The sequence below is a fragment of the Sphingobium cyanobacteriorum genome, assembly GCF_030580935.1.
Classification (GTDB): Bacteria; Pseudomonadota; Alphaproteobacteria; order Sphingomonadales; family Sphingomonadaceae; genus Sphingobium; species Sphingobium cyanobacteriorum.
Genome location: NZ_JAUQOM010000001.1, coordinates 114,577 through 567,354, shown reverse-complemented (window position 1 = coordinate 567,354; position 452,778 = coordinate 114,577). Strand labels below are relative to the sequence as shown.

Annotated in this window: 431 protein-coding genes, 9 tRNA genes, 1 other RNA gene and 2 pseudogenes (2 of these 443 cut by a window edge); 240 read left to right on the top strand and 203 right to left on the bottom strand. The window is 64.1% G+C overall.

Annotated elements, in window-relative coordinates; translation table 11 throughout:
- Positions 1-1,373 carry the 5' portion of a glycosyltransferase family protein gene (locus Q4610_RS02740; protein WP_304534473.1) on the bottom strand. The gene continues 196 nt to the left of window position 1, outside the view, so only the first 1,373 of its 1,569 coding nucleotides appear in the window; it begins with the start codon at positions 1,371-1,373; the stop codon falls past the left edge of the window.
- Between the two features lie 118 nt (positions 1,374-1,491).
- On the opposite strand from Q4610_RS02740, the gene Q4610_RS02735 reads away from it, so the two are divergent.
- Positions 1,492-2,475 (top strand): glycosyltransferase family 2 protein, encoded by a 984-nt coding sequence (locus Q4610_RS02735; RefSeq protein ID WP_304534472.1) that lies wholly within the window; start codon positions 1,492-1,494, stop codon positions 2,473-2,475.
- Here the strand turns inward: Q4610_RS02735 and Q4610_RS02730 are convergent.
- From Q4610_RS02730 to Q4610_RS02700, 7 genes are all read right to left on the bottom strand, one after another.
- Positions 2,472-3,962: a hypothetical protein gene (locus tag Q4610_RS02730; RefSeq protein WP_304534471.1), complete on the bottom strand. Its 1,491-nt coding sequence runs from the start codon at positions 3,960-3,962 to the stop codon at positions 2,472-2,474. The two genes, Q4610_RS02735 and Q4610_RS02730, sit on opposite strands and share 4 nt — an antisense overlap.
- A gap of 74 nt (positions 3,963-4,036) precedes the next feature.
- The gene (locus Q4610_RS02725) at positions 4,037-4,291 is read right to left on the bottom strand and encodes an ATP synthase F1 subunit epsilon (RefSeq protein WP_304534470.1); all 255 of its coding nucleotides are present in this window, start codon (positions 4,289-4,291) and stop codon (positions 4,037-4,039) included.
- 56 nt (positions 4,292-4,347) lie between these two features.
- Complete coding sequence (gene atpD / locus Q4610_RS02720) at positions 4,348-5,793, bottom strand: F0F1 ATP synthase subunit beta (RefSeq protein WP_304534469.1); 1,446 nt, start codon at positions 5,791-5,793, stop codon at positions 4,348-4,350.
- A gap of 21 nt (positions 5,794-5,814) precedes the next feature.
- Complete coding sequence (locus tag Q4610_RS02715) at positions 5,815-6,699, bottom strand: F0F1 ATP synthase subunit gamma (protein ID WP_304534468.1); 885 nt, start codon at positions 6,697-6,699, stop codon at positions 5,815-5,817.
- 107 nt (positions 6,700-6,806) lie between these two features.
- Complete coding sequence (atpA, locus tag Q4610_RS02710) at positions 6,807-8,336, bottom strand: F0F1 ATP synthase subunit alpha (protein ID WP_304534467.1); 1,530 nt, start codon at positions 8,334-8,336, stop codon at positions 6,807-6,809.
- A gap of 2 nt (positions 8,337-8,338) precedes the next feature.
- The gene (locus Q4610_RS02705) at positions 8,339-8,893 is read right to left on the bottom strand and encodes a F0F1 ATP synthase subunit delta (RefSeq protein WP_304534466.1); all 555 of its coding nucleotides are present in this window, start codon (positions 8,891-8,893) and stop codon (positions 8,339-8,341) included.
- A gap of 201 nt (positions 8,894-9,094) precedes the next feature.
- On the bottom strand, positions 9,095-10,642 hold the full coding sequence (locus tag Q4610_RS02700; RefSeq protein WP_304534465.1) for a S1C family serine protease: 1,548 nt from the start codon (positions 10,640-10,642) through the stop codon (positions 9,095-9,097).
- A 110-nt stretch (positions 10,643-10,752) separates the two neighbouring features.
- On the opposite strand from Q4610_RS02700, the gene ada reads away from it, so the two are divergent.
- Positions 10,753-11,814, top strand: coding sequence for a bifunctional DNA-binding transcriptional regulator/O6-methylguanine-DNA methyltransferase Ada (gene ada / locus Q4610_RS02695; RefSeq protein WP_304534464.1), 1,062 nt, complete (start codon positions 10,753-10,755; stop codon positions 11,812-11,814).
- Positions 11,815-12,075: 261 nt separating this feature from the next.
- Here the strand turns inward: ada and Q4610_RS02690 are convergent, their stop codons facing one another.
- The 3 genes from Q4610_RS02690 to Q4610_RS02680 are packed head-to-tail and all read right to left on the bottom strand — an operon-like array spanning position 12,076 to position 15,124.
- The gene (locus Q4610_RS02690) at positions 12,076-12,252 is read right to left on the bottom strand and encodes a DUF1289 domain-containing protein (RefSeq protein ID WP_304534463.1); all 177 of its coding nucleotides are present in this window, start codon (positions 12,250-12,252) and stop codon (positions 12,076-12,078) included.
- Positions 12,252-14,423: a primosomal protein N' gene (locus Q4610_RS02685; protein ID WP_304534462.1), complete on the bottom strand. Its 2,172-nt coding sequence runs from the start codon at positions 14,421-14,423 to the stop codon at positions 12,252-12,254. The genes Q4610_RS02690 and Q4610_RS02685 overlap by 1 nt, the downstream gene beginning before the upstream one ends.
- 38 nt (positions 14,424-14,461) lie before the next feature.
- Positions 14,462-15,124, bottom strand: a complete 663-nt coding sequence (locus Q4610_RS02680; protein ID WP_304534461.1) for a DUF2490 domain-containing protein — start codon at positions 15,122-15,124, stop codon at positions 14,462-14,464.
- Positions 15,125-15,254: 130 nt separating this feature from the next.
- Here Q4610_RS02680 and fsa point away from each other — a divergent pair, with 130 nt between their 5' ends.
- The 3 genes from fsa (at position 15,255) to Q4610_RS02665 (ending at position 18,462) form a co-directional block, all read left to right on the top strand.
- Positions 15,255-15,908 carry a fructose-6-phosphate aldolase gene (gene fsa, locus Q4610_RS02675; RefSeq protein WP_304534460.1) on the top strand — a complete coding sequence of 218 codons (654 nt, stop codon included), beginning with the start codon at positions 15,255-15,257 and terminating at the stop codon, positions 15,906-15,908.
- Positions 15,909-16,148: 240 nt separating this feature from the next.
- Positions 16,149-16,349 carry a hypothetical protein gene (locus Q4610_RS02670; protein WP_304534459.1) on the top strand — a complete coding sequence of 67 codons (201 nt, stop codon included), beginning with the start codon at positions 16,149-16,151 and terminating at the stop codon, positions 16,347-16,349.
- Positions 16,350-16,413: 64 nt separating this feature from the next.
- The gene (locus tag Q4610_RS02665) at positions 16,414-18,462 is read left to right on the top strand and encodes a hypothetical protein (RefSeq protein ID WP_304534458.1); all 2,049 of its coding nucleotides are present in this window, start codon (positions 16,414-16,416) and stop codon (positions 18,460-18,462) included.
- A gap of 63 nt (positions 18,463-18,525) precedes the next feature.
- Here the strand turns inward: Q4610_RS02665 and Q4610_RS02660 are convergent, their stop codons facing one another.
- Both Q4610_RS02660 and Q4610_RS02655 read right to left on the bottom strand, forming a co-directional pair.
- On the bottom strand, positions 18,526-19,539 hold the full coding sequence (locus Q4610_RS02660; RefSeq protein ID WP_304534457.1) for a hypothetical protein: 1,014 nt from the start codon (positions 19,537-19,539) through the stop codon (positions 18,526-18,528).
- Positions 19,540-19,786: 247 nt separating this feature from the next.
- Positions 19,787-19,863 (bottom strand) — tRNA-Arg (locus tag Q4610_RS02655).
- 70 nt (positions 19,864-19,933) lie between these two features.
- On the opposite strand from Q4610_RS02655, the gene Q4610_RS02650 reads away from it, so the two are divergent.
- On the top strand, positions 19,934-20,653 hold the full coding sequence (locus Q4610_RS02650) for a queuosine precursor transporter (protein ID WP_304534456.1): 720 nt from the start codon (positions 19,934-19,936) through the stop codon (positions 20,651-20,653).
- Between the two features lie 62 nt (positions 20,654-20,715).
- A complete protein-coding gene (locus tag Q4610_RS02645) occupies positions 20,716-21,684 on the top strand; it encodes a GGDEF domain-containing protein (RefSeq protein WP_304534455.1) in 969 nt (322 codons plus the stop codon).
- A gap of 7 nt (positions 21,685-21,691) precedes the next feature.
- Here the strand turns inward: Q4610_RS02645 and truA are convergent, their stop codons facing one another.
- Both truA and fmt read right to left on the bottom strand, forming a co-directional pair.
- Entirely contained in the window at positions 21,692-22,438 is a 747-nt protein-coding gene (gene truA / locus Q4610_RS02640; protein ID WP_304534454.1) for a tRNA pseudouridine(38-40) synthase TruA, read from the bottom strand.
- A gap of 4 nt (positions 22,439-22,442) precedes the next feature.
- Positions 22,443-23,351 carry a methionyl-tRNA formyltransferase gene (gene fmt, locus Q4610_RS02635; protein ID WP_304534453.1) on the bottom strand — a complete coding sequence of 303 codons (909 nt, stop codon included), beginning with the start codon at positions 23,349-23,351 and terminating at the stop codon, positions 22,443-22,445.
- Positions 23,352-23,405: 54 nt separating this feature from the next.
- Between fmt and recR the strand changes: the two genes are divergently transcribed.
- The 4 genes from recR (at position 23,406) to Q4610_RS02615 (ending at position 25,953) form a co-directional block, all read left to right on the top strand.
- Complete coding sequence (gene recR / locus Q4610_RS02630; protein ID WP_304534452.1) at positions 23,406-24,002, top strand: recombination mediator RecR; 597 nt, start codon at positions 23,406-23,408, stop codon at positions 24,000-24,002.
- 45 nt (positions 24,003-24,047) lie between these two features.
- On the top strand, positions 24,048-24,578 hold the full coding sequence (def, locus tag Q4610_RS02625) for a peptide deformylase (RefSeq protein ID WP_304534451.1): 531 nt from the start codon (positions 24,048-24,050) through the stop codon (positions 24,576-24,578).
- A gap of 273 nt (positions 24,579-24,851) precedes the next feature.
- A complete protein-coding gene (locus Q4610_RS02620) occupies positions 24,852-25,154 on the top strand; it encodes a hypothetical protein (protein WP_304534450.1) in 303 nt (100 codons plus the stop codon).
- Positions 25,155-25,254: 100 nt separating this feature from the next.
- Complete coding sequence (locus Q4610_RS02615) at positions 25,255-25,953, top strand: hypothetical protein (protein WP_425262526.1); 699 nt, start codon at positions 25,255-25,257, stop codon at positions 25,951-25,953.
- 18 nt (positions 25,954-25,971) lie between these two features.
- Here the strand turns inward: Q4610_RS02615 and phoB are convergent, their stop codons facing one another.
- The 7 genes from phoB to Q4610_RS02580 all read right to left on the bottom strand — a co-directional run bounded on the left by phoB (position 25,972) and on the right by Q4610_RS02580 (position 33,288).
- On the bottom strand, positions 25,972-26,673 hold the full coding sequence (gene phoB, locus Q4610_RS02610; RefSeq protein WP_304534448.1) for a phosphate regulon transcriptional regulator PhoB: 702 nt from the start codon (positions 26,671-26,673) through the stop codon (positions 25,972-25,974).
- A gap of 3 nt (positions 26,674-26,676) precedes the next feature.
- Complete coding sequence (gene phoU, locus Q4610_RS02605) at positions 26,677-27,372, bottom strand: phosphate signaling complex protein PhoU (protein WP_304534447.1); 696 nt, start codon at positions 27,370-27,372, stop codon at positions 26,677-26,679.
- Between the two features lie 18 nt (positions 27,373-27,390).
- The gene (pstB, locus tag Q4610_RS02600) at positions 27,391-28,179 is read right to left on the bottom strand and encodes a phosphate ABC transporter ATP-binding protein PstB (RefSeq protein ID WP_304534446.1); all 789 of its coding nucleotides are present in this window, start codon (positions 28,177-28,179) and stop codon (positions 27,391-27,393) included.
- Between the two features lie 8 nt (positions 28,180-28,187).
- Positions 28,188-29,444 (bottom strand): phosphate ABC transporter permease PstA, encoded by a 1,257-nt coding sequence (pstA, locus tag Q4610_RS02595; protein WP_304534445.1) that lies wholly within the window; start codon positions 29,442-29,444, stop codon positions 28,188-28,190.
- On the bottom strand, positions 29,441-30,835 hold the full coding sequence (gene pstC / locus Q4610_RS02590; protein WP_304534444.1) for a phosphate ABC transporter permease subunit PstC: 1,395 nt from the start codon (positions 30,833-30,835) through the stop codon (positions 29,441-29,443). Before pstC ends, pstA begins: the two co-directional genes overlap by 4 nt.
- A gap of 12 nt (positions 30,836-30,847) precedes the next feature.
- Complete coding sequence (locus Q4610_RS02585; RefSeq protein ID WP_425262525.1) at positions 30,848-31,912, bottom strand: substrate-binding domain-containing protein; 1,065 nt, start codon at positions 31,910-31,912, stop codon at positions 30,848-30,850.
- A 92-nt stretch (positions 31,913-32,004) separates the two neighbouring features.
- Positions 32,005-33,288, bottom strand: coding sequence for an ATP-binding protein (locus tag Q4610_RS02580; protein ID WP_304534442.1), 1,284 nt, complete (start codon positions 33,286-33,288; stop codon positions 32,005-32,007).
- A gap of 101 nt (positions 33,289-33,389) precedes the next feature.
- On the opposite strand from Q4610_RS02580, the gene Q4610_RS02575 reads away from it, so the two are divergent.
- From Q4610_RS02575 to Q4610_RS02555, 5 genes are all read left to right on the top strand, one after another.
- Positions 33,390-33,827, top strand: a complete 438-nt coding sequence (locus Q4610_RS02575) for a hypothetical protein (RefSeq protein ID WP_304534441.1) — start codon at positions 33,390-33,392, stop codon at positions 33,825-33,827.
- Positions 33,828-33,928: 101 nt separating this feature from the next.
- On the top strand, positions 33,929-35,089 hold the full coding sequence (locus Q4610_RS02570) for a glycosyltransferase (RefSeq protein ID WP_304534440.1): 1,161 nt from the start codon (positions 33,929-33,931) through the stop codon (positions 35,087-35,089).
- A 67-nt stretch (positions 35,090-35,156) separates the two neighbouring features.
- Entirely contained in the window at positions 35,157-35,444 is a 288-nt protein-coding gene (locus Q4610_RS02565; protein ID WP_304534439.1) for an HPr-rel-A system PqqD family peptide chaperone, read from the top strand.
- Complete coding sequence (locus Q4610_RS02560) at positions 35,441-36,304, top strand: HprK-related kinase A (protein ID WP_304534438.1); 864 nt, start codon at positions 35,441-35,443, stop codon at positions 36,302-36,304. Before Q4610_RS02565 ends, Q4610_RS02560 begins: the two co-directional genes overlap by 4 nt.
- Positions 36,301-37,284 (top strand): nucleotidyltransferase domain-containing protein, encoded by a 984-nt coding sequence (locus tag Q4610_RS02555; protein WP_304534437.1) that lies wholly within the window; start codon positions 36,301-36,303, stop codon positions 37,282-37,284. Before Q4610_RS02560 ends, Q4610_RS02555 begins: the two co-directional genes overlap by 4 nt.
- Positions 37,285-37,404: 120 nt before the next feature.
- On the opposite strand, the gene Q4610_RS02550 is transcribed toward Q4610_RS02555, so the two are convergent.
- Entirely contained in the window at positions 37,405-38,760 is a 1,356-nt protein-coding gene (locus Q4610_RS02550) for an amidohydrolase (protein WP_304534850.1), read from the bottom strand.
- A 288-nt stretch (positions 38,761-39,048) separates the two neighbouring features.
- On the opposite strand from Q4610_RS02550, the gene Q4610_RS02545 reads away from it, so the two are divergent.
- Genes Q4610_RS02545 through Q4610_RS02535 form a run of 3 tightly spaced genes read left to right on the top strand, consistent with a single transcriptional unit; the run spans position 39,049 to position 39,754 of the window.
- Complete coding sequence (locus tag Q4610_RS02545) at positions 39,049-39,300, top strand: hypothetical protein (protein ID WP_304534436.1); 252 nt, start codon at positions 39,049-39,051, stop codon at positions 39,298-39,300.
- Positions 39,301-39,341: 41 nt separating this feature from the next.
- On the top strand, positions 39,342-39,470 hold the full coding sequence (locus Q4610_RS02540) for a hypothetical protein (protein WP_304534435.1): 129 nt from the start codon (positions 39,342-39,344) through the stop codon (positions 39,468-39,470).
- Between the two features lie 2 nt (positions 39,471-39,472).
- On the top strand, positions 39,473-39,754 hold the full coding sequence (locus Q4610_RS02535) for a hypothetical protein (protein ID WP_304534434.1): 282 nt from the start codon (positions 39,473-39,475) through the stop codon (positions 39,752-39,754).
- Positions 39,755-39,799: 45 nt separating this feature from the next.
- Here the strand turns inward: Q4610_RS02535 and Q4610_RS02530 are convergent, their stop codons facing one another.
- Together Q4610_RS02530 and Q4610_RS02525 are read right to left on the bottom strand one after the other, a co-directional pair.
- Complete coding sequence (locus tag Q4610_RS02530; RefSeq protein WP_304534433.1) at positions 39,800-40,591, bottom strand: 3-hydroxybutyrate dehydrogenase; 792 nt, start codon at positions 40,589-40,591, stop codon at positions 39,800-39,802.
- Positions 40,588-41,775, bottom strand: a complete 1,188-nt coding sequence (locus Q4610_RS02525; RefSeq protein WP_304534432.1) for a patatin-like phospholipase family protein — start codon at positions 41,773-41,775, stop codon at positions 40,588-40,590. Before Q4610_RS02525 ends, Q4610_RS02530 begins: the two co-directional genes overlap by 4 nt.
- A gap of 143 nt (positions 41,776-41,918) precedes the next feature.
- On the opposite strand from Q4610_RS02525, the gene ypfJ reads away from it, so the two are divergent.
- Positions 41,919-42,794: a KPN_02809 family neutral zinc metallopeptidase gene (ypfJ, locus tag Q4610_RS02520; RefSeq protein WP_304534431.1), complete on the top strand. Its 876-nt coding sequence runs from the start codon at positions 41,919-41,921 to the stop codon at positions 42,792-42,794.
- Positions 42,795-42,797: 3 nt separating this feature from the next.
- Here the strand turns inward: ypfJ and Q4610_RS02515 are convergent, their stop codons facing one another.
- Together Q4610_RS02515 and Q4610_RS02510 are read right to left on the bottom strand one after the other, a co-directional pair.
- Positions 42,798-43,130 (bottom strand): hypothetical protein, encoded by a 333-nt coding sequence (locus tag Q4610_RS02515; RefSeq protein ID WP_304534430.1) that lies wholly within the window; start codon positions 43,128-43,130, stop codon positions 42,798-42,800.
- A gap of 82 nt (positions 43,131-43,212) precedes the next feature.
- Entirely contained in the window at positions 43,213-43,395 is a 183-nt protein-coding gene (locus tag Q4610_RS02510; protein WP_336622851.1) for a hypothetical protein, read from the bottom strand.
- 105 nt (positions 43,396-43,500) lie between these two features.
- Between Q4610_RS02510 and Q4610_RS02505 the strand changes: the two genes are divergently transcribed.
- From Q4610_RS02505 to Q4610_RS02475, 7 genes are all read left to right on the top strand, one after another.
- On the top strand, positions 43,501-46,188 hold the full coding sequence (locus Q4610_RS02505; protein ID WP_304534429.1) for a bifunctional [glutamine synthetase] adenylyltransferase/[glutamine synthetase]-adenylyl-L-tyrosine phosphorylase: 2,688 nt from the start codon (positions 43,501-43,503) through the stop codon (positions 46,186-46,188).
- Positions 46,188-46,649 (top strand): thioredoxin-dependent thiol peroxidase, encoded by a 462-nt coding sequence (gene bcp / locus Q4610_RS02500; protein WP_304534428.1) that lies wholly within the window; start codon positions 46,188-46,190, stop codon positions 46,647-46,649. The genes Q4610_RS02505 and bcp overlap by 1 nt, the downstream gene beginning before the upstream one ends.
- Entirely contained in the window at positions 46,646-47,455 is an 810-nt protein-coding gene (locus Q4610_RS02495; protein WP_304534427.1) for a ferritin-like domain-containing protein, read from the top strand. The genes bcp and Q4610_RS02495 overlap by 4 nt, the downstream gene beginning before the upstream one ends.
- A gap of 106 nt (positions 47,456-47,561) precedes the next feature.
- Positions 47,562-48,290, top strand: a complete 729-nt coding sequence (locus tag Q4610_RS02490) for a M23 family metallopeptidase (protein ID WP_304534426.1) — start codon at positions 47,562-47,564, stop codon at positions 48,288-48,290.
- Between the two features lie 86 nt (positions 48,291-48,376).
- Positions 48,377-48,703 (top strand): iron-sulfur cluster insertion protein ErpA, encoded by a 327-nt coding sequence (erpA, locus tag Q4610_RS02485; protein ID WP_304534425.1) that lies wholly within the window; start codon positions 48,377-48,379, stop codon positions 48,701-48,703.
- A 93-nt stretch (positions 48,704-48,796) separates the two neighbouring features.
- Complete coding sequence (gene xth, locus Q4610_RS02480) at positions 48,797-49,573, top strand: exodeoxyribonuclease III (RefSeq protein WP_304534424.1); 777 nt, start codon at positions 48,797-48,799, stop codon at positions 49,571-49,573.
- A gap of 67 nt (positions 49,574-49,640) precedes the next feature.
- Complete coding sequence (locus Q4610_RS02475) at positions 49,641-50,159, top strand: DUF2239 family protein (protein ID WP_304534423.1); 519 nt, start codon at positions 49,641-49,643, stop codon at positions 50,157-50,159.
- Positions 50,160-50,171: 12 nt separating this feature from the next.
- On the opposite strand, the gene Q4610_RS02470 is transcribed toward Q4610_RS02475, so the two are convergent.
- From Q4610_RS02470 to Q4610_RS02460, 3 genes are read right to left on the bottom strand one after another with little or no spacing between them, the layout of a single operon-like run.
- Entirely contained in the window at positions 50,172-50,891 is a 720-nt protein-coding gene (locus tag Q4610_RS02470) for a dienelactone hydrolase family protein (protein WP_304534422.1), read from the bottom strand.
- A gap of 18 nt (positions 50,892-50,909) precedes the next feature.
- A complete protein-coding gene (locus Q4610_RS02465) occupies positions 50,910-51,902 on the bottom strand; it encodes a 50S ribosomal protein L11 methyltransferase (protein WP_304534421.1) in 993 nt (330 codons plus the stop codon).
- A 39-nt stretch (positions 51,903-51,941) separates the two neighbouring features.
- Positions 51,942-53,276 carry a methyl-accepting chemotaxis protein gene (locus Q4610_RS02460; protein WP_304534420.1) on the bottom strand — a complete coding sequence of 445 codons (1,335 nt, stop codon included), beginning with the start codon at positions 53,274-53,276 and terminating at the stop codon, positions 51,942-51,944.
- Positions 53,277-53,475: 199 nt separating this feature from the next.
- Here Q4610_RS02460 and sdhC point away from each other — a divergent pair, with 199 nt between their 5' ends.
- From sdhC to sdhA, 3 genes are read left to right on the top strand one after another with little or no spacing between them, the layout of a single operon-like run.
- A complete protein-coding gene (gene sdhC, locus Q4610_RS02455; protein ID WP_304534419.1) occupies positions 53,476-53,871 on the top strand; it encodes a succinate dehydrogenase, cytochrome b556 subunit in 396 nt (131 codons plus the stop codon).
- Positions 53,871-54,263, top strand: a complete 393-nt coding sequence (sdhD, locus tag Q4610_RS02450) for a succinate dehydrogenase, hydrophobic membrane anchor protein (protein ID WP_304534418.1) — start codon at positions 53,871-53,873, stop codon at positions 54,261-54,263. The genes sdhC and sdhD overlap by 1 nt, the downstream gene beginning before the upstream one ends.
- Entirely contained in the window at positions 54,260-56,062 is a 1,803-nt protein-coding gene (gene sdhA, locus Q4610_RS02445) for a succinate dehydrogenase flavoprotein subunit (RefSeq protein WP_304534417.1), read from the top strand. Before sdhD ends, sdhA begins: the two co-directional genes overlap by 4 nt.
- 81 nt (positions 56,063-56,143) lie before the next feature.
- On the opposite strand, the gene Q4610_RS02440 is transcribed toward sdhA, so the two are convergent.
- Together Q4610_RS02440 and Q4610_RS02435 are read right to left on the bottom strand one after the other, a co-directional pair.
- The gene (locus tag Q4610_RS02440; protein ID WP_304534416.1) at positions 56,144-57,757 is read right to left on the bottom strand and encodes a bifunctional GNAT family N-acetyltransferase/carbon-nitrogen hydrolase family protein; all 1,614 of its coding nucleotides are present in this window, start codon (positions 57,755-57,757) and stop codon (positions 56,144-56,146) included.
- A 111-nt stretch (positions 57,758-57,868) separates the two neighbouring features.
- On the bottom strand, positions 57,869-59,089 hold the full coding sequence (locus Q4610_RS02435) for an NADP-dependent isocitrate dehydrogenase (RefSeq protein WP_304534415.1): 1,221 nt from the start codon (positions 59,087-59,089) through the stop codon (positions 57,869-57,871).
- Between the two features lie 161 nt (positions 59,090-59,250).
- Here Q4610_RS02435 and Q4610_RS02430 point away from each other — a divergent pair, with 161 nt between their 5' ends.
- Both Q4610_RS02430 and Q4610_RS02425 read left to right on the top strand, forming a co-directional pair.
- Entirely contained in the window at positions 59,251-59,985 is a 735-nt protein-coding gene (locus Q4610_RS02430; protein WP_304534414.1) for a phosphatidylserine decarboxylase, read from the top strand.
- Between the two features lie 139 nt (positions 59,986-60,124).
- The gene (locus Q4610_RS02425) at positions 60,125-60,862 is read left to right on the top strand and encodes a CDP-alcohol phosphatidyltransferase family protein (protein WP_304534848.1); all 738 of its coding nucleotides are present in this window, start codon (positions 60,125-60,127) and stop codon (positions 60,860-60,862) included.
- Between the two features lie 23 nt (positions 60,863-60,885).
- On the opposite strand, the gene Q4610_RS02420 is transcribed toward Q4610_RS02425, so the two are convergent.
- Entirely contained in the window at positions 60,886-61,113 is a 228-nt protein-coding gene (locus Q4610_RS02420; RefSeq protein ID WP_304534413.1) for a hypothetical protein, read from the bottom strand.
- A 255-nt stretch (positions 61,114-61,368) separates the two neighbouring features.
- Here Q4610_RS02420 and rpsB point away from each other — a divergent pair, with 255 nt between their 5' ends.
- On the top strand, positions 61,369-62,127 hold the full coding sequence (rpsB, locus tag Q4610_RS02415) for a 30S ribosomal protein S2 (RefSeq protein ID WP_304534412.1): 759 nt from the start codon (positions 61,369-61,371) through the stop codon (positions 62,125-62,127).
- A gap of 109 nt (positions 62,128-62,236) precedes the next feature.
- The gene (gene tsf, locus Q4610_RS02410) at positions 62,237-63,163 is read left to right on the top strand and encodes a translation elongation factor Ts (protein ID WP_304534411.1); all 927 of its coding nucleotides are present in this window, start codon (positions 62,237-62,239) and stop codon (positions 63,161-63,163) included.
- 58 nt (positions 63,164-63,221) lie between these two features.
- Here tsf and Q4610_RS02405 read toward each other — a convergent pair whose 3' ends face one another.
- The gene (locus Q4610_RS02405) at positions 63,222-64,232 is read right to left on the bottom strand and encodes a surface-adhesin E family protein (RefSeq protein WP_304534410.1); all 1,011 of its coding nucleotides are present in this window, start codon (positions 64,230-64,232) and stop codon (positions 63,222-63,224) included.
- A 242-nt stretch (positions 64,233-64,474) separates the two neighbouring features.
- Here Q4610_RS02405 and pyrH point away from each other — a divergent pair, with 242 nt between their 5' ends.
- The 10 genes from pyrH (at position 64,475) to rpmE (ending at position 73,982) form a co-directional block, all read left to right on the top strand.
- Positions 64,475-65,200 carry a UMP kinase gene (gene pyrH, locus Q4610_RS02400; RefSeq protein WP_304534409.1) on the top strand — a complete coding sequence of 242 codons (726 nt, stop codon included), beginning with the start codon at positions 64,475-64,477 and terminating at the stop codon, positions 65,198-65,200.
- A gap of 5 nt (positions 65,201-65,205) precedes the next feature.
- Positions 65,206-65,763 carry a ribosome recycling factor gene (frr, locus tag Q4610_RS02395; RefSeq protein ID WP_304534408.1) on the top strand — a complete coding sequence of 186 codons (558 nt, stop codon included), beginning with the start codon at positions 65,206-65,208 and terminating at the stop codon, positions 65,761-65,763.
- A 43-nt stretch (positions 65,764-65,806) separates the two neighbouring features.
- Complete coding sequence (locus Q4610_RS02390) at positions 65,807-66,547, top strand: isoprenyl transferase (protein ID WP_304534407.1); 741 nt, start codon at positions 65,807-65,809, stop codon at positions 66,545-66,547.
- A 4-nt stretch (positions 66,548-66,551) separates the two neighbouring features.
- Positions 66,552-67,331, top strand: coding sequence for a phosphatidate cytidylyltransferase (locus tag Q4610_RS02385; protein WP_304534406.1), 780 nt, complete (start codon positions 66,552-66,554; stop codon positions 67,329-67,331).
- Positions 67,328-68,485: a 1-deoxy-D-xylulose-5-phosphate reductoisomerase gene (locus Q4610_RS02380; protein WP_304534405.1), complete on the top strand. Its 1,158-nt coding sequence runs from the start codon at positions 67,328-67,330 to the stop codon at positions 68,483-68,485. Before Q4610_RS02385 ends, Q4610_RS02380 begins: the two co-directional genes overlap by 4 nt.
- Positions 68,482-69,615, top strand: a complete 1,134-nt coding sequence (gene rseP, locus Q4610_RS02375) for an RIP metalloprotease RseP (RefSeq protein ID WP_304534404.1) — start codon at positions 68,482-68,484, stop codon at positions 69,613-69,615. The genes Q4610_RS02380 and rseP overlap by 4 nt, the downstream gene beginning before the upstream one ends.
- A 90-nt stretch (positions 69,616-69,705) precedes the next feature.
- Positions 69,706-72,372, top strand: a complete 2,667-nt coding sequence (gene bamA, locus Q4610_RS02370; protein ID WP_304534403.1) for an outer membrane protein assembly factor BamA — start codon at positions 69,706-69,708, stop codon at positions 72,370-72,372.
- A complete protein-coding gene (locus Q4610_RS02365) occupies positions 72,372-73,022 on the top strand; it encodes an OmpH family outer membrane protein (RefSeq protein WP_304534402.1) in 651 nt (216 codons plus the stop codon). Before bamA ends, Q4610_RS02365 begins: the two co-directional genes overlap by 1 nt.
- Before the next feature lie 42 nt (positions 73,023-73,064).
- Positions 73,065-73,505, top strand: coding sequence for a 3-hydroxyacyl-ACP dehydratase FabZ (fabZ, locus tag Q4610_RS02360; RefSeq protein WP_425262524.1), 441 nt, complete (start codon positions 73,065-73,067; stop codon positions 73,503-73,505).
- 252 nt (positions 73,506-73,757) lie between these two features.
- Positions 73,758-73,982, top strand: coding sequence for a 50S ribosomal protein L31 (gene rpmE / locus Q4610_RS02355; RefSeq protein WP_066861944.1), 225 nt, complete (start codon positions 73,758-73,760; stop codon positions 73,980-73,982).
- A gap of 170 nt (positions 73,983-74,152) precedes the next feature.
- Here the strand turns inward: rpmE and aroB are convergent, their stop codons facing one another.
- Positions 74,153-75,259, bottom strand: a complete 1,107-nt coding sequence (aroB, locus tag Q4610_RS02350; RefSeq protein WP_304534400.1) for a 3-dehydroquinate synthase — start codon at positions 75,257-75,259, stop codon at positions 74,153-74,155.
- Complete coding sequence (locus tag Q4610_RS02345) at positions 75,250-75,798, bottom strand: shikimate kinase (protein WP_304534399.1); 549 nt, start codon at positions 75,796-75,798, stop codon at positions 75,250-75,252. The genes aroB and Q4610_RS02345 overlap by 10 nt, the downstream gene beginning before the upstream one ends.
- A gap of 97 nt (positions 75,799-75,895) precedes the next feature.
- On the opposite strand from Q4610_RS02345, the gene Q4610_RS02340 reads away from it, so the two are divergent.
- The 5 genes from Q4610_RS02340 to Q4610_RS02320 all read left to right on the top strand — a co-directional run bounded on the left by Q4610_RS02340 (position 75,896) and on the right by Q4610_RS02320 (position 81,340).
- Complete coding sequence (locus Q4610_RS02340; protein ID WP_304534398.1) at positions 75,896-76,084, top strand: hypothetical protein; 189 nt, start codon at positions 75,896-75,898, stop codon at positions 76,082-76,084.
- Positions 76,085-76,089: 5 nt separating this feature from the next.
- On the top strand, positions 76,090-77,910 hold the full coding sequence (locus Q4610_RS02335; RefSeq protein WP_304534397.1) for a hypothetical protein: 1,821 nt from the start codon (positions 76,090-76,092) through the stop codon (positions 77,908-77,910).
- A gap of 2 nt (positions 77,911-77,912) precedes the next feature.
- Positions 77,913-78,833, top strand: a complete 921-nt coding sequence (locus Q4610_RS02330; protein ID WP_304534396.1) for a tyrosine recombinase — start codon at positions 77,913-77,915, stop codon at positions 78,831-78,833.
- Between the two features lie 10 nt (positions 78,834-78,843).
- The gene (locus Q4610_RS02325; protein ID WP_304534847.1) at positions 78,844-79,788 is read left to right on the top strand and encodes an acetyl-CoA carboxylase carboxyltransferase subunit alpha; all 945 of its coding nucleotides are present in this window, start codon (positions 78,844-78,846) and stop codon (positions 79,786-79,788) included.
- A 73-nt stretch (positions 79,789-79,861) separates the two neighbouring features.
- A complete protein-coding gene (locus tag Q4610_RS02320) occupies positions 79,862-81,340 on the top strand; it encodes a M48 family metalloprotease (protein WP_425262518.1) in 1,479 nt (492 codons plus the stop codon).
- A 67-nt stretch (positions 81,341-81,407) separates the two neighbouring features.
- Here Q4610_RS02320 and Q4610_RS02315 read toward each other — a convergent pair whose 3' ends face one another.
- Together Q4610_RS02315 and Q4610_RS02310 are read right to left on the bottom strand one after the other, a co-directional pair.
- Positions 81,408-81,569 carry a Flp family type IVb pilin gene (locus tag Q4610_RS02315; RefSeq protein WP_304534395.1) on the bottom strand — a complete coding sequence of 54 codons (162 nt, stop codon included), beginning with the start codon at positions 81,567-81,569 and terminating at the stop codon, positions 81,408-81,410.
- A gap of 138 nt (positions 81,570-81,707) precedes the next feature.
- Positions 81,708-81,893, bottom strand: a complete 186-nt coding sequence (locus tag Q4610_RS02310) for a Flp family type IVb pilin (protein WP_304534845.1) — start codon at positions 81,891-81,893, stop codon at positions 81,708-81,710.
- Between the two features lie 83 nt (positions 81,894-81,976).
- Here Q4610_RS02310 and Q4610_RS02305 point away from each other — a divergent pair, with 83 nt between their 5' ends.
- Positions 81,977-82,384 carry a (deoxy)nucleoside triphosphate pyrophosphohydrolase gene (locus Q4610_RS02305; protein WP_304534394.1) on the top strand — a complete coding sequence of 136 codons (408 nt, stop codon included), beginning with the start codon at positions 81,977-81,979 and terminating at the stop codon, positions 82,382-82,384.
- Positions 82,385-82,529: 145 nt separating this feature from the next.
- On the opposite strand, the gene bfr is transcribed toward Q4610_RS02305, so the two are convergent.
- From bfr to Q4610_RS02290, 3 genes are all read right to left on the bottom strand, one after another.
- Positions 82,530-83,009, bottom strand: coding sequence for a bacterioferritin (bfr, locus tag Q4610_RS02300; protein ID WP_304534393.1), 480 nt, complete (start codon positions 83,007-83,009; stop codon positions 82,530-82,532).
- A gap of 151 nt (positions 83,010-83,160) precedes the next feature.
- Positions 83,161-83,331: a (2Fe-2S)-binding protein gene (locus Q4610_RS02295; protein ID WP_021225428.1), complete on the bottom strand. Its 171-nt coding sequence runs from the start codon at positions 83,329-83,331 to the stop codon at positions 83,161-83,163.
- Positions 83,332-83,391: 60 nt separating this feature from the next.
- Positions 83,392-84,630 (bottom strand): DUF418 domain-containing protein, encoded by a 1,239-nt coding sequence (locus Q4610_RS02290; protein ID WP_304534392.1) that lies wholly within the window; start codon positions 84,628-84,630, stop codon positions 83,392-83,394.
- A gap of 177 nt (positions 84,631-84,807) precedes the next feature.
- On the opposite strand from Q4610_RS02290, the gene Q4610_RS02285 reads away from it, so the two are divergent.
- Both Q4610_RS02285 and Q4610_RS02280 read left to right on the top strand, forming a co-directional pair.
- Positions 84,808-85,575 (top strand): malonyl-ACP O-methyltransferase, encoded by a 768-nt coding sequence (locus Q4610_RS02285; RefSeq protein WP_304534391.1) that lies wholly within the window; start codon positions 84,808-84,810, stop codon positions 85,573-85,575.
- Positions 85,576-85,612: 37 nt separating this feature from the next.
- Positions 85,613-86,149, top strand: a complete 537-nt coding sequence (locus Q4610_RS02280) for a GNAT family N-acetyltransferase (RefSeq protein WP_304534390.1) — start codon at positions 85,613-85,615, stop codon at positions 86,147-86,149.
- Positions 86,150-86,193: 44 nt separating this feature from the next.
- On the opposite strand, the gene Q4610_RS02275 is transcribed toward Q4610_RS02280, so the two are convergent.
- The 5 genes from Q4610_RS02275 to Q4610_RS02255 all read right to left on the bottom strand — a co-directional run bounded on the left by Q4610_RS02275 (position 86,194) and on the right by Q4610_RS02255 (position 90,511).
- On the bottom strand, positions 86,194-86,619 hold the full coding sequence (locus tag Q4610_RS02275) for a hypothetical protein (protein ID WP_304534389.1): 426 nt from the start codon (positions 86,617-86,619) through the stop codon (positions 86,194-86,196).
- Complete coding sequence (locus Q4610_RS02270) at positions 86,616-86,792, bottom strand: DUF559 domain-containing protein (protein ID WP_304534388.1); 177 nt, start codon at positions 86,790-86,792, stop codon at positions 86,616-86,618. Before Q4610_RS02270 ends, Q4610_RS02275 begins: the two co-directional genes overlap by 4 nt.
- Positions 86,793-86,801: 9 nt before the next feature.
- On the bottom strand, positions 86,802-88,991 hold the full coding sequence (gene purL, locus Q4610_RS02265; protein WP_304534387.1) for a phosphoribosylformylglycinamidine synthase subunit PurL: 2,190 nt from the start codon (positions 88,989-88,991) through the stop codon (positions 86,802-86,804).
- Between the two features lie 63 nt (positions 88,992-89,054).
- Entirely contained in the window at positions 89,055-89,816 is a 762-nt protein-coding gene (locus Q4610_RS02260) for an enoyl-CoA hydratase/isomerase family protein (protein WP_304534386.1), read from the bottom strand.
- Complete coding sequence (locus tag Q4610_RS02255) at positions 89,813-90,511, bottom strand: HAD family hydrolase (RefSeq protein WP_304534385.1); 699 nt, start codon at positions 90,509-90,511, stop codon at positions 89,813-89,815. The genes Q4610_RS02260 and Q4610_RS02255 overlap by 4 nt, the downstream gene beginning before the upstream one ends.
- 149 nt (positions 90,512-90,660) lie before the next feature.
- On the opposite strand from Q4610_RS02255, the gene glmU reads away from it, so the two are divergent.
- The 4 genes from glmU to glmS all read left to right on the top strand — a co-directional run bounded on the left by glmU (position 90,661) and on the right by glmS (position 95,439).
- The gene (gene glmU, locus Q4610_RS02250) at positions 90,661-91,962 is read left to right on the top strand and encodes a bifunctional UDP-N-acetylglucosamine diphosphorylase/glucosamine-1-phosphate N-acetyltransferase GlmU (RefSeq protein ID WP_304534844.1); all 1,302 of its coding nucleotides are present in this window, start codon (positions 90,661-90,663) and stop codon (positions 91,960-91,962) included.
- Positions 91,959-92,618, top strand: coding sequence for a hypothetical protein (locus Q4610_RS02245; RefSeq protein WP_304534384.1), 660 nt, complete (start codon positions 91,959-91,961; stop codon positions 92,616-92,618). The genes glmU and Q4610_RS02245 overlap by 4 nt, the downstream gene beginning before the upstream one ends.
- A 116-nt stretch (positions 92,619-92,734) precedes the next feature.
- Positions 92,735-93,499: a metallophosphoesterase gene (locus Q4610_RS02240; RefSeq protein WP_304534843.1), complete on the top strand. Its 765-nt coding sequence runs from the start codon at positions 92,735-92,737 to the stop codon at positions 93,497-93,499.
- Between the two features lie 116 nt (positions 93,500-93,615).
- Positions 93,616-95,439, top strand: a complete 1,824-nt coding sequence (gene glmS / locus Q4610_RS02235; RefSeq protein WP_304534383.1) for a glutamine--fructose-6-phosphate transaminase (isomerizing) — start codon at positions 93,616-93,618, stop codon at positions 95,437-95,439.
- On the opposite strand, the gene Q4610_RS02230 is transcribed toward glmS, so the two are convergent.
- The gene (locus Q4610_RS02230) at positions 95,440-95,898 is read right to left on the bottom strand and encodes a vgr related protein (protein WP_304534382.1); all 459 of its coding nucleotides are present in this window, start codon (positions 95,896-95,898) and stop codon (positions 95,440-95,442) included. It lies immediately after the preceding gene.
- Positions 95,895-96,389 carry a copper chaperone PCu(A)C gene (locus Q4610_RS02225; protein WP_304534381.1) on the bottom strand — a complete coding sequence of 165 codons (495 nt, stop codon included), beginning with the start codon at positions 96,387-96,389 and terminating at the stop codon, positions 95,895-95,897. Before Q4610_RS02225 ends, Q4610_RS02230 begins: the two co-directional genes overlap by 4 nt.
- Before the next feature lie 170 nt (positions 96,390-96,559).
- Between Q4610_RS02225 and dnaK the strand changes: the two genes are divergently transcribed.
- Together dnaK and dnaJ are read left to right on the top strand one after the other, a co-directional pair.
- The gene (dnaK, locus tag Q4610_RS02220) at positions 96,560-98,458 is read left to right on the top strand and encodes a molecular chaperone DnaK (protein WP_304534380.1); all 1,899 of its coding nucleotides are present in this window, start codon (positions 96,560-96,562) and stop codon (positions 98,456-98,458) included.
- 66 nt (positions 98,459-98,524) lie between these two features.
- Entirely contained in the window at positions 98,525-99,664 is a 1,140-nt protein-coding gene (gene dnaJ, locus Q4610_RS02215) for a molecular chaperone DnaJ (protein WP_304534379.1), read from the top strand.
- Positions 99,665-99,720: 56 nt separating this feature from the next.
- On the opposite strand, the gene Q4610_RS02210 is transcribed toward dnaJ, so the two are convergent.
- Positions 99,721-100,998, bottom strand: a complete 1,278-nt coding sequence (locus Q4610_RS02210) for an amino acid permease (RefSeq protein ID WP_304534378.1) — start codon at positions 100,996-100,998, stop codon at positions 99,721-99,723.
- 178 nt (positions 100,999-101,176) lie between these two features.
- On the opposite strand from Q4610_RS02210, the gene Q4610_RS02205 reads away from it, so the two are divergent.
- Complete coding sequence (locus tag Q4610_RS02205; protein WP_304534377.1) at positions 101,177-101,467, top strand: hypothetical protein; 291 nt, start codon at positions 101,177-101,179, stop codon at positions 101,465-101,467.
- Positions 101,468-101,565: 98 nt separating this feature from the next.
- Here Q4610_RS02205 and Q4610_RS02200 read toward each other — a convergent pair whose 3' ends face one another.
- On the bottom strand, positions 101,566-103,368 hold the full coding sequence (locus tag Q4610_RS02200) for an acyl-CoA dehydrogenase C-terminal domain-containing protein (RefSeq protein ID WP_304534376.1): 1,803 nt from the start codon (positions 103,366-103,368) through the stop codon (positions 101,566-101,568).
- 41 nt (positions 103,369-103,409) lie between these two features.
- On the bottom strand, positions 103,410-103,820 hold the full coding sequence (locus tag Q4610_RS02195; RefSeq protein ID WP_304534375.1) for a MerR family transcriptional regulator: 411 nt from the start codon (positions 103,818-103,820) through the stop codon (positions 103,410-103,412).
- A gap of 105 nt (positions 103,821-103,925) precedes the next feature.
- Between Q4610_RS02195 and Q4610_RS02190 the strand changes: the two genes are divergently transcribed.
- The 5 genes from Q4610_RS02190 (at position 103,926) to Q4610_RS02170 (ending at position 109,978) form a co-directional block, all read left to right on the top strand.
- Positions 103,926-104,333, top strand: a complete 408-nt coding sequence (locus Q4610_RS02190; RefSeq protein ID WP_304534374.1) for a DUF2946 family protein — start codon at positions 103,926-103,928, stop codon at positions 104,331-104,333.
- Between the two features lie 151 nt (positions 104,334-104,484).
- The gene (locus Q4610_RS02185) at positions 104,485-106,521 is read left to right on the top strand and encodes a TonB-dependent receptor family protein (RefSeq protein ID WP_304534373.1); all 2,037 of its coding nucleotides are present in this window, start codon (positions 104,485-104,487) and stop codon (positions 106,519-106,521) included.
- A 15-nt stretch (positions 106,522-106,536) separates the two neighbouring features.
- Positions 106,537-107,835: a PepSY-associated TM helix domain-containing protein gene (locus Q4610_RS02180; RefSeq protein WP_304534372.1), complete on the top strand. Its 1,299-nt coding sequence runs from the start codon at positions 106,537-106,539 to the stop codon at positions 107,833-107,835.
- Positions 107,832-109,451: an NAD(P)/FAD-dependent oxidoreductase gene (locus Q4610_RS02175; protein WP_304534371.1), complete on the top strand. Its 1,620-nt coding sequence runs from the start codon at positions 107,832-107,834 to the stop codon at positions 109,449-109,451. Before Q4610_RS02180 ends, Q4610_RS02175 begins: the two co-directional genes overlap by 4 nt.
- Positions 109,452-109,498: 47 nt before the next feature.
- The gene (locus Q4610_RS02170) at positions 109,499-109,978 is read left to right on the top strand and encodes a PilZ domain-containing protein (RefSeq protein ID WP_304534370.1); all 480 of its coding nucleotides are present in this window, start codon (positions 109,499-109,501) and stop codon (positions 109,976-109,978) included.
- 652 nt (positions 109,979-110,630) lie between these two features.
- On the opposite strand, the gene Q4610_RS02165 is transcribed toward Q4610_RS02170, so the two are convergent.
- Both Q4610_RS02165 and Q4610_RS02160 read right to left on the bottom strand, forming a co-directional pair.
- Entirely contained in the window at positions 110,631-110,795 is a 165-nt protein-coding gene (locus Q4610_RS02165; protein ID WP_304534369.1) for a hypothetical protein, read from the bottom strand.
- Between the two features lie 111 nt (positions 110,796-110,906).
- Positions 110,907-112,391, bottom strand: coding sequence for a S8 family serine peptidase (locus Q4610_RS02160; protein ID WP_304534368.1), 1,485 nt, complete (start codon positions 112,389-112,391; stop codon positions 110,907-110,909).
- 162 nt (positions 112,392-112,553) lie between these two features.
- On the opposite strand from Q4610_RS02160, the gene Q4610_RS02155 reads away from it, so the two are divergent.
- The 4 genes from Q4610_RS02155 (at position 112,554) to Q4610_RS02140 (ending at position 115,388) form a co-directional block, all read left to right on the top strand.
- Positions 112,554-113,078 (top strand): RNA polymerase sigma factor, encoded by a 525-nt coding sequence (locus tag Q4610_RS02155; protein ID WP_304534367.1) that lies wholly within the window; start codon positions 112,554-112,556, stop codon positions 113,076-113,078.
- A complete protein-coding gene (locus Q4610_RS02150) occupies positions 113,071-113,808 on the top strand; it encodes an anti-sigma factor (RefSeq protein WP_304534366.1) in 738 nt (245 codons plus the stop codon). Before Q4610_RS02155 ends, Q4610_RS02150 begins: the two co-directional genes overlap by 8 nt.
- 85 nt (positions 113,809-113,893) lie before the next feature.
- A complete protein-coding gene (locus Q4610_RS02145) occupies positions 113,894-114,187 on the top strand; it encodes a hypothetical protein (protein ID WP_304534365.1) in 294 nt (97 codons plus the stop codon).
- Between the two features lie 124 nt (positions 114,188-114,311).
- On the top strand, positions 114,312-115,388 hold the full coding sequence (locus Q4610_RS02140) for a hypothetical protein (RefSeq protein ID WP_304534364.1): 1,077 nt from the start codon (positions 114,312-114,314) through the stop codon (positions 115,386-115,388).
- 383 nt (positions 115,389-115,771) lie between these two features.
- Here Q4610_RS02140 and Q4610_RS02135 read toward each other — a convergent pair.
- The 8 genes from Q4610_RS02135 to Q4610_RS02100 all read right to left on the bottom strand — a co-directional run bounded on the left by Q4610_RS02135 (position 115,772) and on the right by Q4610_RS02100 (position 130,093).
- A tRNA-Gln gene (locus Q4610_RS02135) sits at positions 115,772-115,845 on the bottom strand.
- 222 nt (positions 115,846-116,067) lie between these two features.
- The gene (gene rpoC, locus Q4610_RS02130; protein WP_304534363.1) at positions 116,068-120,324 is read right to left on the bottom strand and encodes a DNA-directed RNA polymerase subunit beta'; all 4,257 of its coding nucleotides are present in this window, start codon (positions 120,322-120,324) and stop codon (positions 116,068-116,070) included.
- 33 nt (positions 120,325-120,357) lie between these two features.
- Positions 120,358-120,816 (bottom strand): hypothetical protein, encoded by a 459-nt coding sequence (locus Q4610_RS02125; RefSeq protein ID WP_304534362.1) that lies wholly within the window; start codon positions 120,814-120,816, stop codon positions 120,358-120,360.
- A gap of 6 nt (positions 120,817-120,822) precedes the next feature.
- Positions 120,823-124,983 (bottom strand): DNA-directed RNA polymerase subunit beta, encoded by a 4,161-nt coding sequence (gene rpoB, locus Q4610_RS02120; protein ID WP_304534361.1) that lies wholly within the window; start codon positions 124,981-124,983, stop codon positions 120,823-120,825.
- A gap of 342 nt (positions 124,984-125,325) precedes the next feature.
- Entirely contained in the window at positions 125,326-126,624 is a 1,299-nt protein-coding gene (locus Q4610_RS02115; protein ID WP_304534842.1) for a cell wall hydrolase, read from the bottom strand.
- Between the two features lie 142 nt (positions 126,625-126,766).
- On the bottom strand, positions 126,767-127,696 hold the full coding sequence (gene cysK, locus Q4610_RS02110) for a cysteine synthase A (protein WP_304534360.1): 930 nt from the start codon (positions 127,694-127,696) through the stop codon (positions 126,767-126,769).
- Entirely contained in the window at positions 127,693-128,997 is a 1,305-nt protein-coding gene (locus tag Q4610_RS02105; protein ID WP_304534359.1) for an MFS transporter, read from the bottom strand. Before Q4610_RS02105 ends, cysK begins: the two co-directional genes overlap by 4 nt.
- Positions 128,998-129,391: 394 nt before the next feature.
- The gene (locus tag Q4610_RS02100; protein ID WP_304534358.1) at positions 129,392-130,093 is read right to left on the bottom strand and encodes a peptidoglycan-binding domain-containing protein; all 702 of its coding nucleotides are present in this window, start codon (positions 130,091-130,093) and stop codon (positions 129,392-129,394) included.
- A 360-nt stretch (positions 130,094-130,453) separates the two neighbouring features.
- Between Q4610_RS02100 and Q4610_RS02095 the strand changes: the two genes are divergently transcribed.
- On the top strand, positions 130,454-130,909 hold the full coding sequence (locus tag Q4610_RS02095) for a YaiI/YqxD family protein (protein WP_304534357.1): 456 nt from the start codon (positions 130,454-130,456) through the stop codon (positions 130,907-130,909).
- Positions 130,909-132,081, top strand: coding sequence for a BaiN/RdsA family NAD(P)/FAD-dependent oxidoreductase (locus Q4610_RS02090; protein WP_304534356.1), 1,173 nt, complete (start codon positions 130,909-130,911; stop codon positions 132,079-132,081). Before Q4610_RS02095 ends, Q4610_RS02090 begins: the two co-directional genes overlap by 1 nt.
- Positions 132,082-132,269: 188 nt before the next feature.
- Here the strand turns inward: Q4610_RS02090 and Q4610_RS02085 are convergent, their stop codons facing one another.
- Together Q4610_RS02085 and Q4610_RS02080 are read right to left on the bottom strand one after the other, a co-directional pair.
- A complete protein-coding gene (locus Q4610_RS02085) occupies positions 132,270-133,979 on the bottom strand; it encodes an ATP-binding protein (protein WP_304534355.1) in 1,710 nt (569 codons plus the stop codon).
- Positions 133,980-134,167: 188 nt separating this feature from the next.
- Positions 134,168-136,225 carry a transglycosylase domain-containing protein gene (locus Q4610_RS02080; RefSeq protein ID WP_304534354.1) on the bottom strand — a complete coding sequence of 686 codons (2,058 nt, stop codon included), beginning with the start codon at positions 136,223-136,225 and terminating at the stop codon, positions 134,168-134,170.
- Between the two features lie 108 nt (positions 136,226-136,333).
- Here Q4610_RS02080 and Q4610_RS02075 point away from each other — a divergent pair, with 108 nt between their 5' ends.
- Positions 136,334-136,531: a hypothetical protein gene (locus tag Q4610_RS02075; protein ID WP_304534353.1), complete on the top strand. Its 198-nt coding sequence runs from the start codon at positions 136,334-136,336 to the stop codon at positions 136,529-136,531.
- 14 nt (positions 136,532-136,545) lie between these two features.
- On the opposite strand, the gene Q4610_RS02070 is transcribed toward Q4610_RS02075, so the two are convergent.
- The gene (locus Q4610_RS02070) at positions 136,546-137,856 is read right to left on the bottom strand and encodes an MFS transporter (RefSeq protein WP_304534352.1); all 1,311 of its coding nucleotides are present in this window, start codon (positions 137,854-137,856) and stop codon (positions 136,546-136,548) included.
- A 133-nt stretch (positions 137,857-137,989) separates the two neighbouring features.
- On the opposite strand from Q4610_RS02070, the gene pgsA reads away from it, so the two are divergent.
- Genes pgsA through Q4610_RS02055 form a run of 3 tightly spaced genes read left to right on the top strand, consistent with a single transcriptional unit; the run spans position 137,990 to position 139,267 of the window.
- Positions 137,990-138,568 (top strand): CDP-diacylglycerol--glycerol-3-phosphate 3-phosphatidyltransferase, encoded by a 579-nt coding sequence (gene pgsA, locus Q4610_RS02065; protein ID WP_304534841.1) that lies wholly within the window; start codon positions 137,990-137,992, stop codon positions 138,566-138,568.
- A gap of 4 nt (positions 138,569-138,572) precedes the next feature.
- Positions 138,573-138,827: a MoaD/ThiS family protein gene (locus Q4610_RS02060; protein WP_304534351.1), complete on the top strand. Its 255-nt coding sequence runs from the start codon at positions 138,573-138,575 to the stop codon at positions 138,825-138,827.
- Entirely contained in the window at positions 138,824-139,267 is a 444-nt protein-coding gene (locus tag Q4610_RS02055; protein WP_304534350.1) for a molybdenum cofactor biosynthesis protein MoaE, read from the top strand. The genes Q4610_RS02060 and Q4610_RS02055 overlap by 4 nt, the downstream gene beginning before the upstream one ends.
- Here Q4610_RS02055 and Q4610_RS02050 read toward each other — a convergent pair.
- Together Q4610_RS02050 and Q4610_RS02045 are read right to left on the bottom strand one after the other, a co-directional pair.
- Positions 139,264-140,193, bottom strand: coding sequence for a hydrogen peroxide-inducible genes activator (locus tag Q4610_RS02050; protein ID WP_304534349.1), 930 nt, complete (start codon positions 140,191-140,193; stop codon positions 139,264-139,266). The two genes, Q4610_RS02055 and Q4610_RS02050, sit on opposite strands and share 4 nt — an antisense overlap.
- 39 nt (positions 140,194-140,232) lie before the next feature.
- The gene (locus tag Q4610_RS02045; protein WP_304534348.1) at positions 140,233-141,006 is read right to left on the bottom strand and encodes a sulfite exporter TauE/SafE family protein; all 774 of its coding nucleotides are present in this window, start codon (positions 141,004-141,006) and stop codon (positions 140,233-140,235) included.
- A 171-nt stretch (positions 141,007-141,177) separates the two neighbouring features.
- Here Q4610_RS02045 and epsC point away from each other — a divergent pair, with 171 nt between their 5' ends.
- The 3 genes from epsC (at position 141,178) to Q4610_RS02030 (ending at position 142,733) form a co-directional block, all read left to right on the top strand.
- Entirely contained in the window at positions 141,178-141,885 is a 708-nt protein-coding gene (gene epsC / locus Q4610_RS02040) for a serine O-acetyltransferase EpsC (protein ID WP_304534347.1), read from the top strand.
- Positions 141,885-142,259: a DUF2794 domain-containing protein gene (locus Q4610_RS02035; protein ID WP_304534346.1), complete on the top strand. Its 375-nt coding sequence runs from the start codon at positions 141,885-141,887 to the stop codon at positions 142,257-142,259. Before epsC ends, Q4610_RS02035 begins: the two co-directional genes overlap by 1 nt.
- Positions 142,260-142,499: 240 nt before the next feature.
- Positions 142,500-142,733, top strand: coding sequence for a hypothetical protein (locus tag Q4610_RS02030; protein WP_304534345.1), 234 nt, complete (start codon positions 142,500-142,502; stop codon positions 142,731-142,733).
- A 48-nt stretch (positions 142,734-142,781) separates the two neighbouring features.
- Here Q4610_RS02030 and Q4610_RS02025 read toward each other — a convergent pair whose 3' ends face one another.
- Positions 142,782-143,840 carry a DUF2339 domain-containing protein gene (locus tag Q4610_RS02025; protein ID WP_304534344.1) on the bottom strand — a complete coding sequence of 353 codons (1,059 nt, stop codon included), beginning with the start codon at positions 143,838-143,840 and terminating at the stop codon, positions 142,782-142,784.
- Between the two features lie 136 nt (positions 143,841-143,976).
- Here Q4610_RS02025 and Q4610_RS02020 point away from each other — a divergent pair, with 136 nt between their 5' ends.
- The gene (locus tag Q4610_RS02020) at positions 143,977-144,909 is read left to right on the top strand and encodes an NAD(P)H-dependent flavin oxidoreductase (RefSeq protein WP_304534343.1); all 933 of its coding nucleotides are present in this window, start codon (positions 143,977-143,979) and stop codon (positions 144,907-144,909) included.
- On the opposite strand, the gene Q4610_RS02015 is transcribed toward Q4610_RS02020, so the two are convergent.
- On the bottom strand, positions 144,865-145,782 hold the full coding sequence (locus Q4610_RS02015; RefSeq protein WP_304534342.1) for an alpha/beta fold hydrolase: 918 nt from the start codon (positions 145,780-145,782) through the stop codon (positions 144,865-144,867). The genes Q4610_RS02020 and Q4610_RS02015 overlap by 45 nt on opposite strands.
- A 138-nt stretch (positions 145,783-145,920) precedes the next feature.
- A complete protein-coding gene (locus Q4610_RS02010) occupies positions 145,921-147,888 on the bottom strand; it encodes a hybrid sensor histidine kinase/response regulator (RefSeq protein WP_304534840.1) in 1,968 nt (655 codons plus the stop codon).
- Between the two features lie 262 nt (positions 147,889-148,150).
- Here Q4610_RS02010 and Q4610_RS02005 point away from each other — a divergent pair.
- Positions 148,151-148,224: transfer RNA gene (locus tag Q4610_RS02005), tRNA-Gly, on the top strand.
- A 10-nt stretch (positions 148,225-148,234) separates the two neighbouring features.
- Here Q4610_RS02005 and ilvD read toward each other — a convergent pair.
- A complete protein-coding gene (gene ilvD / locus Q4610_RS02000) occupies positions 148,235-150,085 on the bottom strand; it encodes a dihydroxy-acid dehydratase (protein ID WP_304534341.1) in 1,851 nt (616 codons plus the stop codon).
- A 340-nt stretch (positions 150,086-150,425) separates the two neighbouring features.
- Between ilvD and Q4610_RS01995 the strand changes: the two genes are divergently transcribed.
- The 3 genes from Q4610_RS01995 to Q4610_RS01985 all read left to right on the top strand — a co-directional run bounded on the left by Q4610_RS01995 (position 150,426) and on the right by Q4610_RS01985 (position 152,054).
- Entirely contained in the window at positions 150,426-151,115 is a 690-nt protein-coding gene (locus Q4610_RS01995; RefSeq protein WP_304534340.1) for a L,D-transpeptidase family protein, read from the top strand.
- Between the two features lie 110 nt (positions 151,116-151,225).
- Positions 151,226-151,492 (top strand): hypothetical protein, encoded by a 267-nt coding sequence (locus tag Q4610_RS01990; RefSeq protein ID WP_304534339.1) that lies wholly within the window; start codon positions 151,226-151,228, stop codon positions 151,490-151,492.
- Positions 151,449-152,054: a hypothetical protein gene (locus Q4610_RS01985; protein WP_304534338.1), complete on the top strand. Its 606-nt coding sequence runs from the start codon at positions 151,449-151,451 to the stop codon at positions 152,052-152,054. The genes Q4610_RS01990 and Q4610_RS01985 overlap by 44 nt, the downstream gene beginning before the upstream one ends.
- Before the next feature lie 68 nt (positions 152,055-152,122).
- Here Q4610_RS01985 and Q4610_RS01980 read toward each other — a convergent pair whose 3' ends face one another.
- The 3 genes from Q4610_RS01980 to Q4610_RS01970 all read right to left on the bottom strand — a co-directional run bounded on the left by Q4610_RS01980 (position 152,123) and on the right by Q4610_RS01970 (position 154,972).
- Positions 152,123-152,572: a hypothetical protein gene (locus tag Q4610_RS01980; protein WP_304534337.1), complete on the bottom strand. Its 450-nt coding sequence runs from the start codon at positions 152,570-152,572 to the stop codon at positions 152,123-152,125.
- A 6-nt stretch (positions 152,573-152,578) separates the two neighbouring features.
- Positions 152,579-153,706: a dihydropteroate synthase gene (gene folP / locus Q4610_RS01975; protein ID WP_304534336.1), complete on the bottom strand. Its 1,128-nt coding sequence runs from the start codon at positions 153,704-153,706 to the stop codon at positions 152,579-152,581.
- 123 nt (positions 153,707-153,829) lie between these two features.
- Positions 153,830-154,972, bottom strand: a complete 1,143-nt coding sequence (locus tag Q4610_RS01970; protein ID WP_304534335.1) for a site-specific DNA-methyltransferase — start codon at positions 154,970-154,972, stop codon at positions 153,830-153,832.
- A 291-nt stretch (positions 154,973-155,263) separates the two neighbouring features.
- Here Q4610_RS01970 and Q4610_RS01965 point away from each other — a divergent pair, with 291 nt between their 5' ends.
- The gene (locus Q4610_RS01965) at positions 155,264-155,602 is read left to right on the top strand and encodes an ArsR/SmtB family transcription factor (RefSeq protein WP_304534334.1); all 339 of its coding nucleotides are present in this window, start codon (positions 155,264-155,266) and stop codon (positions 155,600-155,602) included.
- Between the two features lie 73 nt (positions 155,603-155,675).
- Here the strand turns inward: Q4610_RS01965 and Q4610_RS01960 are convergent, their stop codons facing one another.
- The 4 genes from Q4610_RS01960 to Q4610_RS01945 all read right to left on the bottom strand — a co-directional run bounded on the left by Q4610_RS01960 (position 155,676) and on the right by Q4610_RS01945 (position 158,248).
- Positions 155,676-156,071, bottom strand: coding sequence for an MAPEG family protein (locus Q4610_RS01960; RefSeq protein ID WP_304534333.1), 396 nt, complete (start codon positions 156,069-156,071; stop codon positions 155,676-155,678).
- Between the two features lie 139 nt (positions 156,072-156,210).
- On the bottom strand, positions 156,211-156,963 hold the full coding sequence (locus Q4610_RS01955; RefSeq protein ID WP_304534332.1) for a TorF family putative porin: 753 nt from the start codon (positions 156,961-156,963) through the stop codon (positions 156,211-156,213).
- Positions 156,950-157,357: a hypothetical protein gene (locus Q4610_RS01950; RefSeq protein WP_304534331.1), complete on the bottom strand. Its 408-nt coding sequence runs from the start codon at positions 157,355-157,357 to the stop codon at positions 156,950-156,952. The genes Q4610_RS01955 and Q4610_RS01950 overlap by 14 nt, the downstream gene beginning before the upstream one ends.
- A 300-nt stretch (positions 157,358-157,657) precedes the next feature.
- Complete coding sequence (locus tag Q4610_RS01945; RefSeq protein WP_304534330.1) at positions 157,658-158,248, bottom strand: class I SAM-dependent methyltransferase; 591 nt, start codon at positions 158,246-158,248, stop codon at positions 157,658-157,660.
- 145 nt (positions 158,249-158,393) lie between these two features.
- Between Q4610_RS01945 and Q4610_RS01940 the strand changes: the two genes are divergently transcribed.
- Positions 158,394-159,632, top strand: a complete 1,239-nt coding sequence (locus Q4610_RS01940; RefSeq protein ID WP_304534329.1) for a GSCFA domain-containing protein — start codon at positions 158,394-158,396, stop codon at positions 159,630-159,632.
- 21 nt (positions 159,633-159,653) lie between these two features.
- Here the strand turns inward: Q4610_RS01940 and mfd are convergent, their stop codons facing one another.
- Both mfd and Q4610_RS01930 read right to left on the bottom strand, forming a co-directional pair.
- Positions 159,654-163,127, bottom strand: coding sequence for a transcription-repair coupling factor (gene mfd, locus Q4610_RS01935; protein WP_304534328.1), 3,474 nt, complete (start codon positions 163,125-163,127; stop codon positions 159,654-159,656).
- 108 nt (positions 163,128-163,235) lie between these two features.
- A complete protein-coding gene (locus Q4610_RS01930; protein ID WP_304534327.1) occupies positions 163,236-163,502 on the bottom strand; it encodes an FAD assembly factor SdhE in 267 nt (88 codons plus the stop codon).
- Positions 163,503-163,645: 143 nt separating this feature from the next.
- On the opposite strand from Q4610_RS01930, the gene recG reads away from it, so the two are divergent.
- Positions 163,646-165,706: an ATP-dependent DNA helicase RecG gene (recG, locus tag Q4610_RS01925; RefSeq protein WP_304534326.1), complete on the top strand. Its 2,061-nt coding sequence runs from the start codon at positions 163,646-163,648 to the stop codon at positions 165,704-165,706.
- A gap of 6 nt (positions 165,707-165,712) precedes the next feature.
- On the opposite strand, the gene Q4610_RS01920 is transcribed toward recG, so the two are convergent.
- Both Q4610_RS01920 and tyrS read right to left on the bottom strand, forming a co-directional pair.
- Complete coding sequence (locus tag Q4610_RS01920; protein ID WP_304534325.1) at positions 165,713-166,069, bottom strand: PilZ domain-containing protein; 357 nt, start codon at positions 166,067-166,069, stop codon at positions 165,713-165,715.
- A gap of 161 nt (positions 166,070-166,230) precedes the next feature.
- Complete coding sequence (tyrS, locus tag Q4610_RS01915) at positions 166,231-167,445, bottom strand: tyrosine--tRNA ligase (protein WP_304534324.1); 1,215 nt, start codon at positions 167,443-167,445, stop codon at positions 166,231-166,233.
- Positions 167,446-167,500: 55 nt separating this feature from the next.
- Between tyrS and Q4610_RS01910 the strand changes: the two genes are divergently transcribed.
- The gene (locus tag Q4610_RS01910; RefSeq protein WP_304534323.1) at positions 167,501-168,586 is read left to right on the top strand and encodes an anhydro-N-acetylmuramic acid kinase; all 1,086 of its coding nucleotides are present in this window, start codon (positions 167,501-167,503) and stop codon (positions 168,584-168,586) included.
- A gap of 147 nt (positions 168,587-168,733) precedes the next feature.
- Here the strand turns inward: Q4610_RS01910 and Q4610_RS01905 are convergent, their stop codons facing one another.
- Positions 168,734-169,909 carry a vWA domain-containing protein gene (locus tag Q4610_RS01905; RefSeq protein ID WP_304534322.1) on the bottom strand — a complete coding sequence of 392 codons (1,176 nt, stop codon included), beginning with the start codon at positions 169,907-169,909 and terminating at the stop codon, positions 168,734-168,736.
- Positions 169,910-170,054: 145 nt separating this feature from the next.
- Between Q4610_RS01905 and Q4610_RS01900 the strand changes: the two genes are divergently transcribed.
- The gene (locus Q4610_RS01900) at positions 170,055-171,419 is read left to right on the top strand and encodes a methyl-accepting chemotaxis protein (protein WP_304534321.1); all 1,365 of its coding nucleotides are present in this window, start codon (positions 170,055-170,057) and stop codon (positions 171,417-171,419) included.
- A 78-nt stretch (positions 171,420-171,497) separates the two neighbouring features.
- On the opposite strand, the gene Q4610_RS01895 is transcribed toward Q4610_RS01900, so the two are convergent.
- From Q4610_RS01895 to Q4610_RS01860, 8 genes are all read right to left on the bottom strand, one after another.
- Complete coding sequence (locus Q4610_RS01895; protein WP_304534320.1) at positions 171,498-172,529, bottom strand: hypothetical protein; 1,032 nt, start codon at positions 172,527-172,529, stop codon at positions 171,498-171,500.
- Between the two features lie 96 nt (positions 172,530-172,625).
- The gene (locus Q4610_RS01890; RefSeq protein WP_304534319.1) at positions 172,626-173,033 is read right to left on the bottom strand and encodes a GFA family protein; all 408 of its coding nucleotides are present in this window, start codon (positions 173,031-173,033) and stop codon (positions 172,626-172,628) included.
- Positions 173,034-173,036: 3 nt separating this feature from the next.
- Positions 173,037-173,882 (bottom strand): AAA family ATPase, encoded by an 846-nt coding sequence (locus tag Q4610_RS01885; RefSeq protein WP_304534318.1) that lies wholly within the window; start codon positions 173,880-173,882, stop codon positions 173,037-173,039.
- 76 nt (positions 173,883-173,958) lie between these two features.
- Positions 173,959-174,639 (bottom strand): DUF6975 family protein, encoded by a 681-nt coding sequence (locus Q4610_RS01880; RefSeq protein ID WP_304534317.1) that lies wholly within the window; start codon positions 174,637-174,639, stop codon positions 173,959-173,961.
- A gap of 154 nt (positions 174,640-174,793) precedes the next feature.
- Positions 174,794-176,836 carry an RNA polymerase sigma factor RpoD gene (rpoD, locus tag Q4610_RS01875; protein WP_304534316.1) on the bottom strand — a complete coding sequence of 681 codons (2,043 nt, stop codon included), beginning with the start codon at positions 176,834-176,836 and terminating at the stop codon, positions 174,794-174,796.
- Between the two features lie 45 nt (positions 176,837-176,881).
- Entirely contained in the window at positions 176,882-178,783 is a 1,902-nt protein-coding gene (gene dnaG / locus Q4610_RS01870; protein ID WP_304534315.1) for a DNA primase, read from the bottom strand.
- A 5-nt stretch (positions 178,784-178,788) separates the two neighbouring features.
- Entirely contained in the window at positions 178,789-179,190 is a 402-nt protein-coding gene (locus Q4610_RS01865) for an endonuclease domain-containing protein (RefSeq protein WP_304534314.1), read from the bottom strand.
- Positions 179,191-179,252: 62 nt separating this feature from the next.
- On the bottom strand, positions 179,253-179,705 hold the full coding sequence (locus tag Q4610_RS01860) for a GatB/YqeY domain-containing protein (RefSeq protein WP_304534313.1): 453 nt from the start codon (positions 179,703-179,705) through the stop codon (positions 179,253-179,255).
- 154 nt (positions 179,706-179,859) lie between these two features.
- On the opposite strand from Q4610_RS01860, the gene carA reads away from it, so the two are divergent.
- From carA to Q4610_RS01830, 6 genes are all read left to right on the top strand, one after another.
- Positions 179,860-181,038, top strand: coding sequence for a glutamine-hydrolyzing carbamoyl-phosphate synthase small subunit (gene carA, locus Q4610_RS01855; RefSeq protein WP_304534312.1), 1,179 nt, complete (start codon positions 179,860-179,862; stop codon positions 181,036-181,038).
- Positions 181,035-181,403: a ribonuclease E inhibitor RraB gene (locus Q4610_RS01850; RefSeq protein WP_304534311.1), complete on the top strand. Its 369-nt coding sequence runs from the start codon at positions 181,035-181,037 to the stop codon at positions 181,401-181,403. Before carA ends, Q4610_RS01850 begins: the two co-directional genes overlap by 4 nt.
- Positions 181,400-181,675: a hypothetical protein gene (locus Q4610_RS01845; protein WP_304534310.1), complete on the top strand. Its 276-nt coding sequence runs from the start codon at positions 181,400-181,402 to the stop codon at positions 181,673-181,675. Before Q4610_RS01850 ends, Q4610_RS01845 begins: the two co-directional genes overlap by 4 nt.
- Positions 181,675-185,010 (top strand): carbamoyl-phosphate synthase large subunit, encoded by a 3,336-nt coding sequence (gene carB / locus Q4610_RS01840; RefSeq protein ID WP_304534309.1) that lies wholly within the window; start codon positions 181,675-181,677, stop codon positions 185,008-185,010. Before Q4610_RS01845 ends, carB begins: the two co-directional genes overlap by 1 nt.
- An 81-nt stretch (positions 185,011-185,091) precedes the next feature.
- The gene (greA, locus tag Q4610_RS01835; RefSeq protein ID WP_304534308.1) at positions 185,092-185,568 is read left to right on the top strand and encodes a transcription elongation factor GreA; all 477 of its coding nucleotides are present in this window, start codon (positions 185,092-185,094) and stop codon (positions 185,566-185,568) included.
- Positions 185,569-185,584: 16 nt separating this feature from the next.
- A complete protein-coding gene (locus Q4610_RS01830; protein WP_304534307.1) occupies positions 185,585-186,244 on the top strand; it encodes a rhomboid family intramembrane serine protease in 660 nt (219 codons plus the stop codon).
- 178 nt (positions 186,245-186,422) lie between these two features.
- Here Q4610_RS01830 and Q4610_RS01825 read toward each other — a convergent pair whose 3' ends face one another.
- From Q4610_RS01825 to Q4610_RS01805, 5 genes are all read right to left on the bottom strand, one after another.
- Entirely contained in the window at positions 186,423-186,644 is a 222-nt protein-coding gene (locus Q4610_RS01825; protein ID WP_304534306.1) for a DUF4170 domain-containing protein, read from the bottom strand.
- Positions 186,645-186,749: 105 nt separating this feature from the next.
- On the bottom strand, positions 186,750-187,325 hold the full coding sequence (locus Q4610_RS01820; protein WP_304534305.1) for a hypothetical protein: 576 nt from the start codon (positions 187,323-187,325) through the stop codon (positions 186,750-186,752).
- Positions 187,318-187,644, bottom strand: a complete 327-nt coding sequence (locus Q4610_RS01815) for a hypothetical protein (protein ID WP_425262517.1) — start codon at positions 187,642-187,644, stop codon at positions 187,318-187,320. The genes Q4610_RS01820 and Q4610_RS01815 overlap by 8 nt, the downstream gene beginning before the upstream one ends.
- A complete protein-coding gene (locus tag Q4610_RS01810) occupies positions 187,641-188,012 on the bottom strand; it encodes a hypothetical protein (protein WP_304534304.1) in 372 nt (123 codons plus the stop codon). The genes Q4610_RS01815 and Q4610_RS01810 overlap by 4 nt, the downstream gene beginning before the upstream one ends.
- Before the next feature lie 57 nt (positions 188,013-188,069).
- Positions 188,070-188,693: a hypothetical protein gene (locus Q4610_RS01805; protein WP_304534303.1), complete on the bottom strand. Its 624-nt coding sequence runs from the start codon at positions 188,691-188,693 to the stop codon at positions 188,070-188,072.
- A gap of 228 nt (positions 188,694-188,921) precedes the next feature.
- Here Q4610_RS01805 and eno point away from each other — a divergent pair, with 228 nt between their 5' ends.
- The 4 genes from eno (at position 188,922) to Q4610_RS01785 (ending at position 193,262) form a co-directional block, all read left to right on the top strand.
- Complete coding sequence (gene eno / locus Q4610_RS01800; RefSeq protein WP_304534302.1) at positions 188,922-190,196, top strand: phosphopyruvate hydratase; 1,275 nt, start codon at positions 188,922-188,924, stop codon at positions 190,194-190,196.
- 77 nt (positions 190,197-190,273) lie between these two features.
- A complete protein-coding gene (locus Q4610_RS01795; protein ID WP_304534301.1) occupies positions 190,274-190,585 on the top strand; it encodes an FtsB family cell division protein in 312 nt (103 codons plus the stop codon).
- Positions 190,586-190,809: 224 nt separating this feature from the next.
- Entirely contained in the window at positions 190,810-191,886 is a 1,077-nt protein-coding gene (gene pdhA, locus Q4610_RS01790) for a pyruvate dehydrogenase (acetyl-transferring) E1 component subunit alpha (protein ID WP_304534300.1), read from the top strand.
- Entirely contained in the window at positions 191,886-193,262 is a 1,377-nt protein-coding gene (locus tag Q4610_RS01785) for a pyruvate dehydrogenase complex E1 component subunit beta (RefSeq protein WP_304534299.1), read from the top strand. Before pdhA ends, Q4610_RS01785 begins: the two co-directional genes overlap by 1 nt.
- Before the next feature lie 39 nt (positions 193,263-193,301).
- On the opposite strand, the gene Q4610_RS01780 is transcribed toward Q4610_RS01785, so the two are convergent.
- The 3 genes from Q4610_RS01780 to Q4610_RS01770 are packed head-to-tail and all read right to left on the bottom strand — an operon-like array spanning position 193,302 to position 196,476.
- On the bottom strand, positions 193,302-193,961 hold the full coding sequence (locus Q4610_RS01780; protein ID WP_304534298.1) for a TadE/TadG family type IV pilus assembly protein: 660 nt from the start codon (positions 193,959-193,961) through the stop codon (positions 193,302-193,304).
- A complete protein-coding gene (locus Q4610_RS01775) occupies positions 193,958-194,554 on the bottom strand; it encodes a TadE family protein (protein WP_304534297.1) in 597 nt (198 codons plus the stop codon). Before Q4610_RS01775 ends, Q4610_RS01780 begins: the two co-directional genes overlap by 4 nt.
- Entirely contained in the window at positions 194,551-196,476 is a 1,926-nt protein-coding gene (locus Q4610_RS01770) for a Tad domain-containing protein (protein ID WP_304534296.1), read from the bottom strand. The genes Q4610_RS01775 and Q4610_RS01770 overlap by 4 nt, the downstream gene beginning before the upstream one ends.
- Before the next feature lie 222 nt (positions 196,477-196,698).
- Here Q4610_RS01770 and Q4610_RS01765 point away from each other — a divergent pair, with 222 nt between their 5' ends.
- Positions 196,699-197,355 (top strand): squalene/phytoene synthase family protein, encoded by a 657-nt coding sequence (locus Q4610_RS01765; RefSeq protein WP_304534295.1) that lies wholly within the window; start codon positions 196,699-196,701, stop codon positions 197,353-197,355.
- 42 nt (positions 197,356-197,397) lie between these two features.
- Positions 197,398-197,862, top strand: a complete 465-nt coding sequence (locus tag Q4610_RS01760) for an EF-hand domain-containing protein (protein WP_304534294.1) — start codon at positions 197,398-197,400, stop codon at positions 197,860-197,862.
- A gap of 10 nt (positions 197,863-197,872) precedes the next feature.
- Here the strand turns inward: Q4610_RS01760 and trmFO are convergent, their stop codons facing one another.
- The 3 genes from trmFO to Q4610_RS01745 all read right to left on the bottom strand — a co-directional run bounded on the left by trmFO (position 197,873) and on the right by Q4610_RS01745 (position 201,146).
- Positions 197,873-199,231: a methylenetetrahydrofolate--tRNA-(uracil(54)-C(5))-methyltransferase (FADH(2)-oxidizing) TrmFO gene (trmFO, locus tag Q4610_RS01755; protein WP_304534293.1), complete on the bottom strand. Its 1,359-nt coding sequence runs from the start codon at positions 199,229-199,231 to the stop codon at positions 197,873-197,875.
- Between the two features lie 366 nt (positions 199,232-199,597).
- Positions 199,598-199,682: transfer RNA gene (locus tag Q4610_RS01750), tRNA-Leu, on the bottom strand.
- Between the two features lie 159 nt (positions 199,683-199,841).
- Complete coding sequence (locus Q4610_RS01745; RefSeq protein WP_304534292.1) at positions 199,842-201,146, bottom strand: dicarboxylate/amino acid:cation symporter; 1,305 nt, start codon at positions 201,144-201,146, stop codon at positions 199,842-199,844.
- A gap of 187 nt (positions 201,147-201,333) precedes the next feature.
- Here Q4610_RS01745 and Q4610_RS01740 point away from each other — a divergent pair, with 187 nt between their 5' ends.
- Positions 201,334-202,701, top strand: a complete 1,368-nt coding sequence (locus tag Q4610_RS01740) for a M20/M25/M40 family metallo-hydrolase (protein WP_425262513.1) — start codon at positions 201,334-201,336, stop codon at positions 202,699-202,701.
- 111 nt (positions 202,702-202,812) lie between these two features.
- On the opposite strand, the gene leuA is transcribed toward Q4610_RS01740, so the two are convergent.
- From leuA to miaA, 7 genes and pseudogenes are all read right to left on the bottom strand, one after another.
- Positions 202,813-204,498, bottom strand: a complete 1,686-nt coding sequence (gene leuA / locus Q4610_RS01735) for a 2-isopropylmalate synthase (RefSeq protein WP_304534291.1) — start codon at positions 204,496-204,498, stop codon at positions 202,813-202,815.
- Positions 204,499-204,745: 247 nt separating this feature from the next.
- Entirely contained in the window at positions 204,746-205,375 is a 630-nt protein-coding gene (locus Q4610_RS01730) for a YceI family protein (RefSeq protein ID WP_304534290.1), read from the bottom strand.
- A gap of 144 nt (positions 205,376-205,519) precedes the next feature.
- Positions 205,520-206,542, bottom strand: a pseudogene (ilvC, locus tag Q4610_RS01725) (ketol-acid reductoisomerase); the annotation flags it as partial.
- A gap of 185 nt (positions 206,543-206,727) precedes the next feature.
- Positions 206,728-207,243: an acetolactate synthase small subunit gene (gene ilvN / locus Q4610_RS01720; protein WP_304534288.1), complete on the bottom strand. Its 516-nt coding sequence runs from the start codon at positions 207,241-207,243 to the stop codon at positions 206,728-206,730.
- Positions 207,243-207,602, bottom strand: a complete 360-nt coding sequence (locus Q4610_RS01715; RefSeq protein WP_304534287.1) for a hypothetical protein — start codon at positions 207,600-207,602, stop codon at positions 207,243-207,245. The genes ilvN and Q4610_RS01715 overlap by 1 nt, the downstream gene beginning before the upstream one ends.
- A 10-nt stretch (positions 207,603-207,612) precedes the next feature.
- Complete coding sequence (locus Q4610_RS01710; protein ID WP_304534286.1) at positions 207,613-209,364, bottom strand: acetolactate synthase 3 large subunit; 1,752 nt, start codon at positions 209,362-209,364, stop codon at positions 207,613-207,615.
- 99 nt (positions 209,365-209,463) lie between these two features.
- On the bottom strand, positions 209,464-210,408 hold the full coding sequence (gene miaA, locus Q4610_RS01705) for a tRNA (adenosine(37)-N6)-dimethylallyltransferase MiaA (RefSeq protein ID WP_304534285.1): 945 nt from the start codon (positions 210,406-210,408) through the stop codon (positions 209,464-209,466).
- Between miaA and serB the strand changes: the two genes are divergently transcribed.
- Complete coding sequence (gene serB, locus Q4610_RS01700; protein WP_304534284.1) at positions 210,407-211,285, top strand: phosphoserine phosphatase SerB; 879 nt, start codon at positions 210,407-210,409, stop codon at positions 211,283-211,285. The genes miaA and serB overlap by 2 nt on opposite strands.
- A 38-nt stretch (positions 211,286-211,323) precedes the next feature.
- On the opposite strand, the gene Q4610_RS01695 is transcribed toward serB, so the two are convergent.
- From Q4610_RS01695 to Q4610_RS01685, 3 genes are read right to left on the bottom strand one after another with little or no spacing between them, the layout of a single operon-like run.
- Entirely contained in the window at positions 211,324-211,728 is a 405-nt protein-coding gene (locus tag Q4610_RS01695; protein WP_304534283.1) for a Rap1a/Tai family immunity protein, read from the bottom strand.
- Position 211,729: 1 nt separating this feature from the next.
- The gene (ruvX, locus tag Q4610_RS01690) at positions 211,730-212,197 is read right to left on the bottom strand and encodes a Holliday junction resolvase RuvX (protein WP_304534837.1); all 468 of its coding nucleotides are present in this window, start codon (positions 212,195-212,197) and stop codon (positions 211,730-211,732) included.
- 39 nt (positions 212,198-212,236) lie between these two features.
- The gene (locus Q4610_RS01685; protein WP_304534282.1) at positions 212,237-213,358 is read right to left on the bottom strand and encodes a DUF3089 domain-containing protein; all 1,122 of its coding nucleotides are present in this window, start codon (positions 213,356-213,358) and stop codon (positions 212,237-212,239) included.
- A 128-nt stretch (positions 213,359-213,486) separates the two neighbouring features.
- On the opposite strand from Q4610_RS01685, the gene gatC reads away from it, so the two are divergent.
- The 3 genes from gatC to gatB all read left to right on the top strand — a co-directional run bounded on the left by gatC (position 213,487) and on the right by gatB (position 216,921).
- Complete coding sequence (gene gatC / locus Q4610_RS01680) at positions 213,487-213,774, top strand: Asp-tRNA(Asn)/Glu-tRNA(Gln) amidotransferase subunit GatC (RefSeq protein WP_004211845.1); 288 nt, start codon at positions 213,487-213,489, stop codon at positions 213,772-213,774.
- Complete coding sequence (gene gatA / locus Q4610_RS01675; protein WP_304534281.1) at positions 213,774-215,255, top strand: Asp-tRNA(Asn)/Glu-tRNA(Gln) amidotransferase subunit GatA; 1,482 nt, start codon at positions 213,774-213,776, stop codon at positions 215,253-215,255. The genes gatC and gatA overlap by 1 nt, the downstream gene beginning before the upstream one ends.
- Before the next feature lie 160 nt (positions 215,256-215,415).
- Positions 215,416-216,921 (top strand): Asp-tRNA(Asn)/Glu-tRNA(Gln) amidotransferase subunit GatB, encoded by a 1,506-nt coding sequence (gene gatB, locus Q4610_RS01670; protein WP_304534280.1) that lies wholly within the window; start codon positions 215,416-215,418, stop codon positions 216,919-216,921.
- A 108-nt stretch (positions 216,922-217,029) separates the two neighbouring features.
- On the opposite strand, the gene Q4610_RS01665 is transcribed toward gatB, so the two are convergent.
- The 6 genes from Q4610_RS01665 to Q4610_RS01640 all read right to left on the bottom strand — a co-directional run bounded on the left by Q4610_RS01665 (position 217,030) and on the right by Q4610_RS01640 (position 223,848).
- Complete coding sequence (locus Q4610_RS01665; RefSeq protein ID WP_304534279.1) at positions 217,030-218,088, bottom strand: sugar phosphate isomerase/epimerase family protein; 1,059 nt, start codon at positions 218,086-218,088, stop codon at positions 217,030-217,032.
- 1 nt (position 218,089) lies between these two features.
- Positions 218,090-219,214, bottom strand: coding sequence for a Gfo/Idh/MocA family oxidoreductase (locus Q4610_RS01660; RefSeq protein WP_304534278.1), 1,125 nt, complete (start codon positions 219,212-219,214; stop codon positions 218,090-218,092).
- A 30-nt stretch (positions 219,215-219,244) separates the two neighbouring features.
- Positions 219,245-219,565 carry a hypothetical protein gene (locus Q4610_RS01655; RefSeq protein WP_304534277.1) on the bottom strand — a complete coding sequence of 107 codons (321 nt, stop codon included), beginning with the start codon at positions 219,563-219,565 and terminating at the stop codon, positions 219,245-219,247.
- A 147-nt stretch (positions 219,566-219,712) separates the two neighbouring features.
- A complete protein-coding gene (locus tag Q4610_RS01650) occupies positions 219,713-222,097 on the bottom strand; it encodes a beta-glucosidase (protein ID WP_304534276.1) in 2,385 nt (794 codons plus the stop codon).
- Positions 222,094-222,681: an NADPH-dependent FMN reductase gene (locus Q4610_RS01645; RefSeq protein ID WP_304534275.1), complete on the bottom strand. Its 588-nt coding sequence runs from the start codon at positions 222,679-222,681 to the stop codon at positions 222,094-222,096. The genes Q4610_RS01650 and Q4610_RS01645 overlap by 4 nt, the downstream gene beginning before the upstream one ends.
- Before the next feature lie 54 nt (positions 222,682-222,735).
- Positions 222,736-223,848, bottom strand: a complete 1,113-nt coding sequence (locus tag Q4610_RS01640) for an LLM class flavin-dependent oxidoreductase (protein WP_304534274.1) — start codon at positions 223,846-223,848, stop codon at positions 222,736-222,738.
- Positions 223,849-224,008: 160 nt separating this feature from the next.
- Between Q4610_RS01640 and Q4610_RS01635 the strand changes: the two genes are divergently transcribed.
- Entirely contained in the window at positions 224,009-224,653 is a 645-nt protein-coding gene (locus Q4610_RS01635; RefSeq protein WP_304534273.1) for a TetR/AcrR family transcriptional regulator, read from the top strand.
- A gap of 135 nt (positions 224,654-224,788) precedes the next feature.
- On the opposite strand, the gene Q4610_RS01630 is transcribed toward Q4610_RS01635, so the two are convergent.
- From Q4610_RS01630 to Q4610_RS01610, 5 genes are all read right to left on the bottom strand, one after another.
- Positions 224,789-225,730: an alpha/beta hydrolase gene (locus Q4610_RS01630; RefSeq protein WP_304534272.1), complete on the bottom strand. Its 942-nt coding sequence runs from the start codon at positions 225,728-225,730 to the stop codon at positions 224,789-224,791.
- A 182-nt stretch (positions 225,731-225,912) separates the two neighbouring features.
- Positions 225,913-227,127: an MFS transporter gene (locus Q4610_RS01625; RefSeq protein WP_304534271.1), complete on the bottom strand. Its 1,215-nt coding sequence runs from the start codon at positions 227,125-227,127 to the stop codon at positions 225,913-225,915.
- 160 nt (positions 227,128-227,287) lie between these two features.
- Positions 227,288-228,676, bottom strand: a complete 1,389-nt coding sequence (locus tag Q4610_RS01620; protein ID WP_304534270.1) for an MFS transporter — start codon at positions 228,674-228,676, stop codon at positions 227,288-227,290.
- A 112-nt stretch (positions 228,677-228,788) separates the two neighbouring features.
- Positions 228,789-229,556, bottom strand: a complete 768-nt coding sequence (locus tag Q4610_RS01615) for a TIM barrel protein (protein WP_304534269.1) — start codon at positions 229,554-229,556, stop codon at positions 228,789-228,791.
- A 153-nt stretch (positions 229,557-229,709) separates the two neighbouring features.
- Entirely contained in the window at positions 229,710-232,052 is a 2,343-nt protein-coding gene (locus tag Q4610_RS01610; protein WP_304534268.1) for a TonB-dependent receptor, read from the bottom strand.
- Between the two features lie 288 nt (positions 232,053-232,340).
- Between Q4610_RS01610 and Q4610_RS01605 the strand changes: the two genes are divergently transcribed.
- From Q4610_RS01605 to Q4610_RS01560, 10 genes are all read left to right on the top strand, one after another.
- Positions 232,341-232,742 (top strand): DoxX family protein, encoded by a 402-nt coding sequence (locus tag Q4610_RS01605; protein WP_304534267.1) that lies wholly within the window; start codon positions 232,341-232,343, stop codon positions 232,740-232,742.
- A 126-nt stretch (positions 232,743-232,868) separates the two neighbouring features.
- Positions 232,869-234,371 (top strand): MFS transporter, encoded by a 1,503-nt coding sequence (locus tag Q4610_RS01600; RefSeq protein WP_304534266.1) that lies wholly within the window; start codon positions 232,869-232,871, stop codon positions 234,369-234,371.
- A gap of 94 nt (positions 234,372-234,465) precedes the next feature.
- Positions 234,466-235,119 carry a gluconate 2-dehydrogenase subunit 3 family protein gene (locus tag Q4610_RS01595; protein WP_304534265.1) on the top strand — a complete coding sequence of 218 codons (654 nt, stop codon included), beginning with the start codon at positions 234,466-234,468 and terminating at the stop codon, positions 235,117-235,119.
- Complete coding sequence (locus Q4610_RS01590) at positions 235,116-236,798, top strand: GMC oxidoreductase (protein ID WP_304534264.1); 1,683 nt, start codon at positions 235,116-235,118, stop codon at positions 236,796-236,798. The genes Q4610_RS01595 and Q4610_RS01590 overlap by 4 nt, the downstream gene beginning before the upstream one ends.
- Entirely contained in the window at positions 236,795-237,625 is an 831-nt protein-coding gene (locus Q4610_RS01585) for a nuclear transport factor 2 family protein (protein WP_304534263.1), read from the top strand. The genes Q4610_RS01590 and Q4610_RS01585 overlap by 4 nt, the downstream gene beginning before the upstream one ends.
- A 286-nt stretch (positions 237,626-237,911) precedes the next feature.
- Positions 237,912-238,868: a sugar phosphate isomerase/epimerase family protein gene (locus Q4610_RS01580; RefSeq protein ID WP_304534262.1), complete on the top strand. Its 957-nt coding sequence runs from the start codon at positions 237,912-237,914 to the stop codon at positions 238,866-238,868.
- A 19-nt stretch (positions 238,869-238,887) separates the two neighbouring features.
- Positions 238,888-239,811: a sugar phosphate isomerase/epimerase family protein gene (locus tag Q4610_RS01575; protein ID WP_304534261.1), complete on the top strand. Its 924-nt coding sequence runs from the start codon at positions 238,888-238,890 to the stop codon at positions 239,809-239,811.
- Positions 239,812-240,112: 301 nt separating this feature from the next.
- On the top strand, positions 240,113-240,742 hold the full coding sequence (locus tag Q4610_RS01570; protein ID WP_304534260.1) for a class I SAM-dependent methyltransferase: 630 nt from the start codon (positions 240,113-240,115) through the stop codon (positions 240,740-240,742).
- Between the two features lie 62 nt (positions 240,743-240,804).
- Positions 240,805-241,737, top strand: a complete 933-nt coding sequence (locus Q4610_RS01565; RefSeq protein WP_304534259.1) for an ABC transporter ATP-binding protein — start codon at positions 240,805-240,807, stop codon at positions 241,735-241,737.
- Positions 241,734-242,504 (top strand): ABC transporter permease, encoded by a 771-nt coding sequence (locus tag Q4610_RS01560; RefSeq protein ID WP_304534258.1) that lies wholly within the window; start codon positions 241,734-241,736, stop codon positions 242,502-242,504. The genes Q4610_RS01565 and Q4610_RS01560 overlap by 4 nt, the downstream gene beginning before the upstream one ends.
- Before the next feature lie 51 nt (positions 242,505-242,555).
- Here the strand turns inward: Q4610_RS01560 and Q4610_RS01555 are convergent, their stop codons facing one another.
- From Q4610_RS01555 to rpsF, 9 genes are all read right to left on the bottom strand, one after another.
- Positions 242,556-242,876 carry a hypothetical protein gene (locus Q4610_RS01555; protein WP_304534257.1) on the bottom strand — a complete coding sequence of 107 codons (321 nt, stop codon included), beginning with the start codon at positions 242,874-242,876 and terminating at the stop codon, positions 242,556-242,558.
- A 104-nt stretch (positions 242,877-242,980) separates the two neighbouring features.
- Positions 242,981-244,351 carry an MATE family efflux transporter gene (locus tag Q4610_RS01550; RefSeq protein ID WP_304534256.1) on the bottom strand — a complete coding sequence of 457 codons (1,371 nt, stop codon included), beginning with the start codon at positions 244,349-244,351 and terminating at the stop codon, positions 242,981-242,983.
- A gap of 101 nt (positions 244,352-244,452) precedes the next feature.
- Positions 244,453-245,388, bottom strand: coding sequence for a DUF808 domain-containing protein (locus Q4610_RS01545; RefSeq protein WP_304534255.1), 936 nt, complete (start codon positions 245,386-245,388; stop codon positions 244,453-244,455).
- 111 nt (positions 245,389-245,499) lie between these two features.
- A complete protein-coding gene (locus tag Q4610_RS01540; RefSeq protein WP_304534254.1) occupies positions 245,500-245,733 on the bottom strand; it encodes a hypothetical protein in 234 nt (77 codons plus the stop codon).
- Positions 245,730-246,062 carry a hypothetical protein gene (locus Q4610_RS01535; RefSeq protein WP_304534836.1) on the bottom strand — a complete coding sequence of 111 codons (333 nt, stop codon included), beginning with the start codon at positions 246,060-246,062 and terminating at the stop codon, positions 245,730-245,732. Before Q4610_RS01535 ends, Q4610_RS01540 begins: the two co-directional genes overlap by 4 nt.
- 61 nt (positions 246,063-246,123) lie before the next feature.
- Positions 246,124-247,194: an extracellular catalytic domain type 1 short-chain-length polyhydroxyalkanoate depolymerase gene (locus Q4610_RS01530; protein WP_304534253.1), complete on the bottom strand. Its 1,071-nt coding sequence runs from the start codon at positions 247,192-247,194 to the stop codon at positions 246,124-246,126.
- Between the two features lie 283 nt (positions 247,195-247,477).
- On the bottom strand, positions 247,478-248,077 hold the full coding sequence (gene rplI, locus Q4610_RS01525; protein WP_304534252.1) for a 50S ribosomal protein L9: 600 nt from the start codon (positions 248,075-248,077) through the stop codon (positions 247,478-247,480).
- Positions 248,078-248,089: 12 nt separating this feature from the next.
- On the bottom strand, positions 248,090-248,314 hold the full coding sequence (gene rpsR / locus Q4610_RS01520) for a 30S ribosomal protein S18 (protein ID WP_004212076.1): 225 nt from the start codon (positions 248,312-248,314) through the stop codon (positions 248,090-248,092).
- 13 nt (positions 248,315-248,327) lie between these two features.
- Positions 248,328-248,768, bottom strand: coding sequence for a 30S ribosomal protein S6 (gene rpsF, locus Q4610_RS01515; protein ID WP_304534251.1), 441 nt, complete (start codon positions 248,766-248,768; stop codon positions 248,328-248,330).
- A 301-nt stretch (positions 248,769-249,069) separates the two neighbouring features.
- Between rpsF and Q4610_RS01510 the strand changes: the two genes are divergently transcribed.
- Positions 249,070-250,470, top strand: coding sequence for a GntP family permease (locus Q4610_RS01510; protein ID WP_304534250.1), 1,401 nt, complete (start codon positions 249,070-249,072; stop codon positions 250,468-250,470).
- Between the two features lie 7 nt (positions 250,471-250,477).
- On the opposite strand, the gene Q4610_RS01505 is transcribed toward Q4610_RS01510, so the two are convergent.
- The 6 genes from Q4610_RS01505 to Q4610_RS01480 all read right to left on the bottom strand — a co-directional run bounded on the left by Q4610_RS01505 (position 250,478) and on the right by Q4610_RS01480 (position 256,596).
- Positions 250,478-250,885, bottom strand: coding sequence for a BLUF domain-containing protein (locus Q4610_RS01505; RefSeq protein WP_304534249.1), 408 nt, complete (start codon positions 250,883-250,885; stop codon positions 250,478-250,480).
- Between the two features lie 149 nt (positions 250,886-251,034).
- On the bottom strand, positions 251,035-251,436 hold the full coding sequence (locus tag Q4610_RS01500) for an RcnB family protein (protein WP_304534248.1): 402 nt from the start codon (positions 251,434-251,436) through the stop codon (positions 251,035-251,037).
- A gap of 116 nt (positions 251,437-251,552) precedes the next feature.
- Positions 251,553-252,758, bottom strand: coding sequence for an ABC transporter permease (locus Q4610_RS01495; RefSeq protein WP_304534247.1), 1,206 nt, complete (start codon positions 252,756-252,758; stop codon positions 251,553-251,555).
- Between the two features lie 151 nt (positions 252,759-252,909).
- Complete coding sequence (locus Q4610_RS01490) at positions 252,910-253,608, bottom strand: ABC transporter ATP-binding protein (RefSeq protein ID WP_304534246.1); 699 nt, start codon at positions 253,606-253,608, stop codon at positions 252,910-252,912.
- Positions 253,605-255,125 (bottom strand): efflux RND transporter periplasmic adaptor subunit, encoded by a 1,521-nt coding sequence (locus Q4610_RS01485; protein ID WP_304534245.1) that lies wholly within the window; start codon positions 255,123-255,125, stop codon positions 253,605-253,607. The genes Q4610_RS01490 and Q4610_RS01485 overlap by 4 nt, the downstream gene beginning before the upstream one ends.
- Positions 255,115-256,596 carry an efflux transporter outer membrane subunit gene (locus Q4610_RS01480; RefSeq protein WP_304534244.1) on the bottom strand — a complete coding sequence of 494 codons (1,482 nt, stop codon included), beginning with the start codon at positions 256,594-256,596 and terminating at the stop codon, positions 255,115-255,117. The genes Q4610_RS01485 and Q4610_RS01480 overlap by 11 nt, the downstream gene beginning before the upstream one ends.
- A 160-nt stretch (positions 256,597-256,756) precedes the next feature.
- Between Q4610_RS01480 and fabD the strand changes: the two genes are divergently transcribed.
- Complete coding sequence (fabD, locus tag Q4610_RS01475; RefSeq protein WP_304534243.1) at positions 256,757-257,692, top strand: ACP S-malonyltransferase; 936 nt, start codon at positions 256,757-256,759, stop codon at positions 257,690-257,692.
- Positions 257,693-257,752: 60 nt separating this feature from the next.
- Positions 257,753-258,493, top strand: coding sequence for a 3-oxoacyl-[acyl-carrier-protein] reductase (gene fabG / locus Q4610_RS01470; RefSeq protein ID WP_304534242.1), 741 nt, complete (start codon positions 257,753-257,755; stop codon positions 258,491-258,493).
- Here fabG and Q4610_RS01465 read toward each other — a convergent pair.
- Positions 258,447-259,628 carry a glycosyltransferase family 87 protein gene (locus tag Q4610_RS01465; RefSeq protein WP_425262523.1) on the bottom strand — a complete coding sequence of 394 codons (1,182 nt, stop codon included), beginning with the start codon at positions 259,626-259,628 and terminating at the stop codon, positions 258,447-258,449. The genes fabG and Q4610_RS01465 overlap by 47 nt on opposite strands.
- A 267-nt stretch (positions 259,629-259,895) precedes the next feature.
- Here Q4610_RS01465 and Q4610_RS01460 point away from each other — a divergent pair, with 267 nt between their 5' ends.
- The 3 genes from Q4610_RS01460 (at position 259,896) to mltG (ending at position 262,762) form a co-directional block, all read left to right on the top strand.
- Positions 259,896-260,129: an acyl carrier protein gene (locus Q4610_RS01460; protein WP_007689016.1), complete on the top strand. Its 234-nt coding sequence runs from the start codon at positions 259,896-259,898 to the stop codon at positions 260,127-260,129.
- A gap of 178 nt (positions 260,130-260,307) precedes the next feature.
- Positions 260,308-261,567: a beta-ketoacyl-ACP synthase II gene (gene fabF, locus Q4610_RS01455; protein WP_304534240.1), complete on the top strand. Its 1,260-nt coding sequence runs from the start codon at positions 260,308-260,310 to the stop codon at positions 261,565-261,567.
- 196 nt (positions 261,568-261,763) lie between these two features.
- On the top strand, positions 261,764-262,762 hold the full coding sequence (mltG, locus tag Q4610_RS01450) for an endolytic transglycosylase MltG (protein ID WP_304534239.1): 999 nt from the start codon (positions 261,764-261,766) through the stop codon (positions 262,760-262,762).
- 44 nt (positions 262,763-262,806) lie between these two features.
- Here mltG and Q4610_RS01445 read toward each other — a convergent pair whose 3' ends face one another.
- Complete coding sequence (locus Q4610_RS01445) at positions 262,807-263,229, bottom strand: sugar transporter (protein ID WP_304534238.1); 423 nt, start codon at positions 263,227-263,229, stop codon at positions 262,807-262,809.
- Positions 263,230-263,286: 57 nt separating this feature from the next.
- Here Q4610_RS01445 and Q4610_RS01440 point away from each other — a divergent pair, with 57 nt between their 5' ends.
- Positions 263,287-263,823: a 2'-5' RNA ligase family protein gene (locus tag Q4610_RS01440; protein WP_304534237.1), complete on the top strand. Its 537-nt coding sequence runs from the start codon at positions 263,287-263,289 to the stop codon at positions 263,821-263,823.
- A 164-nt stretch (positions 263,824-263,987) separates the two neighbouring features.
- Here Q4610_RS01440 and Q4610_RS01435 read toward each other — a convergent pair whose 3' ends face one another.
- From Q4610_RS01435 to Q4610_RS01415, 5 genes are all read right to left on the bottom strand, one after another.
- Positions 263,988-265,214, bottom strand: coding sequence for an NAD(P)/FAD-dependent oxidoreductase (locus Q4610_RS01435; protein ID WP_304534236.1), 1,227 nt, complete (start codon positions 265,212-265,214; stop codon positions 263,988-263,990).
- 96 nt (positions 265,215-265,310) lie between these two features.
- Positions 265,311-267,098 (bottom strand): hypothetical protein, encoded by a 1,788-nt coding sequence (locus Q4610_RS01430; protein WP_304534235.1) that lies wholly within the window; start codon positions 267,096-267,098, stop codon positions 265,311-265,313.
- On the bottom strand, positions 267,095-268,801 hold the full coding sequence (locus Q4610_RS01425) for an Hsp70 family protein (protein WP_304534234.1): 1,707 nt from the start codon (positions 268,799-268,801) through the stop codon (positions 267,095-267,097). Before Q4610_RS01425 ends, Q4610_RS01430 begins: the two co-directional genes overlap by 4 nt.
- Before the next feature lie 304 nt (positions 268,802-269,105).
- Positions 269,106-270,278 carry an oxidoreductase gene (locus Q4610_RS01420; protein ID WP_304534233.1) on the bottom strand — a complete coding sequence of 391 codons (1,173 nt, stop codon included), beginning with the start codon at positions 270,276-270,278 and terminating at the stop codon, positions 269,106-269,108.
- 110 nt (positions 270,279-270,388) lie between these two features.
- Positions 270,389-270,682, bottom strand: a complete 294-nt coding sequence (locus Q4610_RS01415) for a DUF1330 domain-containing protein (protein ID WP_304534232.1) — start codon at positions 270,680-270,682, stop codon at positions 270,389-270,391.
- 294 nt (positions 270,683-270,976) lie between these two features.
- On the opposite strand from Q4610_RS01415, the gene Q4610_RS01410 reads away from it, so the two are divergent.
- Positions 270,977-272,983 (top strand): molybdopterin-containing oxidoreductase family protein, encoded by a 2,007-nt coding sequence (locus Q4610_RS01410; RefSeq protein ID WP_304534231.1) that lies wholly within the window; start codon positions 270,977-270,979, stop codon positions 272,981-272,983.
- A 175-nt stretch (positions 272,984-273,158) separates the two neighbouring features.
- Positions 273,159-273,926: an enoyl-CoA hydratase/isomerase family protein gene (locus Q4610_RS01405; protein WP_304534230.1), complete on the top strand. Its 768-nt coding sequence runs from the start codon at positions 273,159-273,161 to the stop codon at positions 273,924-273,926.
- Positions 273,927-274,112: 186 nt separating this feature from the next.
- Here the strand turns inward: Q4610_RS01405 and Q4610_RS01400 are convergent, their stop codons facing one another.
- The 5 genes from Q4610_RS01400 to Q4610_RS01380 form a co-directional block, all read right to left on the bottom strand.
- A complete protein-coding gene (locus Q4610_RS01400) occupies positions 274,113-274,958 on the bottom strand; it encodes an SDR family NAD(P)-dependent oxidoreductase (protein WP_304534229.1) in 846 nt (281 codons plus the stop codon).
- Between the two features lie 140 nt (positions 274,959-275,098).
- Complete coding sequence (locus tag Q4610_RS01395; RefSeq protein ID WP_304534228.1) at positions 275,099-276,304, bottom strand: cytochrome P450; 1,206 nt, start codon at positions 276,302-276,304, stop codon at positions 275,099-275,101.
- 1 nt (position 276,305) lies between these two features.
- Positions 276,306-277,295: an SDR family NAD(P)-dependent oxidoreductase gene (locus Q4610_RS01390; RefSeq protein ID WP_304534227.1), complete on the bottom strand. Its 990-nt coding sequence runs from the start codon at positions 277,293-277,295 to the stop codon at positions 276,306-276,308.
- A gap of 1 nt (position 277,296) precedes the next feature.
- A complete protein-coding gene (locus Q4610_RS01385) occupies positions 277,297-277,743 on the bottom strand; it encodes a nuclear transport factor 2 family protein (RefSeq protein WP_304534226.1) in 447 nt (148 codons plus the stop codon).
- A gap of 224 nt (positions 277,744-277,967) precedes the next feature.
- Positions 277,968-278,615 (bottom strand): TetR/AcrR family transcriptional regulator, encoded by a 648-nt coding sequence (locus Q4610_RS01380; RefSeq protein WP_304534225.1) that lies wholly within the window; start codon positions 278,613-278,615, stop codon positions 277,968-277,970.
- Positions 278,616-279,150: 535 nt separating this feature from the next.
- Here Q4610_RS01380 and Q4610_RS01375 point away from each other — a divergent pair.
- Positions 279,151-279,597: an SHOCT domain-containing protein gene (locus Q4610_RS01375; RefSeq protein ID WP_304534224.1), complete on the top strand. Its 447-nt coding sequence runs from the start codon at positions 279,151-279,153 to the stop codon at positions 279,595-279,597.
- 113 nt (positions 279,598-279,710) lie between these two features.
- Here the strand turns inward: Q4610_RS01375 and Q4610_RS01370 are convergent, their stop codons facing one another.
- The 3 genes from Q4610_RS01370 to Q4610_RS01360 all read right to left on the bottom strand — a co-directional run bounded on the left by Q4610_RS01370 (position 279,711) and on the right by Q4610_RS01360 (position 286,713).
- Positions 279,711-279,890 carry a hypothetical protein gene (locus Q4610_RS01370; RefSeq protein ID WP_304534223.1) on the bottom strand — a complete coding sequence of 60 codons (180 nt, stop codon included), beginning with the start codon at positions 279,888-279,890 and terminating at the stop codon, positions 279,711-279,713.
- A gap of 537 nt (positions 279,891-280,427) precedes the next feature.
- The gene (locus Q4610_RS01365; protein ID WP_304534222.1) at positions 280,428-285,086 is read right to left on the bottom strand and encodes an NAD-glutamate dehydrogenase; all 4,659 of its coding nucleotides are present in this window, start codon (positions 285,084-285,086) and stop codon (positions 280,428-280,430) included.
- A 322-nt stretch (positions 285,087-285,408) separates the two neighbouring features.
- Positions 285,409-286,713: a PAS domain-containing protein gene (locus Q4610_RS01360; RefSeq protein ID WP_304534221.1), complete on the bottom strand. Its 1,305-nt coding sequence runs from the start codon at positions 286,711-286,713 to the stop codon at positions 285,409-285,411.
- Positions 286,714-286,904: 191 nt separating this feature from the next.
- On the opposite strand from Q4610_RS01360, the gene Q4610_RS01355 reads away from it, so the two are divergent.
- Positions 286,905-286,980: transfer RNA gene (locus Q4610_RS01355), tRNA-Thr, on the top strand.
- A 162-nt stretch (positions 286,981-287,142) separates the two neighbouring features.
- Here Q4610_RS01355 and Q4610_RS01350 read toward each other — a convergent pair.
- Positions 287,143-287,961 (bottom strand): hypothetical protein, encoded by an 819-nt coding sequence (locus Q4610_RS01350; RefSeq protein WP_304534220.1) that lies wholly within the window; start codon positions 287,959-287,961, stop codon positions 287,143-287,145.
- Positions 287,962-288,838: 877 nt separating this feature from the next.
- On the opposite strand from Q4610_RS01350, the gene Q4610_RS01345 reads away from it, so the two are divergent.
- From Q4610_RS01345 to Q4610_RS01260, 18 genes are all read left to right on the top strand, one after another.
- Positions 288,839-289,195, top strand: a complete 357-nt coding sequence (locus tag Q4610_RS01345; RefSeq protein ID WP_304534219.1) for a hypothetical protein — start codon at positions 288,839-288,841, stop codon at positions 289,193-289,195.
- A 14-nt stretch (positions 289,196-289,209) separates the two neighbouring features.
- Complete coding sequence (locus tag Q4610_RS01340; RefSeq protein WP_304534218.1) at positions 289,210-289,728, top strand: DUF4352 domain-containing protein; 519 nt, start codon at positions 289,210-289,212, stop codon at positions 289,726-289,728.
- Entirely contained in the window at positions 289,725-290,234 is a 510-nt protein-coding gene (locus Q4610_RS01335) for a DUF4230 domain-containing protein (RefSeq protein WP_304534217.1), read from the top strand. The genes Q4610_RS01340 and Q4610_RS01335 overlap by 4 nt, the downstream gene beginning before the upstream one ends.
- Before the next feature lie 52 nt (positions 290,235-290,286).
- Positions 290,287-291,650 (top strand): IS3 family transposase gene (locus Q4610_RS01330; RefSeq protein ID WP_304534216.1). Its coding sequence is split into 2 segments (ribosomal slippage): positions 290,287-290,634 and positions 290,637-291,650, totalling 1,362 coding nucleotides; the frame shifts between segments, so codons are not numbered across the junction.
- A gap of 134 nt (positions 291,651-291,784) precedes the next feature.
- The gene (locus tag Q4610_RS01325) at positions 291,785-292,024 is read left to right on the top strand and encodes a hypothetical protein (RefSeq protein WP_304534215.1); all 240 of its coding nucleotides are present in this window, start codon (positions 291,785-291,787) and stop codon (positions 292,022-292,024) included.
- A gap of 341 nt (positions 292,025-292,365) precedes the next feature.
- On the top strand, positions 292,366-292,668 hold the full coding sequence (locus tag Q4610_RS01320; RefSeq protein ID WP_304534214.1) for a hypothetical protein: 303 nt from the start codon (positions 292,366-292,368) through the stop codon (positions 292,666-292,668).
- Positions 292,640-294,244 carry an AAA family ATPase gene (locus tag Q4610_RS01315; protein ID WP_304534213.1) on the top strand — a complete coding sequence of 535 codons (1,605 nt, stop codon included), beginning with the start codon at positions 292,640-292,642 and terminating at the stop codon, positions 294,242-294,244. Before Q4610_RS01320 ends, Q4610_RS01315 begins: the two co-directional genes overlap by 29 nt.
- A gap of 245 nt (positions 294,245-294,489) precedes the next feature.
- A complete protein-coding gene (locus Q4610_RS01310; protein WP_304534212.1) occupies positions 294,490-295,134 on the top strand; it encodes an Arm DNA-binding domain-containing protein in 645 nt (214 codons plus the stop codon).
- A 3-nt stretch (positions 295,135-295,137) separates the two neighbouring features.
- Entirely contained in the window at positions 295,138-295,656 is a 519-nt protein-coding gene (locus Q4610_RS01305; RefSeq protein ID WP_304534211.1) for a site-specific integrase, read from the top strand.
- A gap of 234 nt (positions 295,657-295,890) precedes the next feature.
- The gene (locus Q4610_RS01300) at positions 295,891-296,232 is read left to right on the top strand and encodes a hypothetical protein (RefSeq protein ID WP_304534210.1); all 342 of its coding nucleotides are present in this window, start codon (positions 295,891-295,893) and stop codon (positions 296,230-296,232) included.
- Positions 296,233-296,237: 5 nt separating this feature from the next.
- A complete protein-coding gene (locus Q4610_RS01295; RefSeq protein WP_304534209.1) occupies positions 296,238-296,507 on the top strand; it encodes a hypothetical protein in 270 nt (89 codons plus the stop codon).
- 152 nt (positions 296,508-296,659) lie between these two features.
- Complete coding sequence (locus Q4610_RS01290; RefSeq protein ID WP_304534208.1) at positions 296,660-300,709, top strand: DUF6531 domain-containing protein; 4,050 nt, start codon at positions 296,660-296,662, stop codon at positions 300,707-300,709.
- An 8-nt stretch (positions 300,710-300,717) separates the two neighbouring features.
- The gene (locus Q4610_RS01285) at positions 300,718-303,393 is read left to right on the top strand and encodes an RHS repeat domain-containing protein (protein ID WP_304534207.1); all 2,676 of its coding nucleotides are present in this window, start codon (positions 300,718-300,720) and stop codon (positions 303,391-303,393) included.
- Positions 303,393-303,560, top strand: a complete 168-nt coding sequence (locus Q4610_RS01280) for a hypothetical protein (RefSeq protein WP_304534206.1) — start codon at positions 303,393-303,395, stop codon at positions 303,558-303,560. The genes Q4610_RS01285 and Q4610_RS01280 overlap by 1 nt, the downstream gene beginning before the upstream one ends.
- A gap of 618 nt (positions 303,561-304,178) precedes the next feature.
- Positions 304,179-304,736, top strand: coding sequence for a DUF416 family protein (locus tag Q4610_RS01275; protein ID WP_304534205.1), 558 nt, complete (start codon positions 304,179-304,181; stop codon positions 304,734-304,736).
- Between the two features lie 216 nt (positions 304,737-304,952).
- Positions 304,953-305,318, top strand: coding sequence for a recombinase family protein (locus Q4610_RS01270; protein ID WP_304534204.1), 366 nt, complete (start codon positions 304,953-304,955; stop codon positions 305,316-305,318).
- A 3-nt stretch (positions 305,319-305,321) separates the two neighbouring features.
- Entirely contained in the window at positions 305,322-305,729 is a 408-nt protein-coding gene (locus Q4610_RS01265; protein ID WP_304534203.1) for a hypothetical protein, read from the top strand.
- Positions 305,730-305,950: 221 nt separating this feature from the next.
- Entirely contained in the window at positions 305,951-306,244 is a 294-nt protein-coding gene (locus tag Q4610_RS01260; RefSeq protein WP_304534202.1) for a recombinase family protein, read from the top strand.
- A 463-nt stretch (positions 306,245-306,707) separates the two neighbouring features.
- Here the strand turns inward: Q4610_RS01260 and Q4610_RS21760 are convergent, their stop codons facing one another.
- From Q4610_RS21760 to Q4610_RS01230, 7 genes are all read right to left on the bottom strand, one after another.
- Entirely contained in the window at positions 306,708-306,950 is a 243-nt protein-coding gene (locus Q4610_RS21760; protein WP_425262511.1) for a DUF6161 domain-containing protein, read from the bottom strand.
- A gap of 107 nt (positions 306,951-307,057) precedes the next feature.
- Complete coding sequence (locus tag Q4610_RS01255; RefSeq protein WP_304534201.1) at positions 307,058-307,804, bottom strand: hypothetical protein; 747 nt, start codon at positions 307,802-307,804, stop codon at positions 307,058-307,060.
- Positions 307,805-307,873: 69 nt separating this feature from the next.
- Positions 307,874-308,671: a sulfite exporter TauE/SafE family protein gene (locus Q4610_RS01250; RefSeq protein ID WP_304534200.1), complete on the bottom strand. Its 798-nt coding sequence runs from the start codon at positions 308,669-308,671 to the stop codon at positions 307,874-307,876.
- Complete coding sequence (locus tag Q4610_RS01245; RefSeq protein WP_304534199.1) at positions 308,668-310,245, bottom strand: bifunctional protein tyrosine phosphatase family protein/NAD(P)/FAD-dependent oxidoreductase; 1,578 nt, start codon at positions 310,243-310,245, stop codon at positions 308,668-308,670. Before Q4610_RS01245 ends, Q4610_RS01250 begins: the two co-directional genes overlap by 4 nt.
- A gap of 31 nt (positions 310,246-310,276) precedes the next feature.
- Positions 310,277-310,687: a DUF6691 family protein gene (locus Q4610_RS01240; RefSeq protein ID WP_304534198.1), complete on the bottom strand. Its 411-nt coding sequence runs from the start codon at positions 310,685-310,687 to the stop codon at positions 310,277-310,279.
- Positions 310,687-311,124, bottom strand: coding sequence for a YeeE/YedE family protein (locus Q4610_RS01235; protein ID WP_304534197.1), 438 nt, complete (start codon positions 311,122-311,124; stop codon positions 310,687-310,689). Before Q4610_RS01235 ends, Q4610_RS01240 begins: the two co-directional genes overlap by 1 nt.
- Positions 311,121-312,038, bottom strand: coding sequence for an MBL fold metallo-hydrolase (locus Q4610_RS01230; protein WP_304534196.1), 918 nt, complete (start codon positions 312,036-312,038; stop codon positions 311,121-311,123). Before Q4610_RS01230 ends, Q4610_RS01235 begins: the two co-directional genes overlap by 4 nt.
- 101 nt (positions 312,039-312,139) lie before the next feature.
- On the opposite strand from Q4610_RS01230, the gene Q4610_RS01225 reads away from it, so the two are divergent.
- The 3 genes from Q4610_RS01225 to Q4610_RS01215 all read left to right on the top strand — a co-directional run bounded on the left by Q4610_RS01225 (position 312,140) and on the right by Q4610_RS01215 (position 313,852).
- Positions 312,140-312,763, top strand: a complete 624-nt coding sequence (locus Q4610_RS01225; protein WP_304534195.1) for a peroxiredoxin — start codon at positions 312,140-312,142, stop codon at positions 312,761-312,763.
- A complete protein-coding gene (locus tag Q4610_RS01220; RefSeq protein WP_304534194.1) occupies positions 312,760-313,143 on the top strand; it encodes an ArsR/SmtB family transcription factor in 384 nt (127 codons plus the stop codon). Before Q4610_RS01225 ends, Q4610_RS01220 begins: the two co-directional genes overlap by 4 nt.
- 277 nt (positions 313,144-313,420) lie before the next feature.
- Positions 313,421-313,852, top strand: a complete 432-nt coding sequence (locus Q4610_RS01215; protein ID WP_304534193.1) for a tyrosine-type recombinase/integrase — start codon at positions 313,421-313,423, stop codon at positions 313,850-313,852.
- 48 nt (positions 313,853-313,900) lie between these two features.
- Here the strand turns inward: Q4610_RS01215 and Q4610_RS01210 are convergent.
- Positions 313,901-313,977: transfer RNA gene (locus Q4610_RS01210), tRNA-Met, on the bottom strand.
- A gap of 275 nt (positions 313,978-314,252) precedes the next feature.
- Between Q4610_RS01210 and Q4610_RS01205 the strand changes: the two genes are divergently transcribed.
- From Q4610_RS01205 to Q4610_RS01150, 12 genes are all read left to right on the top strand, one after another.
- Positions 314,253-315,662, top strand: a complete 1,410-nt coding sequence (locus Q4610_RS01205; RefSeq protein ID WP_304534192.1) for a circularly permuted type 2 ATP-grasp protein — start codon at positions 314,253-314,255, stop codon at positions 315,660-315,662.
- Between the two features lie 133 nt (positions 315,663-315,795).
- Positions 315,796-316,728 (top strand): alpha-E domain-containing protein, encoded by a 933-nt coding sequence (locus tag Q4610_RS01200; protein WP_336622855.1) that lies wholly within the window; start codon positions 315,796-315,798, stop codon positions 316,726-316,728.
- 22 nt (positions 316,729-316,750) lie between these two features.
- A complete protein-coding gene (locus Q4610_RS01195) occupies positions 316,751-317,623 on the top strand; it encodes a transglutaminase family protein (RefSeq protein ID WP_304534190.1) in 873 nt (290 codons plus the stop codon).
- Between the two features lie 24 nt (positions 317,624-317,647).
- Positions 317,648-318,385: a proteasome-type protease gene (locus Q4610_RS01190; RefSeq protein ID WP_304534189.1), complete on the top strand. Its 738-nt coding sequence runs from the start codon at positions 317,648-317,650 to the stop codon at positions 318,383-318,385.
- 120 nt (positions 318,386-318,505) lie between these two features.
- Complete coding sequence (recO, locus tag Q4610_RS01185) at positions 318,506-319,240, top strand: DNA repair protein RecO (RefSeq protein WP_304534188.1); 735 nt, start codon at positions 318,506-318,508, stop codon at positions 319,238-319,240.
- 49 nt (positions 319,241-319,289) lie between these two features.
- Positions 319,290-320,333, top strand: coding sequence for a 3-isopropylmalate dehydrogenase (gene leuB / locus Q4610_RS01180; protein WP_304534187.1), 1,044 nt, complete (start codon positions 319,290-319,292; stop codon positions 320,331-320,333).
- 81 nt (positions 320,334-320,414) lie between these two features.
- Positions 320,415-320,834 (top strand): hypothetical protein, encoded by a 420-nt coding sequence (locus Q4610_RS01175; RefSeq protein WP_304534186.1) that lies wholly within the window; start codon positions 320,415-320,417, stop codon positions 320,832-320,834.
- A gap of 246 nt (positions 320,835-321,080) precedes the next feature.
- The gene (locus Q4610_RS01170) at positions 321,081-322,289 is read left to right on the top strand and encodes a trans-sulfuration enzyme family protein (RefSeq protein ID WP_304534185.1); all 1,209 of its coding nucleotides are present in this window, start codon (positions 321,081-321,083) and stop codon (positions 322,287-322,289) included.
- Between the two features lie 31 nt (positions 322,290-322,320).
- Positions 322,321-322,728: a Co2+/Mg2+ efflux protein ApaG gene (gene apaG / locus Q4610_RS01165; RefSeq protein ID WP_304534184.1), complete on the top strand. Its 408-nt coding sequence runs from the start codon at positions 322,321-322,323 to the stop codon at positions 322,726-322,728.
- Positions 322,725-323,516: a LysR family transcriptional regulator gene (locus tag Q4610_RS01160; protein WP_304534183.1), complete on the top strand. Its 792-nt coding sequence runs from the start codon at positions 322,725-322,727 to the stop codon at positions 323,514-323,516. Before apaG ends, Q4610_RS01160 begins: the two co-directional genes overlap by 4 nt.
- Positions 323,513-324,385 (top strand): hypothetical protein, encoded by an 873-nt coding sequence (locus tag Q4610_RS01155; protein ID WP_304534182.1) that lies wholly within the window; start codon positions 323,513-323,515, stop codon positions 324,383-324,385. Before Q4610_RS01160 ends, Q4610_RS01155 begins: the two co-directional genes overlap by 4 nt.
- A 140-nt stretch (positions 324,386-324,525) precedes the next feature.
- Positions 324,526-325,053 (top strand): hypothetical protein, encoded by a 528-nt coding sequence (locus Q4610_RS01150; RefSeq protein WP_304534181.1) that lies wholly within the window; start codon positions 324,526-324,528, stop codon positions 325,051-325,053.
- Between the two features lie 79 nt (positions 325,054-325,132).
- On the opposite strand, the gene Q4610_RS01145 is transcribed toward Q4610_RS01150, so the two are convergent.
- The gene (locus Q4610_RS01145) at positions 325,133-326,446 is read right to left on the bottom strand and encodes a serine hydrolase (RefSeq protein WP_304534180.1); all 1,314 of its coding nucleotides are present in this window, start codon (positions 326,444-326,446) and stop codon (positions 325,133-325,135) included.
- Positions 326,443-328,419 carry a DNA topoisomerase IV subunit B gene (gene parE / locus Q4610_RS01140; RefSeq protein WP_304534179.1) on the bottom strand — a complete coding sequence of 659 codons (1,977 nt, stop codon included), beginning with the start codon at positions 328,417-328,419 and terminating at the stop codon, positions 326,443-326,445. The genes Q4610_RS01145 and parE overlap by 4 nt, the downstream gene beginning before the upstream one ends.
- 157 nt (positions 328,420-328,576) lie before the next feature.
- Here parE and Q4610_RS01135 point away from each other — a divergent pair, with 157 nt between their 5' ends.
- A complete protein-coding gene (locus Q4610_RS01135) occupies positions 328,577-329,416 on the top strand; it encodes an outer membrane protein (protein WP_304534178.1) in 840 nt (279 codons plus the stop codon).
- An 85-nt stretch (positions 329,417-329,501) separates the two neighbouring features.
- Here Q4610_RS01135 and Q4610_RS01130 read toward each other — a convergent pair whose 3' ends face one another.
- On the bottom strand, positions 329,502-330,203 hold the full coding sequence (locus tag Q4610_RS01130) for a GcrA family cell cycle regulator (protein WP_304534177.1): 702 nt from the start codon (positions 330,201-330,203) through the stop codon (positions 329,502-329,504).
- A gap of 117 nt (positions 330,204-330,320) precedes the next feature.
- Between Q4610_RS01130 and Q4610_RS01125 the strand changes: the two genes are divergently transcribed.
- Complete coding sequence (locus Q4610_RS01125; protein WP_304534176.1) at positions 330,321-331,175, top strand: ABC transporter permease; 855 nt, start codon at positions 330,321-330,323, stop codon at positions 331,173-331,175.
- A 4-nt stretch (positions 331,176-331,179) separates the two neighbouring features.
- On the opposite strand, the gene Q4610_RS01120 is transcribed toward Q4610_RS01125, so the two are convergent.
- Positions 331,180-331,308, bottom strand: coding sequence for a hypothetical protein (locus tag Q4610_RS01120; RefSeq protein ID WP_304534175.1), 129 nt, complete (start codon positions 331,306-331,308; stop codon positions 331,180-331,182).
- A complete protein-coding gene (locus Q4610_RS01115) occupies positions 331,305-332,618 on the bottom strand; it encodes a UDP-glucose dehydrogenase family protein (RefSeq protein WP_304534174.1) in 1,314 nt (437 codons plus the stop codon). The genes Q4610_RS01120 and Q4610_RS01115 overlap by 4 nt, the downstream gene beginning before the upstream one ends.
- Positions 332,619-332,774: 156 nt before the next feature.
- On the opposite strand from Q4610_RS01115, the gene wecB reads away from it, so the two are divergent.
- From wecB to purC, 6 genes are all read left to right on the top strand, one after another.
- Complete coding sequence (gene wecB, locus Q4610_RS01110) at positions 332,775-333,887, top strand: non-hydrolyzing UDP-N-acetylglucosamine 2-epimerase (protein WP_304534173.1); 1,113 nt, start codon at positions 332,775-332,777, stop codon at positions 333,885-333,887.
- A gap of 186 nt (positions 333,888-334,073) precedes the next feature.
- The gene (locus Q4610_RS01105; RefSeq protein ID WP_304534172.1) at positions 334,074-334,310 is read left to right on the top strand and encodes a hypothetical protein; all 237 of its coding nucleotides are present in this window, start codon (positions 334,074-334,076) and stop codon (positions 334,308-334,310) included.
- Positions 334,311-334,430: 120 nt separating this feature from the next.
- The gene (gene wecC / locus Q4610_RS01100) at positions 334,431-335,726 is read left to right on the top strand and encodes a UDP-N-acetyl-D-mannosamine dehydrogenase (RefSeq protein WP_304534171.1); all 1,296 of its coding nucleotides are present in this window, start codon (positions 334,431-334,433) and stop codon (positions 335,724-335,726) included.
- A 102-nt stretch (positions 335,727-335,828) separates the two neighbouring features.
- Positions 335,829-336,536, top strand: coding sequence for a polysaccharide biosynthesis/export family protein (locus Q4610_RS01095; RefSeq protein WP_304534170.1), 708 nt, complete (start codon positions 335,829-335,831; stop codon positions 336,534-336,536).
- Complete coding sequence (locus Q4610_RS01090) at positions 336,536-338,635, top strand: GumC family protein (protein ID WP_304534169.1); 2,100 nt, start codon at positions 336,536-336,538, stop codon at positions 338,633-338,635. The genes Q4610_RS01095 and Q4610_RS01090 overlap by 1 nt, the downstream gene beginning before the upstream one ends.
- Positions 338,636-338,850: 215 nt before the next feature.
- A complete protein-coding gene (gene purC, locus Q4610_RS01085; protein WP_304534168.1) occupies positions 338,851-339,633 on the top strand; it encodes a phosphoribosylaminoimidazolesuccinocarboxamide synthase in 783 nt (260 codons plus the stop codon).
- Positions 339,634-339,666: 33 nt separating this feature from the next.
- On the opposite strand, the gene Q4610_RS01080 is transcribed toward purC, so the two are convergent.
- Together Q4610_RS01080 and Q4610_RS01075 are read right to left on the bottom strand one after the other, a co-directional pair.
- Positions 339,667-340,419: a sulfite exporter TauE/SafE family protein gene (locus Q4610_RS01080; RefSeq protein ID WP_304534167.1), complete on the bottom strand. Its 753-nt coding sequence runs from the start codon at positions 340,417-340,419 to the stop codon at positions 339,667-339,669.
- A gap of 198 nt (positions 340,420-340,617) precedes the next feature.
- Positions 340,618-340,767, bottom strand: a complete 150-nt coding sequence (locus tag Q4610_RS01075; RefSeq protein WP_304534166.1) for a hypothetical protein — start codon at positions 340,765-340,767, stop codon at positions 340,618-340,620.
- Positions 340,768-340,927: 160 nt separating this feature from the next.
- Between Q4610_RS01075 and purS the strand changes: the two genes are divergently transcribed.
- Both purS and purQ read left to right on the top strand, forming a co-directional pair.
- Positions 340,928-341,161, top strand: coding sequence for a phosphoribosylformylglycinamidine synthase subunit PurS (gene purS / locus Q4610_RS01070; RefSeq protein WP_304534165.1), 234 nt, complete (start codon positions 340,928-340,930; stop codon positions 341,159-341,161).
- Between the two features lie 15 nt (positions 341,162-341,176).
- On the top strand, positions 341,177-341,851 hold the full coding sequence (gene purQ, locus Q4610_RS01065; protein ID WP_304534164.1) for a phosphoribosylformylglycinamidine synthase subunit PurQ: 675 nt from the start codon (positions 341,177-341,179) through the stop codon (positions 341,849-341,851).
- Between the two features lie 51 nt (positions 341,852-341,902).
- On the opposite strand, the gene Q4610_RS01060 is transcribed toward purQ, so the two are convergent.
- Positions 341,903-343,177 carry an aminotransferase class V-fold PLP-dependent enzyme gene (locus tag Q4610_RS01060; protein WP_304534163.1) on the bottom strand — a complete coding sequence of 425 codons (1,275 nt, stop codon included), beginning with the start codon at positions 343,175-343,177 and terminating at the stop codon, positions 341,903-341,905.
- A gap of 139 nt (positions 343,178-343,316) precedes the next feature.
- On the opposite strand from Q4610_RS01060, the gene Q4610_RS01055 reads away from it, so the two are divergent.
- From Q4610_RS01055 to aac(6'), 27 genes are all read left to right on the top strand, one after another.
- Positions 343,317-344,420 (top strand): L,D-transpeptidase family protein, encoded by a 1,104-nt coding sequence (locus Q4610_RS01055; RefSeq protein ID WP_304534835.1) that lies wholly within the window; start codon positions 343,317-343,319, stop codon positions 344,418-344,420.
- Positions 344,417-344,986 carry a M23 family metallopeptidase gene (locus Q4610_RS01050; protein WP_304534162.1) on the top strand — a complete coding sequence of 190 codons (570 nt, stop codon included), beginning with the start codon at positions 344,417-344,419 and terminating at the stop codon, positions 344,984-344,986. Before Q4610_RS01055 ends, Q4610_RS01050 begins: the two co-directional genes overlap by 4 nt.
- Before the next feature lie 118 nt (positions 344,987-345,104).
- On the top strand, positions 345,105-345,668 hold the full coding sequence (gene efp, locus Q4610_RS01045; RefSeq protein ID WP_007714790.1) for an elongation factor P: 564 nt from the start codon (positions 345,105-345,107) through the stop codon (positions 345,666-345,668).
- A gap of 17 nt (positions 345,669-345,685) precedes the next feature.
- Positions 345,686-346,036 carry a hypothetical protein gene (locus Q4610_RS01040; RefSeq protein ID WP_304534161.1) on the top strand — a complete coding sequence of 117 codons (351 nt, stop codon included), beginning with the start codon at positions 345,686-345,688 and terminating at the stop codon, positions 346,034-346,036.
- Between the two features lie 38 nt (positions 346,037-346,074).
- Positions 346,075-346,890, top strand: coding sequence for an inositol monophosphatase family protein (locus tag Q4610_RS01035; protein WP_304534160.1), 816 nt, complete (start codon positions 346,075-346,077; stop codon positions 346,888-346,890).
- Positions 346,891-347,018: 128 nt separating this feature from the next.
- A complete protein-coding gene (locus tag Q4610_RS01030; RefSeq protein ID WP_006959701.1) occupies positions 347,019-347,393 on the top strand; it encodes an NADH-quinone oxidoreductase subunit A in 375 nt (124 codons plus the stop codon).
- The gene (locus tag Q4610_RS01025; RefSeq protein WP_304534159.1) at positions 347,384-347,938 is read left to right on the top strand and encodes a NuoB/complex I 20 kDa subunit family protein; all 555 of its coding nucleotides are present in this window, start codon (positions 347,384-347,386) and stop codon (positions 347,936-347,938) included. Before Q4610_RS01030 ends, Q4610_RS01025 begins: the two co-directional genes overlap by 10 nt.
- 1 nt (position 347,939) lies before the next feature.
- Entirely contained in the window at positions 347,940-348,746 is an 807-nt protein-coding gene (locus Q4610_RS01020) for an NADH-quinone oxidoreductase subunit C (RefSeq protein ID WP_304534158.1), read from the top strand.
- The gene (locus Q4610_RS01015; protein WP_304534157.1) at positions 348,746-349,981 is read left to right on the top strand and encodes an NADH-quinone oxidoreductase subunit D; all 1,236 of its coding nucleotides are present in this window, start codon (positions 348,746-348,748) and stop codon (positions 349,979-349,981) included. Before Q4610_RS01020 ends, Q4610_RS01015 begins: the two co-directional genes overlap by 1 nt.
- The gene (locus Q4610_RS01010; RefSeq protein ID WP_304534156.1) at positions 349,978-350,511 is read left to right on the top strand and encodes a hypothetical protein; all 534 of its coding nucleotides are present in this window, start codon (positions 349,978-349,980) and stop codon (positions 350,509-350,511) included. The genes Q4610_RS01015 and Q4610_RS01010 overlap by 4 nt, the downstream gene beginning before the upstream one ends.
- Positions 350,511-351,179 carry a complex I 24 kDa subunit family protein gene (locus Q4610_RS01005; RefSeq protein WP_304534155.1) on the top strand — a complete coding sequence of 223 codons (669 nt, stop codon included), beginning with the start codon at positions 350,511-350,513 and terminating at the stop codon, positions 351,177-351,179. Before Q4610_RS01010 ends, Q4610_RS01005 begins: the two co-directional genes overlap by 1 nt.
- Positions 351,176-352,507 (top strand): NADH-quinone oxidoreductase subunit NuoF, encoded by a 1,332-nt coding sequence (nuoF, locus tag Q4610_RS01000; RefSeq protein ID WP_304534154.1) that lies wholly within the window; start codon positions 351,176-351,178, stop codon positions 352,505-352,507. Before Q4610_RS01005 ends, nuoF begins: the two co-directional genes overlap by 4 nt.
- On the top strand, positions 352,504-353,214 hold the full coding sequence (locus Q4610_RS00995) for a hypothetical protein (protein WP_304534153.1): 711 nt from the start codon (positions 352,504-352,506) through the stop codon (positions 353,212-353,214). Before nuoF ends, Q4610_RS00995 begins: the two co-directional genes overlap by 4 nt.
- The gene (gene nuoG / locus Q4610_RS00990; protein ID WP_304534152.1) at positions 353,215-355,221 is read left to right on the top strand and encodes an NADH-quinone oxidoreductase subunit NuoG; all 2,007 of its coding nucleotides are present in this window, start codon (positions 353,215-353,217) and stop codon (positions 355,219-355,221) included.
- Entirely contained in the window at positions 355,218-356,261 is a 1,044-nt protein-coding gene (gene nuoH, locus Q4610_RS00985; protein ID WP_304534151.1) for an NADH-quinone oxidoreductase subunit NuoH, read from the top strand. Before nuoG ends, nuoH begins: the two co-directional genes overlap by 4 nt.
- 125 nt (positions 356,262-356,386) lie before the next feature.
- Positions 356,387-356,749 (top strand): hypothetical protein, encoded by a 363-nt coding sequence (locus Q4610_RS00980; protein ID WP_304534150.1) that lies wholly within the window; start codon positions 356,387-356,389, stop codon positions 356,747-356,749.
- Entirely contained in the window at positions 356,746-357,231 is a 486-nt protein-coding gene (nuoI, locus tag Q4610_RS00975; RefSeq protein ID WP_304534149.1) for an NADH-quinone oxidoreductase subunit NuoI, read from the top strand. Before Q4610_RS00980 ends, nuoI begins: the two co-directional genes overlap by 4 nt.
- Before the next feature lie 29 nt (positions 357,232-357,260).
- Positions 357,261-357,872, top strand: a complete 612-nt coding sequence (locus Q4610_RS00970) for an NADH-quinone oxidoreductase subunit J (protein ID WP_304534148.1) — start codon at positions 357,261-357,263, stop codon at positions 357,870-357,872.
- A 136-nt stretch (positions 357,873-358,008) separates the two neighbouring features.
- Positions 358,009-358,314, top strand: a complete 306-nt coding sequence (nuoK, locus tag Q4610_RS00965; protein WP_004211745.1) for an NADH-quinone oxidoreductase subunit NuoK — start codon at positions 358,009-358,011, stop codon at positions 358,312-358,314.
- Positions 358,315-358,324: 10 nt separating this feature from the next.
- Positions 358,325-360,352 (top strand): NADH-quinone oxidoreductase subunit L, encoded by a 2,028-nt coding sequence (gene nuoL, locus Q4610_RS00960; RefSeq protein ID WP_304534147.1) that lies wholly within the window; start codon positions 358,325-358,327, stop codon positions 360,350-360,352.
- Entirely contained in the window at positions 360,352-361,899 is a 1,548-nt protein-coding gene (locus tag Q4610_RS00955) for an NADH-quinone oxidoreductase subunit M (protein WP_304534146.1), read from the top strand. The genes nuoL and Q4610_RS00955 overlap by 1 nt, the downstream gene beginning before the upstream one ends.
- Complete coding sequence (gene nuoN, locus Q4610_RS00950; RefSeq protein WP_304534145.1) at positions 361,899-363,335, top strand: NADH-quinone oxidoreductase subunit NuoN; 1,437 nt, start codon at positions 361,899-361,901, stop codon at positions 363,333-363,335. Before Q4610_RS00955 ends, nuoN begins: the two co-directional genes overlap by 1 nt.
- Positions 363,332-364,039, top strand: a complete 708-nt coding sequence (locus Q4610_RS00945) for a biotin--[acetyl-CoA-carboxylase] ligase (RefSeq protein ID WP_304534834.1) — start codon at positions 363,332-363,334, stop codon at positions 364,037-364,039. The genes nuoN and Q4610_RS00945 overlap by 4 nt, the downstream gene beginning before the upstream one ends.
- Before the next feature lie 10 nt (positions 364,040-364,049).
- A complete protein-coding gene (locus Q4610_RS00940; protein ID WP_304534144.1) occupies positions 364,050-364,829 on the top strand; it encodes a type III pantothenate kinase in 780 nt (259 codons plus the stop codon).
- On the top strand, positions 364,829-366,466 hold the full coding sequence (locus tag Q4610_RS00935) for a ribonuclease J (RefSeq protein WP_304534143.1): 1,638 nt from the start codon (positions 364,829-364,831) through the stop codon (positions 366,464-366,466). Before Q4610_RS00940 ends, Q4610_RS00935 begins: the two co-directional genes overlap by 1 nt.
- Before the next feature lie 116 nt (positions 366,467-366,582).
- On the top strand, positions 366,583-366,852 hold the full coding sequence (locus tag Q4610_RS00930) for a DUF1467 family protein (RefSeq protein ID WP_304534142.1): 270 nt from the start codon (positions 366,583-366,585) through the stop codon (positions 366,850-366,852).
- Positions 366,849-367,307 (top strand): aminoglycoside 6'-N-acetyltransferase, encoded by a 459-nt coding sequence (gene aac(6'), locus Q4610_RS00925; RefSeq protein ID WP_304534141.1) that lies wholly within the window; start codon positions 366,849-366,851, stop codon positions 367,305-367,307. The genes Q4610_RS00930 and aac(6') overlap by 4 nt, the downstream gene beginning before the upstream one ends.
- A 7-nt stretch (positions 367,308-367,314) precedes the next feature.
- Here aac(6') and Q4610_RS00920 read toward each other — a convergent pair whose 3' ends face one another.
- Entirely contained in the window at positions 367,315-369,990 is a 2,676-nt protein-coding gene (locus Q4610_RS00920) for a coiled-coil domain-containing protein (protein WP_304534140.1), read from the bottom strand.
- A gap of 80 nt (positions 369,991-370,070) precedes the next feature.
- On the opposite strand from Q4610_RS00920, the gene Q4610_RS00915 reads away from it, so the two are divergent.
- From Q4610_RS00915 to Q4610_RS00900, 4 genes are all read left to right on the top strand, one after another.
- Entirely contained in the window at positions 370,071-370,373 is a 303-nt protein-coding gene (locus Q4610_RS00915; RefSeq protein ID WP_304534139.1) for an Hpt domain-containing protein, read from the top strand.
- Positions 370,374-370,460: 87 nt separating this feature from the next.
- Positions 370,461-371,627: a hypothetical protein gene (locus Q4610_RS00910; RefSeq protein ID WP_304534138.1), complete on the top strand. Its 1,167-nt coding sequence runs from the start codon at positions 370,461-370,463 to the stop codon at positions 371,625-371,627.
- A 57-nt stretch (positions 371,628-371,684) separates the two neighbouring features.
- On the top strand, positions 371,685-372,785 hold the full coding sequence (locus tag Q4610_RS00905; RefSeq protein WP_304534137.1) for a DUF2336 domain-containing protein: 1,101 nt from the start codon (positions 371,685-371,687) through the stop codon (positions 372,783-372,785).
- Entirely contained in the window at positions 372,782-374,164 is a 1,383-nt protein-coding gene (locus Q4610_RS00900) for a sensor histidine kinase (RefSeq protein WP_304534136.1), read from the top strand. Before Q4610_RS00905 ends, Q4610_RS00900 begins: the two co-directional genes overlap by 4 nt.
- Positions 374,165-374,213: 49 nt before the next feature.
- Here Q4610_RS00900 and Q4610_RS00895 read toward each other — a convergent pair whose 3' ends face one another.
- Entirely contained in the window at positions 374,214-374,870 is a 657-nt protein-coding gene (locus Q4610_RS00895) for an alpha/beta hydrolase (protein ID WP_155186460.1), read from the bottom strand.
- Between the two features lie 141 nt (positions 374,871-375,011).
- On the opposite strand from Q4610_RS00895, the gene Q4610_RS00890 reads away from it, so the two are divergent.
- From Q4610_RS00890 to Q4610_RS00830, 13 genes are all read left to right on the top strand, one after another.
- Positions 375,012-376,076 (top strand): cysteine desulfurase family protein, encoded by a 1,065-nt coding sequence (locus Q4610_RS00890; protein ID WP_304534135.1) that lies wholly within the window; start codon positions 375,012-375,014, stop codon positions 376,074-376,076.
- Positions 376,073-377,161, top strand: coding sequence for a cysteine desulfurase family protein (locus Q4610_RS00885; RefSeq protein WP_304534134.1), 1,089 nt, complete (start codon positions 376,073-376,075; stop codon positions 377,159-377,161). Before Q4610_RS00890 ends, Q4610_RS00885 begins: the two co-directional genes overlap by 4 nt.
- A 20-nt stretch (positions 377,162-377,181) precedes the next feature.
- The gene (locus Q4610_RS00880; RefSeq protein WP_304534133.1) at positions 377,182-377,517 is read left to right on the top strand and encodes a 2Fe-2S iron-sulfur cluster-binding protein; all 336 of its coding nucleotides are present in this window, start codon (positions 377,182-377,184) and stop codon (positions 377,515-377,517) included.
- 7 nt (positions 377,518-377,524) lie between these two features.
- Positions 377,525-378,490 carry an SGM family class A beta-lactamase gene (gene blaSGM / locus Q4610_RS00875; protein WP_304534132.1) on the top strand — a complete coding sequence of 322 codons (966 nt, stop codon included), beginning with the start codon at positions 377,525-377,527 and terminating at the stop codon, positions 378,488-378,490.
- Positions 378,491-378,572: 82 nt separating this feature from the next.
- An RNA gene (gene ffs / locus Q4610_RS00870) (signal recognition particle sRNA small type) lies at positions 378,573-378,670 on the top strand.
- A gap of 51 nt (positions 378,671-378,721) precedes the next feature.
- A complete protein-coding gene (locus Q4610_RS00865; RefSeq protein ID WP_304534131.1) occupies positions 378,722-380,326 on the top strand; it encodes a DNA polymerase III subunit gamma/tau in 1,605 nt (534 codons plus the stop codon).
- Positions 380,327-380,329: 3 nt separating this feature from the next.
- A complete protein-coding gene (locus Q4610_RS00860) occupies positions 380,330-380,653 on the top strand; it encodes a YbaB/EbfC family nucleoid-associated protein (protein ID WP_304534130.1) in 324 nt (107 codons plus the stop codon).
- A 114-nt stretch (positions 380,654-380,767) separates the two neighbouring features.
- Entirely contained in the window at positions 380,768-383,164 is a 2,397-nt protein-coding gene (gene lon / locus Q4610_RS00855) for an endopeptidase La (RefSeq protein WP_304534129.1), read from the top strand.
- Positions 383,165-383,346: 182 nt separating this feature from the next.
- Positions 383,347-383,619, top strand: a complete 273-nt coding sequence (locus tag Q4610_RS00850; protein WP_024019962.1) for an HU family DNA-binding protein — start codon at positions 383,347-383,349, stop codon at positions 383,617-383,619.
- A gap of 229 nt (positions 383,620-383,848) precedes the next feature.
- Entirely contained in the window at positions 383,849-384,421 is a 573-nt protein-coding gene (locus Q4610_RS00845) for a septal ring lytic transglycosylase RlpA family protein (protein ID WP_304534128.1), read from the top strand.
- 92 nt (positions 384,422-384,513) lie between these two features.
- Positions 384,514-384,590: transfer RNA gene (locus tag Q4610_RS00840), tRNA-His, on the top strand.
- A 119-nt stretch (positions 384,591-384,709) separates the two neighbouring features.
- Entirely contained in the window at positions 384,710-385,081 is a 372-nt protein-coding gene (gene hisI, locus Q4610_RS00835) for a phosphoribosyl-AMP cyclohydrolase (RefSeq protein WP_304534127.1), read from the top strand.
- Positions 385,068-385,595 carry a hypothetical protein gene (locus Q4610_RS00830; protein WP_304534126.1) on the top strand — a complete coding sequence of 176 codons (528 nt, stop codon included), beginning with the start codon at positions 385,068-385,070 and terminating at the stop codon, positions 385,593-385,595. The genes hisI and Q4610_RS00830 overlap by 14 nt, the downstream gene beginning before the upstream one ends.
- Here the strand turns inward: Q4610_RS00830 and Q4610_RS00825 are convergent.
- Entirely contained in the window at positions 385,589-386,203 is a 615-nt protein-coding gene (locus Q4610_RS00825; protein WP_304534125.1) for a YitT family protein, read from the bottom strand. The genes Q4610_RS00830 and Q4610_RS00825 overlap by 7 nt on opposite strands.
- A gap of 111 nt (positions 386,204-386,314) precedes the next feature.
- The gene (locus tag Q4610_RS00820; protein ID WP_304534124.1) at positions 386,315-387,526 is read right to left on the bottom strand and encodes an MFS transporter; all 1,212 of its coding nucleotides are present in this window, start codon (positions 387,524-387,526) and stop codon (positions 386,315-386,317) included.
- 168 nt (positions 387,527-387,694) lie between these two features.
- On the opposite strand from Q4610_RS00820, the gene Q4610_RS00815 reads away from it, so the two are divergent.
- Complete coding sequence (locus tag Q4610_RS00815; RefSeq protein ID WP_304534123.1) at positions 387,695-388,585, top strand: EamA family transporter; 891 nt, start codon at positions 387,695-387,697, stop codon at positions 388,583-388,585.
- A 6-nt stretch (positions 388,586-388,591) separates the two neighbouring features.
- Here Q4610_RS00815 and Q4610_RS00810 read toward each other — a convergent pair whose 3' ends face one another.
- A complete protein-coding gene (locus tag Q4610_RS00810) occupies positions 388,592-389,263 on the bottom strand; it encodes a L,D-transpeptidase family protein (protein WP_304534122.1) in 672 nt (223 codons plus the stop codon).
- Positions 389,264-389,315: 52 nt separating this feature from the next.
- Complete coding sequence (locus Q4610_RS00805) at positions 389,316-391,583, bottom strand: NADP-dependent malic enzyme (RefSeq protein ID WP_304534121.1); 2,268 nt, start codon at positions 391,581-391,583, stop codon at positions 389,316-389,318.
- A 197-nt stretch (positions 391,584-391,780) separates the two neighbouring features.
- Here Q4610_RS00805 and Q4610_RS00800 point away from each other — a divergent pair, with 197 nt between their 5' ends.
- Together Q4610_RS00800 and alaS are read left to right on the top strand one after the other, a co-directional pair.
- Positions 391,781-392,407, top strand: coding sequence for a glutathione S-transferase family protein (locus tag Q4610_RS00800; RefSeq protein WP_304534120.1), 627 nt, complete (start codon positions 391,781-391,783; stop codon positions 392,405-392,407).
- A 308-nt stretch (positions 392,408-392,715) separates the two neighbouring features.
- On the top strand, positions 392,716-395,394 hold the full coding sequence (gene alaS / locus Q4610_RS00795) for an alanine--tRNA ligase (RefSeq protein WP_304534119.1): 2,679 nt from the start codon (positions 392,716-392,718) through the stop codon (positions 395,392-395,394).
- Between the two features lie 166 nt (positions 395,395-395,560).
- Here alaS and Q4610_RS00790 read toward each other — a convergent pair whose 3' ends face one another.
- Together Q4610_RS00790 and Q4610_RS00785 are read right to left on the bottom strand one after the other, a co-directional pair.
- Positions 395,561-397,366 carry a DUF885 domain-containing protein gene (locus Q4610_RS00790; protein ID WP_304534118.1) on the bottom strand — a complete coding sequence of 602 codons (1,806 nt, stop codon included), beginning with the start codon at positions 397,364-397,366 and terminating at the stop codon, positions 395,561-395,563.
- A gap of 34 nt (positions 397,367-397,400) precedes the next feature.
- Positions 397,401-398,312, bottom strand: coding sequence for a beta-1,6-N-acetylglucosaminyltransferase (locus tag Q4610_RS00785; RefSeq protein ID WP_304534117.1), 912 nt, complete (start codon positions 398,310-398,312; stop codon positions 397,401-397,403).
- 327 nt (positions 398,313-398,639) lie between these two features.
- Here Q4610_RS00785 and Q4610_RS00780 point away from each other — a divergent pair, with 327 nt between their 5' ends.
- Positions 398,640-398,852, top strand: a complete 213-nt coding sequence (locus tag Q4610_RS00780; protein WP_304534116.1) for a hypothetical protein — start codon at positions 398,640-398,642, stop codon at positions 398,850-398,852.
- Positions 398,853-398,858: 6 nt separating this feature from the next.
- Here the strand turns inward: Q4610_RS00780 and Q4610_RS00775 are convergent.
- From Q4610_RS00775 to moaA, 4 genes are all read right to left on the bottom strand, one after another.
- A tRNA-Asn gene (locus tag Q4610_RS00775) sits at positions 398,859-398,933 on the bottom strand.
- A gap of 168 nt (positions 398,934-399,101) precedes the next feature.
- A tRNA-Asn gene (locus Q4610_RS00770) sits at positions 399,102-399,176 on the bottom strand.
- 77 nt (positions 399,177-399,253) lie between these two features.
- Positions 399,254-400,030: an NAD kinase gene (locus Q4610_RS00765; protein WP_304534115.1), complete on the bottom strand. Its 777-nt coding sequence runs from the start codon at positions 400,028-400,030 to the stop codon at positions 399,254-399,256.
- Complete coding sequence (moaA, locus tag Q4610_RS00760; protein ID WP_304534114.1) at positions 400,027-401,034, bottom strand: GTP 3',8-cyclase MoaA; 1,008 nt, start codon at positions 401,032-401,034, stop codon at positions 400,027-400,029. The genes Q4610_RS00765 and moaA overlap by 4 nt, the downstream gene beginning before the upstream one ends.
- Positions 401,035-401,162: 128 nt before the next feature.
- Between moaA and Q4610_RS00755 the strand changes: the two genes are divergently transcribed.
- Positions 401,163-403,178 (top strand): putative bifunctional diguanylate cyclase/phosphodiesterase, encoded by a 2,016-nt coding sequence (locus Q4610_RS00755; RefSeq protein ID WP_425262510.1) that lies wholly within the window; start codon positions 401,163-401,165, stop codon positions 403,176-403,178.
- A 117-nt stretch (positions 403,179-403,295) separates the two neighbouring features.
- Here the strand turns inward: Q4610_RS00755 and Q4610_RS00750 are convergent, their stop codons facing one another.
- From Q4610_RS00750 to Q4610_RS00720, 7 genes are all read right to left on the bottom strand, one after another.
- Entirely contained in the window at positions 403,296-404,081 is a 786-nt protein-coding gene (locus Q4610_RS00750; RefSeq protein WP_304534112.1) for a phosphoadenylyl-sulfate reductase, read from the bottom strand.
- The gene (locus Q4610_RS00745; protein ID WP_304534111.1) at positions 404,074-404,514 is read right to left on the bottom strand and encodes a DUF934 domain-containing protein; all 441 of its coding nucleotides are present in this window, start codon (positions 404,512-404,514) and stop codon (positions 404,074-404,076) included. The genes Q4610_RS00750 and Q4610_RS00745 overlap by 8 nt, the downstream gene beginning before the upstream one ends.
- The gene (locus Q4610_RS00740) at positions 404,507-406,138 is read right to left on the bottom strand and encodes a nitrite/sulfite reductase (RefSeq protein WP_304534110.1); all 1,632 of its coding nucleotides are present in this window, start codon (positions 406,136-406,138) and stop codon (positions 404,507-404,509) included. The genes Q4610_RS00745 and Q4610_RS00740 overlap by 8 nt, the downstream gene beginning before the upstream one ends.
- Before the next feature lie 3 nt (positions 406,139-406,141).
- A complete protein-coding gene (locus Q4610_RS00735; protein ID WP_304534109.1) occupies positions 406,142-406,438 on the bottom strand; it encodes a DUF2849 domain-containing protein in 297 nt (98 codons plus the stop codon).
- Positions 406,435-407,244 carry a uroporphyrinogen-III C-methyltransferase gene (cobA, locus tag Q4610_RS00730; RefSeq protein ID WP_304534108.1) on the bottom strand — a complete coding sequence of 270 codons (810 nt, stop codon included), beginning with the start codon at positions 407,242-407,244 and terminating at the stop codon, positions 406,435-406,437. The genes Q4610_RS00735 and cobA overlap by 4 nt, the downstream gene beginning before the upstream one ends.
- 85 nt (positions 407,245-407,329) lie before the next feature.
- On the bottom strand, positions 407,330-408,763 hold the full coding sequence (gene astD / locus Q4610_RS00725) for a succinylglutamate-semialdehyde dehydrogenase (RefSeq protein WP_304534107.1): 1,434 nt from the start codon (positions 408,761-408,763) through the stop codon (positions 407,330-407,332).
- Between the two features lie 64 nt (positions 408,764-408,827).
- Positions 408,828-410,228: a protein adenylyltransferase SelO gene (locus Q4610_RS00720; protein ID WP_304534833.1), complete on the bottom strand. Its 1,401-nt coding sequence runs from the start codon at positions 410,226-410,228 to the stop codon at positions 408,828-408,830.
- Positions 410,229-410,266: 38 nt separating this feature from the next.
- Between Q4610_RS00720 and Q4610_RS00715 the strand changes: the two genes are divergently transcribed.
- The 5 genes from Q4610_RS00715 to Q4610_RS00695 all read left to right on the top strand — a co-directional run bounded on the left by Q4610_RS00715 (position 410,267) and on the right by Q4610_RS00695 (position 414,658).
- The gene (locus Q4610_RS00715) at positions 410,267-411,136 is read left to right on the top strand and encodes an alpha/beta fold hydrolase (RefSeq protein WP_304534106.1); all 870 of its coding nucleotides are present in this window, start codon (positions 410,267-410,269) and stop codon (positions 411,134-411,136) included.
- Positions 411,129-412,274, top strand: a complete 1,146-nt coding sequence (locus Q4610_RS00710) for a glycosyltransferase (protein WP_304534105.1) — start codon at positions 411,129-411,131, stop codon at positions 412,272-412,274. Before Q4610_RS00715 ends, Q4610_RS00710 begins: the two co-directional genes overlap by 8 nt.
- A gap of 92 nt (positions 412,275-412,366) precedes the next feature.
- Positions 412,367-413,770, top strand: coding sequence for an NAD(P)H-dependent flavin oxidoreductase (locus Q4610_RS00705; protein WP_304534832.1), 1,404 nt, complete (start codon positions 412,367-412,369; stop codon positions 413,768-413,770).
- Between the two features lie 11 nt (positions 413,771-413,781).
- Complete coding sequence (locus Q4610_RS00700; RefSeq protein WP_304534104.1) at positions 413,782-413,997, top strand: DUF2093 domain-containing protein; 216 nt, start codon at positions 413,782-413,784, stop codon at positions 413,995-413,997.
- Positions 413,998-414,502: 505 nt separating this feature from the next.
- Positions 414,503-414,658 carry a hypothetical protein gene (locus Q4610_RS00695; RefSeq protein WP_304534103.1) on the top strand — a complete coding sequence of 52 codons (156 nt, stop codon included), beginning with the start codon at positions 414,503-414,505 and terminating at the stop codon, positions 414,656-414,658.
- A gap of 138 nt (positions 414,659-414,796) precedes the next feature.
- Here the strand turns inward: Q4610_RS00695 and astD (Q4610_RS00690) are convergent, their stop codons facing one another.
- Positions 414,797-416,200, bottom strand: a complete 1,404-nt coding sequence (gene astD, locus Q4610_RS00690; RefSeq protein WP_304534102.1) for a succinylglutamate-semialdehyde dehydrogenase — start codon at positions 416,198-416,200, stop codon at positions 414,797-414,799.
- 2 nt (positions 416,201-416,202) lie between these two features.
- On the bottom strand, positions 416,203-417,231 hold the full coding sequence (locus Q4610_RS00685; RefSeq protein ID WP_304534101.1) for a DUF1338 domain-containing protein: 1,029 nt from the start codon (positions 417,229-417,231) through the stop codon (positions 416,203-416,205).
- Positions 417,232-417,318: 87 nt separating this feature from the next.
- Between Q4610_RS00685 and Q4610_RS00680 the strand changes: the two genes are divergently transcribed.
- Complete coding sequence (locus Q4610_RS00680) at positions 417,319-418,215, top strand: LysR substrate-binding domain-containing protein (RefSeq protein WP_304534100.1); 897 nt, start codon at positions 417,319-417,321, stop codon at positions 418,213-418,215.
- Positions 418,216-418,221: 6 nt separating this feature from the next.
- On the opposite strand, the gene Q4610_RS00675 is transcribed toward Q4610_RS00680, so the two are convergent.
- A complete protein-coding gene (locus Q4610_RS00675; RefSeq protein WP_304534099.1) occupies positions 418,222-419,241 on the bottom strand; it encodes an SPOR domain-containing protein in 1,020 nt (339 codons plus the stop codon).
- Positions 419,242-419,430: 189 nt separating this feature from the next.
- Between Q4610_RS00675 and Q4610_RS00670 the strand changes: the two genes are divergently transcribed.
- The 3 genes from Q4610_RS00670 to Q4610_RS00660 are packed head-to-tail and all read left to right on the top strand — an operon-like array spanning position 419,431 to position 422,044.
- Positions 419,431-420,153 (top strand): ParA family protein, encoded by a 723-nt coding sequence (locus Q4610_RS00670; RefSeq protein WP_304534098.1) that lies wholly within the window; start codon positions 419,431-419,433, stop codon positions 420,151-420,153.
- Positions 420,154-420,168: 15 nt separating this feature from the next.
- Positions 420,169-420,669, top strand: coding sequence for a hypothetical protein (locus Q4610_RS00665; RefSeq protein ID WP_304534097.1), 501 nt, complete (start codon positions 420,169-420,171; stop codon positions 420,667-420,669).
- Between the two features lie 19 nt (positions 420,670-420,688).
- A complete protein-coding gene (locus Q4610_RS00660) occupies positions 420,689-422,044 on the top strand; it encodes an SPOR domain-containing protein (RefSeq protein WP_304534096.1) in 1,356 nt (451 codons plus the stop codon).
- 99 nt (positions 422,045-422,143) lie between these two features.
- Here Q4610_RS00660 and pyrF read toward each other — a convergent pair whose 3' ends face one another.
- Genes pyrF through Q4610_RS00625 form a run of 7 tightly spaced genes read right to left on the bottom strand, consistent with a single transcriptional unit; the run spans position 422,144 to position 428,318 of the window.
- The gene (gene pyrF, locus Q4610_RS00655) at positions 422,144-422,818 is read right to left on the bottom strand and encodes an orotidine-5'-phosphate decarboxylase (protein WP_304534095.1); all 675 of its coding nucleotides are present in this window, start codon (positions 422,816-422,818) and stop codon (positions 422,144-422,146) included.
- Positions 422,815-423,168, bottom strand: coding sequence for a LapA family protein (locus tag Q4610_RS00650; RefSeq protein ID WP_304534094.1), 354 nt, complete (start codon positions 423,166-423,168; stop codon positions 422,815-422,817). The genes pyrF and Q4610_RS00650 overlap by 4 nt, the downstream gene beginning before the upstream one ends.
- Before the next feature lie 33 nt (positions 423,169-423,201).
- Positions 423,202-424,071 carry an aldose 1-epimerase gene (locus tag Q4610_RS00645; RefSeq protein WP_304534093.1) on the bottom strand — a complete coding sequence of 290 codons (870 nt, stop codon included), beginning with the start codon at positions 424,069-424,071 and terminating at the stop codon, positions 423,202-423,204.
- A 17-nt stretch (positions 424,072-424,088) separates the two neighbouring features.
- Complete coding sequence (locus tag Q4610_RS00640) at positions 424,089-425,501, bottom strand: sugar porter family MFS transporter (protein ID WP_304534092.1); 1,413 nt, start codon at positions 425,499-425,501, stop codon at positions 424,089-424,091.
- 24 nt (positions 425,502-425,525) lie between these two features.
- Positions 425,526-426,413, bottom strand: coding sequence for an SMP-30/gluconolactonase/LRE family protein (locus Q4610_RS00635; protein WP_304534831.1), 888 nt, complete (start codon positions 426,411-426,413; stop codon positions 425,526-425,528).
- 1 nt (position 426,414) lies between these two features.
- Complete coding sequence (xylB, locus tag Q4610_RS00630; RefSeq protein WP_304534091.1) at positions 426,415-427,170, bottom strand: D-xylose 1-dehydrogenase; 756 nt, start codon at positions 427,168-427,170, stop codon at positions 426,415-426,417.
- On the bottom strand, positions 427,167-428,318 hold the full coding sequence (locus tag Q4610_RS00625) for a fumarylacetoacetate hydrolase family protein (RefSeq protein WP_304534090.1): 1,152 nt from the start codon (positions 428,316-428,318) through the stop codon (positions 427,167-427,169). The genes xylB and Q4610_RS00625 overlap by 4 nt, the downstream gene beginning before the upstream one ends.
- Before the next feature lie 178 nt (positions 428,319-428,496).
- Between Q4610_RS00625 and Q4610_RS00620 the strand changes: the two genes are divergently transcribed.
- Positions 428,497-428,715, top strand: coding sequence for a hypothetical protein (locus tag Q4610_RS00620; protein ID WP_304534089.1), 219 nt, complete (start codon positions 428,497-428,499; stop codon positions 428,713-428,715).
- 445 nt (positions 428,716-429,160) lie between these two features.
- On the opposite strand, the gene Q4610_RS00615 is transcribed toward Q4610_RS00620, so the two are convergent.
- Entirely contained in the window at positions 429,161-429,559 is a 399-nt protein-coding gene (locus Q4610_RS00615) for an EF-hand domain-containing protein (RefSeq protein ID WP_304534088.1), read from the bottom strand.
- 71 nt (positions 429,560-429,630) lie between these two features.
- Here Q4610_RS00615 and Q4610_RS00610 point away from each other — a divergent pair, with 71 nt between their 5' ends.
- Positions 429,631-429,765, top strand: coding sequence for a hypothetical protein (locus tag Q4610_RS00610; protein WP_304534087.1), 135 nt, complete (start codon positions 429,631-429,633; stop codon positions 429,763-429,765).
- Between the two features lie 81 nt (positions 429,766-429,846).
- On the top strand, positions 429,847-431,163 hold the full coding sequence (gene purB, locus Q4610_RS00605) for an adenylosuccinate lyase (RefSeq protein ID WP_304534086.1): 1,317 nt from the start codon (positions 429,847-429,849) through the stop codon (positions 431,161-431,163).
- 72 nt (positions 431,164-431,235) lie between these two features.
- Here the strand turns inward: purB and Q4610_RS00600 are convergent, their stop codons facing one another.
- The 3 genes from Q4610_RS00600 to Q4610_RS00590 form a co-directional block, all read right to left on the bottom strand.
- Positions 431,236-432,306, bottom strand: coding sequence for a LacI family DNA-binding transcriptional regulator (locus Q4610_RS00600; protein WP_304534830.1), 1,071 nt, complete (start codon positions 432,304-432,306; stop codon positions 431,236-431,238).
- A 72-nt stretch (positions 432,307-432,378) separates the two neighbouring features.
- Positions 432,379-434,523 (bottom strand): alpha-glucuronidase family glycosyl hydrolase, encoded by a 2,145-nt coding sequence (locus Q4610_RS00595; RefSeq protein ID WP_304534085.1) that lies wholly within the window; start codon positions 434,521-434,523, stop codon positions 432,379-432,381.
- A 112-nt stretch (positions 434,524-434,635) separates the two neighbouring features.
- Positions 434,636-435,127, bottom strand: coding sequence for an Lrp/AsnC family transcriptional regulator (locus Q4610_RS00590; RefSeq protein ID WP_304534084.1), 492 nt, complete (start codon positions 435,125-435,127; stop codon positions 434,636-434,638).
- Positions 435,128-435,226: 99 nt separating this feature from the next.
- Here Q4610_RS00590 and putA point away from each other — a divergent pair, with 99 nt between their 5' ends.
- From putA to Q4610_RS00570, 4 genes are all read left to right on the top strand, one after another.
- Positions 435,227-438,829: a trifunctional transcriptional regulator/proline dehydrogenase/L-glutamate gamma-semialdehyde dehydrogenase gene (putA, locus tag Q4610_RS00585; protein WP_304534083.1), complete on the top strand. Its 3,603-nt coding sequence runs from the start codon at positions 435,227-435,229 to the stop codon at positions 438,827-438,829.
- Between the two features lie 110 nt (positions 438,830-438,939).
- Entirely contained in the window at positions 438,940-440,052 is a 1,113-nt protein-coding gene (locus Q4610_RS00580) for a DUF6270 domain-containing protein (protein WP_304534082.1), read from the top strand.
- A 97-nt stretch (positions 440,053-440,149) separates the two neighbouring features.
- Entirely contained in the window at positions 440,150-441,331 is a 1,182-nt protein-coding gene (gene nhaA, locus Q4610_RS00575; protein WP_304534829.1) for a Na+/H+ antiporter NhaA, read from the top strand.
- Positions 441,332-441,552: 221 nt separating this feature from the next.
- A complete protein-coding gene (locus tag Q4610_RS00570) occupies positions 441,553-441,927 on the top strand; it encodes a PilZ domain-containing protein (protein WP_304534081.1) in 375 nt (124 codons plus the stop codon).
- Between the two features lie 2 nt (positions 441,928-441,929).
- On the opposite strand, the gene Q4610_RS00565 is transcribed toward Q4610_RS00570, so the two are convergent.
- Entirely contained in the window at positions 441,930-442,535 is a 606-nt protein-coding gene (locus Q4610_RS00565) for a TetR/AcrR family transcriptional regulator (protein ID WP_304534080.1), read from the bottom strand.
- Positions 442,536-442,720: 185 nt separating this feature from the next.
- On the opposite strand from Q4610_RS00565, the gene Q4610_RS00560 reads away from it, so the two are divergent.
- The 6 genes and pseudogenes from Q4610_RS00560 to Q4610_RS00535 form a co-directional block, all read left to right on the top strand.
- Positions 442,721-446,116: an acyl-[ACP]--phospholipid O-acyltransferase gene (locus Q4610_RS00560; RefSeq protein WP_304534079.1), complete on the top strand. Its 3,396-nt coding sequence runs from the start codon at positions 442,721-442,723 to the stop codon at positions 446,114-446,116.
- A gap of 280 nt (positions 446,117-446,396) precedes the next feature.
- Positions 446,397-446,486, top strand: coding sequence for a potassium-transporting ATPase subunit F (locus tag Q4610_RS00555; protein WP_304534078.1), 90 nt, complete (start codon positions 446,397-446,399; stop codon positions 446,484-446,486).
- Positions 446,487-446,499: 13 nt separating this feature from the next.
- A pseudogene (gene kdpA, locus Q4610_RS00550) lies at positions 446,500-448,194 on the top strand (potassium-transporting ATPase subunit KdpA); the annotation flags it as partial.
- A 25-nt stretch (positions 448,195-448,219) separates the two neighbouring features.
- Positions 448,220-450,256, top strand: a complete 2,037-nt coding sequence (gene kdpB / locus Q4610_RS00545; RefSeq protein WP_304534077.1) for a potassium-transporting ATPase subunit KdpB — start codon at positions 448,220-448,222, stop codon at positions 450,254-450,256.
- Positions 450,257-450,267: 11 nt separating this feature from the next.
- Entirely contained in the window at positions 450,268-450,858 is a 591-nt protein-coding gene (gene kdpC / locus Q4610_RS00540) for a potassium-transporting ATPase subunit KdpC (RefSeq protein ID WP_304534076.1), read from the top strand.
- Positions 450,855-452,778, top strand: the 5' portion of a protein-coding gene (locus Q4610_RS00535; protein ID WP_304534075.1) for a sensor histidine kinase. It continues 746 nt past the right edge of the window; 1,924 of the gene's 2,670 nt are visible here — the first part of the coding sequence; it begins with the start codon at positions 450,855-450,857; its stop codon lies off the right edge, out of view. The genes kdpC and Q4610_RS00535 overlap by 4 nt, the downstream gene beginning before the upstream one ends.

The following is a 452,778-nucleotide window of genomic DNA, read 5'->3' as shown; positions in this document are numbered from 1 at the left end:
ACGATCCGGTAGGTGCCGGGACGCCGGGCGTCGAAATGCAGGATCGGGCCTGCGGACGGGATGACGCGGCCATCCAGTTCGATCCGCCAGATGGGGAATGCAGCGCGGCCGATCATGACAGGGCCGGGGCGGCTGACGAGGATGGCATCGCCGCGCGGCAAGGCGCGCCAGGGCGAAAGGTCGGTCCAGTGATCACCGGCGCGCACATGCGACAGGTCGAAGCCGCGCGGCAGATATTCGGGCGCGTCCGGCGCGATCCGTGCGATCGCCGCGTAATCGATCGGCTTGCGCAGGAAGGCCGCTGTCAAAAGCCCGCCAAAGGCGTAGGGGAACAGCAACAGGATGCCCGCTCCGGCCAGCAGGACCGGGCGTGGGCGAACGGCCATCATCGCGGTTACGGTCGCGAATTCGGCAAGGCACAAGGCGCGCCACGGAAATTGCGCCTTGTCGAGCATCGGGACATCCCAGAGAAAGGGGATCAGCCGGATCGATGCCATCGCGGTCAGGATCGCCGCCACGCCCCAAAAGCTGCGTGCGGCAGGCCAGGCCAGCAGGATCAGGCCCATCGCGAGGCAGGGGAACAGTTCGAAACTGGCGGTCCAGACCGACCAGTCGGTGGCGCGATAATCCTGTCCCCACAACATCATGGTCGACACATGGGATTGCAGCGTCAGGGCAGGCAGCAGATAGAAGGCGGCCAATGCGAAGGCCAGGGCACCGGCCAAGGCGGCCGGCGCCAGGATGCGGGCGTCGCGCCATAGGCGCAGTGCGATCATCGGTGCGATCAGGAACAGGCCGGTCAGCATCGCCAGCGGCAGGTGACTGATCAGCAGTCCGGCATAGGCGACCGCCAGCAGTCGCATGCCGCGCCGTTCCGGCAGGCGCTCGATCGCCAGCGCGATCAGCGGCAACCAGACGAAAGCCGCCGCCTCTGCCAGCGCGCCGCGCACATAGATGTCGTAGAGATGATAGGGTGCGATCATGTAGAGCGCCGCGCCCAGCAGCGGCTGCGTGCCGCGCCAGGTCAGCCAGCGATGCATTGCCAGCCCCGAACCGACCAGCAGGGTCAGGCCCGCCAGATTGATCGCCTGGAGCAGGGGCAGGCCAAGCGCGCGGAACCCGCCGCTGATCCAGTAGGCGAAAGGCGGGTAGAAATAGAAGGTCGGACTGCCCAGCCGTTCGAAACTGTCCGGCAGCCAGCGTTCATAAAGATGCCCCGCCGCCATCTGATCAGCGAAATGCCGGGTCCATAATATATTATAGTGATGCGAATGGGTCGCGCCCGGTCCCCACAGGAAGGCGGGCAGCATCAGCAGCACGCCCCACAGGATAAGCAGGCAGGCGGGACTGCGAAGAAGGGCGAGCGGACGCATCCGTTCGCTGATGTCAGATTATGGTAAATGAAGCGTGAGCATGGCGCACCCGCTTACCCGTCATTAACCATTGTGGTCGATAGCGGGTGCAGCATCATGGAAGGAAACCGCGCGCGCCATGCGGACCATATCGATCGTCATTCCGGTCTATAATGAGCAGGAGGGCCTGTCGCTCTTCCTTGATGCCGCGCGGCCGGCGGTGGCGCGCGCGCTGGCGCTGATCGGACCGGGCGCGCGGGCGGACTATCTGTTCGTGGATGATGGCAGCAGCGACCGGACTGCCGACATCCTTTCGATCCTGTCGCGGCTGAACCCGGACGTGCGCTATCTTTCGCTGTCCCGCAATTTCGGCAAGGAGGCCGCGCTGGCGGCGGGCATCGACCATGCCACCGGCGACGCGGTCATCCCGATCGATGTCGATCTGCAGGATCCGCCCGACGTGATTGTCGATATGGTGCGTGAATGGCAGGCCGGCGCGCAGGTCGTCAATGCCCGCCGCGCCGACCGTTCCAGCGACGGCTGGTTCAAACGCTGGAGCGCGCGCGGCTTCTATCGCTTGCTCAACCGTCTGTCCGACTATCCGATCCCGGAAAATGTCGGCGACTTCCGCCTGCTCGACCGGCAGGCGGTTGAGGTCATCAAGCAGTTGGGCGAGCAGGCGCGCTTTAACAAGGGGCTTTTTTCCTGGATCGGCTTCCGGGTCGCAACGGTCGACTATGTGCGTGCCCCCCGTGAGGCGGGCGTCACCAAATGGCGGCTGGGGAAGCTCTGGTCGCTGGCGATCGACGGCATAACCGCCTCGACCACCATGCCGCTGCGCATCTGGTCCTATATTGGCGGCGCGGTGGCGCTGATGGCCATGGCCTATGCCGCCTGGCTGGTGGTGCGCACAATGCTGACCGGGGTGGACGTGCCCGGCTATGCCTCGATCATGGTGGCGGTGTTGATGATGGGCGGGCTGAATCTGCTCAGCCTGGGCATCATCGGCGAATATCTGGGCCGGGTCGCGCGCGAAGTGCGGCAAAGGCCGCTCTATGTTCTGGCCAGGGCACCGGAAGAGGTCATGCCCGATACGCCTGAAGTGAAACGCCTGCGGGCCTAGATATATTTCTCGTTGGGATGATACCAGTGGCCGTCCCAGCATGTCGCCGGTTCGGCGGGGCTGACACGCACCGGATGCTGCGGACGAATGGGCGCGGGCATCTCTGACAGCGGGGCGAGATAGGAATCCTTGGGCTGAAAGCCGAAACTCTGGTCCCACGCTTTGAAGAAACTGCACCGCACCTGCGGCGCAGGGGGATGGGCCAAGGCGCGCCGAATCTCGTACAGGCCGGTGATCGATCCGATCAGCAGCGGCGGGACCAGCCACAAACGCGCGCGGCGATCCACGATCAGCGCGTCCGCCGCCATCACCGCCAAAATGGTGAGCGCGCTCACCGAACCGCGCATCATGAAGTCGATCGACGCACCAATCTGTATGAAGGGGATGACCAGCAGCCACAGCGTCAGCAATGCCAGCGTATCGCGCCCGAAGCGCGGACGGAGGAGCAGGGCGAGGGGGGCGACATAGACCAGCACTTCCAGCAGTTCGAACAGTCCCCATTGCAACGGCGCCACCGCCATCAGCCGCGCGCCCACGCCTTCTCCGGCAGCGCCCAGATAGAGCAGGCCGGGCAGGCACAGCAGTGTGGCGAGCGCGGGCAGGCCGATGTCGGACAGGCGCAGGGTGCCGGCGATCAGCGCCCGTCCGCCAGCCAGTGCGGCAAAGGGCATCGCGCCGATCAACCCCAGCGGCGACCAGAGCGCGGTCAGCGGCAATAGCGCCAGATAGGGACCGAGCGACAGCCTACCCCCGCGCCAGAGCAGGAATCCAAGCGCCCCGACCCAGCCGGCCAGCGCATGCTGCGGCACCCAGAAAGCCAGGGTGATGGTCGATGAATATTGGAGATAGGCCCAGTTTTCGAGATGATCGGACAGGCCGCCGCGAAACAGGAGGCGCCCCAGCGCGTCGAGGCCGCTGAAGCCGATGATGACCGCCAGAGCGATCAGCTTCGCGCGGCGGGTATTGAACAGCGCTGCGCCAAGTGCCAGCAGCGTGGCGATCAACAGGCTGTTCTGGAGCCATAACAGGATATCGGCGGCACGCAGGCCCAGCGTCTTGGCGGCGATCGCAGGCGCGAGGAACATGCCGATCGGCGCGCGCAGCATATCGGGCGCGCCGCGCGCGCTATAGACGAAGGGCCAGGGATTGACGCTCATGTCGCGCAACACCGCAAGGCGCACCTGCCAGTCGATATTGGCGTAGAAAAAGCGCCCTTCGCCGCCAAGCAGCATCAACAGGATGGCGACCACCAGGCAAAGCAGCAGCGCGCCGATCGTCGGGCCGCGCAAGCTGCGGGTCGCGCGGAGCAGCCAGACGCACAGGCCCAGGATGATGATCGCGCCCAGTCCACAAGCCCAGAAGGGCAGGCCAAGAAAGCGCCAAAGCAGCAACTGGTCCAGCCCCAGCCACCCGGCCAGCAGGGTCAGCAAGGGGCCGCCGGCAACGGGGCGGTCGAGCAGGGAAGGGGCAGCGACGGTTGCAGTCATGTCGCTTCCGCTCATGGCAAAGAAAAAGGGGCGCGGAAAGCGCCCCTTCAACCGATCCGGCAATCTGTGGCGATCTAGCCGGCCTTTTCGGCGAGAACCGTCAGGCCCTTTTCATTCACTTCGGCAAAGCCGCCCTGCACGGGGATGATTTCCGGCGCGGCGCCTGCGCTGCGGAAGATCTGGAGCGCACCGTCGCGCACCGTGGACATGAAGGGGGCATGGCCTTCCAGCACGCCGAAGTCGCCGTCGGCGCCGGGGACGACCACCTGATAGACGTCTTCCGAACGGAAGAGCTTTTCCGGGGTCACGAGTTCGAAATGCAGTGCCATTTTTCAATCCTCTTGCCCTCTCCCGCGCAGACGGGAGAGGGTTAGATCGGTTGTGCTTACGCCGCTTCGGCGGCCAGCTTCTTGGCCTTCTCGATGGCTTCGTCGATGCCGCCGACCATGTAGAAGGCGTTTTCGGGCAGATGGTCATATTCGCCTTCGACGACCGCCTTGAACGATTTCACCGTGTCCTCGATCTGGACGAACTTGCCGCTGATGCCGGTAAAGACTTCGGCGACGTGGAAGGGCTGCGACAGGAACTTCTGGATCTTGCGCGCGCGGGCGACGGTGATCTTGTCCTCTTCCGACAGCTCATCCATGCCCAGAATGGCGATGATGTCCTGCAGCGACTTGTACTTCTGCAGGATCGACTGGACCGCGCGAGCGGTGTCATAATGTTCCTGGCCCACGGTGCGCGGCTCCAGCACGCGGCTGGTGGAGTCGAGCGGATCGACCGCCGGATAGATGCCCAGTTCCGAAATGGCGCGGTTGAGAACGGTCGTCGCATCAAGATGCGCGAACGAGGTCGCCGGTGCCGGGTCGGTCAAGTCATCCGCGGGAACATAGACGGCCTGCACCGAGGTGATCGACCCCTTGTTGGTGGAGGTGATGCGCTCCTGCAACTGGCCCATGTCGGTCGACAGGGTCGGCTGATAGCCCACGGCCGAAGGAATACGGCCGAGCAGAGCGGACACTTCCGCGCCTGCCTGGGTGAAGCGGAAGATGTTGTCGACGAAGAACAGCACGTCCTGATTTTCGACGTCGCGGAAATATTCGGCGATGGTCAGGCCCGACAGGGCGACGCGCGCACGGGCGCCCGGCGGTTCGTTCATCTGGCCGTATACGAGCGCGACCTTGGAGCCTTCGGAGATGGCGTTGCCATCGGCATCCTTGGCGATGACGCCCGCGTCGAGGAACTCGTGATAGAGATCGTTGCCCTCGCGAGTCCGCTCACCCACGCCCGCGAACACCGACGTGCCGCCATGGCCCTTGGCGATGTTGTTGATCAGCTCCTGGATGAGCACCGTCTTGCCCACGCCCGCGCCGCCGAACAGGCCGATCTTGCCGCCCTTGGCATAGGGGGCGAGCAGGTCGATGACCTTGATGCCCGTCACCAGGATCGCGCTTTCGGTCGACTGGTCGACAAATTCGGGAGCCTTGGCATGGATCGGCGAACGCATGTCGGTCGCGATCGGGCCGCGCTCGTCAATGGGTTCGCCCACGACGTTCAGGATGCGGCCGAGCGTGGCCGGGCCAACGGGAACGCTGATCTGCGCGCCGGTATCGGTCACGTCCTGGCCGCGGGTCAGCCCTTCGGTCGAGTCCATCGCGATGGTGCGGACGGTGTTCTCGCCCAGATGCTGGGCGACTTCCAGCACCAGCCGCTGGCCGTTGTTGCTGGTTTCCAGCGCCGACAGGATCGACGGGAGCGCATCGGGGAAGGTCACGTCGACGACGGCGCCGATGACCTGCGAAATGCGGCCTACATTGTTGGTGGTTGCCATGACTGCTGTCCTTGCCTGCACTTAAAGGGCTTCGGCGCCCGAAATGATTTCAACGAGTTCGGTGGTGATCGCGGCCTGGCGGCTGCGGTTATACTGGATCGTCAGCTTGTTGATGAGGTCGCCGGCGTTGCGGGTCGCATTGTCCATCGCGGTCATCGACGCGCCCTGTTCGGATGCGTTGTTTTCCAGCAGCGCCTTGAACAACTGAATGGAGATGTTGCGCGGCAACAGGTCGTCCAGGATCGCTTCCTCGCTCGGTTCATATTCGACCGTGGCGGGGATGGCGTTGCGGTCGGCGTCGGCCGGGATCTTGACCGGGATGATCTGCTGCTCGGTCGGGATCTGCGCCAGCGCCGACTTGAAGCGCGAATAGAAGAGGTGCGCGACATCGAACTTGCCGTCGAGGAACATCTGGCTGAGTTCCTGTGCGACCGCCTGCGCCTGGGCGAAGCCCGGCTCCTTGGTGCCGGTAGTGTCGAACTGGGCGACGATCTTGCCCGGATAGGTGCGGTTGATCACCGGACGACCCTTGCGGCCGATCAGGTAGAAAAGGACCTTCTTGCCGTCCAGTTCCAGTTCGCGCGCCTTAGCCAGCGCGGCCTTCACGATGTTTGCGTTGAACGCGCCGGCAAGGCCGCGATCGGAGTTGGCGACGACCAGCAGATGGACATCGTCCTTGCCGGTGCCGGCCAGCAGCGGTGATGCGCCTTCGCCCGAACCGCCCGCGATCTTCGACGCGAGCGAGGCGACGACCGCTTCCAGGCGACTGCTATAGGGGCGCGCTGCTTCCGCTGCGGCCTGCGCCTTGCGCAGCTTCGCGGCGGCGACCATCTGCTTGGCCTTGGTGATCTTCTGGGTCGATTTGACCGACCCGATCCGGATCTTCAGTTCCTTGAGGCTTGCCATGACGAACCCTTCAGTTCGTCATCCTGACGATGGCCAGGATCTCGTGCCTTTTGGGATATCCCCAGCGGCCTGAGATCCCAGCCCTCGCTGGGATGACGAAATTTACTTTATGCAAATGTCTTGCCGAAGCTGTCGAGCGCGGCCTTGAGCTTCGCCTTGGCGTCGTCGCCCAGATCCTTGCTGTCGCGGATCGTGGTCAGCACGTCGGCATGATCATGGCGCAGATAGGCCAGCATCAGCTCTTCGTAGCGGGTCACGTCCTTGACCGGAATTGCGTCCAGATAGCCGTTGGTGCCGGCAAAGATCGACGCGGTCTGTTCTTCGAAGGGCAGGGGCGAGAATTGCGCCTGCTTGAGCAGTTCGGTCAGGCGCGCGCCACGGTTCAGCAGCTTCTGGGTCGAGGCGTCGAGGTCCGAACCGAACTGGGCGAAAGCCGCCATTTCGCGATACTGGGCCAGCTCCAGCTTGATCGAGCCGGACACCTTCTTCATCGCCTTGGTCTGCGCGGCGGAACCCACGCGCGACACCGACAGACCCACGTTGATGGCGGGACGGATGCCCTGATAGAAGAGGTTGGTTTCCAGGAAGATCTGGCCGTCGGTGATCGAAATCACGTTGGTCGGAATATAGGCCGACACGTCGCCCGCCTGCGTCTCGATGATCGGCAAAGCGGTCAGCGAGCCGGAGCCATTTTCCTTGTTCATCTTGGCCGCGCGCTCCAGCAGGCGGCTGTGCAGATAGAACACGTCGCCCGGATAGGCTTCACGGCCCGGAGGACGACGCAGCAGCAGCGACATCTGGCGATAGGCAACGGCCTGCTTCGAAAGATCGTCATAGACGATGACCGCGTGCATGCCATTGTCGCGGAAATATTCGCCCATGGTCACGCCGGTATAGGGGGCGAGATACTGGAGCGGGGCGGGTTCCGAAGCGGTCGCGGCGACGACGATCGAATATTCCATCGCGCCATTTTCTTCGAGCTGCTTGACGATCTGGGCCACGGTCGAGCGCTTCTGGCCGATCGCGACATAGATGCAGTAGAGCTTCTTGCTCTCGTCATCGCCCGCGTTCGCGGCCTTCTGGTTGATGAACGTGTCGATCGCCACGGCGGTCTTGCCGGTCTGGCGATCGCCGATGATCAGTTCGCGCTGGCCACGGCCGACGGGAACCAGCGTGTCGATGGCCTTGAGGCCGGTCTGCACGGGTTCGTGGACCGAGGTGCGCGGGATGATGCCGGGCGCCTTGCGCTCGACGCGCATGCGCTGGTCGGACACGATCGGACCCTTGCCGTCGATCGGGTTGCCCAGGCCGTCCACGACGCGACCCAGCAGGCCCTTGCCGACGGGCACGTCGACGATGGTGCCGGTGCGCTTGACGGTGTCGCCTTCCTTGATCTCGCTGTCGGACCCGAAGATCACGACGCCGACATTGTCCGCTTCCAGGTTCAGGGCCATGCCCTGCACGCCATTGGCGAATTCGACCATTTCGCCCGCCTGGACGTTGTCGAGGCCATGGACGCGGGCGATGCCGTCACCCACGGTCAGCACGGAACCGACTTCGCTAACCTGCGCTTCGGTGCCGAAATTGGCGATCTGGTCCTTGATGACCTTCGAAATTTCTGCGGCGTTGATATCCATGTTCAGCCTTTCATCGCCAAAGCGAGACTATTCAAACGGGTGCGGATGGAGGAATCGATCATCTGGCTGCCGATCTTGACGACGAGGCCACCCAGGATCGCGGGATCGACCTTTGCCTCGACCGCGACATCGCGGCCGGCACGGGCTTTCAGGCTCTTGGCCAGGGCGCTGATCTGGGTCTTGGTGAGGGGGTGAGCGCTCGTCACTTCGGCACGGGCTTCACCCTTGTGATTCGACAGCAGCGTTTCGTAGGCGCGGATGACCGCGGGAAGCTGGCCCAGGCGACGGTTCCCGGCAAGCACGCCGAGGAATTTCGTCGTCAGCCCGTCGATGCCCATGGCGGATGCGACGGCGGCGATCGTCTTGCCTGCTGCCTCGCGGCTCAGCACGGGGCTGTTGATAAGACCTTTGAAGTCGGCCGATTCGGCCAGCGCAGCCTTGATGGCGGCGAGGCTTTCAGCCACCGTATCGAGCGATTGTGCGTCGCGGGCCAGATCGAACAGCGCCACCGCATAGCGGCCGCTGAGGCTGGCCTGAATACCGCCGGTAGTCTCCACGCGCTTACCGTCCTCCGTTTGGCGTTCCGGCATATCATATGCCGGTCATGCAAAAAGGGGGCGCGGTCTGTTGCCGTCCCGAACCCCTGTTGCCCGGCCGGTTAGCAGCGGGCTTATGACTATGCAAGTCATGTGACACGATTCCATCAATAGTGCGAAATCATGGCCATTTGCCTGAGTAAAAAGGCTGTGCCGAATCGGTTATTCGGCAGGATCAGCCGGGGCAAGCCGGCCCTTTTGGCAATGATAGACAATCCGCTCATTGGGCTGGGCCGGAAGCAACGCTGTCATGTCGCCCTGGAGCGTCGCGATCCGGCCCAGGAGGTCGGAGTCGCTGCCGCACCCCTTGATCGGCCTGTCTTTCACCAGCGCACGCACCTTGTCCATGGTGTCGAGGTCGGGCAGCCAGCGCTGGACCCGCAGCGTGCCGGTCGCCGGGTCGAACTGGCTGGTGGCGACGAAATTATGCTCGTCGGGCACGGTCGGCCGCTGCCATCGGGTGCCGACGGACACATATTGGCTGTCGCCATCGACACAGCCGCCCTCCGCCCAGTTGAAGCCGATGTCATTGGGTTGCGATACGGTCAGGCGGCTGCGGTTGAGGTCGACCTTGCAGATATTGTCCCCGGCCCAGGCGAAGGCGCCGTTGCTGGTCACGCTCTTGTCCTCCGGCAGCTTCACCCGCTCCTCGATACTGGCGAAGCTGGGTTTCAGGAAGAACAGGGCCAGCGCCGCCAGCAGCAACACGCCGCCGCCGCCGATCAGCCAGCTCGCCGGCTTTTCCTTGCCCTGGCTATAGAACAGCCCGCCCGCGCCCAGCCCTAGCACCGCGAGCGCCAGCAGCACGGCGGCCCCCGCCATTGCGTTTTCGCGCGCGGTGATGACGTCGCGTTCCGCATCGTCGCGCGCTCTGGCCAGCGCCTGTTCGCGCGCATCGGCGCTGGCGCGGTCCTTCTGCTCGCTCGCCTGTGCCTCGCGCTGGGTCAGGCTGGCGTCGGCGGCATCGGCCTCCGCCATCGACCGGCAGCCGACGATGGTGTGCAGAGACGAGACGCCCGCCTGCCGCAGGAAGGACGCGACCTCCCGCCAGGATACGGCGAAGCCGAATTCCGCATCATTGCCGTCCGACACCGATCCGAAGCTGTTCACGCCCAGCACCCGGCCGCAATCGTCGACCAGCGGCCCGCCGCTATTGCCCGCGGCCAGCGGTGCGGTGTGGAGCAGGGTGTCGAAACTCCGGCTGGCCCGGCCGGACGAAATGTTGCCGCTGGTCTTAACTGTCGCCAACGGTTCCACCATCTGTTTGAGGCCCAGACCCTGTGCCCTGTCGACCGTGCCGGGATAGCCGATTGCGGTGACATGCTGCCCGTCCGTCACGGCACCGGCATAGAAGGTCGACACCGGCAGGCGGCCTTCCTCCAACTGGATCAGCGCCAGGTCATTGCCCGGCGAATAGGCAATGATTCGCCCGCCATAGGTTTTCGCGCCCTCCGACGGGATGATGCCGATGACGAGATTCTTCTCTTCGCGCGCCAGTTCCACGACATGGGCGTTGGTCAATATCTTGTCGGGCGCGACGGCAAAGCCGCTGCCATGACCGACGAAATAGGCGTCCGACCCGTCGGTCGCGACCAGCGCCACGCGCACCACCCCGCGCGCGGCGGCAGCGATGTCCTGCTGCTCGCCATGGGCGATGCCCGGCGCGATCAGGGCGAGGATAAGGGCGAAGCGGCGGAGGAGGGCGACCATTGACGGGCATTCATATGCGAAGCGGCGCGTGGCGCAATCGGGAAATGCCGCAGCCTTTTGAAAGCAAGGCGCGGGAAGCATGGCCAAGCGCGGACCATTATTCCATAGGCATGAACCAGATGACTCGCCTCGAACCTGCTCCTTCGCCCATGCCGGACGATGATGCCTGCTGGGCCGCCTTCCTGGCGCGTGACCGGGCGATGGACGGGCGCTTCGTCGGCTGCGTCGCCACCACCGGCATCTATTGCAAGCCCAGTTGCGCCGCGCGCCACCCGAAGCGGGAGAATATGACCTTCCTCCCTGATCCGGTGGCGGCGCGGGCGGCGGGCTATCGTGCCTGCCTGCGCTGCCACCCGGACGAGATCGGGCGCGACCGGCTGGCGGTGGCGGCCGCCATCGCTTTCATCGAGGCGACGGAGGAACCCCTCCGACTGGAGGCGCTCGCCGATCATGTCGGCTATGCCCCGCATCATTTTCACCGGCTGTTCAGACGCGAAACCGGCCTGACCCCGGCCGCCTATGCGCGCGGCCTGCGCGCCGAGCGGCTGAAGGATGCGCTGGGCCAGGCGGGCAGCGTGACGGCGGCGATCTACGAGGCCGGCTATAATGCGCCGAGCCGCGCCTATGCCGACGCGGAGAAGCATCTGGGCATGAGCCTGAGCGCCTGGAAGGATGGCGGGCGCGGCGTTACGATCCGCTGGCGCACGATCGACAGCAGCCTGGGGCCGGTTCTGGTTGCCGCGACCGGCAAGGGATTGTGCCGCATCAGCTTTGGCGAGGGCGAGGCTGACCTGCGCGTGCGCTTTCCTCATGCCGACTTCCGGCCCGCCGACACGGCGCTCGACGCCATGGCCCAGAGGGTCGCGGCGCTGGTGGAAAATCCGGCCGCCGGGGCCGACCTGCCCGTCGATGTGCAGGGCACCGCATTCCAGCAGGCCATCTGGGCCGCCCTGCGCGCCATCCCGCCGGGCGAAACGCGCAGCTATGGCGATATCGCGGCGGCGATCGGCCGCCCGCAGGCGGTGCGCGCCGCCGGGACGGCGTGCGGCGGCAATAATCTGGCCGTTCTGATCCCCTGCCATCGTGTGCTGCGCAGCGATGGGAGCGCGGGTGGCTATGCCTGGGGGCTGGACAGGAAACAGGCGCTGCTTGCCCGCGAAAAGCGTAAATAATGGATTGAATTCGTCTTTCCATCGGCGGGCCGTTCGGCCACTTTGTCTTTCGATATTGGCGACGGGAAGAAGCAGAGGCTCACTGGCAATCCCAATATCGGCGGCTTTTAGCGGCTTCTATATGACTGCGAAGCGGTCTGCTGATGTCGTGCTGGCGCGGCATGAAAAGGGCAGTAAATTCGACATGGGAGCGTAGGGGAAACTGTTCCACGGACATGCGCGACGCCGCGCTCAGGTTGAAGGCGGAATTCGACGCGGAGGCTAAGAACGCAAAAGCCGGAAGTCAGCCACCCGCTTCATGACCGCAGCGCGATCTGCATCGGTCATGCTGCGCCAATGGACGATTTCGTCGATCGTCCGGCCGCATCCGGTGCAGGTCTGTCGCGCCCGGTCGAGCGCACACAGGTTGCGGCACGGACTGACCAGTGGCGTGTCCATCACATGAAGCTGTAGGGATCGACGTCCACCGCCACCCGCGTTCCCGCCTTCCACGCCAGATTGCCCAGCCATTCGCGGATCGCCGCCTGCACATCCACCTGCCGCGTCGCATGGATCAGCAGCCGGTGGCGATGCCGCCCGCGCAGGACGGACAGCGGAGCAGGGGCGGGGCCATAGACGCGCATCCCCTCGATCACCGGCGCGGACTTGCCGATCAGCCGCGCCGTCTGCGCCGCCTCGTCGGCATTCTCGCTCGATATGATGATCGCGGCGAAGCGGCCGAAGGGCGGGGCATTGGCCCGCCGCCGGTTTTCCGTCTCCACGGCATAGAAACGCTCGGTGTCACCGTCGATCAGCGTCCTGATCACCTCGCTGCCCGGCATCCGCGTCTGGATATAGACCTTGCCCGGCTTCTCGCCGCGTCCGGCGCGCCCGGCCACCTGCACGATCTGCTGGAAGGTACGTTCGGCCGCACGCAGATCGCCCCCCTCCAGCCCCAGGTCCGCATCCACCACCCCCACCAGGGTCAGGTTGGGGAAATGATAGCCCTTGGTCACAAGCTGCGTGCCGACGATGATGTCGATGTCGCCAGCCTCGACCGATTTCACGAAATCGGCGACGCGGGCCGGGGAACTGAGTGTGTCGGACGTGGCGATGGCGATGCGTGCCTGGGGCCAGAGCGCCTTCACCTCGTCCGCGATGCGCTCGACGCCGGGGCCGCAGGCCACCAGCGAATCCTCTTCCTTGCATTCCGGGCAGCGGCGCGGCGCGGGGACGAGATGGCCGCAATGATGGCAGGCCAGCCGGTGCGTCAGCCGATGCTCGACCATCCAGGCGGTGCAATTGGGGCATTGGAAGCGATAGCCGCAATGGCGGCACAGGGTCAGCGGGGCATAGCCGCGCCGGTTGAGGAACAACAGGCTCTGCTCGCCCTTCGCCATCACCGCGTCGATCGCCTTGACCAGCGGCGGTGCGATCCATCGGCCGCGCTCAGGCGGATCGGTCAGCAGGTTGACACCCTCGATTCCGGGCATCTCCGCCCCGCCGAAGCGCGAGGGCAGCTTGATCTCCGCATAGCGGCCCAGTTCCACCTGATGGCGCGTTTCGATCGCCGGCGTGGCTGACGCCAGGATGACCGGGAATTTCTCGATCAGCCCGCGCATCACCGCCACGTCGCGGGCATGATAATGGACGCCATCCTCCTGCTTGAAGCTGGCCTCATGCGCTTCGTCCACGACGATGAGGCCGAGGTTCGGATAGGGCAGGAACAAGGCCGACCGCGCGCCCACCACCACCTGCGCCTGGCCCGAAGCGATGGCGCGCCACGCCCGCCGCCGCTCGCTCTGGCGCAGGCCGCTATGCCAGTTGACGGGCACGGTCCCGAACCGCTTCTCGAACCGCTCCAGAAACGGCTCGGTCAGCGCGATTTCCGGCAGCAGCACCAGCACCTGCCGGTCCGCCCGGATCGCCGCCGCGATCGCCTCGAAATACACCTCCGTCTTGCCCGATCCGGTCACGCCGTCGAGCAGGAACGGCGCGAAATCCTGCGCCCGCACCGCATCGGCCATGGTGGTCGCGGCGGCTCTTTGCGCGTCCGACAGGACAGGTTGCGCATGGGCGGGATCGGGCATCGGGAAGGGCGTGTCGACGCTCACCTCCACCGGCTCGAAGATGTCCTGTTTGATGAGGCCGCGAATCACTGCGTCGCTCACCCCGCCGATCATTGCAAGTTCGCGGATCAGCCCCTGCCGCTCCCCGATCCGTTCCAGTGCCTGGCGCCGCTGCTCGGTCATGCGGTCGGGCACCGCGCCGGTGGCGCGATATTCGATCACCGTGCGTGCGCCCTCCAGCGCCGCCATGGACGACAGCGCCATGCGCAGCACGGCGGCGGGGGGGCTGAGATAATAGTCCGCGGTCCATTCGATCAGCCGCCGCAGCGTTTCGGGCAAAGGTGGCGCGTCCACCACCTCGATCAGGTTGCGCAGCCGGTTGTCGCCGACTGTCTCCACATCGGGAAAGCGATCCTCCTCCCACACCACGCCGATCAACTGGCGCGGCCCCAGCGGCGCTATGACGATGCTGCCGGGCTTGACGGTCATGCCGTGCGGCACGCGATAGTCGAGCGGCCCAAGGGCAGCGTTGAGGATCAGGACACGGGCGCGGGAGGACATGCACCGTCCTTAGCGCGCCGGGCGCGACAGGCAAATCGTCAGAGCCGCCAGCTCAGCGTCAGCCAGGGGATGTGCGACACGATATCGGGTCGCCCGTCGCGGAAATTCTGCTGCCGCATATAGAGCAATTGCGCGTCCACCGCTCTGGCGATCGGATGACGCAGGCCGATCTGGTGGCGCATCATCGCAAGCCCTGTCTTGTCACTCGGCCGCGCGCGGTTGAGGTGAAAGAAGATTTCGGTCGCCGCGATCACCGTCCATCGCTTTGCCCGGTCGATCGGGATCGCGGCCTGCACCCGCTGGCGCAGCCGCCAACTGGCCTCGTCCGCCGTGCTGAAAAAACGTTGTTCGATCTGGGTGCGGCTCAGCCAGACGCCCTTGGTCAGGATCATGCGCTGAAACAGGCGCAGCTCCTTGTCCGTCTCGCTCTCCAGATAGGCGATGCCGCCGCCCAGTTGCAGGTGGGGCGCAATGGCGTGATCCAGCGCGATCCGGGCCAGAAACTGTTCGCCGCCGCTCCGCGCGTCGGACCGGAGGCGCTGGCTTGAATCGATGGTGACGCTATCGGCGGCGCTGGCGTGGAAGGTCGCCTGTTCGGTCAGCCAGAACTGGCTTTCCTCCGTCGCGGCATGCGCTGGGGTGGCAAGCGGCAGCAACAGGCAAAGCCCTGGCAGAAGGCGGGCGCGCGGCGATCGGGGCATGTCTGGTCCTTTGGAAAGGTGCGCGCGGCTTAGGCGTACCAGCCACCGGATGCAATTCATGCCGCCGCCATGGCGAATCCGTCCGCCAGCGGCTAAAGCGGCGCGATTCGTTCTATCCCCGGAGTTCCCCATGAAATTCTTCGTCGACACCGCCGACACCGCCGACATCCGCGAACTGGCCGCCACCGGCCTGCTGGATGGCGTGACCACCAACCCTTCGCTGATCCACAAGTCGGGTCGCAAATTCCTGGAAGTGGTCGAGGAAATCTGCGGCATCGTGGATGGCCCGGTGTCCGCCGAAGTCGTCGCGCTCGACCATGAGACGATGATGAAGGAAGCCGAAGTGCTGCGCAAGATCGCCGACAATGTCTGCATCAAGGTGCCGCTCACCATCGACGGGCTCAAGACCTGCAAGGCGCTGACCGACGATGGCGCGCTGGTCAATGTCACCCTCTGCTTCTCGGCCAACCAGGCGTTGCTCGCGGCCAAGGCTGGCGCGTCCTTCATCTCGCCCTTCGTCGGCCGCCATGACGATAATGGCTTCGACGGCATGGCGCTGATCGGTGATATCCGCCTGATCTACGACAATTACGGGTTCGACACCGAAATTCTGGTCGCCAGTGTCCGCCACCCGATCCATGTGCTGGAAAGCGCCCGCATCGGCGCCGACGTAATGACCGCGCCGCCGTCCGTCATCAAGATGCTGTCCAGGCATGTGCTGACCGACAAGGGGCTGGAAGGCTTCGCCGCCGACTGGGCCAAGACCGGCCAGACGATTCTCTGAAAGACCGGCACCGGCCTTCTGGTCAAAACTCTCCGGGAACCGACGCCCGGTCCCGCTCATGCTTCATGCATGAGCGGATAGAGGAGATGCGCGCCGTGCGTTGCTCGTCCCGCAGGACGTAGCCGTGGCGCGCAGCAGGATGGCGCGGCGCCATCCTTGCCCGGATTGGCATGACGGCCCCGTTTCCCGCCTGCACTGCGTCGCTAGAGCGGGATGAAATCTGGCTGACCCACTGCGTCCTTGCGCGCGCTGCGCGCGCAAGGACGCATCAAACCTGCACCATCGGCCTTTAATGGCGACTGCATCGGCCATACCGAATGGCTGAACAAGGCCAGATGGCGCGCGGCGTTCGATCGGGAACAATCCATAATGAACCTGAAAATCTTCCTGCGTTCAGGAATCTGGATGTCGAATTTTTCTGAGTTTCCAGGCCGATTCTGACATATCCGTAACGAATTATTTCTTCGTCGTCACATAAATTGCATTATTCATTACTTGACCCGCCTTGTTTCATCGCCACACTGTCGATGGCATCAAAGGAGGATTCATGTCTAATTCTCAGTTGGGCAAGGCATTGTCTGCGCATGACGAAACTTTTGGTAAAGCAGAACGCCTGAGTACCGCCCATACCAAGAGAACCCCTGAGTTTGACAAAATCCACGCTACGCTGGCGCAACTCAATGCAATCGATCTGCCCCCGTTGCTCGGCACACGCAGCCTGCATCGCGCACGGCTTAATTTCGCCATCGAGAAAGTGGACGCGGCGGCGGCGCATCTGGCTGAGGACATGGATCAGGATGATGCCGATCTGACAGCCAGCCGAGCCGAGTTTGCGCTGCACATGGCGCGTGAACTGTCGCTCGGCAAACGGCGGAGCGTGAATTACGAGGTGGCAGACGCGCCTGCGGCGTTCGATGCCCTGTTTCGCGCCGCTTCCCGCCATTCGGATGATCACGGACTGGTGGTTGAAATCCATCGTCGGCTGACGATGAAGAAGGAAATGGAAGCGCTCAAGCTGGCGGCTGGCCTGATCAAGCGTGAACCCGATTATCTCGAAGAGGCCATAGACATTGTCAGGCGAGTCTATCGCCGGCCTTACCGTCCCAAAATTGCGGCTCAGGTCGACCATATCCTTGCCTCGCTACAGGATAGTCCCGTCGGTGAAGTGCTGGCCGACCATATTTTTGCCCGCAAACTCGAAGCGCAGGTGCGCGCGGCGCGGATCCAGGCCATTGACGCCGTGGAAGATGGTCCATCCCTGACGGAGGTTTGGGACTTTCTCGATCAGCGTGGCGCGGCAGGCGCCAGGGCGCTGGTGCGCCTGAAGGATCTCTTCCTTTCGGTCTTTCCCGATGATGAAGAAATCAAACTGGCGATTGTAGAGGAATATGCGCGCTTCGCGGTGGCATCACAATTGACGGATGTTGCCAAACGGATGCTGGAATGTGCGGCGCAGACACGGAAGTTCTGGCAGGATGACGGATTCCGTGCCGACATTCTGGAAAAGATGCGCCTGTCCTGCACCGACGAATCGATCGGCGAAAATTGTTTCCTTTTAGGGATCGACCATTTTCTGTCCGGATCGGACAAATTTGTCGGATATTTTTCGAAGTCCGCAACGCTGGTCAACCAGTTGTCGCTGAGCGGCGCCAGCAGCCTGTTCGACAATCTGGACGAGACGGACGAGCATGGATTGGCCCGGATCGAAACAAGTTTCCGTGATGTGAATCGCGTGGCACTGGCCTATGTCTGTTGTGCCGATCTTGGATATTTTGGACGCTATGCGAAAGCCTATGCTGCGTCTGCGCGTGCTGCGGGTGGCAAAGTGCGACTGCATTTCCATATCGCAGCGCCGACGTGGGACGAAGCGGCCGCCGCAGTGGCAACCGAGTTGTCGGGCTTTGACGATATATCTTTTTCCTGGGAACGCCCCGCCTTCGCGCTTCCGGCCTATTATGCCAGCATGCGCTTTCTGCGCGCAGAGGATTTTTTGCGGCATGTCGCCAAGCAGATCATCCTGACCGACATCGACGTGACTTTCACCAAATCGCCTGACGAATTTCTCAATCGCTTGTCCGATACCGACTGTGACGTTGCTTTCCGCATCTATGATCGTGTTCGGACCGTCCGCCAGGCGGCCAAGCCTTGGGGCCTTATCTATCGCTATCCGCGGCTTTTGCCCTGGTCTATTGTCAACGCCGCCTGTCTCTATCTCAGTGATCGCAACCAATCGATCGTTGCCCGTCAGGTCGCGCAGGACATGCGCCGCTATCTTGGGCGTGCGATCAGGACGAAAGAATCGGCCTGGTGGGTGGATCAAAATTCTCTCTACACGACGTTGCAGACCGTGCAGGGGATTGATGACGTACGTATCGCCAATATAGAGGATCATGGCTTGCCATTTGGCTCGTTCGACTATGCGGATTCGACCGCTTTCGTCGGGACGCATCCCAATTTCATCCGACTGAAGAGTGTCAGCCAAGCATCGCCAAGCTTATATAAACGGATCAGGCGGTTTTTCAAAAATCTGAAGGTGCAGCGCCTTCCCAGGTGAATGAACAGATGGCTGTACGCGACTGTCGTGCACCAGGTGGCCGGATGAAAATGCGATCCGATTTTAACGGAACTGCGCCATGAAGGGGGAGCCGAACGTATTTTCGCCAACCAGCCGTTCGGGTGTCAATGCCGGGGTCGGCTGCACATTGGTAAAATCATGACATCCGATCATGTACCACATATGCGTTTCTGTCCGGCCGTCGACGGTCGTGCCAGTCACCTGTTGCCTGTACAGGCCCGAAGCCTTGTCATCGACTACGGGCCCCATCCGCAGATTAGGTGCAACCCTTCCTTCTATCGCGCCCGGCTTTGAACAAGTCGCTGTCGCATAGGCGCGCTTCGCCAGCCCCAACACATCGCGAGGTGCATCGTCACGCGCCCAGTTCTCCCATCGTGTGACATAGCCCAGTTCACGGGTCAGGTAGATATGTTCGGAACCGCGCGCAGCCCCCGGACCACCCTCGCTCGCACTGGTGAAGGGGATGTGCAGCAGCGTGTCTAGCGTGGCGGATGGCATGGCGGCCGATCCATATTGAAAGCGGATATGCTTCCATATCTGGAGTGTGGGGCGAAGCTGTCGGGCGTTCGTGTCTGCTTGCAGGCTCTGGGTGGGGAAGGCGGGTGTGTCGCTTTTCAAAGTTTTGCGTGTGAAATTGCTCCAGCCTGTCTGTCCCAACGCAGGGACCTGGCCAGGAAAGGCCCAGCTATCCATGAAGCGCGCGGTGCCGCGGCGGCCCTTTTGTGCCGCCTGGCCGCCCAGCGTCAGGAACCATTGGTTATGATGATGCGCGCCCACCAGGCTCGCGCCCTTTGGCCCCACGGCAACGATGGTCGCCATGTCGCGCGCATCGAACCTGCCGAAACCGCAGGGGTCTTTCAGTGGTGGATAATCGGTCCAGCCGACTATCAGCCGATATCGGGTGCCCGCTTCATCACTGCCGCCCTGTTTCAACGGATAGCCATAGCGACGCGAAATGCCCAGATTGCGGCAGCCGCCCGCCTTGCCTGCATTGGGGAAGTCGGCATGGGCGTAAGCTATCGCTTCGTCCGGGCGCAGATCGCGCTGTTGCGACAACGGACATTGAAATGGTGTCGCGCGCGTTGCATTTCCTTTTGCGTCAACACACACATTCATGACCAGCCAGTCATAAATCTCCGGTTGTGCAGGTGTCTGGGCCGATCCTGAAACCGTCAACCCGCAGAGCAGAGACGCGCATCCGGCAATTGCAACCCGTCTCATTACCACTCTCCGGTCCGATCCTGCCTTGCGACACTAGGCTCAAAATCGCGAAGGCAGGCAAGGTTCCTGAAACAGGCCGAATTGGCGACCCCGGCAGGATTCGAACCTGCGACCATTCGCTTAGAAGGCGAATGCTCTATCCAACTGAGCTACGGGGCCGTGCGCCTGCCGCGATAGCGGGCGTCGCGATGGCTTGCAATCGCCTGACCGCGCGATAAGCATGATCGCCATGAGCAAAGGGGCGGTTCACAAGGTCGATGCCGGGGCGCTGGGCGGGCGTCCGCTGCGCTACTATGATTTCTTCATGGCGGCCTTCGTCGCCATATTGCTGCTGTCGAACCTGATCGGCGCGGCCAAGCTGTCGACCGTGGGCGGCTTCACCTTCGGGGCGGGCATCCTCTTTTTTCCGTTGGGCTATGTCATCGGTGACGTGCTGACCGAAGTTTATGGCTATGCGCGCGCGCGGCGCTGCGTCTGGGCGGGGTTCGGTGCGATGCTGTTCATGGCGCTGATGAGCTGGGTGGTGGTCGCGCTGCCGCCGGCCGCCGGCTGGTCCGGCCAGGGGGCCTATGAAGCGGTGTTCGGCAGTACCTGGCGTATCGTATTCGCTTCACTCTGCGCCTTTTGGGCCGGGGAGTTCGCCAACAGTTTCGTGCTCGCCAGGATGAAATTGCTGACGCAAGGGCGGCATTTGTGGATGCGGACGATCGGCTCGACGATCGTGGGGCAGGGGGTGGACAGCCTGCTCTTCTACCCGCTCGCTTTTTATGGCGACTGGAGCAACGCACAGGTGCTGACCGTGATGGTAACGAACTGGGCGATGAAGGTCGGCTGGGAAGCGGTGCTCACCCCCGTCACCTATGCCGTGGTGAATGCCCTCAAGCGTCGCGAAGGGCTGGATGTCTATGACACGGGCACCGATTTTACGCCTTTCCGGGCCCGCCTCTGACTATTGTACGAGTGTGCGGCGCGATAAGCTTCTGTTTAGCATTTTCCGCGCAATAGGGGGTGATGAGCAGGCAGTCGCACTGGCAATTCACCGAATCGCCTTCATGCAAATCTACCCCTTCCCCGGATTCGATCCAGGCCGTGCCGCCGGACGAGATACTTGTCTCTGCCCTGGCGCAGGCCCAGCGGCGTTTCGAGGCGACCTTTCTGCACGCGCCGGTCGGTATCGCCCATGTGGCGCTCGATGGCCGGTTCCTGCTGGTCAATCCGCGCTTCTGCGAAATCAGCGGCTATGACGCCGAAACGCTGATTCGCACCGGCTTTCGACAGATCACCCATCCCGATGACCTGAGCGCTGACGAAACGCTTCTGGCGCGGCTGCATGCCGGTGAACTGCCACGGTACACGATGGAAAAGCGCTATATCCGGGCTGACGGGACAATTATCTGGATCAATCTGACCGTGGCCATGATTCGCGACGACGCGGATCGTCCCGAATTCTACGTCGCGGTGATCGAGGATCAATCCGACCTGCGCCAGGCCAGTTTCGAGGCGGGCCATGATCCGCTGACCGGATTGCTCAACCGGCGCGGCTTTGCCTGCCGGGCGAAGGATAGTCTGGCCGATGGCGCGCAACGGGGTGAAGGGGCCAGCCTGATCTTCCTCGATCTCGACGGTTTCAAGTCGCTCAATGACGATCGCGGTCATGCCGCCGGTGACGATTGCCTGACCCATGTTGCGCGGCTGCTCACGGCAATGGCGGGGGCGGGTGCGCTTGTCGCGCGCATCGGCGGCGACGAATTTCTTGTTCTCCTCGCGGGATGCGATGCGGCGGCGGCCCGTGCTGTCGCCGACAATGCGCGTCGGGCACTGGCCGATATCGGCATGGGGATCAGCGGCAGCTTCGGACTTGTCACCGCCGACACCGCCGGCGTGACCAATCTGGATCACCTGATCGCCTGCGCCGACGATGCGATGCGCGCGGCCAAGCGGGCGGGCAAGAATCGGGTTTATACCACCATATTCGCCTGACCGGCCTTCATGCGGGCGGATAATCTGCCCGCATGAAATATAGCCCGTCCGGCGGCGCATTCAGCCCCAGCGCCGCGCGATCCTTTGCCTCCAGCGCCGCGCGCAGGTCGTCCGCGGTCCAGCGGCCCATGCCGACCAGTGCCAGGCATCCGACCATCGATCGCACCTGATGGTGCAGGAAGGATCGGGCCGCCGCATGGATGGCGATGCGGTCGCCGTCGCGCGCCACGTCCAGCCGGTCGAGCGACTTGACCGGGCTTTGCGCCTGACAATGGGCCGATCGGAAGGTGGTGAAGTCATGCCGCCCGACCAATATCTGCGCCGCCTCCTGCATCGCGTCTGCATCGAGCGGCTGGATCACGCGCCAGACCAGCCCCCGCTCGAACGTCAGCGGCGCACGGCGATTGGCGATGCGATAGACATAGGCACGGCCGATGCAGGAAAAGCGCGCATGCCAGTCGCCGGCGACCGGCTCGCACGCCAGGATCGCGACCGGATCCGGCCGCAGCTTTGCATTGATTGCCTCCATCAGGCGGAAGGGCGCGATGTCCTTGGCAACATCGGCATGGGCGCGCATCGCCAGGCCATGGACGCCCGCGTCGGTGCGCCCGGCGGCATGGATGACCGCGCGCTCGCCGGTGACGGCCAGGATCGCATCCTCAAGTCGCTGCTGCACGCTCGGCCCATGCGCCTGCCGCTGCCAGCCCATGAAGGGGCGGCCGTCAAATTCGACGGTGAAGGCAAAGCGGGTCATGCGCTCAACCGTCCACCCGGCTCCCCGCCGGCATCTCGTAACCGCGCAGCAATTCGCCCGGCGTCATCGCGCCCTTGCCCGCGCGCTGGATCAGGGTCGGGCGGATCGCGTCAGGACCGCAGCCGATCAGCAGGCTGTCGTCCAGCAATGCGCCCGCAGGTCCGGCATGATGTTCGACATGGGCGGCCAGGATACGGAATCGTTCGCCACGATATTCGAAAAAGGCGCCGGGGAAGGGGTTGAAGGCGCGGACCTGCCGTTCGACCTGATGCGCGCCCCGCGCGAAGTCGATCCGCGATTCCGCCTTGTCGATCTTGGACGCATAGGTGACGCCCGCCTCCGGCTGGGCCATCGGCGGGTGCAGCGCTATGTCGTCGAGCACCTCGACCATCAGTTCCGCGCCGGCCTGGGCCAGTTCGGCGGTCAGGCTGCCGGCGGTCTTGTCCTCGATCGGGGTGACATGTTTGGCGCGCATCGGCCCGGTGTCCAGCCCCGCCTCCATGTCCATGATGGTAACGCCGGTGACATTGTCGCCCGACAGGATCGCCCGCTGGATCGGCGCCGCCCCGCGCCAGCGCGGCAGCAGCGAAGCATGGATGTTCATGCAGCCATGGCGTGGCGCGTCCAGCACCGCGCGTGGCAGGATCAGGCCATAGGCCGCGACCACCGCGACATCGGCGTCCAGTGCGGCGAAGGCGGCCTGCACGTCGGCGTCCTTCAGTGACGCGGGCGTGTATATTGCAAGCCCCAATGCCTCGGCACGGGTCTGGACCGGGGACGCGCGCAGCCCCTTGCCGCGACCGGCCGGGCGGGGCGGCTGGCTATAGACAGCGACGATGTCATGCCCCGCCTGCACCAGCGCATCGAGCGCGGGAACGGCAAAATCGGGGGTGCCCATGTAGATGATACGCATGATGGATGCTCAAACCTCTTGTCGGGACGACTTGCAAGCCTTTATCTCTGTTCCATGCTATCCCCAGAAATCGAGGCGCTGACCCAGGCGCTGTCCCGCTTGCCCGGCCTTGGCCCCCGTTCGGCGCGGCGTGCGGTGCTGCACCTGATCAAGAAGCGCGATAGCGCGATGGCGCCGCTGCTGCGCGCGCTGGAGGCGGTGAACGAACGGCTCGTCACCTGCCATGTTTGCGGCAATGTCGATACGCTCGATCCCTGCGGCATCTGCACAGACCACCGGCGCGATCCGCGCGCGCTCTGCGTGGTGGAGGATGTGGCGGACCTTTGGGCGCTCGACAAATCGCGTCTCTTTCCCGGTCGCTTCCATGTGCTGGGTGGGCGCTTGTCGGCATTGGAGGGGGTGCGACCTGAGGATCTCACCATCGATGCGCTCGTCGCCCGGCTGGAGCAGGGGGGCGTGGATGAGGTGGTGCTGGCGATGAACGCCACGCTGGAGGGGCAGACCACCGCCCATTATCTTGCCGAGCGGCTCGAACGCTTCCCGATCCGCCTTACGCAATTGGCCCATGGCGTGCCGGTCGGCGGCGAACTCGACTATCTGGATGAAGGCACGCTGGCCCAGGCGCTGCGGGCGCGACGGCCGATGGGGTAGGGCCTTCGGCTTGAAATATCGCCGCGTTCCGTCTATGTTCGGACCATGGCAATTCTTCCGATCCTTGAGGCGCCGGACCCGCGCCTTCGCAGCATTTCGACCCCGGTGGAGGCAATCGATGATGACCTCCAGCGCTTGATCGACGACATGTTCGAAACGATGTACGATGCGCCGGGCATCGGCCTGGCCGCGATCCAGGTCGGCGTTCCCAAGCGGATGCTGGTGATCGACCTTCAGGAACCTCAATCGGACGAAGAAGGCGCGCCGCCGGTCAAGAAGCCGTTGGTATTCATCAACCCGCAAATCCTCAAAGGATCGGAAGAACAGTCGGTCTATCAGGAGGGCTGCCTGTCGGTGCCCGACCAATATGCCGATGTGGAGCGCCCGGCGGCGATCCGCGCCAGTTGGATGGATCGCGAAGGCCGCATTCATGAAGAACAGCTTGAAGGGCTGCTCGCCACCTGTCTCCAGCATGAAATGGACCATCTGGAGGGGATTCTCTTCATCGATCATCTCTCGCGCCTGAAACGCGACATGCTGCTCAAGAAACTGAACAAGGCGCGCCGCGCCGCCTGACATGGCTGGTTGCTGGACGAAATGACCAGGCCCCGGCCATGCTGGCCGGGGCCTGATTTTCGCACTCAGTGCGCTTCATGGCTGGAACGGCCAATGGTGCCCGAAAGCGGTCCGTTTCCCCGGCTGGTTAAGCGGCCGTTCAACTGCCCGTAATTGGTCCGATACGGCCCTTCCATTCACCGGACGCCATGCACGATTTGACAAAATCGCATTGTCGCTCCCCCCGCGCTCGGCTTGGCATTGGTTGGTCATTTTGACCATCAGGAGAATAAAATGTCGCCGTCTATGACAAAAATTGCCGCTACGGCATTGATTTTGGCGGGTTCTGTCAGCCTGGGAGGCTGCGCTACAAAGGGTTTCGTGCGCGAACAGGTCGCTACCGTGAACCAGCGCGTCGACGCGCTGGACCAGCGTTTGCAGCAGACCGACGGCACCGCCAGGCAGGCGCTCGCCGAAGCCCAGTCCGCCTCCGCCCAGTCGCAGGCCAATGGCCAGCGGCTCGACCAGCTCAACGGGCGTGTCGATGGCGTCGAGCAGCGTCTGGCCGAAGCCCAGCGCAAGCGCGCGCGCAACTGACGCGACGCGGCATAAACCAACATATATGATGTTCCCTCATGGTCGGCGCTTCCCTCTTGGCGCCGACCCTTTTTCCGTCCGGGTGCTGTTGACGATGAAGATGAGTATGACGGTGCTGGCCCTGTGCGCGCTGGCCGCCGGGCTGCCGGCGCAGGCGGCAAGGCCGGCCAGAAAGCCCGCGCCGACCGTCGCCAAGGCTGAGCAGCCCGCCGCGCCGAAGCCTGTTCCGGCGCCCCGTGCCCGATCGGAAGGCGCCAGCCGCGTGGCTGATTGGATCGCGGCGTCGGGCGACAATCATGGCCTGCCCTATATCATCATCGACAAGCAGGGGGCAGGCGCCTTCCTGTTCGACGCAAAGGGCAAGCCGCTGGCCGACGCCCCCACGCTGGTCGGCATTGCCTTGGGCGATGACGCGACCCCCGGCATCGGCGCCAAGAGCCTTGCGGAGATCGGCCCGGCCGAAAAGACCACCCCTGCCGGGCGCTTCCTCGCCAAATTCGGTGTCGCGGCCGGCAGGCAGAAGGTGCTGTGGGTCGATTATACGACCTCGGTTGCGCTCCACACCATCCCGCCCGGCAATCCGAAGGAGAAGCGCCGCGAACGGATGCTGTCCCCCGCGATCGACGACAATCGCATCACCTTCGGCTGCATCAACGTGCCCAGGCTCTTCTATGCGAAACTCGCGCCGCTGTTCCGCCGCAAGGGCGGCTATGTCTATGTGACCCCCGACAGCAAGCCGATCGAAGAGGTTTTCCCAAGACTGCGGGTGCAGCCGTTTTTGGCGGGCGTCTCCGGTTAGGGCGTCGCGCGCCCCGGTTTAGCCAACACCCTCGGTATCCAGCGCATAGCCGGCCGATCGCACGGTGCGGATGATGTCCTGATATTGCCCGTCGCCATTGATCGCCTTGCGCAGGCGGCGGATATGCACGTCCACGGTGCGCAGTTCGATGTCGCTGTCCTGGCCCCATACGCTGTCGAGCAGCCGTTCGCGCGAAAAGACCCAGCCGGGATGCTCCAGGAAATGCTTGAGCAGGCGGAACTCGGTCGGGCCGAGCGGGATCACCTGGCCGCTGCGGCGCACCTTGTGGCCGACCGTGTCCATCTCGACATCGGCGAAGGTCAGCGTCTCGCCGGCCAGTGCCGGGCGCACGCGACGCAATACCGCGCCGACCCGCGCCACCAGTTCGCGCGGGGAGAAGGGCTTGGTCACATAATCGTCCGCGCCGGTTTCCAGCCCGCGCACGCGATCCTCTTCCTCGCCGCGCGCGGTCAGCATGATGATCGGCACATTGGCGGTGCCGTTCATGCGGCGCAGCCGGCGGCACACCTCGATGCCCGACAGGCTTTCGACCATCCAGTCGAGCAGCACGATGTCGGGCGTGCTTTCCTGCGCCATCAGCAGCGCTTCTTCGCCGTCGACCGTGTGGGCGACCTCGAAATCCTCACGCTTGAAATGCCAGATCAGCAGTTCGGCGAGGGCCGCGTCATCCTCGACCAGCAGCATTTTCGCTCGTGCCATGGTCTAGTCCTCCGGCTGCATGTCGGCGCCGCGCTCACGCTCCGGCAGGGTCTGGCCGGTCGCGGCATAATAGACCATTTCCGCGACGTTGGTCGCATGGTCGCCGATCCGCTCGATATTCTTGGCGATGAACAGAAGATGCGCGCACTCGCTGATCGTCTTAGGATTTTCGACCATGAAGGTGACGAGCGTGCGGAACACGCTATTGTAGAAATCATCGACCACCGTGTCCCGCTCGACCACGGCCAGCGCAAGGTCGGCGTCGCGCGCGGCAAAGGCATTGAGCACGTCATGCACCATCTCGCCCGCGACCTGCCCCATGGAGGGCAGCAGGGAAATGGGTTCATGGATGCGCGTGTTGGTCGCGATCAGCGGCACGCGCTTGGCGATATTCTTGGCATAGTCGCCAATGCGTTCGATCACGCTCACGATCTTGAGCGCGGCGATCACGTCGCGCAGGTCGTTGGCCATCGGCGCGCGCAGGGCGATGATTTCGATCGCCAGCTTTTCGACTTCCGCCTCGATCACGTCGATGCGCTTGTCGGCGGCGACGACTTCGGCGGCCAGCACCTTGTCCTGGCGTTGCAGCGCCAGCATCGCATTTTCGATCGCCGCTTCCGCCCGACCGCCCATTTCGGCGATCAATCCGCGCAGCGTGTCCATTTCCTGATCAAAGGCCTTGATCGTATGTTCTGCCATGTCTGTCTCTCCCCCGGATCAGCCGTAGCGCCCGGTGATATAGTCCTTGGTCCGCTCCTGGCGGGGATTGGTGAAGATGTCCGATGTCACGCCATATTCGACCAGTTCGCCCAGGTGGAAAAAGGCGGTCCGTTGCGACACGCGCGCGGCCTGCTGCATGTTGTGCGTGACGATGACGATGGCGTAGCGGCCGCGCAGTTCGTGGATCAGTTCCTCGATCTTGGCGGTCGCGATCGGGTCGAGCGCGGAGCAAGGCTCGTCCATCAATATGACTTCGGGTTCCACCGCGATCGCGCGGCCGATGCACAGTCGCTGCTGCTGCCCGCCTGAAAGGGCGGTGCCGCTGTCGTGCAGCCGGTCCTTGACCTCTTCCCACAGCCCGGCGCGGCGCAGCGACTTTTCGACGACCACGTCCAGGTCCGCCTTGGCCGCGGCCAGGCCGTGGATGCGCGGGCCATAGGCGATATTTTCGTAGATCGACTTGGGGAAGGGATTGGGTTTCTGGAACACCATGCCCACCCGCGCGCGCAGTTGCACCACGTCCATGGATGATGCGTAGATATTCTCGCCGTCCAGCGTGATTTCGCCTTCGACCCGCGCCGACGCGACCGTGTCGTTCATGCGATTGAGCGTCCGCAGGAAGGTCGACTTGCCGCAGCCCGACGGGCCGATGAAGGCGGTGACATGGTCCATGTCGACATCGATCGACACGCCCTTGATGGCCTGCTTTTCGCCGTAAAATACCTTGACGTCGCGCGCCGACATCTTCGGATTGGCGATGGCCAGGCTGTTTTGTGCTTCTGTCATGGGTGTCATTACCACCGTGTTTCAAACTTGTTGCGCAGGTAGATGGCGAGGCCGTTCATCGCGAGCAGGAAGGCCAGCAAAACGATGATCGCGGCGGAAGTCTTTTCGACGAAGCCCTTGGATACTTCGTCCGACCACAGGAATATCTGCACCGGCAGAACGGTGGCGGGATCGGTCACGCCGCCCGGCGGGGTGGCGATGAAGGCGCGCATCCCGATCATCAGCAGCGGCGCGGTTTCGCCCAGCGCGCGCGCCATGCCGATGATGGTGCCGGTCAGGATGCCGGGCAGGGCCAGCGGCAGGACATGGTGGAACACCACCTGCACCGGCGAAGCGCCGATGCCGAGCGCCGCGTCGCGAATGCTTGGCGGCACCGACTTGATTGCGTTGCGCCCGGCGATGACGATGACCGGCATCGTCATCAGCGCCAGCGTCATGCCGCCGACCAGCGCCGCCGATCGCGGCAGGCTCAGGAAATTGAGGAAGATCGACAGGCCAAGCAGGCCGAAGATGATCGAGGGAACGGCGGCCAGATTGTTGATCGACACTTCGATGATGTCGGTCAGCCAGTTCTTGCGCGCATATTCCTCCAGATAGAGCGCGGTCGCCACGCCGATCGGAAAGCTCAGGGCCAGCGTCACCAGCATCGTCAGCAACGATCCCTTGAACGCGCCCCAGATGCCAACCTGGGTCGGATCGGTGCCGTCGCTGGCCGACAGGAAGCTCCAGTTGAAGCCGGTCGACAGGACGCCCTGTTGCTTCAGGCGCGCGACCTGTGCCTCGGCCTCCGGCGATCCCTCGCTCTTGTTGGCCAGATCGATCGCGGTGGACGCTGGGACGCTGATCGTCTCGGTGCGGCTCAATATCGCGGGATCGGCCTTGATCGCGTCGCGAATGCTGACCCAGGCGGTAGGCGACAGCAGCGCGTCGGCGTCCCCGCCCAGCGCCTTTTTCGCGACCGTCCCCGTCACCATCGGCAGGTTCGCCTGGTTCAGCGCCTCGTCCGTGATCGTGCCCGGATCGAGCAGCAGGGGCGATGCCGGGAAATCGACCTTCAGGGCGATTTCGGTGCGGGTGAAACCGCGCAGGCCATTGCCCATCATGGTGATGAGCAGGAAGGCGAGGAAGGCAGCGCTCAGCAGCACGGCGAACAGGCCGGCGGCCTTGAAGCGGCGCTCGGCGGCGTAACGCCGGGCGATCCGCTTGCGCATGATATCCGATTTCCAGTCGGTAGGGTTGCGCCCAGGGGCGCTGGCGCCGGTCATTCGTAAGCCTCGCGATATTTTTTCACGACCCGCAGGGCCACGATGTTGAGCAGCAGGGTGACGATGAACAGCACCAGGCCCAGCGCAAAGGCGGCCAGCGTCTTGGCGCTGTCAAATTCCTGGTCGCCGGTCAGCAACTGGACGATCTGGGTCGTCACCGTCGTCACGCTGGCGAAGGGATTGGCGGTCAGGTTCGCGGCCAGGCCGGCGGCCATCACCACGATCATCGTTTCACCGATGGCGCGGCTGACGGCCAGCAACACGCCGCCGACCACGCCGGGCAGCGCGGCGGGGATCAGCACCTTGCGGATCGTCTCGCTGGTGGTCGCGCCCATCGCCAGGCTGCCGTCGCGCATCGATTGCGGCACGGCGGCGATGCTGTCATCGGCCATGGAGGAGACGAAGGGAATGATCATCACGCCCATGACGAGGCCGGCGGCCAGCGCGCTTTCCGACGACGCGCCATGGATGCCGATGGCGACGGCAAAGTCGCGGAGCGCCGGGGCAATGGTCAGCGCGGCGAAATAGCCATAGACGACGGTGGGAACGCCAGCCAGCATCTCCAGCGTCGGCTTCATCCATTTGCGCACCGTGGGGCTGGCATATTGGGTCAGGTAGATGGCGCTCATCAGGCCCAGCGGAATGGCCACGACCATGGCGATGATCGCGCCGATGAAGATCGTGCCCCAGAAGAGCGGCACCGCGCCGAACGCATCCTCATTGCCATAGCCCATGGCGGCCGATTGCGGCGACCATTTCAGGCCGAACAGGAAGTCGACGGGATTGACCATCGAAAAGAAGCGGAAGCTTTCCCACAACAGCGACGCGACGATGCCCAGCGTGGTGATGATCGCGATCAGCGATGCGACCAGCAGCGTGCCCATGACCAGCCGCTCGACCCGCGTGCGCGCCCGGAAATCGGGGCGGACGCGGGTGAAGGCATAGGCCCCGCCGGCAAAGGCCAGCAGCAGCGCCAGCACTGCGCCGGCCACGCCATATTTCGTCGTGGCGGTGCGATAGGGCTCGACCAGGGCCTGCGACTGCGGGTTGAACGCCCCCGCCTGGCTTCCCGTCGCGATCGCGCGCGCTTCGCCGAGCACGGACGCGCGTGAGAAAGCGTCGGCGGGCAGGCTCTGCGCCGCCGGGTCGCTCAGCACGCTCTGGGTGACGAGGCCGGGCGCGACATTGGCCCAGACCGCCAGGAAAATCGCGGCCGGGATCAGCGTCCACAACGCCACATACCAGCCATGATAGCCGGGCAGCGAGTGAACGGCGTCGCGCCGCCCGCTGGCCCGCGCGACGGTCTGCAACCGTAGCGCGCGGGTGCGGGCGCTGACCCAGGCGATGGCGCCCAGGCCTGCGAGCAGCAGGAGGATGGCAGGTCCGGTCATGGGGCCTTTCGCTTATTTGAGGTCGGAGCCGTCGAGTACGGTCAGCGACTTGACCGTTTCGGCGCTCTTCTTGCGCACATCTTCAGGGGCCGCAACCATGCCGCGCTTGGTCAGCGCGCCATCGGGGTTCCAGTTGGCGGCGAAGGTGTTGAGGAAGTTCTGGAGGCCCGGAATGGCCTGCATATGCGCTTTCTTCACATAGATGTAGAGCGGACGCGCGCCGGGATATTTGCCGGTCGACACGGTTTCATAGGTCGCCTCGACGCCGTTGATGGTGACGTCCTTCAACGTATCCTTGTTTTCTTCGAGGAAGCTGTAGCCGAACACGCCGATCGCGTTGGGGTTGGCGCCCAGCTTCTGCACGATCAGATTGTCATTTTCGCCCGAATCGACATATTTGCCGTCCTCGCGGACGCGGGTGCAGGTCGCCTTATATTCGTCCTCATTCTTTTCCTTGAGCGCCTTCATCGCCTCGTCCGACTGGCAGCCCTTTTCCAGGATCAGTTCGGACAGCGAATCGCGGGTGCCGCTGGTGGACGGCGGGCCGAAAACCGAAATCGCGATGGCGGGCAGGCTGGGGTCCACATCCTTCCAGGTCTGTGCCTTGTTCGGGCCCTTGCCATAGGGATTGGCGGCCAGCGCTTCATAGACGATCTTGGGGGTCAGCTTCAGGCCCGGTCCCTTTTTGGATTCGGCGAAGGCAAGGCCGTCGACACCGACCTGGATTTCGATGATGTCCTTGACACCATTGGCCTGGCACTGTTCGAATTCGGACTTCTTGATCCGGCGCGATGCATTTTCGATATCGGGATGCTGGGCACCGACGCCCATGCAGAACAGTTTCATGCCGCCGCCGGTGCCGGTCGATTCGATGATCGGCGACTTCATGCCGGCATTGCCCTGCACATAGAGTTCAGCAACCGCCGTGGCGAAGGGATAGACGGTGGACGAGCCGACCGCGCGGATCTGGTCGCGGGTCGCACCGGCACCGCCGGTCTGGTCGCCGCACGCGGCAAGGCTGAAAACACTCGCGGTCGTGGCGGCGAGCAGGGCGAACTTCTTCACGGAAACCTCCATCATCCAAGGCCGCGATTCGCAAGTCGCCGCCCCCCTTGGAGTAGCGCCCTAGTCGCGGACCATCGCGCCTTTGTGACAGTCAGGTTTCCTTTTTATGACACCGTGCCGGAAAGCGCGGAAGGCCGTTTTTTTTCGTCGACCCTGCCGGCGCTTTCTTCGGCCGGTGGCGGGATCAGGACGGTGATCGTCGTGCCCTTGCCCAATGTGCTGGCAATGTCGAAGCGGCCGCGATGCCGCTCGACAATATGTTTGACGATGGCCAGGCCCAGGCCGGTGCCGCCCATCGCCCGGCTGCGACCCGAATCGACGCGATAGAATCGTTCGGTCAGGCGGGGCAGGTGATCGGGACCGATGCCTTCGCCCTCGTCCGCGACGACCAGCCTGGCCATGCCGCCCGGTCCTTCGTTCAAAGTCACCTGAATCGGCGTGCCCGGACGGCCATATTTGACCGAATTGCCGATGAGATTGTGGAGCAACTGCGACAATTGCGCGCGGTCGCCCTGCACCACCGGCAGATGCGGCGCGATTTCCATCTCCACTTCACGGCCCCGGTCGCCATGGCTGGACCGGAACACGCCGACCACTTCGGCCGTCAGTTCGGACAGGTCGACGCGCGCGTCGGGCAGGCGGTATTTTTCCGACTCGATCCGGCTCAGCGAAATGAGGTCGTCGATCAGCCGCTGCATCCGCCGTGCTTCGCGATCCATGATCGTCAGGAACCGCTTGCGGGTATCGTCATCCTTGCCCAGTTCCGGGTCGGCCAGCGTTTCGATGAAGCCCAATATCCCGGCCAGCGGCGTGCGCAGTTCGTGGCTGGCATTGGCGACGAAATCGACCCGCATCCGTTCGGCCGCATGGGTGCCGCTATGGTCGACCAGATGGACCAGCCGGCGCATGTCCGCCACCGCGCCGACCGGCGCGACCCGCATCTGCCAGCGCTGGTCGCGCGCGCCCAGCCCCACCAGTTCGATCATGATCGGTTCGGCCAGCGGGGCGGAACTGGCGAGGCGCTCTGCGGCGGCGGGATGGCGGATGGCGATGCGCGCATCCTCCCCCTCGATATGGCTGCCCAGCAGGCGTTGCGCCGCCCGGTTGGCGCGCATGATCCGTCCTTTTTCCACCAGCATCAGCGGGTCGGAAATCCCTTCCAGCAGGCTGGCGAAATCGGGGTGGGCCAGCAGGTCGGTCGCTTCGGCCGCCGCCGGTCGCTCCGGCCTGATGATGACGCCATCGGCGCAGATCAGCAAAACGATCAGCCCCGCCAGGATCGGCAGGGCGATGGCGATGGGCGATGCGCCCAGCATCAGGGCGCCGCCGGTGCCGAGCAACAGCATGGCGAGCGAGGCGGTGATTTGCGAAGCTGTCAGTCGATTCATGGTTACCGCGCTGGATTTGTCGCGCATTTGCTGCGATTGTTCTGATCCAATAGCGTGCAATCTTTACGTTTTGGCAAGCGCGATAGGCGGAAAAGGACAAGATGAGCGAGCTGACGCCCGAACACACAGGCCCGCAAGCCGGTCAGGATGCGACATCGCAGGCAGCGATGCCGCACAGCCCGTCGCGCCGTCAGTTGCTGATGGGCGGGGCGGCTGCGGCGTCGGCGATCGTGTCGATTCGCCCGGCGCTCGCCAATACCGCCGCTTCCGTGCTCAACTGCACCATTCCCGTGCCCGATCAGGGTCATGCCGGCAATTATATCGCGCCCAGCGGCCAACTGGTCCCGGCGGGCACCCAGGGCGCCTTCCCCGGCACCGGACGCAGTTTCACGGGCGAACAGGTGAAACAGGCTATGCGTGGACGGCCTTTGCCCGGCACCAGCTATGAACAGAACCAGGCCTATCTGAACTATATCCGTCGGCTCCAGCGGGGGACGAGCGGCTTCACCTGCTACGCCTCGCTTCAAATGCCGCGCTGATGGCATTCCAGGCCGCATCCGTAACGATTTGAACGGATACGGGTCTGTCGCGTTGACGCCGTCGAGCCTGCAAGGGTTCGGATCGCAGGCGAGGTCAACGCATGTTCCAGTATCGCCGCCCGGCGGGGCGTGCATTTTCGGTGGCTGTCTATCTGTATGAGCCGGGCGACGGTGGACTGGATCGCGTCGCCATCCTCCTGGCCAACCATCTGCGGCGGCGGGGGGTGCCGGTCGAACTGTGGATGGCGCGCACCGATGGCCCTGCCGCCCATCTGATCGATCCGGGATTGACGGTGCGCCGCGTGGCGGCGCCGTCGGCCAATCGGCGCCTGTCGATGATCACGCACTTTCCCGTGCTGGCGGCGATGGTGCGGCGGCACCGGCCCGACATTCTCTATTCCGCCGGCAACCAGAGCAACATGCTGGTCGCGCTGGCCGCGCTGGGCAGCGACACCAGAGCGGTCGGCCGCATTTCCAACCCGATCGTGCGCCCCGGCCGGCAGGGGCCGGGCGCGTGGGCGCGGCTTGCCAGATTCCGCACGATCGCGCGGCTGTGCGACCTCACCATCGTCATGGGCGAACATGACCGCGCGCTGCTGGCGTCGTCCGGCGATGTGCGCCTGCTGCCCCGGCCGACCGTGACCGCCGCGATGGAGCAGGCGCGGGCGGCGCGGCGGCCTGCTGCGCCCGGCGCGCCGCATCGCCTGCTGATGGTGGGGCGATTGGCCGCCCAGAAGGATCAGGCGACGGCGCTCGCGGCGCTGGCGCGATTGCCGCATCTCGACTGGCGGCTGACCATTGCCGGGCAGGGACCGTTGCAGGCCGATCTGGAGCGGCAGTGCGCGGTGCTGGGCATTGCCGACCGGGTCGACTTTGCCGGTTATGTCGGCGATCCCGAAAGGCTCGCCGCGCTGATGGGGCAGGCCGCCCTGTTGCTCCAGCCGTCACGCTGGGAAGGGCTGTGCGCCACCCTGATCGAGGCGCTGGCATGCGGCGCGCAGGTGGTGGCGACCGACAGCACGCCCAATATGCACCCGATCCTGGCCGAGGCGGGACAGCATCCGGTGACGCCGGTGGGCGACATTGCCGCCTTTGCCGGCGCGATCGAGCGGACCCTTGCCCGGCCCGCGGAGGCCGCGCAGTTGGCGGCGGCGGTACGCGACCATGGCGTCGACCGCGCGCTCGATCGCTATCTGCGCGCCTTCGAATCGCTCGTGGATGCACCCGTCCATCACAACCACCCGTCGCCAGCCCTGTCCTGATGCGTTAGGCACTTGGCTACGTCTTAAGCGATACAGCGAGTGGGACAGCTAAAACGGGGTGCCGCAATTGAACGCGATCAAGGCCTATCGCCGGGATATGGAGGATGTGGTGACATCCTGGGCGCTCGACGATCTGCTGCTGCTCTATCATCATCGGTCGGGCCAGACCCATATGGTGATCAGCCCGGTGCCGGAGATATTGGCGCAGATGGCCGATGGGGCGGTGCTGGGCGCGGCCGACCTGCATGATCGGCTGGCGCGCGATTTCGACCTTGGCCCGCGTGCCGATGCGCTGGCGGAGATCGGCGCCCATCTCGACGCGTTGGTGGCGCTGGGGCTGGTGCGCCCGGCATGAGGCACGCGACCACCTTGCGCATCGGCCCGGCGACATTCCGCATCGGGTCCGCCTGGCCGCAGCCGATCGCTGACCTCAGCCGGCTCTATGCCGCCTATCCCGCCATGACGGGCGCGATCGCCGACTTCACCGTCCGGCTCCAGCCGACCAGCCTGATGCGCCGCTTCGTCCGCCCTTCCATCTTCATCACCGGCGACCATGGGCTGGCCGATGCCGCGCCGATGAGCCTGTCCCACGGCCTGCTGGCGGCGGAGATGGGCATGAACCTCCAGATGGCGCTCGGCTGGCGGCGGCACCTGCTGCTTCATGCGTCGAGCGTGGAGAAGGATGGGCGGGCGCTGGTGATGACCGGCGAATCGGGGTCGGGCAAATCGACCCTGGCCGCCCTGCTGAGCGAGCGCGGCTGGCGGTTGATGGGGGACGAGTTCGCGCTGCTCGATCTGGAAACAGGCGCGATCCTGCCCTTTCCGCGCCTCGTCAGCCTGAAGAATCGCGCGATCGACGTGGTTGCAGGCCAGGTCGGTGACGCCCGCATGGGTCCGTTGCTGCGCGCCACGGCCAAGGGCGACATTCGCCACATGGTCCCGCGCGCCGATGCGGTCGCGCGCATGGATCAGGGCGCGATGCCCGCCCTGCTGCTGTTCCCGCGCTTTGGCCATGACGACGATGTGCGATTGGTGGGGCAGGGCGAAATCTTCATGCGCCTCACACAGGCATCGACCAATTATGTCGCGCTGGGCGAGCCGGCCTTTGCCGGGCTGACCCGTTTCGTGACCGGCGTGCCGGCCCGCGCGATCGACTTTCCTTCGGGCGAGGCGGCGATCGCGATGGTCGAGCGATTATGGGAGGAACTGGCATGAGCGCGGCGCTGCTGGTCCGGGTGCTGCGCGATCCGGCGGTTGCGGCCGGGCTGGATGCGGCGGGCTGGAACGGCCTGCTCGCGGCGGCCAGGGCGGAGCGGCTGATCGGGACGCTGGCCTACAGGCTGGACGACGCACCCGCGCAGGCCCGGCCGATCCTGGACGACGCCCGGCGCGACACCGCGCGCGAAGCGCAGCAGGCGCTGTGGGAGGCGGACCGCGCCGCGCTGGCGCTGGCGCCGCTGGGCGTGCCGGTCGTCCTGCTCAAGGGCACGGCCTATGCGGCGGCGGGCCTCAAGGCAGGGCAGGGGCGCTTCATCGGCGATCTCGACATTCTGGTGCCGCGTGAGGCCATGCCGGCGGTGGAGCAGGCGCTGATCGCGGCGGACTGGGAATGGGTGAAGGAGGACGCCTATGACGACGCCTATTATCGGCAATGGATGCACGAACTGCCGCCGATGATCCATGTCGAGCGCGACCGGCTGATCGACGTGCATCACACCATCCTGCCGCTGACCGCGCGCCAGACCCCGGATGCGGCGGCGCTGATCGCCGCCGCCATTCCCATAAGCGATGGGTTATATATTCTGTCGGGGGAGGACCGCATCGTCCACGCCGCCGCGCACATGCTGGCGGATGGCGACCTGCAGGGCGGGCTGCGCAACCTGTGGGACATATATTGCCTGTTGCCCGATGCCGATCCCGTGGCGTTGCAGGCGCGCGCCGCGCATCATGGCCTCGGCGCGCATGTCGCGCAGGCGCGGCGTCTTGCCGCCGCGCTCTATGGCGATGGTGCGCGGCTGACTGTGTGGGATCGCATCGTGCGCGCGCGCCTGCTCGCCCGCGACGGCTGGGGGCGGGAAACGCGCAAGCTGCTGGTCTTTGCCTTCTATCTCCGCTCGCACTGGCTGCGGATGCCGCCGCTGATGCTGGCGCGGCACCTGTGGACCAAATGGCGCAAGGGGCATCGGCCGCAATAGGCGGTCAGCCCTGGCCTTGCGGGCGGTCCTCTTCGCTATATGTGTATGATTGCGGTAAAGGATACACATCATGCGGACCAATATCGTCATCGACGACGATCTGAGGCCGCCCGTCGCCCGTCAATCCTTCTTCAAGATATCGAGCGCCAGCACGGTCATGGCCTCGCTCGCGGTCGCGATCACCCTGTCGGCCTGGGGTGCCCAGAAGGGGCTGTGGAGCGAGGGCAGGGTCGCCTGGCCGGCGGCGGCCGCCGCCATCCTGTCCGCCGGGACGCCGCCGACCCAGAAGATGAAGCTGTTGATCGATTTGTCCGCACGGTAGAAGCGGCCGAAATCCTCGCCGCCCATCACGGCGGGCGTCTGGACCACCCGGCTTTCGGGGAAATGGCTTTTGAGCAGGCCGGCCATCTGTTCGGCGAATGCGGGCGGGTTGTAGGTGGAGGGGGTGAATTCATCCTTCACGCTCACCACCGGCATCCTGTCCTCCGGCACCCCCGCCGCCATCGCCTCGCCGCGCGCGACGCGCCGGATGCCCTCGATCAGCCTGGCGCGGGTTTCGTCCGAATAGCTGCGCACGGTCAGCAGCAGTTTCGCTTCGTCCGGGATGATGTTGTGCTTGGCCCCAGCCTGGAAGCTGCCGACGGTGACGACGGCGGGGTCTTGCGGTTCCTGCTCGCGGCTGATCAGGGTTTGCAGCGTGGTGACGATCCGCGCGCCCAGCACGATCGGGTCTTTCGTCGTCTGCGGATAGGCACCGTGGCCGCCGACGCCCTTGACGAGAATGTCCACGCTGTCGACATTGGCCAGCGCATAGCCCGGCGTGTAGCCGATGACGCCCGCCGTCAGATTGGCCGCGTCGTGGAAGGCGATGGCGTGGGTCGGGCGCGGGAAGCGGGTGTAAAGCCCGTCCTCCAGCATGTCGCGCGCGCCCTTGCCCACTTCCTCGGCCGGCTGGAGGATCATGACCAGCGTGCCCTTCCACTGATCCTTGCGCGCGGCCAGCAGCTTGGCCGTTGCGATGAAGGCGGTCATATGGGTGTCATGGCCGCAGGCGTGCATCACGCCCGTCTCCACCCCTTCGGGCGTCCTGGTGCGGACCTTTGACGCGAAATCGAGGCCGGTCTGTTCGACCACGGGCAGGCCGTCCATGTCGGCGCGGATCAGCAGCGTGGGGCCGGAGCCGTTTTTCATGACGGCCACGACGCCGGTGCCGCCGACCTTCTCGGTCACGTCGAACTTCAGCGCCTTCAGCCGCTTGGCGAGCTTGGCGGCGGTGTTCACTTCCTGAAGCGACAGTTCGGGGCTGGCGTGCAGGTCGCGATAGAGCGTCATCAGCCCGTCCATATCCCTGGCGATCGCCGCCCCGATCGCGCTCTGCCCGGAGGGCTGCGGAACGGGGGTTGCCGGCGCCGTCTGGGCGCTGGCGATGGATGACAGGCTGACGGCGGCCAGAACGGCCGTGAGCGCGTGGCGCATGTGCATATATCTCCCTTGCTGCGCTGGAGCATAGGGCGATTTTACAACTGTTAAAGGGGGGATATCGTCGCGACGGACCCGGTGCTGCGCCGATCGCGCTGACCGTGGGCATGGCCCTTGTAAATCCTTGCGTTCCACACCATTTCACAAGTGAAAGGAACGATCGGTCGCGTCATGCGTCCCCTGATCGTCCAACTTGATGCGGCGCGGCCGCGCCGGGCGATGACGCTCTCGCCCCTTTTTCCGTCGCGTTGTTCCGACATCCCCCGTTTACAAGGAGCCTGCCCCATGGCCCAGACATCCACATTCTGCCTTGCGCAGCAGTCTCTGCATCAAGCGCGCGCCGTGTCCGAAATCCTCCCCAATGCGCGCCAGATCGCGCAGCGGGCCGCCAATGCCTGGGGGCGGGAGGCCGAACTGGCCGCTGGCGCCGAACGCCGTCGCGCCACCCGGACGCTGCTGGCGGAAGATGAGGCGATCGCGGCCGAATTCCGCGCCGAGGATGAAGCCCTGGCGGAAAAGCCACCAACCGCGCGCTGACGACGCGCTGCCCTATTGTCGATTTTCAGGAAGGACTGACCATGGCCAAGAGCCAGAAGAAATCAAATCGTGAAGCCCGCAAGCCCAAGGCGGAAAAACCGCCCAAGGCCAATGCGTCCAACCCGTCGACCAAGCCTGCGGTGGTCGGCATCGTGACGTTGAAGAGCTGATCATGGCGGCCGATACGCCGGAAAGCCCGGTCGACACGCCACCCGGTCGCAGCCCCGGCGGCCGTCGCTTCATCCCGCGCAATGCGGTGCGCCTGGCCCCGGATGCGGCCGAGCGGCAGGGGCGGATCACCCGCATGGCGATCGAGATGCTGGGCGCGTCTGACGCGATCCTGTTCCTCAACAGCCAGCATGATGGCCTGGCCGACCGTCCGCTGGCGCTGGCGACCACCAGCGAGGACGGGTTGCAATCGGTCCTGCGCCTGCTGACGCCGACGACCGCCTGACCAGATACCCGCCGGTCATGATGGCCGGCGGGGATTTCCTGTCCGTTACTGCGCCGTCCAGCCGCCGTCGATGGACAGGTTCGCACCCGTCACCTGCGCGGCGGCATCGCTGACCAGATAGAGGGCGGTCGCCGCCACCTGTTCGGCGGTGACGAACTGCTTGGTCGGCTGCCCGGCCAGCAGCACGTCGTTCATCACCTGCTCGCGCGTCATCCCGCGCGCCTTCATCGTGTCGGGAATCTGGTTTTCCACCAGCGGCGTCCAGACATAGCCGGGCGAGATGCAGTTGGCGGTGATGCCGAAGGTCGCGACTTCCAGCGCCACCGTCTTGGTGAAGCCGGCAAGGCCATGCTTGGCGGTGACATAGGCGGCCTTGAAGGGCGAGGCCACCAGCGAGTGGGCCGATGCGGTCTGGATGATCCGCCCCCACTTCTTGTCCTTCATGTAGGGGATGGCGAGCCGCGTGGTGTGGAACGCCGCGTTCAGGTTCAGCGCGATGATCAGATCCCATTTGTCGAGGGGAAATGCCTCGACCGGGGCGACATGCTGCATCCCGGCATTGTTGATGAGGATGTCGACGCCGCCGAACGCATCGGCGGCCTCCTGCATCATCGCCTCGATCTGGTCGACCTTGGTAAGGTCGTGGCCGCTGTAGAGCGCCTTGCCACCCGACAGGGCCTCCAGTCCGACCCGTTCCTTCTCGATCGCGTCCGCGTCGCCGAAGCCGTTGATGACGACATGAGCGCCTTCCCCGGCCAGCGCCTTGGCATAGGCCAGGCCGATGCCCGATGTGGACCCGGTGATAAGCGCGGTCTTGCCGCTCAGGCTCTTGCTCATGCCTTTTTCTCCTTGAGATGGTCGGGTTCGTCGAGGTCGAAGGTCGCGCTCTTGCCGTTGACGATGTTGCGGGCGATCAGGTCGCCCTTGTGCATCACATCCTCCACCGCGTCGCGCCCCTGGCTCCAATGATCGAGCATGGTGGATCGGGAAAATTCGAAATCCTTCGCGCCGCTTTCCCAGGCGCGGCTGCGATAGATCAGATGGACGATGTTGACCGATCCGCAATCGAGCATGTCGCGCAGCCGCTGCGCGTCGGCATCGCCCTGCAACTGCGGTGGCAGCTTGTCGAGCAGCGCCTTGATCGCGCCATGCTCGCGGCGCAGGCGCAGATACTGGTCCGTCACCTGCCGGGTGCGGCTGCTGTACTGAATGTCCTTCATGCGCGAATAAACATCGGTCATCTGGCGCGGCATCGGCCCTTCGGCGGGGAACAGGTCGACCTGAAAGATCAGCATGTCCTCGCTCTGATGGTCGAGCACATGGGCGAGCGGCGTGTTCGACACGATGCCGCCATCCCAATACCAGCGCCCGTCGATCTCGACCGGGGGCAGGCCGGGGGGCAGGGCGCCCGACGCCATGATGTGGCGCGCGTCGATCCGCGTGTTGCCGCCGGGACCGCGCGTGTCCCAATAGGCGAAATTGCCGGTTTCGACATCGACCGCGCCGACCGACAGGCGCACCGGCCCGTCATTGAGCAGATCCCAGTCGACGCAGGCATCCAGCGTGTCCTTGAGCGGCGCGCTGTCATAGAAGCTGATCGCGCCGGCCGTGCCTTCGGGCATCAGCATCGCGGGCCAGAGGCGCGGGCGGAACATGCCCGGCACGCCGAAGGTCGCGACCGTGCCCGCCGCGGCCAGATGCGCGGCCTCGCGGATATGATGGATTTCGGGCAGGATCATGTTGGGGATGCCGCCCGACACGGTGTACCAGAATTTCTTGAGCCGGCTGGCGCGCCGGTGGGGCGGGTTGCCGGCGATGATCGCGGCATTGACCGCGCCGATGGATATGCCCGCGACCCAACTGACATCGACGCCCAGTTCGTCCAGCCGTTCATAGACGCCCGACTGGAAGGAACCGAGCGCGCCACCCCCCTGTAGCAGCAGCACGACTTCGCGGGGCAGGGGGAGCGGGGTCCGTGCGCGGCGCGGGGGGCGGGTGCTCTGGGGTTCGATATCAGCCATGTCGCAGTGCAATATAGGCTTTGGCCGTGTCATTCCAACTTAATGTCTCGTAACAATTCATCGCCTTGCGCAACCTTCGCGCATGCCGGCGGTTCCGCGTCCAACGTGAATCGCGTAAGCAACGACTTGAAAGGGAGGGCGCGATGCGGCTCGACGACGAACAGGAAAGCAGCCATTACGAGGTGCAGGACGGGCGCGGTGGCGGTTTTGGCGGGGGACTGGGCGGCGGCCTGGGCATGTTGCTGCCGCTGATCGGCAGCCGCTTCGGTTGCGGGGGCATCGTCGTCGTGCTGGTCATCATGGTGGTGATGGGCATGAACCCGCTCAGCCTGGTCGGCGGTGGTGGCGGGCAGCCGGTGCAGACCGAACGCCCGGCCAGCACCGAACTGACCGCCGTGCAGCGCACGTCCCTTAAAGTGCTGGGGTCGACCGAGCGGCGCTGGACCGACATCTTCAAGGCGCAAGGGCAGGAATATCCGCCGCCCACCCTGGTATTCTACAGCCAGAACGGCCAGTCGGGCTGCGGCGCGGCGCAATCGGCGATGGGGCCATTCTATTGCCCGGCCGACCAGCGCATCTATCTCGACACCGATTTCTTCAATGAAATGGAAAGCCGGTTCAACGCGCCGGGCGATTTCCCGATCGGCTATATCATCGCGCATGAAGTCGGCCACCATATCCAGACCATTACCGGCGAAGCCGACCGGATTCGCAAGGCGCAGCAGCGCGTGCCGGAGGCCGAGGGCAACGCCCTTCAGGTGAAGATGGAATTGCAGGCCGATTGTTATGCCGGCGTCTGGGCGGCGCGGGACACCAATTTGATGGAAGCGGGCGACCTGGAGGAAGGGATGCGCGCGGCGCAGGCGATCGGCGACGATACGCTGCAAAAGGCGGCGGGGCGCCGTCCGGTGCCCGAAAGCTTCACCCATGGCAGCAGCGCGCAGCGGATGGAATGGCTGCGCAAGGGGCTGTCGACCGGCGATCCGGCCCAATGCGACACGTTCAACGGCGCAATCTGACGCCTATTTTTCCGAGTTGGGCGATCCGGTCGGCGCGCCGTTGGCGGCAAAGGACGGCGTGGGTTCCACCATCGGCGCGACCGGGCTTTGATCGGCCGCAAGCATCGGTTGCCCCGCGCCGGGCGCTGGCTGGCCAAAGCCGGTGCTGTCGGTCGAAACGGGCGCGCCCGGCTGCCCCACAGGGGGCGCGACCGGCACCGGCACGGGCGGCGGCGGGGCCGCAGCAACGGCCGCCTGTTGCGTATCCTGCTGCGGCTTGGGCGCGATGCTCTGCACCGCCATCACGATGATCGGCGCGGCGAGCAGGACGCCAATGGCAAAATTGCGGTACATCATAGGGCGCGTTTTCTTTTTTTAGGACGATGATTGCGCCCAACCCTATCCAAAATGGGTAAATAAAGCCTTCCGGCCGGCGGCGTCAGCGATCCAGCTTCGCCAGCAGGCGCATCATGTCGTCGGGCAATGTCTCCCGCCCCGGCGCATAGGTGGATCGCAGCGCATTGCCGACCCCTTCATAGGGGGACGGCAGCCCGACGGTGACGATGCGGCCAGTGCCGCTGTCCCGCCCTGTGGCCGGTCGCCCGGAATTTTTGCGCTGCATGTCCATGTCCGCTGAACGGCTGTCGGGCACAAAAGTTTCTGGCATTCGCCGCAACGCCGCGCGATAGCGCCCCGGCACAAGCGGAGAGCGCCAAGGAGACGGCATGTGACGGACTGGTCGGAAACCGAGGCGCGAATCCGCGCGCATTCGCCCTTTCTGGCGCGGGCGCTGGACCGCTTTCCTGCCGTGACGGAGCGGCTGGCGGCGGGCGATTTCGATGCTGCGCTGCTGTCGGCGCAGGCGGCCGGCTGCCCGGAAGACGGGGTCGCCCGATCGCTGCGGCGGCGGCGCGGGGCCATCGCGCTGGCCGTCGGGGCGGCCGACCTGGCGGGGGCATGGGACATGGACCGGGTGACGCGCACCCTGTCCGACTTTGCCGACCAGGCGCTGGAAGAGGCGCTCGCCGCCGCGATGCAGGAACGTTATCCCGACGCGGACCATCGCGGCTTTGTCGTGCTGGCGCTGGGCAAGCATGGCAGCCGCGAACTCAATTATTCGTCCGACATCGATCCGATCCTGCTTTACGATCCGCAGACCCTGCCGCACCGCGATCGGGAGGACGTGGCCGACGCCGCCGTCCGTATCGGCCGGCGGATGAGCGAATTGCTGGCCCAGCGCGATGGCGACGGCTATGTATTCCGGGTCGACCTGCGCCTGCGCCCCTCGCCGGAGGCCACGCCGATTGCGCTGCCGGTGGAGGCGGCGATCGGCTATTATGAATCGACCGCGATGGGATGGGAACAGGCGGCCTTCATCCGGGCGCGCCCCGCCGCCGGGGATATCGCGCTCGGCGACTATTTCATGCGCCAGATCCGCCCCTTCGTCTGGCGGCGCAGCCTCGATTTCGGCGCGATCGACGCGATCGTCGACATATCGCGTCGCATCCGCGACCATTATGCGCAGGGGCAGGCCTTCGGACCGGGCTATGACCTCAAGCGCGGGCGCGGCGGCATCCGCGAGGTCGAGTTTTTCGCCCAGGTCCACCAGCTCATCCATGGCGGCCGCGATTCATCCTTGCGATCGGGCAACACGCGGCAGGCGCTGCGCGCGCTCGCCGCCGCCAACGTGATCGACGCCGATGTCGCGGCGCGGCTGGACGACGCCTATATCCTCTTCCGCACGATCGAGCACCGGCTCCAGATGGTGGAGGACCAGCAGACCCACCAACTGCCCAAGTCGCCGGCCAGCCTCGACAATGTCGCGCGGCTGCATGGCCTGGCCGACACGGCGGCGCTGCTCGACCTGCTGCGCCCCCATGTCGAATGGGTCGGGCGCAATTATGACCGGCTCAGCCCGGAAAAGGCGGACGCCTCGCTCTCGCAGGATGAGGATCGGCTGAAGGCGCAACTGGTCGACCTGGGCTTTGCCGATGCCGACACCCCGCTTGCCCGCATCACCCGCTGGCGCGCCGGCACGATCCGCGCGCTGCGCAGCAGCGCCTCCCGCGAAGCGCTGGAGGCGCTGCTGCCCGGCCTGATGCGCGCGCTGGCCAAGGCGCCCGATCCCAGCCGCGCGCTCAACCGGCTGGACGACATGATCGCCCGGTTGCCCAGCGCGATCAATTTCTTCAAGCTGCTGGCCGCGCGCCCGGCGCTGGTCGAACTGCTGGCCGAGATATTGAGCCATGCCCCCACGCTCGCCGATGCGCTCGGCCGCCGGGCCGAACTGCTCGACGGGCTGATCGACGCGACCGCCTTCGATCCGCCGCCCTCGGTCGCGCAACTGGCGCGGCAGCTTGGCGCGCTGGAGCCGGGCGAGGATTATCAGGCGCTGCTCGACCGGGTGCGTCAGCGGGTTGGCGACCGCCGTTTCGCGCTGGGGGTGCAGATCATTCGCGGCGGCGATCCGCTGGAGGCGGGCCGGGGCTATGGCCGTGTCGCCGAAGCCGCGATCGAGGCGCTGGCGGCGGGCACCATCACGGAATTCGAAGCCGTCCATGGCAGGGTGCCGGGCGGCGAATTGCTGATCCTGGCGCTGGGCCGCATGGGTGGCGGGGTGCTGACCCACGCCTCCGACCTCGATCTCGTCTATCTGTTCACCGGCGCCTTCTCGACCGAATCTGACGGCGCAAAGCCGCTGGGCGCCACCCAATATTTCAATCGCCTGGCCCAGCGCATCACCAACGCGCTCTCGGTCGCCACCGCCTTTGGCCCGCTCTATGAGGTCGACACCCGCCTGCGCCCGTCGGGCGCGCAGGGGCTGCTGGCGGTCAGCCTCGACAGTTTCGCCAGATATCAGCGGGAGGACGCCTGGACCTGGGAGCATCTGGCCCTGACCCGCGCCCGGCCGGTGTTCGGATCGGCACAGGCGCGCGCCGCGCTCGACGCGGTGCTGACCGAAACGCTCCGGCGCCCGCGCGATTTCGACGAGCTGGCGCGGCAGGCGGTCAAGATGCGCGGCGACATCGCCAGGCACAAGCCGCCCGCCAGCGACCTCGATGTGAAGCTGGTGCCCGGCGGCCTGGTCGATCTGGAATTTCTGATCCACGTCAACCAGTTCCATTATCGCATGGCGTTCGATCCCGACCTGGCGACCGCGCTTGGCGCGCTGGTCGCCGCCGGCCATCTGCCCGCCGAGCTGATCCCGGCGCATGACCTCATCACCCGCTATCTGGTCGTCTCGCGGCTCGTTTCGCCCGGATCGACCGAGCCGCCGGAAGCGACGCGGCCGCTGGTCGCGCGCGCCTGCGGCGTGGCGGACTGGGATGCCCTCCTTGCCAGCTATGCGCAGGCCCGGATATGCGTCAGTCAAGCCTGGGCCGCGCTCGCCGCGCCCTATCAGGAGGAACATTGATGCTCGAACAGGGTAACGTCATCCCCGCCGTGACGCTCAAGGATGCCGATGGCGTCGACTTCACGCTCGAATCCTATCGCGGCAAGCCGCTGGTCGTCTATTTCTATCCCAAGGCGGACACGCCCGGCTGCACCAGCGAGGCGAAGGATTTCACCGCACTGGCCGATGCCTATGCCGCCGCCGGCGTGCCGGTGATCGGCATATCGAAGGACAAGCCGGCCAAGCTCAAGAAGTTCGCGGAAAAATATGGCCTGACCGTCATCCTGGCGTCGGACGAGCCGGGCGATGTCTGCGAAGCCTTTGGCACATGGGTCGAAAAATCGCTCTATGGCCGCAAATATATGGGGATCGAACGCGCGACCTTCCTGATCGGCGCGGACGGCACGATCCTGCGCGTCTGGCCCAAGGTGAAGGTCAAGGGCCATGCGCAGGAGGTGCTGGCGGCGGTGCAGGCGCTTTGATCCTGCCAGTGGCGATCGACAGCGTCGGCGCGGCCTGCGCCCATGTGCTGCATACGCCCGATCCCCATGCCAAGCTGATGGCGGCGCGCGCGGTCGCGCGGGGCTGGCGGCTGGGCCGGCTGGCGCATCGCTTCGATACGGCGATGCCCGACCGGCCGGCGCGCCCGGATGCGCCCGAACTTTTGCCGCCCGACCAGATGCCCCGGCGCGGCAAGATCGGGTCGGAACGGGCGCGCATCGCCATGCTTCACGCGCTCGCCCATATCGAATGTGTCGCGATCGATCTGGCCTTTGACCTGATCGGCCGGTTCGGCGGTGCATTCCCCCGCGCCTTCACCGACCAGTGGATGCAGGTCGGCGCGGAAGAGGCGATGCATTTCGCCCTGCTCGACCGGCGGCTGCGGCAGATGGGCAGCCATTATGGCGCATTGCCCGCGCATGACGGCCTGTGGCAGGCGGCGAGCGAGACGGCGGGCGACGCGCTCGCCCGGCTGGCCATCGTTCCCATGGTGCTGGAAGCGCGCGCGCTCGACATCACCCCCGCCACCGTGGCGCGGTTCGAAGGGGTGGGGGACATGGTGACGGCACGGATGCTGCGGCGCATAATGGATGACGAAATCCGGCATGTCGCCGCCGGGACGACATGGTTCGGCTGGGCGACGAACCGATTGGGCGTCGAATCCGCTAACCACTATCAAATGCTGGTGAAACGCCATTTCCGGGGCAGCGTTAAGCCGCCGTTCAACGACTCGGCGCGTCGACAGGCCGGTCTGACGGAAGAATTCTACGCCGCGCTTGCAACATGACCGGCAATTTGCAGTCTGCGCTCTGCGGGGGCGATCCAGGTCGCCAAACATATAACACGGGAAGCACCGAGAGATATAAGTCTCCGGTGACATAGTCGGGGTCTGCATGTCGGTACTTCATTCGGTTAATGCTCGTCGGTCGCGTTGGTTCCAGTCTGCTCTCAAGGCAGCAAAAAGTGTCGGAAGCGTCGCCATCATCGGCGGCCTGTGCGCGGCGGCTCCGGCTGGCGCCGCCGAAACCGACGATCCTTATGGCGATGCGTCGGAAATTAACACCAGCGCGCTCGGCCCGGCCGATGTCGGCTTCTCCAATCTTTTCTCCAGCCTCCAGCGCCTTGACGGCAATGCCAAGACGGCGGCCTATATCCCGTCGGGCCGCCCGGTCGAAAAGCTGGTCCTGACCTCCAATTTCGGCGTGCGGTCCGACCCGTTCAACCGCAGCGCGCGGATGCACAAGGGGATCGACATTCCCGGCCCCGTGGGCACCCCGATCCACGCCACCGCCGATGGCATCATCAGCCGCGCCGGATGGGCCAGCGGCTATGGCAATCTGGTCCAGATCTCGCATGGCAGCGGCATGGAAACGCGCTACGGCCATATGTCGAAGCTGCTGGTCGCCGAAAACAGCTATGTGAAGCGCGGCCAGATCATCGGCCTGATGGGATCGACCGGCCGCTCCACCGGCAGCCACCTCCATTATGAAGTCCGCGTCGATGGCGCCGCCATCAACCCGCTGCCTTTCGTCGCCGGCCCCGATTATCTGGTCGCTGTGAACACGAAGCCGCCGCTGGCCATGGGCGGCCCGACCAAGGCGCAGGAAAAGGCGGTCGATTGATCCTTTCTCCGCTGAATTTCCCTGAATTTTGCAAAGGCCCGGCAGCTCCGCTTGCCGGGCCTTTTGCTTGACCCTATCTAGGCAGCATGGCCGACATTGATCTTACCCCCTCCGCCGCCGCGCGTGTCGCCGCGATCGCCGCCAAGCAGGGCAAGCCTGCGATCCTGCGGCTGGCCGTGGAGGGCGGCGGCTGCTCCGGCTTCCAATATCGCTTCGGCCTGGCCGATACGGTCGAGGCGGATGACCTGTCGGTCGAGCGCGACGGCGTGACGCTGGTGGTCGATGATGTCAGCCTGGACCTGGTGCGCGGATCGGCGGTCGATTTCGTGTCCGATCTGGGCGGGCAGGCGTTCAAGGTAACAAACCCCAACGCCACCGCCGGTTGCGGCTGCGGAACCAGCTTCTCGGTCTGAATGCGTCCATGGCGTGCTCCCGCCTTCGCGGGCGCGCATTTCATGCTATGGGCGGGCTTCAAGATCGGAATCGAAGCAGGATTGGGCCGCTCCATGCGCATCGCCACCTTCAACATCAATGGCATCAAGGCGCGGCTGCCGCGCCTGATCGAATGGCTGGACGAAACGCGCCCTGACATTGCCTGCCTGCAAGAGATCAAGACCAGCGACGAGACGTTCCCGGTCAAGGATATCGAAGCGGCGGGCTATGGCGTCATCTGGCACGGGCAGAAGGGCTTCAACGGCGTCGCCATCCTGGCGCGCGGCGAAACCCCGGTGGAGGTGCGGCGCGGTCTGGAGGGCGAGGCAGAGGACGAGCATAGCCGCTATCTGGAGGCCGATGTGAAGGGCGTGCGCGTCGCATCCATCTACCTGCCCAACGGCAATCCGCAGCCTGGCCCCAAATTCGACTATAAACTCCGCTGGATGAAGCGCTTGCGCGCGCGCGCCGCGCAAATCTGGGCGGAGGAAGTGCCCGCGATCCTGGCGGGCGACTATAATGTCATCCCGCGCGACGTGGACACTTTCTCCGTCAAGGCGATGCAGGACGACGCGCTGATGCAACCCGAAAGCCGCGCCGCCTATCGCCGCCTGCTGGGCGATGGCTGGACCGACGCGATCCTCAGCCGCCATCCCGATGGCGGGGTATGGACCTTCTGGGATTATCAGGCCAATTGCTGGCCACGCGATGCGGGCTTTCGCATCGACCATCTGCTGCTCAGCCCCGCTGCCGCCGACCGGCTGATCGACGCGCAGGTGGACCGGGACTTTCGCGGCCGGGAAAAGGCCAGCGACCATGCGCCGACCTGGGTGGAACTGCGTCCGGCATAATTTGACCCGGATAATATTGACTCAATAACATCCGGGTAATAATGTCCATTGCCGAAGGAGATTCGGCATGGAACGGACATTGACGGCCTTTGCGGGCGACCTGTGGATCGCGACCGGGGACGAGGGCGAGGTGCGCGCCGCGCTGAACGCCATGGGGGATGAGGCGCAGAATATCTGGCTGTTCGACGATGCGACCGGGCGGCAGGTGGATATCGACCTGCGCGGCCCTGTGATCGATGAAGCGCGCGGCAGGGGGCGGCCGAAACTGGGCGTCCAGTCGCGCGAAGTGACGCTGCTGCCGCGCCATTGGGACTGGCTGGCGACCCAGCCGGGCGGCGCCTCCGCCACGCTGCGCCGTCTGGTGGAGGATGCGCGGAAAGCCGCCGCCACGCCCGGCCCACGCGCGGCGATGGACGCGGCCTATCATTTCCTGACCGTGATGGCGGGCGACCGCCCCCATTATGAAGCGGCGATCCGTGCGCTCTATGCAAAGGACGAACAGTTGTTCATGTCGTTGTCACAGAATTGGCCTTCGGGCATCCGCGATCATGGCCGGGCGCTGGCCGCGCCGGCCTTCGCCGCCTGACGCCAGGCCGGCTCAGGCGAACAGATCGCCCAGGAAATCGGCCATCGACCGGAAGCTGCGCCGGTCGGCGGCGGCACTATAGGCCAGCCCCTTTTCCGGCATGTGCACGCTGGCGTCAGTGAAGGCGTGGCCGGTATGGCCATAGGCATGGACCTGCCAGTCGCAGCCTGCTTCCGTCAGTTCCTGCGCCAGGCCCGTCATGGCGTCGGGCGGGGCGATGGGATCATCCCAGCCATGGCAGATCAGCAGCCTGGCGGTGATCTGTGCACGGGGGAAAGGCGGCGGATCATAGACGCCATGGAAGCTGACGCCGCCGGCCATGTCGGCGCCTGAACGGGCCAGGTCGAGCACGCATTTGCCGCCGAAGCAGAATCCGATCGCGGCGGTGCGGCGGGCATCCACTTCGGGCAATCCCTTGATCACGGCATGCGCTGCATTGACCCGGTCGCGCAGCAGTGCGCGGTCGGCGTTGAGGGCGTTCATGTAGAGCGCAGGATTGGCGTCGGCGCGGGTCGTGCGCTTGCCCTGGCCATAAATGTCGACGACCAGCACGACATAGCCCAGCGCCGCGACCTTTTCCGCATAAGCGAAATCGGCGTCCTTGGTCCCCAGCACATTGGGGAAGAGCAGCACGCCGGGACGCGATCGGTTCATGCTGTCGTCCACCACCGCAAGGCTTTCGAACGGCCCTCCTGGACCATCATGCAGGATGATGCGGCGCGTGATCGCCATGGGATGCTCCTATGCTGCTCAGATACTGCCGAAGCCGGGCGCTTCGCCCCGCGCGCGCCGGTTGATCCGCCGGGGGCGCTTCCAGCCGATGCTGGGCCGCTTGCGCAGGCGCAGCGTGGGCCAGTCGCCCCGGTCGCTGCGTTCGGCCAGCCGCATCCCCTGCGCGCGATAGGCGGCCAGCACGGCGTCGGCCTGTTCGTTCAGCAGCCCCGCCAGCACGATCGTCCCGCCATCCTCGACCAGCGCGCAGAGCGATGGCGCCAGTTCGATCAGCGGCCCGGCCAAGATGTTGGCGATCAAAAGGTCATAGGGTGCGCGGCCGACGATCGCGGCATGGTCCGCGCCCGCCGCCGTCACCAGCGCCAGCCGGCCCGGCCCGTCGCCCAGCGCGATGCCGTTGGCGCGGGCGTTGTCGGCGCTGATCTCGACCGCCACCGGGTCTATGTCGGACGCGATGGCATGGGCGCGGCGCCACAAATGCAGCGCGGCAAAGGCGAGCAGCCCGGTGCCGGTGCCGATATCGGCCACATTGCGGAAACGCATCCCGACCCGCCGCATCCGGTCCAGCATGGCAAGGCAGCCGGCGGTGGTTTCATGCTGGCCGGTGCCAAAGGCGCGGCCCGCCTCGATCAGCAGGTTCACATGACCGGGCAGTGCGGGGTCGGTGGCGATGTTGCGGACATGGAAACACCCGGCGGTCACGGCGTCCAGCCCCTGCTGGCTCATCGTCACCCAATCCTCGTCGGGCAACGCCTCGACCAGCGGTTTGGCGCCTGCCGCGCTGGGGACGAGCGACCTGAGCAATTTGATGGCGGCGGCGCCGGGCTTGCCCTCGAAATAGGCGTCGAGGCGCCAGACAGCCTCATCCTCCGCCGTCTCGCTGGTCATCAGCACGGGGGGGCGCTCCATCAGCGCGAAGGCGGCAATGTCCCCGTCCAGCGCTTCGGCCTCGGCGCGGGTGCAGGGCAGGGTGACTTTCCAGCTTTGCGCTGCATTTGCGACATCATTCATCCCGCTGCCTTTAGCCCAGGCAGCGGGAGAGGGGAAGCGTCAGGCGACCTGCCGGCCGAAGTCGGACGAGGCGTGGCGCAGGCTGGCGAGCTTGCCCTCGACGCTGACGAAGCCCCGTTCGAGCTGGTCGATTTCCGATGCCACGATTTCGGTGTCCTGCCGGATCGCCGAAATGGTGGTCGACATCGAATCGGCGGCCAGTGCGGTTTCGTCGACCGCGGCGGTGATCATGGTGACGGTCTGCGCCTGCGCGTCCATGGCGTGGCGGATGCGTTCGGCGCTGGCCCGTACTTCGCCCACGGTATCGCGGATGCGTTCATTGGTTTCCACCGACTGGCGGGTGGACGCCTGAATGTCCGCGATCTTGCCGGCGATCTCGTCCGTGGCGCGGGCGGTCTGGTTGGCCAGGCTCTTCACTTCCTGCGCGACGACAGCAAAGCCGCGCCCGGCGTCGCCGGCCCGCGCCGCCTCGATCGTGGCGTTGAGGGCCAGCAGATTGGTCTGCCCGGCAATGTCGCGGATCAGGCCCAGGATCGATTCGATCGACTTGGCATGGTCGGACAGGGTGGCGGACATCGATACCGCGTCGCCCGACTGGGCGGAGGCGCGCTGCGCGACTTCGGCGGCGCTTTCCACTTCGGTGCGGGCGTCCTCGATCGCGCGGATGAGGCCGGCGGAGGTGCGGGCGGCTTCACGCATCGCCAGGGCGGATTGTTCGGCGGCGGCGGCGACTTCGGACGCCTTGCCCAGCATCCCGCGCGTCGCGGCCGACGCATCCTTGGCCTGCTCGCGCAGTGATTCGCCCAGTTTCGATGCACCGTCGATTTCGCCGACGATCCGCTGTTCGAACAGGGTGCCATAACGCTGCCGTTCGGCGCGCTGGCTTTCGGCCTGGTCGCTGGCCAGGACATTGCTCATGAATCCCGAATCGATCATCGCGATTTGCAGCATGGTGCGTATCAACCGCTTGCAGCGGGCGTCATCGTCCCGGCAACGGTCCCAGATCACATCACAGATATGTTCATTGGCGGCAGCGACGGCGGTGAGCACGGCGCCGACCGATACGCCATGCTTGCGCGCATGGCGGACGCAATCGGCAGCGGACGTGGCCCAGCGGCCTTCCCCAAAGTGCAGCAGCTTTTCCTGCGCATATTTCCCGGATTCGGATTCGATCCGGCTGATGATCGTCGCGGCCAGCCTTTGTTGCAGCCCGGTTTCACGCATGTAGGTGGTGAAGAAGATCGCGCCGATAGCCGCAATTTCGTCGCCGGCCATGTCACCGATTTCGCGCGCGGCCCGCGCAATTGCGCCGGTGGGGTCGATTTCCGCCAGATAGTCCGATGTCGCAATGGCAGAGGAGGTGGTGGACGGCATGAAGGAAAGGCCCTTGCTGATGACGTGTTCGGGTTCACCGTCCTCTTTAGCGCGGGTTGGTTAATCACTTCTTATGCGCACATGGCCGCAGGCAGGAAAGCGACCATGGCTTTGCTGTTGCTTTCCGCTGCTTGCCCTGTCGCCTGTTCGCTCTTAAGGGGACGGGACTCAGGGACACGTATCAGGGACAGGGTTAGACATGGCGCGATCCACCAGCCGGCCACTCTCGCCGCATTTGACGATCTGGAAATGGGGACCGGCGATGGCCGTGTCCATCATGCACCGCGTGACGGGCAATGGCCTGGCGACCGCCGGCGCGCTCGGCCTCATCTGGTGGCTGATGGCGGCCGCGACCGGGCCGGAAGCCTATGCGACCTTCGTAAAGTGCGCGACATCGCCGGTCGGCTATCTGGTGATGATCGGCCTGACCTGGTTCTTTTTCCAGCATCTCTTTTCGGGCCTGCGGCACTTCGTGCTCGATATGGGCGCGGGCTATGAGCTGCGGAGCAACAAAAGCTGGTCGATCGCGACCTTCGTGGCTTCGCTGCTCGTGACCGGCTTTGTCTGGCTCATCATCTTCGGAAAGGCGCTCTGATGGGTACAGGTACTGGTATCGGCCGCGTCCGCGGCCTTGGCTCCGCCAGGCATGGCGCGCATCACTGGCTGACGCAGCGCTATACCGCCGTTGGCAATCTGCTGCTGGTTCTCTGGCTGATTTTCAGCCTGCTGAGCCTGCCGGGGCTGGATTATGAAAGTGTCGTCAACTGGATCGCCAACCCGCTGGTCGCGGTGCCGATGATGCTGATGATCGTCAGCATCTTCTGGCACCTGCGCCTGGGCATGCAGGTGATGCTGGAGGATTATGTCCATGACAAGGGCCTGGCCTTCTTCTCCATGCTGCTGCTCAACTTCTATGCCTTTGGCGGCGCGGCCGCAGGCGTTTTCGCGATCGCCAAGATCGCCTTCATCGGGGTCGTCAAGCCATGACCGAAGCCTATAAGATCATCGACCACAGCTATGACACGGTCGTCGTGGGCGCGGGCGGCTCCGGCCTGCGCGCGACCATGGGCAGCGCCGAAGCGGGCCTGAAAACCGCCTGCATCACCAAGCTGTTCCCCACCCGGTCGCATACCGTCGCGGCGCAGGGCGGCATCGCCGCAAGCCTTGGCAATAATTCGCCCGATCACTGGACCTGGCACATGTATGACACCGTCAAGGGGTCCGACTGGCTGGGCGATCAGGACGCGATCGAATATATGGTGCGCGAAGCGCCCGCCGCCGTCATCGAGCTGGAACATGCCGGCGTGCCGTTCAGCCGGAACGAGGACGGGACCATCTATCAGCGTCCCTTTGGCGGCCACATGCAGAATATGGGCGCCGGCCCGCCAGTGCAGCGCACCTGCGCCGCGGCCGACCGCACCGGCCACGCCATGCTCCACGCGCTCTATCAGCAGTCGCTGAAATATGACGCGGACTTCTACATCGAATATTTCGCCATCGACCTGATCATGGAAAATGGCGAATGCCGGGGTGTCATCGCCATCTGTATGGAAGATGGCAGCATCCACCGCTTCCGTGCCCATGCGGTCGTGCTGGCGACGGGCGGCTATGGCCGCGCCTATTTCTCGGCCACATCGGCGCATAGCTGCACCGGCGACGGCGGCGGCATGGTGCTGCGTGCGGGGCTGCCGCTCCAGGATCTGGAGTTCGTGCAGTTCCACCCGACCGGCATCTATGGCGCGGGCGTGCTGATCACCGAAGGCGCGCGCGGGGAGGGCGGCTACCTCACCAATTCCGAAGGCGAGCGTTTCATGGAACGCTATGCCCCCTCGGCCAAGGATCTGGCGTCGCGCGATGTCGTGTCCCGCTCCATGGCGATGGAAATGCGCGAAGGGCGCGGCGTGGGCGAGCATAAGGATCATATCTTCCTGCACCTCGACCATATCGATCCCAAGGTGCTGGCCGAGCGCCTGCCCGGCATCACCGAGAGCGGCAAGATTTTCGCGGGCGTGGACCTCACTCGCCAGCCGCTGCCCGTGACGCCGACCGTTCACTATAATATGGGCGGCATCCCGTGCAATTATCATGGCCAGGTCGTGACCAAGAAGGGCGATGATCCCGAAGTGATCGTGCCGGGCCTGTTCGCGGTCGGCGAAGCGGCCTGCGTGTCGGTCCATGGCGCCAATCGCCTTGGCTCCAACTCGCTGATCGACCTTGTCGTGTTCGGCCGCGCCACGGGCCTGTTCCTCAAGGACAATCTCAAGCCCAACGCGCCGCACAAGGCGCTGCCGGCCGACGCGGCGGACCTGGCGCTGTCGCGCCTCGACCATTATCGCAATGCCAAGGGCGGCACGCCGACGGCGGACATCCGCCTCGACATGCAGCGCACCATGCAGAAGCACGCCGCCGTGTTCCGCGACAGCGCGCTGCTGGCCGAAGGCGTCACCCGGATGCAGGCGGTCAACAAGCGGCTTCAGGACGTGAAGGTCAGCGACCGTTCGCTGATCTGGAACACCGACCTTATCGAGACGCTGGAACTCGACAACCTGATGAGCCAGGCCATCTGCACGATGGAAGGCGCCGACGCCCGCAAGGAATCGCGCGGCGCCCACGCGCATGAGGATTTCCCGAACCGCGACGACGAAAACTGGATGAAGCACACCATCAGTTGGTTCGAAGGCTGGGGTGGTTCGGGCGGCAAGGTGACGCTCGATTACCGGCCGGTCCACGACTATACGATGACCGACGAAGCGGAATATGTGAAGCCCAAGGCGCGCGTTTACTAAAGCCGCGTCGAGCGCTGACATAAGAAAAGGGCGGGCCGCAAGGTCCGCCCTTTTGCGTCGCCTGCGCCGGCCCCTTCGCCCTCAGCCCCCGCCCGGCGCATTATGCCCGCCGGCCGGCACCGGCCCGCCGCTGGGCGCATGGCCGTGGTCGGGATTGCTGTCCCATTCGATATGATACAGGTCGAACCGCCGGTCGCGCAGGTTGCGCACCGTGCCTTCGGCCCGCGCCCAGCTCAGGTCGGCCAGGTTCACGTCCGCCATCGTCAGCGTCTCGACATTCTCTGTCGATTCCGCGGCGATGCCATCGCGCGCGAAAGGCAGGTCGCAGGGCGTCAGGATCGCGCTCTGGGCATATTGAATGTCCATATTGTCGACATTGGGCAGGTTGCCGACATTGCCGGACATGACGACATAGCATTGATTTTCGATCGCGCGGGCCTGCGCGCAATAGCGCACGCGCATGTATCCGAGCCGCGAATCGGTGCAGAAGGGCACGAAGATGATCCGCGCGCCCTGGTCCACCAGACGGCGCGCCAGTTCGGGAAATTCGCTGTCATAACAGATCAGCACGCCGATCGGCCCGCAGTCGGTCTGGATCACGTCGAGCGAATCGCCGCCCTTGATGTTCCACCAGAAGGCTTCGTTGGGGGTGGGGTGGATCTTTTCCTGCGTGTGGATCGACCCGTCGCGCAGCGCGACATAGGCGATATTCTGCACGTCGCCATCGTCGGCGCGGGTCGGGTGCGATCCGCCGATGATGTTGATATTATATTCCAGCGCCATCCGGCCCAGTTCTCTGGTCAGGCGCGGGGTGTAGGCGGTCAGCTTGTCGATCGCCTCCACCGGGGTCAGCTTCTTGGTTTCGAAGGACAGGAGGGGCAGGGTGAAGAGTTCGGGGAAGATGATGAAGTCCGAACGGTAATCCGCCGCGACATCGACGAAATATTCGACGTTGCGGATGAATTCGTCGAAATCCTGCACCGCGCGCGCCTGGAGCTGGCAGGTCGCGATGCGGACGCTCTCCACCCCGCGCGGCACGCGCATTTCAGGCGCCTCGTCCGGGTCGACATAGGGATTGCGCCAGACAAGGTGGGCGGCATGGCCGTCCGACTGCCGATCTTCGGGCAGATAATTTTCCAGCACGCCCAGCGGTTCGAACTGGTTCTTGAGCTGGAAGCTGATCACCTGGTCGCGGATCTTGCCCTGCACGACCTTGTCCAGATAGTCCTTCGGCCCGCTGACCCGGCGCTTGGCGCGCAGATAGCCCGGCATCCGCCCGGCGATGACGATGCCGTGCAGGTCCAGCTCCTCGGCCAGTTCCTTGCGCTCGTCATAGAGGCGCTGGCCGATGCGCAGGCCGCGCAGCTTGGGATCGACCGCCATTTCATAGCCGTAAAGCCATTCGCCCGCCGCGCTGTGGCGGGTGCCAAAGCCGTTGGCCGTGATCTCCTCCCAGTCATGCTTGGCAAAGGCCATGCCCTTGCTGACGCGCATGGTGGCGCAATAGCCGACCACCTTGTCGTCATAGAGGGCGACGAAGCAGCCGCCGGGGAAATTGTTGGTCTGGCCGCGAATGGTGGCCAGCGAATAATTGGGCAGGCCCGGATAGGCCCGCGCGATCAGGCGCTGGATGCCGCGCGCGTCCGATGCCGTCGCGGCGCGAACCTCCAGACGCTTTCTGGTTCCTGTGGTCATGACTGCCTCCCGTCCGGCGTTGCGCACAAGGAAAAGGCGGCGCCGGTTGCACGGCGCCGCCTCGTTCCGTTTGCGTATTGAAAGCCTGAAACCGCAATCAGTTCCAGTCTTTTACGCCCACTTTGCCATTTCCGCTTCCAGATTGACGCGGATTTGTTCGAAGAACTGCTCCGTGGTCATCCACGCCTGTTCCGGGCCGATCAGCAGCGCCAGATCCTTGGTCATCGCGCCGTCCTCGACGGTCTGGATGCACACGCGCTCCAGCGTTTCGGCGAACTTGGTGACGTCGGGCGTGTCGTCGAACTTGCCGCGATAGGCCAGCCCCTGAGTCCAGGCAAAGATCGAGGCGATCGGGTTGGTCGAGGTCGCCTTGCCCTGCTGGTGCTGGCGATAGTGGCGGGTGACGGTGCCGTGCGCGGCTTCGGCTTCCACCGTCTTGCCATCGGGCGACAGCAGAACCGAGGTCATGAGGCCGAGCGAGCCGAAGCCCTGCGCCACGGTGTCCGACTGAACATCGCCGTCATAATTTTTGCACGCCCACACGAACTTGCCGCTCCATTTGAGCGCGGAGGCAACCATGTCGTCGATCAGGCGATGCTCATAGACGATGCCGGCGGCCTTGAACTGGTCGGCGAATTCGGTGTCGAACACCTGCTGGAACAGATCCTTGAAACGGCCGTCATAGGCTTTGAGGATGGTGTTCTTGGTCGACAGATAGAGCGGCCAGCCGCGGCCAAGGGCGTAGTTCATGCTGGCGCGCGCGAAATCGCGGATCGAATCGTCCAGATTGTACATGCCCATGGCGACACCGGCGCTGGGGAAGTCGAAAACCTCCTTCTCGATCTTCTCGCCATTCTCGCCGTCCCACACCATCCGCAGCTTGCCGGGACCGGGGACCAGGAAGTCGGTCGCGCGATACTGGTCGCCAAAGGCATGGCGGCCGATGACGATCGGGTCGGTCCAGCCGGGAACCAGGCGCGGCACGTTGCGGATGACGATGGGTTCACGGAACACCACGCCACCCAGGATGTTGCGGATCGTGCCGTTGGGCGATTTCCACATCGACTTGAGGTTGAATTCCTCGACCCGCTGTTCGTCCGGGGTGATGGTGGCGCATTTCACGCCGACGCCATATTGCTTGATCGCATTGGCGGAATCGATCGTGATCTGGTCGTTCGTCTCGTCGCGCTTCTGGACGGACAGGTCGTAATATTTCAGGTCGATGTCGAGATAGGGGAGGATCAGGCGCTCACGGATCCATTCCCAGATGATCCGGGTCATTTCGTCGCCGTCGATCTCCACGACGGGGTTTTTCACCTTGATCTTGGCCATAGCGCCTGTTTGCCTTCTTCTTGCTGGGTGGAATATGGGCACGCCCTAGGCAAAGCGACGCCAATGTTCAACCATCCACGGCCAGTTATCTGCCCTGTGGTGGAGCCTTGGCCGGGATCGGTCGTTGTCACGGCATCAGTCTCTCCCTAAAGACGATGGCCATGGACAATGACGAAATCACGATTGCCGCAGGCGGCAATGTCAAATGGCGCTTTCCTTCGGTGCACCCGGAGGGGATGAAGTTCGGTCTGATTGCGGTTGCGATCACCGGCATCCTGTTCCTGCTGGGGTGGGAGATCATCGGCTGGCTGATGCTGATCGTGACGATCTGGGTCTTTGCTTTCTTCCGTGATCCCGTGCGCGCCGTCCCGCAGGATGATGGCGCGATCATCGCGCCCGCCGACGGGCTGGTGACGCTGATCCAGCGCGTGCCGCCGCCGCGCGAGATGGCCGGGCCCAACGGCCTGGGCGACCAGCCGCTGATCCGCGTATCGATTTTCATGAGCGTGTTCGATGTCCATATCAACCGTACCCCCATCGGCGGCACGATCCGGTCGGTCGTCTATATTTCGGGCAAGTTCCTGAACGCGGACCTGGACAAGGCGAGCGAGGATAATGAGCGCCAGCATATCCTGGTCGAACGGCATGACGGCGTGCGCATCGGCTTCACCCAGATCGCGGGTCTGGTCGCGCGGCGCATCGTGCCCTTCGTCAAGCCGGGCGACATGGTTGCGGCAGGGCAGCGCATCGGCCTGATCCGTTTCGGCAGCCGTGTCGATGTCTATCTGCCCGCCGGTACCGCGCCGCGCGTGATCCTGGGCCAGCGGACGGTCGCGGGCGAAACGATTCTGGGCCAGATCGGCGATCGCCGGGTGGTGGCGGGCATCGCGCAGTGATTGTTGCGCTGCTCCATGATGCCCGGCTGGGCGATGTCCCCGCGAAGGCCGCAACCGCGTCCGCCATAATCGGACGCAGCCTGTGAGCCGCCAGCGGCGCGCCATCCCGCGCGGGCTGCGCCGGGGGATTACGCTGCGGATGCTGGCGCCCAATGCGGTGACGGCGATGGCGCTCTGTTTCGGCCTGACCGGGGTGCGCTACGGCATTTCGGGCGAGTGGGAGCGGGCGGTGCTGTCCATCCTGTTCGCGGGCGTTCTGGATGGGCTGGATGGCCGCATCGCCCGGCTGCTCCGGGGGGAGAGCCGGTTCGGCGCGGAACTGGATTCGCTGTCCGATTCGATCGCGTTCGGCGTGGCGCCCGCGCTGATCCTCTATCTCTGGTCGTTGCACGCCATGCCGAAATTCGGCTGGATTTTCGCGCTCGCCCATGCGCTGTCCTGCGCGCTGCGCCTCGCGCGCTTCAACGCCAATATCGATGTCGACGTTCAGCCGCACAAATCCGCCGGCTTCCTGACCGGGGTGCCGGCCCCGGCGGGCGCGGGCCTCGCCTTCGTGCCGCTCTATCTCTGGCTCGTGTCGGGGCAGGAGATTTTCCGCGCATGGTATGTCGTGGCCCCCTGGACCGCTTTCTGCGCCTTCCTGATGATCTCCAATATCGCCACCTATAGCTGGTCCGCGCTGCGCCTGCGCAAGCGTATCCGGCTGGAGGCGATTGCGGTGGCGGGCCTGATGGCGGCGCTGCTGGTGACGGACCCCTGGCTGACCCTGCTGATCCTGTGCGCGGGCTATATCGCGCTCATTCCGTTCGGGATGCTGTCCTACGCCAAGGTGCGGCGGCAGCGCGACGCGGCCGCGGCGGTGATTGACCCCGCCTGAGCTTTCCTCAGGCGGAAAGAGCGTCAGGCGGCGAGCGCGCCGGTCGGAAGGGGCAGGGCGGCCTTGTGCGCGCGCTGCGCCACGCGGGGGCGGCGGACGCGCAGATGATAGACCGGGGCATCCTGCGGGATAGGCTGGAACTGGAGGGCGGCCACCATCTTGTCATGATAATGGGCGAACATCCAGACGATGGTGCCGATCGCCAGCAGGAAAGCGGCGGAAAACAGGGCTGCGGCAACAAGAGCGAACATAGCGGTCACTTTCCATCTTGCCATTTGCACGGCATGGCGCATTATGACGGTTGAAACTGGCGTTAACCCTATTTGTTCCGCCTGTTCCCCTTATGTTCTCTTTGTGGAACGCCGTCAACCCTTGCAATTGCTTTTTTCCGCGTCTAAACGCGCGGCCATTCCACATGGGAATCGACATATCCGGTGCCACGCGCCGCCTTTCAGGCAGTTTCGCGGTTCCTGATTCCCAGAGGGCCAACCGGAAGGAGAATGATTATGGCGGCACCTGTCGTCACCATGCACCAATTGATCGAGGCTGGCGCCCATTTCGGCCACCAGACCCATCGCTGGAACCCGCGCATGAAGCCGTACATCTTCGGCGAGCGCAACGGCATCCACATCCTTGACCTGTCGCAGACCGTGCCCCTGTTCGGCCGCGCGCTCGACTTCGTTTCGGCGACCGTCGCCGCCGGCGGCAAGGTGCTGTTCGTGGGCACCAAGCGCCAGGCGCAGGACCCCATCGCCGAAGCCGCCCGCAAGTCGGGCCAGCATTTCGTCAACCATCGCTGGCTGGGCGGCATGCTCACCAACTGGAAGACCATTTCGGGTTCGATCAAGCGTCTGAAGACCCTTGAGGAAAAGCTGTCGGGCGATACCCATGGCTTTACCAAGAAGGAAGTGCTCCAGATGACGCGCGAGCGCGAGAAGCTGGAACTGTCGCTGGGCGGCATCCGCGACATGAACGGCATCCCCGATGTCATGTTCGTGATCGACGCCAACAAGGAAGAACTGGCGATCAAGGAAGCCAACACGCTGGGTATCCCGGTCGTCGCGATCCTCGATTCCAACGTCTCGCCCGACGGCATCGCCTTCCCGGTTCCGGCGAATGACGACGCCAGCCGCGCGATCCGCCTCTATTGCGACGCGATCGCCGCCGCCGCCACCAAGGGCAACCGTGGTGCGCAGCAGGCTTCGGGCGTCGATCTCGGCGCGCTGGCCGAGCCGGAAGTCGAAGAGGTCGTTGCCGAAGCCTAAGAGCGTCGCACGACTGTAGGAATGACAGGCTAGGGCGCGCTCTTCGGGGACGCGCCCTAACGCCTGTCTGAGCATTCATATTTGAAACACTGAAATTAGGAGCCGAAACATGGCCGAGATTACCGCTGCCGCCGTCAAGGAACTGCGCGACCGTTCGGGCGCGGGCATGATGGATTGCAAGAAGGCGCTCACCGAAGCCAATGGCGACATCGAAGCGGCAACCGACTGGCTGCGTGCCAAGGGTCTGGCCGCCGCGCAGAAGAAGTCGAGCCGCACCGCCGCTGAAGGTCTGGTCGGCGTGGCTGTCGCCGGCACCAAGGGCGTCGCCGTCGAAGTGAACAGCGAAACCGACTTCGTCGCCAAGAACGACCAGTTCCAGGACTTCGTCCGCACCGTGTCGGCCGTCGCGCTCGAAACCGGCGCGGCCGACGCCGAAGCGTTGTCGGCGCAGGCCCATCCGGCCGGCGGCACGATCGCTGAAAAGCTGGTCGCCAACATCGCCACCATCGGCGAGAACCAGAATGTCCGCCGCGTCGCCCATGTGTCCGTGACCCAGGGCGTCGTCGTCCCCTATGTCCACAACGCGGCTGCGCCGGGCCTGGGCAAGATCGGCGTGCTGGTCGCGCTGGAAGGCGATGCACCGGCCGACGTGCTGGAGCCGCTGGGCAAGCAACTGGCCATGCACATCGCCGCGGCCTTCCCGCTGGCGCTGTCGGCGGCTGACATCGACCCCGCGCTGCTGGAGCGTGAACGCGCCATCGCCGCTGAAAAGGCTGCCGAAAGCGGCAAGCCCGCCGAAATCGTCGCCAAGATGGTCGACGGCGCGGTCGCCAAGTTCGCCAAGGAACAGGCGTTGCTCAGCCAATTGTTCGTGATGGATAACAAGACCCCGGTTGCCGATGTCGTCGCCAAGGCGGCCAAGGATGCCGGCAAGTCGATCACGCTCAAAAGCTATGTCCGCTTCCAGCTCGGCGAAGGCATCGAAAAGGAAGTCAGCGACTTCGCCGCCGAAGTGGCTGCTGCTGCCGGCGTCTGATCTTTCGCGTCACGCGATATGGAAAAGGAAAGGGGCGTCCTGCGGGGCGCCCTTTTTATTACTGACAAATCTCCTGCCACAATGCCATCCCGACCGTTTCAGGAACCAGAGGTTCAAACGAAGCATAAGGGCTAAGACTGCTTGATCTTATCACCGATCCTGACGAGTCATAGTCAATAGAAATTTTGCTTCGCGACGTTTGGTTTGGGCAATCATATTCGTAGAGATCCTTGCTGCTCCGGTGAGCAACCTTCGCGTTCTTGGAATAATCTGCAAGGATCCATACGCTAATTCGTCCGCTTGTTCGCTTTACGGAACTCAGATCGTAGTAAAATACTGTCCCGGCGCTAGTGCTCGCATATTCAATCCATTGGACGTCGCTGGACGCTTTGGGTGGCGCAGGGTTAAACACTGGCGGTGGCGTCCGAACCGTCTGGATAGGCGGAGGAGCAGAATCCTTTGGGGCGGGCAGATCGAAATCTTCGAACGAAATATCAGCGACTGACTGATTGGCTCGGTTCAGCCAGAAAATTTTATCAGGTGACGCAGTCGTAGCAAAGATGATCGCCTTCTGAGAAAAGTTCAGTAAAGTTAGATAGTTGCCTACCAGCGCGTTGCCTAGGCCAGATTCCTCTACTCTTCCATTGTGGTCGCGATAACTGGCATGAAAGCCCACCATTCCGGTCTTTGAGAGAAACCGCTTGTCTCCGGCTACCCATATCAAAGCGCATGAAGATGTGCATTTCGCTTGTGGCGGTACGAGTGTATAGAAACCTGAGATGCGTATTATTTTCCCGATTTCAATTGCGGGAATTAGCGACCCGCCATTGCTGTTCAATATAACAACTGATTCAGGATATTTGACCGCAATTTCGCGGAAATTTTTAACGTCACTATTGTCGATTTCGCCTGATATAATAATCGCTTCCATCTTGTCGGATATTTTTCTGTGATTAATATTGGCGGTAAATGCTGTTCCTGCCTGCGCCAGAGCTATGGATGTAGCGATGACTCTGATTATAGGTTTCCAATTAATGAAGTGTTGCCGGGGGCAGTGGCGCAGGAACATGACTGACTTCCCAGTTAAAGTGATGCTTTTTCCCTGACTACATTGATCTGTTTTAATAATCGTAAAACGATGCGCGACAAGGCAGGTTGGGTCGCACGTCAAAGATGTGCTGCACGTCAAAGAGAGGTGTTGGCGAAAGGCGGGCTTGATTGCTTTGGCCAACAATCGCCCTTCCCATCGGGCGCTTGCGCCCCTAATGTCCGGCCGCTTTCCCTGCCACGTATCAAGGATTCTTGCCCCGCATGACCCGGCCCGCCTACAAGCGTATCCTGTTGAAATTGTCCGGCGAAGTGCTGATGGGGCAGGGGCAGTTCGGCATCGAACCCGAAACGGTCAACCGCGTCGCGGGCGAAATCGCCGCGGCCAAGGATGCGGGCTTTGAAATCTGCGTCGTCGTGGGCGGCGGCAACATCTTTCGCGGGCTGGCCGGCGCGGCCAAGGGGTTCGACCGGGCGAGCGCGGACTATATGGGGATGCTGGCGACCGTCATGAACGCGCTGGCGGTGCAGAACGGGCTGGAAAAGCTGGGCTATGACACCCGCGTCCAGTCGGCGATCCCGATGGCGTCGGTGTGCGAACCCTATATCCGGCGCAAGGCGGAGCGGCACATGGAAAAGGGCCGGATCGTCATTTTCGCCGCCGGCACCGGCAGCCCCTTCTTCACCACCGATACCACCGCGGCGCTGCGCGCGGCCGAAATGAACTGCGACGCGCTGTTCAAGGGCACCAGCGTCGATGGCGTCTATAATGCCGATCCCAAGCAGGTGGCCGATGCGGTGCGTTACGACACGATCAGCTTCGACCAGGTGCTGAACGACAATCTCAAGGTGATGGACGCCAGCGCCATCGCCCTGTGCCGTGAAAATAACATCCCCATCGTCGTGTTCAACATCCGCGAAACCGGCAACCTTGCCACGGTGCTCGCCGGGCAGGGTGTCGCGACGATCGTGCAAAATCAGGAGCGCTGAAAACCATGCCGCAATATGACAAATCCGACCTCGAACGCCGCATGGCCGGCGCGCTCGAATCGCTCAAGGGCGACCTGTCGGGCCTGCGCACCGGCCGCGCCAATGTGATGCTGCTCGATCCGGTGACGGTGACGGTCTATGGCGCGTCGATGCCGCTCAATCAGGTGGCCACCGTGTCCGCGCCCGAACCGCGCATGTTGTCGGTCCAGGTGTGGGACAAGACCAATGTGGGTCCGGTGGACAAGGCGATCCGCTCGGCGGGCCTGGGCCTCAACCCGATCGTCGACGGGCAGACGCTGCGCCTGCCGATCCCCGACCTGACCGAGGAACGGCGCAAGGAACTGGCGAAGCTCGCCAGCAAATATGCCGAAGGCGCGCGCATCGCGGTGCGCAACGTCCGCCGCGACGGCATGGACAGCCTGAAAACCGACGAGAAGAAGGGCGAGATCAGCGAAGACGAGCGCAAGCGGCTGGAAACCGAAGTCCAGAAGCTGACCGATGGCGCGATTGCGGACATCGATGCGGCGGCAAGCGCGAAGGAAAAGGAAATCCTCGGCCAGTAAGCCGGGGCTTTCCTTTCGCGGCCAAGTCACGCATGTCCTTCTGATGGCCACACAAGCCAAGCCCGATCTGCCCAGCACCGCGCCATCCCATGGTGCGCGCCACGTCGCCATCATCATGGACGGCAATGGACGCTGGGCGAAAAAGCGCCTGCTGCCGCGCATTGCCGGTCATCGCGCGGGCGTGGAAGCGGTGCGCCGGGTCGCGCGCGCGGCGCGGGAGATGGGGCTGGAATGCCTGACGCTCTATGCCTTTTCCTCGGAAAACTGGAAGCGGCCGGCGAGCGAAGTGTCCGACCTGATGGGGCTGCTGCGCCATTTCATCCAGTCGGACCTGGACGAATTTCATGCCAATGGCGTGCGGTTGCGGGTCATCGGCAATTATCGCGCGCTCGAACCCGCGCTGGTCGAGATGATCGACGGCGCGATGGCGCGCACCGCTGGCAATAGCGGGCCGGTGGTCGCGATCGCGCTCAACTATGGCGCGCAGGACGAGATGGTGCGCGCGGCGCAGCGGATCGCCGCGCGCGTGGCAGGTGGCGAGATCAGCGCGCAGGACATTGGCGTGGGCGATATTGACGCGGCGCTCGATACCGCCGACCTGCCACCGCTCGACCTGCTGATCCGCACGTCGGGGGAACAGCGGCTCAGCAATTTCATGCTGTGGCAGGCGGCCTATGCCGAACTCTATTTCACCGACATGCTATGGCCCGATTTCGACGGGCGCGCGCTGCGCCAGGCGCTCGACGCCTTCCGATCGAGGGACCGCCGGTTCGGCGGATTGTGATGCGATGACGAGCGAATTGCGCACCCGCACGGTCGTCGGCGTCGCACTGATCGCGGTGGCGCTGGGCGCGCTGCTGGCCGGCGGGCTGTTCTTCTGGACGCTGCTGGTGGTGGCGGGCGTCCTGATGCAGGGCGAATGGGGCGACCTGACCGGCGCGAACCGTGACCAGCGCAAGGCGGCGATGTTCGCCGTATCGATCCCGCTGGCGCTGCTCTGCCCGCTGGCGGCCGGGATCGACTGGCCGGTGCTGATCGCGGCGGCGGCAGCGTTCTTCTTCGTGCTGTTCACCAGCCGCAACGCGAAGCTGGCGCTGGGCATCCCCTATATCTGCGTGCCGATCACGGCCCTGCTCTATCTGCGCGGAGTGGCGCCTTATGCCTATGGGCTGTTGCTTGCTTTCTGGGCGCTGGGCCTGGTCTGGGCGACCGACATCGGCGCCTATTTCGCCGGCCGCTCGATCGGCGGGCCGAAGCTGGCCCCGCGGATCAGCCCGTCCAAGACCTGGTCGGGGCTGGCGGGCGGGGTGCTGGCGGCGCTGGTGCTGGGCTTCCTGCTGCACCGCTTTGCCGGATTGCCGATCCAGTTGGCGGCGGCCAGCGGCCTGCTGGCGGTGGCGGCGCAACTGGGCGACCTGCTGGAAAGTCACATGAAGCGCAAGGCCGGGGTCAAGGACAGCGGCACGTTGCTGCCCGGTCATGGCGGGGTGATGGACCGGCTGGACGGCGTGGTCGCCGCCGCACCGATCGCGGCCCTGCTTTATCTTTTGCTGGCATTGGGTGAATGAAGAGCGTTTCGATCTTTGGCGCCACGGGTTCCGTAGGCCTTTCGACCCTGGACCTGGTGCGGCGCGATCCAGACGCCTACCGGGTCGTTGCGCTGACCGCGAACAGCGATGTTGACAGCTTGGCGACGATCGCGCGCGAGACGGGCGCACAGGTCGCGGTGATCGGGCAGGCGCGGCTCTACGGCGCGCTCCGGGACGCGCTCGCCGGGTCGGGGGTCGAGGTCGCGGCGGGCGAGGACGCGCTGGTCGCGGCGGCGGCACTGGGCGCGGACTGGACCATGGCGGCGATCGTCGGCTGCGCTGGCCTGCGGCCCACCATGGCGGCGCTCAGGGCCGGCGGCACGGTCGCGCTGGCCAACAAGGAATCGCTGGTGTCGGCCGGCGGGCTGATGATGGACGCGGCGCGGGCGTCGGGGGCGACCCTGTTGCCGGTAGATAGTGAACATAATGCGATCTTCCAATGCCTTGCCGGCAGTTCCCTGGATGATGTGGCAAGAATCATCCTGACCGCCAGCGGCGGCCCGTTCCGCACCCGCAGCCGGGCCGAGATGGTCGGCATCACCCCGGCCCAGGCCGTCGCCCATCCCAACTGGTCGATGGGCGCGAAGATCAGCGTCGACAGTGCGACGATGATGAACAAGGGGCTGGAATTCATCGAGGCGGCGCACCTCTTCCCGGTCGGGCTGGACCGGATCGAGATCCTCGTCCATCCCCAGTCGGTGATTCATTCGATGGTCGAATATCGCGACCGATCGACACTGGCGCAGTTGGGATCGCCCGACATGCGGATACCGATTGCCCATGCGCTGGCCTGGCCACAGCGGATCGCGACACCGTGCCAGCCGCTGGACCTGGCACGCATTGGCAGGCTCGATTTCGAAGCACCTGATACGGAACGTTTTCCGGCGCTTCGGCTGGCGCGGCAGGCGGCCGAGGCGGGCGGAGCGACGCCCGCGATACTGAACGCGGTCAATGAAGTGGCGGTTGCCGCTTTCCTGGACGGGCGCATCGGCTTCCTTGATATTGCCATGATTGTGGAAGATGTGTTGGATCGCTATAGCGCGCCAAGGCCCGGCACGATCGATGATGTGCTGGCGGCGGATGCGCAAGCCCGCGCGGAAGCGGGCCAAGTGATGGAAAGATTGACCGCTTGATCCAGTCCCCCGGTTTCCTGATGACCGTGCTCGCCTTCGTGGCGGTCATAGGGCCGCTCGTGTTCGTGCATGAGCTGGGCCATTATCTGGTCGGGCGCTGGTGCGGCGTGAAGGCGGAGGCGTTTTCGATCGGCTTCGGGCCGGAACTGTTCGCCTGGGTCGACAGGCGCGGCACCCGCTGGCGCGTCGCGGCGCTGCCGCTGGGCGGCTATGTCCGCTTCAAGGGCGACATGAACGCGGCCAGCCAGACCGATCCGGCGTGGCTGGAAATGCCCGCGTCCGAACGGGCGCAGAGCTTCCCGGCCAAGCCGCTGTGGCAACGCGCGGCGATCGTGGCGGCCGGGCCGGCGATCAATTTCCTGTTCGCGATCCTGATATTGGCGACCTTCGCCTTCGTCCATGGCGAAAGCCGCACGCCGGCCGTCGCCGGTCAGGTGCAGCCCGGCAGTGCGGCGGCGGCGGCGGGGATTGTCGCGGGCGACCGCATCGTGTCGCTGGGTGGCCGGGCGATGGACACGTTCGACGATATCCGCCTCTATGCCCAGATCCGTCCCGGCGATCCGGTCGAGATCGTCATCGATCGCGCGGGCAAGCGCATCGTCCGGCAGGGTCGGATCGGCAGCGTGACCGAAGATGACGGCATGGGCAACACATTCCAGATCGGTCGTCTGGGGCTGGCCCCCGGCAAGCCGGTGATCGAGCCGGTCAGCCTGCTGCGCGCGCCGGTCGTGGCGATCGAGCGCACCGGCCAGATCATCCGCACCATGGTCGAAACGCTGGGCCAGATCGTCAGCGGCGGCCGATCGGTCAAGGAACTGGGTGGGCCATTGAAGATCGCCCAGGTGTCCGGGCAGGCGGCGACTCTGGGGATCGAAAGTTTCATCTTCTTCGCCGCGCTCATCTCGATTAACTTGGGGTTCATCAACCTGTTGCCAATTCCCATGCTGGATGGCGGGCATCTGCTTTTTTACGGGATAGAGGCGGTGCAGCGGCGGCCGGTCAGCGCGGCGGCGCAGGAATGGGCCTATCGGTCGGGTCTGGCCGTGCTGATGGCGATGATGCTGCTGGTGACTTTCAACGATTTGTCGTCTTTCGGGCTGTGGAAAAGCCTGTCCGGCTTGATCGGTTGACGCGCATCGGGCAGGGATGCCGCGTTCGGCGGCGTCTGTTGCGGCAGAAACATTGAATCGGAATTTTTTGAGGTGATGCGGGTGACAGCGATGAACAGCAGCTTGAGGCAGCGCCCGGTCGTGGCCGCCCTGTTGGCGACGACCATGATCGCGGGCCTCCCGGCCGTCCCCGCCATGGCGCAGGACGCCGCCGCGCCGGCCGCGTCTGTCGCTGCCCCGGTGATCGCGCCGCAGGGCACGGTCCGCGCCATCACCGTCACCGGCACCCAGCGGCTGGAGCCGGATACGGTCCTGTCCTACACCAAGCTGCGCATCGGCCAGCCCTACAGCCAGGAATCGCTCGATCAGGCGCTGCGCGACCTGTACGAAACCGAATTGTTCGCCGATGTGCAAATCCGCAACGACAATGGCGCGCTGACGGTTGAGGTGAAGGAAAATCCGGTCATCAACCGCATCGTGCTGGAAGGCAACAAGCGGCTGAAAGAGGACAAGATCCGGCCGGAAATCAAGCTGGCCCCGCGGCAGATCTACACCCGGTCCAAGGTGCGCGCCGATGTTGCCCGCATCGTCGAGCTTTATCGCCGGCAAGGCCGCTTCGCCGCGACGATCGAACCCAAGCTGGTGCAACTGGACCAGAACCGCGTCGATATCGTGTTCGAAATCAGCGAGGGCCCCAAGTCCAAGGTCCGCCAGATCAACATCATCGGCAATGACAAGTTCAAGGACGGCGAACTGCGCAGCCAGATGGTGACGAAACAGTCGCGCTGGTTCCGCGTCTTTTCGTCGGGCACCAGCTATGATCCCGATCGCCTGGCCTATGACCAGCAGAAGCTGCGCCAGTTCTACCTGACCGAAGGCTATGCCGATTTCCGCGTGATTTCCGCCGTGGCGGAACTGACGCCCGACAAGCAGGACTTCATCATCACCTATGTGGTGGAGGAAGGCGACCGCTACAAGTTCGGCGACGTGAAGGTCGAATCGGACATTCGCGACCTGTCGGGCGACAGCCTGACCCGGCGCCTGCCGATGAAGAAGGGCGACTGGTACAACGCCAAGCAGGTCGAGGACACGGTCGACACGCTGAGCGAGACGGCCGGCCTGTTCGGCTATGCCTTTGCCGACGTGTCGCCCGATTTCAACCGCGACAAGGAATCGCTGACGATGGGGATCAATTTCCGCATCGCCAACGCGCCGCGCGTCTATGTCGAGCGGGTCGACATCAACGGCAACACGCTGACCCAGGACAAGGTCGTGCGTCGCGAATTCCGCCTGGCCGAAGGCGACGCCTTCAACAGCTTCCTGGTCAAGCGGTCGAAGGACCGGATCAATTCGCTCGGCTATTTCCAGGAGAAGCTGGACATCGAGCAGAAGCCCGGTTCCGCGCCCGACCGCATCGTGCTGGAAACCAACGTCCAGGAAAAATCGACCGGCGAACTGTCGCTGTCGGCGGGCTTCTCGTCGCTTGAACGCTTCATCGTGTCGGCGTCGATCACCCAGCGCAATTTCCGCGGCAAGGGCCAGGAATTGCGGGCCTCGGTCAATTATTCGGCCTATTCCAAGTCGGTCGAGCTGGGCTTTACCGAACCCTATTTCCTGGACAAGAATATCGCGATCGGCGGCGACATCTATCGCCGCGACCTGAACAGCTTCCGGTATCTCAACAATAACGACCGCGACACGACATATGAACAGACCACGACCGGCTTCCAGATCCGGGCGGGCGTGCCGATCACCGAATATATGTCGCTGGCGCTGCGCTACAGCCTGAACTTCGACGATGTGACGCTCGACAAGGGCACTTATTATTCCGATCCCGATGGCGCCGGGCCGCTGGGGCCGCAATGCGACCCGTTGCTGGCCGGCCGTTATCTGTGCGACGCGATCGGCAAGCGGACCACATCGTCGGTCGGCTATTCGCTGATCTATGACACCCGCGACAACCGCATCCGCGCGACGCGGGGCCAGAATGTCACGCTCAGCCAGGATTTCGCCGGCCTGGGTGGCGATGTCAAATATATCCGAACCCGCCTGTCCGCCGCCAAGTTCGTGCCGCTGGGCGGGGGCTTCATCTTCTCGCTGACCGGCGAAGGCGGCTATATCCACAGCCTGGAAGGCGACCGTCGCGACGCGACCGAGCAACTGGTCGATCCCATCCGCCTGACCGATCGTTTCTTCCTGGGCAATCCGCAGATGCGCGGCTTCGACATTCGCGGCGTCGGCCCGCGCGTGGTGCGGCGCTATTACACGACAAGCACCGATGCGACCACCGGGGTCATTACGGGCGTGGAATCGACCGAGCGCAACAACCGGACGGACGATGCGCTGGGCGGGCGGATCTATTATCTGGCGCGTGGCGAGATCGAAATTCCGCTGGGTTCGGGCGCGCGCGAAATGGGGCTGCGTCCTTCGGTATTCGTGGATGTCGGGGCAGTGGCGGGGCTGAAAGATCCGGGAACGATCGATTTTCCGGGGACATGCCTGGTCACGACCGGCACCGGCTCTACCCAGACCAGCACAGTTGTCCGTGCGGAAGGTACGTCTGCCGCCCCCATCTGTTCCAGCGGCAAGCATAATAGTGGCACCGGATTTGCGGAAAAATATCTTGGCGACACGCTCAAGCCGCGTTTGTCGGTGGGCTTTGGCGTCAACTGGAACTCGCCCTTCGGGCCGTTCCGCATCGACGTGGCCAAGGCCCTGCTGAAGGAACCAGGGGACGACACCAAACTCATCAACTTCAATGTAGGGACTCAGTTCTAATGAAGACCTTGTTCAAAGCCGCCGCGCTGGTTCTGGCGCCGGTCACTGCCGTCGCCCTGACGGCCGTTCCGGCCACGGCCCAGACCAAATCGGGCATTGCTGTCCTTGATCGGGGGGAAGCCGTGCAGAACAGCACCGCCTTCACCACCGCGATGACGCAGATGCAGACCACCTACAAGCCGCAGATCGACCAGATCACGACTCGTCGCGCCGCGATCGAAACCGATCTCAAGTCCAAGAATGACGCCTTGCAGGCTGCCTACAAGGCGGCCGGCAACAAAGCGACGCCGGCGATCGAGACGCAGTTCCAGCAGTTTCAGCAGGCGCAGCAGACCGCGCAGGAGGAACTGGATCGCCTCAGCCGTCCGATCGCACTTGCGCGCAATTATGTGGAATATCAGATCGTCGCCAAGCTTGACGACGCCGTGAAGGCCGCGACCGCCAAGACCAAGTCGGAAATCGTGTTCAAGAAGGCCGCGACCGAGAGCTTTGCCGCCAGCGCGGACATCACCGACGAAGTGACAGCGGAACTGAACGCGTTGGTGCCCAGCGTCAGCATCATGCCGCCGGCTGGCTGGCAACCGGGCCAGCCTGCCGCGACTGCGGCGCCTGCGCCCGCGACCCCGGCGCAGGCACCCAAGTCGCGCTGATCCATAATGAGCGGAGAAGGTGAATCGACCGCGCGTGGCCCGATGGATATCCGTCGGGTCATGGCCGCGCTGCCGCATCGTTACCCGATGCTGCTGATTGACCGCGTGGTGTCGCTGGTGCCCAGCCAGTCGATCCACGCGATCAAGGCGGTGTCGGTGAACGAGCCGTTTTTTCAGGGGCATTTCCCGACCCGGCCGATCATGCCCGGCGTGCTGATCGTCGAAGCGATGGCGCAGGCGGCAGGCGTGCTGGCGGTCGAATCGATGAACCTGGCCGATTCGGGCAAGCTCGTCTATTTCATGAGCATCGACGGCGCGAAGTTCCGCACGCCGGTGGAGCCGGGCTGCCTGCTCGACCTGCATGTCGAGGTGACGCAGAATCGCGGCGCGATCTGCAAGTTCAGCGGCAAGGCGATGATCGAGGGCAAGCTGGCGTCGGAAGCCAATTTCGTCGCGATGATCACCGACCCGCCCAAGGATTGAGGTCACGATCAGGTCGATCGCACCGTTCGTCCTGAGTGGCCACTGAGCTGGTTGCAGTGGCGTATCGAAGGATCATGCACAGCGCTTGATGCTTCGATACGGATTTCGGCTTCGCTCGGCCCCTGCTCAGCACGAACGGGTTTTGGCTGTTAGAGCCTTGCCAAGGCGCGCCGAACCCGCTACCGGCGCGCCTTCGCTATTTTCTACGCATCCACAGCCGGTCGGAACCGGCACTTTACGGAGCATTACGCCATGAAGGCCAATACCCACCCCGATTACCACCTGATCACCGTCCAGATGACCGACGGCACCACCTTCCAGACCCGCTCCACCTGGGGCAAGGAAGGCGACACGCTGGCGCTCGACATCGATCCCAAGTCGCATCCGGCCTGGACGGGCGGCAACCGCCAGCTCGACACCGGCGGCCAGGTGGCGCGCTTCAACAAGCGTTTCGGTGGCCTGACGCTGAAGAAGTAATCGGCCTTCGATGGTTGAAACGGAAAGGGCGCCTGCGGGCGCCCTTTTTTGTGGTGTCGCGCGCGATCGCGCGGCGGGACTGGGTACATGCCGGGCGTGCCGTTGCGCGCCTCCGCCTGAGATGCCAGCCTCCGCTCGCATGACGGATGATTTCCGGTTCGGCAGGCCCGTCAGGCCGCGCGCTCTGCATCCAGAAACGCCGCCACATCGTCCAGCACGACATCCTTCGACAGGAAGGTCGCGCCGATGCCGCGTGCCAGCAGGAAGGGCAGGGTGCCCGCCGCCATCTTCTTGTCGTGCAGCATGTGGCCGACCAGTCCGGCGCCATCGGCGGTGACATGGGCGGTGGCCAGGTCGTGGGGCAGGCCGACGGCCTGGAGATGGGCGGTGACGCGATCGGCGTCGGCCTGCGGGCAGAGGCCAAGCCGCGCCGAATAGCGGAAGGCGAGCGCCATGCCCGCCGCGACGCCTTCGCCATGGAGCAGCCTGTCGGAAAAGCCGGTGTCGGCCTCCAGCGCATGGCCGAATGTATGGCCGAGATTCAGCAGCGCGCGGCGGCCGGTTGTCTCGCGCTCGTCGTCGGCGACGATCGCGGCCTTCGCCTGCACGCTGCGCCCGATCGCATGGGTGCGCGCGTCCGCATCGCCCGCCAGCAGGCGATGCCCGTCGCTTTCGCACCAGGCGAAGAAGGCCGGGTCGTCGATCAGGCCATATTTGACGACTTCGGCATAGCCGGCGCGGGTTTCGCGCGGCGGCAGGCTGTCGAGCGTGGAGGGATCAATGAGGACGAGCGCCGGCTGGTAGAAGCTGCCAATGAGGTTCTTGCCCGCCCGCGCATTGATGGCGGTTTTGCCGCCGACCGACGAATCGACCTGCGCCAGCAAGGTGGTCGGCACCTGGATGAAGCGGCAGCCGCGCTTCAGGATCGAGGCGGCAAAGCCCACCAGATCGCCGATCACGCCGCCGCCCAGCGCCACGATATGGTCGCCCCGCTCGATCTCCAGTGCCAGCAGCGCGTCGAGCAACTGTTCCAGGTGCCGCCAGCTCTTGGTCTGTTCACCGGGCGGCAGGATGATCGGTTCCACCATGATGCCCGCCGCGCGCAGGCTGGTGTCGAGCCGGGGCAACTGGGTGGCGGCGACGTTGGTATCGGTCACGACCACCAGCCGGCCGTTGCGCGCATAGGGTTTGAGCGTGTCGCCAGCGCGATCCAGCGCGCCCTGTTCGATCAGGATATCATAACTGCGCGCGTCCAGCGCGACCCGGACTAATGCCATGCCGTCAATTGCTCCATGATGCTTTCGACCGCGACTTCATGCGGGGCGGCGATGCTCTTCACATGAATGGGGGCGAGCGCGTAGATCGGGTTGCGCACCGCCGCCAGTTCGGTCAGCACCGTGCGCGGATCGCGATTTTTAAGCAGCGGCCGGCTTTCGCGGCGACCGACGCGATCAACCAATATGTCGATGTCGGCGTCCAGCCAGATGGCGGTGGCCGCGTCCAGAATCAGCCTGCGCGTCTCATCCTGCATGAACGCGCCGCCGCCGGTCGCGATCACCTTGGGCGCGCCGTCCATCAGCCGGGCGATCACCCGCCGTTCGCCGTCGCGGAAATAGGATTCGCCATAGCGTTCGAAAATCTCGGTCACGCTCATGCCGGCGGCCTTTTCGATCTCTTCATCGGCATCGACGAAGCTGAGGCCCAGCCGCGCGGCGAGCCGGCGGCCGACGGTCGATTTGCCCACGCCCATCATGCCCACCAGCACGATGGGACCGCGTCGGGCCTGGCTCTCCGGGATTTTGCTGTTTCGCTGCATGGCTTGCGGGGCTATACAGCCAGCCGACGCAGAGGCAAATCGCATCTTTTCCCTGACGCATGGCCTTTGCCGGCCGATCAGATTAAGCCAAGGATCTATGAAGAATAATCGCAACTTCGGCAGTTTCGAAAGCGGCGCCCGCCGTCGTGGCGGTCGCCTGCCGATCATCCCCGTCGCCCTGGTCGTGCTGCTGGCGCTGATGCTCGCCTTTTTCTGGTCGCGTGGTGGCGAAAAGCCGCAGCAGCGCGTCGAAAAGACCATCCCCGCCGAGAAGCTGGGCCAGTAAGGCGGATGCGCTGGTCACGGGGGAACGCCAGATGGGCGCTGGGCAGCTTTGCGCTCGCTTTGGCCCTGCCCGTGGTCGCGCAGCAGGCGCCCGAATCGCTGTTGCCTCCCGGTTTCGGCGACGCGCCCGAAACGCCCGTCGCGCCGCAGCCGTCGCGCCCGACCCAGGGGGCGTCGTCCGCCCCGGCCGCGTCGTCCGGCGTGCCGATGGTGCAGCCGCTCAATCCCGCGACGCCGCCTGACCTGGCGCTGGCCGACAATGCCGCCGAAGAGGAACTGACGCCGGAGGAAATCGCGGCGCAGAAGGCGAAATATGACCTGCCCGACACGGCCCGCCGTTCGCTCGACCGTATCGGCCCGCTGACGCCGCAGACGCGCGGGTTCGATCCCGGCGCATTCGGCACCCAGTCGGGCAAGTTCCTGGCCACGCTGATGCGCGAAACCCATGCGCCGATCGTGTCGCGCTGGGCCTCCATCCTGCTGCGCCGCGTGCTGCTCAGCGCGACCGACACGCCGCGCGACATTGACGGCGCGGACTGGGCGGCCGAGCGCGCCTGGCTGCTGCTGCGCATGGGGGAGGCGGACAGCGCCCGCATGATGGTGCAGAGCGTCGATCCCGATCGTTATTCCCCGCGCCTCTACGCCATTGCGATGCAGACCTATCTGGCGACCGCCGACCCGGCGGGCCTGTGCCCGCTGTCGGCCGGCGCGCTGCGTTTCAGCAAGGAACCGGGTTGGGACATGACCCGCGCCATGTGCGCGGCGCTGTCGGGCGATCAGGGCACGGCCAGCGGCGCGCTCAACCAGGCGCAGCGCAGGGGCGTGGTGCGGGGCATCGACTATCGGCTGGCGGAAAAGATCGTCGGCACCGGCTTCAACGCGCGCCGTTCGGTCAAGATCGAATGGGACGGGGTCGACCGGCTGACGGCCTGGCGCTTCGGCCTGGCGACCGCGCTCAATGTTGAAATCCCGCAGGATCTTTATGCGACGGCGGGCCAGCATGTCCGCGCCTGGGAAGCGCGCGCGCCCGCGCTGACGGCGCTGCGGCGGCGGCCGGGGGTCGAGATCGCGGCGCGGCTGGGCGTGCTGTCCAATGCCGCGCTGGTCGGCTATTACGGTCAGGTCCGCACCGATGGCGACATGCCCAATGACATGGCCGACAAGGTGGATGCGTTGCGCGCCGCCTATGCCGGGGCGACCGTGGGCGACCGGATCGGCGGGATGCGGACATGGTGGGGGGAGGAGGGCAAGCCCGACTATGTCGGCCTGATCGCGACCGCGCGCGCCGCCGCCGCCCTGCCGGTGGCGCAGGCACAGGCGCAGGACGCGGCCAATCTGGTCGCGGCCATGCTGACCGCCGGCTATGACCGCAATGCCGCGCGCTGGGCGCGGGCGATCGGGCAGATGGATGGCGCGGGCGGGTCGCAATTATGGGCGCTGCTGGCTGTCGGCGCGCCCAGCCCGGTGGTGGACATCAGCAGCAGCCGCGTGTCCGATTATGTCGGCGACGCCGGGACGGAAAAGGGCCGGATGCTGATCGCCGCCCTGGCCGGCCTGTCGCGCCTGTCGGCGCAGGATGCCATGGCGCTGGCGCAGGACAATGGCGTGGCGCTGGCCGCCAACAGCCGCTGGGCGCGCGCGATCGGCGCGGCGGCGCAGCGGGGCGAGAAGGCGACCGTGGCGCTGCTGGCGGCGGTCGGGATGCAGGGCAGCGACTGGAGCCGACTGCCGGCGGGGCATCTCTATCATGTCGTGGCCGCGCTGCATCGCGTCGGCCTCGATCCCGAAGCGCGGATGATCGCGGCAGAGGCGATCAGCCGTAGCTGAGCATGGGGCAGGATGACGCCGCCCTGATCGACCGCTTCCTGGAAATGATGGCGGCGGAGCGTGGCGCGTCGCGCAATACCCTGATCGCTTATCGCACCGACCTGATGGGGGCGGGCGCGATACTGGGCGGGCTGGCGCAGGCGACAAAGGACGCGATCGGCACATTGGCGGCGCAATGGGCGAACCTGGCGGCGTCGTCGGTCGCGCGCAAGGCGTCGGCCCTGCGCGCCTTCTACGCCTTTCTGGAGGAAGAAGGGCTGCGTGGCGACAATCCCTCCATCGCGCTGCCGCGTCCCACGCGCGGGCGATCCCTGCCTAAAATCCTCTCCACCGCCGAAGTCGATCGCTTTTTCGCGCTGATCGCGGAACGGCTGGCGGTTGCGCATCCCGCGCGTCAGGATCTGCGCCTCGCCGCGCTGATCGAACTGCTTTATGGGTCCGGCCTGCGCGCGACCGAACTGGTGTCGCTGCCGCGCCGGGCGCTGGCGGCCGACCGCCCCTTCCTGATCCTGAAGGGCAAGGGCGCGCGCGAACGGCTGGTGCCGATTTCCGATCGCGCGCGGGCGGCGGTGTCCGCCTGGCTGGCGCATGTCCCGGCCGACAGCCCCTGGCTGTTCCCGTCGGGCAAGAGCCATCTCAGCCGCATCCGCCTCTATCAACTGGTCAAGGCGCTGGCCGCCGCCGCGGGAATCGCGCCCGAACGGGTCAGCCCCCATGTGCTGCGCCACGCCTTTGCCACCCATTTGCTGGAGGGCGGGGCGGACCTGCGCGCGCTCCAGATGATGCTGGGCCATGCCGACATCGGCACGACGCAAATCTACACCCATGTCGACAGCCGCCGACTGGTCGAGCTGGTCAATCAGCGCCATCCGCTCGCTGCGATGCCGCATCATCGCGTTGACGGCGACGCGCCAGCGTCTTAACGCACGGGCCATGGTAAGCTTTCTGGAATTTGAAAAGCCGATCGCGGAGCTGGAAGCGCGCATCGTCGAACTGCGCGCTACCGCCAGCGTGGGGGACATCAACATCGATGGCGAAATCGCCACGCTGGAGCAGCGCGCCGCCAAACAGCTCAAGGACACCTATGCCAGGCTGACCCCCTGGCAAAAGACCCAGGTGGCGCGCCACGCCGAACGGCCGCATTTCAAGGATTATGTCGCGGGCCTGTTCGACAATTTCATGCCGCTGGCGGGCGACCGCGCCTTCGCCGACGATCAGGCGATCATCGGCGGTTTCGCGACGCTGGGCGAACGCCGGCTGATGGTGATCGGCCATGAAAAGGGCGACGACACCGCCAGCCGCGTGCGCCACAATTTCGGCATGGCCAAGCCTGAGGGCTATCGCAAGGCGATCCGCCTGATGGAACTGGCCGACCGTTTCGGCCTGCCGGTCGTCACGCTGGTCGACACGTCGGGCGCTTTTCCGGGCGTCCAGGCCGAAGAACGCGGCCAGGCCGAAGCCATTGCCCGCTCGACCGAAGCCTGCCTGAAGCTGGGCGTGCCGATGGTGGCGGCCGTGGTGGGGGAGGGCGGTTCGGGCGGCGCGATCGCGCTGGCGGCGGCGAATCGCGTGCTGATGTTCGAACATGCCGTCTATTCGGTGATCTCGCCTGAAGGTTGCGCGTCGATCCTGTGGCGCACCGCCGACAAGGCGAGCGACGCGGCCACCGCGATGCAGGTGACGGCGCAGCATCTGCACAAGCTGGGTGTGATCGACCGGATCGTGCCGGAGCCTGTGGGCGGCGCGCACCGTGATCCGGTGCAGGCGATCGCCAGCCTGGGCGCGGCGATCGAGGCGGAGCTGGATTCGCTCGACAGCATGGCCGCCGACGCGCTGCGCACCGACCGCGCCGACAAATTCCTCGCCATCGGGGTCTGACACCCTCGCTTTTCAGGGAACGGCTCGCCATGATCGTCGTTACGTAGAGGTAACGTCGAGGGTGGAGAGGTTGATGAACTGGAAAATTTCGCTCGGCTGCACCGCTGCTGCGATGGCGGTGGCGGTGAGCGCGCCGGCGGTGATCGGGCAGCAGAAGGCGATTCGCACCGTTTCGTCGATCAGCAGCCAGGACAAGGCGAGCGGGGCGAAGCAGCATCCCGAACTGCTCAAGGAATTTGGCGGCGCCTATGCCGGCCCGCAGGCGCGCTATGTCGAAGGGGTGGGGCGGCGCATCGCGGTCCAGTCCGGCCTGTCCAACGCGCAGGGCGATTTCACCGTCACCCTGCTCAATTCGCCGGTCAACAACGCCTTCGCCATCCCCGGCGGCTATGTCTATGTCACCCGCCAGTTGATGGCGCTGATGAATGACGAAGCGGAACTGGCCGGCGTGCTGGGCCATGAAGTCGGCCATGTCGCGGCCCAGCATGGCCAGCGGCGGCAGCAGGCCGCCACGCGCAACGCGATCGGCGGGGCGTTGCTGGGGGCGCTGGCGGGCGCGTTGCTGGGCGATTCGGGCTTTGCCGGGCTGGTCCAGAAGGGGATCGGCACCGGCAGCCAGTTACTGACCCTCAAATTTTCGCGCAGTCAGGAATATGAAGCGGATGATCTGGGCATCCGCTATCTCGCGTCGGGCGGCTATGACCCGCGCGCCCTGTCCGGGATGCTCGCCTCGCTCGCGGCGCAGAGCAACCTCGATGCGCGAGTCGCGGGCAGTGCGCGGTCGATGCCCGAATGGGCCAGCACCCATCCCGATCCCGGCGCGCGCGTCACCCGCGCCGCCAATGCCGCCGCCGCGATCCGCGCCAGCAGCATGGTGCGCAATCGTGACGCTTTCCTCAATGCGCTGGACGGCGTGCAATATGGCGATGATCCCCGGCAGGGGGTGATTGACGGCAACCGTTTCCGCCATCCCGACCTGCGCCTGACCTTCGCCGCGCCCAGCGGATTTGGCATGGAAAATGGCGCGGACGCGGTATCCGTCACCGGATCGGGCGGGCAGGCGCAGTTCGGCGCTGCGCCCTATGCGGGCAATCTGGCCGCCTATATCGACGGCGTGCTCGTCAGGCTGGGTGGCGGCAATGGCGGCGTGCCGCAGGGCGATGTCAGCCGCACCACGATCAACGGCATCCCGGCGGCCTGGCGCACCGTGCGCGCCACCAGCCAGTCCAGCCCGGTCGATGCGACCGTGTTCGCTTATGATTTTGGCGGCGGGAAAGCCTATCATTTCCTGTTGCTGACCCCGGCGGGGCAGGGAATAGGCCCATTTTCATCGATGGTGCAGTCGGTCCAGAAACTGTCCGCGCAGGAAGCGGCGGCGATCAGGCCGCGCCGCATCGACGTGGTGACTGTAAAGGCTGGCGACACTGTCCAGTCGATGGCCAGGCGCATGGCCTATGCCGATTATCCGCTGGAACGCTTCCTGACGCTCAACGCGCTGCAATCGGGTGCCACGTTGCGTCCGGGACAGCGGGTGAAGATCATCACCTGGTAACTGCATGAACGAAAAGAGGCGGCGAACCTGGGTCCGCCGCCTCCTGTTCCGACAATCGTTTCAGGGCTTACTGCAGGTTGCCCGAAACATTGTTGAAGGTGCTGCCCAGCTTGGAGCCCAGGCTGGTCATCGCGCCGATGGCGGCGACGGCGATCAGAGCGGCGATCAGGCCGTATTCGATCGCGGTGGCACCCTTTTCATTCTTCAGCATCTTACGGACGAACTTCATGTGACGTCTCCTTGAAAATAAGTTCTGCGTTAAACTACCCGGCCGCCCCGCTTGGTAATTCGTGGTCGACAAGGATGGAACTAGAGCAGGTCGGTTGAAAAATTCTTAATGGGCGGAAACACTGTCAAATATTGATGGTTAATGCGCCACTACATTGCTTGCGACGTTGTTCCACATGCCGGTGGTCTTGTCGGCGACGTTGCTGAGCGCGGCGATCATGGCCAGGACGACCATCGCGAGAATCAGGGCATATTCGACCGCCGTGGCGCCGCGTTCGCAACGCATCAGCCCCCATCGGGTGATGATCTCGATAAGTCCGCGCATCATTTCCCCCATTTCACTACAGACAGTCCCGGCAGGACGTGTAAAGCAGCCAGGGTTAACAAAGCCCTCTTGACCGGACGATTATGACGCCTTTTTCTCCCTTGCTGGTTGTCGCCGTGGCGTTGGTCGACGCTGATGGCCGGGTGTTGTTGCAACAGCGCCCGCCGGGCAAGGCGATGGCCGACCTGTGGGAGTTCCCCGGCGGCAAGGTGGAGCCTGGCGAAACGCCCGAAGCGGCGCTGGTACGTGAACTGGAGGAGGAACTGGGGATACAGGCCCAGGCCAGTTGCCTGGCCCCCGCCGCCTTTGCCAGCGAAGCATTGGGCGATCGGCACCTGCTGCTGCTGCTCTATGTCTGCCGCAAGTGGACGGGCGTGCCCGAAGCGCGCCACGCCACGGCCCTCACATGGGTGCGCCCGGCCCAGATGTACGCGCTGGACATGCCGCCTGCGGACCTGCCGCTGATCGGACTGCTGGAAGCGCTGCTGTAAAAGCGGGGCGATGCCGCCCGTTGCAAAGCGGATGCCGGCATTGCTCGACACGCCAGACCGGGTTTGCAAGGCCCATATGCGCCAAAAGAAAAGGGGCGCCGTTCAGGACGCCCCCTTCTGCAACGGCATGCGCGTCGGGGGAGGTTCAGTCCTCCTTCGCCTTGCTTTGCAACTGGATATAATTCTGGATGCCCATGCGCTCGATCATTTCGAACTGGGTTTCCAGCGTGTCGACATGCTCTTCCTCGCTTTCGAGGATATATTGGAACAGGTCGCGGCTCACATAGTCGCGGATCGTCTCGCAATAGGCGATCGCATCCTTGAGGACCGGGAGCGCCTCATATTCCAGCTCCAGGTCGGCCTTGAGGATTTCCTCGACCGTTTCGCCGATCTTCAGGCGGCCGAGCAACTGGAAATTGGGCAGGCCGTCAAGGAAGAGGATACGCTCCGCCACCTTGTCGGCATGTTTCATCTCGTCGATCGATTCGGAATATTCGAATTTCGCCAGCTTCTCGATGCCCCAATGATTGAGCATCCGGTAGTGGAGGAAATATTGGTTGATCGCGGTCAGCTCATTCTTGAGCACCTCGTTCAGAAATTCGATGACCTTCGGGTCGCCCTTCATGGCGTTATACTCCGGCAGACTAGGGGGAAGGTCGCGACTATATCGGCTCGGCAGGCCCGTGTTAAGCGGAAAAGCCTTGAAAATAATGGATTTTCTACCACGCTATTGCGTGATGCTCGCACCGTGCAGATGCGGATGCTTCGCACTCTTGTCAGGCGGATGCACGTTCCGCGGCGATGATCGTGCGAGCGAAGGAGACGCACTGGCCGCATTTGGGCCGGCGACCATATTGGGCATAGGCGCTGCATGGCGTGTCCGCCCCGTTGCGCGCGGCTTCCCGCACATCCTTTTCCCGAATTGCATTGCACACGCAGACGACCATCGCAGCCATTCTCCTGATGGCAGGGAGATAGCGTGCCTGATAATGGGTCGCAATAGTAAATTAAACGCTTCTGCGAATCTTTTGCGGTTTCCCGGCGACAAGGCTGCGCCACAGCCATTCCGCCGGTCCCATCGCGAAGCGATTCGCATAAGGTTGCGACCACAGCAGCATGATCGCCCAGGTCGCCAGGATGAACAAGGGCAGCACCGCCGGGCGGACATGGGCGAAAAGACCCAGGCCCCAGCCATAGAAGATCGCCGTCATGAGGATGCTCGTGCCCAGATAATTGCTGAGCGTCATCCGCCCGGCCGCGGCGATCCGGCCGACCCACGGGCTGGTGCGATGGCGCGCCAGCAGCCACAGGATCAGCGCGGCCCAGCCCACGCTCAGCGGGATGCGGAAAGGCAGCGACCAGGCCAGCGCCACGCCATAGGTGGGGAGCGGGGCAAATCCGCCATACCCCACCCACAGCGCCATCGCGGCCATGGCGGGCAGTCCGATCGCGAAGCAATGGCGCGCCGTGCGCCGATAATGTTCCATGTCCCAGTTGCCGGTCAGGAAACCGCCCTTGAGCATCGCCATGCCCAGCAGCATGAAGCCCAGCGTTTCGAAGGCGGTGAACAGGAAGCCCCACAGCCATTCGCCGGGGAAGGCGGCCAGCTTCATCTGGAGGATCGCGCCAAAGCCGCTGCGATAGGTGGCGATCTCCGTCTGGGTCGTGGGGCTTGCGGGGTCGGACAGCGCCGCCATGAAATGGGTAAAGCCCGCCCGCATCCCGGCGTCCGCGTCCGGCGCCGTGGCGGCATGACCCCAGATATAGAGGCTGGCGATGAAGGCGGCGAGCAGCAGGAATTGCAGCAGGAAACACAGAAAGGCGCGCTTGACCAGATCGAGCGGCTCTTGCCCGGCAAACAGGATCGCGAACAGGCTGACGATCGCATAGATGCGCAATATGTCACCCCACCACAGCGCGAAGAAATGGACGCAACCCAGCACGAACAGCCAGCCGGACCGGACCATCTGCGTCCGTCGCCCGTCACGGCCCGCCATTTCTTCCCTGTCGATCAGCAACAGCATGGATGCCCCGAACAGCATGGCGAACAGTCCGCGCATCTTGCCGTCGACCAGGATCAGGCTGACGGCCCAGAAGGCGATGTCGCCCGCGCCCGGCGATCCCGCCACCGCCGGATTGAAATAGGCGCTTTGCGGCATGGCAAAGGCGGTGATGTTCATCCACAATATGCCCATGACCGCGCAACCGCGCAAAACGTCCATGGCGGGAATGCGGGGGGATGTCATTTCGTGCTGCGTTTCCATTGAAAGGGGCTGGTCAGGTCTGCAAGGCTCTGCCATCCGCCTAGAGCCTTTTGACGCAGGGTGGAAAGGCTCTAACTTCCTGGCGGTCGCATTTTAGGCTTTGCCGGCCTGCGGCTCCAGAGCGTGGACTGTGAATCGTCGACTGAAAATGCGCCAGCCATGAACGACAGTCGCAAGCACCGCATCAGCGCCGCCTTCGGTGCGGCGGCCGGACAATATGAACGCCATGCCGGGCCGCAGCGGCTGGCGGCGACGCTGGTGGCGGACCTTGCCCAGCGGCAGAGGCCCGACGGCGTTGCCCGGATATTGGAAATCGGCTGTGGCACCGGCTTCCTGACGCGCGACATTCAGGCGCGCTGGCCGGGGGCGGAACTGATCGCGACCGACATTGCGCCGGCCATGCTGGCGCAGGCGGCCTCGCACGGGCTGATCGCGGGCACCTTCCTGCCCATGGACGGCGAAGCGCCGGCATTTGACGGGCCATGGTTCGACCTCATCCTGTCCAGCCTGGCCTTTCAATGGTTCGATGACCTGGATGGCGCGATCGCGCGGCTGGCCGGGCTGTTGCGGCCGGGGGGCAGCCTGATCTTCTCGACCATGGGACAGGGCAGCTTCGCCCGCTGGCGCGCCGCGCATGCGGCGTGCGGGCTGGTGACGGGCGTGCCCGACTATCCCTCGCTCGACGCGCTACGGGCGATGCTGGCGGCGCATGGCGACGCTTTTGCCTTTGATGAGGATTATCCGCTGGATTGCGGCGATGCGCGTGGGCTGATCGCGCATTTGAAGGGCATCGGCGCGGTGGTGCCGACCGAAGGCCGCCCGCCGCTGGGGCCGCGTGCGCTGCGCCGGGTGATGGCCGTCTTTGACGCGGCGGGGGGCGGGGACAGCTATCAGGTGCTGTTCGGGCGGGTGACGCGGGCTGCTTGAGATTGTGCGATAATGGCGGATATGTCATCCGGTCGCCATGGCCGTTTCGTCTTTCTCCCTCCGCCGCGCGCAGCCAGATGACGCCGCTGCCCTCTCGCAGCTCAAGCTGGCGGCCTTTCGTGAAACCTTCCTCGACGGCTTTGCCATTCCCTATCCGCCGGCCGACCTGGCGCTGTTCGAGCGGGATACATATGGATTGGCCAGCGTCAGGGCGGAATTGGCCGATCCGTCCCATGCGACCTGGGTGGCGCAAGCGGATGACGGACGATTGATCGCCTATGCGCATGTCGGCCCATGCAAATTGCCGCATCCCGATGCGTCGCCGGAACAAGGTGAACTCTATCAGCTCTATGCCCTGAACATGGCGCAGGGCATGGGAGTCGGGCGCGCGCTGATGGACGCGGCCTTTGCCTGGCTGGACGACAGCATGCCGGGGCCGTTGTGGCTGGGCGTATGGTCGGGCAACCACCGCGCGCAGGCGGTCTATGCCGGGCGCGGCTTCGTCAAGGTCGGCGATTATGGCTTTCGCGTGGGCGACTGGACGGACGCGGAATATATATTGCGGCGCGGCTAGCGCGGGATGCGGTCAGATCGGCCCGCTGCGCGCGCAAGGCCGGATCACGGTTGCGCGCCCGCGCCGTGGCGCGCGGACTTGCGGATCATCAGCTTGAGGCCCGACCAGACCGGATCGACGGCGCAAACCTTGACATCGACCAGGTCGGTTGTCGGCAGGATGACCGCGCGGATCACGTCCTCGGTTATGTCGGTCGGCACCTTCGACGCCTTTTTGGGCCAACTGATCCACAGGAAGCCGGTTGGCGCCAGCAAGGGGCGCAGCGCCGCGATCTTCGCGGTCATGTCGGCCCGGTCGGTGACGAAGACATGCGCCGCATCGATCGGCGCTTGCGGCGCGGCCAGGCGGACAACGCCGCTGTCGGCCAGTTCGGCCTCGACCGATGCGGGCATGGCGTCCCACCAGGCGCGCAGGCCGGGTTTCAGGCTGAGTTTTCTGGAGAGGGGCGTGGAGGAGTAGCCGGCGGTCATATCCGCTCCCGAACAGAGGCGACGATCGCGTCGGCCGTGGTTGCGGGGTCTTTTAGCACATCGACGGCAGGGATACGCAGCAGGGTGATGCCTTTTTCGTGCAGCCAGGCATCGCGGGTCGCGTCGCGGGCGGGGCGATCACCCTTGTCATGGGCTGCGCCGTCTATTTCCATGCCCTGTCGTCAGAGTTCGCTGTCCATCAGCGCGGGGAAGAAGCCTTCATGCGCGCTGCGCAGCGCGTCCAGCGCCACGCCGACGACGCTGTCGCCGCCCACGGTGCCGATCTTCACCGCGCCGGCAATATCGACGCCCGCTGCGGCGGTGACGACATAGCGACCCTGATCTTCTCCGAATGCCGACGCCGTGGTCAGCGCGCTGTCCAGCGTCGCGCCGATCCTGCCGGCCAGCGCCATTTCCGCGATCGTGACGATCAGGCCGCCGTCCGAAATATCATGCACGGCGTTGACCGTCCCGCTGGCGACCAGCGCGCGCACGCTGTCGGCGTTGGCGCGTTCGGCGGCCAGATCGACCTTCGGCGCGTCGCCCGCTTCGCGACCGGCGATTTCGCGCAGCCAGATGGTCTGGCCGAGGTGGGTGCCCAAAGCCCCTTCTGGCCCACCGATCAGCCAGATCGCGTCGCCTTCATTCTTGAACGCGACCGTCGCCATCACATCCACGTCCGCCAGCAGGCCGATGCCGCCGATCGCCGGGGTCGGCAGGATCGCGCTGCCGCCGCCGGTCGCCTTGCTTTCGTTATAGAGCGACACATTGCCCGACACGATCGGGAAGTCGAGCGCGCGGCAGGCGTCGCCCATGCCGTTCAGGCAGCCGGTCAGTTGCGCCATGATTTCGGGGCGCTGGGGGTTGGCGAAGTTGAGGCAGTTGGTCACGGCCAGCGGCGTCGCGCCGACCGCGCTCAGGTTGCGATAACATTCGGCGATCGCCTGCTTGCCGCCTTCATAGGGGTCGGCATAGCAATAGCGCGGGGTGCAATCGGTGCTGATCGCGATCCCCTTGTTACTGCCATGGACGCGCACGACGGCCGCGTCGCCGCCGGGGCGCTGGACGGTGTCGGCACCGACCATATGGTCATATTGTTCCCAGATCCAGCGGCGGCTGGCGATGTCCGGGCTGCCCATGAGTTTGAGCAGGTCCGCGCCGATGTCTGTGCTTTCGGGAATGTCGCCCAGCGGCTTGACGCCCGACCAGACCTTATATTCGTCCATCGGCATGGATGGGCGATCATAGAGCGGCGCGTCGTCGGCCAGCGGGGCGAGCGGAATGTCGCACACCGTCTCGCCCTTGTGGATCAGGACCATGCGGCCGGTGTCGGTCACATGGCCGATCACGGCGAAGTCCAGTTCCCACTTGCGGAAGATCGCTTCGGCAAAGGCTTCGCGGCCGGGCTTCAGGACCATCAACATGCGCTCCTGGGATTCGGAGAGCATCATTTCATAGGTGGTCATGCCGGTTTCGCGCTGCGGCACGTCGTCCATGTTGAGCTGGATGCCCACGCCGCCCTTCGACGCCATTTCGACGCTGGAGGAGGTAAGGCCCGCCGCGCCCATATCCTGAATCGCGACGATCGCGTCGGACGCCATGAGTTCCAGGCACGCCTCGATCAGCAGCTTCTCGGTGAAGGGGTCGCCGACCTGCACGGTCGGGCGCTTGGCGTCGGCGTCGTCGCCGAAATCGGCGCTGGCCATGGTCGCGCCATGGATGCCGTCGCGGCCGGTCTTTGACCCGACATAGACGATCGGGTTGCCGATGCCGGACGCGGCGCTGTAGAAAATCTTGTCGGTGTCGGCGATACCCACGGTCATCGCGTTGACCAGGATATTGCCGTCATAGGCGGGGTGGAAATTGACTTCGCCGCCAACGGTGGGGACGCCCACGCAATTGCCATAGCCGCCGATGCCGCGCACCACGCCGCTGATGAGGTGGCGCATCTTGGGATGATCCGGGCGGCCAAAGCGCAGCGCGTTCATGTTGGCGATGGGGCGCGCGCCCATGGTGAACACGTCGCGTAAAATGCCGCCCACCCCGGTCGCCGCGCCCTGATAGGGTTCGATATAGGACGGGTGGTTGTGGCTCTCCATCTTGAAGATCGCGGCCTGTCCGTCGCCGATGTCGACCACGCCGGCATTTTCGCCGGGGCCGCAAATCACCTGCGGGCCTTTGGTCGGCAGCTTCATCAGGTGGATTTTGGAGGATTTATAGGAGCAATGCTCCGACCACATGACCGAGAATATGCCCAGTTCGGTGAGGTTCGGCGCGCGGCCGATCGCCTTTACGACGCGGTCATATTCTTCCGGGCTGAGGCCATGTTCGGCGACGATTTCCGGGGTGATGTGGGGAGCGGTGCTGGACATGCCCGCGCCTTTAGCGGGGGCGGGCGCGAATCACAATGGCGGGCTTTATGTCCGCGCGCGGGATCAGAAATCGGGTCGCCGCTTCTCCCGGAACGCGGCCACCCCTTCGGCGAAATCGGGGCGGGTGAAGGCGTCGCGGAACATCGCCAGCGTGGTCGCGTCGTCATCGGCCTGTCCGTCAAGGATGCGGCGGACGATCGCCTTGGACGAGCGGACGCTGTGCTGGGCATTGGCGGCGATGGTGCGCGCGAGTGTATCGGCGGTAGCCAGCGGATCGGCGGCGATCTCGTCAATGAGGCCGATGGCGCGCGCGGTGTCGGCATCGTGCAGCGCGGCGGTGAAGAGGATGCGCTTGGCGCGCGCCGGGCCGACCAGATCGACCAGCAATTTGGTGTCGAACAGCGAATAGACGATGCCAAGCTTCGCCGGCGTGATGCCCAGCCGCGCGGCGGGCGCAGCGATCCGCAGGTCGCAGGCGATGGCAAGGCCGCATCCGCCGCCCACGCAATCGCCGTCGATCGCGGCGATCACCGGCTTTTGCGCATGGGCCAGCGCATATTGGCTGGCGCGGATCGCATCCTGATTGGCGACGCGCCAGTCCTGCGCGCCGGAGCAGGCGGCAAATTCGTCAATGTCCGCACCCGCGCAGAACAGGCCCGGCGTGGCGGAGGTCAGGATCAGCACGCGCACGCTGTTGTCGGCCATCGCCGCGCCGACAAGGCTGGGCAGGTGCGTCCACATCGCCTGGGTCATGGCGTTGCGCCGGTGTGGCCGGTCGATCAGCAGCCGGGCGACCGGGCCGTCCCGCTCCAGGCGCAGGGTCATGCCGGCCAGCGTTCCAGCAGCGGCACCAGTTCATCGAAATGATGGATCACCGCGTCCGCCGCCAGATTTTCGACCGGACCGTCGAGGAAACCGAAGCTGGCCGCGACATTGGCGATGCCCGCGTTGCGCGCGCCGGCAATGTCGTTGATCGTGTCGCCGATGAAGATGGTGCGGCCGCCGCCCGCCCGCTCGATCATGGCATGGATCGGCGCAGGATCGGGCTTGGCGACGCCCACGGTGTCGCCACCGACAATGGCCGCGAACCGATCCGACAGGCCGATCTGGTGCATCAGCGGGATGGTGAATCGCTCCGCCTTGTTGGTGCAGATGGCCAGCTTCACCCCGCGCGCCGCCAGCGCATCCATCGCCGCGATCAGGCCGGGATAGGGGACGCTGTGGATCGCCAGATTCTGCGCATAATAATCCAGCAGGATCGGGAGCAGGGCTTCCAGCGTCGCTTCATCATGGCCGCCCGACGCCTCCAGCGCGCGTTCCAGCATCACTTTCGCGCCCTTGCCCACGAAGGGATGGATCGCCGCCACCGGGAAGGGCGGGCGACCGATCGTGCCGATGGCGTAATTGACCGCCGCGGCCAGATCGCCGCTGGTGTCGATCAAGGTGCCGTCCAGGTCGAAGCCGACGATATCGAAAGGGATTGGATCGAAAGGGATTGGATCAGGGGGGATGCTGCTCATGGTCCCGCCATGCCGCGTGCGCGGTGGCAATGGCAAGTCAAACATGGCACAGAGCAGCCCGGATTCCTCCTCCTGCCAGGGACTTTGCCATCGTGACCGCCCATCGCCCCCTCGCCGTCATCATCCTTGCCGCAGGGCAGGGGACGCGGATGAAATCCGCGCTGCACAAGGTGCTGCACCCCATTGCCGGGCGGCCGATGCTGCTGCACCTGCTGGCCAGCGTGTCCGAACTGGCGCCCGAACGGCAGGTCGTGGTCGTGGGCGCGGGGCGCGATCAGGTGGAAAAGGCGGTGGCCGGCACCGGCGCGGTCATCGCGGTGCAGGACCGGCAGCTTGGCACCGGCCATGCCGTCGCCCAGGCGCATGACGCGCTGGCGGGCTTCGCGGGCGACGTGCTGATCCTCTATGGCGACGTGCCGCTGGTCGGCGCGGGCACGATGCGGGCGATGCTGGATCGGCTGAACCGGGGGGACGAGCCGCGCGCGGTGGTGCTGGGCTTCCGCCCGGATGACGCCGCCGCCTATGGCCGGATCATCGCCGACGGGCAGGGCATCATCGCCAAGATGGTGGAATATAAGGACGCCAGCGAGGCCGAACGCGCGGTCACGCTCTGCAACAGCGGGCTGATGGCGGTGCGGTCGACCGACCTGTTCGTGCTGCTCGACCAGATCGGCAACAATAATGCGGCGGGCGAATATTATCTGCCCGACATCGTCATGCTGCCGGGCGGGACGAGCGCGGTGATCGAAACGGAAGCGTGGGAAGTCGCCGGCGTCAACAGCCGGATCGAACTGGCCAGCGTCGAAGCGCAATGGCAGGCGCGCCGCCGCACGGAGGCGATGCGTGAGGGCGTGACCCTGATCGCGCCGGAAACCGTGTTTTTCAGCCATGATACGGTGCTGGGCCGCGACGTGGTGGTGGAGCCGAACGTGGTGTTCGGCCCCGGCGTGCGGATCGCCGACGACGTGACGATCCACGCTTTTTCCCATCTGGAAGGCGCGACCATCGCCAGCGGCGCGGCGATCGGTCCCTATGCGCGGCTGCGGCCCGGCGCGGACATCGGCCCCAGGGCCAAGGTCGGCAATTTTGTCGAGATCAAGAAGGCGACCCTGGGCGAAGGGGCGAAGGCCAATCACCTTTCCTATATCGGCGACGCCAGCGTGGGCGCGGGCGCCAATATCGGCGCGGGCACCATCACCTGCAATTATGACGGATATTTCAAATATCGGACGGAGATCGGCGCGGGCGCCTTCATCGGCTCCAACAGCGCGCTCGTCGCCCCGGCCAGCATCGGCGCGGGCGCGATCGTCGCGGCGGGCAGCGTGGTGACGAAGCCGGTCGAGGCGGATGCGCTGTGCCTGGTGCGGCCGGAGCAGGTCGGAAAGCCGGGCTGGGCGGCCGCGTTCCGCGCGCGGATGATGGCGCGCAAGGCAAAGGGGAATGATAAGTGAATGTGCTTGAATTTGCAGCAGCGATCGCTTGGCCTGCCGTCGCATTGATTGCGCTGCTGATCTTGGGATTGAGCGACACGTTGCCCAAGTCAGTAGATAGATTGGCTGGCAGTCTTCTGAGCATCAAAAGTTCGGTAGAGGAATTCAAGCAGGTATCCGAAAAATTTAACGATCGTCAGCGTGCGGTTAATGAATCGCTGGAATGGCTGTCAAAGGCGGACAGCGAGTTGTCCCGCATTTCTGACGTTCTAAAATCCATCCAGACAAATACGGACGACATCGCACTATCGCAGGGCGACAAGGAAATATCTGAGGTCGTTGGCGATGAGGAAGAAGTCGCAGACGCGGATAGCTCGTCTAAACTTAACGCGCAGCAGCGTTATAACGACATCCATCGCAAATGGGCGGAACTGAAAGATAGGATGGAGTTGCGCATTGGTGCGGACGACTATGATGGACGCGCTATTGGCGCAATGGCTAGGACGTTGGCTCATCAAAACCGGATCATGAAAAAGGACGCGGAATTAATCGAAACCCTGCACAGTCAGTTTAAAAGATTCGCCAGAATGAGCCGAACCAAGGAAGAATGGTTGACACGTGAGATATATGAAAATTTCATTCGCGGCGTCGATCGGGCCTTGAAAGGATTGATCTGATATTCGTACAGACATTCGCGCTTTGGTCTATCGCGCAGAAAGTTTTAGCGCTGATCTTGATATTTATTGTCTGCGCTGCACTCTTTGCCCTCTGGCTCCTCCACAATGCCAGCGCGATGCCGGTGGTGCGGCGGGCGGAGGTCGTGCTGCCCTTTCCCGCCGACGCGCCGCGCAGGCCCGTCACGCTCGCGCTGCTGACCGACACCCACCTTTCCGGCCCGGACAACAGCCCGGAGCGGATGGCGCGCATCGTGGCGCAGGTCAACGCGCTGAAACCCGACCTCATCCTGCTGGGCGGCGATTATATCGGCGATGACAAGGGGGGCGCGACCTATGACGCGCGGGCCAGCATCGCGGCCTTTGCGGGCCTGCGCGCGCCGCTGGGCGTGGTGGCGGTGCTGGGCAATCATGACAGCCGCAGCAAGATCAACCGCCGGGCGCTGGGCGAAGCGGACTGGCGCGCGGCCTTCGCGCGGGTCGGCGTCACCCTGTTGCAGGATGGCGCGGCGCGGCGCGGACCGCTGGCGATCGGCGGGCTGAAGGACATCTATACCCGCAGGATCGACCTGCCCGGCACGCTGGCGGCGCTGGACCGGATCGGCGGCGCGCCGGTCATCCTCTCGCACGGGCCGGACATTTTCCCCGGACTGCCCGATGCGCCGTCGCTCACGCTGGTCGGGCACACCCATTGCGGCCAGGTCGCCTTGCCCTTCCTCGGCATCATCTATGTCCCGTCGCGTTACGGCACGCGCTATGCCTGCGGCCTCTATCGCGACGGCGCGCGGACGATGATCGTGTCCGCCGGGGTGGGCACCAGCGGCGCGCCGGTGCGGATGCGCGCCCCGCCCGATATCTGGCTGGTGACGATCCGCCCGGCATGACAAGTTTTTCATATGTCGCCCATGGCGCCGATGCGGCGCGGTCATTAAGGGCATAGCGATGATTGCGTCCTAAGGCGGGCGTGGAACGGATTCACTCGACGGCGAGGCTTTCTGGCATGTGCGGCATCATTGGCATCATCAGCAATAGCGACGTGGCGGAGCGGCTGGTCGATGGTTTGAAACGGCTGGAATATCGCGGCTATGACAGCGCCGGCGTCGCCACCATCCATGATGGCGCGATCGAGCGGCGGCGGGCGGAGGGCAAGCTGTCGAACCTGGTGCGCGAATTGCGTGACGAGCCGCTGCCCGGCACCACCGGCATCGCCCATACCCGCTGGGCCACCCATGGCGCGCCCACGACCAGCAACGCGCATCCCCACGCCACCCGCGAAGTGGCGCTGGTCCACAACGGCATTATCGAGAATTTCAAACCCCTGCGCACCGAACTGATGGCGCGGGGGCGGCATTTCGACAGCCAGACCGACACCGAAGTCGTCGCGCATCTGGTCAGCGAACTGGTGGAGCAGGGCGTGTCGCCGCGTGAGGCGGTCGCGCAGGTGTTGCCGCGCCTGCATGGCGCCTTCGCGCTGGCCATCGCCTTCCGCAGCCATCCCGACATGCTGATCGGCGCGCGGCTGGGGTCGCCGCTGGTGGTGGGCTATGGCGACGGCGAAACCTATCTGGGGTCGGACGCGCTGGCCCTTGCCCCGCTGACCCAGCGCATCGCCTATCTGGAGGAGGGCGACTGGGTCGTCATCACCGCCCAGGGCGCGGAGATTTTCGACCGGGATAACAACCCCGTCGAACGCCCCGTCACCATTTCGGGCGTATCGGGCGCGATGATCGACAAGGGCAATCATCGCCATTTCATGCAGAAGGAAATTTACGAGCAGCCGGTCGTCGTCGCCCAGACGCTGCGCTCCTATCTGCGCCGCATGGACAATCAGGTCGCCATGCCCGACATGGATTTCGACCTTGGCCAGGTAAAGCGCATCACCATCGTCGCCTGCGGCACCAGCTATTATGCCGGGCTGGTGGCGAAATACTGGTTCGAAAAATTCGCCCGCGTGCCCGTGGACATCGATGTGGCGAGCGAGTTCCGCTATCGCGATCCGGTGCTGGAGGCCGGCGGCCTGGCGCTCTTCATCAGCCAGTCGGGCGAAACGGCCGACACGCTGGCGGCGCTGCGCCATGCCAAGGCGCAGGGGCAGATCATCGCCGTGGTGGTGAATGTGCCGACCAGCTCCATGGCGCGCGAGGCGGACCTGCTGCTGCCTACCCATGCCGGGCCGGAAATTGGCGTGGCATCGACCAAGGCATTCACCTGCCAGTTGGCCGTGCTGGCAGCGCTGGCGGCCAATCTGGCGCGGGCGAAGGGGCGTTTGACGCCGGAGGAAGAGGCCGAAATCGTCTGGCACCTGTCCGAAGCGCCCGCCGCGCTCAATGAAGCGCTGGGCCAGGACAGCCAGATCGAGGCGATGGCGCACCTGATCGCCCCGGCGCGCGACGTGCTGTATCTGGGGCGCGGGCCGGATTATCCGATGGCGCTGGAAGGGGCGCTGAAACTCAAGGAAATCAGCTATATCCATGCCGAAGGTTATGCGGCGGGCGAAATGAAGCATGGTCCGATCGCCCTGATCGACGATGCCGTGCCGGTGATCGTGATCGCGCCGAGCGGCCCCTTGTTCGAAAAGACCGTGAGCAACATGCAGGAAGTGCAGGCGCGCGGTGGCAAGGTGGTGCTGATTTCCGATGCGGAAGGGATCGCGGCGGCGGGCGATGGCTGCATGGCGACGATCGAGATGCCCAGGGTCCATCCGCTGATCGCGCCGCTGGTCTATGCCGTCCCGGTGCAGTTGCTGGCCTATCATGTCGCGGTCGCCAAGGGGACGGATGTGGATCAGCCGCGCAACCTGGCAAAGAGCGTGACGGTGGAATAGTCAGGCAAAGGGCAGCAACGCCTCATAGGTCGCCCGGTCCGGCTTGCCCGCCACCGCGATGCCCCGCCGCAGCAGGAAGGCGTGCCGCACGATCTCCGCCTGCTGCTCGATGCCGTAACGGGCGAAGGGCTTGCCGGGCGCGACCTGATAATCATAGCGGCAAAAGGGGTGGCGCATCAGCGGCAGCCACCATTTGCCCGATCGCTGCGCCTGCCACACATGGGTCATTTCATGGATGAAATGCCCCTGGATATGCAGCGGGCTGTCGCAGAAATCGGCGCAGAACAGGCCGCTTCGGGGATGGAACCACAGGTCGCCATCGGGCGCCATGGTCACGGTGCGCGGCTGGAGCGGCCACCATGCGCGGTTATGCACCCGCACCTTGCCATAATCGATCGCCCGCCCGAACATCGACCGGGCCAGCGCGATTTCGGCGGGCGTGAGCGCGCGACTCGTCAATGACCGTCATGCCCCGGCGCGGGCGCAGGCGCGGGTGCCGTCGCCGCCGCCCCTTCGGGCTTGCGGATCACCGCATCGACCAGCAGCCGATCGCCATTGGCCAGCAGGAAGGTGAACTGCATCTTGCCCCGGCTGATCGCCGTGTCGTTGACGCCCAGGATCATCAGATGCTTGCCGCCCGGCGCGAAGGCGACCTCGCCCTTGGCCGGAATGTCGACGCTGTCGATCGCCTGCATCGTGGTCATGCCGTCCTTGCTGACCGTTTCATGCATGTCGACTTTCAGTGCATAGTCGGTGATGACGCCGCGCAATTGCGTGCCCGTGTCGCCGCCATGGGCCACGAAGTAACCGGCCGATGGCCTGTCCTTGCTGGGCGACAGCCGCACCCAGGCCTGGTCGATATAGGTCGGCGCCGGGTCGCCGCAGGCGGTCAGCGCCAGCGGCGCGAGCAGCGCCGCAACAGGGGCGATCAGGGCAAAAGGGGCGCGCATGTCAGGCTCCGTGACTGTCTCGTTCTGGTTCCAGTGCATAGCTAATCGCGCCCGCTTCTTGTGCCAAGCGAAAGCGCGCCTATATCCCAACTGCAAACGGCCTTGCCTTGGCGCTTTAGTGAGGTATGGGGCCGTCAACCGCTGAATATTTGGGGTTACAAGAGGAAGAGATGGCAAAAGTTATCGGGATCGACCTGGGCACCACCAACAGCTGCATCGCCGTCATGGACGGCGGCAAGCCCAAGGTTATCGAAAATGCGGAAGGGGCGCGCACGACCCCTTCGATCGTCGCCTTCGCCAAGGATGGCGAGCGTCTGATCGGCCAGCCCGCCAAGCGGCAGGCCGTCACCAACCCGGACAACACGATTTTCGCGGTGAAGCGCCTGATCGGCCGCCGCTTCGACGATCCCATGACCAAGAAGGACATGGAACTCGTCCCCTATTCGATCGCGAAGGGATCGAACGGTGACGCCTGGGTCACGGCCGGTGGCGAGGATTACAGCCCGTCGCAGATCAGCGCCTTCATCCTGCAAAAGATGAAGGAAACCGCCGAGAGCTATCTGGGCGAGACGGTCACGCAGGCGGTCATCACCGTGCCCGCCTACTTCAACGACGCCCAGCGCCAGGCGACCAAGGACGCCGGCCAGATCGCGGGCCTGGAAGTGCTGCGCATCATCAACGAGCCGACGGCGGCGGCGCTGGCCTATGGCCTCGACAAGCAGGACGGCAAGACGATCGCGGTCTATGACCTTGGCGGCGGCACGTTCGACATCTCCATCCTCGAAATCGGCGACGGCGTGTTCGAAGTGAAGTCGACCAACGGCGACACCTTCCTGGGCGGCGAGGATTTCGACGCCAAGCTGGTGGAATATCTGGCCGCCGACTTCAAGAAGGCCGAAAGCATCGACCTCACCAAGGACAAGCTGGCGCTCCAGCGCCTGAAGGAAGCCGCTGAAAAGGCGAAGATCGAGCTGTCCTCGGCGCAGACCACCGAAGTCAACCTGCCCTTCATCACCGCGGACCAGAATGGTCCCAAGCATCTGGTCAAGACGATCACCCGCGCCGATCTGGAGCGTCTGGTCGCTGACCTCATCAAGCGGACGATGGAACCCTGCAAGAAGGCGATGGCCGACGCGGGCGTTTCGGCGAGCGAGATCAGCGAAGTGGTGCTGGTCGGCGGCATGACCCGTATGCCCAAGGTGCGCGAGGCCGTGAAGGAATTTTTCGGCAAGGAACCGCATACCGGCGTGAACCCCGACGAAGTCGTCGCCATGGGCGCGGCGATCCAGGCGGGCGTGCTCCAGGGCGATGTCAAGGACGTGCTGCTGCTCGACGTGACCCCGCTCAGCCTCGGCATCGAAACGCTGGGCGGCGTGTTCACCCGCATGATCGACCGCAACACCACCATCCCTGCCAAAAAGTCTCAGGTCTATTCGACCGCCGACGACAATCAGCAGGCGGTGACGATCCGCGTGTTCCAGGGCGAACGGGAAATGGCGGCGGACAACAAGCTGCTCGGCCAGTTCGACCTGCTCGGCATTCCGCCCGCACCGCGCGGCGTGCCGCAGATCGAGGTCACGTTCGACATCGACGCCAACGGGCTTGTCAATGTCAGTGCCAAGGACAAGGGCACCGGCAAGGAACAGCAGATCCGCATCCAGGCGTCCGGCGGCCTCAGCGACGCCGACATTGACCAGATGGTCAAGGATGCCGAACGCTTCGCCGAAGAGGACAAGAAGCGCCGTGAGGCGGCCGAGGCGAAGAACAACGCCGAAAGCCTGGTCCACACGACCGAAGCGCAGTTGGCCGAACATGGCGACAAGGTGGATGCGAGCCTGAAGGGCGAGATCGAAACCGCGATCGCCGCCACCAGGTCCGCGATCGAAGGCGGCGACGCTGAAGCGATGAAGAGCAAGGCGCAGGAACTCGCCACCGTCGCGATGAAGCTGGGCCAGGCGATCTACGAGAAGGAACAGGCGGCAGCGGCGGCTCCGGGCGCCGATGCGCCCAAGGCCGACGATGATGTCGTCGATGCCGAATTCTCCGAAGTGGACGACAACAAGGCGTAAGCCGATGCCCCATATCCCTCATCCCGGCACAGGCCGGGGTGAGGGGACAGGCGGGCGGGGGTCCGAATGACGACCGAAATCGATTATTATTCGCTGCTCGAAGTCGATCGCACGGCCGATGGTGCGACGATCAAGAGCGCCTATCGCAAGATGGCCATGAAATATCACCCCGATAAAACGGGGGGCTGCGCCGACAGCGAGGCCAGGTTCAAGGCTGTGTCGGAAGCCTATGATTGCCTGAAAGACCCGCAAAAGCGCGCGGCCTATGACCGTTTCGGCCATGCGGCCTATACCCAGCAGCAGCAGGGCGGCGGTGGTGGATTCCGTGGCGGCGGCGCGGGCGGCTTTTCCGATCTGGGCGATATTTTCGAGACGATCTTCGGCCAGGCCGGTTTTGGCGGGCAGGGCGGCGGGCGCCAGCAGCAGCGGCGCGGCGCGGACCTGCGCTACGACATGGAAATCACCCTCGACGACGCTTATCATGGCAAGCAGACCGAGATTCAGATCGAGGTATCGGCTGCCTGCGACAGTTGCGAAGGATCGGGCGCGCAGCCGGGCACCGGGGTCAAGACCTGCGGCACCTGCCACGGCCATGGCCAGGTCCGTGCCCAGCAGGGCTTCTTCGTGGTCGAACGCACCTGCCCGTCCTGCCAGGGCGCGGGCCAGGTGATCGAAAGCCCGTGCCGCTCCTGTCGCGGCGAAGGGCGCATCGACAAGCCCAAGACGCTGTCGGTCAACATTCCCGCCGGCGTCGATGAAGGCACCCGCATCCGCCTGTCGGGCGAGGGTGAGGCCGGCGCGCGCGGCGCCCCGGCGGGCGACCTCTATATCTTCCTGCATGTGAAGCGGCACAGCCTGTTCGAACGCGATGGCACGACGCTCTTCTGCCGTGCGCCGGTCAGCTTCACCACGGCGGCGCTGGGCGGCACGATCGAAGTGCCCGGCCTCGACGGCCAGCGGCATGAGATCAAGATTCCCAGCGGCATCCAGTCGGGCAAGCAGATTCGTCAGCGTGGCGGCGGCATGCCGGTGCTGAACGGCCGGGGGCAGGGCGACCTCGTCGTCCAGGTCGATGTCGAAACACCGACCCGCCTGACCGCCCGGCAAAAGGAATTACTCGAAGCCTTCCGCGAAACGGAAACGGGCGAGGAATGCCCGCAGGTCAGCGGTTTCTTCTCCAAGCTCAAGGATTTGTGGGCGGATTGAGCCGCATCGTCATTGCGCGCGACATTGGATCGTTTCGCTGCGCGCGCAATGACGATTTACGCCCGCCCCCGCCGCGCCCACCAGTAAAAGGGCAATCCCGCCGCCATCAGCAGGATGCTCGATCCGCTCGCCACCAGCCCCGCGCCCCACAGCGTCCAGAGCGCATAGCCAAGGCCGATGACCGCCGCCGGCACCACCAGCCGGAACCGCAAACTCGCCAGCGCGCAGCCGACATAGAGCCACAGGGTCGCCGATGTCGCCAGCAGCGCCATCGTCGTGAACAGCGCGACCAGCCCCTGCAAGCTATTGGCCACCAGCATCAGGCTGGCCAACAGCGTCGACAGGATCAGCCCGCGCACGGGCGTCCCCTTCGCGTCCGTCGCCGCCAGCCAGTGCGGCAATTCGCCCGCCCGCGCCATCGCCAGCGGCACTTCCCCCTGCAACAGCGTCCAGCCGTTGAGCGCGCCCAGGCAACTCACCACCACGAACAGCGCGATGAACCGCGCCGGCCCGGCCGACCAATAATGGCTGACGAATGCGCCGAAGGGCGATCCGGTCTGCGTCTCCGCCGCCGGCAGCGTCAGCGCGATGCCCGAACAGACCAGCAGGTAGATCAGCCCCGTCGCCGCCGTGCCGATCAGGGTGGCGCGGGGGATGGTGCGCGCGGGATCGCGCACCTTGTCGGCAGCGACGCTGGCGGATTCGAAGCCCAGCAGCGCCCATAATGTCAGCGCCGCCGACGCGGTGATGCCCGCGCCGGTCAGGCCGTGCGCAGGGAAGGGGACGACCTCCGCCTCGCCGGTGGACAGGATCAGCGCCAGCAGCACCAGCACCACCGCGATCGGCACCAGCTTGATGATCGTCGTGCCGATCTGCGTCAGGCCCGCCGCGCGCGCGCCGATCAGGTTGATGCCGGTCATCGCCCACAGGAAGGCGATCGAACAGGTCGCCCCCATGCCCGGCGCGGCAAGGGCGGGCAGCACGCTGCTTAAATTCGCCGTCGCCGCCACCGCGATGGTGACGTTGGTGATGATGATGGACAGCCAGTAAATCCAGCCGATCGCAAAACCGGCCAGCGGGCCATAGGCGCGCGCGATCATCTGCGACGCATTGGCGTCCGGCATGGCGACGGTCAGCCGCGCGATGACGAAGGCCAGCACCATCGACCCGGCGATGGTGAACATCCACCCCGCCACCGCATCCCAGCCGAAGGGGGCAAGGGCTGCGGGCAGCAGGAATACGCCCGACCCGATCATGTTGCCCATGACCAGCGCGATGGACGCGGCAAGGCCCAGGGTGCGGGACGCGCCGGTGGCGGTTCGGGGGGCTTGCATCGCCGGATGCTAACGGGCCCGTGCCGGGATTGCCAGGGTTTAGAGCATTGTGCGGAAAACCGGCTCCATGGCTGCATCCGACGATTGCATAGGGCGCGCCCCGCCCCCGTGCTGCGATGGATCGGAACCCAAACAGTATCTGTCTGTTATGTGTCTATATTTATAAAAGGATGGTCTGATGGTTGATGTGCGCAATGACAGCTATGATGATCGCACGGTGATTGTCGAAAAACGTGGCCCCGGCCGGACGATCGCGATCGTCCTGATCGCCATTCTCGCGGTTGTCGGCGTTCTGTTCGCAACGGGTTTCTGGAAAGCCGATGTAAGCGGCGGCGACATGCCTGAAGTCAGCGTGAAGGGTGGCGACCTGCCCAAGGTCGATGTCGATTCCAAGGAAGTCGTCGTTGGCACCAAGAAGGCGACCGTGGAGGTGCCGACCGTCGGCGTGAAGGATAATGGCGAAGAATGATGCTTCGCCGGTTCGATCGTTGAACATGCGATCGTTGCAAAAGAAAAAGGCTCCCATGGCGACATGGGAGCCTTTTTTCACATCATGCGCCCTGCCGATCAGGCGGCCAGGAACATGTCCGGGTCCAGCGCCATCAGCGCGTCGGCACCGCCCTCGATCTTGCGGCGCAGTGATCCCGCATCGGGCATGATCCGCTCGGCAAAGAAGCGCGCCGTCACCAGCTTGGCCTCCAGGAACTGCGCGTCCCCTTCGCCCGCTTCCAGCAGCGTGACCGCCGCCTTGCTCATGCGCAGCCACATCAGGCCGGTCGCGACGATCCCCAATATGTGCATGTAATGATGCGCGCCGGCCCCGGCATTGTCCGGGTTCTTCATGGCGTTCTGCATCAGCCACATGGTCGCCGCGCCCAGTTGCCCGCTGGCCTTTTCCAGCGCCTCGGCAAAGCCGCCCAGCTTCTCATGCCCCTTGGCGTCGGCCACTTCATCGGCCACGATCTTCAGGAAAGCCTGCAACGCCCGCCCGCCGTTCATGGGCAGCTTGCGGCCGACCAGGTCCATCGCCTGCACGCCGTTGGTGCCTTCGTAAATCTGGGCGATGCGCGCGTCGCGCACATACTGGTCCATGCCATTTTCCCAGATATAGCCATGGCCGCCGAACACCTGCTGGCACGCCACCGCCACGTCGAATCCCTTGTCGGTGCCATATCCCTTGATGACCGGGGTGAGCAGGCTGATCAGGTCGTCGGCGGTCTGGCGTTCTTCCTCGGTCGCGGCATGATGCGACAGGTCGACCTGCAACGCGCCCCACAGGATCAGCGCGCGCAGCCCTTCGGTGATCGCCTTGGCCTCCATCAGCATCCGGCGCACGTCGGGATGGACGAACAGCGTGTCGGCCTTCTCGTTCGGCTCCTTGGGCCCTGTCAGCGCGCGGCCCTGCCGCCGGTCGCGGGCATAATGGACCGCATTCTGGAACGCGACCTCGGCCTGGCCCAGCCCCTGAAGGCCCACGCCCAGCCGCGCCGCGTTCATCATGATGAACATGGCGGCCAGCCCCTTATTCTCCTCGCCCACAATCCATCCGGTCGCGCCGTCATAATTCATGACGCAGGTGGCGTTGCCGTGAATGCCCATCTTGTGCTCGATCGACCCGCAGGACACGGCGTTGCGCGCGCCCAGCGATCCATCCTCGCCCACCATGAACTTGGGCACGACGAACAGAGAAATCCCCTTGCTGCCTTCTGGCGCGTCGGGCGTCTTGGCCAGGACCAGGTGGATGATATTGGCCGACAGGTCATGCTCGCCCGCCGAAATGAAAATCTTGGTGCCGGTGATGCTGAAGCTGCCGTCGGCCTGCGGCACCGCCTTGGTCTTGATCAGGCCCAGGTCCGTGCCGCAATGCGGTTCGGTCAGGTTCATCGTGCCGGTCCATTCGCCCGACACCATCTTGGGGATGTAGCGCTGCTGCAGTTCGGCGCTGCCCTTGGCGATGAGCGCCGCGACCGCACCGGCGGTCAGGCCATGATACATTTCGAACGCCTGGTTGGCCGACAGCACATATTCGTCCACTGCCGTCGCCAGCACGCTGGGCAGGCCCTGGCCGCCAAATTCGGCGGGGCCATGGATGGTGGTCCATCCGCCCGCGACGAACTGGTCGAACGCGGCCTTGAAGCCGGTCGGCGTGGTCACGCTGCCATCGGAGTGACGGGTGCAGCCTTCCTTGTCGCCTACCGCGTTCAGCGGGAACAGGACTTCCGCCGCCATCTTGCCGCCTTCGGTCAGGATCGCCTCGACCAGGTCGGGGGTGGCATTTTCGAAACCGGGCAGATTGGCGTAGCGGTCCAGCCCGACCACATGGTCCAGCACGAACCGGGTGTCGCGAACGGGGGCGGCATAGCTGGGCATGATCTTCTCCTGCGGTATTTTTTTCAGGGGTATGGCGGTATTCAGCGCTGTTCGATGGTCGCTACGAAGCTGGACAGTTCGGCGATGGCGGCGTCGATATCCTCCTTTTGCCGTGTCAGCAGGTCTATGCGCGCCCGGCACTTGTCCACGGTGACGCGGCGCTGCGCCTCATGTTCCTCGTCGGCGTCATACAGGTCGATCATCTCGCGAATCTCGGTCAGGCTGAAACCCACGCGCTTGCCGCGCAGGATCCAGGCCAGCCGGGCGCGGTCGCGCCGCGAATAGATGCGGGCCAGCCCCTGCCGTTCCGGCGAGATCAGCCCTTCATCCTCGTAAAAGCGCAGCGCGCGCGCGGTCACGCCGAACTCGTCGGACAGGTCGGTGATGCTGTAACTCTGCCGGTCGCTATGGTCGGGCAGTTCGATGCCGGCGATGCTGCTGCGTTTGTCCATGGACAGCCATGTAATGGCAGTTGACGTTTACGTCAAGGTGAGTGGATGCATGCATGGGTCTTTTGTCCGGGTGACAGACCGGCTTGTCGCCGCTAGGGAAGCGGCATGATGGGGGCGATCAGGCAATCGGATGGTGCACGCGGGCTGTTGGCCGCACTGGCGCTGCTCGTCCTGGCGGTCCAGTTGGTCGCGCCGACCGGCTTCATGCCGATACGCACCGAAAGCGGCGTCATGGTCACGCTCTGCACGGGGCAGGGGGCGGTCAATGTCGTCGTGCCGCGCGGTGAAGCGCCCGGCAAACATGGTCAGCCCGACGATGGCATGACCGGCCAGCAACATTGCCCCTTCGCCGCTTCGGTTCAGCCGCTGGTGCCGCCGCTGGTGGCCGCCGACCTGCCATTGCCCGCCTGGCAACTGGCGTTCGGCCCGATCGCCTTCGCGCTCAAGACCGGGGTGATCGCGCGCCTGGCCGCGCCCCCGCCGCCCTCATCCGGGCCGCCCGCGACTTTCTGATCCCGAAATCCGCTCTCCGGCAGGGATGGCCTGTTCCCGCATAGGCGGGAATCCGGCGCCTGCCGCCTGAACCCTGTTCCCGTCTTTGCAGGACCAGGCCGGTTCGATGAGCGTGCGCACATATATCCTGTTTTCAGAAAGTTACCGACTCATGCGTCCCATTCATGCCGCGCGCAGCCTGCCGCTGTGCGCCCTTGTTCTCGCGCTTTCCACCACCCCTGCTGTTGCCGACGATGCCGAACACAGCGCCATCATCGTCACCGCAAGTCCCGTCATCGAAGCGGCCGCCGCGCGCGTTCAGAAAACCCCCGGCGGGGTCGATCTCGTCTCGGCCGATGATTTCGATGACAGGCTCGCCGTCTCGCTGCGCGATGCGCTGGCCTTTTCGCCCGGCGTCTATACCCAGCCGCGCTTCGGGCAGGAGGTGCGCCTATCGATTCGCGGATCGGGCCTGTCGCGCGGCTATCATATGCGCGGCCTCACCCTGTTGCAGGACGGCATCCCGATCAACGCGGCAGACGATAATGGCGATTTCCAGGAACTGGACCCGCAGGTCTTTCAGCATATCGAGGTCTATCGTGGCGGTAACGCCCTGCGCTATGGCGGTTCGACGCTGGGCGGCGCGATCAATGCGGTGACGCCGACCGGACGCAGCGCGCCCGGCACCGAAGTCCGCATCGACGGCGGCAGTTTCGATACGCTGCGCGGCAAGATCGCCTATGGCTATGCCGATGATCATGGTGACGCCTGGGCCGCGTTGACCGCCGACCGATCCGACAGCGACCGTGTGCATGGTGATCGCAAGGCATTGCGGTTCAACGGCAATGTCGGCCTGAAACTCAATGACCGCATGGAAACCCGTTTCTATGCCAGCGTCCAGACGATTCGCCAGAAGCTGGCGGGGGCGCTCAACCAGGCCGACGTGCTCGGCAATCCGCGCAAGGGCAATGTCGTCGGCGATCAGGCGCGCGATATCGATTCGATCCGTCTCCAGAATCGTACCACCATCGATCTGGGGCAGGGCAGCGTCGCTTTCGGCCTGTTCTACAACGCCAAGCAACTTTTCCATCCGATCTTTCAGGTCATCGATCAGAAGTCGGAGGACCGGGGTGTTTTCGCCAGCCTCGACCTGTCGGGCGACCTTGGCGGGATGCCGGTCGAACTGACGCTGGGCAGCCAGGCCCGGTTCGGGGACGTGCAGGCCCGCCAGTTCGTCAATATCGGCGGGCGCAGCGGTGCGATCACCGCCAATGTCCGGCAAAAGGCGCAAACTATCAACAGCTATGGCGAAGTGCGCATCGCGCCGTTGCCCGGTGTCTGGCTGATCGGCGGCGGCCTCTACAGCCATGGCGAACGCCGCATCACCAACCATTTCGCGCCCCTGCGCAGCGGCGACGCGGATTTCGACGCCTTCGCGCCCAAGGTCGGCCTGCTGTACCAGCCGTCGCAGAATGTCCAGTTCTACGCCAATTACAGCCGGTCGGTCGAAATGCCCGGTTTCGGCGAACTGAGCCAGACGCCGACGGGCGGTGCACCCGGCTTCACCCCGGTCGGCCTGCAAAAGGCGTGGACCGCCGAAATCGGCACGCGCGGCCGCCTGGGCATCGCCGCCTGGGACATCAGCCTCTATCGCGCCGACATCAGCGGCGAAATGCTGCAATATAATGTCCTGCCCGGCATCATCCCCGCCGCCACCTTCAATGCCGACCGCACCCGGCATCAGGGGCTGGAGGCCGGATTGGATCTGACCCTGACGCCCTGGGCCAGCCTGCGTCAGGTCTATCAATATAGCGACTTCCGCTTCCGCAACGATATCCAGTTCATCGACAACCGCCTCCCGGTCATTCCGCGCCATTTCTATCGCGCCGAACTGAAGCTGGGTACGGAACGCCTGTCCGTCTCGCCCGTGGTCGAATGGCTGCCGCAGGGGGCCTGGGTCGACTATGCCAATAGCAAGCGGGTGGGCGGCTATGCGCTGCTGAACCTGGGCGCGCAGGCGCAGGTGCGGGACGGCGTGATGCTGTTCCTCGACGCCCGCAACCTGACCGGGAAACGCGCGATCGGCGATATCAGCGCACTGGTCCGCTACGCGCCCGACAATCCCGCCACGACCCCCAATGACAGCAGCGTCGCCTTCTATCCTGTCGAGCGTCGCGCCATCTATGCCGGCGTGCGCGCGCGTTTCTGAACAAGGGGACGGGCGATGACGCGAGACAGTTTGTATCGGGCGATCTGGCGCTGGCATTTCTATGCCGGGCTGATCGTCCTGCCCGTGCTGGCGCTGATGGCGGTGACGGGCGCGCTCTATCTCTACAAGCCGGAAGTGGAGGCGATGCTCTATCCGGTGAACGCGCCGGCGCATGCCGGGCAGGCGCAATTGCCGCCTTCGCATATCGTTTCGATAGTGGAACGAAACACGGGCGCAAAGGCCATCCAGTTGCTCCGTCCGGCCGCCGATACGGAAAACTGGCGCGTCACCGTCCGTACCGCGCAAGGCGATTCAGATGTAAACTTCGTTGACACGTTTAACGGCCGGATCCTGGGCCGGATGCGCAATGGCGGCGCGATGCAGGTCATCCGCGACCTGCACAGCCTGGCGCTGACCGGCCCGGTCGGCAATCGTCTGGTGGAGGTGGTGGCCGGCTGGGCGATCCTGCTCTGCATCACCGGCCTCTATCTGCGCTGGCCCCGGCGTGGCCAGCCCGCGCTGGCGATCCGGGGCAGGCCCGGCGGGCGGCTGTTCTGGCGTGACCTGCATGGCAGCCTGGGCTTCGCCTCGGCGGCGGTCCTCCTGTTCCTGGCGGTGACGGGAATGCCCTGGACCGATATGTGGGGTGGCGGGCTGCGCGCGATCATCGCCGCCAACGGGGCAGGGCGCCCGGCGATGAAGGTCAATCCCTGGGCGCCGCAGGTGAAGGCCGCCCTGCCCTGGACCCTGCGCGAAGGGGGCGCGGCCGCCGGCATGCCGGGGGACATTGGCGTCGACGCGGTGGCCGGCATCGCCGCGCGCCGCGGGCTGGCATCGGGCTATATGCTGTTCCTGCCCGCCAGCCCCGGCGCGCCCTATCTGGTCAGCGCGATCACCACCCGCGCTAACGACGCCCGCGCCATCACCATCGACGCGGCCAGCGGCGCCGTGGTGCAGGATATCGACTGGCGCATGTTCGGCCCTGGCGCGAAGGCGGTGGAATGGGGCGTCGCCACCCATATGGGCCAGCAATATGGGGAGGCCAACCGCCTGCTGATGCTGGCGGGTTGCCTGTGCCTGCTGCTGCTCTGCCTGACCGCGCCGCTGCTCTGGTGGAAGCGCGGCCTGTCCACGCCGCCGCCCGCCAGCCCCGGCGCGCTGCGGGTGGTGGCGGGGCTGATGCTGGCGCTCGGCCTGCTCTTTCCGCTCACCGGCCTCAGCATGATCGCGGCCCTGTGCGGCGAATGGCTGGCGGGGCGGATGCGGCGGGCCTGGTTTCCTTTCAGGCCGGGAAGGACTATGGGCGGCGGATGATCCGTCTGTCCGGCCTGAAACTGCCCCTCGACCACCCAGCCGAAGCGATGCCCGCCGCCATCTGCGCGCGGCTCGGCCTCGAACCGCATCAGTTGCGCGGCCACAGCCTGGTCCGGCGCGGCAACGACGCCCGGCGCAAGAGCGCGATCCAGCTCGTCTATACGCTCGACCTCGACGTGACCGACGAAGCCGCCGTGCTGGCACGCTTCGCGGCCGACCATGATGTACGCCCGACGCCGGACACGGCCTATCGGTTCGTCGCCCATGTCCCCGAAGGCTGGCAGGGCCAGCGCCCGGTCGTCATTGGCGCGGGGCCGTGCGGCCTGTTCGCCGGCCTCATCCTGGCGCAGATGGGCTTCCGCCCGATCATCCTCGATCGCGGCAAGGTGGTGCGCGAACGCACCAAAGATACCTGGGGCCTGTGGCGGCGCGGCGTGCTCGACCCCGACAGCAATGTCCAGTTCGGGGAGGGCGGGGCGGGCACCTTCTCCGACGGCAAACTCTATTGCCGGGTGAAAGACCCGCGCTTCCTGGGCCGCAAGGTGCTGGAGGAGTTCGTCTCCGCCGGCGCCCCCGACGACATATTGTGGGAAGCGCATCCCCATATCGGCACCTTCCGCCTCGTCACCATGGTCGAATCGATGCGGCGGCAGATCGAATCGCTGGGCGGCGAATATCGCTGGCAGCACCGTGTCGACGATCTGGTGCTGGAAAGCCGGGGCGACGGCACGCAGCAACTGCGCGGCCTCGTCCTTCACGATGGCAGCGTGATCGACACCGATCATGTCGTGCTGGCGGTCGGTCACAGCGCCCGCCCCACCTTCGCGATGCTCCACGCCCGCGGCGTGCATATGGAGGCCAAGCCCTTCTCGATCGGCGTCCGCATCGAACATCCGCAAAGCTGGGTCGATCGTGCCCGCTACGGCAAGTGCGCCGGCCATCCCGATCTGGGCGCGGCGGCCTATAGTCTGGCCCATCATTGCGCCAATGGCCGCACCGTTTACAGCTTCTGCATGTGCCCCGGCGGCCGGGTGGTCGCCGCCACTTCCGAAGCGGGCCGGGTCGTCACCAACGGCATGAGCCAGTATAGCCGCGCCGAATTTAACGCCAATTCCGGCCTCGTCGTGGGCATCGACCCGGACCGCGATTATCCCGGCGGGCCGCTCGCCGGGATCGACTTCCAGCGCCACTGGGAGGAACGGGCCTATGTCGCAGGCGGTGCATCCTATTGGGCACCGGGGCAGACCGTCGGCGATTTTCTGGCCGGTCGCCCGTCGACTGGGCTCGGATCTGTCACGCCGTCCTATCAGCCCGGCGTGACCCCGACCGACCTCGCCCAGTGCCTGCCCGGCTTCGTGATCGACGCATTTCGGGAAGCGCTGCCCGTGTTCGGGCGGCAACTGGCCCAGTATGACCATCCCGATGCCGTGATGACCGGCGTGGAAACCCGCACCTCCTCGCCGTTGCGGATCACGCGCGGCAAGGATTTCCAGAGCCTCAATGTCACCGGCCTCTACCCGGCGGGGGAGGGGGCGGGCTATGCCGGCGGCATCCTGTCGGCCGCGATCGACGGCATCAAGGTGGCGGAGGCCGTGGCGATGGCCGCGCTGGGCTGAACCGCCCACCCATGTTTATGCGACCTTAAGGATGCACTGCCACAGTCATGCCCGACATGACTGGCCCTTACCGCACGCAATTGCATCGATTTTATCGCGCCGCCCGGCGGCAGGACGTGCATCGGCCCTCGACCCTGCGCGCCGATGACGGCGTGCCGGTCGATGTCCTGCTGGAAGATGTCTCGATCACCGGCTGCCGCATTGCCGGGGTGCCCGACATGGCGCGGGGCGAAGCGATCCTGATCGGCCTGGCCGGTGTCGGCGCGCGCCTTGCACGGGTCATCTGGATAGAAGAAAGCCGGGCGGGCTGCCATTTCGACGCGCCCCTCTCGGCCGAGGAGTTCGCCCGGACGCAACAGGCCGGCACCGTTGTCAGCGGCGCATTTCCGGCCAGGACCATCCAGCCTGCCGTGGCTAAGGCACCGCCCGCGCCGGCAACCGAACCGCGCATGTCCGCCCATATCCGCATGAAGGCGATCCTGCTTGCCACATTGCTGCTCGCCATGCTCATCCTGATCGGCGCCTGAGGCATGGTCGCGGCTATGCTGGCTCTGTCGGTTGCGATTTCCCGATTGCTCGGCTGATTTCCGGCCATCACCTCGTTGGCCGACGATCGGTGGAGCTTGCCCCCCTTGTCCTGGTCAGAGGTGGCATCGATCGCCCGACCCGACCGTCCAGGGCCTGCGCGCGACATGGCATTCTGGATGCGTTCTTTCGCCATGCGCCCGGCATCATGACTGGCCGCAACTGGCGCTCAAGCGCGCGGGAATGGAGGGATGACGGCCCGGTGACGGTCGATTTGAACATGGCAAGCGCTCCGCAGAACCGCAGCGCCATGACCCAAATCTGGGGCGGCTTCGACGCGCGGAAGCCAAGGGCTTCTGCTAATCGGATGACGAATGGCATGTCGCGCGACCTTGGCGATCAGTGCCCTCATGGGCAGCCATCGGCTTATTGGCCAATATGAGGTTTGCGCTTGAGCTATTAAGATAGCTTCTGTCGCACGCTTTTGCATCGCTACTCTTTGATATCACCCCCGGCCAATTTCCATGCCCGGTTTTAAAGGTCTGCCTTTTTCCGTTTAACTGTCATGGTGGATCAAGAGTGCATGTCAGGCTGTTCATATGCTTGATCGGAATAATCGGGTGCCGTTCGTATTCGGACAGCACCCGACAGGAATTACGGCCGGGTCTTGCCACATACCACGCGGAAGCCAACCAGACGGCACTGGATGCCCTTGCCGATGGACCAATGGCCTTCGCCGGCATTGGCGACCGACACGACGGACAGATTTGCCGTGAGCGCAATGGCGGCCATCACGGCGGCGGTGCAGATTTTCTTCATGGTGCTTGAACCCTTGCTGATGCCAGATGCGGGATCATCCCGCCCTGTGCCTGAGGACAACGGGTTACGCCCAGGCCTATTCCGCAGCCGGAATATTTTTCTCGATCCAATCTATTTCACATAGCCAAAACCATAGACCCTGTCGAAACCCGGCTGTCCCAGATCGCGCGCGCTTTCGCGCAGACGACTGATGCAGGTCGCGCCATCATGCCCCTGAAGGCAGCGCGCCATCCATGCCGTGACATGGGGCGTGGCAAAGCTGGTGCCCGAAAATCGGCCGATCCCGCCCTTCGCCTGTGCCGCCGGTTCATCGACGCCGTTGGACGCCACCATGATGTAGCGGCCCTGATTGGCGTAGCGATAGACGCGCATTCGTCCATCCACTGCCGTCACGGCGACGACGGGGCGAACGGCCGCGGGATAGGCTGGCGGCGCGGATGGTCCGCCATTCCCCGCCGCCGCCACAATCAGCGTACCCTTCGCGATCGTCCGTTCGACCAGCCGGTCAAGGATCGCATTTGGCGGCCCGGCAAGGCTGATATTGACCACCGGCACATGGTTGGCGACCATCCATTCCAGCGCCCGAACGAGTGACTCGGCGGAGGTGTAAGGACGGTCGGCGCCGCCGCGGAATATATTGGCCACGTAAAGCTGGCTGGCCCCGTCATTTACCAGCAGGGATGCGATCGCCGTCCCATGCTCGACAGGCGCCGTATCCGGCGAACCGCCGAAATCGTGAACGGTCAGCGTGGCGCCGCGCAAGGCCGCATGGTCCATGACGGCCGTATCGATCATGCCGATGGTCAGCTTGCCCGCATGGCGGGTCAGACTGCCCGTGGCGCGCCGTCCGCCAGAGCCTGACGGGGTGATCTGCAGTCCGTAATAATGGCTGTAATCGAACGTGCCGTCAGGGTCGATCTCCCGAACCCGGCGCAAGGCATTGCCGACACTGACGCCTTCCGGCACGGCCAGCCGTGTGACATCGCCACCGATGGCGGACAGATGCTCGCCCCCCAATATCGTGAAGCCGGCCTGTTCGAGGGGCTGGCGGCTCCCCACTTTCAGGTCGAGCGCGACGATCTCACCCCGCCGGACGGGAAAGCCACGTTCATCGAACTCAGGACTTTCCGCCTCGCCAAGGTCGCGCATGTCGCGGCTGTCGCCCAGCAGTTGATCGTCGTCGGCTGCATCCTGCGCACTGTCAAGGGCCGCCCTTGCCGCATCCTCCTGCGCCTTGGCGAGGTCTTTGGCGAGATCGGCACTGTCCTTGGCGGCATCTTCGGCCGCCTTCGCCTGGTCCTTCGACCTGTCAGCGTCCAGTTTTGCGAGGTCTTCCTGCGCCTTGACCGGCTCTCGCACTGCGCGATCCATGATCCTGGCACGCTCATCCATATAGCGCGACTGCTCTCGCGCGGCGCGCTCTTCCGCGCGCGATGCATCACGGGCTGCCTTTTCCAAAGCCTTGTCCGCCCGATCCGCAGCGGCTTCGCCGTCCCGCCCATCCTTGGCGAAACTGCCGCCGACCGGCGCGATGCCGATCAGGATCGCCCCGGCCAGGGCTGCCTTGAGAGGCCATCCTTGTCTATGGGAATGCATCGCCCTCTTCTTTCATCCGCCTGTCATCCCGACGACAACGCAGATGTGCGAAGCTTATTCCCGGTCACGCATTCTGTCGATAAACAAGCCATCGGGGCTTGTGCGGATTCTTCACGCTACGGGAATAAAGATCGGCCTGAACCGTTGAGGGGGAGTGGATAGATGATGGCACGCAGGGACGATGCGCCGCCTGATCTGAACGATCAGATCGTGGCGCTGCTCCCGCGACTGCGGAGATTTTGTGTGGTGATGGCAAGGTCCAGGGATGGCGGCGACGATCTGTGCCAAGCGACAGTGGAACGCGCGCTGTCGCGCCGGCATCTGTTCGATCCTGGCACACGGCTGGACAGTTGGATGTACCGCATCGCCCAGAATCTGCATGTCGATCGCGCGCGACGCGTGAAAACGCGCGGGCAGGAAATCGATGTGGATGAAATGGCGTCGGTCAAGGGTGATGACGGTGTTCGCATCGTCGAACAGCGGTCCGCGCTTGAGCGGGCGCGCGCGGCGATCGCCCGGCTGCCCGACGACCAGCGTGCGCTGATGGCGCTCGTCGTGTTCGATGGCAAAAGCTATGGCGAGGCCGCAGGCCTATTGGACATTCCGATCGGGACGGTGATGAGCCGCCTTGCGCGCGCGCGGCGCGCTATCGATGCCTATGTGAACGGAACCGATGGAAATGGGTGATTGGACGACAGACGATGATCGGTTGATGGCCTATCTGGATGGCGCGATGGACGAGGTGCAGATGGCCGCGTTCGAACAGGAACTGGAAACGCGACCGGAACTGGCGCAGCGCGCCGAACGCTTCACGGCCAATGACGCCTTGCTGCGGCAGGCGTTCGACGAGCCTGTTCCCACGTCCCTGACCGCATCGGTTCAGGCCGCGATCGCCACGGCATCTGCAACGGCGACGCCAGGCATCGTCGCCAGCAACGACAATAGGCCGGGCTGGCGGCGCTGGCAGTGGCCGGCATTGGGCGCGGCCGCCGCCGCCGCGGCGGCCTTCCTGCTGGTTGTCCTGCCAGGCATGACGGGCAATGACATGGAACCAGCCGTCGTCGCGATGCTGGATGATCTTCCTTCCGGTCAGCCCGGCGATCTGGGCAAGGGACAAACCATCACGCCACAACTGACCGCGATAGCTGCAGATGGCCGCTACTGCCGGGAATTTGTCCGCAACGGCGGGCAATCGGCGGGAACAGGGATCGCCTGCCGCGACGCGCGGCACTGGACGCTCGAAGCCTTCATCAACGCGCCTGCGGCGCAGGACGCGCCCGACCAGATCCGCACGGCCGGCGGAAAGGACAGTTCGGCCCTCGACGCGGCCTACACCCGGCTGGGCATGTCCGATCCGCTCGGCAAAGAGGAAGAAGACATGCTGCTTTCGACTGAATGGAAAAAAATCGGAAAATAATTTCGATGCTGGGGAATAAGTCTCCAGCCGTCCCGTTGTCCATTTGTCCTGATGACAGGATGTAGTCGATGCGGGAGAGTTTGAAATGACGCAGTTTTACAAGACCTTGATCGTTGCCGGTTCTGCTGTGGCGATGTTGGCGACTTCCGGCGTGGCGATGGCGCGTCGTGGTGCCGATGATCCGGTCGGCCATGTGCGTGGCGGGCGCGGCGCTGACGATCCGGTCGGCCATATCCGTGGCGGACGCGGCGCAGACGATGTCGTGGCCAAAGCTGGCCGCGGGGCCGATGACACCACCGCTTCCGGCCGCCGTGGCCGCGGCGCTGACGACACCCTGGGCGGTCGCCGTGGTCGTGGCGCGGATGATCCCAAAATCTGACAGGATAGAGGGATCAGGCGGCAGCCTCGACAGGGATCGCAACCCGGTCGGGGCTGTTTGTCCTGTAAATCAACATTGCCAACTGTGTATCGGCGTTACAAAGTCCAGTCCGGGGGGGAATATCATGGCATATTTTCGTTATTGGGGAGCGACGGCGGCTTTCATATGTGTCGGCGCATTACCGGCACAGGTGGCAGCGCGGGACGCTGCCCCGTCCGATCCCGGCAGCCTGCCGGTCACGCAACAGAAAGCCGGCACCATAAGTTCAAGCTTGCGTCTTTCGACGGGACTGAACTTCTCGACCGGCGACTATGGCGATACGCAGGATACGAAAGTCTATTCAGCGCCTGTCGCAGTGACCTACAAGCGGGGCGGCCTCAAGCTGCGCGTTTCGGTGCCCTGGGTCCGGGTCGAGGGGCCGGCATCCTTGCTTCAGACACCGGAAGGGCGCGACAAGACCAATAATGGCGCGCAGTCTGGAGGATCAGGCGGGGCAAGCGGTTCCAATGGCGGCGGTTCGTCCGGCAGCGACATCGAGGTCGAGGATGAGGATGACGGTGCGGTCATCGACGACAAGGGCGGCCTGGGCAATAGCGGCAGCGGTGGCGGCGGCTCCGATGACAATGGCTCCGATGACGATGATGATGGCGATGGCGCTGGAACCGGCGGTACGGGGGGCGGGACGACGCCTGTTGGAACGATCGCGTCCGCAATGCAGCGCAGGAGCGGCTTTGGCGATGTCAACGTGGCCGCGACCTATAGTTTCGATCTCGGCGGCGATTTCTATTTCGAACCGACAGCCCGCGTGAAGCTTCCCACAGCGTCCCGCCGGAAGCGCCTGGGCACGAAGAAGGTCGATGTCACGATCGCGGCGGACCTGGTGAAGGATATCGGGAAGTTCAGCTTTTACCTGCACGGACGCCGCAAATTTGCTGGCAAGCCGGATGGCTCGACGATCCGGTCGACCTGGGGCGCTGGCGGCGGTTTCAGCCTGAGTGCGGCAAAGGGGATCAGCCTGGGCGCGGATTATGACTGGCAGCAATCGACATTTGCCGGCCGTACGCCATCGAGTGAAGTCACTGGCTGGACAAGCATCCGTTTGTCGCCGCGATGGAACATGACCGCTTACGGCCTGGTCGGCACGAACCAGAACAGCGCGCGTTATGGCGCTGGCCTGTCGATCAGCTACAGGTTGTTCTGACGGTATTTGGCAGGGGCCACGCATTCTGCATTACCCTCTCTGCATTGCGAATATGTGCCGCCGTGCGCCGGGTTCAGATGGGTTAATAGCGGCGACATATCCTTTCCAAGAGGAGCGTCCATCCGCAGGTGAAGGGCCAGAGGCCGCATCGACGCCCCATGGGCCTGCGCAACTCCTTCGGCGAGGAATCGCGACTTCTCCCTGGCCGGTTTTAGGGGGGCAAGCGGTGGCTTTTCATGTCGCATCCATGTTGCATGGAGTGACCGGGAACGCGCAGAAATGCTCGAAAAACGGCGGAAAAACGCGAAATTCAAATACAGCATGAAACTGGCCACGAGTGACCGTGTCGCTCAACAGAAGTCGCTGATTTCTATAGGGTTGAGTGGATGCCCGACAAGGACTCGAACCTTGATTGACGGAGTCAGAGTCCGCTCTCTTACCATTAGAGGATCGGGCATCAATCCTTGGCGCAGCGCGCCTGGGAGGCCGCAGATAGGCGGGGAATCATCCCTCGTCAAGCGCCTTGTGCCACTGTTTGTCGCACTTTTCCGGCATCATGAAAAAGAAAGCCCGCCGGGCGCTTTGCGCATCCGGCGGGCATATCGTCAGCACCTTTGCGGGCGCGACGGGCATGGGAGCCGCTGCCTATATAGGCGGCGGCGCCCATGCTTGTAAGGGGTCAGTCCATGTCCTGCGTGGTGAAATCCTCACCCTGCACGGCGCCCAGCGGATCGTCGCCGATCGCCGCTTCCGGTCCCTGCGCCAGTTCGGCGGCATGTTCGGCCGCCGCGCTCTTCGGCGCGATCAGGTCGACCTGGGCAGAGGCGCGCAGCGCCGCCCGCAGTGCCGCGTCACGCGACGAAGCCGCCACACGCAGCCGGTTCATGCCAGCGCCCGTACCCGCCGGGATCAGGCGGCCGACGATGACATTTTCCTTCAGGCCAACGAGCGTGTCCTTCTTGCCCTGAACCGCCGCTTCGGTGAGGACGCGGGTGGTTTCCTGGAAAGACGCCGCCGAGATGAACGAACGGGTCTGGAGCGATGCCTTGGTGATGCCCAGCAGCACCGGCTTGCCCGCGGCAGGCAGGAAGCCTGGCGCCAGCTTGCTGTTGATCTCGTCCATTTCCTCGCGGTCGACCTGCTCGCCCACCAGAAGCGTGGTGTCGCCGGACTCGATGATCTCGACCTTCTGCAACATCTGACGAACGATCGTCTCGATATGCTTGTCGTTGATCTTCACGCCCTGCAAGCGATAGACTTCCTGGATTTCGGCGACCAGATATTCGGCCAGCGGCTCGATGCCGAGCACTTCCAGAATGTCGTGCGGATCGGGCGAACCGCCGATCAGATTGTCGCCGCGCTTCACGAAGTCGCCTTCCTGAACGTCGATGACCTTGCTCTTGGGGATCAGATATTCGACCGGCTCGCTACCATCCTCAGGATTGATGGCGATCTTGCGCTTCGCCTTGTAATCCTTGAGGAACTGGACGCGGCCCGACACCTTGGCAATGATCGCATTGTCCTTGGGCTTGCGGGCTTCGAACAGTTCGGCGACGCGCGGCAGACCGCCGGTGATGTCGCGGGTCTTGGCCGCTTCGCGGCTGACACGCGCCAGCACGTCACCGGCCTGCACCTGGGCGCCGTCATCGACCGACAGGGTCGCGCCGACGGCCAGCATGTAGCGGCCGGCTTCACCCGAACCATCGTCCAGCAGGGTCAGGCGCGGACGCAGATCCTCCTTGGTGCGGGCGGCGCCGCGATGTTCGGTGACGACGCGCTGGGCGATGCCGGTGGCTTCGTCGGTCTGTTCGGCCAGCGTCTTGCCGTCGATCAGGTCGACATATTTGACGATACCCGGCTTTTCCGTGATCACCGGCATGGTGAAGGGATCCCACTCGGCAAAGCGCTCGCCCTTCGCCACGGGGTCGCCATCCGCAATCAGGATGGTGGCGCCGTAGGGCAGGCGGTGCGTTTCGCGTTCGCGGCCTTCGCTGTCGATGATCGCGATCTCGCCATTGCGGGCGAGCGACAGGCGGCGGCCATTCTTGTCGGTGATGGTCGGCATGTCGCGCAGCTCGATCGTGCCGTCCGACATGGCTTCCAGGTTCGACGTTTCGTTGAAGTTCGCCGCGCCGCCGATGTGGAAGGTCCGCATCGTCAACTGCGTGCCCGGTTCGCCGATGGACTGCGCCGCGATGACGCCGACCGCTTCGCCGATATTGACCGGGGTGCCGCGGGCCAGGTCACGGCCATAGCATTTGCCACACACGCCCATCTTGCTTTCGCAGATCAGGGGTGAGCGGATCTTCACCGCCTGGGTGCCGATCGCCTCGATCTGGGTGATCATGGCTTCGTCCAGCAGCGTGCCGATCGGGATGACGATGCTGCCATCCTTGCTGTCGACGATGTCCTGCGCCGTGGTGCGGCCCAGGATGCGCTCGCCCAGCGAAGCGATGACGCTGCCGCCCTGGACGATCGCCTTCATCTCCAGCGCCTTTTCGGTGCCGCAATCTTCCTCGACGACGGTGCAATCCTGCGACACGTCCACCAGGCGGCGGGTCAGGTAGCCCGAATTCGCCGTCTTGAGCGCGGTGTCGGCCAAGCCTTTGCGTGCGCCATGGGTCGAGTTGAAATATTCAAGGACGGTCAGGCCCTCCTTGAAGTTCGAGATGATCGGCGTCTCGATGATCTCGCCCGACGGCTTGGCCATCAGGCCGCGCATGCCCGCAAGCTGCTTCATCTGCGCCTGGCTGCCACGCGCACCGGAATGCGCCATCATGTAGATCGAGTTGATCGGCGCCAGCCGGCCGGTCTTGGGGTCCTTGGGCTGGGCGCGGATTTCGTCCATCATGGCGTTCGCCACCACGTCGCCGCACCGGCTCCAGGCGTCGATCACCTTGTTGTACTTTTCCTGCTGGGTGATCAGGCCGTCCTGATATTGCTGCTCATAGTCAGCCACCAGCGCCTTGGTTTCGGCGACGGTGCCTTCCTTCGAGTCAGGAATGACCATGTCGTCCTTGCCGAAGCTGATGCCGGCCTGGAACGCATGCTTGAAGCCCAGCGACATGATCGCGTCGGCGAACAGCACCGTGTCCTTCTGGCCGGTGTGACGATAGACCTGGTCGATAACGTCGCCGATTTCCTTCTTGGTCAGAAGGCGGTTGACCACGTCGAAGGGGACGCGGTGCGACTTGGGCAGGGTTTCGCCCAGCAGCATGCGGCCCGGCGTCGTTTCGAACCGCTTCATATAGGGGTTGCCGGCCTCGTCGGTCTGCGGCACGCGGCTGATGATCTTGCTGTGCAGGGTCACGGCCTTGGCGAACAGCGCCTGATGCACTTCCTGCATGTCGGACAGCAGCATGCCTTCGCCCGGCTCGCCTTCGCGTTCCATCGACAGATAATAGATGCCCAGCACCATGTCCTGCGACGGCACGATGATCGGCTTGCCGTTCGCAGGGCTGAGGATGTTGTTGGTCGACATCATCAGCACGCGCGCTTCCAACTGGGCTTCCAGGCTCAGCGGAACGTGCACGGCCATCTGGTCGCCGTCGAAGTCGGCGTTGAAGGCCGAGCAGACGAGCGGGTGAAGCTGGATCGCCTTGCCCTCGATCAGCACGGGTTCAAATGCCTGAATGCCGAGGCGATGGAGCGTGGGCGCGCGGTTCAGCATCACGGGATGCTCGCGGATCACCTCGTCCAGAATGTCCCAGACTTCCTTGCGCTCCTTCTCGACCCACTTCTTTGCCTGCTTCAGGGTCATGGACAAACCCTTGGCGTCGAGGCGGGCGTAGATGAACGGCTTGAACAGTTCGAGCGCCATCTTCTTGGGCAGGCCGCACTGGTGCAGCTTGAGTTCAGGGCCGGTCACGATGACCGAACGGCCCGAATAGTCGACGCGCTTGCCGAGCAGGTTCTGGCGGAAGCGGCCCTGCTTGCCCTTGAGCATGTCGGACAGCGATTTCAGCGGACGCTTGTTCGCGCCGGTGATCACGCGACCACGACGGCCATTGTCGAACAGGGCGTCGACGGCTTCCTGCAACATGCGCTTTTCGTTGCGGACGATGATGTCCGGCGCGCGCAGTTCCATCAGCCGCTTCAGGCGGTTGTTACGGTTGATGACGCGGCGGTAGAGGTCATTGAGGTCCGAGGTCGCGAAGCGGCCACCGTCGAGCGGCACCAGCGGACGCAGTTCGGGCGGGATCACAGGCACAACGTCCAGGATCATCCATTCAGGCCGGTTGCCCGATTCCAGGAAGCTCTCGACGACCTTCAGCCGCTTGATGATCTTCTTGGGCTTGAGTTCCGACTTGGTGACGGCCAGCTCGTCCAGCAGCGCCTGCTTCTCGCCTTCCAGGTCGAGGTCCATCAGCATCTGCTTGACCGCTTCCGCGCCGATCCCGGCGGAGAAGGCGTCCTCGCCATATTCGTCCTGCGCGTCGAGCAGTTCGTCCTCGGTCAGCAACTGGAACTTCTCCAGCGGCGTCAGGCCCGGCTCGGTGACGATATAGGATTCGAAATAGAGGACGCGCTCAAGCTGCTTCAACTGCATGTCGAGCAGCAGGCCGATGCGGCTGGGCAGCGATTTCAGGAACCAGATATGCGCGACCGGCGCGGCCAGTTCGATATGGCCCATGCGCTCGCGGCGCACCTTGCTCACCGTGACTTCGACACCGCATTTTTCGCAGACGATGCCCTTGTACTTCATGCGCTTATACTTGCCGCACAGGCATTCATAATCCTTGATCGGACCGAAGATGCGCGCGCAGAACAGGCCGTCACGTTCCGGCTTGAACGTGCGATAGTTGATCGTTTCCGGCTTCTTGATCTCGCCGAAGGACCAGGACCGGATGCGCTCCGGCGAGGCAAGGCCGATCTGGATCTGGTCGAAGGTTTCCGGCTTGGCGACCGGATTGGCGAAGTTGGTCAGTTCGTTCATCGATTTAACCTCATTTTTGTCGCGCTGGCGTGCTTAGTCGATCAATCTTTTGACGGGACCGTCAGCCCACCAGCCAACAACTTGAAGAGACGGTTCTCTAATCCAGGGCAAAACTGCAAGTATAAGAAACGGAAGAGAAGGTATAAGAAGGAGCGGTTCGACGATGAGCTTTCGAAGTCTCCACGCGGAAAGTTCACGCAGAGCTATTTCTGGCATTGCTGAAATTACTTGGAAAGCTTCGAAAGGGTCATCAGTATGATGCCCCATGCGCTTGGCCAAATTGCAAGGATCTGCAAGTCGACCGAAACCACCACCTTTGCTACCCGCAGTTCTCACAAAAGAAGTCCAATCCGTATCCTTTGCAATGGAATGGTGGAATTGCATCGCATGATTGGCGATGACGTAATCCCGGTACATTCCCTGCTCGAATTCGCGAATGACTACCCAGCGGTCTTTCTCAACAAGGTATTGAAAGAGGCTGGGCAGGGCCATCCGATCCTACTCCGCCGCCGCCGCGAAGCCGTCGTCGTCCTCGATCGCATCCATCGCGGCGAGTTCGACGTTGAGGCCGAGGCTGCGCATTTCCTTGACGAGCACGTTGAAGCTTTCAGGAATGCCGGCCTCGAACGTGTCGTCGCCCTTGACGATCGCCTCATAGACCTTGGTGCGGCCGACCACGTCGTCGGACTTCACCGTCAGCATTTCCTGCAACGTGTAGGCGGCGCCATAAGCCTGCAAGGCCCAGACCTCCATCTCACCGAAGCGCTGGCCACCGAACTGCGCCTTGCCGCCCAGCGGCTGCTGGGTAACGAGCGAGTAGGGGCCGATCGAACGGGCGTGGATCTTGTCGTCGACCAGGTGATGCAGTTTCAGGACATATTTGTAGCCGACAGTGACCTTGCGGTCGAAGCTGTCGCCGGTACGGCCGTCATACAAAGTCACCTGGCCCGATTCATCCAGGCCCGCCAGCTTCAGCATCGCCGACACGTCGGCTTCGACCGCACCGTCGAACACCGGCGTCGCCATCGGCACGCCGCCGCGGACATTATGCGCCAGTTCGACAATCTCTTCGGTGCTGCGCTGGTCGATCTGCTCGACATAGTTGGCGCCGTAGATCGTCTTGAGCAGATCCCGCACCGCTTCGGGCGGTTGGCCCGCTTCGGGATTGGGATTGGCTTCGCGCCAGCTATCCAGCGCCGCGCCGATCTGGGCGCCCAGGCCGCGTGCGGCCCAGCCCAGATGCGTCTCGAAAATCTGGCCGACATTCATGCGCGATGGCACGCCCAGCGGGTTCAGCACGAAATCGACCGGGGTGCCATCCTCCAGGAACGGCATGTCCTCGGCCGGCAGGATGCGGCTGATGATGCCCTTGTTGCCGTGACGGCCAGCCATCTTGTCGCCCGGTTGCAGCTTGCGCTTCACCGCGACGAACACCTTGACCATCTTGAGCACGCCCGGCGGCAGTTCGTCGCCACGCTGGAGCTTGTCGACGCGATCCTCGAACTTCTCGACGATCAGCTTCACCGCTTCGTCATATTGCGCCTTGACGGCTTCGATCCCGGTCTGGCGGACATCGTCCTCGACCGCGAACTTCCACCATTCATGCCGCTCGACTTCGGCCAGCAGAGCCTCGTCGATGACCACGCCCTTCTTGATGCCCTTGGGCGCGGCCGAAGCGGTCTGGCCGATCAGCATTTCCGACAGGCGGTTATAGGTCGCCCGGTTGAGGATGCCGCGTTCGTCCTCGCGATCCTTGGCGAGACGGTCGATTTCCTCCCGCTCGATCGCCATGGCGCGCTCGTCCTTGTCGATGCCATGGCGGTTGAACACGCGCACTTCCACGACCGTCCCGGCAACGCCCGGCGGCAGGCGCAGCGACGTGTCGCGCACGTCTGACGCCTTTTCGCCGAAGATCGCGCGGAGCAGCTTTTCTTCCGGGGTCATCGGCGATTCACCCTTGGGGGTGATTTTGCCGACCAGAATGTCGCCCGGCTCCACTTCGGCGCCGATATAGACGATGCCCGCCTCGTCGAGGTTGCGCAGCGCTTCTTCACCGACATTGGGAATGTCGCGGGTGATATCCTCCGGCCCCAGCTTGGTGTCGCGGGCCATGACTTCGAACTCCTCGATATGGATCGAGGTGAAAACGTCATCCTTCACGATCCGCTCGGAGATCAGGATGGAGTCTTCATAGTTGTAGCCGTTCCAGGGCATGAACGCGACCAGCACGTTGCGGCCCAGCGCCAGCTCGCCGAACTCGGTCGACGGGCCATCGGCGATGACTTCGCCGGCCTGGATCAGTTCGCCCACCTTCACCAGCGGACGCTGGTTGATGCAGGTGTCCTGGTTGGAGCGCTGGAACTTCTGGAGCGTATAGATATCGACGCCCGACTGGCCGGGTTCGACATCGCCGGTGGCGCGGATGACGATACGGGTCGCATCGACCTGATCGACGATGCCCGCGCGGCGGGCCGCGATGGCCGCGCCGGAATCGCGCGCAACCGTGCCTTCCATGCCGGTGCCCACGAACGGGGCTTCGGCGCGGACCAGCGGCACCGCCTGGCGCTGCATGTTCGATCCCATCAGCGCGCGGTTGGCGTCGTCATTTTCCAGGAAGGGAATGAGCGAGGCCGCGACCGACACCAACTGCTTGGGGCTGACGTCCATCAGCGTGATATTGTCCTTGGGCGCCATCAGGAATTCGCCCGCTTCACGCGCGGAGATCAAATCCTCGGTGAAGCTGTGGTCGGCGTTCAGCTCCGCGTTCGCCTGCGCGATCGTGTGCTTGGCCTCTTCCATCGCCGACAGATAGACGACATCGTTCGTCACCTTGCCGTCGATCACCTTGCGGTAGGGCGTTTCGATGAAGCCGTACTTGTTCACGCGGCTGAAGGTAGCCAGCGAGTTGATCAGGCCGATGTTCGGACCTTCGGGCGTTTCGATCGGGCAGATACGGCCATAATGGGTCGGGTGAACGTCGCGGACTTCGAAGCCTGCCCGCTCGCGGGTCAGGCCGCCCGGCCCAAGCGCCGACACGCGGCGCTTGTGGGTGACTTCCGACAGCGGGTTGGTCTGGTCCATGAACTGCGAAAGCTGCGACGAGCCGAAGAACTCACGCACGGCAGCAACCGCCGGCTTCGCGTTGATCAGGTCGTTCGGCATCACGGTCGACACGTCGACGCTCGACATGCGTTCCTTGACCGCGCGCTCCATGCGCAGCAGGCCGACGCGATACTGGTTTTCCAGCAGTTCGCCGACCGAACGGACGCGACGGTTGCCCAGGTTATCGATATCGTCGATTTCGCCCTTGCCGTCTTTCAGGTTCACCAGTTCCTTGACCACGGCCAGGATATCCTCGGTCCGCAGCGTGGTGACGGTATCCTCTGCGTCCAGTTCAAGGCGCATGTTCATCTTGACGCGGCCGACCGCCGACAGGTCATAACGTTCCGGGTCGAAGAACAGGCCGGCGAACAGCGCTTCGGCGGTCTCCTTCGTCGGCGGTTCGCCAGGGCGCATGACGCGATAAATGTCGCTCAGCGCCTGGTCGCGTTCCTCGGCCTTGTCGGCTTTGAGCGTATTGCGGATCCAGGGACCAGTGCCGACATGGTCGATGTCCAGCAATTCCAGGCGGTCGATGCCCGCCTTGTCCAGCTTTTCGAGATTCTCCGGCGTCACTTCGTCGCCGGCCTCGATGTAGATTTCGCCGGTCGTCTCGTTGATCAGGTCATAGGCGCTGTAACGGCCATAGACTTCTTCGGTTGGGATCAGCAGCGTCTTGAGGCCATCCTTTTCCGCCTTGTTGGCGGCGCGGGGGCTGATCTTGTGGCCGGCGGCGAACACGACTTCGCCCGAATTGCCATCGACAATGTCGAAGGCGGGCTTCAGGCCGCGCCAGGCTTCCGCCAGATAGGGGATCTGCCAGCCGCCTTCGCCGCGGACGAACACCACCTTGTTGTAGAACTGGCCCAGAATTTCTTCCGCGGTCAGGCCCAGCGCATAGAGCAGCGCCGTGACCGGCAGCTTGCGCTTGCGGTCGATGCGGACGTTGACGATGTCCTTGGCGTCGAATTCGAAGTCCAGCCACGAACCGCGATAGGGGATGACGCGCGCGGCGAACAGATATTTGCCCGACGAATGGGTCTTGCCGCGGTCATGGTCGAACAGGACGCCCGGCGAACGATGCATCTGCGACACGATCACGCGCTCGGTGCCGTTGACGATGAAGGTGCCGTTCTGCGTCATGAGCGGCATGTCGCCCATATACACGTCCTGCTCCTTGATATCGAGCACGGAGCGGGTTTCGGTGTCCTGGTCCACTTCGAACACGATCAGGCGCAGCGTAACGCGCATCGGCGCGGCGTAGGTGATGCCGCGCTGACGGCATTCCTCGACGTCATATTTGGGGTCTTCCAGCTCGTAATGGACGAAGTCCATTTCGGCGGTGCCGGCGAAGTCGCGGATCGGGAAAACGCTGCGCAGGGTCTTTTCCAGGCCCGACACATAGCCGATCGACGGATCGGAGCGCAGGAACTGTTCGTAGCTCTCCCTTTGCACTTCGATCAGGTTCGGCATCTGCACCACTTCGTGGATGTCGCCGAACACCTTGCGGATGCGCTTCTTAGCGCCGGTGTTGATCGTTGGGAGAGCCTTGGTCGCCATGCGTTGTCCTTGCCTTCATTCGTCGTGTTTTTTCGCATCCCGGCGAAAACTCAGTCGAAACGCGATGGCAAAAGGGGTGATTCGCACCCATCATGCCACGCAAAAAAGTGCGGGTCGGGACTGTCCGATCCACACTGTCAGCGTCTTGTGACCCGCCAGATCCGCCCTATTCCGCCGGGATCGTGCGCAATGCGATCCTGGTCCCCGAGCGTTCCGGGAGACGGCCCACCTCGCCCGTCAGGGCGTGATGCAAACCGATTTCCAACACGCCATATAGGCCCGTGATCAGGCTTTGTGAAGGGGGCGAATGGCTGTGCCGGCAGGATCGGCCGGATGGGTCCGCTATGGTGCGGGTGGCGCGTCTGGCGGCCTGATCGTCACCGTCTCGAACCGCTGCTTGCGCCGCACCCCGCTCAGCCCGGCCTGTGACATACCAGTCTGTGATAGGCCAGTCTGTGATATGCCGGGCGGTATCGTGCCCGTCTGGGCCGATGCGGCGGGCGCGATCGTGGGAATGCGCTGGCGCATGCAGTCGCCCCTGGCCGTGCGCGGGGTCTGGGCACAATTCCACAGCGCCCGCTGCAACCCGCTTTCGACATTGTGGATATAGGCGAAGCTCATGGCCGCCAATTGCGCATCGCCCAGCGGCAGGCCCGCCGGCGCGCTGCCCACCTTCCACGCCATGATCCGGCATTCGGCGCGGCCCGCGCAAAATGTCCGGGCCAGCGCCGGCCAGCTATCGGGCGCACCGGCGCGGGGCAGTTCGACCAGAAAGCTCCTGGCCCCCGGCGCGATCGCGATCAGCCGCACACCGGCCACCATCTTGCCCAGGGACTCCGCTCCGATCGCCTGTTGCGGCCGGGCGGCGATCATCGCGGGCGCATCGGCCGACAGCATCGGCGGGGCGTCGATCGGCGTTGGCATGGCATCCTGATGCGCGGTCGAAAAACGGGCGATGCGCGCGATCAGCGGTTCGCCCGGTTCGACGCGGGTGCGGAAGGCGGGCGGCGTCCCCCACCAGCCGCGCCAGCGGAAGAACAGGTGCGTGCCGACCGCCGTGATCTTGTCCAGGCTGCCGCTCCAATAGGGGACGACCCAGTCGGTATGATAATGGGTGGCGTGGCCGACCGGCGGATAGACCTTCCCCGCCAGCGCCGCGCGCGCGACCGCGCGCGCGCGATCCCACGCCGCCGGCGCCGGCACGCGGGCCAGGGCGCCGTCGCAGGTGAACGTGAACTGGCATCCGGTCCTGCGCTCCTGCCCCTGGAACACCACGCCGCACACGCTCTTGGGGAAGGCGGGATGGCGCACCCGGTTCAGCACCACCTGCGCCACCGCCTGCTGTCCGACCGCATCGTCGCCCGCTTCGAAGATTTCCGCCGCCGCAAGGCAGTCGGTCGCGCGGGCGAGGTCGATTTCGGTGCCTGAAAAGAGGAAGGGGCGGGCAGCCGGGTTGGGATCGCGCGAAAAGGGGATGTGGGCGTTGAACGCCACCGCCCGGTCACGCGGCAACGCATAGATCTGCATCGGCTCGACCGGCGGGGGCGGGGCGGCGGGCCGTGCGCCCCGCGCCGCCGCAGCCGCGAAGCGCGCGGGCGCATCGACCGGGCGCGACCGGCTTTCCCAGCCGGCAACGCCCATGGGCAGACCGATGAACAGCAGCGCCCAGACTGCCCAGGACAGAGTGTTGAGGAGACGGGTCCGGTTCACGACGATCTTGCTTCTCCACCGCCGTTCGCGCGCTTTGGCAGGTTCCACGCGAACGGCCGTTGGACTGGCCCTATTATTCCGGCAGGAAATCGGGCACCGACAGATAGCGTTCGCCGGTGTCATAGTTGAAGCCCAGAACCCGGCTGCCTGCCGGGAGTTCCTTCAGCTTCTGGGCAATCCCCGCCAGCGTCGCGCCGGACGAGATGCCGACCAGCATGCCTTCCTCGCGCGCGGCCTTGCGCGCATAATCCTTGGCGTCGGCCGGATCGACCTGGATCACGCCGTCGAGCAACTGGGTATGCAGGTTGGCCGGGATGAAGCCCGCGCCGATTCCCTGGATCGGGTGCGGGCCGGGCTGGCCGCCGCTGATGACCGGCGACAGGGTCGGCTCGACCGCATAGACCTTCAGGCCCGGCCACGCCTTTTTCAGCACTTCGGCAACGCCCGTGATATGGCCGCCGGTGCCCACGCCCGTGATCAGCGCGTCGATCGGCGTGTCGGCGAAGTCGGCCAGGATTTCCTGCGCCGTGGTGCGGACATGCACGTCGATATTGGCCGGGTTCTCGAACTGTTGCGGCATCCAGCTACCCGGCGTCTGGCCGACTAGTTCCAGCGCGCGCTCGATCGCGCCCTTCATCCCCTTTTCGCGCGGGGTCAGGTCGAAGCTGGCGCCATAGGCCAGCATCAGCCGTCGCCGCTCGATCGACATGCTTTCAGGCATGACCAGCACCAGCTTGTAACCCTTGACCGCCGCGACCATGGCCAGGCCCACGCCGGTATTGCCCGATGTCGGTTCGATGATGGTGCCGCCGGGCTGCAATTCGCCGCTCGCCTCGGCCGCTTCGATCATGGCCAGCGCGATGCGGTCCTTGATCGATCCGCCGGGGTTGGACCGCTCGGACTTGATCCATATTTCGGTGCCGGCGGGTGTATCGCCGAACAGGCGGCTGACGCGGATATGCGGCGTATGGCCGATGGTTTCGAGAATCGTGGCAGCTTTCATGGGTTTTTCTCCTGGCTGTTCTCTTCTCGCCCGATGTCGGGTGGATCGAAGCTGCGTGCAAGGCGCAATTCGGGAAAGAGTCGCGCCCAGTAAAGGGTGATGAGGATAGCACCGACGCCGCCGCCGATCACCGCGGCCACCGGACCGACCAGCGCGGCCAGAAAGCCGGACTCGGCCTCGCCCAGTTCATTCGACGCGGAAATGGTGAGTTGCGACAGGCTGGACACGCGCCCGCGCATCGCGTCGGGGGTATGGATCTGCACCAGTGACTGGCGCACGAACACGGATACCATGTCCGCGCTGCCCAGCACCACCAGCGCCACGATGCCCGCCTCCATGGCGATGCTGCGCGGCAGGAAAGCGGTGCAGCCAAAGGCGATGGTGGCCAGGCCGAACAGCATCACCGACGCCAGCATCTTGACCCCGACATTGCTCTTCATCGGGCGGAAGGAGAACCAGAGCGCAGTGGCGCCTGCCCCGATGCCGGGCGCGGCGGCCAGATGGCCCAGCCCCGCCGACCCCACATGCAATATGTCGCGGGCATAGACCGGCAACAGTGCCGTCGCGCCGGCCAGCAGCACCGCGAACAGGTCCAGCGTGATGGTCGCCAGCACCAGCCGGTTGCCGCGCACATAGGTGAAACCGTCGATCATCTGGCGCAGCGGATGGCGCGTGGCGTCACGCGGGGGCTGCGGCACCGGGCCGATCATCATCATCGCCAACAGCGCAATGCCAAACAGCCCGGCGGCCAGCGCATAGGCGCCCCAGGGCGTCGCTGCATAGGCATAGCCGCCCAGCGCGGGCCCCGCGATCATCCCGGCCTGCCACACGACAGCGGAAATGGCGATGGCATTGGGCAGCACCTCGACCGGCACCAGATTGGGCGCGAGCGCACCATAGGCGGGGCCGTTGAAAACGCGCGCCGTGCCCACGATGACCGCGATGCCGAAGATCAGCGGCAGGCTCACCCGATTTTCATAGGTGGCAAAGGCCAGCAACCCGGCCGCCCCCATCAGCAGCGCCAGCGTGATGCGGGCAACCCAGCGCCGGTCATAATGGTCGGCGACCCAGCCGGCGAGCGGGGTCAGGAAGAACAGCGGCAGGAACTGCGCCAGCCCGATCAGCCCCAGTTGTGCCGAAGCGCCCGCCGTCGTCATCGTTTCGCGCGCGATATTATAGGCTTGCCACGCCAGCACGATCATCATGCCATATTGCGCCAGCACGGCGCACAGCCGTCCCACCAGATAGGCCCGGAAATTGGCGAAATGCAGCGGATGTCGGGGCAGAAGGAGGGCTGTCATGCCGACGGCTTTAGCGGCGCGCACGCCATGGTGGCAACCGCAGTGGAGAAGCCGGTGCCACAAGATTTGCTTTGCCGCTCAGGGGCGCGGGGCTGAGGGGGTGTTCGGCTGGCCGCCTATGCCATGATCCCCATCCTCTTCAGGGCGGGACCAGAATGATCATGATCAGGCACGTTTCATGCCGGAAGGCGATGATCCTGACCCATGCGTACGCGCCCTTGCGGACGAAGCGCGGCAATCCACGGATGCGCCATCGGATTGCCGCGCTTCGTCCGCAAGGGCGAATGGGTTCTGATCAAGGCGATGTGATCTCAGGCTATTGCGCCAGCAACCCCTGTCGTCCCCGGATGGCACGGAATATTCCGTGTCAGTTATCGCACAGACCGCTGATCATTCAACTGAGCTTGACTTGCAGCCGTCTTGCGGTTTGCTTGCCGACCTGGCCGTCGACAATGATGCCTTTTACGGTTTGAAACGCGGCGACCGCCGCTGCCGTATTATGGCCGTATATGCCATCGACAGGGCCTGGATCGAAACCGGCCGCAATCAGGGCCTTCTGGATTGCCTTGACGATGTCAGGCTTCATGTCAGGCCGGCCGATGGCATATAGTATATGCGGGGCGGTGAAACTGACCGGCGCATTCCGGCTGTAGGTGAAGCCGGGAATGAGCACGCCTGTATCCCACACGCGACCCGTTACCTTGCCTTCGCAGACACCATGGGCCTTGCCCATCGCTTCCACTGTGCCGCCGGCGCCGTCGCTTACGACGATATGCCCCATCGTGCCGGGCGCTGGCGGATAGCGCAGCAGGATGGCGCCGACTGTCTCGATGGCTTCGGCAATGGATACACGATGTCCGATTTTTTCGGAATCGCGCTGCCATGCCCCGGTATAGGCCTCGGTCGTCGCCGGATTGCCATCATTGTCGATGCAGCCATACAGGAAACCGCCAGTCTGATAGACCAGCCAGGACATGAATTCAGCACAGTCCCAGGGGCCTTGCCAGTTGGGATTATTCTTTGGGACCAGGATATTGACATATTTCTGACCGATGCGGCTTCGTGCCAGCATCAGCATCTCATGTCCGGTAGGCATTGGCGTGCGCTCCATATGAAATTGGAAAAGCGCGACCGTTTATTATGAAGTGATATGATCACGGAAAAATGATCGATGCAATGTAAATATGGTTCAATATGAAACCGATCGGGACAGTAACAGGAAATATATGATTTTTCCTGTACTTATTATTTTGGTTGCGCTTCTCTTCTTCTCTTGTGGAGGGGGTATCCTCCGGTTTCGGTTCATGATCCTGATCCTGACGCTACTGGTCATTCGGCCATTCTGTGTCGCGCCCCGACTATGGCGCATCCATAGGCGATTCTCTTTTCCCGCCGCATTAAGGATTCCGGTCCCGAACCATTGTCTCGACACGCCCATCCGCCTATCGCCCGGCGCATGAAGATATTGGTCGATGCCGATGCCTGCCCCGTCAAGGATGAGGTGTACAAGGTCGCCTGGCGGCACGAAATCCCCGTCACCATCGTCAGCAACAGCCCGATCCGAATCCCCGTCCATCCCTTGCTCGACCGGGTGGTGGTGAGCGACGGGTTCGACGCCGCCGATGACTGGATCGCCGAGCGGGCCGATGCCGGGACGGTCTGCATCACCGCCGACATCCTGCTTGCCGACCGCTGCCTGAAGGCCGGGGCGGTGGTGATCGCGCCCAATGGCAAGCCCTTCACGCCCAGTTCGATCGGCGCGGCGGTCGCGACCCGCGCGATCATGGCGGATCTGCGCGCGGGCGCGGTGGGCGATCCGATCGGCGGCCCGCTACCTTTCTCGAAAGTCGATCGCTCGCGCTTCCTGCAATCGCTGGACGAGGCACTGGTGCGCCTCAGGCGCGGTCGCTGATGGCGGACCATGACGTCATCATCCTGGGCGCCGGCGCGGCTGGCATGATGTGCGCCGCCGTCGCGGGCCAGCGGGGGCGACAGGTGCTGCTCGCCGACCATGCCGACGCACCGGGCAAGAAGATCCTGATTTCGGGCGGCGGTCGCTGCAACTTCACCAACCTCCACACCGCGCCCGACCGCTATCTGTCCGCCAATCCCCATTTCGCCAAGTCCGCGCTTGGCCGCTACGGCGCGCAGGACTTCATTGCGTTGGTGGAACGCTATGGCATCGCCTGGCATGAAAAGACGCTGGGACAGCTTTTCTGCGACGGATCGGCCAGGCAGATCGTCGCCATGCTGGTGGAGGAATGCGCCAGGGGCGGCGTGACGATGGCGCTTGGCCGGCCGGTGTCGGATATCGCCCATGGCGATGGCCTGTATCGCGTGCGGCTGGGCGACACCGAACATCGCGCGCCTGCGCTGGTGCTGGCGACTGGCGGGCCGTCCATCCCGAAAATGGGCGCCACCGGCTTCGCCTATGATGTCGCGCGGCAATTCGGCCTGGCGGTGGTCCAGCCGCGCCCGGCTTTGGTGCCCTTCACTCTGGGACCGGATGAGTTGCTGTTCCAGTCGTTGTCCGGTGTGTCGGCCGATGTTGCGGTACGCTGGAACAAGACCCGTTTCCGTGAAGCCGCGCTCTTCACTCATCGCGGCCTGTCCGGCCCGGCGATGCTCCAGATCAGCAGCTATTGGCAGCATCGCACCGCGATCCAGGTCGATTTCCTGCCCGATCGCCCGGCCGACTGGCTGCTCGCGCAAAAGCGCGACCGTCCGCGCACCAGCCTGCGCCGGGTGCTGGGCCAGGCGTTGACCGAACGGCTGGCCGACACGCTGCTCGAACGGATCGGGGTGCAGGGCGAAGTGGGCAACCTGTCCGACAGGACCCTGCGGCAGGTTGCGGCGCGCCTGTCCGACTGGCCGTTCACGCCATCGGGCACCGAAGGCTATGCCAAGGCCGAAGTCACCGTCGGCGGCATCGCCACCGCCGGCCTCTCCTCCCGCACCATGGAGGCGACGAAAGCGCCGGGCCTCTACGCCATTGGCGAAGCGGTGGACGTTACCGGCTGGCTGGGCGGCTATAATTTCCAATGGGCCTGGGCCAGTGGCTGGGCAGCGGGGCAGGCGGTTTAGCACGGGATGACGGCCGACTGACCCACGCCGCTTGCAAGGACGAAGCAAAGTTGCGTCATCGGGCTTCAGGCAGGCAGGCGGTCATTCCCGTCCCCACGGGGATGACCGCCCGTTTCGCAAGGCATGCCCAATATCGGAAGGCGACGATCCTGACCCATGCGCATGGGTGCTGGTCGGAACGTTTGCGCTTACGCCGCCTGGGCCAGCGCCGCGGCTATGCTGGCTTGCAGATGGGTCCGCCGGAATGGTTTCGACAGGCGCACGATGTCGGGCGCGATCAGGTCGATGCCCTGATAGCCCGATATGATCATGACCGCGATTTGCGGATGGTCCACCCGCAACCGCAGCGCCAGTTCCGCGCCGGTCATGCCGGGCATGATATGATCGGTAATGACAATGGCGGGCTTGTATCCCGCCTCGATCATGCTCAGCGCCAGTTCGGCATGATCGATGTCGACCACGTCATAGCCCATGTCGGTCAGCATCTCGCGCGTGCTGTTGCGCACCAGGGCATTGTCATCGACCAGCAGCACCTTGCCCTGGAACGGGCCTTGCGTCGCCGCGCCGGGTTCGCCCTGCGCGGGCGCAGGCCCCGGCTTCTCGACCGGCAGCCAGAATTGCACTTCGGTGCCCTTGCCGATTTCGCTGTCGATCTCCAGCACGCCGCCCAACTGCCCCGCCAGTCCGTGCGCCATCGACAGGCCCAGCCCCGTGCCATGGCCCGTCGGCTTGGTCGTGAAAAACGGTTCGGTCGCCGCCTCCCTGACCGCAGGCGTCATGCCCACGCCTGTATCGGCTATGGTCAGGCAAATATAGGGACGGGGGGCAAGCGGGGCGGGCAGGTTGCGCTCGCGCCGCTCGGCCTCGATATGGAGCGTGCCGCCTTCGGGCATGGCGTCGCGGGCGTTGACCACCAGGTTGAGGATCGCCAGCTCCAGTTGATGGCTGTCGGCATGGACCGGCGGCAGCGACGGCGGCACGTCGATCAACAGGTTGATGCGCGGCCCCAGGGTGCTGGCCAGCAGGGCCTGCATCCCGTCGATCAGGTCGGGCAAATGAACGGCCGTCGGCATCAGCGACTGGCGGCGCGAAAAGGCGAGCAACCGCTGCACCAGCGTCTGTGCGGTTTCAGCGGCCTGCATCGCCAGCGCTCCCGCCTTCGCGGTGGCTTCCGGGCTGATATTGCCGGTCAGGATCCGGTCCAGCCCGCCGATGATCGGGGTCAGCAGATTGTTGAAATCATGCGCGACATGGCCGGTCAACTGGCCCAATATCTCCATCTTCTGGATTTGGCGCAGCGTGTCCTGCGACTTTTCCAGATCCCTGGTGCGTTCATGCACCCGGTCATTGAGTTGCAGGTTGAGCGCTTCGAGTGATGCGAACAGCCGCCCATTTTCCAGCGCGGTGGAGGCGGCGCGCGCCAGCGCCTCCAGCAACGCGATCTGGTTGTCGGTCGGCGCCCCGGCTTCCGACCAATAGGCGCCTACCGCCGCGATCGGCTCCACGCGCCCGATCGGCACCATGATCATCGAACGCACGAAGGTGGTGCGATAGCCGTCGACCGGAACACGCGGGTCCATGAACACATCGGGGATCACCGCGGTTTGCTGGTTCAGCATGGTCCAGCCGGACACGCAGCGCTGCATCGGGAAGCGCTGGCCCGCCCAGAGCGGCTCCATCGCATCTTCGGCGACATAATGGCATTTATCCTCGTCGCGCAGCACCACGGCGATGCCGTCCGCGCCCACCGCGCGCCGGGCAAAGGCGCGCAGCACCGCGACGATCGCATCGATTGATCGGGCGCCGGCCAGCGCCTCTATGGCTTCGGCGGCAAGGGTCCAGCGCGCGGCCAGAGCCTTCTGCTCTGAATGCAATTGATCATCTGCCTGCCTACGCATCGCGCGACCTTTTGAATCGGACCATCCGCCCCTGTCGGCAGATGAGTGTCGTAGTGAAAGCTGCTTTCGTCAATGGTTTACGCGACGAAGCGATCAATCCACATCGGATGATGCCGTTAACTATACTCTATCAATATTTACCCGTCTCACGCATGGGCGCACACAGACTTGGCCGCCATAATGGAGGATTATGGTCCGCTGTCCTCGCCTTCCGGCTGGGTCGGGGCGATGCGCGGCGGCGGCGCGTCCTGCTGCGGGGGCAGGGGCAGCGGCTGGTCGGTCGGGATGCGGATCTGGTTCGGGCCGATATTCACCGTCATCCCGCCTTCATCGACGCCCAGCCCGATATTGCCGATGCCCGTTTCCACCGCGACATTGGCGATGGCGTTGACCAGGTCGGGGTCCTGTTCGGCGTCCGACATGTCTTCGACCGGCTCGTTGATCGCGCCGCTCATGAAATTGCGCCATATGCGCGCGGGCACGCCGCCGCCGGCCGCGCCGCCGGGCAGGGGGGCGTTGTCGTCATTGCCGATCCATACCGCCGTCACCAGCCCTCCGGCATAGCCCACGAAGATGGCGTCGCGGCTGTCCTGCGTCGTGCCGGTCTTGCCAAAGGTGCTGGTGCGCAGCGCCGCCGCGCTGCCGGTGCCGCGATTGGCGGCGGAGGACAGCAGATCGCGGATCATTTCCAGTTGATCGTCGCTGAAATGGCGCTGGCGCTGGATCAGTTTCTCGAACCAGCCCTGTTCCTCCGGCGGCAGGCCATGGGCGACCACCGGATAGCTTCCGGCCGCAACCGCCGCATAGGCTTCGACCAGTTCGATCAGCGGGATTTCCGACGTGCCCAGCGCCAGGCTCAGATCCTGCGTCAGCGGCGCGGTGACGCCCAGGTCGCGCGCCACCTTGATGACCTTGTCGACGCCGACCTTCTGGGTCAGGCGCACCGCCGCCACGTTGCTCGACGCGGCGAAAGCCTGGCGCAGGGTGATGCGCCCGCGATATTTGCCGCCATGATTGGCCGGGCGATAGGTGCCGGTGGTGATCGGTATGTCGTCGATCATGTCGTCGGGCATCATGCCGGCGCGAAAGGCGGCGAGATAGACGAACAGCTTGAACGTCGATCCGGGCTGGCGCCGGGCCTGCACCGCGCGGTTGAAGCTGCTTCTGGCGTAATTCTTGCCACCGACCATGGCGACGACGCTGCCGTCGGGCTTCATCGCCACCAGCGCGGCCTGCGCCCCGCCCAGTGGCGCGCGCCGTATGGCGGCCTCGGCCAGCCGCTGGATGCGCCAGTCCAGCGTGGTCGCGATCTCCTGCTCGCCATAGACCGCGCCGGCGCGGTCGCGCGCCTGCGGCAGCACCCAGTCGGCGAAATAGGTGCCGCTGGTCGCGTCCGGTTCATCATGCACGTCCAGCCGGGCGGGGGGCAGGGCATTGCGCTCGGCCTGCGTGATATAGCCTGCGTCGACCATCGCCTGCGTCACCAGCGCGGCGCGGGCCCGCGCGCCTTTCAGGTTGCTGGTGGGCGCCAGCCGCGACGGCGCCTTAAGCAGTCCCGCCAGCATCGCCGCCTGCGGGATGGTCAGCCGTTCGGGCGATCGGTTGAAATAATGGCGCGCGGCCGCGCGCAGGCCATAGATATTGTCGCCGAAATAGACGTTGGAAAGATATCTCTCCATGATCTGGTTCTTGGTCAGCCAGACCTCCAGCCAGACCGCGATCAGCGCCTCGCGCGCCTTGCGGCCGAAGGTACGGTCGCTGGAGAGGAATACTCCCTTGGCCAGTTGCTGGGTGATGGTGCTGCCGCCCTGCGATGCCCCGTCGGACCAGAGGTTGTGCCACATGGCCCGCGCGATACCGCGCGGATCGACGCCCCAATGGCTCTGGAAACGGCGGTCCTCGATCGCCATGAAGGCCTGGGGCACATGATCGGGCAGCTCCGCCATCGTCACCGGCCTGTCGATCACCGATCCGCGGCGCGCGATCAGGTGGCCGTCCGCCGACATCAGGCTGATCGCGGGCGGCGCGATCGGCTTCAGGGATCGGGACAGCGGGGCCGTCACCGCCAGCCAGGCGATCAGGATCATCAGCACGGCAAGGCCCGCCGCCACGATCCAGCCGAATATCTGCAACCGTCGTCGCCAGGGTGTGGGCGGCGCAAAGGCGCTGGGCGGACCGGCGCCGAATGTGCGCGGCGGCAGGTCCGCAGGATCGATGGGGGCGGAATCGGGCATCGGTTCGGTCATGCTGTATTATTCATATCATACAGTCAAGTCTGTCCCGCGCCGGGACAGGGCCGCATTAACCATGAAAAGCACTGGTCGATATGGTAAATTTTGCGTTAACCAAACATCATGCGAAACCGAGCCCTTGTCCTCACCACCGAATCGGCCCGCCATCCCTTCCGCCAGCGGCTGCCCGCCCATGTGCTGCGGGTGGCGGAGGATATGCCGGCGCGCAGGAAGCGGATTCATGATGACGACAGCGACTGGAAGCTGTTCGGCCTCAGCTTCGCGGCGTTCTTCACCGCCTTCTACAGCTTCATTTTCTAACCCGCTTCCGCGCTTCAATGGCATAGGGGGCCGTCACAGGCCTTGTGCAGCTTCCACGCCATCGCGGCGCAGGGCAGTGTCAGGATCGCGACCAGCAGCAACTGCATCACCACCGATACGCCCGCGATGCTCAGGCCAATGGCGCAGAGCGATCCGATCACCATCGCGCCCGAATTGACGATATTATTGGCCGCCACGGTGCGCGCCGCCTCGCATTTTTCGACCGTGGTGGTGAGGAAGGCGTAAAGCGGCACCACGAACATGCCGCCGAATGTCGCGACCCCCAGCAGGCAGAGCGACAGCGGGATCGCCAGCGGATGGGCCAGGAAACCGGCGAAGGACAGCATCTGTCCGGGCGGCGCCGGCGTCCACAGGTCGCACACGATATGGAATGCGACGATGCACACGCCCATGCCGATCACCGATACGGGCGCATATTTGGCCGACACATGGCCCTGGAGCAGCCGGTTGATCGCGATCGATCCGATCGCGATACCGATCGAGAAGATGGCCAGGAACAGGCTGGCGACCGGCTTGTCGGCGGTCAGCACATTCTTCACCAGCGGCGGGAACTGGATGAACAGGATCGATCCGACCGCCCAGAACAGGCTGATCGCCATGATCGCCAGGAACAGCCGACGGATGTGCATCGTGCCCCGGACCAGCGCGACCGACGAGCGGATGATGTGGAAATCGATCGGCTGCGTTTCCAGCAGCGACGGCGCGGATGGAACCTTGCGCCCGGCGGCATAGCCGATCAGCGCGGTGACGATGATGCCCACGGCCGCCACCTCGATCGGGATCAGCCCGGCCAGGATCGTGCCGGCCAGGATCGCGATATAGGTGCCTGCTTCCACCAGCCCGGTGCCGCCCAATACCTCATCATCATGCAGATGCTGGGGCAGGATCGCATATTTGATCGGCCCGAAGAAGGTCGAATGGATGCCCATGGCGAACAGGGCGGCCAGCAGCAGCGGGATCGCCAGCGTATGGACCGCAATGCCGCTCCAGATCAGCGCCAGCCCGACCGCGCCGACGATCATGATGCCGATTTCAGCCGCTTTCACCCAGCGGATGATGACCGCCTTGTCACGCTGGTCGGCCAGTTGGCCCGACAGCGCCGACATCAGGAAGAAAGGCAATATGAATATTCCTGTCGCCAGCGCGCTGAACCAGGTTTCCGATCTTTCGTCATTATAGACCTGATAGACCACGAACAGGACCATCGCGTTCTTGAACAGATTGTCGTTGAACGCACCAAGGAGCTGGGTGATGAAAAGCGGCAAAAAACGGCGCTTGTTCAAGAGCCTGAGAGAGGCTTGCATGGATGAGGGCGTCTTCTTTCCCGTTAGCGACCGGGGCGGGGTCTAGCGGCTGCCGCCGCCCCTGTCCAATGGGTTGCGCATGGACCACCACCGCCTGCTTGTGCATGGGGCCGGACTGTGGCAGTTCGCCGCAATGCTGACGCTGCCCAATTTGCTGACGCTTTCGCGTATCCTGACGGTGCCGTTGCTGGTTGCCCTGCTCTGGCCCGAAGAGGTGGCGGGCGTGGGCCAGGGCGCGCGCTGGACCACCGGCTATGCGCTGGCGTTCGGCCTTTACTGCCTGATGGGCATCACCGACTATTTCGACGGCTATCTGGCCCGCGCGCAGGGGACGGTGTCGAAACTGGGCGTGTTTCTGGATCCGATCGCGGACAAGATCATGGTCGGCGCGGTGATCCTGATGCTGGCGGCGACCCGCGACATTGCCGGGCCGCACATCATCGCGGCGATGATCATCCTGTTGCGGGAGATCGCGGTGTCGGGCCTGCGCGAATTTCTGGCCGGGCTTCAGGTGTCGGTGCCCGTCTCCCGACTCGCCAAATGGAAGACGACCTTCCAGATCATTGCGCTGGGCGCCTTGATCCTGGCCGGCGCGGTGCCGCAATTTCCCTTCGTGCAGTCGGTCGGCGTCCTGACGCTCTGGGCCGCGGCGATCCTTACGCTCATTACCGGCTGGGATTATCTGCGCGTCGGCATCCGGCATATGGACTGATCCGATGCTGAACATTGTCTATTTCGCATGGGTGCGTGAAGGCGTGGGACGTGACGGGGAGCAGGTCGAAAGACCCGCGCCCGACGCCACGGTCGCCGATCTGGTCGCGATGCTGGCCGCGCGTGGCGGTGGGTATGCGCAGGTTCTGGGCGATCCAGTCAAATTGCGCGCGGCGATCGACCAGCGGTTCGTGCCCCTCGACACGGTAATCGGCGCGGCGGGGGAAGTCGCGCTTTTCCCCCCGGTCACGGGCGGATGAAGCGGGTTTCGATCCAGCCGCAGGATTTCGACGTGGCGGCCGAACTGGCGGCGCTGGAGGCGCTGGGCGGCGGCGGCGTCGCGAGCTTCACCGGCATCGTGCGCGGGGAGGGCGGCCTCATCGCGCTGGAACTGGAACATTATCCGGCGATGACGCAGGCGCAGGTCGACCGCATCGTCGATGATGCGCTGGCCCGCTGGCCCCTGCTGGGCGTCAGCGTCATCCACCGTTTCGGCCGGCTGGAACCGGGGGCGCGCATCGTATTCGTCGGCACGGCCTCGCGCCACCGCACCGCCGCGCTCGAAAGCTGCGCCTTCCTGATCGACTGGCTGAAATCCCACGCGCCCTTCTGGAAGAAGGAACATTTCGACGCCGGTGCGCCCCGGTGGGTCGACGCCCGCGCCGAAGATGCGGCAAAGGCGCAGGGGTGGGGCCTTTAGGCCGCTTCCGGCAAGCGGCAACTGACTGCCGCGGCATCCCGCAATATCTCCGCCAGCAGGCGAAATTCCTTCTCGCGCGGGCTGTTCCTGCGCCACACCAGCGCGATGTCGCGCCAGGCGCGATCGGACTGCAACGGCCGCGCCGCGATCCGCGTATGCTCCAATATCCCGCTGGCGATGGCCATTTCCGGGATCATCGTCACGCCCAGCCCATTGTCCACCATCTGGATCAGCGTATGCAGCGACGTGCCCATCATCGTCGCGCTCGCCCGCAATTCGGGCCGGTTGCACGCCGCCAGCGCGTGGTCCTTCAGGCAATGCCCGTCCTCCAGCAGCAGCAGCTTGCTCTCGTCGATCATCCCCGGCTTGATCCAGTCGGGCGGGTTGCTCGGCTCGTCATGGGGGAAGGCGACATAGAGCCGGTCCTGGAACAATATCTCGCTGTCCATCTCCCCCATCGGGAAGGGCAGCGCCAGCAGCACGCAATCGACATTGCCATGGCGCAGCGATTCGATCGCCGCCTGGCTCGTTTCCTCGCGCAGATAGAGTTTGAGTTCGGGCCGTTCGGCGCGCAGCCGGGGCAGCAGGCGCGGCAGCATGAACGGCGCGATGGTCGGGATCACGCTCATCCGCAACTCGCCGGTCAGCGGCTTACCCGAAGCCTCGGCGATCGCCGCCAGCTCCTCCGCCTCGCGCAGCACCCGATGCGCCTTTTCCACGATCCGGTCGCCCAGCGCGGTGAATCGCACCACCCGCCGCGTCCGCTCGACCAGCGTGACGCCGATCAGCGATTCCAGTTCGCGGATGCCCGCCGACAGGGTCGACTGGGTGACATAGCAACTGTCCGCCGCCTTGCCGAAATGGCCCTGTTCCTTCAGCGCCACCAGATATTGCAACTGTTTGAGCGTCGGCAGGTAACTGGACATTTATCGCCTTCCTCGATCAGAAAGGCGAATATAAGCGCCTCAGCCGATATATCCAAGATATTTGGCGACCCCGAACAGCGACGTGATCGTCAGGATCACCCCGACCGCGGAAAACAGGATGCGCGGTGCGACACGGCGCGCCAGCATCGCGCCGAACGGCGCCGCCACCACCCCGCCGATCACCAGGCCCAGCGTGTAGGTGGTGAATGCCTGCCAGCCCAGATGGATCAGGAAGGTCAGGCTGATCGAACTGGTCAGGATGAACTCGACCGTATTGACCGTGCCGATCGTGTGGCGCGGGCTGGACCCCTGCAACAGCAGGTTCGATGTCACGATCGGTCCCCAGCCGCCGCCCCCGGTCGCGTCCATGAAGCCGCCGACCAGGCCCAGCGGCCCGACCCATTTGGGGTCGCGCGGCTTGGGCGGCAGGTGAAAGCCGCGCCAGATCAGATACAGGCCGATCGACGCCAGATAGACCTGGATGAACGGCTTGACGACCGATCCGTCGATGTTCGACAGCATATAGGCGCCGGTCACGCCGCCGATCACGCCGGGAATGATCAGCTTTGCAAACAGTTTCCAGTCGACATTGCGGTGCAGGATATGGCTGATCGCGGATACGCCGGTGGTGAAGGTTTCGGCGACATGGACGCTGGCCGATGCGCGGCTGGGCGGCACGCCCAGCGTCAGCAGCAACGTGCTGGAAATCACGCCATAGGCCATGCCCAGCGCGCCATCGATGATCTGCGCGCCGAATCCCACCAGGATGAAGGGCCAGATGTCGCCGAAATTGGCGAGGAACATGTCGATCATCCGCTACCCTTCGCTTCTATTGTCTATCGCCATGATAGGAATATCATGGCCCGCCAAGCAAGTTTCTGTTTGTAACGCAAAAGCGCACTTAGCGCTGCATCTGGAAAAGTGCGGGCCTTTCCCTTATATGCGTTGCTCATAACAACGTTTGGAACGGTCAGGGACGGCTGGATGCTGCGCAACCTCATTTCCTATCTGGATTCGGTCAAGAGCCGCGATCCGGCACCGCGGTCCCGCGCGGAAATCCTGCTCTATCCCGGCGTCTGGTCGCTGGCCTTTCACCGGGTCGCCCATCGCCTCTATCGCGCGCGGCTCTATTTCCTGGCCCGCGCCGTCAATCATTTCTCCCGTTTCCTGACCGGCAATGACATTCATCCGGGCGCGAAGATCGGCAAGCGCTTCTTCATCGACCATGGCTTCACTGTGATCGGCGAGACGGCGGAGATCGGCGATGATGTGACCCTTTACCAGAATGTGACGCTGGGCGGCACCGATCCGGCCAATGGCATTGCGGGCAAACGGCACCCCACATTGGGCAATGGCGTGATCGTCGGGTCCGGCGCGCAGGTGCTGGGGCCGATCCGCGTCGGCGCCCGCGCCCGTGTCGGCGCCAATGCGGTCGTGACCAAGGATGTGACCGAAGGCGCGACCATGGTTGGCATCCCGGCGCGGCCGATGCTGGTCGATGTCACCGCCTATCAGCGCGACTTCATGCCCTATGGCACGCCCTGCACCGATTGCTTCGACCCGGAAAAGCAGAAGCTGGAACTGCTCCAGTGCGAAGTCGAACAGCTTCAGAAGCGGCTGGCCGAACTAATGGCGGAGCGGCAGGGCGATGACGGCGACCTGCGCCTGTTCAAGGAGCATGGCCGGGCCTGATGTCGAATGTGACGCCGTTTCCGGGACAGGGGGCCGGTTCGGCGGGCGGGCCGGGTGCCGGAGCGGCCGGCGCGCAGATCGGCTTCGACCGGCTGGAATTGCAGCGGATCATGGACCTTTATGGCCGCATGGTGTCGGCTGGCCACTGGCGCGACTATGCGATGGACATGGGCCGCGAAGCCGCGATCTTCAGCGCCTTCCGCCGCGCCGCCGAACGCCCCGAATATCGCATCGAAAAACGCCCCGCGCTCCGCCACCGCCAGGGCATGTGGGCGCTCGTCGGCGAAAGCGGCCAGATCTTGAAGCGCGGCCAGGACTTGCAGGGCGTGCTCGCCCCGGTCGAACGGAAATTGCTGCGGATCGTGGAGGATTGATGGACGGTGCGCGGCATTTCATCCAGAAGGCGTCGTGGAAATTCCTTTGCTCCGGCTGTCGCAGGTGACTGAAAAGGGCGACTTTCGGGAATATCATGGGAAGGTCGTGACCGACAGAAAATGGTCGCTTCCGCCACCTCCACATCGTCATGCCGGGCTTGATCCGGCATCCCGCTACCCGGTCCGGCGCTCCATCCAACACACTTCCAATGTAGGATAATTTCTGATCTATCCTGCCGGATGACGCTGCATCGCCGCCACCAGCCCCGCACCATCGCCTGTCCTGATCCTGCCGCGCGCCCGCGCGGCAGGATGACCTGGGTGGCGCGTCGTCATGACCTGACAGGCGCGTCGGTGGTGCGTCGCTGGCGCGTCGCGGTGGCGCGACCGTGGCTTTTCCGGTCGCACGCCCGCTGCGCGATCCACGCATTTCCGCCGGATTCGCGGGCGAAAAATATCCCTGCAACGGTGTGAACTTTGCAGGGATTTGATGGTGTGACCTTGCAGTTACCCTGCGCGCGCTTATGCTGGCGCGCGATCCAGATAGGGCAGCCGCTCCGTCACCACCGGCGGCAGGCCCCGCACCACCAGGGCGCGGGCATGGTGCCAGAAGGCGGAGAGCAGCAGCAATGCCGATCCGATCACCAGCGCCGTCAGCGCCCAGGACAGTTCGACCGCGCCGGCCTTCTGGAACAGCGCGTAGAGCGCGAACAGCACATAGGCCAGGCTCGATACCAGCAGCGCCCGCCGGTCGATCGCCAGCGCGACCAGGCCGAAGGCGACATAGAGGGCGATCACCAGCAGGGCCTGGCCGCCGTCCATCTGGTCGCCGCGCATCACGCCGAGCAGATTGAACAAAGCATGGGCGATCATCGGCGCGGCGGCCAGATGTAGCCAGAAGGCGACATCGGACCGGCGCGTGGTGCGGGCACGGTCGCGCATGTCCCACCACATGGCGAGCGCGAAGATCGCCAGCCCGGCAACCAGCAAGACAAGGAAGGCCAATGTGATGCTGCCCGGAAATGCAGCCATGACCAATCCGGCGATCACGCCTGCCCCGGCGGCCGATCCCGCCGCAACGGTGATCGGCACCATGAAGCGGCGCCAGTGCATCCATGCTGCCAGGGCGCTGATGGCCGCCACGCCCGACAGGATCAGCGACGCGGTGCTGTCGCCGGCATCGGGGAAGAGGCGGATGGCCAGCGCGAACAGGGCAAAGCCCACGCCGCCCACGAAGCCCGCCAGCAGCAGGATCGACGGCAACGCCATGCGCCGCGCCCGCGTGAAATATTCGGCCAGCCCCCAGCTTGCCGCCGCGACCAGCACGCCCGCCATGAACGCCGGCTCATGCGGCGCGGCCCCGAATCGCAGGCTGTTGCCCAGCCATCCGATCGCGACCAGCAGGATGACGCTGGCGATCGATACGAAGATATCGTTGAAGCCGGTCAGCAACCGGAAATGTTCTTCGTCGACCACCGGGCTGGCGCGCAGCCGCGCCACATGGTCGCGCAACGCCTGCGCCTGGCTCGCCGGGATGATCCCGGCCGCTACGGCATCTTGTAGATCGCTCTCGCTATACATCGATCCTGCTCCCGATCCTGTTTGAAGAATGGATGATAGCATTGCCGTATTAATACATCAACACAGTTGATTTTGGCCTTTTTCCTTGGCTTGAGCGATGTTAGCCCCGATCAATACAGAGAGAGGATGTTCACGCATGAGTTTGCCGGCACTGCTTCGGAACCGTCTGGCCCTGCCGCTGATCGGGTCGCCGATGTTCATCATCTCGCAGCCCGAACTGGTCATCGCCCAGTGCCGGGCGGGCATCGTCGGCGCCTTCCCCTCGCTCAATGCCCGGCCATCGGGCCTGTTCGAAACCTGGCTCCAGCGCTTGCAGGCCGAATTGACCGATGCCGACGCGCCCTTCGCCGTCAACCTGATCGTCCACAGGACGAACAGCCGGCTGGAGGAGGATCTGGCGCTCTGCGTCCGGTATCAGGTGCCTATCGTCATCACTTCGCTCGGCGCGCGGGAGGATGTGAACCAGGCGATCCACAGCTATGGCGGCATCGTCCTGCACGATGTCATCAACGACCGTTTCGCCCACAAGGCGATCGAAAAGGGCGCCGATGGCCTGATCGCGGTCGCGGCGGGGGCGGGCGGCCATGCCGGCACACTGTCGCCTTTTGCCCTGGTGCAGGAAATCCGGGCCTGGTTCGACGGGCCGCTCGCCCTGTCCGGCGCGATCGCCACTGGCCGCGCCATTGCGGCCGCGCGGATGATGGGCGCGGACCTTGGCTATATGGGTTCGCCCTTCATCGCCACGACAGAAGCCAATGCCGACGCCGCCTACAAGCAGATGATCGTGGACGCCCGCGCCGACGACATTCTCTATTCCGACGTATTCACCGGCGTATCGGGCAATTATCTGCGCCCCAGCATCATCGCGGCGGGCCTTGACCCGGACGCGCTGCCCAAGGCGAAGGACATGGATTTCGCCAGCCTGACCGGCGGCGAGAAAAAGGCGTGGCGCGACGTGTGGGGCTGCGGTCAGGGCATCGGCGCGATCGACAAGGTTCAGCCCGCCGCCGACTTCATCGCCGGGCTACAGGCCGACTATCGTGCGGCTGTCGCTGGCTTCACCGCTTAGGAAGGGACGCAGTTCGCCGATAAAACGGTCGAACTGGTCATGGTGCAGCCAGTGGCCGGCATCCGCGAACTCGACCAGGCGGGCGTTCGGGAAATGCCGGATGCGCCCGTCCCTGACCGGGTTGGACGCCCAACTGTCCGCGCCCAGGCACAACAATGCCGGGCAGGCGATCCGCCGCCAGAATTCCGGCAGGTCTGCATCGCTCCCGGCCTGTGGCGCCATGATCTTCAAATAGGGGTCGAATTTCCAGCTATAGCTGCCATCCTCGTTGCGGTTGACGCCATGGCTGGTCAGGTGCAGCGCCTGCTCCACCGACAGATGCTCGTTGCGTTCGCGCATCCGCCCGATCGCCGCCTCGATCGTGGGATAGCGGCGCTGTGTCCGCCGGGCGCTGGCACGGCGCGATTCGATCCATTCGCGCCAGACATCGGTATCGGACTGCTCGGCCTTCTGCTTCAACCGTTCCGGCGACAGGCCCAGCCCTTCGATCGCGACGATCCGGCGCAGCTTTTCGGGGAACAGCCCGGCATAGCGCAGGCATATCGCCCCGCCCAGCGAATGGCCCAGCAGCGTCACCGGCGGCCGGTCGAGCAGGTCGATCAGCAATGCCAGATCATAAACGAAATTGGCCATCATATAGGAGCCGTCCTGCGCCCAGCCGCTGTCGCCATGCCCGCGCAAATCAGGGACGATGACATGATAGTCCCGCGCCAGCGCGCGCGCGGTCCAGTCCCAACTGCGCGCATGGTCGAACCCGCCATGCACCAAGATCAGCGTGGGCGCCGACGGATTGCCCCAATCCAGATAATGCAGCCGGGTTCGCAGCGACGTATAGAAATGCGAGGTAGGGGTGGGCGCGATCGGCGTATCCATACAGTCCTGCGGGCTGGGAAGGGGAATGATCATCCCCATTGGCGAACCGCGCCGATGTTGCAAGCGCGAAGCGATGTACATCGGGCCTTTCCCACTATTTCGATCGCTTTGTTCGATCCTGTTCCATTCAGGCCCGTCTTATTCGGGTGGGTGCGTCGGTGCGCCCTCGGCCGTGACAGATTGCATCACCGCGGCTTCACGGCTCACGGTCGCGACCACCTGCGCCAGGTCGGCCTGCCGGAATGGCTTGTCCAGTCGGGGACGGCGCGTGGCATGCGGGGGCAATTCGGCAAAGCCGGTTATGATGATCACCGGCAGCCCAGGGCGCATGGCGTCAATCGCATCGGCCAGTTGCGCCCCGGTCATGCCCGGCATGGCGTGGTCGGTTACCACCAGGTCGACCGCGCCGCGCTCCAATATCCGCAACGCATCTTTCGCGGAAGCCGCCTGAAATACGGTATGGCCCATATCCTCCAGCATGCCGGCAGTATTGGTGAGCACCAGATCATCATCGTCGACCGCCAAGATAACAAGCGGCGTGATGTCCTCCAGCCGCACGGCGGTCATCATGACCGGCGGCTGTTCGTCGTCAGCCTGCGCCATCGGCAACCAGAGCGATACCGTAGTGCCCTGACCCGGTTCGCTCGCGATGGTCAGCGATCCGCCGCATTGTTGGGCAAAGCCATGAACCATGGAGAGGCCCAGTCCCGTCCCCTTGCCCACGCCCTTGGTGGTAAAGAAAGGTTCGCGCGCCCGTTCCAGCGTGGCGGTGTCCATGCCCTCGCCTTCGTCGATCACGGACAACCGTACATAGGTGCCCGCTTGCAGCTCGGGACGCCGGCCTTCCTCTACCGCGACCTCGGCTGCGTCGATGATGATGCGCCCGCCATCGGGCATCGCATCACGCGCATTGACCGCCAGGTTGAGCAGTGCCAATTCCAACTGGGTCGGGTCGGCATAAGCGGCGCGCAGGGCCAGCGCAAAGCGCGTTTCGATCGACACGGCCGCGCCCAAAGTGGTGCGCAGCAGTTCGGCCATGCCCCGGACCAGTGCAACGCAGTCGACCCCCTGCAATTTCAGTTCCTGCTTGCGCGCGAAGGCCAGCATCCGCTGGGTCAGGGTTGCGCCACGCTCTGCGGCGGTCATCGCATTGTCGAGATAGCGGCTTATGTCGCCGCCGCTCGCCAGTCGCTGCCGCGCCAGGTCCAGGCTGCCGACGATCACCGCCAGCAGGTTGTTGAAATCATGGGCCACTCCGCCGGTCAGCTTGCCGATGGCGTCCATCTTCTGGGTCTGGACGATGGCGTCGCGCGCCTCATCCAGTGCTTTCTGGGCGTCGCGCCGTTCGGTCAGGTCGCGCGTGATCTTGGCAAATCCCAGCAGCGTGCCGTTGTCGCTGCGGATCGGATCGATGACGACATTGGCCCAGAAGCGCGATCCATCCTTGCGAATGCGCCACCCTTCCGCTTCGAACCGTCCTTCGGTTTCCGCCGTGTGCAAGGCGCGCGATGGCAGGCCGGCCAGCCGGTCCTCATCGCTGTAGAAGCGAGCGAAATTCTGGCCCAATATCTCCTCGGTCTTATAGCCTTTGAAACGCTCCGCGCCCATGTTCCAACTGGTGATGGTGCCTACCGGATCGAGCATGTAGATGGCATAGTCGGTGACGCTCTGAACCAGCATGCGAAACCGCTCTTCACTGGCGCGCAGCGCTTCCTGCGCGCTGCGCTGCTGGGTCAGGTCGCGCGTGACTTTGGCGAAACCCAGCAAATGTCCTGCCGGATCGCGGATGGGATCGATGACGACATTGGCCCAGAAGCGCGATTCGTCCTTGCGCACCCGCCATCCTTCCGCCTCGAAGCGGCCATCATGTTCCGCGGCGTAGAGCGCAAGTGCCGGAAGGCCCGCCGCCTGATCCTCTGGCGTATAGAAGAGCGAGACATGCTGCCCGACAATCTCCTGCGCTTCATAGCCCTTGAAACGGCGCGCGCCGGCGTTCCAACTGATAACGATCCCGTCGGGATCGAGCATGTAGATGGCATAATCGCTGATGCTCTGAACCAGCAGTTCAAAACGGTTGCCGGCCTGCCCGATCGAATCCCTGTTCATCATGTCCCCGCATCGCACGCCAGTGGAAGCGCTCTGAGCCACCAAGGAAAACGCTTTTGAAGCGCGAACGTTCCGCTTGCGGCATGGATCGGCCGTCCGCCGGTTTTCGGCCTGTGCTGCACTCCGCGCCATGGCGGCCATATTTATGTGCGGAGTGCCGGAATAATGGCAGCCGGGGTGCTGTCCCGGTAACGGACGACGACGAGCGCGCTCATGCATCGTTGACAGTGCCCCATGGCTTGGGCCATGGACGCAAAACAACGCGGGTGTAGCTCAATGGTAGAGCAGCAGCTTCCCAAGCTGACGACGGGGGTTCGATTCCCCTCACCCGCTCCAATCCTTGGGTTCAGCGCTCGATCTGGCTCACATCGCGCACAGCGCCCTTGGCCGCGTTGGTCGTCATCGCCGCATAGGCGCGCAGGGCGGGGGAGACTTCGCGCTTGCGCCCGAACGGCTTCCACGCCTTTGCGCCGCGCGCTTCCATCTCCGCCCGCCGCTGCGCCAGCAGCGCGTCGTCCAGGTCGACCTTGATGACGCGCGCGGGAATGTCGATGACGATGGGGTCGCCGGTCTGGACGAGGGCGATCAGGCCGCCTTCGGCCGCTTCGGGCGAGACATGGCCGATCGACAGGCCCGACGTGCCGCCCGAAAAGCGCCCGTCGGTGATGAGCGCGCAGGCCTTGCCCAGTCCCTTGGACTTGAGATAGCTGGTCGGATAGAGCATTTCCTGCATACCGGGACCACCTTTCGGCCCTTCATAGCGGATGATGACGACGTCCTTTTCCTTGACCTCATTGCCCAAAATCCCCGCGACCGCCGCGTCCTGACTTTCATAGACCCGCGCGGTGCCGTGAAAGACGAGGATGCTTTCGTCCACGCCCGCCGTCTTGACGATGCAGCCTTCGGGCGCAAGATTGCCGAACAGCACGGCGAGGCCCCCATCCTTGGAAAAGGCATGTTCGGCCGAGCGGATAACCCCCTGTTCGCGGTCGGTGTCCAGTTCTTCCCACCGTTCCGACTGGCTGAACGCCACCTGTGTCGGCACCCCGCCGGGCGCCGCGCGATAGAAGTTGCGGACTTCCTCGCTATTGGTGCGACCAATGTCCCAGCGCGCCAGCGCCGCCGCCATGGTCGGCGCATGGACGGTCGGGAGCGATGCGTCGATCAGGCCCGCGCGCTCCAGTTCGCCAAGGATGGCCATGATCCCCCCGGCGCGGTGGACATCCTCCATATGCACGTCATTCTTGGCGGGCGCGACCTTGCACAGGCATGGCACGCGGCGCGACAGGCGATCAATGTCCGCCATGGTGAAGTCGATGCCGCCTTCATAAGCCGCCGCCAGCAGATGCAGCACCGTGTTGGACGATCCGCCCATGGCAATGTCGAGGCTCATCGCATTTTCGAACGCCGCGAAGTTGGCGATGCTGCGCGGCAGGACGCTTTCGTCATCCTGCTCATAATAGCGCTTCGTAATGTCGACGATGACATGGCCCGCTTCGCGGAACAGGCGTTCGCGGTCCGAATGGGTGGCGAGCGTGGAGCCGTTGCCCGGCAGCGACAGGCCCAGTGCCTCGGTCAGGCAGTTCATCGAATTGGCGGTGAACATGCCCGAACATGACCCGCAGGTGGGGCAGGCAGAGCGCTCGATCGTCTGCACTTCCTCGTCCGTGTAATTGTCGTCGGCGGCGACGACCATCGCGTCGACCAGATCAAGCGCGACCTTCTTGCCGCGCACAGTCGCCTTGCCCGCTTCCATCGGCCCGCCCGACACGAACACGACGGGGATGTTGAGGCGCATGGCGGCCATCAACATGCCCGGCGTGATCTTGTCGCAATTGGAGATGCACACGATCGCGTCGGCGCAATGGGCGTTGACCATATATTCGACGCTGTCGGCGATCAGATCGCGGCTGGGCAGCGAATAGAGCATGCCGCCATGGCCCATGGCGATGCCGTCATCGACCGCGATGGTGTTGAATTCCTTGGCGACGCCGCCCGCCGCCTCAATCTCGCGCGCGACGAGTTGGCCCAGATCCTTGAGGTGGACATGGCCGGGCACGAACTGGGTGAAGCTGTTGGCGATGGCGATGATCGGCTTGCCGAAATCCTCATCCTTCATGCCCGTCGCGCGCCACAGGCCGCGCGCGCCCGCCATGTTGCGGCCGTGGGTGGTGGTGCGGGAGCGGTAGGCGGGCATTGCAACGGTCCTTCGACTAGGGGTGCCGCCGCTCTACAGCGATGGGACGAAGCTGTGAAACATATTCTTCCGCTTTCGCCGGCGCTTTTACCGAGAAGCATCAGGTGCATGGCGGTGCCCAATATTGAGACAGCGTATTGATGCAGCAAGTGAGACAGCGAGTGGTACACCTGAACGGGTTTTTCGCATTGATGCCTGCGCAGAATATATATTGGCGATCAGGGCATCATCATCAATCGGAGGGTTCGACGCAGCACAGCCTGTCCCGCGATGGGACCGGCGATGGTCCGCCTGCAATGTCGGGCTGGCGCTGGCGGATATCATGGTTAAGAAATGCTTCATGTCTGTGTTCCGGCTCTCTTTTCCCCGGCTCTCTTTTTCATTGTGCGCCCGTGCCCTTGCCGGGGTGCTGGCGTGCGCGCCGATCGCCGTGCCGATCGTTGCGCAGGCGCAGGACGGGACGGAACAACTGGCGCCCGGCGGCTATCGCTGGCTGGGGCGGGGGCCGTGGGATGGCCCGATCTACATGGTCATCAGCATCGAAAGGCAGATGATTCATGTCTATAGCGGCGACCTGCTGATCGGCATGGCCAGCGTGTCGACCGGCATGAAGGGGCATCGCACCCCGACCGGCGACTATCCGATATTGCAGAAGCGGCAATGGCACCGCTCCAACCTCTACAGCAATGCGCCGATGCCCTATATGCAGCGGCTGACGTGGGACGGGATCGCGCTCCATGCCGGGCATAATCCGGGCTACCCCGCCAGCCATGGCTGCATCCGCCTGCCCTATGCCTTCGCCCGCGACCTGTTCGCGCTGACGAGGATCGGGACGTTCGTGGAGGTGACGCAGGCCCGGCTGACGGCGGCGCTGAAGCTCGACCCGCTGGTGCTGGGCGATCCGGGCAGCGCGGTGGTGAGTTTCGGGACGGGGCGGGGCGCGCCGCTCCGTTTGCCGCCGCCGGGGGCGGAGGACGGGGCGGCCGGGGTGCCGATGCTGGCGATCGATCCGGCGATTTTCGGGTTTTGAGGGCGGTAGGGGTGGTCTGTTTTGGGTGGGTAGCGGAACGGCCGCTTGCGATAGGGAACTGCGACAAGCTGACGCTTGGCACAACCCGGTAGGCGTTTTATGCCCTACCGATGGCGCAGACCCAGCATAGCTTCGTAAACCGTAAGGAAAGCCCGATCTACGTGTCGGTCGAACCATGGCCAGAGTGCTTTGAGTTGGACCCGGGCGACAGACTAACGCTCATATGGGATGCCTCCGAAAGCGGGGATGCCATCACGATTAATTTTATCAACGATCACGAACTTGTTGCATGGCCGAACGGTGAGACCCATCTGATGCAATATCTCATCAACGGTGAGGAAGCTGAAGATCGAAGCTGGACCTTCAAGCATCGGTGATTTGTCATGTAAGAAGATGATGGGATGGATTTTAGACTTTCCGCTATCGGATGGGAAACTGCTATATCAGCCATCCGAATTTCTTGACGAGGCGAACGTGAAGAAAATAATCGCAGCAGCGGTGATGCTCTTAGTGTTAGTCGCCAATCCGGCGGAAGCTGGCGACATTGTAGGGCCGGGACGCTTCTGTGGCTATTCGCCGATTATCGACCTGCGAGATGGTGAGAAGGTCACGACTTTGGAAGGTGGGATGCACGGGGGCAGCTTCCGCTGGGAAGGTGCTTTCGGGACCCTTGAAGTGCATGGAACAGGTTGGGCCAGTCGTCCAAAGGGACGGATTGTTAAAGCTCGTTCGTCCAACGGTCCTGTACGATTTGCACAAAGGCGAGCGGAAGGCCTCTACCAAATAGCAATCTGGAATGGCGAACACGGCGCGGCCTATTTCACGTCACCGAATCCATTCATCCCATCTCAATTGGATGCGATCGATCGAGTGGAGCTATTTGAGGAGGGGCAGTCTCCATCTAACTGCAAATTACGGACCATCTTTTCTTGGGAATAGCCACAATTGAGGCCGGTTTTGATTGTGATTTTAATCGACGCGAACGGCAAAAAATGGTCGATGGGCGACTATATCAGCATCCGTCCGCCCCATGCAAAAGTGATGGCATAGAAGAACAGGGCGACGAGAAAAAAAGCTGCTTTCGATAGATGGCTCATCCGGGTTCCTGCCTTGGTGGCACTCCATGTGTAAAATGCCCCAAAAGCCAGCGGAAACCATGCAGCGACCAGTGCAGCTGCGGCAATCTGGGTCTGCCAACCTCGCTCTGAATCAGTGAACCACAGGATGCCGATATAGGCGAGGAACGAGGCCGGAAAGAGCAAGGCAACATATATCGACCAGCTTCCCATCAGCCAATGCCGCGACGACGGCTCAGAGGTTGGACCCATCATATCCCGACTATCGGTGATTCCACCAATGTCTGCAATCGTGATCGCATCGATGCGCGTAGAGCGGCAACAAATGGTCGCAACCGGAAATTCCTCCCCTGCCAGGGAAGGATGGAGCGTAATTTCCATCCCGCGTCAGACGCCGTTCAACCCCGCGTCCGCCAGGCCGCGCCAGAGGTGGAGCGCCTGCACGCTTTCCTTGACGTCATGCACTCGCACCATCTGCGCGCCGAGCTGCGCCGCGCGGAAGGCGAGGGCGATGGAGCCGCCCAGCCGGTCGGCGGCCGGCGCCTCGTTCGACAGCGCGCCGATGAGGCGCTTGCGGCTGCCCGCGAACAACAAGGGCACGCCCAGCCCCTGGAAGGTCGCAAGGCCGTTCACCAGCGCCAGATTGTCAGCGAGGCTCTTGCCAAAGCCCAGGCCCGGATCGACCATGATCCTGTCGCGGGCAATGCCCGCCGCCTCGCAAGCGGCGATACGTGCGTCCAGATGGTCGAACACATCGGCGACGACATCGCCATAGCCGGCGGGATTGTCGTGCGGATCGTCGCCGGCGGACGGGGCGTGCATCAGGATGACCGGGCAGGCGGCGCGCGCCACCACCTCTAGGCTGCGCGGGTCGTGCGCCAGCGCGCTGACATCGTTCACGATGGCCGCTCCGGCGGCAAGCGCCGCCTCCATCACCGCCGCCTTGCGGGTGTCGACCGATACCGGGATGCCGGACGCGGCCAGCCGTTCGATGACGGGGGCGATGCGCGCGATCTCGTCCCCCTCCCAGACCTTGGCCGCTTTGGGCCGGGTCGATTCGCCGCCCACGTCGATCAGCGCCGCGCCGGCCGCCGCCATGGCAAAGCCGGCGTCGGCCGCCGCCTGCGGATCGCCGACATGCCGGCCGCCGTCGGAGAAGCTGTCGGGGGTGACGTTCAGGATCGCCATCACCTGCGGCGCGTCGAAGCGGATGGTGCGATCGCCCAGCACCAGCGGCGCGCGGGGGGCGGAGATGTTGGCGGCGAGCTGCCGGGCGCGCCGGGCCAGCGGATCGGGCAGGGTGGCGATGGTGGCATCGAAATCCGCCACCGGCACGGTCGTCCGGGCGATCCGCCGCGCGCCGTCGAACGCGCTCAGTGCATAGCCCTGGAACCAGATCAGCCCATTGCCCATCCGCGCCGCCGATCCATCGGGCAGGCCGATGGGGGTCGGCACGAACCAGACGGGTTTCAGGTACAGGCGGGCATGGGGGGGAAGGGTGGGCAATGGCGTCATAACTAACCCCGTTCGCCCCCCGCGAAGGCGAAGGGCCGTGCTGAACGGAGCGAAGCGGCTTCCTCTTCGCTCAGAGATGGGCTTCGACTTCGCTCAGCCCGAACGGAATTGCAAGGCGGGCGCTTACGGTTCGTTCGCCAGCAGATAGGTCTGGCGCAGCGTGTCGATCGGCAGCAGCTTCCCTTCCGCCTCATGGTGCCAGAAGGTCCAGCCGTTGCAGCTTGGTGCGCCCTGCAAGGTCGCGCCCATCTTGTGGATCGAGCCGCTGTCCGTTCCCACCGCCAGCGACCCGTCCGCGCGAACCTCCGCCCGCCAGCGGCGCCTGGCGTCGGTCAGGATCGTGCCGGGGGCGAGATAGCCGGTTTCGACCAGCGTGCCGAAGGCGACCTTGGGCTGCTGGCGCGCGGTCTGCATGATGGTGAGCGCGCTTTCGTCCAGCGGCAGCGCCGCCTCGATCCGTTCCAGCGCGACCTCGATATAGCTGTCTTCGCGCTCGATGCCGATCCATTTGCGGCCCAGCCGCTTGGCCACCGCGCCGGTGGTGCCGGTGCCGAAAAAGGGATCGAGCACGACATCGCCGGGCTTGGTGCAGGCCAGCATCACACGATAGAGCAGGGCTTCGGGCTTTTGCGTGGGATGTGCCTTGGTCCCGTTGCGCTTCAGCCGCTCCTGCCCGCCGCAGATCGGCAGCACCCAGTCGGAGCGCATCTGCAATTCATCGTTCAGCGTCTTCATCGCCTTGTAATTGAACGTATATTTTGCGTCCTCACCCTGGCTGGCCCAGATCAGCGTTTCATGCGCGTTGGTGAAGCGGGTGCCCTTGAAATTGGGCATGGGGTTGGACTTGCGCCAGATGATGTCGTTGAGAATCCAGAAGCCTTCGTCCTGGAGCGCGGTGCCGACGCGGAAGATGTTGTGATAGCTGCCGATCACCCAGATCGAGCCGTTGGGTTTCAATATGCGGCGCGCCTCGCGCAGCCACGCCTTGGTGAAGCGGTCATAGCTGCCCAGCGTGTCGAACTTGTCCCAGTCATTGTCGACCGCATCGACGCGGCCGCCTTCGGGCCGGTACAGGTCGCCGCCCAGTTGCAGATTATAGGGCGGATCGGCAAAGATCATGTCGATGCAATTGTCGGGCAGGCTGGCCATGTGGGCGATGCAATCGCCGCGCAGCAGGGTGTCGGTGGCGATTTTGGCCGCTTCGACCTCGACCGGCCGTGCCGCCTTTTTCCGCCGCGGCACCGCGACGCGCTCCATCAAACCCATGTACAAGCCCCCGAATTCGTTCCGAGGCCCAGCGATGAGTCCTTGGGAGTCTGTCGTCAAGATCAGCGCTTTGGCACCGACCGTTCAGACCATGGTTAACATGGGGGTGAACGAAGGGTGGACCCACAAGATATAGAGTCGGGCGAGTCGCGACAGACTCCATATGGGGCGGTGTGACTCAAAAGACTCAGTGGCCGCGCCCGGCGACTTTTTTTGGTTAACGCGGCCAAGGGGCGGATCATCGCTGCGGAACTTGACCAAATCATAACCATATGGTTATGCGTTAACCTTATGAATCCGTCCCTTATTCCCGCCGACCGCGACGCGGCGACCGATGCCCTGTTCAAGGCCCTGTCAGACGGCACCCGCCGCGCCCTGCTCGAAGCGCTGGTGCGCGATGGCGAACAGAATGTGCAGGCGCTGACCGAAGGGGCGGGCGTATCGCAGCCGATGGTGTCGCGCCACATGGCCAAGCTGAAACGCGCGGGCCTCGTCACCGCGCGCCGGTCCGGCCGCGAAACCTGGTATGCCGCGCGGGTCAAGGGACTGGGGCCGGTGATCCAGTGGATGGCGGTGCATGGCGCGCTGTGGTCGCAACGCTTCACGGCGCTGGAGGGGCTGGAGGGATAGGGTGGCTGCTCATCAGATGGACTCATCCGATGCCTGGTAAAGCGCGGCAAATCAAAAAGATGAATCGATCGCCTTACAAGCCCAGCAAGGGCCAGAGGGTGATGAGGATGCCGACCAGGCTGGCCAGAAAGAAGAGGGTGCGCACGACCGGAATCCCTGCCGCATAGAGTGGCAGATAGACGATCCGCGCGCCGAGCCAGATCCAGCCGCCCATCGCCGTCCATTCACTGGCCTTGCCCGCCAGCACCACGCCGATCAGCGCGACGATCGCGATGGGGAGCGTTTCCTTGAAATTGGCCTCCGCGCGGGAAAGCCGGCCCGCAAGGGGCGCGAGCGGCGGCAGGCGTTCATCGCGGGCGCCCATGTTCCACTTTGCACCATATTGCTTCGTCTTTACATGCGCGGCGGCGAAGATATGGACCAGCAGCAGGACCATGGACCAGGCCAGGATCGTAAGTTCTACGGGCATGACGATGTTCCCCTTTGCCACTGCTTTAGCAAATCCGCACCCGGCAGGACAGTCGCCCTTTTGGCGCGGGCATGAAGGGCAATGCCGGTACAGCCCCAGAGGCTTCCCGCCGCTGCCCGACGCGGACGCGAAGCGGCCATTACAGGGTCAGGCCGACCCGCCCGATCAGGCGCGCGCCCGCATGGCGACGGCCGGGGCCGTCGATGCTGCTGTTGGCGTAGTGCAGTCCTGCCGACCAGCGGCCCTTGATATAGTCCATGCCCGCGCCATGATCCCAATAGGCTCCATCTGGTCGCAACCGGGCGGCGCGAGCGGGATCGCGGACATGGCCCGACGATCGCCCGATCCGCGCCGATAGCGTGAGCGGCGTGCCGGGGATGGCAGCGGTGGCGGCGGTGGCCAGATAGAGATTGTCGCCGCCGATCGCCGATTGACGCGGCGCATAGCTGGCGGACAGGTCGAAGCTGGCCGGGCCGATCAGAAATTCCGCGCCTGCACCGATTTCACCATAGTCCTGTGTGGAATAGCCCTGTGCGCAAGCGCCGGGAAAGAGATGGTAACGGGTGTCGGCGGTCAGGCGCACGCCGCCGATCTGCTTCACATAGCTGATCCCCAGGTCCAGCACCGCGTCCGCCCCGCCATGGCGACCGCTGCCCCGCAGGGTGGCGACTGCGCCGTCGAGACTGAAGCCGTCCGCCACTGGGAGCGAGACGGCCGCGCGCAACACGGGATCGCCGTCGCTCCAACTGAGGCCCCGGCGGCGTTCGTCGCTGGCGGCCTCGATCAGGATGGAAGGGCCGGACGCATATTGAGCGGCGGCAGGCAGGACATGGCCGGCGAGCAGCGTGGCCCCCAGCCATGCCAGACGGCAGCCGATATCAGTTGGACGCAAGATTGCGCACCGAGTCCAGTTCAGCCAGCAAAGGCGCGCGATCAGCCTGCGCCACTGCGACGAGATGGGCTTCTATTCTATCCTGATGCCGGGCGAGGGTGCGTTCGCCCGACTGGCGGCCGGGGGTGCAGGCGCCTGATTCGCTGCCTGAAAAGCGGGTGTCGGTGGCGATGGTGCGGGCCAGGGCGGGACCATGATCCAGCTTGCGATCGACCATGATCGTGGCGGTCCAGTGGCAGCGCTGGGCGTCCATGCGGTTGGGCGTCCTGGCGCCGACCGTCCAGCGCCGCATTTCGGCGCGGGCGGTGTAGGTCGCGCCGAGTTGCTGGCCGTGATGTTCGATGGAAACGCTATGGCTCGCGGCGGCGGCCGCGAGGGCGATGAGCATAGTCATGTCATTCTCCTGCTGTGACGCCGGACTTTGCTGTCTGGTCGTCAAAAGCGGATTTAGATTTCCCCTGTTGCTGCTTGTTTGCCGGATGATGAGGAATGGATGCATGCCGGTCGGGTCATGGCGAGGCGCCATCGGCCCGCCATGCAGGCCATGGTGATGCCTCTCTTTGTGGTGCGGGCAGGGTCAGGAATGAGGCTGTTCCATCCGGCGGGACAGGTCAGAGGGACGTCCGCACTGGAATATTTTCATTCGCCATGCGCAGCATGTAAACATGATATCATATTGTAAAATATCATTAATTTACGATTTTGCGATCGAATAAAAGTGCAAGGCCGGCTTATATTCGGTTACGGAAACCGAATTGAATCCGGCATATCTGAAAAGAGCGATAAGTTCGGCACTATTCAGGGCATTGACCCATCCTATCGCAAGCCTGTCCTTAGCCGGGCTTTTTTCCAAGGGATGGTAGCTGAACAGCCCATCATCAAAATGAGCCGCGACTTCCCGGAAAAATTTGGGCAGGTCGAATATATATTCGAGAACACCCATCCCCAGCGCAAAATCCGCGTCAGTTTGCGGCAACGCATCCTTGTTGAGATCGACGACGATCGTGCGGGAATCGCGCGCCACGACATCCAGCGGGATATAGGCGGCGGGGCCGGTCAACATCGCTTCGATGGCCATGTCGTTGCAGCCGATGTCCAGTATTTTCCGGCCCGCAGGCACCAGGGCCGCAGCAGCCCTGGCCCTTTCCGTCCAGAGTGGGTCCGTTTGCATGGCGCTTAACGATCGCCATCGATCGATGGCGGTTGCGCCGCGCTTGATCGCCCTGATCGTGGATAATCTGGTTTTGGCCCGACGCTCTTCAATCTCGGAAGGAACTTCGGCCATGCTCAGAATTCCTGTATTTCCATGATAGGATCAGGCGCTATTGCAGTTTGTATCTGCGATCAACCGCATTTGTCATTGTGGCTCGCCTCATCCTGTTCCGTACCATAGTGTCCGCCAGGGAATCGCTTCAACGGGAGATGGCACCATGGCGAAAAGCGAAATGATGGTTGTGGATCTCGATGGCGTCGAGAAGAAGGTCAGCGGGTCGTTCTGGCGCGGCGCCGACACCCGCTTTCTGCCTTTGGAGGCGGGCATGCAATTGCCCACGGCGCTGGCGCAGCATGTCCTGTCAGGCTGGATGCCCAAGGCCCCGTTCATCAACGAGGATACGACGATCGTGGCGTTCGGCAGTTGTTTCGCCCACCATATCAGCGGATATCTCAACAACCTTGGCTATGATGTCGCGACCCAGAAGAAGGGCAAGGCCTATATTACCGAAATGGGAGACGGAATCGTCAACAGCTATGCCATTCGTCAGCAATTCGAGTGGGGGTGGGAAGGCCGGGTGCCGGAAATTCCCCTGTGGCATGGCTATAAGGCGGAAGATTTCGGTTATGAAGAAGATGTGCGGATCGCAACCAGGGAATTGTTCGACAAGGCGGATGTATTCATCATCACGCTGGGCCTGTCGGAAATCTGGTATGACGAGCCGACGGGCGAGGTTTTCTGGCGCGCGGTTCCCAGGGCTCAGTTCGATCCCGGCCGGCACAAATTTCGTGTCGCAACGGTCGAGGAAAACAAGGATAATTTGCGATCGGTCTATAAGCTGATCCGCAAGCACAGGCCGGATGCATCCATCATATTCACCGTATCCCCTGTCACCTTGTCAGCGACATTCAGGCCGATCGGTCCTTTCACGGCCAATGCCGTGTCGAAGGCCAGTCTGCGATGCGCGGTGGACGAGGTGATCCTGGAGTATAAGGATGATGACAATTTTTATTATTATCCAGCCTATGAAGTCGTCCTGAACTGCTTCCATTATCCGTTCGTCGATGATCTTCGCCACCCGCAAAAGCATGTTCTGGACGTGAACATGATCGCATTTGAGCGCTATTTTTGCTGCACCGGCCTGACGGATGACGATGTGGGCCTTGCCTATCTGAATGCGTTGGCCGCTGACCGGGCAACGGCAACATTGACGCTGGACGAACAGGAGCAGATCAACGTCCAGTTGCGGGCATTGCAGGAGACGAACCGGCCGGCCTCTGTGCGTCGGGAGAAGGCGCAGGAAGCCAGGCAGGCGCTGGCCGAAGCCAGGTTGCAGGAAAAAGCGGCACGCGAAGCGGATCGTGACCGCAGGATTGCAGAGCGGAACGAGAGAATCGCGGCGCGCGAACGGGAACTCGCCGCGCGTAAAGACAAAATGCAAAGCCGGGAGGGATGATTCCGCCCCGGCTGCCATTCGTCACCCCGCCGCCTTGGCCAGTCCCTTCGACAGTTGCAGCGCGCCGTTGAGGCGGGCCTGCGGGTCGGGCCAGGCGCGGTTGACGACGATCTTGCTGTCAGGCCGCAGGCGGGCGACGCCGTCCAGCCGCTGCACATAGGCGACCAGACCCGCCGGATTGGGGAAGCGGTCCTCGAAGAAGCTGACCAGCGCGCCCTTTGCCCCCATGTCGATCTTGGCGATGTTCGCGGTCACGCAATTCTGCTTGATCTCGATGATCTTGAGCAGATTTTGCGTGGGCAGCGGCAGCTTGCCGAAACGGTCGATCAGTTCGGCGGCGAAGGATTCCAGGCCCTGGCGATCCTCGATCTCGTTGATCCGGCGATACAGGCCCATGCGCAGGTCGAGGTCGGGCACATAATCGTCGGGGATGAGGATCGGCGCATCGACGCTGATCTGGGGCGAGAAGCTGTCGCTGCGCCGCTCGATGCCGACGCCGCCGGCCTTGGCGTCCATGATCGCTTCCTCCAGCATCGACTGGTAGAGTTCGAAGCCGACTTCCTTGATATGGCCCGATTGTTCGTCGCCGACGAGGTTGCCCGCACCGCGAATGTCGAGGTCGTGACTGGCAAGCTGGAAGCCCGCGCCCAGCGTGTCGAGGTCGGAGAGAACCTTCAGTCGCTTTTCCGCCGTTTCGGTGATGATGCGGTTGGCCGGCGTGGTCATATAGGCATAGGCGCGGGTTTTCGACCGGCCCACACGCCCGCGTAGCTGGTAAAGCTGGGCAAGGCCGAAACGGTCGGCGCGGTGGATGATGAGTGTGTTGGCGCTGGGAATGTCGAGGCCGGATTCGACGATGGTAGTCGACAGCAGCACGTCGTAGCGCTTGTCGTAGAAGGCGGACATGCGTTCTTCCACCTCCGTCGCGCTCATCTGGCCATGGGCGACGATCGCCTTGATCTCCGGCACCTCGTTGCGCAGATACTCCTCGATCTCGGTCAGGTCCGCGATGCGGGGCACGACGAAGAAGCTCTGTCCGCCGCGATAATGTTCACGCAGCAGCGCCTCGCGGATCACCACGCCGTCCCACGGCATGACATAGGTGCGGACCGCCAGCCGATCGACCGGCGGGGTCTGGATGACGGACAGTTCGCGCAGGCCCGACATTGCCATCTGGAGCGTGCGGGGGATCGGCGTGGCGGTCAGCGTCAGGACATGCACGTCCGTCTTGAGCGATTTGAGGCGTTCCTTGTGCGTGACGCCGAACCGCTGTTCTTCATCCACGATGACAAGGCCAAGGCGCTTGAACTCCAGCCCCTTGGCGAGCAGCGCATGGGTGCCGACGACGATATCGATGGTGCCGTCGGCCAGGCCCGCCTTGACCGCCTTCGCCTCCTTGTCGGGGACGAGGCGGGAGAGGCGGCCGATATTGACGGGAAAGCCGCGGAACCGTTCCTCGAAATGCATGTGGTGCTGGCGCGCGAGAAGGGTGGTGGGGCAGATCACCACCACCTGCATCCCGGCCATCGCCGCGACGAAGGCGGCGCGCAGCGCCACCTCGGTCTTGCCGAAGCCGACATCGCCGCAGACGAGGCGGTCCATCGGCTTGCCCGACCCCAGATCCTCCACCACGTCGCTGATCGCGCGGTCCTGATCGTCCGTCTCCTGATAGGGGAAGCGATCGACGAAGGCGGGATAGCCGGCCGCGTCGGGTTCGGCCACGGTGGCGGCGCGCAGGGCGCGTTCGGCGGCGGTTTTCAGCAGTTCACCCGCGATTTCGCGGATGCGCTCCTTCATCTTCGCCTTGCGCCGCTGCCAGGCTTCACCGCCCAGCCGGTCGAGGCTGACGCCTTCATTCTCGCTGCCGTAGCGGGAGAGGACTTCGAGATTTTCGACCGGCACATAGAGTTTGTCGCCGCCCGCATAGGTCAGCGCGACGCAATCATGCGGGGCCTTGGCCACCGGGATCTGGGTCAGCCCTTCATAGCGGCCGATGCCGTGATCCATATGGACGACGAGGTCGCCGGGCGAGAGAGTGGCGAGTTCCTGGAGGAAGGCGTCGGCGCTCTTCTTGCGCTTGGCGCGGCGGACGAGCCGGTCGCCCAGCATATCCTGTTCGGTGAGGACGGCGACATCGGGCGCGGTAAAGCCATGGTCGAGCGGCAGGACGGTGAGCGTGACGCTGCCATTGGCGGCGACGCCCAGCGCCTCCTGCCAATTGTCGGCGGTCGCCAGGCGGGACACGTCATGGTCGGCGAGCAGGCCGGACAGGCGTTCGCGCGCGCCGGCCGAATAGCTGGCGATCACGACCTTTTTCTTCGACCGGCGCAGGCTGGCGATATGCTGGCCGACGGCTTCGTAGATATTGCTGTTCTGTGCGCGTTCGGGCGCGAAATCGCGCGGGCCGTCCACCGCGAAATCCAGCACGCTCGCGCTTTCGGGCTCGTGGAATGGGGTGGTGGCGTGCATCGGCAGCGTGGCGACGGCCGCGTCCCATTCGGCGGCACCCAGATACAGCGAATCGGGCTTCAACGGGCGGTAGGAGCCGGGATCGGCGGACTTCGCCTGGACGCGGTTGGCGTGATAGTCGCGGATCGCCTCGAACCGGCTTTCCGCCGCGCCGGCGACGCCGGGGTCGCGGATCAGGACCGCATTCTCGCCGAGATGGTCGGCGAGCGGGACCAGCTTGTCCTCGAACAGGGGCAGCCAATGTTCCATGCCGGCAAGGCGGCGGCCGTCGCTGACCGCCTGGTAGAGCGGGTCGCCGGTGGCGGTTGCGCCGAACGTCTCGCGATAGCGGCCCCGGAACCGCTTGATCGTATCCTCGTCCAGCAAGGCTTCGGAAGCGGGGAGCAGGGTGAAGCCGTCGACATTCTCGATCGTGCGCTGGTCGGCGGGATCGAAGCGGCGGACCGTTTCGATCTCGTCGCCGAAGAAGTCGAGGCGCAGGGGATAGTCCTCGCCACCGGGGAAGAGGTCGACGATGCCGCCACGAATGGCGAATTCGCCACGATCATGCACCGTGTCGGTGCGGACATAGCCATTGGCCTGGAGCAGCGTGGCCAGCGTCTGGATCGCGATCCGTTCCTTGGGCGCGAGCCGGGCGACGAGCTGGCGGACGCGGAAGGGGGTGAGGGTGCGCTGGGTCATGGCGGCCAGCGTGGTGAGGACGAGTTGCGGGCCTTTCGGCCTGGTTTGCAGCGCGTGGAGACCCGCGAGGCGCGCGGACGCCGCGCGCAGCGACGGGCTGGCGCGGTCATAGGGCAGGCAGTCCCAGGCGGGAATTTCGATGATCGCGATTTCCGGCGCGAAATAATGCGCCGTGTCCGCCACCGCGCGCATCAATTGCTCGTCGGACGCGATGAAAACGGCGCGCCCGCCCGCAGCCCCGGCTGCGCGGGCGATGTCGGCCAGCAGCCAGGGCTGGAAACCGGCGGGCACGCCCGACAGGGTGAGCGGCGCCTTGGCCTTCAGGATTGTCTGGAGATCGGTCATTTTGCTACTCGTCCCCCTCCCGCTTGCGGGAGGGGTTAGGGGTGGGCCAGTGAAACAGAGGTAGCGCAGGCCCACCCCCGGCCCCTCCCGCAAGCGGGAGGGGAGGATTTAGTTTTCGATCTTCACGAAATCGAGTTTCAGGAACCTGTCCATCATCGGGCCTTTCCATTCGTCGGGCACGGGGATGGTGCCGAGCGCCCAGCCGATGATGTCGGCATCCTGTTCCTCCATGAAGCGTTCGAACCAGGCGATCTCGTCTGCATTCCACTCGCCATGATAGCGTTCGAAAAAGCCGCCCACGGTATAGTCGGCCTCCCGCGTGCCGCGATGCCAGGCCCGGAATTTGATGCGGCGCATCTGGGGATCGTCGTTCACAATTTGTTCCTTTGGCGGGCATGGTCCAGTCCGCCGATCGGGTGTTTGAAGGACCGTCCCGGCTGGCTTGATCTGTTGTCGCATTTTCCGAGCCAGCGGCCGTTCCGACCGCTTCGAAAATGCTCTAGGGGGAGCAGATAGACATGCGACCCGATATTCTCAATCCGCTCTTTGCCGAAATATCCCTGTTCAAGGGCATCGGCCCTGCGCTGGCCCGGCCGCTGGAGCGGCTGGGCCTTCGGCGCGCGGTCGATGTCGCCTTTCACCTGCCGGTCAGTTGGGTCGATCGGCATCTGACCGGCGAACTGGACATGGCCGATGCTGGCCGGGTGATCGGCATCGAACTGACCCCTGTGGATTACAAGGCCAGCGGCAGCGCGCGCGCGCCGTTCCGTGTCCATGCTGTCGACCGTTATGGCAACCATGTGGCGCTGGTCTATTTCGGGAAGAATAGCGGCTGGCCGCGCAAATTGCTGCCGCTGAACGAACCGAAATTCATTTCCGGCAAGCTGGAAGCCTATGGCGACACGCTCCAGATCGTGCATCCCGACGTGCTGCCGCCCGAAGAGGCGCATACGCTCCCCGCGCGCGAATCGGTCTATGGACTGTCGGAAGGGCTGACCAACAACCGGATGCGCGATCTGGTGGGGCAGGCGTTGGGCCGCGCGCCCGACCTGCCCGAATGGATCGAGCCGAGCCTGCTGGCGCGCAAGGACTGGCCGACATGGCGCGAGGCGCTGGGCCGGGTCCATGCCGATCCGGCCGACGCGGTGGCGCGCGCGCGGCTGGCCTATGACGAGATATTCGCTGGCCAACTGGCGCTGATGCTGGTGCGGCAATCGTCGCGGCGGCGGCGGGGCGTGAGAATCGAGGGCGACGGGCGGCTGCGCGCGATGCTGAAACTGCCCTTCGCCCCGACCGGCGCACAGCGGCGCGCGATCGGGGAGATCGAGGGCGACATGGCGCAAGCGACGCCGATGCTGCGGCTGCTTCAGGGCGATGTGGGATCGGGCAAGACTCTGGTGGCGCTGATGGCGCTGCTCAACGCGGTCGAGGCGGGCAAGCAGGGGGCGATGCTGGCGCCGACCGAAATCCTGGCGCGGCAACATTACGAGACTTTGCGCAAAATGGCCTCTGGCCTGGCCGTAGAAATCGCGATCCTGACCGGGCGCGACAAGGGCAAGGCGCGGGAGGCGACGCTGATGGGGCTGGCGGACGGCAGCATCGACATATTGGTCGGCACCCACGCCATCTTTCAGGAGGCGGTGCAATATAAGGCGCTGGGGCTGGCGGTGATCGACGAACAGCATCGCTTCGGCGTGGCGCAGCGGATGATGCTGGCGAACAAGGCCAGCCAAGCACCGCACCTGCTGGTGATGACCGCGACACCGATCCCGCGCACGCTGACGCTGACTTATTATGGCGAGATGGACGTGTCCCGCCTGGACGAGATGCCGCCGGGGCGCCAGCCGATCCAGACGCTGGTGATGGCGGCGAGCCGGCTGGACGAGGTGGTCGATGCGCTCGCCCGCCATGTCGAGGGCGGCGGGCAGGCCTATTGGGTGTGCCCGCTGGTCGAGGAAAGCGAAACCAGCGACCAGGCGGCGGCCGAAATGCGGGCGGAGTCGCTGCGCGCGCGGTTCGGCGCGCGGGTGGGCCTTGTCCATGGGCGCATGAAGGGGCCGGACAAGGATGCGGCGATGGAAGCCTTCGCCGCCAATCGCACCCAGATACTGGTCGCGACCACGGTGATCGAGGTCGGCGTCGATGTGCCCAACAGCAGCCTCATCATCATCGAGGGCGCGGATCGCTTTGGCCTGGCGCAGTTGCACCAGTTGCGCGGACGGGTGGGACGCGGCGACAAGCCATCGACCTGCCTGCTGCTGCGCGGCAATGCGCTGGGTGAGACATCGCGCGCGCGGCTGGCACTGATGCGGGAAACAAATGACGGGTTTCGCATCGCCGAGGCGGACCTGGAGTTGCGCGGCGCGGGCGAAGTGCTGGGTACGCGCCAGTCGGGCGAAGCCGCGCTGAAGCTCGCGACGCCGGAGCATGTCGCGGCGCTGGTGGACAGTGCGCGGGATGATGCGCATCTGTTGATCGAGCGCGACGGCGGGCTGGACAGTGTGCGCGGGCAGGCGGCGCGGACGTGCCTCTATCTGTTCGAGAAGGATGCGGCCGTGGGGTTGCTCCGGGGCGGGTAGGGCGGATTACCAGGCCGTCCGGCGCGGCGGAATGAGCGTCAGCATCGCATCATAGATTTTGGGCGCGATCGGTTCAAAAAATTCCAGGCCGACGCGATTATCCTCGACCCAGCGAACCTCGGCGGCATGGTCCTTGAGGAGCGGCAGCCAGATGCAGATCCGTTCGCCCGGCAGCAAGCTGCTGTCGCTGCGACACATCAGACCATGGGGCGAAATGTTGATGATCCGCACGCCATGTGTCCGGCCGTGCGCGGTGACATGGCTGAGCATGTCCACCAGATCGCGGCTGGCGCGACGCTGATCGACCGCCGGATCGCGTGAACGCAGGACATGTCCGAGATTGGCGAAAACCGAGTTGGGCATGGGACGCAGCCTAGGCGACCGAAAATGGACGAGTTGCTAGGAGAGAGCGTTAATTGGTTGCTAATAGCAAATCGCTTTGATCAGAACCCGTTCGTCCTGGCGCGCACGGGTCAGGATCATCGCTCTGATATAAGGCCGTTTCCGCGTCGCCCCGGACCCGGTCAGGCGACGACCAGGCCGTGTTTCTTCCCGCCGAAGCTCAGCTTGTCGCCGGGCTGGAGCGTGACCGCAGGGTCGGTGACGACCTGCCCGTTCACCCGGATGGCGCCTTCGCCCAGCTTGCGCCGCACTTCCTTGTTGGAGGTGGCGAAGCCAAGGGCGGTGGTGGCTTGCACGACGGTGAGGCCCTCGCCCAGGGGGACGGTTGGCAGGTTGGCGTCCGATGCGCCTTCCTCGAAGGTGCGCCGCGCGGTTTCGGCCGAGGCCGTCGCTGCCTCCAGCCCACGGCAGAGCGCGGTCGCCTCATTGGCAAGGATTTTCTTCGCCTCGTTGATCTCCGCGCCTTCCAATGCGGCAAGACGGTTCACTTCGTCCATCGGCAGGTCGGTGAACAGGCGCAGGCGGTTGGCGACGTCGGCGTCGGCGGTGTTCCGCCAGAATTGCCAATAGTCGTAATGCGACAACTGATCCTCGTTCAGCCACACAGCGCCGCCCACGGTCTTGCCCATCTTCGTGCCATCCGCGTTGGTCAGCAGCGGCGTGGTCAGGCCGAAGACCTGCGTGCCGTCGACCCGGCGCGCGAGTTCGACGCCGTTGACGATATTGCCCCACTGGTCGGAACCGCCCATTTGCAGGCGGCAGGCGCTGCGGCGCGACAGCTCCAGAAAATCATAGGCCTGGAGGATCATGTAATTGAATTCGAGGAAGCTCAATGACTGCTCACGGTCGAGGCGCAGCTTCACCGAATCGAAGCTCAGCATCCGGTTGACCGAGAAATGCTGGCCGATGTCGCGCAGGAAGGGGATATATTCCAACTTGTCGAGCCATTCGGCATTGTCGAGCATGATCGCGTCGCTGGGGCCATCGCCGAAGGTCAGGAAGCGTTCGAACACGCGCTTGATGCTGGCGACATTCTCCGCAATCAGTTCGTTCGTCAGCAGCTTGCGCGCTTCGTCCTTGAAACTGGGGTCGCCGATCTTGCCGGTGCCGCCGCCCATCAGCACGATGGGCTTGTGCCCCGCCTTCTGCAACTGGCGCAGCATCATGATCGACACGAGATGTCCGACATGGAGCGACGGCGCGGTCGGATCAAAGCCGATATAGCCCGGCACCACCTGGCGCGCGGCGAGGGCGTCGAGGCCCTGCGCGTCGGTCAATTGGTGGATATAACCGCGCGTGTCGAGCAGGCGGAGAAGATCGGACTGATAGTTGCTCATGGCGCGCGCCTGTAGCATTGCGGTGGCGACTGTAAAAGAGGCGGAGTTTTCGATCATGTTGGCAATCGGCCTGATGTCCGGCACGTCGCGCGACGGGATCGACGCGGCGCTGATCGAAACGGATGGCGAGGGGCATAGCCAGGCGGTCGAATTTCACGCCATGGCCTATGATGACGGCTTTCGCCTGCGGCTGGCCGAAGCATGTTTGCGGGCGATGGCGATGGAGAAGCCGGGCTTCGAGCCGCTGGTCGCGTCGGTCGAGGCGGAGTTGACACAGCGCCATGTGCAGGCGGTCGCCGACCTGCTGGGGCGCAGCGGGTATATCGCGCAGGATATCGGCGTGATCGGCTTTCACGGGCATACCGTCGCGCATCGGCCGGAACGGGGCTGGACCTGGCAGATTGGCGATGGGGCGGCGCTGGCCGGGGCGTTCGGGGTTCCCGTCGTCGGCGACCTGCGCAGCGCGGACGTTGCGGCCGGCGGGCAGGGCGCGCCGCTATTGCCCGTCTATCACCGGGCGCTGGCCGCAGGTCTGGGAAAACCGGCGGTGGTCCTCAATCTGGGGGGCGTGGCCAATATCACTTTCATCGGGTCAGACGGGACTTTGATCGCGTTCGACACCGGGATGGCGAGCGGGCTGATCGACAACTGGATGCAGACGCAGGGCGATGCCGCCTATGACGCCGGCGGGGCTTGCGCCGCAAGCGGGACGATCGATGCGGACCGGCTGGCGGTGATGATGGCCGATCCCTGGTTCGACACGCCGCCGCCCAAGAGCATCGATCGCGAGCAGTTCGGCATCGACGCGGTGCGGGGGCTGGCATTGGAGGATGGTGCGGCGACGCTGACCGCCTTCACCGCGGCGGCGGTGGCGCGGGGTGTCGATCATCTGCCGGAGCGGCCGGCGACCATCCATGTCGCGGGAGGGGGACGGCATAATGCCACGCTGATGGCGATGCTGGCCGCGCGCACCGGGGCGGCGGTGCTGAGTGTCGATGCACTGGGATGGAATGGCGACGCGCTGGAGGCGCAGGGTTTCGCCTATATGGCCGTGCGTCATCTGGCCGGCCTGCCGATCAGCTTTCCGGGGACGACCGGCGTGCCGCAAGCGATGACGGGCGGAGTGCTGTTTCAGGCGTAAGAGGGGGCACGCCTTGCGGACTTGCCCGTGACGGTAAGGCGGTCCGGCATCGTCCGGCCTGCCTCCTGCGTCAGCGGCAGGGGAAAGGCGGCCTGTCTGTCCAATCATCCCGGATTGCGCGCGGCATGGCGATCCTGAAAGAAGGACTTACCGCTTGCGCGTCAATTCGCGCATCGCCGCGTCGATGCCCTCGATCGTCAGCGGATACATGCGATCGGTCATCAGTTCGCGGATCATCTGCGTGGAATGGCTGTAGTTCCAATGGGTCTGCGCCGCCGGATTGAGCCAGACGCAGGCAGGATAGGTATGGGTGACGCGCTGGAGCCAGACCGCGCCGGCTTCGTCATTCATATGTTCGACCGAACCGCCCGGATGGCTGATTTCATACGGACTCATCGCCGCATCGCCGACGAAGATCACCTTATAGTCATGGCCATATTTGTGGAGGATGTCCCAGGTCGGAATACGCTCGGCAAAGCGGCGGCGATTGTCCTTCCACACGCCTTCATACAGGCAATTGTGGAAATAGTAGAATTCCATGTTCTTGAATTCGCCGGTCGCGGCGGAGAAAAGCTCTTCGCAAAGCGTGATGAACGGGTCCATCGATCCGCCAACATCGAGGAACAGCAGCAGTTTGACCGCATTATGCCGTTCAGGCCGCATCCTGATGTCGAGCCAGCCCTGCCGCGCGGTGCCGCGGATGGTTTCAGCAAGGTCGAGTTCGTCCGCCGCGCCTTCCCGTGCGAACCGGCGCAGGCGGCGCAACGCGACCTTGATATTGCGGGTGCCCAGTTGTTTCGTGCTGTCGAGATTGGCAAATTCGCGCTTTTCCCAGACCTTGATAGCGCGCTTGTGCCGGGACTGGCCGCCGATCCGCACGCCTTCCGGGTTATAGCCGCCATTGCCGAAGGGGGAGGTGCCGCCGGTGCCGATCCATTTATTGCCGCCCTGATGCCGTTCCTTCTGCTCCTCCAGCCGCTCTTTCAGCGTTTTCATGATCTCGTCCCAGTCACCAAGGGACCGGATCTTTTCCATCTCCTCGGCGCTGAGATATTTTTCGGCGACGAGGCGCAGCCATTCTTCGGGAATGTCCGCTTCCAGCCCTTCCTGATCGATCAGCCCCTTGAAAACCCTGGCGAACACCTGGTCGAAACGATCGATCAGCCCTTCATCCTTCACATAGGTGGCGCGGGCAAGATAATAGAAATCCTCCGGCCGCCGGGCGATGACATCGCGGTCGAGCGCTTCGAGCAGCAGCAGATGTTCCTTGATGCTGGCGTTGATGCCGGCGGCGCGGAGCGCATCGAGAAAGTTGAGCAGCATGGTTCCGCTTGTCGGGCAGCCTGCGCGCGGATGCAAGTGGCGCGGCAGCTTCCCATTGTCCGAATATTAAGTGTTGCACCGCATGGTTAATCCGTCACTATCCTGTCATCTTGGATTTTGCGGGGTACGCTTGGAAAACAGGGACTTGTTGGCCGATCTGGGGGAACGATCCGGCGACATCGCATTGCAGTGCAGCGAAACGGCGGGGTTTCTGAGCGAGCTGAACGGCCGCATTCAGAACGATTCGGCGCGCCTGGGCGGGCTTCAGGCGAATATGGAAACTGTGGCCGCGCGACAGGGCGAAAGCGTCGCCGCGGCACAGGAACTGAGCCTGACCGCGCGCCGCGCCGGGCGCATCATCGCCGATGGTCATGATGTGATTGGCCTGTCGCTGGGTGAAGTGGCCGGGCTGGTCGAACATGTCACCGGGCTGGAAGGCCATTTGCGCCAGTTCCTGGCCGTGATTGAAGCGGTGGGCGACATCAGCGAGGAATTGGGCGCGATCGCACGCCAGACACGCCTGCTGGGGGTCAATGCCGCGATCGAGGCGGCGCGCGGGGGCGCGGCGACGCAGGGCTTTGCGGTGGTGGCCGATGAAATCCGCCGGCTGGCGGCGCAGGCGGGCGAGTCCTCTGCTTCGGTTGGCGACAAGCTGGGCCAGTTGGATCGCGACGCACGACGGCTGATCGGCGGGGTTGAGGCCAATATCGTGCGGGGGCGGGAAGTCGGCACCCATATCGACCGACTGCGCCTGACCATGGCGGAGATCGCGTCGCTGGTCAGCCAGTTTGGCGAGCGATCCGACGCGATCGTTGCCTGCACCGATGCGGCCGATGGCGATGTCGTGGCGCTCCGTCAGGGGCTGGCCTGCTTCAGCCGATCGGCGAGCGAGAGCGCGGCACGGGTCGATGTCGCACGCGAGCAACTGGAATCGCTGGAGGCTATGGCCAACGCCATGCTCAACACCGCTGCCCATGGTCCGCAGAAAACGCGCAACAGCCGCTATATCGCGCTGGCGGAGGACGGGGCGGAGGAAGTGAGCACACTCATCGAACGGGCGGTCAGGGCGGGGGAGATCAGCCTGGGCGAGGTGTTCGACACCGATTATCGATTGATCGAAGGATCGGAGCCGGCCCAATATCTCAACGGCTTCACCCGTTTCGCCGATGCGCTGCTCCGCCCCCTGCTGGACCGGCATACGGCGCAGGACAGCGCGATCGTGGGCTGTTGCCTGGTCGACATGAATGGATATCTGCCCACCCATATCAGCAACCGCAGCCAGCCGCAGCGGCCGGGGATGCGCGCCTGGAACATGGAGCATGCCCGTAACCGGCAAATCTTCATGGACAGCCAGACCCGGCGGGCGCTGGATGGGGAAGGCGATTTCTTCCTGTTCACCTATCGCCAGGATCTGGGCGAAGGGCGCTATCGCGCGCTGCGCAGCGTGTTCGTGCCACTGATGTTCGGTGGCCGGAAATGGGGCCTGTATGAGGTGGGTTATCTGATTTGAGCCGGGCGGCCTGACCCCCACCGGATCACGCGCCCATCTTTTCAGGGGCACGGTGGGCCTGGTCGACAGGATTTGCTTTCAACGCTCCGCAGACGACAGCCGGCTGACCGTCACATCGCCATTGGCGGCATAGGTGGCCACGGCCTTGGCCTTGATGGTCTGGCTGTCCTTGCCATCCAGGATCGCGGCGATCTGGCCAGGACTGGGCACCTTGTCATAGACGCCGTACAGGTCGGTCTGGCCGACCATGTGGATCGACAGCTTGTAGCCTGCGCCGCCCGTCGCCGGATCGAAGGCCAGCACGGTGCCGCTGTCGTCGACCGGCACGATGATCGCACCATCGTTGCGCCCGGCCTGTTGCAGCATGTCATAGCGGCCATCGGCGGTGGTCACGGCGCCACGGATGCAGAGCGCGTCCTTGCCGTCGCGCGGGATGCGAACCTCCTGCGGCATCGCCTCTTCGCTATCGCTGACGGGGGCAAGGCGGGCATCGCTTGCATCCTGTGCCGGGCAGGCGGCGAAGCGGGCCGGGGCGGTGGCGTGGAGGCTGGTGGGGTCGTCCACGGTCAGGCCGTCGAGCATCCCGTCCAGGCCGGCGAGCACCGCGGCGCGCCGTTCGGCCGGGCCGGTAATGCGGATCTTGACGATCCAGCGTCCGGCATGGACGAAGCCCGCGGCTGTCGTCAGTGCGCCATCGGCGGCGTGATCATAGACGGCACGGATCGCGCGGCCGGGCCGGCCGGCAACCGGCGCGCTGGCATAGGCGGTGCGGCGGGTTTGCGCGCCGAACCGTTCCATCACCGCCTTGTCGGTCATATAGGCGGCCAGCGCGGCATCGGCATAGGTTGGCATATAGACGTAGAGCGTCGCCTGAATGGTGCCATCCTGAGAGAGATATTGGGCATAATTATCAACCGCCCGGCCACCATGGGAAGCTTCGCCGCTCTTGCTGAGCGACAGGCCGGCGATCGTCTGGGGCAGGGCGATACCGGCCGCATCGGCGCGGATGGCGCTTTGGGTCGGTGTCCAGGCTTCGGCGGCTGCCTGGGCCAATGCAGGCGCAGTCAGGGACATAATCGCGGAAACCAGGAATAGCGCGCACTTGTGCATGGCATTCCTCTCCAGATCAGACCGTCTTGACGCGGCCCTGAACCATGGAGGGAAGGCTACAGGTTAAACCACCCTGCGCAAGCCATTAATCGCGCTTTATTGCGGGTTTTGCGCGGGATGATGGGGCACGGACGGGTCGAGATGCGCCCAGTCCGGCGCTTCCTGCGTCCATATCTGCATTTGCGGGCCGATCAGCGATGGATCGTCCAGAGTGCCGGCGCGCACGATCATCAGATGGGGGCGTATGTCCGCCTTGCTGAGCAGCGGTGTGCCACAGGTCGGGCAAAAGCCTCTTTGCATCGCATTGCCGCTGTCGGCCACGCTGCCGTGCCAGCGAATTTCGCCCGATATATGGACGGCATTGCTGGGGAACAGGATATTGACGGTGCCTGCTCCGCCGCTCAGATACTGGCACAGGCGGCACCAGCATTGGCGTGCGCCCATCGGTTCGGCATCGATGACGATGCGGACCTGACGGCAAAGGCAACCGGCCTGATGCGCCATGGATCAGCGGCCCTGCCGTCGCGCCATGAAGGCGAGGCGTTCGAACATCATGATATCCTGCTCATTCTTGAGCAAGGCGCCGTGCAGAGGCGGGATCGCCTTGGTCGGGTCACTGTTCTGGAGTATGTCGAGCGGCATATCCTCGTTCAGCAGCAGTTTCAGCCAGTCCAGCAGTTCGCTGGTGCTGGGCTTTTTCTTGAGGCCGGGCACGTCGCGGATTTCGTAGAAAATATCCATCGCCCGCGCGACGAGGATTTTCTGGATGCCGGGGAAATGCACATCGACGATCGCCTGCATCGTGTCGCGGTCGGGGAATTTGATATAGTGGAAGAAGCAGCGGCGCAGGAATGCGTCGGGCAATTCCTTTTCATTATTCGACGTGATGATCACCACCGGACGTTCGGCCGCCGCGATCGTTTCCCCCGTTTCATAGACGTGGAAGGCCATGCGATCGAGTTCCTGCAACAGGTCGTTGGGAAATTCGATGTCGGCCTTGTCGATTTCGTCGATCAGCAGGACGGGCAGGCGGGGCGAGGTGAACGCCTCCCACAGCTTGCCCTTGCGAATATAGTTGGAAATGTCGTGGACGCGCGCGTCGCCCAACTGGCCGTCGCGCAGGCGGGCAACGGCGTCATATTCATACAGGCCCTGATGTGCCTTGGTCGTCGACTTGACGTTCCATTCGATCAATGGCGCGTTGAGGGCCTTGGCGATTTCCTGCGCCAGCACGGTCTTGCCGGTGCCCGGTTCGCCCTTTACCAGCAGCGGGCGGCGCAGCAGCACTGCGGCGTTGACCGCGACCTTCAGATCATCGGTGGCGACATAATCCTGCGTGCCTTCAAAGCGCATCCTGCTGTTCCATCCCGTTGCCGATGACAACCGGACTAGGCAATGTCATGCAGGGACGCAATCGGGAAAGGGGCGATCAGCCCTGGCGCGCGCGCAGGTCGGCGCGTGCGGCCAGCAGATCCCACAGGCCACGATGCTGGTTCAGCAACTGGCGCGCGCCGAACTGGATGGCGCGGTCGATGCCGTCGTCGCCGCCGATGGCGCGGGCGACATCCAGCGTCGTGGCACGGTCCGGCAGGGCGCAGCCATGCGGTTCGATCCCGGCGCGCAGTGCCGCCATGTCGAGGACATGGCGCACGGCGCGCCAGTCCAGCACCAGCGCCATCGCCGCGCCCATGGCGCAACCACGCCGGTCGGACTGGGCAAGCATGTCGAGCGCATGGCGTTGCTGGCTGACGACGGTTTCGCAATCGGCCTGGCCCGCCGTGCTGGGGGCCGGGCCGGCGGCGACGGTCACTTGCGTCAGATAGGCGCGTTCGCGGGCAAAGCCATCGGCCGCCTCGATCAGCCATTGGCGCGCGGCATTATCGGCGGAACGGGTGGCGGCATGATCGATCACGCCGGGATGGCGACCATGCAACATGCACAGATAATAGGCCGCGTCCGCCAGGTCGGCGAGCGAGAGCAGGGCGTCGCGTGATACGCCGGTGCTGGCGCGATTGGCATAGGCATGGGCCGCCGTGCCATCGGCGGCGACCAGCGCTTCAAGAATGCGGGCGATGTCGCCAAATTGATATCGCGGTGCCGCTTCGCTCATTCCAGACCCCTGTGCTGCCCCGCGGGCGGGGTCGAAGCGGCACAATAAGGGAGGCCGAGTAAACGTCGGGTTTACAGAATCAGAAAGGGCAGCCGTGGAAGCCGCCCTTTTCTGTCAAGGATGGTTAACAGATCTTTACCAATCCATTTTAATTTTACTGGTCGAGGAAGGACCGCATCTTGCGCGAACGCGACGGGTGCTTGAGCTTGCGCAGCGCCTTCGCCTCGATCTGGCGGATACGCTCGCGCGTCACGCTGAACTGCTGGCCCACTTCCTCCAGCGTATGATCGGTGTTCATGCCGATGCCAAAGCGCATCCGCAGCACCCGCTCCTCGCGCGGGGTGAGGCTGGCAAGGACACGGGTGACGGTTTCCTTGAGGTTCGCCTGAATCGCCGCATCCACCGGGATGACCGCGTTCTTGTCCTCGATGAAATCGCCCAGATGGCTGTCCTCCTCGTCGCCGATCGGCGTTTCGAGGGAGATCGGCTCCTTGGCGATCTTCATCACCTTGCGCACCTTCTCCAGCGGCATCGACAGGCGCTCGGCCATCTCCTCCGGGGTCGGTTCGCGGCCCTGCTCGTGCAGGAACTGGCGGCTGGTGCGCACCAGCTTGTTGATCGTTTCGATCATATGGACCGGAATACGGATGGTCCGCGCCTGATCCGCGATCGAGCGGGTGATCGCCTGCCTGATCCACCAGGTCGCGTAGGTGGAGAATTTATAGCCGCGGCGATATTCGAACTTATCCACCGCCTTCATCAGGCCGATATTGCCTTCCTGAATAAGATCAAGGAATTGCAGGCCGCGGTTGGTATATTTCTTGGCGATGGAGATGACCAGGCGCAGGTTCGCCTCGACCATTTCCTTCTTGGCGATGCGCGCCTCGCGCTCGCCCTTCTGCACCATGTTCACGATGCGCCGGAATTCGCTCAAGGACATGCCTGTCGCCTGGGCGATTTCGCCAACCTCGTTGCGGATGCGATCGACGGCACGCCCTTCGGCCGCGACGAAGGCGGTCCATTTCTTGTCCAGGCCGCCGACCTTTTCGAGCCAGCCATCGTCCAGTTCATGGTTGACGTAACGGTCGAGGAAATCCTTGCGCGGCACCTTGTGCCGTTCGGCCAGGCGCAGCATCTGCCCGCCCAGCGCAGTGAGGCGCCGGTTATAGGCATAAAGCTGGTCAACCAGATATTCGATCTTCTGCTGATGGAACTGGACGCTTTCGACCTGCGCCGTCAGGCTTTCGCGCAATTCCTGATAATCATCCTCGGCCTTCTGGCTCAGCGTCTCGCCGATCGCCATGGCGACCATGCGCTCTTCCTGCGCCTTGGAGAAGGCACGGAAAATCTCCGTGATGGTGGCGAATTTCTCAAGCGCCATCGGCTTGAGGGTTTCTTCCATCTGGGCGAGGGAGAGGGTGTTGTCCTCCTCCTCTTCCTCTTCGACCCGGCGGGCGCGGGGGGCGCCATCCTCATCCTCGTCGCTGTCGGCGGATTCCTCCTCCGGCTCTTCTTCTTCCTTGAAGCTCGGACCGGCCGTTTTTTCGCTTATCTCGCCATCATCATCCTGCGCGCCTTCCTCCAGATTTTCCGGGGCAGGATCCTTGGAGAGCATGGCGTCAAGATCGAGAATCTCGCGCAGTTGCATTTCGCCATTGTTCAGCGCGGTCGACCATTCGATGATCGCGTTGAAAGTGGTCGGGCTTTCGCACAGGCCCAGGATCATGGTGTCGCGACCGGCCTCGATCCGCTTGGCGATGGCGATTTCGCCTTCGCGCGACAGCAGTTCCACCGCGCCCATTTCGCGCAGATACATGCGAACGGGATCGTCGGTGCGATCGACCGTTTCCTTCTTCTTTTCCGTGACCAGCTTGGGACCGTCATCGTCCGAACCTTCGTCGGCCGAATCGTCGTCGCTGTCGTCGCGCTGTTCGTCGCCGTCCTCGCTGGCTTCCTCATTCTCGACGATGTTGACGCCCATCTCGTTGAGCGCCGACATGATATCCTCGATCTGGTCGGTGGACATCTGATCTTCGGGCAGGGCGGCGTTCAGTTCGTCGACGGTGATGTAGCCGCGCTTCTTGGCGCGGGAGATCAGTTTCTTGACCGAGGCTTCGTTCAGGTCGAGCAGGGGGGCGTCGCCGCTATCCTCACCATCGCCCGCACCGCCATTTTTGCTGTTCGCCTTGGTCGCCATTTATTCGCCTTAACCTCATGGCCCCTGTAACAGGGCTGATCTTTATCAAACAATGTCTTCGGACTGCGCCAGTTCCGCCAGGCGGCGATCATGATCGGCTTTCAGCGCGCGAACCCGCTGCTGCTCAGCAAGATTTTCCTCGCTGACGTCGTCTTTGAACCGCCTCGTGGCCTCTTCCAGCGCCGCTTCCAACTCCGGCCCCTGCGCCATCACCCGAACGGCCTCCTCCAGATCGCGCGCCAGGCGATCAGGGTCGGTGGTCATCCTGTCGGGAGTGAGTGTAAACGCATCGGCCCGGAGCATCCCCTTGGCCATATTATACAACTCACCTTGCCCCAATATGGTAAGGAGGGCCTGTGTTTCAACTGTTTCTTTGCGGAAAGACGCAGAGATCATCGCAGCAAGCAATTGCGCGAGCAGGGGGTCGCCGATTTGCAGGGCCGACAGCATCTCGCGATGGGAGGCGATCTGTTCGGGATGGCGCAATAATGCGGCCAGGATCGCGCGCAGCAAGCGTTGCTCCATGCCGCTGACGCCGATCGCCCGCGCTTCGGTGCCGACGGGGGGGATTGGCGGTTTCCAGTTGCCGCGCTTGTCGCGTTGCCAGCGCGACCCGCTGCCCGATGGGGTGCGCGGCTGGAACGGCGCAGCCTCGCGCCGGGCAAAGAAGAGCGCGTCGTAGCGTTCGCGAAAGGCGTGGGCATAATGGGCGCGCACGTCGGGATGCTGGATCGCGTCGGTGACGGCGCGCAGCCGTTGCTTGAGCGCGGCCTTCTGCTCCGGCGTGTCGAGCGGGGCGGCGGCCATCTCATGGCGCCAGAGCCGTTCGATCAGCGGCTCGGCAGAGCCAAGCACCGCGTCCATCGCCTGCGCCCCGCTGGCGCGAATCAGATCGTCGGGGTCTTGCCCGGTCGGCAGGGTCGCGAAGGCCAGGCTGTGGCCTGGGCGCAGCAGGGGAAGGGCGCGGGTGGCGGCGCGAATCGCCGCTTTCTGTCCGGCGGTGTCGCCATCGAAGCAGAGGATCGGCACCTCTACCATTTTCCACAGCCGTTCGATCTGATGTTCGGTGAGCGCAGTGCCCAGCGGTGCGACGGCATCACTGAACCCTGCCTGGGCGAGCGCGATCACGTCCATATAGCCTTCGACCACGACCACCCGGCCCGTGCTCCGGCTGGCGGGGGAGGCGCGGTCGATATTGTAGAGAGTCCGCCCCTTGTCGAAGAGAGGGGTGTCGGGCGAGTTCAGATATTTGGGTTCGCCCGCACCGATGATGCGGCCGCCAAAAGCGATCACCCGCCCGCGAATGTCGCGGATGGGGAGCATCAGGCGGCCCCGGAAACGGTCATAGCTGTCGCGTTTCCTGGCATTGCCGCCATCCGGCTCTGCGCCGTCAGGGTCTATGAGCAGGCCGGCCTCGACCAGCATCGGTTCACCGAAATCCTTGAGCGCAGTCTTGAGGCGGCCGCGCGAATCGGGGGAAAAGCCGAAGCCGAAGGCACGGCGGGTGGCGTCGCTGATGCCGCGCTTTTGCAGATAGGCGCGGGCGTCGCCGCCATCGATGCCGCCCAGTTGCTCCTCGAAGAAACTCTGCGCGGCGGCCATGGCATCGTGCAGGCCCTTGGCCGCTTCGGCGCGCCTGGCGGCGCGCGGATCGGCGGCGGGCACGTCCATGCCGGCGGCTTGGGCAAGCTCCTTGACCGCTTCCATGAAGGGCAGGCCGCGCTGGTCGGTCATCCAGCGGATCGCATCGCCATGCGCGCCGCAGCCGAAGCAGTGGTAGAAACCCTTTTCATCATTGATCGTGAAGCTGGGCGTCTTTTCATTATGGAACGGGCAGCAGGCTTTATATTCGCGCCCAGCCTTCGTCACCTTGATCGTGCGGCCGATCAGTGTGGACAGCGAGGTGCGGGCGCGCAGTTCGTCCAGCCATTGCGGGGTGAGGGTCATGGTGCTTAAAGCCCCTCCCTACTTAGGGAGGGGTTGGGGTGGGTGATTTTCTGCCTCTCGGGCAGCGCGCTTGCTCGATCCAAGATGGCAGTCAGCACGCCGTCCAGATTGTCACAAATGTCGGCATTGGAGAAACGCAAAACCAAATAGCCCTGATTGGCGAGATCGAAGTCGCGATCCCGGTCCTTGATCGGATCATGGCGATCGTCATCGACTTCCACGATAAGGCCTATCGAAGGACAAAGAAAATCGCAGATATAAGGGGCGATTACGGCCTGGCGGCGGAATTTGAAACCACCAAGCTGAGAGGCCCGCAACGCGCCCCATAAACGGCGTTCATAGTCTGTGGGTTCGCGGCGATGGTCGCGTGCATATTGGCCGAGTTTCTCATTGATGCGTAGCGCCATCACCCACCCCAACCCCTCCCTTGGAAGGGAGGGGCTTCATATGTCAGCCTTGAACTATTCTGTCACCCCAGCGCCGCCTTCACCAGCCCGCTCGCCTTGCTCATGTCGATCACGCTGCCATGGCGTTCCTTCAGCACCGCCATCACGCGCCCCATGTCCTTCACGCTCTGCGCGCCGATCTCCGCCTTGATGCCTTCGATCGCGGCCTTCGTCTCGTCCTCGCTCAGTTGCGCGGGGAGGAAGCTTTCGATCACGGCCAGTTCGGCCTGCTCCCTGGCGGCCAGTTCGTCGCGGCCGCCGCTGGTGAACATGTCGATCGATTCGCGACGCTGCTTGACCATCTTCTGGAGCACTTCGACCACCACGGCATCGTCGTCCGGCACGGTCTTGGCGGTGCGCAGTTCGATGTCGCGATCCTTCAGCTTGGCCAGGATCAGGCGCACGGCGGCCAGCCTTTCCTTGTCGCCCGCCTTCATGGCTGTGACCTGGGCGCTCTTGATGGTATCGCGAATCATCGACGCATTAATCCTGTTTCTTGCGGAAAGGAGCAGATATAGCGGCAAAAGAGATTTTTAACAGACGTTGACCTTGGAGGACTGCGCGCCTACCTGACCGGCCGTTTAACCCGCACCAGACGGGTTCCCGCAAAAGCATAAAGGACCGCAGACCATGGCTGACGCCAAAACCCTTACCGTGCCTAAAGGAGCGACAGGGGTCGTGGTTTTCGCCGATGGGTCCGCCGTGTTCGGCCGCGGCTTCGGCTGGCAAGGCGAAGCGGTGGGCGAACTGTGCTTCAACACCTCCATCACCGGCTATCAGGAGATCATGACCGATCCGTCCTACGCCGGTCAGATCATCAATTTCACCTTTCCCCATATCGGCAATGTCGGCACCAACCTGGACGATGTGGAGGCATTGCACCCCCACGCGCTGGGCTGCATCGTGCGGCAGGATGTGACGGCACCCAGCAATTTCCGCAATGTCGAACCGTTCGATCAGTGGATGCGCGAACAGGGACGGATCGGCATTGCGGGCGTGGATACCCGCGCGCTGACCCGCCTGATCCGTATCAAGGGCGCGCCCAATGTCGTGATCGCCCATGATCCCGAAGGGAATTTCGACATCGAAGCGCTGGCGGCGAAGGCTGCGTCCTGGCCGGGGCTGGAGGGCATGGACCTTGCCATCGAAGTGACGGGCAAGGAAAGCCGCCTGTGGAAGGACGGGGTGTGGAAGCTGGGCTTTGGCTATGGCCTGAACGAAGCGGGCGAAGAACGCCCCCATGTGGTCGCTATCGATTATGGCGCGAAGAACAATATCTTCCGCAATCTGGTGCAGGCCGGCGCGCGCGTCACCGTGCTGCCCGCCACCGCGACCTATGACGATGTGATGGCGCAGAGGCCCGATGGCGTTTTCCTTTCCAACGGTCCGGGCGATCCGGCGGCGACTGGCGCCTATGCCGTGCCGGTGATCGCCGCGCTGCTGACGGAGAATGTGCCGATCTTCGGCATTTGCCTGGGCCACCAGTTGCTGGGCCTCGCGGTCGGCGCAAAAACGATCAAGATGCATCAGGGCCATCGCGGCGCGAACCATCCGGTCAAGCGGCTGTCGGACGGGCTGGTCGAGATCACGTCGATGAACCATGGCTTTGCGGTCGATGTGGACACGCTGCCCGCCAATGTCCGGGCGACCCATGTGTCGCTGTTCGACGGCAGCAATTGCGGCATCGAACTGACCGACAAAAATGCCTTTTCGGTACAGTACCACCCCGAAGCCTCGCCGGGGCCGCAGGACAGCTTCTACCTGTTCACGCGCTTCGTGGATGGCCTGAAAAAGCCGGTCGCGGCGTGAGCCAGAACCTGCCCCCCGTCGATGAAGCCCGCCTCGCCGCCGAGTGGGAGGCGGATCGCGAGGTTCTCGCCAACCTCGCCGCCAATGGCGATGTGGCGCGCATCGCGCGGCCGGTGGACGTGTCCTTTCGCGGCTCGGAAAAGGATTTCGAGCGTGTCCTGACCATCGCCAGCCAGTTCGGCATGGTCGAACTGGACCGGGAGGAAGATGAGGAGGGCGACCTGTTCCTGTTCCTGGAATGCGTGCAGCCGGTGGATGAAGCCTCGATCCGCGCGCTGACCCGCAAATGCCTCCAGATCGAAATCCTCTGCGGCGTCGAATATGACGGCTGGGGGTGCGAGGCGCAGACGGGGGCGGTGCATTGAAATACGCACCGCTAATCTATTCCGTTGTTCTCTTTAGCGGCTGTGCTGCAAAGGGTGAGTTAGCCCAATCCCAGTTCGATGCGATTGCCGACAAATGCGGGCTTCCTCGATCTGCGCTCAAATTGCACGGCAAGGATGAACTTCAGTTTCAGCCGCCGCAAGACGCCAAATATGAAGCGGTGGATTGCACGCTTACCGAACTTAAAGCCATTAAGCTTCCCATGAAAATGGGCTTTGTTGGCAACGAACTTTATCGAGAAGAGGCCAAATAATGCCCAAACGCACCGACATCTCCTCCATCCTCATCATTGGCGCGGGGCCGATCATCATCGGTCAGGCGTGCGAGTTCGATTATTCGGGCACGCAGGCGGTCAAGGCGCTGAAGGAAGAGGGCTATCGCATCATCCTCGTTAATTCCAACCCGGCCACGATCATGACCGACCCGGAATTTGCCGACGCGACCTATATCGAGCCGATCACGCCGGACATCGTGGCGAAGATCATCGAGAAGGAGCGGCCGGACGCGGTGCTGCCGACGATGGGCGGACAGACCGCGCTCAACACCGCGCTGGCGCTGTTCAACGACGGCACGCTGGAGAAGTACGGCGTGCAGATGATCGGCGCCGACGCCGAAGCCATCGACAAGGCGGAGGACCGGATCAAGTTCCGCGACGCGATGGACAAGATCGGCCTGGAATCGGCGCGCTCGCGCATTGCCCATACGATGGAAGAGGCGATGGAGGCGCTGGAGTTCACCGGCCTGCCCGCGATCATCCGCCCCAGCTTCACCATGGGCGGCACCGGCGGCGGCATCGCCTATAATCGCGACGAGTTCATGACCATCGTGCGCGGCGGGCTGGATGCGTCGCCCACGACCGAGGTGCTGATCGAGGAATCGCTCCTCGGCTGGAAAGAATATGAGATGGAGGTCGTGCGCGACCGCAACGACAACTGCATCATCATCTGTTCGATCGAGAATGTGGACCCGATGGGCGTCCATACCGGCGATAGCATCACGGTAGCCCCGGCGCTGACGCTGACCGACAAGGAATATCAGATCATGCGCAACGCATCCATTGCGGTGCTGCGCGAAATCGGCGTCGAAACAGGCGGTTCCAACGTACAGTTCGCGGTCAATCCCAAGGATGGCCGCCTGATCGTGATCGAAATGAACCCGCGCGTGTCGCGCTCGTCGGCGCTGGCTTCGAAGGCGACGGGCTTTCCGATCGCCAAGGTCGCGGCCAAGCTGGCGGTGGGCTATACGCTGGACGAAATCACCAACGACATCACCGGCGCGACCCCGGCGAGCTTCGAACCGACCATCGACTATGTCGTGACGAAAATCCCGCGCTTTGCGTTCGAGAAGTTCAAGGGGGCCGAACCGCTGCTGGGCACGGCGATGAAGTCGGTCGGCGAAGTCATGGCGATTGGCCGCAATATCCATGAATCGATGCAGAAGGCGCTGCGCGGGCTGGAGACCGGCCTCTCCGGCTTCAACCAGGTCGATCATCTGGTCGGCGCGCCCAAGGACGACATCATCGCCGCGCTGGCGCAGGCGACGCCCGACCGGCTGCTGGTCGCCGCGCAGGCGCTGCGCGAAGGCCTCACCGTTCAGGAGATCCACGCTATCGCCAAGTTCGATCCCTGGTTCCTGGAGCGGATCAAGGAAATCGTCGATGCGGAAGGCGAAGTGCTGGACAATGGCCTGCCGCAGGATGCGGACGGGATGCGGCGCCTCAAATCCATGGGCTTTTCCGACAAGCGGCTTGCCTTTCTCGCGCTCAAGTCCGCCAATCTGCGCGGCATGGAGCGCGGCATCGCGCGCGGTTCCGGCCTGATCCACGAGGCGGTCAAGGCGATGACCGGCGGCGTGACCGAGGATGAAGTGCGCAAGCTGCGCCACAGGCTGGGCGTGCGCCCGGTGTTCAAGCGCATCGACACCTGCGCCGCCGAGTTCGAGGCGAAAACGCCCTATATGTACTCCACCTATGAAGCGCCGCTTTTTGGCGAAGCGGAGAATGAGGCGCAGCCGTCGGATCGCAAGAAGGTCGTGATCCTGGGCGGCGGCCCCAACCGGATCGGGCAGGGGATCGAGTTCGACTATTGCTGCGTCCATGCCTGCTTCGCGCTCAGCGAGGCGGGCTATGAAACGATCATGGTCAACTGCAACCCGGAAACCGTGTCGACCGACTATGACACGTCCGACCGTCTCTATTTCGAGCCGCTGACGGCCGAGGACGTGCTGGAAATCCTGGCCGTGGAAATGTCGCGCGGGACGCTGGCCGGGGTGCTGGTGCAGTTTGGCGGGCAGACGCCGCTCAAACTGGCGCAGGCGCTGGAGGATGCGGGCGTGCCGATCCTGGGCACCTCGCCCGACGCCATCGACCTGGCCGAGGATCGCGAGCGGTTCGCCGCGCTGATCGACAAGCTGAAACTGCGCCAGCCCGCCAACGGCATCGCCCGCAGCCGGGAGGAGGCGATCGCGGTCGCCAACCGCATCGGCTATCCGGTGCTGATGCGGCCATCCTATGTGCTGGGCGGCCGGGCGATGGAGATTGTCGACGGCCAGGCGCAGCTTGAGGAATATATCACCACCGCCGTCCAGGTGTCGGGCGATTCCCCGGTGCTGATCGACCAGTATCTGCGCGACGCGATCGAGGTGGATGTCGATGCGCTGTGCGATGGCGAGGATGTGGTGGTGGCCGGCGTGCTCCAGCATATCGAGGAAGCGGGCGTCCATTCCGGCGACAGCGCCTGCTCGCTGCCGCCCTACAGCCTGTCGGACGCGATCATCGCGGAGATCGAGCGGCAGACGCAGGTGCTGGCCCATGCCCTGTCGGTGCGCGGCCTGATGAACATCCAGTTCGCGGTCAAGGACGACACCGTCTATCTGATCGAGGTCAATCCGCGCGCCAGCCGCACCGTGCCCTTCGTCGCCAAGGCGATCGGCACCCCCATCGCCAAGATCGCCGCGCGGGTGATGGCGGGGGAGAAGATCCGCGACCTGCCCCGGATCGATCGCCACGCGATCAACCATGTCGCGGTCAAGGAAGCGGTATTCCCGTTCAACCGCTTCCCCGGTGTCGATCCGGTCCTCTCGCCCGAAATGAAGAGCACCGGCGAAGTCATGGGGATCGACAGCAATTTCGCGACCGCCTTTGCCAAGGCGCAGATCGGAGCGGGCACCATATTGCCGACCGGCGGCACCGTGTTCGTGTCCGTCAAGGACAGCGACAAGGTCGTGATCCTGCCCGCGGTGCAGAAGCTCTCGACCATGGGCTTCACCATCATCGCGACCGGCGGCACGGCCAAATATCTGGAAGCGCAGGGCATCCCCGTCAGCCATGTGAACAAGGTGGCCGAAGGGCGTCCGCACATCGTCGACAAGATCACCGATGGCGACGTGCAGTTGATCTTCAACACGACGGAGGGCTGGCAGTCGCTCAAGGACAGCAAGGCGATCCGCACGTCGGCGCTGCGCGCCAAGATCGCCAGCTTCACCACGGCCGCCGCCAGCGTCGCCGCCGCGGACGCGATCGAGGCGCTTCGTGGCCATGCCCTTGAAGTACGCTCGCTCCAGTCCTATTATCCCCTGTCGCACGCCTGATCCCCTGCACAAGGAAGCACGCTGCGGGCGGCCCCATGGTCGGGGCCGCCAAAGGGAAGTTTTGACGAAGGATTTGCAATAATGGCGACCGTCGAGAAGATGCCGATGCTGCAGATGGGCTATGACAAGCTCAACGCGCAGCTCCGCGAACTGAAGGCTGAGCGCCCTCTGATCGTGGACGCCATCGAAGAAGCGCGCGCGCACGGCGATTTGTCGGAAAATGCCGAATATCATGCCGCCAAGGAGCGGCAGGGCCAGGTCGAGGCGACGATCAACGATCTGGAGGATAAGCTGTCGCGCGCCCAGATCATCGACCCGACCACATTGTCGGGCAACAAGATCGTATTCGGTGCGACCGTGACGCTGCTGGATGAGGATGAAAAGCCGGTCCAGTATCAGATTGTGGGTCAGGCGGAGGCGGATGCCAAGGCGGGCATGATCAGCTATAACAGCCCGCTGGGCCGGGCGCTGATCGGTCGTGAGGTCGGTGACGAGATCGAGGTGTCGGTTCCATCCGGCGACAAATTCTACCTGGTCGACAAGATCGCGTTCATCTGACACTGGCTGTAATGGCGTGAAGCTCCCTGCTGGACGACTGACCAACGGGATCGCGGCGATCAGTGTCGCCATTTTTCTGGTCCTGTACCTTGCCGGCCGGGTGGACGATGCCGCGATCATCGGCGGCTTCATTCCGGCCAGACTGGATGATCCCGCCCTGCTGGACGGTATGGCTGCGGTGCCAGCCTGGCTGACGCCGCTCAGTTGCACATTGATCCATGCCGGCTGGCTGCATATCGGCTTCAACATGCTGATGCTGCTCTTTTGCGGGCGGCAGGTGGAGCATGTGCTGGGCTGGGGCGGCACGATGACGCTTTATGGCGTGGGCGCCTATGCCGCCTGCCTGGCGCAATGGGCGGTCGATCCGGCATCGACCAATCCGATGGTGGGGGCGAGCGGGGCGATCTCCGCGCTGCTCGCGACCTATTCGCTGCTCTACAGCCAGCAACAGGTGCGCAGGGTCGGGCCACTTTCGGCCAATCTGGTGCGGGTGCTGTGGCTGGCGGCGGGCTGGATCGGGGTCCAGTTGATGATCGGGATTGCGGTGGGCGCTGGCGCAGGCGGTCTGGGACAGATTGCGATCGCCGCGCATATCGGCGGTTTTCTGGCGGGACTGGCGCTCACCCGGCCGCTGCTGCGCTGGCGTTTCAGGAAGAAACCGCGCGCGGTGCATTGATCTGAAAGCCTGGTGACATTCCATGGACTTGCCCCGCCGTTGCGGGTGGAGCGAGGCAAGCCACTGGAACGCCGGTGGATTGCGTCGCTCCACCCGCCATGTCGGTTCAAGCAACAGTCGTTCGACGATGGAAAGCCATGCCCCTTGAGCCGGAACGCATCGAGCAGGGCTGATTAGCTCAGGCGCCGGGCAGTTCCGGTTCCAGCAGACGGTGCAGATGCACGATGACATAGCGCATTTCTGCGTCGTCGACCGTGCGCTGGGCCGCGCCGCGCCAAGCCTTTTCCGCCGAGGCATAATCGGGGAACACGCCGACCAGGTCGACCTTGTTCAAATCCTGGAATTCCAGGCTTTGCGGATCGGTGACGCGACCACCCATCACCAGATGCATCTTGCTCATGGACTTATTTTTTCTCCTTTGGCTGATGGTGGGGGTTTAGCATCGCCACCACGATCAGCCAAGGAGCGCAAGGCCCGGCCGCGATTGCGTTTCAGGCCGTCACGATTAGTTTTTCGGCAACCGCGTCTTGATCGCCTCGCTCAGTGCGTCGACCTTGGCAGCGACCAGCGCCGCGACTTCATCCGCCAGCTTGGAAGCCTTTGCCGGCAATTCGGCGGCGACGACGCTGTCCTTCGCGCTGGATGCAGCGTCCCCCGCCGCATGCAGCGCGGAACTGGCGCCCGCCTTCACCGTTTCCGCCCCGTCGGTGGCGACCGCGCGGGCGGCCAGCGCGGCTTCGACCAGCTTGCCACCGGCGGTAACGGCCAGTCCCGGCAGCGCCTTCATGACGCGGCGGCTTTTGGGGAACATCCACGCGACCAGCGCACCGGCGGCGACAGCCCCCGCCACCGCCATGACAGGATGCTCCTGCACGATTTCATTGGCGCGCGCGGCGGCCCGCTGGGTCTTGTCCCTGGCGTCGCCATAGGCGGTGCTGGCCTTGTCCCGGCCGGTCTGGATCAGGTCGCCGGCGCTGTCGCGCGCTTTTTCGGTGGTATCCTTGATGCGGTCTGTCGCGCTGGCCGCCGCATCATTGGCGGCTTCCCGAACGCGGGTCAGTTGGGCGCGAATGTCAGCCATCGTCACTCTCCGAATAATCTGGATTGGGGTTCCTGAAGCGAACGAACAGCCGGCGGAAAAGTGCCGTCAGCGGTCGCCGCGCGAGGAAAAGAACAAAGGCGCCGGCGGCCGCGCCAATGGCGACCGGGCGCTGTTGCGCCTGCGCCGCCGCCCTGGCCACGCCATCGAGCGCCGCGCCGCTGATCCTGTCCTTCAGATCCTGCTTGAGGCGGGCCGGCGCAACGCGCTGTTTCGCCTCTTCTGCGGTCGTCAAAAACTGCGCGCGGGCCAGGTCGGCGCGGGCGACGGCTTCGCGATAGGCCAGTTCGCCGCGCATCATGTGATCGCTTTCGTCATGCGGCCGATACATCCCTTCGCCAGCAGCAGCAGCAAGGCCGCCAGCAACAACGCGCCACCGAACACGATCAGGGTTGCCCAGATCGGCGCGACATACTGGGCGAGGGTGAATATCAGTCCCACCAACAGGGCAACGATGCCGGCGAACAGCAATATCAGTGCAATGACGCCAAATATGGCGGCATTGCGCACGCCGGTCGCGACAAGGCCGGCGCGCAGCTTCTGCTTCTCTGCCTCGGCCGCGGCATAGGCACGGCCATCCGCATAGAGGCGGTTCAGTACGTCACGCACGCTTTCGTCGGGCGCGCCATCTTCCGGCGTCACCGCCGTTACCGCTGGCTCGTCAGTCAAAATGTCCTCCGCCCCGCCTTGGAGCCTGTGCATCTAGGATAGGAACGGGCTACCGTGTCAGTCCTTGTCGTCGGATCCTTTGGCCAGGCGCATCAGCACATAGCCGACCACCGCCGCCGCACCGATCGCGACCGCCGGACTCTTGCGCACGAAATCGCGCGCTTCGCCCAGCAACTGGTCGACATCCTTGCTGTCCAGCGTGTCCGCAGCGCCGGCCACCGATTCCGCTGCCTGGCGGGCATAGTCGCCATATTGCGGGCCCAGTTTCGCATCGACCGTGCCGGCGGTGTCGGCAATCAGCTTGGCCAGGCTCTGCATGGCGGTGCCCGTCTTGTCCTTTGCGACGCCGGCGGCGGATTTGGCGGTCTTGCCTGCCTGTTCCTTGATCGGGTCGATATGCGCCTTCCAGTCGACCGCGTTCAGCTTTTCAGCAGCGGCCTTCGCGGCTTTTTCGGCCTGCTCCTTGATCGGGGCGATCTGGGCGGTCCAGCCCTGGGCAGCCGCGCCGTTGCCGGTTTTCCGGGACGGTGCAACGGTGCGTGTGGCGGCCTTTTTCACGGGTGCAGCCTTTACGGCAGTGGGGGCAAGGGCGGCAGGCTTGGCCGGCTTCGCCTTGGCGGGCTTGACTGCGACCGCCTTCTTCACGCGCTTGACGGGCGGGGTTTCCGGTGTGTCGGCCATGGTCCTTCAGTCTCCCTTTCATGTCAGCATGGCGGCCGCATGCAGCGGCTGGACCATGACCCTAATGCATTGCGCCGGCCTACAGTTCCGTTGCCGTTACATTTAGACCATCGGCATTTTTTCGCCTCGTGCAAGCCCCTGCATTGCCAAGGCGGGGGGCGCTGGCTAAGCGGAGCGCGAATTCCCGGCTGCAAGCCGCCCGTTACGACGCTAAGTGCAGGAGCGATCATGACCGCCATTCTCGACATTCACGCCCGCCAGATTCTTGACAGCCGGGGCAACCCCACCGTCGAAGTCGACGTCATGCTGGAGGATGGCAGCTTCGGCCGCGCCGCCGTGCCATCGGGGGCGTCCACCGGCGCCTATGAAGCGGTCGAAAAGCGCGACGGCGACAAGAGCAAATATCTGGGCAAGGGCGTGCTTCAGGCCGTCGCCGCCGTCAACGATAGCATCGCGGGCGAACTGATCGGTCTGGAGGCCGAGGACCAGGGCGAGGTCGACGCCGCGATGATCGCGCTCGACGGCACCGACAATAAATCGAACCTGGGCGCCAACGCGATCCTGGGCGTGAGCCTCGCCGTGGCCAAGGCCGCCGCCGATGCGCGCGGCCTGCCGCTCTATCGCTATGTCGGCGGGATTCAGTCGCATGTCCTGCCGGTGCCGATGATGAACATCATCAATGGCGGCGAACATGCCGACAATCCCATCGATTTCCAGGAATTCATGATCATGCCGGTGGGGGCGGACAGCATCGCCGACGCGGTGCGGATCGGGTCGGAAATCTTCCATACGCTCAAGAAGGGGTTGCACGACAAGGGGCTGGCCACGTCGGTCGGTGATGAAGGCGGTTTCGCGCCCAATATCGCGTCCACCCGTGACGCGCTGGACTTCATCCTGGCGAGCATCGAAAAGGCGGGCTACACGCCGGGCGACGATGTCGTGCTGGCGCTGGACTGCGCCGCGACCGAATTTTTCAAGAACGGCAAGTACGAGATTTCGGGCGAGGGCCTGTCCCTGTCGCCGGTCGAGATGGCCGACTATCTTGCCGCCTTGTGTGCCGACTATCCGATCAAGTCGATCGAGGACGGCATGAGCGAGGATGATTTCGAAGGCTGGAAGGCGCTGACCGACAAGATCGGCGGCAAGGTCCAGTTGGTCGGCGACGACCTGTTCGTCACCAACCCGGCGCGCCTGGCCATGGGCATCGGCAAGGGGCTGGCCAATTCGCTGCTGGTGAAGGTCAACCAGATCGGCACGCTGACCGAAACGCTGGCCGCCGTCGACCTGGCGCATCGGTCGCGCTACACCGCCGTCATGTCGCACCGTTCGGGCGAGACGGAGGACGCGACCATCGCCGACCTTGCCGTCGCGACCAATTGCGGTCAGATCAAGACCGGATCGTTGGCGCGTTCGGATCGGTTGGCCAAATATAACCAGCTTATCCGCATCGAGGAAGAACTGGGCGATGTCGCCGTCTATGCGGGGCGTTCGATCTTTCGTTGATCGGTAAAGGACTCGGCCGGTCGCACGCCTGATATTTTTCGCTTGCGGCCGGTCATTTCCTGTGATTCATCTGGTGCATGGCGCATATCGCGAAACTCCGTCTCCTGCTTTTTTCTGCGTTTGGCCCTGCGATCGCGCTGCTGCTGCTGCTCTTCTTCGCCGGCTATGTCGTGCTGGGTTCGAACGGGGTGCTGGCCTGGGGGGATTACAGCCGCCAGTTGCAGGAGGCGAAGGCTGATCTGAAGCGCACGCAGGCGGCCCAGGCGGAACTGCGCAATCGTGTCGAGCTGCTCAATCCGCGCCGGGTCGATCCTGACCTGAGCGACGAACTGATCCGCCGACAGCTTGGCGTGATCCATCATGACGAAGTGATCGTCCCGCTCAATTGAGCATTTGTCCAAGATGACGTAAGGTTTTTGCGCGGGAAATGCCGTCTCGGTAATTTTACTGCGATGGGATCGGGGCTGACTTTCCGCCTGTCCCACAGCTTGTCACTTTTCCCGAATTGCCATTGGTTTTGCGTGGATTTCGGGGCTGCGGCGTTGCAATTTCTGCAACTCTGCCGCTATATCGGGCCTCCTTCCATCCTACTCCACGCAAAAGGATAAGAGCCTTGGCGAAACCAACGACGCCGCGTGCTGCGAGTGCAAAGGCAAAAGCGGCTGCACCCGCTGCCGGCGCGGACCACAACCGGCCTCGCCCGCAAACTCCCGCCGATTACAAGGCCAGCAAGGAAGAACTGCTGGAATTCTACCGGCAGATGGTCCTCATCCGCCGTTTCGAGGAAAAGGCCGGCCAGCTTTACGGCTTGGGCCTCATCGGCGGCTTCTGCCACCTCTATATCGGCCAGGAAGCGGTCGCGGTCGGCATCCAGTCGGCGCTCAAGCCGGGCAAGGACAGCGTGATCACCGGCTATCGCGACCATGGCCATATGCTGGCTTATGGCATCGATCCCAATGTCATCATGGCCGAACTGACCGGCCGCGGCGCCGGCATTTCGCGCGGCAAGGGCGGTTCGATGCACATGTTCAGCGTCGAACATAAATTCTACGGCGGCCATGGCATCGTCGGCGCGCAGGTGTCGCTGGGCGCGGGCCTGGGCTTCGCGCACAAATATAACAATGATGGCGGAGTGTGCGTCGCCTATTTCGGCGATGGCGCGGCCAATCAGGGCCAGGTCTATGAATCGTTCAACATGGCCGAACTGTGGAAGCTGCCGATCATCTTCGTGATCGAGAACAACCAATATGCCATGGGCACGAGCGTCAACCGCGCCTCGTCGGAGGATCAGCTCTATCGCCGGGGCGAAAGTTTCCGCATTCCCGGCCTTCAGGTCGACGGCATGGACGTGCTGGCCGTGCGCGGCGCGACCGAGGAAGCGCTCAAATGGGTGCAGGGCGGCAATGGTCCGATCCTGCTGGAAATGAAAACCTATCGCTATCGCGGCCATTCCATGTCCGACCCGGCGAAATATCGTTCGCGTGAGGAAGTGCAGGCGATGCGCGACAAGTCCGACCCGATCGAGGGCGTGAAGAAATATCTGATCGAAGCCGGCGTCAGCGAGGACGATATCAAGGCGATCGACCAGAATATCCGCAAGATCGTGGCCGAAGCGGCTGATTTCGCGGAAAGCTCGCCCGAACCGGAACTGCATGAACTCTATACCGACGTGCTGGTGGAGCAATATTGATGGGTATCGTGATCAAGATGCCGGCGCTCTCGCCGACCATGGAAGAGGGCACGCTGGCCAAGTGGCTGGTGAAGGAAGGCGACGAGGTGAAGTCCGGCGACATCCTGGCCGAAATCGAAACGGACAAGGCGACGATGGAATTCGAAGCCGTGGACGAAGGCAAGATCGGCAAGATCATGATTGCCGAAGGCACCGAAGGGGTGAAGGTCGGCACGGTCATCGCCGAAATGGCGGGTGAAGGTGGCGAAGCGGCTGCGCCCGCGCCCAAGGCGGAAGCGCCGGCAAAGACCGAAGCCGCGCCTGAAGCGCCCAGAAAGGCCGAAAGCGGCACGTCCAAGCTGGCGTCGGAGGCGAAGGCCGTCATGGCCGACCCGGACCTGCCCGCCGGCACCGAATTCGTCAAGACGACCGTGCGCGAAGCGCTGCGTGACGCGATGGCGGAAGAAATGCGCCGCGATGCGCGCGTATTCGTGATGGGCGAGGAAGTCGCCGAATATCAGGGTGCGTACAAGGTTACGCAGGGCCTCCTGGACGAGTTCGGCGACAAGCGCGTCATCGACACGCCGATCACCGAATATGGCTTTGCCGGCATCGGCACGGGTGCGGCCATGGGCGGCCTGCGTCCGGTGATCGAGTTCATGACGTTCAACTTCGCCATGCAGGCGATCGACCACATCATCAACTCGGCGGCCAAGACCAACTACATGTCCGGCGGCCAGATGCGCTGCCCGATCGTGTTCCGCGGTCCCAATGGCGCGGCCAGCCGTGTCGGTGCACAGCACAGCCAGAATTACGGCCCCTGGTATGCCAGCGTCCCCGGCCTGATCGTGATCGCACCCTATGATGCGGCCGATGCCAAGGGCTTGCTCAAGGCCGCGATCCGCTCGACCGACCCGGTCGTGTTCCTGGAGAATGAACTGCTCTACGGCCGCAGCTTCGACGTGCCCAGGGTCGACGATTATGTCCTGCCCATCGGCAAGGCGCGGATCATGCGGCCGGGCAAGGACGTAACGCTGGTCAGCTATTCGATCGGGGTTGGCCTGGCGCTCGACGCGGCGGAGACACTGGCAGGCGAGGGGATCGACGCGGAAGTCATCGACCTGCGCACGCTGCGCCCGCTCGACACCGCGACGGTGCTGGAAAGCCTGAAGAAAACCAACCGCCTCGTGGTGGTGGAGGAAGGCTGGCCGACCTGCTCGATCGCGTCGGAAATCGCCGCTGTCGTCATGGAACAGGGCTTTGACGATCTCGACGCCCCGGTGTTGCGCGTCACCAATGAGGATGTGCCGCTGCCCTATGCCGCCAACCTTGAAAAGGCGGCGCTGATCGATGCCGCCCGTGTCGTCGCGGCGGCCAGGAAGGTCTGCTACAAGTAAGAAGAAACGGGGCGGTTCCGGTGGAGCCGCCCTTTTTCATCAGGTGCAGGATGCCGTGGCCGATGCCGCCAGATTACCGGCATTCTTGATCGCCTGATCGGTCCGTTCGCGCACGTTGAAGGCGCTGGTGTAGCGGATGACCTTTGCACCGAATAGCGCATTGGTGACGAGCGGCTGGTAATTATAGGCCACTTCCACGAACATGACGGCGGTGCCGCTGGCCGGCTTCACCTTGGTTGCCGCCGTGTTGCCGGGCCCCATGCCGTCCTTCATGCTGGCGTCATTCTTGCCATCATCGGTCACGCCATATTGGGAGGTGAAGGCGCCGCTGCCCCAGCAGCGCTGCCAGCGGATATAATAGCCGGTGTTCGGCGCTGCCTTGCCATTGGGTTCCAGGTCCGACAGGAAGATGCGGCCATTGGCCTTGAGGTTGAGCGCCTTGGTCGACAGGTCGGCCCCGGTCATGATCTCGTTCACATCGGCTTCGTCGATCGAGGATCGGACGCGCGCGGCATTGTCGGCCACCAGCATCGCGATCTGGCTGACGCGCAGATGGGCGAGCGAGAGGTTGGCGCATTCCAGCCCCGCCATGCACAGCACCACCAGCACCGGCAATGAAAAGGCGAACTCGATCAGCGCCATGCCGCTGTCATCGCGGCGCAGGCGGCGCAGGAAGCGGGAAGGGCGGGCGGTCGTCATGTGCATTTGGTCGTCGGTTTGTTCTGGTTCGCCCAGGGCTGGTTGCGGACCATGGTGGTGGCGGTGGCGGACTGGGTGGCGTTCCAACCCAGCAGCTTGGCCATCGGGAACATGCGGGGCATCGACACGGTCACTTCATAATAGACGATGTCGTCCGCATTGCCGAGGCCGGTGGTGCCGCCGGCCGCGTCATAGCTGCCATTGCCGTTGGCGTCCTCATAGCAGTCGCCCACATTATAGCTGCCCAGCGGCGCGGTGTCGGTGGTGATCTTCTCCGGCTTTCCCACCCGCGAAAAGTTGTAATAGCTTTTCTTCGTTACCGACGTGGTGCCATTCTTGGCATTGATCGCCGACATTTGCGCCGCGATATAGGTATCGAGATCGGTGCTGTTGAGCGTGCCGACGGAGGCGGATCGTGCCGCCTTTTCCAGCACGCCGCGCGTCACCGAGCGGAGATAGGATTGGTAGGCCAGGTCGCCGATCCCCATGATGGTCAGGATCAGGGCAGGCGACACCAGCGCGAATTCCAGCAGTGTCACCCCCCGCTGGTCGTCGCGCAACCGGCGCAGGCGGGATGCGATCGCCCCGATCATTGCGACAGCCTCAGGCCGCCGATATTCTTGGCGATGTCCTTGAACTTCTGGCGCAGCGACGAGGGATTATAGGCGACGAACCAGTGGTTGCTGCTGTTGGCGCAGGTCTGAAGCTCAGTGTCGATCATGGTCGAATCGGCGGTGCCGGCGGGCGGCTGGTTCTTGAAACCGACCACCCAGATGGTGATGTTCTTGGCCTTGATGGCGTTGCACAGCATTTCCAGGCGCCGCTTGTGGATGGGCGTCAGATCACTGTCGGTGGCGCTGGTCGCGGCGACACGGCCGTCCAGTTCCTGGAAGCCATAGGCGCCATAGACCCTGCTATAGGCGCTCATGTCGCCATCGGTCATGAAGACGATGTGGCGCGATATGTTGAAGCCATTGGGCGCGGTGCTGTTTTCGCTGGCGAAGATGCCGGTGGGCGACAGGAAGCGCGCACCCCAGATCATGCCGATGTCATGATAGGTGCCGCCGACCGCGACCAGCCCGTCGACATAGCCGTCGAAGCTGCTGGCCATGCCGGCCGGGGTGGTCGATCGGCTGGCATAGCTGGCCAGCTTGCGCGCCTTGCTGGGGCAGGCGTTCCAGCCGCCAGTGCCGGCGCGATAGTCACCGGATCGATTGTCGTTGAGCCAGCGGCCATTGCGTTCGAACATCACATCGGGCCAGTGCGGCCGCCATTTGGTCGCGGTGGTCGTCGGCAACTCGTCAATCTGCAAGTCATGGGCGTTGGTCGGGATGGACGCGGTCGATGTCGTGCTGGTGATGCTGTTGTCGGTGTCGCGTTCCTCGATACAGCCGGACCAGGTGCTGGTAGACGACACCGTCGTGCCGTTTGCATCGGTGGTCTGCCCCGTGATGACCGTGGGATTGGCGGTGGCGTTGCCGGTGATATAGCCTGACGTATCGAGCGCTAGCTGGTTATATTCCCACTGATAGAAAGTGGTGTTGGCGCCGGCCGTATAGGTTTGCGTATAGGTTTTCGTCACTATATTTTCGCGACGCACGCATTTGCGGGAATTGCTGCTGGTCGATGCGGTGGTCGATCCGTTATAGCTGTCGAAACTGTAGGTTGTCGTTTTCGTGGTCGCCGGCGCCGTGCCGCTGGTGGACGGATTGGTTCCGCTATTATTGCCATAGGCGGTACACTGGGCGCCGGTTCGCGTGGACGATGTGCTGGCGGCATTGGCCGCAGCCGACGTTGCGTAGCAGGTGTTCAATCCATATCGGCGATAGCAGGTCGACGGCGTGGACGACGCTTCGAAATAATAAATGGCGCGCCGGGTCTGATAATTGGCGGTTTCACCCGCCGTGCCGCCGAGCATCGCGCTGGCGGGCAGCGAATAGCCGACATTGACGGTCGAGCTATAGGGTACGAAGCCATAACGGATGCGGCCGCTCGTGTCCGATCCCGCGCCCAGCGTGTCGTAGAAATCCTTCACCGCCAGCTTGAGCGCCGCCATGCGCGTCATGGTGGTGCCGTTGGTGTCGGTCATGTTGGCGGTCATGGACCCGGTGGTGTCGAGCACCAGCATGACGTCGGTATTGCCGATGTCGAACCGGCTTTCGCACGTCACCTCCAGCGGCAACGTGTCATATTTGAAGATTTTCATCACCGTGGTCGGCATGGTCGTGGCGGCCGACACCTGCACGGTGGTGGTTTCGTTCGGCTTGCTGCGGATCGTGGGCGTGAAACTCTTTGCCTGGAACGTGCCCTGGGGGAAGTTGAAGTCGAAGAATTTCTTCGCCTCGTCCTTGTCCGACTGCTGCATCGTCGTTCCGGTCATTGCCCGGCGACCGGCCAGCGCGGCGGCGTCGCACGCCTGCTGCATCCGGGCGCGCGCCATATAGGCGCGGCTCATGTCCAGCCCGCCGCCGATCAGTGCCGCCAGCGGAATGATCGCCGCGGCGACGATCGCCATGGTGTTCCCCGCCTGGTTTTTTAGCAGCCGCCCCAGAAAGCCCAATTGCCGATCCTTTGCCTTGCCCATATGCCCGCAATCACCCATGTCGCGTCCAACGCCCCCCACATCCGGGCCGGACAGCCTGCCTGTCTATGCGGGCGCACTCGTTAGAATGTGTATGAGGAAGATGGTTAAAGGATCGATAACCCGTCGGACGCCCGTATTCGGGGATATGGGGGGATGACAGGTGAGGATGCGCTGCCGCCGCTTGCGCTGTTGCTGGGCGCCCATGCGGGGGCGCAGGCGGCGCGGCATCATGCGCTCTGGGCGTTCGACGCCCGGTTGGCGCAGGTTGCGCGCACCACCAGCGAAGCGACGATCGGGCAGATGCGCCTTGCCTGGTGGAATGACGTCATCGATGACATGCAAGGCGTAAAGGGGCAGGGCGAGCCGGTGGTCGATGCGCTGCGGGCGACGGGCGCGATCGCCGCGCCGGGGCTGGTGGCGATGATCGACGGCTGGGAAGTGCTGGTGGTCGAACCGGAGATCGATGCGGCGGGCCTGCGTGACTATGCGGCCGGGCGCGGGGGCGGGCTGTTCCGGGCGCTGGCCGATGCGAGTGACGCGCCGGACTGGCTGGCGGTGGCGGGGCAGGTGTGGGCGCTGTGGGATCTGGCGGGGCATGTCGGGGACCGGGCACTGGCGGATGCGGCCCTGGCGCAGGCGCATGACCTGTTGCCGCAGGCAGAGGGCGCGTGCTGGCCGCGCCGGTGGAAGCCGCTGCGGATCGCCTTCACCCTGGCGCGGCAGGATGTGATGGCCGGGCGTGGCGCGCCGCGCGGGATGCCGCGGGCGCTTGCCTGGCGATTGCTGCGGATCGCGCTTGTCGGGCGCTAGACTGTCGGGATAGGCTGGCCATCCAGGAACGGAGGATGGCGAATGGGGCGATTGCTGGCGGGGGGCATGGCGGCGTTGCTGCTGGTCGCGGGCGGCCTGTTCTGGTGGCAGGGCAGGGCGGACAATGCGCCGGTGCCGCAGCTTGCCTCCGCGCCGCCGCCCCCGCCGGAGATGGCGGCGCTGCCGGAGGGGGATCCCGATGCGGTCGGCGCCGCGCCGCCCATGCCCGGCGAAGCCAGCCCGCAAAGCCGGGAGCAGAAGCGTTTCGCCCGCTATGACCGCAACCGCGACGGCATCATCACGCGGGTCGAGATGATGGGCAGCCGGACCAGGGCGTTCAAGGCGCTGGACAAGGATGGCGACAACCTCCTGTCCTTCGAGGAATGGGCGGTGGCGACGGCGGACCGTTTCGGCGCGGCCGATGCCGACAGGGACGGCAGGCTGACCCCGGCGGAGTTCGCCACCACTGCGCCGAAACGGGCGGCGAAGCAGCGTTGTCGGTGCTGACCCCGGCAGACTAGGCCAGTTCCATCGCCCCCATCCATGCGCCGAAGGATGCGCGGGCGCGGGCGGTGTAGGCTTCCTTGCGCTGCTTCTTCTTCACATCGTCCAGCGTCGGGAAGAGGCCGAAATTGACGTTCATGGGCTGATAGTCCGCGCTCACCACATTGCCGGTCACATGGCCCAGCAGCGCGCCCAGCGCGGTGTCGGCGGGCGGCGGAGCCAGATCGCGGCCCAGCAGTTCGGCCACGGCAAAGCGCCCCGCGATCAGGCCGATCGCCGCGCTTTCGACATAGCCTTCGCACCCCGTCATCTGCCCGGCGAAGCGGATGTGCGGGGCGCTCTTCAGGCGCAGCGTCGGGTCCAGCAATTTGGGCGACTGGATGAAGGTGTTCCGATGCAACCCGCCCAGCCGCGCAAACTCCGCATTTTGCAGGCCGGGAATGGTGCGGAACAATTCGACCTGCGCGCCATGTTTCAGCTTGGTCTGGAACCCGACCATGTTCCATAGCGTCCCGCTGGCATTGTCCTGCCGCAACTGCACCACGGCATAGGGCCAGCGGCCGGTGCGCGGATTGTCGAGCCCCATCGGTTTCATGGGGCCATGGCGCAGCGTTTCCGGCCCGCGGGACGCCATCACCTCGATCGGCATGCAGCCCTCGAAATAGGGGGTGTTGGCCTCCCACTCCTTGAACTCGGTCTTTTCGCCGTCGAGCAGCCCCTGGACGAAGGCCTGATACTGGTCCTTGTCCATCGGGCAGTTGATATAATCCTTCCCCTCGCCGCCGCCGGGGCCGATCTTGTCCCAGCGATTGGCCATCCAGCACTGGTCCATGTCGATGCTGTCATGATGGATCACCGGCGCGATCGCGTCGAAAAAGGCCAAATGCTCCATCCCCGCCGCCTGGCCGATGCTGGTCGCCAGCGCAGGCGCGGTCAGCGGGCCGGTCGCCACGATGGTCATGCCCGACGTGGGCAGCATGTCGATCCGTTCGCGGACAATCTCCACATTGGGATGGTCGGCCAGCGCGCGGGTGACGGCAGCAGAAAAGACATGGCGGTCGACCGCCAGCGCGGAGCCGGCGGGCACCTTGGCCGGTTCGGCGCTCGCCATGATGAGCGAGCCGAGCCGGCGCATTTCCTGATGCAGCAGGCCCACGGCATTCTTGTCCGCATCGTCCGAACGGAAGCTGTTCGAACAGACGAGTTCGGCCAGCCCCTCGGTCTGGTGCGCGGGGGTCATGTCGCCCCCCCCTGGTAAATTGGCGCCCCGCATTTCCGACAGGCGCACATGGATGCCCGCCTGGGCGAGCTGCCACGCCGCTTCCGTTCCGGCAAGGCCGCCGCCGATGATATGGACCTGATGATGGGGCATGGTGGGTCTGACTTCGCGTTTGTCCAGGGGCTGATGATGCGGGCGTCCGTGGGGCATATCCGGGCTTCGGGCAAGGGCTATAGCCGATGGGGCGGAAGTAGGACAGCATCACCAGCCTGCGAAAACTGCAAAATACACACTGTCGCAGAGTTTGATTTTGCGTCGGTGCGGTTATGCAGAACGGACTTTGCAATAGGAGAATTTTTGCGAAGTGGCGGTCATGCGCCTGGGACCGGCCGGGACCGGCGACGATCCGCTCGCGTGCATCCTGTACGCTATCGTGCGCAGTGGCCGGGCACGCCTGCTGACAGGCATGACCCTCTTTCCCCGCGTGCAGGGCATTTTGAGGATCATGCAAGAATTGGATGGTGCGGGCGGTCGGAATCGAACCGACACTCCTTGCGGAACTGGATTTTGAGTCCAGCGCGTCTACCAGTTTCACCACGCCCGCGATGCAAGCAGCCTATAGCGGCTGCTTCGCCGGGTGCAACAAGAATGACGCTGGCTGGCCGTGAAAATGGGAAGCAATCCCTTCGCCTTACGCCGGATGGCCGGTTGTCGCGGTAAATATGGCGGATCGCGCGTTGGGCCGCCACATCACGGGCCGGCGCTAAACCCGTGCCCATTCCCCTTCGCCATAATAGGCTGTTTCGTCCAATATCCCTTCGCGCCTGGCGACGATCACGCCGACCAGTATCTGGCCCGCCACGTTCACGGCGGTGCGGCCCATGTCCAGGATCGGGTCGATCGCCAGCAATAGTCCCGCGCCCTCCAGCGGCAGGCCCAGCGTCGACAGGGTCAGCGTCAGCATCACGATCGCGCCGGTCAGCCCGGCGGTCGCCGCCGATCCGATGACCGAGACGATGACGATCAGCACATAATCCACGAAATGCAGCGGGATGCCGTAGAAGCCCGCGACGAAGATCGCGGCGAGCGCAGGGTAGATCGAGGCGCAGCCATCCATCTTGGTCGTGGAGGCCAGCGGAATGGCGAAGGCGGCATAGCCCTTGTCCACGCCCAGCCGCTCGGTCACGGCTTCGGTGACGGGCAGGGTGCCGACCGAGGAACGCGACACGAAGCCCAGTTGGATCGCCGGCCATGCCTTGGCGAAGAAGGGGCCGGGTTTCAGGCCATTGGCGATCAGCAGAAGCGGGTAAACGACCAGCAGCACCAGCGCGAGGCCAAGATAGATGGCCGCAGAGAAGGCGCCCAGTTGCGCCAGCGCATGCCAGCCATAGGTGGCGATGGCGGTGCCGATGAGCGCGGCCGACCCGATCGGCGTCAGGCGGATGACCCAGCCCAGGATCGCGCGCACGATTGCGAGCAGCGAGCGGACGAAGGCGAGGAAAGGGTCGGCCCTGTCCCCGACCTTGAGCGTCGCCAGGCCGACCGCAATCGAAATGACCAGCAATTGCAGGATGTTGAAGGACAGGGTGGTGGTTGCCGCGCCATCCGCCGCAACCTTGGTGCTGCCCGACAGGGCAAGGCTGTTGCCCGGCACCAGCCCCTTGAGGAAATCGAGCCAGCCGCCGACCGACTCCGCCGGCTTCATCGCCAGTTGCGCGCCACGCAGGCCCGCGCCCGGCTCCACGATCAGGCCGATGGCCAGGCCGATGCTGACCGCGATCAGCGCGGTGATCGCGAACCACAGGAGCGTCTGCCCCGCCAGCCGCGCCGCATTGTCGAGCGCGCGCAGATTGGCGATCGACGCGACGATGGCGGCAAAGACGAGCGGGGGGACGATGGCTTTGAGCAGCGACACGAAGATCGTGCCGACCGTCTTGAGCGTGGTCGCCAGCCAGTTGAGGTCGCCGTCCGGCCCTGTACCGATCTGGCGCGCGACCAGGCCCAGCGCCAGCCCCGCGACCATGCCGGCCAACACCTGAAATCCGAAACTGCGATAGGGAAGGGCCATGTCTTTTTCCTCCGGGCGACCGGCCGCCTATATCGGGCGGCGGCCCGCCGATTGCGCGCAAGCAATTCTTGACGTGTGTATAACAGGGATAAGGTGGCCCTCTTTCCGCTGTGGTGGATCAACGCATTGGCGTGACCGATCCGCTATGCCAGATATGCGCGTTCGGTCCATCGGGGAGTTTCAACAGATGATGATGCGCGGCGCATATGGGGCTTTGGCGCTGCTGGCACTGCCGCACGGCGCGATGGCGGCGGCGGATGCCGGGGTGGCCAAGGCGATATTGATGCGTTCCATCGCGTTTCGCACGGTCGAGGGGGCGGGGCAGGTGCCGGCGCTGGCGGCCTATTATGCCGGGGTGCTGAAAGCGGCGGGCTTTGCCGAGGCGGACATTGTCATCACGCCGATGGGCGAGACGGCGACGCTGGCGGCGACGATCAGGGGGAGCGACCCGACGCTGAAACCCGTCGCGCTGATCGGTCATATGGACGTGGTGGCGGCGAACCGGGCGGACTGGACCCGCGATCCGTTCGTCCCGGTGGAGGAAAATGGCTATATCTTCGGGCGCGGGGCGGAGGATAATAAATATGATGTCGCGATGATGGTCGCGACCATGGCGCAGTTGAAGAAGGACGGCTGGACACCGCGCCGCACCGTCATCCTGCTTTTGTCGGGCGATGAAGAAACCGACATGGTCACGACCAGGGCGCTGGCGGCGCGCTATCAGGGGCTGGAACTGCTGCTGAATGGCGATGGCGGCGGCGGGTTGCTGAATGATGATGGCAAGCCTGTGCTGTACCAGTTGCAGGCGGGCGAAAAAACCTATGCCGATTTCGAGATCGGCTTTGCCGATGCGGGCGGCCATTCGAGCGCGCCGACGCCGGGCAATCCCATCTACCGGCTGGCAAGGGCGATCGACCGGATCGCCGCCCATCAATTCCCGCCGATGCGCAATGCACTGACGCGGGCGTCGCTGGCGCTGTCGGCCGACCGGATCGGCGGGGACGTGGGCGCGGCGATGAAAGCCTATGCCGAAACGGGCGATGCTGCCGCCGCCGAGTTGCTGTCGACCCGGCCGGAATTTGTCGGGCAGGTGCGCACGACCTGCGTGGCCACGATGCTGGGCGGGGGCCATGCGCTCAACGCCCTGCCGCAAAGCGCCAGGGTCAGCGTCAATTGTCGCATCTTTCCCGGCGTGGCGATCGACGCGGTGAAGGCGGAACTGGTGAAGGTGATCGCGGACGATGACGCGAGCGTCAAAACGCTGGGCGATCCGCTGGCCAGCGATGCGTCACCCTTGCGCGCTGACGTCATGACGGCGGTGAAGGATGCGGTGACGGCGCGTGCGCCCGGCGTGACCGTGATGCCGGGCATGTCGGCCGGGGCGACCGACAGCCTCTATTTCCGGGCGCTGGGGGTGCCCAGCTATGGCGTGTCCAGCCTGTTCATGAAGGCGCAGGACGGCTTTGCCCACGGGCTGAACGAACGGGTGCCGGTGGCGGGCATCGGCGCGTCGCTGGCGCAATGGGACGCGGTGGTCCGGGCGCTGGCGCAGTAGGGGAAAACTGCTCCTGCGAAGGCTGGCGCAGTTTCCCGGCATCAAATCATATTGCTGGCACCGACCTGGGTTCCCGCCTTCGCGGGAACACCGTAATTCTGGCTAACAGCCTTACCCCCGCACCGCGATTCCGTTCGCGGCGGACAGGACCGCCTTGACCGATGCGGTGGCCACGTCGCTGTCGGTGCCGATGCCAAAGACGGTGCGGCCGTCGGGCGTGCGGCATTCGACATAGGCGGCGGCGTTCACGTCGCTGCCCGCGCCGATGGCATGTTCATTATAGTCGGAGATTTCCAGTTCGACGCCGAATTCATCGCGCATCGCGGCGAGCACGCTGGAGAGCAGGCCGTTGCCGCGCCCGGAAATGGAGCGTTCGACGCCGCCCTTGCCGGTGTCGTGGATGATCTTGCCGGTGAAGATGCGGTCGCCGGCCGCGCCGCCCTCCTGATAATCGACCAGCACATAGGGCTGGTCGCCCGACAGGCAGTAATGATCCTGGAACGCGCCCCAGATGTCGGCGGCGTTGAGTTCGCGGCTGGACCCGTCGGCCAGCGCCTGCACGACCTTGGAAAATTCGGCCTGCATCCGCTTGGGCAGCTTATACCCCTTGTCCTGTTGCAGCACCCAGGCGACGCCGCCCTTGCCAGACTGGGAATTGACGCGGATCACCGCTTCATAATCGCGGCCCAGATCCTTGGGGTCGATCGGCAGGTAGGGGACGTTCCAGATCAGGTCGTTGCGCGCTTCCTGCGCGGCGAAGCCCTTCTTGATCGCGTCCTGATGGCTGCCCGAAAAGGCGGTGAATACCAGTTCGCCGGCATAGGGATGGCGCGGGTGGACCGGCAACTGGTTGCAATATTCGACCGTCTGGATGACTTCGTCGATATCGCTGAAGTCGAGGCCCGGATTGATCCCCTGCGTGTACATGTTGAGCGCGACTGTCACCAGGTCGCAATTGCCGGTGCGCTCGCCATTGCCGAACAGGCAGCCTTCGACCCGGTCCGCGCCGGCCATGATGCCCAGTTCCGCCGCCGCGACGCCGGTGCCGCGGTCATTATGGGTGTGCAGCGAGATCACCACGCTGTCGCGCTTGCTGATATTGCGGCAGATCCATTCGATCTGGTCGGCATAGATGTTGGGCGTCGCGCATTCGACGGTGGCGGGCAGGTTCAGGATCAGCGGGCGTTCCGGCGTCGGCTGCAAAATCTCCATCACCGCCTCGCAACATTCCAGGCTGAAATCCAGTTCGGCGGTGGAGAAGGTTTCGGGCGAATATTCGAAATGCCAGTCGGTGTCGGGCTGGGCGGCGGCATGGTCGCGCAACAGCTTGGCCGCATGGATCGCGATGTCGCGCACCTGGGGCCGTTCCATCTGGAACACGATGTCGCGCCAGGCGGGCGACACGGCGTTATAGACATGGACGATCGCCTGGCGTGCGCCGCGCAGCGATTCGAAGGTGGTGGCAATGAGGTCCGCGCGCGCCTGCGTCAGCACCTGCGGGATCACATCGTCGGGGATCGCGCCGTCGCGCACCAGCCCGGAAATGAAGTCGAACTCGGTCGCGCCCGCGCTGGGGAAGCCGACCTCGATCTCCTTGACCCCGACCTTGACCAGCAGGTCGAAGAAGCGGCGCTTCTTTTCCGCGTTCATCGGGTCGATCAGCGACTGGTTGCCGTCGCGCATGTCGGTCGACAGCCAGCGCGGCGGCGCGGTGATGACCCTGGACGGCCATTGCCGGTCGGGCAGATCCACCTGCGGGAAGGGGCGATATTTCAGCGAAGGATCGGTCAGCATCATGGGATCACACTATTTCTTTGCCTGGCGGTGCGCGCATGGCGCTTGCCGTAACGACTTGACTGCGATGAATGCCCTTAGGCGGATCGGTGCTGCCCATAGCCGGGAGGCAGCGCAAAAGCCACGCCTAAGGGCGTGTAAGTCGTAGCAGGGTAAGAAGCGCGACGCTCTGCATGATGGAAAGCGCCTTAACGCAAGTCGGGGCCGACATGCAAGCCGGCCCCGTTTCTTTCATCGCCTGGGGGGGCGTTTATTGCTTCTGGAAGCCGGCGATGATCTTCAGCTCGATCGCGTCGCTGACCATCGGCACGCCATAGCCCATGCCGAATTCGCTGCGCTTGATCGTGCCGGTGGCGACGAAGCCGACATTTTCCTTGCCGCCCATCATGGCGGGGGCCGTGCCCGCGCCATAGAATGCGGCGTCCAGCGTCACGGGCCTGGTCACGCCCTTGATGGTCAGATTGCCGGTGATTTCAGCGCTGGTCGGGCCTTCCGGCTTGACGCTGGTGGAGGTGAAGGTCGCGGTCGGGAATTTGGCGGCATCGAAAAAGTCCGATTTCATCAGATGCGCGTCCAGCGCCGACACGCCGGTGCGCAGATTGGCGACGGCAAATTCGACCGACACTTTCGACGCGGCCGGGTTCGCCTTGTCCAGCGTCAGCGTGCCGGTCGGCTCGGCAATGGTGCCGGCATTGTTGGTGAAGCCCATATGGTCCCAGGCGAACACGACCTGCGTATGGCCACCATCGACCTTGTAGCTGCCACCTGTGACCTTGGTAACATCCTTGCTGCCGGGAGGGGCGCTGGGCATCTGCGCGATGAGGGCGGTGCCACCGGCCAGCGCGATCAGGGCGGCGGCGGGGATCAGGAATTTTTGCATGGGACAGTTTCTCCGAAACGCTCAAGGGGCGCAGCCTGAATAAGCTACGCCCCTCGATTGCGCCAGAGCCGTAAGCGGAAACGGATCGTTCCGGTTGGGCTGTCTGCTCCCCTCCCTTAAAAGGGAGGGGCTATTTTGTGGCCGTCAGTTCTTGTCCTGGTCCACCAGCTTGTTGGCGCTGATCCAGGGCATCATGGCGCGCAGCTTGGCGCCGGTTTCCTCGATCGGGTGGCGCTGGGCGGCGATGCGGCTGGCTTTCAGTTCCGGCTGGCCGGCGCGGTTGTCGAGGACGAAGTCCTTGACGAAGCGGCCCGACTGGATATCGGCCAGCACGCGCTTCATTTCCTTCTTGGTTTCTTCGGTGATGATGCGCGGCCCGGTCTTGATATCGCCATATTCGGCGGTGTTCGAGATGGAGTAGCGCATGTTGGCGATGCCGCCTTCATACATCAGGTCGACGATCAGCTTGAGTTCGTGCAGGCATTCGAAATAGGCCATTTCCGGCGCATAACCGGCCTCGACCAGCGTTTCGAAACCGGCCTGAACCAGCGCGGTGGCGCCGCCGCACAGCACGGCCTGCTCACCGAACAGGTCGGTTTCGCATTCCTCGCGGAAGTTGGTTTCGATGATGCCGCTGCGACCGCCGCCCACGCCGCTGGCATAGGAGAGGGCGATGTCATGCGCGTTGCCGGTCGCGTCCTGATGGATCGCGATCAGGCAGGGCACGCCGCCGCCCTTCACATATTCGCCGCGCACGGTGTGGCCCGGCCCCTTGGGCGCGATCATGATCACGTCCACGTCCTTGCGCGGTTCGATCAGGCCGAAATGGACGTTGAGGCCATGGGCGAAGGCCAGCGCCGCGCCGGGGCGCAGGTTGGCGTGAATGTCGTCGGCATAGATCGCCGCCTGATGCTCGTCGGGGGCCAGGATCATGAACACGTCGGCCCATGCGGCGGCTTCGGCGTTCGGCAGCACCTTGAAGCCTGCGCCTTCCGCCTTCTTGGCGCTCGGCGAACCGGCGCGCAGCGCGATGGCGACTTCGGCGACGCCGCTGTCGCGCAGATTCTGCGCATGGGCATGGCCCTGCGAGCCATAGCCCAATATGGCGACCTTCTTGCCCTTGATCAGGCCGATGTCCGCGTCACGATCGTAATAAACCTTCATGTCCCAATTTCCCTTTTCATATCCTGACCCTCTCCCTGGAGGGAGAGGATACGAAGACTTGGGCCATCAGGCCCTAGTCGAAGTTGGTGAGGGTGAACCACCGGGCGTTTGGACACTTCGCAGGCCCTCACCCTCCCACCGCTGCGCGGCGGGCCCCTCCCTCTCCCCGCCGGGGAGAGGGGTGTAAATCAGTTCGCCTCCTTGCCCCGGATCAGCCCGACGACGCCGGTGCGACCGACTTCGACCAGGCCGATCTGGCGCATCAGCCCCACGAAATTGTCGATCTTCTCGGTCGTGCCGGTAATTTCGAAGATGAAGCTTTCGATCGTCGTGTCGACCACCTTGGCGCGGAACACATCAGCCAGGCGCAATGCCTCGATCCGGTCCTCGCCTGTGCCCGCGACCTTCACCAGCGCCAGTTCGCGCTCCACGAACGGACCGGATTCGGTCAGGTCCGTGACCTTGTGCACCGGCACCAGCCGGTCGAGCTGGGCGATGATCTGGTCGATCACCTTGGGCGGGCCGTTGGTGACGATGGTGATGCGGCTGACGCCATGGTCCTGCGTGATGTCCGCCACGGTCAGGCTGTCGATATTATAGCCGCGCGCCGTGAACAGGCCCGCGATCCGCGCCAAAATGCCCGCTTCGTTGGAAACGGTCAGCGACAGGACATGCCGCTGGCTCAATTCTTCCTGAATATGCATCAGATGCTTGTCCCGTTATCCGTAGCTGCATCGCCATCCTGTGTGCCATGGCGCTGCGAAATCATCGCGGTGAAGGCATAGTGCCAACTGCCATCCTGCCGGTGGGCAAGGCGGACCGGAAAGCCCGTCACCACATCGAACATGCGCGACAGATGTTCGCCCACATAGCGGGGACCGGCCAGCAGCGTGCCGATATGCCGCTCGTGAAATTCGAACCCCTCGTCCAGATGGACTTCCCATTCCTCATTGTCCGGGTTGGCATGATCGATCGTCCAGCCGTGGAGTTCGGCCGTGCCCGCGCTCCGTTCGAAATCCCATGGCTCCGTCACATGGATGCGCAGCTTCAGATGTTGCGTCACGCCCGCACCTTTACACCAGCGCCTTCGCTTCGTCCGACATGACCCCTGCGATCTGATTCGGATCGAGCAGCATGTCGGTATGGGCCGCGCCCGACGGGATCATCGGGAAGCAGTTGCTGAGTTTCGCCACGCGGCAATCGACGATCACCGGACCGTCGGTGTCCAGCATCTGGCGGATGCCGGCCTCCAGTTCCTGAGGCCCTTCGATGCGGATGCCGGTCCAGCCATAGGCTTCGCCCAACTTCACGAAGTCGGGCAGGCTGTCGGAATAGCTGTTGGAATAGCGGCTTTCATAGGTCAGTTCCTGCCACTGGCGAACCATGCCCATATATTCATTGTTCAGGATGAAGATCTTGACCGGCAGGCGATACTGGCTGGCGGTTCCCATTTCCTGAATGTTCATCTGGATCGATGCGTCGCCCGCGATGCAGATGGTGACGCTGTCGGGATTGCCCATCTGCGCGCCGATCGCGGCCGGAAAGCCATAGCCCATCGTGCCCAGCCCGCCGGAGGTCAGCCATTTATTGGGGGCTTCGAACCCGAAATGCTGGGCCGCCCACATCTGGTGCTGGCCCACTTCGGTGGTGATGATGACATCCTTGCCGGTCGCGTTGCATGCCTTGTACAGGTCCGCGATCGCGCGCTGGGGCATGATCTCGACACCGTTTTCGGCATAGTCGAGCGACTTTTTCGCGCGCCAGCCGGCGATCCGCGCCCACCATTCGGCCAGGTCGGCGTGGCGATGATCGCGCTGTTTCCAGAGCGCGATGATATCGTCCAGCGCGCTCGCGACATCGGCGACGATGGCAACGTCGACATCGACGATCTTGTTGATCGAGCTGCGGTCGATATCGATATGGATCTTCTTGCTGTTCGGCGCGAAGGCATCCAGCCGCCCGGTGACGCGGTCGTCGAAACGGGCGCCCACGCACAGGATCAGGTCCGCCTGGTTCATCGCCCAGTTGGCTTCATAGGTGCCGTGCATCCCCAGCATGCCCAGCCACTGGTCGGACGACGCGGGGAAGGCGCCCAGGCCCATCAGGGTCGAGGTGACGGGCGCGCCGGTCAGCGCGGCGAGTTCGCGCAGCAATGCGCTGGCCTGCGGGCCAGAGTTGATGACGCCGCCGCCGGTGTAAAAGACCGGGCGTTCCGCCGCCGCCAGCATCTCGACCGCGGCGTCGATCGTCGCGGCGTCCGCCCTGGTCTGGGGATGATAGCTGGCGTGGACCTTGAATTCCGGCCGGGCATAGGGCGCGGTCGCGATCTGGACATTTTTGGGAATGTCGATGACGACCGGGCCGGGGCGGCCGGTGGTGGCGATATGGAACGCTTCATGAATGATGCCGGCCAGCTTGCCGGGATCCTTCACCAGATAATTATGCTTGGTGCAGTGGCGCGTGATGCCGATCGTGTCGGCTTCCTGAAAGGCGTCGGTGCCGATCAGTTGCGTGGGCACCTGCCCGGTGATGACGATCATGGGGATCGAATCCATCAGCGCGTCGGTTATGCCGGTGACGGCGTTGGTCGCGCCGGGGCCGGAGGTGACGAGCACGACGCCGGGCTTGCCGGTCGAACGGGCATAGCCTTCCGCCATATGGGTCGCGCCCTGTTCATGGCGGACGAGCACATGACGGATCGTGGGGTGGTTATAGAGCGCGTCATAGATGGGCAGCACGGCGCCGCCCGGATAGCCGAACACGACTTCGACGCCCAGATCGACCAGGCATTGAACCAATATGTCCGCGCCGCTCTTTTCGGCCACGATATGCTCCTTCGTTGATGCGGGCCGGCTCCTTTGCGCCGAAGCGGTCGGGATGGCAAGGTGCCCGCCTCTAGTGGACATAAAATGGCAGGTCAACCCCTATTGTTGTAATTTAATTACCAATTCGGCGATAATTTTATCATCTAATGCACGCTCTTCACGCGGCCAGGTGGGCGGTGGCTGGTTGGTGAACCAGGTATATTGTCTTTTGGCATATTGGCGGGTGGCCAGGCTGCCCTTTTCGATACAGGTGTTCCAGTCGCTGTCACCTTCAAGCAGGGCGGCGATGTCCGGCACGCCGATCGCCCGCATCACCGGCAGGTCGGGATGAAGATTGCGGGCCAGCAGGGCGGCCACTTCCGCGACCGCGCCGCCGTCCATCATCTGGATAAAGCGCCGGTCGCACCGTTCGATCAGCCAGTCGCGCGGCGGGCGCAGGATCATCGGGGACAGGGTGATGGCGTCGGCGATGCCCCCGGCCTTATGCTGCTGCCATGCCTTGAGCGACCGGCCGGTCGATCGCACCACCTCCAGCGCGCGGGCGACGCGAGTGGTGTCGGCGGGCGCGAGCCGGGCGGCGGCTTCGGGGTCTTCCCGTCGCAGCGCCTCATGCGCCTGCGCCACCGGCAGCGCCCGCACCGTGGCGCGAATGTCCGGGTCGATCTCCGGCACCGGGGCGATGCCGTCCAGCAGGGTGCGGATATAAAGGCCGGTGCCGCCGACCAGCACCGGCAGGCGGCCGGCCGCATGGGCGGCGGCGATCTCCGCCTTCGCTTGCCCCGCCCAGCGCGGGGCGGTGCAGGCCTGCGCCCCGTCGATATGGCCGAACAGGCGATGGGGAACATCGCCCATTTCCGCCGGTGATGGTCTTGCGGACAGGATGGCGAGGTCGGCATAGACTTGGCTGGCGTCGGCATTGATGACGATGCCGCCGGTCGCCCTGGCCAGCGCAATGGCGAGCGCGCTCTTGCCGCTGGCGGTCGGCCCGGCAATAAGCGCGACGCGCGGGCGGGATTCGCCCTCTATCGTTTCAGGAGTGTGCATGTTCGTCGCGACCTTAGTGGCAAGTGATCGAATCGGGCAGGGGGATATTGCGCAAGCTGCCGATCGGCTGCGCGACGCCGGTTGCCAGCCGGGCGATGTCGCGTGGCTGGACATGGGCAAGGCCGCCGACCTGTTCTTCGCCGTCGATCCGGCCGCCGCCCGTGCGGCGCTGACCGGACTGGGCGAGCGCGTGGACGTGATCGTCCAGCCCAGCCTGCGCCGGGAAAAGAAGCTGCTGATCGCCGACATGGATTCGACCATGATCACGGTCGAATGTATCGACGAACTGGCCGACTATGCCGGGATCAAGCCGCAGATCGCCGAGATCACCGAACGGGCGATGCGCGGCGAACTGGATTTCGAAGGGGCGTTGCATGGCCGCGTCGCGCTGCTGAAAGGGCTGCCTGACAGTGCCATCGACCAGTGCCGGGAGGAGCGGGTCGTCATCATGGGCGGGGCCAAGGCGCTGGTCCGCACGATGAAGGCGCGGGGCGCACGGACCCTGCTGGTGTCGGGCGGCTTCACCCGCTTCACCGGGCCAGTGGCGGCGGAGATCGGTTTCGACGCGAACGTCGCCAATGTGCTGGAAATTGCCGACGGCGCGCTGCTGGGCACCGTGACCAGGCCGATCGTCGATGCGTCGCGCAAGCGGACCGAACTGGAAGCCGCGATCGCGGGCGGCATCGACCGCGCGCTGACGCTGGCGGTCGGCGATGGCGCCAACGACATTCCGATGATCCAGGGGGCGGGGCTGGGCGTCGCCTATCACGCCAAGCCGGTGACGCGCGCCGCCGCCGCCGCCGAAATCGTCCATGGCGACCTGTCGGTGCTGCTCTACGCCCAGGGCATCCCGTCGGCGCAATGGGTGGGCGCATGACGGCGGGGCGCTGACCGGCACGGTCGCGGCGCGCCGTCTTACCGCTTTTTTCGGCCGGCCTTCTTCGTCGCCGGCTTGCCCGCCGGGCATGGCCACGCCTTGCGGGTCGCGGCAAAGACCTGGGACGAGGCTGACTTGGCGCGGTCTTTGGGGTTTTTGCCCAGATAGTCGACCGTGGCCTTGCGCAACTGGCTGATCGTCACGTCGGCAGGGATGCAGCTTTTCAGCTTGTTCGCTTCCCGCGTCGTGTTGAACGCATCGACCGCGCCGCTGATATAGCCGACACATTCATAGCTTTTCTCGAAGAAGGTCTTGTCGTCCTTGTCGGTGGTGCAGACCGCATATAATTCGTCGCCGCTGTAGAAACCGGCATGAGCGACGGCCGGCGCAAGGGCAGCGGCAAGCGTTGCAGCGAAAATCAGGTGGCGGGTCTGCTTGGTCATGTCACTCCATTCCCGCCACCAGCCCGTCGATTGCGCCTTGCAGGATATAACTCGCGGCCAGCTTGTCCACCAGTTCGTCGCGGCGGGCGCGGCTGGCGTCGGCTTCCAGCAGGGTGCGGGTCACGGCCTGGGTCGACCAGCGTTCGTCCCACAGCAGCACGGGACAGCCCAGATCCGCGACATTATGGGCAAAGGCGCGGCTGGACTGGCTGCGCGGCGATCCGGTGCCGTCGAGGTTGAGCGGCAGGCCGATGACGATGCCCTTGACCTGCTGCTGTTCGATGAAGGCGGCCAGGCCGATCTTGTCCTTGGCGAATTTGCCGCGCGTCACCGTGTAGGCGGGGCTGGCGATCGTCCAGGCGGCGTCGCACAGCGCCAGGCCGATCGTCTTGGTCCCGACATCCATGCCGATCAGCCGCCCGCCCTGCGGCAGCGCCTGACGAAAGGCGACGCGATCCGTTGTTACCAGTTTCATGGCCATGCGCCCTGCCACGTCTTGCGCGCAGAGTCACTTCTGCGTGAAGGCGGCCAGCCGTTTCTGCGCATCGGCCCGGACATTGCCCCAGAACAGGCTATAGTCATAGACGTGGTAATTGTTGCCGGGCAGGGTGAAGGGCCCCATGTCCACCGGCTCCCCGATCATCAGCACGCCGCTGGTGTCGCAGCGGGCGGGGACGATGCCGGTGAGCAGCCTGGGCGGCTGGCCCGCGTCGCGCGTGTCGAGCGTGCCCTTGTTCGCGCTGGCCGGGGCGGCGCCGTTGAACGCGCCGGTGATCGGGTTGGTGCAGAGCATGTGCGTGCCCTTGCGGGGCTTGCCGGTATAGCCGTTCTTGCGCTCGAAACTGTCGATCACGGCGGACGGGTCGGCCGGTTCGGCATAGCTTTGCCAACTGACGATGCAATGCGCCTGGCCCTGCCCCGCGCAGGCGGGCAGGCCGAGCGCGGGCAGGTCCGCCTCCACCGACACCGGCCAGCCCACGACATAGGCGGCGACGATGCGGTCGGCGACCGGCTTGCCCGCCACCTGTTCGCGCAGCAGTTGCAGCAGGTGGCGCGACCCCTGGCTGTGCGCGGCCAGGATCAGCGGCCCTTGCGGATTGGCCTTCAGGAAGGCGGCGAACGCCTGCGCCACGTCGCGATAGGCGGCGGCAAGCGCCTTGTCGCCCTCCGGCCCTTCGGTCAGGAAGGCGCCATAATTGGCCTGACGATAGCGCGGCGCCCAGATCGTGCCGACACCGTTAAAGGCGCTGGCCTGCGTCATCACGAAGCGCTGGGCGGTGGCATTGGCGTCCTTGTTCGCCAGCGGCGCGTTCCAGGATGCATCGCCGAAGGTGGTGATATAGCTGGTCGGGTGGATGAAGAATATTGCCGCCTTCTTCGCCGTCGCGGCCGGGGCGGCGACGCCCTGCGGCGTCCAGAGCGCGGGATTGTCCTTCACGATGTCGGGGCGGGCGATCCACATCGCCGCATCGACATAGGCATCGTCGGGCAGCGGTTGCAGGTCCTCGAACGCGGCCTTTGGCACCATCACGCTGCGGATCAACTGGGTGCCCCACACGCGATAGGCCAGCAGCGCGGCGATCACCAGCACCACCAGCGCGGCAATGACATAGAGGAATTTGCGCGCCACCGTGAAGCTCTCCGACCAGCAAGGGCATGTCGCCCCCTTCGCGCCTATGTCTGGCGCAAGGAACGGGCGCGCGCAAGCGGTGCTAAAGCCGCTTGAAGCGGACGGGCGCGGGTGGTAGCGGCGGCCCCATGTCGATAGACCTTCAGACCGTGAAAAAGATCGCCAGCCTCTCGCGCATTTCGGTGACGGATGCAGAAGCCGAGGCCATGGTGCCCGAACTCAACAACATCCTTGGCTGGGTGGAGCAACTGGGCGAGGTGGACGTGACCGGCGTGCAGCCGATGACCGCCGTGATCCCCAATCATCAGCGCCTGCGCGACGATGTCGTCACCGACGGCAATGTCCGCGACAAGGTGCTGGCCAATGCGCCGCAGGCCGAACATGGCTTTTTTGCCGTGCCCAAGGTGATCGAATAATGACCGATATTACTGATCTGACGGTCGCGGAAATCCGCGACGGCTTCCGCGCGGGCGATTTTTCGGCGCGCGAAGTGGCGAGCGCGTTCAACGCCAATGTCGCGACGGCCAAGGCGCTCAACGCCTTCATCGTGGAAACGCCGGACAGCGCGCTGGCAGCGGCCGACGCGGCCGACGCCGCGCGCGCCGCGGGCGATCTCAAGCCCTTGTCGGGCGTGCCGATCGGCATGAAAGACCTGTTCTGCACACAGGGCGTTCAGACCACGGCCGCAAGCCATATGCTGGAAGGCTTCGTGCCGACCTATGAATCGACCGTGTCGGGCAAGCTGTGGGCGGCGGGCGCGGGGATGCTGGGCAAGCTGAACCTGGACCAGTTCGCCATGGGATCGTCCAACGAGACGAGCTATTATGGCAATGTGATCTCGCCCTGGCGGCGTAACGATGGCGGAAATGCCGCGCTGGCCCCCGGTGGATCGTCGGGCGGGTCGTCCTCCGCCATCGCTGCGCGGCTCTGCCCGGCGGCGACCGGCACTGATACGGGCGGGTCGATCCGCCAGCCCGCCGCCTTCACCGGCATCAGCGGCATCAAGCCGACCTATGGCCGCTGTTCGCGCTGGGGCATAGTCGCCTTCGCCTCCTCGCTCGATCAGGCCGGGCCGATGGCGCGCACCGTGCGCGACAATGCGTTGCTGCTGGAGGTGATGGCGGGGTTCGATCCGAAGGATTCGACCAGCCTCGATCTGGCGGTTCCCCAGTGGGAAGCAAACTTGTCCAGCGACCTGCGCGGCAAGACGGTCGGTATTCCCAGGGAATATCGCCCCGATGGCCTGAACGCGGAAATCGCGGCCTTGTGGGACCAGGGTATCGCCTGGCTCAAGGACGCAGGCGCAACGGTGGTGGACGTGTCGCTGCCGCATACCAAATATGCGCTGCCGACCTATTATATCATCGCCCCGGCCGAAGCCTCGTCCAACCTCGCCCGCTATGACGGCGTGCGCTATGGCCAGCGCGACCTGCCCGATGGGGCGGGGTTGCAGGACATGTATGCCGCGACCCGCGCCGCCGGTTTCGGGCCGGAGGTCAAGCGCCGCATCATGATCGGCACCTATGTGCTGTCGGCGGGCTTCTACGACGCCTATTATACGCAGGCGCAGAAGGTCCGGGCGCTGATCGCGCGCGATTTCGAACAGGCGTTCGAGCAATGCGACCTGCTGCTGACCCCGACTGCGCCGAGCGCGGCCTTCACGCTGGGCGAAAAGCAGGCCGATCCGCTGGCCATGTATCTCAATGACGTGTTCACCGTGCCCGCCTCGCTGGCCGGACTGCCGGCGATGAGCGTGCCGGGCGGGCTGGACGCTGCGGGCCTGCCGCTGGGCCTCCAGATCATCGGCAAGGCGCTCGACGAACAGACGGTGCTGAACGCGGGACTGGCGATCGAGGAACGGGCAGGCTTTGTGGCGCGGCCGGATAAGTGGTGGTGAGTTGGATCGGTGAAATCTTTGTCCAATTACTTGGAGAGGGATTCATCGAGGGTTTAATGCGGCGAAAATTTGGGCAAGAAAAGTCTCAGCCTTTGACCCGCGAAAGACATAAAATTCTGGAACGGCGCGCTCAGCAGCGTGCGAACAGACGGAAAAAGCGATGACTGAATCAACCTATCGCATCCAGGGCGCAACCGGCGAGTGGGAGGTCGTGGTCGGCCTTGAAGTCCATGCCCAGATCACTACCAACGCCAAGCTGTTTTCGGGCGCGGCCACCGCGTTCGGGGCGGAGCCGAACACGCAGGTCAGCCTGGTCGACGCGGCGATGCCCGGCATGTTGCCCGTCCCCAACCGCGAATGCATCCGCCAGGCGGTGCGCACCGGCATGGCGATCGACGCGCAGATCAACAAATGGTCGCGCTTCGACCGCAAAAATTATTTTTACGCCGATTTGCCGCAGGGATACCAGATCAGCCAGCTTTATCACCCGATCGTGGGCGAGGGGCAGATCGCGATCGTGCTGGACGAAAAGAACCCCGATACCAGCACCAAGGTGATCGGCGTCGAGCGCATCCATGTCGAGCAGGACGCGGGCAAGCTGATGCATGACCAGCATCCCACCAGTAGCTATGTCGACCTCAATCGTTCCGGCGTGGCGCTGATGGAGATCGTGTCGAAGCCCGACATGCGTTCGCCCGCCGAAGCCGGGGCTTATCTCTCGAAGCTGCGCACGATCCTGCGCTATGTCGGGTCGTGCGACGGCAATATGGACCAGGGTTCTATGCGCGCGGACGTGAACGTGTCAGTCCGCAAGCCCGGCGAGGCATTTGGCACCCGGACCGAGACGAAGAATGTGAACTCGGTCCGCTTCGTCATGGCGGTGGTCGAGCATGAAGCCAGCCGTCAGGTCGATGTGCTGGAGGCGGGCGGCAAGATCGTGCAGGAAACGCGCCTCTACGATCCCGACCGCAACGAAACGCGCTCGATGCGGTCGAAGGAGGACGCGCACGACTATCGCTACTTCCCCGATCCCGACCTGTTGCCGCTGGAACTGGACGACGCGTTTCTGGAGGAATGCCGCGCGTCGCTGCCCGAATTGCCGGACGTGAAGCGCAAGCGTTACGAACAGGCGCTGGGCCTGTCCGCCTATAATGCGACCACGCTGACAGCCGACGCCGATACCGCGCGCTGGTTCGAAACGCTGGTGGCGGAGGCTGCGCGCATCCAGGGCAAGAGCGAGAGCGATGTCGCCAAGGCTTCGGCCAACTGGCTGCTTTCGGAACTCTATGGCGCGCTCAATCGCCTGGGCAAGACGCTGGACACCAGCCCGGTCGGCCCGACCGACGGCGCGGAACTGCTGGCGCTGGTGGCCGATGGCACGATCAGCGGCACCATCGCCAAGCAGGTGTTCGAGATCATGCTGGAAACCGGCGACAAGCCGGCGAAGATCGTCGAGGAAAAGGGCCTGAAGCAGACCAGCGACACCGGCGCGATCGAGGCGGCGGTGGCCAAGGTGCTGGCCGACAATGGCGACAAGGTGGAGCAATATCGCGGTGGCAAGGAAGCGTTGTTCGGCTTCTTCGTGGGCCAGACGATGAAGGCGATGCAGGGCAAGGCCAACCCGCAAGTGGTGAATGAACTGGTGAAGAAGGGGCTGGCGGGCTGATCGTCCAGGGCGGGATGGCGTCAGATCGACCCATGCCCGCCTTCGGTCCGCTGCGCGCGATGACGATTCAGTCTATCGTCATCGCGTCCTGGCGCGCCGGAACGACCATCAATCCCCAATCCCCATCACCTTTCGGTTCAACGCGCGGTCGGCGCTGCCGGCGGCAAAATCATCAAAGGCATGTTCCGTGACCTGGATGATATGCCGCGCGATAAATGGCGCGCCCTCGGCCGCCCCGACCGCCGGATGTTTGAGCGCGCACTCCCATTCCAGCACGGCCCAGCCGGGGAAGTCATAATGCGCCATCTTGGAGAAGATCGCCGGGAAATCCACCTGCCCGTCGCCCAGCGAACGGAAACGGCCCGGCCGGTCGACCCATGACTGATAACCGCCATAGACCCCGGATCGGCCCGATGGACGGAATTCGGCATCCTTCACATGGAAGCATTTGATGCGTTCGTGATAAATGTCGATGAACGCGAGATAATCCAGTTGTTGCAGCACATAATGGCTGGGATCGTAGAGGATGTTGGCGCGCGCATGGCCGCCCACGCGATCCAGGAACATTTCGAACGTTACGCCATCATGCAAATCTTCGCCGGGGTGAATTTCGAAGGCTGCGTCGACGCCATTGTCATCGAACATGTCGAGGATCGGCTTCCAGCGCCGCGCCAGTTCGTCGAAGGCATCGTAGACAAGCCCGGCAGGCCGTTGCGGCCATGGATAGACATAGGGCCAGGCGAGCGCGCCCGAAAATGTCGCATGGGCCGTCAGGCCAAGACGCTGGCTGGCGCGCGCGGCCAGTTTCATCTGATCGACCGCCCATGCCTGGCGCGCCGCCGGATTTCCGCGCACTTCCGGCACAGCGAAAGCATCAAACTGTGCGTCATACGCGGGATGGACCGCCACCAACTGCCCCTGCAAATGGGTCGACAATTCCGTGATCGACAGGCCATGTTCGGCCAGCGTGCCCTGCACCTCGTCACAATAATCCTGACTGTCCGCCGCCCTGGCGAGATCGAACAGCCGCCCATCCCAACTGGGGATCTGGACGCCCTTGTACCCCAGGCCCGCCGCCCATCGGGCGATTGCGTCCAGGCTGTTGAAGGGCGCGGCGTCACCAGCAAATTGCGCCAGGAAAATGGCGGGGCCTTTGATCGTCTTCATGTCATTCTCCGGGGATGAGGAGGGGCACCCAACTGGCCTGGCGCGCGCTGGCATCGACCGCCGTAGCGATGAAGGCCATGCTGCGAACGCCATCGTCTATGCCAGGGAGCAGGGGGGCGGGTTCGCCGCGCAGCAGACGGGCGAAGTCGGCATAGAGATTGGCGAAGGCTTCGATATAGCCTTCGGGATGACCGCCCGGCGTGCGCGTTGCGGCGGCGGCGTCCGGTCCCAGGGCGGCGTCGCCGGCCTGAATGATTTCGGTGCGCCCGTCCGCATGGTGCTGGATCAGGGCATTGGGGCTTTCCTGTCGCCAGTCGAATCCGCCGCTTTCGCCATAGATGCGGATATGCAGGCCGTTGCGTTCGCCGACCGAAATCTGCGATGCCATCAGCACGCCGCGCGCGCCATTGTCGAACCGCAGCAGGACGGTGCAGTCATCGTCCAGTTCCCGGCCCGGCACCACCGCCGCCAGATCGGCCAGCAATTCGGTGACGGACAGCCCGCTGACGAACTCCGCCAGATGGAATGCATGAACGCCAATGTCGCCGATGCACCCGCCCAGGCCCGATCGCGCGGGATCGACGCGCCATTCCGCCTGCTTGCCGCTGGCGTCCCCTGCCAGCCAGCCTTGCGGATATTCGACCACGATCTTGCGGACCTTGCCGATCGCCCCCGCCGCAATGCGCGCGCGCGCCTCCCGGACGAGCGGATAGCCCGAATAGGTGTAGGTCAGCGCGTAGGGCAGGCCGGATGCGCGCACCAGCCGGCGCAGTTCCAGCGCCTCGTCCAGCGTCGCCGTGGCAGGCTTGTCGCTCATGACGGGAATGCCCGCCGCGATGGCGGCGCGTGCGGCGGGGAGGTGAAGATGGTTGGGCGTCACGACCGACAGGAAATCGATCCCGTCGGCACGCCGCGCTTCCTGCGCCAGCATCGTGTCGAGATCGGCATAGGCGCGAGACGGTTCGATGCGGTAGCGTTCGCCGGCTTGGAAAGAGCGGGTCGCATCGCTGCTGAAAGCGCCAGCGGTCAGTATCATGTCGCCGTCGAGTTCAGCCGCCATGCGGTGGACCGGCCCGATGAAGGCCCCCGGCCCGCCGCCGACCATCCCCATCCTTAGCTTTGCCATGCCTGTTCTCCTGGCTTCCTCGTCATTCTTTCAAGCCTGTCCGGCGCGGATCACGCGCAGGTCGATCGTCCCGAACAGGGCGCGATCGGGCGACTCTGTTGCGATCTGTACTCGATCGCCAAAGTGCATGAAGGGTGTTTTTGGTGCGCCGCGCCGGATGGTTTCGATGGCTCTTTGTTCGGAGATGCAGGCGGAACCAACGGTGGCGTAGTCGGCGTTGGAGACGATGCCGGACCCGATGCCGGACCCGATGATGGTGCCTGCGGCCAGGGCGCGGGTGCGGGTCCAGCCTGCCGACGCGCCCTTGATCCTGGCCGGGAAACCACTGACCGTGAAGCCGGTGCCGGGCACGCCCCGTGTGTCAGGGACATGGCCGCTTCATGGCCCATGCCGCAGCGTCGCCAGTTCCCTGGGCGCACAGATGATCCGCATGCAATGCACGCTCGGTATCAAGGTCAGGGACGGCATGACCACCATAATATATCTCCGTCACTCGGCTCATAGCATATGTTCCGGGACAGGAAGGGAAAGGTCAAAGGCGATGTCGCTGGCCGACCGGCCCGCAAAGAGGCGCGGATTTTCAATGTCGCGCCAGCCGTCGCGCCAATATTGCAGCGAACGACGGGGGATGACGATGGCCAGGTCGCGTCGCTCATGCGGGCCAAGATGCACTTTGCCAAAGCCCGCGAGCGCAAGTTCAGGCTCGCGCCGATAGACCTGGATCACGTCGCTGCCCGCACGATCGGAACGATTCTTCACCGTCGCGGTAACGACGACGCCATCGTCGTCCTGGCCGATGGATGCAGCGACAAGCGCGATGTCGGCATAGCCAAAGCCCGCGCCCAGCGTATGGCGCGCATCGGCCATGCCGCGATAACCAAGCCTTGTGCCTTCCCGATAGGGAAGGTCGCCGTCATCATCGGGGGTCAGGGCGAAAGCAGGATAGTCCGCTTCCGATCGCGCGATCGAAACGGGCATCCGGCCGCCCGGCTCACGGTCGCCCGCCAGCACGTCCGCGATCGCCGCGCCAAAGCCTTCACCCGGATACCAGGCGACCAGCAGGGCGGCCGCCTTGTCTTCCCAACCGGAATCGAAGGCATGGCCGACATTGGCGATGATCGCCGTGCGCGGGTTGGCCGCCGTGATCGCGTCGATCAGGGCAAGCTGCTCATCGGCGAGCCGGCTATGACCGCGATCCTTGCTTTCCACGCTGGCGTCGGATGTCTCGCCGACGATCAGGATCACCGCGTCTGCCTCGCCTGCCAATGCCACGGCCCGTGCCAGCATCGCTTCGGGCGTGTCCGGGCGGCGGATGCCATACCAAAGGCCATGCACGCGGGCGGGGTCATAGATGAATTCGACTTCGACGGCGATGTGCCTGCCCGCCTCCAGCATCAGGTCGACGCTGCGCGCCTCGCCGCTCTTGAGCTTGCCCATCACGTCTGATGACGGGATCGGTTCCTGCTGCGCCAGAATGTCCCGCCCATCGACCCGCATCGTCACGGGGCCGGTTGCGCCGAGGTAGAAAGTATGGATGCCATCCCGTTCGGCCAGAAACACGCCGCTTGCCACGATCCGCGCGGGGCGCCCCAAAGTCGCCACATCGTCATGCACGCCCGCGAACCAGACCAGCGAATTGGTGTCGCGCGTTTCGCTGGCGACGAGGCGCGCGTCGGAACCCTGGCCGTCATAATAGTCGACCGTCATGCCTGTCGCTTGGCCATCGCCGATTGCCCGCGCGGGCCGGACCGGCATGGATGGCAGGCGCGGTTGCGGATCGACGCCCGGTTCATAATCGACGCGGGCATGATCCGCATAGCGCGCCATGATCGCTTCGAGCGGACGGATCGTGTCCGGCGCGACGGCGAGCTTGGCGAATGTCCCGCCCTGATAGCAGGGCGCCGCCGCATTGGGACCGATGATCGCGATATGCCGATCCCTGCCGGGAAGGATGGGGAGAAAGCCGTCCTGGTTGCGGAGCAGGACAAAGCCTGCCGCGGCAGCCTCCACCAGCAGGGCGTCGGCATCCGGCCCGGTGATTGTGGCTTGCCTGGGCTGCTTGAAGCGGCATGCGGCCCGTGCGACCCGGTTGGCCGCGTCGCGCACCCGATCCGCGCGTATATGGCCCTGCGCCACCGCTTGTGCGGCCTTTGGACCCAAGAAGCGAGCGGGGCCGGGCATTTCCAGGTCCAGGCCGGCATTCAGCGTCGCGACGGTCGAATGCGTGCCGAACCAGTCGCTCATGATGACACCGTCAAAACCCCACTCGCCCTTGACGATGGTTGTCAGGACATGGTGATGCTCAGCGCACCATTGCCCATTGAGGCGGTTATAGGCGGCCAGCATGCCACCGACCCCCGCCCGCGCGCATAGTTCAAACGGCAGAAGATAGATTTCACGCAACGTGCGTTCGTCCACCACCGCATTCATGCGATCGCGGTCGGTTTCACTGTCGTTGCAGACCAGATGCTTGACCACCGAAGCCGTGCCCGTCGATTGCAGGCCGGTCGCCCAGGCGGCACCCAGCATGCCCGCCAGCAAGGGTTCTTCGGAATAATATTCAAATGCCCTTCCTGCGAGCGGGCTGCGCGCCAGGTTCACATTGGGCGCCAGCACCATGTCCACGCCCATGCGTATCGCTTCGCCGCCGACCAGCGCGCCGACACGCCGGTTGAGGTCGATATCCCAGCTCGCGCCGAGCGCGGTGGGGCAGGGGGTCAGGAGCGCTATGTCCCGCTCATCCACCCGGCCGCTGGCGATACCCATCGGCCCATCGGCCATTGCGAGCGAAGGAATGCCGGCGTCTTCATAGCCTATGGTGGTCCACATCGTCGCGCCGGCGCTCATCGCCAGTTGCTGATCGAGCGTCAGTTCATTCGTCATGCGGGGCGCTCCATCGAAAAACCCATAATCTGTTCGGCCTGCGATCGCACGGCGCGGGCGACACCTTCGTCGACCAGCGCGCCGGTCGCATCGAACGGCCGCTGCTCCACCGAATTGACCGCGACGCCGACAGGGGTGGGCCAGCCGCGCATCGCATGGACGACATCGCGCATCGCCGATAATGTGGTGCCGCACGCTTGCCAGCCTGCGGCCGTCACGACCAGACCGACCGGCCGCCCGTCGAAATAGACGCGCGCGTCGCCGCGCAGGTCTTCGAGCAGGTCGACCGCATTCTTGACCAGACCGGAATAGCCGCCATGATAGCCCGGACTGCCGATGACGATCCCGTCGGCGCCGCGAACCGCCTCTACCAGGGCCGATTCTTCGTCACTGCGCACCGGGTTTTCGGGATTGAAATGGGGCAGCCGGGCCAGGGCTGGACCATCGAACATGATCACCTCCGCCCCCATGCCCGCGCATTCGGCCAGCACGGCGCGCACCAGCCGTTCGCTGGACGACGCCTGACGAAATGTGCCGCCCAGGCCAACGATCTTGCGCGCGCGGGGGGGGAATGTGCCAGCCATGCCAAACTCCTTGTTCAACGCGGCCTTCTGCCGGGCCGCGCTCATCCCATCTCTTCAGGCTGGTTCGGCAACCTTGAACGCCGGCATGACCTTTTCCGACAGCAGCCGCAGCGTCTGATTGCCCAGGCGCAGGCGTTCCTCGGTCAGCGGGCCGGTCGTGGTGCCGCACAGGATGTTGCCGATCCCCAACGCCTGGTAGGGCTTGAGATGTTCGACCACCGTTTCAGGAGAGCCGTACAGGCACCATGTGCCGATCCAGTCTTCCGTCAGCGCATTGGGTGTCTGATCGGTCTTTTTATTGGAATCGTCGGCTTCGGCGCGGGCGTTGAATTCGGCCTCGCGCTCGATCGCGTTCTGGTAGGCCCGCAGGATGATTTCCAGTTCCTCGCGCGCTTGTTCGTCCGTTTCGGCAACATGGACAAGCTGATAGGTGTGGGTTGTCCAGTCGAGCGCGCGCGCGATCGTTTCGGGCGAATGGCCCGCTTCGTCCAGCAGGGCGCGATAAATACCGAAATATTTGGACACATGCTTCATCGGCTCGGTGCCGCCGATCTGCGGCGGGGTGAAGGCGGGGATGAAGGCCGGCCAGGCATTTTCGGCGGCGCGACGGGCGCTGGCTTCCTTCATCGCCACCGGCATCAGGCGAGCGTGGCCCGGCGAATAGGCGGCAGGCGCGATGCGTTGAAGCACGCGACCCTGATGGGGGCCATTGTTGATCGTAACGGCGGGATCGTCCATCTGCTTGGCCCAAAGCTGCTCTGCAATGGCCAGGTTGTTTTCGGAGATATCCTTCGAATCCTTATAATCGACGCCGAAGCCGATCATTTCTTCAGGGGTCGTGCCGCTCCCGACGCCAACCAACAGCTTGCCATCGGTCAACTGGTCGAGGATATTGATGCGCTCAACGAAACGGACGGGATGATGAAGCGGAACGGACGTTACCGAGAAGCCGAAATGCATCTGTGGCAGTTTCGCGGCCAGATAGGCGGCATACATATAGCTGTCCGACGCAATCGGCATATAGCCGTTGAAATGATGGTCGGGGAGGAAAATGGCATCAAAGCCAAGCTCGGCGGCGATCGTTGCATGGCTCGTCAAATCCTGAATCAGCTTGCGATCCTCGTTGGCCGCCATCGAACGAGCATTCAGAAAAACAGAAAAGCGCATTATCCCCTCCACAGGTGCCTCATGGGCGGCGATCCCGACAACTGGTTTACTTTGAGCGCCCAAGCCGTCAGAATATAATTCAATTAGAACCAATGTTCTCATTATTGATAGGGTCAATATGTCGCGAGTGTCAACACCGAAGTCGAAGAATGATTCTATTTTGACAACGGCCGAAGCCAGCCGCGAACCGCAGCAGGGGCGCAGCCGGGCCTCCTATGAACGGATGTTGACCGCCGCCGAAAAGCTGATGGTGAAGGGCGGCAATGACGATTTCACGCTGACCGAAGTGGCCAAGGTCGGCAAGGTGTCGATCGGGTCCATCTATCTGCGCTTCGACAGCAAGGACGACCTGATCCGCGCGGTGCATGCTCGTGTGCTCGCCCGCATCGACGCGGACCAGGACCGCATGATGCAAAAGATCGACGAACAGGCGGCAACGCTGGAGGATTTCGCGCGCGCCTTTGTCGACGCCTATGCCGAATTGCTCAAATCCTACAGCCCGGTGCTGCGACCAATCATGTTTCGTGCCATTTATGACGAATCGATTTCGGCGCTTGGCCGGGATTCGGCCGAAAAGCTCACGCGGCAAGCCGAGACGCAAATGCTGCGCTATGCCAGCGAATTTGGTCGTCCCGATCATGCGCGACTGGTCAGCAACGCCTTCAGGATGATCTATTATACGCTCGCCCGCTTCCTGGGCCTTGGATCGTCGCCGGAAGCGGCGCATCAGGGCAATTGGGAGGAAATCAAGGAGGATCTGGCGATCATGTGCGCCGCGTTCCTGCGCGCGCCGGGGCCATCCTGACGCCGCGATCGCACCGCGCCATGGAAGTGGAAGCGCATGATCCCAAGGAAGCACACTTCCCTGGTCAGGTCTGATGCGCAAACGCCATGAAAAATCGTGATGATGGCCGTGAGCCGGCACTGTGCGGCGTCCGTATCAGTGCTTGCCCGTCAATCCATTATTGGCCAGCCACGCCATGAACGTCTCGATCCAGCCATTGCTGGTCGTGCCGGCGCGACCCAGCCCGAACCCATGGCCGCCATTCTGGTAGAAATGAAATTCGACCGGACGTTTGGCGCGCACCCACCCGTTGATCAGCCCGAACCCCTGGTTGGCAAAGGCATGGTCGTCAGCCGCCAGTACCGCGAACATGGGTGGTGCATCGGCGGGTACGTCATGTGCGGTCAACCGGCCATAGATTGGCGCGATAAAGGCGGGCCGTTCGCCGGGTCTGGCAGCCAGTGTTGCTGTGATGGTGGTAAATGCGCCAGCAGAAAAGCCCATCATGCCGATCCGCGCAGAATCGACCCGCCATTCCTTCGCCCGCGCGCGCACCAGCGCCAACGCGGCCAGCCCGTCGTCGCGCGAAAAGGTCGGCGTATCCTGCGGTGGGCGCATGCCGGATGGCTTGCCGCCCATGGCGTCCTTCATCTCCTGCGTATAGACGTTGAAGTCGTCGGGCGTCGGGACAAGGCGATATTTAAGGACAAAAGCCGCTATGCCGTGATCGGCCAGCCAGCGCGCCACGGCATAGCCCTCTGTTTCCATGGCAAGGCCCAGGAAGCCGCCACCCGGCGCAACGATGATGGCGGTGCCGGTGGCCTTGTCGGGGTCTGGCAGGAAGGGGGTCAGCGTAGCGACCGACACGTTGCGGACATTCAGGTCGCCATTCATGCGGAACCAGTTCTCCGCCGGCATCTCCGGTGCCTGCGGGCCGGTTTGTAACGGAATCTCGCCAGCCTTTGGAGGGGTGGGCACCTGCGCAAAGCTGAAAGCCGGTGAGGCAGTCCCGGTCGCCTGCGCCACCGCGACCTGTGGTATGCCCACAAGCAAGCCAAATACTGACGCAGCCACGCGGTAATGGTGCCGTCGGATCATCTTGCCCTCCTGCTTGTCTATATTGCGTAGCCTGCCCGCAGCGGGGAAGGAGAGGGGCATGGCGGGACCCCGTGCCGTCTCCGCCCTGCGGCCAGTTGCCGTTCGCGGGTCGCCTTGGTCGTCGGCACGAGGGGCAGGCAGGACACGCGCATCCTCTCATCGATGATGTCGCCGGCCATGCTTTATTCCGCAACGGCGATAGGGGAGGCCGGGGGGCGTGAAAAACGCGCCAGGCCAATGATGATGGCGGTGAAAATGCCTGCCAGACCCGCTGCAAGGAAAGCGCCCTGCATGGTTCCAACCAGATTTTCGGTCTGGTGCACCAGCCAGGGGCTGGAAAACTGGCCGAAGAAAAAGCAGGCGGTCCAAACGCCCATGCCACGTCCGCGATGTTCGAACGGCAGCTTCGACAGCGCCCAGGCGATCACCGTGGGCACGGCCATGCCGGCGCCCGTTTGCTGCACGATCAGCGCGGCCGTCAGCCAGCGCCAGTCAGGCGCGAGGCCAATGCCGGTCAGGCCAAGGCCGAGCAGGCCGAAAAAGGTGGCAAGCTGCACCTTTTGCGGCTTGTCCCCCATCAGGCGGAAGATCAGCGCGCCGAGCATGACGAAAAGGCTGGGAATGGCGGTCAGTTGGCCGATGCGCGCGGGGTCCATCACCCCGACCTCCCGCCAGGCGAGCGATCCGCTGATGATGAACACATAATAGAGCGCGGACGCCAGCAGCGTGACGCCGCCGATCGTAGCGACCGATGCCAGCGGGAAAGGGGTTCGGGCCACCGTGGCGCGCTGGGCGATCTGCGCCGCCGTCGCGCCGTCATCCCGGCGCGGTTCGAACAGCCAGACGAGCATGGCGACGAAGATCGGGAACGCCACGGCATAGACCATGAAAATGCCGTTCCAGCGGATGGACGATGCGACGCCGGACAAAAGAATGACGCCGGTGGCCAGGAAGGGACCGCATATGCCCTGAAGGAACAGCCAGTCCTTGCGCCCGCGATCGTCCCAATAGTCGGCGATCAGCGTGTTGACGATCGTGAGGATCGCGGCTTCCGCCACGCCCAGCAAAAGCCGGCAGGCGATCAGCAGATTGAGGCTGTCGAGGAAGAAGGGCGCGGTGCCGACGATGCCGTAGAGCAATGTCGCGCCGATGAGCAATGGCCGTCGCCCGAAGCGATCCACGAAAAAGCCGGCAAATGGCGCAAACAGGGCGATGGTCAGTCCAGGTGCGGACACCATCATGGGCACTTTCCACCGCGCGTCGGGATCGCTCGCGAAATGATCGATGATGGCCGGAATGGCCGGAAACATCGACACGATCGCGAAGATCGGCAGAAAGCCGGCAGCGACGATGATGATGCCCTGAGGGCGCAGCGTCAGGCGCGTAAAGAAATTCATCAAAAGGCGCACCGGCCATCGCTCCTCTGCCATGAACGACTCTGGGTCGCTTCTAATTAGAACCATTATTCATATATTTTTTGATTGCCGGTCTGTCAATTCGGCAGCGGCATGTCCGGGGACGGAAAGCCAGGCCCCGGCCACGCCTGTCGTTCGGCCGTCACGCCGCGGCGACATCGGTTTCGCGCCGGACCTTGTCGTGAAAACCGTCCATCGGCCAAAACATGATGACGAGGATCTGGGCGATCATGATCATGATCGGCCCGCCATAATAGGACCATCGGATCGCCGTCCGCGCGCCGTCCGTGACCGCTTTGGGATCATAGCCGGTCATGCCCAATATATAGGCGATGACGGCCGTGCCGACCGCCATGCCGACCTTGGTGGACAGGCTGATGCCGGACGACAAAAGCCCTTCGTTGCGCGTGCCGAAAAGCCATTGGTGATAATCGACCGCATCGGCGGCCATCGTGAAAATGGCGGTCATGGTCAGGCTGATGAGAATCGCGGCGATCAGGAACAGGGTCAGGAACAGGCCATGCTGCGCTTCGACCAGGGGCAGGGCCAGATGCAGGCCGATGGCCATGACCAGCGCGCCGATACAGCCCCTGCGGATGCCCGTGCGCTTGAAAATGGCAGGCGCGAAAAAGGCGCTGAGGAACAGGGTGCCCGACACGGCCGGCAGCAAGATGCCGATCATCCAGGGCGCGCGCATCACTTCGATGGCGAAAAAGGCGGTGACGGACAGCACGCAGCCAAAGCGCACGAAGTTGAGCAGGCAGAAGAGGAATGTCACCAGCCATGCGCGGTTGCGCAGCATCGCGCCGACATGGGGCAGGACCGCGCTGCCCGCCGGCGCGTCGTCATAATAGCGCTCCTTGCAACTGGCGAACAGGTTGAACAGCGCCGCCAGCGTCAGGATGGCGAAGATGCCCGCGACCAGGGCGAAGCCCAGGCGTTCATTGCCCTGACCCAGCAGCCCCACCAGCGGCATCGTCGCGGCGGTGGCCAGGATGACGGAAGCAGACGTGCCAATGGCGCGGGCACTGCCCAGTTGCATCCGCGTGCCATGGTCGCGCGTCATCATCGGCATCAGGGCGGAAAAGGGCACCGCGAGAAAGGAATAGAGAATGCCCAGGAGCGCGAAGGTGACATAGGCATAGGCGAGCTTTGCGCCCGTCGATCCGTCAATGGTGGTGAAGGTCAGCACCAGCAGGATGGCAAAGGGCACCGCCGTCCACAGGAAATAGGGGCGGGTACGTCCCCAGCGTGTCCGGGTGCGATCGACCAACAGGCCCACGCCCAGGTCGACGCCAGCGTCGAACAGGCGCGACAGCAGGAACAAGGTGCCGACGGCCGCCGCCGGCAACAGCGCGACATTGGTATAGAAATAGAGGAGGAAGGCCCCCACCGCGTTCCAACTGAGGCCACAGGCGAAGTCGCCCAGCCCGTAGCTGATTTTTTCCCACGGGCGCACGACCGGGGCGGTTGCCGCAGGTGTATAGCCGGAGGGTGGGTTTATAGCGTGACTGGCAACGACGGACGGCATTGCACATTCCTCTCCATCATGTCGAACATGTCAGTGCTTTGACCGGCGTGCCCCGTATCGAACCAGCGGGACGCGCCGGTCGCGAACCTTCATACGGCTGTGACCGCCGTTTTCAGAGGCCGGTTGCCTCACGCGACTTGGCGATCGATTCCACGGACGGCATGGTCGGCAGATATTCCAGTCCGATCCCGCCATCATAGCCAAGCGCCCGCAGCTTTGCGACGGTCGCAGTCCAGTCGATCGTGCCCGTGCCCGGCTCGTTCCGACCGGGATTGTCGGCAAACTGCACATGATGGACCAGATGGATGCGCCCCTTGAGCACGTCTTCCATATCCTCGCCCATGACGTTGGAATGGAACGCATCATAGAGCAGGCGCAGGTTCGGGCTGGCGACTTCCTCGATAATATCCAGCGCCAATGTCGTGCTCGACAGATACATGCCCGGATGCGACACGATCGTATTGAGCGGCTCCAATATCAGGATGATGCCGGCTGCCGCCGCAAGGGCCGCCGCCTGCCTGAGCGCCTTGACGGCCTCGGCGCGCTGTTCGTCGAGGCTTACGCCTTCACGGGTGAAGCCGGACGCGATGACCAGCGGCGGTCGTCCAAGCGACTTGGCGGTTTCGATCGTTGCCGCGACTGCGGCCAGAAATTCGTCATGTTGCGCCGGATCGACCAGACTGCGGCGCGGTTCGACGCAGAAACTGCTGAGTTGCACGCCCGTCTCGTCCAAGGCCGTCCTGATCTCGCCGATCGGCTTGTCGTTCCACAGATGGAATTCCACGGATTCAAGTCCGGCCGCCTTCGCCGCCCGGATGCGATCGGGGAAATGCGGATTTTCGTCCTTGAACAGCCATTCGATGCAGGCGGAAAGATACATGTTCAGTCTCCGGTCGCCTTTGGCATCAAGGCTGGGCTCGGCATTTTGGAAAGAGGAAGAGATTTTGTCGGCCTGGCCAAAATCGTCCCTGATATTGGATGCAAACAGCAATCGCCGCATCCCGGTTACGGGGATGCGACGATTGCAATAGCGTCAGAAGTCGAACGACACCCGGACGCCATAGGTGCGCGGTGCGCCGAACTGGAAGTTGAAGATATCGTCCGGTCCCGCCGCAGTATAGCCGGCATAGGTCAGCGGCCGCGTGTCTTCCAGGTTGCGGACATAGGCCTGAACGCCGAACCTGCCACTTTCGGGACGATATTCCAGACTCAGGTCGCTTTGCGTGAAGGCTTCCTGACGGGAGTCGCGATAGTTGAAGAAGGTCAGGAAATAGTCGCTCTTGAACCGGGTGAAGGCGTTTGCGGTCAGCGTGCCGGCCGAACCGAGCTGGAACACATGCTGATACCCCGCGCCGATCACGAATTTCGGTGTCTGGGCCAGGCGATTGCCCGCCAGGTCGGGATTGTCCACGGCCAGCAAGGAGGTCTGGTTCGGGTTGGCCGGATTGAAAATCGCATAAGAGGCGAGGAATTCGCCATATTTCGCATGCAGATAGTTGAACGTGGCATTGAAACGGTCATTGTCGGACAAATTGATGACCGCTTCGACTTCAACGCCATAGATGGTGGCTTTACCCGAATTGAAGGTCTGCGCCCCCAGCGCCGCGTCCAGCAGCACGTCGTTCTGCAGATCCTTATAATCATAATAGAAGCCCGCGACATTGAACTGGTTGCGTGAACCGGGGCCGAAGTTCAGCTTCATGCCGCCTTCATAAGCGGTGTTTTTTTCGGGCGCGAAGGTGCCGACCGCGTCGAAGCCGCCAGCCTTGTAGCCCGACGATACCTTGCCATAGATCAGCGTGTCGGAATCAGGCTTGTAGTTCAATCCCACCAGATAGTTGAACTGATCACCGCTATAACGCAATTTCAGCGGTCTGGCTGCCGGAGTGGTGATTTCGATCAGGCCGGAATTGAACTGGAAGCCGTAATTATTATAGGTCGCCTTGCGCTTGTCCTTGGTATAGCGCAGGCCGCCCACCGCGGTCAGCGTTTCAGCCAGCGGGACTTCGACCTGCCCGAAAGCGGACCAGCTTTTGCTGGTCGTGGGGCGACGGAAATAGTTGATGTAGCTGCCTTTCGGCCCGACAAACGGATTGTAAAGCCCGGTGTTGGTGCCCAATTCCTCCTGAAAATAGAAAACGCCGGTCTGCCATTGGATGCCGCTCGCTTCGCCATTCAGGCGCAGCTCATGGCTGTGAGTCTTGATGTCCGTACCCCAGTTACGGTTGAAATAGGCCGGGCCAAGACCAAGCGCCCCTTCATTATGCGTGTTGCGATAGCCGCCTGTGTAGGTCAGCGTCGCCGGGCCAAAATCATAAGCAAGGCGGCCGCGTATTGCGTCCGACTGGAGATTGAAAATGCCGATGCCGGAGATGGGTGCGTCATAGGTATGGCGATCGATCCGGCGCAGGAAATTGGTATTCTGCGGAATGCACTGGACGCCCGGCGTCGTCGGACCGACTTCGACAAATCCGTTCAACTGGCAATTGGCGCCGGGACCGTTGGCCGGCAGGTTGAGATTGGCATAGGCCTGGGACGACGGGATGATCTTCTGCTCGACATGCTCATAGGTCGCATCGATCGTCAGGCCATCGGCCGGCGTCAGGCGCAGTGTCGCACGACCACCCCATGTATGGTCGTCACCGCTGCGCCTGCCCTGGCGCGCCGTGAACTGCGGCAATGTCAGATAGCTGTTATTATGCTTGTTATAGCCCTTGTGATCCGAATAAATGCCTGACAGGCGAATGGCGCCGATGGAACCGAGAGGCAGGTCGACCCCGCCTTCCGCGATCACCTGATTGTAATTGCCATATGTCGCCGAGCCGTTGACGGCAAATTCCTTGCCAGGCTTGCGGGTGATGAAGTTGACCGCGCCGCCGGTCGAGTTGCGCCCATAGAGGGTGCCCTGAGGGCCGCGCAGGACTTCAACCCGCTCCAGGTCGAAAACGGCGGCATTCAATACAGTCGGGCGATTGATATATTCGCCATCGATATTGACGGCGATCGACTGATCCTGCGTCTCGCCATTGCTGAGCGTGCCGACGCCGCGCACCGTGACGCGCGTGGCTGTCGTGTCCTTCGTCATTTGCAGGGAAGGCGAAACCTTTTCGATGGAGGCGACATCCGTGACGCCGGCCGACACCAGTTGGTCGCGCGACAAAACCGAAATCGCGATCGGCACGTCCTGAACCGACTGCTGGCGATTCTGAGCGGTGACGATGATGTCGGCCGAATCGGATGATGCATCGGACGCCGTCGCGACCGAAGGCGCGCCAGCGGTGCCATCCTGCGGCGCGTTTTCAGCACCATGGGCTGTCGTAACGCTGCCGATTGCTGCGATCATTGCGACCGCCGAAACGCTGACGAATAGCTTCATACTGTCCTCCCCAAAGAACCGACTGGTTGGCCCAGTGCAGTGAATAACAATCATCGTTCTAGTTTAGGGGAATCGGAGTCGTCAAGCGGTTGTTGGAAAATTTGTCAGGGTATTGGCCATCGATCTGTCCTGGAAATACGCAAATCCCCCTAAAGGATCGGCCGGGGCAGGGGCAGGGGCAGGGCGGTGGTGCCGGCCCAGGCGGGTGGAAAGCCCATGGCACGCCAGCTTGACCCCCATGCTCAATAATATAAGAATAGTAATAATAATATTGTTATGGAGCGGGATATGCGGCTTTTTGCGATGGCTGTGTCATGGATGGTGCAAAGCCTGCTGGCGGCCTTTTTCGCTTTTGTCGGCTTCATGAAGGCAACCGCCCCGATGGCGGATCTGGCGCGCTATCACGCATGGGTTGCCGGTCTGCCTGAGCCGGTCGCGCGCATCGTGGGCGTCAGCGAAATCGCCTGTGCCATCGCTCTGGTCATGCCCATCATGCTGCGTTCGCGCGGTTCGTGGGCCGGTTGGGCTGCGATCCTGTTGATCGTCAATCAGGGTATCGCGATTATATTCCATGCCTATCGCGGTGATTTGGCCGGGGCGCTTGCGCAAAATCTGATCCTCATAGCCTTGTTGCTCCTGGTCGTGGGCATTCGCAGCATTTTGCGACGGAAGGCCGTATCGGGGCTGTGACGATGGGCCCTTCAGGATGATCTGCGACCTTGACGGATCAGGCCCGATAGGACATTTTCCATATTAGAATTTTTATTCTTTTATGATGCGGGCACGCATAGGCGGGCCTGTTTCGGGATGGGGTGGATGCGTCAGGCAGAGAGGGGAACGAGGCCGCTGGAAGGCGGCCGCATCAGCGACAATGCGCAGCAGGCCGCAGCGGGCCTGACCGGCCGGCAGCGCACCATGGCGCTGGCCATCGTCGCCACGGCCATGGTGCTCGATCTGGTCGACATGACCATCATCAACGTCGCCGTACCCACGCTGCAAGGCAGATTCGGGGCCAGCGATGCCCAGGTGCAGTGGATGGTGGCGGGGTACTCGACCATCTTTGCGCTGCTGCTGATCACAGGTGGGCGTATCGGCGATATTTTCGGCTATAAACGTGCTTTCCTGATCGGCGTCATCGGTTTCACCCTGACATCGCTGCTCTGCGGCATCGCCGCCAACCCCGATCAGCTTATTGTCGCCCGTCTGTTGCAGGGCGGCGCAGCGGCGATCATGCTGCCCCAGGTCATGTCGCTGACCCAGGTGATGTACGCGCCACAGGAACGTGTCGCGGCGCTGGGCCTGTTTGGCATATTGGGCGGGCTGGCGGCCGTGCTCGGCCCCGTCATCGGCGGGGCGTTGATCAGCGCCAATCTGTTCGGTCTGGAATGGCGACCGATTTTCCTGATCAATCTGCCGATCGGCGTCGTCGCCATCTATTTCGCGATAAAAATACTGCCCAACGGGCGCTCCGATCGCCGACCCCGGCTCGACATGGTCGGTACGCTGCTTGTCATGCTGCTGCTGTTCATGCTGATTTTTCCGCTGATCCAGGGGCGGCAATATGGCTGGCCGCTCTGGGGCTTTGCGATGATGGCCATGGGCGTGCCGATCGCCCTGACGCTGGCCTGGTACAGCCTCGCGCGGATGAAGCGCGACGGATCGGCGCTGATCGTGCCGGACCTGTTCCATGCGCGCGCCTTCACCCTGGGCCTGACCACCACCCTGATGTTCCAGACGGCCACGGGCGGCCTGCTCTTTACCCTGGCGCTGGCCTTGCAGCGCGGGTTGGGGTTCAGCGCGGCGCAGGTCGGCCTGACCCATGTGCCCTTCGCATTCGGCGCATCCTTTGCGATCGGCATGTTGTCGCGCAAGGCGCTGCCCCGTTTCGGTCCGGTGATCATCAGTTGGGGCGCGCTGCTCATGGCAGTGTCACTGATGTCGCTCCTGGCTGTCCTGCACTGGCAGGTTGCACCCACCCCGCTTATGCTGGCGCTTCCATTATTGTTCATGGGATTGGGCATGGGTCTGACGGGCGGCCCGCTGGGGCCTTGTACGCTGTCGGAGGTCGATGTCGGCTATGCCGGATCGGCATCGGGACTGTTGAAGGCGACCCAGCAACTGGGCAGCGCGGTCGGCGCCGCGGCGATCGGGACATTATTCTTTTCGATCCAGCCGGAAAATGATGGCGGCAGGGCAGATGCGATCAGCGCCTTCACCTGGTCCAGCTACTGTATTGCCGCAGGGTTGCTGGCTGTCGCGCTGGTTGCGCTGATGATCCCCAGGTCGCTCAAAATCCGGGAGGACAGGGCGAAAGCCTGAGCCATAAAAGCCCATTGGCAAGGGGCGATCCATACTGTAAGAAATAGAATTATAGTTCGTTATTGTGCAAGGCGACAGTCCTCAAGGAGAGGCTATGGATAGTGACAGCGGCGCCGGGCCGCATCCGGTCGACACTGGATGGCATCCGGGCTTGGCGGATCGGCGACAGATATTGGGCGGCATGTTCGCCCTTGGTCTGCTGGTCGGCACGCCCCTTGCGATATGGAGCCAGACGCGCGAACAGCCCGGTGCCGGCGCCAGCGCGTCGCAAAGGCATCTGCTCGAAAGACTCGCCGATCTCGTGATCCCCGCGACCGATACGCCCGGCGCGCTGGCGGTCGGTGTGCCCGCCTTCGTCGAACTGGCCCTGCTCCACGGCCTTGACGGCACCGCGCCCGAAACGATGGCGCGCGTGCAGATGCAGCCGGACAGGGGCGGCCTGCCCATATTGGACCTGGTCGCCGGCGAACTGGATCGCCGGTCGCAGGGCACCTTTACCAGCTTGTCGCCGGCGCGCCAAACCGCCGTTCTGACGGCCTATGATGCGGCCGCCTATGCGCAGGATCAGGGCGACCACCCATGGCGCAAGATCAAGGCGCTGATCCTGACCGGCTATTACACGTCGGAAGTCGGTGCGAGCCGCGAGCTGCAATATGAACTTGTGCCGGGTCGCTTCGACCCAGACCTGCCTTTGCCGGCCAACAACCGATCCTGGTCGAGTGATTGGACAGCGGTGGATTTTGGATGACCATGGATTTTGATGCGATCGTCGTCGGCTCCGGCATCACCGGAGGCTGGGCGGCCAAGGAACTGACCGAAAAGGGTCTGAAGGTGCTGATGATCGAGCGGGGACGCATGATCGAGCATGGTACCGGCTATGAAACGGAAACCAAAGCGCCCTGGGAGATGGAGTTTCGCGGGGAGGGGGACGCGCGCCTCTACGCGGCGGAATATCCTGTCCAGCGGCTCAATCGCCATTTCACCGAATTCACCCAGAATCATTTCGTCAACGACAAGGACAATCCTTATTCGGTGGCGGAGGGCACCCAGTTCAACTGGTGGCGCAGCTATCAGCTTGGCGGGCGATCGCTGACCTGGGGGCGGCAAAGCTATCGCTGGTCCGACTATGATTTCGGTGCCAACAAGCTCGATGGCTATGGCACGGACTGGCCCATCCGCTACGCCGATGTCGCCCCCTGGTATGACCATGTCGAAGAATTTATCGGCGTGTCGGGCGCGGCGGAGGGCCTGGCGTCGCTGCCGGACGGCCGGTTCCAGCCACCCATGCCATTGAACGCGGTCGAAAAACATGTGCGCGCCAGGATAGCGGAGCGATGGCCCGACCGATGCCTGACGGTGGGCCGGACGGCGAACCTGACAGTGGCCAAGGAGGGCCGTTCGCCGTGCCAGTATCGCTCGATCTGTGCGCGGGGCTGTTCCTACGGCGCCTATTTCAGCACGCAGAGTTCAACCCTGCCTGCCGCGCAAAAGACCGGCAATCTGACGCTGCTGACCGACTCGCTGGTGGAAGCCGTCGATCATGACCCGGCAACCGGCAAAGCGACCGGCGTGCGCGTGCTGAACAGCAAGACAGGCGAACGCAGCCGGTTCGGGGCCAGGATCATCTTCCTCAACGCCGGATCGTTCAACAGCGTGCATCTGCTGCTGCGATCGCAGTCGGAGGCTTTTCCCGACGGGCTGGCCAATGGCAGTGGCGTCCTTGGCACCCACATCATGGACCATGCATCGACCCTGTCCACCATGGCGATAATGCCGGGCTTCGAGGATCGCACCAGCTTTGGCAACCGGCCAACCGGCGTCATCATCCCGCGCTATCGCAACCTCGACAAGAAGGATGGCGATTTCACGCGCGGATATAGTTTTCAGGGCGGCGCGCTGCAAAGCGGCTGGACCGCGGCCAAGCGATCGGCGGGTATTGGCAAGGCGTACAAGGAACAGAATCAGAAGGTTGGCCCTTGGCGGATGGTGTTCGTCGGCTTTGCCGAAAGCCTGCCGCGCGCGACCAACCGGCTGACGCTGGACACGAAGAAGCGCGATCCGCACGGATTGCCGCAGCTCAACATCCATTTCGCGCATGGCGACAATGAGATGAAGGCCCTGGCCGACGCGAAGGTCGAAGCCGCGGCGATGATGGAGCAGGCGGGCGGCCATGTCATCATGGGGTTCGACAAGCCGGGCATAGGCGGATCGGCCATCCATGAAATGGGCGGCGCGCGCATGGGGCATGATCCGGCCACCTCCGTCCTCAACAAATGGAGCCAGGCCCATGATGTCCCCAACCTGTTCGTGACCGACGGCGCGCAGATGAGTTCGTCCGCCTGCCAGAACCCCTCGCTCACTTACATGGCATTGACCGCGCGGGCATGTGACCATGCCGTCACCCTGCTGAAGGCCGGCCAGCTATGAATCGCCTCCTTTCCCTGTGCGCAGTCGTCGCCGTCCTCTGCGCACCGCTGGCGGTTGCGCGGACAGCCGATAACCGCGCGATCATGTCGCAATTCATCGAACGCTTTTATGGACAGCGGGACGTGGCCGGCGCCTTTGCCGATCATGTGTCGGCCGATTATATCCAGCATAATCCCGGACTGCCCGATGGCCCGCAGGCCGCCGTTGCGGCGCTGGCCCCGATGTTCGCTGCGCCGGGATCGCGCTTCGATGTAAGGCATGTGCTGGTTGATGGCGATCTGGCCCTCGTCCACCTCCATGGCCAAGGGACGCCGGGCACGTCGGGCGCCGCCGTTGCGGATATCTATCGCCTCAAGGACGGGAAAATCGCGGAGCATTGGGACGTCATTCAGCCAGTGGAAGCCGGGACCGATCCGCTGGCCGCCGCCGAACCCGCGCCCCCCCGGCAAGAGGATGCCATGGCCAATCGCCGCCGCTTTTTGCGGTTTGTCGATTTGCTGTTCCGCCAGAACCGGGTGGAGGCGGCTTATGCCGCTTATGTCGCAGCAGACCTGATCCAGCATAATGCGCGCATGGGGCAGGGGCGTGCTGCCGCCATTGCAGCCATCAAGGGGTTGCGCGCCGCACCGGGGGCCACTTTCGAAGTCCAGCGCGTGCTGATCGACGGCAATCTGGCAGCGGTTCATTATCGGGGCAAATTGTCGACCGACGATCAGGGCGCCGCCATTGTCGAGATATTCCGGTTCGATCGCGGGAAGATCGTGGAACATTGGGATATGTTCCAACCCATTCCCAGGAATGCAAGCAATGCCCATCCCATGTTCTGACCGATCGCCCCGGTTCAGGGGGGGGCGAACGGGGGCGCCATAATGGTGGCGATGCGGCGGCTGACATGATTGGCTAATCGCCCGCAGCGATCGCCTGTCATGCCTGCCGTGCAGCATGCGACATTGACACTGCTTGCATATTATTAGTATAATAGTTTTAGTTTTTATATCTTTGAGTTGTCCGCTGCCTGTCGTCCGATCTGAATGAGGACCGCCAGCGCACATCCCGCAATGAATCAAGCCGCGTCATGTGTAGCGCCGCTGTCCGAGGAGCCTGAATCCGACCATGAACACAGACGCGATCGCGATAAGCCTCGATCTGATCAATCGCCATTATCAGGAACCCAACCGCAATCGGTATGAAAGCCGGTATTTCTGGGAGGAGCTTTACACGCTGATCGCCGCATCCGGCTTTTCGGCGATAGAGATGCCCTATGAGCCGGTCTGGCAGTTTGGCGGGCGCAGCGGCGTGCCGTTCAACCGCTATTGCGTGAATACCAAATATGAAAGCGCGGCCAAATATCGCGCAGTGCTGAGCGCAAGCGGCATCGGGCGCGTGACCGGCATCAGCTTCGATCCCAATCTGTTCATGCGCAATGACAATCTGAATTTCTATTTCGGCGCGACTGGTCATTTCGCGAACGAGGCGCTTGCCCACGCCGCGGACATGGGGGCCGACTATCTCGCCATCAGCCCATCGCCCTATTATGGGCGTATCGCCCAATATCATCCCGATCTGGAGGCACAGAAAGAGGCCTTCACGCAGCGCACGATCGAACTGCTGGAAGGGCTTGCCGCCAAGGCAGAAGCGCTGGGGGTCACGCTCGTCCTGCGGAATGAATATTGGAGCCTGTTTGGTGGCGACCGGCTATTCCCGCTGCTGGACGCCCTGCCCGATAGTGTGAAGCTGGACGTGGACACGGCGAACCTGTTCGTCGCCGGCGTGTCGGCCACGCACTTTATAGAGGCGCAGATTGGCCGCATCGGTTGCGTGCATCTGACCGATACCAACTTCGTCGATACGCAGCATGTCTGGAAAACGCCCAATCCTGAATTTCCCGACCATCACGCCACGCAGATATTCCGCGATCCTGGGACCGGATCGGTCGATCTGCCGCACATCGCGGCTTTGCTCGACAGGCTGAACTATCAAGGGCCGGTCATCTGTAGCGCCCGCCAGACGAGAGATCCCTTTCGCGCGCTGCTCAGAACCCGTGCCTTGCTCAACCAATTGCAGAAATAAGACGGACGGAGACGCCGCGATGCCGAATATTCGCTATGCCAATATGGCCCACTGGAAAACAATTCCGTACCGGAAAATCGATAATTTTCGCGAATTCTATTATGAAGACAACAGCAACAGCGCCTATTATTCCGATTGGGATAATATCCTGAAATATCAGTCCGCTCTCGGCTTCGACGGAATCGAGCTGGCGCCGTGGGACTTGGCCGATCTCCTCCCGCTGTTTGGCTCGCCGGAGAATTTCACCCAGTTTGCAAAAGAACGCGGCGTGACTGTCATCGGCATGTTCCATGGGGCCCATGCGTCCCATGACCAGGGGCATTTCGACGAGGCTGTTCGTTCAGGGCGCGAGGCGGTCGACACGATCGTGAAGTTCGGCGGCACCTACATGAACACCTGCCCGACCCAGAATTATTTCGGGACGGGGCCTCTCAGCCGGGACGAAGTGCAACAATGTGCGAAGGTGATGAACGAGATTGGCCGCTATGCGACCGATCATGGGGTCAAGCTGGGCTTGCACAACGAGTTTTTCTGCGCGATCAATCTGCAAAATCACCGCGAACTGATAGAGTCGACAGATCCAAATTTGGTGCATTACTGCATAGATACAGCCCAGATAGCGATCATGGGCGAGGATTTGCTGACATTCTACAACGACTATCACGAACGTATCAGCACATTTCACCTAAAAGACACGGCATCTGCAAAGCAGCCCGACAGCGTGCGCTACGCACAGGATCCTGAAATTACCGACGATGGCAGGCGCTGGTTCTGGGAACCGGGCCAGGGCGAACTTGACCTGAAGGGTCTCTACCACGCGCTCAGGCAGCATGGGTTCAAGGGCTGGATGTCCATCGAATATGACGGTTCGCCGGACCTGCTCGCCTCGATGGCGATGACGCGCTATTATCTCGATAACGAACTGCGGCCGATCTACGACTGAGGGCGGTTGTCGGGTGCTGGAGACTCTGTTCAACCCCGGCTGTGATGGCGGATCATGCAGCCCGTAATGGAGGGGGGTGCCCGGTGCGGGCAATCCCCAGCACCGCCTTTCATGACAAGCCGATTATTTCCCCGCAACGTCCGGGATCGCGCCGCTTGCCCAGGCAATCCGGCGCGATCTTCGCCGGCGGGGCGTCCGTCGAAACGTTTCTGTCCGAATCCCGGCAGACGCTAAAGTCAATCGACGTGGCCCGTTCACATCGCTAAGGGAGTCGCGATGATAAGCCGGTCCTATCCCGCACATGCAGCATAAGCCCAAGCGCAGTCGGGCCATAGCCCTGCCCAATGGCGAGTTTCGCGCGCGCGCGACCGAATATCTCGACTTCCTGGCCGCCTGGGTGAAGAAGCCGCGCCAGACCGCATCGGTCGTGCCGTCCAGTCGCTATCTGGCCCGCATCATGGTGGCGCAGATCGATCCGCAGGAAGGGCGCGTGCTGGAACTGGGCGGTGGCACCGGGGTGTTCACCCGCGCGATCCTGGAAACCGGCCTGCCGCCGGAAAAGCTGGAAGTGGTGGAGATCAACCCCGCCTTCGCGCGCGGGCTGCGCCGGCACTTCCCCCATGTCTCCGTGCTGGAAACCCCGGCCCAGATCGTGTCGACCGCGACCGCCGGCGCGCCCGGCGATTATCAGACGGTGGTGAGCGGTCTGCCGCTGCTGGCGATGGACCGGCATATGCATGCGGACATCCTGACCGAATCCTTCCGCATGTTGAAACCGGGCGGCAGTTTCGTGCAGTTCACCTATTCGATGCGCCCGCCGGTCAGCCGCGAAATTCTCGACGCGCTCGACCTCGATGTGGTGCGTGCCGGGCAGACGGTACGCAACTTTCCGCCCGCAACCGTCTTTCGATTCTCCCGTCGCGGCGAATAGGTTGCGCTTCACAATCTGTCCCCTATCTTCGCTGCAACGCGACAAGGGGCAGAGGGCCATCCATGGCATCCATCATTGAAATTGACGGCCTGACGAAAATCTATCCGTCGGGCTTCACGGCGCTCAAGGGCGTCGACCTGCATATCGAGGAAGGCGAAATTTTCGCGCTGCTGGGGCCGAATGGCGCGGGCAAGACGACGATGATCTCGATCATCTGCGGCATCGCGCGGGCGAGCGGGGGGCGCGTCACGGTGGCGGGCCATGATATCGTGCGCGATTATCGTGGCGCGCGCAGTGCGATCGGCCTGGTTCCGCAGGAACTGAGCACCGACCAGTTTGAACGGGTCATCGACACGGTCAGCCTGAGCCGGGGGCTGTTCGGCAAGCCGCGCAACGACGCGCATATCGAAAAGGTGCTGCGCGACCTGTCGCTCTGGGACAAGCGACACGCCAAGATCCTGGAATTGTCGGGCGGGATGAAGCGGCGCGTGATGATCGCCAAGGCGCTGAGCCATGAACCGCGCGTGCTGTTCCTGGACGAGCCGACCGCGGGCGTTGACGTGGAACTGCGCCGCGACATGTGGAAACTGATCGGCGAACTGCGCCAGACGGGCGTTACCATCATCCTGACGACCCATTATATCGAGGAGGCCGAGGAAATGGCCGACCGGGTGGGCGTGATCAACAAGGGCGAACTGATGCTGGTCGAGGACAAGACCGCCCTGATGAAGAAGCTGGGCAAGAAGACGCTGACCGTGGTGCTGGCCGATCCGATCGGCGCGGTGCCGCCGGACCTGGCCGAATGGAACGTGACGCTGGGCGCCGACGGGCATGAGATCGAATATATTTTCGATACCCAGGCGGATCGGACCGGCGTGTCGTCGCTGCTGCGCAAGCTGGGCGACCTGGGCATCGGCTACAAGGATCTCAATACCCGCCAGAGCAGCCTGGAGGATATCTTCGTCAGCCTCGTCCATCAGGAGAAGGCCGCATGAGCCTCCAGAATTTTCGCGCCATCGCGTCCATCTACAAATTCGAACTGCATCGCTTTCGCCGCACCTGGCTGACCGGACTGCTGGTGCCCGTCATCACCACATCGCTCTATTTCGTCGTGTTCGGCGGGGCGATCGGGTCGCGGATGACGGAAGTGGAAGGCATTCCCTATGCTGCCTTCATCGTGCCGGGCCTCATCATGATGGCGATGTTCACCGAAAGCATCTTCAACGCCAGTTTCGGCATCTACATGCCCAAATTCACCGGCACCATCTATGAACTCTTATCCGCCCCCATTTCCGCGACCGAAACGGTCATCGCCTATGTCGGTGCGGCGGCGACCAAGTCGCTGATCGTGGGCATCATCATCTTCCTGACCGCCCATCTGTTCGTCGACGTGCCGGTCGCGCATCCGTTGGCCATGGCCGGTTTCATGCTGCTGATCGCGGTCAGTTTCTGTCTGTTCGGCTTCATTCTGGGGGTCTGGGCGCAGAGTTTCGAGCAGTTGCAGGTGATCCCCTTGCTGCTGATCATGCCCATGACCTTCCTGGGCGGCGCCTTCTATTCCGTGCACATGCTCGCGGAGCCGTGGCGCACGATCACGCTGTTCAACCCGATCGTCTATCTGATCTCCGGCTTTCGCTGGACCTTCTTCGGCAAGGGCGATGTGGGGATCGAATTCAGCCTGATCTTCGTCGCGGGGATGCTGGCGGTGTGCATCGGCGTGATCGGCTGGATGTTCAGGACCGGCTATCGGCTGAAGAAATGAAAAGGGCGGCCGGTGGCCGCCCATCGTGTTGCGTGCATCAGGCGGTGCCCGTCAGGCCGCCTGGCTCTCCGGCGTCACGGCGAACAGGGTCACGCCCTTATATTTGTCGTCGCCGTCATTATAGAGGCCGTACATCGCCTCGAACGGTTCATCCAGCACCCGAATGTCGGACAGCCCCACCAGCTTGAACGTGCCCAGCTTCAATTCGCGCGGCGGGCGGCCGTCGCGGTCGGTGGTCACGGCGTCGATGAACAATTCGTCATGACGGGTGTACAGGATGTGCGGGGCGAGGGTGACGACCATCTTGTTATAGGTCACCTTCAGGCACTTCTGGAGCGCGATGGCTTCAAAAATCTCGGTCGGGGCTTGCATGATGTCGTTTCCCTGACCGATTTTCGCGATTCTTTCAATTGTTTTGTGCGCCGCACCATGGCTGTGCCGTGCAACCGATGCGACATGATGGGCAGGATCAGGGGTCAGCCTGGCAGCAGCCCCAGCCGTTCGCGCAGGCTCCAGCGGATGATGAGCAGCAGCGCGACCGCGCCCAGGCCGCTGGCCAGCCCCAGCCAGATGCCGACGCCCTCCAGCCCCAGCGGGAAGGCGAGCAGCGTGCCGACGCCGATCCCCACGACCCAATAGCCGATCAGGGCGAAGATCATCGGCATCTTCGTATCCTGCACCCCGCGCAGCACGCCCGCGCCCACGGCCTGCGCCGCATCGACAAGCTGGAACAGCGCCGCGACCGCAAGGAAGCTGGTGGCCAGGCGGATGGTGCGGGCATTGGCCGGATCGGAAAGGTCAAGGAAGGCCGACACCAGCATATGCGGCATCAGGATCAGCAACGCGCCCGAACAGAGGGCAAATCCGGTGCCGATCAACAGTGCCAGCCAGCCGGCACGGCCGACACCGGCCCGGTCCCCGCGTCCATAGGCGATGCCGACGCGCACCGTCGCGGCCTGACCGATGCCCATCGGCACCATGAATACAAGCGCGGAAATCTGGAGCGCGACGGCATGGGCGGCCAGCGAATCGCGGTTGATCAGGCCCATCAGAAAAGCCGAGGCATTGAATACGGTCGTTTCGAACCCCAGCGTAATGGCGATCGGCAGGCCAAGTGCCCAGACCTGCCGGTGCCGTTCGCGATCACGGGTCCAGAAACGGCCCATCAGGCTGTAGCGGCGGAAACGCCGGTCGATCAGGATGACCCCCAGCAGGCCCAGGAACAGGAAGCTGGAGGAAAGGCTGCTGGCCAGGCCCGCACCGAACAGGCCAAGCGCCGGCAGGCCAAGATGGCCGAAGATCAGCGCCCAGCCCGCAACTATATTGAGCGGGATCGCCACCAGCATGACCAGCAGGCCCCAGATCGGCCGTTCCAGCGCGGCGATGAAGTTGCGCAGCGTGGTGAAGCAGAGAAAGGGCAGCAGCGCCCATTGCAGCCCGCGCATCAACTGACCGGCCCCATGCGCCAGATCGGGTTGTTGCCCCATGGCGAGCAGGATCGCCTCGCATTGCCAAAGGATTGCCCAGGCGGGCAATACAAAGAACAGAGCGGCACGCAGCGTCTGCTGCACCGTGCGGCGCACGTCGCGCACGCTGTGGCGGCGACGGCCGCGTTCGCTGGCGATCAGCGGCGAGGCGGCGGTGACAAGGCCCATGCCGAAGATCAGCAGCGCGTGGAACAGGTTGATAGCGAGCGCGCCGGCCGCCACGCTTTCGGCGCCCCGGCGGCCGAGCAGCAGCAGATCGGTCGCGGCGATCGCCGACCAGGCGATATTGCCCGCGATCATCGGCAGCGCCAGCGCGATCAGCGCGCTGGCCTCGATGCGCCAGGGGGAGGGGTGGGCCATCACGATATTCCTGAAACCACATGCTCCCGCACAGGCGGGAACCCAGTTCGAACGTCTCAACTGGGCTCCCGCCTGTGCGGGAGCACGCTATGCTAAATGGCTCAATGTTTCTTCCAGGGCAACAGATGCAGCGCGCCGACGATCACCCCGCCAACCACCAGCCCGACGATCGCGCCGCCCACCGCCGTCACCAGCCAGTGCAGGAAGCCGCCAAGGGCGGGAACGGCCTGCGCCGCGCCCTGCGCCAGATGGTCGATCGCGCCGGGGATCGGCTCGACATGAAATTCATGCAGGCCGTGGACGATCAGCCCGCCGCCGACCCACAGCATCGCGGCGGTGCCGACCACCGACAGGATCGCCATCAGCACCGGCATCGCCTTCACCAGGGCCCGGCCCATAACCCGCGTGCCCGCACCATCCTTTTTCGCGAGATGCAGGCCGATATCGTCCATCTTCACGATCAGGCCGACAACGCCATAGACGCCCGCCGTGATCAGGATGGCGACGACGACCAGGATGATTGCCTGTTCCCACACCGGCTCGCCCGCCACCGTGCCCAGCGATATGGCCATGATCTCACCCGACAGGATGAAGTCGGTGCGGATCGCGCTCGCCACTTTCCGGTTTTCCAGTTCGGCCGAACTATGCGTCTCGATGGCTTCTTCGGCCAGGTCATGGCCGCCGGCGAAGGCCTCCAGCAGCTTTTCGACCGCCTCGAAACACAGAAAGGCCCCGCCCAGCATCAGCAGCGGCGGCAGCAGCCAGGGCGCAAAGGCGCTCATCAGCAAGGCGGCCGGTAGCAGGAAGAGCAGCTTGTTGCGCAGCGATCCCTTGGCGATCTTCCAGATGATCGGCAATTCGCGGTCCGGGGTCAGGCCCATGACATATTTGGGCGTCACGGCGGCGTCATCGATCACCACGCCGGCGGCCTTGGTCCCGGCCTTGCCGGCGGCGGCGGCGACATCGTCCAGCGAAGTCGCCGTCAGCTTGGCGATGCCCGCCACGTCATCGAGCAGCGCGATCAGACCCGAAGGCATAGATTTTCATTCCCCTGTTGCAGGCGATAACGCCCTCGGCTGCGCCTCATAGAGGGGCGGCACGGACGGGGCAAGGAACCGCGATTGTCAGTAATTGGCCTTTAGTAGCCTTTAGTAATTGCCCGGCGGATCGCTGGCCGGGAAGCTTTCATCGGATTGTTCGTCGACCTTGTCCCAGTCCTGCGGCGCGATGCCCTGTTGCGGGCCGGCGTCGCGGATGAAGCTGTCGGCCGGGTGGGCCGGCTGCATGTCGTCACCCATCCATTCGCGCCAGCCCTTGATCGCGCCCTTGACCGCGATCGCGCCAAGGCCGGTGACGATCGCGAGTTTCAACAATCCCTTCATGCCGGTTTCTCCTGCCCATGATGCAGATGCACCCAATCGGCGCGGTCATGGCCCACGGCCTCGCGCGGCAGGCGGATCTCGCCTTCCTCGTCCGCGCCATCGGCCGCCGCCTCCGTGCCCGACGGCCGGGGCAAGGACCAGCGTTCGCGCAGCGCCGCGTCGATCATCGCGCCCCATGTCGCCGTGTCGCCCGCCGCGCGCATCGCGCCATCGGGTTCCTTCATCAGCGCAAGGATGCTGGCGGCATCCTCGACCCGTTCGGGCCAGGCGTCCGGCGCCCCCCTTGCCAGGTGGCGGGCCAGTTTTTCGATCAGGGCGCGGTCTTTCATCACGGTCGAACGCGCAGCCATGATCACCGTTCCGCGCGATCGTGACGAAATCGTTCCGATATCAGGCGCTGGCTTTCGGGCGCGGGGGCTTGCCCCGGCGCGCCAGGAAGAAGCGCAGCATTGCGCGCGACGCATCCGGCCCGGCGGGATCGGTATAGGAGGCCGAGCGCAGGCCGCCCGACCAGGCATGGCCGCTGCCATGGATGGTCCAGCTTTCCAGCATCACCTCGCCCTGGGCGGTGCGATGTTCGGTGCGGGTATAATGTCGCCCGCCCGCGCTCTGCCCCTGCCGCGTCTGGCTGACGATCGGCCCGGCGGTCGACCGTTCCAGCAGCGCGCGAAACCCGTCCGCATTGGATGGATGCACGACCTTGTCGGCATCGCCATGGAACAGGATGGTCGGCCGGGGGCGGGTGACGCGGGCCGTCGACGGGAGCGCTTGCGGGCGGCCGCGCATCGCGGCCAGCGCGTCGCCCAGGCTGTCGATCGCTCCGCAACTGAGGCCCGAATGGACGCCCACGGCCACGAACAGCGAGGGATAGGCCGCAGCGATGATCGCGGCGGCGACCCCGCCGGCGGACATGCCGGCAATATAGACCCGCGCCGGATCGGCCCGGCCCAGCAGGATCGCATGGCGCGTCAGGTCCGCGATCATCGCCGGTTCGCCGCGTCCGCGCACCTGATTATGGGGCTGGTGCCAGTTCCAGCAGCGCGCGACATTGGCCGATCCCGACTGTTCGGGATACAGGATGATGACGCCCAATTCATCGGCGAGGCGGTTCATGCCGGTTCCTGCCGCGAAATCCCCGGCCGTCTGGGAACAGCCATGCAACATCACGACGAGGGGCAGGCGGCGGCGCGCCGATCCGGTAGGGGTGTAGAGTTTATAGCGCAGTGCGCCATGCTTGCTGTCGAACATGCCGTCGATGAAACTGCCGGGCAGGGGGCGGGGCGGCAGCGCGGGCGCGGCAGGCCTGGCCGGCTTGGCAGTGGCGCTCTTGCGTGCGGCCGCCTTCTTGGCGGGCTTGGCTGGCGTCATGAGGGCGCGTTGCATGACCAGCGCCGCCGACAGTGCACGGCCCTTGCGCATCAGGCGCGCGGCCTTCATCGTCGATGCGAACGGATTTTTCATCTCATGCCCCTTGCTGGCGAACGGTCGTCGGCGAACCTGTACGCCAGACCATCATAACGGGTCGCCTGATGCAACGATCCCGCAGTGCAGCATTTCTTCTGGGGTGAGAGGACGGAGGGGGCGTCCCCCACCGATAGAGGGCAACACCCCTCCGTCCGGCCTCCGGCCAGCCACCTCTCCTGCCATGGGAGGATGTCCGTATCCGCTTTGCCCAATCTGCCATCGCCAACAAAAAAGCCGCCCGTTGCGGGGCGGCTTTCTCGTTCGATCCATTCGGAAGAAATCAGGCCTGTTCGGCTTCTTCTTCGTCGCTGGCGGCCGAAGCGATTTCGCCCGGCTCGGCATTGGGATCATAGTCTTCGGTGAAGCCGCTCTCGTCCTTTTCGAACAGGTCGGCCATCACGTCCACGCCCTGCGACTGAAGCTCGGCTTCTTCCGGCGAACGGGCGACGTTGACGGTGATCGTCACGGCGACTTCGGGGTGCAGCGCGACCTTGACGTCGAACACGCCCAGGGTCTTGATCGGGCGTTCCAGCACGACCATTGCCTTGGTGACATTGGTGACGCCATCGGCGTGCAGCGCATCGACGATGTCGCGCACGGCAACCGAACCATAAAGCTGGCCGGCGTTGGACGACTGGCGGATCAGGACGATCTGCTTGCCGTTGACGCCTTCGGCAGCCTGTTCGGCGTCCGTGCGACGGGCGGCGTTGTCGGCCTCGATCTTGGCGCGGTTGGCTTCGAAAACCTTCTTGTTCGCATTGTTCGAACGAAGGGCCTTCTTGTTGGGCAGCAGGAAGTTACGGGCATAGCCGTCCTTCACGGTGACGATGTCGCCGATGGCGCCCAGCTTCTCGATACGTTCGAGCAGGATGATTTCCATGGGGTTACTCCCTTACTTTACGATGTAGGGCAGCAGGCCCAGGTGACGGGCGCGCTTGATGGCCTGGGCCAGTTCGCGCTGCTTCTTGGCCGAAACGGCCGTGATACGGCTGGGGACGATCTTGCCGCGCTCGGACACGAAGCCCTGGAGCAGACGGACGTCCTTATAATCAATCTTCGGCGCATCCTTGGCGGCGAAGGGGCAGCTTTTGCGGCGGCGGAAAAACGGGCGTGCCATGTTTCAGATCTCCTTATTCAGCAGCCGGGGCGTCTTCGCGGTCGCGGCGCGGGCCACGATCTTCGCGATCACCGCGCGGGCCACGGTCGCCGCGGTCGCCACGGGGGCCGCGGTCGCCACGCTCGGAACGTTCCTGCTTGCGCATCATCACCGAAGGGCCGGTTTCCAGCTCATCGACCTTGACGGTCATGTAGCGGATGATGTCTTCGTTGATCTGGGTCTGGCGCTCCAGTTCCGCGACGACGCCGGCGGGGGCGTCGATGTTCAGCATCACATAATGTGCCTTGCGGTTCTTGGCGATCTTGTAGGCGAGGCTGCGCAGGCCCCAGGTCTCGACCTTCGTGACCTTGCCTTCATTGTCCTCGACGATCTTGGTGGCGATTTCCGCCAGTGCGTCCACCTGCGCCTGTGCCAGATCCTGGCGCGCAAGGAAGACGTGCTCATAAAGAGCCATGTCATGCCTCATCTGTTGGCCGATCGCTGACGCCCACCCCATGTGGAACGCCCCTCCGGCTGTCGTCTCAAATGCATCGCGGGATGCGTGAGTCACCCCGGCATCAAGCGAAGGCGGGCCTATGGCGGAAAGGGGGGAGGAAAGCAAGGGCAGCTTTGCCCCCTCTCCATTCGTCGCGCGAGCCACTGCGCTTGTCGAAGTCGGGTATCGAGGGATAGGCTTTGTCACGCCCCTTCGATACGAGGCTTCGACACGCTCAGCCTCTACGCAGGGCGAACGGATGTTGGAAGGGAATGGATGCATGGCCGTCGCGATTGCCGCCCTGGCGCTGATATTGCTGATGATCGCGGCCTATCGGGGCATGAGCGTCATCCTGATGGCGCCGCTGCTGGCCATGCTGGCGGTGTTCCTGACCGATCCCGCCGCCGTGCCCGCCGCCTTTTCCGGCCTGTTCATGGAAAAGGTCGCGACCTTCCTCAAACTCTATTTCCCGGTATTCCTGCTGGGCGCGCTGTTCGGCAAGCTGGTGGAGATTTCCGGCTTTTCCCGGTCGATCGTGACCGCAGTGATCGGGGTGGTGGGCGCGGGAAGGGCGATCCCGGCGATCATGATCGTCACCGCCCTGCTCACCTATGGCGGCGTGTCGGTGTTCGTCGCGGTGTTCGCCGTCTATCCCTTCGCGGCAGAGATGTTCCGCCGCGCCGACATTCCCAAGCGGCTGGTGCCCGCCACCATCGGCCTGGGCGCCATCACCTTCACCATGGACGCGCTGCCCGGCACGCCGCAGATCCAGAACATCATCCCGACCAGTTTCTTTGGCACCACCGCATGGGCCGCGCCCGTGCTGGGGGTGATCGGCTCCGCCTGTATCGCGGCGATGGGGCTGGCCTATCTGGGCTGGCGGCGGGCAAAGCTGATGGCGGCGGGGGAGAGCTATGGCGCGCCCGGCACGCTGGTCAACGAACCTGAGATGGTCGATGACGATGCAAAGGTGCATCCGCTGGTCGCGCTGCTGCCGCTGCTGGTGGTGGGGGTGGGCAATCTGCTGCTCACCCTGGCGATCCCGCGCTGGATGGCGGCGGATCAGGTCATGCTGTCGCTGCCCGGCATGGCCGAACCTGTGTCGGTCAAGGTAGCGCAGATGGCGGCGCTCTGGGCGGTGGAGGGCGCGCTGCTGCTGGGGATCGGCACGATCCTGCTCTTTGCCTTCGGCACCGTGGCCAGGCGCTTTGCGGAGGGATCGAAGGCGGCGGTCGGCGGCGCGCTGCTGGCGGGGATGAACACGGCGGTCGAATATGGCTTTGGCGCGGTCATCGCGGCGCTGCCAGGCTTCCTGATCGTCAAGGACGCGCTGCGTGCCATCCCCAACCCGCTGGTCAACGAAGCCATCACCGTCACCTCGCTCGCGGGCATCACCGGGTCGGCGTCGGGTGGTCTGTCGATCGCGCTGGCGGCGATGGCGGACCAGTTCGTGGCGGCGGGCGATGCGGCGGGCATCCCGCGCGAAGTGCTGCACCGGGTCGCGTCCATGGCGTCGGGCGGGATGGACAGCCTGCCGCATAATGGCGCGGTCATCACCCTGCTGGCGGTGACGGGCCTGACCCATCGGCAGGCCTATAAGGATATTTTCGCGCTGACGCTGATCAAGACGCTGACCGTATTCATCGTGATCGCGGTCTATTATCTGACCGGACTGGTATAGGCGCCGTTCACGCTGCCGGGCGATGCAGGTCGGCCGACCCGGTGAAATGCGCGCGGGTCGAAGGCCCGGCCTGCTCCAGCAAGGCGGCAACCGTGTTTTTCAGACTGTCGGACGGGCGTGCAGGATCGTCATAGGCCATCGCCCATTGCCCAAATTCCCGCGTGGCGATAGGCCCCTCGCGCAGCTTGACGACGGCGCGATGGCGCGGATCGGCGTGGATGCGGGCAAAGATGCGGTCGACGGCCGCCTTCGGCCCCTCCAGCACCTGCAAAAAGCGGCGCGAATTGAACAGCAACAGCCCGGTTACGTCGTCCCGCTGATTGTTGATGGCGGACAATTGGGCGATGGCCGCGCATTGCTGCGGCGTGACCGTGCCGACCACGGTGCTGATATACATGATCTGATACAAGGACATGGACATTCCCGACATGGCCGCCCCCCGGCCGTGCCTCCTATATGACAAAATCCCTTAATCTCGCGTTTTTAACCTCGATCATGATCGCGCGCGCAGGAAGATGCCCCAGGGGAAGAAATCCCCTGGGGCATCGTGCGGCCTCCATTGCTTTAGCGGATTGCGCTGCCCACGACCGCGCCGATGATGCCGCTGGTGATGGCGATCAGCACCGCGTCATTGCCCGAACGCACCCATTGATAGCCACGCGGCGGCGCCGACAGGCGATAGTCGCGATAATTGTTCACGACGCGGTAGTTGGTGGCATAGCGGCGGTCGAACCGCTGGCCCTTGTTCCAGCGGCGATGATTGTCGCGGCGGACATCATTGGCCCGATGCACGATCGTCTGCTGCTTGACCACGGTGCGGCCATTGGGCTTCTGCTTGACGATGGTGCGGCTGACTTCCTGGCGCTGCTGCCCGCCATGATAGGGGGCGGCCTGCGCCTGCGCGCTGACGATGGGGCTGGCGACCAAGGTGGTGGTGGCCAGGAATGTCAGGATGTTCTTGAACATGTCGTGCTCCTTGCTGCTATCCATGCGCCATTGGGTGGCGTCAGGGACAGAGATAGGGCGCACTTGTCGCAGGTCTGTGCCGGCAAGGGCGGCGGTTTGTCGGAAATTGTATCAGCCTATTCATGCCGCAGTGCGTCGATCGGGTTGAGCGCCGCCGCGCGCCGGGCGGGGAAATAGCCGAACACCACGCCGATCGCGGCGGAGAAGAGGAAGGCGATCAGGTTCACCTTGATGTCGAACAGGAAGGGCACCTGCATCAGCGGCGCGATGGCCAGCGATGCGGCCAGCGCCAGCGCCAGGCCGATGACCCCGCCCAGGCAGGACAGCACGATCGCCTCCACCAGAAACTGCATCAGCACTTCGCGCGCGACCGCGCCGATGGCGAGGCGAATGCCGATTTCCCGCGTCCGCTCCGTCACCGAAACCAGCATGATGTTCATGATGCCGATCCCGCCGACCAGCAGGGAGATCGCCGCGACCGCGCCGACGATCTGGGTCAGGATCGTGGTGGTGCCGGTCAGCGTGTCGCTGATCTGCTTGGTGTCGAATATGTTGAAATTATCCTGGTCGCCCGCCTTGATCTTGCGCCGTTCACGCATCAGTTCCTCCAGGCTGGTCTGGACGGTGCTGGTGTCATAGGCGTCATCGACCGCGACCATGATCTGGCTGATATCGCGATCGCCGGTAAAGCGGCGCTGCACGAACTTGATCGGCATGACGACGACATCGTCCTGGTCGCCGAACCCACCCTGGCCGCGAGTCGCCAGCACGCCCACGACCTGGCAGGACACGCCCTTGATCCGCATCCGCTTGCCGACTGGCTCTGCGCCCTGGAACAGGTTGGTGCGAACCGTATTGCCGATGATGCAGACGGGTTTGCCCGCGGCTTCCTCATCGGGCAGGAACAGGCGGCCGTCGGCGATCTTCCACTGCTGCACCTCCGAATAGGTCGATGTCGTGCCATAGACGGTGGTGGACCAGTTATTGCCTTCATAGATGGCCGTGCCGCTCGATTGCACGACGGGCGCGACCGCGCGCACGCCGGTTAGCTGGTTTTCGATTGCGGTGAGGTCGCGTTCCTTGAAGTCGGGCGGGCGCGGTCCGCCGCCGCCACGGCCAAAGCCCTGACCGGGGCGCAGTTGCAGCACGTTCGCGCCCAGCGAACTGATCTGTTCGCGCACGGCCGCCGTGGCGCCATTGCCCAGCGTCACCATGGTCACGACCGCCGCCACGCCGATGATGATGCCCAGCGTGGTCAGGAACGACCGCAACTTGTGCCGGTTGATCGCCCGGAAGGCGAGGATGACGGTGGTGCCTAGCATCCCGATGCTCCTTGGCCCATGGGGGAGAGGATAGCGGAGCGTACCCTATCGAGAGTGCGCATCCCTCTCTTCCAACTCCGCCCAAGTCGCTTCGCGCCTAAGGCTGCGTATCCTTCTCCTCCATGGGGAGAAGGTTTTGCGGACATCATCCTCACGCCGCCATCCCTTCTTCGATCCGTTCGACCAGCCCGTCCTTGAAATGGACGATGGTGCGGGCGAAGGCGGCCATGTCGGGTTCGTGCGTCACCATCAGCACGGTGATGCCGCTGTTCCTGTTGAGGTCGGTCAGCAATTGCATGATCTCCACCGACCGTTCCGAATCGAGGTTACCGGTCGGCTCGTCCGCCAGCAGCACGTCGGGGCTGGTCACGATGGCGCGGGCGATGGCGACGCGCTGCTGCTGCCCGCCCGACAGTTCGGCCGGGGTGTGGTCCCACCAGTCCTTCAGCCCCACCTTGTCGAGCGCGGCCATGCCCAGGTCATAGCGCGTCTTCTTGTCTTCGCCGCGATAGAGCAGGGGCAGTTCGACATTCTCCAGCGCGGTGGTGCGCGACAGCAGGTTGAAGCCCTGAAACACGAACCCCAGATAACGACGGCGCAGCAGGGCGCGCTGGTCGCGGTCCAGCGTTTCGACATGGCGGCCCTTGAACAGAAATTCGCCACCCGATGGCACGTCCAGGCATCCCAGGATGTTCATCGTCGTCGACTTGCCGGAGCCGGACGGCCCCATCACGGCCACGAAATCCCCTTGCGCGATGTCGAGGTCGATGCCCTTCAACGCCTGGAACGCGGTCGGGCCTTCGCCATAGACTTTGGTGACACCCCGCATCGATATGATCGGGTCGATCATGTGCCGCTCTTTCGCCCGTCCCCGCGCGGCTGGGCCGGCGCGACCGGGGCGGTATCCGGTGTGGCGTCGCCCGAATTGCCGAGCTTGCCGACGCTCGCCGGGCTGCCATCGGTCGATGGGGTGCGCTGGCGGTCGCGGGCCTTGTCGCCGGATGGTGCGGTCCTGGGACCAGCATCCTTCTGGTCCTCGGCCGGCGGCTGCTGGCCCGCCGCGAGCTGGCCGGTGATGACCCGCGCGCCTGCTTTCAGGTCCCCGCCGGTGACGACGGTGCGCGATCCGTCGCTGGCGCCGACCGTCACCTGCACCGCCTTGGGATTGCCGTCCTCGCCCACCACATAGACGGTCTGGCTGCTGCCCGCGCCGAAGCTGACCTGGCGACTGCCGCCGCCGCGCCGCATCCGGCCGGGGCCGGGCAGGACGCTGGTGATGCCGCCGCCCTGCTTTGTCGCGCTGGGCTTGAAGCGCAGCGCGCTGTTGGGCACCAGCAGCACGTCATGCAGTTCCTGCGTCACGATGTCGGCCGTGGCGGTCATGCCGGGGCGCAGCGTTTCGTCCTTGTTGTCGACCGCCAGCACGGCGGTATAGGCGACCACTGTGCCGGTGGTGCTGGTCGTCGTCGTGCTGGTGGAGGATGAGGAACTGCTGGCGTTGGACCCGACATTGACCCGCGTGACGCGCGCCGGGAAGGTGCGGCCGGGGAAGGCATCGACCGCGAAACTGGCGCTCTGTCCTTCCTTGACCTGGCCGACATCGGCCTCGTCCACCGACACTTCGACTTCCATCTGGGTCAGGTCTTCGGCCAGCGTGAACAGCACCGGCGCGTTGAGCGAGGCGGCGACCGTCTGGCCCGGTTCTATGTCGCGCGACAGCACCACGCCGTTCACCGGCGACACGATCTGCGCGATCGACAGGTTGGTCTGCGCGCTCGACAATTGCGACCGCGCCACATCGACCTGCGCCTGCGCCGACCGCAAAGTCGCCACCGCGCCCTGATAATCGGCCCGCGCCGCGTCGATCTCCGTCCTGGCCGGCACCTTGCCGCCCGACAGGTTGAACACGCTCAATTGCCGGTCGAGCGTCGCCTTGGCCAGCGCGACCTGCGCCTGCGCCTGCGCGACGCTGGCCTGGGCAGAGGCGACCTGCGCCTGATTCTGGTTGACGGTATCGACCAGCCGGCGGGTATCGAGTTCGGCCAGCTTCTGCCCCCTGGTCACGCGATCATTCACGTCGACATAGACGGCCGTGATCTTGCCCGACTGTTCGGAACCGACATCGACCTGGTTGATGGGCTTGAGGTTCCCGGTGGCCGATACGCTGACGGTCAGGTCGCCGGTGCGCACCTCCCGCGTCGCATAATTGGGCTTGTCCTCCCCGGAAAAGCAGCGCGCCAGCAGCAGGAGCACGACCAGCAGGATGAGACCGATCCCGCCCCGGACCACCCATTTGCGCCATGGCTTTTGCGGCTTGGCGCCCAGAAAATCGTCGAGATCCTGGTCCTTGGTCACATCATTGCTCATCAGGGCGGCTTTCCATGCTCTGCCAGCCGCCACCCAGCGCATTATAGAGCTGGGCGATGGCCAATATCTCGTCGGATTGCGCGGCAGCCAGGCTGTTGCGCGCGGTCAGAAGGCTGTTTTCGGTGGTGGAGAGCGTCTGGAAGTCGGTCAGCCCGGCCTGATACTGGCTGCGCGCCAGGATCGCGGCGTTGTTCGACGCTTCATAGGCGGTCGCGAACTCCGCCTTGCGCAGCCGGGCGCTGGTAAGGGACGCCATGGCGTTCTCCACATCCTCCAGCGCACCCAGCACGCTCTGCTTGTAGGCCGCGAAGGCGGCGTCGGTCGCCGCCTTTTGCGCACGCACCTGCGATTGCAGCCGGCCGCCGTCGAAGATCGTCTGCGCCACATTGGCGAACACGCCGCCGGTGATCAGGCTGAACAGGTCGCGCAAGGCGTTGGACGTGGTGCCGATATTGCCGCTGATGCTGAGCGAGGGATAAAGCTGCGCCTGGGCGACGCCGATCCGGGCGGTGGCGGCGGCCAGCGCCCGCTCGGCGCTGCGCACGTCCGGCCGCTGGCGCAGCGTGTCGGCGGGAATGCCGGTTGCGATCGCGGTCGATGCCGTGGGGATCGGCGCTGGCGTTTCGAGCGCGCGGGTCGCGGCGCCTGGCGCCTGCCCGGTCAGCACGGCGATGCGATTGAGGCTGCCGCGCAGGCTCGCCTCCAACTGGGGCAGGCTGGCATTGGTCTGGGCCAGTTGCGCCTTTGCCTGCTGTTCGTCCAGCGACGACACCAGACCGGCCTGCAAACGCCAGTTGGCGATATTGTAATTGTCCTGCTGGATCGCCTGCGTCTGCCGCGCGATGGCGATTTGTTCCTGCGCCAGCCGCGCCTGCACATAATTGCTGACCAGTTCGGAAATGATCGTCATCCGCACGGTGGCAAGGTCATAGCCCGATGCGCTCAGGTCCGCGCGCGCCGCCTCCGCCGTGCGGGACAATTCGCCGAACAGGTCGACCTGCCAGCTCGCCGATGCGCTGGCCGAATAGCTGCTCGACCAGTTGCTGGCGCCGGTGCTGATGACATTGCCATTGCTGTCGACGCGCGTGCCGCCGGCCTGGCTGCGATAATTTTTGCCGCCGCTGCCCGATCCGCTCACCTGCGGCAGGAAGCTGGCATTGGCCTGGCGCAGGCTTTCGCGCGCCTGCCGCAGGCGCGCCTGCGCCTGCACGATGTCGAGATTGTTGGCGACCGCCGCATCGATCAGCCCACTCAGCGCAGGATCGTTGAGGCGGGTCCACCATAGCGCCAGATCGGCGTCGTTCAACGCCGCGCCGTCCCCGACGCCGGCCTGGCTGTAGGCTGCCGGCACCCCCAGCGATGCCGCCTGCGGCGCACGATAATCGGGACCGGCGGCGCAGGCGGAAAGCAGTAGCGCCGTCCCGCTGATCCAGGCAATGCGATATCGCACCTTTTCCTTGCACTCCGTCATCGTTAAAGGGGCCGCCACGCGCCGGCCCATGACAGGTCGGCGGGCGTGCCGTTCCTGACTGCCGCAGGGATATGTACGTCTCAATGACATTTATGTCTCAAAGTGTAACGGTTTTGGATTTCAGCGCTTTTCGGCACGCGCGCGGGTTTGGAGTTGGATGATGCGGGCATTTCTTTTTCCGGGGCAGGGCAGCCAGTCGGTCGGCATGGGCAAGGCGCTGGCCGACGCCAGCCCCGCGGCGCGGGAACTGTTTCAGGAGGTGGATGACGCGCTGAAACAAAATTTGTTCCGCATCATGGTGGAAGGACCGGACAGCGACCTGACCCTGACCGAAAATGCCCAGCCTGCAATCATGGCGAACGCCATCGCGACGTTGCGGGTGATGCAGAAGGAAGGGAGCTTCTCGCTCGCCGACAAGGGCGATTATGTCGCCGGCCACAGCCTGGGCGAATATAGCGCGCTCTGCGCGGTGGAGGCGTTCGACATCACGACCACTGCGCACCTGCTCAAACTGCGCGGGCAGGCGATGCAGGCGGCGGTGCCGGTGGGCGAGGGCGCGATGGCGGCGCTGCTGGGCGCGGATATCGACAAGGCGCAGGCGCTGGCCGACGCGGCGGCGCAGGGCGAAGTCTGCGCCGTCGCCAACGACAATGATCCCTCGCAGGTGGTGATTTCCGGCCATCGCGGCGCGATCGAGCGGGCGGTGGCGATGGTCAAGGACCATGGCATCAAGCGTGGCGTGCTGCTGCCCGTCTCTGCGCCCTTCCATTGCGAACTGATGCAGCCCGCCGCCGATGCGATGGCGCAGGCGCTGGCGGACGCGGCACTGAGCGCGCCGCTGCTGCCGGTCTATGCCAATGTGCTTGCCGCGCCGATCGCCGATGCGGAGGAGATCAAGGCACGGCTGGTCGAGCAGGTGACGGGCCGCGTGCGCTGGCGCGAATCCGTCGCCGCCATGTGGGACGCGGGCGTCACCGAATTCGTCGAACTGGGCGGCAAGGTGCTCGGCCCCATGGTCAAGCGCATCGCCCCTGACGCCACCGTGCGCAGCATCGTGACGATGGACGATATCGAAGCTGCGCTGGCGGCTTTTTGAACTTCTTCTGTCATCCCGCCTTTGCGCGGATGACGAACAGATTGGATGAAAGGACTATCCATGTTCGACCTAACAGGCATGACCGCGCTGGTGACGGGCGCTTCGGGGGGGATCGGGTCGTCGATCGCCCGGTCGCTCGCGGCGCAAGGGGCGACGCTCGCGCTTTCGGGCAGCAATGCGGAGAAGTTGGCGGCCTTCGGGGCCGAACTGGGCGGCGATCACAAGACGGTCGTCTGCAACCTGTCCGATCCGGCCTCCGTCGACGCGCTGGTGCCGCAGGCGGTGGAGGCGCTGGGCGGGCGGCTGGACATCCTGGTCAACAATGCCGGCATCACCCGCGACAATTTGATCCTGCGCATGAAGGACGAGGAATGGAGCCAGGTGATCCAGGTCAATCTGGAGGCCGCCTTCCGCCTGGTCCGCGCCGCGGCCAAGCCGATGATGAAGGCGCGCTTCGGCCGCATCATCTCGATCACGTCGGTCGTGGGCGTCACCGGCAACCCCGGCCAGGCCAATTATTGCGCGTCGAAGGCGGGCATCATCGGCATGTCCAAGAGCCTTGGCCAGGAACTCGCCAGCCGGGGCATCACCGTCAACTGCGTTGCACCGGGCTTCATCCGTTCGGCCATGACCGATGCGCTGAACGACACGCAGAAGGGCGCGATCCTGACGAAGATTCCGGCCGGCGACCTGGGCAGCGGCGATGATATCGGCGCGGCGGTCGTCTATCTGGCGAGCAGGGAGGCGGGCTATGTCACCGGCCAGACGCTGCATGTGAATGGCGGCATGGCGATGATCTGAAGCCGCTGAGCGCGCCGTCCAGCAGGATGGCGCGCCGGATCGCCAGCGCCAGCACGGCGATGGCCGCGATCAGGTTGACCGGCACATGGGTCAGTTCCGACAGGGCCCGGCCGAACAGCGGCGCGATCCAGGCATAAGCGAGCCATGTCGGTTCCCATGCCAGCGCGCCGCGCTGGCGCATGTCGGCCGCCATGAAGGCGATGGCGACGCCCAGCAGGACGAAATCATAATCCAGCACATAGGGGGTGCAGAGCAGCGCGGCGCTCAGGGCGGCCGCGCCGCGCACCGCCATCGCTCCGCGCCGGGCCGCAACCGCCGCCGCCGCGATGGCCATCGCCGCGACGAAGCCCTGCACGCCATAGGCCAGCGGGATAGACCCGCCCCATTGGCGGATCGCGGCAAAGGGGCTTTGTATCTTTTCCCAGCCGGTCGCGCCGGCTTCGATGATGATGTGCCGGGTCAGCGGCAGGGAATCGATGAACGCCTGCCACACCGGCCAGCCCCAGATCGCCAGCGTCAGCAGGCAGAGCGCGCTGACCGTGCCCCCCGCCGCCACGAACGCCCGCCAATTGCCCCGCGCCAGGATCAGCACCGGGATCAGCACCGCAAATTGCGGCTTATAGACCAGCGCGCCCAGCAGCATCCCCGCGATCCACGGCCGCCGGTCGAGCAGCAGCATCCCGGCGCCCAGCAGGCTGGCCGTCAGGAAGGCGTTCTGGCCATGGCCCAGGCACACCAGCACCACCGGCGCACCCAGCGCCACGATCAGCGCGTCACGATCGTCCGGCAGGATGCGCCGCACTAGGCACAGTGTCAGCGCCAGCGTCATCCCCTGCCAGATCAGCAGCGCGGCGACATAGGGAAATTGCGCCAGCAGCGTCGCGATGATCAGGAAGGGCGGGGGATAGTGCCAGCCATAGAAGGGAATGGCCGGGTCGTGATGGATCTGCTTCTGCACCGCATGCTGGGTCGGCCAGTCCCACGCCTCTGGCGCGCGGCCATGATCGGCCATCCATCCTGCCGTCCACACGTTGGAAAAGTCGGTGCCCAGCGGCCGTCCCAGCGAATCCACCGTGCCATGGGCGGTCGCGACCAGATAGGTCAGGCCGATGATGGTCGCTGCCAGCACCAGCATCGCGGTCAAGCGAACGCGCGCACGGGTGACGAAAGAATCTGGGGAGGGGAGGGACGCCATGCTGCTTCCCTGGCACAAAGCCGCTGAAATTTTGGTAAATAGACGGTTATCGGACCATTGGGGCGCGATTTTGTTGCCGGATCGTGGCTACGGGTGAATGTGGGGGCTTGGCGGCCTTCCCTCTTGCCTCTATCGGGGCTTGGCTCTAGGGCATTGCCTTAACGGTTATTCACAACCACCAACGATACCAGTCAAGAAGGACCACTCATGAGTGAGACCGCGGATCGCGTAAAGAAAATCGTCGTCGAGCATCTGGGCGTTGAAGCCGAGAAGGTGACCGAGGACGCCAGCTTCATCGACGATCTGGGCGCTGACAGCCTGGACATCGTTGAACTGGTGATGGCGTTCGAAGAAGAATTCGGCGTCGAAATCCCCGACGATGCTGCCGAGAAGATCGCCACCGTCAAGGACGCGATCGACTATATCGACAGCAAGCAGTAAGGCGTTTTTTGGCCTTGGTCCCATCCGGGCCGGGCCGCCCTTGCGTTCAAGAAACGGCTCCTCCTGTCCGGTGAACCCGGAGTGCGGGGAGCCTTTTCGTATCTGGCGCGCCGTTCACAAGCGCGTTTGCAATGGCTATATGGGCGGCCGAAGCCCATAGGTAATTCGGAGCCAGGATATGCGTCGTGTTGTCGTCACCGGCCTTGGGATGGTCAGCCCGTTGGGCGGGAATGTCGAAACAAGCTGGAAAAACATCATCGCTTCCAAATCGGGCGCGGCGACGATCCAGCGTTTCGATGCCAGCGAATATAAGTGCCGTATCGCTTGCGAAGTGAAGCCCAAAGACCATGAATATGGCTATGACGCCAGCCTCGACGTCGATCACAAGATCCAGCGTCAGGTCGATCCCTTCATCGTTTACGGCATTTCCGCCGCCAGCGAAGCGCTGCGCGACGCAGGGCTGGACAATATGACCGAGGAGGAGCGGCTGCGCGCCGGCTGCTCGATCGGGTCGGGCATCGGCGGCCTGCCGGGCATCGAGAGCGAATCGCTGGTGCTGGCGACCAAGGGGCCAAGCCGCGTGTCGCCGCACTTCGTCCATGGTCGCCTGATCAACCTGATCTCCGGCCAGGTGTCGATCAAATATGGTCTGATGGGGCCGAACCATGCGGTCGTCACCGCCTGTTCGACCGGCGCCCATTCGATTGGCGACGCCGCGCGCATGATCGCGATGGACGACGCTGACGTGATGCTGGCGGGCGGCGCGGAAAGCGCGATCTGCCCGATCGGCATTGCCGGCTTTGCCCAGGCGCGGGCGCTGTCGACCGGCTTCAACGACACGCCGGAAAAGGCGAGCCGCCCCTATGACGTGAACCGCGACGGCTTCGTCATGGGCGAAGGCGCGGGCGTGGTCGTGCTGGAAGAATATGAGCACGCCAAGAAGCGTGGCGCGAAAATCTATGCCGAAGTGATCGGCTATGGCTTGTCGGGTGACGCCTATCATGTCACCGCGCCCCATCCCGAAGGATCGGGTGGCTTCCGGTCGATGCAGATGGCGCTCAAAAAGTCGGGCCTCAGCCTTGAGGATATCGACTATGTGAACGCCCATGGCACATCGACCCCGCTGGGCGACGAGCTGGAACTGGGCGCGGTCAAGCGGCTGTTCGGCGACAATCTGAGCACCATGTCGATGAGTTCGACGAAGTCGGCGATCGGCCATCTGCTGGGCGGCGCGGGCGCGGTGGAAAGCATCTTCTGCATTCTCGCCATGCGCGACCAGATCGTCCCGCCGACGCTTAACCTCGATGAACCGAGCGAAAGCTGCAAGGGCGTGGACCTGGTCCCGCACGTCGCCAAGGAGCGCAAGGTGCGCGCGGTGCTGAACAATTCGTTCGGCTTCGGCGGCACCAACGCCTCGCTCATCATGAAGGCGGTCTGAAGACGATCCTCCCCTGCAAGGGGAGGGGGTTGAATGGAGGCATGTGACTCCATTCAACCAGCGAAGCTGGTGGTGGAGGGGTGTCCCGCTATCGTGAGGGCGACACCCCAGCGTCTGGCCTGCGGCCAGCCATCTCTCCTTCCAGGGGAGGATGATTTATGAACGGTGCCACGCAAGACGGGATGGATTGACACGCATGGCTCGCCGGACCCGCTCCACCCCCGCACGCCGCATCGCCGGCATCATCCTGCTCGTCGGCCTGGCGGTCGCGGCGTTCGTCGCCTTTCGCTTCGTCCATGGCTGGAGCGAGCAGGGACCGGCGACCAAGGACATCAGCATCACCGTGCCGGAAGGGTCGACCCTGTCCGACGCGGCCGTGCTGCTCAAACAAGCCGGCGCGGTCCGGTCGGCCGACGCCTTTCTAACCCGCGCCAAGGTCTTTGGCGGGGGCAAGTCAATCAAGGCGGGCGAATTCGTCATCCCTGCCGGCGCCAGCAACAGCGACATCCTCTCCATCCTTCAGGGCGGCAAGACGCTCACCCGCCTCATCACCATCCCCGAAGGCATGCCCTCGATCCTGGTCTATGAGCGGCTGATGGCGAACGACCAGTTGACCGGCGCCATCCCGGTGCCCGAAGAAGGCAGCGTGCTGCCCGACAGCTACGCCTTCGACAAGGGCGAGCCGCGCGCCGCCGTGCTCAAGCGGATGCAGGCGGCGATGGACAAGGTGCTGGCTGAACTCTGGGCCGATCGCGCGCCCGATACGGTGGTCAAATCCCCGCGAGAGGCGATCATCCTCGCCAGTATCGTGGAGAAGGAAACCGGCGTCCCGGCCGAACGGCCGATGGTCGCGGGCGTCTATGGCAATCGCCTGCGCACCAACATGATGTTGCAGGCGGACCCGACGATCATCTACCCGATCACCAAGGGCAAGCCGCTGGGCCGCCGCATCCGCAAGTCCGAAATCGCGGCAGTCAACGACTATAACACCTATGCCATGGTCGGCCTGCCCAAGGGGCCGATCGCCAATCCGGGCCGCCTCTCGATCCTGGCCGTGCTGCACCCGGCGCGGACCAGGGCGCTGTATTTCGTCGCCGATGGGAAGGGCGGCCACATCTTTGCCGACACCTATCAGCAGCATAATGAAAATGTGCGCAAATGGTTTGAAATCCGCCGCGCACGCGGGGAGCTTTGACGCCATCCGTCATTGCGAGCAATCCACTGATGCGCGGTATAGGTTTACCGCAAAATCCCCTTGGCCGCCTGCGCCGCCGCATAACGCCATTGCAGGATCGCCATCACGAAGATGAAAATCGGAAAGGCCGTCGCGACCGGCACGCCCTTGACCGCGATCAGGTCAGTGCCAAGGAAGCTGTAGCCGAACTGCACCACGACGGCGATCAGCGACAGCAGGAACAAGGATAGGGCCACCCGCTTGCGCAGCAGCAGCGCGATGGCGCCAGTCGTGCCGGCCAGCACCGCGACGGCAAAGACCAGCCAGAGCCAGGCCGGCATGGCGGCAAAGATCCTGGCGGTATAGGGATCGGTTTTTGCCAGTTCGGTCAGGTCCATCATATATTGCATGACGAAGGATGCCAGCCCGATCAGGTTCCAGACCAGAAACAGGATGGCGATGAGGATGAAGGAACGTGGTGCCGGCATGGTGACTCCCTCCCGTTGGACCGGCGCGCCGTTGCGCGGCCGTCATGACCGCATCCTATGCCTGATCGCGCGTTCGCGAAAGCCCGTCGGTTGAGTGCGCCGATCATCGTCAGCGCGTTGATGGGCGCGGCCGATTTCGCCTGGGCGGACGGCCTGCGCCGTGCGCATTTTCCGCCGGAACGCAACGTCATTCCGGCGCACCTGACGCTGTTCCATCACCTGCCGCCGTCATCACTGGACGACATTGCGACCCGGCTGAAGCGGCTGTGCGCCGGCCCGCCGCCAGCGGCGCGGCTGAGCGAGGTGATGCTGCTGGGGCGGGGGGTGGCGTTCCGGGTGGATAGCCCGGACCTGATGGCGATGCGGGACGACCTTGCCGACGCCTTTGCCGGCCTGCTGATTCCGCAGGACCAGGCGCGGCCGCGCCTGCACATCACCGTCCAGAACAAGGTCGCCCCGGAGGATGCCAGGGCGCTGGCGGCGCAGCTTCGCGCCGATTTCCGCCCCCGCCCGCTGGCGATCGCGGGCCTCGCTGCCTGGCATTATCGTGGCGGGCCGTGGGAACTGGCGATGAAGGCGATGTTCAGGGGGTAGGGGCGGAGGGCGGACATGTGGATGGTCGGGAAGCGACCGGAGGCAGGCGTTATTCCCCCTCCCGTTCACGGGAGGGGGCTGTCTTATCCCTGCTCATCTGCCACGTTGGGCAATGGCCGCGCGCCGTTCGCCCCCGGCAGGCAAGCGAACGGACGCCGCGCCCGTCAGGCGAGTCCCACTTCCTTGAGCGGCACGCTGGCATCGGCCAGTTGCGCAACGTCCAGCGCCGCGCCGGACAGGACATGCGCGCGGCCCTGGACATAATCCTTGACCATGTTGACGCAATCGAGCGCGATCACCTTGCCGCCCTTCAGGTAAACGACCGAGAAACTGCGCGTGGCCGGATCGCCGCGCAGCACTGTCTGGTCGAAGCCGGTCGAAAGCCCCACCGTCTGGAGCTTCAGGTCATATTGGTTCGACCAGAACCAGGGCACGGCGTCATAGGCTTCTTCCTTGCCCAGGATATGGGCCACCGCGACTTTTGCCTGGTCATTGGCGTTCTGCACCGATTCCAGGCGCATCTGCGCGCCCCCGGCAAATCGGTTGGCGTGCGACGCGCAATCGCCCACGGCATAGATGTCGGGCAGGGACGTGCGGCAGAAGGCGTCCACGTCCACGCCATTGCCGCCGGCCGCGCCCGCCGCGATCAGCGGGCCGGTTTCGGGGATGATGCCGATGCCCACGATCACCATGTCGGTCGCGATCCGTTCGCCATCCTGCATCAGTACGGCGGTTGCCTTCCCATCGGTGACTTCGATGCAGTCCATCCGCGCCCCGGTCCGCAGGTCGACGCCATGGGCGCGGTGCTCCGCCTCGTAGAAGCGCGACAGATCCTCGCCCGCCACCCGCGCCAGCACCCGGTCCAGCGCTTCCAGCAGCACGACGCGCTTGCCGAACTTCGACAGCACCGCCGCTGCCTCCAGCCCGATATAGCCGCCGCCGATGATGGTGACATGACTGACCGAATCAAGCGTCGCCATCATCGCGTCGACATCGTCGCGACGGCGCACGGCATGAACGTTGGGCGCATCCGCACCGTTGCATGTCAATGTGCGCGGGGTGCCGCCTGTGCACCAGATCAACTTGCCATAGCCGATCTCCTCGTCGCCTGCGGTCACGAACTTGCCGACCGGATCGATGCTCCTGACCCGCCGGCCCAGCAGCATGTCGATCTTGCGCTCTTCCCAGAAGGATGCGGGGCGGATCAGGATGCGGTCGAAGCTCTTGTCCCCGGCGAAATATTCCTTGGACAATGGCGGACGTTCATAGGGCGGATATTGTTCATCGCCGATCATCGCGACGCTGCCCTCAAACCCTGCCTGCCGCAGCGCGATCCCCGCCTGCGCGCCTGCATGACCGGCCCCTACGATCAGAACGTCATAATAGCTCATCCGCCCATTATCCTCTTTTGCCCTGTTTGGCTGGCTGATTGGCGCGCTTTTGGATCGGACGCAAGGGTGCGCGCAGCCGATCGCACGTTCAACCGATCAAATATGCGGCAATATCGCGGATTGGGTTTCTGCATTGGCTTCCAGCGTGGCGTCCAGCAGCGCGATATGCGACAGGCATTTCTCGCGGTCGCTACCCTGGCCCTGGAAAGTTGCCTGCACCCGGTCGAGTGGCAATCCTGATCCGGCCATGGTCTTTTCCACGATCGGACCGGGCACGCTGAACGTCCCCCCCGATGGCGGGGGCGCCGGATTGGCAGGCATGGCCAGGATCAGCTTGGCAATGCTGGCGCGCGCCTTTGCGCGCTTGTCGGCGGGAATATGCACAATGTCGGGTAATCGCCCGCTATTGCTGCTCTCGGCACAGTGTTTCCAATGCTCATCCTTGAGCAGCCGCTCTTCGCGCAGTCGTTGCCGCTGATATGCCACCAGTGCCGCGCCGCCGGCCTGCCGCGCCAACAACCCGTACCGCTCGCGCATCAGGCCTTCCATCGTCGCGATATATTGGGCGCGGGTGCGATCCATATCCAGGCTGATGCGCCAGTTGCTCTCGAACATCTGATAGACCAGTTGTGCGTCGTTCTTAAGCGTTTTGACTGTCATGTCCGGGCCGAAGGCGGCGAGCAGGGCGGCCTTCACATCGGCATCGAAATCGCCAAGGCCGCCGGGTCTGCGCGGGGGCACGGAAACGGGCAAAGGCTGGGTTGCCGGCGTGACGCTCTGGGTCGTCAGCGGCGCATAGCTGTCCTGATCCGGTGCCTTGTCTCCCACGCAACGCGCCACGACGGCGATAAGCTGGATGGCCACGACGACCATGAAGATCGCCCCCTTGGTCGATCGCGGAGTGTCGCGCCGGCTATCCCACATCGCCACCCTATGCCAGTCCAGCCGCTGCTCCAATTCAGGATAATCGCGGCGGATGGTTGCCAGAAGGTCGTCGATCTTGTGCCCTTCCCACCAGATCGCCCGGCTCTGCCCGGCGCGGGTCGGCTTGGACAATTGCTTCCACGCGCCATGCAGTGGATGGCCCTTCTCCTGCACCGCGTCCGCGAACCGCTCGGACGCCAGACGGCGGTTGATATAGTCGATCGCGGGCGGGGCATCGATCTGCCCTTCGCGCGCGGCCCAGCCGAACCGGCCGGCGGCATGGGCGAGCAGCGGGTGCGATCGCGGCCACGCACCGGCCAGCACATTGGCCAGCCAGTTTTCGGTGCGGTCATGCAGGTCGATCGCGCCCTGCTGCGCATCGGCATGGAGGCGGTCGATCAGCGCCGCGCCGGCATCCATATCGGCCTGGGTCATCGCCGCCTGCTGGGTATCCGCATCAGGATCGGGATAGAGCAGGGCGTGGAGCGCATGGTCGGGCCGGTCGGCGTCGAACGCCTCCACCTCATGCGGCGGCGCGCTGGTCCAGTCGGGAATGGCAAGGTCGATGGCATCGTCCGCGTCGCCCGGCGCGCGATAATCCTGCGTCAGCAGCGGCGCCTGCCATTCGTCCTGCGACACGGGCGCGGGGAGGGAAAATTCCGCCGCTTCGCCTTGCCCGATGGCAACGACCGGCGCCGTCAGCGGCAGGGCGGGGGCGGGGAGTGTGACGGTCACACCATCAACCCCGTCTGGCCGGGATGCGTCCTCTTCCGCAACGGTCACGTCCGTCTGCGCCACCAGCGCCAGCGCCAGGTCGCGCGCTGTGCGCAGCGCGGCGAAGCCGTCACGATCCGCGTCCGGGTCGATCGCGCGCAACCGCGCGGCATAGGCGCTGCGGATCGCCTTGCGGTCCTGCGTCGCGGCAATCCCCAGCAGCCGCCACGCGGCCTGCGGGGTCACAGGCCGTAATCCTGCTCGATCCGGTCCAGATTCTGGATCAGCAGCCTTCGTTCCTCGATGATCAGCCTGCCGTCCTGCGTTTCCAGCGCGGACTGGAAGCGCGTGATCCAGTGGCCTATCGCTTCGCGCCGCTCGCCGATAAAGGCTTCATAGCCCTTGCGCGCACGCGCCAGCGCCGCGACATTTTCCTGCCCGTCGCGCGGATGGAATTTGAGCGCGCTCAGCCGCGCACGACGCTCCGCCAGTTCCTTTTCGGATCGGCGGTCGCTTTCGTCCACGATCACCAGATTGCGGGTCTGGCCCGTTTCCGGCACCACCACATCGACCTCCAGCAGGCCGCTGCTGTCATAGCTGAAGCGGCAATCGACCACGACTTCGCCGGCGGCGCGGGGCGGCACCGGGATGCTGATCGACCCCAGCTTGACGTTGGAGGACACTTCGCGCGCCTCGCCCTGATAGATGCCGAATTCGATATGCCGCTGATTGTCGGCCATCGTCTGATAGCGTTCGACCCGGCTTACCGGGATCGCTGTGTTGCGCTCGATGATCGGTGAAAACAGGCCATGATGCATATGACCGCGCGCGTCGCGCTCCGAATGATTGACCCCCAAAGTGAAGGGGCACACATCGGTCAGCCGGATTTCGTCCAGCGCGGCGTCCTTTTCCAGCAGCCCGGCCTGCACCGCCGCGCCCAGCGCGACGGCATGGTCGGGATGGACGCTGCTGTTGGGGAAGCGGCCGAACATGCGGGTGATCGCCTTGCGCACGATCGGCATCCGCGTCGCGCCGCCGACCAGCACCACCTCGCTCAGCGCCTTTACGTCGATGTCGGAATCGCGCAGCGACCGCAGCACCGGATCGCGCAGCCGCGTCAGCAGCCCCTGCGCCTGTTCCTCCAGCGCCTGGGCGGTGATGCGGCTGGTGCGGCGCTCCTGGCCCACGACCAGGACGAACTCGGCCTCGTCCGCGACCGACAGCGCGCGCTTCACATCCTCGGCCGCCGCGCTCAGCCGTGCCTCGACCAGTTGCGGGTCTGCTGCCGCCAGCGCCCCGTCCGGGTCGATCGCCGGGCGGGCGAGGGCGACGATGCAGTCGTTGAAATCGTCACCGCCCAGATGATTGTCGCCCGACGATGCGCGCACCTCGACAATGCCGTCGAACATTTCCACGATCGACACGTCGAACGTGCCGCCGCCCAGGTCGAACACCAGGAAAGGTTCATGCTCGTCGCGGCTATGCACGCCGAAGGCGAGCGCGGCGGCGGTTGGCTCGTTGATCAGCCGGCGCACGGTCAGCCCCGCCAGTTCGCCCGCCTGCCGTGTCGCCTTGCGCTGGCGATCGTTGAAATAGGCGGGAACGGTGATGACCGCGTCGCTGACCGGCGCGCCGCAAAAGGCTTCCGCATCGGCCTTGAGCGATCGCAGGACAAAAGCCGACAGTTCCTCCGGCGCATAGTCCTGCCGGCCGAGCGTCGCGCGGCGCTGCGTCCCCATATAGCGTTTGAAGCTCGCGACCGTGCGGTCGGGGTCGGTCGTCATCCGGTCGCGCGCGGTCGCGCCGACATGGACGGTGCCGTCCGCATCCAGACTGACGACCGACGGCGTCAGCCAGTCGCCCAGCGCATTGGGGATGAGCGTCGGCACCCCATCCTTCCAGATCGCAACCGCGCTGTTCGTCGTCCCAAGATCGATACCGAGAATCATGTCGTCCCCCCGCGCGCAGACTGGCGCGGCGTCGCGGCAAAATCCACAGGCCTTTGATCCGCAGTCACAATTTGATGGAAGGATGTTGCTGGCGAAGGAGGCGCTGTCAATTTCGCCTCAGGCAATGCCAGTGCATTGCCCGTCCCATTGGAAAATCAGCGATTTATCTGGCAAGATGGCCACGGCCGGTCGCCCTGCTTCTGTCCCCTCGCAGGGACTCGAATCTGCAACCCGGACCTGTCATGAAATCTTGGATGATGGATGGAAACATGGCCATCGTGCCGCCGCCGGGATCGCCCCGGCCCTAGTTCGCGCTTTCCGATCCATGGGCGAGCGATGACGAACGGATCACGGAATCATCCCATTCCTGAAGCGATTGCCTGACCAGTTCGCGCCGGAACGGGATCACCGCATCGAACGCCCGCTGCTGGATTTTGCTCACCCAGTCGGGGTCCGCCATCATGCTGCGGCCGACCGCGACCAGATCGAACTGGCCTTCCTCGAACATCGATTCCAGCGTCAGGATCGCGCGTTCGGTATCGCTGTCGACCGGCTTTTCGGAATAGATGGTGTCCATGATGTCGATGGTCACGCCGACCGATCCGACGGTGATGACCGGCGCATCCGTCAGCGTCCTGGCCCAGCCGGCGAGGTTCAGCGTGCTGCCAGGCCATTCGGGTTTGTAGAAGCGGCGGGTCGATGCGTGGAACAGGTCGGCGCCTGCGTCCCGCAGCACCTTGATCATGGCGCCCAGTTCTTCGGGCGAATCGACGATTTTGGCGTCGTAATCGACCTCCTTCCACTGCGAAAAGCGCACGCTGATGACGAAATCATCATCGGTCGCGGCGCGGATCGCGCGGATCACCTCGGCCGGGAAGCGCGCGCGCTCGGCGATCGTGGCGCCGCCATAGTCGTCGGTCCGCAGGTTGGTTTCGTGCCACAGAAACTGGTCGAGCAGATAGCCATGGGCACAGTGCACCTCCACCCCGTCGGCGCCGAAGCGGCGCGCGGCCAACGCACTGGACACATAACCGTCGCGGATTTCGGCCAGTTCCGCGCGCGTGGCGGCGCGGCCATTGGCCTGACCTGCCCGCATCAGGCCGCTGGGGCTGAGCGAGGGCAGGTCGGGACGCGGGCCGCCGCTATTTTCCACCCGGCACGCGCCGTTATGGTTGAGTTGGACCAGAATATGCGCGCCTTCCGCCTTCACCCCCTGGATCAGCGTGGTCCATGGCTGGGCGCGGCTGTCGTCGATCATCATCACAAAGCCGTCATGGCCGGTCGAGGTGGGGTGATCAATCGCGATCGATTCGGTGATGACAAGGGCGGCGCCGCCCCTGGCGATGCGATGATAATAGTCGATCAGTTGCGGCGTAGGGGTATAACGCACCGCCATGCCGCGCTGCATTGCGGGCAACACGAAACGGTTGCGCAGAACCATCTTGCTGATCGCCAGTTCGGAAAACAGTCCGCTCATCTACCTCACTCCTGCTGCACATGGTCGGGCCGCGCGGCCCGGTCGGCGGCGGCGCGGGGCGATGACGGTTGCATCGCCGCCCCGGCGTGCATCGCCTGTGTCCATGCGTGTCACCGGCCGTCGAACATCAGTATCTGATTGGTCGAATATTTCTGCCGCAGTTCCAGATAGGGGCGATATTCTTCGCTTTCGAGGAAAGCGTGGATCGCCTGCCGCGATGGGAAAGTGAACGTCCCTACGCCAGACGGGACGGGCAGGTCGCCTTCGGCCACCTCGACCTTGCCGCGCGAAACGAATGTGTAGCTGCCGCCATGCTTGGCGATGATCGCCGGGACGTTGGCGGAATATTCCGCAATCCAGCTATTGTCGCGGGAATAAATCATCGAAACCATATGCGCAGTCATGGCGCCTGTCCTTGTCCTTGATAGTTTCGTTCCATCGTATCGATCCATCGACGCCATGGTCGATGTCCGCCCGAACAGTGCTCACGCAATCTTTGTCACACATCAATTGAACGTGTCCGACAGGATATTTCATCTTCGCCATCTCTCAAGTCGACAGTGATCTGTCTTTGCCTCTTGCTATATCACGAATGTACTATGTTCACGGGGCAAGGATTGCGAGATCAGGCGGTCGCTGGTGACTTGGCCCAAAGCGCCTAGAATGCGGCGCATGCCAAAGGCGCACCGGAGGAGAGTATGATGGCCAGCAAGCAGATAAAGACCTATTGCCGGATCTGCAATTCGGCCTGCGGGCTGATCGCGGACGTTGACGGTGACACCGTGCTGAGCGTCCGGGGCGAGCGCGACCATCCGCTGAGCGGCGGCTATTCCTGCCACAAGGGCCGCCTGCTGCCCGAATTCCACCGCAGCCCCGACCGCCTGCTGGCGCCGCTGGTCCGCCGCGCGGGGCGACAGGTCGAAACGGGCTGGGACGACATGCTCGACGACCTTGCCGGAAAGCTCAAGGCTATCATCGCCGAGTCGGGGCCGCAGGCGATCGGCTTTTTCATCGGCGCAGGCGCCTTCTTCGACGGCCTGCTCTATCTGACGGCGCGTGGCGCGGCGGCGACCATGGGCACGCCGCAGGCCTATTCGGACCAGACGATCGATTCAATTCCCAAAAGCATCGCGGGCGAACTGGTCGCCGGTTCACCCATGGCGCTGACCCAGCCGGATTTCGATCGGTGCCGGATGCTGATCTATTTCGGCGCCAATCCGCTGGTGTCGCACGGGCAGGCGACGGTCCATTCCAATCCGACCAAATTGCTGCGCGACGTGGCCAGCCGCGCGGACCTGTGGGTGGTCGATCCGCGCCGGACGGAAACCGCGACCAAGGCAACCCGTCACCTGACGGCGCGCCCCGGATCGGACCATGCGATCCTGGCCTTTCTGGTACGCGAAATCCTGGTCGAGGGCGCGGACCATGATTATATCGCGCGCCATACGCAGGATGTCGACCGGCTGGCCCGCGCGGCCGCACCGTTCGATCTGGCGCAGGCGGCACGGCTGACCGGCCTCGATCCGGCGGAACTGACCGCGCTGCTGGCCGCCGTCCGGCGCAACGGGCGCCTGGCAATCGAATGCGGGACGGGCGTGTCGATGTCATCCACCGGCGGGGTCGTCCACTGGCTCTCGCTCGCGCTGATGGCGATCACCGGCTCGCTCGACCGCGAAGGCGGCGTGTGGTTCAATCCGGGCTTCCATACGCAGGCGCACCGGCGCGACATTCCCAGCGCCCCGGCGGAAGGGCATGTGCGTCCCGGTCCCGCCAGCCGCCCCGAATTGTCGAGCTGGATCGGCGAATATCCCGTTGCGGCGATGCCGGATGAAATCGACGCGGGGCATCTGCGCGCGCTCATCAACCTCAGCGGCGGGCTGGTCCAGTGCATGCCCGAAACGGCGCGATCCAAAGCGGCGCTCGCCCGGCTCGACGTGCTCGCGACGCTCGACGTGGTGGAAACCGAAACCACGCGCATCTCCACCCATGTTCTGCCGCTCAAGGCCCAGTTCGAGCGGCTGGACGTGTCCATGTGCCTCGACATGATATCGCCGGCGGTGGCGACCAGCTTTACCCAGGCGCTCGTCCCGCCGCCGCCGGGCGTGCGATCGGGATGGTGGGTGCTGGCGCAGATCGGCAAGCGGCTGGGCTATGACCTCGCCTTGGGGATCGACCCCGATGCCGCGAATGACGAGGATTTCATGGCCCATGTCACCGCCGGCAGCCCGGCCAGCTTCGCGCAGGTCAAGGACAGCGGCTATGTGCAGGAAAGCGGGGCGACGTTCGGCTGGTTCCTCGACCGGATCGATGCGGTGGGCGGTTGGCGGCTGGCGCCCGCGCCGCTGGTCGAACAGCTTGGCGCGCTGACCGTGCGGGACGATCCGCTGCTCATGATATCGCGGCGGCTGCACCATCATTTCAATTCGCGGGTGAACCCCGACCGGGCGGAAGGGGGCATCATGATGAACCCGGACGATGCGGCCGGGGCCGGGCTGGCAGACGGGGCGATGGCGATCGTGCGCAGCGCCCATGGCGAAACGCGGGGCATCGTGCGGATCGACGCCACGCTGTCGCGCGGGGTGATGAACGTGCCGCACGGTTTTGCCGATATGAACGCCAACGACCTGACCAGCAGCAGGGCGGTCAACACGCTGACGGGCATGCCGACCTTTTCCGCCTTGCCCGTCACGGTCGAAGCGGTGTGACCGCCATCGGGCGAACGCATCGCAGGAAGCTCTCGATCCAGGGCCATTGCCCCCATGCATCCGCGCGCGCATGATTGAGCGGTGCGTCGTTCCGCAGGTGCCCGGCCTGCATGTGCACTGGACCGGATGCGACCGGATATCGAGAGACACGCCAAATATAGAGCGACAGGAAAAGATGATGCGACTGACGGACTATCAACATCGGTATGACAGCCTGCATGTCGAGCGCAGCGACAGCGGCGGCCTGACCGTGCGAATGCATACGCGCGGGGGCGAGGCGCTATGGGGCATCGCCCTCAACGGGCTACATCGCGAACTGGGGGAATTGTTCGCCGACATCGCCCGCGACGACGAAAATCGGGTCGTCATCCTGACCGCGACCGGCGACACCTTCTGCGCGCATATGGACATGCAGGCCGGCCCGCCCGAAACCGACATGGCCCTGATGTGGGAGCGGGTTCATCGCGAGGGCGTGGCCCTGCTTGACAATCTGCTGCGTGTGCCTGTGCCGATGATCGCGGCCATTAACGGGCCCGCGCATATCCATGCAGAATTGCCGCTGCTGTGCGATATCGTGCTCGCGGCGGATACGGCCGAATTTGCCGACATCGCGCATGTGGCGGGCGGCGTCGTGCCAGGCGACGGAGTGCAGGCGATCTGGCCGATGCTGCTCGGCCCCAATCGCGGGCGCTATTTCCTGCTGACCGGGCAAAAGATCGGTGCGGCCGAAGCGCTGGCGCTGGGCATCGTGGGTGAAGTGCTGGCCCCCGATGCGCTGATGGACCGTGCGCGCAGCCATGCCGATCGGCTGGCCGCGCTGCCACTGCCCATGCTGCGGCGCACTCGTACAGTGCTGACCACGCATCTTCGTGCCCGCATGGAGGCGGAACTGTCGCATGGCCTGATGCTGGAGGCATTCGCGACGCTGATACCGCGCGCCTGAGTTACCCCGCCTGCTCCAGCAGGCGGGGCACCCGGCAATCGTTCGGTCGCACCCGTCGCAACGGCCGGCAAGGTCGCAGCGCCGGGCAGTGCCTGCGTCTGAAAAACGCGGCCTCCGCCTCAGGCAAACCCCTTGCCCCCGACAAACATATTGTGCCCGGATTCATGGGAATCCCGGTGCTTCCCCTCAGTTGACGGACCGGCACATTCCGCCATCGACGCGATAGTTGCTGCCGTTCATGTAGCTGGCCTGCGGACTTGCAAGGAACGCCACCATACGGGCGATATCTTCCGGTCGTCCGAAATGGCTGGTCGGTTGCGGGAACATTTCGGTCGCGAAGCGACGCTCCATTGCGTCCCAATCATCGGCCTGTTCCCAGCCCAGTTGCGCGGCCCATTCCATGAACCCCTTCCGCACGCCCTCGGTCGCGATCGTGCCGGGCGACGCCGCGTTCACGGTGATGCCGGTTCCTGCAAGAGATTTCGCCAAGCCTGAGGTCATGTTCGTTATCGCCGCCTTGGCTGGCTGATAGTCGGCAAGATCCGGCTCGGTCTGTGTCGCGGATGCACTCGACAAATTGATGATCCGGCCCCAGCCACGCTCGATCATGGCAGGCGCAAAGGCCTGGATCAGCCGTACAGAGGAGCCGACATTCTGTTCATAGGTCCACAGCCAGTCATTCCAGGGCGTTTCCAGCCAGGGCCGGTTGAAGGAATCGGCGGTCGTGTCAGGGCGGCTGGAGGCGGCCATGCCGCCAGCATTGTTGACCAGAATGTCGATGCCCCCGAAAAAGGCCGCAGCCTCCTTTGCTACTTCTGCACACACATCTTCGCGGCTCAGGTCGCCGGTGACGAAGCCGGCTTCCGCGCCCGCGTCGATCAGGCTCTGCGCGACCGCCTTCGTCCTGGCTTCGTCACGGCCATGCACGACGACCCTGGCGCCCTCGGCTGACAATGTCCGCGCGATTGCAGCACCGATACCCGAACTGCTTCCCGTGACCAGCGCACGCTTGTCTTTCAGTTCCAGATCCATTCCATAGTCTCCCGCTCTTTTCCCACTGCATCCATTCTCCGCAGGTTGCGGCCAGGAATCGTCCACGCGCGTTGAGCAGGCACCGCCGATGCGCGCATGAAAATCCACGACAACGGGTTTGCATCAACAAGCGAGAGGATTTATCCGGGCCACACCAACGGCAGTTTGATCACCCCGTTTACCGCGCCTGTCGCTGTTATCACCTGCTGGTCAGGATCCAGGCCAAATTGCGGGATATGTTTGATCCATTCTTCCAGCATGATGGTGATCTCGCTGCGTGCCAGTCCGGCACCGGGGCAGTTGTGAACGCCATTGCCGAACGTGCAATGGGTGCTGCGCCGGCGATCAAAGTCCACCACGAGCGGGTTCTCCCACCGCGTCTCGTCCAGTCCGTGCATGCATGTGGCCAGAACCAGCATATCGCCCGCCTGCATTGTATAGCCCTGACGCACGACATCGCGAACGACGCGGCGACCGGGATTGGCCACGCCGTAGCGGCGGAACATTTCCTCCACAGCGAGCGTGATCTTGGCCGGATTATCCACAAGCTGCTGGTAATGACCAGGGTTCGTCGCCAGGAACCGCATGACGAAGCCCATCATGCTGGCGACCGTGTCCAGTCCTCCGAACATCACGTCCATGCACTGGCCCCGCACTTCGATCTCGTTCATCGGACGGTCGCCGACCTTGCCGTGGATGATGGCGCTGAGCAGATCGTCGCCTGGCTCGGCGCGCCGCTTCTCGATCCATTTTTCCAGATAGCCGGACATTTTGGCCGTATTTTCGTTGCGTACCGCGTCGGAAGCGGGGCGTATGACATTATCGACAATGTCGACCAGCCATGCGCGATCGTCCGCAGGCAAATTCACCAGCGACAGGAAGATGCGCATCGGCACATGACGCGCGAATTCGGTCATGAACTCGCATTCGCCACGTGCCAGGAAACCCTTGATGAGTTCTGCGCTCAGCGACCGCACATCGCCCATCAGTCCGCGGACAGCCTTGGGGCTTACGAAAGGAAGGACGATCTTGCGATAATGATGATGTTCCGGCTCATCGGACTCGTTCGGAATCAGCTTGAATGAACCATCGCCCGGCGGAATTTGAATGTCCCTGGCGGAAACCCGTTCCAGATCGGGGAAAATTTCCCACAACAGGTCGGCTGACGTGATAATCCAGTGCCCGCCATTGTGGGGTGTCCAGACAAAGCCGGGGTTGCCCGGAATATCCAGCGCTTTCCAGGCCATCTGCGGATCCGTTTCGCCGCCTGGCAAGGCATAGATATTGGCATCGACGACCAGTTCCGGTGGAACATGGGCCGGCCTTTCCGCAAGCATGGTCGCCATTTCAGCCTCCCTTTTTTTCGAGCCGTGCACGATGCGCGGCGATGATCGGCCGAAATTCGTCAAACACGATATGTGGCATCTCAAAGGTCGAGACATCATCGATTTCGGCCATGTGCCGCTCGATATCTTCCGGCATCGGCGGGGTGTCGAAATCGCTGAGCCAGCCCTGGGTCGCGCCAATGAAAATCTTGGCGAAGCGGCCGGCGGTGGCGCTGTAGAAACTATGGCTCGTCTTGCACCGTTCGCTTACAAGCCACAGCACCATCGGGGTGACATATGCGTTGCGCATACAGGGCGCGATCATTTCCATGCCATCAGGAACGGCTGCCATCAGCCCCTCAGGCCAGTCCATCTCGCCATCCCCCCGGCCAAGTCGCCCCGAACCTGCGGGCAGCAAGCCATTTGCCTGGATGCCGTGACTCTTGCCCTCCAGCGCGATGGCGTTAACGAGCCCGGCCAGCCCCAGCTTGGCGGCGGCATAGTTGGCCTGCCATGGCATGCCGAAAAAGGCCGACGCGGAACTGGTCATCAGGATGCGGCCATATCCGTTGCGCTTCATGGCCGCGAAGGCGGGCTGGCCAACGTAGAAACCGGCCAGCAGGTGCACGTCCATGATCGCCTTGATCTGCGCGTCTGTCTGCGTCTCGAACGGGCCGTTGCGCAGAAAGCCCGCGTTATGAATGAAGATGTCGACCTTGCCGAAGGCGTCGAGCGCCGCCTGCACGATGGCCGAACCCCCTTCGCGTGTCGCACAGCTTTCATGGCAGGCGACCGCCTTGCCGCCGGTGCTTTCGATTTCCCGGACAACCTTCTGGGCGGCGCTTTCGCCATTTTCTCCCAGCGGCTGACCGCGCGTGTCGACGCCAAGGTCGTTGACAACCACGCTGGCCCCGCGCCGGGCCAGGTTCAGTGCATAGTCGCGCCCAAGACCGTTGCCGGCCCCGGTCACTATTGCGACACGACCATCGAAACATATCTCATTCTGTCGCATTTCAGGCTGTCTCCATATCCACACGGAGACGCTCAAGCCGCCATGCGGTGATTTTCCAGGCATCCCCAATCTTGGCGTAGCGTTCGTGATAATGGCCCATGCCGTGCAGCCGGGCGATCTGGCCGGCCGCCGGATCGGGCCATTGCAGCATGTCCTCCATCGCCCAGATGCCGCTTGCGGTCGTTGCGGACGTCAGTTCGATTTCCGGGCAATGGCAGTGATGAACACTGATGCACCCCGTCAGCCCCTGCCGCGCCTGGGCCACGAAGGCGTCGCGATCGGTGATTTCGCCCATGCCGCTGGCGGCTCCGTCAAATATACAGTCGTCAGTGAACAAATCCCGGTAGGAATCCCACTGCTTCGTGTCGACAAAGCGACAATAGCGGGCCTTGACCTTCTTGATTTCCTCGATCGCGTTCAGCTTTTCGGACAGGCTTGTTTCTGTCATCGCCTTACCTGTGTTTCCTTATGCCGCGAAACGATGGGCAATGCCTTCACCAGATACAGGGTCATTCACCCTGATCCTGTGTCGGCACCCATTCCGGTTCGTGACAATTTCTCCATGCACTTTTTATCTATCGCCCGACTCACCTTGCGGCTGGGTCAGGCGCGTATAGAGCATAGAGATAAAGTGAACTGCAAGTATGATTATTTGACCCGCAGGCGCGCGGTTCAGATTGCGGGCTGGCGAGGCATGACGCCTTGCATGAACAAATCCAGTGCGAATTCCAGATCCGTCGCGCGTTCTGCTGCCGCGACGGGCGAGTGCATGAATGCATTCAGGCCGCCAGATACCAGTTCAGCGAATGCGAGCGCTGCCCGGTCAGGGTCGGAAACATGCAATATCCCGGCCTTGCCGGCGCGATCGAAATAGGTGATGAGCGGTGCAAGCGTCCGCTTCAGGCCCTCTGCAATGGCAGGTTCGATACGGTCGCTATCCGCTCGCGCCTGGATGACGGCACTCCACAGGGCGCGAACCGACTGGTCGTTTGCATTGCCTTGCAACAGGGTGCCGAAATCGTGCAATACTGACCGCGGCAGCCGTTTCAGATCGGAATTGACTGCACTCAACTGCCCAAGTGACATGGGCACCGCGCGCTCCATCGCCGCGAGCACCAATCCCGCCTTGCTGCCATAATGGGCGTATAATGTGGACTTGCTGGCGCCAAAGCCGCGCGCCAGATCGTCCATGGTGGTGCTGCGATATCCCTTGACGAGAAACTGGCTGAGGCAATGATCCAGGAATGCATCCTGCAATTGCGCCTCTTCATCCTTGCGGGGGCGCCCCCGACGTGCGGTCCTGATCGTAGGACTGGGCATGGTCAATTGGACGACTCCTCGATTCCTGACTGCGTTCGGCCCGAATTTCTAGGGCCTAAGCCAGCGTTGCGGAAGGCCGGATATCGGCGATGATTGCGCGTGCCGCTGCACAGCTAGCTCAGCGGATGGGATTGCGCCGGGATGCCGGGCGTGGCCCCTCGCATTTCCCGGATGCGGGCCGCGGCGGAACGGAAGGCGCAACCATCCCGGCAAGGGTAGGCACATGCCACTGCGACCCACTGAAAATGTGTGATAAAATCTGGTTCCGATTTTCCGGAAAGTCATTTTATCCTTTTAAAACAAAGCAATAAATGAATTTTATGGTGGGGAGGAGGGACTTGAACCCCCGACACGCGGATTATGATTGCGTTAGGAGTCACGTAATTGTGCGGCTTTCAGGTGTCCATGTCCGATTGGCGTCCGATCTTGCTTTTTCCCGATGATGGCGCGCCGTGCGGTCCCGCTTGCATGACAGCACGGGTTTCTTCCGGTGTCACGCCACTATCGTTAGGTCGATCGACGGGGAGGAAATGCGATGATCGACGCTGCGGAGCCATTGAATTGCACCGGCATCACCATCTGGACGGAAGGTGAAATTCTGATCGTGAAATATTCCGTATGGTATTACGGCTTCTTGGGCACGAAGCGCGTTCCTGTGTCGAAAATCACCTCCGTCAATTGGAAGGAGCCGGGAGAATGGTTGGCCGGCTTTCTCGAGATCAGCATTCTCGGCGAACAGCCGCCTTCTCCCCACGCCAGCCCCAATGTGCAGCACCAAAACCGTTTTCAATTTGGTTCAGCGGACCGAGCAGAGTTTGCGGCCTTACGCGACTGGATTGAAGAACGGCGCGCTGCAGGTGAGTCTACAGAATCTCGCCCCTCGTCGGTCGCGGACGAAATCGCGAAGCTAGGGAAGCTGGTCGAACAGGGTCTGCTCACTCCCGACGAATTTCAGGCGCATAAGTCAAAGCTGCTCAACTGAAAATCAGCCCAGCAGCTCTGCCGATGCCTTCGCCACAAGGCGCGCATCCGCCTTCTCGTCCTTCACAAGTGTCCGTATATGTCTAGCGTCATCTGGGCGCTGGAATGGCCAAGTCAGGTAGTGAGCCGCTTCAGGCCCGCATGCTGCTTGATCAAGGCGCTCGCCGCAAAATGGCGCAGCGCATGCAAGTCGTATCGCGCCCGATCAATGGGCTTTCCACGCTCGTCCTTGCCCTTGCCGGGGCGCGTCAGGCCCGCCTTGATCTGAAGTGGCCAATATTCGCGGTTCAGCAAATTCGAATGGCGACGAACGCCGCCCCTGCTGTCCGGGAAAAGCAGACCGATTTCCGAATGCGGAGTGCACATCATCCACTTCCGCAACTCAGAGACAAGGGCAGGGGGAATGGGTATCGAGCGGGTGCCGGCGGCCGACTTCGGCGGGCCAATGGCGCCCCCCCCTGGTCGGCGCGCTGGGCGACATGTATGTGCCCGCTTTTGAGATCGACATCCTGGTGCCGAAGTTCGCGCAATTCGGATGACCGCAGGTGGGGCGGAAAAAAAGACTCTCCGGTCCGCTACCCCAGCCGAGTCTCCCGGCCGTCCGTCACGCCATCCTTGATCGCCTGTTACGTCCGCCGTCGCGCTGCTGTCCGAATTGCGGAACGGCGCTATCACCACCGCATTCCACACTTCTGCCAAAGTAGTGATGGAGCGGGATGACGTCAGACTGACCCACGCCGTCATTGCGAGCGCAGCGCGGCGATCCACTGGAGCGCACATGGATTGCTTCGCTGCGCTTGCAATGACGAATCGACGCTGTGTGATCGGATACTAGCGCCCCAGCAGCCCGCGCGCCTGGCCGGCGATTTCGGCGAGCATGGCGACATTGGGGGTCGCCGCCGCCTTGGCGCGGTGGACCAGCGAGCGGAATTGCTGGATGCGCGCGCCCTTGGCCTTGAGCCATTGTTCGACATGCACCGCGATATCCTTGCCCTTGCCCTGCGCCAGGAAGTCGAGCCGCACCTGCTGCATGTCGCGCGCCACGCCGGAAATGAGCAGCCGTTCCCATGGGTCGGACGGCTCCATCCGCGCGGCGGTGGACTGGACCCAGTCGATGCCGACCGTTTCGCCCAGATGGGTGAAGGCACGGGTCAGTGCGATTTCATCCACATCCATGCGCGCGGCGAGCGCGGCGATGCCGACCGCGCCGTCCAGCTTGAACAGGCCGGCGGTGCGCAGCGCCAGTGCTTCCGGCGCGCCAAGGCCCAGCAGGCGGTCGGTGACGGCATTGGTGCGGCGCAGCGCTTCGCTGGTGAGCAGGTCGTCCACCTGCGCGGCGAGCGTGCCGACGCCGCTGGCCAGCCGGTCATGCCCCTGCGCCGGCAGCGTACCTGCGGGCAGGGCGCGCAATATGTCCGCGATCTGCGCGCGCATCCCGCTGGCGATGTCGCTGAACAGTGCAAGGCGCGCGGCTTCGCTCATGTCGGCAGCGTCGATATCCTCCCATAAGGTGCGGATGTCGTAGAGCCGCTCGGCGATGAGGAAGGCGCTGGCGAGGTCCGCGAGCGAGCAGCCTTCTTCTTCCGCCAGTTCGAACGGATGGATCAGGCCCAGCCGGTTGACGATCCGGTTGGCGACCTTGGTGGCGATGATTTCCTTCCGCAGCGCATGGGCGGCGATCGCGTCGGCCTCCTTCTTCTGCATCGCAGACGGGAAGGCGGCCATCAGTTCGGTGGTCATGCTGGCGTCATGGCCCAGTTCGCCATGCTCGATCGCATCCTGCAACGCCAGCTTGGCGGTGGAAAGCAGGACGGCGAGTTCGGGACGGGTCAGGCCAAGCCCGTCCTGTCCGCGGCGCAGCAACTGGTCGTTGGCCGCAAGCCCTTCGACCTGCCGGTCGAGCCGGCCGCTTTCCTCGAACGTCTCGATCAGGCGGACATAGGAGGCAAGATCGGCGGCACCGCCGGCTTCGGCGATGGAGAGGCCCAGCGCCTGGAGCCGGTTATCCTCCAGCACGATGTCGCCGACCGCATCGGTCATGCTTTCGAGCAGCGCGTTGCGCTTGTCGAAGGGCAGGCGGCCTTCGGCCATTTCCTTGTTCAGCGCGATCTTGATGTTCACTTCGTTGTCCGAACAATCGACGCCCGCGCTATTGTCGATGAAGTCGGTGTTGATCCGCCCGCCGCGCAGCGAGAAGGCGATGCGGCCCGCCTGGGTCGTGCCCAGATTGGCGCCTTCGCCGATCACCTTGACGCGCAACTGTTCGGCATTGACGCGCAGCCGGTCGTTGGCCGGATCGCCCACATCGCCATGGCTTTGCGCCGCTGCCTTCACATAGGTGCCGATGCCGCCGAACCAGAGCAGGTCGGCCGGGGCCTTCAGGATCGCGGAGATGAGCGCGGCCGGTTCCATTTCGGTGTCGGTGACATCCAGGATCGCCTGCATTTCCGGGCTGAGCGGGATGCGCTTGAGACTGCGGGAGAAAACGCCGCCGCCCTTGGAAATGAGCTTCTTGTCATAATCCTCCCAGCTCGACCGGGGCAGGGCGAACAGGCGGTTGCGCTCTTCCCAGCTTTTGGCCGGGTCGGGCGCGGGGTCGAAGAAGATGTGGCGATGGTCGAAGGCGGCGACCAGCCTGATCGCCTTGCTGAGCAGCATGCCGTTGCCGAACACGTCGCCCGACATGTCGCCGCAGCCCACGACGCTGACCGGATCAGTCTGCACATCGACGCCCATTTCGGCGAAGTGACGCTGCACGCTGATCCACGCCCCGCGCGCGGTGATGCCCATCGCCTTATGGTCGTACCCGTTGGAGCCGCCGCTGGCGAAGGCGTCCCCCAGCCAGAAGCCGCGTTCCAGCGCGATCGCATTGGCAACGTCGCTGAAGGTCGCGGTGCCCTTGTCCGCCGCGACGACGAAATAGGGATCGTCGCCATCATGGATGACGACATCGGCCGGATGCTTGACCTTGTTCTTCACGATATTATCGGTGACGGACAAGAGCGAGCGGATGAAGATGCGATAGCTTTCGGTGCCTTCGGCCAGCCAGGCGTCGCGATCGACCTGGGGGCTGGGCAATTGCTTGGGATAGAAGCCGCCCTTCGCGCCGGTCGGCACGATGACGGCGTTCTTGACCCGCTGCGCCTTCATCAGGCCCAGAATCTCGGTGCGGAAATCGTCGCGCCGGTCGGACCAGCGCAACCCGCCGCGCGCGACCGGGCCGGCGCGCAGGTGAATGCCCTCCACGCGGGGGGAATAAACCCAGATTTCGCGCCAGGGCAGCGGGGCGGGCAGGCCGGGCACAGCCGCGCTGTCGAGCTTGAAGGCGAGCGCCTCCTGTGCGGCGGGGGCGTAGAAATTGGTGCGCAGCGTGGCGGTGATGACTGCGCGCAGCAGGCGTAGGACGCGATCCTCGTCGATCGCTGTCACCTGCTCCAGCCCGGCGTCGATCTGTGCCTGCGCCTGCGCGATACGGTCGGCCGCGCCGTCCTGTGCGGCCGGATCATGCAAGGCTTCGAACAGGGTGACGAGGTTGGCGGCGATACCCTGCGCCTTGCGCAGCGTTTCGGCAAAAGTCGCCATGCCATAGGCGACGCCCGCCTGGCGCAGATAGCGGTAGAGCGCGCGGAACAGCACCACCGATCGCGGTGCAAGCCCGGCGGTGACGATCAGTTCGTTGAAGCGGTCATTTTCCGCCCGGCCTTCCAGCACTTGGGCGATCGCTTCGGTCACGACCGCCGCCCGGTCGATCACGGCCTGCGCATCGCCGGCAGGCAGTTCCAGCACGAAGCGCTGGACATGGCCGAGCGCGCCGCCATCGATGGCGGTGGTCATTTCCTCGATCGCGCGGAACCCGAAATTCTCGAACACCGGCACGACTTCGGACAGGGCGACCGGGTTCTGGCTGTAGAGTTTCAGCCGCAGCCGTTCGGCGCTGTCCTCCGGGTTGCGATAGATGCGGATCGACTTGTCGCCGTCCCCGGACAGGCCGTGGATCAGGCGGATGTCGATCGCCGCTTCGGCCGGACCCGCGCCGTTGCGATAAACGAGCGGGAAGCCCGGTGCGAAACGCTGCGCCAGTGCGGCGGCGCGGCCCGCTTCCTCGGTCTGCGCCAGCGCTTCCTCGACGGCGGGCACCCAGCCGCGCACCATCTGCTGCAACTGCCGGTCGAGCGCGTCGCTGTCAGGCACGACGCCGCCTTCACGCAGGTCGAGCGTGATGCGCAGCAGCGCCAGGCCGCCTTCTTCCAGCGCGATCGACCAGCTTAGCACCGGGCCGTTGGCCGCCTGCGCCAGCATGTCCTGCACCGCGACGCGGCGGGCGGTCGACAGTTCATCGCGCGGCAGCCATACAAAGGCGTAGAGATGGCGGGCCAGCGCGCTGGTGGCCAGCGCCAGCTTGGGGCGCGGCCGGTCGGAAAGCGACATGAAGGTCAGCGCCAGCCGCTCCAGCGTGTCACGGTCAAAGCCGATGGTGATGTCATGCGGCAGCGCGGTCAGCGCATGGGCCAGCGTCTTGCCGGCATGGCCCGACGGGTCGAAGCCGAACTTGTCCATCAGGGTGGACAGCGCGGAGCGGAGCAGCGGCACCTTTTCCGGCGTCGCCGACAGGCCTGAACTGGTCCACATGCCGGCATGGATCGACAGCGCCTTGACCAGCTTGCCCTCCCGGATCGGGATGAGGATGAGGTCGAGCAGCACATGGCGATGGACGCGCGAAATGCGGCTGGACTTGATGATCAGCGGGGTGCGCTTGCCTTCCTCGAACCAGGTGAAGGCGGCCTCCAGCGAAGCGGGCGCGATCAGCGGCTTGTCGAGCCGGGTGCAGATGCCCAGCGGCGCGCTGCTGCTGCCGTCGCGCTGGACGATTTCATGCCCGGTCTGGGTGAAATGGCGGGCCAGGAACCAGCGCAGCAGGGCGGCGCCTTCCTCGTCCGGCACGGCGTCGGCATCGGCGGCCATGGCGGACTGCATCGCGTTCCAGTCGGCCACCGCCGCGCGCACGTCGGCCAGCGTTTCGGCGAGCGCCTTTTCCAGCGCGCGCCGGCCTTTCGCGTCGGCGCGGTCGGTTTCGACATAGATCATCGATTCCCGGCGCGCGCCGGGCGTGTCGTCGTCCAGGATCGCGGACAGGGCGCCGCCATCGCGCGCGACCGACAGCACCGGATGCAGCAGGCGGTGAATGGTGATGTCCGCCGCGGCCAGCGCATTGGCGATCGAATCCACCAGGAAGGGCATGTCGTCATTGACGATGGCAAGGCGCATGAAGCGGCCATTGGCGCCTTCACCCAGCGTTTCGATGCTGATCGCGGCCTGGCCCGGCTTGCGCCCATTGGCGGTGCGGCCAAGGAAGGCGGCGGCGGCGGTCAGCGCGGCCTCGTCCAGTCCCTCGCTCTCGCCCGGCAAGGCGCCCCGGCTGAGCGCCTGCGCCAGCGCCTGCCCGATGATCGTGTCGACTTCCTTGTTCTTCGCTTCCGCCAGCGCCGTCATTCGCTTCCACCTCTCACCGCGGTTTGTTCCGCTTCGATCGCAAAATGGAGGAGAGGCTGGATCATGGCCATGCTCTCCTCGGCATGGAGCGCCTATATGCGCGCGCCAGAAGAACGGCTCAACCCTGCGGGCGAAATAAAATTTCTGAATATTGTAATTAAATGATGTAGCGCAACACGGCCCGCGCGAACGGCGCGGGGCGTGTGGGATGCGTGCTTATCGGCCAGTCGCTGCCGCATGTCGAGCATGGATTGGCCGTCCGGCAAAGCATTTTGCGGCAAAGACAGGGGCGCGTGCGGCGGGTCATGCCGCCGTGCCGGGATTATCGGGCGGCGGCGACGATAACCCGCTGGCCCAGGTCCGATCCTTCGGGCAGGGCAGCGACGATCGACAGGGTGCCGTCCTGTTCGCGACGGGCGATGACGATGGCCAGGCCATCGGCATCCGTGGTCACGGCAACGGGATCGAGCGGCGTGGCCGTCTTTATCGCGGTACGGGCGATCTGGCCACGATCGGGCCGGGCCGGGCCGTCGGCGCGGCGGCGTGCGCGCTCGTCGCGCACCAGCGCCTTCAGCCCGCCCTTATAGGCGCTCAGATAGTCGGCCAGCGCCCCCACGCCCAGCCCCTGCGCCATCGCATGGTCCAGCGCGGTCGCATATTCGGTGATCCGCGTCTTGTCATAGGTGGAACCGAAAACCAGCTTGATAATCGCGGTCATCGGGCTGCGCGCCTGCGCCTTGATCCCGTAATCATGCAGCAGTTCGGCATAGTCGTCGGCACGGACCTTCGCCACGCGGGCGAAGTCGTAGGAGAGGCTGACGGCGCGATAGAGCGCGGCGTGGCTGCGCGCTTCGCTGATGCGGACGCGGGCGGCGCCGTCGCGCGCCAGCGCCAGCCAGTCGGCGAGCGCGGCGTCCTCCGCCGGCATTTCCATGCCAGTCAGGTCGAGCGTGTCGTCATCCTCATCCTCATCCCCGCAATGATTGGGGATCGCCTGCGCGGCAGGACCGTCGGCCCAGATCGGCGCGCTGACATGCGGCGTTGGCGCGGTGCGCAGCGCTTCGCCGACTTCCTGCTCCAGCGCTTCGGTGACGCTGCGGGCGGCGATTTCCTTCCAGTTGATGACGCCAAAAACGAAATCGATCGTCTCGTCATCGGAGGAAAAGGGCATCAATATGCCGCGATACATGATTTCCGCGCCACGCTGGTTGACGAATTCGGCCTCGAATCCGATCGGCGCGGCATTGGCGATGATCTGAAGATAATGGTCGGTCAGGCGCGACAGCAGCGATCGGGCCGGGACATCGTTGATATAGTCGATCGTCCCTTCAATCTGGCATTCCTGCCGTAGCGCCGAGCCGAGATAGACGATCGCGGGATTGTTCAGGCCGACGCTGAAGTCAAGCAGCACCGCATGGGGGCCGAAATCCTCCAACTGGTCGGGCGACAGATCCTCGATCGAGGGCAGCACCCGGTCGCCCAGCAACGACGCCCAATAATTATAGGCACGCACCTGCATCCGCCGTTCGTCGGAGACGAGCGATGGCGGATTTTCGACCTCCATGGCGTCGGCATAGTCGAAATCGTCCTGGTCGTTGGCGGCGTCATGCCCCCGCAGAGTGTCCATCCGGTCGTCCTATCTCATGCCAGAAAGCGGCTTCACAGGATTCGACAGTGGCACCGGATGGTAAATTTGGCGTAAAAATGCGCGACAAAGGCAGAGCGGCGGCGCGATAGCATGTCAGGCGCGAAAAAGCGTGGCCGGATCAAAAGCCGGCTTGTCCTTCACGCCAACCGCTGTTATCTGCCCGCCCCAACGCCGCTTTAGCTCAGTTGGTAGAGCATCGCATTCGTAATGCGGGGGTCACGTGTTCGAGTCACGTAAGCGGCACCAGCCCTTCACAAGGGAACTTCCAGAAATCAAAGGGAAAATGCCTTTCGGCTTAGAGCCGGGGATTGCCTTGTCTGTGCGCCTTTGGGGTTGAAACCGGGGTGTCCCGGTGGGGTGGGCGTGGGTCGGGTGTGGGATGCGATCATATCCAATTCCCCTCTTAGTTCATGCCGAAGCTTCAGCACTCGCTTCATGTGCGGTTCGAGTTTCCAACCATAACGCGCGAGCTTTTTCGAGAGCCGTCTCAACGAACCGTGAGGCATATCCGAAGGCTGACGTCGGCTCTGGCTCGAATAATCGGCCAGGAGCTGACAAGCGTGTTTTTGTCATAATGAGAAGAGGAACGTTGATCGGTGCACCTTCGTAAAACGCGTACTCATCCTCAGTGTCAAAATGGTCGGGAGGAATTTCAGCATGGGTTTGCTGAGTAGCCCCTGGAAGGGTCCAAGCGAGAGCATTGGTACCCCCTGTGGTGCGTATCAGTTCCCAATGCTTTCCGCTCAAGGAAACTTCTTTGACGACATCGATATGGACCAAGCCCCCAACATGTTGGGCAAATGTCTCTCGGATCACGTCAAGCCAAGGCGCGGGAACGCCAATTTTGTCTAGCTCCCTCATTTTCTTGTCTATGCTAAGGGTAACGGGGCGAGGCGCATTCGGGTCTGGCACGTCCGCTAATCCCCAAGGCCAAGAGATCGCCCTACTATCTTCGCGGGCAATGCCTACGTCTCGTGCTGCAACGGAAACGATATTGTCGAGAGCTTGAAAAAGGGCGCTTGCTGCTTCGCAAGCTACCGGCTTGAGGCGGACGAGAAGATCGCGATTGAACCTAAGTTTGTACGATACTTTCCCGTCCGGGAGGTTCCGAGAATGTATGGTCCAAATGCGGTCATCTTCGCTATACGCCATAGAGCGATAGTCGGCGATATGGCTCTGCGCACGATCATACCATGCCTGAGCATCGGCAAACGAATCTACCGTCATAGCGTAATTCAGTTACCAGTCCGGCTTCCGACCGTCCGGCGCTGGACGCATCGTTCGCGTATCCAATCCACGGCTCCAATTGCGATCAGCGGCCAATCCTCCACCTGGCGCGATGGAACGTCCGCCACCCGGTGCAATAGATTGCCCGCCACCCGGCGCAATCGAAAGGCCGCCACCCGGAGCAATGGACATGCCGCCACCGGGAGCAATCGATCGACCACCGCCGGGCGCAATGCTGTCACAACCACCCGGAGCAATCGAACCGGGAGTGCAGTCGCGCCAAGTCTGAGCGGTTGCAGAGGTTCCAATCATCGCAAGAGTAGCGACCGTTGCGGAAACTATGACTTTGAAACGCATATGCCCTCCCAATTCGATCTCTACGTTCTACGGGCGAACCATTTTACTATCGTTGTGAAGCATGATTAACCGATTCATCGATCGGGCGTGCAGCTATTTGCCCCAATGCGCACGGGTGGAGGGGCACCTTATAATGAATAGGCCGCAGCAAACGCCTATTGCGAAGTCGTCCTAACCCAGCCAAAAACGCTCTGCCTTCCGTGAAAGCCGGAAGGTGGGGCGTAGGAACCCCTGAACCGTAGGAACTCGGTCGCCAGATTTTGGAGGCCGGGTGGCATGCGCGCATGTCCAGCCGGTTCGCCGGTAAAGGCGCATGCGCCTGTGCCTACGGTCAGGTTCCTAACATCCGGCTTCGGCCGTCGCTCCGAGAGGTACATAGGGCGACGCGAGGTTGAAGCCGAAGGTCGCTCTCCAGGCGTGAGGGGGCGAGCAGTGATTCACATTCCGCAATAGCGATGCTGGCTGTTCAGCCGTGCCCAACCGGGTTGCGGTTCATCACCTCATGCAAATGGAATATCTCATGAACAAGATCATACCCTTACTATGCCTGGCGCTCCTTGCCGCCTGCACCAGACCTGCCGACGTGTCCCGGCCCTTGACGGCTGGCGGCGATAAGAACGCCAAGTTCACGGTCAAGGAAACCGCCAATGGTTTCACAGTCGATCTTCGCTATTCCCGTTACCAGTTCGTGCCGGAAGCCGACGCCCTGTTGGTGGCCTGCCGATCCATCGCCACGACGCGCGCCTATGAAGAGGCCAAGGGCCGGGGCCGCGAAATCCAGCCCATCAACGAGCAGACCCTGCGCGTGTCGGTCGGCCGCAACATCATCAACGCCAGAACAGCCTGCCGCGCCTTTGTCGAAGCGGTCTGGAAATGAACAGGAGAATGACAATGTACAAACCATCCATCTTCGCGACCCTTTTGCTGCTGTCCGCTTGCGGCGAAGCGCCAATATCTCAAACGACTGGCGGTGAAGCGACGGTCCAGCCGGAAGCCAAGCCCATTGCCTTGGGCGAAACCGGCAAAGCGGCTGGCGTCGAAATCACGATCGACACCATAAAGACCATGGGTCAGATCGGACCTGCTGGTATTGGTCCCAAGGCTGAACCGACCGAAACTTTTGTGGTCGTCAAATATCGGCTCAAGAACACGGCGGACAAAGCATTGGGGATCGCGGAAAGGCCAGCCCTGTCCTTGGCTGACGCAAGCGGGCAGAGCTATGCCGTTGATGACATGGTGGGAGCCATGGCAATGGATTCAACAGATGCGGCAAGCTTCTCCGTCGATCTTAATCCGGGCGTAGCGACCAAAGCCGTATCGGTCTGGAAAATCGCGAAAGCCGGTTTCGATAAGGCAACGTGGAAAGTGACGGCCAACACCGATCCCGCGATGACCTTCGCCCTCCAGTGACGGGGACGCAAGTTCCGATCCCCGGCCTGCTGCTGGCCTGCGCCGTCACCTTCGGAGTGGGCTACTGGACGGCACCGTGCGAGATGTTGGACGAGGAAGTCCATTATGACGGCATCTTCCGCACCGACACCAGCAAGGTTCTTTCCACCACGGTCGAAAGCCTGCGGCAGGAGAACAAACTGATGGTGTTCACCTACAAAGGCGGGGCGCGGGTCTGGGCTGAGCGGACGCGCTGGGTCATTCTGCAGGGTCGACAGGAACTCTACGTCCCGGCCGTGATCAGCTACCATGTCGATCTGTCCAGGCTGACGATGGCGAACGTCAGTTACGACGAACAGGCTAAGCTGGTGCGGGTAAAGCTGCCGCCGCTGGAGGTGGGAGAGATTGCCTTCCAACCGGAGAACGCCACCACGCTCAACGGCGGGCTGCTCACCTTCGATCAGGCGGAAATCGATGACCTCAACCGCATGAACTGTTCCCCGTCAGCACCAATGGCACAGATTTGAGGTTGTGATTTAAGGAGGATTTGGGCTTCGTCGTAGTGATGAAGGAACGAAGATGAAGCCCAAATCCTCCAATGCAAAATCGCCGACCAAGGCCCCTGCGGAGCGGGTGGTGAAGGACATCCGGCGTGCAACCCGCCGGCACTTCTCGGCCGAAGACAAGATCCGCATCGTGCTGGATGGCCTGCGCGGCGAGGACAGCATCGCCGAGCTGTGCCGCAAGGAAGGCATTGCCCAGAGCCTGTATTACACCTGGTCGAAGGAGTTCATGGAAGCCGGCAAGCGCCGCCTGGCCGGCGACACCGCCCGTGCCGCGACCACTGGCGAGGTGCAGGATCTGCGCCGCGAAGCCCGCGCCCTGAAGGAATGCGTTGCCGACCTGACCCTGGAGAACCGCCTGCTGAAAAAAAGCATGATCGCGGATGGGGGCGACGACGAATGAGGTATCCCGCCTCGGAGAAGCTCGAGATCATCCGGATCGTCGAGCAGTCGCACCTGCCCGCCAAACGCACGCTGGACCAGCTCGGCATCGCCCGTCGGACCTTCTACCGCTGGTATGACCGGTTCCTCGAAGGCGGCCCGGAGGCCTTGGAGGATCGGCCGTCGGCGCCGACCAGGGTGTGGAACCGCATCGGCGATGATATCCAGGACCAGATCGTCGAGATGGCCCTGGACTACAGCGAACTGTCACCGCGCGAGCTGGCGGTGCGGTTCACCGACGAGAAGCGCTACTTCGTGTCGGAAGCCACGGTTTACCGCCTGTTGAAGGCCCATGATCTGATCACCAGCCCGGCCTATGTCGTGATCAAGGCCGCCGATCAGTTCCACACCAAGACCACCCGACCGAACGAGATGTGGCAGACCGACTTCACCTACTTCAAGATCATCGGGTGGGGCTGGATGTATCTGTCGACCATGCTCGACGACTTCTCGCGCTACATCATCGCCTGGAAACTGTGCACCAACATGCGGGCCGAGGACGTCACCGACACGCTGGACATGGCGCTGGCTGCCTCGGGCTGCGACAGCGCCACCGTGCTGCACAAACCCAGGCTGCTCAGCGATAACGGTCCCAGCTACATCGCTGGCGAACTGGCTGAATACATCGAAGCTCAGCAGATGAGTCATGTGCGCGGTGCACCGTGCCATCCCCAAACCCAGGGCAAGATCGAGCGCTGGCACCAGACTCTGAAGAACCGCATCCTGCTGGAGAACTACTTCCTGCCCGGCGACCTCGAGGCCCAGATCGAAGCCTTCGTCGAGCACTACAACAATCAACGTTACCACGAGAGCCTGAACAACGTGACGCCCGCCGACGCCTACTTCGGCAGGGCACCAGCCATCATCAAACAGCGTGAAAGGATCAAACGACAGACCATCGAATATCGGCGCTTGCAACACCGCAAGCTCGCCGCTTAACATCCATCCCCTGACGAGGCCCGCACTCCGCTAATTTACGCCGCGAGTTGTGCCAAATGTTCTGACGACGGACAGCTGACGGCCTTGACGATCTCACGCACATCGTCGTGCTGTGTCCGGGCGACACAGAAGCCATGTTGAAGGCCGAAGTCCTGTTCTCGCCACTGGAGCGGGAGGGAAGGCGCTGGGGTGATCCCGGCTTCCAGACATGGTGGGACTGGCTGCACGACCATGGCGGCTGGTTTGAACTCATCTATTGCGTGGGGAATAGCGGCTTCGCCTTTGTACTGTTTCTTGAGGACGCGGACGGCGACGGGCTGGCCGACCTTCTGACAATGTGCCGCGCGGCAGGTCGGGGCAAGGTCAGCTTTTAGGTCTGCGCGCCGGGCGCGGCGGCGCGAGACTGCAAAACTAGGATCTGCGCGGCGCGGGACACCAGAAAATCTCGTCGCCCCTTGGAACCAATCATCGATCACCTATGTTATGCCGATCCGTGACAGTTTCGATCGGGGCTGTCACTTCTATCTGGGTCTAACGACTTCTTCCAACCGCTTCGCGGAATCTCGGTCCTTAATCAGTAATTTGCTGACGGAAGAAGTGCGTGTGTGATCCAGTGATCCGTCCCCTGACGGCTAAATCTCCATCGCTATGTGGTGCGCGTCCTTTGGGATGTGCGCCTATCTTTGCAGTCGGCATATCTATCAAAGGATATGTTATGATTCTCAATTACGATAAAGTCATGTTCCATGCCAACAACATGACGAGGGACGACGACGGGGAGTTGAATTACCCGCATGTCGAGAATTTCATCAATGCCGATGTCTACACCATTGCGGCCTACATATATGTTTTGATCGGAGTTCTATCTCTGACTGAATATGGTGTCCGCCAACATATGACTGAAATTGGCTTCGGGAACACTGCGATCGTATCGCTCCTGATTAACGCCAACTGCCGAGGAGCATGTGATTTTCCTCTGTGGCGGCGAGATGATTATGGTGAACTCTTCCAGCAATGATGCGCCTTGGGGTCGGCGGGCATCAGTCCGCCAACCCTTCCACCTGAACTTATTTACCGATGTGGACGGCCTCTCGAAGGCCAAGGTGAGGCGTTATGCTATGGATAATATTCGTTTTTGGATGGGGCTGGGATTTTCGGCCATCCCACTGAAGCTGGTGGGCGAAGCGCCAGCGGTTGACGCGGCGGAATGGCTCGTCGCCTATTCGCCAGAGGCGGCGGAGGTTCATTTTTCCCGCAATAGTTTCCAGCGTCACGGTATCGTCGTGCCGGATGGCGTAGTTGGTTTTCGCGCTCGCAGCGCGGAACATCAAGACGCGTTGCGGACCTTCCTTCAATCTCTGGAAGCTATGCCGATGCTGTGGCCGGAAAATGGTCCGTCCTTCTATCGCTGCCGCAGCGGCGATGGATGGAATAGCCTTGTGCCGGACGGTGTCGAGGCGGTCATGGCTGGTGACATCATCCTTGCTCCGGCCATCAAGCCTGACAGAGTCCAGGCCAGTAGCATCGATGACCTTGAACTGCTGATGTTGCCTGCGCCTGCTGTGGAACCTCAACCGCTGGAGGGCATGGAGTTGGTAAAGACGCCGCTCGCGGGCATGAGCGTTCGGGGACAGGCCGCGCTGTTCGAGGAGCGTGCCATCAACATCAGGCCGCTGCTTGGCAATGTCGCCATGATGGGACAGGGGACCGTCTGGTACGCCCCTCCCAACTCGGGCAAGACGCTGTTCATGCTGGCCCTTCTGATGCAGGCTATCGAGGGCGGCACCGTGCTGGCGGGCAACTGCTATTTCATCAATGCCGACGACAATGAAGCCGGTATCGCCCAAAAGCTTCGGCTGCTGGATGATGCTGGCGCGCATACGCTGGTGCCGGGCGAAGGCGGATTTGAACCATCGCTATTCACAGACCAGTTGGAAGCCATGGCGGAGAGCGATAGCTGTCGAGGGGTTGTGGTGATGCTCGACACGATCAAAAAATGTGCCGACCTCATGGACAAGAAAGAGACGTCGCGCTTTGCAAGCTCCGTGCGCCGTTTCACACAGAAGGGCGGCACCTTCATCGGTCTGGCGCATACGCGCAAGAATCCGAGCGCCACAGGCAAGTTGGTGTACGGCGGTACGACCGACCTGACCGAAGACTGCGATGCGGTCTTCATGCTCAACAGCCCCTATGATTCTGCGTCCACGGGCGAGAAGATCGTAAAATTCGAGAGCCTTAAGAAACGCGGCGGTGGCGTGGAGGAGGCCTATGCCTTTGCCGCCGATGCGGAAAGCTATGATGATCTTCTGACATCGGTGCGGCTGGTCGATCCGGCCGATCTGGAAGGGCTTGGTGTTCGCGTCGAGCATGTGAACGACCAGGGCATATTCGATGCGGTCATTGCCTGCCTGCAGGATGGCCCTCAAATGAAAATGCCACTGGTGTCTGCGGTGGCGGCCCGCGCCAATGTCTCGAAGCGGGCGGCGCTGCGGATCATCGAGCAGTTTGGCGATAGCGGCGATGGTCAGGGCCACTGGTCCTATACCGTCCAGGCGCGCGGGGCGAAGGTCTACAGCCTTCCTCCAGCCGACTGACGGGCGCGGACCGGCAGCGTTTAGTTTCTCAGATCCTCACAGTCTCGTTCGGCGCGTGCGGCCGTGAAACTGAACTCTGCCGGTCCGGCTGGTCCCGTGGCTCTCCCCGCCCGGCGCTCGCCCACCGCTGCCTGCAGGACGCCAATTCTCCGAACGCAGCAGGCGCGCCACAGCCGTCCGGCTCGACCACCCCTCAACTGGCCCGGCCGCGCCCCAGCGGCCTCAATCCATCGAAAGGAATCCCAATGCCCAAAGTGAAACTCGACGGAACCTTCTGCCTGACCGCCCAATGCGAGCCGGGGAAGAAAAAGACCGATTATTATGACACGTCCATTACCGGCTTTGTTCTGGAGGTCCGGTCCAGCGGCGGCCGCAGCTATTATTTGCGCTATCAGGATGCGCACGGCGCGCAGAAGCAGCATCGCATCGCCGCTTATGGCGACATCACCTTCGACAAGGCCCGCAAGGAAGCGCAGCGGCTCCGTTCGCAGGTGACTTTGGGCGGCGACCCGGCTGCATCGAAGGAACAGAAGAAGGCCATACCGTTGTATTCAACTTTGGCCGAACAGCATCTGGCCCATGCCAAGACATACCAGCGATCCTACGACACCACCGCCATGTATGTGAACCGCCACATCGTGCCGAAATGGGGAAAGGTCCGGCTGACCGACATTACGCAGCAGGGTGTAGCCCAGTGGCTTGCGGAGAAGGCAGGGGAGGGGCTGGCACCCGCAACGGTCGAAAAGATCAGGGTCATCCTGGGGCGATCGTTCGAACTGGCTAAACAGTGGGGCATGGCGGGGAGCGACAAAAACCCGACAAGGGGTGTGCCACGCAAGCCCATCGCAAACGCTCGCAATCGGTTCCTCAGCGCGGCGGAAGTGAAGTGACTGATGACCGCCTGCGAGGCGTCCGCGAACAAACAGCTTCGGCATATCATCCCGCTGCTGTTGTTGACGGGCGCGCGCGTATCGGAACTGCTGCACGCCCAATGGGAGCATGTCGATATCGTCCGGCGGGTATGGCTGATCCCTATGTCGAAAACCGGCAAGGCGCGGCATGTGCCTTTATCTCAACCGGCGATCGACGTTCTCAAGGCCGTCCCCCGGTTCGACCACTGCCCCTATGTTTTGCCGAACCCGGAAACCAAGCTGCCATATGTCACGGTGAAGCATAGCTGGCAGACGGCGCGGAAAGAAGCGGTGCTGCCGGACCTGAGAATCCATGACCTCAGACACAGCGCCGCTTCATTCATGATTAACGCGGGCATCGACCTGTTCGCCGTGGGGCGGGTGCTGGGTCACGCGGATCACAAAAGCACGATGCGGTATAGCCATCTGGCTAATGATACCCTGCTGGTCGCTGTCGAGGCTGGGGCGAAGAAGATGAGGGGCAGTCCGTCCCTTTGCTGACGCTCCGATCCCCGCTCATGCGCTGGCCTCGCGGCTGATGCACGGGTGGGGAGCAGGGCAGCATGCAATTTTTCAAATAATTAACAGGTAATTTGTCTTGCAATGTAGGATTTTTCTCGTCACTGTCTCACCGTTAAGGGGATAAACGATAGTCAATACAAATTATTACACCCAATCATTTGTGTGGGCTTGATGCCATTCGTCCTCGGGATTTATTCAGTTCAGGGGAATGAGATGCTTAAATCTGCCATCCGCGTTGCTGTTGTTTGCGCTCTGGCCCTAACGCCGGGGCTGGCTCAGGCTTCCAACTCCAGCGTTGGCTGTATCACAAACATCACCATGGAAGCGGCAGGTGTTGCCAACTTCACGCAGGATGGCACTCGAACGACACGCCCTGCTTGCGCCACAGACGCAAGGTGGACACTCGATGGAACAACGGCGAGTGGGCAGGCAAGGCTTGCTGCTTTGCTGACAGCTTACGCCACAGGGAAGCGGATTGTCATCATCGGCACCGGAGCCTGTGTAGCGCCTTTCTCGACCATCGAGACGATCAACTATTTCACCATTCAGGACTGACCGGCATGCGCAGACTTCTCTTCCGCATGGGTGCGGGCTGTGCCCTGATGCACTCCTTGCCGGTCTATGCCGCCAGCACCACGACCTACAGCTATGACGCGCTGGGGCGACTGGTGCAGTCCAGCACAACTGGTGCCGTCAACAATGGCGTGCAGATGAGTACGACCTATGACGCTGCCGACAATCGTGTGACCTACAAGGTGGTGGGGTCAAAGGACAAAGTCGTGATCGTGCCGATAAACGGAATGACGGTTATCCCGATCCAAAGGGATTAATTTATATCTCCCCTCTTACTCGTTTAATTGGCAGGATCTACAGTTTTTCCTCTCTCGGGAAAGTCATTCTAGGAAGATGATGGCTCAGATCAACCGGTTAAACCAATCGCTCCGAACGCACTCTGTTGACTTGATTTATTTGGAGATTGTCGATGTCGAAGCGCTGCGCAAAAATTTTGTTTCTCTGCGCGTCCGCACTTGCGGCAGGAGCGATTGGCGATGTAGCGAAGGCTGACGTGCCAGCCTTGAAAGTGGGCACCGCGCCACTCGTTTCCCCATCTGCTGCACTGACTTACTACGGCTCTCCAAGCAGCCCGACACCGCCAGTAATCCGCGACACCACGATCCAGGAGCGTGCTCGTGCGCTAAACTACGACATCGATCAGATTTACATTTCGCTTCGGGATAACGTCGATGTGATTCCGATCTTCGCCCTTCAAAAGGGCGCGAAAGGCGTGATCCTCGACAATAGCGGCACTGCATTCGACATTGCGCACGCAATGGTAGAAATGCTGCGCGAAGCGGACGCGGTATCCGCCAAAGGCTATAATCCGACCTATAGGATGGGCGTGATCACGCTGACTGGAGCACAATTTGCGAGTTGGTTCGGTATTTCCAACGCGGATGCGGCTCGTGCTATCCTGGCCGATGGCGGTATACCAGCTTCAGTTGTGAGCTCCGGCGCAACCATTACATCCGTGCAGATGCTTCATGTATGGGTCGATGCAGTTATTGGCGGCACACATTATTTGTTCGATCCCGCTTTCAAATCATACACCTCGACAAGCCCGATCGACGTCGCTTCCGCGATGAGTTTTAGCGGACCGGATTTGCGAGCCGCTGGAGATGCTGGCGCGACATCTACTGCAACATCCATTCTTGCGTTCAATCAATCGTCTTTCCGCACGAAGCTTACACAGTTCCGAACGACGCTTGAGCAATACCTTCGAACCAATCATCCTGGGCAGCGCATCGAAGCGGTTGTTGGTGAAAGGCTCATCACCCCGTCCGGCCTGCCGCCGAGAAGCACATCGCTTGCTTATGTGACCTCTACGGATCGCACGTGGACTGGCGACATCCCAAATTCTCTAAGAACGGCTATTACGGTTTCTTTGAACGGATCAGCTTATGGCACCTATTACGCGGATCAGATTTATGGTCGTTTCCTAGCTTTTGGCTTTACAAACGGGGCGTCTGGCACTGCACGGGGGGCAGTGGTTGACAGAATCTATGGCATTGCGGAGCATTGTGATTTTTTTGTGTCGGGTACACCTGCCCAGCAGGTCACTGCGACCATTGAAATAAATCATGCTTATGCAGCGATCAGCGGTTCCTATATGGATCGGACATTATCAAAGAAGATTGTGCCTAATCGATGTAATGGCTCAGCATTCTACCTCACAAATGACTGGAGCGACACTGGGAGCGAAATTTCCAGGCAGTTGAGTAAGGCTGCGGTCGCGCTGTTGGAACGGCCCTATGGCGTGCCGGGCAGCCCGATCCAGAACTCTTCGTCCTATGCCAAGATTACCTCGCAGTACGCTCGCTATGTCAAGCTTGCTCAGTCCCTTCTCGGCGTCAAATATCAGATCCACGATTTAATCGGTCTTCACCACATCGATCGCATCGGCTTGATTACAAGATCGGTGGCTTCTGGAGGAGCGGTGTTCGAGCAAGGGAGTGAGCAACAAATGCTCACTACGGATTTCGAAGGTGCAATCAGCGTTAACCCGCTCGATTTAGTCGATGGATCCCGACGTGGCGCGGCCTCGCATGTGGCGATCGCGGGTCTGGATTTTGCAGAGAATGGAGCCCTCCGAGAAGAAAATGATACAGTTAGAGATATGACTCCATTGACGCTGTTTACAGGGCAGAACACCCTGTCTTCATCTCCAGGAAACTATTATTATTATCTCGCAAATCCGGCGAATTGGTCATCTATTCGCTCATCGTTGAGCGCATATCCGGCCGCTGCGTTATCCGTCCTTGATGGTTATATAGCCGAAGGTTATCATCTCACGCTTCCGCAGCGCGGCGATCTGCGTCAACAGCCGTTTTTTGTCAACCTTGGCTCCGGCGCAACGCGCTCTACGCGGCTTGTAGAAGTCTATGGTGGAAGCACAGAACTGACCCGAGCAGTCTTTCACGCGTTTAAGCCCGGAGCCGCCGGGATTGATGGCGGCGCCTATCTAATCTTCGATCCAAAAAGAGGGCGCCCGTTAAAAGGAGGCGTGGGTGTGAGCCTCATTGATAGCGCAGGAACGCTGCTGAAAACACCTGACAGGCCGGAGAAAGAGAGTCGACAGCCGCTGTTTTCGCAAGTCTCGGTCAACGGGCAGAACGGGACACTTGCCTATGCGTCGCAGGCTGATCTTTCGGACGGCACGGGCGAGTTTCCTTATCGCTTGGAGTTTCGGCGACGCTACACGTCGGGAGATACTAATGATGTTGGGCTGGGCGTGGGCTGGCAGCACAATTGGATGCAGACAATATCAAGCGGGAACGATGGCGCCGCGATCATAGGCGACAAGGGTGCGCAAGGGGCCGCTGCCGCTATTGTAGCGATTTGGGCCTCGAACGATCTTATGTTGAGTGCGCCGACGCCGTCTCGCCTAATAGCACTAGCGAATGCAGAGAAATGGCTGGCAGATCAAACGATAGATAACGTCGTGACCGTGAACAGGGCATTTGATGGCGACGAAAATTTCTTTCGGCAAGGAGATGGCACCTTCATCTCGGCTGAACCTTCTGGGAGCACGCTAATGCAATCCGGGCAGCCCGCAGACAGTATCGTCAACCGCCTGACATATCGGGATGTAAGCTATAGCTACTCGTCCTCCGATGGTTCGATAAGAAATTACGATTTTGTTGGCATGTCGTCAGTGGACCCAGCAGAAGCTGCCAGTGTGTCGTCTGATGCCCGAAAGACTTTGTATCTTTCGAATTGGGTCATGCCGGATGGATTTCGCATAGACACAAGATACTTGTATCGTTTTGATAATAACCTTGTTTATTTTCAAGAAGCAGAAAATAGCTTGGGCAGATTCATATCGACACACGGCGTTGATCTTGGAGATTGGGGCGACCATCCCACCTGCCCCAATGGACCTAATTCGTTGATTGTCTGGGTCGGGCCAAGGCCGGGCGAGACTAAGTATCAGAATTCGGCGGGAGACGAGGTGCGGTTTTTGAAAACAGCATCAAATCAGTGGATTGCCGTTCCTAACAGCGAAGGCGATCCCCCAATTCGATGCGACGACAAAGGGCGTGTTGCTACTATCTTTACGACGCACCCTTCGACGACGACTTCGACAGTCGACGTCCTTGGAAGCAATTGGGCGTATGGATCAGCAACCGCGACAAATCCCTATATGAATTTTCCAACCATAGGGACGGTTTATCAGCCATCATCATCTACCAATGCTGCGATTGAGTTTTTCTATGGTTTGAGAGGAAATATCCGCTCGGTCAAAGATGCGCGTGGCAACAGCTTTCTGTATCGCAGCTCACCAAACCGTGCTGAGATTGACGATCCTTTGGGCAATGGCTCTGTCGAGTATTTCGATGGCTTTGGCCGGACGATCGCAGCTATTGATTCACTCGGCAATCGAACCTCCCGGATTTACAATTTCCGGAATCAGGTAACGCGGATCACGCAACCTGAGCTGAATTTCACGACCTACACGTATGATGTGCGCGGGAACCGGCTGAGCGAAACGATCACTCCCAAGCCAGGATCTGCGCTCACGCCGACCAGTACGGTGACGAGCTACGTCGAGGGTGCGACACTCCAGACTTGCGTTAACCTCAAGCGCTGCAATCGTCCGCTGACTTCCACCGACGCTCGTGCCCGCGTTACTGACTATGATTGGGATGCCGCATCCGGGAATCTGTTGAGCGTCACGCTCCCGGCGGACGCTGTCGGCGCGCGGCCTAAGACGACATATGTCTATTCCAGCTTCCCTGGAGATAGCTCAGGCGGAGGAACATTCACGCTGCCGACGCAACGGCAAGAACGTATATCCTCATCGGTATCGACCACCACCACCTTCAGCTATGGAGACGCCGCTAACCATTTCGGCTTGACCGGATCGACCGTGGATAGTGGCGGTCTAGCCTTACGTACGTGTGTAACGCTGGATGCTATCGGAAACCCTATCTCATTGACCACGCCCAACGCTGGCTTGGGGAGCTGTCCATGATCTTGAGCATGAAACCCTCGACCGGATGCGGTTCCACGCGCAAGTGGCTGATGCTCATGGCGGGGCTGATCCTCACTATCATGAGCTACACCCATACAGCCCAAGCCCAGTCGCCATGGACGAGCTATTCCCGGTGGGATGCGCTACGCCGACTGACGGGGCGGATACAACCTGATGCAGATGGTGTTTCGCCACTCCAATATGACGCCGAACGCTATACGTATGACGTTGATGGCAACCTAACGAAGATCGAGCGAGGCTACCTATCCGCTTGGAAAAATGAAGCCGTCGCCCCGAAGGACTGGGGGACGGATTTCCACGCTTTTGAAGCAATGACGATTGCCTACGACGCGGCAGGCAACAAGCTCGACGAAAGGCTGACCACAATTGAGGGCGGGGCCGCCGTCCAGTCCGCGACGCAATATAGCTACGATGCTGCTGGCCGTCTTGTCTGCACGGCAGTCCGCATGAACCTCGCGTCGCTTCCGGCTCCTGGCAGCGACGCCTGCGTCGGAAGCAGCCATCCCACCTTTGGCGCCGATCGCATTACCCGCAATGTCTATGACTCAGCGGGCCAGATCGTCCAAATCCGGCGCGGGGCAGGCACACCGTTGGAACAAGCTTATGTCACTTATGCGTTCACGCCAAATGGGAAGAAGGCGGATGTAATCGACGCGAACGGAAACAGAGCCACCCTGATTTGGGATGGTTTCGATCGACAATCGGAATGGCGTTTCCCTTGCGCTATCGCGACAGGCGCAGCACCCTGCAATGTTCCCGCCGCACTTCCCACAGCCTATAACCCTACAACTCAGGCCACCGCTATCGCGACCGCAGGACGGGCAAACACCGGCGACCGAGAACTTTATGAATATGACGCTAACGGTAATCGTACGGGACTCACTAAGCGATCAGGGCATGTAATTGCCTACGCATTCGATGCGCACAACCGGATGTCGTCGAAAGCGGTACCCGCCGTGGGTACCGGTGCGGCATACACGGTGAACTATACTTATGATTTGCTCGGCCGCCAACTGACGGCAAAATTCCAAGCAGGCGGATACGGGATCACCAATCTGTTCGACGCAGCGGGCCGCCTGCTGAGCAGCAGCAACAATGTCAGCGGAACGGCGCGGACTCTTGCCCATCAATATGACGCGAATGGCAACCGCACCCAATTGACCTGGCCTGACGGCAATGCATTCACCTTCGACTATGACGGTCTGGATCGCATGTCCCTCATCAAGCGATCCGGCTCCACCGTTGCGACTATCACCTACGATATTCAAGGCCGACGAGCGAGCCTGATGAGCGGGGGCACGACGACTTATGGCTATGATCCTGTGTCGCGTCTGGCGTCGCTCACGCACAATCTTGCTGGAACCGATCGTGATGTGACCTACTGCATGGGTCAGATGAACCCCACTTGTGCTGCAAGCTACAATGCAGCCGGGCAGGTGATGGCTCGCACGATCAGTAATGATGCCTATGCGGTGAGGGGGCAGTTCAATACGGACCGCAGCTACACCAGCAACGGCCTCAACCAATATACCAAGGCCGGTTCGACTAGCCCAACCTATGATCTGAACGGCAACCTGACCTTCGCCGATGGCACAACCTACGCCTATGATGTCGAAAATCGCCTCATCAGCGCGACGGGCGCGACCAGCGCGACGCTGACATACGACCCGATGGGACGGCTGAGCAGCACGACAGCGGCAGGGGCAACCACATGGTTCCTCTATGATGGCGACGAACTGATCGCGGAATATGACAGCGCGGGAACCATGCTCGACCGCTATGTCCATGGACCCAACACCGATGAGCCGCTGCTGTGGTATGAGGGGGCGGGGCTAACCGCCCGGCGCGTGCTGCGCGCCGATCAGCAGGGCAGCATCGTGGCCATCAGCGATCTGGGCAGCAACAGCCTGTTCGTCAACAGCTATGACGAGTGGGGCAATCCGGCTGCCGGGAATGTGGGGCGGTTCGCCTATACCGGGCAGATCATCCTTCCAGAACTCAAGCTCTACCATTATAAGGCACGAGTCTATTCACCACGGCTAGGGAGATTCCTGCAAACTGATCCGGTCGGCTATGATGACCAGTTCAACCTCTATGCCTATGTCGCAAACGATCCACTGAATGGAAGTGATCCCAGCGGCGAATGTGGGGTTTTCCTAGGAGCTTGCATCGGTGCCGGTGTCGAAGTGGTCGTGCAGCTATCAACAGGCGAGTTGCAACACTCGGTTTCATCTGCTTTCCGAGGGGATTTCGGGCCTTTGGCCACCTCGACAGCCAAGATCGGCATCTCAGCGGTGACGGGGCAGTTGGGCGGCCCTGCAACGAAAGGTCTTATGGCTGTGGCTGGCAAGGCAGCCACCACCGTGTCGGCGAGTAAAGCCATTGTTGCGACAGCCAGAATTGCCGCCGTACCTACTGCGCAAGCGGGTCTTGGAGCCGCGTCAAAGAGTGCTACTAATGTTGTGCAAGGGAAGCCCATTACGGAAAACGTGGGTACTGCCGCCGTTGTAAGTGCGGGCGTAGGTTCCGTTGGGCACGCTGTAAACGCGAAGATTGGAGACGCAGCTGGTGCCGCTTTCGCTAAGCCTGTCGTGAGCGCTGTCTCAAGCTTATCGAAAAAGGAAGGCGGATGCATAGCCGCAGACGGAAAGGCTTGTCATTGATGAAAATCAACAAAACACGTGCGAGACGCGCGGTAATTCGAGGCCTTTTGCTGATGGCATTGCCATTAGCAGGAGATATCATTTTCAGTCTTTATGCTGGTGAAATGAGGATCGCATATCCGTGGCTTTATCCATTGGCATTCATTTTTGGAGTCGTTTTCGCCTAGGCTTATGTCGCAAACGATCCGGTGAACCGAAGCGACCCGACAGGCAAGTTGGGTATAGTTGATGATGCTGTTGCCTGGGGCCAAATGGTTGCTCATGATCTTGGTCAACTGGCAGAAGGGCTGGCGCAGGGCGAGTTCGGTTGGGCATTGGGAGGGCTTCCACCAACATTGGGTGTGGGGCCTGCAAGCGGCTTAGGGACAGCATCTCTGAGGCTAGGCGCTACGGAGGCTCGTGCCGAAGTGCAGGCGACTGCCGGAGCATCGGCAAGAGCCAATCAGGTTCATTCGGTGCTAGACCCTGTAGCGCAAAGCAGGCGCACAACGGCAGTGCTTGAAACCAATACTGGCAGGGTTGTAGCGGGCGGAGGCCGAGATTTGACACCAGCGCAGCGTGCAGCTCTGGCCCCCGGAGAAACCGCAGCGAGAGCGCCAGGCGCTCATGCAGAAGTCACCGCCCTTCGGCAAGCTGCTACATCTGGTGCCACCCCTCAAGGTTTGGCTGCTAGTCGGCCCATCTGCCCTTCTTGTGCGGCCGAGATTAGGAGTAGCGGAGGTAAGTTGACATCTCCTACAACAGCGACTTGGCCTGCGGCTAAACCTTGGTGGAAGTTTTGGTGAATGGACCTGAGATTTGACGAAGCGGACTTAGTCGAAAAGCTGGCCTCCCTCGATGAGAGGAAGGTTGCGGCTTTTGCCGTAGTCTGTGCTGAGCGATTGGTGCGCAGTGGTATGGAGTTTGCAGATCGCTCCAGCACAGCGGGCATATTGGCGAACGCCAGTGAGGCTATATGGCAAGCGATAGAGGTTGGTGATTTAAGAGTTGTTGTCTCGTTGGAAGGGCAGTTGCTGGATGTCATGCCAAGTGAAGATGACGATGGCAGCTTTGGCGCGGCAGTCATTGAGGATGCGTGTGCCGCGCTGATATACACCGCCCGTAGTTTGCATGAGCAAGCTGCGCAGAACGCTGCTTGGTCTGCTCGACGGGCCTATGAAACGGCTGACAGATATGCCTCGCAGCTTATCAATGCGACCGAATATACTGATGCGGCGGAGTTGCAGATACTTAGTCATCCGGTTGTGCAGCAGGAACTGAGGCGGCAAGCCCGTGATCTTGGTGCGACTATTGCCGTGATGAGGGAGGCGAACAAGGGTGAAGCAGTGTTGACTGTATTGTAAGGCAAGTGTTGACCCACACGATCTTGCCTGCATGAGACATGGACGGCACGCGGGCGATGTGTCTCGCAAGAAAGGTGCGGGGATCAGTGATACGGATTATCGCCGCCTCCAGAGCCTCGTGAGAAAAGATCAATAATATCAATGTGATGTTCCGAACATGCTGGACCACACCTGGCACTCGGCTAGGCTCGATCTTTCAGGGATCGAGGTGCGGATATGTTGATCGGCTATGCCAGAACGTCGACGGTTGAGCAGGTTGCGGGGCTGGAGGCGCAGGAGACGTCGCTCCTTGCAACGGGTTGCCAAAAGCTGTTCAGCGAACAGGCGTTGTCGGTTGCGCAGCGCGAGCAGCTCGCCGCCGCGCTGGACTTCGTGCGCGAAGGCGACACGCTTGTCTCGGTTGCAGGTGCGATGCGTGACGTTGCCAATGAGATTGGAACTTCTTCGGATAATCTGACGGAGAACAGTTCGAGTTTCGAAAGAGGGGCGGCAGGAGCTTTGGATTTCATTGATCCAGCTTCAAATGTTGCTGATATTCTTCGTGTAGGTGCGGATTTGATTGATCCCAAGAAGGACTTTTGAAAGATGGCCCTGAATATTCTCGGCAAGAAAGTCGGAACGCTCAGGTTGGAAGATGGCGGCGACTTGATATTCTATGGGGACAATGAGTTACCAAGCCATGAGACGATCCTCTCTTTTTTGGAGAGTGTTGGATCGTCCCATGTAAAATGGAAGCTTCCTTCAAACTATGTCATTCGAGAGCTTCGTCATCTTGAAGGTTGGATGGAAGCCTTTCTCAGAGTTGAAAGGCTTGATCTCAGTCAAAGATTTCGAAATGCTGAGAAGAGCTATGAGGCTTGGGTGATTGGTGATCGGCAAAGCTCTGAGGTGGATATTGTTGTCCGCTTAAAAACAAGGGGCCTTGCCGGTCATACCGAGTATCGTATCTCTGTCGTGAAGCTTGATGATGATGAGTATCTTTGCGTAGAATGATCTGTGTTCTCACGGCTATCACATAGTCCTGCTGCCGTGAGACATGAACGGCGCGCGGGCGGAGTGTCTCGCAAGGAGGGTGCGGGGATCATTGAGGTGGTTTATCGCCGCCTCTTGGGCTTCGTGAGAAAATATCAATAATATCAATGTGATGTTCCGATCATGCTGGACCACACCTGGCACTCGGCTAGGCTCGATCTTTCAGGGATCGAGGTGCGGATATGTTGATCGGCTATGCGAGAACGTCGACGGTTGACCAGGTTGCGGGGCTGGAGGCGCAGGAGGTGGCGCTTGCTGCAACTGGTTGCCAAAAACTGTTCAGCGAACAGGCGTCGTCGGTTGCGCAGCGCGACCAGCTTGTGGCGGCGCTGGACTTCGTGCGCGAGGGTGACACGCTGATCGTGACCCGGCTTGACCGCCTTGCCCGGTCCACCGCCGACCTGCTGGGTATCGTGGCGGCCTTGGAGGCAAGCAGGTGGCGCTGCGCATCCTCGACTTCGCAGAAACGGAGGTAAACATGCGCTCGTCCACGGGGCGGTCGCCGAGTTCGAGCGAGCGATCATGCTGGAGGGGAATCAACATTTTTACGCTGTCTTGAGCAGGCTCTATCCGGGTATAGCGCAGGTCGAATTTCCACTTTGCTTCCTACCAAAGCGCTTTCAGTAGGAAACCGGCCAAACCGGACTTCCGCTGCATTTGGGTCTGGTGTGGGGAAAGGCGAAATCGCCCTCGCTTCTATCCAAAATTCTGGAGAAAATCTCACCTTTCCAGCAAGGCGTCAGTAGCCTTCGTAATGCGGGGGTCACAGGTTCGAGTCCTGTAAGCGCACCAGCGCCTTCTGTAGGCAATTTTCGGAAATCAAAGGGAAAATAGCTTCCGGCTTCTAGCTAGGGGATACCCTTGTTTACGTGCCTTTGGGCTTGAAACCGGGGCGTCCCAGTGGGTGGAGCGTGGGGCAAGAATGGGTGGCAAGCAGTCTTATCCGGATTTTGGATTGCGAGTGAGTGCTGCCGTCGCGAGCGCAGATGTCGATGTGAGTGGCATGGCGTCGTCATTAACAAGGCCGTCAGTGACCGGGCGAAACAGAGCGCCTAGCACGATTGCTCTGTCGGTGGCTTCCAAAGCGTTTTCGGTGCGAAGGCCGAGATACGTTTCCACCATTGCGGATCTTGCCGCAGCGTCTAACGCTAGATGCTGCTGATCATGTAAAAGCGCACGCAAAGTCGAGTGGCCCAGAGCAGGATGGTCAGGACGAGCAGCGTCACCGATGATTTAAAAACGACCTGTACTGTTGCATCGACGGTAATGCCATTAGGCAAGGCCATATTCTATTCGAATAAGCATGTGCCAAGCCATGCAGGGACCGCGATTGTTACCAAACCCAGAAAAATTGCGACGCCCAAGTATCTCCACCGATTTTTCTCGTGAAGAGACATGCGGATTTTCCAAAGCTTGACCGGTTCGTTGATCACCATCTGTTCGCGATAGGCCTTCTGTATCTCAGAAAAATCAATTTCAAGATTCGATTTCCATCGATCTACGGAAGCCATTGCTTCATCTACTTTTTGCTGCGCAGTATTACTCAAGTCTTCAATCTCGCGGCGGAGCGCGGTCACCCGATTGTAAAGCTCGCCAACTTCAGCGGGTGTGCGCTGAGTCCCGTCATCTAGGCGCAATGCTACTTTGGGCGGTGCAGACACATAACGTTGGCGGAACGACGTGACGGCTTTTTCAAGCACATGCACATCTTGTTCTGTGATTCGATGGCCTCCGTTTTGAAATGTATGAAAATCCACCAAAGGAATGACGGAGCATAGCTGATCCAAATCATTTACTTCGGTAGTTTCAATACTATCGCCAAATTTTTTGTCGATTGCTTCGTTGAGTAAGTTCCAAGCCAACCCCATTTGCTCGAAATATCGCTTTGCATTACCCTGTAAGCGACGAGCAGGAGAAGGTGAATGTTCAAGGTGGTACTGCCATAGGCGAGCTTGCTCGTTTGCGTAAGCCACAATGTCGACAGCACTGTTAAACGCGTAACGGGCATCGCCGATATTTATCTCAGACACTTTCATCACCTCTGTTAAGCGTCACATGCATATCTCACATGCTCGCGAGAAATCAGCCAGAGGGAAAGGGATGGGTCAGATTGTCATGCCGGGCAGGAAGGCGGCAGCGCTTTGCCAGAGCATGTAGAGCGCGACGATGAAGATCAGCCCGGCAAAAACCGTGGTCAGCCGCCCGGTCTTGCCGCCCAGTGTTTCGGCCAGCCGCGTACCGCCGATGCTGCCTGCGACGCCACCGGCAACGAACACAGCAGCGAGCGGCCAGTCGACAAGGCCGGAAAAGGCGTAATTAGCTGCCGTAGTCAGCCCGAATGCCGTAACCGCGACGAGCGACGTGCCGACCGCCATCAGCATCGGCATGCCCGTCGACGCGACCAGGCCCGGCACGATCAGGAAGCCGCCACCAATGCCAAAAAAACCGGAGAATAATCCCGATCCCAGCCCATAGGCGACGACCTTGGGCGCTTTTTCCCGGTTGCATTCGGCCCCCGGATTGCCGGGGTTGCCCCGGCCTTTGAGCATCAACGCGCCGACCAACAGCATCACCAAAGCAAATAGCGCCAGTAACTTTTCGCCGTCGACCATCTTGCCGAATGTCGATCCGGCCAGCGCGCCGACGATCCCCGCCGCCGCATAGATGCCGCCGCACCGCCATTTGACATGATGGGCGCGGGCATGGCTGGCCAGGCCTGCCGCCGCATTGGCCGCGACGGCCAGCGCGCTGGTGCCGATGGCGACATGGGCGTTGGGTACGCCGACCAGATAGACCATCAACGGCACGGCAAGGATCGAGCCGCCCCCGCCGACCAGCCCCAGCACGAAACCGACCAGCCCGCCGGACATGCCACCCAGCAGATATTGCGCGGTGGTCATCATGGCCGCGTGCCGATCATCTGCGGCTTGACCATCCACTCGCGCCCCTTGAGCATCCCGTGCCAGTAAACAGGCGGCAAGATCGTATCTTTGAGCAGCCAGGACAGGCGCGATGGCCGGGTGCCGTCGATCAGCCAGTCGGGAAAGCTGGGCATCAGCTTGCCGCCATAGCCAAATTCGGCCAGCACGATCTTGCCCGCCTCCACCGTCAGCGGGCAACTGCCATAACCGTCATAGGTCGCAACCGGCGGCTGGCCATCGAGCGCGGCCAGCGCATTGACCGCTACCACCGGTGCCTGTTTGCGCGCGGCCGCCATCGTCTTGGCATTGGAGGTTGAGCAGGCGTCGCCCAGCGCGAAAATGTCGGAATAGCGCAGGTGGCGCAGCGTGGCTTCGTCCACCTCGACAAAGCCCGACGCGCTGGCCAGCGGACTGGTGCGGATGAAGTCTGGCGCAACCTGCGGCGGCACGACATGGATCATGTCGAACCGCTCCGCCACGCGCTTTACTCCGTCGCCATCGGCCTGCTCGAAGATCGCGGTTTTGGCCGGGCCGTCAATCTCGACCAGCTTCGAACCGAAATTGAGATGGATGCCATAACGGTCAACATAGTCCATCAGCGCCGGGACATAGGCCGGGACGCCGAACAGCACGGCTCCTGCCGTATGGAACTGCACGTCGCTCCGCGCCAGCACGCCGGATTTTTCCCAGCGGTAGCAGGACAGATACATCGCCTTTTGCGGCGCGCCCGCGCATTTGATCGGCATGGGCGGCTGGGTGAACAACGCCCGCCCGCCCTTGAACTGCTTGACCAGCCGGTTGGTATAGGGAGCCAGATCATAGCGATAGTTGGACGTCACGCCATCATGCCCCAGAGCGTCCGGCAGGCCGGGGATGGCGTCCCAGTCCAGGACGATGCCGGGACAGACGATCAGCACGCCATAGGTGATCCGTCGGTCGTCATCGAGCATCACCATCTTCTCGTCGGGCAGGAAGGCGCTTGCCGACGCCTTGATCCATTCCGCGCCGCGCGGGATCAGTCCGGCCTCGCCCCGCCGGGTAAAGCTGCTGTCGAACACGCCTGCGCCAACCATGGTCCAGCCGGGCTGGTAATAATGCGCATCACTGGGTTCGATAATCGCGAGGCGGATATTACGCCGCCGCTTGAGGATGCTGGCTGCGGTGGCGATACCGGCGCTGCCACCGCCAACGATCAGAATATCATAATGGGCGGCATCCTTGCTGTTCAATGCCCCTGCCATCTCCGCCAGTTTTTCCGCGCGCGCACCCGACCGGCAATAGGCGAGTACTGGACCGGGCAGGCTGTCGAGCGCCACACGCATGGCAGCAGCATCGGCATCGGTTAGCGACCCCGCCACCGCCGGGACATAGGCAAAGCCAAGTCCTGCGGCACGCGCCACTGCGCCAATCTCGGCAGCCGTCGGCTGCTCCGCGCCTTCGCCATCGGGCCGATTGCAGAGGATCGCACGAAAACCTGCCGCCCCGGCTTGCGCGACGTCGGCTGGCATAAGCTGCGCGGTGACACTCAGCGTCGGGGTCAGTTGCTTGATGTCCATGGGGAACCTCCTGGGTCCGGCGCGAGGCCGGTTATGATCTTATGGTAAAGCGATGAAGCGCCATGCCGCCCAGCATGGCGAGCACGAACGGGGCTACAGCCGCCGGGGCGAGCGACAGGCTGGCAATGGCGGGACCAGGGCACAGCCCGCCAATGCCCCAGCCGATACCGAACAGGATTGCGCCCAGCGCCAGCTTGCCGTCGACCCCGTGCGTGTTAGGGAGGGTAAAAGCCTTGTCGACGAATGGGCGCTCGATCCGCCTCTGAACCATCCAGGCCAGCGACATCGGTATCATCGCTCCGCCTATGACGAAGGCGAGCGTGGGGTCCCATGCCCCGAACAGATCGAGGAATGCGCGCACCCGCATCGGATCCGCCATGCCGGAAATCGCCAGTCCCGCGCCGAACAGCACGCCCGACAACAGCGCCAATATGATCCGCATCAGATTGCGCCTGCCAGACGCATCAGCGCCACGGTCGCAAAACCGCTACCCATGAACAGGGCCGTCGCGACGATCGAGCGGCGTGACAGGCGCGACAGGCCGCACACGCCATGGCCGCTGGTGCAACCCGACCCCAGCCGCGTGCCGAAGCCGACGACCAGCCCCGCGACAATCAGCAGGCCCGGCGCAGGGAAGCTCGCAGGCACTCCGCCCCACAGCCAGGCGACCAAGAGAGCACCAAGCGGCAAGCCGATGATGAAAGCCGCCGCCACGCTGCGCGGCGGACCACTGTCCGCCAGCCCGGTAGCGCGCGCCGTCAGCCCGCTGACCCCGGCGATCCGCCCCAGTCCTAGCAACATGATCGCAGCGGCCAGACCAATCATCAGCCCGCCAATTAGCCCCGCAATCGGCTGCGCGTCTGGAAAGCCGGGGATCATAGCTGGTTCACCGGGATTTTGAGGTAGGTGACGCCATTGTCGTCGGGCGGCGGCATATGGCCCGCGCGCATATTCACCTGCACCGATGGCAGGATCAGGCGCGGCATGGCCAGCGTGGCGTCGCGCGCCTCGCGCATGGCGACGAAATCATCCTCGCTCACCCCGTCATGAGCATGGATGTTCGCGCGACGCTGCTCGGCAACGGTGGTTTCCCAGACATAATGATCGCGTCCTTCGGGCAGATAATCATGGCACAGGAACAGCCGGGTTTCGGGTGGCAATTCCAGCAGGCGACGCAGGGACCGGAACAGGGTGCGCGCGTCGCCGCCGGGAAAGTCGGCGCGGGCGGTGCCATAATCGGGCATGAACATGGTGTCCCCCACGAACGCTGCGTCACCGATGACATAAGCAACACAGGCCGGGGTGTGGCCCGGCACATGCAGTACCGTGACGGCCAGATTACCGATCATGAACTGGTCGCCATCGGCCCAGAGATGATCGAAGTCCGACCCGTCGCGCTGAAAATCAGCACCTGCATTGAACAGCGAACCGAATGTCTGCTGCACTTCGCAGATATGCGCGCCAATCGCGATCTTTCCGCCCAGCTTCTGCTGGAGGTAGGGCGCAGCGGAGAGATGATCGGCATGGGCGTGGGTTTCCAGATGCCAGTCGACGGTCAGCCCCTGCTCTTCCACATAGGCGATGACCGGATCGGCCGCCTGATGCCCGGTTCGTCCGGCCGCGGGATCATAGGTCAGCACGCTGTCGATCACGGCGGCGCGGCGGGTTTCGCCGTCATGGACCACATAGGTCACGGTGAAGGTCGGCGCGTCGAAGAACGCCTTGACCACCGGCACGCCGCTTTGGGCGACACTGACCTGGGCACAGGCATTGGCAAGTGCAGGGTCGGGCATGCGACTCTCTTTTGATTTCATATTTACATGAACTATGTATTTATATAAAATGCAATCGTCAAGGGCTTGCCACCTTCCTCTGACGATTGCAGGAAAGCGCCATGAACGACGTCACGACCGCCCGCCCGAATCTGCTTCGTATTGGCTCGCTCGCGCCTGATTTTCGCGCGCGTTCGACCATGGGTGATTTTCATCTGTCGGCGCTGCGGGGCCAGTGGGTGATCTTCTTTTCCCATCCGGCCGACTTCACGCCGGTGTGCAGCACTGAATTTGCAGCCCTTGCGCGGCGGCAGGCGGATTTTGACGCGCTCGACTGCCGGTTGGTCGGCCTGTCCGTGGACAGCCTCTATTCCCATATCGCCTGGGTTAGGGCGCTGCGCGATCTGTTCGACGTCCAGATCGGCTTCCCGATTATCGAAGATCCCAGCATGGCCGTGGGCCGTGCCTATGGCATGATCGACGTGGATGCGGCGGACAGCATGACGATGCGCTCGACCTTCTTCATCGATCCGCAGGGCGTGATCCGCGCAACCACAGCATATCCCCACAATGTCGGTCGATCAGTGGACGAGATGCTACGCCTGTTGCACGCGTTGCAGCACGTCGATGGCGGGAGCAGCCTGACGCCAGAAGGATGGGTGCCGGGTCAACCCACATTGTTGCCTGCCGCCGAAAACGCCGACGCAGCACCCGACTGGTTCTGTCGGCTGGAGGCCCGGCCATGAGCGCTCTTTACGAGGATCGCGACGCGGCGGCGGCGGCAGCCGAAAAGATCAAGATCTTCGCCCAGTCCCAGCGCCTGATGATCCTGTCCTGCCTGTTGCGAGGCGAACGCAATGTGGGCGAAATCGCCGATGTCACTGGCATCGGCCAGCCCGCACTGAGCCAGCAATTGGCCGAATTGCGCCGCGCGGATCTCGTCCAGACGCGCAAGGAAGCCAAACAGGTCCGGTACAGGCTGGCCGACGAAAATGTGGCACTGTGCGTGCGCAATATAGAGGCGATCTTTGGCAGCGAGGGCAACCCTGAATTGCCACCAGCAGCAAGGCCGACTTTACAGTCGCCGCTAGCCGGCGGCGTGGCAGGTTTTGCCCGCGTCCTTTGACTGCAGAATTTCAGCCTTTCAACGCTGAGATCATAAAACGGACTGAGCCGGACCATGGCCACAATGGCCAAAGACAGAACGCGCGAAACTTAAATCGAACCAGCCGAGCTCAAATTCGCCATCGGGTTGAAGTAGCAATGCGCTGCTCAACAGGCTCAATCCGTGCGAGCGCGCTGGCCGAGTCTATCGTGCCGAGCGTTCCGACAACATATGAACGGACGTTGACGAAAAGGCCTTCTACGCCAAGGCTCCGGTCCATTTGCACCTGGCGCTTACCTTGGCGCTTTGGACCGGACAGCGCGTTATGATTCCCGTTGGCAAGCCGCTGAAGGCCGCCCTAGAGGCGAAGAAGGCGCACCTGGCCGCTGTGCCGAAGGGCAAGCCGCGTGCCCTCACCATATTGGCGACAGAGAACGACACAAGTTGGACCGAGTCTGGCTTCCGCGCCTCATGGCGAAAGGCCTGCGCAAAGTCGGGCGTATCGGGCGTCACGTTCCACGATCTACGCGGAACGGCCGTGACGCGCCTGGCGCTTATGGGATGTACTGTTCCGGAGATTGCTGGCGTCACTGGACACAGCCTGAAGGATGTGACGGCGATCCTGGATTCACATTATTTGAGCAAGGATATTGGCTTGGCCGAAAGCGCTATCGCCAAGCTCGAAAGGAGAACAGTGACTCCCAACTGCTCTATGAGCGTCCAATTTTAGAATCACTCAAAATCAGAAAAAGCGCAGTATTATCAAACGCTTAGGCAATGGTAGCGGAGGAGGGACTTGAACCCCCGACACGCGGATTATGATTCCGCTGCTCTAACCAGCTGAGCTACTCCGCCCCAATGGGCCTCGCCGGGCGGTGCCCTGCGGTGAGGCGGCGCTATACGCATGGGCAGGGGGGCGGTCAACCGGGACGAAGGCAAAAATTTGGTTCCGGCTTCCCGGCCCGGATGCGGCGCACACGCCCGTACGATCGGGCGCGCATTGTCCGCCATCATGGCGCGTCACACGCCGCCTTTTTCCTTCGTGCAATTTTTATCTTGCAATCACTGCGGCGCGGCGCACTAATATTGCAATGCACAACCGGCCATGTGGCCGAGGGAGGATCGTCCACTTGCCCTTCCATGAGATGTTTGAGCCCGATGGTTCGATACGCCCCTGTTACGATGAAGTGCAGAAATGGGTGGAGCGAACAGGCATTGCCGGGCTTAACCGCCGCATGGATGAGGCCGAAGCGATTTTCCGTCGCATCGGCATCACCTTCGCCGTCTATGGCGAGGGCGGCGATCCTGAACGGTTGATCCCCTTCGACTTGCTGCCGCGCATCTTCACCGCGAACGAATGGCGCATTCTCGACAGGGGCATCCGCCAGCGCGCGCGCGCATTGAACGCCTTCCTGCACGACGTCTATCATCGCGGCGAAATCGTGAAGGCCGGCATCATGCCCGCCGACATCATCTACAAGAATAGCGCCTATCTCGCTGAAATGGCTGATTTTTCTCCACCGGGGAAAGTCTATAGCCACATTGTCGGCATCGATATCGTCCGCACCGGGCCGGGCAGTTTCGAGGTTCTGGAGGATAATTGCCGCACCCCGTCCGGCGTGTCCTACATGCTCGAAAATCGCGAGATCATGACGCGCATGTTCCCCGAACTGTTCGCGCAGGGCGTGGTCGCGCCGGTCGATGACTATCCCGCCGAACTGCTCAAAAGCCTCAAGGAAGTCGCGCCGCCCGCGTGCAAGGGCGATCCGGTCGTCGTCGTCCTGACCCCCGGTTCGCTCAACAGCGCTTATTATGAGCACAGCTTCCTGGCCGACCTGATGGGCGTGGAACTGGTGGAGCCGGCCGACCTGTTCGTCGACAATGACCGGGTGTGGATGAAAACCACGCTGGGACCAAAGGCGGTCGACGTCATCTATCGCCGCATCGACGATGAATATATCGACCCGCTGGTCTTCCGCCCCGACAGCCTGCTGGGGGTGCCCGGCATCTTCAACGTCTATCGCAACGGCGGGGTGACGCTGGCGTCGGCGCCGGGATCGGGCATCGCCGACGACAAGGCGGTCTATATCTATGTGCCGGAGATGATCCGCTTCTATCTGGGTGAAAAGCCGATCCTCGACAATATCCAGACCTGGCAATGCGGCAAGCCCGACGAACTGGCCTATGTGCTCGAAAATCTTCACCAACTGGTGGCCAAGGAAGTGCATGGATCGGGCGGTTACGGCATGTTGATCGGTCCCAAGTCGACCCGCGACGAAGTGGCCGCCTACGCCGAACGCATCAAGGCCAACCCCGGCGAGTTCATCGCCCAGCCCACGCTCGACCTGTCCACCGTGCCGACGCTTGGCCCGGCGGCGGTGGTCGGCCGCCATGCCGATTTCCGCCCCTATTGCCTGGTCGGCAAGCAGATCCGCCTGGTGCCCGGCGGCCTGACCCGCGTGGCCCTGACCGAAGGATCGCTGGTGGTCAATTCCAGCCAGGGCGGCGGGGTCAAGGATACCTGGGTGTTGCAGGACTGATGCGCACGCCCGCTCACCCCTTTCATCGTCATTCCCGCGCAGGCGGGAATCCATCTCCTGCCATTGCATCAAGCGGAAGGGGTGGGAGATGGCTTCCCGCTTCCGCGGGGATGACGGATATCGAGGCAATCTCATGCTGAGCCGGACCGCTGAAAATCTCTACTGGATGGCCCGCTACATGGAGCGGGCCGAAGCCACCGCGCGGCTGCTGACCATGGGGCAGCGGATGGCGATCCTGCCGGGCGCGCATCATCGCGACGAATGGCGCTCCGTCGTCCGCGCGACGGGATCGGGCCATCAATTTCCCGAAGGCACGATCGTCACCGAAAGCGATGCCGTCGCCTTCCTGATGCTGGACGCCGACAATCCCAGTTCGATCCGCTCCTGCCTGCTGAAGGCCCGCGCCAACGCCAAGTCGGCGCGCACCATGCTGACGCAGGACATGTGGGAAGCGCTGAACGAAGGCTGGCGCAAGCTCGACAGCTATGATGTGGGTGAGGCGCGGCAGCAACTGCCCACGCTGATCGACTGGGTCAAGACTCGCGTGATGACCTTTCGCGGGGCCGCCCATTCGGGCCAGTTGCGCAACGAAGGGCATGATTTCCTGCGCGCCGGCTCCGCGCTGGAACGGGCGCAGATGACGCTGCGCCTGCTCGACGTCAAATATTATGTCCTGCTGCCCGAAACCGAAGTGATCGGCGGCAATCGCGACCATTATCAATGGACTTCGGTGCTCTATGCCCTGTCGGGCGCGCGCGCCTATCATCATGTCTATGGCGGCACCTATACGCCCTGGCAGATCACCGATTTCCTGATGCTCAACCGGCTGTTCCCGCGCAGCGTCGCTTATTGTTACGATCAGCTCGCCTATCGCCTCAATCGCCTCGCGGGCTGGCACAATGCGCGCGGCCCCTGCCATGATACGGTCAGGGACATGGTTGCCGCGATGGAACAGCAGGACAGCGGCGAAATCTTTCGGCGCGGCCTGCATGAAACCGTGCAGAACGGCCTGACCATGACCAACCGGCTGGGCGCTGCAATCGCTCAGACCTATCATTTCGGCTGAGGGGGCAGGGGGGAAGCCGCCGATGAAACTGCTCGTCCGTCACCAGACCATCTATCGTTACGCCGCTTCGGCCGGGCGGGTGGCGATGCGGCTGAAGCTGATGCCGGTCGATACGCCCGCGCAAACGGTGCTGGAATGGCAGGTGAGCATCAACGAGGTGCCACTGACCGCGTTCCGCCCCAACAGCTATGGCGAAAGGGAGGCGATCTGGATTCGCCACGACCGGCTCGACAATGCCACCATCGTGGCCGAAGGGCTGGTCGAAACGCGCGAATGTCATGGCGTCGTCGGTCATCTCAACAGCCGGGTCGATCCGCGCTATTTCCTGCGCGATACGCGCCTCACCTGCGCGTCGGACGGGATTGCCGCCATGGCGCGCGACCTGCCCGCGCAGGACGGCCCGCTCGCCACGCTCCACGCCCTGTCGGCGGCGGTCAGCGATGCGGTCCATTATCGCGCCGGCGTCACCACATCGGAAACCACCGCGGCGGAGGCGTTCGCGCTGGGCGCGGGCGTGTGTCAGGACCATGCGCAAATCTTCATCGCCGCCGCCCGATCGATCGGCATCCCGGCGCGCTACGTCTCCGGCTATCTGCTCGCGGGCGACGGGAATGCGCTGCACGAAACCCATGGCTGGGCCGAAGCCTGGCTGCCTTCGCTCGGCTGGATCGGCTTCGACCCGTCCAACCGGGTCTGCGTCACCGAACGCTATCTGCGCCTTGCCAGCGGGCTGGACGCCGATGACGCCGCGCCGATCCGTGGATCGGTCACGGTGGCGGGCGATATATGGATTGACGCCGATGTTCGGATCGCGCAGGCGGAGGAGGGAGTCGAACAACGGCAGTTGCAGAAGCAACAGCAGCAAAGTACTTCGCCGTCCGACCCGCAGGGATAGACTATTCAGGAGGCCGGGGGGCCAATGACCTATTGTGTGGCGGTGCGGGTGGACCAGGGGCTGGTCATGCTGTCCGACACCCGCACCAATGCGGGCATGGATAATATCGCCCGATTCCGTAAGAGTTTCACCTATCATGTGCCCGGTGAACGGGCGATCACGCTCATGTGTTCGGGCAACCTGTCCATCACCCAGGGGGTGAAGGCGACGCTCAGCAAGGCGATCAAGGAAGCCAGGCTCGACCCCGGCGTCGAAACCATTCTCAATTGCGAAACGATGCACCGCGTCGCCCAGATCGTGGGAGAGGCGATGCGGGCGATGCAGTTGCGCTATCGCGAAAGCATCGAGATGGGCGGCTCCGGTTCCAGCGCCTCGATCATGATCGCGGGCCAGCGCCGGGGCGGCAAGCCGCGCCTCTATCTCATCTATTCGGCCGGCAATTTTATCGAGGCGACCGAGGACACGCCTTTCTTCCAGATTGGCGAGCATAAATATGGCAAGCCGATCCTGGATCGTATCATCAAGCGCGAAACCACGCTGGAGGACGCGACCAAGGCGGTGCTGGTGTCGATGGATTCGACCCTGCGCTCCAACCTGTCGGTCGGCATGCCGCTTGACCTGACCGTGATCCCGACCGACGCCTATGACTTTCGCGTCCGCACCCGGATAGAGGCGGACAATGAAGAATTCGCGATGATCTCCCAAAGCTGGAGTGCGGCGCTGCGCAAGGGTTTCGAGGATCTGCCCAACGTCCTGGACTGAAGGGCCGTGCGTTGGCGCAACCTGGCCGGCGCGTCGCGGACGGGATGGCTGCAACAATCGGCCCATTGGCATGGGCAGCGATGATGTGAACTGCCTCGCCAGCCCCTGAAGAAACGAATCATGGCCCACCTGTCCACCACCGCGATCATCTGTGCCGTGCGCCATCATGGCGAACATGGCGCGATCGCGCGGCTGTTGACCCCGGACCATGGCCTGACGCCGGGCTATGTGCGCGGCGGGCGATCGCGGGCGATGCGGCCGGTGCTGTTGCCGGGCAATGTGGTGAAGGCGGAATTTCGCGCCCGCACCGAAGATCATCTGGCCGGCCTGACAGTCGAACTGGCCCACAGCCGCGCGCCGCTCCATGCCGAACCGCTCCCTGCCGCCGCGATCGACTGGAGCTGCGCGCTGACCGCTGCGGCGCTGCCCGAAGCCACGCCCTGTCCCGCACTGCATCAGGCGCTGTCCGGCCTGCTCGATGCGGTGGAGGCGGCCCCGGCGGCGCGGGGTTGGGCCGTGGCGCTGGTGCGCTACGAACTGCTGCTGCTCGCCGAACTGGGTTTTGGCCTCGACCTCACCCGCTGTGCCGCGACCGGGGACGCGACCGACCTTGCCTATGTCAGCCCGCGCAGCGCAGCGGCGGTCAACCGGGCGGCGGCGGTCGGCTATGAAAGCCGGCTGCTGCCCTTGCCGCCTTTTCTGGTCGAAGGCGGGACCGGCGACTGGACCCAGATACTGGACGGGCTGCGTCTCACCGGCTTCTTCCTGGAGCGGTCCGTCCTGATCGATCGCCGCGTCCATGTGCTTGCGGCGCGCGAAAGGCTGGTCGAGCGGTTGAAAAGGGCGGTTGCGTGAAACCGCCTGTCTCCATAAGGGGCAGCCACGCAATATAAGGAGTCTCGCCATGTTGATCGCCCTGTTTCCCGGAGATGGCATCGGTCCCGAAATCGTGGCGCAGGCAAAGCGCGTGCTCGATGCGCTGGCGATCGATGGCTTGACCTATGCGGACGGACTGGTCGGCGGCGCGGCCTATAAGGCGGTCGGCCATCCGTTGCCGCCGGAGACGCTGGAGATCGCCCGGCGGGCTGACGCCATCCTGTTCGGTGCGGTCGGCGATCCCGACTGCGACTCGCTGGAGCGGCATCTGCGTCCCGAACAGGCGATCCTGGGCCTGCGCAAGGAACTGGGCCTCTTCTCCAACCTGCGCCCGGCCAAGGTCTTTCCCGAACTGGCCGATGAATCCGCGCTGCGTCCCGAAGTCGCCAGCGCCATCGACCTGCTGATCGTGCGCGAAACCAATGGCGATGTTTATTTCGGTGAAAAGGGATTCCGCACCACCGCCGATGGCCTGCGTGAAGGCTATGATGTCATGTCCTACAACGAAGCCGAAGTGCGCCGCATCGCCCATGCCGGTTTCCAGGCCGCGCGCGCCCGTCGCGGCAAGCTCTGTTCGGTGGACAAGGCCAATGTGCTGGAAACCAGCCAGTTGTGGCGCGATGTGGTGATCGCGGTTTCGGCGGATTATCCCGATGTCGCTCTGACCCATATGTATGTCGACAATGCCGCGATGCAGTTGGTGCGCAATCCCGGCCAGTTCGACGTGATCGTCACCGGCAACCTGTTCGGCGATATCCTGTCCGATCAGGCGAGCATGTGCGTCGGCTCCATCGGCATGCTGGCGTCGGCGACGCTGAACGGCAGCGGCCAGGGGCTGTACGAACCGATCCACGGCTCCGCCCCCGACATCGCCGGCACCGGCAAGGCCAATCCGCTGGCGACCATCCTGTCCGCCGCGATGATGCTGCGCTATTCGCTCGGCCTGCCCGAACAGGCCGACCGGATCGAGACGGCGGTGGCAAAGGCGCTGCGTGACGGCGCGCGTTCGCCGGACCTGGGCGGTACGATGAATACGGTGGAGATGGGCGACGCGGTTCTGGCCGTGCTCTGATCGCCGCATGGGGCGTTTATATCGCGCGGGGATTTAACTTTTGCGTCCCCCATCCGATTTAATCGGCAAAGGGGATGCGCAATGCCAACGAAGTTGAAGCAGGACCATGATGCCTTGCGGGGCATGATGCGGGAATTTGCCTATGTCATGCATGCGCATGGGCCCGAAGCGCTGCCGGACATCGCCCGCAGGCGGATCGCCTTTTCCCAATTGTTCCGCGATCATCTGGGCCGTGAGGATGCCGGGGTCGTCGCGTTGCGTGACGGTCCCGTGGCCGCCCGCGCCGCCCCGGTTGCGCGGGACCATGGCCGGGCCATGGTCGCGCTGTTCCTGCGCTACAGCGACCATATCAAGGTCTGGACACCCGCGCGGATCGAACAGGATTGGCAGGGCTATCGTGATGCCGTGCTGGCCTTGCAGCAATCCCTGTGCGACCGCATGGACTGGGAAGAACGGCACCTCCATCCGCTGATGATGGAGACGCCACGCCGGGCCGCCTGACCGGAGTGGTCGTCCTGCATCGCAACAGGGCCAATGGCACGCCATCGGTCCTGTTGCGACGCCTGCGCGTCCGATAGGCATCATCATTGCCAGGCGGTCGAACAGAAAGGCATTGCAAGAAAAGGCGCCGATGCCCGGCAAGACGGTTGCGGTTATTCCCTCGCGCGGTATGGGCGACAGGGGCCGGATCGCCGCGATAGCGGGTGGCGACCCGTGCCAAATGAATCAGGACATGCGGAAAGCGATATGAAGCGGAAAAGCGGACAGGATCGGGCGATCACGAAGAACTGGAAGCCGGCGACGCTGGCGGTCCGGGGCGGCACGGCGCGCAGCGAATATGGCGAAACGTCCGAAGCGCTGTTCCTGACCAGCGGCTATTGCTACGACCGGGCCGAGGATGCTGCGGCGCGCTTCGCAGGCGATCAGGTCGGCATGACCTATTCGCGTTTGCAGAACCCGACCGTGGAGATGCTGGAACAGCGTATCGCCCTGCTGGAAGGGGCCGAGGCTTGTCGCGCCACCGCCACCGGCATGGCGGCGATGACCGCGGCCCTGCTGTGCCAGTTGTCGGCGGGCGACCATGTCGTTGCGGCCAAGGCGGCGTTCGGGTCATGCCGCTGGCTGACCGACACGCTGCTGCCCAAATTCGGTATTGCGACGACCACGATCGACGCGCGCGACACCGATGCCTGGGAAGCGGCGGTGCAGTCCAATACCAAGGTCTTCTTCTTCGAAACGCCGGCCAATCCGACGATGGACGTGGTCGACATCGCCGCCGTCTGCGCCATCGCGAAAGCCCATGGCATCACCACCGTGGTCGACAACGCCTTCGCCTCGCCTGCGCTCCAGCGGCCGATGGAGTTCGGCGCGGATGTTGTCGCTTATAGCGCGACCAAGATGATGGACGGGCAGGGCCGGGTGCTGGCCGGTGCGATCTGCGGCACGCGCGACTGGATCGACACTGTGCTGCTGCCCTTCCACCGCAACACCGGGCCGACGCTGAGCGCGTTCAATGCCTGGGTGGTGCTGAAAGGTCTGGAGACGCTGGACCTGCGCATTCGCCGCCAGAGCGAAAATGCATTGAAGGTCGCCGCCTTCCTGGAAGCGCGCCTGCCCAAGGTGCTTTATCCGGGGCTGGAAAGCCATCCGCAGCACGCGCTGGCCATGCGGCAGATGGAGATGGCCGGGCCGATCTTCTCGCTTTATGTCGGTGGCGGCCGGCAGGAAGCGCATGGCCTGCTCAATGCGCTGCAACTGGTCGATATCAGCAACAATATCGGTGATTCGCGGTCGTTGATGACGCATCCCGCTTCCACCACCCATTTCGGCATGGCCGAAGCGGCGCGGCTGGAGGTCGGCATTACCGAGGATATGCTGCGCCTCAATGTCGGTCTGGAGGACGCAGACGACGTGATCGCCGATTTCGACCAGGCGCTGCGCGCGATAGGGCGTTGACGGCAGAGGGGGCAGGGCGCATTTCTCCATCATGATCACGACATTCGCGCTCTTCCCCTTTCATGCCATCACGCGCGACATAGGTGTCCATGTCGCTGTCACCTTTTTGCCCGAACAGTCGGAGCCGGATCGGGGCCGCTGGTTCTGGGCCTATCATATCCGCATCGAAAATCAGGGGGATCAGCCGGTGCAGTTGCTGACCCGTCACTGGATCATCACCGATGGCCGGGGTGTGCAGCACCGGGTCGATGGCGACGGCGTGGTGGGCGAACAGCCGGTGGTGCAACCGGGAAAAAGCTATGATTATGTGTCGGGTTGCCCGCTCAATACGCCGACCGGGTCGATGCAGGGCAGCTATCGTATGATCGGCGTGGGCGGTGAGACGTTCGAGGTCGCGATCCCCCATTTCGCCCTGATCGCGCCGGCGGTGGCCGGATGAAGCGGACCCATTTGCCGCTCAATGGCCTGCGCGTGCTGGATGCCGCAGCGCGGCACCTGTCCTTCACCCGCGCTGCCGACGAACTGGCGGTGACGCCGGCGGCCGTGGGGCAGCAGATTCGCGCGCTGGAGGATATGCTGGGCGTGGTCCTGTTCCGCCGCACGCCCAAGGGGCTGGAATTGACGCCGGAGACGCAAGCCGGGCTGGACGCGCTGCGCGCCGGCTTCCTGGAGTTCGAGGAAGCGGTGCGGGCGATGCAGGCGGGCCAGTCCAGCCATGCGCTGACCATCGCCGCGCCGCGCGACATCACCGCAAAATGGCTCCAGTCGCGTCTGGCCGCCTATGCGGCCGGCCAGACCGACCTGACGTTCCAGTTGATCGCGGCGGACGATGCGTTGGACTTTACCGAAGCCAATCTGGACATCGCGCTGCGCCTGACCGACGGCGCGGGCGAGCATGAGGGCGTGAAGATCGGCGAGGCCGCCTATGTCACGGTGGAGGCGGCGGCGGGCGGCCCCGACCAGCGTATCGACTGGCCGGGTTGCCCTGTTGGTGACAAGCCCGCGATGATCCGCGTTGCCGATGGCGGCCTGGCGATCGAGGCGGCAGTCAGCGGCTTTGGCCGCGCCTGCGTGCCGCTGTTGCTGGCGCAGGCGGACCTGGCGGCGGGCCGGGTGCGGCAGGTAGGCGACACCAGCCCGACGCCACTGTCCTACTGGCTGATCGCGCCGCTGCCGCAATGGCGGCAGAAGAAGGTCAAGGCGCTGGTGGAGGCGTTGACGGCATGAAGGCCCGACTGGTCATTTTGGCATGTTTTGCCCTTGGGGTGACTCCTGCGCGCGCCAGCACCTATTTCGACGCCAAAATAATCTGCCCCGTCGGCGGCGAGAAATTTACTCATGCCGAGCTGGGTAGCATTAGTCAGTGGGGCAGTTTACCAGACGGGATGCCATTGGGATCGGGATATTTCCCTATACAGCCTGCGCAATGCCCGAAAAACGGCCTGGTTATCTATCGCGATTTTGATGCCCAAACGGTGCAGCGCCTGAAAACTATCGTCGAGAGTGACGCCTATCAGGCTCTCTATGCGGCCAAGGAAACGCGATATTTTCTGGCCTATTATCTGGCGCGGGAATTGGGTGATGCGGACGCCCCCTGGCTTTTGCTCCGTGCTACCTGGGAAGCCAAGAACCAAGCACCCGACGGGGAACTCGCCCGCCGTTATGGCGAAGCGTTCATTACGCTCGTACAGTCCCTGCCGGTTGATGCGACCATATTAGATTCAATTGCATTGCGCGCACGAGCGTCCAACGCGTTGCGCGAGCTTGGTCGGTTCGAAGAGGCGGAGGCCATGCGTGCCGCCATACAGATCGCGCCGGATGCAGGCGGGCAGGACGCTGAGGCCAAAGAGAACAGGGCAGGATGGGGCGACTTTATCACGCGCCTTGCTGCGGTCATCGAACGGAGAGACAGTAATCGCTCGCCGATTGACATGATCGGAGTCAGAGAGGCGGCGGCGCGCTGTCTGGCAAAGGAATTTGCTGAAAAGGCGAATCAAGAGACACCACCAGCGTTGACTCTGTTTGAGACGGAATATTGTAAAAAGCCCGATCTAGCCGAACATATTGTACAGGCGCGCCAATTCCTGGGCGATTAGATGGCTTCTATGCGGTTGGACCACCAAGTTCGTGGCCATCCGCCGGGTCTGTGCCGCAATGGCGGCAGAAGAAGGTCAAGGCGCTGGTGGAGGCGTTGACGGCTTAACGATTGTGATGCGCGGGCATTGGGAGGGGATGGATGAAGGCAGTGATTGTTGCAGTGGCGGCGGCTGGCCTGCTGCTGGGCGGCTGTTCGGGCAAGGGCGGCGACAATGGTGCCACGCCGGCGAATGAGGCCATGGCCAATGGCGCGATCGACAATGCCGCCGATGCGCCCGCGAATGCCGCCGCCGCGACCGGCGCGGACAATGCTGTGGCCGGCAATGCGGTGGACGGGGCGGCGCTGGAAAGCGGCGACCCCGAAAGCGCCATCTATGGCGACTGCTATCTCAGGGTCGATGGCAAGGTCGTTCTGGACATCAGGAAGGACTGCCCGATGGTGTCGCTGCATGACGGGCAGGGCAGCCTCATCCTCAATTCGGACGGGGAAAGCGAGATAAAGGGCATTTTCGCCTATCTGACACCCAATGGCGACGGCACGGCGAGCGCGAGCTGGAACGAGGAGCCGGGCGTCACCCACGCGCAGGCGCCCCTGTCGGAAAAGCTGAAGCGCGACGGGGCCTGCTGGGCCGATGAACGGGTGAAAATCTGCGCGACCAAGCGCTGAGAGAGCTGCGTGGGTTCGGGGGGCAGATCAAGCGTCCTATCCGTCAAGGTGGAGGGAGTGACACGGCAGCCTGCTGCCTTCATCGCCCATCCGTGACCACCAGATTCATCGCCCGCGTCATCAGTGCGACGAGCCGGCTTTCCTCCACGCGCGCGGCGGGGTTGTTCCAGCTTCCGCTGACGGCGTACCAGGTGCCGTTCTGCGCCTGGGCCAGCAGGTTCATGGCGATCACGCCGGGCTCGCTGCCGCCCTTATAGCCCAGATAGCGCCAGCGTCTGGCGTCGGCGGGAGGGATGCCGGGGTTGACCGCCAGGATCGGCAACGCATCGCCGCCATGCCGGCGCAGCCAGTCGAGCAGCGCGATCATGTCCCTTGGCGATGCGAACCATTCGATGCTGTCGATCGCGGTCGGGACTTCGGCGACACTGCCGACATCGACCCGGTCGGCGGTGAGGCGCGCGACGGCATCGCGCAGCAGGGCGCGGCGATCCGACAGCGTGGCGGCCGCGTAACGCTGGCGCAGGTCGGTATTGGCGGGCATTTTGAGCGCAAAGGCTTCGGCGGTGCCGAGCAACGGCAGCGCCCTGTCCGCATCGGCATGGCCGGTCGCGGCGAGCATAGCATCGATCCTGTCCCGCCCCAGCGCGGCGAGCAGCGTGTCGCTGGCGCTGTTGTCGCTTTCGGCGATCATCGCGGTGGCGAGGCTGTGGAGCGTCATCGGCGCGCGGTCGGGCCAGTGCATCAGCCGGCCGGAAAAGCTTTTGGGGCCAAGCGGGACGACGTCGCCCCAGCGCCGTTCCTGCGCCCCGGCGGCGCGGGCGAGTTCGGCGAGGATATAGAGTTTGAAGCTGGAGCCGGTCGCCATCGGTGCATCGGCATGGTGGGCGCGCAGCCATTGCGGGCCGGCGTCGGTCAGCTTCGCGATGGCGAAGGCGCTGCGGCCGGGCAGGGCAGCCATGTCGGCCATTACCTTGTCGAAACTGTCCTGCGCCGTCTTTGCGCCGACGATATGCAGGCCCACGACCCGATTGGGCGCTTGCGGCGCGACCACCAGCGAGAAGCCGACGGTTGCGCGTTCGTAGCGGATTTCGACCTGTCCGGCGGTGTCGCTGGTCTGGCTCACCGCGCCAAGCGCGACCGGCGCGCCATGTTGCGCGCGCAGGTCGGCGGCGATGGCGCGCCAGCGATCGACCGGCACCGCGTCGAGGAAAAGGGATGAGAAGAAGCCCTCCTCGCCACCGGGAGCGGAGAGGAGGCGCAGCAACTCGGTCGCGCGGGACTGGTAGGCGGGGGAGGGGGCTGCGCGGGAAGGGGTAGGGAAGAAAGCCATGGCCAGCAAGGATAGCAGAAGACCATGCCAGACCCGCTTCGGGTGGAGCGCTCCCATCCTCATGCGTCGATGGCGTCCTCGTCCACGGCCGCCGCATTTTCCTGGATGAAGGCGAAGCGGTGGGCGGGATTGGTGCCCATCAGCCGATCGACCAGATCGCGCACCTGCGCCCGGTCCTCGACATCGTCGGGCAGGGTGATGCGGATCAGCATCCGCGTCTTGGGGTCCATGGTGGTTTCGCGCAACTGCATCGGGTTCATTTCGCCCAACCCCTTGAAGCGGCTGACCTCGACCTTCTTGCCCTTGAATTCCCTGGCCATCAATTCTTCGCGATGGGCGTCATCCTTGGCATAGAGGCTCTTGCCGCCCGCGACGAGGCGGTAGAGCGGCGGCTGCGCCAGGTAGAGATGCCCGCGCCGCACCAGTTCGGGCATTTCCTGGAAGAAGAAGGTCATCAGCAGCGTCGCGATATGCGCGCCGTCGACGTCGGCGTCGGTCATGATGACGATGCGTTCGTAGCGCAGATTGTCGGGGTTGCAATCCTTGCGCGTGCCGCAGCCCAGCGCCAGGATCATGTCGGCAATCTCCTGATTGGCCAGGATCTTGGCATTGTTGGCGGACGCGACGTTCAATATCTTGCCGCGCAGGGGCAGGATCGCCTGTGTCTTGCGGTCGCGCGCCTGTTTGGCGGAGCCGCCGGCGCTGTCACCTTCGACCAGAAAGATTTCAGCGCCTTCCGGGTCGTCGTTCGAACAGTCGGTCAGCTTGCCGGGCAGGCGCAATTTGCGGCTGTTGGTCGCGGTCTTGCGCTTGACTTCCTTCTCCTGCTTGCGCTTCAGGCGCTCGTCCATCCGGTCGAGCACATAGGCAAGCAGCGCCTTGCCCCGGTCCATATGGTCGGTCAGATAGTGATCGAAATGGTCGCGCACGGCGTTTTCGACCAGCCGCGCGGCGTCGGGGCTGGTCAGGCGATCCTTGGTCTGGCTCTGGAACTGGGGTTCGCGGATAAATACCGACAGCATGATTTCCGATGAGGTCATGATGTCGTCGGCGGTGATATCCTTCGCCTTCTTCTGCCCCACCAGTTCGCCAAAGGCGCGGATGCCCTTCACCAGAGCGGCGCGCAGCCCCGCTTCATGGGTGCCGCCATCGGGGGTCGGGATGGTGTTGCAATACCAGCTATAGCTGCCGTCGGACCAGAGCGGCCAGGCGACCGCCCATTCGACCCGGCCGGCGGTGCCGGGAAAATCCTGATTGCCCGCAAAGAAGATGCTGGTGGCGCATTCGCGCGTCCCCACCTGTTCCTTCAGATGATCGGCCAGGCCGCCGGGGAACTGGAACACCGCTTCGGCCGGGGTGTCGTCACTGATCAGTGCGGGGTCGCATTTCCAGCGGATTTCGACGCCGGCGAACAGATAGGCCTTCGACCGGGCGAGGCGGTGGAGGCGCGCGGGCTTGAACTTCTGCTCCCCGAAAATCTCCGTATCGGGCACGAAGCTGACCAGCGTGCCGCGCCGGTTGGGGGCGGCGCCAACCTTTTCCAGGGACGTAACAGGCAACCCTTGCGAAAATTTCTGGCGGAACAATTCCTTGTTGCGCGCGACCTCCACCACCGTATCGGTGGACAGGGCATTGACCACACTGATGCCTACGCCATGCAGGCCGCCGGATGTGGCATAGGCCTTGCCCTCGAACTTGCCGCCCGAATGAAGTGTGGTCAAAATCACTTCCAACGCCGACTTGCCGGGAAATTTGGGGTGAGGATCGACCGGGATACCCCGGCCATTGTCGGTGATGGTCAGCTTGTTGCCCGCTTCCAGCGTCACCTCGATCCGGGTGGCGTGCCCGGCCACCGCCTCGTCCATGCTGTTGTCCAACACTTCGGATGCCAGATGATGCAATGCGCGCTCGTCGGTGCCGCCGATATACATGCCGGGCCGACGACGCACCGGCTCCAGTCCTTCCAGCACCTCGATGGTGGAGGCGTCATATTGGGCCGTTTCGGGGGTGTTGGCGGCGAACAGGTCTTGGGACATGGGACAAGCTATAAGCGGGCGCGCAGCAGGTGCAAGCGTCGTGCCGCAGCAGCCGGAAACGATATGTCACATAAGGACAGGAAACAAAGTCGCCGGGACAGACGTTAGCGGGCTGACCACAGAGATGGCACTTCTGTACCAGGCAAGGAGACACTGCATGAAATTAATCGCGATCGCGCCGCTTGGCGCCACCCTGGCGTTCGTCCTGGCGGCGCCGGCCATCGCCCAGGATAATGGCCCTGTTGACTGGACCGGCCCCTATATTGGGGGTTCCTTCGGCTATAACTGGCAGAAGAAAGATGGGGCGGAGCATCTGCGTTTCGATACGGACGGGGATGGCGAATATAAGGATGTCGTGCGTTTGCCGTCCGGCGATGATGCGTTCTCGCGGGGGACATGTGGGGGCGCCGCTCGCGGCCGCAACCGCACCGATGGCTGCAATGGCGACAAGGATGCGATCGGCTGGATGGGGCATATCGGCTATGACCAGCAGTTCGGCAACATCGTCGCGGGTGTCGTGGCCGAAGCGGGCAAGGCCTATATCAGCGACAGCGTCAGCGAATTTTCAACGACGCCAGCCTTCTACACCATGACGCGGCGGATCAATTACAACGCCAATCTGCGCGCGCGGCTTGGTGTCACCACGGATAGCGGCATCATGCCCTATATCACCGGCGGTCTGGCCTATGCCAAGGTGAAGAACAGCTTCGCCACCAGCAACGGGGCCAACAGCTTCACCGCCTTTGATCGCAAGGAAGATGGCTGGGGCTGGACCATGGGCGGCGGCCTGGAGGCCAAGGTGTCGAAGAATTTCTCGATCGGCGCACGCTATCTGTGGACCCGCTATAATGTCGGCGACTATCGCGTCGATGTGGGCGCGGGCACTGCACCGGCGAACAATCCCTTCCGCATCACCCCGTCGGGTGGCGCCAGCATCAATCGGGGCGACAAGTTCGACACGCAGAGCGTGATGGTGACGACCAGCTTCCGCTTCTGATCATGCAATAAAAGGAAAGGGCCGGTTCCTGTTGGGGAACCGGCCCTTTTTTCATACCCGTTGCCGGCTGATCGGTACAGGCGTCTTACCGGACCCTGGGGCCGCCGAAGGGCAGCGGCGGGGGCGGGCGGCGGGTGCCGCGCGGCAGTTGCGCCTGATAGGCGCGGCCGCAATGTTCGACGCAATAGGGGAAGCCGGGGTTCACCTGCTCGCCGCAGAAATGGAAGTCCGGTTCGCCCGGATGGCCCATCGGCCATTTGCAGATCCGCTCGGTCAGGTCGAGCAGGCTGGTCTTGCCCGCGATTTCGGCGCTGGGCTTGGCGGGGACGAGCCGGCGGGGCGGGGCGGGCGGAATCGGCGCCTGCTGATCACCCGGACCCTGGCGCAGGAAACCGCCGGGACCGACCGAGATGATGCGCGGCTGGGGCGTGGGCGTCGGCGCGTCGTCGCTGGCCGGGGCGGCCGCCGGCGCGGCGGGTGCGGTCGGCGCAGGCGCGGGTGCGCGCGACGGGGCCGGCGCGGGCGCAACCGGGGCGGCGACTGTGCGGGGCGCTTCCACCTCTGGCGCGGGCTTGCGGACCGGCGGCGGCGGCGCGGCGGCAGCGGTCTTGCGCGGCGCTTCGTTCGCCTTCACCGGCGAGGGGCGGGATTGCAGGCCCAGGCGATGGGCCTTGCCGATCACCGCATTGCGGCTGACGCCACCCAGTTCATCGGCGATCTGGCTGGCGGTCAGGCCGCGCTCCCACATCCCCTTGAGCTGGTCGATACGCTCGTCGGTCCAGGACAATGAAAAACTCCTCACAAATCTCGTCTGGCTTCCTATATGGGAAGCATGCTGCACAGGTTCAAATCCCTGGACCTGACCCCTTGCAGCACAGCATAGCAGCCGATAGTCGATCCACCCATGAACGACCAGTCCAAAATTCATGCCGCCACGGCGTCGCCTTTCCCCGAACCGGGGGTGCCCCAAATCCGCAATGTGAACTGGGCCGGCACCCGCGCGCTCTATGCCAAGGAAGTGCGCCGGTTCATGAAGGTGCAGCTTCAGACTGTGTGGGGACCGGCGATCACCACTCTGCTGTTCCTGGTCATCTTCATCGTCGCGCTGGGCGGCAGCGGGCGGACCGTCATGCTGCGCGGGCAGGCGGTTCCGTTTGCCGATTTCGTTGCGCCGGGCCTCATCATCATGGGCATGATCAACGCCTGTTTCGCCAATGCCAGCTTCCCGCTGATGGTGGGCAAGGTGCAGGGCACGCTGGTCGATTATCTGATGCCGCCGATTTCGGTGGGCGAATTGCTGGGTGCGCTGGTCGCCTCATCCGTGACGCGCGCCCTGTTCGTGGGGGCGGCTCTGTGGATCGCCATGGCGCTGTGGCCGGGCGTGCATGTGACGCCGGCGCATCTGTGGGCGGTGCTGTGGTTCGGCCTGATCGGCACCAGCTTCATCGCCTTCCTGGGCGTGCTGACATCGATCTGGGCGGACAAGTTCGACCATAACGCGGCCGTGACCAATTTCGTGATCGGGCCGCTGGCGCTGTTGTCGGGCACCTTCTATTCGATCGAGCGGCTGCCGCCCTTCTTCCAGGGGATCAGCCATGCCAACCCCTTCTTCTACATCATTTCCGGCTTTCGCTACGGCTTCGTCGCGGCGGCGGACACCAATGTCGTGGTGGGCAGTTGCGTGCTGCTGGGGCTGAACCTGCTGCTGGGTGGCCTCTGCTACACGCTGCTCAAGCGCGGCTGGAAGATCAAGGCCTGACTCCTCATACGAAGGCGGCGAAGAGGGGAACGGCGATCCCCATGACGAACAGCGTGGCTGCTGCGATCAGCCAATGATGCCAGCGCGGAAGGGCGTCATCATCGGACCGCCCTTCCACCCAGGGCCAGTTCAATTGCCGGTGCCGCCCACGCGGCTGACGGTGAAGCCCGCTTCGGTGGCTTCGGCAACGGGATAGATGTTGCGCAGGTCGACCAGCACCGGCTGGACCATCGACGCGGCCAGACGCTTGAGGTCGAGCGCACGGAAGGCGTCCCATTCGGTGACGAGCACCAGCGCGTCGGCGCCGGCGGCCGCTTCATAGGCGTCCCTCACCATCGTCACGCCCGGCATCATCGGCGCGGCCACGTCCATGCCTTCGGGATCATAGGCGACGACCTTCGCGCCCGCATCCTCCAGCGCCAGCACGATCGCCAGGCTGGGTGCGTCGCGCATGTCGTCGGTGTTGGGCTTGAAGGTCAGGCCCAGCAGCGCGACCGTTTTCCCGCGCGCGTCGCCGCCCAGCGCCTTGACGATCTTGCGGCCCATCGCCCGCTTGCGCAGGTCGTTGACCTGCACCACCGTTTCGACGATGCGGATCGGCGTGTCATAATCCTGGCCGGTCTTGACCAGCGCCAGCGTATCCTTGGGGAAGCAGGAGCCGCCATAGCCGGGGCCGGCGTGCAGGAATTTGCTGCCGATGCGGTTGTCGAGGCCGATGCCGCGCGACACGTCCTGCACTTCCGCGCCGACCGCTTCGCACAGGTCCGCCATTTCGTTGATGAAGGTGATCTTGGTCGCGAGGAAAGCGTTGGCGGCATATTTGATGAGTTCGGCCGTACGGCGGCCGGTGAACATCAACGGCGCCTGGTTCAGGCTGAGCGGGCGATAGATTTGCCGCATCACCGCAATCGCGCGGTCGGAGCCGGTGGTGCCGACGACGACGCGGTCGGGCCGCTTGAAATCGCCGATGGCCGCGCCTTCGCGCAGAAATTCGGGATTGGACACCACCTGGATGTCGAGATCGGGCTTCAGGTCGCGGGCGATCCGCTCCACCTCGTCGCCGGTGCCGACCGGGACGGTGGATTTGGTGACGATGACTGCCGGCGCGTCCAGCGCTTCCACGATTTCGGTGGCGGCGGCATAGACATAGGAGAGGTCCGCATGGCCATCGCCCCGGCGCGATGGTGTGCCTACGGCGATGAAGATGGCGTCCGCGCCCTTGACCCCGGCGGCGAGATCGGTGGTGAAGGTCAGGCGTCCGGCGGCGGCGTTGCTGCCGACCAATTGGTCCAGCCCCGGTTCGAAGATCGGCATCTTGCCGGATTCGATCGCCGCGATCTTGTCCGCATCCTTGTCCACGCAAACCACGTCATGGCCAAAATCGGCGAAACAGGCGCCCGACACCAGGCCGACATAACCAGTGCCGATCATCGTGATCTTCATAAAAACTGCATCGCCTTACGACAGGATGGTGGGAATGGCCGGCCTCTAGCATAGCGGCACGTTATTGCAAAACATCGCACGGTGGGGACTGTCGTTCAGCCGATGGTTACGTTTTTCTGCCATGCGCGGCGGGACGCAAGCGAGCGAAGGATGAATATGAAGGTTGCCCTGGTGTTCGGGACGCGCCCCGAAGCGATCAAGATGTTTCCGGTGGTCCACGCCCTGCGCGCGCGACCCGGCATCGATACGCGCGTGATCGTGACGGCGCAGCATCGCGGCCTGCTGGACCAGGTGCTGGAGATTGCGGGGATCGTGCCGGACATCGATCTGGACGTGATGGTCCCCAACCAGACGCTGGACGGGCTGACGGCCAAGCTGATCGTGGAGTTGGGTAAGGCCTTCGACGCGGAAAAGCCCGACCGTATCGTCGTGCATGGCGACACGCTGACCACCATGGTCGCCAGCCTGGCGGCCTATTATCGCAAGATCCCGGTCGCCCATGTCGAGGCGGGATTGCGCAGCGGCGACATCCACCATCCCTGGCCGGAGGAGGTGAACCGGCGCGTCGTCGCCTGCATCGCCGACATGAATTTCGCCCCGACCCAGGCGGCGGCCGACGCGCTGACGCAGGAAAATCGCGATCCGGCCAGCATCCACATCACCGGCAACACCGTGATCGACGCCCTGCTGGCGACGCGCGAGCGTGTGCTCGCCGATCCGGCACTGGCGCGCGGGCTGGACGATCTGGCCGCGCGTTTCGCGGGCAGGCGGATCGTTGCCGTCACCAGCCACAGGCGCGAGAATTTCGGCGGCGGCATGGAGGCGATCGCGCGCTCCATCGCGGACATCGCCGCGCGGCCGGACGTGGCGGTGATCTTCCCCGTGCATCCCAATCCCAATGTCCGCCCGGTCATGGATGCGGTGCTGGGGGATCTGCCCAATGTCGCGATGATCGAACCGCTCGACTATCCCCATTTCGTGCGGTTGCTCGATATGTGCCATCTCGTCCTGACCGACAGCGGCGGGGTGCAGGAGGAAGCGCCATCGTTGGGCAAGCCGGTGCTGGTGATGCGCGAAACGACCGAACGGCCCGAAGGCGTGGATGCCGGTACGGCGCGGCTGGTCGGTGCCGACCGAACGCGGATCGTGCGCGAAGTGCTGGCGCTGCTGGACGATAGGGCGGCCTATGACGCGATGGCGCGGGCGCATAATCCCTTTGGCGATGGCCATGCGGCCGAGCGGATCGCGGCGGTGATCGCGGGCGACTGAGCGATTGCACAAGAAAGCGGGCGACGAAAGCGTGCGTGCCTGCTATCAGGCCGCATCGCCGCGACCCTGCATGCAAGCATCCGCCCCGACCGAGAGACGATCGCGCTCCCGCTTGCCCAGCACGGAGCCGTTTCCCATGCATCATTCCCTTTGCCTGTGCCTGCCCGCCATCCGGGCCGTCCGCGCATGAGCCGCGCGATCAATGTCACCGCGTCGGTGGCCGATGTCACGGCGCTGTGCGCCCGTCACACCATCGCTATCTCCACGATCGAGGCGTTGCCGGCGGGCGGCACGCGGGTTGTGCTGCTCAACCCGATCGGCGCCGAACGCATGCGCGAATTGATGAAGACAAAGATCATCACGAAGCCCGTTGCGCGTTCATCCGCCTATATCGCCCGTCAGCCACAGCCGCGTTACCGCTGAGGCATAAGGACGGCAGAAATCGGTCGATCAAAGGCCTTAAGGCGGGCGTCGTTACCGAAATCTTCAGCATTGTCGGGCAGAAAAGCGGCGAAAATCACCGTTGAAGGATCATTGCGCCCCATGCCCGTCGATGCCAAGCAGAAGGTTTCCGTCATCGGCCTCGGCTATATCGGCCTGCCGACCGCTGCCCTTATCGCCCGCGGCGGCGCGCAGGTGGTGGGCGTGGACGTGTCCGCCCATGTGGTCGAAACCGTCAATTCCGGCCGCGTCCATATCGAGGAAGTCGATCTTGACGGCCTTGTCCAGGGCGTCGTCGCGCGGGGCAATCTGCGCGCCAGCCTGACGGTCGAGGACAGCGATGTGTTCATCATCGCCGTGCCGACCCCGGTGGCGGAGGATCGCGCGCCCGACATCAGCTATGTCCTCAAGGCCGCGCGCACCGTCGCCCCGGTGTTGAAAAATGGCGACACGGTCATCCTCGAATCCACCTCGCCCGTCGGTACGACCGAAGCGATGCGCGACCTCTTCGCGCAGTTGCGTCCCGACCTTAAAATGCCGGGCAAGGGCGTCGCCGGCGACATCGCCATCGCCTATTGCCCGGAGCGGGTGTTGCCCGGCCGCATCCTCGTCGAACTGATCGACAATGATCGCTGCATTGGCGGCATCACGCCCCGTTGCGCGCGCAAGGCGCTCGGTTTCTATCGCCAGTTCGTGCGCGGCGCGTGCATCACCACCACCGCCCGCGCGGCCGAAATGGTGAAGCTCGTCGAAAACAGTTTCCGTGACGTGAACATCGCCTTCGCCAATGAACTGTCGGTGATCGCGGAAAATATGGACATCGACGTGTGGGAGGTGATCCGCCTCGCCAACCGCCATCCGCGCGTCAACATCCTGTCGCCCGGTCCGGGCGTGGGCGGCCATTGCATCGCTGTCGACCCGTGGTTCATCGTCCATGGCGACCCGGACAATGCCCGCATCATCCGCACCGCGCGCGAAGTGAATGACGGCAAGACCGACTATGTCGTGGCGAAGGCATCCGACATGATCGACGCCTTCGCCGGCGAAGACGTCGCCTGTCTGGGCCTCGCCTTCAAGGCAAATATCGATGATTTCCGGGAAAGCCCGGCGGTGAAGGTCGCCGCGCGCCTCGCCCGTCGCTATGGTCGGCGGATCAAGCTGGTCGAACCTTATGCCCATGACCTTCCGATGGAATTTGCCGGCACCGGGGCTGAACTGATCGATCTCGATACGGCTCTGGAACAATGTGGCGTGTTCGTCATTCTTGTCGATCATGACATGTTCAAATCCGTCCCCGTCGATGAACGCGCCGGCAAGGCGGTCTATGACACGCGCGGCATCTGGCCCGACCAGCCGCGCCGCCTGGTGCAGCCAACGTCCGACCGCCTCGCGGTCTGATCGGGCACAGGGCCATGCGGCCTGTCCCGTGCGCGGTTGCCATCGGGGTGTCGCGCCGTTAACCCCCCGCCTCGAACGGACCATGACGAGGCGGGAGCGCGGATGAGGCGGCGGAAGAACAATATTCGACCGATGCTGGCGCTTGCGGCCTGCGCGTTGCTGGGGGCCTGTGCGACTGTCGAGGACGTGCCGCGTGGCGATGCGGCCTATGCCGCGATCCCGGTCGCGCCTGCCATCGGCATGGATTATCGCATCGCCGCCGATGATGTGTTGCGCATCCAGGTCTATCACGAACCCGGCCTGTCGCTGGAGGATGCGCAGGTCAGCGCCGCCGGCATGGTCAGGATGCCGCTGATCGGCGACGTGTCGGTTGCGGGCCTGACGGCGGGCGAGGCTGCCGATGCCATCGCGGGGCGGCTGGGTGAACGCTATCTGGTCTCGCCACAGGTCACATTGTTCGTCAAGAAAGCGGTCGGCCGCCGCGTCACGCTGGATGGCGAAGTGCGGGAACCCGGCCTCTATCCGGTCGAGGGGCGATTGAGCCTGCTCCAGGCGGTGGCCCTGGCCAAAGGGCCGACCCGGCTGGCCGGCCTTGACCAGGTGCTGGTCGTGCGTCAGTTGGACGGGCAGCGACAGGCGGCCTTGTTCGATCTCGCCGCGATCCGCCGGGGTGCTGCGCCCGATCCTGAAATATTGCCGGGCGATCGGGTGATCGTCGGCCTGTCGCGCGCCAAGGCGATCATGGGCGGCGCATTGCTGGCCATTCCGGCGCTGGCGACCGGCTTTATCGCGCTGGACGGGGACAAGTGATGGACGTGCCGTTCCTTGTGCCGGACGAGGCGGATGGCTGGAGCGCGCGCATCGCCAATCGCGCGCGCCATGGCTGGCTGGTGCTGCGGCGTCATCGCATCATCCTGTTCGTCACCATGGCGCTCTGCCTGCTGGCCGGCACGCTATCCATCCTGATGTCCACGCCGGATTATCGCGCCACCGCCTCGGTCGAAGTGGAGGATGTGCCGGCCGGAGCAGCCGGTGCAGGTGCCGCCGCGCAGCGGTCCAGCGCGCCGGGCGACACCGAATCCATGATGCAAACCGAACTGGAGGTGCTGCGCAGCCATGCCTTGGCGGAGGATGTCGCGCGCGACCTGGCCCTGGTCGGCACGCCGACCTTCTTCGACGGCATGGGCGTGCCGCGCCCGAAGGAAGGCGTGGGCAGCCTGTCGCAGCGGCAGGTGGAACAGGATCTGGTCGTGCGCCTGCTGCGCGACAATCTGGAAGTCGAACTGCCCGGCAAGTCGCGTGTGCTGCGCATCAGCTTCGTCAGCGCCGATCCGGTCCTGTCGGCGCGGGTCGCCAACAGCTACGCCGACAGCCTGATCCGCGCTGACCTCAGGCGTGGATTTGAATCGGGGGTGCAGGCGCGCCGTTTCCTGCTGGGTGAACTGGATAGCGCGCGCAAGGATCTGGGCCGGGCCGAGCGTGACATGGCGGTCTATGCCGCGCGTGTGGGCGGCCAGTCGCCCGATGGCGAACGGCAGGGCGGCTCCACCGCGCCAGACGGATCGGTCGCGGCGCGCCTGGCCCAGCTCAACGCCTTCCGCGCGCAGGCGGTGTCTGACCGGATCGCCGCGCAGAAGCGTTGGGAAAGCGCGCGTCGCGCCAGTGTCGACACGCTGCCCGAAGTGCTGGGCAATGGCGCCATGCAGCAGATTATGGCCGACCGGGCGCAGGCGCGGGCCGCAATCGCGGAGGAACGGCAATTCCGCAAGGACGCCCATCCCGAAATGCGGGAGGCACGGGCGAAGCTGGCGGCGCTGGACGATCAGGCCGACGGCATGGCGAACGCCATCCGTGCGTCGATGCGCGAACAATATGATGTCGCGGTGCGCGGCGAACAGCAAATCGCGCGCGAGATCGCCGATCTGGAGCAGCAGGCGCGGGTGGAGCAGGGGCGCGATGTCCAACTGGGCATCATGGAACGTTCGGTCGATACCTATCGCATGCTGCATGACAGCCTGCTCCAGCGTTATCGCGACATGGCCTCGCAGGCCGGTTTCCAGGCCGGACGGATACAGCCGCTCGACCGCGCGGCGGTGCCGACCCGGCCCTTCTCGCCCCGAATCGGCGAAACGTTGTTGCTGGCGGCACTGGGCGGTCTGGCGCTGGGGCTGTTGCTGGTCACGGCGCGACATATATTCGACGACGCAGTGACTTCGGCCGATACGCTGGCGGAGCGTATCGGCCTGCCGTTGCTGGGCGCGGTGCCGGTGACGGGCGACAACCCGCAGCCGGCCGAAATCTTCACCCCGATCGCGCGTTCCCTGCTTCTCGCCTCGGCGGGCGGCCTGCCGCGCTCCATCCTTGTCACCAGCGCGCAGGAAGGAGAGGGCAAGTCGCTGACCCTTCATGCGCTGGCGCTGGCGTTGGGGCGGCTGGGCAAAAGCGTGCTGGTGATCGACGCCGACATGCGCCGCCCGGTGCAGCACCGGCTGTTCCGCCTGTCGCCCGACCGGGGCATCAGCGAAGTGCTGACCGGCCAGGCGAAGGCGCCCGAAGTGATACTCGACAGCGGCGTGCCGGGCATATCGTTGCTGCCCTGCGGCGCGGTGCCGCCCAATCCGTCCGAATTGCTGGCGACTTCCGCGCTCGATGCGCTGCTGGCGGCGGTCGGCGACAGCTATGACACGCTGCTGATCGACGCGCCGCCAATCCTGGGCATGGGCGACGCACCCTTGCTGGCGGCCAAGGTGCAGGCGAGCCTGCTGGTGGTCGAATGGGGCCGTAACCATCATGGCGGCCTGCGCGCCGCCGTGGACCGTCTGCGGCGCGCAGGCGGCGGCCTCATCGGCGCCATCCTGACCAAGCAGCAGGGCCGGGCCGTCGAATATGATTATCACCGTGGCGGGTGAAATTCGGCGCTTTCTGCCCGGCGAGCGGTGGAAAGATGCCCGAAAGGCCACATCTTTGCACGAAAGAGGAAGCATTTCCTGATCTGGCCGTTCCAATTGCACCCCCGCGCATATTGCTCTATGGGCGTCCCCAAGCATCCCCGGCACCCGCTGATCCTTTCCGATTCGCGTTTGCCGGGGCGCATTGTTTTTGAAGAAAAAAGACAGGAACGCGCATGGCCCGTCGCCGCCAGATCTACGAAGGCAAGGCAAAGATCCTCTATGAAGGCCCGGAACCCGGCACGATCATCCAATATTTCAAGGATGACGCCACTGCCTTCAACGCGCAGAAGAAGGGCACGATTTCCGGCAAGGGCGTGCTGAACAACCGGATTTCCGAGCATATCTTCACCCTGCTTGGGCAGATCGGCGTGCCGACCCATTTCATCCGCCGCCTCAACATGCGCGAACAGCTCGTCCGCCAGGTGGAGATCGTGCCGATCGAGGTCGTGGTGCGCAACGTCGCCGCCGGATCGCTCAGCAAGAAGCTGGGGATCGAGGAAGGCACGCAACTGCCCCGCACGCTGATCGAATATTGCTACAAGGACGATGCGCTGGGCGACCCGCTGATTTCCGAAGAGCATATCGCCTGCTTCGGCTGGGCGACGCAGGAAGAGATGCACGACATCGCCGACATGGCGATCCGCATCAACGATTTCATGTGTGGCCTGTTCGCGGGTATCGGTATCCGCCTCATCGACTTCAAGCTGGAATTCGGCCGGCTGTATGACGGCGAATATAGCCGCATCATCCTGGCCGACGAAATCAGCCCCGATGGTTGCCGCCTGTGGGACATGGCGACCAACGAAAAGCTGGACAAGGATCGTTTCCGCCGTGACCTTGGTGGCGAAGTCGAAGCCTATCAGGAGGTTGCGCGCCGTCTTGGCCTGCTGCCCGAAGGACTGGACACCACCGTCCTCGACCTCGACACCCATCGCAAGAAGCGTGAGAAGGACTGAAGGCAAAGGGCCGGCCACAAGCGCCGGCCTTTTTTATGCCATCGACGCATCGGCGATCAGCTTGAGACCGAGCAGGATCATCAGCGCGTAGATCAGCGTGTAGAAGCGCGCAGGATCGACCCGGCGCACCAGCGACACCCCGGCGAAGGTCGCGGCAATCGCCACCGGCGCCAGCAGCGCCGTCGCCCTCAGATTGTCTGTCGTGAACTGGCCGAGCGCGGCATAGGCCGGCACCTTGATCCAGTTGATCGCGGCAAAGGTCAGCGCGGTCGTTCCCACCAATATGTCGCGCGGCAGTTTCCTGGGCAGCACCCACATCTGGAACGGGGGTGATCCGGCATGGGCGATATGGCTGGTAAAGCCGGTGGCGATGCCGAACAGGAATCCGACCCAGCCGGGCGAATCGGACGGCAGCACCACCGCTCTGCCCCGCTCGACCCACAGCCGTTGCCGGCCGAACAGCACCGAAATCGCGCCCAGCACGCCCAGCACAGCGACCTCCGACACCTGGGTCGCGAACAGCCAGCCAAGGCCGATGCCGACCGCCGCGCCGGGGATCATGACTTTCAGCACATGTCCGTCCCAGCTATGACGGAAGGCCCAGACGCTGACGGCATCCTGCAGGATCAGGATGGGTAGCAGGATCGCCGCGCCGCGCACCGGATCGACCCCCAGTGCCATCACCGGCATGGCGAGCGCGCCGACGCCCGCAAAGCCGCCCTTGGCCAGGCCAGACAGGATGACGGCGATGACCGCGCAGGCGAGATAGAGGGGATCGAGGTGCATTGGAACCGCTTAGGGGATAGGCGGACGAGTGGAAATGGAGGATTTTGAGCGCGTGGCGAACGAATGCTTTCTCTATCCGTCATGCCAGTAAAGGCTGGCATCTCTCTTTTCTTTCAAGTGCTTCGTCAGAAGAACTGAGATCCCGGCCTATGCCGGGATGATGATAGTTGGGAGCAATGAATGCTTGCCAGCCGCCCTTCACCGATGCGCGCGATAGCCGATCATCAGGCCGAAGCTGAAGGTCGCGAGCAGGGCGAGCTGCACCTTGCCATGGGGGTCGTCATAGCCCACGATCTGTTGCCCCCAGGCAAACAGCCCGACAAACATTGCCAGCGCCAGTCCGGACATCGTCCACTTCCCCCAAATTCGTTTAGTAACGATAGCGCAATGGTCGCTAACAAAATCATAATGGCTTGCCTCTGCGCGTTGCCGCGCCTAGGGGGTGCGGCAACCCCGTTTCCCGCGCACACGGCGCGGCACTTTGTCGATTCCAAGGAGTCCGCGCCCCATGAAAGCCCGCATCTTCGTCACCCTCAAGGGCGGTGTCCTCGATCCGCAGGGCCGGGCGATCCAGCACGCGCTTGAAGGTCTGGGTTTTGCCGGCGTCAACGACGTGCGCGCCGGCAAACTCATCGAACTGGACCTGGCCGATGGCACCAGCGATGACGATATCGATGCCATGTGCCGCAAGCTGCTGGCCAATACGGTGATCGAAAACTACCGCATCGAAAAGGTGGCCTAAAAGGATATGCTTGCCATGAAGAGCGCCGTCATCGTCTTTCCGGGCAGCAATTGCGACCGCGACCTGGCGGTGGCGTTCGAGGCTGCGACCGGCGCGAAGCCGACCATGGTGTGGCATCGCGACACCGATCTGCCGGACGACATCGACCTGATCGGCGTGCCGGGCGGCTTTTCCTATGGCGATTATCTGCGGTCCGGCGCGATGGCTGCGCGGTCGCCGGTGATGCAGGCGGTGGCCAGGGCCGCCGACCGTGGTGCCTTCGTCTTGGGCATCTGCAACGGTTTTCAGGTTTTGACCGAAAGCGGGCTGCTGCCCGGCGCGTTGCTGCGCAATGCCGGCGGCCATTTCGTCTGCCGGGACGTGGCGCTGACGGTCGAGAATGCGCAGAGCGCCTTTACCAGTCGTTATGTGGCGGGCGAAGCGATCCGCTTCCCGGTCGCCCATCATGACGGCAATTATTTCGCTGACGAAGCCACGCTCGACCGGCTGGAAGGCGAAGGCCGGGTCGCGCTGCGCTATGCGGAGAGCGTCAACGGATCGGCCCGTAACATCGCCGGCATTCTCAATGATGCGGGCAATGTGCTGGGCATGATGCCCCACCCGGAGCGTGTGATTGAGCCCGCCCATGGCGCGACCGACGGCCAGCGCTTGTTCCAGGGGATCGTCGCCGGGCTGATGGCGCGGGCATAGGGTTGCCGCGCCAGCCGGTTTCACTTCCCCCTGCTTGGCGGTCGCGCCGTTCTAGGCCCCCTTCATCTTCCGGAACTGGTCGAACAGGTCCAGGAAGCGATCAATGTCGGCCCTGCTCAGAAAATAGGGGGTCGCCAGCCGCAATTTGCTGGGCGCGCCGCCGCGGATGCGGACCTTGTGATTGGTCCACAGCCAGTCCTGCAATTCCATCCGCTGCACCGGCGGCACATTGACCGTGGCGATTGCGCCGCGCAGCGCCGGATCGGGCGAGGTCCAGCTTTCCGCGCCACGCTTCATCATCTCGCCATGGATATAATCCGCCAACATGCGGTTGCGCCTTTCGATCCGGTCCATGCCGATGCTGTTGGCAAAGCCGATCGCGACGTTGAGGCCCATCAGCGTGGGGATGCAGGACGATCCGATCTGCATGTAGCGATCCGCCATCCGTGCCGGATCATCATAGCCGCCGGTCACGGTCGTATGCCATAGCCGGTCCATCACGCCCTTGTCGCGCAGGTAAAGAAATCCCGTTCCCTTGGGCGCGAATAGCCATTTATGCATCGATCCGGTGTAAAGATCGCATCCTAACTCATTCAAATTTATATTTATCATTCCTGGTGCATGGGCGCCGTCAAATGCGGAAACGATCCCTTTCGACCGGGCCAGCGCGGTGATCTCCTTCGCTGGCAGGACTACGCCGGTCGCGGTGCTGATATGGCTGACGAAGATGATCCGCGTCCGGGGCGTGATCGCGTCGTTGATCCGGTTCAATATCTCGGCCGCATCCTTGGGCGGCCTGGGCATGGCGAATGTCTTGACCACCACGCCATAGCGGCGCGATCGCAGCAGCCAGGGCATTTGGCCCGATCCATGTTCCTCGTCACTCATCAACACTTCGTCGCCGGCCTTCATGTCGAAGCCGTTGGCCACGTAGCTGTTCGCTTCGGTGCAATTGCGCAGGATCGCCATCTGCTCGACTCGCGCGCCTGCAAAGTCTGCGAAGGGCTGGCGATATTGGTCCCACGATCCATAGCCCCAGATCGGATATTCTTCCGATCCCGGCTGCGTCATCTGCTCGGTCTGTTCGAACCCGTCGAAGATCGCCTTGAGCACCGGACGGGGTGAGGAGCCGACCGTGCCGACATTCAGGTTCACGACATCGGCGGGGATCAGGAATTGCGCCCGCAAGGCCTTCCAATAGCCATCCTCATCTGTGTCGTAGAGATCGTCGGCGGGCAGCGGGACGCCCCTGAGCGCCTGCGCACCCAGGGGCTGGGCGATCGAAGCGGCAGCCGCGCTGCCAAGGAAGGAACGGCGGTCGAGCATCGGAACTCCTCGGCACTGGCGCAGGCATGGGAAACGGCCCGGCAACAACTCTGCCCAAGGTTGAACGAGGCTCAGGCGGAAATCCGCGCCCCGTGCCGCGCGAAAAGCAGCTTTCCATCCCGTCATGCGTTTCCGAGGAATGAAATGGGAGAAGAAAGCCTTGAAATATCCGATGCTGTTTGCCGCCCTGCTGTGCAGCGCCTGCAACGTGTCCGTGACCGACGCCAATGACAGCGCGCCGCAGGAGACTGCCCCGACGAACGCTGCGCAGGCCCAGGGGCAAGACCCCCATGCTTTTCAAATAGTAGAAGAAAGTGCCAGTAACCCAATATCGCAAAACAAGATTTTGCAGGCGCAGGTGGCGCTCGATCGTCGCGGCTTCTCGCCGGCTGTGCTCGATGGCAAGGACGGGATGAGCTTCAAGGCGGCACTGCGCGGTTTTCAGGCTGCACGGGATTTGCCCGTCACCGGCGCATTGGACGCCAAGACCGGCGCGGCGCTTCTGGAAGGGGATGCCCGTCCGGCCACCTGGCTGGTGAGAATCCCGGATGGCTTCGCGCGCGGCCCTTTCTTCGATATTCCCAGGGGATTGAACGAACAGGCCAGCCTGCCCGCGCTGACCTATCGCAATCTTCTGGAAAAGTTGGCGGAACGGTTCCACACGACTCCCGAAGCGCTGATGGCGCTTAACCCGCCCGGTACGAAAGTCGCCGCTGGCGCCACCGTCCGTGTGCCCGCGATCGATAATCAGCCGGTCGCGCAGATCGAAGGCGACGATCGCGGCTGGGGCGAAACGCTCGCCAGTCTCGCCGTGGCAAAGACGCAACCGCAGGCCGACCATATCGTCGTCGACAAATCCGAAGGCCTGCTCAAGGCATATGACGCCGACAATCGCCTGATCGCGCAATTTCCCGTTACCACAGGTTCGCAGCATGATCCGCTGCCGCTGGGCGAATGGACGATCAAGGGCGTCAGCCGCAATCCCGATTTCCACTATAACCCGGACCTTTTCTGGGATGCGTCCAGCACCGACAAGAAAGCGATGTTGCGACCTGGCCCCAATGGCCCGGTGGGCGTGGTGTGGATCGACCTGTCGAAGGATCATTATGGTATCCATGGCACCCCGGAACCGCAGATGATCGGTCGCACACAAAGCCATGGCTGCATCCGCCTGACCAACTGGGATGCTGCCCGCCTTGCCCAGATGGTGAAAAGCGGGGTCAAGGCGAAGTTCCAGGCATGAGTGCGCGGGCGTGGTGCGGGGGTGTGGGGGCATTGCTGCTCTGCATCGCCTTCGTCCATTTTTGCGTGCGGATCGTGCCCGCAGACGCGCCCTCGGTTCAGAGAGAGGCATCGGATGCTGGCGCCCAAGCCGGGCCGCTGCTGATCCCGGTGGAGGGCGTGCCCGCTTCCGCCCTCAGCGACACGTTCACCCAGGCGCGTTCGGGCGGGGCGCGGCCGCATGACGCGATCGACATCATGGCGGCACGGGGCAGGGCGGTGCTTGCCGCCGCCAATGGCCGGGTCGAGAAAATCTTCTGGAGCGAAACGGGCGGCCGCACCCTGTATGAACGCTCGGCCGACGGACGGCTGCTCTATTATTACGCGCATCTCGACGCTTATGTGCCGGGCCTGCGCGAAGGCCAGCCGATCCGGCGCGGCCAGCCTATCGCCAGCGTCGGCAGCACCGGCAATGCCGACCCCGCAGCGCCGCATTTGCATTTTGCGGTGCATGTGATGCAGCCGGGCGACCCTTGGTATGGTGGACGGCCGATCAATCCCTATCCGCTGCTGACGCGGCGTGACTGACGCCCGCCTTGTCCGTGCACGCCCCTCTTGCCCTCGCACCCTTCCAGATGTAAAGGCGCGGCCAGCCTCCAAGAGGCCGGCTCTTTTCCACATTCAGACATATAGGCAGGCTCTTCCCATGAAGATCAGCGGCGTGGACATCCGTCCCGGCAACAATATCGAATATGAGGGCGGCCTGTGGCGCGCTGTCAAGATTCAGCACACCCAGCCCGGCAAGGGTGGCGCCTATATGCAGGTGGAACTGAAAAACCTGATCGACGGTCGCAAGAACAACGTCCGCTTCCGATCCGCCGAAAGCGTCGAGCGCATCCGCCTCGACACCAAGGATTTCCAGTATCTCTATGCCGAAGGCGACATGCTCGTTTTCATGGATCAGGAAACCTATGAGCAGATCAACCTGCCCGCCGAACTGCTGGGTGACGCCGCGGCCTTCCTTCAGGACGGCATGATGGTCGTACTCGAAATGTATGAAGAGCGCCCGATCAGCGTTCAGTTGCCCGAAACCATCGAAGCGACGGTCGTGGAGGCCGACGCCGTGGTAAAGGGCCAGACCGCCTCGGCCAGCTACAAGCCCGCGATCCTCGACAATGGCGTGCGCGTCATGGTGCCGCCGCATATCGTCAGCGGCACGCGCATCGTCGTTGACGTCTATGCCCGCGAATATGTGAAGCGGGCCGACTGATGGGCCGGGCGCGCAGCATGGCGCTGGCCGCGGTCCTGCCGGTCGCGCTGCTGCCGGCTGCGCTCCATGCCCAGGCCGCGCGCCCGGCGCGGCCGACCAGGGCGCAGATCGAAAATGCCGCGCAGGTCCTGCGCGTCATCACCAGTGCGCTCCAGTCGAACGCCGTCGACCAGCCGGTCAAGAACGCATTGTTCGACTGCCTCTATTCCAACGCGGTGGCCAAGGTCAGCGAAGCGACAGACGAGGTGATCGCCGCCAATGCCGGCAAGGTCGATCGCAAGGATGCGTCGCAGATGCTGGTCGTGATCGCGGGCGTGTGCGGCTATCGTCCGTCCGCTCCTGCCACCGCGCCCGTCCCGAAGAAATAACCAGACAGGCCGCCCCATGCGGGCGGCGGAGACATGATATGGCATCGCATTCCGGCCTTCTTACCGTCATGGAGCGCGCCGCGCGCAAGGCGGGCAGCAAGCTTCGCCGCGACTTTGGCGAGGTCGAGCATCTCCAGGTCAGCCGCAAGGGGCCGGCGGATTTCGTGTCCAAGGCCGACCATCAGGCCGAAAAGACACTGGTTGAAGAGTTGCAGAAGGCGCGCCCGGACTGGGGTTTCCTGCTGGAGGAAGGGGGCGAGATCGCTGGCGATCCTGCCAAGCCGCGCTGGATCATCGATCCGCTCGACGGCACCACCAACTTTCTGCATGGCATCCCGCATTTTGCTATCTCGATCGCGGTCGAGGAGCCGCTGTTCGGTGGTACGAAGCGCGAAGTGACCACCGGCCTCATCTACCAGCCCGTCACCGACGAAAGCTATTGGGCGGAAAAGAGCCGGGGCGCCTGGCGGCATGACCAGCGGCTTCGCGTCTCGGCCCGCCGCGACCTGGGCGACTGCATCATCGCGACCGGCATCCCGTTCATGGGGCATGGCGACATGGCGCAATGGACCCGAATCTTCGGCGCGGTCGCGCCGTCTGTCGCGGGCATCCGCCGCTTTGGCGCGGCCTCGCTCGATCTCGCCCATGTCGCATCGGGCCGCTATGACGGCTATTGGGAAAGCGGCCTTCAGCCCTGGGACGTTGCCGCCGGCCTGTTGCTGGTGCGCGAAGCCGGCGGTTTCACCAGCGATTTCCGGGGCGGCGACCAGCCAATCGAGCGCAAGGAAGTGATTGCGGGCAATGACGCGATCCACAGCAAATTGCACAAGCTGGTCGCCAACGCCCTGCGCTAAGGTCCATCTAGGCCAAGCGGTTCAGCCACTTGGCCATTTTGCGATTCATTCTCAGCCTTTAGGCCCCTTGCTTCGCATATGCAGCGCGCCTAAAGCGCCCCCACAACCTTTTCGCCCAGGGGATAACGTTGGTCGATCTTGCCCAATATCTGCCGATCCTGATCTTTCTTGGGGTCGCGCTGCTGCTCTCCAGCGCGTTCGTCTTTCTGCCGATGCTGGTGGGTCGCCTGACCGGCGCGCACAAGCCCGACCCCGCCAAGCTCAGCGAATATGAATGCGGCTTCCCCGCGTTCGAAGAGCCGCGCAGCCAGTTCGACGTGCGCTTCTATCTGGTCGCCATCCTCTTCATCATCTTCGATCTTGAAGCGGCGTTCCTGTTTCCCTGGGCCGTAAGCCTCGACCAGATCGGCTGGGCCGGCTGGGCGACGATGATGATCTTTATAGCGGAGCTGGTGCTCGGCCTCGTCTATGCGTGGAAGAAGGGAGCACTCGATTGGGAGTAGAACTCTATAGCCCTGCGCCCGGCACCTTGCCCGCGCAAGGGACGCAGCCCGATCAGGATTTCTTCAATTCGCTCAACAGCGAAGTGAATGACAAGGGCTTCCTGATCACCTCGACCGAGGAACTGTTTCAGTGGGCGCGCACCGGGTCGCTCTGGTGGATGACCTTTGGCCTGGCCTGCTGCGCTGTGGAGATGATCCACGTCAACATGCCCCGCTACGACATGGAACGCTTCGGCGTCGCGCCGCGCGCCTCCCCGCGTCAATCCGACGTGATGATCGTCGCGGGCACGCTGTGCAACAAGATGGCTCCTGCGTTGCGCAAGGTTTACGATCAGATGTCCAATCCGAAATATGTGATTTCGATGGGCAGTTGCGCCAATGGCGGCGGCTATTATCACTATAGCTATTCGGTAGTACGCGGCTGCGACCGGATCGTGCCGGTCGACATCTATGTGCCGGGGTGTCCGCCGACCGCTGAAGCCCTGCTCTATGGCGTGATGCAGTTGCAGCGGAAAATCCGCCGGATCGGGACGATTGAGCGTTAATATGGGCCATTCTGCACCCAGGATCATGAACCCTCAGGGCATTGCCGATGAAATCGGCGCGCTGCTGGGTGCCATGCTGATCGAAACCGTCGACCATGCCGATGAGCTGACCCTGATCGTCGCGCGCGCGGAACTGGCCAATGCCATGGCCCTGCTGCGCGACATGGGCCATTATCAGCAATTGATGGAAATTGCCGGCGTCGATTATCCCGACCGCCCGGAGCGGTTCGAGGTCGTCTATCATCTGCTCAGCGTCACGCGGAATCATCGCGTGCGGGTGAAGGTGAGCACTGACGAGGACATGCCGGTTCCCACCGTCACGCATCTCTGGCCGGTCGCCGGCTGGCTGGAGCGCGAAGTGTTCGACATGTATGGCGTCGTGTTCGACGGCAATACCGACCTGCGCCGCATCCTGACCGACTATGGGTTCAAGGGGCATCCGCAGCGCAAGGACTTCCCGCTGACCGGCTATGTCGAGCTGCGCTATTCCGAGGAGGACAAGCGCGTCGTCTATGAGCCGGTGAAGCTGGCCCAGGATTTCCGCAGCTTCGATTTCATGAGCCCGTGGGAAGGCGCGGACTATATTCTGCCGGGCGATGAGAAGGCGAAGGGCGAAGCGCCGGGCGCGCCGACGCCTGCTGCGTCCCCCGCAGCCTCCACGCCCAAGACGACCGGGAAGAAGGCCGATACCGGCGCTGGCGAAGCGGCGAACAAGGCGGCTGAGGTCAAGTCGGCGGACGCGCCCGCAAAGCCTGTGTCCGCGACGGATGAAGGCAAGGGCGCCGCCAAGCCGGAGGACAAGGCATAATGTCCGATTATCTCGAAAAGCTGGATCATCATACCGACGCCGCCGACCCCACCTATGGCGACACGGAAATCCAGAACTACACGATCAACTTCGGCCCGCAGCATCCCGCCGCGCACGGTGTGCTGCGTCTGGTGATGGAACTGGACGGCGAAATCGTCGAACGCTGCGACCCGCATGTCGGGCTGCTGCATCGCGGCACCGAAAAGCTGATCGAATATAAGACCTATTTGCAGGCGCTGCCCTATTTCGACCGGCTGGATTACTGTTCGCCGCTCGGCATGGAGCATAGCTATGTGCTGGCGATCGAAAAGCTGCTGAACCTGGAAGTGCCGCTGCGCGCGCAATATCTGCGCGTGTTCTTTGCGGAACTGACGCGCATCTGCAATCATATGCTCAACCTGGGTTCGCACGTCATGGACGTGGGCGCGATGACGCCCAACCTGTGGCTGTTCGAGATTCGCGAGGATTGCCTCAACTTCTTCGAGCGCGCGTCGGGCGCGCGGATGCACTCGGCTTATTTCCGGCCGGGCGGTGTCCATCAGGACGTGCCGCTCAAGCTTTTGACCGACATTGCCGACTGGCTCGACACGAGATTACCGAGGCTCTTCGAGGATGCGATGAGCCTGGTGGTCGACAACCGCATCTTCAAGCAGCGCAACGTCGACATCGCCATCGTGTCGAAGGAAGATGCGCTGAAATGGGGCTTTTCCGGCCCGATGATCCGCGGCTCCGGCATCCCGTGGGACATCCGCAAGGCGCAGCCTTACGACGTCTATGACCGGATGGAGTTCGACGTGCCGGTCGGCACCAACTATGACTGCTATGACCGCTTCATGGTGCGCGTCGAGGAAGTCCGCCAGTCCGCGCGGATCATGAAACAGTGTTTGAACGAGATGCCGGAAGGGCCGATCGCCAGCTTCGACCGCAAGGTGTCGCCGCCCAAGCGCGGCGAGATGAAGCGCTCGATGGAAGCGCTGATCCACCACTTCAAACTCTATACCGAGGGCTTCCATGTGCCCGCAGGTGAAGTCTATGTCGCGACCGAAAGCCCCAAGGGCGAATTCGGCGTCTATCTGGTCGCGGACGGCAGCAACAAACCCTATCGCTGCAAGATCCGCCCGACCGCCTTCTCGCACCTCCAGGCGATGGACTTCATGATGAAGGGCCACATGCTCGCCGACACCACCGCCGTGCTGGGCGCGATGGACATCGTGTTCGGGGAGTGTGACCGGTGAAGGTCACAAAAAACCTTCTCTTAACGTTAGCGGGAATGGTGATAGTCATCCCACTTGCGAAGTATGTTGGTCGCGTCTCTGGCGAAGTTGCAAATGGGTCTGAATTGCCTCGCAAGGAGCTAGCATCCGTTTCTGACATCCAGACCTTAGTTTCGCGCCAAGATGCTGAAGGTGTAACTGATGCAGATATGTCTCCAGAGTTCTTGAAGAACCTTGAGGCTTGGACGTTGGAGCGAGTGAAGTTAAAGGCCAAGCCGCATTGGGATGCCGCTGGCGTTCCTCAGGAGCAGAGAGCCGTTACCGCTGAGAGTGTGTATGTCTCAACAGCATCGCATAAATTGGCGGTTACTCGCTTGCGTATGGGGCAAACTACCCCTCAAGCGATGATATTTGGGATCGTTGGCACTGAGGCGGTTCGGGTTCTTTGTATGAATTCTAATGGCGATGACGTTCCTGTTGCATCTGGACCGTGTGACGAAAAACTTCGTGAAGTTTTTGGGGAATCAATCAATCCTTTGGTGACTACATAATGGCTGACGCACCCCATATTCCCGATGAAGCCGAAACCCGCGCGCGCTGGGGCAATTTCGCGTGGACGGCGGAGAATGCCGAGCAGGTAAAAACCATCATCGCCCGCTATCCCGCCGGTCGTCAGCAGTCCGCTGTCATGCCGCTGCTCGATCTCGCCCAGCGGCAGGTCGGCGCGGAGACGCAGACGCAAGGGTGGCTGCCCGTGCCGGTGATGGAATATATCGGCCGTCAGCTCGATATGCCCTATATGCGCGTCTATGAAGTCGCGACCTTCTACACCATGTACAATCTCGCGCCCGTCGGCCGCTATCATGTGCAGGTGTGCGGCACGACGCCCTGCATGTTGCGCGGCTCCGACGATGTGTTTGCGGCCTGCAAGAATAAGGGGCTGGTCAAGGGCGCGACGACGCCTGACGGCCTGTTCACGCTGACCGAAGTCGAGTGCCTGGGCGCCTGCGCCAATGCGCCGATGGTGCAGATCAACGACGATAATTATGAAGACCTGACCTATGACAGCATGAGCGCGGTGCTGGAAACGCTCGCCGCCGGTGGCCAGCCCAGGATCGGTCCGCAGATCGACCGCCAGACGAGCTGCCCCGAAGGCGGCCCGACGACGCTGAAAGAGATGGTCACGGAAAATCACGATTATCGGGGGGATTGGGCATGACCGACGCACCCGCAGCATCGGCTCCGTTCGTCGGCCCGCTCGCCGACAAGGACCGCATCTTCACCAACGTCCACGGCTTTCAGGACTGGGGCATCGACGCCGCCATGAAGCGCGGTGACTGGGACAATACCAAGGCGCTGATGGCGTTGGGGCAGGACGCCATCATCGACATCATCAAGGCGTCGAACCTGCGCGGCCGTGGCGGCGCGGGCTTCCCGACCGGCATGAAGTGGAGCTTCATGCCCAAGGAAAGCAAGGATGGCCGTCCCAGCTTCCTGGTCATCAACGCCGACGAATCCGAACCCGGTTCATGCAAGGACCGCGAGATCATCCGCCACGATCCGCACAAGCTGATCGAAGGCGCGCTGATCGCCGGTTTCGCGATGCGCGCGCGCGCGGCGTACATCTATATTCGCGGCGAGTTCATCTACGAAGCCAAGGTGCTATTCGCCGCCGTCGAGCAGGCCTACGCCAAGGGGTTTCTAGGCAAGAATGCCTGCGGGTCGGGCTATGATTTCGACGTGTTCGTCCATCGCGGCGCAGGCGCATACATCTGCGGGGAGGAAACCGCGCAGATCGAAAGCCTGGAGGGCAAGAAGGGCCAGCCCCGCCTGAAGCCGCCTTTCCCGGCGGGCGCGGGCCTCTATGGTTGCCCCACCACGGTCAACAATGTCGAGAGCATCGCGGTCAGCCCGACGATCCTGCGGCGCGGCGCGGCCTGGTTCAACGGCTTCGGACGCGAGAATAATCGCGGCACCAAGCTGTTCCAGATCAGCGGCCATGTGAACAAGCCCTGCGTGGTCGAGGAAAGCATGTCGATCCCGTTCCGCGAACTGATCGACCGCCATTGCGGCGGTATTCGCGGCGGCTGGGACAATTTGCTGGCGGTCATCCCCGGCGGATCGTCGGTGCCCTTGGTCCCCGCGCGGGAAATCATGGACGCGCCGATGGATTTCGACGGGTTGAAGGCGCTGGGTTCGGGCCTTGGCACCGCCGCCGTCATCGTCATGGACAAGTCCACCGACATCGTCCGCGCCATTTCCCGGCTGTCCTATTTCTACAAGCATGAGAGCTGCGGCCAGTGCACGCCTTGCCGCGAAGGCACAGGCTGGATGTGGAGGGTGATGGAACGGCTGCGCACCGGCGACGCCGACCTGTCCGAAATCGACATGCTGCATCAGGTGACCAAGCAGGTCGAAGGCCACACCATCTGCGCGCTCGGCGACGCAGCGGCCTGGCCGATCCAGGGGCTGATCCGGCACTTCCGCCCGGAAATCGAGCGGCGGATCAACGAGCGCGGCGCGCCTGTGATGGAGGCGGCGGAGTGATCAAAGGCCCTGCCTTTATGATTGCTTGTTTCACCCTGGTATGTGGCACGGTCGCCACCGCGCAGAGTGGGATGGAGGCACCGCTTGGCTCACGCATCATGCGTCCCAAACCGGCGGACGTGCCAGATCGAGGACGTTTGGCCGATGCGGATCGTGCACGGTTGACAATGCACGAATTTGCGGACTGCATCGTGGCAACGTCGTCGTCTGAGGCGCTGCGTTATCGCGAACTGGGCTATATGGTGCCGGAGACGAAGAAAGTTCTGACCAAGTTGGCCCAATCAGAATGTCTACGCGCCGGACAATTGGCAATGCCTTCGGATTTGCTGCGTGGTGCTATTTTCAGGAGCTATTTTCTGCGTGAATTTGGCAACGTATCTCCGCCCGTAGACAGCAAGGAAGTGGATTTTTCCCGGTTTGTCACCGATCCAGCATCGGCATCAGGCGGGCAGTATCTTTTGCTGATGTCCTTGGGCTCATGCACGGTTCGCGCTGATACTGCCAAAGCGGCTGCATATGTTCGGTCAACGCCGGGCAGCGATGGGGAAACCAAAGCCCTGGGTGCGTTGAAGCCTGTTCTTGGCCCCTGCTATCCGGCGGGTGCGCAGCTCAAAATGAATAAATCTGTTCTCTCGGCTTTGCTCGCGGAAGCGTTGTACCGCGAAGCGGAGGCCGGCCGGCAGTCATCCGCGGAGGTCGCGCGCTAAATGCCTAAAGTCAAAGTAGACGGCGTAGAACTCGAAGTCCCGGCGGGCGCGACAGTCCTTCAGGCGTGCGAATTGGCGGGGAAGGAAATTCCGCGCTTCTGCTATCATGAGCGGCTGTCCATCGCGGGCAATTGCCGCATGTGCCTGGTCGAGGTGAAGCCCGGACCGCCCAAGCCGCAGGCGTCCTGCGCGCTGCCCGCCGCCGAGGGTCAGGAGATCCGCACCGACAGCGAAATGGTCAAGAAGGCGCGCGAAGGGGTGATGGAGTTTCTCCTCATCAACCATCCGCTCGATTGCCCGATTTGCGACCAGGGCGGCGAATGCGATTTGCAGGACCAGTCGGTCGCCTATGGCCGGGGCGCGTCGCGCTATGACGAAAATAAGCGCGCAGTGACCGAGAAGAATATGGGGCCGATTGTCAAGACGGTCATGACCCGCTGCATCCAGTGCACCCGCTGCGTGCGCTTTGCCGAGGAAGTCGCGGGCGTGCCGGAAATCGGCGCCATCTATCGCGGCGAAAATATGCAGATCACCACCTATCTCGAACATGCGGCCAAGAGCGAGCTGTCGGGCAATGTGGTCGATTTGTGCCCGGTCGGTGCGCTGACCGCCAAGCCCTACGCGTTCGAGGCGCGTCCGTGGGAGCTGAAAAAGACCCATGCGATCGACGTGATGGATGCCGTCGGCACCAACATCCGCCTCGACAGCCGGGGCCGTCAGGTGCTGCGCGCGGTGCCGCGCATCAATGATGACGTGAATGAGGAATGGGCGTCGGACAAGACCCGGCACAATGTCGATGGTCTGGTGCGCAAGCGGCTCGACAAGCCCTATGTCCGCAAGGACGGCAAGCTCGTCCCGGCGACCTGGGCGGAGGCTTTTGCGGCGATCGCGGCGGTTCAGCATGGCGGGAGCGTCGCAGCGATCGCCGGCGATCTGCTCGATTGCGAGACGATGTTCGCAGGGCGTGCGCTGGTCGAGAAGCTCGGCGGGACGATGCTCGAAGGGCGTCAGACCGGCTTGGCCTATGACGTGTCGAGCCTGTCGTCGGTGGTGTTCAACACGTCGCTGGCCGATCTGGAGACCGCTGACGTCATCCTGCTGGTCGGCACCAATCTGCGCTGGGAAGCGCCGCTGGTGAACACGCGGCTGCGCAAGGCGATCAAGAAGGGCGCGAAGGTTTTCGGCATCGGGCCTGAGTTTGACCTGACCTACAAGGTCGAATGGCTGGGCAATGATGCGGCGCTGCTGGGCAAGTTGCCTGACGCCGTTGTCGAGGCGTTCGGCAAGGCGGCGCGGCCCGCGATGATCGTGGGCGGCGGCGTGCTGGCCAAGGATGGCGCGCATGGCGACACGCTGGCGCTGGTCGAGACGCTGGGCCTGATCAAGGATGGCTGGAACGGCTATAACGTCCTGCACTTCGCGGCGGCGCGCATGGGCGGGCTGATGCTGGGCTATGCAACGCAAGGCGGTATCAAGGCGATCGCGGCGGCCAAGCCGAAACTGCTGTTCGCGCTGGGCGCGGACGAGGTTGATTATGCCGCTTTCCCCGACAGCTTCAAAGTCTATGTCGGCCATCATGGCGACAAGGGCGCGCATGCGGCGGACGTGATCCTGCCGGGCGCGAGCTATGCCGAAAAGGCCGGCACCTATGTCAATTTGGAGGGCCGGGTGCAGCGCGGCGAAAAGGCAGTGTTCGCGCCGGGCGATGCTCGCGAGGACTGGTCGATCCTGCGCGCCTTGTCCGACGTGATGGGCGCGACACTGCCGTTCGACAGCTTCGAGCAACTGCGCGCCGAAATGATCAGGGCGGTGCCTGCGTTGGGCGTTGAAGGGCTGGCCGATTATGGCTGGTCTGTCCCCAAGCTGCCGACCGGCGCGACTGGCGAACTGGCCTCGCCGATCAAGGATTTCTACCTGACCAACGCCATCTGCCGCGCCAGCCCGACGATGCAGCAATGCTCGGCGGAACTGGTCCATGGCGAGAGCTACGCGGAGGCCGCAGAGTGACTGCTTTCTTCCAAAATCTTGGCCTGCCGTTCGAAGGCGCCTGGTTCCTCTCGACCATCATCGGCATCCTGCTGATCGCGCTGCCGGTCATGCTGGCGGTGGCGATGCTTATCTATGCCGATCGCAAGATCTGGGCAGCGATGGCGCTGCGGCGCGGGCCGAACGTGGTTGGTCCCTTCGGCCTGCTCCAGTCCTTTGCGGACGGCGCCAAGGTTTTCCTCCAGGAAACCATCGTCCCTTCAGCGTCGAACAAGGCGCTGTTCCTGATCGCGCCGATCATCACCTTCACGGTCGCGTTGTTGGCTTGGGCGGTGGTGCCGTTCCAGGTCGGCGTGGTGCTGGCGGACATCAATGTCGGCCTGCTCTACATTCTCGCCATCTCGTCGCTGGGTGTCTATGGCATCGTCCTGGCGGGCTGGGCGTCCAACTCCAAATATCCCTTCTATTCGGCGATCCGCGCCAGTGCGCAGATGATCAGCTATGAAGTCTCGATCGGCTTCATCCTGATCTGCGTTGTGCTGTGGGCGGGCAGTTTCAACCTGACCGCGATTGTGGAAAGCCAGAAGGGCTATTATGGCTTCCTCAACGGCAACGGCTTTAACCCGCTGCTGTTCCCGATGGCGATCATGTTCCTGATCAGCGCCATGGCCGAAACCGCGCGCGCGCCCTTCGATCTGACCGAAGCGGAAAGCGAGCTGGTTGCGGGCTATCAGACCGAATATTCGTCCATGGCCTTCGCGCTCTACTGGCTGGGCGAATATGCCAACGTCATCCTGATGTGCGCGCTGAACGCGATCCTGTTCTGGGGCGGCTATCTGCCGCCGGTCGACTGGGCGCCGCTCTATTATGTGCCCGGCATCCTCTGGCTGTTTGCCAAGATACTCTTCTTCTTCTTCGTCTTCTCCTGGGTAAAGGCGACGGTGCCCCGCTACCGTTATGACCAATTGATGCGGCTTGGCTGGAAAATATTTCTGCCGACCTCGCTGTTCTTCGTGTTCCTGGTGTCGGGCTTCCTCATGCTGACGAGGTATGGGGGATGAGGATAGTTCAAACTCTCGTTGCTGGTGGCTGGATTGCGTTTGCTACAGCTAGCATTGCTCAAACGCCGGATGACCCAACAAGGCGATCCGCCTATCTATGCCAGATTTGGCCTCGTGGAGGACCAATGCCGGGTAACGATTCACCAAGGTTTAACTTTGGTTTTCTTCTGCCGCCGGGACCGGAAGTCGGCGTGATGCAAGTCGATGAGACGATCGACAATGTTGGCGCGCTTGAAGGTTCAACGCTCATCAATGTGCGATCAACGGCACCGGGCACGCTTGCTGCTCTAACCGGGCCGGTCAGAGACAAGAATACAGTTCTCGTAAGCTTGACCGGAAGTAAGCGTGGTCCTTGGTTGGATGCTGGAATTGGCCGAACAGATGGAACGAATAACGTGAAGTTTGTAGGAGCCTGTTTCGGCTTGCGTACTGCAACTACGGCTGACGATTTTCATTCAGCGTTTGCTGACGGGCGGAAAGCACAATGAGCCTCGGATACTACATCAAAAGCTTCACCCTCTGGGAGTTCGTGAAGGCGCACTGGCTGACCTTGAAATATTTTTTCAAGCCCAAGGCGACGATCAACTATCCCTATGAGAAGAACCCGATTTCGCCGCGGTTCCGGGGCGAACATGCGCTGCGTCGCTATCCCAATGGCGAAGAACGCTGCATCGCGTGCAAGCTGTGCGAAGCGGTGTGTCCGGCGCAGGCGATCACCATCGAGGCGCAGCCGCGCGAGGATGGCAGCCGCCGCACCACGCGCTACGACATCGACATGACCAAGTGCATCTATTGCGGTTTCTGTCAGGAAGCCTGCCCGGTGGACGCGGTCGTGGAAGGCCCGAATTTCGAGTTCGCGACCGAAACCCGCGAGGAGCTGATCTACGACAAGGCCAAGCTTCTTGAAAATGGCGACAAGTGGGAACGCGCGATCGCCGCGAACCTTGCCGCCGATGCCCCCTATCGTTAAGCCGCGCGCGTCAAAGGGAATATGAACCTGTGATTCACGTCCTCGCCTTTTACCTGTTCGCCATTTTGGTGGTGAGCAGCGGCGCGCTCACCATCCTGTCGCGCAACCCCGTGCATTCGGTGCTGTGGCTGATCCTGGCCTTCTTCAACGCGGCGGGCCTGATGGTGCTGCTCGGTGCCGAATTCATCGCGATGCTGCTCGTCATCGTCTATGTCGGCGCGGTCGCGGTGCTGTTCCTGTTCGTGGTCATGATGCTCGACATCGACTTTGCCGAATTGCGCGCCGGTTTCGTCAGCTATCTGCCGTTCGGCCTGCTGATCGCGCTGGTGCTGCTGGCGGAAATCGTGCTGGGCATCGGCCTGTGGAGCGCGGGGCCGATCGAACTGGCGCAGCGCGCCGCACCGGCGAACCCGGAACTCAGCAATATCCAGGCGATCGGCGGCATTCTCTACACCCGCTACATCTTCCTGTTCGAAGCGGCGGGCATCGTTCTGCTGGTCGCGATGATCGGTGCGATCGTCCTGACCCACCGGACCCGTGGCGGCACGAAGGGCCAGAATATCGCCCGGCAGAACCGCCGTCGTCCGCAGGATGCCGTGCGCAATGTCAATCAGCCCGTGGGGCAGGGGGTGGAGCTGTGATCGCGACCGTTTCCGTCATGCCAGCGCAGGTCGTTGAGAGGCACGTGACTCTCAACGACATCTCATGCCTTGGCGCGCTACCGCCTGAGACCCCAGCCTCCGCTGGGGTGACGGCCTCCTTTGAAGGGATGCCGTCATGATCGGCCTTCAACATTATATGGTGGTCAGCGCCATCCTGTTCGTGATGGGGGTGCTGGGCATCTTCATCAACCGCAAGAATGTCATCATCATCCTGATGGCGATCGAGCTGATTTTGCTCAGCGTGAACATCAACCTCGTCGCATTCAGCGCCTTTCTGGGCGATCTGGTGGGGCAGGTGTTCAGCATGTTCGTGCTGACCGTCGCGGCGGGTGAGGCGGCCATCGGCCTTGCCATCCTCGTCATTTACTTCCGTGGTCGCGGCACCATCGCCGTCGACGATGTCAACCGGATGAAGGGCTGAGCCTGAACTCATGATCCAGCTTATCGTTCTTCTTCCGCTGCTGGCGGCTGCCATCGCCGGCCTTGGCAACAAGGCCCTTGGCAAGCTGCCGGCCAAGATCGTCACCACCGGCGCGCTGTTCGCGGCCTGCGCCATGAGCTGGGCGATCTTCATTCCCTTCCTGACCGGCCATGCGCAGGCGTATGTGACGCCGCTCTTCACCTGGATCGAAAGCGGCAGCTTCGATGCCCAGTGGGCGTTGCGGGTCGACACGATGACCGCCGTGATGCTGGTGGTCATCACCAGTGTCTCCAGCCTCGTCCACCTCTATAGCTGGGGCTATATGGACGAGGAGCCGGATCAGCCGCGCTTCTTCGCCTATCTGTCCCTCTTCACCTTCGCGATGCTGATGCTCGTGACGGCGAACAACCTGCTCCAGATGTTCTTCGGCTGGGAAGGCGTGGGCTTGGCCTCCTACCTCCTCATCGGCTTCTGGTTCCGCAAGCCCAGCGCCAACGCCGCCGCGATCAAGGCGTTCGTCGTCAACCGCGTCGGCGACCTTGGCTTCATGATGGGCATTTTCGGCACCTATCTGGTGTTCAACACCATTTCGATCCCGGAAATTCTGGCCGCCGCACCTTCCATGGCCGGTTCGACCATCGGTTTCCTGGGCCATCGTTTCGATACGATGACCGTGCTCTGCCTGCTGCTGTTCGTCGGCGCGATGGGCAAGTCGGCGCAGCTTGGCCTCCACACCTGGCTGCCCGATGCGATGGAAGGCCCGACCCCCGTGTCGGCGCTGATCCACGCGGCGACCATGGTGACGGCGGGCGTGTTCATGGTGTGCCGCCTGTCGCCGATGTTCGAAACGTCGGAAACCGCGCTGCATGTCGTCACCTATGTCGGGGCCGCGACCTGCCTGTTCGCCGCGACCGTGGGCACGGTGCAGACTGACATCAAGCGCGTCATCGCCTATTCGACCTGTTCGCAGCTTGGCTATATGTTCTTCGCGGCAGGCGTCGGTGCCTATGGCGCGGCGATGTTCCACCTCTTCACGCACGCCTTTTTCAAGGCGCTGCTGTTCCTGGGCGCCGGCTCGGTGATCCATGCGATGCACCATGAGCAGGACATGCGCTATTATGGCGGCCTGCGCAAAAGCATCCCCATCACCTTCTGGACGATGACGCTCGGCACGCTCGCCATCACCGGCGTCGGCCTGCCGCTCGTCGGCGTGGGCTTTGCCGGCTTCTATTCCAAGGACGGCATCCTCGAAGCGGCCTTCGCGTCGGGTGGTGCGGGCGTGGGCGCCTATTATGTCGGCATCTTCGCTGCGCTGCTCACTAGTTTCTATAGCTGGCGCCTGGTATTCCTGACCTTCTTCGGCAAGCCGCGCTGGACCCGGTCGGAGCATATCCAGCACGCGCTGCACGACGCCCACGGACACGACGCGCACGGCCATGACGACCATCACGCCCATGACAGCGGCGACGGCACCGGCGGCTATCATCCCCATGAAAGCCCCTGGGTCATGCTGCTTCCCCTGGTGGTGCTCAGCCTCGGTGCAGTCTTTGCCGGCTTCATCTTCCACGATCAGTTCATCGGCCCGGAAGGCGGCATCGCATTCTGGAAGGGCGCGCTCGCGTTCGACAGCCATCTGATGCACGCGGCCCATGAAGTGCCGACCTGGGTGAAATTCGGTCCGTTTACCGTGATGCTGACCGGCCTGATCATCGCCTGGCTCGCCTATATCAGGAACACCGACTGGCCACAGCGCTTCGTTGCCACCTTCGGCGCGCTCTACCAGTTCCTGCTCAACAAATGGTATTTTGACGAGCTGTACCACGTCCTGTTCGTCAAGCCTGCTTTCGCCATCGGCCGCTTCTTCTGGAAGTTCGGTGACGTCGGCTTCATCGATCGCTTCGGCCCCAACGGGCTGGCTGCGCTGGTCGTGCAGGGCAACAAGATCACCCGCCGGCTTCAGTCCGGCTACCTCTACACCTACGCGCTGGTGATGCTCATCGGGCTCGCCGCGGTCGCAACCTGGGCGATGACACGATAATGGACGGCTTCCCCATCCTTTCCCTGATGATGGCAGTGCCGATGGCGGGGGCCATCGCCTGTCTCTTCGCGGGCGCCAACAGCGCGCGCTGGATCGCCCTGATCGCCACCTTGGTCGATCTGGCTTTGGGCATCGCGCTCTGGGCGAATTTCGACCAGGGCGGCCTGCAGTGGCAGTTCCAGGAATATGCGCCGATCTTCGGCAAATTTGCCTGGGCGCTGGGCATCGACGGCATCGCCCTGATGCTGATCGCGCTGACCGTGTTCCTGATGCCGATCTGCATCGGCGCAAGCTGGAACGCGATCCAGAAGCGCGTCGGGGAATATATGGCGGCCTTCCTGCTCATGGAGGTGCTGATGATCGGCGTCTTTGCGGCGCAGGATCTCTATCTTTTCTACATCATGTTCGAAGCCGGCCTGATCCCGATGTACCTGATCATCGGCATCTGGGGCGGCGCGGACCGCATCTATGCCAGCTACAAATTCTTTCTCTACACGCTGTTCGGCTCGGTCCTGATGCTGATCGCGATGATGTGGATGGTGCATGAAGCGGGCACGACCGAAATTCCGGCGCTGATGGCCTATAATTTCGAGTCCGGTGCCCAGACCTGGCTGTTCCTCGCCTTCTTCGCCAGCTTTGCGGTGAAAATGCCGATGTGGCCGGTCCACACCTGGCTGCCCGACGCGCATGTGCAGGCGCCAACGGCCGGTTCGGTCATCCTGGCGGGCGTGCTGCTGAAAATGGGTGGCTACGGCTTCATCCGCTTTTCGCTACCGATGTTCCCCGAAGCCTCGGCGCAGCTTGCGCCGCTGGTCTGGGGCCTGTCGATGGTCGCGGTCGTCTATACCTCGCTGGTTGCGCTGGTGCAGTCGGATATGAAGAAGCTGATCGCCTATAGCTCGGTCGCGCACATGGCGATCGTCACGGTCGGCCTGTTCGCCTTCAACCAGGCGGGTATCGAAGGCGCGATGATGGTCATGCTGGGCCATGGCCTGGTTGCGGGCGCCCTGTTCCTGTGTGTTGGCGTCATCTACGACCGTCTGCATACCCGCGAAATCGCCCGCTATGGCGGTCTGTCGATCAACATGCCGCGTTATGCGGTACTGTTCCTGTTCTTCACCATGGCATCGGTCGGTCTGCCCGGCACGTCCAACTTCGTGGGTGAATTCCTGTCGCTGATGGGCATCTATCAGGCGTCGAGCTGGGTGGCGCTGGTCTGCACCACGGGTATCATCCTGGGCGCGGCCTATATGCTCTATCTCTATCGCCGGATATGCTATGGCGATCAGGTCAATGCCGACGCTGCCGCCATGCCGGACCTGTCGGGCCGGGAAATCTGGCTGCTTGCGCCGATCGCCGCCGTCGTCCTGTGGATGGGCGTCTATCCCGAAAGCTTCCTCGCCCCGATGCGCGCGGACATCCATGCGCTTGAAGCGCGCCTCGCCCCTGCGGCTCCCGCAGGAGATTCCAAGATCAAGATGGGTGCGCCCAAGCCTGCGGGTGAAGCGCATCACGAAGAAGTTGCCGCGCACGGGGAGGCGCACTGATGATCGACTCCGCTTCCCTTCTGGCGGTCCTGCCGGAACTCATCCTGACGGCAGGCGGCCTCGCGCTGATGCTGGTCGCGGCCTTCGGCGGCGACGGCTCGGCCCGGATCGTCAACTGGCTGTCGGTGCTGGTGCTGATCGGCGCGGGCCTGGCGTTGCCTTGCTCGCTCGCGCATGGCCCGGACGCCTTTGACGGCCTGATGCGCGCCGACGCCTTCTCGGCCTTTGCCAAGGCGCTGATCTATGTCGCCGCCGCTGCCGCGATCCTGCTCGCGCCGCGCTTCTTCTCGGTCGACGGGCATCCGCGTCCCGAATATCCGGTGCTGATCCTGTTTGCGGCGATCGGCATGGGCATGATGGTGTCGGCGGGCGACCTGCTGACTCTCTATATCGGGCTGGAGATGAACAGCCTGGCCTCCTATGTGCTGGCCAGCTTCATGCGTCAGGACGAACGCTCTTCGGAAGCGGGCCTCAAATATTTCGTGCTGGGCTCGCTCGCAAGCGGCATCCTGCTCTACGGTTCGGCGCTGCTTTACGGCTTCACCGGCACCACGGCGTTCGACGGCATCGCGGTCGCGCTGGGCGATGGTGTGTCGAAGGGCGAACTGTTCGGCTTGGTATTCCTGCTGTCGGGCCTCGCGTTCAAGATCAGCGCCGTGCCGTTCCACATGTGGACGCCCGATGTGTATGAAGGTGCGCCCACCCCTGTCACGGCCTTCTTCGGCAGCGCGCCCAAGGTTGCGGCCATCGCTCTCACCGTCCGCGTCGCGATCGAAGCGCTCGGCCCGGCCGGCCTGGACTGGCAGCAGATCGTGATCTTCGTCGCGCTCGCCTCCATCCTGTTCGGCGCGGTCGCGGCCATCGGCCAGACCAACATCAAGCGGCTGATGGCCTATTCGTCGATCAACAATGTCGGCTTCGCGCTGATCGGCCTTGCTGCCGGAACCCCCGCCGGTGTCGCCGGCACGATGAGTTACATGGCCATCTATGTCGTCATGACGATCGGTGCCTTCGCCTGCATCCTGCAAATGCGCGACGCCGATGGCAAGCCGGTCGAGACGATCGCCAGCCTCGCGGGTCTGTCGCAGTCGCGCAAGGGGCTGGCGGCCGCGCTCGCCATCTTCATGTTCTCGATGGCCGGCATTCCGCCGCTGTTCGGCTTCTGGGCGAAGTTCCTGGTGTTCGATGCCGCCGTCGCCGCTGGCCTGACCGCGCTCGCTGCCTTCGGCATCGCGGCCTCGGTAATCGGCGCCTTCTATTATCTCAAGATCATCAAGACGATGTATTTCGATGAGCCGGCCATCGCCTATGAGGCGAAGGGCGGGGCCGTCGAGAATATCGTCCTCACTGCCTGCGCCGTGGTGATCGTGCTGGGCTATCTGCTCAATCCCGTACTGGACAAGGCGAGCGCCGCGGCTGCGGCGTCGCTCTTCTGACGCTCCTCCGCTTCGTCGCCGAAACCGGCTCCACCAACGCCGATATGCTGGTGTTGGCGGAGCAGGGCGCACCGGAAGGCAGTTGGCTCCGCGCCGGTCGCCAGACCGGGGGCAGGGGGCGCATGGGCCGTGCCTGGGAAAGCCCGGCTGGCAATCTCCATGCCTCCACATTGGTGCGGATCGGCCCGAATGATCCGCTGCCCCACACGCTGGCGCTGGTCGCCGCCAACGCGGTTCACGCGCTGGTCGCGCCGCTCTGCGCAGGGCAGGCACGGATCAAATGGCCCAATGACGTGCTGGTCGACGGGGCCAAGATCGCCGGCATCCTGCTGGAACGGGTCGGCGACGCCATCGTCATCGGCATCGGCATCAATGTCACCGACCATCCGACCGACCTTGATCGTCCTGTCACCAGCCTTTCCGCGCAGGGGGCTGCCGACGCCGATGCCGGCGCACTGCTCGAAAGGCTGGCGCACTTATTCGCGCACTGGCTCGCCATCTGGCGCGCGCAGGGGCTGGAGCCGGTCCGCGCCCATTGGCTGCTCAATGCCCATCCCGGCGGCACGCCGATGTGCATCGTCCAGCCCGATGGCGACGTGATCGAAGGTGCGTTCGATACGCTCGATCGGCAGGGCATGCTGATCCTGCGCTTGGCGAATGGCGATAGCCGTGCCATTCACGCCGGCGATATCATTCTCATCTGAGGGACCGGCCATGCTTCTCGCGATCGACGCGGGCAACACCAATGTGGTTTTCGCGCTGCTCGACGGGCGGGAAATTCGCGCGCGCTGGCGCATCGCCACCGATCCGCGCCGCACCGCTGATGAATATGCGGTCTGGCTGAACCAGTTGCTGATGCTGGAAGGCCATACGATCGCGGATGTCGATGCGGTCATCATCGCCACCGTGGTCCCGCGCGCGCTCCACAATCTTCAGGTGCTGGCCGAAAAATATTTCAGGACACCGCCACTGGTCGCGGGTCAGGCGCCGGTCGAATGGGGCATCGAACTGGACGTGTCCGAACCGGCTTCGGTCGGGGCGGACCGGGTTGTAAATGCCATCGGCGCGCACCATCTTTATGCAGGCGACCTGATCGTCATCGATTTCGGCACGGCGACCACCTTCGACGTGGTCGATTATACCGGCGCCTATAAGGGCGGAATCATCGCGCCGGGCATCAACCTGTCGCTTGACGCGCTGGTCGCGGCGGCGGCCAAACTGCCCAAGATCGCGATCGCCCCGCCGGAAAGCCGGTCCGTGATCGGCCGCACCACCGAAGCGCAGATGCAGATCGGCGTATTCTGGGGCTATGTGGCGATGATGGAAGGGCTGGTCGCGCGGATGCGCGCGGAAATCGGCCGCCCGACCAGAGTGATTTCGACGGGGGGCCTGGCGGTCCTCTTCAATGACAATAGTGATATTTTCGATGCGATCGCGCCGGACCTGACCATTCAGGGATTGGCGTTGCTGCACGAACGGAGTGTAAGAATATAATGATACCCAAGGATGAGCTGCTCTTCCTGGCCCTTGGCGGGTCGGGCGAGATCGGCATGAACGTCAATCTCTACGGTTGCCAGGGCAAATGGGTGATGGTCGATCTCGGCCTCACCTTCGCCGATTCCAATTATCCCGGCGTGGAACTGATTCTGCCCGACCTGTCTTTCATCGAGGATCGCCGGGACGACCTGCTCGGCATCGTGCTGACCCACGGGCATGAGGATCATATCGGTGCCATCCCCTATCTGGCAGCCGATCTGGGCGTGCCGCTCTACGCCACCCCCTTCACCGCCGGGCTGATCCGGCAGAAGCTGGAGGAAGAGGGCCTGACCAAGGAGGTCAAGCTCCACGTCATCGACAATGAAGGCAGCTTCGCGCTTGGCCCGTTCGGTTTCCGCTATGTGCCGCTGGCGCATTCGATCCCGGAGGGCAATGCCGTCCTGATCGACACGCCCTATGGCCGCATCTTCCACACTGGCGACTGGAAACTGGACGAGCAGCCCTTGCTGGGCCAGCCATCGACCCCGGCGGAACTGACTGCGATTGGCGATGAAGGCGTGCTGGCGCTGGTGTGCGACAGTACCAATGTGTTCAATTCCGAAGCCAGCGGCTCCGAAAGCGATGTCCGTGAAGGGCTGATGCAGACCATCGCCGGGGCCAAGGGCCGGGTACTGGTGACGACCTTCGCGTCCAACGCTGCGCGCGTGCAGACGCTGGGCGAAGTCGCCAATGCGACCGGGCGCAAGCTCTGCGTCGCCGGCCGCTCGCTCGACCGGATCATCAGCACGGCCAAGGCGGCGGGCTATCTGAAGGATTTCCCGCCGATGATCGACTGGGATGACGCCATGGCGTTGCCCCGCAGCGATGTCATGATCGTCGCGACCGGCGGCCAGGGGGAGGCGCGCGCGGCCCTTTCGCGCATCGCCTTCGACAGCCATCCGATCAAGCTGGCCGAGGGCGACATGGTCGTATTCTCCTCCAAGCAGATCCCTGGCAATGAAATCGCCATCGGCCGCATCCAGAATGCGCTGGCGACCAAGAACATCCTGATGGTCACGGATCGCCAGGCCGAAGTCCATGTGTCGGGCCATCCCGGCCGCCCGGAACTCGAAGCGATGTATCGCTGGATTCGTCCCGAAATCCTGCTGCCCGTCCATGGCGAACGTCGCCATATGGCGGAACAGGCGCGCCTCGGCATCGCCAGCGGCCTGCGTCATGCCGTGGTCCAGTCCAATGGCGACCTGCTGCGCCTCGCCCCCGGCGCGCCGCAGATCATCGGACATGAGGAGACTGGCCGGCTGGTGCTGGACGGCGATGTCATCCTGCCCGCCGACGGATCGACCATGAACGAACGGCGCAAGGTCGCGCTGCATGGCCAGATCAGTGTCGCCGTGGCGCTCGACCGCAAGGGCAAGCTGATCGGCGACCCCGCGCTGCGCACCCAGGGCGTGCCGGTGGAGGAGGACAAGGCCGCGTTCCTGGCCGAAGCCGCCGAGGAAGCCGCCGCCGTGATCGTCAAGGGATCGCCGGAGGAGGATGCGCTGCGCGAACGCATTCGCCTGGCTGTCCGCCGCACGGCAACCCGCTGGACCGGCAAGAAGCCGGTGGTGGACGTGCTGCTCATCCGGGCATGATCCCTGGCCGCTGTTCCCGCGCAGGCCGGAACAGCGGCGCCGCCTTTCGACGGGCCTGCTGCTTTTCGTCCAGCAGCGCGCTTTGCAATCGGGCCAAGGCGCGCTAGTCCAAGGCCATGAACCTTTACGCCATCTTCGCCATCTATTTCCTGATGTGGGTGATCAGCGCCTTCATCATGCTGCCCTTCGGCATCCGCACCCCGGATGAAACCGGCGAAGCGATGCTGAAGGGGCAGGCGGACAGCGCCCCCAACAACTTCCGGCCCGGCGTCGTGGCGCTGCGCGCGACCCTGCTGTCGGCCCTGGCCTTTGGCCTCTATTACGCCAATTATGTGCAGGGCTGGCTGACGCTCGACATGCTGCCGGGCTATCGTCAGGGATCATGACCGGCCCGGCGCGCATCCTCCGCGCCACTACCGCCCATGTCGCATATTGGGCGACGATGCGCGCCGCACTCTGGCCGGACGCCTCGGTCGAGGATCATCGCGAAGAGATCGTCGCGCAATTGCGGGATCAGGGTCAGGACAGTGTGGCCTTCCTCGCCTTCGACGCGCAGGAGCAGGCCGTGGGTTTCGTCGAGGCGGCGCTGCGCCATGACTATGTCAATGGCTGCGACACCAGCCCGGTCGCCTTTCTGGAAGGTCTTTATGTCGAACCCGCCGCCCGGCGCACCGGGGCTGCTCGCGCTCTGGTCGACGCGGCGGTGGCGTGGGGCAGGGCGCTGGGCTGCACCGAAATGGCGTCCGATGCCGACATCGCCAATCATGTCAGCCATCTGCTGCACGCCGCGCTGGGCTTCACCGAAACCGAGCGTGTCGTCTATTTCCGCAAGCTGATCTGACGCGCGGTTACTGGCGCAGCCGCTCGATCGCCTGCGCCAGCGCGACATAGAGCTTGCCCATGTCGGACGACAGCAGGGCGACGCCCAGCGCATTGCCGTCGCGCGCCGACAGGATGATGCGCAGCATCGCCTCGAAATCATGGATATAGCGGTTCACATGATCGCGGAAGTCCGCATCATTGTCATAATGCAGCGCAATTTCGCGCGATTCCCCGGCATCCAGCAATTTCACCGCGCGCCGGGTAAACACGCCCCGGTCGCCTTTGAGATAGGCGGACCAGGCCGAATCGGTAACATCGTTCGACAATATCTTGGCCACGTCGATCGCGGTGCTGTTGAGCGATTCGATCAGCAATGCGGAACGGCGAGCGAAATGGTCGCGATCGCGGCTTTCCGTCACCTGTTCCGCCTCGACGATCCGCTGTTCGACACTGGCGCTGGTGTCGGCGATGGTCAGCAACTGGCGCGTCAATCGTTCGGACGCCTGATGGGCGGCCTTGACGGCGGCCTCGGCGACACGGCCGACCTGCTCGATCTGCGCCGTCACCCTTTCACCGATCACGCTTTCCAGTGCTGCGTCGCTCGCTTCGGCAAGCTGTTGCGCGGCATCGGGGATGGCGCGGCCCAGCGCCTGGCGCGCACGTTCGGCGGCCTGGTCGGCGGTATCCTTGACCCGCAGAAGTGCCGTGACCAGCAGCGGCCCGGCGCCCTCGGTGATGCGCCGCGCATCCTGATCCGCCGCGTCGATCGCGGTGCGCAGCCGCTCGACCAGATCGCGATTGGCGTGCAATCCTGCCTGCGTGCTTTCCAGCCATTCGGTCAGACGGCTGCCCTGACCGCGCAACAGCGACTCGGCTTCTTCCGCGCGACCGACCAGCGCCTCTGAAATCGCCTCCAGCCGTTCCATCTCCGGTGTCGCGCTGCCCAGCAGCGCGCGGCTCGTCTCCAGCCGGGCGTCGAACCGCTCCAGTGCGCCGGGATAGGTTTCGTCCAGTTCGCGCACGCTCGAATCAAGTGCCACCAGCAGCGTCTCGGCCGATCCGATCAGCTTCTCGGCGGTCATCCCGCCCGACGCCAGGGCCTGATCGATGCGGGTCGTTTCCTGTGTCATCCGCGTCAGTGCAGCGGTCAGCCGTTCGGCCCGCGCCAACGCGCTGTCCTCCAGCGCCGCAAAGCGCGTTTCGGTGGCGGCGATCGTGTCGTGCAACCCGGCATGAAGCCCTGACATCAGGCTGCGCTGTCCATCGATCATGCTGTCGAGCTGATGCAGGCGGCTTTCGACATCGGCGATCATGTCGCTGAGGCCCATGACCGTCTCGCCGCCGATCGCGTCCAGGCTTTCGCGCGACCGGGCGATCAGCGCATCGAGCGCCGCCGCCTGGCCAGTCAGTCCGGCATCGGTAACGGCCAGGCTTTCCTGCGCACGATCCAATGCCGCGTCCAAGCGGCCGCGCAGATCGGCATCGATCGCCGCCATGTCGCGTTCCAGGGTCGCCAATGCGTTTTCACTGGTGGTGCCGATGCCCTTCTGCGCGGCGGCGACCAGCGTTTCCAGCGCCTGGGCGCGGCGCGCCAGGCTTTCGTCGGTGGTGGTGAAGGCGCCACGGACATTGTGCAGCACGCTGTCGATCCGCGCCCGCATGGAAAGCGTGATGGCTTCCAGATCGTCGGCCAGCATCGCGCGTACCTGCTCGCTGCTGCTGGTGACGCCGGCCTGCGTGGCTTCGACCAGGCTCGTCAACGCCGTTGCCTGCGCCTCCATATCCTGCCGGCTGCGCTCCATCGCCTGGCGTGCGCCCTGTGCGGTGGCTTCGATCCGGCCTGATGCGACCTCGGCCATGCCGGTGACTTCATCGGTGGCGGCGCGGGTCGATTCCTGAAGCTGGGCCAGTTGGCTCGACAGGCTTTTGGTCGCGGCCAGCGTGCGCGCGCGCGCCTCGTCCGACAATTCGGTCAGCGCATGAAGCCGCGCCTCCAGCATGTCGATCCGCTCGCCCAGTGCATGGCCATCGTCCATGATCCGCGCGGCCATGCGGCCGGCACGGTCCTCCAGTTCCGGGATCGATCCGATCAATGTTTCCATCTGCTTCACCAGCGCCGCGCCAGCACGATCGGCCGCTTCCGCGCTGGCGGCGGTGGTCTGGGCACGGCTGGCGATCAGTTCGGCCGACGCCTCCATGTTGCTGCTGGCCGCCGCGCCATAGCTGTCGAGCAGTTCGGCCTGATCCTGCATCGTCTGGCGGGCCGATTCAAGCTGGGCGCTGATCCGGCCAAGCCGCAATTCCAGCAGGTCCGCTTCGGTCCGCAGGGCGCGCGCGGTGTCGAGATAACGGCGCGATTCGGTGCGGCTGTTGCGGACCAGCAGCAGATAGACGAGGCCCAGCAGGATGAGCGGCGCGGTCAAAGTCACCACCGCATTGGCCCAGGCGGACGGACCGGCGCGCAGGTCGCCCGACACGATCATGGCCCAGCCGGCGAAACCGACCCAGCCGACCGCCAGCGCACAAAGCGCGATACGCACCCGCCTGACCAGCTTTTCGCCGGCGCCATCGGCCGGATCATCCTGTTCGTCGATGTCGAGAACCGCCTGTTTCAAAAGCAAGATGTCGTCCATCTGCGACTCGTTGCCGATCGCGGTTGGTTCGTCGCGCCAGAACTCGACGATTGTGCTGCCCCCTGTCATGGGCGCATCCTAGCATCTTTTCCGGGGACGGAAATGCCCTGTTACCAAAACTTAACGCAATCCCGATAGCGTTGGTCGCCATGTCCTATGATCCTGGCGCCCTTCATGCCGCTCTGGCGGCCGCCGTTGGCGAAGACAGCGCGCTGATCGCCGATCTGCGCGTCGCCTTCATGGAAAGCGCCGCGCGTCAGATCGACCTGCTTGGCCGTGCCCGCTGTGACGCCAACTGGGAACTGGCGGCCTGGCGGCTCAAGGGGCTGGCGGCCAGTTTCGGCCTGACCGGCCTCATGACGCTGGCGGACGAAGCCGCGCAGGCCGCGCCCGGCGATCCTACCGTGCTGCGCCGGCTGCGCGCCGCTCTGGCGGGGCTGGAACAAAGCTGACCATCATGGCAAAGCGCTGCTTGCGCTGGCCCTTCCGCCTTGCGACAAGGCGGATTACATCATAATCGGGTCCACAAGCGTAACGCCATGAGTTTCGCCGCCATCTTGAGCGCCAGCCGCATGACGGCCGATTCGCCGCCCGGCCTGCGCGCCAGCCTGCATTTCGCGGGCCAGACGCTGATCGAATATCAGGCACGGCAGGCGGCGCAGGCCGGGGCCAGCCGTATCATGATCCTCGTCAGCGTCATCACCCCCGCCATTTCGCAGGCGGTCGACCGGCTGAGTGCGGACGGTATCGCGGTCGCGCTGGTCCGCGACATGGTATCGATGGTGCGCGATGCCCCGCGTGACAGTGACATAGTGCTGGTGGCCGATGGCGCGATCGTGGCCCAGGCCCATTATGAACATATGGGTGCGGGGGATGGCGACATCCTGCTCGTCACCGACGACAGCCGGGCCAGCGCGCCGTTCGAACGGATCGACGCGGGCCAGCGCTGGGCGGGGCTGGCGCGAATCAGTCCGGCGCTGCTGTTCGGCACGCTCGACATGATCGGCGACTGGGATCTGGCCCTGACCCTGATCCGCGCGGCCGTGCAAAAGGGCGCGCGCCGTATCACCGTGCCGCAGGACGATCTGCTGGAAGGGCGCGTCGCGCTTGTGGAAAATCAGCAACAGGCCGATCTCGTGGCGCAGGCGATCACGTCCGCCGTCGCGGCCCAGGCCCATGCGCGCGGCGGCATGGATCATTATGTGCTCAGCCCGCTCGCCCGGATGATCAGCCCCGCACTCATGCGGATGCAGGTGCCCGCGTTGCAGGTGCGAATCGCCGGGATCGCCATGGGCGCCATCGCGCTCGTCCCGATCGAACTGCTCTGGCCGGTGACGGGCCTGTGCCTGCTGCTGATCGCGCTGCTGCTCGCGGAAATCAGCGATCGGCTCGATGCACTGGCGCTGCGCGCGCCGCCGATGGGCTGGTTTGCCTTCGGCGCGCCGGTTGCGGCGCTGATCGGCATCGTCCTGGCTGGTGCGACGACGCTGGCGGCCGATCTCGCCTTGTTGCTGGCGATCCTGATGGTTGCCGACCGCTGGCGACGTACGGGACAGGCGCGTCCCTGGATGATCGTCACCCCCGCAACGGCCCTGCTGATCCTGATCCCGGCGGGCATCGCCGGTATGCTGGCGGGTGGCCTGCGTGTGGCGATGCTGCTGGCGATTGCCTCGGTCGGGGCGATCATTCTGCGCCGGCCCAATTAAATTTTTTCCGCCGCACGGTTTAGTGCATTTTAAGGACGTGCGTTTATTCTCGTCGGCATGAGCGCCCATTCGTCCTTCACCGGCACGGTCATGGCGGGCAGTTGGCCGATGGCGCGGGTCATGGCTGGCGCCTCCGCCGTGCCTGTCGGTCACGCCATCGATCTGGCGTTTTTCTTTCCCGACCATGGCCCGAATCATGACGATATGCGGGCCGATGCGCTGATTTCGGAAACCCGCCGCCATCTGGGCGGATGCGTCGCGGCGATCGAAATGCGGCTGCGCCTGTCGCTGGCGCATGCGCCTGCCGTCTCGGTCGCGCTGGACCGCTGCCCGGCGCCGCTCGCCTGGCCCAGCCTTCGCGCCCAGCCGACCCTGCTTGGCCCGGCCTTGCTGAGCCATATGCAGATGCGCGCGGGCCTGGCGCTGATGCTGCGCCAATATGGCCAGGCCGATCTGGAACAGGCGAACGTGACGCAGCCAGGCGTGCTGCCCGCCGCCGACGATCCTGATCTGGGCGACGCGGTGATCGCGCTGATGCTGGCCGAAGGACGCTGGCTGGCGGTCGGGGGCGAAGATCATCCGATGCGGCCCGATCTGCCGGCTGAACATTATGCCGAACTGGTCTGGACCGTCGCCGCCTGCCTGGCGCTGGCGGTGCAGCGGACGGCGGACGAAAGCGCAGACAGGCTGTTCGCGGCCTTCGAGCGATCGGGCTGGGCCTTGCTTGCCGATCATGATGAAGGCGCCAGTCCGGTCCTGCTCGCCGAGCAACTGGTACGGCGCATGGGGGATGCTGCCGACACGCCCGCATTGCTGGGTGCGGCGCTGGACCAGCGCCGTTTCCTCCTGTTCGCGGCGCTGGCTGCCCGCCGGTTGCGGATCGACAGCGCCCAACTGATCGACATGCTGTTGCTGGGGCCAGTGGCGCAGGTCGCAACCCTGTGTCGCGCGCTGGGCGGGTCCGACGCCGATTATCGCCAGCTTCTCCTGGCGTTGCGGCCGGTGCGGCCGTCGCTGTCGGACACCCTGATTCTGGCCGAGGCCGATCGCTATCAGGGGCTGACCCAGGCACAGGCCGATGCCCAGGTCGGCGCATGGCGCACGCCCGCCGCGTTCCGCGCGAAGTTTGAACATCTGCGCGCGGTTGCGGGTATATGAACATGCCATCGCATCCCGCCGTCATCCGCGCCATGCTGTCGTCCGACGGCCGGTTGCTGAGCGCGGATGCGCCCTTGCTCGCGCTTCAGCAGGAAGCGGGAGCCGATCTTGGCGGGCCGCTCGCCGTGCCGCAACTCGCGTCGATCGCGCGGCTGGCCGGGCGACTGGGCGTGATCGTGTCCCGTCCCGTGGTCGCGGCGGCCGAGCGCGGCGATATCGACATGTGGGTGCGCGCCCGGCCCGAAGCGGACGGGGTTGCCCTGTCGATCATCGACTGGCGGGAGCGGCCTGCCATCGTCTTTCCCGCCGACAGTGGCCGCCGCGATGCGGACATCGCGGCGCTCGCCCCAGGCTGGACGTGGCAGATCGACACGCAGCTTCGTTTCGACATGGTCCTGGCCGGACTGGGCGAGGACGGTGTGCTGCCGCCCGATCCGCCAGTGCCCGGCAGCCGTTTCTCCAGCTATTTCCAGCTTCAGGGCGATGCGGATGGCGACATGGCGATGCTGCGCGGCTTCGCCCAGCGCCGTGCCTTTCGTGATCAGCGCGCGGCGCTGGCCGCCGATCCGGCCCGCACCTTCACCCTGTCCGCCTTTCCGATGTTCGACCTGTCCGGGCAGTTGACCGGCTATCGTGGCACCGCCTTTCCGCTGGAACGCGCCATCGTCGCGCCAATGGCGCCGGAACCCCACCTCACGCTCTATCCCGCCGAATTCGGTCGCCGCCTCGATCGTTCGCTGCGCCAGCCACTGGGGCGGATCATCGCCAATGCCGATACGATCAGCGCCCAGTTGGAGGGGCCGTTGCGGCCCGACTATGCCGGCTATGCCGATGATATCGCGGCGGCCGGGCGGCATCTGCTGGCGCTGGTCGATGATCTGGCCGATCTCCAGGCGATCGACCGCCCGGATTTCAGCGTCATTGCAGAGGAGGTGGACCTGGCCGATCTGGGCCGCCGCGCCGCCGGCCTGCTGTCGGTCAAGGCGCTGGACAAGGGCATAACCATCCTCCCCCCGCCGCCCGACGCCAGCCTGCTGGCGATCGGCGAATTCCGGCGCGTGCTGCAAATATTGGTCAACCTGATCGGCAACGCGGTGCGCTACGCGCCTGACGCTACGCAGGTTCGTGTCGCCACCGAATGGGAAAGCGGTCAGGCGCGGATCGCCGTCATCGATCAGGGACCGGGCGTTGCCCTGGCCGATCGCGAGCGGATTTTCGAGAAATTCGAGCGGCTGGGCCGCGACGATCCGGGTGGCAGCGGCCTTGGCCTCTATATTTCGCGCCGTCTGGCCCGCGCGATGGGCGGCGACATCGTCATCGGCGGCGCGCCGGGCGAAGGCGCACGCTTCATTCTCTCCCTGCCTGTGGCCGGGCAATAAAAAGGGCCGCCTTGCGGCAGCCCCTTCCTGTTCCAATTCTACGCGATCCTCAGCGGATCGGCGAATCCGGCGACAAACGCATGTCGAGATAATTGTCGACCGACTTCATCAACTGATCCAGTTCATGCTCGAAGAAATGGTTCGCGCCGCGAATTTCGTCATGATGGATGGTGATGCCCTTCTGGGTGCGCAGCTTGTCGACCAGCTTCTGCACCGCGCTTGCCGTCACCACTTCGTCCGACGTGCCCTGCACGATGATGCCCGACGACGGGCAGGGGGCGAGGAAGGAGAAGTCGTACATGTTGGCGGGCGGCGCGACCGAGATGAAACCGCGGATTTCGGGCCGGCGCATCAGGAGTTGCATCCCGATCCACGCACCGAAGGAAAAGCCCGCGATCCAGGTGGTCTGGGCTTCGGGGTGGAAGCTCTGCACCCAGTCGAGCGCGGCCGCCGCATCGCTCAGTTCGCCGATGCCATTGTCGAACGTCCCCTGGCTGCGGCCGACGCCCCGGAAATTGAAGCGCAACACGGCAAAGCCGCGCTTCACGAAGGTCTTGTAGAGCGCCTGGGTGATGCGGTCGTTCATCGTGCCGCCGCCCTGCGGGTGCGGATGCAGGATCATGGCGACCGGCGCGCGCGGGCGGGGCGGGGGGCTGAAACGGCCTTCGAGGCGGCCTTCGGGTCCGGGGAAAATGACGTCGGGCATGGCACCTGTTATCGTTCTGGGCCGCTAGGGCGCGGCGGGGATAGGGTCGGTGCGCGCAGGTGAGGCTTCACGCTGGCGCAGCGCGGCAGACCGCCTATATAGGAGCCACCGCCATTTCCGCAATCAATGAGTACCATCCGCTTGGTCGTCGACCGCCTTTATCTTGATCATGCCGCGACCACGCCGATGCTGCCGGAAGCGCAGGCGGCGATGGCGGCGGCGATGGCCGGCTGGGCCAACCCGTCCAGCCCCCATGCCGATGGCCGCGCCGCCCGCGCCGCGCTGGAGGATGCACGCCGCCGGATCGCGGTGGCGCTGGAGTGGGACGGGCATGTCATCTTCACCTCCGGCGCGAGCGAGGCGATCGCCATCGGCCTGACCCGCGCCAGGGGCAGGCGGATCATCACCTCGCCGGTCGAGCATGACGCGGTGCTGCGCGTGACGAAGGATGCCGAACGGTTGGGAGTCGATGCCGACGGCATGATCCTTTCCCTCCGTCATCCCGGTGAAAGCCGGGATGGCAGAGCAAAGGCAAATCCACCACTCCTGGCCATCCAGCATGTCAACAACGAAACCGGCGTGATCCAGCCGCTCGACAGGCTCGACCGTGCCGGCGTGATCCTGTTCGCCGATTGCGCCCAGAGCGCGGGCAAGCTCCCGTTGCCGGATGCCGACATGATCGCGATCAGCGCGCACAAGTTCGGCGGTCCACCCGGTATCGGCGCGTTGCTGTTGCGCGACCTCGCCCTGATCGAGCCGAGTGGCGGGCAGGAGCAGGGTTATCGCGCCGGCACCGAAAATCTCCCGGCGATCCTGTCCATGGCCGCCGCGCTGGAGGCGCGCACCGACTGGCTGCCCCGCGCGGCCGCACTGCGCGCGCGCCTCGACGCCGGGATCGAGGCAGCGGGCGGGCAGATCGTCGCCCGCGATGCCCCGCGCAGCCCCGCTATCGCCAGCTACCGGATGCCGGGCCTGTCCGCCCGCGCGCAATTGATCCAGTTCGACCTCAAGGGCATTTCCGTGTCGGCGGGCAGCGCCTGTTCGTCCGGTTCGCTCAAGGCCAGCCATGTGCTGGGCGCGATGGGCTGGGACGAGCAGGCCGCCGCGCAAGTCGTCCGCGTCAGCTTCGGGCCGCAGACGCGGGACAACGAAGTTGACAGCTTCCTCGCTGTCTGGTGTGCCATGTCTGAAAAGGCAAGGATTTGATATATCTAGATTATCAGGCGACGACGCCGCTCGCGCCCGAAGCGTTCGACGCCATGGTGCCGTTGTTGCGCGACCAGTTCGCCAATCCCCACAGCGCCCACCGCCCCGGCCGCGCCGCCGCCGCACAGGTGGAAGTGGCGCGTGAAGCGATCGGCAGCCTGCTGCCCTCTGGCGGGCGGACCCTCTTCACCTCCGGCGCGACCGAGGCGCTCAACATCGCGATCCAGGGCGCGCCTGCGGGCCGGGTCGTCACCATCGCCACCGAACATGCCGCCGTGCTCGATACGGTGGAGGCGATGCGCCGGGCGGGGCGTGCCGTGACCATCCTGCCCGTAGGCCCGGACGGCATCGTGGACATGCAGGCCGCGCGTGACGCGATCGATTCAACTGTCACACTCGTTGTCGCAATGCTGGTGAATAATGAGATCGGCGTGATCCAGCCGGTCGCCCGACTGGCCGATCTGGCGCATCGGGTCGGCGCCTTGTTCCTGTGCGACGCGGTGCAGGGCTATGGGCGCGTGGCCATCCCGGACAATTGCGACATGGTGGCGATCAGCGCGCACAAGATTCACGGCCCCAAGGGCGTGGGCGCGCTCTGGCTGCGGGACGGGGTGACGCCTGCCCCCTTGATCCATGGCGGCGGGCAGGAGGGCGGGCTGCGTTCCGGCACCCTGTCCCCCGCGCTGTGCGCCGGCTTCGGCGTCGCGGCCCGGCTGATGCGCGAACGGGCGGATGCGGATCGCGCCCATGTCGAAAGCCTCGCCATGCTGGCGCGCGACCTGTTTGCCGACTGGACCCTGAACGGCAGCGCAAGCCACCGTTATCCGGGCAATCTCAACCTGCGGCGGGACGGAATCGATGGCGCGCGCTTGTTGTCGCATTGTCGCACTCTGGCTTTTTCGTTGGGAAGTGCTTGCGCAAGCGGGTCCGGGCGGCCTAGCCATGTGTTGCGGGCGCTGGGGCTGAGCGATGCCCAGGCGCGCGGATCGGTGCGGATCGGCTTTGGCCGCTACACGCGCCGGGAGGAATTGGAGAGGGCAGCAGAGTTATTGCATGAGGCGGCAGCCGTACAAGCGGCGCCGTGACCAGGGAGCGCGTCGCATTTATGACCAAAGTCACCTTCATCAGCGCTGACGGCGAGCGGCGGCAAGAGGTTGACGCGCCGCCGGGATCGGTCCTGCTCGACATCGCGCAGGCCGCCGGCCAGCCGCTGGAGGGCACATGCGAGGGGCAGATGGCCTGCTCCACCTGCCATGTCATCGTCGACGCCGGCGATTTCGCCAATCTCCCCGACGCCAGCGAGGATGAGGAGGACATGCTCGATCTCGCCGCCGCCGCGACCCGGACCAGCCGCCTTGCCTGCCAGATCCTGCTGGACGCCAGGCTGGATCGGCTGACCGTCCGCATTCCCAGCGAATCCTATAATATGCAGGGCATGTGATCCGCCGATGAAGAGCGTCACCGTTCTGGCCGCGCTGGCGCTGCTGGCTGCCCCGTCGATCGCCGCCGACAGGAAGAAGGCGCCCGCGAAGGAGCCCGCCCCGACCGGCCGGCTCGATTCGCTGATGCCCGCCGCCCCCCGCTATCTGGTGCCGCAATCGGCGCTGGCGCAGGTGCGCAATCCCAGGGAGATCGAGCAGGAAACCGGCGGGCGGCTGGGCGTTGCGCTGGTCGACAGCACGGGCGCGCTGTTGCTGGGCTTCAACCGGGACGAGCGTTTCGCCATGTGCTCGACCTTCAAGGCGCCGCTGGCGGCCGCCGTGCTGGTCGGGGCGGAAGCGGGCAAGTTCGGGCTGGACGGCCAGTTGTCCTTTGGCAGCGACGATATTCTCGATCACGCGCCGGTGGTGAAGAAGAATAAAAAGCGCGGCCGCATGAGCATGGGCGAACTGGCGCAGGCGGCGGTGGAGGTGAGCGACAACAGCGCCGCCAACCTGTTGCTGCCGATGCTGGGCGGGCCGGACGGGCTGACCGCCTTCATGCGCGCCCATGGCGACAGCGTCTCGCGGCTCGACCGCAAGGAACCGGACCTCAACGAAAATGCGCCGGGCGACCCGCGCGACACGACTTCGCCCGCGGCGATGGCGGGGCTGATGGGGCGCCTCTTCTTCCGCGACATGAAACCGGACAGCGCCCAGACGCTGCGCGCCTGGTTCAACGCCAGCAGCACCGGCGACCATCGGATCAAGGCGGGCCTGCCCGAAGGCTGGACATCGGGCAGCAAGACCGGGACATGCGGCACCGCCTATAATGACGTAGCGCTGGTCAAGTCGCCGACCGGCGACGAATATATATTGGCGATCTATCTCGACCGCCCCACGATCGACGCGAAAAAGGCCGAAGCGGCCATCGCGGAAACCGCCCAGGCCGCGCTCGCCTTCGTCGCGAAGGCGCAGAAGAGCGGGCTGGAATAGAATGCGGGGCGTTCCCGCCTGCGCGGGAGCACATATAGCCCAGGCCCCCTTGCCATCCCGCCCCCACTTCGCCATATGCCGCGCCGGGAGTCGGGCGGGCGTGACCGTCGCGAACCTGGTCAGGTCCTGACGGAAGCAGCCACAGTGATTTCGTCACGGGTCGTTCCGGCTCCCACCCTCCAGCCATCATCCATCTTCGACAAGGGCCGCATGAGCGGCTAGGACAGGGCCATGTCCGATTCCCCGCAGCCCTACCGCGTCCTCGCGCGCAAATATCGATCGCGCAGCTTCCGCGAACTGATCGGCCAGGACGCGATGGTCCAGACGCTGGCCAATGCGATCAGGCGGGGGCGGCTGGCCCATGCCTTCCTGATGACCGGCGTGCGCGGCGTCGGCAAGACATCGACCGCGCGGCTGATCGCCAAGGCATTGAACTGCATCGGCCCGGACGGGCAGGGCGGCCCGACCATCGATCCGTGCGGGCTGTGCGAACCCTGTGTCGCCATCGCCGAAGGGCGGCATATCGACGTGGTGGAAATGGACGCCGCCAGCCATACCGGCGTGGACGATGTGCGCGAAATCATCGAAGCGGTGCGCTATGCCGCCGTGTCGGCGCGCTACAAAATCTATATCATCGACGAAGTGCATATGCTCTCCAAGAACGCCTTCAACGCGCTGTTGAAGACGCTGGAGGAGCCGCCTGCCCATGTGAAATTCCTGTTCGCCACGACCGAGGTGAACAAGGTGCCGGTGACGGTGCTGTCGCGCTGCCAGCGCTTCGACCTGCGCCGCATCCCGGCGGACCTGCTGGCGACGCATTTCGCCAATATCTGCGACAAGGAAGGCGTCACCGCCGAACCCGACGCGCTGGCGCTGATCGCGCAGGCGGCCGAAGGGTCGGCGCGCGACGGCCTCTCCATCCTCGACCAGGCGATCGCCCATGCGGAGATGGGGGAGGAGAGGCTGCTGGTCACGGCGGTCCAGGTGCGCGACATGCTGGGCCTGTCCGACCGCGGCTCCACCCGCCGGTTGTTCGGCCTGCTGCTGGAGGGCGATACCGCCGCCTTGCTGGAGGCGGTGCGCGATCACTATGCGCTGGGCGTCGAGCCGCTGGCGCTGATGCGCGGGCTGCTGGAACTGACCCATGCCGTGACCCTGGTGAAGGCCGGACGCGACATCGCCAGCCCCGGCCAGTCGGCCGAGGAACGCGAAGCGCTCAGCCAATGGGCGTCGCAACTGGGCTTCGCGCCGCTCCATCGCCTGTGGCAGTTGCTGCTCAAGGGGCATGACGAGGTGGCGGGCGCGATCCTGCCGATCGAAAGCTGCGAAATGGCGCTGCTGCGCGTCATGCACGCGGCGGCCATGCCCGATCCGGGCGAACTGGCGCGGCTGTTGCGCGAAGGCGGCCCGGTGGCGCTGCCAGCGCCCGGCGTGGCCCCGGCGGCATCCTCGTCCGCCCCGGCCGCGCGCCTGCCCGCGACCTTCCCCGACCTCATCGAAGCCTTCTGGCAGAAGGGCAAGGGGCAGTTGGCGCAGGAACTGCATGATTGCGTGGGCGTGGTGCGCTATGCGCCGCCGCAGTTCGACTATCACCCCACGCCGCAATTGCCGTCCGACTTTACCGCCCGCCTGCTGCCGGCGCTGCGCGATGTCACCGGCCTTTCCTGGCAGGTGGCGCAGAGCGACACGCCGGGCGAACCGACCCTGTTGCAGCAGGAACAGGGCAAGGCGGCGGACGCGCGCGCGCGCATATTGGAAACCCCGGTGGTCAAGGCGGCGATGGCCGCCTTCCCCGACGCCGATCTGGATGACCGGCTCGAACAATGGAGTGCTTGAAACATGAAGGACTTGAACGAAATATTGGGCATGGCGACCCGCGTGCAGGAAGAATTGCAGCGGGCGCAGGACAATCTGGACAAGCTGGAGGTCGAAGGTGCGGCCGGTGGCGGGCTGGTCAAGGTGAAGGCATCGGCCAAGGGGCGCATCCTGGGCGTTTCCATCGACGAAAGCCTGCTCGCCCCATCGGAAAAGCAGATGCTGGAAGATCTGGTGACGGCGGCCTTCAACGACGCGCGCAAGAAAGCCGATGAGGTCAGCAATGCCGAAATGGGCAAGATGACCGCCGGACTGCCGCTGCCCCCCGGTTTCAAGCTGCCTTTCTGATCACGGCCTGTTCATCATTGCCATCTTATGACAAGGCGCGATTGATTGCTGCGGCGGTCATCCCCATAAAGGCGATGAACCGCATGACGGGCCGCAACCGGCCCCGGAGAGTGAATGACTACGCAATATCCCCTTCTGCCGCTGCGCGACATCGTCGTTTTCCCGCAGATGATCGTTCCGTTGTTCGTCGGTCGCGACAAGAGCGTGGCCGCGCTCGAAGCGGCGATGGAAGGCTCCAAGGAAATCTTCCTCGTTTCGCAGCTTGATCCGGCAGAGGATGATCCGGGCCGGGATTCGCTCTACGACACCGGCGTCGTCGCGATCGTGCTGCAATTGCTGAAACTGCCCGATGGCACCGTCCGCGTGCTGGTGGAGGGCAAGCATCGCGCCCAGCTCGAAACGATGGAGGCGCAACAGACCTATCTGGTCGCCCATGTCGCCCCGGTCGATGATATCGTTGCGGAAGGGCCGGAAGCCGCCGCGCTGATGCGGTCGGTTGCCGAGCAGTTCGAAAATTACGCCAAGCTCAACAAGAAGCTGCCCGCCGAAACGCCGGTGCAATTGCGCGAGATCGAGGATGCGGGTCGGCTGGCCGATGCCGTGTCCGCCAACATCAACGTCAAGGTGTCGGACAAGCAATCGCTGTTGGTCGAGGCCGATCCGGTCAAGCGGCTGGAGATGGTGTTCGCCTTCATGGAGGGCGAACTGGGCGTGCTCCAGGTCGAAAAGAAGATCCGTGGCCGCGTGAAGCGCCAGATGGAAAAGACCCAGCGCGAATATTATCTCAACGAACAGTTGAAGGCGATTCAGCGCGAACTGGGCAATGGCGAGGGTGAGGAAGGCGACGAGCTTGCCGAACTGACCGAGAAGATCGCCAAGACCAGGCTCAGCAAGGAAGCGCGGTCCAAGGCCACGGCGGAGCTGAAGAAGCTCAAGGGCATGCAGCCCATGTCGGCCGAAGCAACGGTCGTGCGCAATTATCTCGACGTGCTGCTGGGGCTGCCCTGGGGCAAGAAGGGCAAGGTCAAGACCGACCTCAAAAAGGCGCAGGACATCCTGGACGAGGATCATTTCGCGCTGGAGAAGGTCAAGGACCGGATCATCGAATATCTGGCGGTCCAGGCGCGCACCAACAAGCTGAAAGGCCCGATCCTGTGCCTCGTCGGCCCACCGGGCGTGGGCAAGACCTCGCTTGGCCGCTCGATCGCGAAGGCGACGGGGCGCGAATTCGTACGCCAGTCGCTGGGCGGTGTCCGCGACGAGGCAGAAATTCGCGGCCACAGGCGGACCTATATCGGCTCGCTGCCGGGCAAGATCGTGTCGAACCTGAAAAAGGCCGGCACCATGAACCCGCTGTTCCTGCTCGACGAGATCGACAAGCTGGGCCAGGATTTCCGGGGCGATCCCGCCTCGGCGCTGCTCGAAGTGCTGGACCCGGAACAGAACAGCAAGTTTCAGGACCATTATCTGGAGATCGACGTCGACCTGTCCGACATCATGTTCGTGACGACGGCCAACTCGCTGAACCTGCCCCAGCCGTTGCTGGACCGCATGGAGATCATCCGGCTGGAGGGCTATACCGAGGACGAAAAGGTCGAGATCGCCCAGCGCCACCTGATCGCCAAGCAGATCGAGGCGCATGGGCTGAAGGATGGCGAGTTTGAAGTGACCGAGCAGGCCGTGCGCGACCTGATCCGTTACTATACCCGCGAAGCCGGTGTCCGCACGCTGGAGCGCGAAGTCGCGCGCCTCGCCCGCAAGGCGCTGCGCAAGATTCTCGAAGGCGCCTACGAAAAGATCGTCATCACGCCGGACAATCTGGCGGACTATGCCGGGGTGCGCAAATTCCGCCATGGCGTGGGCGAGGACGAGCATCAGATCGGCGCCGTCACGGGGCTGGCGTGGACCGAAGTGGGCGGCGAGTTGCTGACGATCGAGGCCGTCACGGTGCCGGGCAAGGGCATGATCAAGACGACCGGCAAGCTGGGCGACGTCATGACCGAATCGATCCAGGCGGCCTTTTCCTATGTGAAGGCGCGCTCGCCCGGTTACGGGATCAAGCCGAGCATCTTCAATCGCAAGGACATCCACATCCATCTGCCTGAAGGCGCGGTGCCCAAGGATGGACCGTCGGCCGGCATCGGCATGGTCACGACGATCGTGTCGACGCTGACCGGCATCCCGGTCCACAAGGATGTGGCGATGACCGGAGAGGTCACGCTGCGTGGCCGGGTGCTGCCGATCGGTGGCCTCAAGGAAAAGCTGCTGGCTGCGTTGCGCGGTGGCATCAAGACGGTGCTGATCCCGCAGGAAAATGAGAAAGACCTTGCGGAAATTCCCGCGAACATCCGCGAGGGGCTGGAAATCATTCCGGTGTCGCATGTGGATGAAGTGCTGGCCCGCGCGCTGATATCCCCTCTCGAAGCCATTGCCTGGACCGAAGAGGATGATCTGGCGGCCAAGCCACCTGCGGCATCCGGGCGCGACGGCGATCCTGCCCTGCGTCACTAAGTCAAGCTGAAACCGGCGGATAGCCGCTGGTTTCAGCTTATTTCTTGCAGGTGGACGCAAATTTCGCCCGAAGCCTGGGTCTTTGTCGCTTTCTCTTTGACAGGCGCAGAAAACCGCGCCTTATTGCGCCGCCTACGCCGCGATTCCTAAACCAACCAACAGCACAAGGGGGTTCCCAAGGCATGAACAAGCAGGATCTGATCAGCGCAGTTGCTGAAAGCAGCGGCCTTAGCAAGAATGACGCGACCAAGGCCGTGGAAGGCGTGTTCGACGCCATCACCGGCGCGCTGAAGAAGGGCGACGAAGTGCGCCTCGTCGGTTTCGGCACTTTCTCGGTTTCGCAGCGCAAGGCTTCGACCGGCCGCAACCCGCGTACCGGCGAAACCATGACGATCAAGGCTTCGGCCCAGCCCAAGTTCAAGGCCGGCAAGGGCCTGAAGGATTCGGTCAACTGACGGCGATGGCGCCTGCCTGACGGCGGGCGCCCACCGTTCTGACCAATGACCGGCATCGCGGCCGGAAAGTTTTTACGGAGAGTAGGGCGGTGGCAAGGGGAAATCCCTGTGACCGCACGAGTATGCCAAAGGTGAAAAGGGACGATGGCCGATTGGCTTTCGTCCCTTTCTCGTTGCGCCCTGCCAATCGGCGCTCGACCCGTGCGGCCGGTGGCGGTAGGACGGCGTGATGAGGATCATTACGGGCAGGGCGGCGTGGTGCGGGATCATGGCGGGCGCGCTGGCCCTGTCTGGCTGTGGCGGCGGTGCGTATCGCCCGGTGCGCGACACTCCGGTCAGGATCGGTCCCCCCTATATTGTACGTGGCGTTACCTATGTCCCGGCCGCCGATCCCGGCTATGACATGCTGGGCTATGCCAGTTGGTATGGCTCTGAATCGGGCAATCGCACCGCCAATGGCGAACGGTTTCGCGCCAGATGGATCACCGCCGCGCATACCAGCCTGCCCTTGCCAAGCTATGTCGAGGTGACGGCGCTTGATACCGGACGGACCATATTGGTGCGGGTGAATGATCGTGGTCCCTTTTCGGGGCGGGGGCGGGTGATCGACCTGTCGCGCGGCGCGGCGGAGGAACTGGGCGTCCGTGCGCAGGGCCATGCGGCCGTCCGGGTCCGCGTCGTCGATCCGCCCGAAAAGGATCGCGCCCGCCTGCGCAAGGGCAGGCCCGCCAGCGCGCGCCCCCGCATATCGGACCGTGAACTGGCCGCCCTGCGCGCCCAATTGCGCGCTGCCGGGCTTTGATCCGGGAAATTACGGGATGGTGACGTTGTTCGCTTGACGGGCGGGGATGGGCCGCATATGTGGCCCTTCTCGCGGGGCCGCTGGCCCCCATGGCGATCGTAGCTCAGTTGGTTAGAGCGCCGGTTTGTGGTACCGGAGGTCGCGGGTTCGGATCCCGTCGATCGCCCCATTTCTGCTGTTTTCCCCTGATCCAAGGGGTCTTGTCTCGTGCAGGGACACGCTCCAGCCCCGACATCGAATGCGCAAAAGCGGTTCCCACTTTCCCGCGCGATGCTCTATAGCGCCCGCATGGACGATATGCGCGACAGGGGGCTGACCCTCAATCCGAAATATGACCGGGACGGGCTGATCACGGCCGTCGTCACCGACGATGCCAGCGGCGATGTGCTGATGGTCGCGCATATGAATGCGCAGGCGCTGCAATTGACCATCGACACCGGCCTTGCCCATTTCTGGTCGCGCAGCCGCCAGGCGTTGTGGAAGAAGGGCGAAACCTCCGGTCACATGCTGCAAGTCCGTGACCTGCGCATCGATTGCGATCAGGACGCCGTCTGGGTGAAGGCGGTGCCGGCCGGCCCCACCTGCCACACCGGCGCGCGCTCCTGCTTCTTCCGCCGGGTCGGGGCGGAGGGGCTCAGCAGCGTCGATGCGGCGGGCTAGCCTCACGCTCCTGCTCTTCCTGGCCGCGTGCCAGCGCGCGCCTGCCAATGATGGCGGAGCGGACGCCGGCGTGCCCATGAGCGGGCTGGAGCGCGCCGCGATCGACAGTGGCGCCATCGCCGACGCCAGCAGGATTTCGCCGGTCGGCCTGTACCAGCACAGCCATGAGGCGGGGCGCGACGCGCTCTGCGTCATTCCGGGCAAGGACGGGCAATATCGTTTCGGCCTGGAGGCGGTGTTCGGCGAGGAGCCGAGTTGCCGGGGGCATGGCGTCGCGCGGCGGGCGGGCGACAAGCTGATCCTCAGCTTCAAGGGCGGCGACCGCTGCATCATCGTCGCCCAATATGATGGCGATCAGGTGGCGTTGCCCGGCGTGGTCGACATGGCCTGCGCGGACCTGTGCGAAGGGCGCGGCACGCTGGAGGGGGTCAGCTTCCCCCGCATCGCCAATGATGCCGCCACGGCGCTGCGGGCGCGTGACCGGGGCGGCGATCCGCTATGTGGCGTTCAGTAACCGATATAGCGGCCCGGCCGGTGGTTGACGACCAGCACCGCATTGATCGCGGCGGCGGAAAGGATCGAGAGGCCGAAGCGCTCGATACTCAATAGCGGCAAGGATGCGAGCAGGATCAGCAGATCGCATCCCATCTGCGTCCGCCCCGCATTCCAGCCGCGCGTCTTTTGCAGGATCAGCGCCGCCACGCCGACGCCGCCCACGCCCGCGCCATGGCGGGCGATGGCCAGGATGCCGAAGCCGATGATCGACCCGCCGAACAGCGATGCGAACAGCGGGCTGACCCGCGCGATCTGCAACGCGGCGGGCATGGCGAGGCCCACGCCCATGATCGCGACATTGGCGAACAGGGTTTTCAGGCCAAAGGCCGGACCCATCGCCCGCCCGGCGAACAGGAAGAAGGGCAGGTTGATCAGCAGGAACAGGGCGGCGGGCGGCCAATGGATGACGTAGGAGAGCAGCAGCGCGATTCCCGCCATGCCGCCCGTCACCAGATTGGCCTGTTTCAGCAGCGCCAGCCCCATGGCGATGAAGGCGCAGCCGATGGCGATGGCATAACCATCCTCGGCCAGGCTGTGGGGGCGGGGGGAAGGGGCGCTGATCGTCATGCGGGCAAGGTCCTGGGGTCATGCCCGGCCATCCTCCCGCCCCTGTCCTGTCATTATGGGATGCTGATAGCGGGATGGTTCACCGCCTTCAACCGCTTGCCGGCGCGCGGCTCATTCCGCTGGCGCCGGGACCGCGGCCAGCATTTGCCGTTCCAGTGTGATCGCGATCAGAAAGATGACCAGCCCGCCCAGCGCCAGCGCACTGCCGATCCAGCCGGTCGACACCAGGCCATAGCCCGCCGCGATCGACAGGCCGCCCAGCCACGGACCCAGCGCATTGGCCATGTTGAACGCGCTGTGATGCAGCGCCGCCGCCAGTGTCTGCGCATCGCCCGCCACGTCCATCAACCGTGCCTGCAACGGCGTGCCCAGCCCCCCGCCGATACCGATCAGGAAGATGTTGAGGCCCAGGGTCCAGATATTCCCCGCCATCAGCGGGAACAGCGCCAGCGCGGCTGCGCTCCAGAGCAGCACGCCGATCACCGTGCGGCTCTGGTTCCGGTCGGCCAGCCAGGCCACCGCCAGATTGCCCAGCGTCATGCCGATGCCAAAGATGATCAGGATCAGCGGCACATGGGTTTCCGATACATGGGTCACGTCGATCATCGTGGACGCGACATAGGTATAGACCGCAAACAGCCCGCCAAAGCCGATCGCGCCCGTCAGCAGCGTCAGCCAGACCTGGCTTTTGCCCAACGCGCCCAGTTCGCGCATCGGGCTGGCCCTGGCGTCGCCGCCATCGCGCGGGGCGAAGAGGGCAACCAGTGTCATCGTCGCCACCGCCAGCGCCGCGACGACGAAGAAGCCCGACCGCCAGCCCAGCACCTGTCCCATGACATTGGCCGCCGGCACGCCGATCACGGTGGCGACCGTCAGCCCGGACATGACCTGTGCCATGGCCAGCGTGCGCTTTTCTGGTCGCACCAGATTGGCGGCGACCAGCGCGGCGACGCCGAAATAGGCGCCATGCGGCACGCCGGACAGGAAGCGGAACAGCAGCAGCCAATGATAGCCCGGCGACAGCGCGGACAGGCCGTTGCCGATGGCGAACATCGCCATCAGCCCGATCAGCAGGGTCCGGCGCGGCAGCCGCGCGCCAAAGGCGGCGATCACCGGCGCGCCCACCACCACGCCCAGCGCATAGGCGCTGATCGCATGGCCGGCGGTCGGCAGATCGATGCCCAGGTCGCGGGCAAAGAAGGGCAGCAGGCTCATCGACGCGAATTCGGTCGTGCCGATCGCGAAGGCGCCGACCGCCAGGGCGAACAGGACGAGCGCCGGTGGCGTCTTGCGGGTATGCGCGGTCGGGACGGGGACGCCCATGGGCAAGCTCCATGCTGCAATGCAAAATAATGTCAGGCCCGCAGATGGGCCTCATGACAACGCTGGTCAACCAGATCCCGCGTGCGTTTGTTGCAAAAGCGATGGCAATATGGACAATCATGTCATCAATGTCTCGCCAGTGACGCCGGATCGGCTATAGCGCCCGCCATGACGAGGGACGATCACAGCGCCGCACGCCGGCTGGCCTTGACGGGGGCGGCCGCCACGCTGGCCGCGCTGCTTTCCACCACCATCGGTGCGTCTTTTGCCAAGACGCTTTTCCCCCTGGTCGGCGCCTTTGGCATTGCAGCCTTGCGCATCAACCTGGCGGCGATATTGCTGCTGGCCTATCGCCGTCCCTGGCGTCGGCCGATCCCGCATGGGGTGCGCTGGGGACTGGTCGGTTACGGCCTGACGCTGGGATTGATGAACCTGCTCATCTACCAGGCGTTCGCGCGTATTCCGATTGGCATCGCCATCGCGATCGAGGTGACAGGGCCGCTGGCGGTGGCGCTGTTCGGGTCACGCCGGCCACGGGACTTTGTGTGGCTGGCGGCGGCGGCGCTGGGGCTGTTGCTGCTGGTGCCCCGCACCGGGGCGGTTGCGCTCGATCCGGTCGGTATCGCGTTCGCTCTTGCGTCAGGATTATGCTGGGCGCTGTATATCCTGACGGGCAAGCATGTTTCGGAAAGGCTGGGCGGCGATGCGGTCGCCTGGGGCATGCTGGTCGCCGCGCTGCTGGTCGTGCCGCTCGGCCTTGGCCATGCGGGGACCAGCCTGTTGACCCCCGCGATATTGGGGATCGGCCTTGTGATCGCGCTTCTGTCCAGCGCGTTGCCCTATTCGCTGGAGATGGCGGCGATGCGACGTTTGCCCGCATCCGTGTTCAGCCTGCTGACGAGCGCGGCCCCGGCCGTTGGCGCGCTGTCGGGCTATGTGATATTGGGCGAAAGGCTGACCATGATCCAGTGGTTCGCCATAGCATGCATCATGGCGGCATCGGCCGGCGCGGCCTTGACCGCCGGGCGCACCGTCACGATCGAGGAAGCGCCGCAATAGCGCCGGCTATCCCACCTTCGCCTTGCTGACATCCAGCATCTTGCCATCGGTGATGACGACCATGTCGCCGGTCCTGGTGACGCCGAACAGCTTCTTTGCAAAGGCCGTCGGCACGCCGATGCAGCCATGGGTGCCGCGCCCCCATTGCACGTCGCTGCCATGGATGAACACACCGTCGCTGGTCAGCCGCTGGGCGAATGGCATCGGCGCATTGTCGTAGGTGCGCGAATAATAGTCGGCATGTTTCGCCATGATGGGGAAGGCGCCCAGCGGACTGGGCTTGTCGGTCGCGCCATAGAGGATCACTGCCGCGCCGATTTCATAACCGTCGCGAAACACCGACAATGTCTGGGCGCGCAGGTCGACCGTGATGATGACCGGCCCGGTCGCGGGCGCGCCGGTTTCGTCCCAGGCATAATCGCCATGGCGGAAGGGGCCGTCGATCTGGAGCACCCGCTTCACCCGCAGCGCGTTGGGGTCGACCGTCATGCCCTGGTCGCTGCGCCGCTCGACGGGTTTTGCCGGGGTTGCCGGCGCGGGCTTGACCGCAGCCGCCTGCGCTGGCGGTGCATCCTTGCCCGCCGGCCGGTCGATCCACTGCATCGCCGCCAGCGCGCCGCCGCCCAGCGCCAGCACAGCGATCAGCTTGGGTGCGATGCTTCTGAACATACCCGCCATTATCGTCCTCATGCCTCCATTGCCGCGACAGCCTAGGGGCAAAAGGTTAAGTTCAGCCTTCCCGCGCCACTTCCGCCGCCGCGATCGCGGTCAGGTTCAGGATGCCGCGCGACGTGACGCCGGGCGTCAGCACATGGATCGGCTTGGTCAGGCCCATCAGCATCGGGCCGACCGTCGGCGAGCTGGAGGCCGCCGACAGGGCCGTCAATGTGATGTTGGCCGCATCCAGATTGGGCATGACCAGCAGGTTCGCCGGGCCTTCAAAGCGGGAATCGGGGATCAGCCGTTCGCGCAGCGCCTGGCTGAGTGCCGCGTCCGCGTGCATTTCGCCGTCCACCGCCAGGTCGGGCGCGGCGTCGCGCACCAGCTTGAACGCCTTGCGCATCTTGCGCGCGCTGTCGGTGTGCGACGCGCCGAAATTGGAGTGGGACAGCAACGCCGCGCGCGGGGTCAGGCCGAAATGCCGCAATTCGGCCGAAGCGGCCAGCGTCATTTCCGCAATCTGTTCCGGCGTCGGATCGGGCACCATATGGGTGTCGGTGATGAACAGCGCGCCTGCGTCCAGGATCAGGCCCGACAGCGCATAGACGCGGCTATGTTCCTGGGTCCGGTCGATGATGCGCAGCACATGTTCGACCTGGCCCCAATATTCGGACCGGCCGCCGACCAGCGCGGCATCGACCCGGCCCGTGCGCAGCAGCATGGCGGCGGTGATGGTCGGGCGACGATAGACATGGCGCAGGATTTCGTCGGCCGGAACACCCCGGCGTGCGGCGATGGCGCGATAGGCTTCGACCAGTTCGCCCATCACCAGATGGTCGGTTTCCGGGTCGATCACTTCGACATCGCGGTCCAGATCCAGGTTCAGCCCCATGTCCGGCAGCTTCTGTGCCAGGATGCGGCGACGCGCCACGATGGTCGGGCGCACGATGCCTTCGTCCAGCGCGTCGCGGATCGCGCGCAGCACACGTTCATCCTCGCCTTCGCCATAGGCGATGCGACAGCCGGTGCCGCGGGCGGCGTCGAACACCGGCAGCATCAACTGACCCGACCGGGCGCTGTGACGCGACAGCGCGCGTCTGTAATCGTCCAGGTCCAGCGTCTTTTTCGCGACACCGCTGTCCATCGCCGCCTTCGCCACCGCGACCGCGATCTCTCCGATCAGGCGCGGGTCGAAGGGCGTCGGGATGATATAGTCCGGCCCGAACACCAGCTTGCGCCCGCCATAGGCCTGCGCCACGCTGTCATGCGCGGGCTTGCGGGCCAGGCTGGCGATGGCGTCTGCGGCGGCGACCTTCATCGCCTCGTTGATCTGGGTCGCGCCCACGTCCAGCGCACCGCGGAAGATATAGGGGAAGCACAGGACGTTGTTGACCTGGTTGGGATAGTCCGACCGGCCGGTGGCGATGATCGCGTCCGGGCGCACCTCACGCGCGGCCTCCGGGCGGATTTCCGGTTCCGGGTTGGCGAGCGCGAAGATCAGCGGATTGGGCGCCATCAGCGGCAGCCATTCCGGTTTCAGCACGCCCGGCGCGGAAAGCCCCAGGAACAGGTTAGCGCCCGGCAGCACGTCGGGCAGGGTGCGGGCATTGGTGGTGCGGGCATAGCGCGCCATGTTGGGCAACATGCCCTCGCGGCCCGAATGAATGACGCCGTCCTTGTCGGTCATCGTCACATTCTCGACCGGCAGGCCCATCGACACCAGCAGGTCGACGCAGGCGAGCGCCGCCGCGCCCGCGCCCGATGTCACCAGCTTTGCGTCGGCCAGCGTCTTGCCCTGCAACACCAGCGCGTTGCGCACGGCGGCGGCCACGACGATGGCGGTGCCATGCTGGTCGTCATGGAATACCGGAATGTTCATCCGGGCCTTCAGCCGCGCCTCGATCGCGAAACATTCGGGCGCCTTGATATCTTCCAGGTTGATGCCGCCGAAGGTCGGCTCCATCAACGCCACGGCCTCCACGAAGGCGTCCGGGTCGGTGGTGTCCAGTTCGATGTCGAACACGTCGATGTCGGCGAATTTCTTGAACAGGACCGCCTTGCCCTCCATCACCGGCTTGGACGCCAGCGCGCCGATCGCGCCCAGGCCCAGGACGGCGGTGCCGTTGGAAATGACGGCGACCAGATTGCCGCGCGCGGTATAGTCCATCGCCTTGTCGGGATCGGCGGCGATCTCCTCGCACGGCGCGGCGACGCCGGGCGAATAGGCCAGCGCCAGGTCGCGCTGGTTCACCATGCGCTTGGTCGGCTCTATGCGCAGCTTGCCGGGCTGGGGATAGCGGTGATAGTCGAGGGCGGCGCGGCGTGTATTATCGTCCATGTGATGGGCCTTACTGACTGCGTTTCATCAGGGCAACCCAATGCGACGTATCACGGCCAGGGTTCCCGCGTGAAATGCGGCCGGCCCGCGGCGCAATCTGCCGCGCGGGACAGCAGGGGCAGGCGGAGGGCGTCTCCCCGTTGTGCACCGCCCCATGCCGGGTTACGCCTTCACCGACCCAGGCCAGGGGAGCCGTCATGACCATCATCGTCCATCATCTCAACAACAGCCGTTCGCAACGCATCCTCTGGCTGCTGGAGGAACTGGGCGAACCCTATGAAGTCCGCCGCTATGAGCGCGACGCCAGGACGATGCGCGCACCGGCGTCGCTGCGCGCCGTGCATCCGCTGGGGCGTTCGCCCGTCGTGGAGGTGGACGGCCACGCCCTGATCGAAACCGGCGCGATCATGGAGCATCTGGTCGCCCGCGCCGGAGGGCGCTTTGGCCCGCCCGTCGATGCCGAAGGCGCGATCCGCTATCGCCAATATATGCATTATGCCGAAGGATCGATGATGCCGCCGCTGCTCGCGCTGCTCATCATCGGCAAATTGGGGCTGCTCGGCCGCCCCGCGCGCGCGCCGGTGCAGAAGATGCTGGACGATCATCTCGACTGGCTCGAAAGCGAACTGGCGACCCGCCCCTGTTTTGCGGGAGACAGCTTCACCGCCGCCGACATGATGATGAGTTTTCCGCTGGAAGCATCCCGCGCGCGGGGCGGCCTGAACGAGTCGCGCCCGCACCTCCTGCGCTGGCTGAACGACATGCACGCCCGACCTGCCTATCAGGCGGCGCTCAGGACAGGCGGCGCCTATGCCTATGCCTGACCGGCGTGATTTTCGGATCCGCCGGTATCGAAGTGAGGAAGCGATCCATCCATCCTGCCTTTTAAGGGAAGGATGAGGCTGCTGCGGCAAGGAAGATCATTTCGCGATGTATCGCTGGCGCACAAGGCGTGGTGATCGGGTCAGCCCCATTGGGTCACGGGGATCGTCCATGGGCGTTGTTGGCGATCCAGGCGAGGCTGGACAACGACCATCCTTTGGAGTGAGCAGTTTGCCTCTGCTCCAATGCAAGTGGTGCACGACCAAATCCCCCGCTTGTGCGGCGGGCCGCTTCCCACTAAATCGCCCCCATGACCTCGACCAACGACATTCGCCGCTCCTTCCTCGACTATTTCGGGGCCAACGGCCATACCATCGTCCCGTCCGCGCCGCTGGTGCCGCACAACGACCCGACGCTGATGTTCGTCAATGCGGGCATGGTGCCGTTCAAGAATGTCTTTACGGGCCTTGAAACGCGCCCCTACAAGACCGCCACGTCCAGCCAGAAGTCGGTCCGCGCGGGCGGCAAGCATAATGATCTCGACAATGTGGGCTATACCGCGCGCCACCATACTTTCTTTGAAATGCTGGGCAATTTCAGCTTTGGCGACTATTTCAAGGAACAGGCGATCACCCATGCCTGGACGCTGCTGACCAGGGAATGGGGGCTTCCGCCCGAAAAGCTGACCGCGACCGTCTATCATACCGATGATGAGGCGTTCGACCTGTGGAAGAAGATCGCCGGCCTGCCCGATCACAAGATCATTCGCATTCCGACCAAGGATAATTTCTGGGCGATGGGCGACAGCGGCCCCTGCGGTCCCTGCTCGGAAATCTTCTATGACCATGGCGACCATATCTGGGGCGGCCCTCCGGGATCGCCGGAAGAAGATGGCGACCGCTTCGTCGAAATCTGGAACCTCGTTTTCATGCAATATGAGCAGGAAGCGAACGAGATCGTCAGCGAACTGCCCAAGCCCAGCATCGACACCGGCATGGGGCTGGAGCGCATCGCCGCCGTCATGCAGGGCGTGCACAACAATTATGACACGGACACGTTCAAGGCGCTGATCGCGGAATCCGGTGCGATCACCCGCACCGCGACCGACGGCGACTTGCAGGCCAGCCACCGCGTCATCGCCGATCATCTGCGCTCCACCAGTTTCCTGATCGCGGACGGCGTGCTGCCGGCGAACGAAGGGCGCGGCTATGTCCTGCGCCGCATCATGCGCCGCGCCATGCGCCACGCGCACATCATCGGCGCGAAAGACCCGCTGATGTATCGTCTCGTCTCCAGCCTCGTCTCCGAAATGGGCGGCGCCTATCCCGAACTGGTCCGTGCCCAGCCGCTGATCGAGGAAACGCTGCTGCGGGAGGAAACCCGTTTCCGCAAGACGCTGGAAAACGGCCTGCGCCTGCTGGACGAAGCCACCGCCGGTCTGGGCGAAGGCGCGACCCTGCCGGGCGAAACCGCGTTCAAGCTCTACGACACCTATGGCTTTCCCTACGACCTGACCGAGGATGCGCTGCGCACCCAGGGCCTGTCGGTCGACCGTGCCGGTTTCGACGCCGCCATGGCGGAACAGAAAGCCGCCGCCCGCGCCGCGTGGAAGGGATCGGGCGACAAGGCATCGGACGAAATCTGGTACGACATCGCCGAAACCCTCGGCAGCACCGAATTTGTCGGCTACGCATCGACCAGGGGGGAAGGGCAGGTTCTTGCGCTCATCCGGGATGGCGTGCGCGTGGATCGGGCCGTGGAAGGGGAGGATGTTGTCATCGTCACCAACCAGACGCCTTTCTATGGTGAAAGCGGCGGCCAGATGGGCGATGCGGGGATTATTTCCAATGGCGCGCTGACCGCCACGGTTGTGGATACGGCCAAGCCATTGGGCCGCATTCATGCCCATCGCGCCCATATTGATCGCGGCGGCATTGCCGTACAGGATATGGTGCAACTGAGCGTCGATACCGATCGCCGCGACCGCATCCGCGCCAACCACAGCGCCACCCATCTGCTGCACGCCGCCCTGCGCAAGGAACTGGGCGCCCATGTGACGCAGAAGGGCAGCATGGTCGCGGCCGAACGCCTCCGTTTCGACTTCTCGCACCCCGAAGCCCTGACCCATGTGCAGATCGCGCGGGTCGAGGCGGACGTGAATGCCCAGATCCGCCATAATGAGGAGGTCACGACCCGCCTCATGACCCCGGACGACGCCATTGCGGCGGGCGCGATGGCGTTGTTCGGCGAAAAATATGGCGATGAAGTCCGCGTCCTTTCCATGGGCGCAAAAGGTCTTGGGCCAGACGACCATCATTATTCGGTCGAACTGTGCGGCGGCACCCATGTCCGCGCCACCGGCGACATCGCGCTGTTCAAGATCGTGTCGGAAAGCGCCGTGTCATCGGGCGTCCGCCGGATCGAGGCGCTGACCGGCGAAGCCGCGCGCCTGTGGCTGGTCGACCGCGACGACAAGCTGCGCCAGACCGCCAATGCGCTCAAGACCTCGCCGGAAGATGTGCTGCCCCGCATCACTGCGCTGGTCGAACAGGGTCGCAAGCTGGAGCGTGAACTGGCCGAAGCGAAGAAGGCGCTGGCGCTGAGCGGGTCTGCGGGCGGTGGCGCATCAGGCGCGGCGCCGGCTGGTCCCGAAAGGATCGGCGCTGTCGATTTCCTGGGGCAGGTCATCGATGGCCTCGATCCCAAGGAATTGCGCGGCATCGTTGACAGCCATAAAAAGACTTTGGGCAGCGGCGTGTCCGCCGTGCTGGCCGTGGTCGACGGCCGTGCCACGATCGCTGTGGGCGTCACCGACGACCTGACCGCCAGCATCAGCGCGGTCGACCTCGTCCGCGTCGGCGTGGAAGCGCTCGGCGGCAAGGGCGGTGGCGGCCGTCCCGACATGGCGCAGGGTGGCGGCCCCGAAGGTGACAAGGCGCAGGCCGCGATCGACGCGGTGAAGGCCGCGCTGGCGCAGGTGCCGGCGTAAAATCTGGAAACGGACGATCTATCGCGCCCTGTTTCGTCCTGTCGCGCTTTATTGCGTCATTGCGAGCGCGGCGAGGCAATCCATCGTCCCGCCATGGATTGCTTCGCCGCGCTCGCAATGACGGCGCCTACAGCCCATCTTGCTTCATGAAGCCCCGCTGACGCATTCAGCCCTTCGCTGCCTTCGCCCGCGCGGCGACGCGCTGCTCCAGCATTGACAGCGGCATCGCGCCTTCCTCAAGAATGGCGTGGAACTGCTTGAGATCGAAGGCTTTGCCCAGCTCGGCCTGTGCCGCCGCGCGCGCCTTGCTCCATACGCCATGGCCGACCTTGTAGCTGGTCGCCTGACCCGGCTGGGTGCAATAGCGCTCGACCTCGCGCTGGCAGCGGGGACGGGCGAAGCCGGTCTTTTCGACCATATAGTCGGTCGCCTGCGCGCGGGTCCAGCGCTTGGCGTGGAGGCCAGTGTCCACCACCAGCCGCGCGGCGCGGAACAGGAAGGATTGCAGATAGCCCGCCCGGTCGATCGGCGTCGCATAGCCGCCCAGTTCGTCGGCCAGTTGCTCGGCATAGAGCGCCCATCCTTCGGTATAGGCGCTCATGAAGGCGGTCTTGCGCAGCATCGGCACGTCGCCGGCGGTCTGCGCCGTCGAAATCTGGAGATGATGCCCCGGCACGCCTTCATGATAGGTGAGGGCGGGCAGGCCATATTTCGGCCAGTCGCCGACATCCTTCAGGTTGATGAAATAGATCGCCGGGCGCGACCCGTCGAGCGCGGCGCGGTTATAATAGCCGTTGGACGCGCCATCCTGAATCTCCACCGGCACCGCACGGATTTCCAATGGCGTATCGGGAATGGTCGCAAAGGCACTGGGAAGTCTGGATTTCATTGCATCGACATCGCGATTGAGCTGGGCCAGCAGCGCGGCCCGGCCCTCCGCGCTGTCGGCATAGAGCTGGGCCGGGTCGACATTGAGCGCGGCCAGCCGCTCGCCGATCGTGCCATGGGTGCGGCCCGCCCCTTTGAGGATGGTGTCGAGCTGGGCGCTGATGTCCGCGACCTGTTCCAGCCCCATGGCGTGAATCTGGTCGGCGGACAGGTCGGTCGTGGTCGCCTGCTTGAGTGCCGCTGCATAGATTTCATCGCCGCGCGGGGTGCGCCACACGCCGTCCCCGGCCGCCGTCCCGCCCTTGAGCGCGGCGATCGCGGCGATCTGCTCGTCCAGTGCCGGGTAGATGGCTTTCTCCACGATCGCGCTCGCCTGCGCCTGCCAGTCGCCGGCAATGCCCTTGGCCGCCGCGCGCCGGACCAGCGACTGCACCATCGAACTGTCCGCCGCCGGCTGGCCGCGCAGCTTCTGCATCTGGCCCAGCGTCAGGTCGAGCGACCAGCTCGGCGCCAGATAGCCGCGCGCCGCCTCGTCCCGCTGGAGCGCGGTGTCGGTGCGCAGATTGCGCGCAAACGCATCGAGCCGCGCGACATAGGCGTCGCAATCCGCCGCCGCGCTGATCGTGTGCGACGTGTTGAGGAAATCGGGCGTCGAAAAATAGCTGCCGCCCTGCTGGAAGATGCGATAGGGGCGCTGCACGCTGTTGAGGCCGAACCTGGCCGGGGCAACGGTCTGCTGGTCGAGCGCGTAGAGGATGACGTCGAGGTTCAGCCTCTGCGCGTCGGACAGGCTGGCCGCTGTGAAGCCCTCCAGTTCCCTGATCGCCGTCTGGGTCGCGGCCAGTTTCTTCATCATCCCCGACCGGCTGTTGTCGTCGATCTGGCTCTTGGCCATCGCCCGCCCGCCCTTGTCGAGGCCAAGGCTCGTGACCAGGGTTGGCGACAGGTCGAGCTGGCGTTCGAAGATCGCGGCGAAGGCGGCGGACAGGCGCGCGTCGTCGCTCCCGGCCTGGGCCATTGCGCGCGGCGCGGCGGCGGCCAGCGCGGCGGCACCGGTGGTGGTCAGAAACTGTCGGCGATCCATGGGGCGACTCCTTATCTTTGGATAGGGAGACGTTTTACGCCGGGGATATGATCCGTCCAGACGCTTGTAACATTGTTGCGTGCACACTGCCGGGGGCGGGCAGGGTCTGGGCGGCGGGCGTCAGCAGATGGGCTTCCAGCAGGTCGAGAATATGGCTGTCCTCTTCCGCGTCGAATTTGCGGGCGAACAGGTCCGGGCTGAGCGTCAGCCGCAATGCGTCGCGCGTGACGAAGGTGCGTGGCCGCAACTTGATATCCCCATCGGGAATCCAGTCGATCGTGCGCAAATCGTCGTTCACGATCCGGGTGTCGGCAAAGGCGTTCATCATCAATGTCTGGAAAAAGCCTTCGTCGGCGATCAGGGTGCGACGATAAAATTGCTTGAACCGGCGCGCGGCGGGATTGTGGCAGGCAAAAGCGCAGAAATCGCGCGTGACCGCTTTCCATTGGGTGCCGATATAGGGGGTGACGGCGGCCATCGGGCGACGCGCGATGCCGGTCCGCACGATCCGGTTGAAAATTTCCAGAAAATAATGGCTCAGGCGATTCATCGTGTCGGGACGGACGGCCTGTTGCGGGACCGCGCGGATGAATTGCGCGCCGTCGTGGCTGGCCAGAAAATCGGCGATATAGGCCTGCGACTTGAGCGGAAAATCCTGCCCGCTCAGGTTGATGAAATAGCGCCAGTCCGCATTCATTTTCAGCAGCATGGCCATGCCCCGCAATTCGGCGTCGACCAGGCTGTAACCGCCCCACAGCATCTTGCGCGACGGCAGCATGGCGACGTTCACATAGGGTTTCAGAAAGGCGGCAATGTCCGCTTTCATCGCCGGCCCCGATCGCTGATCGACATGGATCAGATAATGGTTGCCCGGCACATGGATGGCGCGGAACATCCGCTTGAACTGGTCGGGAAAGCGGTGAACGAGGATCAGATAGGCGATCATGCGGGGCGTACTCCATCGGGCCGCATCGGGTCGATCGACCGATGCGGTGCAGGTGTTTCCAGCCTTTTGGAAAAGGATCGAACCATGGCTCGACCGGCACAGGGGGGCAGGTCGAAGCGAGGCCGCCCCGGCCCTGTGCCGAACAGGGCATATAGGGATCATGCAGGGCGATTGTTAGGGCTGCCGCCTCAATCGCGCCCTCGGACGCGCCGGAACGCGCCGCCACCCGCAGGAAGCGGCGCTTGCCCCTGATGCAGCGATGTCGCATCGGATGGACTCATCCGATGACTGGGAAATCGCGTAACATCAGAAAGCTGGAGCGGTCATATGATGGAAATGCGCTTGGGATGCTCCGTGTCGCGGGTGGCGATCCATGCGTCACGCTGCCATCCATCGCCGTCTGACCGATCGACTGAACCGGAGGGCGCCCATGGCTGCGCCGACAAGGGTGCACAGTATGGCGAAACACGATCAGAGGTGATTTCCCCTTTTGTGCTTTTGCATGGCAAAGCACCGGAATTACAGGAAAATCTGCTCTGAAAAATGTGGCTCCCCGAGTAGGATTCGAACCTACGGCCATTCGATTAACAGTCGAATGCTCTACCGCTGAGCTATCGGGGAGCAACCCGCTTTCGCTGGGCAGGCCGCGCCTATGCCTTGGCGCGGCGGAAATGGCAAGCGCTTCCGCGCATCGGAAATGTCAAATATTCGAACGGTTGACAGATCCCTGTGTCACGGAACGGATCATCACGATGTCAGGATGGCATCAGCCATTCGGGCTGAAAAATGTGGCTCCCCGAGTAGGATTCGAACCTACGGCCATTCGATTAACAGTCGAATGCTCTACCGCTGAGCTATCGGGGAGCAACCCGCTTTCGCTGGGCAGGCCGCGCCTATAGCAGCGGCTTTCCGAACATGGCAAGCCGCAATGTCATAAAAATTCACGCGATAAACTGCTCTGCGGCGATGCGATCGTCCAGCGTATGTTCGGGGTCGAACAACAGTGTCAGCGGCGTCGCGCGATCGATGCCGACATCGACCTGCGCCACGTCGCGGACTTCGCGCTGGTCGGCCACGGCACTGACCGGCCGCTTGACGGGGTCGAGCACGGTGAAGCGGATCGCGGTGTTTTCCGGCAGGATGGCGCCGCGCCAGCGCCGGGGGCGGAACGGGCTGATCGGGGTGAGCGCGACCAGCGCCGATCCGAGCGGCAGGATCGGGCCATGGGCCGACAGATTATATGCCGTCGATCCGGCCGGGGTCGCCACCAGCACGCCGTCGCATACCAGTTCGGGCAGCACGGCGCGACCGTTCACCTGCACTTCCAGCTTGGCGGTCTGGCGGGTTTCGCGCAGCAACGACACTTCGTTGATCGCGGGGATCGAAAAGCGCTCGCCATCGACGGTGTCCACCGTCATGCGCAGCGGGTTGACCTTGAAGCTCTTGGCCTTCGCCAGCCTCTGTTCCAGCCGTTCCAGCCGCCATTCGTTCATCAGGAAGCCGACCGTGCCCAGGTTCATGCCAAATACCGGCACGGTGCGCCGTCCTTCCAGCATCGCATGCAGCGTCTGGAGCATGAAACCGTCGCCGCCCAGGGCGATGATCATGTCGGCCTGGTCGACCGGTACGAAATCATAGGTGGCGCGCAACCGTTCCTCCGCCGCCCGTGCGGCCTGGGTGGGGGACGCGACCAGCGCGCGCCGGATGTCATCGCTCATCCGCCGGTGACGCTCATATGCCGACGGGTGGCGGGGCGCGCGCCTGCGCCGATGCGGAAATCATGGGCGGCAGGTTTCAGCCGCAGCGCCCGGTCGATCAGCGGTTCGACGGCGGGCAGGCCGCCTTCACGCAGCGCAGCCTTGAAATCCACATGATCCTCATGGCCCAGGCACATGAAAATCTTGCCTTCGCACGTCATGCGGATGCGATTGCAGTCGGCGCAGAAATTGCGGGTGAGGGGGGTGATGAGGCCAAGCTTGACGCCCATATCCTCGACCGCATGATAGCGCGACGGGCCGCCGGTGCGATAATCGATCGGGGTCAGCGCATGATGCGTTGCGATCATCGCGGCAACGTCCGTCAGCGGCAGATAATGATCGGTGCGGTCCTCGCCGGTGTCGCCCAGCGGCATGGTTTCGATCAGGGTGAGGTCGAAACCCTGATCGTCGCACCAATGCAGCATGGGCAGGATTTCATCCTCGTTCACGCCATTCAGCGCGACCATGTTGATCTTGACGGCAAGGCCGGCGTCTTTCGCGGCATGAAGGCCGTCGAGCACCTGACCGATCCGGCCGCCGCGCGTGATATGGGCGAAGCGATCGGGATCGCGGCTGTCCAGGCTGACATTGATCCGCTGCACGCCGGCATCGGCCAGCATCCCGGCATGCTCCGCCAGCCTTGTGCCGTTGGTGGTGAGGGTCAGTTCGTCCAGCCCTTCGCCCAGATGGCGAGCGATCCGGCGGACCAGATCGCCGATATCGCGCCGCACCAGCGGCTCTCCCCCGGTCAGGCGGATCTTGCGGATGCCGCGCGCCACGAACAGGTCGGCGAGCAGCGCGATCTCCTCCAGCGTCAGCACCTGATTTTTCGGCAGGAACTGCATCTTTTCCGCCATGCAATAACGGCAGCGCAGATCGCAGCGGTCCGTGACCGAAATGCGCAGATAGCTGATCCGGCGGCCAAGGCCGTCGGTCAGTGCGCGCGAAGGATCGACCATGACCATGGAGCCTTAGCTAGGCGATGGACCTGTTCTGCGCAAGCGCCGTGCAAGCAGCGCGGTTGCAGCGATGGCAAGAGGTCGGTAACGGCTTGATGTTAAGCCGTTGCGATGCGCGGTGCCGGGGAATGAATGTGGGAAGCGGGGATCAGAGCGGTGAAGGCCAGCGCAGCCTGTTCATCCTGTCGCCGGGCGACCGGGACGGGCTGAGCTACGCCGCACAGCGCATTGGATGGCGTACGATCGGCGCGCGCCGGTCCAGGGATGCGCCGCAGCGCTATCTGCGCAGCGAGGCGCAGGTCGCGCTGGTCGATTTGCGCGGGGGCGGCGCGAACCAGTTGCTGGCGCCGCTGGTTCCGGCGATGGAGGCGGGCGGCGGGGCGTTGCTGGTGCTGGTCGAGCCGGAGCATCAGGACCAGATTCCCGCGCTGCTAGCGGCGGGCGCGACTCATTATCTGGTCGCGCCGGTGACAGATGCCGGGTTGCACGCGGCGCTGGCGTCGGCCCATCGGCTGGTGGAGCGGCTGGGCGGCGGGGGACAGCATAGCCAGCGGGCGCAGCGCATTCGACGCGGGGACGCGCTATATTGGGATTTGCCGCGCGGTAGCGGGGTGCTGCGGCTGAGCGACAGTCTGGCGCGGCATCTGGGGCTGGCGGAACCCTATATCGCGCCATCGGCCCTGCTGCGCCGTTTGCCGCGGGTCGAACGGCGCGGGATATTGGCGGCGCTGAACGCCATGCGCCGCGCCGGGCGTCCCGCCGCGCTGGCGCATGCCCTGCCCGACCGGCCGGGCCAGCGGCTGGTGCATCATCTGCGCATGGCCGACGGGGCGATCGCGGCGGATGTGGAATGGCTGTCCGACGGGCATGAACGCGATAGCGGGAGCCGCGACTATCTGACCGGATTGCGCTCGCGCCCGGCGGCGCTCGACTGGCTCGATGGCCGGGCGGGACTGCCGACGACGATCCTGCTGCTGTCGATCAGCCAGTTCGACCGGATGAACGCCGCCTATGGGCAGATGGTGGGGGACGCGCTGCTGGGGCGCATCGCCCGGCGGATCGAGCGCATGGTCGATGATGTCGCCCCCGGCGCGATGGTGGCGCGGATCGCCGGCACCGAATTTCTGGTCGGCCTGATCGGCGAAGCGGCGGGCAGCGACCGGGCGACCTTTCTGGCGCGGCAATTGATCGGCGCGGTGGGGCAGCCGTTCAGCGCGGGCGACCACCTCATCCGCCTGATCGCCCGTTGCGGCATCGCGCAGGCGCGGGCGGAGGATGACGCGACCCAGTTGCTGCGCCGTGCGGGCACCGCCTTGTCGGACGCCCGGCAGGGCGGGGGCGAGGGCATCCGCATCCTGTCGACCGACCGGCAGAGCCGGCAGGTCGATGCCGACCGGCTGGAGACGGATCTGCGCCTGGCGCTCGACCGGGGGGAAATCGGCATCGTGTTCCAGCCGCAATATCCGGTCGACAGCGACCGGATCAGCGGGGTGGAGGCGCTCGCCCGCTGGAACCACGCCCATTATGGCCCGCTGGGGGCGGGCATCTTGTTCGCCACGGCCGAACGATCCGACTATATGCTGCCCCTGTCGGCGCATATTCAGGCGGAAGCGTTGCGTCAGGCGGCGGCATGGCCGCGCGCGCTGTCTGACCTGCGCCTGTCGATCAATGTGACGGCGGCGGATATCGCCCAGCCACAGTTCATGCCGGGATTGCTGGCGCTGGTCGATGGCAGCGGTTTCCCGCGTTCGCGCCTGACGGTGGAGATTACCGAGAGCGGACTGATCGAGGATGTCACCGCGGCCGGCGCCTTGCTGACGGCGCTGCGGGCCGAAGGGCTGAGCGTGGCGATCGACGATTTCGGCACCGGCTATTCCAGCCTCTCCTACCTCAAGAACCTGCCGCTCGACTATCTCAAGATCGACAGCGGCCTGGCGCAGGATATCGCCGGCACGGCGCGGGACCGGATCATCGTGCGCGGGGTCATCCACATGGCCAAGTCACTGGGGCTGAAGGTGATCGCCGAAGGGGTGGAGACGCAGGAGCAGCTCGACCTGCTCGCGCGGGAAGGGTGCGATTATTATCAGGGTTTCCTGCGGTCGGCGGGTGTGTCCTCCGCCGACCTCATCAATCTGGTGCTGAAGGGGTAGAGCGCTTTTGCATCAGACGCCGGGACGGGGGCGGGATGATGCCAGATTGCCCCACTTCGCCTTTGGCCCGCTGCGCGCGCAATGACCAGTCAACCCTGTGTCACCGGCTCTGAACCGTCAGAATACTGGCTGGTTTGCCGGGTCGTCAGGGTCCGCAACCGGGATCGGCGACACCGGCGAATGGATGCCGCATTCCACCTTGTCCCAGCCGCGCCAGCGGCCCGCGCGCGGGTCTTCGCCCGGCATCACCTTCGACGTGCAGGGTTCGCAGCCGATCGACAGATAGCCCTGGGCTTCCAGCGGATGGCGGGGCAGGTCATGCTCGGCGAAATAGGCTTCCAGGTCCGCCTTGTTCCAGTCACCCAGCGGATTGATCTTCAATCGGCCATCCTCGACCTCGAACCGGGGCAGGTTCTGGCGCGTCACCGACTGGAACGCCTTGCGACCCGAAATCCAGGCGTCCAGGCCATCCTTGGCGCGCTTCATCGGCTCGACCTTGCGAATGTCGCAGCAGCCGTCCGGGTCGTAGGACCAGCGCAGGCCGGTTGCGTCCTTCTTCGCGATCACCTCCGCGACCGGCGTGACCGTGCGGCTGTCGGTAAAGCCGAACCGCTGGATCAGCGTGTCGCGATAATGCAGCGTTTCCGCGAACATCTTCAACGTATCGACGAAGATCACCGGCACGGTCGGATCGGCTTTCGCCACCAGATCGAGCAGCACCGCGCTTTCCGTGCCGAAGGAGGAGACGACGGCGACATGGCCGGCGAGGCCCTCTGCAAAGACGGTCTTGAGCATTGTGAGCGTGTCGATGCCCTCGAACCGCGCGTTAAGGGCGTCGGCGTCGGCCTGGATAAAGGCGGGGCGGGCGTCGATCACATCGATCTGGCGGGCAGGTTCAGCCATATATTTTCTCCGGATGCCGTTTCGCCCAGACAGGCTGGCGGCCGTCGATCGCCTTTTGGTAGATGTCGGCATAACGATGGAGCGCGCGGTCGACAGCGGCGTCATCCAGCGGCTTTGCGGGGTGGAAACTGTCAAAACCACAGCGACGCATGGCCATGATCTGATCGACCAGCACGTCACCGACCGCGCGCAGTTCCCCCTGATAGCCCGATTCCCGCAGGATGCGCGCAGCCGAATAGCCGCGCCCGTCGCCAAAAGCGGGGAAATGCACTTCGACCAGCGAGAGCCGGTCGAGATGGGGCAGCAATGCCCGCGCGTCCTCACCCGCTTCGATGCGGACGGCGGTGGCGTTGGACTGGCCGGTGAAGGCCTCGACCGTGACGGCGGGTTCCTGCGTGGCTTCACCGTCGCGGAAGGACAGGAACTCAACCATAGATCGCCTCCTTGAAGGGCTTCATGCCAAGACGGCGATAGGTGTCGAGGAAGCGTTCGCCGCTTTCCCGCTGCGCCAGATACAGGTCCGTGACCTTCTCGATCGCATCGACCACGCCATCCTCCGAAAAGCCCGGCCCGGTGATCTGGCCCAGCGACGTATCCTCCGCGCCCGATCCGCCCAGCGATAGCTGGAAATTCTCCACGCCCTTCCGGTCGACACCCAATATGCCGATATGCCCGGCATGGTGGTGGCCGCAGGCGTTGATGCAGCCCGAAATCTTGAGCTTCAGCTCGCCCAGTTCCGCCTGTCGCTCGGCCGCGGCGAAGCGCTGCGCGATCTTTTGCGCCAGCGGGATCGACCGGGCATTGGCCAGCGCGCAATAGTCGAGGCCAGGGCAGGCGATGATGTCGGTGATAAGGTCCAGATTGGCCTCGGCCAGGCCCGCCGCCTCCAGCTTCTGCCAGATGGCGTGGAGGTCGGCCTTTTTGACATGCGGCAGCACCAGATTCTGCGCATGGGTCACGCGCAGTTCGTCGAGCGAATATTGCTCGGCAAGACCCGCGACCAGCTCGATCTGTTCGGCCGACGCATCGCCGGGGATGCCGGTCAGCGGCTTCAGGCTGATATTGACGATCGCATAGCCGGGCGCCTTGTGCGCGGCGACCTGACGATCGACCCACAGCGCGAAGGCGGGATCGGCGCGGTCGATCTCTTCGCTCAGGCCCGTTTCATAGGCGGGCGGCGCGAAGAAGGCGCGGATGCGGTCCAGTTCTTCCGTGGGCGGGTTGAGGCCCAGCGTCCGCATGTGCGCGAACTCTTCCTCGACCTGGCGCTTATACGCCTCGACGCCGATCTCATGGACCAGGATCTTGATCCGCGCCTTGTACTTGTTGTCGCGGCGGCCATAGCGGTTGTACACGCGCAGGCAGGCTTCGAGATAGGAGATGATCTCCTCTTCGGGCACGAAGTCGCGGATCAGCGGCGCGACCATCGGGGTGCGCCCCATGCCGCCGCCGGCATAGACTTCCGCGCCGATCACGCCATCCCTGGACACCAGCTTCAGGCCGATATCGTGCAGCTTCATCGCCGCGCGGTCATCGTCGCTGGCGATCACGCAAATCTTGAACTTGCGCGGCAGATAGGTGAATTCGGGGTGAAAGCTCGACCATTGGCGCAGCAGTTCGGCCCAGGGGCGGGGGTCCGCCACCTCGTCGGCGCTGACGCCGGCATATTGGTCCGAACTGATGTTGCGGATGCAATTGCCTGATGTCTGGATGGCGTGCATTTCGACCGTCGCCAGTTCCGCCAGAATGTCGGGCGCGTCGGCCAGCTTGATCCAGTTATATTGCAGATTCTGGCGCGTGGTGAAGTGGCCATAGCCCCGGTCATATTTCGCCGCGATCTCGCCCAGCTTGCGCATCTGCCTGCCCGACAGCGTGCCATAGGGGATGGCGACGCGCAGCATATAGGCGTGAAGTTGCAGATAGAGGCCGTTCATCAGCCTGAGCGGCTTGAACTGGTCCTCGGTGAGCGCGCCGGTCAGGCGGCGCTGCACCTGGTCGCGAAATTCCTCGACACGGGCGTCGACGATGGACTGGTCATAGCTGTCGTAGCGATACATGGTTCAGATCACCCAGTTGCCGGCGTCGGCATCATTCGGTTTCAGGGTCAGGTCGGGGCGCACGGTCGGCCCCAGCGCGCGGATGCGGTCCTTGATATGAGCCGGGCGCACGCCGTCGTCGGTGATGGTCGCGTCGATCACATAGGCGCCCACCACGCGCAGCGCGGCTTCTTCGGTGCGGGCGAGGTCATCGCCATGGGTGCCCACATCGACGCTGTCGCCCACCTGGCGCGACCAGCCATCGCCCGCCCACCAGATCACGTCGCCGCTCACCAGGTCATTGCCCGTCAGTATCTTCATTCTGCCCTTTTCCCATTCGGCCCGATCGAGGTCAGGTCTTTTTCCATGGCGTCGTGCCAGGCGGCCAGCGCGTCGCGCGCCAGTGCATGGGCCGCCACGTCGCCGACGACGATCAGCGCCGGGCTGACCACCTGTTCCCGCACCACCATGTCGCCCAGATCGGCGAGCAGGGTGCGCAGGCTGCGCATGTCGGCGCGCGTGCCATTTTCCAGCACCGCCACCGGGATCGCCGGCGACACGCCATCGGCGATCAGCTTGTCGGCAATGTCCGCCGCCGTCGCGACACCCATGTAGATGACGAGGGTGCGGCCCTTGCCCGCCAGTCCCGACCAGTCCTGATCGCTCAGCCCCTTGCACTGGCCCGCGACGAAGCTGACCGCGCTCGACGCATCGCGATGGGTGAGGGGGAGCTGCGCCATCGCCGCGCTGCCGATCGCGGCGCTGATGCCCGGCACCACCTCCACCGGAACGCCGGCGGCGCGGCAGGCTTCGACTTCCTCGCCGCCGCGACCGAAGATGAACGGATCGCCGCCCTTCAGCCGCACGACCCGGCGGCCTTCGCAGGCCAGGTCGACCAGCAGCGCGTTGATCGCGTCCTGCGGCATGGAATGGCGGCTGCGCTGCTTGGCGACGGAAATCAATTCCGCGTCGGGCGAAGCCAGCGCCAATATGGCGCCGGATACCAGCCCGTCATGGACGATCACATCCGCTTGCGCGATCAGGCGTGCGGCCCTGATGGTCAGCAGGTCGGGATCGCCCGGTCCCGCGCCGACGAGGTGGACTGTCGAAGATGCTGTATCAGCCATGCTGGCCAGATGGCGAAACTGCCGCCGAAGTTCAATTCAGAATGGGTATGGCGGGGGCTAGGAAATGTTTTGTGCTTCCGGTCGCTCAGTCGCCCATCACGCTGACATCAATGTCCTTGAGGCCCACGCCGATCGACGCGCGCGGCGTTTCGATTTCGGCCGACACCACCGGATAGGCGCAATAATCGGCGGCATAATAGGCGCTGGGCCGGTGATTGCCCGACACGCCCACCCCGCCGAAGGGCGCATTGGACGACGCGCCGTTGGTCGGCCGGTTCCAGTTGACGATGCCCGCCCGGATGTTCGACCAGAACTGATTATATTGATCCGGCGATCCCCCGATCAGCGACGCGGACAGGCCGTAGCGCGTATTGTTCGCCTCCGCGATCGCGTCGCCGAACTCGGCGACCCGGATCACCTGGAGCAGCGGGCCGAACAATTCGACATCGGGCCGCTCCTTCATCGCGGTCACGTCGATGATCGCGGGGCTGAGGAAGGGCAGGCCCTTGTGCGGCCGCACCATATGCTTGATCGGCCGGCCGCCATGGCTCATCAGCCAGAGGAAGCTTTCGGTCAGCCCGTCGGCGGTCTGGTTGTCGATCACCGGCCCCATATAGGGGGTCGGGTCGGCATGGGGATGATCGACGATCAGCCGGTCGGCCAGTTTCTTGACCTCGGCGATGAAGCGGTCGGCCAGGCTGTCCTTCACGATCAGCCGGCTGGCGGCGGTGCAGCGCTGGCCGCTCGACAGGAAAGCGGATTGCACCACCAGCGTCGCGGCCGCGCTGATTTCCGGCGTGTCCCAGACGACGACAGGATTGTTGCCCCCCATTTCCAGCGCCAGGATCTTGGACGGCTGGGCGGCGAACTGGCGATTGATGGCGATGCCGGTCTGGGCCGATCCGGTAAAAAGGATGCCGCCGACATCGGGATGGGCGGCCAGCGCCTTGCCCGCGTCCGCCCCGCCGATCAGCAACCGCACGGCATCGATCGGCACGCCCGCCTCATGATAGAGCTTGACCAGCATCTCGCCCACCGCGGGCGTTTTTTCCGATGGCTTGAACACCACCGCATTGCCCGCCAGCAGCGCGGGGATGATATGGCCGTTGGGCAGGTGCGCGGGGAAATTATAGGGGCCAAGCACCGCCATCACGCCATGCGGCTTGTGCCGCACCGACTGGCGCGCACCCAGCGCCGCCTCCAGCCGTTTCTGCCCGGTGCGTTCGGAATAGGCGGCAACGCTGACATCGACCTTGCCCATCACGGTGGCGACCTCGGCGCGCGCGTCCCACAGCGGCTTGCCGGTTTCGCGCGCGATTAGGTCGGCCAGCGCATCCTCGTTGCGGCGCACGACATTGACGAAGCGGCGCAGTGTTTCGATGCGATAGGCGATGGGCTGCGCCGCCCAGCGCGGCCATGCGGCGCGCGCGCGCGCGACCTCCGCATCGACATCGCCCGGCGCGCCCTGCCAGAGCAGGACGCCGGTTGCAGGTTCATGGGATGTAAGCGACGCGACCATTTGGGCAACAGATATGCCGCAAATTGGTTAAGGAAAGAAGAGAGATAGGCACGGTTTGTCGCACTCAGGCCAGAGGGCCTGGCGCCGCCCCATGCGCGTCCCCCATCCGGCGGATCGCCGCGACCTTGGCGTGGAGCGGCGCCCAGTCGTCATCCCGGTCGATGGCGCTCCAGATCGACTCGACCGTCTCGATCGGCATGGAGCAGGGCGCGTCGTCCGACCAATAGGGATGCGCGCTCGCGCCGGGGACAGGCGCGCAATCGGTGATCGCATCGCGGAACGCTGACCAGGCCGCGTCGCCATAGGCCGCGCCATCGCGCGCCGCGCCGCCGCGCCAGTCGTGAAAGAAGCGGTCGATCGGCGTGCCGGTCGTCACCATGGCGCGCACCGCTGCCTCGATCATCGGGCCGGGGTTCGCGCCCGGTTCGACGCCCAGCCGCCAGCAGAAGCGCCGTTGCATCGCCTCGCCATAAAGCGCGGGGAACCGCTCCAGTTGCGCGATCAATGGCGCCGCCTCCACCAGCGGGCGCAGCGATACCGCCAGTTGCGCCACGTCCCAGTGAATCGCCTCGGCCTGCCGCCCGAACGCATACAGTCCCTGATGGTCGAAATAGGCGGCGGTGAAGCCCGCGTCCCACAGCGGCGTGAAGCGCCACGGGCCATAATCGAAGCTCTCGCCCGTCACATTGATATTGTCACTGTTCAGCACGCCATGCACGAAGCCCGCGACCATGTAGCTCGCCGCCAGGTCGGCGGTGCGCTCGACCACCCGGCCCAGCAGTTGCGCGGGCGGATTGTCGCCCGGCGTCTCGCCATAAAGGCGGGTCAGCGCATAGTCGGTCAGCTTTTCCAGCAGCGCCATGTCCTCGTGAAAGGCCGCCCGCTGGAAGCTGCCGATGCGGATATGCGAATGGCTCAGCCGCACCATCGCCGCGCCGCGCGTGGGCGAAGGCTCGTCATTGCGCTCCAGCGCCTCGCCCGTCTCGATGATCGAAAAGGTTTTCGACGTGTTGACGCCCAGCGCCTCCAGCATCTCGGTCGCCAATATCTCGCGCACCCCGCCTTTCAGCGTCAGGCGGCCGTCGCCGAACCGGCTATAGGGCGTCTGCCCCGATCCCTTGGTGCCCAGGTCCAGCAGGCGCCCGGCCGCATCGCGCACCTGCGCGAACAGGAATCCGCGCCCGTCGCCGATATCGGGATTATAATGGCGGAACTGGTGGCCATGGTAACGCAGCGCCAGCGGTCGGGGCAGGCTGCCCTCCAGTGGCGCGAAACGGCCGAAATGCGCGATCCATTGTGCGTCGCTCACCCCGTCCAGCCCGACCGATGCCGCCGCCCGGTCGTTGCGATAGCGCAGGATCGCCTGTGGAAAGTCCGCCGCCGTCACCGCATCGCCGATGTCGGGCATCAATGTGTCGATTTCGGTCGAGGGGCGATATTTGGCGGCTTGCGGGGGCTGGGTCATTAAGGTGATATGGGGGAAGGTCACCTGAAGGATCAAGCTTGAGCGGTTATAGTGACGGATATTGGTGGTCCCCCGACGGGCTGCGGCTCCATTATCGGGACTATCCCGGTGGAGAGGATGGGCGACCGCCCTTGCTCTGCCTGCCGGGGCTGACCCGCAACGCCCGCGATTTCGAACCGCTCGCGCGGCGACTGGCGGGCGAATGGCGGCTGATCTGCCCGGACATGCGCGGTCGCGCCGAAAGCGCCTATGCCAAGGACGCGATGACCTATGCGCCGCTGACCTATCTCCAGGATGTCGGGCGCCTGCTCGCGGACCTTGCCATCACCCGTTTCGTTGCGGTGGGCACGTCGCTGGGCGGGGTCATCACCATGTTGATGGCCGCGACGCACAGGGAATGGCTGGCAGGGGTGGTGCTCAACGATGTCGGCCCGGTGCTGGACGAAGCGGGCATGGCGCGCATCCGTTCCTATGTCGGCGTGGGGCAGTCGCATCCGACCTGGGTTCATGCCGCCCGCGCGCTGGCGGAAGCCAATGCCCATGTCTATCCCGGCTATGGTCTGGAACAATGGCTGGCCATGGCCAAGCGGCTTTATCGCCTGAACAATGGCGGGCGCGTGGTGCTGGACTATGACATGAAGATCGCCGAGCCGATCCGCGCCATGGGCAGCGAGGCGGGGGTCGACATGTGGCCGGTTATGCAGGCGTTCAAAAGCATCCCGACCCTGTTGTTGCGTGGCGAACGATCCGATCTGCTGGGCGAAGCCACCGCCCTGCGCATGGCGCGCGAGATCGGGGACAGCGCGGAACTGGTCATCGTGCCGGGCGTGGGGCATGCCCCGGTCATGGATGAACCGGAAAGCATGGCGGCGATCGAGCGGCTGCTGGCCCGTGTGCTCCATGGCTGATCTTTCGGACAAGGGCCGGCCGCATATCCTCCACGTCCATGGCAGCTTCACCCTGGGCGGCAAGGAAGCCCGCGCCATCCGGCTGATGAACATCTGGGGTGACAAGGCGCGGCACAGCATCGTCAGCGCCGATCCCGCCGCCATGGGCGCGCGGGACGCGATCGATCCCGCGATCGATGTCGATTTCCCCGACGGGCCATCCTTCGCCGGCAAGCCGGGGCTGGCCCGCTATCGCGTCATCACCGCCTTTCTCAAGCGGTTCGACCTCATCCTGACCTATAATTGGGGATCGATGGATGCGGTCATGGCGCATCGCCTGGCCGGGGCATCCGCCGGCCTGCCGCCACTGGTCCATCATGAGGACGGCTTCAACGCCGATGAGGCCGACCGGCTCAAGACCAGGCGCAACCTGTTCCGCCGGGTCGCGCTGCGACGCGCGCATGGCCTGGTCGTGCCGTCGGTGCGGCTGGAGGGCATTGCCCGCACGGTGTGGAAACAGCCGCCGGGCCAAGTGCATCTGATCCGCAACGGCATCGACGTGGCCCGCTATGCGCCGCCGCCCGCCTGCGATGCCCTTCCCGGCCTTGTCCGCACCCCCGACAAGCTGCTGGTCGGCACGCTGGCCGGGCTGCGGCCGGTCAAGAATATCCGGCGCCTGGTCCGCGCCGTCGCCGCGCACAGGGACCGGCTGCAACTGGTGGTGGTGGGCGAAGGGCCGGAGCGCGACGCGATCCTGGCCGAAGCGGCGGCACATGGCCTGGACGACATGCATATGGCGGGCTTCATGGACCGGCCCTGGCGCTTCGTCGGCCTGTTCGACATATTCGCCTTGTCCTCCGACAGCGAACAGTTCCCGATCTCGCTGGTGGAGGCGATGGCGGCGGGCGTTCCGGCCGCGTCGATGGACGTGGGGGATGTCGCCAACATGGTCGCGCCCGAAAACCGCCCCTTCGTCGTCCCGGACGAGGCGGCGCTGGCGCAGGCGCTGGGCCACCTGGCCGGCGACGCCGATCTGCGCGTCCGGCTGGGCGTCGCCAATCGCCAGCGGGCGGCGCGCGACTTTGCCGAGGACGCCATGGTAAACGCCTATGCGCACCTGTACGGGCAGGCACTGGCCAGCCCCATGATTTTGCGCTAGGGCGCGCCAAATTCGTCATAGACAGCCAAAGCTGCTATAGGGTCGCTTTTTACCCGGTCGAGGAGACCGGGCCGTTTGTGCAGGAGATGTCGTTGTTCAAGGGGTTGAAGCCTGTCGTCTATGGTGGCCGTGAAGTGTGGCCGCTGGTCGAGGGTGGCAAGGGCGTTGCCGTGTCCAACCATGCCAGTTCAGGCGCCTGGGCGGCGGCCGGCGGCATCGGCACGGTGTCCGCGGTCAACGCCGACAGCTATGACAGTTTCGGCAATCTGATCCCCCAGATCTATCATGGCCGCACCCGTCGCGACCGGCATGAAGAACTGGTCGCCTACGCCATCGACGGCGCGGTCGAGCAGGTGAAGCGCGCGTTCGAGATCGCCGGCGGCAAGGGCGCGATCAACATCAACGTCCTGTGGGAAATGGGCGGCGCGCAGCGGGTGCTGCATGGCGTGCTGGAAAAGACGCGCGGCATGGTGGCGGGCGTCACCTGCGGTGCGGGCATGCCCTACAAGCTGTCGGAAATCGCCGCTTCCTACAATGTCCGCTACCTGCCGATCGTGTCCTCCGGCCGCGCCTTCCGCGCGCTGTGGAAGCGCGCTTATTCCAAGGCGTCGGAATGGCTGGGCGCGGTGGTCTATGAAGATCCCTGGCTGGCGGGCGGCCATAACGGCCTGTCCAACGCGGAAGACCCGCGCGCACCGCAAGACCCCTATCCCCGCGTCCGCGACCTGCGCGCCACCATGCGCGAAGGCGGCATTTCCGACGACGTGCCGATCGTCATGGCCGGCGGCGTCTGGGCGCTCAAGGACTGGAACGACTGGATCGACAATCCCGAACTGGGCGCGATCATGTTCCAGTTCGGCACCCGCCCGTTGCTGACGCAGGAAAGCCCGATCCCGCAGGGGTGGAAGGACCGGCTGATGCAGATCGAGCCGGGCGACGTGCTGCTGCACAGATTCTCGCCCACCGGCTTCTACAGCTCGGCGATCCGCAATCCCTTCCTGCGTTCGCTCGAAGCGCGTTCCGATCGCCAGATTCCGTTCAGCACCGAACAGGCGGGCGATCATACCCACCAGCTCGACGTTGGCGTGAAGGGCAAGAATTTCTGGGTGACGCTGGGGGATCTCAATCGTGCCCGCGAATGGTTCGGCGCAGGCTTCACCTCCGCGCTCAAGACGCCGGACAACACGCTTGTATTCGTGACCGAGGATGAAAAGGCGGAAATCCGCAAGGATCAGACGGACTGCATGGGCTGCCTCAGCCAGTGCGCTTTCTCCAGTTGGATGGACAGCGAAACGAACTCGACCGGCCGCCTCGCCGATCCGCGCAGCTTCTGCATCCAGAAGGCGCTCCAGGAATCGGTCCATGGCGGCGATCTCGACAAAAATCTGCTGTTCGCCGGCCACGCCGCCTATCGGTTCAAGCAGGATCCCTTCTATTCGAACGGATTTGTGCCGACCGTGAAGCAACTGGTCGACCGCATCCTGACCGGCGACTGACGGAAACCGGGATGATGGCGGATATTCAGGGGCTGGCGGTGCTGCACTATGACACGCCGCATTTCGATGTCGTGCGGGCGGGGCAATTCGTGCTGTGCGCCATCTCCGGCGCGCGAATCGACCTGGAGGACCTGAAATATTGGAGCGCCGAATTTCAGGAAGCCTATCGCGGCCCGGAAGAGGCGACACGCGCCTTTCTGGCGCATCGGGGACCGGATTTTCGATAAATGGCCGATCAGGCGGCGCTGCATGCCCACTCATCACATGGGTGGAGGATTTGGCGCCACTTTACTATTCCATGACGGTAAAAACTGCTGTAATCTTTTCTGACGAAGCGACGATAGAGCGCTGAAGGCTGGAAGGATGTTTTTTGATGTCTCGTATCGACGTCTTTGGTGATCGGATTTGCATTGTCTCCAGCCTCCTGATCGTGGGCTGGTTCCTCTACAGCATAGTGGCCTGATCGCTCTTTCGAGCGCGCATTCGCATGATGCCGCCTGCGTTCCGCGCGGGCCTTTTCGTGCATTCGGGCATTGGCGCGGCAAGCGCATCTGGGGTCGTCCCCAAGCAAAGCTATTTCGACATTCTCAATTTAATCACTAGATAAAGCGGCGAGCGTTTCGCTCCGCGGCTTTTGAAGGATGTCAGCTTGCTCCGCGTCACCAACGGCTAAAGCGCACGGTTCCCAGGCGACCACGCCAGGTTTCGTGTTCCCTTGCTGAGGAGAAGACGATGACCCGCAAAATTTCCCGTGCCCGCGATCAACGCCGTGCCCGACCGGCGCAGCACATATATATTCCCCACAGTAGCTGGACGAAGCGCGATGCCACGCCGGCGGCCGGCGCCACGATCGCGCCGGATGATTTCTGGGCACGGCTGGGGCTGTGACCGCTCCAGGCCGTCTGGCGTCCGATCCCGTCAGCGCCATTCGCCCTTGCGCGCGCAGCGCGGCAATCCATGGCGCGCCCATGCATTGCCGTGCTGCCCTCGCAAGGACGCGGTGGGTCAGCCAGACCTCATCCCGCTCTATCGGTCCAGGCCGTTAACCGGCACGGCCGCCACCGCATCCGATTCGAAACTGGCGATGGGATAGGCGCAATAATCGGCGGCATAATAGGCGCTGGGCCGGTGATTGCCCGATGCGCCAAGCCCGCCGAACGGCATGTTGCCCGCAGCGCCCGTGGTCGGCCGGTTGCGGTTGACCACGCCCGCGCGGCTTTCCTCCACGATGCGCCGCCACAGCGCATCATCCTGGGAAACGAGTCCGGCGGACAGGCCGAAACGGGTCGCATTGGCCGCCGCGATCGCGGCGTCGAAATCGGGCACGCGGATGATCGAGAGGACGGGCGCGAATATTTCCGCATCCGGTGCGTCGATGCCGGTCATGTCGATCAGCGCCGGCGTGACGAACGCGGCGCTGTGGCCCTCTATCCCGTCGAAGGAGCGGACGACGCGCCCGCCGCGGGCGATCAGGTCGCTGACGGCGCGATGCGCGGCGGCGGCGGCCTGGTCCGACACCAAAGGCCCCATGAAGGCTTCGCCCGGCGCGTTCCAGGCAGCGATCGGCAATTGCGCGGCCAGCGCGGCGGTCGCTTCCACGATCGCATCGCCAGCCGCGCCTTCCGGCACGATCAGCCGGCGCGCGCAGGAACAGCGCTGGCCGGTGGTGATGAAGGCGGAATTGACGATGATCGATGCGGCGGCTTCGGGGGAATCCCATGCGATCAGCGGATTGTTGCCGCCCAGTTCCAGCGCCATGACGACATGGGGCCGGTCGATCAGCGCCCGGCGCAATGCCGCGCCGGCGCCGGCTGATCCGGTGAACAGCAATCCGTCTATGTCGCCCGCGACCAGCGCTTCGCCGGTCGCGCGACCACCCTGCACCACGGTCATCAGCCCGTCGGGCAGGCCCGCCGCCGCCCAGGCTTCGGCCATCGCCGCGCCGGTGGCCGGGGTGATTTCGGACGGCTTGAATATCACCGCATTGCCCGCGATCAGGGCGGGGACGATATGGCCGTTGGGCAGATGGCCGGGGAAATTATAGGGGCCAAGCACCGCCATCACGCCATGGCCGCGATGACGCAGCACCGCGCGGCCGAACGGCATGTCGGCGGCGCGTTCGCCGGTGCGTTCGGCATGGGCCTTGATCGACACATCGACCTTGGCGATCATCGATCCGATTTCGGCGTCGCTTTCCCAGAGCAGCTTGCCCGTCTCGCGGGAGATAAGTTCGGCCAGTGCGGCGCGCCGCTCGCCCAGCACAGCGGCATAGCGGCGGGCGATGGCGATGCGGTCATCCACGGGCAGCGCGCGCCAGCCGGGCAGGGCGGCGCGGGCGGCGGCGATGGCGCGGTGGCAATCCTCCACGCTTGCGACCGGGCCTTCCCAGACCAGTTCGCGCGACGCCGGATCGAAGGACTGGAGCATCATGTTCACCGTGCCGCGCCGGGGTGTGCATGGGTCATGGCGAAGATGCCGGTGGCGTTGCCGGTATCGAAGGCCAGGTCTGGCCTGCCGGTGTCAGGATCGATGTCACGGCTGATGAATTCGTAGAAGGAACCGGGCACCATGCGCCACTGGCCATCGGCAAACAGGCGCTCGACGCTGTCGGCGCGAAAGGCGGTCTGGCGCACCCGGCCGCTGGCGGAAATTTCCAGCCGTTCCTTCATCGGCCGGCCTTCCGCCTTCAACCGTTCGGCCAGCGCGGCGACATCGGCCACCCGGTCGGTCGCATGGTTGAAGCCATTGCCCTCGGTCGCGATCCAGGCGGCTTCGTTGGATCGGGACAGGAGCAACTGATAATCCTCGAAACCGGGTGGTTCATGCTGGCGATCGAAGGCGGCCAGGATCGACGGCAGGGCGGCCACCGCATCCGCGATCGGGACTGTTTCGCCCGCTGCGTAGCGTGCCAGCACCGCCTGCGCCGCCGCCGTCAGCGGATCGCGCGAAGTGCCGAAAACCCGCGCCGCCGCTTCGCCGAATTCCGGGTCGAACCGATCGACATGCAGTTCGGACAGGAAGAATTGCGGGATCGATTCGGGGAAGTCGGCATGGCGATAGGCGCGGCCGGTCATGTGCAGCCGGTCGAGCGGATAGACCGCCGCCATCGCATATCCCAGCGGCAGGAATATGCGGGTGAAGGCGTCCTCGCCGCCGGGCAGGCCGCCGGTCGGTCCGTCAGGAAAACGGATGGAACGCAGCGCGCCATGGTCGAACATCACCTTGCCCCCGCGCGCCAGCCGGTCCGCGACATAGGCGGCGCCGCTCGGCACCCGGCGCAGCAGGTCGTCGAACAGGCAGATGTTGAGCGCCATGGCGAAGGCGGCGCGCGACACGGTATCGCCGCGCTCGGCCAGCAGGGCGGGGTCGATCTCCAGCCTGTCGAACGTCTGGCGTGCGCTCTGCGCGCCCAGCGTCGCAACCACCAGTGTCTCGATCGTACCTATATTCTCGTTCGACATGATATGCTCCGGGATGACAGCGCCCTTATCGCAGGATATTGAACATTTTCAAAATGGCGACCTGTCATCAGTTGATGCGAGAATGGAATGAATTCTATCCGCAAATGGCTGCCCCCGATGAGCAGCCTGGTCGCGTTCGAAGCGGCCGTCCGCCATGGCGGCTTTTCCCGCGCCGGGGATCAGATCGGCCTGACCCAGAGTGCGGTCAGCCGTCAGATCGCCGGGCTGGAGGACTGGTTGCAGACGCCCCTGTTCGACCGGATCGGACGCCGGGTACGCCTCAATGATGCGGGGCGGGCCTATGCCGACGACCTGTTGCCGGCGCTCGACCGCATCCGTCGCGCCAGTGCGCGTGCGTCTGCCCGACCGTCGCAGAGCGCGCTGCGGGTGGCGACCCTGCCCAGCTTCGGGATGCGCTGGCTGGCCCCGCGCCTGCCGCAACTGACGGCGCGCCATCCCGACCTGGTGATCGACTTTGCCGCCCGGTCCCAGCCCTTCGATTTCGGGCATGAGGATTTCGATTCAGCTGTCCACTTCGGTGTTCCACAAGACTGGCCGGGCGTGGCGATGGACTTTCTGTTCCGTGAGGAAGCGGTGCCCGTTTGCGCCCCTGCCTGGCTGGCGGCGCATCCATTGCGTGCGCCGCAGGATCTGTTGCATGTGCCATTGCTCAGCCAGAGTTCGCGCCGCGACGCCTGGCCGCGCTGGCTGCGTGCGGCCGGGGTGGATGCCTCGGCATTGCCGCCGGGGCCGGCCCATGAACATTTCCTGATGCTGGCGCAGGCCGTCGCCGCCGGGGCAGGGGTGGCGCTGATCCCCAGCTTCCTGATCCGGCCGGAGCTGGAGGCGGGGACGCTGGTGATCCCCTTCGCCCGGCCGCTGTCGACCGATCAGGCTTATTATCTCGTCTATCCGCCCGATACGCTGGCAGGACCGCTGGCCCAGTTCCGCGACTGGATGGTGGAGCAGGCGCGCGGCGCCTGACCCCCTTCACATCTTCCTGGGCATGCAGTCCGATCCCGCCGCCTTGATCGCGCCGCACAGGCGGGCGGCGTCGGCGCTGCTGGCGATCGGCCCGGCCTGGAGCCGGGTGACGGCGCCAGCCTTGACCAGATAGGGCTGGTAGGCGGACAGGCCGCCGACCTTCTTGGCCAGTTGGCTCCACAAAGCGCGGGCGCGGCCTTCCTCGCCAAAGGCGCCAAGCTGGACCCGCCAGCCGCCCGATGCGGACGGGGCGGCGACCGTCGGGGCCGGGCGCGCGGGGGCCGGCTTTGCGACGGCCACCTGCGGCGCAGGTCTGGGCGCGACAGGGGCAGGTTTCACCACCGGCCGGGGCGGCAACGTCACCGGCTGGCTGGGCGTGGAGGGCGGCAATTCGGTCGTGCGCACGGCCGAAGGCGCGCTGCGCGCCGGCGGGGGACTGGCCGACGCCAGGGTCGTGCCCTTGTCCCCCTTTTCCAGGCTGGCGGCGAGGGCAAGGCCCTGCCTGCGCTGGTCTTCGGGAATATATTTGTCCATCTGCTCCAGGCTGGTCGCCGCCTGTGGCAGGCCGGATGCCGATGCCCTGGTCATCAGCGCATAGGCGCGCACCCAATCCTTGCCGATCAGGTCGCCGTTGAACAGCGCGGTGCCGACAATATATTGCGCGCGCGGCTCCCCCCGCGCCGATGCACGCTGGAGATAGGGGATGGCCGCCGCCCGGTCGCCCTGCTGGAACATCAGCAGGGCCAGATTGTCCTCAGCCCGCAAATGTCCCTGCTGTGCGGCCTTGCGATACCAGTCGAGCGCGACATTCAGGTCGGACGGGACGCCGCGGCCCAGCTTGTACGCCTGACCCAGGTTGAATTGCGCGTCGGGATCGCCCCCCTGCGCCAGCGGCCGCCATTCGGCGATCGCCTTGGCATAATCGCCCTGTTGCCAGGCATCGACGCCGGTTTTGACATCGGCCAGTGCTGGCGCGGTCACGCCCATCATCGCGGCGATCGCCGCCAGTCCCAGGATATGCTTCATGCGCTCAAGCTCCCGCGCGAAAAGGTTCACGCCGCGTCTATCGGCAATCAAGGTTAATCTCCTGTTAGCGTCAAGCACCCAAATCTGAATGCCTGTCGTTCCGCTTGCCAAACTTCCCCCAGGATTAACCAAATCTTAGGCGCGGCCGTGGCAATTCCAGCCGGAACTGGATTTTTGTCGGGGGTGGGCGTGCGGATTTTGGCGTTGGCATCGCAGAAGGGCGGATCGGGCAAGACCACCCTGTCGGGTCATCTGGCCGTTCAGGCGCAGATCGCCGGCGCCGGTCCGGTGGTGCTGATCGACATCGATCCGCAAGGATCGCTGGCCGACTGGTGGAACGAGCGGGAAGCGGAATTTCCGGCCTTTGCCCAGACCACGGTGGCGCGCCTTGCCGCCGATCTCGAAATCCTTCGCCAGCAGGGCTTCAAGCTGGCCGTCATCGACACCCCGCCCGCCATCACCATGGCGATCCAGAGCGTCATTTCGGTCGCCGAACTCATCGTCGTGCCGACCCGTCCCAGCCCGCACGACCTGCGCGCCGTGGGCGCCACCGTCGACCTGTGCGAACGCGCGGGCAAGCCGCTGATCTTCGTCGTCAACGCCGCCACGCCCAAGGCGCGCATCACCTCCGAAGCCGCCGTCGCCCTGTCGCAACATGGCACGGTCGCGCCGGTCACGCTGCACCATCGCACCGATTTCGCCGCATCGATGATCGACGGCCGCACGGTGATGGAGGTCGATCCCAAGGGGCGCTCCTGCGCCGAAGTGCAGGCGCTCTGGTCCTATGTTTCGGACCGGCTGGAAAAGAATTTCCGCCGCACGGTCTTTTCCGTGCCCCAGGGCAGCGTCGGCACGATCGGCGCGGCGCGGCCGTCCGGCGGGGGCTTTGGCCGCCGCGTGATCGGCCAGTAAGGGGGGGAATGGACCATGGCTGAACCCAAACCGCTCGCATCCCTGACCTCCGGCCTGCTCGCCCGAAAAGGCGCGGCCCAGCCGGCAATGCGCCGTCCGATGCTCGGCTTCGGCCGTGCGCCCGGCGCTGCGGCCTTGCAGGATGATCTGGGCTGGAACGACATGGGCTTCGATGTAGAGCCCGCACCGCAGCCGGTGGAAGAACCGGCCGCGCCGATCGGCCTGACGCCGATGGCGCCGGTCGTGCCGGTGCCGCCTGTCGTCAAGGAACGCAAGGCGCTGGCCAAGCGGATCGCGGGCAAGGCGCCGCTTGCCAAGGCGGCGGCCCAGGGGCGCAAGTCCGCCTTCACGTTGCGGCTGGATAGCGAACGGCATCTCAGCCTGCGCCTGGCCTGCGCCATCAGCGGGCGGTCCGCGCAGCAGATCGTGACGCAAGCACTGGATGATTTTCTCAATGACCTGCCGGAAATCGACCGGCTGACACAGCAGCTGCCGCATATGCGCGACAGCCAGTGAATGAAGGGTGGGTAAAGATATGAACCGCAAGACATTTGGAAAGGCGGCGCTGTCCTCGCTGATCGTCGCCACCACCATGGTCGGCTGCACGGGTGCGGCTTTCCATCCCCGCACGTCAGCCGTGCAGCCAAAGGCTGATCCGGCCAAGCTGGCCGCCGCCGCCGACAAGGCGCTGGCCAGCCGCAATGCGACCAAGGCGGTGGAGGCCGCCGAAGCCGCAGTGCAGCTTGATCCGCAGAACGGGGCCTATCGGCAAATTCTGGGCCGCGCCTATGTGCTGGCGGGCCGTTTCGCTTCCGCTGAAACCGCGCTGGCCGATTCGCTGGCGCTGGGCAATGCCGATGCGCGCACGATCGTCAGCCTGGCGCTGGTGCAGGTGGCGCAGGGCCGTCCCGATGCCGCGCGCAGCCTGCTGGTTGCCCATGCCGACACCGTGCCCGCCGGCGACTATGGCCTGGCGATGGCGATGGCGGGCGATCCGGCCGAAGGCGTGCGCATCCTGTCCGAAGCGATTCATGATCCGTCGGCAACCGCGCGCACGCGCCAGAATCTGGCCTATGCCTATGCGCTGGCCGGCCGCTGGAAAGATGCGCGCACGCTGGTCGGCATGGACATGGAGCCGCTGGCCGCGAACAAGCGCATTTCCGACTGGGCGCAGATCGCCGAACCTTCTCTCGCGCCGCTGCGTGTCGCCGCGCTGATGGGCGTGACGCTCAGCCAGGGCGATCCGGGCCAGCCGGTCGCGCTGGCGCTCACCGCCCCGGCGCAGGAACAAGCGCCGGTGCAGATGGCGGAGGCCGCGCCTGAATCCGCCCCCTTGCCGGAAGCCCAGCCAGAAGCCCCGGTCCAGGTCGCGGAAGCCTCGCCCGCGCCGCAGCCGGCGGTCGAGCCTGCACCCGCCCCCAAGGCGTCACCGGCACCCGTCCGTGTCGCCGCCCGTGGCTTCATTGTAGAAGATCATAACGCCAGGCCGGTGGCCGCCAAGGCGCGCGCCAAGGCGACGCTTCCCGTCGCGCCGGTCGCGCGGATGCAGCAGGCCGCCTTCATCAAGCCGGTCGGCGCGGGCGCCAGCCATTGGGTCGTCCAGCTTGGCGCCTATGACAATGCGGCAATCGCCAAGGAAAAATATATGAGCATGGCGGGCCGCAACAGCACGCTGGCCGCCTTCCCGGTGCTGACCAGCCAGGCGACGGTCAAAGGCAAAATCTATCATCGTCTCGCCATCAGCGGCTTTGCCAGCCGGACCGACGCGATGAGCGCCTGTCGCACGATCCGGTCGCAGCGGGGCCAGTGCTTCGTGCGCGAAACCGCGCCGAACGCGACACCGCAGCGCTGGGCTGTCGCCAGCCGTGGCCGCCAGTTCGCCTCGCGCTGACCCTATTCTCCCAAGCAAGCCTGAAGCGCGCGTGGCCAAAAGCTGCGCGCGCTTTTTTGCGTCAGAAGCGGCCGGCCAGCGGGGTTTCGTTGTCCTGTTCTACAGCGTCGCCTCGATCGCGCGCGCGGCCATGTCGGGATTGTCCGCCAGGCTGATCGGCCGGCCCACGACCAGGATGGAGGCACCCCGGTCCAACGCCTGCCTTGGCGTTACCGCGCGCTTCTGGTCGCCCAGTGCGCCGCCCGCCGGGCGGACGCCGGGCACGACGAAGAAGCCGTCATGCCAGCCCTGCTTGACCAGCGCCACTTCCTCGCCCGAACAGACGATGCCGTCGAGGCCCGCGCTCTGCGCCAGGTCGGCGAGGCGGCGGACCTGATCCTCGGCCTTTCCGCCCACGCCGATATCCAGCAGGTCGCCATTGTCGAGGCTGGTCAGCACGGTCACGGCGACCACCTTGGTATGCATGCCCGCCGCCGCCTTCGCATCCTCCAGCATGGCGCGGCCGCCGGCGGCATGGACGGTCAGGATCGCCGGTTCCAGCGGGTGCAGCGCCTGCACCGCTTTCGCCACGGTATTGGGAATGTCGTGCAATTTCAGGTCCAGGAAGATCGGCAGGCCGAACTTCATCATCTCATGCACGCCATGATGGCCATGGGCGCAGAAAAATTCCAGGCCCAGTTTCAGCCCGCCGACATGATGCTTCACCTGGCCGGCGAGCGTCTGCGCTCTGGCCAGGTCCGGCGTGTCGATGGCGACATAGATGGGGCTGCTCATGCTGGTCCTGTGGTGCTGGTGTTGGGGGCGAGGGGATCGGGCAGGCCGCCCAGGGCGGGCGCGTCCGGCAGGGGGGAAGCCGGGGGCGGCGGCGCGGCGGCGGCGGTGGCGACCACCAGCGCCTTTTGCGTGCTGTCGAGCCGCCGCTTCAAGCGCCAGCGCGTCGCCCGCGCCATGATCCAGAAGGGCAGGGCGCCCAGCAGGAACGCGCCGATCAGCAGCACGGGCAGCTTGGTTTCCATCACGATGTCGCCCCACAGGCGCACGGTTACAGGGACGTAGTTCGCCATGCAGAAGAAGGCGAGACCCACGGCGATGACGACCCAGAAGGCTGTCCGCAAAAATTGCATAGGCTAGACCCTTTGCTGCTATCTGGCGGCAGCTTAGGCGATCCCGTCCGATTTCGAAAGCGTCTGGTTGATTTTGTCGATCGCGATGGTCATGGACAGGCGCGCCGTGTCGCCGGGGGGCAGCACCGGCATTGCATTCCGGTTGATCGCGTCGGGCATATGACTGACCGGCTCCAGACAGAAATCATTGCTGGCTGGCGGGCGATAGACGTGCAGGAAATCGGCCCCGGTGGCGCTGACCGTCAGGCGCAGCCCGTCGCCGCGCTGGACAATGGCCGGGCCGGTCCAGCCCGCATAGGCATTGTCGACCAGCGTGTCGCCGCGCACAATGGCGGGGCGGGACCAGTCGCCCAGCATATCGGCGGCCGCTTCCCGGTCGGGCAGCATGTCGGGGGTGGACAGCCACAGGCTGCGTGCATCGAACCGGATCGTGGTTGCCGCGTCGGCCAGGAAATAGGGGTGGAAGCCAAGACCGGCGGGCATAGGCGTGTCGCCGGCGTTGAAAAGGGACAGCGACATGAACATCTGCGACGGGGTGAGCATGACATGCTGTTCGGCACGGTAGGACCATGGCCAGCCCGCGTCGCCGGCATGCATGTGGGTCAGCCGCGTGGACGATGGAGCTGTACCACTCGCTGTCCACTTTGCCTGCCAGCCAAAGCCATGGATGCTGTGCGGATGGTCGCCGAAATTGCGGGGGAGCTGATGGCTTCGCCCGGCAAAGGCGAACCGTCCGTCCGCGATGCGATTGGCATAGGGGACCAGCGGAAAGCTGGCCATCGCCAGCGGGTCGGTGGCCTCGTCCGGCGCCCGGCGCAGCAGGTCCACGCCGTCCAGCGCCAGCCACAGCAGCGAACCGCCAGCAGCGGGGGAGAGCGCCGCTTCCAGCGCTCCCGCCCGCAAGAGGATGCGATCGGTGCTCAGCCTTCCATGTCCTCAAGCTCGCGCCCCTTCGTCTCATGCACCATGGCGCGGACGAAGAAGAAGCTGATCGCCGCGAACAGCGCATAGCCGCTATAGGTCACAACCAGCCCCGGCGACACGGCGAGCGCCGGGAAGCTGACCGAGATGGCGGCATTGGCGATCCACTGCGCGAAACCCGCGACCGCCAGGCCCGATCCGCGGATCTGGTTGGGGAACATCTCGCCCAGCATGACCCACATGATCGGACCCCAGCTCAGGTTGAAGAAGATCACATAGAGGTTCGCCGCGATCAGCGCCATCAGGCCATTATGGCCGGGCAGGGTAACGCCGCCATCCGCGCCGGTGACGGCGGTGGAAAAGGCGTAGGCAACGATCGCCAGCGTCACCGCCATGCCGGCCGATCCGATCAGCAGCAGCGGCTTGCGGCCGATCCGGTCCACCAGCATGATCGTGCCCAGGCATGCGCCGATCGACAGTACGCCGGACAATATGTTGATCTGAAGGGCGTTATCCTCCGAAAAGCCGACCGCTTCCCACAGCGTCGCGCCATAATAGAAAACGACATTGATGCCGACCAGTTGCTGAAAGACGGCCAGGCCGATGCCGGTCCACACGATCGGGCGGATCTTGCCGGTTGTCTTGCTGATCAGGTCGGACAGTTTCGGCCGATGATGGTCGGCGGCCAGGCTGGCGCGGATGTCGGCGACCTTGCGCGCGGCTTCCTGCGCCCCGAACAGGCGGGTCAGAACGCTGAGCGCGCGATCGTCATGGCCGCGCGCCACCAGATAGCGGGGGCTTTCGGGGATCACGAGCAGCGCCAGGAAATAGATGGCGGCCGGGATCGCCTGCAACCAGAACATCCAGCGCCACGCCGGATAGTCGAGCCACAGCGGCGCGGTGGAACCGCCAGCATGACGGGCCAGCACGAAATTGGCGACGAACGCGCCGGTCAGGCCGGAAATGATCATGACCTGCTGTACCGACGACAGGCGGCCGCGCACATTGGCGGGGGTGACTTCGGAGATATAGACCGGCGAAATGACGCTCGCCGCGCCGACGCCCAGGCCGCCGATGATGCGGGCGAAGATGAAGAGGGCGGAGGAGCCGGCGGCGCCCGCCAGCAATGCGCTGACCAGGAACAGGATGGCCGCCAGCATCATGACACCGCGCCGGCCGATGATATCGGCCATGCGCCCCGCGCCGAACGCGCCGATCGAGGAGCCGACCAGAATCGCGCCGACATTGATGCCGATGCCCAGCTTGCCCAGGTCGAAGGCCGCTTCCAGCCCCTTTTGCGTGCCGTTGATGACGCCCGAATCATAACCGAACATGAAGCCGCCGATCGTCGCCACGGCGACAATCGCGGCGATGAAGGCCATATTGACCTTCCCGGCGCTCCCCTCAGTCATTGTCGTTCCTTCCAGCTCTCTCTTTTATATCGTTGCGATAGGACCCGGCAGTCCCGCGACACCGGGATCGAAAGCGAACAGATCGCCCGCCAGGGGCTGTTCTGTCAACGTTGTCACGTCCAGCCCCTTGCGCGCGGTCGTGACATAGGCCGTGCGCAGGTCCGGGCCGCCAAAGGCGATCTTGGTGACGTTGGCCACGGGCAGGCGGATTTCGCGCATCAGCCTGCCCGCCGGATCATAGCGGCGCACTGCCCAGCCGCCGAACAATCCGGTCCACAGGCAGCCTTCGGCATCGACAGTGGGGCCATCGGGATAGCCTGCATCCGCCTCGATCCGGGTGAAGAGGGTCGTGTTGCCGACTGTCCCGTCCGGCGCCAGATCGGTGCGCCAGATGCGCTTGCCCACCGTGTCGGTGTGGTAGAGGATGCGGCCATCGGGTGACAGAGCCGGGCCGTTGGTGATCGATACGGCGGGCAGGCCGGTTTCGATGCATCGCCCTTTGTGGAGGCGGTAGAAATGGCCGCTTTCGGCCTGCTCCGCATCATCCATCGACCCGAACCAGATCGCGCCGTCGGGCGCGACGCAGGCGTCATTCTGGCGGTTGCCGGGCAGATGCGCTTCGGGGGCGTGGAGCAGGGTGAAGCTGCCCGTCGCGGGATCGGTGCCCGGATCGAATCTGTGCACGCCCGATTGCAGCCCGACCGCGAACAGGCCGTCGTCGGTCGGGACGATCCAGCCAACCTGACCGGGCGCGGCCCAACTGCGCCCGACGCCCAGCGCCGGGTCATAGCGGTGGATGCGATGCTGCTTGATATCGACGAACCACAAAGCGGCGTCGCGCGCGACCCACACCGGACCTTCGCCCAGTGTCGCGCCGACTGACAGGATGCTGTGCGGATCGGCGCTGCGCATCTCAGCGCCAGCCGGCATCGATGAAATAGTCATGGCCGGTGCAGTAACGCGCATCGTCCGATGCCAGGAACATCGCCAGCGCGGCGACATCGCGCGGCTGGATACGTCCGTTCAGGCACTGGGCCGCGACAATTTCCGCTTCGCTTTCGGGGGTGTACCATTTTTCCTGACGTGGCGTTTTGATGTTGCCGGGGATGATGGTGTTGACGCGGATATTGTCACGGCCCAGGTCGCGCGCCAGTCCGCGGGTCAACCCTTCGATCCCGGCCTTGGCGGTTTCGTAGAGTATCAGGTCGGGCAGCGCCAGATGCCAACTGATCGATCCCAGATTCAGGATCACGCCGCCCCCCGCGCGCCGCATCGCCGGGACGACCGCCTGTGCCGTAAAGAACAGGTGGCGCAGGTTCACCGCCATCCGTTCATCCCAATAGGCCGGGCTTACCTCGTCAATGGCGTGGCGATCGTCACTGGCGGCATTGTTGATCAATATGTCTATCCCGCCAAGCTGCGCATCCAGCTTTGCCATCATCGCCTGCACCGCATCGATATCCCGCAGGTCGATGGCATGGAATATCGGCGCAAGGTCGGCGCCGGACAGGCGCGCGACCAGCGCTTCGCTTTCCGCCACGGCAATGTCGCAGAAGGCGACATGCGCGCCCTGAGCGACAAAGGCTTCGACCAGCCCTTCGCCGATGCCGCTGCCGCCGCCGCTGATAAAGACCCTTTTGCCCTTCAGGCTGGGATAGATGGCGCTCATGCGGCGGTGTCTTTCAGCAGGCCCCGCGCGGCGAGGTTGGTCATCAGTGCGGTCAGCCCCCAGGTCCAGGGCGCGGCATCCTTCGACGTGACGACAGGGTTGACCAGCTTGCCCAGGCGCGGGGTGGAGATGGCGACGACATCGCCAACCTTGTGGGTGAAACCGCGGCCCGGATCATCGCGGTCCTGCACCGGGGCGAAGAGTGTGCCCAGAAACAGGGCGAAGCCATCGGGATATTGATGTTCAGACAGGGTTTGACGCACCAGTTCCAGCGGGTCGCGACTGATCTGGTCCATGCGGCTCGCGCCTTCCAGCCGATACCCTTCGGGACCATCGATGGTCAGGGCCACTTCGGCGTTGCGCACATCGTCGATGGTGAAGTCGGCATCGAACAGGCGGACCAGCGGGCCAAGCGCGCAGGATGCGTTATTGTCCTTCGCCTTGCCCAGCAGCAGCGCTGATCGCCCTTCGAAATCGCGCAGATTGACATCGTTGCCAAGGGTCGCGCCGATAGCGCTCCCAGCCGCGTTGACCAGCAGCACGATTTCCGGTTCGGGATTGTTCCAGGTGGAATCGGAACGGATGCCGATTTCGGCCCCCGCGCCGACGGTCGACAGGACCGGGGCCTTGGTGAACACTTCGGCATCGGGGCCGATCGCGACCTCCAGATATTGGGACCAGAGGCCATCCTCGATCAGTGCGGCCTTGAGCGCGGCGGCTTCCTGCGAGCCGGGAATGACGGCGCGGATCGATCCACCGACGCGCTCTTCCAGCCGTCCGCGAATGTCGGCGGCGGCGGCGGCATCGCCACGGGCGCGCTCCTCGATCACGCGCTCGATGGCGGAAAGGGCGAAGGTGACGCCGCATGCCTTGACGCATTGCAGGTCGACAGGGCTGAGCAGCGGCAGGTCGAGCGCGTCGAGCGGACCCAATATTGCGCCCGCATCGCCAGCGACCGGCAGCATTTCGACCAGTTGCGCCACGGTGGGCGCGATCCGGCTCATGTCACGGGCGATTCCGTCCCGGACCAGGATGGGGCTTGGCCCCGCGGCGGTCAGCACCCGACCGATGAAAAGGCCCTTGCGCCAGTCGACGGGCAGGCAGTCGGGCAAGGTCATGGCGGACAAGGAGGAAACCCCCGGCATCATCAACTCCTAAATTCCATGTTCGTTAAATTGATAGCGCTAACAAGTTGCCCTTAACAACACCGTGGCGGGCGCGAAGTCAAGAGGATGTTGCGCAAAAGGCATGACAGATGGCAGGGGTGGGGGGGCGGCATCTTTCATCTTTTCCGCGCCGCCGCTTTGGGGCATAGCTGTGCGGACCATGAGCAAGCCCGAAGACAGCGCGCCGCCCGTCGGCGCAAACCCCGCCGCTCCCGCAAATCCTGACATGGATGGTGCCAGTGGCTCCCGAACCCCGAAAACCGATCTTGCCGCCGCTGCGCGCAAATCCGCCGGCAAGGGCGTATGGATGGGCACCGCCGTCGGTATCGGATCGGCCGCGATCGTCGCGGCGCTGCTTTATACACGCAAAAAGGGCTAGAGCGCGCTGCACCTGACCGGATGCAGCTTGCGCGGTTCAGTTTTCTGGTTTCGCATCATTTCTGGCGGTGCTGTCGGCCAGCGCAGCCGGAAGCGGTGCCCTGTTCCGCGCGCTGCTCCAAACGGGCCTATCTCCAATGCCCGCCATGCACGCATGGCCAGGCAATCCATGTGGCTGGCCAACGGCCAGACGGAGAGGGCCCTCTCGACAGCGTCACGTCCCTCCATCATCGCTTCGCGGCGGTCCCATCCCTTGGAAGGGGAGGATGCTGCTGTCGGGTTTGAAAAGGGCATCATGGCCAAAAAAAGGGGCGGCATGGCCTTCGCTCCATGCCGCCCTCCGGTGCGACCCGGCAGGCTCTTTATACCCTGTCCTTAGTGACGGGGGATGGGCCTTCGTGACGGGGGATGGGCCTTCGTGACGGGGGATGGGGGAGTGGCTGTTGTCAGCCTGCGCCACCGCTCAGATAGGTTATCAGTTCCGGCTTGCTGACCATGCTGCTCTTGTCCTTGTCCGCCGAGGTGAAGGCGCCGCTGGCCCAGGTCGTTACCTGTTCGGCCGGCAGTTGCGATCCGGTCGCCTTCATTTCCTGGGTCTTGAGCGCGACCATCCAGCGGGAAAATTCCGACTGGTCAAGCTGGCCGTCCTTGTTCGCGTCATAGGCGGGAAACTCGCTGTCGACGATCGACGCCACGCTGCTGGCCGGATTGGCGGGGGCTGCGGGCGTTGCCGGAGTCGCCGCCGGAGCCGCCGATTGCGGCGCTGCGCCTTGATCGGGCACAGCCTGCGCCAGCACCGGCGCGCTCGTGGCAAGTGCGGTGGTGAGTAAAATCATACGGAACATGGCAATCTCCTGTGCCTCATAATCGATCTGGAAGTCATTCGTTCCAGTCCTGTGTAGCAGTTGGTGGGATAATGAACGAAAATGAGGCAATGTTCCTGAACATCCGTTCATCCTTTTGCATTCGTCTTGCCGATTGGTTCGGTTCGTCCTTCGATGCTGTGCCTTTTGCGATGAGTTGCCTGATCAGGGCAGGGATGATTGCATGATCGGATCGCGATTTGCCCCGGTCCGCCGACGCTGCTACGCGGCGCGGCAACTATTGCCCCTCCAGCCGCAGGATTCGCCTTATGGTCCCCCGCTATGCCCGCCCCGCCATGACCGCCCTCTGGGAACCCGAAGCCCGTTTCAAAATCTGGTTCGAGATCGAGGCCCATGCGACCGAGAAGCTGGGCGAACTGGGCGTCGTGCCGCCATCCGCCGCCAAGGCGCTGTGGGACTGGTGGGCGACCAACCCCGTGATCGACGTGGCCGCGATCGACGCGATCGAAGCCGTCACCAAGCATGACGTCATCGCTTTCCTGACCTGGGTGGCGGAGCAGGTGGGCGACGAAGCCCGCTTCATGCATCAGGGCATGACCAGTTCCGACGTGCTCGATACCTGCCTGGCCGTGCAACTGGCCCGCGCCGCCGACATATTGATCGAGGATATCGACGCGCTGCTGGCGGTCATCAAGCGCCGCGCCTTCGAACATAAGCTGACCCCGACCATCGGCCGCAGCCATGGCATCCATGCCGAGCCGGTGACGTTCGGCCTGAAGATGGCGGAAGCCTATGCCGAGTTCAGCCGCTGCAAGACCCGGCTGGTCGCCGCCCGCGCCGAAATCGCCACCTGCGCCATTTCCGGCGCGGTCGGCACCTTCGCCAATATCGACCCGGCGGTGGAGGAGCATGTCGCGGACAAGCTGGGCCTCGCCATCGAACCCGTTTCGACCCAGGTGATCCCGCGTGATCGCCATGCCATGTTCTTCGCGACGCTGGGCGTCATCGCCTCGTCCATCGAGCGCCTGGCCGTCGAGGTTCGCCATTTGCAGCGGACCGAAGTGCTGGAAGCGGAGGAATATTTCTCGCCCGGCCAGAAGGGCAGCAGCGCCATGCCGCACAAGCGCAACCCGGTACTGACCGAAAATCTGACCGGCCTGGCCCGCGTCGTCCGCGCGGCCGTCGTCCCGGCGCTGGAAAATGTCGCGCTCTGGCATGAACGCGACATCAGCCATTCGTCGGTCGAGCGCTTCTTCGGTCCCGACGCCACCATCACGCTGGACTTCGCGCTGGCCCGCCTGACCGGCGTGATCGACAAGCTGCTCATCTATCCTGAGCGGATGATGAAGAATCTCGACAAGATGGGCGGCCTCGTCCATTCGCAGCGCGTGCTGCTGGCCCTGACCCAGGCGGGCGTCAGCCGCGAGGACAGCTATCGCTACGTCCAGCGCAACGCGATGAAGGTATGGGAATCGGACGGGCAATTGTCGCTGCTCGAACTGCTCAAGGCCGACCCGGACGTGGCCGCCGCCCTGCCGGCGCAGGAGATCGAGGAAAAGTTCAACCTCGACTATCATTTCAAGCAGGTCGACACGATCTTCCGCCGGGTATTCGGGGAAGCGTAACTTCATTCAGTCCGAAAATCACATGTTCCCGCCTGTGCGGGAACATGTCGGCGCTGATCCTGATTCAAGTCCTTACCGCCCGCCCAGTCGTGGCCGCATCCGTGGCGCGGCGTCCGACTGGCGGCGGATCAGGGCGTAGTCCAGCACCAGATGTTCGGCCGCGTCGCCTTTACGGCGGCCCTTTAGCTGGCGGACAAGCACTTCCACCGCCGCGCGCGCCATGGCGTTGATCGGCTGGCGGATCGTCGTCAGTTCGGGCCAGATGGTGGTGGCAAGCGATGTATCGTCGAACCCGCAGACGGTCAGGTCGCCCGGCACGTCCAGCCCGGAGCGATGGGCGATCGCAACGGTAGCGGCCGCCATGTCGTCATTGCTGGCGAAGATCGCCGTGGGCGGGTCGGCCAGGGCCAGGATATGCTCGGCTGCGTCAAGCCCCGACCGATAGGTGAAATAGCCCTGCGCGACAAGTTCGTCCCGCATCGGCAGGCCGGCTTCGGTCAGTGCCGCGACATAGCCTTCAAACCGTTTGGCGCTGGCGCTCTGGTTGGGATTGCCCTTGATGAAGCCGATCCGGTCATGGCCCAGCGCGATCAGGTGGCGGGTCATTTCATAGGCGGCGTGGCGGTCATCGATGCTGACGGCGGCCAGATCGGACGGGGCGCGCCCGGTCGCGACCGCAACGGCGGGGATGCCGGCCCGATCGAGCGCATCCACCAGTGCGGCCAGGTCGCAGAGCGGCGGCGGCAGGATCACCCCGTCGATCCGCCCGCGTTGCAGATGGGCGACGACGGCCTCTATCGAGGTTTCCTCATCATCCCATTTTTCCACCACCAGGTCGACGCCGCTGCGGCTGGCCTGGTCCAGGCTGCCGACCAGAAATTCGCTGAGATAGGAGGAAGAGGGGTTGGAATAGAGCAAGCCGATCCGGGTTTCTTCCCCGCCGGCCAAAGTGCGCGCGGCGGCGCTGGGCGCATAGTTGAGCGCGGTGATCGCCGCCTGCACCTTTTCCCGCGTCGCCGCCCGCACCACCTGCTCGCCATTGATGACGCGCGACACGGTCATCGGCGACACGCCGGCTTCGCGGGCGACATCGTTGATGGTCGGCGCATTGCGCTGGCGGCGGGACGATCGGCTGTCACTCAAGGTGGAAACTTTCAAGATTTTGGTCACAAACGGGGTGGTAGCGACAACATCGATACTTATTAAAGCAAAAAATCAACTATGGCCGGGTGCGTAGGGGAATCTTTGCGTCTTGTACCAGTTGAGATCATGCGCGGGCGCAGGCGATCCGGCGGGCAGGGGGCGGTGCGCCAGCGACTGGAAATAGGCGATGCTGGCGTCGCGCCACCACAGGGCTTCACGATGCTGGATGGTCAGAAAAGCCTCGGTTTGCGCGAAGCGCCTGGCATCGATATGGGGCTTGAGCGACGCCCAGAGGGTCTGCATGCCCGCAACATAAGCGGGCCCCCTGTCATAGCGACGGACCAGTCCGTCCCATAGCGTCTCCCCCGACGCCAGGCGATAATCCCAGGGGAGGTGGTGGAACCAGAGCAGATGGCGTTCCGGCGTGGTGTGCGGGTTGGCCAGCCGCGTCGCGATGGCGGGCGCATATTGGCCGATGGCGCCGCTGCCGCTGTCCGTGCGGTCAAAGCCGATGCCGTCCGCGTCCGCCCTGTGATAATAGACCGGGTTCCATTCGGGGCGGGCGAGGTCGGAAACCCATGGGCCGGGGCCATAATGATGGCCGGTGTCCATCATATGGGCCAGGCCCAGCGGGGTCATGTAATCGACGGCGGCCTCCCGCGATCCCATCATCATCCCGACGATCGGTTCTACGACTTTCGGATCGGGCGAAAAGGTCATCGCCGCCCATTCGCGCGCGATGGCCTCCGCCGACAGGCTGGTGTCCCAGGCCAGGCGACCAAAGGCATACCAGTCCGCCTGGTTGAAGATCGACCCGCTCCAGTCGCGATCCGCGCCGATATTGGCCACGCCCGCAATGCCGGTCAGCCTGTGTCCGTCCAGCGATCCGTCGATCACCTTCGCCACCGTCGATCCTGCGCCTTTCGCGAATGTGTCGCTGTCCAGCGCTTCCTTGAACAAGGGGCCAAGATAGGTGAGGTGCGTCGACTGGCCCAGATATTCCTTGGTGATCTGGAACTCCATCATCAGCGGCGTTTTCGGCATCGCGCCGAACAATGGATGGAACGGCTCGCGCGGCTGGAAGTCGATCGCGCCATTCTTCACCTGCACGATGACATTGTCGGCGAACTGGCCGTCCAGCGGCCTGAAGTCGGCATAGGCCTGCTTCGCGCGATCATCGGGATTGTCATGGGCATAGACGAAGGCGCGCCACATCACGATCCCGCCATGCGGTTTCAGCGCGGCGGCCAGCATGTTCGCGCCGTCGGCATGGGTGCGCTTGTAATCCTGCGGACCCGGCTGGCCCTCGCTGTTCGCCTTGACCAGAAAGCCGCCAAAGTCGGGGATGGCCCGGTAGATTTCGTCCGCCTTCGCCCTCCACCAGCCAGCCACCGCCGGATCGCGCGGATCGGCCGTCCGGAGGCCATCCAGTTCCATCGGCGCGGTCCATCTGACCGACAGATAGACTTTGATCCCATAGGGGCGGAACAGGTCGGCCAGCGCCGCTGCCTTGGCGATATAGGGCGCGGTCAGGCTGTCGGCCTTGGCGTTTACATTGTTGAGGACGGTGCCGTTGATGCCGATCGCGGCGTTGGCGCGGGCATAGTCGGTATAGCGCGGCGCTTTCCAGTCGGGCAGCCGCCACCAGTCCCAGATCGACTGGCCGGCATAGCCGCGTTCGACCGTGCCATTCAGATTGTCCCAATGGTTGAGCAGGCGCAGCCTGATCTTCGGTGCGCTGCGTATGTCCAGCCTGTCGAGGCTTGCGCCGCTCTGGGCCAGCCGCAACCAGTGGCAGGCGCCATGGAGCAGGCCAAGATCGCTGTTGGCGGCAATCAGGGTCACGGCCTTGCCGTCCACCTCGATGGAGCGGATCGCATAGCCCTCGCCGCCCAGTCCGGCCGTCTCACCCGGCAGAGCGGGAGCGGATGCAGGCGTCGCCAGCCATAGCGCGCCTTGACGCATCGTGCCTGACAGGGCGGGCGCAACGCCGGTCATGCCGGCCAGGCCGCGCTGCAATTCGGCGATGGCGACGTTGAGGGTCGGGCTGGCGCCAGGCGCGACGATGATGGTTGCATGGGCGGCCAGATCGGCGCTGCGCGCCTCATCCGTGCGTGCATAGCGCAGCCACAGGTCATAGCCGTCCTCGGCCAGCGCCCCCGGCGCCCAACTGGCCGCTGTCAGGGCAATCATCCAGCACAACAGGCGCGCTATCACTCAATCCTCTCCTGCTAGCAGCTCTGGTTCAAAGGATTGGTAGCGGTATCAAAAACATGATGGCAAGCAAAAGATGCATCCGGTTCGGCGCGCTGGCGCAGTGCATCCTGCCTCAGCTTTTGCGGCTGACCCGCTTGTGCCCCGCTTCCAGCACCGTTTCCATCGCGACGAAGGTGGAGGTGCTGGCGACATGGGGCAGGGCGCTGATCTTTTCGCCCAGCACGATGCGATAGCGGCGAATATCGGCGGTGCGCACCTTGAGCAGATAGTCGAAATTGCTCGCCAGCATATGGCATTCCTCGACCTCCGGGATGCGCCGCACCGCCGCGTTGAATTCGCCCAGCGCCGCTTCCCGCGTGTCGGACAGCTTCACCTCGGTAAAGGCGATATGGTCCATGCCCAGTTTCGCCGGATCGACGATGGCGCGAAAGCCGCGAATGACGCCGGTTTCCTGCAAGCGCTTGAGCCGCACCTGGCAGGGGGTCTTGGACAGGCCGACCTGGGCCGCAAGATCGGTGACGGTCATGCGGCCATCGTCGACCAGCGCAGCGATGATCCGCCGGTCGAAATCGTCCAGTTCGACGGCTTTGGGCATATTTTCCATATCATCTGCCTAGCAAAGGCCAATTAATAAGTCACTTCGTCTGCTCCATGGGTCTGGATAAGGCGGAACGCCACAAAGAGTTGGATTATTCTGACCGGCATGACCGACCAGCCCCCCTTTGCCGCCTTCGCCCCCGCCATCCGCCAGCCCACCCCGCTGCGCGAGGCGATCACCGCCGCCTGTCGCCGTGATGAGGCAGCGGCGCTGGCGCCCCTGATCGCCGCGGCGACCCTGCCGGACGCGACGAAGGCCGCCATCGCGGACACCGCCCGCACCCTCGTCACCGCACTGCGCGCCAATCACAAGGGGACGGGCGTGGAAGGGCTGGTACAGGAATATGCGCTTTCCAGTCAGGAAGGGGTGGCGCTGATGTGCCTGGCCGAAGCGCTGTTGCGCATCCCCGACAGCGCGACGCGCGACGCGCTGATCCGCGACAAGATCTCGACAGGCGACTGGGGTTCGCATCTGGGCGGCGACAAGTCGCTGTTCGTCAACGCCGCCACCTGGGGGCTGGTCGTCACCGGCAAGCTGGTCGGCAGCGTCGATGATCGTGGCCTGGGCGCGGCACTCACCCGCCTCGTCGCCCGCGCCGGGGAGGCGGTCATCCGCCGCGGCGTGGATCTGGCCATGCGGATGATGGGCGAACAGTTCGTCACGGGCGAGACGATCAGGGAAGCGTTGAAGCGCGCGAAGGCGATGGAGGCGAAGGGCTTCGCCTACAGCTACGACATGCTCGGCGAAGCAGCCACCACCGCCGCCGACGCGAAGCGCTATTATGCCGACTATGAACAGGCGATCCATGCCATCGGCAAGGCATCGGCCGGACGCGGCATCCATGCCGGCCCCGGCATCTCGATCAAGCTGTCGGCCCTTCACCCGCGCTATGTCCGTGCGCAGGCCGACCGCGTGATGGGCGAATTGCTGCCTGCGGTGCAGCAACTGGCGCTGCTCGCCAAAAGCTACGACATCGGCCTCAACATCGATGCGGAGGAGGCCGACCGGCTCGAACTCTCGCTCGACCTGCTGGAAAGCCTCGCGATCGATCCCGACCTTGCCGGCTGGAATGGCCTGGGCTTCGTGGTGCAGGGCTATGGCAAGCGCTGCCCGTTCGTCATCGACTGGATCATCGACCTTGCCCGTCGCGCAAATCGCCGGATCATGGTGCGTCTGGTGAAGGGCGCTTACTGGGATGCGGAGATCAAGCGGGCGCAGGTCGATGGGCTGACGGACTTCCCGGTCTATACGCGCAAGGTGCATACCGACGTGGCCTATGTCGCCTGCGCGCGCAGGCTGCTGGCCGCGCCGGACGCCGTGTTTCCCCAATTCGCCACGCACAATGCGCAGACGCTGGCGACCATCTACCATCTCGCCGGCCCCGACTTCCAGATCGGTCAATATGAGTTTCAGTGCCTGCACGGCATGGGCGAACCGCTCTACGAACAGGTCGTGGGCGCGGAAAAGCTGAACCGCCCCTGCCGCATCTATGCGCCGGTCGGCACGCATGAAACGCTGCTCGCCTATCTGGTCCGCCGCCTGCTGGAAAATGGTGCGAACAGCAGCTTCGTCAACCGCATCGCAGACCCGCATGTCTCGGTGGAGGAGATGATCGCCGATCCGGCCGATGTCGTGCGCGCCATGGCGCATCCGGGCCATCGCCATGACCAGATCGCGCTGCCAGCCGATCTTTATCCCGATCGTCGCAATGCGGACGGCCTCGACCTCAGCGACGAAAGGACGCTCGCCAGCCTGGGCGAGGCATTGCGCCACAGCGCCACGATCGCCTGGACCGCCGCGCCCGACGGCCGGACCACCCCTTCCTACACCGTGTTCAACCCTGCCGATCATCGCGATGTGGTGGGCCGCGTCACGCAAGCCACGCCGGAGGAAGCGCGCGCCGCCGCCATCTGCGCCGCCGCGTCGCGCTGGCCCGATATGCCCGTCGCCGACCGCGCCGCCGCGCTGGACCGCGCTGCTGACGCCATGCAGGCGCGCATGCCGATCCTCCTTGGCCTCGTCGTCCGCGAAGCCGGCAAGTCGCTGCCCAACGCCATCGCCGAAGTGCGCGAGGCGATCGACTTCCTGCGCTATTATGCGGCGCAGGCCCGCAGTACCTTCGGGCCTGCGCAGGTCGCGCTTGGCCCCGTGACCTGCATCAGCCCCTGGAACTTCCCGCTCGCCATCTTTACCGGGCAGGTCGCCGCCGCGCTGGTGGCGGGCAATCCGGTGCTGGCCAAGCCGGCGGAGGAAACCCCGCTGATCGCGGCGGAGGCCGTGCGGCTGCTGCACGCAGCGGGCGTCCCCGCCGACGCGCTGCAATTGATCCCCGGCGACGGGCGGATCGGCGCGGCGCTGGTGGCCGCGCCGCAGACCGCCGCCGTCATGTTCACCGGATCGACCGAAGTTGCGCGCCTGATCCAGCGCCAGCTTTCCACCCGCCTGTCGCCCGTCGGCAAGCCGATCCCGCTGATCGCCGAAACCGGCGGCCAGAATGCGATGATCGTGGATTCGTCGGCGCTGGCCGAGCAGGTGGTGGCCGATGTGATCGCTTCCGCCTTCGACAGCGCGGGCCAGCGCTGTTCGGCGCTGCGCATCCTCTGCCTGCAGGAGGATATCGCCGACCGCACGCTCGCCATGCTCAAGGGCGCGCTGGCAGAGTTGCGCATCGGTCGCACCGACGCGCTCAGGGTCGATATCGGCCCGGTCATCAGCGCCGAGGCGCGCGATAGCATCAACGCCCATATCGACGCCATGGCGGCACTGGGGCGCAAGGTCGAACAAAGCCTGCTGCCGCCGCAAGCCAGGCACGGCACCTTCGTCCCGCCCACGATCATCGAGATCGACGGCATCACGGACCTCAGCCGCGAGGTGTTCGGCCCCGTCCTCCATGTCCTGCGCTTCCGGCGTGACCGGATGGACGCGCTGGTGGATCAGATCAACGCCACCGGCTATGGCCTGACCTTCGGCCTCCACACCCGGCTGGACGAGACGGTCGCGCGCGTCACCAGCCGCGTCAGGGCCGGCAATATCTATGTGAACCGCAACGTCATCGGCGCGATCGTGGGGGTGCAGCCCTTTGGCGGCTGCGGCCTGTCGGGCACCGGGCCGAAGGCGGGCGGGCCGCTCTATCTGGGGCGGCTGGTCACGGCGCCGCCGGTCTTTGCCGCGCGGGTCAGCCATTTGCGGTCGCCGCTGCACGCCTTTGCCGACTGGCTCGACCAGCAGGGCGAAGCAGAGGCCGCCGCCCATGCCCGGCGCACCGGCGATGCATCGGCGCTGGGGGTGGAACTGGCACTGCCGGGGCCGGTGGGGGAACGCAACCTCTATGCATTGCATCCGCGCGGCCGCATCCTGCTGCGCCCCGCGACGCGGCAGGGGCTGTTCCGCCAGATGGCGGCGATCCTTGCCACCGGCAATCATGGCGTGGTGCAGGGGATGACGATACCCGCCGACCTGCCCGCCGATGTCGCCGCCTGCTTCAGCACCGGCGCCACCGGCCATTATGCCGCCGCACTGGTGGAAGGGGACGCGGCCAAGGTTGCCGCGACCGTCCAGTGTGTCGCCGATCTGCCCGGCCCGATCCTGTCGGTTCATGCCGATGATCATGGCCATGGCTATTGTCTCGACTGGCTGCTGGAAGAACAGTCCATGTCGATCAACACCACGGCGGCGGGCGGCAATGCCAGCCTGATGATGATCGGCTGACATGGATCCTGATCCCGATAATGTGCAGCGCTGTGGCTTTGTTGACTTGAGCCAGATTAAACCTTCGCCTAACCCTATGTGACAGTTTTGTATCGCAGGGGTGAGGAACAGTGAAAGTCGCTTATGTCGGGAGCTGTTATAGCGAAGAGTTCCTGAAATATGTGCTGGGCGACATCATTCCCAGCCTGCGCTATTATCGGGTCAACAGCGTCAGCCTGATGGACGAAAAGCCGCTCGACCTGGGCGACATGTCCGGTCTGACCCCGGAAACCCAGCGGCATCTTTCCTACGAAAACCGCAAGGATTTTCGAGAACGGATGCTGACGGTGAAGCCCGATATCGTGATCATCGATTTCATCCGCGACGTGCGCTGCGCCTTGCTGACGGACGGGGAGGGCTATCTGTCCTTCCCCTATGAATTGATCGCCGAGGAATTTGGCAACAAGGCGTCATTCATCGAACGATTCGACATGATTCCCTTTGGTTCGCCCGAATATGTCCGCCTGCATCGCCAGGCGCTGGACCGGATGTGCGCGTTCCTGAACGAGGAATTGCCCCATAGCCAGGTGCTGATTCTCAATTTCCCACCCACATGGGACTATCGCGGCAAGATGCGGACCAAGCGCGATTTCAGGACAGATTTCATGGCCTGGTCTGCCCGTGCACCGATGCTGGAACTGATGGCGGACTATTGCGCCGCGCACATTCATGGGGCGAAGCTGTTGCGCTATGAAGGGGCATTATGGAGTGACGATCTGGCGAAATATGGTCCGGCCTCGGTTCATTATGCGGCCGCCTGCTGGCGTTTGATGGCGAGCCGGTTCAATGTCCATTCGCTGTCTTTTGCATCGGCTCAACCTGTTACTGTGGCGGAAGTGGGGGCACGGTTGCGCGCCGCTTTCGATGCCTGTGGTGAAGAGGCCGATGCGGCGGGGCTGCATTGGCGCGCGCTGGAGCGATCGGGCGCCGATATATTGACGGACCTGATGCCGGCGCTGTTGCATGAAATGGAATATCGGCACGGGATGAACCGTCGGCCCAATGTGATCGATGCCTATAACGGGTTTTTCTGGCTGCTCGGCCGGGCGCCGGAAAATATGGAAACCCTGATGGCCCATGCGACCGAGCCGACGCTCAATCAGTTGCGTCATCGCCTGCTGCAATCCGAAGAGTTCAAGATGAAGCTGGCCGCGATGATGCCCCCGGAGGAGGCGCTGCAATAGCCAGCCCGACCATAGCCAAGGATGTGTGAACGCTTTTGATCATCGGCATGATGGCTTTTCTTGGACAAAGGTGGCGCAACCCGGTTATTCCCTGCCCATGCTGAAATCGACCCTGTTGCCCCGGCCGCCATCGGCGCTTCGCGATTTTCTCCGTATGGAAGCGTCCGGTGGCCTGTGCCTGATCGGTGCGGCGGTCCTGGCGATGATCGTCGCCAACAGCCCTGTGGCACCGCTCTATTTCGCCGTGCTGCATATGCGGATCGGTCCGCTTTCCGCCCTGCACTGGATCGATGACGGGCTGATGAGCCTGTTCTTCCTGCTGGTCGGGCTGGAGATCAAGAGGGAGTTTGTCGAAGGCCGGCTGGCGCGGTGGAGCGATCGATCGCTGCCGGTGATCGCGGCGGTCGCGGGCATGGTGGTGCCCGCTGCCGCCTATCTTGCCATTGCCGGCGGACAGCCGGGACTGGCAAAGGGCTGGGCGATTCCGGCCGCCACCGACATTGCCTTTGCCATCGGCGTCCTGGCCCTGCTGGGCAAGCGGGCGCCGACCTCGCTCAAGCTGCTGCTGACCACCGTGGCGATCGTGGATGACATGGGCGCCGTGCTCATCATCGCGCTGGCCTATACGGCGGGCGTCGGCCTGTGGGCGTTGGTCGCGGCGGCGCTGATATGGGGCGTGATGCTGTTCGCCAATCGTCGGGGGATTACCAGCCTTGGCATCTATCTGGTGCTGGCGGCGGGGCTGTGGCTGGCCGTGCTGCTGTCGGGGGTCCATGCGACGATCGCCGGCGTTCTGGCCGCGCTGGCCATACCGATCCGCAGCGCAACCGGGGGAGGGGATGAGGCGCAATCGCCATTGCACCGGCTGGAACATGGCCTGCATCCCTGGGTGGCGTTCGGCATAGTCCCGCTGTTCGGTTTCGCCAATGCGGGTGTCTCACTGGCTGGCGTGGGCCTGGCCGATGTGCTGGAGCCATTGCCTCTGGGGATTGCCGCGGGCCTGTTCCTGGGCAAGCAGATCGGGATATTTTGCAGCATCAGGGGGGCGGTCGCGCTGGGCATGGCCGAACGGCCGGCCGGGGCGAACTGGCTGCAAATATACGGGCTGGCGCTGCTCTGTGGCATCGGCTTTACCATGAGCCTGTTCATCGGCGGGCTGGCCTTTGCCGATCCCCATCATGCCGATGCGGTCAAGATCGGGGTGCTGGGCGGGTCGCTGCTGTCGGCGCTTGCCGGCTATGGCGTGCTGCGCCTCGCCCCAGATCGTCGCCGACCATAACCGCCGGCCCGTCCGATCGGGCAGGTGGGCGGATGCCCGGCGCGACCATGGCGACGTTAATCCTTTGTTAGCAAAACTGGTCAAGAGCTGGATGTCATCCAGATCGAACGCGCCGGCGTTGCGGCAGCATCCCCAGGCGCTCGCTCAATCTGCCCATGTCCGCGCTTTGCAAGCCGCCGGCCGGTCCGGCGGCCTCCGGGCGCTTTTGAAGGTATGCTGTCATGACTACCGACCCACTGGTCGCCTATTTCGAACGGAGACGGCACCCGCGTTTCGTTACCGCATTCGAGGCGGAACTGATCGAGGGCGCCGCCGGCCACCGCACGGTGATTGTCGGCGATATTTCGTCCGGCGGCTGCCTGCTGGAGCATCCGTCGGGTTTCAGTACGGGCAGCCGGGTGCGGTTGCGCGCCAGGGGCCTGGATATGGAAGCGCGGGTGATGTGGGTGCGGCGCGACCTGTGCGGCCTTCGCTTCGCGAAGATCGTTGATCCGTTGATGGTCATGCATGACAATGCGCCCGTCCGTCCGCGCCTGCACGACCTGGTTTCAGGTCTTGGCGACCGGACGACCGGCAAGGACAATGATGTGCGCTGAAGCTATGCCGGCAGCGTCGCGCCAGCGGCGGCGAGCGCTTCCTTCACCCGCGCCGTCGCCATGTCCAGCGGGGCCGTCTCCCCCATCAGCGCAAAGCTGCCGTTGAGCGCGAAGGCGCAATGGCCATGCACCGTCGCCACCAGCGACCGGGCGAGGCGCGGCGCGCGATCCTTCCCCGCATCGGGCAGCACGGTCGCGACTTCCCGCACGACGATGTCGGTCAGCACGCCGCGCCGCGCGGCCAGCGCGTCGGGCATGGCCATGTCGGTGGGCAGGCGATGGTCGTAGATCGCGCTCCACAGGTTCGGATGGTCGGCGGCAAAGCTGAAATAGCCCTCCACCAGTGCGGCGATCCGGTCATCGCTGGCGCGCGCCAGCCTGGCTTCCAGATGCTTGGCCCAATCTTCGAAGGTGACGGTGTTGATCGTCGCCAGCAGCAGGTCATAGCTGCCGAACACATTATAGAGCGTGCCCACGGCATAGCCGATACGCTTGGCGACCTCCCGCGCGGAGAAGCGGGCGAAGCCGCCCTCGGCCATCAGCCGCTGGCCTTCTGCCAGGATCAGCGCTTCCAGTTCGGCGCGGCTATGGTCGGATCGTCTGCCCATGAACAGGCTTTAGAAACTTAATTGAACACTGTCTAATTTTTTAATTGATCACTGTTCAATTTACAACTATCAACATCTCCACCGGATATGGGGTGATAGAGTGGCGCCAGGGCGACCGCATCAATCCCATTAACGGCCTATTTCTGTTTCCTGCTTATCGCTCTGCGCCACGGGGGTATCTGTCCATGTCCGCACCTGATCTGTCGCTGCTGGGAAAACGGCGCTTCGCGCCTCTGTTCGTCGTCCAGTTCCTGGGCGCGTTCAACGATAATCTGTTGAAGTTCGCCTTGCTGTTCCTGGCCAATTTCGCGCTGTTCCGGGCGGAACCGGGCAAGGCGGAACTACTGGCGACGATCGCGACGGGCCTGTTCATCCTGCCCTACTTCCTCTTTTCCGCGCTGGCCGGCCAGATTGCCGACGCCTGGGACAAGGCGAAGCTGGTGCGCGCGGTCAAGGCGGCGGAGGTCGGCATCATGACGCTGGCGCTGATCGGTTTCTGGCTGGAATCGGTGCCGCTTCTGCTGACCTGCCTGTTCCTGATGGGCCTGCATTCCACCATCTTCGGTCCGGTCAAATTCTCGATCCTGCCGCAACATCTCCACCCGCATGAAATGATGGGCGGCACCGGCCTGATCGAGGCGGGCACCTTTATCGCGATCCTGAGCGGCCAGTTGCTCGCCGGGGTGATCCCCGCGCAGACGGCGGGCCTGACGGCAATCGGCGTCGCGCTGCTCGGCTTGGTCGCCAGTCTGGCCGTCCCGTCCGCGCCGCCGGTGGCGCAGGGGCTGCATGTCGACCGCAACATCTTCCGCAGCACCTGGCGCATCCTCAAGGCGGCCCGTCATGGCCGGGGCGTGTGGCTTTCGATCCTGGGGATAAGCTGGTTCTTCGCGATCGGCGCGGTGCTCCTGTCGGAATTCGGTCCGCTGGTCAGCGGCGTCCTGCATGCAAAGCAGGAAGTCGCGACCCTGTTTCTGCTGGTATTCTCGCTGAGCGTCGCGCTCGGCTCGCTTCTCGTTAACCGCCTGCTCGCCGGCGAAGTGTCGGCGCGCTACGTACCGGCGTCCGCGCTGGTGCTGGCCGGTTGCATGATCGACCTGTGGCTCTCCACCAGCGCCTATCGCCCGATGGTCGCGGAAGCCGGCATCGCCAGCTTCGTGGCGTCGGCGGGTAGCTGGCGCATCCTGTTCGACCTGTTCGGCATCGCCTTTGCCGGCGGCATGTTCATCGTGCCGCTCTACGCCATCCTCCAGACCCACGCCCCGCGCGAGGAGCGGTCGCGCACCATCGCCGCCAACAATATCGTCAATGCGGCGGTCAGTGTCGCTGTCGTGCTGGTCGTGACGCTGATGCTGGCGCGGGGTGAGAGCGTGCCGGGCATCATCGGCGCGCTGGGCTTCGCCACGCTGACGATCGCGCTCATTTCCTGCTGGTTGCTGCCCGAAACCGTGATCAAGGCAATCTTCCGGGGGCTTCTGCGCCTGCTCTACCGCGTCGAGGTCAGCGGCGCGGAGCATATGCCCCAGGCCGGTACCCCGGCCGTGGTCGTGGTCAACCATGTCTCCTTCCTCGACGGGCTGCTGCTTGCCGCCTTCCTGCCGGGCAAGCCGACCTTCGCCGTTCATACCCGCATCGCCAGGGCCTGGTGGGTCCAGCCCTTCCTGCCGCTGTTCGACGCCTTCCCGGTCGATCCGACCAACCCGATGGCGGCCAAGGCGATGGTGAAGGCAGTGCGCGAAGGCCGCACGCTCGTCATCTTCCCCGAAGGCCGCATCACCGTCACCGGCGCGCTGATGAAGATATTCGACGGCCCCGGCATGGTCGCTGACAAGGCCGATGCACCGATCATCCCGGTTCGCATCGACGGCGCGCAATTCACGCCCTTTTCGCGCCTGCGCGGCAAGGTACGGCTGCGCAGCTTCCCCAGGATCCGTCTGACCGTCCTGCCGCCGCGCCGGTTCAGCATAGAGGGCGAAATGACCGCGCGCACGCGCCGCGCCATCGCCGGCCGCCGCCTCTATGACGAAATGAGCACGATGATCTTCGCCACCTCACGGACCGAGGAAACGCTGTTCGAAGCGCTGCTCGACGCGCGGCACATCCATGGCGGCAAGGCGGCGGTGGTGGAGGATATCAAGCGCGAGCCGATGAGCTACGACCGGCTGGTGGTCGGCAGCCTGGCGCTTGGGCGACCGCTCGCCAAGGTGACGGCCCAGGGGGAGGCGGTCGGCGTGCTGCTGCCCAATGTGTCCGCCGTGGTCGCGACCTTCTTCGCCTTGCAGGCGCATGGCCGGGTGCCGGCGATGCTCAACTATACCGCCGGCCTCACCAATTTGAAGGCGGCCTGCACGGCGGCGGCGATCCGCACCATCGTCACCGCGCGCGCCTTCGTCGATCAGGCCAAGCTGGGCGATGTCGTCGCGGCGCTGGCAGGGGAGGGGATCACCATCCTCTGGCTGGAGGAGGTCGGCGCCGGCATCGGCACCGGGGCAAAGCTGCGCGCGCTCGTCGCCAGCCGCTTCGCCGCCCGCAGCCACAGGCGCTTGCGCATCGCGCCCGACGCGCCGGCGGTGATCCTGTTCACCAGCGGATCGGAAGGCTTGCCCAAGGGGGTGGTGCTGACCCACCGCAACCTCCTGTCCAACTGCCGCCAGCTCGCCGCGCGGATCGATTTCAACGCGGCCGACACGGTGCTGAATGCCTTGCCCGTGTTCCACAGCTTCGGCCTGACCGGCGGCACCTTGCTGCCGATCCTGCACGGGGTAAAAACCCTGCTCTATCCCAGCCCGCTCCACTACCGGATCGTGCCCGCGCTCGCCTATGACAGCAATGCGACCATCCTGTTCGGCACCGACACCTTCCTGTCGGGCTATGCCCGGATGGCGCATGGCTACGACTTCTATTCGCTGCGCTACATTTTCGCGGGGGCGGAGCGGGTGCGCGACGAAACGCGCAAGGCCTATGCCGACAAGTTCGGCCTGCGCATCCTGGAAGGCTATGGCGCGACCGAGGCCGGGCCGGTGATCGCGGTCAACACGCCGATGCACTTCCGCGCCGGCACCGTGGGCCGGCTGCTGCCGGGGATCGAGGCGCGGCTGGATGATGTGCCGGGCATCTCGGAGGGCGGTCGCCTGTCGATCCGTGGCCCCAACATCATGGCCGGCTATATGAAGGCCGACGCCCCCGGCCTGCTGCAACCGCCCGAAGGCGGCTGGCATGACACCGGGGACATCGTGACGATCGATGCGGACGGCTTCGTCGCCATAAGGGGCCGGGCCAAGCGCTTCGCCAAGATCGGCGGCGAGATGATCTCGCTGCCGGCGGTGGAGGGCTATGCCGCCGCGCTGTGGCCCGACGCCGAACATGCGGTCGTCACCCGCCCCGATCCGCGCAAGGGCGAGCAACTGGTGCTGCTGACCACGCGCAAGGGGGCGAAGGCCAGCGACCTCCAGGCCTGGGGCCGCGCCAATGGCGTCACCGAACTGGCGATCCCCCGCGACATTCGCGAAGTGGACGCGCTGCCGGTGCTGGGCACGGGCAAGCTCGATTATGTGGCGATGGGCGCGATGGTGAACCCCTGACGCCGTGAAGGGGGCGGCGCGGGCAAGCGCCCGCGCCGCCCCGCAGTCCAACGATCATACGCAAATACTATGTAGCCCGCCCTTCCTGTCTCTCGAATTCAAACGCGCCCCTCCCCTAATTGAGGCGCGGCAGACGAATCGGCGCCGCATCTGTCGCGGTCCCGACGTCGTGCGGGAGACATATCATGCAGGACATCCTCTGGATCGGCCTCATCCTCGGCTTGCTGGCGACGACGCTCGGCTATGCCGCCCTGTGCGAACAGGCGTGAAGGGGTAGGCCATGACCATCGACCTCTGGCTGGCCGCGCTGACCGCGGCCGCGCTTCTTCTCTATCTGGTGGCCGTGCTCGCACGCCCCGAACGCTTCTGAGCGGGAGGCGGCCATGACATATCAGGGATGGATATTGATCCTCGCCTTCGTCGCGATCCTGCTGGCGCTGACCAAGCCCATGGGCCTGTGGCTCCATGCCCTCTATGAAGGGCGGCGCACGCCGCTGCACCGCCTGCTGGGGCCGGTGGAGCGCGGCTTCTACCGGCTGTCGGGCATCGACCCGGACCAGGAACAGGGCTGGCGCCGCTATGCGGTGCATATGCTGATCTTCAACGCGGTGCTGCTGCTGTTCACCTATGCCGTCCTGCGGCTTCAGGGCGTGCTGCCGCTCAATCCGCTCGGCTATCCGGGCCTGAGCGAGCATCTGGCGTTCAATACCGCGATCAGCTTCACCACCAACACCAACTGGCAAAGCTATGGCGGGGAATCGACCATGTCGAACCTCAGCCAGATGCTGGGCCTGACCATTCATAATTTCCTGTCGGCATCGACCGGCATCGCGCTCGCTTTCGCGCTGTTCCGTGGCTTCGCGCGGCGCGGGACGGCGAGCATCGGCAATTTCTGGGCCGACATGACACGGGTGACGCTTTACCTGCTGCTGCCGCTCTGCGTCCTGCTCGCGATCTTCTACATCGCCAGCGGCGTGCCGCAGACGCTGGCCGGATCGGTCGATGTCACCACGCTGGAAGGCGCGCGCCAGACACTGGCGCTGGGTCCGGTGGCCAGCCAGGAAGCGATCAAGATGCTGGGCACCAATGGTGGCGGCTTCTTCAACGCCAACAGCGCCCATCCGTTCGAAAATCCGACCGCGCTCACCAATCTGGTGCAGATGCTGTCCATCTTCGCGATCGGCGTGGGGCTGACCTACACGTTCGGCAAGGCGGTCGGCAATGTGCGGCAAGGCCGCGCGATCCTGGCCGCGATGATGATCCTGTTCCTGGCCGGCACGGCCGTCACCTACTGGCAGGAAGCGGCGGGCAACCCCATTCTCCACAGCCTGGGCGCAGCGGGCGGCAATATGGAGGGCAAGGAAGTCCGCTTCGGCATCGCCGCATCGGCCCTCTTCTCGGTCATCACCACGGCGGCAAGCTGCGGCGCGGTCAACGCCATGCATGACAGTTTCACCGCGCTCGGCGGCCTTGTTCCCATGTTCAACATGCAACTGGGCGAAGTCGTCATCGGCGGCGTCGGCGCGGGCATATACGGCTTTCTGCTGTTTGCCATCCTGGCGGTGTTCGTCGCCGGCCTGATGGTCGGTCGCACCCCGGAATATGTCGGCAAGAAGATCGAGAGCCGGGAGGTAAAGCTCGCCGTCCTCGCCATCGCGGTGCTGCCGCTCGTCATCCTGGGCTTCGCCGCCATCGCGTCGGTCCTGCCGGCCGGGCTTGCCGGGCCGCTCAACAAGGGGCCGCACGGGTTCAGCGAAATCCTCTATGCCTTCACCAGCGCCGTGGCGAACAATGGTTCGGCCTTTGCGGGCCTGACTGCCAACACGCCTTTCTATAACGGCCTGCTGGGCGTGGCGATGTGGATCGGCCGCTTCTTCATCATCGTGCCGATGCTGGCCATCGCCGGCGGGCTGGCGGCGAAGAAATACACGCCCGAAACGGCGGGCAGCTTCCCGACGACCGGACCGCTGTGGACCGGCCTGCTGGTCGGTATCGTCCTGATCGTCGGCGGGCTGACCTTCCTGCCCGGCATCGCCCTTGGCCCGATCGCCGATCATCTCGCGATGATCCACGGCAGACCTTCTAAGACATCGGAGCATCATCATGGCACGCACAGCGTCCAAATCGCTCTTTACCGCCGACCTGATCCTGCCTGCGATCGGCGACGCCTTCCGCAAGCTCAACCCCAGGGAACTGATCCGCAACCCGGTGATGTTCACCACCGCCGTCGTGGCGATGCTGCTGACGGTCCTGCTGGCCGTCGGGCAGGACGGCCTTGCCATCGGCTTCAAGCTGCAACTGGTGATCTGGCTGTGGCTGACCGTGCTGTTCGGCACCTTTGCCGAAGCCCTGGCCGAAGGGCGGGGCAAGGCGCAGGCGGCATCGCTGCGCGCGGCCAAGGCGGAACTGACCGCCAAGCGGCTGAAGGGCGACGGGCGGGAGGCGGAATCCGTGCCCGCCAGCGCCCTGCGCGTCGGCGACATCGTGCTGGTCGAAACCGGCGACCTGATCCCGTCCGATGGCGAAGTCGTGGCCGGCGTCGCGTCGGTCAACGAAGCGGCGATCACCGGCGAATCCGCGCCGGTCATCCGCGAGGCGGGCGGCGATCGTTCGGCGGTGACGGCGGGCACCCGCGTCATCTCCGACGAAATCCGCGTCCGTGTGACCGTCAATCCGGGGCAGGGCTTCCTTGATCGGATGATCGCGCTGGTCGAAGGGGCCGAGCGGCAGAAAACCCCCAATGAGATCGCGCTGACCCTGCTGCTGGTGGGCCTGACCATCATCTTCCTGATCGCGGTCGGCACCATCCCCAGCTTCGCCAGCTATGCCGGCGGCGCGATCCCCGTGTCGGTGCTGGCGGCGCTGCTCATCACCCTCATCCCCACCACTATCGCCGCGCTGCTGTCAGCGATCGGCATTGCCGGGATGGACCGGTTGGTGCGCTTCAACGTGCTCGCCAAGTCGGGCCGCGCGGTCGAGGCGGCGGGCGACATCGACGTGCTGCTGCTGGACAAGACCGGCACCATCACCGTGGGCGACCGGCAGGCGACCGAATTCCGGCCGGTGGGCGGCGCATCCGCCGCGCAACTGGCGCAGGCGGCGCTGCTCGCCAGCCTGGCCGACGAGACGCCGGAAGGCCGGTCGATCGTCGTGCTGGCGCGCGAGAAGTTCGGCCAGACGACCACGGCCTTGCCCGCAACTGCCGACATCATCCCCTTCACCGCGCAGACCCGCATTTCGGGGGTGAAGATCGACGGCAGCACCATCCAGAAGGGGGCGGTGGATTCGGTCCTGCACGCCAATCCCGGCCTTGGCTCTACCCCGGTCGCCGACGAACTGCGCCGCATCACCGACGAGATCGGCCGCGCCGGCGGCACTCCGCTGGCGGTGGCGCAGGATGGAAAGCTGCTGGGCGCGATCTTCCTCAAGGATATCGTCAAGGCCGGCATCCGCGAACGGTTCGGCGAATTGCGCGCCATGGGCATCCGCACGGTGATGATCACCGGCGACAATCCGCTGACGGCTTCGGCCATCGCGGCGGAGGCGGGCGTGGACGATTTCCTGGCGCAGGCCACGCCGGAGGACAAGCTGGCCCTGATCCGCAAGGAACAGCAGGGCGGGCGGCTGGTCGCGATGTGCGGCGACGGCACCAACGATGCGCCCGCGCTGGCGCAGGCGGATGTCGGGGTCGCCATGAACACCGGCACGCAGGCGGCGCGCGAAGCGGGCAACATGGTCGATCTGGACAGCGATCCGACCAAGCTGATCGAGGTCGTCGGGCTGGGCAAGCAATTGCTGATGACCCGCGGCGCGCTCACCACCTTCTCCGTCGCCAATGACGTGGCCAAATATTTCGCGATCATCCCGGCGATGTTCGTCGTCCTCTATCCGGGGCTGGGCGTGCTCAACCTGATGGGGCTGGCCAGCCCGCAAAGCGCGATCCTTTCGGCGATCATCTTCAACGCGCTCATCATTCCGCTGCTGGTGCCGCTGGCACTGAAGGGCGTGGCCTACCGGCCGATCGGGGCGGGGCCGCTGCTGGCCCGCAACCTCGCCATCTACGGGCTGGGCGGCCTGATCGCGCCCTTTGCCGGCATCAAGATCATCGACCTGGCCGTCAACGGCCTGGGTCTGGCGTAAGGAACGGACATATGAACAAGGATCTCATCACCGCCTTTCGCCCGGCGATCGTCATGACATTGCTGTTCGCGCTGCTGCTGGGCATCGCCTATCCGCTGGCGCTGACCGGCATCGGACAGGCGATCTTCCCGGCCCAGGCCAATGGCAGCCTGATCAGGGCGGACGGCAGGGTCGTCGGATCGGCCCTGATCGGCCAGACCTTTGCCAGCGACCGCTATTTCCATTCCCGTCCGTCGGCGGCGGGCAAGGGCTATGACGGCCTTGCCTCCTCCGGCTCGAACCTTGGCCCGACCAGCAAGGCGCTGGTGGAGCGGGTCGAACAGGACATTGCCCAAAACAGGACTGCCTCGCCCGATCGCCCCGTTCCGTCCGATCTGGTGACAGCCTCCGCATCGGGGCTTGACCCCCATATCAGCCCCGATGCGGCTTTTTATCAGGTCGACCGGATCGCGCAGGCGCGGGGCATCGCCCCGGCGCGGGTTCGCGCGCTGGTCGCCGACATGATCGAACGGCCGGTCCTGGGCATATTGGGGGAGCCGCGCGTGAATGTCCTTAAAATCAATCGACGGCTCGACGGCATCGGCGCTAATCAGGCGGAATGAACGACCCGGACCGCCGCGACCCCGAAGCCTTCCTGCGCCAGGCCGCGCAGGAAGGCCGCGGCCGCCTGAAAATCTTCCTCGGCGCAGCGCCGGGCGTGGGCAAGACCTATGAGATGCTGACCGACGGGATGCAGCGGCGCAGGGCGGGCATCGACGTGGTCGTCGGCGTGGTGGAAACCCATGGCCGCAAGGAAACCGAAGCGCTGGTGCAGGGGCATGAGGTCATTCCCCGCCAGCATGTCGACCATCAGGGCCATCGGCTGGGCGAGATGGATATCGACGCCATCCTCGCCCGCCGCCCGCAACTGGCGCTGGTGGACGAACTGGCCCACAGCAATGCGCCGGGCAGCCGCCATCCCAAACGCTATCAGGATGTGGAGGAACTGCTCGACGCCGGGATCGACGTCTATTCAACCGTCAATATCCAGCATATCGAAAGCCTGAACGATGTCGTCGCCTCCTTCACGCGGGTACGGGTGCGCGAAACCGTGCCGGACTCGATCCTGGAGATGGCCGAGATCGAGATGGTGGACATTCCGCCCGACGAACTGATCGAGCGGCTGAAGGAGGGGAAGGTCTATATCCCGCAGGAGGCGACCCGCGCGCTCGGCCATTTCTTCTCCAAATCCAACCTGACCGCCTTGCGCGAAATGGCGCTGCGCCGCGCCGCGCAGGCGGTCGACGCGCAGATGCTGGACTATGTCCGCGCCCATGCGCTGGCCGGCAGCTTCGCGGCGGGCGAGCGCATCCTGGTGGCGATCAGCGAATTGCCGAGCGCGCCGGGGCTGGTGCGCGCGGCCAAGCGGCTGGCCGATGCGCTGAAAGCCCCCTGGTCCGCCGTCCATATCGAAACCCAGCGCAGCCTGACCCTGAGCGAGGCGGAGCGGGCGCAACTGGCCGACACGATGGCGCTGGCGTCGCGGCTGGGCGCGACCACCGCCACCATCGCCGCCCCTTCCGTGATCGACGGGCTGCGCCATTATGTGGCGGATGCCCGCGCGACCCAGATCGTCATCGGCAAGTCGGCGCGGTCCTGGTGGTTCGAACTGCGCCATGGGTCGGTGGTCGATGCGCTGGTGCGCGGGATCGGCGATGTCGCGGTGCATGTCCTGCCCGGCGACGATACGGCGCGCGCCCGGCCGGCAACCAGCGGCCGCAACGCCCGGCAATGGGGCAAGCCGGCCGACTATCTCTGGTCGACGCTGATGATCGCGGCGATGACGGCGTTGGGCCGGTTGCTGGTGGAAACGATCGACCTGGGCAATATCGCGCTGCTCTACCTGGTCCCGGTCATGTTCGCGGCGGCCTCCTTCGGCCTGCGCGCGGGGCTGTTTGCCGGGTTGCTGTCCAGCCTGGCCTATAATTTCTTCTTCCTGCCGCCCACCGGCACGCTGACGGTCAACAACCCGGAAAATGTCGTCAGCATCCTTGTGCTGCTGGGGGTCGCCATCGTCACCAGCCAGTTTGCCGCGCGGGTGCGGGCGCAGGCGGACCTGGCGCAATCGAGCGCGCGCCAGAATGCGGCGCTGGCGGGCTTTTCACGCCAGATCACCGCATCGGCCAGCCGCGAGGAGCTGATGCACGCCATCTGCGCCGAAGTGTCGCGCTTGCTGTCCGTCCGCACCGTGCTGCTGCTGCCGTCGCCGGACGGGCCGCAACTGCGCGCCGCCGTGCCGCCGGAGGACCGGCTGGAGCAGATCGAAAAGGCCGCCGCCCAATGGGCGATGGATAATGAACAGCCCGCCGGGCGCGGATCGTCCACGCTCACAGCGTCCGACTGGCTGTTCCACCCGCTGCGCACCACACGCGGGGTGCTGGGCGTGCTGGGGCTGGCGCGCGAGGACGCCGGGCAACCGCTGCGGTCGGATCAGATCCCGCTGCTGATGAGCCTGCTCGATCAGGCATCCATCGCCTTCGATC

Excerpts from the sequence above, each read along its gene's own strand:
- Q4610_RS01170 (WP_304534185.1), top strand. The coding sequence starts at position 321,081 with ATGAAGCGGAAAAGCGGACAGGATCGGGCGATCACGAAGAACTGGAAG.
- Q4610_RS00650 (WP_304534094.1), bottom strand. The coding sequence starts at position 423,168 with ATGCAATTTTTGCGGACAGCCTTCTGGGTCGTCATCGCCGTGGGTCTC.
- Q4610_RS02185 (WP_304534373.1), top strand. The coding sequence starts at position 104,485 with ATGCGTCCCATTCATGCCGCGCGCAGCCTGCCGCTGTGCGCCCTTGTT.
- Q4610_RS00955 (WP_304534146.1), top strand. The coding sequence starts at position 360,352 with ATGGACGGCTTCCCCATCCTTTCCCTGATGATGGCAGTGCCGATGGCG.
- carB (WP_304534309.1), top strand. The coding sequence starts at position 181,675 with ATGCCCAAACGCACCGACATCTCCTCCATCCTCATCATTGGCGCGGGG.
- putA (WP_304534083.1), top strand. The coding sequence starts at position 435,227 with ATGACCGACCAGCCCCCCTTTGCCGCCTTCGCCCCCGCCATCCGCCAG.
- nuoF (WP_304534154.1), top strand. The coding sequence starts at position 351,176 with ATGACCGACGCACCCGCAGCATCGGCTCCGTTCGTCGGCCCGCTCGCC.
- Q4610_RS02575 (WP_304534441.1), top strand. The coding sequence starts at position 33,390 with ATGAGCGAGCTGACGCCCGAACACACAGGCCCGCAAGCCGGTCAGGAT.
- Q4610_RS01605 (WP_304534267.1), top strand. The coding sequence starts at position 232,341 with ATGCGGCTTTTTGCGATGGCTGTGTCATGGATGGTGCAAAGCCTGCTG.
- Q4610_RS01910 (WP_304534323.1), top strand. The coding sequence starts at position 167,501 with ATGTTGGCAATCGGCCTGATGTCCGGCACGTCGCGCGACGGGATCGAC.
- Q4610_RS02085 (WP_304534355.1), bottom strand. The coding sequence starts at position 133,979 with ATGCGTAGGCAGGCAGATGATCAATTGCATTCAGAGCAGAAGGCTCTG.
- folP (WP_304534336.1), bottom strand. The coding sequence starts at position 153,706 with ATGACGCCATTGCCCACCCTTCCCCCCCATGCCCGCCTGTACCTGAAA.
- Q4610_RS01095 (WP_304534170.1), top strand. The coding sequence starts at position 335,829 with ATGAGGCGGCGGAAGAACAATATTCGACCGATGCTGGCGCTTGCGGCC.
- Q4610_RS00820 (WP_304534124.1), bottom strand. The coding sequence starts at position 387,526 with ATGGGCGTCCCCGTCCCGACCGCGCATACCCGCAAGACGCCACCGGCG.
- Q4610_RS01485 (WP_304534245.1), bottom strand. The coding sequence starts at position 255,125 with ATGAGCAATGATGTGACCAAGGACCAGGATCTCGACGATTTTCTGGGC.
- Q4610_RS02470 (WP_304534422.1), bottom strand. The coding sequence starts at position 50,891 with ATGGCGATCACGCGCCGCATCATCCTGCATGATGGTCCAGGAGGGCCG.
- Q4610_RS01785 (WP_304534299.1), top strand. The coding sequence starts at position 191,886 with ATGGGTATCGTGATCAAGATGCCGGCGCTCTCGCCGACCATGGAAGAG.
- Q4610_RS00635 (WP_304534831.1), bottom strand. The coding sequence starts at position 426,413 with ATGCGCAGCGCCGATCCGCACAGCATCCTGTCAGTCGGCGCGACACTG.
- tsf (WP_304534411.1), top strand. The coding sequence starts at position 62,237 with ATGGCCGAGATTACCGCTGCCGCCGTCAAGGAACTGCGCGACCGTTCG.
- rpoB (WP_304534361.1), bottom strand. The coding sequence starts at position 124,983 with ATGGCGACCAAGGCTCTCCCAACGATCAACACCGGCGCTAAGAAGCGC.
- fmt (WP_304534453.1), bottom strand. The coding sequence starts at position 23,351 with ATGCGTATCATCTACATGGGCACCCCCGATTTTGCCGTTCCCGCGCTC.
- Q4610_RS01075 (WP_304534166.1), bottom strand. The coding sequence starts at position 340,767 with ATGTCCGGACTGGCGCTGGCAATGTTTGTCGGGCTGTTTGCCTGGGGG.
- Q4610_RS00590 (WP_304534084.1), bottom strand. The coding sequence starts at position 435,127 with ATGGAAAATATGCCCAAAGCCGTCGAACTGGACGATTTCGACCGGCGG.
- Q4610_RS01665 (WP_304534279.1), bottom strand. The coding sequence starts at position 218,088 with ATGAAGACGATCAAAGGCCCCGCCATTTTCCTGGCGCAATTTGCTGGT.
- def (WP_304534451.1), top strand. The coding sequence starts at position 24,048 with ATGGCAATTCTTCCGATCCTTGAGGCGCCGGACCCGCGCCTTCGCAGC.
- Q4610_RS01395 (WP_304534228.1), bottom strand. The coding sequence starts at position 276,304 with ATGGCGACCATGCTTGCGGAAAGGCCGGCCCATGTTCCACCGGAACTG.
- Q4610_RS01135 (WP_304534178.1), top strand. The coding sequence starts at position 328,577 with ATGAAATTAATCGCGATCGCGCCGCTTGGCGCCACCCTGGCGTTCGTC.
- Q4610_RS02525 (WP_304534432.1), bottom strand. The coding sequence starts at position 41,775 with ATGGCTGATATCGAACCCCAGAGCACCCGCCCCCCGCGCCGCGCACGG.
- Q4610_RS01235 (WP_304534197.1), bottom strand. The coding sequence starts at position 311,124 with ATGATCCCCGGCTTTCCAGACGCGCAGCCGATTGCGGGGCTAATTGGC.
- Q4610_RS00935 (WP_304534143.1), top strand. The coding sequence starts at position 364,829 with ATGATACCCAAGGATGAGCTGCTCTTCCTGGCCCTTGGCGGGTCGGGC.
- cobA (WP_304534108.1), bottom strand. The coding sequence starts at position 407,244 with ATGGCTGATACAGCATCTTCGACAGTCCACCTCGTCGGCGCGGGACCG.
- Q4610_RS01080 (WP_304534167.1), bottom strand. The coding sequence starts at position 340,419 with ATGCACCTCGATCCCCTCTATCTCGCCTGCGCGGTCATCGCCGTCATC.
- Q4610_RS02475 (WP_304534423.1), top strand. The coding sequence starts at position 49,641 with ATGGAACGGACATTGACGGCCTTTGCGGGCGACCTGTGGATCGCGACC.
- Q4610_RS02290 (WP_304534392.1), bottom strand. The coding sequence starts at position 84,630 with ATGACATCCCCCCGCATTCCCGCCATGGACGTTTTGCGCGGTTGCGCG.
- Q4610_RS00560 (WP_304534079.1), top strand. The coding sequence starts at position 442,721 with ATGTCCGCACCTGATCTGTCGCTGCTGGGAAAACGGCGCTTCGCGCCT.
- Q4610_RS01060 (WP_304534163.1), bottom strand. The coding sequence starts at position 343,177 with ATGCTCGACCGCCGTTCCTTCCTTGGCAGCGCGGCTGCCGCTTCGATC.
- Q4610_RS00710 (WP_304534105.1), top strand. The coding sequence starts at position 411,129 with ATGGCTGATCTTTCGGACAAGGGCCGGCCGCATATCCTCCACGTCCAT.
- Q4610_RS01265 (WP_304534203.1), top strand. The coding sequence starts at position 305,322 with ATGGCCCTGAATATTCTCGGCAAGAAAGTCGGAACGCTCAGGTTGGAA.
- wecB (WP_304534173.1), top strand. The coding sequence starts at position 332,775 with ATGAAGGTTGCCCTGGTGTTCGGGACGCGCCCCGAAGCGATCAAGATG.
- Q4610_RS02540 (WP_304534435.1), top strand. The coding sequence starts at position 39,342 with ATGGCCAAGAGCCAGAAGAAATCAAATCGTGAAGCCCGCAAGCCCAAG.
- dnaG (WP_304534315.1), bottom strand. The coding sequence starts at position 178,783 with ATGACCCTCACCCCGCAATGGCTGGACGAACTGCGCGCCCGCACCTCG.
- Q4610_RS02015 (WP_304534342.1), bottom strand. The coding sequence starts at position 145,782 with ATGGATACGCCGATCGCGCCCACCCCTACCTCGCATTTCTATACGTCG.
- gatB (WP_304534280.1), top strand. The coding sequence starts at position 215,416 with ATGACTGAATCAACCTATCGCATCCAGGGCGCAACCGGCGAGTGGGAG.
- frr (WP_304534408.1), top strand. The coding sequence starts at position 65,206 with ATGCCGCAATATGACAAATCCGACCTCGAACGCCGCATGGCCGGCGCG.
- Q4610_RS01385 (WP_304534226.1), bottom strand. The coding sequence starts at position 277,743 with ATGACAGAAACAAGCCTGTCCGAAAAGCTGAACGCGATCGAGGAAATC.
- Q4610_RS01465 (WP_425262523.1), bottom strand. The coding sequence starts at position 259,628 with ATGCTGGTGCTGGCAGCGACCATCATCGGCCTGACCTATCTGGTCGCG.
- Q4610_RS01400 (WP_304534229.1), bottom strand. The coding sequence starts at position 274,958 with ATGGATCTGGAACTGAAAGACAAGCGTGCGCTGGTCACGGGAAGCAGT.
- hisI (WP_304534127.1), top strand. The coding sequence starts at position 384,710 with ATGGACGATATGCGCGACAGGGGGCTGACCCTCAATCCGAAATATGAC.
- Q4610_RS01250 (WP_304534200.1), bottom strand. The coding sequence starts at position 308,671 with ATGATGACCACCGCGCAATATCTGCTGGGTGGCATGTCCGGCGGGCTG.
- rpsR (WP_004212076.1), bottom strand. The coding sequence starts at position 248,314 with ATGGCACGCCCGTTTTTCCGCCGCCGCAAAAGCTGCCCCTTCGCCGCC.
- Q4610_RS00880 (WP_304534133.1), top strand. The coding sequence starts at position 377,182 with ATGACCAAAGTCACCTTCATCAGCGCTGACGGCGAGCGGCGGCAAGAG.
- Q4610_RS01500 (WP_304534248.1), bottom strand. The coding sequence starts at position 251,436 with ATGTTCAAGAACATCCTGACATTCCTGGCCACCACCACCTTGGTCGCC.
- xylB (WP_304534091.1), bottom strand. The coding sequence starts at position 427,170 with ATGAGCGCCATCTATCCCAGCCTGAAGGGCAAAAGGGTCTTTATCAGC.
- Q4610_RS02285 (WP_304534391.1), top strand. The coding sequence starts at position 84,808 with ATGAACGACAGTCGCAAGCACCGCATCAGCGCCGCCTTCGGTGCGGCG.
- fsa (WP_304534460.1), top strand. The coding sequence starts at position 15,255 with ATGAAATTCTTCGTCGACACCGCCGACACCGCCGACATCCGCGAACTG.
- Q4610_RS01960 (WP_304534333.1), bottom strand. The coding sequence starts at position 156,071 with ATGCCCGTAGAACTTACGATCCTGGCCTGGTCCATGGTCCTGCTGCTG.
- Q4610_RS01625 (WP_304534271.1), bottom strand. The coding sequence starts at position 227,127 with ATGAATTTCTTTACGCGCCTGACGCTGCGCCCTCAGGGCATCATCATC.
- Q4610_RS02585 (WP_425262525.1), bottom strand. The coding sequence starts at position 31,912 with ATGGAGGTTTCCGTGAAGAAGTTCGCCCTGCTCGCCGCCACGACCGCG.
- Q4610_RS01770 (WP_304534296.1), bottom strand. The coding sequence starts at position 196,476 with ATGGCGATCGTCGCCGCGGCGATCATTCCGCTGGCGGCACTGATCGGC.
- Q4610_RS02730 (WP_304534471.1), bottom strand. The coding sequence starts at position 3,962 with ATGACTGCAACCGTCGCTGCCCCTTCCCTGCTCGACCGCCCCGTTGCC.
- Q4610_RS01825 (WP_304534306.1), bottom strand. The coding sequence starts at position 186,644 with ATGAGCAAGATGCATCTGGTGATGGGTGGTCGCGTCACCGATCCGCAA.
- Q4610_RS02195 (WP_304534375.1), bottom strand. The coding sequence starts at position 103,820 with ATGGACAAACGCAGCAGCATCGCCGGCATCGAACTGCCCGACCATAGC.
- Q4610_RS01895 (WP_304534320.1), bottom strand. The coding sequence starts at position 172,529 with ATGCACAAGTGCGCGCTATTCCTGGTTTCCGCGATTATGTCCCTGACT.
- nuoG (WP_304534152.1), top strand. The coding sequence starts at position 353,215 with ATGCCTAAAGTCAAAGTAGACGGCGTAGAACTCGAAGTCCCGGCGGGC.
- ada (WP_304534464.1), top strand. The coding sequence starts at position 10,753 with ATGAACCAGATGACTCGCCTCGAACCTGCTCCTTCGCCCATGCCGGAC.
- Q4610_RS00665 (WP_304534097.1), top strand. The coding sequence starts at position 420,169 with ATGGCTGAACCCAAACCGCTCGCATCCCTGACCTCCGGCCTGCTCGCC.
- Q4610_RS01285 (WP_304534207.1), top strand. The coding sequence starts at position 300,718 with ATGAAACCCTCGACCGGATGCGGTTCCACGCGCAAGTGGCTGATGCTC.
- pyrH (WP_304534409.1), top strand. The coding sequence starts at position 64,475 with ATGACCCGGCCCGCCTACAAGCGTATCCTGTTGAAATTGTCCGGCGAA.
- Q4610_RS00905 (WP_304534137.1), top strand. The coding sequence starts at position 371,685 with ATGAGCGCCCATTCGTCCTTCACCGGCACGGTCATGGCGGGCAGTTGG.
- Q4610_RS02200 (WP_304534376.1), bottom strand. The coding sequence starts at position 103,368 with ATGCCCAGCTATGCCGCCCCCGTTCGCGACACCCGGTTCGTGCTGGAC.
- Q4610_RS00620 (WP_304534089.1), top strand. The coding sequence starts at position 428,497 with ATGAGCAAGCCCGAAGACAGCGCGCCGCCCGTCGGCGCAAACCCCGCC.
- Q4610_RS01240 (WP_304534198.1), bottom strand. The coding sequence starts at position 310,687 with ATGCGGATCATATTGGCGCTGTTGTCGGGCGTGCTGTTCGGCGCGGGA.
- Q4610_RS02715 (WP_304534468.1), bottom strand. The coding sequence starts at position 6,699 with ATGGCAAGCCTCAAGGAACTGAAGATCCGGATCGGGTCGGTCAAATCG.
- Q4610_RS01050 (WP_304534162.1), top strand. The coding sequence starts at position 344,417 with ATGAGTGCGCGGGCGTGGTGCGGGGGTGTGGGGGCATTGCTGCTCTGC.
- Q4610_RS02255 (WP_304534385.1), bottom strand. The coding sequence starts at position 90,511 with ATGAGCAGCATCCCCCCTGATCCAATCCCTTTCGATCCAATCCCTTTC.
- mfd (WP_304534328.1), bottom strand. The coding sequence starts at position 163,127 with ATGACCGATCTCCAGACAATCCTGAAGGCCAAGGCGCCGCTCACCCTG.
- Q4610_RS01155 (WP_304534182.1), top strand. The coding sequence starts at position 323,513 with ATGAAGGCCCGACTGGTCATTTTGGCATGTTTTGCCCTTGGGGTGACT.
- Q4610_RS02190 (WP_304534374.1), top strand. The coding sequence starts at position 103,926 with ATGATGGGGGCGATCAGGCAATCGGATGGTGCACGCGGGCTGTTGGCC.
- Q4610_RS02680 (WP_304534461.1), bottom strand. The coding sequence starts at position 15,124 with ATGCCCCGATCGCCGCGCGCCCGCCTTCTGCCAGGGCTTTGCCTGTTG.
- Q4610_RS01035 (WP_304534160.1), top strand. The coding sequence starts at position 346,075 with ATGGCATCGCATTCCGGCCTTCTTACCGTCATGGAGCGCGCCGCGCGC.
- Q4610_RS01795 (WP_304534301.1), top strand. The coding sequence starts at position 190,274 with ATGGCGCATATCGCGAAACTCCGTCTCCTGCTTTTTTCTGCGTTTGGC.
- Q4610_RS01620 (WP_304534270.1), bottom strand. The coding sequence starts at position 228,676 with ATGCCGTCCGTCGTTGCCAGTCACGCTATAAACCCACCCTCCGGCTAT.
- Q4610_RS02515 (WP_304534430.1), bottom strand. The coding sequence starts at position 43,130 with ATGATGTACCGCAATTTTGCCATTGGCGTCCTGCTCGCCGCGCCGATC.
- Q4610_RS01920 (WP_304534325.1), bottom strand. The coding sequence starts at position 166,069 with ATGCCCAACTCGGTTTTCGCCAATCTCGGACATGTCCTGCGTTCACGC.
- Q4610_RS01615 (WP_304534269.1), bottom strand. The coding sequence starts at position 229,556 with ATGTATCTTTCCGCCTGCATCGAATGGCTGTTCAAGGACGAAAATCCG.
- Q4610_RS01560 (WP_304534258.1), top strand. The coding sequence starts at position 241,734 with ATGAGCCTCCAGAATTTTCGCGCCATCGCGTCCATCTACAAATTCGAA.
- Q4610_RS02260 (WP_304534386.1), bottom strand. The coding sequence starts at position 89,816 with ATGACCCTGCGCCTGGAGCGGGACGGCCCGGTCGCCCGGCTGCTGATC.
- recO (WP_304534188.1), top strand. The coding sequence starts at position 318,506 with ATGGCCCACCTGTCCACCACCGCGATCATCTGTGCCGTGCGCCATCAT.
- parE (WP_304534179.1), bottom strand. The coding sequence starts at position 328,419 with ATGTCCCAAGACCTGTTCGCCGCCAACACCCCCGAAACGGCCCAATAT.
- Q4610_RS01245 (WP_304534199.1), bottom strand. The coding sequence starts at position 310,245 with ATGGACATCAAGCAACTGACCCCGACGCTGAGTGTCACCGCGCAGCTT.
- Q4610_RS02060 (WP_304534351.1), top strand. The coding sequence starts at position 138,573 with ATGCTGAACATTGTCTATTTCGCATGGGTGCGTGAAGGCGTGGGACGT.
- greA (WP_304534308.1), top strand. The coding sequence starts at position 185,092 with ATGGCGACCGTCGAGAAGATGCCGATGCTGCAGATGGGCTATGACAAG.
- Q4610_RS00765 (WP_304534115.1), bottom strand. The coding sequence starts at position 400,030 with ATGAGCGATGACATCCGGCGCGCGCTGGTCGCGTCCCCCACCCAGGCC.
- Q4610_RS02050 (WP_304534349.1), bottom strand. The coding sequence starts at position 140,193 with ATGTCCAGTTACCTGCCGACGCTCAAACAGTTGCAATATCTGGTGGCG.
- Q4610_RS02240 (WP_304534843.1), top strand. The coding sequence starts at position 92,735 with ATGCCGGTGGTGCGGCGGGCGGAGGTCGTGCTGCCCTTTCCCGCCGAC.
- Q4610_RS02530 (WP_304534433.1), bottom strand. The coding sequence starts at position 40,591 with ATGAGCAAGAGCCTGAGCGGCAAGACCGCGCTTATCACCGGGTCCACA.
- Q4610_RS00865 (WP_304534131.1), top strand. The coding sequence starts at position 378,722 with ATGTCCGATTCCCCGCAGCCCTACCGCGTCCTCGCGCGCAAATATCGA.
- lon (WP_304534129.1), top strand. The coding sequence starts at position 380,768 with ATGACTACGCAATATCCCCTTCTGCCGCTGCGCGACATCGTCGTTTTC.
- xth (WP_304534424.1), top strand. The coding sequence starts at position 48,797 with ATGCGCATCGCCACCTTCAACATCAATGGCATCAAGGCGCGGCTGCCG.
- erpA (WP_304534425.1), top strand. The coding sequence starts at position 48,377 with ATGGCCGACATTGATCTTACCCCCTCCGCCGCCGCGCGTGTCGCCGCG.
- Q4610_RS01200 (WP_336622855.1), top strand. The coding sequence starts at position 315,796 with ATGCTGAGCCGGACCGCTGAAAATCTCTACTGGATGGCCCGCTACATG.
- recG (WP_304534326.1), top strand. The coding sequence starts at position 163,646 with ATGCGACCCGATATTCTCAATCCGCTCTTTGCCGAAATATCCCTGTTC.
- Q4610_RS00830 (WP_304534126.1), top strand. The coding sequence starts at position 385,068 with ATGCGGCGGGCTAGCCTCACGCTCCTGCTCTTCCTGGCCGCGTGCCAG.
- Q4610_RS01005 (WP_304534155.1), top strand. The coding sequence starts at position 350,511 with ATGGCTGACGCACCCCATATTCCCGATGAAGCCGAAACCCGCGCGCGC.
- Q4610_RS00845 (WP_304534128.1), top strand. The coding sequence starts at position 383,849 with ATGAGGATCATTACGGGCAGGGCGGCGTGGTGCGGGATCATGGCGGGC.
- purQ (WP_304534164.1), top strand. The coding sequence starts at position 341,177 with ATGAAGAGCGCCGTCATCGTCTTTCCGGGCAGCAATTGCGACCGCGAC.
- Q4610_RS01275 (WP_304534205.1), top strand. The coding sequence starts at position 304,179 with ATGGACCTGAGATTTGACGAAGCGGACTTAGTCGAAAAGCTGGCCTCC.
- Q4610_RS02325 (WP_304534847.1), top strand. The coding sequence starts at position 78,844 with ATGGTAAGCTTTCTGGAATTTGAAAAGCCGATCGCGGAGCTGGAAGCG.
- fabZ (WP_425262524.1), top strand. The coding sequence starts at position 73,065 with ATGGATATCCGTCGGGTCATGGCCGCGCTGCCGCATCGTTACCCGATG.
- dnaK (WP_304534380.1), top strand. The coding sequence starts at position 96,560 with ATGGCAAAAGTTATCGGGATCGACCTGGGCACCACCAACAGCTGCATC.
- phoB (WP_304534448.1), bottom strand. The coding sequence starts at position 26,673 with ATGGCACGAGCGAAAATGCTGCTGGTCGAGGATGACGCGGCCCTCGCC.
- Q4610_RS02170 (WP_304534370.1), top strand. The coding sequence starts at position 109,499 with ATGCCCGACATGACTGGCCCTTACCGCACGCAATTGCATCGATTTTAT.
- Q4610_RS02725 (WP_304534470.1), bottom strand. The coding sequence starts at position 4,291 with ATGGCACTGCATTTCGAACTCGTGACCCCGGAAAAGCTCTTCCGTTCG.
- sdhC (WP_304534419.1), top strand. The coding sequence starts at position 53,476 with ATGGCGCGATCCACCAGCCGGCCACTCTCGCCGCATTTGACGATCTGG.
- Q4610_RS02070 (WP_304534352.1), bottom strand. The coding sequence starts at position 137,856 with ATGCAAGCCTCTCTCAGGCTCTTGAACAAGCGCCGTTTTTTGCCGCTT.
- Q4610_RS01040 (WP_304534161.1), top strand. The coding sequence starts at position 345,686 with ATGGCGCTGGCCGCGGTCCTGCCGGTCGCGCTGCTGCCGGCTGCGCTC.
- Q4610_RS01480 (WP_304534244.1), bottom strand. The coding sequence starts at position 256,596 with ATGACGGAGTGCAAGGAAAAGGTGCGATATCGCATTGCCTGGATCAGC.
- Q4610_RS00895 (WP_155186460.1), bottom strand. The coding sequence starts at position 374,870 with ATGCCCGACGTCATTTTCCCCGGACCCGAAGGCCGCCTCGAAGGCCGT.
- astD (WP_304534107.1), bottom strand. The coding sequence starts at position 408,763 with ATGGTCGCGTCGCTTACATCCCATGAACCTGCAACCGGCGTCCTGCTC.
- Q4610_RS01440 (WP_304534237.1), top strand. The coding sequence starts at position 263,287 with ATGCCTGATCGCGCGTTCGCGAAAGCCCGTCGGTTGAGTGCGCCGATC.
- kdpB (WP_304534077.1), top strand. The coding sequence starts at position 448,220 with ATGGCACGCACAGCGTCCAAATCGCTCTTTACCGCCGACCTGATCCTG.
- Q4610_RS02340 (WP_304534398.1), top strand. The coding sequence starts at position 75,896 with ATGAAGAATAATCGCAACTTCGGCAGTTTCGAAAGCGGCGCCCGCCGT.
- Q4610_RS00915 (WP_304534139.1), top strand. The coding sequence starts at position 370,071 with ATGTCCTATGATCCTGGCGCCCTTCATGCCGCTCTGGCGGCCGCCGTT.
- recR (WP_304534452.1), top strand. The coding sequence starts at position 23,406 with ATGCTATCCCCAGAAATCGAGGCGCTGACCCAGGCGCTGTCCCGCTTG.
- Q4610_RS02425 (WP_304534848.1), top strand. The coding sequence starts at position 60,125 with ATGCTGGCGCCCAATGCGGTGACGGCGATGGCGCTCTGTTTCGGCCTG.
- Q4610_RS01405 (WP_304534230.1), top strand. The coding sequence starts at position 273,159 with ATGATGCGACTGACGGACTATCAACATCGGTATGACAGCCTGCATGTC.
- Q4610_RS02225 (WP_304534381.1), bottom strand. The coding sequence starts at position 96,389 with ATGCGCGCCCCTTTTGCCCTGATCGCCCCTGTTGCGGCGCTGCTCGCG.
- Q4610_RS02380 (WP_304534405.1), top strand. The coding sequence starts at position 67,328 with ATGAAGAGCGTTTCGATCTTTGGCGCCACGGGTTCCGTAGGCCTTTCG.
- Q4610_RS01225 (WP_304534195.1), top strand. The coding sequence starts at position 312,140 with ATGAACGACGTCACGACCGCCCGCCCGAATCTGCTTCGTATTGGCTCG.
- purB (WP_304534086.1), top strand. The coding sequence starts at position 429,847 with ATGGTCCCCCGCTATGCCCGCCCCGCCATGACCGCCCTCTGGGAACCC.
- Q4610_RS02435 (WP_304534415.1), bottom strand. The coding sequence starts at position 59,089 with ATGGCCAAGATCAAGGTGAAAAACCCCGTCGTGGAGATCGACGGCGAC.
- purL (WP_304534387.1), bottom strand. The coding sequence starts at position 88,991 with ATGTCCAGCACCGCTCCCCACATCACCCCGGAAATCGTCGCCGAACAT.
- Q4610_RS01350 (WP_304534220.1), bottom strand. The coding sequence starts at position 287,961 with ATGACGGTAGATTCGTTTGCCGATGCTCAGGCATGGTATGATCGTGCG.
- fabD (WP_304534243.1), top strand. The coding sequence starts at position 256,757 with ATGCGGGCATTTCTTTTTCCGGGGCAGGGCAGCCAGTCGGTCGGCATG.
- phoU (WP_304534447.1), bottom strand. The coding sequence starts at position 27,372 with ATGGCAGAACATACGATCAAGGCCTTTGATCAGGAAATGGACACGCTG.
- Q4610_RS00610 (WP_304534087.1), top strand. The coding sequence starts at position 429,631 with ATGAACGAAAATGAGGCAATGTTCCTGAACATCCGTTCATCCTTTTGC.
- Q4610_RS00740 (WP_304534110.1), bottom strand. The coding sequence starts at position 406,138 with ATGTATCGCTACGACAGCTATGACCAGTCCATCGTCGACGCCCGTGTC.
- Q4610_RS02055 (WP_304534350.1), top strand. The coding sequence starts at position 138,824 with ATGAAGCGGGTTTCGATCCAGCCGCAGGATTTCGACGTGGCGGCCGAA.
- Q4610_RS01575 (WP_304534261.1), top strand. The coding sequence starts at position 238,888 with ATGCCGAATATTCGCTATGCCAATATGGCCCACTGGAAAACAATTCCG.
- sdhD (WP_304534418.1), top strand. The coding sequence starts at position 53,871 with ATGGGTACAGGTACTGGTATCGGCCGCGTCCGCGGCCTTGGCTCCGCC.
- Q4610_RS02095 (WP_304534357.1), top strand. The coding sequence starts at position 130,454 with ATGAAGATATTGGTCGATGCCGATGCCTGCCCCGTCAAGGATGAGGTG.
- Q4610_RS01420 (WP_304534233.1), bottom strand. The coding sequence starts at position 270,278 with ATGAGCGGACTGTTTTCCGAACTGGCGATCAGCAAGATGGTTCTGCGC.
- Q4610_RS01980 (WP_304534337.1), bottom strand. The coding sequence starts at position 152,572 with ATGGAAATTACGCTCCATCCTTCCCTGGCAGGGGAGGAATTTCCGGTT.
- dnaJ (WP_304534379.1), top strand. The coding sequence starts at position 98,525 with ATGACGACCGAAATCGATTATTATTCGCTGCTCGAAGTCGATCGCACG.
- Q4610_RS00920 (WP_304534140.1), bottom strand. The coding sequence starts at position 369,990 with ATGACAGGGGGCAGCACAATCGTCGAGTTCTGGCGCGACGAACCAACC.
- Q4610_RS01815 (WP_425262517.1), bottom strand. The coding sequence starts at position 187,644 with ATGATGCGCGGCGAACTGGCCTATCGCGAAGCCGTCGCCCGCGCCGAC.
- bamA (WP_304534403.1), top strand. The coding sequence starts at position 69,706 with ATGAACAGCAGCTTGAGGCAGCGCCCGGTCGTGGCCGCCCTGTTGGCG.
- Q4610_RS01600 (WP_304534266.1), top strand. The coding sequence starts at position 232,869 with ATGCGTCAGGCAGAGAGGGGAACGAGGCCGCTGGAAGGCGGCCGCATC.
- Q4610_RS00640 (WP_304534092.1), bottom strand. The coding sequence starts at position 425,501 with ATGACTGAGGGGAGCGCCGGGAAGGTCAATATGGCCTTCATCGCCGCG.
- Q4610_RS01640 (WP_304534274.1), bottom strand. The coding sequence starts at position 223,848 with ATGCGCTTTTCTGTTTTTCTGAATGCTCGTTCGATGGCGGCCAACGAG.
- Q4610_RS01530 (WP_304534253.1), bottom strand. The coding sequence starts at position 247,194 with ATGAAAAATCCGTTCGCATCGACGATGAAGGCCGCGCGCCTGATGCGC.
- Q4610_RS02155 (WP_304534367.1), top strand. The coding sequence starts at position 112,554 with ATGATGGCACGCAGGGACGATGCGCCGCCTGATCTGAACGATCAGATC.
- Q4610_RS02140 (WP_304534364.1), top strand. The coding sequence starts at position 114,312 with ATGGCATATTTTCGTTATTGGGGAGCGACGGCGGCTTTCATATGTGTC.
- Q4610_RS02620 (WP_304534450.1), top strand. The coding sequence starts at position 24,852 with ATGTCGCCGTCTATGACAAAAATTGCCGCTACGGCATTGATTTTGGCG.
- Q4610_RS01880 (WP_304534317.1), bottom strand. The coding sequence starts at position 174,639 with ATGAGCGAAGCGGCACCGCGATATCAATTTGGCGACATCGCCCGCATT.
- nhaA (WP_304534829.1), top strand. The coding sequence starts at position 440,150 with ATGCTGAAATCGACCCTGTTGCCCCGGCCGCCATCGGCGCTTCGCGAT.
- Q4610_RS01300 (WP_304534210.1), top strand. The coding sequence starts at position 295,891 with ATGCTTAAATCTGCCATCCGCGTTGCTGTTGTTTGCGCTCTGGCCCTA.
- trmFO (WP_304534293.1), bottom strand. The coding sequence starts at position 199,231 with ATGCCCCATCATCAGGTCCATATCATCGGCGGCGGCCTTGCCGGAACG.
- alaS (WP_304534119.1), top strand. The coding sequence starts at position 392,716 with ATGACCTCGACCAACGACATTCGCCGCTCCTTCCTCGACTATTTCGGG.
- Q4610_RS00785 (WP_304534117.1), bottom strand. The coding sequence starts at position 398,312 with ATGATCGCCTATCTGATCCTCGTTCACCGCTTTCCCGACCAGTTCAAG.
- Q4610_RS02205 (WP_304534377.1), top strand. The coding sequence starts at position 101,177 with ATGGTTGATGTGCGCAATGACAGCTATGATGATCGCACGGTGATTGTC.
- Q4610_RS02405 (WP_304534410.1), bottom strand. The coding sequence starts at position 64,232 with ATGTTCCTGCGCCACTGCCCCCGGCAACACTTCATTAATTGGAAACCT.
- Q4610_RS01410 (WP_304534231.1), top strand. The coding sequence starts at position 270,977 with ATGATGGCCAGCAAGCAGATAAAGACCTATTGCCGGATCTGCAATTCG.
- Q4610_RS01805 (WP_304534303.1), bottom strand. The coding sequence starts at position 188,693 with ATGGCCGACACACCGGAAACCCCGCCCGTCAAGCGCGTGAAGAAGGCG.
- Q4610_RS00735 (WP_304534109.1), bottom strand. The coding sequence starts at position 406,438 with ATGAAGATACTGACGGGCAATGACCTGGTGAGCGGCGACGTGATCTGG.
- atpD (WP_304534469.1), bottom strand. The coding sequence starts at position 5,793 with ATGGCAACCACCAACAATGTAGGCCGCATTTCGCAGGTCATCGGCGCC.
- Q4610_RS00625 (WP_304534090.1), bottom strand. The coding sequence starts at position 428,318 with ATGATGCCGGGGGTTTCCTCCTTGTCCGCCATGACCTTGCCCGACTGC.
- tyrS (WP_304534324.1), bottom strand. The coding sequence starts at position 167,445 with ATGAGCAACTATCAGTCCGATCTTCTCCGCCTGCTCGACACGCGCGGT.
- rpsF (WP_304534251.1), bottom strand. The coding sequence starts at position 248,768 with ATGGCTCTTTATGAGCACGTCTTCCTTGCGCGCCAGGATCTGGCACAG.
- Q4610_RS01260 (WP_304534202.1), top strand. The coding sequence starts at position 305,951 with ATGTTGATCGGCTATGCGAGAACGTCGACGGTTGACCAGGTTGCGGGG.
- Q4610_RS02150 (WP_304534366.1), top strand. The coding sequence starts at position 113,071 with ATGGGTGATTGGACGACAGACGATGATCGGTTGATGGCCTATCTGGAT.
- Q4610_RS01345 (WP_304534219.1), top strand. The coding sequence starts at position 288,839 with ATGAACAAGATCATACCCTTACTATGCCTGGCGCTCCTTGCCGCCTGC.
- Q4610_RS01740 (WP_425262513.1), top strand. The coding sequence starts at position 201,334 with ATGATGATGCGCGGCGCATATGGGGCTTTGGCGCTGCTGGCACTGCCG.
- Q4610_RS02345 (WP_304534399.1), bottom strand. The coding sequence starts at position 75,798 with ATGCAGCGAAACAGCAAAATCCCGGAGAGCCAGGCCCGACGCGGTCCC.
- Q4610_RS01890 (WP_304534319.1), bottom strand. The coding sequence starts at position 173,033 with ATGGCGCATCAGGCCGGTTGCCTTTGCCGTCAGGTCCGCATCGTCATC.
- Q4610_RS01020 (WP_304534158.1), top strand. The coding sequence starts at position 347,940 with ATGGGCCATTCTGCACCCAGGATCATGAACCCTCAGGGCATTGCCGAT.
- Q4610_RS02430 (WP_304534414.1), top strand. The coding sequence starts at position 59,251 with ATGGACAATGACGAAATCACGATTGCCGCAGGCGGCAATGTCAAATGG.
- Q4610_RS00790 (WP_304534118.1), bottom strand. The coding sequence starts at position 397,366 with ATGGATCGCCGACAGTTTCTGACCACCACCGGTGCCGCCGCGCTGGCC.
- Q4610_RS02270 (WP_304534388.1), bottom strand. The coding sequence starts at position 86,792 with ATGGAAATAGACGGCGCAGCCCATGACAAGGGTGATCGCCCCGCCCGC.
- Q4610_RS01645 (WP_304534275.1), bottom strand. The coding sequence starts at position 222,681 with ATGGCTGGCACATTCCCCCCCCGCGCGCGCAAGATCGTTGGCCTGGGC.
- Q4610_RS00555 (WP_304534078.1), top strand. The coding sequence starts at position 446,397 with ATGACCATCGACCTCTGGCTGGCCGCGCTGACCGCGGCCGCGCTTCTT.
- Q4610_RS01490 (WP_304534246.1), bottom strand. The coding sequence starts at position 253,608 with ATGATCGACCCGATCATATCGATGCGGGGTGTCACCAAAGTCTATGGC.
- Q4610_RS02545 (WP_304534436.1), top strand. The coding sequence starts at position 39,049 with ATGGCCCAGACATCCACATTCTGCCTTGCGCAGCAGTCTCTGCATCAA.
- Q4610_RS02090 (WP_304534356.1), top strand. The coding sequence starts at position 130,909 with ATGGCGGACCATGACGTCATCATCCTGGGCGCCGGCGCGGCTGGCATG.
- Q4610_RS01160 (WP_304534183.1), top strand. The coding sequence starts at position 322,725 with ATGAAGCGGACCCATTTGCCGCTCAATGGCCTGCGCGTGCTGGATGCC.
- pstC (WP_304534444.1), bottom strand. The coding sequence starts at position 30,835 with ATGACCGGACCTGCCATCCTCCTGCTGCTCGCAGGCCTGGGCGCCATC.
- Q4610_RS02080 (WP_304534354.1), bottom strand. The coding sequence starts at position 136,225 with ATGACCGAACCGATGCCCGATTCCGCCCCCATCGATCCTGCGGACCTG.
- Q4610_RS02075 (WP_304534353.1), top strand. The coding sequence starts at position 136,334 with ATGCGAAACCGAGCCCTTGTCCTCACCACCGAATCGGCCCGCCATCCC.
- Q4610_RS02385 (WP_304534406.1), top strand. The coding sequence starts at position 66,552 with ATGACGAGCGAATTGCGCACCCGCACGGTCGTCGGCGTCGCACTGATC.
- Q4610_RS00700 (WP_304534104.1), top strand. The coding sequence starts at position 413,782 with ATGATGGCGGATATTCAGGGGCTGGCGGTGCTGCACTATGACACGCCG.
- Q4610_RS01310 (WP_304534212.1), top strand. The coding sequence starts at position 294,490 with ATGCCCAAAGTGAAACTCGACGGAACCTTCTGCCTGACCGCCCAATGC.
- Q4610_RS00805 (WP_304534121.1), bottom strand. The coding sequence starts at position 391,583 with ATGGACGATAATACACGCCGCGCCGCCCTCGACTATCACCGCTATCCC.
- carA (WP_304534312.1), top strand. The coding sequence starts at position 179,860 with ATGGCTGACGCCAAAACCCTTACCGTGCCTAAAGGAGCGACAGGGGTC.
- Q4610_RS01885 (WP_304534318.1), bottom strand. The coding sequence starts at position 173,882 with ATGCGCTTTGAAGGCACGCAGGATTATGTCGCCACCGATGATCTGAAG.
- Q4610_RS02330 (WP_304534396.1), top strand. The coding sequence starts at position 77,913 with ATGGGGCAGGATGACGCCGCCCTGATCGACCGCTTCCTGGAAATGATG.
- Q4610_RS01945 (WP_304534330.1), bottom strand. The coding sequence starts at position 158,248 with ATGGCCGAAGTTCCTTCCGAGATTGAAGAGCGTCGGGCCAAAACCAGA.
- Q4610_RS01730 (WP_304534290.1), bottom strand. The coding sequence starts at position 205,375 with ATGCAAAAATTCCTGATCCCCGCCGCCGCCCTGATCGCGCTGGCCGGT.
- Q4610_RS00750 (WP_304534112.1), bottom strand. The coding sequence starts at position 404,081 with ATGGCTGAACCTGCCCGCCAGATCGATGTGATCGACGCCCGCCCCGCC.
- Q4610_RS01220 (WP_304534194.1), top strand. The coding sequence starts at position 312,760 with ATGAGCGCTCTTTACGAGGATCGCGACGCGGCGGCGGCGGCAGCCGAA.
- Q4610_RS00900 (WP_304534136.1), top strand. The coding sequence starts at position 372,782 with ATGAACATGCCATCGCATCCCGCCGTCATCCGCGCCATGCTGTCGTCC.
- purC (WP_304534168.1), top strand. The coding sequence starts at position 338,851 with ATGGCCCGTCGCCGCCAGATCTACGAAGGCAAGGCAAAGATCCTCTAT.
- Q4610_RS00815 (WP_304534123.1), top strand. The coding sequence starts at position 387,695 with ATGACGAGGGACGATCACAGCGCCGCACGCCGGCTGGCCTTGACGGGG.
- Q4610_RS01695 (WP_304534283.1), bottom strand. The coding sequence starts at position 211,728 with ATGACCAAGCAGACCCGCCACCTGATTTTCGCTGCAACGCTTGCCGCT.
- Q4610_RS02650 (WP_304534456.1), top strand. The coding sequence starts at position 19,934 with ATGAGCAAAGGGGCGGTTCACAAGGTCGATGCCGGGGCGCTGGGCGGG.
- Q4610_RS02465 (WP_304534421.1), bottom strand. The coding sequence starts at position 51,902 with ATGAATGATGTCGCAAATGCAGCGCAAAGCTGGAAAGTCACCCTGCCC.
- Q4610_RS00695 (WP_304534103.1), top strand. The coding sequence starts at position 414,503 with ATGACCCGCAAAATTTCCCGTGCCCGCGATCAACGCCGTGCCCGACCG.
- blaSGM (WP_304534132.1), top strand. The coding sequence starts at position 377,525 with ATGAAGAGCGTCACCGTTCTGGCCGCGCTGGCGCTGCTGGCTGCCCCG.
- Q4610_RS00680 (WP_304534100.1), top strand. The coding sequence starts at position 417,319 with ATGAATTCTATCCGCAAATGGCTGCCCCCGATGAGCAGCCTGGTCGCG.
- Q4610_RS01780 (WP_304534298.1), bottom strand. The coding sequence starts at position 193,961 with ATGACGACCGCCCGCCCTTCCCGCTTCCTGCGCCGCCTGCGCCGCGAT.
- Q4610_RS01550 (WP_304534256.1), bottom strand. The coding sequence starts at position 244,351 with ATGGCCCACCCCTCCCCCTGGCGCATCGAGGCCAGCGCGCTGATCGCG.
- Q4610_RS01760 (WP_304534294.1), top strand. The coding sequence starts at position 197,398 with ATGGGGCGATTGCTGGCGGGGGGCATGGCGGCGTTGCTGCTGGTCGCG.
- Q4610_RS01415 (WP_304534232.1), bottom strand. The coding sequence starts at position 270,682 with ATGACTGCGCATATGGTTTCGATGATTTATTCCCGCGACAATAGCTGG.
- Q4610_RS00720 (WP_304534833.1), bottom strand. The coding sequence starts at position 410,228 with ATGACCCAGCCCCCGCAAGCCGCCAAATATCGCCCCTCGACCGAAATC.
- Q4610_RS02020 (WP_304534343.1), top strand. The coding sequence starts at position 143,977 with ATGAGTTTGCCGGCACTGCTTCGGAACCGTCTGGCCCTGCCGCTGATC.
- Q4610_RS02025 (WP_304534344.1), bottom strand. The coding sequence starts at position 143,840 with ATGTATAGCGAGAGCGATCTACAAGATGCCGTAGCGGCCGGGATCATC.
- Q4610_RS01510 (WP_304534250.1), top strand. The coding sequence starts at position 249,070 with ATGGCCGTCGCGATTGCCGCCCTGGCGCTGATATTGCTGATGATCGCG.
- Q4610_RS02560 (WP_304534438.1), top strand. The coding sequence starts at position 35,441 with ATGAGGCACGCGACCACCTTGCGCATCGGCCCGGCGACATTCCGCATC.
- Q4610_RS01970 (WP_304534335.1), bottom strand. The coding sequence starts at position 154,972 with ATGGGTTTGATGGAGCGCGTCGCGGTGCCGCGGCGGAAAAAGGCGGCA.
- glmU (WP_304534844.1), top strand. The coding sequence starts at position 90,661 with ATGAAATCCGCGCTGCACAAGGTGCTGCACCCCATTGCCGGGCGGCCG.
- apaG (WP_304534184.1), top strand. The coding sequence starts at position 322,321 with ATGATCACGACATTCGCGCTCTTCCCCTTTCATGCCATCACGCGCGAC.
- miaA (WP_304534285.1), bottom strand. The coding sequence starts at position 210,408 with ATGCACACTCCTGAAACGATAGAGGGCGAATCCCGCCCGCGCGTCGCG.
- Q4610_RS01315 (WP_304534213.1), top strand. The coding sequence starts at position 292,640 with ATGATTATGGTGAACTCTTCCAGCAATGATGCGCCTTGGGGTCGGCGG.
- Q4610_RS01540 (WP_304534254.1), bottom strand. The coding sequence starts at position 245,733 with ATGAAGGGATTGTTGAAACTCGCGATCGTCACCGGCCTTGGCGCGATC.
- Q4610_RS01325 (WP_304534215.1), top strand. The coding sequence starts at position 291,785 with ATGTTGAAGGCCGAAGTCCTGTTCTCGCCACTGGAGCGGGAGGGAAGG.
- Q4610_RS01595 (WP_304534265.1), top strand. The coding sequence starts at position 234,466 with ATGGATAGTGACAGCGGCGCCGGGCCGCATCCGGTCGACACTGGATGG.
- rpmE (WP_066861944.1), top strand. The coding sequence starts at position 73,758 with ATGAAGGCCAATACCCACCCCGATTACCACCTGATCACCGTCCAGATG.
- Q4610_RS02105 (WP_304534359.1), bottom strand. The coding sequence starts at position 128,997 with ATGACAGCCCTCCTTCTGCCCCGACATCCGCTGCATTTCGCCAATTTC.
- Q4610_RS02510 (WP_336622851.1), bottom strand. The coding sequence starts at position 43,395 with ATGCAGCGCAAAAATTCCGGGCGACCGGCCACAGGGCGGGACAGCGGC.
- Q4610_RS02700 (WP_304534465.1), bottom strand. The coding sequence starts at position 10,642 with ATGGTCGCCCTCCTCCGCCGCTTCGCCCTTATCCTCGCCCTGATCGCG.
- Q4610_RS02175 (WP_304534371.1), top strand. The coding sequence starts at position 107,832 with ATGATCCGTCTGTCCGGCCTGAAACTGCCCCTCGACCACCCAGCCGAA.
- Q4610_RS01555 (WP_304534257.1), bottom strand. The coding sequence starts at position 242,876 with ATGCAAGCCCCGACCGAGATTTTTGAAGCCATCGCGCTCCAGAAGTGC.
- Q4610_RS00940 (WP_304534144.1), top strand. The coding sequence starts at position 364,050 with ATGCTTCTCGCGATCGACGCGGGCAACACCAATGTGGTTTTCGCGCTG.
- Q4610_RS01775 (WP_304534297.1), bottom strand. The coding sequence starts at position 194,554 with ATGATCGGGGCGATCGCATCCCGCCTGCGCCGGTTGCGCGACGACCAG.
- Q4610_RS01290 (WP_304534208.1), top strand. The coding sequence starts at position 296,660 with ATGTCGAAGCGCTGCGCAAAAATTTTGTTTCTCTGCGCGTCCGCACTT.
- fabG (WP_304534242.1), top strand. The coding sequence starts at position 257,753 with ATGTTCGACCTAACAGGCATGACCGCGCTGGTGACGGGCGCTTCGGGG.
- Q4610_RS01460 (WP_007689016.1), top strand. The coding sequence starts at position 259,896 with ATGAGTGAGACCGCGGATCGCGTAAAGAAAATCGTCGTCGAGCATCTG.
- Q4610_RS02690 (WP_304534463.1), bottom strand. The coding sequence starts at position 12,252 with ATGGACACGCCACTGGTCAGTCCGTGCCGCAACCTGTGTGCGCTCGAC.
- Q4610_RS00980 (WP_304534150.1), top strand. The coding sequence starts at position 356,387 with ATGCCGGGTAACGATTCACCAAGGTTTAACTTTGGTTTTCTTCTGCCG.
- rpoC (WP_304534363.1), bottom strand. The coding sequence starts at position 120,324 with ATGAACGAACTGACCAACTTCGCCAATCCGGTCGCCAAGCCGGAAACC.
- kdpC (WP_304534076.1), top strand. The coding sequence starts at position 450,268 with ATGAACAAGGATCTCATCACCGCCTTTCGCCCGGCGATCGTCATGACA.
- leuB (WP_304534187.1), top strand. The coding sequence starts at position 319,290 with ATGTTGATCGCCCTGTTTCCCGGAGATGGCATCGGTCCCGAAATCGTG.
- Q4610_RS02115 (WP_304534842.1), bottom strand. The coding sequence starts at position 126,624 with ATGGGCGTTGCCGGCTGGGAAAGCCGGTCGCGCCCGGTCGATGCGCCC.
- Q4610_RS01150 (WP_304534181.1), top strand. The coding sequence starts at position 324,526 with ATGAAGGCAGTGATTGTTGCAGTGGCGGCGGCTGGCCTGCTGCTGGGC.
- Q4610_RS02305 (WP_304534394.1), top strand. The coding sequence starts at position 81,977 with ATGACGCCTTTTTCTCCCTTGCTGGTTGTCGCCGTGGCGTTGGTCGAC.
- Q4610_RS02390 (WP_304534407.1), top strand. The coding sequence starts at position 65,807 with ATGGCCACACAAGCCAAGCCCGATCTGCCCAGCACCGCGCCATCCCAT.
- mltG (WP_304534239.1), top strand. The coding sequence starts at position 261,764 with ATGGCTCGCCGGACCCGCTCCACCCCCGCACGCCGCATCGCCGGCATC.
- Q4610_RS01365 (WP_304534222.1), bottom strand. The coding sequence starts at position 285,086 with ATGACGGCGCTGGCGGAAGCGAAGAACAAGGAAGTCGACACGATCATC.
- ilvN (WP_304534288.1), bottom strand. The coding sequence starts at position 207,243 with ATGCATATTCAGGAAGAATTGAGCCAGCGGCATGTCCTGTCGCTGACC.
- Q4610_RS01255 (WP_304534201.1), bottom strand. The coding sequence starts at position 307,804 with ATGAAAGTGTCTGAGATAAATATCGGCGATGCCCGTTACGCGTTTAAC.
- Q4610_RS01570 (WP_304534260.1), top strand. The coding sequence starts at position 240,113 with ATGCAGCATAAGCCCAAGCGCAGTCGGGCCATAGCCCTGCCCAATGGC.
- Q4610_RS01535 (WP_304534836.1), bottom strand. The coding sequence starts at position 246,062 with ATGAAAGACCGCGCCCTGATCGAAAAACTGGCCCGCCACCTGGCAAGG.
- Q4610_RS01545 (WP_304534255.1), bottom strand. The coding sequence starts at position 245,388 with ATGCCTTCGGGTCTGATCGCGCTGCTCGATGACGTGGCGGGCATCGCC.
- Q4610_RS01445 (WP_304534238.1), bottom strand. The coding sequence starts at position 263,229 with ATGCCGGCACCACGTTCCTTCATCCTCATCGCCATCCTGTTTCTGGTC.
- pgsA (WP_304534841.1), top strand. The coding sequence starts at position 137,990 with ATGCTGACGCTGCCCAATTTGCTGACGCTTTCGCGTATCCTGACGGTG.
- Q4610_RS01745 (WP_304534292.1), bottom strand. The coding sequence starts at position 201,146 with ATGGCCCTTCCCTATCGCAGTTTCGGATTTCAGGTGTTGGCCGGCATG.
- fabF (WP_304534240.1), top strand. The coding sequence starts at position 260,308 with ATGCGTCGTGTTGTCGTCACCGGCCTTGGGATGGTCAGCCCGTTGGGC.
- Q4610_RS02365 (WP_304534402.1), top strand. The coding sequence starts at position 72,372 with ATGAAGACCTTGTTCAAAGCCGCCGCGCTGGTTCTGGCGCCGGTCACT.
- Q4610_RS02320 (WP_425262518.1), top strand. The coding sequence starts at position 79,862 with ATGAACTGGAAAATTTCGCTCGGCTGCACCGCTGCTGCGATGGCGGTG.
- Q4610_RS02180 (WP_304534372.1), top strand. The coding sequence starts at position 106,537 with ATGACGCGAGACAGTTTGTATCGGGCGATCTGGCGCTGGCATTTCTAT.
- nuoL (WP_304534147.1), top strand. The coding sequence starts at position 358,325 with ATGATCCAGCTTATCGTTCTTCTTCCGCTGCTGGCGGCTGCCATCGCC.
- Q4610_RS02460 (WP_304534420.1), bottom strand. The coding sequence starts at position 53,276 with ATGCCGTCCACCACCTCCTCTGCCATTGCGACATCGGACTATCTGGCG.
- Q4610_RS01435 (WP_304534236.1), bottom strand. The coding sequence starts at position 265,214 with ATGAGCTATTATGACGTTCTGATCGTAGGGGCCGGTCATGCAGGCGCG.
- epsC (WP_304534347.1), top strand. The coding sequence starts at position 141,178 with ATGCTGCGCAACCTCATTTCCTATCTGGATTCGGTCAAGAGCCGCGAT.
- leuA (WP_304534291.1), bottom strand. The coding sequence starts at position 204,498 with ATGATGCTGACCGATCCTTCGCTGAAATATCGCCCCTTCCCGCAGGTG.
- Q4610_RS00565 (WP_304534080.1), bottom strand. The coding sequence starts at position 442,535 with ATGGGCAGACGATCCGACCATAGCCGCGCCGAACTGGAAGCGCTGATC.
- Q4610_RS01860 (WP_304534313.1), bottom strand. The coding sequence starts at position 179,705 with ATGATTCGCGATACCATCAAGAGCGCCCAGGTCACAGCCATGAAGGCG.
- Q4610_RS00930 (WP_304534142.1), top strand. The coding sequence starts at position 366,583 with ATGAACCTTTACGCCATCTTCGCCATCTATTTCCTGATGTGGGTGATC.
- ypfJ (WP_304534431.1), top strand. The coding sequence starts at position 41,919 with ATGCGGCTCGACGACGAACAGGAAAGCAGCCATTACGAGGTGCAGGAC.
- Q4610_RS01990 (WP_304534339.1), top strand. The coding sequence starts at position 151,226 with ATGGCGCAGACCCAGCATAGCTTCGTAAACCGTAAGGAAAGCCCGATC.
- Q4610_RS02570 (WP_304534440.1), top strand. The coding sequence starts at position 33,929 with ATGTTCCAGTATCGCCGCCCGGCGGGGCGTGCATTTTCGGTGGCTGTC.
- Q4610_RS01580 (WP_304534262.1), top strand. The coding sequence starts at position 237,912 with ATGAACACAGACGCGATCGCGATAAGCCTCGATCTGATCAATCGCCAT.
- Q4610_RS01015 (WP_304534157.1), top strand. The coding sequence starts at position 348,746 with ATGTCCGATTATCTCGAAAAGCTGGATCATCATACCGACGCCGCCGAC.
- Q4610_RS02440 (WP_304534416.1), bottom strand. The coding sequence starts at position 57,757 with ATGACCACAGGAACCAGAAAGCGTCTGGAGGTTCGCGCCGCGACGGCA.
- Q4610_RS01280 (WP_304534206.1), top strand. The coding sequence starts at position 303,393 with ATGAAAATCAACAAAACACGTGCGAGACGCGCGGTAATTCGAGGCCTT.
- Q4610_RS01585 (WP_304534263.1), top strand. The coding sequence starts at position 236,795 with ATGAATCGCCTCCTTTCCCTGTGCGCAGTCGTCGCCGTCCTCTGCGCA.
- Q4610_RS01320 (WP_304534214.1), top strand. The coding sequence starts at position 292,366 with ATGATTCTCAATTACGATAAAGTCATGTTCCATGCCAACAACATGACG.
- Q4610_RS01125 (WP_304534176.1), top strand. The coding sequence starts at position 330,321 with ATGAACGACCAGTCCAAAATTCATGCCGCCACGGCGTCGCCTTTCCCC.
- Q4610_RS02165 (WP_304534369.1), bottom strand. The coding sequence starts at position 110,795 with ATGAAGAAAATCTGCACCGCCGCCGTGATGGCCGCCATTGCGCTCACG.
- Q4610_RS02125 (WP_304534362.1), bottom strand. The coding sequence starts at position 120,816 with ATGGCCCTGCCCAGCCTCTTTCAATACCTTGTTGAGAAAGACCGCTGG.
- Q4610_RS02275 (WP_304534389.1), bottom strand. The coding sequence starts at position 86,619 with ATGACCGCCGGCTACTCCTCCACGCCCCTCTCCAGAAAACTCAGCCTG.
- Q4610_RS01270 (WP_304534204.1), top strand. The coding sequence starts at position 304,953 with ATGTTGATCGGCTATGCCAGAACGTCGACGGTTGAGCAGGTTGCGGGG.
- Q4610_RS02615 (WP_425262526.1), top strand. The coding sequence starts at position 25,255 with ATGAGTATGACGGTGCTGGCCCTGTGCGCGCTGGCCGCCGGGCTGCCG.
- pstB (WP_304534446.1), bottom strand. The coding sequence starts at position 28,179 with ATGACAGAAGCACAAAACAGCCTGGCCATCGCCAATCCGAAGATGTCG.
- Q4610_RS01995 (WP_304534340.1), top strand. The coding sequence starts at position 150,426 with ATGTCTGTGTTCCGGCTCTCTTTTCCCCGGCTCTCTTTTTCATTGTGC.
- Q4610_RS00780 (WP_304534116.1), top strand. The coding sequence starts at position 398,640 with ATGATGGAAATGCGCTTGGGATGCTCCGTGTCGCGGGTGGCGATCCAT.
- Q4610_RS01660 (WP_304534278.1), bottom strand. The coding sequence starts at position 219,214 with ATGGCAAAGCTAAGGATGGGGATGGTCGGCGGCGGGCCGGGGGCCTTC.
- Q4610_RS00685 (WP_304534101.1), bottom strand. The coding sequence starts at position 417,231 with ATGTCGAACGAGAATATAGGTACGATCGAGACACTGGTGGTTGCGACG.
- Q4610_RS02295 (WP_021225428.1), bottom strand. The coding sequence starts at position 83,331 with ATGGTCGTCTGCGTGTGCAATGCAATTCGGGAAAAGGATGTGCGGGAA.
- Q4610_RS00660 (WP_304534096.1), top strand. The coding sequence starts at position 420,689 with ATGAACCGCAAGACATTTGGAAAGGCGGCGCTGTCCTCGCTGATCGTC.
- bcp (WP_304534428.1), top strand. The coding sequence starts at position 46,188 with ATGCTCGAACAGGGTAACGTCATCCCCGCCGTGACGCTCAAGGATGCC.
- rpsB (WP_304534412.1), top strand. The coding sequence starts at position 61,369 with ATGGCGGCACCTGTCGTCACCATGCACCAATTGATCGAGGCTGGCGCC.
- Q4610_RS02335 (WP_304534397.1), top strand. The coding sequence starts at position 76,090 with ATGCGCTGGTCACGGGGGAACGCCAGATGGGCGCTGGGCAGCTTTGCG.
- Q4610_RS01145 (WP_304534180.1), bottom strand. The coding sequence starts at position 326,446 with ATGAGGATGGGAGCGCTCCACCCGAAGCGGGTCTGGCATGGTCTTCTG.
- Q4610_RS01965 (WP_304534334.1), top strand. The coding sequence starts at position 155,264 with ATGAATCCGTCCCTTATTCCCGCCGACCGCGACGCGGCGACCGATGCC.
- rplI (WP_304534252.1), bottom strand. The coding sequence starts at position 248,077 with ATGGAAATCATCCTGCTCGAACGTATCGAGAAGCTGGGCGCCATCGGC.
- Q4610_RS00570 (WP_304534081.1), top strand. The coding sequence starts at position 441,553 with ATGACTACCGACCCACTGGTCGCCTATTTCGAACGGAGACGGCACCCG.
- Q4610_RS02555 (WP_304534437.1), top strand. The coding sequence starts at position 36,301 with ATGAGCGCGGCGCTGCTGGTCCGGGTGCTGCGCGATCCGGCGGTTGCG.
- Q4610_RS01115 (WP_304534174.1), bottom strand. The coding sequence starts at position 332,618 with ATGAAGATCACGATGATCGGCACTGGTTATGTCGGCCTGGTGTCGGGC.
- rpoD (WP_304534316.1), bottom strand. The coding sequence starts at position 176,836 with ATGGCGACCAAGGCGAACAGCAAAAATGGCGGTGCGGGCGATGGTGAG.
- Q4610_RS00800 (WP_304534120.1), top strand. The coding sequence starts at position 391,781 with ATGACCATCATCGTCCATCATCTCAACAACAGCCGTTCGCAACGCATC.
- Q4610_RS01340 (WP_304534218.1), top strand. The coding sequence starts at position 289,210 with ATGTACAAACCATCCATCTTCGCGACCCTTTTGCTGCTGTCCGCTTGC.
- Q4610_RS01105 (WP_304534172.1), top strand. The coding sequence starts at position 334,074 with ATGAGCCGCGCGATCAATGTCACCGCGTCGGTGGCCGATGTCACGGCG.
- Q4610_RS02145 (WP_304534365.1), top strand. The coding sequence starts at position 113,894 with ATGACGCAGTTTTACAAGACCTTGATCGTTGCCGGTTCTGCTGTGGCG.
- wecC (WP_304534171.1), top strand. The coding sequence starts at position 334,431 with ATGCCCGTCGATGCCAAGCAGAAGGTTTCCGTCATCGGCCTCGGCTAT.
- eno (WP_304534302.1), top strand. The coding sequence starts at position 188,922 with ATGACCGCCATTCTCGACATTCACGCCCGCCAGATTCTTGACAGCCGG.
- ilvD (WP_304534341.1), bottom strand. The coding sequence starts at position 150,085 with ATGCCCGCCTACCGCTCCCGCACCACCACCCACGGCCGCAACATGGCG.
- Q4610_RS02280 (WP_304534390.1), top strand. The coding sequence starts at position 85,613 with ATGGCCGTTTCGTCTTTCTCCCTCCGCCGCGCGCAGCCAGATGACGCC.
- Q4610_RS01375 (WP_304534224.1), top strand. The coding sequence starts at position 279,151 with ATGATCGACGCTGCGGAGCCATTGAATTGCACCGGCATCACCATCTGG.
- Q4610_RS01610 (WP_304534268.1), bottom strand. The coding sequence starts at position 232,052 with ATGAAGCTATTCGTCAGCGTTTCGGCGGTCGCAATGATCGCAGCAATC.
- Q4610_RS01380 (WP_304534225.1), bottom strand. The coding sequence starts at position 278,615 with ATGCCCAGTCCTACGATCAGGACCGCACGTCGGGGGCGCCCCCGCAAG.
- Q4610_RS00810 (WP_304534122.1), bottom strand. The coding sequence starts at position 389,263 with ATGGCGGGTATGTTCAGAAGCATCGCACCCAAGCTGATCGCTGTGCTG.
- Q4610_RS02735 (WP_304534472.1), top strand. The coding sequence starts at position 1,492 with ATGCGGACCATATCGATCGTCATTCCGGTCTATAATGAGCAGGAGGGC.
- Q4610_RS01905 (WP_304534322.1), bottom strand. The coding sequence starts at position 169,909 with ATGCTGCTCAACTTTCTCGATGCGCTCCGCGCCGCCGGCATCAACGCC.
- Q4610_RS02030 (WP_304534345.1), top strand. The coding sequence starts at position 142,500 with ATGACGCTGCATCGCCGCCACCAGCCCCGCACCATCGCCTGTCCTGAT.
- Q4610_RS02550 (WP_304534850.1), bottom strand. The coding sequence starts at position 38,760 with ATGCGCCACGCGCTCACGGCCGTTCTGGCCGCCGTCAGCCTGTCATCC.
- nuoK (WP_004211745.1), top strand. The coding sequence starts at position 358,009 with ATGATCGGCCTTCAACATTATATGGTGGTCAGCGCCATCCTGTTCGTG.
- Q4610_RS01295 (WP_304534209.1), top strand. The coding sequence starts at position 296,238 with ATGCGCAGACTTCTCTTCCGCATGGGTGCGGGCTGTGCCCTGATGCAC.
- Q4610_RS02420 (WP_304534413.1), bottom strand. The coding sequence starts at position 61,113 with ATGTTCGCTCTTGTTGCCGCAGCCCTGTTTTCCGCCGCTTTCCTGCTG.
- Q4610_RS01865 (WP_304534314.1), bottom strand. The coding sequence starts at position 179,190 with ATGGCGCTACGCATCAATGAGAAACTCGGCCAATATGCACGCGACCAT.
- truA (WP_304534454.1), bottom strand. The coding sequence starts at position 22,438 with ATGACCCGCTTTGCCTTCACCGTCGAATTTGACGGCCGCCCCTTCATG.
- nuoI (WP_304534149.1), top strand. The coding sequence starts at position 356,746 with ATGAGCCTCGGATACTACATCAAAAGCTTCACCCTCTGGGAGTTCGTG.
- Q4610_RS02580 (WP_304534442.1), bottom strand. The coding sequence starts at position 33,288 with ATGAATCGACTGACAGCTTCGCAAATCACCGCCTCGCTCGCCATGCTG.
- Q4610_RS01230 (WP_304534196.1), bottom strand. The coding sequence starts at position 312,038 with ATGCCCGACCCTGCACTTGCCAATGCCTGTGCCCAGGTCAGTGTCGCC.
- Q4610_RS01650 (WP_304534276.1), bottom strand. The coding sequence starts at position 222,097 with ATGACGAATGAACTGACGCTCGATCAGCAACTGGCGATGAGCGCCGGC.
- Q4610_RS00825 (WP_304534125.1), bottom strand. The coding sequence starts at position 386,203 with ATGACGATCAGCGCCCCTTCCCCCCGCCCCCACAGCCTGGCCGAGGAT.
- Q4610_RS00675 (WP_304534099.1), bottom strand. The coding sequence starts at position 419,241 with ATGAAGCATATCCTGGGACTGGCGGCGATCGCCGCGATGATGGGCGTG.
- Q4610_RS02310 (WP_304534845.1), bottom strand. The coding sequence starts at position 81,893 with ATGCGCGGACTTATCGAGATCATCACCCGATGGGGGCTGATGCGTTGC.
- Q4610_RS02535 (WP_304534434.1), top strand. The coding sequence starts at position 39,473 with ATGGCGGCCGATACGCCGGAAAGCCCGGTCGACACGCCACCCGGTCGC.
- Q4610_RS01765 (WP_304534295.1), top strand. The coding sequence starts at position 196,699 with ATGACAGGTGAGGATGCGCTGCCGCCGCTTGCGCTGTTGCTGGGCGCC.
- Q4610_RS02645 (WP_304534455.1), top strand. The coding sequence starts at position 20,716 with ATGAGCAGGCAGTCGCACTGGCAATTCACCGAATCGCCTTCATGCAAA.
- aroB (WP_304534400.1), bottom strand. The coding sequence starts at position 75,259 with ATGGCATTAGTCCGGGTCGCGCTGGACGCGCGCAGTTATGATATCCTG.
- Q4610_RS01190 (WP_304534189.1), top strand. The coding sequence starts at position 317,648 with ATGACCTATTGTGTGGCGGTGCGGGTGGACCAGGGGCTGGTCATGCTG.
- Q4610_RS01940 (WP_304534329.1), top strand. The coding sequence starts at position 158,394 with ATGGCGAAAAGCGAAATGATGGTTGTGGATCTCGATGGCGTCGAGAAG.
- Q4610_RS01820 (WP_304534305.1), bottom strand. The coding sequence starts at position 187,325 with ATGGCTGACATTCGCGCCCAACTGACCCGCGTTCGGGAAGCCGCCAAT.
- astD (WP_304534102.1), bottom strand. The coding sequence starts at position 416,200 with ATGATGCTCCAGTCCTTCGATCCGGCGTCGCGCGAACTGGTCTGGGAA.
- Q4610_RS02490 (WP_304534426.1), top strand. The coding sequence starts at position 47,562 with ATGTCGGTACTTCATTCGGTTAATGCTCGTCGGTCGCGTTGGTTCCAG.
- cysK (WP_304534360.1), bottom strand. The coding sequence starts at position 127,696 with ATGAAAGCTGCCACGATTCTCGAAACCATCGGCCATACGCCGCATATC.
- Q4610_RS01055 (WP_304534835.1), top strand. The coding sequence starts at position 343,317 with ATGAAATGGGAGAAGAAAGCCTTGAAATATCCGATGCTGTTTGCCGCC.
- Q4610_RS02010 (WP_304534840.1), bottom strand. The coding sequence starts at position 147,888 with ATGAACAGGGATTCGATCGGGCAGGCCGGCAACCGTTTTGAACTGCTG.
- Q4610_RS02045 (WP_304534348.1), bottom strand. The coding sequence starts at position 141,006 with ATGATCGACATGTTCCTCGCCAATTTCGGCGACATCTGGCCCTTCATC.
- serB (WP_304534284.1), top strand. The coding sequence starts at position 210,407 with ATGTTCGTCGCGACCTTAGTGGCAAGTGATCGAATCGGGCAGGGGGAT.
- purS (WP_304534165.1), top strand. The coding sequence starts at position 340,928 with ATGAAAGCCCGCATCTTCGTCACCCTCAAGGGCGGTGTCCTCGATCCG.
- Q4610_RS01950 (WP_304534331.1), bottom strand. The coding sequence starts at position 157,357 with ATGACTATGCTCATCGCCCTCGCGGCCGCCGCCGCGAGCCATAGCGTT.
- glmS (WP_304534383.1), top strand. The coding sequence starts at position 93,616 with ATGTGCGGCATCATTGGCATCATCAGCAATAGCGACGTGGCGGAGCGG.
- sdhA (WP_304534417.1), top strand. The coding sequence starts at position 54,260 with ATGACCGAAGCCTATAAGATCATCGACCACAGCTATGACACGGTCGTC.
- Q4610_RS01630 (WP_304534272.1), bottom strand. The coding sequence starts at position 225,730 with ATGATCCGACGGCACCATTACCGCGTGGCTGCGTCAGTATTTGGCTTG.
- Q4610_RS00860 (WP_304534130.1), top strand. The coding sequence starts at position 380,330 with ATGAAGGACTTGAACGAAATATTGGGCATGGCGACCCGCGTGCAGGAA.
- Q4610_RS00745 (WP_304534111.1), bottom strand. The coding sequence starts at position 404,514 with ATGGTTGAGTTCCTGTCCTTCCGCGACGGTGAAGCCACGCAGGAACCC.
- moaA (WP_304534114.1), bottom strand. The coding sequence starts at position 401,034 with ATGGTCATGGTCGATCCTTCGCGCGCACTGACCGACGGCCTTGGCCGC.
- Q4610_RS01390 (WP_304534227.1), bottom strand. The coding sequence starts at position 277,295 with ATGCGACAGAATGAGATATGTTTCGATGGTCGTGTCGCAATAGTGACC.
- nuoN (WP_304534145.1), top strand. The coding sequence starts at position 361,899 with ATGATCGACTCCGCTTCCCTTCTGGCGGTCCTGCCGGAACTCATCCTG.
- Q4610_RS00910 (WP_304534138.1), top strand. The coding sequence starts at position 370,461 with ATGAGTTTCGCCGCCATCTTGAGCGCCAGCCGCATGACGGCCGATTCG.
- gatA (WP_304534281.1), top strand. The coding sequence starts at position 213,774 with ATGACCGATATTACTGATCTGACGGTCGCGGAAATCCGCGACGGCTTC.
- Q4610_RS01495 (WP_304534247.1), bottom strand. The coding sequence starts at position 252,758 with ATGCTAGGCACCACCGTCATCCTCGCCTTCCGGGCGATCAACCGGCAC.
- atpA (WP_304534467.1), bottom strand. The coding sequence starts at position 8,336 with ATGGATATCAACGCCGCAGAAATTTCGAAGGTCATCAAGGACCAGATC.
- Q4610_RS01195 (WP_304534190.1), top strand. The coding sequence starts at position 316,751 with ATGAAACTGCTCGTCCGTCACCAGACCATCTATCGTTACGCCGCTTCG.
- Q4610_RS01505 (WP_304534249.1), bottom strand. The coding sequence starts at position 250,885 with ATGTCCTTGTATCAGATCATGTATATCAGCACCGTGGTCGGCACGGTC.
- Q4610_RS02100 (WP_304534358.1), bottom strand. The coding sequence starts at position 130,093 with ATGCCTACCGGACATGAGATGCTGATGCTGGCACGAAGCCGCATCGGT.
- bfr (WP_304534393.1), bottom strand. The coding sequence starts at position 83,009 with ATGAAGGGCGACCCGAAGGTCATCGAATTTCTGAACGAGGTGCTCAAG.
- pstA (WP_304534445.1), bottom strand. The coding sequence starts at position 29,444 with ATGACCGGCGCCAGCGCCCCTGGGCGCAACCCTACCGACTGGAAATCG.
- Q4610_RS01305 (WP_304534211.1), top strand. The coding sequence starts at position 295,138 with ATGACCGCCTGCGAGGCGTCCGCGAACAAACAGCTTCGGCATATCATC.
- Q4610_RS02315 (WP_304534395.1), bottom strand. The coding sequence starts at position 81,569 with ATGAAGTTCGTCCGTAAGATGCTGAAGAATGAAAAGGGTGCCACCGCG.
- Q4610_RS02685 (WP_304534462.1), bottom strand. The coding sequence starts at position 14,423 with ATGTCCTCCCGCGCCCGTGTCCTGATCCTCAACGCTGCCCTTGGGCCG.
- Q4610_RS02210 (WP_304534378.1), bottom strand. The coding sequence starts at position 100,998 with ATGCAAGCCCCCCGAACCGCCACCGGCGCGTCCCGCACCCTGGGCCTT.
- efp (WP_007714790.1), top strand. The coding sequence starts at position 345,105 with ATGAAGATCAGCGGCGTGGACATCCGTCCCGGCAACAATATCGAATAT.
- Q4610_RS00615 (WP_304534088.1), bottom strand. The coding sequence starts at position 429,559 with ATGTTCCGTATGATTTTACTCACCACCGCACTTGCCACGAGCGCGCCG.
- Q4610_RS00850 (WP_024019962.1), top strand. The coding sequence starts at position 383,347 with ATGAACAAGCAGGATCTGATCAGCGCAGTTGCTGAAAGCAGCGGCCTT.
- Q4610_RS01565 (WP_304534259.1), top strand. The coding sequence starts at position 240,805 with ATGGCATCCATCATTGAAATTGACGGCCTGACGAAAATCTATCCGTCG.
- Q4610_RS01175 (WP_304534186.1), top strand. The coding sequence starts at position 320,415 with ATGCCAACGAAGTTGAAGCAGGACCATGATGCCTTGCGGGGCATGATG.
- Q4610_RS01425 (WP_304534234.1), bottom strand. The coding sequence starts at position 268,801 with ATGATTCTCGGTATCGATCTTGGGACGACGAACAGCGCGGTTGCGATC.
- Q4610_RS02035 (WP_304534346.1), top strand. The coding sequence starts at position 141,885 with ATGTCGAATGTGACGCCGTTTCCGGGACAGGGGGCCGGTTCGGCGGGC.
- pyrF (WP_304534095.1), bottom strand. The coding sequence starts at position 422,818 with ATGAGCAGCCCCATCTATGTCGCCATCGACACGCCGGACCTGGCCAGA.
- gatC (WP_004211845.1), top strand. The coding sequence starts at position 213,487 with ATGTCGATAGACCTTCAGACCGTGAAAAAGATCGCCAGCCTCTCGCGC.
- Q4610_RS01090 (WP_304534169.1), top strand. The coding sequence starts at position 336,536 with ATGGACGTGCCGTTCCTTGTGCCGGACGAGGCGGATGGCTGGAGCGCG.
- Q4610_RS02160 (WP_304534368.1), bottom strand. The coding sequence starts at position 112,391 with ATGCATTCCCATAGACAAGGATGGCCTCTCAAGGCAGCCCTGGCCGGG.
- Q4610_RS01590 (WP_304534264.1), top strand. The coding sequence starts at position 235,116 with ATGACCATGGATTTTGATGCGATCGTCGTCGGCTCCGGCATCACCGGA.
- Q4610_RS01360 (WP_304534221.1), bottom strand. The coding sequence starts at position 286,713 with ATGGACACTCTGCGGGGGCATGACGCCGCCAACGACCAGGACGATTTC.